Annotated in this window: 411 protein-coding genes, 6 tRNA genes, 3 rRNA genes, 1 other RNA gene, 6 pseudogenes and 1 riboswitch (1 of these 428 only partly in view); of the genes and pseudogenes, 253 read left to right on the forward strand and 174 right to left on the reverse strand. The window is 69.7% G+C overall.

The genetic code is table 11. The annotated features are described in order from the left end of the window. A pseudogene (locus tag MRBLWH7_RS00005) lies at positions 1-1654 on the forward strand (AAA family ATPase); the annotation flags it as partial. Between the two features lie 243 nt (positions 1655-1897). Here MRBLWH7_RS00005 and mscL read toward each other — a convergent pair. From mscL to MRBLWH7_RS00020, 3 genes are read right to left on the reverse strand one after another with little or no spacing between them, the layout of a single operon-like run. Further along, a complete protein-coding gene (mscL, locus tag MRBLWH7_RS00010) occupies positions 1898-2320 on the reverse strand; it encodes a large conductance mechanosensitive channel protein MscL (protein WP_341997935.1) in 423 nt (140 codons plus the stop codon). A 43-nt stretch (positions 2321-2363) separates the two neighbouring features. Next, positions 2364-2645, reverse strand: a complete 282-nt coding sequence (locus MRBLWH7_RS00015) for an FmdB family zinc ribbon protein (protein WP_341997937.1) — start codon at positions 2643-2645, stop codon at positions 2364-2366. A gap of 21 nt (positions 2646-2666) precedes the next feature. Next, positions 2667-3263, reverse strand: a complete 597-nt coding sequence (locus tag MRBLWH7_RS00020) for a 5-formyltetrahydrofolate cyclo-ligase (RefSeq protein ID WP_341997940.1) — start codon at positions 3261-3263, stop codon at positions 2667-2669. A gap of 80 nt (positions 3264-3343) precedes the next feature. Between MRBLWH7_RS00020 and galU the strand changes: the two genes are divergently transcribed. The 4 genes from galU to MRBLWH7_RS00040 all read left to right on the forward strand — a co-directional run bounded on the left by galU (position 3344) and on the right by MRBLWH7_RS00040 (position 6186). Beyond that, a complete protein-coding gene (gene galU / locus MRBLWH7_RS00025; RefSeq protein ID WP_341997942.1) occupies positions 3344-4231 on the forward strand; it encodes a UTP--glucose-1-phosphate uridylyltransferase GalU in 888 nt (295 codons plus the stop codon). 23 nt (positions 4232-4254) lie between these two features. Continuing rightward, a complete protein-coding gene (locus MRBLWH7_RS00030) occupies positions 4255-4884 on the forward strand; it encodes a GNAT family protein (RefSeq protein ID WP_341997944.1) in 630 nt (209 codons plus the stop codon). Positions 4885-5021: 137 nt separating this feature from the next. Continuing rightward, entirely contained in the window at positions 5022-6047 is a 1026-nt protein-coding gene (locus MRBLWH7_RS00035; RefSeq protein WP_341997946.1) for a large exoprotein, read from the forward strand. Between the two features lie 66 nt (positions 6048-6113). Then, positions 6114-6186: transfer RNA gene (locus MRBLWH7_RS00040), tRNA-Ala, on the forward strand. A 69-nt stretch (positions 6187-6255) separates the two neighbouring features. Here the strand turns inward: MRBLWH7_RS00040 and hemL are convergent. The 6 genes from hemL to hemE all read right to left on the reverse strand — a co-directional run bounded on the left by hemL (position 6256) and on the right by hemE (position 12617). Continuing rightward, a complete protein-coding gene (gene hemL / locus MRBLWH7_RS00045; RefSeq protein ID WP_341997948.1) occupies positions 6256-7569 on the reverse strand; it encodes a glutamate-1-semialdehyde 2,1-aminomutase in 1314 nt (437 codons plus the stop codon). Beyond that, a complete protein-coding gene (gene hemB, locus MRBLWH7_RS00050; protein ID WP_341997950.1) occupies positions 7566-8543 on the reverse strand; it encodes a porphobilinogen synthase in 978 nt (325 codons plus the stop codon). The genes hemL and hemB overlap by 4 nt, the downstream gene beginning before the upstream one ends. After that, complete coding sequence (hemC, locus tag MRBLWH7_RS00055; protein ID WP_341997952.1) at positions 8540-9457, reverse strand: hydroxymethylbilane synthase; 918 nt, start codon at positions 9455-9457, stop codon at positions 8540-8542. Before hemC ends, hemB begins: the two co-directional genes overlap by 4 nt. Further along, the gene (gene hemQ / locus MRBLWH7_RS00060) at positions 9454-10137 is read right to left on the reverse strand and encodes a hydrogen peroxide-dependent heme synthase (protein ID WP_341997955.1); all 684 of its coding nucleotides are present in this window, start codon (positions 10135-10137) and stop codon (positions 9454-9456) included. The genes hemC and hemQ overlap by 4 nt, the downstream gene beginning before the upstream one ends. A gap of 226 nt (positions 10138-10363) precedes the next feature. Then, entirely contained in the window at positions 10364-11566 is a 1203-nt protein-coding gene (locus MRBLWH7_RS00065) for an FAD-dependent oxidoreductase (protein ID WP_341997957.1), read from the reverse strand. Next, positions 11559-12617, reverse strand: coding sequence for a uroporphyrinogen decarboxylase (gene hemE, locus MRBLWH7_RS00070; protein WP_341997960.1), 1059 nt, complete (start codon positions 12615-12617; stop codon positions 11559-11561). Before hemE ends, MRBLWH7_RS00065 begins: the two co-directional genes overlap by 8 nt. Before the next feature lie 17 nt (positions 12618-12634). Between hemE and MRBLWH7_RS00075 the strand changes: the two genes are divergently transcribed. After that, a complete protein-coding gene (locus MRBLWH7_RS00075) occupies positions 12635-13879 on the forward strand; it encodes a glutamyl-tRNA reductase (RefSeq protein WP_341997965.1) in 1245 nt (414 codons plus the stop codon). A gap of 186 nt (positions 13880-14065) precedes the next feature. Here the strand turns inward: MRBLWH7_RS00075 and MRBLWH7_RS00080 are convergent, their stop codons facing one another. The 3 genes from MRBLWH7_RS00080 to MRBLWH7_RS00090 all read right to left on the reverse strand — a co-directional run bounded on the left by MRBLWH7_RS00080 (position 14066) and on the right by MRBLWH7_RS00090 (position 17804). Then, positions 14066-14878, reverse strand: a complete 813-nt coding sequence (locus MRBLWH7_RS00080) for a ZIP family metal transporter (protein ID WP_341997967.1) — start codon at positions 14876-14878, stop codon at positions 14066-14068. 78 nt (positions 14879-14956) lie between these two features. Continuing rightward, positions 14957-16549 (reverse strand): AMP-binding protein, encoded by a 1593-nt coding sequence (locus MRBLWH7_RS00085; RefSeq protein WP_341997969.1) that lies wholly within the window; start codon positions 16547-16549, stop codon positions 14957-14959. Between the two features lie 178 nt (positions 16550-16727). Continuing rightward, positions 16728-17804, reverse strand: a complete 1077-nt coding sequence (locus MRBLWH7_RS00090; RefSeq protein WP_341997971.1) for a Glu/Leu/Phe/Val dehydrogenase dimerization domain-containing protein — start codon at positions 17802-17804, stop codon at positions 16728-16730. A 192-nt stretch (positions 17805-17996) separates the two neighbouring features. On the opposite strand from MRBLWH7_RS00090, the pseudogene MRBLWH7_RS00095 reads away from it, so the two are divergent. From MRBLWH7_RS00095 to MRBLWH7_RS00105, 3 genes and pseudogenes are all read left to right on the forward strand, one after another. After that, positions 17997-18779 (forward strand): annotated as a pseudogene (locus MRBLWH7_RS00095) (methyltransferase domain-containing protein); the annotation flags it as partial. Continuing rightward, positions 18753-19286, forward strand: a complete 534-nt coding sequence (locus tag MRBLWH7_RS00100) for a YbaK/EbsC family protein (protein WP_342002168.1) — start codon at positions 18753-18755, stop codon at positions 19284-19286. The pseudogene MRBLWH7_RS00095 and the gene MRBLWH7_RS00100, both read left to right, overlap by 27 nt. 185 nt (positions 19287-19471) lie before the next feature. Further along, positions 19472-22624 carry a M14 family zinc carboxypeptidase gene (locus tag MRBLWH7_RS00105; RefSeq protein WP_341997973.1) on the forward strand — a complete coding sequence of 1051 codons (3153 nt, stop codon included), beginning with the start codon at positions 19472-19474 and terminating at the stop codon, positions 22622-22624. A gap of 30 nt (positions 22625-22654) precedes the next feature. On the opposite strand, the gene MRBLWH7_RS00110 is transcribed toward MRBLWH7_RS00105, so the two are convergent. From MRBLWH7_RS00110 to MRBLWH7_RS00125, 4 genes are read right to left on the reverse strand one after another with little or no spacing between them, the layout of a single operon-like run. Continuing rightward, positions 22655-24544, reverse strand: coding sequence for a glycogen debranching N-terminal domain-containing protein (locus MRBLWH7_RS00110; protein ID WP_341997975.1), 1890 nt, complete (start codon positions 24542-24544; stop codon positions 22655-22657). Continuing rightward, on the reverse strand, positions 24541-25449 hold the full coding sequence (locus MRBLWH7_RS00115) for a carbohydrate ABC transporter permease (RefSeq protein ID WP_341997977.1): 909 nt from the start codon (positions 25447-25449) through the stop codon (positions 24541-24543). Before MRBLWH7_RS00115 ends, MRBLWH7_RS00110 begins: the two co-directional genes overlap by 4 nt. Then, positions 25446-26651 carry a sugar ABC transporter permease gene (locus MRBLWH7_RS00120; RefSeq protein WP_341997980.1) on the reverse strand — a complete coding sequence of 402 codons (1206 nt, stop codon included), beginning with the start codon at positions 26649-26651 and terminating at the stop codon, positions 25446-25448. The genes MRBLWH7_RS00115 and MRBLWH7_RS00120 overlap by 4 nt, the downstream gene beginning before the upstream one ends. 11 nt (positions 26652-26662) lie before the next feature. Next, positions 26663-27919, reverse strand: coding sequence for an extracellular solute-binding protein (locus tag MRBLWH7_RS00125; RefSeq protein WP_341997982.1), 1257 nt, complete (start codon positions 27917-27919; stop codon positions 26663-26665). Between the two features lie 184 nt (positions 27920-28103). Between MRBLWH7_RS00125 and MRBLWH7_RS00130 the strand changes: the two genes are divergently transcribed. Beyond that, positions 28104-29123 (forward strand): LacI family DNA-binding transcriptional regulator, encoded by a 1020-nt coding sequence (locus MRBLWH7_RS00130; RefSeq protein WP_341997984.1) that lies wholly within the window; start codon positions 28104-28106, stop codon positions 29121-29123. Positions 29124-29171: 48 nt separating this feature from the next. Here the strand turns inward: MRBLWH7_RS00130 and MRBLWH7_RS00135 are convergent, their stop codons facing one another. The 3 genes from MRBLWH7_RS00135 to MRBLWH7_RS00145 all read right to left on the reverse strand — a co-directional run bounded on the left by MRBLWH7_RS00135 (position 29172) and on the right by MRBLWH7_RS00145 (position 31833). Continuing rightward, positions 29172-30425 (reverse strand): MFS transporter, encoded by a 1254-nt coding sequence (locus tag MRBLWH7_RS00135; protein ID WP_341997986.1) that lies wholly within the window; start codon positions 30423-30425, stop codon positions 29172-29174. Further along, complete coding sequence (locus MRBLWH7_RS00140) at positions 30422-31006, reverse strand: helix-turn-helix domain-containing protein (protein WP_341997988.1); 585 nt, start codon at positions 31004-31006, stop codon at positions 30422-30424. Before MRBLWH7_RS00140 ends, MRBLWH7_RS00135 begins: the two co-directional genes overlap by 4 nt. A 62-nt stretch (positions 31007-31068) precedes the next feature. Next, positions 31069-31833 carry an IclR family transcriptional regulator gene (locus MRBLWH7_RS00145; RefSeq protein ID WP_341997990.1) on the reverse strand — a complete coding sequence of 255 codons (765 nt, stop codon included), beginning with the start codon at positions 31831-31833 and terminating at the stop codon, positions 31069-31071. 88 nt (positions 31834-31921) lie between these two features. Between MRBLWH7_RS00145 and hutH the strand changes: the two genes are divergently transcribed. Genes hutH through hutI form a run of 3 tightly spaced genes read left to right on the forward strand, consistent with a single transcriptional unit; the run spans position 31922 to position 36483 of the window. Next, on the forward strand, positions 31922-33493 hold the full coding sequence (gene hutH / locus MRBLWH7_RS00150; RefSeq protein ID WP_341997992.1) for a histidine ammonia-lyase: 1572 nt from the start codon (positions 31922-31924) through the stop codon (positions 33491-33493). 2 nt (positions 33494-33495) lie between these two features. Then, positions 33496-35229, forward strand: coding sequence for a urocanate hydratase (gene hutU / locus MRBLWH7_RS00155; protein ID WP_341997994.1), 1734 nt, complete (start codon positions 33496-33498; stop codon positions 35227-35229). Positions 35230-35241: 12 nt separating this feature from the next. Beyond that, positions 35242-36483 carry an imidazolonepropionase gene (hutI, locus tag MRBLWH7_RS00160; RefSeq protein ID WP_341997996.1) on the forward strand — a complete coding sequence of 414 codons (1242 nt, stop codon included), beginning with the start codon at positions 35242-35244 and terminating at the stop codon, positions 36481-36483. Between the two features lie 15 nt (positions 36484-36498). On the opposite strand, the gene MRBLWH7_RS00165 is transcribed toward hutI, so the two are convergent. The 5 genes from MRBLWH7_RS00165 to MRBLWH7_RS00185 all read right to left on the reverse strand — a co-directional run bounded on the left by MRBLWH7_RS00165 (position 36499) and on the right by MRBLWH7_RS00185 (position 40799). Then, complete coding sequence (locus tag MRBLWH7_RS00165) at positions 36499-36969, reverse strand: histidine phosphatase family protein (protein WP_341997998.1); 471 nt, start codon at positions 36967-36969, stop codon at positions 36499-36501. Beyond that, complete coding sequence (locus MRBLWH7_RS00170; protein WP_341998000.1) at positions 36966-37862, reverse strand: agmatinase family protein; 897 nt, start codon at positions 37860-37862, stop codon at positions 36966-36968. The genes MRBLWH7_RS00165 and MRBLWH7_RS00170 overlap by 4 nt, the downstream gene beginning before the upstream one ends. 36 nt (positions 37863-37898) lie before the next feature. After that, the gene (locus MRBLWH7_RS00175; protein ID WP_341998002.1) at positions 37899-38249 is read right to left on the reverse strand and encodes a gamma-glutamylcyclotransferase family protein; all 351 of its coding nucleotides are present in this window, start codon (positions 38247-38249) and stop codon (positions 37899-37901) included. A 71-nt stretch (positions 38250-38320) separates the two neighbouring features. After that, on the reverse strand, positions 38321-39592 hold the full coding sequence (locus MRBLWH7_RS00180; RefSeq protein ID WP_341998004.1) for a DUF445 domain-containing protein: 1272 nt from the start codon (positions 39590-39592) through the stop codon (positions 38321-38323). A gap of 4 nt (positions 39593-39596) precedes the next feature. Beyond that, complete coding sequence (locus tag MRBLWH7_RS00185) at positions 39597-40799, reverse strand: acyl-CoA dehydrogenase family protein (protein ID WP_341998006.1); 1203 nt, start codon at positions 40797-40799, stop codon at positions 39597-39599. On the opposite strand from MRBLWH7_RS00185, the gene MRBLWH7_RS00190 reads away from it, so the two are divergent. Then, positions 40798-41802: a TIGR00341 family protein gene (locus tag MRBLWH7_RS00190; RefSeq protein WP_341998008.1), complete on the forward strand. Its 1005-nt coding sequence runs from the start codon at positions 40798-40800 to the stop codon at positions 41800-41802. The two genes, MRBLWH7_RS00185 and MRBLWH7_RS00190, sit on opposite strands and share 2 nt — an antisense overlap. Before the next feature lie 22 nt (positions 41803-41824). Here MRBLWH7_RS00190 and MRBLWH7_RS00195 read toward each other — a convergent pair whose 3' ends face one another. Continuing rightward, positions 41825-42580, reverse strand: a complete 756-nt coding sequence (locus tag MRBLWH7_RS00195) for an alpha/beta hydrolase (protein ID WP_341998010.1) — start codon at positions 42578-42580, stop codon at positions 41825-41827. A 225-nt stretch (positions 42581-42805) separates the two neighbouring features. On the opposite strand from MRBLWH7_RS00195, the gene MRBLWH7_RS00200 reads away from it, so the two are divergent. Continuing rightward, positions 42806-43210: a pilus assembly protein CpaE gene (locus MRBLWH7_RS00200; RefSeq protein ID WP_341998012.1), complete on the forward strand. Its 405-nt coding sequence runs from the start codon at positions 42806-42808 to the stop codon at positions 43208-43210. A 95-nt stretch (positions 43211-43305) separates the two neighbouring features. Here the strand turns inward: MRBLWH7_RS00200 and MRBLWH7_RS00205 are convergent, their stop codons facing one another. Then, positions 43306-44514 carry an MFS transporter gene (locus tag MRBLWH7_RS00205; RefSeq protein ID WP_341998014.1) on the reverse strand — a complete coding sequence of 403 codons (1209 nt, stop codon included), beginning with the start codon at positions 44512-44514 and terminating at the stop codon, positions 43306-43308. A gap of 403 nt (positions 44515-44917) precedes the next feature. Here MRBLWH7_RS00205 and nrdH point away from each other — a divergent pair, with 403 nt between their 5' ends. The 5 genes from nrdH (at position 44918) to MRBLWH7_RS00230 (ending at position 49399) form a co-directional block, all read left to right on the forward strand. Continuing rightward, the gene (gene nrdH / locus MRBLWH7_RS00210; RefSeq protein ID WP_116196298.1) at positions 44918-45151 is read left to right on the forward strand and encodes a glutaredoxin-like protein NrdH; all 234 of its coding nucleotides are present in this window, start codon (positions 44918-44920) and stop codon (positions 45149-45151) included. A gap of 2 nt (positions 45152-45153) precedes the next feature. Beyond that, complete coding sequence (gene nrdI / locus MRBLWH7_RS00215; protein ID WP_341998017.1) at positions 45154-45600, forward strand: class Ib ribonucleoside-diphosphate reductase assembly flavoprotein NrdI; 447 nt, start codon at positions 45154-45156, stop codon at positions 45598-45600. Continuing rightward, entirely contained in the window at positions 45585-47738 is a 2154-nt protein-coding gene (gene nrdE, locus MRBLWH7_RS00220) for a class 1b ribonucleoside-diphosphate reductase subunit alpha (protein ID WP_341998019.1), read from the forward strand. The genes nrdI and nrdE overlap by 16 nt, the downstream gene beginning before the upstream one ends. Positions 47739-47789: 51 nt before the next feature. Next, positions 47790-48764, forward strand: a complete 975-nt coding sequence (gene nrdF, locus MRBLWH7_RS00225) for a class 1b ribonucleoside-diphosphate reductase subunit beta (RefSeq protein WP_045299980.1) — start codon at positions 47790-47792, stop codon at positions 48762-48764. 128 nt (positions 48765-48892) lie between these two features. Beyond that, entirely contained in the window at positions 48893-49399 is a 507-nt protein-coding gene (locus MRBLWH7_RS00230) for a hypothetical protein (protein WP_341998024.1), read from the forward strand. Positions 49400-49402: 3 nt separating this feature from the next. Here the strand turns inward: MRBLWH7_RS00230 and MRBLWH7_RS00235 are convergent, their stop codons facing one another. Together MRBLWH7_RS00235 and MRBLWH7_RS00240 are read right to left on the reverse strand one after the other, a co-directional pair. Then, the gene (locus MRBLWH7_RS00235) at positions 49403-49618 is read right to left on the reverse strand and encodes a hypothetical protein (protein ID WP_341998026.1); all 216 of its coding nucleotides are present in this window, start codon (positions 49616-49618) and stop codon (positions 49403-49405) included. A 167-nt stretch (positions 49619-49785) separates the two neighbouring features. Next, positions 49786-49989, reverse strand: a complete 204-nt coding sequence (locus tag MRBLWH7_RS00240; RefSeq protein ID WP_341998028.1) for a heme-binding protein — start codon at positions 49987-49989, stop codon at positions 49786-49788. A 248-nt stretch (positions 49990-50237) separates the two neighbouring features. Between MRBLWH7_RS00240 and MRBLWH7_RS00245 the strand changes: the two genes are divergently transcribed. The 5 genes from MRBLWH7_RS00245 (at position 50238) to MRBLWH7_RS00265 (ending at position 55897) form a co-directional block, all read left to right on the forward strand. Further along, positions 50238-51500, forward strand: coding sequence for an extracellular solute-binding protein (locus tag MRBLWH7_RS00245; RefSeq protein ID WP_341998031.1), 1263 nt, complete (start codon positions 50238-50240; stop codon positions 51498-51500). A gap of 179 nt (positions 51501-51679) precedes the next feature. Beyond that, the gene (locus MRBLWH7_RS00250) at positions 51680-52531 is read left to right on the forward strand and encodes a sugar ABC transporter permease (protein WP_342002171.1); all 852 of its coding nucleotides are present in this window, start codon (positions 51680-51682) and stop codon (positions 52529-52531) included. Continuing rightward, the gene (locus MRBLWH7_RS00255) at positions 52528-53364 is read left to right on the forward strand and encodes a carbohydrate ABC transporter permease (protein ID WP_341998033.1); all 837 of its coding nucleotides are present in this window, start codon (positions 52528-52530) and stop codon (positions 53362-53364) included. The genes MRBLWH7_RS00250 and MRBLWH7_RS00255 overlap by 4 nt, the downstream gene beginning before the upstream one ends. A gap of 25 nt (positions 53365-53389) precedes the next feature. Beyond that, entirely contained in the window at positions 53390-54802 is a 1413-nt protein-coding gene (locus MRBLWH7_RS00260; RefSeq protein ID WP_341998035.1) for a right-handed parallel beta-helix repeat-containing protein, read from the forward strand. Positions 54803-54835: 33 nt separating this feature from the next. Further along, complete coding sequence (locus MRBLWH7_RS00265) at positions 54836-55897, forward strand: LacI family DNA-binding transcriptional regulator (protein WP_341998037.1); 1062 nt, start codon at positions 54836-54838, stop codon at positions 55895-55897. Between the two features lie 267 nt (positions 55898-56164). Here MRBLWH7_RS00265 and MRBLWH7_RS00270 read toward each other — a convergent pair whose 3' ends face one another. Both MRBLWH7_RS00270 and MRBLWH7_RS00275 read right to left on the reverse strand, forming a co-directional pair. Further along, entirely contained in the window at positions 56165-59599 is a 3435-nt protein-coding gene (locus MRBLWH7_RS00270) for a GH32 C-terminal domain-containing protein (RefSeq protein WP_342002173.1), read from the reverse strand. 242 nt (positions 59600-59841) lie between these two features. Then, positions 59842-61038, reverse strand: a complete 1197-nt coding sequence (locus tag MRBLWH7_RS00275; protein ID WP_341998039.1) for a LacI family DNA-binding transcriptional regulator — start codon at positions 61036-61038, stop codon at positions 59842-59844. On the opposite strand from MRBLWH7_RS00275, the gene MRBLWH7_RS00280 reads away from it, so the two are divergent. The 13 genes from MRBLWH7_RS00280 (at position 61037) to MRBLWH7_RS00340 (ending at position 74847) form a co-directional block, all read left to right on the forward strand. Further along, positions 61037-62137, forward strand: coding sequence for a substrate-binding domain-containing protein (locus MRBLWH7_RS00280; RefSeq protein ID WP_342002174.1), 1101 nt, complete (start codon positions 61037-61039; stop codon positions 62135-62137). The two genes, MRBLWH7_RS00275 and MRBLWH7_RS00280, sit on opposite strands and share 2 nt — an antisense overlap. Positions 62138-62214: 77 nt before the next feature. Continuing rightward, complete coding sequence (locus MRBLWH7_RS00285; protein WP_341998041.1) at positions 62215-63249, forward strand: ABC transporter permease; 1035 nt, start codon at positions 62215-62217, stop codon at positions 63247-63249. Beyond that, positions 63246-64046, forward strand: coding sequence for an ATP-binding cassette domain-containing protein (locus tag MRBLWH7_RS00290; protein ID WP_341998043.1), 801 nt, complete (start codon positions 63246-63248; stop codon positions 64044-64046). Before MRBLWH7_RS00285 ends, MRBLWH7_RS00290 begins: the two co-directional genes overlap by 4 nt. A 64-nt stretch (positions 64047-64110) precedes the next feature. Continuing rightward, on the forward strand, positions 64111-64416 hold the full coding sequence (locus MRBLWH7_RS00295; protein WP_341998045.1) for a putative quinol monooxygenase: 306 nt from the start codon (positions 64111-64113) through the stop codon (positions 64414-64416). Further along, entirely contained in the window at positions 64413-65318 is a 906-nt protein-coding gene (locus MRBLWH7_RS00300) for a carbohydrate kinase (protein WP_341998047.1), read from the forward strand. Before MRBLWH7_RS00295 ends, MRBLWH7_RS00300 begins: the two co-directional genes overlap by 4 nt. A gap of 175 nt (positions 65319-65493) precedes the next feature. Then, positions 65494-66966 carry a glycoside hydrolase family 32 protein gene (locus tag MRBLWH7_RS00305; protein ID WP_341998049.1) on the forward strand — a complete coding sequence of 491 codons (1473 nt, stop codon included), beginning with the start codon at positions 65494-65496 and terminating at the stop codon, positions 66964-66966. A gap of 54 nt (positions 66967-67020) precedes the next feature. After that, positions 67021-68358: an extracellular solute-binding protein gene (locus MRBLWH7_RS00310; protein WP_341998051.1), complete on the forward strand. Its 1338-nt coding sequence runs from the start codon at positions 67021-67023 to the stop codon at positions 68356-68358. Positions 68359-68431: 73 nt separating this feature from the next. Then, positions 68432-69313 carry a sugar ABC transporter permease gene (locus tag MRBLWH7_RS00315; RefSeq protein ID WP_341998053.1) on the forward strand — a complete coding sequence of 294 codons (882 nt, stop codon included), beginning with the start codon at positions 68432-68434 and terminating at the stop codon, positions 69311-69313. Next, a complete protein-coding gene (locus tag MRBLWH7_RS00320; protein ID WP_341998055.1) occupies positions 69310-70227 on the forward strand; it encodes a carbohydrate ABC transporter permease in 918 nt (305 codons plus the stop codon). Before MRBLWH7_RS00315 ends, MRBLWH7_RS00320 begins: the two co-directional genes overlap by 4 nt. 2 nt (positions 70228-70229) lie before the next feature. Beyond that, complete coding sequence (locus MRBLWH7_RS00325; protein ID WP_341998057.1) at positions 70230-71243, forward strand: LacI family DNA-binding transcriptional regulator; 1014 nt, start codon at positions 70230-70232, stop codon at positions 71241-71243. A gap of 162 nt (positions 71244-71405) precedes the next feature. Beyond that, entirely contained in the window at positions 71406-72116 is a 711-nt protein-coding gene (locus MRBLWH7_RS00330) for a FadR/GntR family transcriptional regulator (protein WP_341998059.1), read from the forward strand. 58 nt (positions 72117-72174) lie between these two features. Then, a complete protein-coding gene (locus MRBLWH7_RS00335; RefSeq protein WP_341998061.1) occupies positions 72175-73746 on the forward strand; it encodes an amino acid permease in 1572 nt (523 codons plus the stop codon). 420 nt (positions 73747-74166) lie between these two features. Then, positions 74167-74847, forward strand: coding sequence for a hypothetical protein (locus MRBLWH7_RS00340; protein WP_341998063.1), 681 nt, complete (start codon positions 74167-74169; stop codon positions 74845-74847). Positions 74848-74859: 12 nt separating this feature from the next. On the opposite strand, the gene MRBLWH7_RS00345 is transcribed toward MRBLWH7_RS00340, so the two are convergent. After that, positions 74860-75963, reverse strand: coding sequence for a methyltransferase (locus tag MRBLWH7_RS00345; RefSeq protein ID WP_341998065.1), 1104 nt, complete (start codon positions 75961-75963; stop codon positions 74860-74862). A 90-nt stretch (positions 75964-76053) separates the two neighbouring features. Between MRBLWH7_RS00345 and MRBLWH7_RS00350 the strand changes: the two genes are divergently transcribed. Both MRBLWH7_RS00350 and MRBLWH7_RS00355 read left to right on the forward strand, forming a co-directional pair. Continuing rightward, positions 76054-76473: a helix-turn-helix domain-containing protein gene (locus tag MRBLWH7_RS00350; RefSeq protein ID WP_341998067.1), complete on the forward strand. Its 420-nt coding sequence runs from the start codon at positions 76054-76056 to the stop codon at positions 76471-76473. 63 nt (positions 76474-76536) lie between these two features. Then, positions 76537-77001 carry a DUF3817 domain-containing protein gene (locus MRBLWH7_RS00355; RefSeq protein WP_341998069.1) on the forward strand — a complete coding sequence of 155 codons (465 nt, stop codon included), beginning with the start codon at positions 76537-76539 and terminating at the stop codon, positions 76999-77001. 79 nt (positions 77002-77080) lie between these two features. On the opposite strand, the gene MRBLWH7_RS00360 is transcribed toward MRBLWH7_RS00355, so the two are convergent. Next, positions 77081-77452 carry a GNAT family N-acetyltransferase gene (locus tag MRBLWH7_RS00360; RefSeq protein WP_341998071.1) on the reverse strand — a complete coding sequence of 124 codons (372 nt, stop codon included), beginning with the start codon at positions 77450-77452 and terminating at the stop codon, positions 77081-77083. 177 nt (positions 77453-77629) lie between these two features. Here MRBLWH7_RS00360 and MRBLWH7_RS00365 point away from each other — a divergent pair, with 177 nt between their 5' ends. Next, a complete protein-coding gene (locus MRBLWH7_RS00365; protein WP_341998073.1) occupies positions 77630-80188 on the forward strand; it encodes an ATP-dependent Clp protease ATP-binding subunit in 2559 nt (852 codons plus the stop codon). A 52-nt stretch (positions 80189-80240) separates the two neighbouring features. Here MRBLWH7_RS00365 and MRBLWH7_RS00370 read toward each other — a convergent pair whose 3' ends face one another. After that, entirely contained in the window at positions 80241-80960 is a 720-nt protein-coding gene (locus MRBLWH7_RS00370) for a DUF72 domain-containing protein (protein WP_341998076.1), read from the reverse strand. A gap of 111 nt (positions 80961-81071) precedes the next feature. Here MRBLWH7_RS00370 and MRBLWH7_RS00375 point away from each other — a divergent pair, with 111 nt between their 5' ends. The 5 genes from MRBLWH7_RS00375 to MRBLWH7_RS00395 all read left to right on the forward strand — a co-directional run bounded on the left by MRBLWH7_RS00375 (position 81072) and on the right by MRBLWH7_RS00395 (position 87017). Continuing rightward, positions 81072-81947 (forward strand): LLM class flavin-dependent oxidoreductase, encoded by an 876-nt coding sequence (locus MRBLWH7_RS00375; protein ID WP_341998078.1) that lies wholly within the window; start codon positions 81072-81074, stop codon positions 81945-81947. Then, the gene (locus tag MRBLWH7_RS00380) at positions 81944-82708 is read left to right on the forward strand and encodes an LLM class flavin-dependent oxidoreductase (protein WP_341998080.1); all 765 of its coding nucleotides are present in this window, start codon (positions 81944-81946) and stop codon (positions 82706-82708) included. Before MRBLWH7_RS00375 ends, MRBLWH7_RS00380 begins: the two co-directional genes overlap by 4 nt. Further along, positions 82705-83682, forward strand: coding sequence for a DUF1731 domain-containing protein (locus MRBLWH7_RS00385; RefSeq protein ID WP_341998082.1), 978 nt, complete (start codon positions 82705-82707; stop codon positions 83680-83682). The genes MRBLWH7_RS00380 and MRBLWH7_RS00385 overlap by 4 nt, the downstream gene beginning before the upstream one ends. Before the next feature lie 84 nt (positions 83683-83766). Then, positions 83767-85299 (forward strand): ATP-dependent DNA ligase, encoded by a 1533-nt coding sequence (locus MRBLWH7_RS00390; protein WP_341998084.1) that lies wholly within the window; start codon positions 83767-83769, stop codon positions 85297-85299. Positions 85300-85409: 110 nt separating this feature from the next. Next, a complete protein-coding gene (locus MRBLWH7_RS00395; protein WP_341998086.1) occupies positions 85410-87017 on the forward strand; it encodes a PxKF domain-containing protein in 1608 nt (535 codons plus the stop codon). A 53-nt stretch (positions 87018-87070) separates the two neighbouring features. Here the strand turns inward: MRBLWH7_RS00395 and MRBLWH7_RS00400 are convergent. Then, positions 87071-87238: pseudogene (locus MRBLWH7_RS00400) on the reverse strand (helix-turn-helix domain-containing protein); the annotation flags it as partial. Positions 87239-87334: 96 nt separating this feature from the next. Here MRBLWH7_RS00400 and MRBLWH7_RS00405 point away from each other — a divergent pair. Beyond that, on the forward strand, positions 87335-87952 hold the full coding sequence (locus MRBLWH7_RS00405) for a hypothetical protein (RefSeq protein WP_341998087.1): 618 nt from the start codon (positions 87335-87337) through the stop codon (positions 87950-87952). Continuing rightward, a complete protein-coding gene (locus MRBLWH7_RS00410; protein WP_341998089.1) occupies positions 87949-88653 on the forward strand; it encodes an NAD-dependent deacylase in 705 nt (234 codons plus the stop codon). The genes MRBLWH7_RS00405 and MRBLWH7_RS00410 overlap by 4 nt, the downstream gene beginning before the upstream one ends. 60 nt (positions 88654-88713) lie before the next feature. Here MRBLWH7_RS00410 and MRBLWH7_RS00415 read toward each other — a convergent pair whose 3' ends face one another. From MRBLWH7_RS00415 to MRBLWH7_RS00455, 9 genes are all read right to left on the reverse strand, one after another. Continuing rightward, positions 88714-89985, reverse strand: a complete 1272-nt coding sequence (locus MRBLWH7_RS00415; protein ID WP_341998092.1) for an ABC transporter permease — start codon at positions 89983-89985, stop codon at positions 88714-88716. After that, on the reverse strand, positions 89982-90812 hold the full coding sequence (locus tag MRBLWH7_RS00420) for an ATP-binding cassette domain-containing protein (RefSeq protein ID WP_341998094.1): 831 nt from the start codon (positions 90810-90812) through the stop codon (positions 89982-89984). The genes MRBLWH7_RS00415 and MRBLWH7_RS00420 overlap by 4 nt, the downstream gene beginning before the upstream one ends. A gap of 93 nt (positions 90813-90905) precedes the next feature. Beyond that, the gene (locus MRBLWH7_RS00425; protein WP_341998096.1) at positions 90906-91991 is read right to left on the reverse strand and encodes a substrate-binding domain-containing protein; all 1086 of its coding nucleotides are present in this window, start codon (positions 91989-91991) and stop codon (positions 90906-90908) included. A gap of 297 nt (positions 91992-92288) precedes the next feature. Continuing rightward, on the reverse strand, positions 92289-93536 hold the full coding sequence (locus MRBLWH7_RS00430) for a sugar ABC transporter permease (protein WP_341998098.1): 1248 nt from the start codon (positions 93534-93536) through the stop codon (positions 92289-92291). Next, complete coding sequence (locus MRBLWH7_RS00435) at positions 93533-94465, reverse strand: ATP-binding cassette domain-containing protein (protein WP_341998100.1); 933 nt, start codon at positions 94463-94465, stop codon at positions 93533-93535. Before MRBLWH7_RS00435 ends, MRBLWH7_RS00430 begins: the two co-directional genes overlap by 4 nt. A 49-nt stretch (positions 94466-94514) precedes the next feature. Then, positions 94515-95615 carry a substrate-binding domain-containing protein gene (locus tag MRBLWH7_RS00440; protein WP_341998102.1) on the reverse strand — a complete coding sequence of 367 codons (1101 nt, stop codon included), beginning with the start codon at positions 95613-95615 and terminating at the stop codon, positions 94515-94517. Between the two features lie 9 nt (positions 95616-95624). Continuing rightward, positions 95625-96827, reverse strand: coding sequence for an ROK family transcriptional regulator (locus MRBLWH7_RS00445; protein ID WP_341998104.1), 1203 nt, complete (start codon positions 96825-96827; stop codon positions 95625-95627). Between the two features lie 55 nt (positions 96828-96882). Continuing rightward, positions 96883-97758 (reverse strand): NYN domain-containing protein, encoded by an 876-nt coding sequence (locus MRBLWH7_RS00450; RefSeq protein WP_341998106.1) that lies wholly within the window; start codon positions 97756-97758, stop codon positions 96883-96885. 1 nt (position 97759) lies between these two features. Continuing rightward, complete coding sequence (locus MRBLWH7_RS00455) at positions 97760-98752, reverse strand: Gfo/Idh/MocA family oxidoreductase (protein WP_341998108.1); 993 nt, start codon at positions 98750-98752, stop codon at positions 97760-97762. A gap of 122 nt (positions 98753-98874) precedes the next feature. Between MRBLWH7_RS00455 and MRBLWH7_RS00460 the strand changes: the two genes are divergently transcribed. Together MRBLWH7_RS00460 and MRBLWH7_RS00465 are read left to right on the forward strand one after the other, a co-directional pair. Next, positions 98875-99252 (forward strand): MerR family transcriptional regulator, encoded by a 378-nt coding sequence (locus MRBLWH7_RS00460; RefSeq protein ID WP_341998110.1) that lies wholly within the window; start codon positions 98875-98877, stop codon positions 99250-99252. Continuing rightward, positions 99245-99649: a carboxymuconolactone decarboxylase family protein gene (locus tag MRBLWH7_RS00465; protein WP_341998112.1), complete on the forward strand. Its 405-nt coding sequence runs from the start codon at positions 99245-99247 to the stop codon at positions 99647-99649. Before MRBLWH7_RS00460 ends, MRBLWH7_RS00465 begins: the two co-directional genes overlap by 8 nt. Positions 99650-99739: 90 nt before the next feature. Here the strand turns inward: MRBLWH7_RS00465 and MRBLWH7_RS00470 are convergent, their stop codons facing one another. The 3 genes from MRBLWH7_RS00470 to hrpA form a co-directional block, all read right to left on the reverse strand. Beyond that, complete coding sequence (locus MRBLWH7_RS00470) at positions 99740-101110, reverse strand: aminotransferase class V-fold PLP-dependent enzyme (RefSeq protein WP_341998115.1); 1371 nt, start codon at positions 101108-101110, stop codon at positions 99740-99742. Between the two features lie 155 nt (positions 101111-101265). Continuing rightward, the gene (locus MRBLWH7_RS00475) at positions 101266-102207 is read right to left on the reverse strand and encodes an NADP-dependent oxidoreductase (protein ID WP_341998117.1); all 942 of its coding nucleotides are present in this window, start codon (positions 102205-102207) and stop codon (positions 101266-101268) included. A gap of 29 nt (positions 102208-102236) precedes the next feature. Next, the gene (gene hrpA / locus MRBLWH7_RS00480; RefSeq protein WP_341998119.1) at positions 102237-106202 is read right to left on the reverse strand and encodes an ATP-dependent RNA helicase HrpA; all 3966 of its coding nucleotides are present in this window, start codon (positions 106200-106202) and stop codon (positions 102237-102239) included. A gap of 78 nt (positions 106203-106280) precedes the next feature. Between hrpA and MRBLWH7_RS00485 the strand changes: the two genes are divergently transcribed. Then, a complete protein-coding gene (locus MRBLWH7_RS00485; RefSeq protein ID WP_341998120.1) occupies positions 106281-107117 on the forward strand; it encodes an aldo/keto reductase in 837 nt (278 codons plus the stop codon). Positions 107118-107145: 28 nt separating this feature from the next. After that, a complete protein-coding gene (locus MRBLWH7_RS00490) occupies positions 107146-108996 on the forward strand; it encodes a DUF255 domain-containing protein (RefSeq protein WP_341998121.1) in 1851 nt (616 codons plus the stop codon). 7 nt (positions 108997-109003) lie between these two features. Here MRBLWH7_RS00490 and MRBLWH7_RS00495 read toward each other — a convergent pair whose 3' ends face one another. After that, on the reverse strand, positions 109004-110587 hold the full coding sequence (locus tag MRBLWH7_RS00495) for a glycosyltransferase family 39 protein (protein ID WP_341998123.1): 1584 nt from the start codon (positions 110585-110587) through the stop codon (positions 109004-109006). Between the two features lie 23 nt (positions 110588-110610). Here MRBLWH7_RS00495 and rsmI point away from each other — a divergent pair, with 23 nt between their 5' ends. The 4 genes from rsmI (at position 110611) to MRBLWH7_RS00515 (ending at position 114689) form a co-directional block, all read left to right on the forward strand. Next, the gene (rsmI, locus tag MRBLWH7_RS00500) at positions 110611-111429 is read left to right on the forward strand and encodes a 16S rRNA (cytidine(1402)-2'-O)-methyltransferase (protein ID WP_341998125.1); all 819 of its coding nucleotides are present in this window, start codon (positions 110611-110613) and stop codon (positions 111427-111429) included. A gap of 138 nt (positions 111430-111567) precedes the next feature. Beyond that, positions 111568-113148 carry a methionine--tRNA ligase gene (gene metG, locus MRBLWH7_RS00505; protein ID WP_341998127.1) on the forward strand — a complete coding sequence of 527 codons (1581 nt, stop codon included), beginning with the start codon at positions 111568-111570 and terminating at the stop codon, positions 113146-113148. 86 nt (positions 113149-113234) lie between these two features. Then, on the forward strand, positions 113235-114146 hold the full coding sequence (locus MRBLWH7_RS00510) for a TatD family hydrolase (RefSeq protein ID WP_341998128.1): 912 nt from the start codon (positions 113235-113237) through the stop codon (positions 114144-114146). Between the two features lie 18 nt (positions 114147-114164). Then, positions 114165-114689, forward strand: a complete 525-nt coding sequence (locus MRBLWH7_RS00515) for an NUDIX hydrolase (protein WP_341998130.1) — start codon at positions 114165-114167, stop codon at positions 114687-114689. 13 nt (positions 114690-114702) lie between these two features. Here MRBLWH7_RS00515 and MRBLWH7_RS00520 read toward each other — a convergent pair whose 3' ends face one another. Beyond that, positions 114703-116007, reverse strand: a complete 1305-nt coding sequence (locus MRBLWH7_RS00520; protein ID WP_341998132.1) for an MFS transporter — start codon at positions 116005-116007, stop codon at positions 114703-114705. An 89-nt stretch (positions 116008-116096) separates the two neighbouring features. Beyond that, positions 116097-117560, reverse strand: coding sequence for a sugar porter family MFS transporter (locus MRBLWH7_RS00525; RefSeq protein WP_341998135.1), 1464 nt, complete (start codon positions 117558-117560; stop codon positions 116097-116099). A gap of 92 nt (positions 117561-117652) precedes the next feature. Between MRBLWH7_RS00525 and rsmA the strand changes: the two genes are divergently transcribed. Both rsmA and MRBLWH7_RS00535 read left to right on the forward strand, forming a co-directional pair. Next, complete coding sequence (gene rsmA, locus MRBLWH7_RS00530) at positions 117653-118513, forward strand: 16S rRNA (adenine(1518)-N(6)/adenine(1519)-N(6))-dimethyltransferase RsmA (RefSeq protein ID WP_341998136.1); 861 nt, start codon at positions 117653-117655, stop codon at positions 118511-118513. Between the two features lie 118 nt (positions 118514-118631). Next, positions 118632-119552 (forward strand): phosphodiesterase, encoded by a 921-nt coding sequence (locus MRBLWH7_RS00535; RefSeq protein WP_341998138.1) that lies wholly within the window; start codon positions 118632-118634, stop codon positions 119550-119552. Here the strand turns inward: MRBLWH7_RS00535 and MRBLWH7_RS00540 are convergent. Beyond that, positions 119500-121086 (reverse strand): stealth conserved region 3 domain-containing protein, encoded by a 1587-nt coding sequence (locus tag MRBLWH7_RS00540; protein WP_341998140.1) that lies wholly within the window; start codon positions 121084-121086, stop codon positions 119500-119502. The genes MRBLWH7_RS00535 and MRBLWH7_RS00540 overlap by 53 nt on opposite strands. Positions 121087-121259: 173 nt before the next feature. On the opposite strand from MRBLWH7_RS00540, the gene MRBLWH7_RS00545 reads away from it, so the two are divergent. The 6 genes from MRBLWH7_RS00545 (at position 121260) to MRBLWH7_RS00570 (ending at position 128495) form a co-directional block, all read left to right on the forward strand. Beyond that, on the forward strand, positions 121260-122327 hold the full coding sequence (locus MRBLWH7_RS00545) for an aldo/keto reductase (RefSeq protein WP_341998143.1): 1068 nt from the start codon (positions 121260-121262) through the stop codon (positions 122325-122327). Next, a complete protein-coding gene (locus MRBLWH7_RS00550; RefSeq protein WP_341998145.1) occupies positions 122324-123250 on the forward strand; it encodes a 4-(cytidine 5'-diphospho)-2-C-methyl-D-erythritol kinase in 927 nt (308 codons plus the stop codon). Before MRBLWH7_RS00545 ends, MRBLWH7_RS00550 begins: the two co-directional genes overlap by 4 nt. Before the next feature lie 59 nt (positions 123251-123309). Continuing rightward, complete coding sequence (locus tag MRBLWH7_RS00555; RefSeq protein ID WP_341998147.1) at positions 123310-124683, forward strand: GNAT family N-acetyltransferase; 1374 nt, start codon at positions 123310-123312, stop codon at positions 124681-124683. Positions 124684-124774: 91 nt separating this feature from the next. Beyond that, complete coding sequence (locus MRBLWH7_RS00560; RefSeq protein WP_341998149.1) at positions 124775-125824, forward strand: iron ABC transporter substrate-binding protein; 1050 nt, start codon at positions 124775-124777, stop codon at positions 125822-125824. 134 nt (positions 125825-125958) lie between these two features. After that, positions 125959-127377 (forward strand): iron ABC transporter permease, encoded by a 1419-nt coding sequence (locus MRBLWH7_RS00565; RefSeq protein ID WP_341998151.1) that lies wholly within the window; start codon positions 125959-125961, stop codon positions 127375-127377. Beyond that, the gene (locus MRBLWH7_RS00570) at positions 127374-128495 is read left to right on the forward strand and encodes an ABC transporter ATP-binding protein (protein ID WP_341998153.1); all 1122 of its coding nucleotides are present in this window, start codon (positions 127374-127376) and stop codon (positions 128493-128495) included. Before MRBLWH7_RS00565 ends, MRBLWH7_RS00570 begins: the two co-directional genes overlap by 4 nt. On the opposite strand, the gene MRBLWH7_RS00575 is transcribed toward MRBLWH7_RS00570, so the two are convergent. Next, on the reverse strand, positions 128470-131121 hold the full coding sequence (locus MRBLWH7_RS00575) for an AMP-binding protein (protein WP_341998155.1): 2652 nt from the start codon (positions 131119-131121) through the stop codon (positions 128470-128472). The two genes, MRBLWH7_RS00570 and MRBLWH7_RS00575, sit on opposite strands and share 26 nt — an antisense overlap. A 282-nt stretch (positions 131122-131403) precedes the next feature. Between MRBLWH7_RS00575 and MRBLWH7_RS00580 the strand changes: the two genes are divergently transcribed. Together MRBLWH7_RS00580 and MRBLWH7_RS00585 are read left to right on the forward strand one after the other, a co-directional pair. Further along, on the forward strand, positions 131404-132471 hold the full coding sequence (locus MRBLWH7_RS00580) for a tyrosine-type recombinase/integrase (protein WP_341998157.1): 1068 nt from the start codon (positions 131404-131406) through the stop codon (positions 132469-132471). A gap of 53 nt (positions 132472-132524) precedes the next feature. Beyond that, positions 132525-133076, forward strand: coding sequence for a hypothetical protein (locus MRBLWH7_RS00585; RefSeq protein ID WP_341998159.1), 552 nt, complete (start codon positions 132525-132527; stop codon positions 133074-133076). A 53-nt stretch (positions 133077-133129) separates the two neighbouring features. On the opposite strand, the gene MRBLWH7_RS00590 is transcribed toward MRBLWH7_RS00585, so the two are convergent. Further along, on the reverse strand, positions 133130-133810 hold the full coding sequence (locus tag MRBLWH7_RS00590; protein ID WP_341998161.1) for a hypothetical protein: 681 nt from the start codon (positions 133808-133810) through the stop codon (positions 133130-133132). A gap of 332 nt (positions 133811-134142) precedes the next feature. Between MRBLWH7_RS00590 and MRBLWH7_RS00595 the strand changes: the two genes are divergently transcribed. The 7 genes from MRBLWH7_RS00595 (at position 134143) to MRBLWH7_RS00625 (ending at position 139852) form a co-directional block, all read left to right on the forward strand. Then, positions 134143-134658, forward strand: coding sequence for a hypothetical protein (locus MRBLWH7_RS00595; protein ID WP_341998163.1), 516 nt, complete (start codon positions 134143-134145; stop codon positions 134656-134658). Then, positions 134655-135092 carry a hypothetical protein gene (locus MRBLWH7_RS00600; protein WP_341998166.1) on the forward strand — a complete coding sequence of 146 codons (438 nt, stop codon included), beginning with the start codon at positions 134655-134657 and terminating at the stop codon, positions 135090-135092. Before MRBLWH7_RS00595 ends, MRBLWH7_RS00600 begins: the two co-directional genes overlap by 4 nt. A 145-nt stretch (positions 135093-135237) precedes the next feature. Continuing rightward, complete coding sequence (locus tag MRBLWH7_RS00605) at positions 135238-135456, forward strand: hypothetical protein (protein ID WP_341998168.1); 219 nt, start codon at positions 135238-135240, stop codon at positions 135454-135456. A gap of 161 nt (positions 135457-135617) precedes the next feature. Beyond that, positions 135618-135764, forward strand: a complete 147-nt coding sequence (locus MRBLWH7_RS00610) for a hypothetical protein (protein WP_341998170.1) — start codon at positions 135618-135620, stop codon at positions 135762-135764. A gap of 39 nt (positions 135765-135803) precedes the next feature. Beyond that, a complete protein-coding gene (locus MRBLWH7_RS00615) occupies positions 135804-136472 on the forward strand; it encodes a recombinase family protein (protein ID WP_341998172.1) in 669 nt (222 codons plus the stop codon). Between the two features lie 673 nt (positions 136473-137145). Further along, positions 137146-137922 carry a hypothetical protein gene (locus MRBLWH7_RS00620; protein ID WP_341998174.1) on the forward strand — a complete coding sequence of 259 codons (777 nt, stop codon included), beginning with the start codon at positions 137146-137148 and terminating at the stop codon, positions 137920-137922. 115 nt (positions 137923-138037) lie between these two features. Beyond that, positions 138038-139852 carry an ABC-F family ATP-binding cassette domain-containing protein gene (locus tag MRBLWH7_RS00625; protein WP_341998175.1) on the forward strand — a complete coding sequence of 605 codons (1815 nt, stop codon included), beginning with the start codon at positions 138038-138040 and terminating at the stop codon, positions 139850-139852. 9 nt (positions 139853-139861) lie between these two features. Here MRBLWH7_RS00625 and MRBLWH7_RS00630 read toward each other — a convergent pair whose 3' ends face one another. Then, positions 139862-140365 (reverse strand): MarR family transcriptional regulator, encoded by a 504-nt coding sequence (locus tag MRBLWH7_RS00630; protein WP_341998177.1) that lies wholly within the window; start codon positions 140363-140365, stop codon positions 139862-139864. A gap of 226 nt (positions 140366-140591) precedes the next feature. Here MRBLWH7_RS00630 and MRBLWH7_RS00635 point away from each other — a divergent pair. The 8 genes from MRBLWH7_RS00635 to MRBLWH7_RS00670 all read left to right on the forward strand — a co-directional run bounded on the left by MRBLWH7_RS00635 (position 140592) and on the right by MRBLWH7_RS00670 (position 149539). Further along, positions 140592-140663 (forward strand) — tRNA-Gln (locus tag MRBLWH7_RS00635). A gap of 1 nt (position 140664) precedes the next feature. Next, entirely contained in the window at positions 140665-142137 is a 1473-nt protein-coding gene (gene glmU, locus MRBLWH7_RS00640) for a bifunctional UDP-N-acetylglucosamine diphosphorylase/glucosamine-1-phosphate N-acetyltransferase GlmU (RefSeq protein WP_341998179.1), read from the forward strand. After that, positions 142112-143146 carry a ribose-phosphate diphosphokinase gene (locus MRBLWH7_RS00645; RefSeq protein WP_341998181.1) on the forward strand — a complete coding sequence of 345 codons (1035 nt, stop codon included), beginning with the start codon at positions 142112-142114 and terminating at the stop codon, positions 143144-143146. The genes glmU and MRBLWH7_RS00645 overlap by 26 nt, the downstream gene beginning before the upstream one ends. Before the next feature lie 54 nt (positions 143147-143200). Further along, positions 143201-145960, forward strand: a complete 2760-nt coding sequence (locus tag MRBLWH7_RS00650) for an HAD-IC family P-type ATPase (RefSeq protein WP_341998183.1) — start codon at positions 143201-143203, stop codon at positions 145958-145960. 76 nt (positions 145961-146036) lie between these two features. After that, positions 146037-146519: an FMN-binding protein gene (locus tag MRBLWH7_RS00655; RefSeq protein WP_341998185.1), complete on the forward strand. Its 483-nt coding sequence runs from the start codon at positions 146037-146039 to the stop codon at positions 146517-146519. A gap of 2 nt (positions 146520-146521) precedes the next feature. Further along, a complete protein-coding gene (locus MRBLWH7_RS00660) occupies positions 146522-147421 on the forward strand; it encodes an FAD:protein FMN transferase (protein ID WP_341998186.1) in 900 nt (299 codons plus the stop codon). Then, the gene (locus MRBLWH7_RS00665; protein WP_341998188.1) at positions 147418-147972 is read left to right on the forward strand and encodes an MOSC domain-containing protein; all 555 of its coding nucleotides are present in this window, start codon (positions 147418-147420) and stop codon (positions 147970-147972) included. Before MRBLWH7_RS00660 ends, MRBLWH7_RS00665 begins: the two co-directional genes overlap by 4 nt. 4 nt (positions 147973-147976) lie before the next feature. Continuing rightward, positions 147977-149539 (forward strand): flavodoxin reductase, encoded by a 1563-nt coding sequence (locus MRBLWH7_RS00670; protein ID WP_341998190.1) that lies wholly within the window; start codon positions 147977-147979, stop codon positions 149537-149539. 124 nt (positions 149540-149663) lie between these two features. Here the strand turns inward: MRBLWH7_RS00670 and MRBLWH7_RS00675 are convergent, their stop codons facing one another. After that, positions 149664-151244: an ATP-binding protein gene (locus MRBLWH7_RS00675; RefSeq protein ID WP_341998192.1), complete on the reverse strand. Its 1581-nt coding sequence runs from the start codon at positions 151242-151244 to the stop codon at positions 149664-149666. Then, positions 151241-151969, reverse strand: a complete 729-nt coding sequence (locus tag MRBLWH7_RS00680) for a response regulator transcription factor (RefSeq protein ID WP_341998194.1) — start codon at positions 151967-151969, stop codon at positions 151241-151243. Before MRBLWH7_RS00680 ends, MRBLWH7_RS00675 begins: the two co-directional genes overlap by 4 nt. A gap of 239 nt (positions 151970-152208) precedes the next feature. Between MRBLWH7_RS00680 and MRBLWH7_RS00685 the strand changes: the two genes are divergently transcribed. Beyond that, positions 152209-153678 carry an ABC transporter permease gene (locus MRBLWH7_RS00685; RefSeq protein ID WP_341998196.1) on the forward strand — a complete coding sequence of 490 codons (1470 nt, stop codon included), beginning with the start codon at positions 152209-152211 and terminating at the stop codon, positions 153676-153678. A 65-nt stretch (positions 153679-153743) separates the two neighbouring features. After that, positions 153744-154469: an ABC transporter ATP-binding protein gene (locus MRBLWH7_RS00690; protein WP_342002176.1), complete on the forward strand. Its 726-nt coding sequence runs from the start codon at positions 153744-153746 to the stop codon at positions 154467-154469. A 14-nt stretch (positions 154470-154483) separates the two neighbouring features. Here MRBLWH7_RS00690 and MRBLWH7_RS00695 read toward each other — a convergent pair whose 3' ends face one another. Beyond that, on the reverse strand, positions 154484-155473 hold the full coding sequence (locus MRBLWH7_RS00695; protein WP_341998199.1) for an SDR family oxidoreductase: 990 nt from the start codon (positions 155471-155473) through the stop codon (positions 154484-154486). A gap of 104 nt (positions 155474-155577) precedes the next feature. Here MRBLWH7_RS00695 and MRBLWH7_RS00700 point away from each other — a divergent pair, with 104 nt between their 5' ends. Then, the gene (locus tag MRBLWH7_RS00700) at positions 155578-156921 is read left to right on the forward strand and encodes an FAD-binding oxidoreductase (RefSeq protein ID WP_341998201.1); all 1344 of its coding nucleotides are present in this window, start codon (positions 155578-155580) and stop codon (positions 156919-156921) included. An 85-nt stretch (positions 156922-157006) separates the two neighbouring features. On the opposite strand, the gene gndA is transcribed toward MRBLWH7_RS00700, so the two are convergent. From gndA to MRBLWH7_RS00715, 3 genes are all read right to left on the reverse strand, one after another. Then, positions 157007-158608 carry an NADP-dependent phosphogluconate dehydrogenase gene (gndA, locus tag MRBLWH7_RS00705; protein ID WP_341998203.1) on the reverse strand — a complete coding sequence of 534 codons (1602 nt, stop codon included), beginning with the start codon at positions 158606-158608 and terminating at the stop codon, positions 157007-157009. 174 nt (positions 158609-158782) lie between these two features. Further along, positions 158783-159295 (reverse strand): gluconokinase, encoded by a 513-nt coding sequence (locus MRBLWH7_RS00710; RefSeq protein ID WP_341998205.1) that lies wholly within the window; start codon positions 159293-159295, stop codon positions 158783-158785. Between the two features lie 20 nt (positions 159296-159315). Continuing rightward, complete coding sequence (locus tag MRBLWH7_RS00715; RefSeq protein WP_341998207.1) at positions 159316-160716, reverse strand: gluconate:H+ symporter; 1401 nt, start codon at positions 160714-160716, stop codon at positions 159316-159318. Positions 160717-160866: 150 nt separating this feature from the next. On the opposite strand from MRBLWH7_RS00715, the gene MRBLWH7_RS00720 reads away from it, so the two are divergent. Further along, on the forward strand, positions 160867-161604 hold the full coding sequence (locus MRBLWH7_RS00720) for an FCD domain-containing protein (RefSeq protein WP_341998209.1): 738 nt from the start codon (positions 160867-160869) through the stop codon (positions 161602-161604). A 23-nt stretch (positions 161605-161627) separates the two neighbouring features. On the opposite strand, the gene MRBLWH7_RS00725 is transcribed toward MRBLWH7_RS00720, so the two are convergent. Further along, entirely contained in the window at positions 161628-161750 is a 123-nt protein-coding gene (locus MRBLWH7_RS00725; protein ID WP_262927523.1) for a hypothetical protein, read from the reverse strand. Between the two features lie 281 nt (positions 161751-162031). Here MRBLWH7_RS00725 and MRBLWH7_RS00730 point away from each other — a divergent pair, with 281 nt between their 5' ends. Together MRBLWH7_RS00730 and pth are read left to right on the forward strand one after the other, a co-directional pair. Then, positions 162032-162667: a 50S ribosomal protein L25/general stress protein Ctc gene (locus MRBLWH7_RS00730; protein ID WP_341998213.1), complete on the forward strand. Its 636-nt coding sequence runs from the start codon at positions 162032-162034 to the stop codon at positions 162665-162667. A 120-nt stretch (positions 162668-162787) separates the two neighbouring features. Then, positions 162788-163372, forward strand: coding sequence for an aminoacyl-tRNA hydrolase (gene pth, locus MRBLWH7_RS00735; protein ID WP_341998215.1), 585 nt, complete (start codon positions 162788-162790; stop codon positions 163370-163372). A 158-nt stretch (positions 163373-163530) separates the two neighbouring features. Here the strand turns inward: pth and MRBLWH7_RS00740 are convergent, their stop codons facing one another. Beyond that, positions 163531-164163, reverse strand: a complete 633-nt coding sequence (locus tag MRBLWH7_RS00740) for a hypothetical protein (RefSeq protein WP_341998217.1) — start codon at positions 164161-164163, stop codon at positions 163531-163533. 71 nt (positions 164164-164234) lie between these two features. On the opposite strand from MRBLWH7_RS00740, the gene mfd reads away from it, so the two are divergent. From mfd to MRBLWH7_RS00765, 5 genes are all read left to right on the forward strand, one after another. After that, a complete protein-coding gene (gene mfd, locus MRBLWH7_RS00745; RefSeq protein ID WP_341998219.1) occupies positions 164235-167864 on the forward strand; it encodes a transcription-repair coupling factor in 3630 nt (1209 codons plus the stop codon). A gap of 65 nt (positions 167865-167929) precedes the next feature. Then, positions 167930-168709, forward strand: coding sequence for a class I SAM-dependent methyltransferase (locus MRBLWH7_RS00750; RefSeq protein ID WP_341998221.1), 780 nt, complete (start codon positions 167930-167932; stop codon positions 168707-168709). A gap of 81 nt (positions 168710-168790) precedes the next feature. Continuing rightward, the gene (locus MRBLWH7_RS00755; protein ID WP_341998223.1) at positions 168791-169390 is read left to right on the forward strand and encodes a gamma carbonic anhydrase family protein; all 600 of its coding nucleotides are present in this window, start codon (positions 168791-168793) and stop codon (positions 169388-169390) included. A 51-nt stretch (positions 169391-169441) separates the two neighbouring features. Further along, the gene (locus MRBLWH7_RS00760) at positions 169442-171139 is read left to right on the forward strand and encodes an MFS transporter (RefSeq protein WP_341998225.1); all 1698 of its coding nucleotides are present in this window, start codon (positions 169442-169444) and stop codon (positions 171137-171139) included. 28 nt (positions 171140-171167) lie between these two features. After that, positions 171168-171875, forward strand: coding sequence for a DUF2652 domain-containing protein (locus tag MRBLWH7_RS00765; protein ID WP_341998227.1), 708 nt, complete (start codon positions 171168-171170; stop codon positions 171873-171875). Between the two features lie 56 nt (positions 171876-171931). Here the strand turns inward: MRBLWH7_RS00765 and MRBLWH7_RS00770 are convergent, their stop codons facing one another. Continuing rightward, complete coding sequence (locus tag MRBLWH7_RS00770; protein ID WP_341998230.1) at positions 171932-172102, reverse strand: hypothetical protein; 171 nt, start codon at positions 172100-172102, stop codon at positions 171932-171934. A 60-nt stretch (positions 172103-172162) separates the two neighbouring features. Then, positions 172163-174835, reverse strand: coding sequence for a phosphoenolpyruvate carboxylase (locus MRBLWH7_RS00775; protein ID WP_341998232.1), 2673 nt, complete (start codon positions 174833-174835; stop codon positions 172163-172165). Positions 174836-174998: 163 nt separating this feature from the next. Here MRBLWH7_RS00775 and nhaA point away from each other — a divergent pair, with 163 nt between their 5' ends. From nhaA to hisS, 3 genes are read left to right on the forward strand one after another with little or no spacing between them, the layout of a single operon-like run. Then, positions 174999-176159: a Na+/H+ antiporter NhaA gene (gene nhaA / locus MRBLWH7_RS00780; protein ID WP_341998237.1), complete on the forward strand. Its 1161-nt coding sequence runs from the start codon at positions 174999-175001 to the stop codon at positions 176157-176159. Next, positions 176114-176896 carry a MazG family protein gene (locus tag MRBLWH7_RS00785; RefSeq protein WP_341998239.1) on the forward strand — a complete coding sequence of 261 codons (783 nt, stop codon included), beginning with the start codon at positions 176114-176116 and terminating at the stop codon, positions 176894-176896. Before nhaA ends, MRBLWH7_RS00785 begins: the two co-directional genes overlap by 46 nt. Before the next feature lie 31 nt (positions 176897-176927). Beyond that, entirely contained in the window at positions 176928-178193 is a 1266-nt protein-coding gene (gene hisS, locus MRBLWH7_RS00790; RefSeq protein WP_342002177.1) for a histidine--tRNA ligase, read from the forward strand. Here the strand turns inward: hisS and MRBLWH7_RS00795 are convergent. Then, a complete protein-coding gene (locus MRBLWH7_RS00795; RefSeq protein WP_341998241.1) occupies positions 178177-179433 on the reverse strand; it encodes an APC family permease in 1257 nt (418 codons plus the stop codon). The two genes, hisS and MRBLWH7_RS00795, sit on opposite strands and share 17 nt — an antisense overlap. A gap of 77 nt (positions 179434-179510) precedes the next feature. Between MRBLWH7_RS00795 and MRBLWH7_RS00800 the strand changes: the two genes are divergently transcribed. Continuing rightward, positions 179511-179951, forward strand: coding sequence for a YdeI/OmpD-associated family protein (locus MRBLWH7_RS00800; protein WP_341998243.1), 441 nt, complete (start codon positions 179511-179513; stop codon positions 179949-179951). Between the two features lie 383 nt (positions 179952-180334). Then, complete coding sequence (locus MRBLWH7_RS00805; protein ID WP_342002179.1) at positions 180335-181090, forward strand: SGNH/GDSL hydrolase family protein; 756 nt, start codon at positions 180335-180337, stop codon at positions 181088-181090. Here MRBLWH7_RS00805 and MRBLWH7_RS00810 read toward each other — a convergent pair. Then, positions 181077-181583 carry a VOC family protein gene (locus MRBLWH7_RS00810; RefSeq protein ID WP_341998246.1) on the reverse strand — a complete coding sequence of 169 codons (507 nt, stop codon included), beginning with the start codon at positions 181581-181583 and terminating at the stop codon, positions 181077-181079. The two genes, MRBLWH7_RS00805 and MRBLWH7_RS00810, sit on opposite strands and share 14 nt — an antisense overlap. Positions 181584-181676: 93 nt before the next feature. Between MRBLWH7_RS00810 and MRBLWH7_RS00815 the strand changes: the two genes are divergently transcribed. Then, positions 181677-182438 carry a helix-turn-helix domain-containing protein gene (locus MRBLWH7_RS00815; RefSeq protein WP_341998247.1) on the forward strand — a complete coding sequence of 254 codons (762 nt, stop codon included), beginning with the start codon at positions 181677-181679 and terminating at the stop codon, positions 182436-182438. A gap of 8 nt (positions 182439-182446) precedes the next feature. Here the strand turns inward: MRBLWH7_RS00815 and MRBLWH7_RS00820 are convergent, their stop codons facing one another. Beyond that, entirely contained in the window at positions 182447-182926 is a 480-nt protein-coding gene (locus tag MRBLWH7_RS00820) for a DUF4442 domain-containing protein (RefSeq protein WP_341998249.1), read from the reverse strand. A gap of 181 nt (positions 182927-183107) precedes the next feature. Between MRBLWH7_RS00820 and MRBLWH7_RS00825 the strand changes: the two genes are divergently transcribed. The 12 genes from MRBLWH7_RS00825 to MRBLWH7_RS00880 all read left to right on the forward strand — a co-directional run bounded on the left by MRBLWH7_RS00825 (position 183108) and on the right by MRBLWH7_RS00880 (position 193934). Then, positions 183108-183776, forward strand: coding sequence for an O-methyltransferase (locus tag MRBLWH7_RS00825; RefSeq protein WP_341998252.1), 669 nt, complete (start codon positions 183108-183110; stop codon positions 183774-183776). A gap of 96 nt (positions 183777-183872) precedes the next feature. Further along, on the forward strand, positions 183873-185153 hold the full coding sequence (gene eno, locus MRBLWH7_RS00830) for a phosphopyruvate hydratase (protein ID WP_341998254.1): 1281 nt from the start codon (positions 183873-183875) through the stop codon (positions 185151-185153). 114 nt (positions 185154-185267) lie between these two features. Then, entirely contained in the window at positions 185268-185756 is a 489-nt protein-coding gene (locus tag MRBLWH7_RS00835) for a septum formation initiator family protein (protein WP_341998255.1), read from the forward strand. 101 nt (positions 185757-185857) lie between these two features. Further along, positions 185858-186376, forward strand: coding sequence for a DUF501 domain-containing protein (locus MRBLWH7_RS00840; protein ID WP_341998258.1), 519 nt, complete (start codon positions 185858-185860; stop codon positions 186374-186376). After that, a complete protein-coding gene (locus MRBLWH7_RS00845) occupies positions 186373-187650 on the forward strand; it encodes a S8 family serine peptidase (protein ID WP_341998259.1) in 1278 nt (425 codons plus the stop codon). Before MRBLWH7_RS00840 ends, MRBLWH7_RS00845 begins: the two co-directional genes overlap by 4 nt. Before the next feature lie 34 nt (positions 187651-187684). After that, complete coding sequence (locus MRBLWH7_RS00850; RefSeq protein ID WP_342002181.1) at positions 187685-189127, forward strand: FAD-dependent oxidoreductase; 1443 nt, start codon at positions 187685-187687, stop codon at positions 189125-189127. Positions 189128-189198: 71 nt separating this feature from the next. After that, positions 189199-189271, forward strand: a tRNA-Leu gene (locus tag MRBLWH7_RS00855). Positions 189272-189341: 70 nt separating this feature from the next. Next, positions 189342-189506 (forward strand): hypothetical protein, encoded by a 165-nt coding sequence (locus MRBLWH7_RS00860; protein ID WP_341998261.1) that lies wholly within the window; start codon positions 189342-189344, stop codon positions 189504-189506. Between the two features lie 113 nt (positions 189507-189619). Further along, positions 189620-190849, forward strand: coding sequence for an alanine racemase (locus MRBLWH7_RS00865; protein ID WP_341998263.1), 1230 nt, complete (start codon positions 189620-189622; stop codon positions 190847-190849). Then, positions 190846-192159: a D-arabinono-1,4-lactone oxidase gene (locus MRBLWH7_RS00870; protein WP_341998265.1), complete on the forward strand. Its 1314-nt coding sequence runs from the start codon at positions 190846-190848 to the stop codon at positions 192157-192159. The genes MRBLWH7_RS00865 and MRBLWH7_RS00870 overlap by 4 nt, the downstream gene beginning before the upstream one ends. A gap of 82 nt (positions 192160-192241) precedes the next feature. After that, positions 192242-192808 carry a LemA family protein gene (locus tag MRBLWH7_RS00875; RefSeq protein ID WP_045296731.1) on the forward strand — a complete coding sequence of 189 codons (567 nt, stop codon included), beginning with the start codon at positions 192242-192244 and terminating at the stop codon, positions 192806-192808. 31 nt (positions 192809-192839) lie between these two features. After that, entirely contained in the window at positions 192840-193934 is a 1095-nt protein-coding gene (locus MRBLWH7_RS00880) for a crosslink repair DNA glycosylase YcaQ family protein (protein ID WP_341998271.1), read from the forward strand. Between the two features lie 24 nt (positions 193935-193958). On the opposite strand, the gene MRBLWH7_RS00885 is transcribed toward MRBLWH7_RS00880, so the two are convergent. Next, a complete protein-coding gene (locus tag MRBLWH7_RS00885) occupies positions 193959-195272 on the reverse strand; it encodes a crosslink repair DNA glycosylase YcaQ family protein (RefSeq protein WP_341998273.1) in 1314 nt (437 codons plus the stop codon). Between the two features lie 86 nt (positions 195273-195358). Here MRBLWH7_RS00885 and MRBLWH7_RS00890 point away from each other — a divergent pair, with 86 nt between their 5' ends. Together MRBLWH7_RS00890 and ilvA are read left to right on the forward strand one after the other, a co-directional pair. Then, on the forward strand, positions 195359-196549 hold the full coding sequence (locus MRBLWH7_RS00890) for an AI-2E family transporter (RefSeq protein ID WP_341998274.1): 1191 nt from the start codon (positions 195359-195361) through the stop codon (positions 196547-196549). 8 nt (positions 196550-196557) lie between these two features. Next, complete coding sequence (ilvA, locus tag MRBLWH7_RS00895; protein ID WP_342002183.1) at positions 196558-197838, forward strand: threonine ammonia-lyase; 1281 nt, start codon at positions 196558-196560, stop codon at positions 197836-197838. Positions 197839-197886: 48 nt separating this feature from the next. On the opposite strand, the gene greA is transcribed toward ilvA, so the two are convergent. Next, the gene (gene greA, locus MRBLWH7_RS00900) at positions 197887-198378 is read right to left on the reverse strand and encodes a transcription elongation factor GreA (protein ID WP_341998276.1); all 492 of its coding nucleotides are present in this window, start codon (positions 198376-198378) and stop codon (positions 197887-197889) included. A gap of 131 nt (positions 198379-198509) precedes the next feature. Further along, on the reverse strand, positions 198510-198908 hold the full coding sequence (locus tag MRBLWH7_RS00905) for a DUF4307 domain-containing protein (RefSeq protein ID WP_341998279.1): 399 nt from the start codon (positions 198906-198908) through the stop codon (positions 198510-198512). A 114-nt stretch (positions 198909-199022) separates the two neighbouring features. On the opposite strand from MRBLWH7_RS00905, the gene MRBLWH7_RS00910 reads away from it, so the two are divergent. Continuing rightward, entirely contained in the window at positions 199023-199334 is a 312-nt protein-coding gene (locus MRBLWH7_RS00910; RefSeq protein WP_341998281.1) for a hypothetical protein, read from the forward strand. A 58-nt stretch (positions 199335-199392) separates the two neighbouring features. Here MRBLWH7_RS00910 and MRBLWH7_RS00915 read toward each other — a convergent pair whose 3' ends face one another. Continuing rightward, the gene (locus MRBLWH7_RS00915) at positions 199393-200136 is read right to left on the reverse strand and encodes a hemolysin III family protein (RefSeq protein WP_341998283.1); all 744 of its coding nucleotides are present in this window, start codon (positions 200134-200136) and stop codon (positions 199393-199395) included. Between the two features lie 112 nt (positions 200137-200248). On the opposite strand from MRBLWH7_RS00915, the gene MRBLWH7_RS00920 reads away from it, so the two are divergent. The 4 genes from MRBLWH7_RS00920 (at position 200249) to MRBLWH7_RS00935 (ending at position 204679) form a co-directional block, all read left to right on the forward strand. Then, on the forward strand, positions 200249-201034 hold the full coding sequence (locus MRBLWH7_RS00920; protein ID WP_341998285.1) for an isoprenyl transferase: 786 nt from the start codon (positions 200249-200251) through the stop codon (positions 201032-201034). Between the two features lie 36 nt (positions 201035-201070). Next, entirely contained in the window at positions 201071-202201 is a 1131-nt protein-coding gene (locus MRBLWH7_RS00925) for an aminotransferase class V-fold PLP-dependent enzyme (protein ID WP_341998287.1), read from the forward strand. A gap of 197 nt (positions 202202-202398) precedes the next feature. Next, positions 202399-203754: a PhoH family protein gene (locus MRBLWH7_RS00930; RefSeq protein WP_341998289.1), complete on the forward strand. Its 1356-nt coding sequence runs from the start codon at positions 202399-202401 to the stop codon at positions 203752-203754. Between the two features lie 169 nt (positions 203755-203923). Further along, the gene (locus MRBLWH7_RS00935; protein WP_341998291.1) at positions 203924-204679 is read left to right on the forward strand and encodes a hypothetical protein; all 756 of its coding nucleotides are present in this window, start codon (positions 203924-203926) and stop codon (positions 204677-204679) included. Between the two features lie 105 nt (positions 204680-204784). Here the strand turns inward: MRBLWH7_RS00935 and MRBLWH7_RS00940 are convergent, their stop codons facing one another. From MRBLWH7_RS00940 to xseA, 7 genes are read right to left on the reverse strand one after another with little or no spacing between them, the layout of a single operon-like run. Next, positions 204785-205441, reverse strand: coding sequence for a response regulator transcription factor (locus MRBLWH7_RS00940; RefSeq protein WP_341998293.1), 657 nt, complete (start codon positions 205439-205441; stop codon positions 204785-204787). Continuing rightward, a complete protein-coding gene (locus tag MRBLWH7_RS00945; protein WP_341998295.1) occupies positions 205438-206940 on the reverse strand; it encodes a HAMP domain-containing sensor histidine kinase in 1503 nt (500 codons plus the stop codon). The genes MRBLWH7_RS00940 and MRBLWH7_RS00945 overlap by 4 nt, the downstream gene beginning before the upstream one ends. 48 nt (positions 206941-206988) lie before the next feature. Then, the gene (locus MRBLWH7_RS00950; RefSeq protein WP_341998297.1) at positions 206989-208383 is read right to left on the reverse strand and encodes a class II fumarate hydratase; all 1395 of its coding nucleotides are present in this window, start codon (positions 208381-208383) and stop codon (positions 206989-206991) included. Positions 208384-208436: 53 nt separating this feature from the next. Beyond that, positions 208437-209048, reverse strand: a complete 612-nt coding sequence (locus MRBLWH7_RS00955) for a carbonic anhydrase (protein WP_342002185.1) — start codon at positions 209046-209048, stop codon at positions 208437-208439. A 35-nt stretch (positions 209049-209083) separates the two neighbouring features. Further along, positions 209084-209731: a DUF4245 family protein gene (locus MRBLWH7_RS00960; RefSeq protein WP_341998299.1), complete on the reverse strand. Its 648-nt coding sequence runs from the start codon at positions 209729-209731 to the stop codon at positions 209084-209086. Continuing rightward, positions 209731-209973, reverse strand: a complete 243-nt coding sequence (locus tag MRBLWH7_RS00965; protein ID WP_341998301.1) for an exodeoxyribonuclease VII small subunit — start codon at positions 209971-209973, stop codon at positions 209731-209733. Before MRBLWH7_RS00965 ends, MRBLWH7_RS00960 begins: the two co-directional genes overlap by 1 nt. Positions 209974-209982: 9 nt before the next feature. After that, complete coding sequence (gene xseA / locus MRBLWH7_RS00970) at positions 209983-211335, reverse strand: exodeoxyribonuclease VII large subunit (RefSeq protein ID WP_341998303.1); 1353 nt, start codon at positions 211333-211335, stop codon at positions 209983-209985. A gap of 124 nt (positions 211336-211459) precedes the next feature. Between xseA and MRBLWH7_RS00975 the strand changes: the two genes are divergently transcribed. The 5 genes from MRBLWH7_RS00975 to MRBLWH7_RS00995 all read left to right on the forward strand — a co-directional run bounded on the left by MRBLWH7_RS00975 (position 211460) and on the right by MRBLWH7_RS00995 (position 215034). Beyond that, on the forward strand, positions 211460-212500 hold the full coding sequence (locus MRBLWH7_RS00975; protein WP_342002187.1) for a 4-hydroxy-3-methylbut-2-enyl diphosphate reductase: 1041 nt from the start codon (positions 211460-211462) through the stop codon (positions 212498-212500). Continuing rightward, complete coding sequence (locus MRBLWH7_RS00980) at positions 212497-213060, forward strand: DUF6264 family protein (RefSeq protein ID WP_341998304.1); 564 nt, start codon at positions 212497-212499, stop codon at positions 213058-213060. The genes MRBLWH7_RS00975 and MRBLWH7_RS00980 overlap by 4 nt, the downstream gene beginning before the upstream one ends. A gap of 137 nt (positions 213061-213197) precedes the next feature. After that, positions 213198-213737 carry a sigma-70 family RNA polymerase sigma factor gene (locus MRBLWH7_RS00985; RefSeq protein ID WP_341998306.1) on the forward strand — a complete coding sequence of 180 codons (540 nt, stop codon included), beginning with the start codon at positions 213198-213200 and terminating at the stop codon, positions 213735-213737. Then, entirely contained in the window at positions 213734-214447 is a 714-nt protein-coding gene (locus MRBLWH7_RS00990; protein ID WP_341998308.1) for a zf-HC2 domain-containing protein, read from the forward strand. Before MRBLWH7_RS00985 ends, MRBLWH7_RS00990 begins: the two co-directional genes overlap by 4 nt. 35 nt (positions 214448-214482) lie before the next feature. Then, positions 214483-215034 (forward strand): MOSC domain-containing protein, encoded by a 552-nt coding sequence (locus MRBLWH7_RS00995; protein WP_341998310.1) that lies wholly within the window; start codon positions 214483-214485, stop codon positions 215032-215034. Between the two features lie 107 nt (positions 215035-215141). Here MRBLWH7_RS00995 and fbaA read toward each other — a convergent pair whose 3' ends face one another. Next, a complete protein-coding gene (fbaA, locus tag MRBLWH7_RS01000; RefSeq protein WP_341998312.1) occupies positions 215142-216173 on the reverse strand; it encodes a class II fructose-bisphosphate aldolase in 1032 nt (343 codons plus the stop codon). Positions 216174-216364: 191 nt separating this feature from the next. Here fbaA and glpX point away from each other — a divergent pair, with 191 nt between their 5' ends. Next, complete coding sequence (gene glpX / locus MRBLWH7_RS01005; RefSeq protein ID WP_341998314.1) at positions 216365-217354, forward strand: class II fructose-bisphosphatase; 990 nt, start codon at positions 216365-216367, stop codon at positions 217352-217354. 145 nt (positions 217355-217499) lie between these two features. Continuing rightward, positions 217500-217712, forward strand: a complete 213-nt coding sequence (locus MRBLWH7_RS01010; protein WP_341998316.1) for a UDP-N-acetylmuramyl pentapeptide phosphotransferase — start codon at positions 217500-217502, stop codon at positions 217710-217712. A 3-nt stretch (positions 217713-217715) separates the two neighbouring features. Here the strand turns inward: MRBLWH7_RS01010 and MRBLWH7_RS01015 are convergent, their stop codons facing one another. Together MRBLWH7_RS01015 and MRBLWH7_RS01020 are read right to left on the reverse strand one after the other, a co-directional pair. After that, on the reverse strand, positions 217716-219056 hold the full coding sequence (locus MRBLWH7_RS01015; protein WP_341998318.1) for a DNA recombination protein RmuC: 1341 nt from the start codon (positions 219054-219056) through the stop codon (positions 217716-217718). A gap of 64 nt (positions 219057-219120) precedes the next feature. Then, on the reverse strand, positions 219121-219723 hold the full coding sequence (locus MRBLWH7_RS01020) for a 3'-5' exonuclease (protein ID WP_342002189.1): 603 nt from the start codon (positions 219721-219723) through the stop codon (positions 219121-219123). Positions 219724-219797: 74 nt separating this feature from the next. Here MRBLWH7_RS01020 and MRBLWH7_RS01025 point away from each other — a divergent pair, with 74 nt between their 5' ends. Then, entirely contained in the window at positions 219798-220343 is a 546-nt protein-coding gene (locus MRBLWH7_RS01025; protein WP_341998320.1) for a class I SAM-dependent methyltransferase, read from the forward strand. A 188-nt stretch (positions 220344-220531) separates the two neighbouring features. Here MRBLWH7_RS01025 and MRBLWH7_RS01030 read toward each other — a convergent pair whose 3' ends face one another. Continuing rightward, positions 220532-221536: a LacI family DNA-binding transcriptional regulator gene (locus MRBLWH7_RS01030; RefSeq protein ID WP_341998321.1), complete on the reverse strand. Its 1005-nt coding sequence runs from the start codon at positions 221534-221536 to the stop codon at positions 220532-220534. Between the two features lie 150 nt (positions 221537-221686). Here MRBLWH7_RS01030 and MRBLWH7_RS01035 point away from each other — a divergent pair, with 150 nt between their 5' ends. The 4 genes from MRBLWH7_RS01035 (at position 221687) to MRBLWH7_RS01050 (ending at position 227095) form a co-directional block, all read left to right on the forward strand. Further along, a complete protein-coding gene (locus MRBLWH7_RS01035) occupies positions 221687-221935 on the forward strand; it encodes a hypothetical protein (protein ID WP_341998323.1) in 249 nt (82 codons plus the stop codon). A 43-nt stretch (positions 221936-221978) separates the two neighbouring features. Further along, a complete protein-coding gene (locus MRBLWH7_RS01040) occupies positions 221979-222881 on the forward strand; it encodes a carbohydrate ABC transporter permease (protein ID WP_341998325.1) in 903 nt (300 codons plus the stop codon). Next, positions 222878-224398, forward strand: coding sequence for an alpha-L-fucosidase (locus tag MRBLWH7_RS01045; protein ID WP_341998327.1), 1521 nt, complete (start codon positions 222878-222880; stop codon positions 224396-224398). The genes MRBLWH7_RS01040 and MRBLWH7_RS01045 overlap by 4 nt, the downstream gene beginning before the upstream one ends. A gap of 90 nt (positions 224399-224488) precedes the next feature. Beyond that, a complete protein-coding gene (locus tag MRBLWH7_RS01050; protein WP_341998329.1) occupies positions 224489-227095 on the forward strand; it encodes a hypothetical protein in 2607 nt (868 codons plus the stop codon). Positions 227096-227190: 95 nt separating this feature from the next. On the opposite strand, the gene MRBLWH7_RS01055 is transcribed toward MRBLWH7_RS01050, so the two are convergent. Continuing rightward, the gene (locus tag MRBLWH7_RS01055) at positions 227191-227430 is read right to left on the reverse strand and encodes a PfkB family carbohydrate kinase (RefSeq protein ID WP_341998331.1); all 240 of its coding nucleotides are present in this window, start codon (positions 227428-227430) and stop codon (positions 227191-227193) included. A 233-nt stretch (positions 227431-227663) separates the two neighbouring features. Between MRBLWH7_RS01055 and MRBLWH7_RS01060 the strand changes: the two genes are divergently transcribed. Continuing rightward, positions 227664-227840 carry a hypothetical protein gene (locus tag MRBLWH7_RS01060; protein ID WP_341998332.1) on the forward strand — a complete coding sequence of 59 codons (177 nt, stop codon included), beginning with the start codon at positions 227664-227666 and terminating at the stop codon, positions 227838-227840. A gap of 13 nt (positions 227841-227853) precedes the next feature. Here MRBLWH7_RS01060 and MRBLWH7_RS01065 read toward each other — a convergent pair whose 3' ends face one another. Next, entirely contained in the window at positions 227854-228510 is a 657-nt protein-coding gene (locus MRBLWH7_RS01065; RefSeq protein ID WP_341998334.1) for a methyltransferase domain-containing protein, read from the reverse strand. Between the two features lie 59 nt (positions 228511-228569). Here MRBLWH7_RS01065 and ychF point away from each other — a divergent pair, with 59 nt between their 5' ends. Then, positions 228570-229643, forward strand: coding sequence for a redox-regulated ATPase YchF (ychF, locus tag MRBLWH7_RS01070; protein ID WP_341998336.1), 1074 nt, complete (start codon positions 228570-228572; stop codon positions 229641-229643). A gap of 25 nt (positions 229644-229668) precedes the next feature. Next, complete coding sequence (locus tag MRBLWH7_RS01075; protein ID WP_341998338.1) at positions 229669-230235, forward strand: alpha/beta hydrolase; 567 nt, start codon at positions 229669-229671, stop codon at positions 230233-230235. A gap of 30 nt (positions 230236-230265) precedes the next feature. On the opposite strand, the gene MRBLWH7_RS01080 is transcribed toward MRBLWH7_RS01075, so the two are convergent. Then, positions 230266-231642, reverse strand: coding sequence for a pyridine nucleotide-disulfide oxidoreductase (locus MRBLWH7_RS01080; RefSeq protein WP_341998340.1), 1377 nt, complete (start codon positions 231640-231642; stop codon positions 230266-230268). 21 nt (positions 231643-231663) lie between these two features. Here MRBLWH7_RS01080 and MRBLWH7_RS01085 point away from each other — a divergent pair, with 21 nt between their 5' ends. Continuing rightward, a complete protein-coding gene (locus MRBLWH7_RS01085) occupies positions 231664-232467 on the forward strand; it encodes a phosphatase PAP2 family protein (RefSeq protein ID WP_341998342.1) in 804 nt (267 codons plus the stop codon). A gap of 64 nt (positions 232468-232531) precedes the next feature. Continuing rightward, complete coding sequence (locus tag MRBLWH7_RS01090; protein WP_341998344.1) at positions 232532-233332, forward strand: DUF1206 domain-containing protein; 801 nt, start codon at positions 232532-232534, stop codon at positions 233330-233332. 28 nt (positions 233333-233360) lie between these two features. Here MRBLWH7_RS01090 and MRBLWH7_RS01095 read toward each other — a convergent pair whose 3' ends face one another. Next, complete coding sequence (locus MRBLWH7_RS01095) at positions 233361-234137, reverse strand: patatin-like phospholipase family protein (protein ID WP_341998346.1); 777 nt, start codon at positions 234135-234137, stop codon at positions 233361-233363. 154 nt (positions 234138-234291) lie between these two features. Between MRBLWH7_RS01095 and MRBLWH7_RS01100 the strand changes: the two genes are divergently transcribed. After that, positions 234292-235476, forward strand: coding sequence for an aminotransferase class I/II-fold pyridoxal phosphate-dependent enzyme (locus MRBLWH7_RS01100; RefSeq protein ID WP_341998348.1), 1185 nt, complete (start codon positions 234292-234294; stop codon positions 235474-235476). A gap of 27 nt (positions 235477-235503) precedes the next feature. Here MRBLWH7_RS01100 and MRBLWH7_RS01105 read toward each other — a convergent pair whose 3' ends face one another. Next, entirely contained in the window at positions 235504-236256 is a 753-nt protein-coding gene (locus tag MRBLWH7_RS01105; RefSeq protein ID WP_341998350.1) for an EI24 domain-containing protein, read from the reverse strand. Between the two features lie 103 nt (positions 236257-236359). On the opposite strand from MRBLWH7_RS01105, the gene MRBLWH7_RS01110 reads away from it, so the two are divergent. After that, positions 236360-236653, forward strand: a complete 294-nt coding sequence (locus MRBLWH7_RS01110; RefSeq protein WP_341998351.1) for a hypothetical protein — start codon at positions 236360-236362, stop codon at positions 236651-236653. A 5-nt stretch (positions 236654-236658) separates the two neighbouring features. Here MRBLWH7_RS01110 and MRBLWH7_RS01115 read toward each other — a convergent pair whose 3' ends face one another. Beyond that, positions 236659-237135 carry a MarR family transcriptional regulator gene (locus MRBLWH7_RS01115; RefSeq protein WP_341998352.1) on the reverse strand — a complete coding sequence of 159 codons (477 nt, stop codon included), beginning with the start codon at positions 237133-237135 and terminating at the stop codon, positions 236659-236661. Positions 237136-237323: 188 nt separating this feature from the next. Between MRBLWH7_RS01115 and MRBLWH7_RS01120 the strand changes: the two genes are divergently transcribed. The 6 genes from MRBLWH7_RS01120 (at position 237324) to MRBLWH7_RS01145 (ending at position 240788) form a co-directional block, all read left to right on the forward strand. Then, a complete protein-coding gene (locus MRBLWH7_RS01120) occupies positions 237324-237671 on the forward strand; it encodes a hypothetical protein (protein WP_341998354.1) in 348 nt (115 codons plus the stop codon). A 132-nt stretch (positions 237672-237803) separates the two neighbouring features. After that, complete coding sequence (locus MRBLWH7_RS01125; RefSeq protein WP_341998356.1) at positions 237804-238769, forward strand: TIGR03885 family FMN-dependent LLM class oxidoreductase; 966 nt, start codon at positions 237804-237806, stop codon at positions 238767-238769. 139 nt (positions 238770-238908) lie between these two features. After that, complete coding sequence (locus tag MRBLWH7_RS01130) at positions 238909-239199, forward strand: hypothetical protein (RefSeq protein WP_341998358.1); 291 nt, start codon at positions 238909-238911, stop codon at positions 239197-239199. A gap of 39 nt (positions 239200-239238) precedes the next feature. Then, positions 239239-240066 (forward strand): DNA-formamidopyrimidine glycosylase family protein, encoded by an 828-nt coding sequence (locus tag MRBLWH7_RS01135; RefSeq protein WP_341998360.1) that lies wholly within the window; start codon positions 239239-239241, stop codon positions 240064-240066. A gap of 62 nt (positions 240067-240128) precedes the next feature. Further along, positions 240129-240251: a hypothetical protein gene (locus MRBLWH7_RS01140; RefSeq protein ID WP_341998362.1), complete on the forward strand. Its 123-nt coding sequence runs from the start codon at positions 240129-240131 to the stop codon at positions 240249-240251. 33 nt (positions 240252-240284) lie between these two features. Then, positions 240285-240788 carry a hypothetical protein gene (locus MRBLWH7_RS01145; protein WP_341998364.1) on the forward strand — a complete coding sequence of 168 codons (504 nt, stop codon included), beginning with the start codon at positions 240285-240287 and terminating at the stop codon, positions 240786-240788. On the opposite strand, the gene MRBLWH7_RS01150 is transcribed toward MRBLWH7_RS01145, so the two are convergent. From MRBLWH7_RS01150 to MRBLWH7_RS01160, 3 genes are all read right to left on the reverse strand, one after another. Further along, complete coding sequence (locus MRBLWH7_RS01150; RefSeq protein WP_341998366.1) at positions 240775-241377, reverse strand: carboxymuconolactone decarboxylase family protein; 603 nt, start codon at positions 241375-241377, stop codon at positions 240775-240777. The genes MRBLWH7_RS01145 and MRBLWH7_RS01150 overlap by 14 nt on opposite strands. Positions 241378-241468: 91 nt before the next feature. Beyond that, positions 241469-242986 (reverse strand): DHA2 family efflux MFS transporter permease subunit, encoded by a 1518-nt coding sequence (locus tag MRBLWH7_RS01155; protein ID WP_341998368.1) that lies wholly within the window; start codon positions 242984-242986, stop codon positions 241469-241471. A gap of 133 nt (positions 242987-243119) precedes the next feature. Continuing rightward, positions 243120-243329, reverse strand: a complete 210-nt coding sequence (locus MRBLWH7_RS01160; RefSeq protein ID WP_341998370.1) for a hypothetical protein — start codon at positions 243327-243329, stop codon at positions 243120-243122. A 47-nt stretch (positions 243330-243376) separates the two neighbouring features. Here MRBLWH7_RS01160 and MRBLWH7_RS01165 point away from each other — a divergent pair, with 47 nt between their 5' ends. After that, positions 243377-245401 carry an ABC transporter ATP-binding protein gene (locus MRBLWH7_RS01165; RefSeq protein ID WP_342002191.1) on the forward strand — a complete coding sequence of 675 codons (2025 nt, stop codon included), beginning with the start codon at positions 243377-243379 and terminating at the stop codon, positions 245399-245401. Positions 245402-245428: 27 nt separating this feature from the next. Here the strand turns inward: MRBLWH7_RS01165 and MRBLWH7_RS01170 are convergent, their stop codons facing one another. The 6 genes from MRBLWH7_RS01170 to MRBLWH7_RS01195 all read right to left on the reverse strand — a co-directional run bounded on the left by MRBLWH7_RS01170 (position 245429) and on the right by MRBLWH7_RS01195 (position 252284). Continuing rightward, positions 245429-246382 (reverse strand): glycosyltransferase family 2 protein, encoded by a 954-nt coding sequence (locus tag MRBLWH7_RS01170; RefSeq protein WP_341998371.1) that lies wholly within the window; start codon positions 246380-246382, stop codon positions 245429-245431. A 73-nt stretch (positions 246383-246455) separates the two neighbouring features. After that, complete coding sequence (locus tag MRBLWH7_RS01175; RefSeq protein WP_342002193.1) at positions 246456-247610, reverse strand: cysteine desulfurase family protein; 1155 nt, start codon at positions 247608-247610, stop codon at positions 246456-246458. 24 nt (positions 247611-247634) lie between these two features. After that, entirely contained in the window at positions 247635-248492 is an 858-nt protein-coding gene (gene nadC / locus MRBLWH7_RS01180; protein WP_341998373.1) for a carboxylating nicotinate-nucleotide diphosphorylase, read from the reverse strand. Further along, positions 248486-250174, reverse strand: a complete 1689-nt coding sequence (nadB, locus tag MRBLWH7_RS01185) for an L-aspartate oxidase (protein ID WP_341998375.1) — start codon at positions 250172-250174, stop codon at positions 248486-248488. Before nadB ends, nadC begins: the two co-directional genes overlap by 7 nt. Next, positions 250171-251523, reverse strand: coding sequence for a quinolinate synthase NadA (gene nadA / locus MRBLWH7_RS01190; protein WP_341998377.1), 1353 nt, complete (start codon positions 251521-251523; stop codon positions 250171-250173). The genes nadB and nadA overlap by 4 nt, the downstream gene beginning before the upstream one ends. 23 nt (positions 251524-251546) lie before the next feature. Beyond that, entirely contained in the window at positions 251547-252284 is a 738-nt protein-coding gene (locus tag MRBLWH7_RS01195; RefSeq protein WP_341998379.1) for an NUDIX domain-containing protein, read from the reverse strand. A 262-nt stretch (positions 252285-252546) separates the two neighbouring features. Here MRBLWH7_RS01195 and MRBLWH7_RS01200 point away from each other — a divergent pair, with 262 nt between their 5' ends. The 9 genes from MRBLWH7_RS01200 (at position 252547) to gcvP (ending at position 264129) form a co-directional block, all read left to right on the forward strand. Next, positions 252547-254220 (forward strand): ABC transporter substrate-binding protein, encoded by a 1674-nt coding sequence (locus MRBLWH7_RS01200; RefSeq protein ID WP_341998382.1) that lies wholly within the window; start codon positions 252547-252549, stop codon positions 254218-254220. Between the two features lie 43 nt (positions 254221-254263). Beyond that, positions 254264-255259, forward strand: a complete 996-nt coding sequence (locus MRBLWH7_RS01205) for an ABC transporter permease (protein ID WP_341998384.1) — start codon at positions 254264-254266, stop codon at positions 255257-255259. A gap of 100 nt (positions 255260-255359) precedes the next feature. After that, on the forward strand, positions 255360-256340 hold the full coding sequence (locus MRBLWH7_RS01210; RefSeq protein WP_342002194.1) for an ABC transporter permease: 981 nt from the start codon (positions 255360-255362) through the stop codon (positions 256338-256340). Further along, positions 256337-257230, forward strand: a complete 894-nt coding sequence (locus MRBLWH7_RS01215) for an ABC transporter ATP-binding protein (protein WP_341998385.1) — start codon at positions 256337-256339, stop codon at positions 257228-257230. The genes MRBLWH7_RS01210 and MRBLWH7_RS01215 overlap by 4 nt, the downstream gene beginning before the upstream one ends. Further along, positions 257227-258093 carry an ATP-binding cassette domain-containing protein gene (locus tag MRBLWH7_RS01220; protein ID WP_341998388.1) on the forward strand — a complete coding sequence of 289 codons (867 nt, stop codon included), beginning with the start codon at positions 257227-257229 and terminating at the stop codon, positions 258091-258093. The genes MRBLWH7_RS01215 and MRBLWH7_RS01220 overlap by 4 nt, the downstream gene beginning before the upstream one ends. A gap of 98 nt (positions 258094-258191) precedes the next feature. Further along, on the forward strand, positions 258192-259367 hold the full coding sequence (locus MRBLWH7_RS01225) for a MarP family serine protease (protein WP_341998390.1): 1176 nt from the start codon (positions 258192-258194) through the stop codon (positions 259365-259367). 42 nt (positions 259368-259409) lie between these two features. Beyond that, positions 259410-259506: riboswitch (glycine riboswitch) on the forward strand. 236 nt (positions 259507-259742) lie between these two features. Further along, positions 259743-260861 carry a glycine cleavage system aminomethyltransferase GcvT gene (gene gcvT, locus MRBLWH7_RS01230; protein ID WP_341998392.1) on the forward strand — a complete coding sequence of 373 codons (1119 nt, stop codon included), beginning with the start codon at positions 259743-259745 and terminating at the stop codon, positions 260859-260861. Then, positions 260858-261241: a glycine cleavage system protein GcvH gene (gene gcvH, locus MRBLWH7_RS01235; RefSeq protein WP_341998394.1), complete on the forward strand. Its 384-nt coding sequence runs from the start codon at positions 260858-260860 to the stop codon at positions 261239-261241. Before gcvT ends, gcvH begins: the two co-directional genes overlap by 4 nt. Continuing rightward, positions 261238-264129 (forward strand): aminomethyl-transferring glycine dehydrogenase, encoded by a 2892-nt coding sequence (gcvP, locus tag MRBLWH7_RS01240; protein WP_341998396.1) that lies wholly within the window; start codon positions 261238-261240, stop codon positions 264127-264129. The genes gcvH and gcvP overlap by 4 nt, the downstream gene beginning before the upstream one ends. Positions 264130-264347: 218 nt before the next feature. On the opposite strand, the gene MRBLWH7_RS01245 is transcribed toward gcvP, so the two are convergent. Both MRBLWH7_RS01245 and MRBLWH7_RS01250 read right to left on the reverse strand, forming a co-directional pair. Beyond that, positions 264348-265226: a hypothetical protein gene (locus MRBLWH7_RS01245; protein ID WP_341998398.1), complete on the reverse strand. Its 879-nt coding sequence runs from the start codon at positions 265224-265226 to the stop codon at positions 264348-264350. Positions 265227-265636: 410 nt separating this feature from the next. Beyond that, positions 265637-266506: a CPBP family intramembrane glutamic endopeptidase gene (locus MRBLWH7_RS01250; protein ID WP_341998400.1), complete on the reverse strand. Its 870-nt coding sequence runs from the start codon at positions 266504-266506 to the stop codon at positions 265637-265639. Positions 266507-266664: 158 nt separating this feature from the next. Here MRBLWH7_RS01250 and MRBLWH7_RS01255 point away from each other — a divergent pair, with 158 nt between their 5' ends. From MRBLWH7_RS01255 to MRBLWH7_RS01265, 3 genes are all read left to right on the forward strand, one after another. Further along, the gene (locus MRBLWH7_RS01255) at positions 266665-268518 is read left to right on the forward strand and encodes an ABC transporter family substrate-binding protein (protein ID WP_341998402.1); all 1854 of its coding nucleotides are present in this window, start codon (positions 266665-266667) and stop codon (positions 268516-268518) included. 177 nt (positions 268519-268695) lie between these two features. Further along, the gene (locus MRBLWH7_RS01260; RefSeq protein ID WP_341998404.1) at positions 268696-270213 is read left to right on the forward strand and encodes an ABC transporter permease; all 1518 of its coding nucleotides are present in this window, start codon (positions 268696-268698) and stop codon (positions 270211-270213) included. 1 nt (position 270214) lies between these two features. Continuing rightward, complete coding sequence (locus MRBLWH7_RS01265) at positions 270215-271402, forward strand: ABC transporter permease (RefSeq protein WP_342001853.1); 1188 nt, start codon at positions 270215-270217, stop codon at positions 271400-271402. A gap of 10 nt (positions 271403-271412) precedes the next feature. On the opposite strand, the gene MRBLWH7_RS01270 is transcribed toward MRBLWH7_RS01265, so the two are convergent. Then, positions 271413-272021, reverse strand: a complete 609-nt coding sequence (locus MRBLWH7_RS01270) for a PH domain-containing protein (protein WP_341998406.1) — start codon at positions 272019-272021, stop codon at positions 271413-271415. 31 nt (positions 272022-272052) lie between these two features. Between MRBLWH7_RS01270 and MRBLWH7_RS01275 the strand changes: the two genes are divergently transcribed. From MRBLWH7_RS01275 to MRBLWH7_RS01310, 8 genes are all read left to right on the forward strand, one after another. Then, a complete protein-coding gene (locus MRBLWH7_RS01275) occupies positions 272053-273861 on the forward strand; it encodes an ABC transporter ATP-binding protein (RefSeq protein WP_341998408.1) in 1809 nt (602 codons plus the stop codon). Positions 273862-274079: 218 nt separating this feature from the next. Further along, on the forward strand, positions 274080-275993 hold the full coding sequence (gene typA / locus MRBLWH7_RS01280; RefSeq protein WP_341998410.1) for a translational GTPase TypA: 1914 nt from the start codon (positions 274080-274082) through the stop codon (positions 275991-275993). Positions 275994-276123: 130 nt separating this feature from the next. After that, positions 276124-276885, forward strand: coding sequence for an AzlC family ABC transporter permease (locus tag MRBLWH7_RS01285; RefSeq protein WP_341998412.1), 762 nt, complete (start codon positions 276124-276126; stop codon positions 276883-276885). Continuing rightward, positions 276882-277196 carry an AzlD domain-containing protein gene (locus tag MRBLWH7_RS01290; RefSeq protein ID WP_341998414.1) on the forward strand — a complete coding sequence of 105 codons (315 nt, stop codon included), beginning with the start codon at positions 276882-276884 and terminating at the stop codon, positions 277194-277196. The genes MRBLWH7_RS01285 and MRBLWH7_RS01290 overlap by 4 nt, the downstream gene beginning before the upstream one ends. Positions 277197-277253: 57 nt before the next feature. Continuing rightward, positions 277254-277619: a DUF6113 family protein gene (locus MRBLWH7_RS01295; RefSeq protein ID WP_341998416.1), complete on the forward strand. Its 366-nt coding sequence runs from the start codon at positions 277254-277256 to the stop codon at positions 277617-277619. 51 nt (positions 277620-277670) lie between these two features. Further along, positions 277671-277991 (forward strand): ferredoxin, encoded by a 321-nt coding sequence (fdxA, locus tag MRBLWH7_RS01300; protein WP_018170155.1) that lies wholly within the window; start codon positions 277671-277673, stop codon positions 277989-277991. A gap of 1 nt (position 277992) precedes the next feature. Then, positions 277993-279114: a succinyldiaminopimelate transaminase gene (gene dapC / locus MRBLWH7_RS01305; RefSeq protein WP_341998420.1), complete on the forward strand. Its 1122-nt coding sequence runs from the start codon at positions 277993-277995 to the stop codon at positions 279112-279114. 187 nt (positions 279115-279301) lie between these two features. After that, complete coding sequence (locus MRBLWH7_RS01310; RefSeq protein ID WP_341998422.1) at positions 279302-280600, forward strand: citrate synthase; 1299 nt, start codon at positions 279302-279304, stop codon at positions 280598-280600. Between the two features lie 81 nt (positions 280601-280681). Here the strand turns inward: MRBLWH7_RS01310 and MRBLWH7_RS01315 are convergent, their stop codons facing one another. Continuing rightward, positions 280682-282121, reverse strand: a complete 1440-nt coding sequence (locus MRBLWH7_RS01315) for an MFS transporter (RefSeq protein ID WP_341998424.1) — start codon at positions 282119-282121, stop codon at positions 280682-280684. A gap of 170 nt (positions 282122-282291) precedes the next feature. Here MRBLWH7_RS01315 and MRBLWH7_RS01320 point away from each other — a divergent pair, with 170 nt between their 5' ends. After that, positions 282292-282861, forward strand: coding sequence for a helix-turn-helix domain-containing protein (locus MRBLWH7_RS01320; protein ID WP_341998425.1), 570 nt, complete (start codon positions 282292-282294; stop codon positions 282859-282861). Positions 282862-282952: 91 nt separating this feature from the next. On the opposite strand, the gene dapD is transcribed toward MRBLWH7_RS01320, so the two are convergent. Continuing rightward, positions 282953-283909, reverse strand: coding sequence for a 2,3,4,5-tetrahydropyridine-2,6-dicarboxylate N-succinyltransferase (gene dapD, locus MRBLWH7_RS01325; protein ID WP_341998426.1), 957 nt, complete (start codon positions 283907-283909; stop codon positions 282953-282955). A 563-nt stretch (positions 283910-284472) separates the two neighbouring features. On the opposite strand from dapD, the gene MRBLWH7_RS01330 reads away from it, so the two are divergent. The 6 genes from MRBLWH7_RS01330 to MRBLWH7_RS01355 all read left to right on the forward strand — a co-directional run bounded on the left by MRBLWH7_RS01330 (position 284473) and on the right by MRBLWH7_RS01355 (position 292386). Next, positions 284473-285994: ribosomal RNA gene (locus tag MRBLWH7_RS01330) — 16S ribosomal RNA — on the forward strand. A gap of 438 nt (positions 285995-286432) precedes the next feature. Further along, positions 286433-289537 (forward strand): 23S ribosomal RNA (locus tag MRBLWH7_RS01335). A 107-nt stretch (positions 289538-289644) separates the two neighbouring features. Further along, a 5S ribosomal RNA gene (gene rrf, locus MRBLWH7_RS01340) occupies positions 289645-289761 on the forward strand. The 16S, 23S and 5S rRNA genes sit together here, the layout of an rRNA operon. A gap of 81 nt (positions 289762-289842) precedes the next feature. Beyond that, a complete protein-coding gene (dapE, locus tag MRBLWH7_RS01345) occupies positions 289843-290919 on the forward strand; it encodes a succinyl-diaminopimelate desuccinylase (RefSeq protein ID WP_341998428.1) in 1077 nt (358 codons plus the stop codon). Next, complete coding sequence (locus MRBLWH7_RS01350) at positions 290901-292121, forward strand: hypothetical protein (RefSeq protein WP_341998430.1); 1221 nt, start codon at positions 290901-290903, stop codon at positions 292119-292121. Before dapE ends, MRBLWH7_RS01350 begins: the two co-directional genes overlap by 19 nt. A gap of 91 nt (positions 292122-292212) precedes the next feature. Then, complete coding sequence (locus MRBLWH7_RS01355) at positions 292213-292386, forward strand: DUF3117 domain-containing protein (RefSeq protein ID WP_019179788.1); 174 nt, start codon at positions 292213-292215, stop codon at positions 292384-292386. Between the two features lie 62 nt (positions 292387-292448). Here the strand turns inward: MRBLWH7_RS01355 and MRBLWH7_RS01360 are convergent, their stop codons facing one another. After that, positions 292449-293084, reverse strand: coding sequence for a class I SAM-dependent methyltransferase (locus MRBLWH7_RS01360; protein WP_341998440.1), 636 nt, complete (start codon positions 293082-293084; stop codon positions 292449-292451). A gap of 72 nt (positions 293085-293156) precedes the next feature. On the opposite strand from MRBLWH7_RS01360, the gene MRBLWH7_RS01365 reads away from it, so the two are divergent. Further along, a complete protein-coding gene (locus MRBLWH7_RS01365) occupies positions 293157-293537 on the forward strand; it encodes a Sec-independent protein translocase TatB (RefSeq protein WP_341998442.1) in 381 nt (126 codons plus the stop codon). Between the two features lie 12 nt (positions 293538-293549). On the opposite strand, the gene MRBLWH7_RS01370 is transcribed toward MRBLWH7_RS01365, so the two are convergent. From MRBLWH7_RS01370 to MRBLWH7_RS01380, 3 genes are read right to left on the reverse strand one after another with little or no spacing between them, the layout of a single operon-like run. Next, on the reverse strand, positions 293550-294701 hold the full coding sequence (locus MRBLWH7_RS01370) for a P-loop NTPase (protein WP_341998444.1): 1152 nt from the start codon (positions 294699-294701) through the stop codon (positions 293550-293552). Next, positions 294698-295225, reverse strand: coding sequence for a DUF1003 domain-containing protein (locus MRBLWH7_RS01375; RefSeq protein ID WP_341998446.1), 528 nt, complete (start codon positions 295223-295225; stop codon positions 294698-294700). Before MRBLWH7_RS01375 ends, MRBLWH7_RS01370 begins: the two co-directional genes overlap by 4 nt. After that, complete coding sequence (locus tag MRBLWH7_RS01380) at positions 295225-296547, reverse strand: CBS domain-containing protein (RefSeq protein WP_341998448.1); 1323 nt, start codon at positions 296545-296547, stop codon at positions 295225-295227. Before MRBLWH7_RS01380 ends, MRBLWH7_RS01375 begins: the two co-directional genes overlap by 1 nt. A 40-nt stretch (positions 296548-296587) precedes the next feature. Here MRBLWH7_RS01380 and MRBLWH7_RS01385 point away from each other — a divergent pair, with 40 nt between their 5' ends. Both MRBLWH7_RS01385 and MRBLWH7_RS01390 read left to right on the forward strand, forming a co-directional pair. Then, positions 296588-297313 carry a general stress protein gene (locus MRBLWH7_RS01385; protein WP_341998450.1) on the forward strand — a complete coding sequence of 242 codons (726 nt, stop codon included), beginning with the start codon at positions 296588-296590 and terminating at the stop codon, positions 297311-297313. Beyond that, positions 297310-298008, forward strand: a complete 699-nt coding sequence (locus MRBLWH7_RS01390) for an alpha/beta family hydrolase (RefSeq protein WP_341998452.1) — start codon at positions 297310-297312, stop codon at positions 298006-298008. Before MRBLWH7_RS01385 ends, MRBLWH7_RS01390 begins: the two co-directional genes overlap by 4 nt. Here the strand turns inward: MRBLWH7_RS01390 and MRBLWH7_RS01395 are convergent. Then, positions 297984-299183 (reverse strand): citrate synthase, encoded by a 1200-nt coding sequence (locus MRBLWH7_RS01395; protein ID WP_341998454.1) that lies wholly within the window; start codon positions 299181-299183, stop codon positions 297984-297986. The genes MRBLWH7_RS01390 and MRBLWH7_RS01395 overlap by 25 nt on opposite strands. 110 nt (positions 299184-299293) lie before the next feature. Here MRBLWH7_RS01395 and MRBLWH7_RS01400 point away from each other — a divergent pair, with 110 nt between their 5' ends. Continuing rightward, a complete protein-coding gene (locus MRBLWH7_RS01400) occupies positions 299294-300445 on the forward strand; it encodes a citrate/2-methylcitrate synthase (RefSeq protein WP_341998456.1) in 1152 nt (383 codons plus the stop codon). Positions 300446-300451: 6 nt separating this feature from the next. Here MRBLWH7_RS01400 and MRBLWH7_RS01405 read toward each other — a convergent pair whose 3' ends face one another. From MRBLWH7_RS01405 to MRBLWH7_RS01415, 3 genes are all read right to left on the reverse strand, one after another. Then, positions 300452-302212, reverse strand: a complete 1761-nt coding sequence (locus MRBLWH7_RS01405) for a gamma-glutamyltransferase (protein WP_342001855.1) — start codon at positions 302210-302212, stop codon at positions 300452-300454. Positions 302213-302296: 84 nt separating this feature from the next. Then, the gene (locus tag MRBLWH7_RS01410) at positions 302297-303730 is read right to left on the reverse strand and encodes an aminopeptidase P family protein (RefSeq protein ID WP_341998458.1); all 1434 of its coding nucleotides are present in this window, start codon (positions 303728-303730) and stop codon (positions 302297-302299) included. A gap of 38 nt (positions 303731-303768) precedes the next feature. Next, entirely contained in the window at positions 303769-304791 is a 1023-nt protein-coding gene (locus tag MRBLWH7_RS01415) for an endonuclease/exonuclease/phosphatase family protein (RefSeq protein ID WP_341998460.1), read from the reverse strand. A gap of 83 nt (positions 304792-304874) precedes the next feature. On the opposite strand from MRBLWH7_RS01415, the gene MRBLWH7_RS01420 reads away from it, so the two are divergent. Further along, on the forward strand, positions 304875-305738 hold the full coding sequence (locus MRBLWH7_RS01420) for a PHP domain-containing protein (RefSeq protein WP_341998461.1): 864 nt from the start codon (positions 304875-304877) through the stop codon (positions 305736-305738). Between the two features lie 70 nt (positions 305739-305808). On the opposite strand, the gene MRBLWH7_RS01425 is transcribed toward MRBLWH7_RS01420, so the two are convergent. Further along, positions 305809-306240, reverse strand: a complete 432-nt coding sequence (locus MRBLWH7_RS01425) for an SHOCT domain-containing protein (protein ID WP_341998462.1) — start codon at positions 306238-306240, stop codon at positions 305809-305811. A 108-nt stretch (positions 306241-306348) separates the two neighbouring features. Continuing rightward, entirely contained in the window at positions 306349-307881 is a 1533-nt protein-coding gene (locus tag MRBLWH7_RS01430) for a DEAD/DEAH box helicase (RefSeq protein ID WP_341998464.1), read from the reverse strand. Positions 307882-308091: 210 nt separating this feature from the next. Between MRBLWH7_RS01430 and MRBLWH7_RS01435 the strand changes: the two genes are divergently transcribed. Then, positions 308092-308805 (forward strand): ferritin-like fold-containing protein, encoded by a 714-nt coding sequence (locus MRBLWH7_RS01435; RefSeq protein WP_341998466.1) that lies wholly within the window; start codon positions 308092-308094, stop codon positions 308803-308805. Between the two features lie 66 nt (positions 308806-308871). On the opposite strand, the gene MRBLWH7_RS01440 is transcribed toward MRBLWH7_RS01435, so the two are convergent. Both MRBLWH7_RS01440 and MRBLWH7_RS01445 read right to left on the reverse strand, forming a co-directional pair. Continuing rightward, positions 308872-309162, reverse strand: coding sequence for a hypothetical protein (locus tag MRBLWH7_RS01440; protein ID WP_341998468.1), 291 nt, complete (start codon positions 309160-309162; stop codon positions 308872-308874). Between the two features lie 16 nt (positions 309163-309178). Next, the gene (locus MRBLWH7_RS01445) at positions 309179-309403 is read right to left on the reverse strand and encodes a DUF3107 domain-containing protein (protein WP_018171265.1); all 225 of its coding nucleotides are present in this window, start codon (positions 309401-309403) and stop codon (positions 309179-309181) included. A gap of 180 nt (positions 309404-309583) precedes the next feature. Between MRBLWH7_RS01445 and MRBLWH7_RS01450 the strand changes: the two genes are divergently transcribed. Continuing rightward, positions 309584-312808 carry an ATP-dependent DNA helicase gene (locus tag MRBLWH7_RS01450; RefSeq protein WP_341998473.1) on the forward strand — a complete coding sequence of 1075 codons (3225 nt, stop codon included), beginning with the start codon at positions 309584-309586 and terminating at the stop codon, positions 312806-312808. A gap of 2 nt (positions 312809-312810) precedes the next feature. Beyond that, positions 312811-316152, forward strand: a complete 3342-nt coding sequence (locus tag MRBLWH7_RS01455; RefSeq protein WP_342001856.1) for an ATP-dependent DNA helicase — start codon at positions 312811-312813, stop codon at positions 316150-316152. Positions 316153-316197: 45 nt separating this feature from the next. Here the strand turns inward: MRBLWH7_RS01455 and MRBLWH7_RS01460 are convergent, their stop codons facing one another. After that, positions 316198-317556 carry a phosphotransferase gene (locus tag MRBLWH7_RS01460; protein WP_341998475.1) on the reverse strand — a complete coding sequence of 453 codons (1359 nt, stop codon included), beginning with the start codon at positions 317554-317556 and terminating at the stop codon, positions 316198-316200. A 77-nt stretch (positions 317557-317633) separates the two neighbouring features. Here MRBLWH7_RS01460 and nudC point away from each other — a divergent pair, with 77 nt between their 5' ends. Beyond that, entirely contained in the window at positions 317634-318548 is a 915-nt protein-coding gene (nudC, locus tag MRBLWH7_RS01465; protein WP_341998478.1) for an NAD(+) diphosphatase, read from the forward strand. Beyond that, a complete protein-coding gene (locus tag MRBLWH7_RS01470; protein ID WP_341998481.1) occupies positions 318545-320323 on the forward strand; it encodes an ATP-dependent helicase in 1779 nt (592 codons plus the stop codon). The genes nudC and MRBLWH7_RS01470 overlap by 4 nt, the downstream gene beginning before the upstream one ends. Positions 320324-321107: 784 nt before the next feature. Here MRBLWH7_RS01470 and MRBLWH7_RS01475 read toward each other — a convergent pair. After that, the gene (locus MRBLWH7_RS01475) at positions 321108-322553 is read right to left on the reverse strand and encodes a zinc-dependent metalloprotease (protein WP_341998483.1); all 1446 of its coding nucleotides are present in this window, start codon (positions 322551-322553) and stop codon (positions 321108-321110) included. 146 nt (positions 322554-322699) lie between these two features. Between MRBLWH7_RS01475 and MRBLWH7_RS01480 the strand changes: the two genes are divergently transcribed. Next, positions 322700-323827 (forward strand): S16 family serine protease, encoded by a 1128-nt coding sequence (locus MRBLWH7_RS01480; RefSeq protein ID WP_341998485.1) that lies wholly within the window; start codon positions 322700-322702, stop codon positions 323825-323827. Positions 323828-323918: 91 nt separating this feature from the next. Next, positions 323919-326831: a UPF0182 family protein gene (locus MRBLWH7_RS01485; RefSeq protein ID WP_341998487.1), complete on the forward strand. Its 2913-nt coding sequence runs from the start codon at positions 323919-323921 to the stop codon at positions 326829-326831. 55 nt (positions 326832-326886) lie between these two features. Here MRBLWH7_RS01485 and MRBLWH7_RS01490 read toward each other — a convergent pair whose 3' ends face one another. From MRBLWH7_RS01490 to idi, 7 genes are read right to left on the reverse strand one after another with little or no spacing between them, the layout of a single operon-like run. Beyond that, on the reverse strand, positions 326887-327780 hold the full coding sequence (locus MRBLWH7_RS01490; protein ID WP_341998489.1) for a prenyltransferase: 894 nt from the start codon (positions 327778-327780) through the stop codon (positions 326887-326889). Then, on the reverse strand, positions 327777-328100 hold the full coding sequence (locus MRBLWH7_RS01495) for a lycopene cyclase domain-containing protein (protein WP_341998490.1): 324 nt from the start codon (positions 328098-328100) through the stop codon (positions 327777-327779). Before MRBLWH7_RS01495 ends, MRBLWH7_RS01490 begins: the two co-directional genes overlap by 4 nt. Further along, positions 328097-328450: a lycopene cyclase domain-containing protein gene (locus MRBLWH7_RS01500; RefSeq protein WP_341998491.1), complete on the reverse strand. Its 354-nt coding sequence runs from the start codon at positions 328448-328450 to the stop codon at positions 328097-328099. The genes MRBLWH7_RS01495 and MRBLWH7_RS01500 overlap by 4 nt, the downstream gene beginning before the upstream one ends. 2 nt (positions 328451-328452) lie before the next feature. Continuing rightward, positions 328453-330018, reverse strand: coding sequence for a phytoene desaturase family protein (gene crtI, locus MRBLWH7_RS01505; RefSeq protein ID WP_341998494.1), 1566 nt, complete (start codon positions 330016-330018; stop codon positions 328453-328455). Next, positions 330015-330896: a squalene/phytoene synthase family protein gene (locus MRBLWH7_RS01510; RefSeq protein WP_341998497.1), complete on the reverse strand. Its 882-nt coding sequence runs from the start codon at positions 330894-330896 to the stop codon at positions 330015-330017. Before MRBLWH7_RS01510 ends, crtI begins: the two co-directional genes overlap by 4 nt. Next, a complete protein-coding gene (locus tag MRBLWH7_RS01515) occupies positions 330893-331948 on the reverse strand; it encodes a polyprenyl synthetase family protein (RefSeq protein WP_341998499.1) in 1056 nt (351 codons plus the stop codon). The genes MRBLWH7_RS01510 and MRBLWH7_RS01515 overlap by 4 nt, the downstream gene beginning before the upstream one ends. After that, entirely contained in the window at positions 331945-332496 is a 552-nt protein-coding gene (idi, locus tag MRBLWH7_RS01520; RefSeq protein ID WP_341998501.1) for an isopentenyl-diphosphate Delta-isomerase, read from the reverse strand. Before idi ends, MRBLWH7_RS01515 begins: the two co-directional genes overlap by 4 nt. Positions 332497-332622: 126 nt before the next feature. Here idi and MRBLWH7_RS01525 point away from each other — a divergent pair, with 126 nt between their 5' ends. Next, entirely contained in the window at positions 332623-333051 is a 429-nt protein-coding gene (locus tag MRBLWH7_RS01525; RefSeq protein WP_342001858.1) for a MarR family transcriptional regulator, read from the forward strand. 68 nt (positions 333052-333119) lie between these two features. On the opposite strand, the gene MRBLWH7_RS01530 is transcribed toward MRBLWH7_RS01525, so the two are convergent. Beyond that, a tRNA-Met gene (locus MRBLWH7_RS01530) sits at positions 333120-333193 on the reverse strand. 92 nt (positions 333194-333285) lie between these two features. On the opposite strand from MRBLWH7_RS01530, the gene MRBLWH7_RS01535 reads away from it, so the two are divergent. Continuing rightward, complete coding sequence (locus tag MRBLWH7_RS01535; RefSeq protein WP_341998503.1) at positions 333286-333804, forward strand: DUF6328 family protein; 519 nt, start codon at positions 333286-333288, stop codon at positions 333802-333804. Beyond that, positions 333801-334604 (forward strand): carbon-nitrogen hydrolase family protein, encoded by an 804-nt coding sequence (locus MRBLWH7_RS01540; protein ID WP_341998504.1) that lies wholly within the window; start codon positions 333801-333803, stop codon positions 334602-334604. The genes MRBLWH7_RS01535 and MRBLWH7_RS01540 overlap by 4 nt, the downstream gene beginning before the upstream one ends. Positions 334605-334613: 9 nt before the next feature. On the opposite strand, the gene MRBLWH7_RS01545 is transcribed toward MRBLWH7_RS01540, so the two are convergent. Further along, complete coding sequence (locus MRBLWH7_RS01545) at positions 334614-335813, reverse strand: aminotransferase class I/II-fold pyridoxal phosphate-dependent enzyme (RefSeq protein WP_341998506.1); 1200 nt, start codon at positions 335811-335813, stop codon at positions 334614-334616. A gap of 118 nt (positions 335814-335931) precedes the next feature. On the opposite strand from MRBLWH7_RS01545, the gene MRBLWH7_RS01550 reads away from it, so the two are divergent. From MRBLWH7_RS01550 to MRBLWH7_RS01560, 3 genes are read left to right on the forward strand one after another with little or no spacing between them, the layout of a single operon-like run. Next, positions 335932-337584 carry a trypsin-like peptidase domain-containing protein gene (locus MRBLWH7_RS01550; RefSeq protein WP_341998508.1) on the forward strand — a complete coding sequence of 551 codons (1653 nt, stop codon included), beginning with the start codon at positions 335932-335934 and terminating at the stop codon, positions 337582-337584. 46 nt (positions 337585-337630) lie between these two features. Beyond that, positions 337631-338905: a CDP-glycerol glycerophosphotransferase family protein gene (locus MRBLWH7_RS01555; protein WP_341998509.1), complete on the forward strand. Its 1275-nt coding sequence runs from the start codon at positions 337631-337633 to the stop codon at positions 338903-338905. Beyond that, a complete protein-coding gene (locus MRBLWH7_RS01560) occupies positions 338902-340353 on the forward strand; it encodes a CDP-glycerol glycerophosphotransferase family protein (protein WP_341998512.1) in 1452 nt (483 codons plus the stop codon). Before MRBLWH7_RS01555 ends, MRBLWH7_RS01560 begins: the two co-directional genes overlap by 4 nt. A gap of 21 nt (positions 340354-340374) precedes the next feature. On the opposite strand, the gene MRBLWH7_RS01565 is transcribed toward MRBLWH7_RS01560, so the two are convergent. Then, positions 340375-341412 carry a glycosyltransferase family 2 protein gene (locus tag MRBLWH7_RS01565; protein WP_341998514.1) on the reverse strand — a complete coding sequence of 346 codons (1038 nt, stop codon included), beginning with the start codon at positions 341410-341412 and terminating at the stop codon, positions 340375-340377. A 97-nt stretch (positions 341413-341509) separates the two neighbouring features. On the opposite strand from MRBLWH7_RS01565, the gene MRBLWH7_RS01570 reads away from it, so the two are divergent. After that, the gene (locus tag MRBLWH7_RS01570; RefSeq protein ID WP_341998516.1) at positions 341510-342790 is read left to right on the forward strand and encodes a CDP-glycerol glycerophosphotransferase family protein; all 1281 of its coding nucleotides are present in this window, start codon (positions 341510-341512) and stop codon (positions 342788-342790) included. A gap of 30 nt (positions 342791-342820) precedes the next feature. On the opposite strand, the gene MRBLWH7_RS01575 is transcribed toward MRBLWH7_RS01570, so the two are convergent. The 4 genes from MRBLWH7_RS01575 to MRBLWH7_RS01590 all read right to left on the reverse strand — a co-directional run bounded on the left by MRBLWH7_RS01575 (position 342821) and on the right by MRBLWH7_RS01590 (position 346268). Continuing rightward, entirely contained in the window at positions 342821-344209 is a 1389-nt protein-coding gene (locus MRBLWH7_RS01575; RefSeq protein ID WP_341998518.1) for a phosphotransferase, read from the reverse strand. 81 nt (positions 344210-344290) lie between these two features. Continuing rightward, positions 344291-344527 carry a hypothetical protein gene (locus tag MRBLWH7_RS01580; protein WP_341998520.1) on the reverse strand — a complete coding sequence of 79 codons (237 nt, stop codon included), beginning with the start codon at positions 344525-344527 and terminating at the stop codon, positions 344291-344293. A 39-nt stretch (positions 344528-344566) separates the two neighbouring features. After that, on the reverse strand, positions 344567-345499 hold the full coding sequence (locus tag MRBLWH7_RS01585; RefSeq protein ID WP_341998522.1) for a hypothetical protein: 933 nt from the start codon (positions 345497-345499) through the stop codon (positions 344567-344569). Positions 345500-345575: 76 nt separating this feature from the next. After that, positions 345576-346268: a phosphocholine cytidylyltransferase family protein gene (locus MRBLWH7_RS01590; protein WP_341998524.1), complete on the reverse strand. Its 693-nt coding sequence runs from the start codon at positions 346266-346268 to the stop codon at positions 345576-345578. A 195-nt stretch (positions 346269-346463) separates the two neighbouring features. Between MRBLWH7_RS01590 and MRBLWH7_RS01595 the strand changes: the two genes are divergently transcribed. Genes MRBLWH7_RS01595 through MRBLWH7_RS01605 form a run of 3 tightly spaced genes read left to right on the forward strand, consistent with a single transcriptional unit; the run spans position 346464 to position 349985 of the window. Continuing rightward, a complete protein-coding gene (locus MRBLWH7_RS01595) occupies positions 346464-348128 on the forward strand; it encodes an ATP-binding cassette domain-containing protein (RefSeq protein ID WP_341998525.1) in 1665 nt (554 codons plus the stop codon). Then, a complete protein-coding gene (locus tag MRBLWH7_RS01600; RefSeq protein WP_341998527.1) occupies positions 348104-349669 on the forward strand; it encodes a hypothetical protein in 1566 nt (521 codons plus the stop codon). The genes MRBLWH7_RS01595 and MRBLWH7_RS01600 overlap by 25 nt, the downstream gene beginning before the upstream one ends. 49 nt (positions 349670-349718) lie before the next feature. Then, positions 349719-349985 carry a DUF3039 domain-containing protein gene (locus tag MRBLWH7_RS01605; RefSeq protein WP_045296870.1) on the forward strand — a complete coding sequence of 89 codons (267 nt, stop codon included), beginning with the start codon at positions 349719-349721 and terminating at the stop codon, positions 349983-349985. Here MRBLWH7_RS01605 and MRBLWH7_RS01610 read toward each other — a convergent pair whose 3' ends face one another. After that, complete coding sequence (locus MRBLWH7_RS01610) at positions 349986-351311, reverse strand: nicotinate phosphoribosyltransferase (RefSeq protein WP_341998531.1); 1326 nt, start codon at positions 351309-351311, stop codon at positions 349986-349988. A gap of 41 nt (positions 351312-351352) precedes the next feature. Here MRBLWH7_RS01610 and murI point away from each other — a divergent pair, with 41 nt between their 5' ends. From murI to rdgB, 3 genes are all read left to right on the forward strand, one after another. Further along, entirely contained in the window at positions 351353-352198 is an 846-nt protein-coding gene (gene murI / locus MRBLWH7_RS01615) for a glutamate racemase (RefSeq protein WP_341998533.1), read from the forward strand. A 102-nt stretch (positions 352199-352300) separates the two neighbouring features. Beyond that, on the forward strand, positions 352301-353044 hold the full coding sequence (rph, locus tag MRBLWH7_RS01620; RefSeq protein ID WP_341998535.1) for a ribonuclease PH: 744 nt from the start codon (positions 352301-352303) through the stop codon (positions 353042-353044). Between the two features lie 3 nt (positions 353045-353047). Further along, positions 353048-353656 carry an RdgB/HAM1 family non-canonical purine NTP pyrophosphatase gene (gene rdgB, locus MRBLWH7_RS01625; protein WP_341998536.1) on the forward strand — a complete coding sequence of 203 codons (609 nt, stop codon included), beginning with the start codon at positions 353048-353050 and terminating at the stop codon, positions 353654-353656. Between the two features lie 7 nt (positions 353657-353663). On the opposite strand, the gene MRBLWH7_RS01630 is transcribed toward rdgB, so the two are convergent. After that, positions 353664-355277, reverse strand: coding sequence for a CocE/NonD family hydrolase (locus tag MRBLWH7_RS01630; RefSeq protein ID WP_341998539.1), 1614 nt, complete (start codon positions 355275-355277; stop codon positions 353664-353666). Between the two features lie 182 nt (positions 355278-355459). Between MRBLWH7_RS01630 and MRBLWH7_RS01635 the strand changes: the two genes are divergently transcribed. Next, positions 355460-356371, forward strand: coding sequence for a cation diffusion facilitator family transporter (locus MRBLWH7_RS01635; RefSeq protein ID WP_341998540.1), 912 nt, complete (start codon positions 355460-355462; stop codon positions 356369-356371). A 7-nt stretch (positions 356372-356378) separates the two neighbouring features. Here the strand turns inward: MRBLWH7_RS01635 and MRBLWH7_RS01640 are convergent, their stop codons facing one another. Further along, complete coding sequence (locus tag MRBLWH7_RS01640) at positions 356379-358889, reverse strand: ATP-dependent DNA ligase (RefSeq protein WP_341998543.1); 2511 nt, start codon at positions 358887-358889, stop codon at positions 356379-356381. A gap of 71 nt (positions 358890-358960) precedes the next feature. Here MRBLWH7_RS01640 and MRBLWH7_RS01645 point away from each other — a divergent pair, with 71 nt between their 5' ends. After that, positions 358961-359863: a Ku protein gene (locus MRBLWH7_RS01645; protein WP_341998544.1), complete on the forward strand. Its 903-nt coding sequence runs from the start codon at positions 358961-358963 to the stop codon at positions 359861-359863. A 20-nt stretch (positions 359864-359883) separates the two neighbouring features. Here the strand turns inward: MRBLWH7_RS01645 and MRBLWH7_RS01650 are convergent, their stop codons facing one another. The 3 genes from MRBLWH7_RS01650 to MRBLWH7_RS01660 form a co-directional block, all read right to left on the reverse strand. Further along, positions 359884-360648: a VTT domain-containing protein gene (locus MRBLWH7_RS01650; RefSeq protein ID WP_341998548.1), complete on the reverse strand. Its 765-nt coding sequence runs from the start codon at positions 360646-360648 to the stop codon at positions 359884-359886. A 45-nt stretch (positions 360649-360693) separates the two neighbouring features. Next, positions 360694-360775, reverse strand: a tRNA-Leu gene (locus tag MRBLWH7_RS01655). A gap of 69 nt (positions 360776-360844) precedes the next feature. Then, positions 360845-361051 (reverse strand): PLDc N-terminal domain-containing protein, encoded by a 207-nt coding sequence (locus MRBLWH7_RS01660; RefSeq protein ID WP_341998549.1) that lies wholly within the window; start codon positions 361049-361051, stop codon positions 360845-360847. 102 nt (positions 361052-361153) lie between these two features. On the opposite strand from MRBLWH7_RS01660, the gene MRBLWH7_RS01665 reads away from it, so the two are divergent. The 5 genes from MRBLWH7_RS01665 to MRBLWH7_RS01685 all read left to right on the forward strand — a co-directional run bounded on the left by MRBLWH7_RS01665 (position 361154) and on the right by MRBLWH7_RS01685 (position 365433). Beyond that, entirely contained in the window at positions 361154-362302 is a 1149-nt protein-coding gene (locus MRBLWH7_RS01665; RefSeq protein WP_341998551.1) for an ATPase, T2SS/T4P/T4SS family, read from the forward strand. Beyond that, entirely contained in the window at positions 362299-363156 is an 858-nt protein-coding gene (locus tag MRBLWH7_RS01670) for a type II secretion system F family protein (RefSeq protein ID WP_341998553.1), read from the forward strand. The genes MRBLWH7_RS01665 and MRBLWH7_RS01670 overlap by 4 nt, the downstream gene beginning before the upstream one ends. Before the next feature lie 11 nt (positions 363157-363167). Beyond that, positions 363168-364025, forward strand: coding sequence for a type II secretion system F family protein (locus tag MRBLWH7_RS01675; RefSeq protein ID WP_341998555.1), 858 nt, complete (start codon positions 363168-363170; stop codon positions 364023-364025). A 143-nt stretch (positions 364026-364168) separates the two neighbouring features. Then, positions 364169-364876, forward strand: a complete 708-nt coding sequence (locus MRBLWH7_RS01680; protein ID WP_341998557.1) for a hypothetical protein — start codon at positions 364169-364171, stop codon at positions 364874-364876. Positions 364877-364878: 2 nt separating this feature from the next. Continuing rightward, positions 364879-365433: a hypothetical protein gene (locus MRBLWH7_RS01685; RefSeq protein WP_341998559.1), complete on the forward strand. Its 555-nt coding sequence runs from the start codon at positions 364879-364881 to the stop codon at positions 365431-365433. A gap of 488 nt (positions 365434-365921) precedes the next feature. Here MRBLWH7_RS01685 and MRBLWH7_RS01690 read toward each other — a convergent pair whose 3' ends face one another. From MRBLWH7_RS01690 to MRBLWH7_RS01710, 5 genes are all read right to left on the reverse strand, one after another. Continuing rightward, positions 365922-366302, reverse strand: a complete 381-nt coding sequence (locus tag MRBLWH7_RS01690; protein ID WP_341998561.1) for a hypothetical protein — start codon at positions 366300-366302, stop codon at positions 365922-365924. Continuing rightward, positions 366299-366646 carry a hypothetical protein gene (locus tag MRBLWH7_RS01695; RefSeq protein WP_341998563.1) on the reverse strand — a complete coding sequence of 116 codons (348 nt, stop codon included), beginning with the start codon at positions 366644-366646 and terminating at the stop codon, positions 366299-366301. The genes MRBLWH7_RS01690 and MRBLWH7_RS01695 overlap by 4 nt, the downstream gene beginning before the upstream one ends. 53 nt (positions 366647-366699) lie before the next feature. Beyond that, on the reverse strand, positions 366700-367050 hold the full coding sequence (locus MRBLWH7_RS01700; RefSeq protein WP_341998565.1) for a hypothetical protein: 351 nt from the start codon (positions 367048-367050) through the stop codon (positions 366700-366702). Positions 367051-367132: 82 nt separating this feature from the next. Further along, positions 367133-368002 carry a DNA-processing protein DprA gene (locus tag MRBLWH7_RS01705; protein ID WP_341998567.1) on the reverse strand — a complete coding sequence of 290 codons (870 nt, stop codon included), beginning with the start codon at positions 368000-368002 and terminating at the stop codon, positions 367133-367135. Then, positions 367996-368805 carry a hypothetical protein gene (locus tag MRBLWH7_RS01710; protein WP_341998569.1) on the reverse strand — a complete coding sequence of 270 codons (810 nt, stop codon included), beginning with the start codon at positions 368803-368805 and terminating at the stop codon, positions 367996-367998. The genes MRBLWH7_RS01705 and MRBLWH7_RS01710 overlap by 7 nt, the downstream gene beginning before the upstream one ends. A gap of 45 nt (positions 368806-368850) precedes the next feature. On the opposite strand from MRBLWH7_RS01710, the gene MRBLWH7_RS01715 reads away from it, so the two are divergent. The 15 genes from MRBLWH7_RS01715 to MRBLWH7_RS01785 all read left to right on the forward strand — a co-directional run bounded on the left by MRBLWH7_RS01715 (position 368851) and on the right by MRBLWH7_RS01785 (position 381312). Continuing rightward, positions 368851-369642 carry a hypothetical protein gene (locus MRBLWH7_RS01715; RefSeq protein ID WP_341998571.1) on the forward strand — a complete coding sequence of 264 codons (792 nt, stop codon included), beginning with the start codon at positions 368851-368853 and terminating at the stop codon, positions 369640-369642. A 699-nt stretch (positions 369643-370341) separates the two neighbouring features. Beyond that, complete coding sequence (locus MRBLWH7_RS01720) at positions 370342-370482, forward strand: hypothetical protein (protein ID WP_341998572.1); 141 nt, start codon at positions 370342-370344, stop codon at positions 370480-370482. Beyond that, entirely contained in the window at positions 370476-372533 is a 2058-nt protein-coding gene (locus tag MRBLWH7_RS01725) for an AAA family ATPase (protein ID WP_341998574.1), read from the forward strand. Before MRBLWH7_RS01720 ends, MRBLWH7_RS01725 begins: the two co-directional genes overlap by 7 nt. Before the next feature lie 684 nt (positions 372534-373217). Then, a complete protein-coding gene (locus MRBLWH7_RS01730) occupies positions 373218-373595 on the forward strand; it encodes a hypothetical protein (RefSeq protein ID WP_341998576.1) in 378 nt (125 codons plus the stop codon). A gap of 60 nt (positions 373596-373655) precedes the next feature. After that, positions 373656-374195, forward strand: a complete 540-nt coding sequence (locus MRBLWH7_RS01735; protein ID WP_341998578.1) for a hypothetical protein — start codon at positions 373656-373658, stop codon at positions 374193-374195. Next, entirely contained in the window at positions 374192-374497 is a 306-nt protein-coding gene (locus tag MRBLWH7_RS01740) for a hypothetical protein (RefSeq protein WP_341998580.1), read from the forward strand. The genes MRBLWH7_RS01735 and MRBLWH7_RS01740 overlap by 4 nt, the downstream gene beginning before the upstream one ends. A 203-nt stretch (positions 374498-374700) precedes the next feature. Beyond that, a complete protein-coding gene (locus MRBLWH7_RS01745) occupies positions 374701-374913 on the forward strand; it encodes a hypothetical protein (protein WP_341998581.1) in 213 nt (70 codons plus the stop codon). 2 nt (positions 374914-374915) lie between these two features. Next, entirely contained in the window at positions 374916-376715 is a 1800-nt protein-coding gene (locus MRBLWH7_RS01750; protein ID WP_341998583.1) for a tape measure protein, read from the forward strand. A 163-nt stretch (positions 376716-376878) separates the two neighbouring features. Continuing rightward, entirely contained in the window at positions 376879-377481 is a 603-nt protein-coding gene (locus MRBLWH7_RS01755; RefSeq protein WP_341998584.1) for a hypothetical protein, read from the forward strand. Between the two features lie 122 nt (positions 377482-377603). Further along, the gene (locus MRBLWH7_RS01760; RefSeq protein WP_341998586.1) at positions 377604-377906 is read left to right on the forward strand and encodes a hypothetical protein; all 303 of its coding nucleotides are present in this window, start codon (positions 377604-377606) and stop codon (positions 377904-377906) included. 157 nt (positions 377907-378063) lie between these two features. Next, positions 378064-379689 (forward strand): recombinase family protein, encoded by a 1626-nt coding sequence (locus MRBLWH7_RS01765; RefSeq protein WP_341998587.1) that lies wholly within the window; start codon positions 378064-378066, stop codon positions 379687-379689. A gap of 98 nt (positions 379690-379787) precedes the next feature. Next, on the forward strand, positions 379788-379976 hold the full coding sequence (locus MRBLWH7_RS01770) for a hypothetical protein (RefSeq protein ID WP_341998588.1): 189 nt from the start codon (positions 379788-379790) through the stop codon (positions 379974-379976). A 37-nt stretch (positions 379977-380013) separates the two neighbouring features. After that, positions 380014-380415, forward strand: a complete 402-nt coding sequence (locus tag MRBLWH7_RS01775; RefSeq protein WP_341998590.1) for a TadE/TadG family type IV pilus assembly protein — start codon at positions 380014-380016, stop codon at positions 380413-380415. After that, positions 380390-380863 (forward strand): TadE family protein, encoded by a 474-nt coding sequence (locus MRBLWH7_RS01780; RefSeq protein WP_341998593.1) that lies wholly within the window; start codon positions 380390-380392, stop codon positions 380861-380863. The genes MRBLWH7_RS01775 and MRBLWH7_RS01780 overlap by 26 nt, the downstream gene beginning before the upstream one ends. Beyond that, complete coding sequence (locus MRBLWH7_RS01785) at positions 380860-381312, forward strand: pilus assembly protein TadG-related protein (RefSeq protein WP_341998595.1); 453 nt, start codon at positions 380860-380862, stop codon at positions 381310-381312. The genes MRBLWH7_RS01780 and MRBLWH7_RS01785 overlap by 4 nt, the downstream gene beginning before the upstream one ends. A 20-nt stretch (positions 381313-381332) precedes the next feature. Here MRBLWH7_RS01785 and MRBLWH7_RS01790 read toward each other — a convergent pair whose 3' ends face one another. After that, the gene (locus MRBLWH7_RS01790) at positions 381333-381938 is read right to left on the reverse strand and encodes a response regulator transcription factor (protein ID WP_341998597.1); all 606 of its coding nucleotides are present in this window, start codon (positions 381936-381938) and stop codon (positions 381333-381335) included. Between the two features lie 427 nt (positions 381939-382365). Between MRBLWH7_RS01790 and MRBLWH7_RS01795 the strand changes: the two genes are divergently transcribed. Beyond that, positions 382366-383190 carry an RIO1 family regulatory kinase/ATPase gene (locus tag MRBLWH7_RS01795; protein WP_341998599.1) on the forward strand — a complete coding sequence of 275 codons (825 nt, stop codon included), beginning with the start codon at positions 382366-382368 and terminating at the stop codon, positions 383188-383190. A gap of 65 nt (positions 383191-383255) precedes the next feature. On the opposite strand, the gene MRBLWH7_RS01800 is transcribed toward MRBLWH7_RS01795, so the two are convergent. After that, the gene (locus MRBLWH7_RS01800) at positions 383256-387107 is read right to left on the reverse strand and encodes a S8 family serine peptidase (protein ID WP_341998601.1); all 3852 of its coding nucleotides are present in this window, start codon (positions 387105-387107) and stop codon (positions 383256-383258) included. Between the two features lie 122 nt (positions 387108-387229). On the opposite strand from MRBLWH7_RS01800, the gene MRBLWH7_RS01805 reads away from it, so the two are divergent. Continuing rightward, entirely contained in the window at positions 387230-388204 is a 975-nt protein-coding gene (locus MRBLWH7_RS01805; protein WP_341998603.1) for a helix-turn-helix domain-containing protein, read from the forward strand. A gap of 8 nt (positions 388205-388212) precedes the next feature. On the opposite strand, the gene MRBLWH7_RS01810 is transcribed toward MRBLWH7_RS01805, so the two are convergent. Beyond that, a complete protein-coding gene (locus MRBLWH7_RS01810; protein ID WP_341998605.1) occupies positions 388213-388446 on the reverse strand; it encodes a hypothetical protein in 234 nt (77 codons plus the stop codon). 92 nt (positions 388447-388538) lie between these two features. Beyond that, positions 388539-389861, reverse strand: a complete 1323-nt coding sequence (locus MRBLWH7_RS01815) for an MFS transporter (RefSeq protein WP_341998607.1) — start codon at positions 389859-389861, stop codon at positions 388539-388541. Positions 389862-389886: 25 nt separating this feature from the next. Here MRBLWH7_RS01815 and prfB point away from each other — a divergent pair, with 25 nt between their 5' ends. The 4 genes from prfB to smpB all read left to right on the forward strand — a co-directional run bounded on the left by prfB (position 389887) and on the right by smpB (position 393698). Further along, complete coding sequence (gene prfB / locus MRBLWH7_RS01820; RefSeq protein WP_116193014.1) at positions 389887-390999, forward strand: peptide chain release factor 2; 1113 nt, start codon at positions 389887-389889, stop codon at positions 390997-390999. Between the two features lie 97 nt (positions 391000-391096). Next, positions 391097-392239 (forward strand): cell division ATP-binding protein FtsE, encoded by a 1143-nt coding sequence (gene ftsE / locus MRBLWH7_RS01825; RefSeq protein WP_341998611.1) that lies wholly within the window; start codon positions 391097-391099, stop codon positions 392237-392239. Beyond that, entirely contained in the window at positions 392236-393150 is a 915-nt protein-coding gene (gene ftsX, locus MRBLWH7_RS01830) for a permease-like cell division protein FtsX (protein ID WP_341998612.1), read from the forward strand. The genes ftsE and ftsX overlap by 4 nt, the downstream gene beginning before the upstream one ends. A 71-nt stretch (positions 393151-393221) precedes the next feature. Continuing rightward, complete coding sequence (smpB, locus tag MRBLWH7_RS01835; RefSeq protein ID WP_045296901.1) at positions 393222-393698, forward strand: SsrA-binding protein SmpB; 477 nt, start codon at positions 393222-393224, stop codon at positions 393696-393698. 60 nt (positions 393699-393758) lie between these two features. On the opposite strand, the gene MRBLWH7_RS01840 is transcribed toward smpB, so the two are convergent. Together MRBLWH7_RS01840 and MRBLWH7_RS01845 are read right to left on the reverse strand one after the other, a co-directional pair. Next, positions 393759-394436: an SIMPL domain-containing protein gene (locus MRBLWH7_RS01840; protein WP_341998614.1), complete on the reverse strand. Its 678-nt coding sequence runs from the start codon at positions 394434-394436 to the stop codon at positions 393759-393761. A 28-nt stretch (positions 394437-394464) separates the two neighbouring features. Continuing rightward, on the reverse strand, positions 394465-395277 hold the full coding sequence (locus tag MRBLWH7_RS01845; protein WP_341998616.1) for a siderophore-interacting protein: 813 nt from the start codon (positions 395275-395277) through the stop codon (positions 394465-394467). Between the two features lie 137 nt (positions 395278-395414). Here MRBLWH7_RS01845 and MRBLWH7_RS01850 point away from each other — a divergent pair. The 3 genes and pseudogenes from MRBLWH7_RS01850 to MRBLWH7_RS01860 all read left to right on the forward strand — a co-directional run. Continuing rightward, positions 395415-395852: pseudogene (locus MRBLWH7_RS01850) on the forward strand (SRPBCC family protein); the annotation flags it as partial. A gap of 482 nt (positions 395853-396334) precedes the next feature. Continuing rightward, positions 396335-397843, forward strand: a complete 1509-nt coding sequence (locus tag MRBLWH7_RS01855; protein ID WP_341998618.1) for an NAD(P)/FAD-dependent oxidoreductase — start codon at positions 396335-396337, stop codon at positions 397841-397843. After that, positions 397840-398787: an SDR family NAD(P)-dependent oxidoreductase gene (locus MRBLWH7_RS01860; protein WP_341998621.1), complete on the forward strand. Its 948-nt coding sequence runs from the start codon at positions 397840-397842 to the stop codon at positions 398785-398787. The genes MRBLWH7_RS01855 and MRBLWH7_RS01860 overlap by 4 nt, the downstream gene beginning before the upstream one ends. Before the next feature lie 18 nt (positions 398788-398805). On the opposite strand, the gene MRBLWH7_RS01865 is transcribed toward MRBLWH7_RS01860, so the two are convergent. Continuing rightward, on the reverse strand, positions 398806-399315 hold the full coding sequence (locus tag MRBLWH7_RS01865; protein ID WP_341998623.1) for a DUF2231 domain-containing protein: 510 nt from the start codon (positions 399313-399315) through the stop codon (positions 398806-398808). Positions 399316-399532: 217 nt separating this feature from the next. Here MRBLWH7_RS01865 and ssrA point away from each other — a divergent pair. Further along, positions 399533-399903: a transfer-messenger RNA gene (ssrA, locus tag MRBLWH7_RS01870) on the forward strand. 357 nt (positions 399904-400260) lie between these two features. On the opposite strand, the gene MRBLWH7_RS01875 is transcribed toward ssrA, so the two are convergent. Further along, positions 400261-401205: a DUF1254 domain-containing protein gene (locus MRBLWH7_RS01875; RefSeq protein WP_341998625.1), complete on the reverse strand. Its 945-nt coding sequence runs from the start codon at positions 401203-401205 to the stop codon at positions 400261-400263. A 284-nt stretch (positions 401206-401489) separates the two neighbouring features. Here MRBLWH7_RS01875 and MRBLWH7_RS01880 point away from each other — a divergent pair, with 284 nt between their 5' ends. The 3 genes from MRBLWH7_RS01880 (at position 401490) to MRBLWH7_RS01890 (ending at position 403322) form a co-directional block, all read left to right on the forward strand. After that, positions 401490-402371 (forward strand): alpha/beta hydrolase, encoded by an 882-nt coding sequence (locus MRBLWH7_RS01880; protein WP_341998628.1) that lies wholly within the window; start codon positions 401490-401492, stop codon positions 402369-402371. 226 nt (positions 402372-402597) lie between these two features. Next, entirely contained in the window at positions 402598-402813 is a 216-nt protein-coding gene (locus tag MRBLWH7_RS01885) for a hypothetical protein (protein WP_341998630.1), read from the forward strand. 68 nt (positions 402814-402881) lie between these two features. Continuing rightward, positions 402882-403322 (forward strand): hypothetical protein, encoded by a 441-nt coding sequence (locus MRBLWH7_RS01890; protein WP_341998632.1) that lies wholly within the window; start codon positions 402882-402884, stop codon positions 403320-403322. 184 nt (positions 403323-403506) lie between these two features. On the opposite strand, the gene MRBLWH7_RS01895 is transcribed toward MRBLWH7_RS01890, so the two are convergent. From MRBLWH7_RS01895 to MRBLWH7_RS01935, 9 genes and pseudogenes are all read right to left on the reverse strand, one after another. Continuing rightward, positions 403507-403866 carry a hypothetical protein gene (locus MRBLWH7_RS01895; protein WP_341998634.1) on the reverse strand — a complete coding sequence of 120 codons (360 nt, stop codon included), beginning with the start codon at positions 403864-403866 and terminating at the stop codon, positions 403507-403509. Positions 403867-404111: 245 nt separating this feature from the next. Continuing rightward, positions 404112-404246, reverse strand: a pseudogene (locus tag MRBLWH7_RS01900) (glyoxalase); the annotation flags it as partial. A gap of 30 nt (positions 404247-404276) precedes the next feature. Beyond that, a pseudogene (locus MRBLWH7_RS01905) lies at positions 404277-405512 on the reverse strand (IS3 family transposase). Positions 405513-405770: 258 nt separating this feature from the next. Continuing rightward, positions 405771-408287, reverse strand: a complete 2517-nt coding sequence (locus tag MRBLWH7_RS01910; protein ID WP_341998636.1) for a signal peptidase I — start codon at positions 408285-408287, stop codon at positions 405771-405773. A gap of 37 nt (positions 408288-408324) precedes the next feature. Next, a complete protein-coding gene (locus MRBLWH7_RS01915; RefSeq protein WP_341998638.1) occupies positions 408325-408936 on the reverse strand; it encodes a hypothetical protein in 612 nt (203 codons plus the stop codon). A gap of 314 nt (positions 408937-409250) precedes the next feature. Beyond that, positions 409251-410942, reverse strand: a complete 1692-nt coding sequence (locus MRBLWH7_RS01920; RefSeq protein WP_341998640.1) for a glycoside hydrolase family 13 protein — start codon at positions 410940-410942, stop codon at positions 409251-409253. 57 nt (positions 410943-410999) lie between these two features. Then, positions 411000-411821 (reverse strand): carbohydrate ABC transporter permease, encoded by an 822-nt coding sequence (locus tag MRBLWH7_RS01925; protein WP_342001860.1) that lies wholly within the window; start codon positions 411819-411821, stop codon positions 411000-411002. Between the two features lie 98 nt (positions 411822-411919). Further along, on the reverse strand, positions 411920-412789 hold the full coding sequence (locus MRBLWH7_RS01930) for a sugar ABC transporter permease (RefSeq protein WP_342001862.1): 870 nt from the start codon (positions 412787-412789) through the stop codon (positions 411920-411922). 86 nt (positions 412790-412875) lie between these two features. Beyond that, complete coding sequence (locus tag MRBLWH7_RS01935; protein ID WP_341998642.1) at positions 412876-414144, reverse strand: extracellular solute-binding protein; 1269 nt, start codon at positions 414142-414144, stop codon at positions 412876-412878. A gap of 121 nt (positions 414145-414265) precedes the next feature. Between MRBLWH7_RS01935 and MRBLWH7_RS01940 the strand changes: the two genes are divergently transcribed. After that, positions 414266-415480: an ROK family protein gene (locus MRBLWH7_RS01940; protein WP_341998644.1), complete on the forward strand. Its 1215-nt coding sequence runs from the start codon at positions 414266-414268 to the stop codon at positions 415478-415480. 7 nt (positions 415481-415487) lie between these two features. On the opposite strand, the gene MRBLWH7_RS01945 is transcribed toward MRBLWH7_RS01940, so the two are convergent. Continuing rightward, positions 415488-416834, reverse strand: coding sequence for a vanadium-dependent haloperoxidase (locus MRBLWH7_RS01945; RefSeq protein WP_341998645.1), 1347 nt, complete (start codon positions 416832-416834; stop codon positions 415488-415490). 261 nt (positions 416835-417095) lie between these two features. Here MRBLWH7_RS01945 and MRBLWH7_RS01950 point away from each other — a divergent pair, with 261 nt between their 5' ends. Together MRBLWH7_RS01950 and MRBLWH7_RS01955 are read left to right on the forward strand one after the other, a co-directional pair. Beyond that, positions 417096-417464, forward strand: coding sequence for a VOC family protein (locus MRBLWH7_RS01950; RefSeq protein ID WP_341998647.1), 369 nt, complete (start codon positions 417096-417098; stop codon positions 417462-417464). Positions 417465-417533: 69 nt separating this feature from the next. Continuing rightward, on the forward strand, positions 417534-419198 hold the full coding sequence (locus tag MRBLWH7_RS01955) for an ABC-F family ATP-binding cassette domain-containing protein (protein ID WP_341998649.1): 1665 nt from the start codon (positions 417534-417536) through the stop codon (positions 419196-419198). A gap of 21 nt (positions 419199-419219) precedes the next feature. Here MRBLWH7_RS01955 and MRBLWH7_RS01960 read toward each other — a convergent pair whose 3' ends face one another. The 3 genes from MRBLWH7_RS01960 to MRBLWH7_RS01970 form a co-directional block, all read right to left on the reverse strand. Next, entirely contained in the window at positions 419220-419570 is a 351-nt protein-coding gene (locus MRBLWH7_RS01960; RefSeq protein WP_341998651.1) for a LysR family transcriptional regulator, read from the reverse strand. Between the two features lie 60 nt (positions 419571-419630). Beyond that, on the reverse strand, positions 419631-420605 hold the full coding sequence (locus MRBLWH7_RS01965; RefSeq protein ID WP_341998653.1) for an alpha/beta hydrolase: 975 nt from the start codon (positions 420603-420605) through the stop codon (positions 419631-419633). A gap of 66 nt (positions 420606-420671) precedes the next feature. Then, positions 420672-421412 (reverse strand): alpha/beta hydrolase, encoded by a 741-nt coding sequence (locus MRBLWH7_RS01970; RefSeq protein WP_341998655.1) that lies wholly within the window; start codon positions 421410-421412, stop codon positions 420672-420674. Positions 421413-421537: 125 nt separating this feature from the next. On the opposite strand from MRBLWH7_RS01970, the gene MRBLWH7_RS01975 reads away from it, so the two are divergent. The 6 genes from MRBLWH7_RS01975 to MRBLWH7_RS02000 all read left to right on the forward strand — a co-directional run bounded on the left by MRBLWH7_RS01975 (position 421538) and on the right by MRBLWH7_RS02000 (position 426158). Further along, positions 421538-421936 carry a VOC family protein gene (locus MRBLWH7_RS01975; RefSeq protein WP_341998657.1) on the forward strand — a complete coding sequence of 133 codons (399 nt, stop codon included), beginning with the start codon at positions 421538-421540 and terminating at the stop codon, positions 421934-421936. Positions 421937-422048: 112 nt separating this feature from the next. Next, entirely contained in the window at positions 422049-422843 is a 795-nt protein-coding gene (locus tag MRBLWH7_RS01980; RefSeq protein ID WP_341998659.1) for an NmrA family transcriptional regulator, read from the forward strand. Between the two features lie 26 nt (positions 422844-422869). Then, on the forward strand, positions 422870-423781 hold the full coding sequence (locus MRBLWH7_RS01985; protein ID WP_341998661.1) for an RNA polymerase sigma-70 factor: 912 nt from the start codon (positions 422870-422872) through the stop codon (positions 423779-423781). 128 nt (positions 423782-423909) lie between these two features. Beyond that, the gene (locus MRBLWH7_RS01990) at positions 423910-424191 is read left to right on the forward strand and encodes a hypothetical protein (protein WP_341998663.1); all 282 of its coding nucleotides are present in this window, start codon (positions 423910-423912) and stop codon (positions 424189-424191) included. Positions 424192-424272: 81 nt separating this feature from the next. Further along, entirely contained in the window at positions 424273-425031 is a 759-nt protein-coding gene (locus MRBLWH7_RS01995) for an SDR family oxidoreductase (protein ID WP_341998664.1), read from the forward strand. 149 nt (positions 425032-425180) lie between these two features. Then, positions 425181-426158 carry a zinc-binding dehydrogenase gene (locus MRBLWH7_RS02000; RefSeq protein ID WP_341998666.1) on the forward strand — a complete coding sequence of 326 codons (978 nt, stop codon included), beginning with the start codon at positions 425181-425183 and terminating at the stop codon, positions 426156-426158. A 40-nt stretch (positions 426159-426198) separates the two neighbouring features. On the opposite strand, the gene MRBLWH7_RS02005 is transcribed toward MRBLWH7_RS02000, so the two are convergent. Genes MRBLWH7_RS02005 through MRBLWH7_RS02015 form a run of 3 tightly spaced genes read right to left on the reverse strand, consistent with a single transcriptional unit; the run spans position 426199 to position 428308 of the window. Beyond that, the gene (locus MRBLWH7_RS02005; RefSeq protein WP_341998668.1) at positions 426199-426555 is read right to left on the reverse strand and encodes a nuclear transport factor 2 family protein; all 357 of its coding nucleotides are present in this window, start codon (positions 426553-426555) and stop codon (positions 426199-426201) included. Positions 426556-426602: 47 nt separating this feature from the next. Further along, on the reverse strand, positions 426603-426833 hold the full coding sequence (locus MRBLWH7_RS02010; protein ID WP_341998670.1) for a hypothetical protein: 231 nt from the start codon (positions 426831-426833) through the stop codon (positions 426603-426605). After that, on the reverse strand, positions 426827-428308 hold the full coding sequence (locus MRBLWH7_RS02015) for an SDR family NAD(P)-dependent oxidoreductase (RefSeq protein ID WP_341998672.1): 1482 nt from the start codon (positions 428306-428308) through the stop codon (positions 426827-426829). Before MRBLWH7_RS02015 ends, MRBLWH7_RS02010 begins: the two co-directional genes overlap by 7 nt. A gap of 49 nt (positions 428309-428357) precedes the next feature. Between MRBLWH7_RS02015 and MRBLWH7_RS02020 the strand changes: the two genes are divergently transcribed. Next, positions 428358-428774 carry an NUDIX domain-containing protein gene (locus MRBLWH7_RS02020; RefSeq protein WP_341998674.1) on the forward strand — a complete coding sequence of 139 codons (417 nt, stop codon included), beginning with the start codon at positions 428358-428360 and terminating at the stop codon, positions 428772-428774. 6 nt (positions 428775-428780) lie between these two features. On the opposite strand, the gene MRBLWH7_RS02025 is transcribed toward MRBLWH7_RS02020, so the two are convergent. Beyond that, positions 428781-429320 (reverse strand): YaeQ family protein, encoded by a 540-nt coding sequence (locus MRBLWH7_RS02025; RefSeq protein ID WP_341998676.1) that lies wholly within the window; start codon positions 429318-429320, stop codon positions 428781-428783. A gap of 49 nt (positions 429321-429369) precedes the next feature. Between MRBLWH7_RS02025 and MRBLWH7_RS02030 the strand changes: the two genes are divergently transcribed. Further along, on the forward strand, positions 429370-429783 hold the full coding sequence (locus tag MRBLWH7_RS02030; RefSeq protein ID WP_341998678.1) for a DUF1232 domain-containing protein: 414 nt from the start codon (positions 429370-429372) through the stop codon (positions 429781-429783). 7 nt (positions 429784-429790) lie between these two features. On the opposite strand, the gene MRBLWH7_RS02035 is transcribed toward MRBLWH7_RS02030, so the two are convergent. Both MRBLWH7_RS02035 and MRBLWH7_RS02040 read right to left on the reverse strand, forming a co-directional pair. Further along, complete coding sequence (locus MRBLWH7_RS02035) at positions 429791-430369, reverse strand: hypothetical protein (protein ID WP_341998679.1); 579 nt, start codon at positions 430367-430369, stop codon at positions 429791-429793. Positions 430370-430421: 52 nt separating this feature from the next. Beyond that, positions 430422-431249, reverse strand: coding sequence for an inositol monophosphatase family protein (locus MRBLWH7_RS02040; RefSeq protein ID WP_341998681.1), 828 nt, complete (start codon positions 431247-431249; stop codon positions 430422-430424). Between the two features lie 93 nt (positions 431250-431342). Between MRBLWH7_RS02040 and MRBLWH7_RS02045 the strand changes: the two genes are divergently transcribed. The 10 genes from MRBLWH7_RS02045 (at position 431343) to MRBLWH7_RS02090 (ending at position 441071) form a co-directional block, all read left to right on the forward strand. Continuing rightward, a tRNA-Lys gene (locus MRBLWH7_RS02045) sits at positions 431343-431415 on the forward strand. Between the two features lie 325 nt (positions 431416-431740). After that, positions 431741-432613, forward strand: a complete 873-nt coding sequence (locus MRBLWH7_RS02050) for a LysR family transcriptional regulator (RefSeq protein WP_341998683.1) — start codon at positions 431741-431743, stop codon at positions 432611-432613. A 174-nt stretch (positions 432614-432787) separates the two neighbouring features. Then, positions 432788-434272 carry an NAD-dependent succinate-semialdehyde dehydrogenase gene (locus MRBLWH7_RS02055; RefSeq protein WP_341998685.1) on the forward strand — a complete coding sequence of 495 codons (1485 nt, stop codon included), beginning with the start codon at positions 432788-432790 and terminating at the stop codon, positions 434270-434272. Between the two features lie 259 nt (positions 434273-434531). Next, a complete protein-coding gene (locus MRBLWH7_RS02060; protein ID WP_341998687.1) occupies positions 434532-435584 on the forward strand; it encodes an ABC transporter substrate-binding protein in 1053 nt (350 codons plus the stop codon). A gap of 44 nt (positions 435585-435628) precedes the next feature. Continuing rightward, complete coding sequence (locus MRBLWH7_RS02065) at positions 435629-436657, forward strand: iron chelate uptake ABC transporter family permease subunit (RefSeq protein WP_342001864.1); 1029 nt, start codon at positions 435629-435631, stop codon at positions 436655-436657. Beyond that, positions 436654-437451, forward strand: a complete 798-nt coding sequence (locus MRBLWH7_RS02070; RefSeq protein ID WP_341998689.1) for an ABC transporter ATP-binding protein — start codon at positions 436654-436656, stop codon at positions 437449-437451. The genes MRBLWH7_RS02065 and MRBLWH7_RS02070 overlap by 4 nt, the downstream gene beginning before the upstream one ends. Positions 437452-437594: 143 nt before the next feature. After that, positions 437595-438662, forward strand: a complete 1068-nt coding sequence (locus MRBLWH7_RS02075; RefSeq protein WP_341998691.1) for a tartrate dehydrogenase — start codon at positions 437595-437597, stop codon at positions 438660-438662. 69 nt (positions 438663-438731) lie between these two features. Continuing rightward, positions 438732-439406, forward strand: a complete 675-nt coding sequence (locus tag MRBLWH7_RS02080; RefSeq protein ID WP_341998693.1) for a haloacid dehalogenase type II — start codon at positions 438732-438734, stop codon at positions 439404-439406. Then, positions 439406-440719 carry an FAD-binding oxidoreductase gene (locus MRBLWH7_RS02085; protein ID WP_341998695.1) on the forward strand — a complete coding sequence of 438 codons (1314 nt, stop codon included), beginning with the start codon at positions 439406-439408 and terminating at the stop codon, positions 440717-440719. The genes MRBLWH7_RS02080 and MRBLWH7_RS02085 overlap by 1 nt, the downstream gene beginning before the upstream one ends. A 49-nt stretch (positions 440720-440768) precedes the next feature. After that, complete coding sequence (locus MRBLWH7_RS02090; protein ID WP_341998697.1) at positions 440769-441071, forward strand: hypothetical protein; 303 nt, start codon at positions 440769-440771, stop codon at positions 441069-441071. A gap of 48 nt (positions 441072-441119) precedes the next feature. Here the strand turns inward: MRBLWH7_RS02090 and MRBLWH7_RS02095 are convergent, their stop codons facing one another. From MRBLWH7_RS02095 to MRBLWH7_RS02105, 3 genes are read right to left on the reverse strand one after another with little or no spacing between them, the layout of a single operon-like run. Continuing rightward, positions 441120-441833 (reverse strand): GntR family transcriptional regulator, encoded by a 714-nt coding sequence (locus MRBLWH7_RS02095; protein ID WP_341998699.1) that lies wholly within the window; start codon positions 441831-441833, stop codon positions 441120-441122. 58 nt (positions 441834-441891) lie between these two features. After that, complete coding sequence (locus MRBLWH7_RS02100) at positions 441892-443346, reverse strand: NAD-dependent succinate-semialdehyde dehydrogenase (protein WP_342001867.1); 1455 nt, start codon at positions 443344-443346, stop codon at positions 441892-441894. A gap of 23 nt (positions 443347-443369) precedes the next feature. Beyond that, complete coding sequence (locus MRBLWH7_RS02105; RefSeq protein ID WP_341998701.1) at positions 443370-444623, reverse strand: aminotransferase class III-fold pyridoxal phosphate-dependent enzyme; 1254 nt, start codon at positions 444621-444623, stop codon at positions 443370-443372. A gap of 131 nt (positions 444624-444754) precedes the next feature. Here MRBLWH7_RS02105 and MRBLWH7_RS02110 point away from each other — a divergent pair, with 131 nt between their 5' ends. Beyond that, a complete protein-coding gene (locus MRBLWH7_RS02110) occupies positions 444755-445108 on the forward strand; it encodes a cupin domain-containing protein (RefSeq protein WP_341998703.1) in 354 nt (117 codons plus the stop codon). On the opposite strand, the gene MRBLWH7_RS02115 is transcribed toward MRBLWH7_RS02110, so the two are convergent. From MRBLWH7_RS02115 to MRBLWH7_RS02130, 4 genes are all read right to left on the reverse strand, one after another. Further along, complete coding sequence (locus tag MRBLWH7_RS02115; protein WP_341998705.1) at positions 445105-446295, reverse strand: ROK family transcriptional regulator; 1191 nt, start codon at positions 446293-446295, stop codon at positions 445105-445107. The two genes, MRBLWH7_RS02110 and MRBLWH7_RS02115, sit on opposite strands and share 4 nt — an antisense overlap. Then, entirely contained in the window at positions 446292-447272 is a 981-nt protein-coding gene (locus MRBLWH7_RS02120) for a phosphotransferase (RefSeq protein ID WP_341998707.1), read from the reverse strand. Before MRBLWH7_RS02120 ends, MRBLWH7_RS02115 begins: the two co-directional genes overlap by 4 nt. 112 nt (positions 447273-447384) lie before the next feature. Then, complete coding sequence (locus tag MRBLWH7_RS02125; RefSeq protein WP_341998709.1) at positions 447385-448674, reverse strand: aspartate aminotransferase family protein; 1290 nt, start codon at positions 448672-448674, stop codon at positions 447385-447387. A gap of 135 nt (positions 448675-448809) precedes the next feature. Next, complete coding sequence (locus MRBLWH7_RS02130; protein WP_341998711.1) at positions 448810-449484, reverse strand: haloacid dehalogenase type II; 675 nt, start codon at positions 449482-449484, stop codon at positions 448810-448812. 392 nt (positions 449485-449876) lie between these two features. On the opposite strand from MRBLWH7_RS02130, the gene MRBLWH7_RS02135 reads away from it, so the two are divergent. Then, a protein-coding gene (locus tag MRBLWH7_RS02135) for an ABC transporter substrate-binding protein (protein ID WP_341998713.1) crosses the window boundary here: on the forward strand, positions 449877-450069 show its start. Its footprint extends 749 nt past the window's final position; only the first 193 of its 942 coding nucleotides appear in the window; the start codon lies at positions 449877-449879; its stop codon lies off the right edge, out of view.

The following is a 450069-nucleotide window of genomic DNA, read 5'->3' on the forward strand; positions in this document are numbered from 1 at the left end:
CGAAGACCAGGTGGCCGCCGAGCTCGAGTACGCCTGGTGGCAGTCCGCCCTCGAGCTGCTGCTGCGCACCGACCGCGCCGTGCTCGGTGCGAACACCGCCGTCGTCGACCGGCTGGAGCGCGACTTCCGGCTCGTCGACGAAGCCCATGCCGCAGCATCCGGTCCTCTCCTCGCCGCCCATCTGGCGACGCAGTGGCGGATCGGCATCGTCGACCACCGCTCCGAGGCCGACGGGCTCAAGCAGGCGCTGAAGCGCGGCGCCATCACGCCGGCCGAACTCGCGATGGTGGCGCCCACCCTCTCGCGCACGGTGGCGCCGGTATGGCTCGCCTCGCCCTACGAGGTGCCGCGCATCCCCGAGGCGGTCGCGTTCGACGTCGTGGTGATGGCGGATGCTGCGGCCCTGTGCCTCGCCGAAGCATCACCGGCTCTCCGCCGGGCGGGCCAGCTCGTGGCGTTCGGCGACCCGGTGACGCAGAAGCCGACCCCGTTCCACGTCTCTGCGGGGTCTGCGATGTCGGCCGCCGTGCCGCCGGCCCCGGTCGGCGGGAGCGGCGCACCGGCCGACAGCGACGACGCGGACGAGGTTCCGTTCGACGGGACGAGCGTGTTCGAGCGTCTCGCCGAACTGCTGCCGGTCGAGACCCTCACCCGCAGCTACCGGGCCGGTGGCGAGGACCTCGCCGCACTCGTCAACGAGGCGTTCTACGGCGGCGAGCTCGTGTCACTCCCGTGGGCGGGGTCGTACCTCGGGCGCGGCAGTCTCGCGGTCGACTACGTCGAGGGCGGCCACGGCACGCCCGATCCCATCACGGGGGCTGTCGAAAGCCCCGACTCCGAGGTCGCCCGCGTCGTGACGCTCGTGGTCGAGCACGCCGTCAACCGCGGCACCGAGTCGCTCATGGTCGTCACCGCGAGCGTGCGGCACGCCGAACGCATCCGCGCGGCCGTCGAGGCCGCGTTCGCCGGGCGCTCCGACGTCGCCGACTTCGTCTCGCGCGACACGGCCGAGCCGTTCGCGGTGCTCACCCTGGAGGAGTCGGTCGCCGAGAGCCGCGACCGCGTCATCTTCTCGCTGGGCTTCGGCCTCACCAAGCACGGCCGCGTTCTCAGCGATTTCGGCGACCTGTCGTCGCCCGACGGCGAGCGGCTGCTCACCGTCGGCATGACCCGCGCGCGGCGGTCGATGGTCATCGTGTCGTCGATCCGCCCGTCGGCGTTCGACGACGGGCGCCTCGAGTACGGCGCCGCGACGCTCATGTCGATCCTGGGCGGAATCGCCGCCCGCTCGCGCGAGGCGCGCCTCGAGGACCTCGCCGACCCGCTCACGCGCGCCCTGGCCCGCGAGCTGCGCCGCGCGGGGCTCTCCGTGGACGTCCACTATCGCGGACTCCTGCCCCTCGTCGCGCAGTACGACGGCAAGGCCGTGGTGGTCGAGAGCGACCCCGAGACGATCGGCGAGTCGCTGCGTGAGTCGCTGCGGCTCCGCCCGCAGATCCTGCGGCGCCTCGGGTGGCACTACGTGCGCGTGCACTCGTTCGACCTCTACCGCGACCCGGCCGACGTCGCGCAGCGCATCGCCGCGATGCTGGGCGTGCCGCCCGACGCTCCCCGGGTCGACAACGAGACCCAGCCCATCGATGTCGTCGAGTGACCGCCAGCGGATCGAGCGCGTCAGGGGCTCCCGTCGCGCGAAGCTGACCCCCGCGCCGGGAACCACGACGGAGCCGATTCCAGCCGATGAGGACGCGGATGCCGAGCCTCCGCGCGACGCGGCACCGGGACGGTCAGCAGGACCGAACGACGAGCGGCTGCGGCGGGACGTCCCCCCGCACTATTGACGCGAGACGGGTCGCATTGACGCGGCTCGGGTCGAGATCCGGCCACGGGCCGGCTCTCAGCGTCGCTGGGTGGGCCCCTGGCTCTGCAGCAGGTCGCGGATCTGCGCGAGCAGCTCCTGCTCGGTCGGCAGCGGCTCGGCATCGGCCTGGCCGGCGCCGGCCTTCGCGGCCTGGCGGTCCTTCCAGTGGTTCATCGGCATGACGAACACGAAGTAGACGATCAGGGCGACCGCCAGGAAATTGATGATCGCGCCGATGATGATGCCGATGGCGAAGGTCGAGGTTCCGCCGGAGAGCGTCGGCACCTCCCACACCCAGCTGCTCAGGTCGCCCACCTGGAAGAGGACGCCGATCAGCGGATTGATGAATCCTTCGACGAGCGCGTTGACGATCGCGGTGAACGCGGCGCCGATGACGACCGCGACAGCCAGGTCGATGACGTTGCCGCGGAGAATGAACTCCTTGAAGCCCTTGATCACGGTGAACCCCCGGGGTGTCGGTCCCGCGACATCCTCGGGACCGTCAGGATCCGGATGACGCGGGCGAGGCCTTCGCCTCAGACTTCGATGATGTCGGAGCCGGCGCGGTCCCGCCACCGGACGCGTCGGACCCGCCCGTCTTCGCGCCCGCGCGGGAATCGGTGCGGTAGAAGCCCGAGCCGTTGAAGGTCACACCGATCGACCCGTACTCCTTGCGCAGGGCTCCGCCGCACTCGGGGCACTCGGTCAGTGTGGGGTCGGCGAAGGACTGCACCGCGTCGAAGCGGTGCCCGCACTGCTTGCAGGCGTAGGCATACGTAGGCATGGTTCTCTCGGTCTCCGGCTGTCAGCGCCGCGTGGGCGCAAGGGTGATGGTGCGCGTGGGCGTGACGACGCCGGTGACGCGCTCGTCGAGCTCGTCGCTCGGCAGCTCGTCCACGAACTCCGAGTCGAACACGACCGCGTAGACGGGAGGGCACCGCTCCATCGACCCGAGGGTCTTGTCGTAGAACCCGCGTCCCCAGCCGAGACGCATCCCGGTGCGGTCGACGGAGGCGGCGGGGATGATGAGGAGGTCGACGTCGTTGACCGCGATCGGTCCGAGCAGCTCGCCGACGGGTTCGGGCAGCCCGAACATGCCTTCGGCGATCTCGTCCTCGGCGCCTGCGACCGCCCAGTCGAGCAGGCCGTCGGTCCGCGTGACCGGAAGGAGGACACGGATGCCGCGGGCCACGGCATCCGCCACGAAGGAACGTGTGCCCGGCTCGGCCGTGGTCGACAGGAAGCACGAGATCGAGCGCGCGCCGTGCTCGGCGACGAGGGCATCCAGCTGTGCGTGGATGCCCGCCTCGGCGGCTTCGCGCGCCTGCGGCGAGAGGCACTGCCGCCGCTCGCGGAGTTCGGCGCGCAGGGCGCGCTTCGCATCGGCGATGGCGTCGGACATGGTGTCGATTGTACGGCGCGGAGTATCGCACACCGTCCGTTCGGACGAGAAGGCCTGATCGCCGCGCCTAGACTTTCAGCATGGCGCATACCTCCATCAAGGCAGTCATCCCCGCTGCGGGCCTCGGCACCCGCTTCCTCCCCGCGACGAAGGCGATGCCGAAGGAGATGCTCCCCGTCGTCGACAAGCCGGCGATCCAGTACGTGGTCGAAGAGGCTGCCCAGGCCGGCATCGACGACATCCTCGTCATCATCGGGCGCAACAAGAACGCGATCTCGAACCACTTCGACTCGGTCCCCGAGCTGGAGGAGAAGCTGAAGGACAAGGGCGACACCGACCGGCTGCACCGTGTGCTGGAGTCGAGCGACCTCGCCGACATCCACTTCGTGCGCCAGGGCGAGCCCAAGGGCCTCGGCCACGCCGTGCTTCGCGCCAAGGCCCACGTCGGCGACTCGTCGTTCGCCGTCATGCTCGGTGACGACCTCATCGACGAGCGCGACGAGCTGCTCACCACCATGATCGCGGAGCACGAGCGCACCGGCGCGGCGATCATCGCCCTCATGGAGGTCGACCCCGACCACATCCACCTCTACGGCGTCGCGTCGGTGGAGTCCACCGACGGCAACGGCATCGTGAAGGTCAACGGCCTCGTCGAGAAGCCCACGTCCGAGGATGCGCCGTCCAACCTGGCCGTGATCGGCCGCTACGTGCTGTCGCCGAACGTGTTCGAGATCCTCGAGCGCACGGAGCCCGGCAAGGGCGGCGAGATCCAGCTCACCGACGCCCTGCAGGAGCTCGCGGCGGACCCCGACGGCCCCGGCGTCTACGGCGTCGTTTTCCGTGGCCGTCGCTATGACACCGGCGATAGGGTGGACTACATCAAGGCCATCGTGCAGCTGGCGGCCGATCGCGAAGATCTCGGTCCCGCACTGCGTCCCTGGTTCAAGGATTTCGCGGCGAACCTCTGACGCCGCCCGTTCGAGGGGGTCTCGTGGATCTGTCGGCTCCCCGCAGGCACGGCTCGGTGGCGATCCGGCTCGTTCGCCAGCGCGACGCCCGCGTGCTGCAGAACGAGCTGCTTTCCAACCGCGGCTGGCTGCGCCCGTGGGAGGCGACGAGCCCGGACGGTCCCGTGTCGTTCGACATGCGCGTCGGCATCCGCCGGCTGCTGCAGCAATACCGCGACGGCGTCGGCGTGCCCTTCGTCATGGAGTCCGACGGTGAGGTCGCCGGCCAGCTGAACGTGTGGGGGATCGCCCGCGGCTCGCTGGCATCCGCCACGATCGGGTACTGGGTGAGTGAGCGCTTCGCGGGCCGTGGCATCACGCCGACGGCGGTGGCGCTCGCGACCGACATCTGCTTCTCCGAGCTGCGACTGCATCGCATGGAGATCTGCATCCGCCCCGAGAACCGTGCGAGCCTGCGGGTGGTCGAGAAACTCGGCTTCCGCTACGAAGGGCTGCGTCGCCGCTTCATCCACATCGACGGGGATTGGCGCGACCACTACGCGTTCGCCCTCGTCCGCGAGGACGTCCCCGAGGGCGTGCTCCAGCGCTGGGTATCGGGCCGCGTGCCCCAGGACGCGGCAACGGTTCCGCCCGCGGACCGGCTTCACGCATAAGTCGTCCGGTTGTCTGTTCTCCTCCCCGCCGGCGGGCAGTCGCGCATCGCCGTGCCTGACCACGCCAGAAATCCGTGTTGCGTGACACGCGGACGGATGCGAGGGACACCGCCGTCCGGTCGCCTACCGTGGTGACCATGGGCGGGCAGGTGTGGGGTGGGGGAGTCATCGTTCTCGTCGCCGTGGCCTTGTGGCTGCTGTACCTGCTGCCCTCGTGGCACAGTCGTCGCCAGTTCGATGCGGCCGAACGCAACGCCGTCCGCCTGAATCAGGCCCTTCGCGTGCTCGCAGAGACGAGCGAGACGCCCGAAGAGGTGCGGCTCGAGCTCAACGCCCGCACCGCTGCCGCGCAGCAGAAGCTCGCGAAGCGCGCCCTGGCCGAGCGCGAGCACGCGGCGCTCGAGGGCGCGCGCATCGAGCTCGAGATCGCCAGGAGTGAGCGCGAGGCGGCGGTGGCCGCCGCACGCATCGGGGTGGAGCGTGCCCGCACCGACCGCGTCGCCGCCGAGGCGGCCGCGCGCGTGGATCTGGAGCGCGCCCGAGCCGAGCGGGCCGAGGCTGCGGCGGCCGCCCGCTCCGATCTCGCCGCGGTCCGGTCCCTTCCGACGTCACGCCGTGCGCGCGCCCGGCGCCGGTTCCGGCTCGTCGCGACCTTCGCGGGCGTCGTCGGGCTCGGCGTCGCGGCGTGGGGCGTGTTCGAGACCATCACGGTCGGTGCGCAGACTCTGATGTGGGCGGGTGTCGGCCTGGTGGCAGCATCCGTTCTCGTCCTTCGCCAGCTGTCCCGCGTCGCCGCACGTGCCGTGTCGCGGGCGACGGACGCTGCACCCCGCCGCATCGCGGAGGTGCAGGATGTCGCCCTCGAGCGCGAGCAGCGCGAGTGGGCGCCCCGCGACCTCCCCCGCCCGCTCACGGCGTCGGCGGGCTCCCGTGCTGCCGCTGTCCTGGATGGCGAAGCCGCTCGTGCGGCGCTGCGGCAGGCCGCCCTCGAACAGGCCATGGCGGCCCGCGCCGCGGCGCAGCAGCCCCCCTCGATCGACGTCGCGCGGACTGCGCGCGCGGCTTCCGCGGAGTCGGAATACGCCCGCATGGGGTACGTCGACGACGCCGAGATCGAGGCGCACGTGCGGCAGCTGCTGACCCGCCGCGCAGCCGGCGAATAGGCCTCTCGCAGGGCCTCCGCGGATTCGGAGGGACTGTGGAACCGTGATAGTGTTTTCGAGGTTCAAGGGCCTGTAGCGCAGTTGGTAGCGCGCCTCGTTCGCATCGAGGAGGTCAGGGGTTCGATTCCCCTCAGGTCCACCGAAAGAAGACCACCGCAGTGCGGGGGTCTTCTGCGTTTCGGGTCCTGGCGGGCCGGGTGTGGCTCCGTCAGTCCGGTACGGCCTCCGCAGCGGCACGGGCCGCGCCAGGAAGAGCGTCGACGATGCGCGCGACGGCGGCGTCGTCGTGCGCGGCCGAGACGAACCACGCCTCGAACACCGACGGCGGCAGCGAGACGCCCTGGGCGAGCATCGCGCGGAAGAACGGCGGATAGCGGTATGCCTCCTGCGCCTTCACCGTGTCGTAGTCCGTCGGAGCCTCGGCCGCGAACTGGATCGAGAACAGGTTGCCCGAGCGCTGCACGACGTGCGTGACGCCGGCTTCGGAGAGAGCGGATGCTGCGGCGTCCGCGATCGTCGCCGCGGCGGCGTCGAGGCGCCCATAGGCGGCGTCGTCGAGGTGGTCGAGGGTCGCGCGCCCGGCGGCGACAGCGAGCGGGTTCCCGCTCAGCGTGCCGGCCTGGTAGACCGGGCCGAGGGGCGCCAGCAGCTCCATGAGCGCCGCGGAGCCGCCGATCGCGGCGAGGGGGAGCCCGCCGCCCACGACCTTGCCGAACGTGATGAGGTCGGGCGAGAAGGGCACCGGGTCGATGCCGTACCAGCCGGCGGGACCGACGCGGAAGCCGGTCAGCACCTCGTCGAGGATGAGCAGCGCGCCGTGCTCGTGCGCGATGTCGGCGAGTGCGGCGTTGAAGCCCTGCGCGGGCGCAACGATGCCCATGTTGGCGGGCGCCGCCTCGACGATGACCGCAGCGATGTCGTCGCCGTGTGCCGCGAACACCTCGCGGAGCGCGTCGAGGTCGTTGTAGGCGATCACGAGCGTCTGCGCGGCGATCGCTGCGGGAACGCCCGCCGAACCCGGCATCGCGAGCGTGGCCACGCCCGAGCCCGCCTCGGCCAGCAGGCCGTCGGAGTGCCCGTGGTAGTGGCCGGCGAACTTCACGATGAGGTCGCGTCCGGTCGCGCCGCGCGCGAGGCGGATCGCCGTCATCGTGGCCTCGGTGCCCGTGGAGACCAGGCGGACGCGCTCGACGGGGTGCGAGCCGTCGCGCGAGACGCGCGCGGCGATCAGCTCGGCCAGCTGCGTCTCGCCGGGTGTGCTCGCGCCGAAGCCGAGACCGTGGGCCGCAGCATCCTGAACCGCCTTCACGACGGCGGGGTGGGCGTGCCCGAGGATCGCGGGACCCCACGAGCCGACCAGGTCGACGTACTCGCGGCCCTCGACGTCGGTGACGTAGGGGCCCGACGCCGACACGAAGAACCGCGGCGTCTCGTGCACGGAGCCGAAGGCGCGCACCGGCGAGTTCACCCCGCCCGGCATGGCGCCGCGTGCCCGGGCGAATTCCTCTGCGTTCGTCGTCATCGGATCCACTCCGCAAGCTCCAGGGCCCAATAGGTCAGCACGGCATCGGCGCCGGCGCGGCGGATGCCGATCACCGACTCCTCGATCGCGCGGCGCCGGTCGATCCAGCCGTGGGCGGCCGCGGCCTCGATCATCGAATACTCGCCTGACACCTGATACGCCCAGACTGGGACGGGGCTCGTCGCCGCGGCATCCGCCAGCACGTCGAGGTAGCTCATCGCGGGCTTGACCATCACGATGTCGGCGCCCTCCGCGATGTCGAGGTCGAGCTCGCGTGCGCCCTCGCGGCGATTGGCGGGGTCCTGCTGGTACGTGCGGCGGTCGCCTTCGAGCGACGACTGCACGGCCTCGCGGAACGGGCCGTAGAACGCCGAGGCGTACTTCGCCGCGTAGGCCAGGATCGGGGTGTTGCCGTATCCGGAGTCGTCCAGCGCGTCGCGCACCGCCGCGACCTGGCCGTCCATCATGCCCGACAGGCCGAGCAGCTGCGAGCCCGCCTCGGCCTGCGCCACGCCCATGTCGCGGTACCGCTCGAGGGTGGCGTCGTTGTCGACGTATCCGTTCGCGTCGAGGACGCCGCAGTGGCCGTGGTCGGTGAACTCATCGAGGCACAGGTCCGTCTGAACGACGAGCGCGTCGCCCGCCTCGGCGACCGCGATCCGGGTCGCGACGTTGAGGATGCCGTCGGGGTCGGTCGCGCCGGAACCCACCGCGTCCTTGTGCTCGGGCACGCCGAACAGCATGATGCCTCCGATGCCGGCGGCCGCAGCATCCGTCACGGCTTTCTTCACGCTCTCGGTCGAGTGCTGCACGACCCCCGGCATCGACGAGATCGGCACGGGCTCGCCCGCCCCTTCGCGCACGAACAGCGGCAGGACCAGCTCGGCCGGGTGCAGGCGCGTCTCGGCGACGAGGCGCCGCATCGCGGGGGTGGCGCGCAGGCGGCGGGGACGGTCTGTCGGTTGGTGACTCACGGGCGTTCTCCCGTCAGGCCGGCGGCGCCGGCATCGAGCAGTTCACGGGCGACGGATGCCGCGACCTCGCGCGACGGATCGCCCTCGTCCTCGGGCCACACGGTGGCGTGCGACGATGTGAGGATCGTGGTCCCATCGAGGCTGTAGACGCTTGCCGAGAGCAGCAGGAGCCCCGCGTCGACGACGGCGCGCGCGCCGACGGGGGCGGAGCACCCCGCCTCGAGGAGGGCGAGCACCTCGCGCTCCGCTTCGACGGCGGCGCGGGTCTCGGCGTGGTCGAGCCGGTCGACGAGGCTCTCTTCGCCACGGCGCACCTCGACCGCGAGCGCGCCCTGCCCGGGCGCCGTCGGCCACCGGTCGGGGTCGAGGAACTCGGTCACGACGTCGGTACGGCCGATGCGGGTGAGTCCGGCGGCGGCGAGGATGACGGCATCCAGCTCCCCGCTCGTCACCTTGCCGAGGCGCGTGTCGACGTTGCCGCGGATGTCGACGATCTCGAGATCGGGGCGCCGCGCGCGCAGCTGCGCCATGCGGCGGGGGGATCCGGTGCCGACGCGGGCACCGGCGGGGAGCTCGTCGAGCGTGAGGCCGTCGCGGGCGATGAGGGCGTCGCGCGGATCCTCGCGCGCGGGCATCGCCGCGACGACCAGCTGGTCGTGCGGTGCCGTGGGGAGGTCCTTCAGCGAGTGGACGATGACATCGCACTCGCCGGCGAGGAGCGCGTCGCGCAGCGCCCCGGTGAAGAGCCCGGTGCCGCCGGCGCGCGACAGCGGCTCGTTCGAGCGGTCGCCCTCGGTCGTGATCGTGACGAGCTCGGTCGTGACGCCGTACGCATCGGCGAGGTCGTCTGCGACCATGCCGGTCTGCGTCAGCGCGAGGGTGCTCCCGCGCGTCCCGATGCGCAGGGTGGTCACGCCAGCACCTCGGCGATCTCATCGAGGCCGATGCGGCGGCCGGTGTAGAACGGCACCTCTTCGCGCACGTGGCGGCGGGCCTCGGTCTGGCGGAGGTCGCGCATCAGGTCGACGAGCTCGACGAGCTCGGGCGCTTCGAGGGCCAGGATCCACTCGTAGTCGCCGAGCGCGAACGACGCGACCGTGTTGCTCAGCACCGAGCGGTGCGCGGCTCCCTTGCGGCCGTGGTCGGCGAGCATCTGGCGGCGCTCGTCGTCGGGAAGGATGTACCAGTCGTACGAGCGCACGAACGGGTAGACCGTGAGCCACGCCTCCGGATCCTTGTCGCGCATGAACGCGGGGAGGTGGCTGGCGGTGAACTCGGCGTCGCGGTGAACGCCCATCGCGTTCCAGACCGGCTCGAGCGAGGCGAGCGGCTCGGCGCGGCGGAGGATCCGCAGCGCCGACTGCAGCACGTCGGGGGCGATGCCGACCCCGGTGAGCCAGATCATGAGGTCGGCGTCGGCCCGCAGGCCCGACACGTCGTAGAACCCGCGGACGACCACTCCGGATGCCTCGACCTCGGCGACCGCGGCGCTCAGATCGCCGGCGGGGGCGGGCGCCGAGGAGTCGCGGCGGAAGACCGCCCACAGGGTGTAGCCGAGGGTTTCAGTGGGGGAGTTCGCCGCGACGTCGGTCATGCTCCCATCTTTCCACCCTGCGGGACGCCTCCTGCCCGGAGGGGCCTTCGTCCCCGACACTCAGCGCGTTTCGACTGCGCGCGCCAGAGCGCGCTCCGCTCAACGAGCGGGAGGTTGGGACCGGCCTTCCCCTCCGGTCGTTGACCGAGCCCCTATTCCGCTCGTTGAGCGAGCTTGCGAGTCGAAACGCGCAGTCGAGACTCCCGAGCGCGGTCGCAAGGTCGGTTCAGCGGGCGAGGAGCTCGGCGGCGGTGCGCTCGGCGTGGGCGACGATCCCGGCGAGTCCGGAGCCGGCGACGGTCTCGCCGACCACGATCAAGTCGGACGGGACGGATGCTGCGGCCGGCCGCATCCAGAACACATGGGCCGCGTCGACCACGACCGGCAGCCGCACGGCGAGCAGCGCCTCGGCGTCGGCGACGGCCGCGGCGACCGGGTCGGCCGGGGTCGCATCGTAGGAGAGCCGGACCACGTGGCGCCCGCCGGCAGCTTCGCGGAGCCACTCCCACTTCGCGGTCGCATGCGTGAGCGCACGGGCGTTCACCGGTGCCCCGGCGGCCACGAGCAGTCCGGTGCCGCGCGGCGCAGCATCCAGCTCCTCCTGCTCCACGACCAGGGTCACGAGGTCGATGCGACGGCCGGGAGCGGCGGGCGACCCCGCACCGGGAGCCGCGACGATCACGGTGCCCTCGGGCGCGCCGAGGTCGTCGACCCGCGCGCCCAGCCGGATGTCGCCGCCGCGGCGCTCGAGGTCGTCGGCGAGGGCCGGTACGAGGCGGTTGACACCGCCGCGGATCCCCGCGACCGCGGCGCCCGGGGGAGCGGCCGCGCGCAGGCGCGTGACGGCTCCGCTGAGCGAGCCCACGCTCACGACGGCGTCGGCGAGCCCGGGGTGGGCGCGCGCGACCGGGAGCTCGTCGGGGTGCTGCGAGTGCACGCCGTGCACGACGGGGGCGACGAGCCGGTCGAGCATCTGCGCGCCGTGGCGCTCGCGCACGAGGGCGCCGAGGGTCGCCGGCACCTCGCCGACCGGCAGGGCGTCGAGATCAGCCGCACGCTCGGCCGCGGAGAGTCCGACGACGCGCACGACGTCGGCGGCGAGGGGATCCGCCGGGATGCCGAGCAGCGCGGTCGCCGGCAGCGGCACGGCGTCGCCGGTCGAGGGCTGCAGCCACGCCGGTCCGGGGGTGGGGGCGACGACGTCGCCGGCCAGGCCGAGCTCGGCGAGCAGCGCCTCGACCACGCCGCCGCGCACGGCGAAGCTCTCGGCGCCGGCATCCAGAGCGAGTCCGCCGACCTCGTGCCGCGCGACCGTGCCGCCGAGGTGATCCGAGGCCTCGAACACCGCCACGGAGGCGCCTGACGCGGCCAGCCGCCGGGCGACGACGAGCCCGGCCACCCCGCCGCCCACGACGGAGAAGTCAGCCATGCGCGTGCACGAACTCCACGATGCGCGTGAGCACCGTCGGGTCGGTGTCGGGCGGGACGCCGTGCCCGAGGTTGACGACGTGCGCGCGTGCGGCGCGGCCGCGCTCGAGGACGTCGATGATGTGCGCCTCGAGCACCGGCCACGGCGCGCGCAGCAGCGCCGGGTCGATGTTGCCCTGCACCGAGACGTCGGGGCCGAGCCGGCGCACGGCCTCGTCGAGGGGGAGGCGCCAGTCGACGCCCACCGTGTCGACGCCCACGTCGCGCATCGCGGCGAGCAGCTCGCCGGTGCCGACGCCGAAGTGCACGAGAGGCACGTCGAGGTGGCGCACGGCGTCCAGGGCGAGGGCCGAGAACGGGGCGACGTGCTGCGTGTAATCGGTGAGGCTGAGCGAGCCCGCCCACGAGTCGAACAGCTGCCCGGCCGACGCGCCCGCCTCGATCTGGGCGGCGAGGAACGCGCCGGTGATCCCGGCGCACCACGTCAGCAGAGAGGACCACGTCTCGGGATCGGAGTGCATGAGCGCCCGCGTCTTCAGCTGCTCCTTCGACGGGCCGCCCTCGACCAGGTAGGACGCCAGCGTGTACGGGGCGCCGGCGAAGCCGATGAGCGGCGTCGTGCCCAGTTCGGCGACGGTGAGCGCCACGGCATCGCGGATGGGAGCGAGCGCCTCGGGGTCGAGCGGGGGCAGGGACGCGACATCCGCCGCCGTCCGCACCGGGTTCTCGAGCACCGGGCCGCGTCCCGCCACGATGCGCACGTCGACGCCCGACAGGCGCACCGGGATCACGATGTCGCTGAAGAAGATGCCGGCGTCGACGCCGTGCCGGCGCACCGGCTGCAGCGTGATCTCGCTGGCGAGCTCGGGGTTCAGGCAGGCGTCGAGCATGTCGGTGCCGACCCGCAGCTCGCGGTACTCCGGCAATGATCGGCCCGCCTGGCGCATGAACCAGACCGGCGTGCGAGCCGGCCGTTCGCCGCGATACGCGCGTATCAGCGCGGGGGGATCGTTTCTCTGAAGGACGGAAGGGTGAGAGTCATGCAACGACACACGTTAAGATTAGGTCTGTGCTCCTCTGTCTGACCGCGAACCATCGGAACGCGAGCCTCGACATCCTGGAGCGTCTCTCTGTGGGGGCGCCCACGGCGACGCGCGCCCTCGTGGACGACGAGATCTTCGTCTCCGGCGCCGTCGTGCTCGCCACGTGCAACCGGTTCGAGGCCTATCTCGACATCGACGAGCCGCTCACCGGCGGCGAGGCGGTCGCGGCCGAGTCCGTGATCGAGGCGATGGCCGAGGCATCCGGCGTCGCGGTCGATCTGCTGCGCGCGTCGGTCGCCGTCCATCAGGGGGCCGATGCCGCGGCCCATCTGTTCGCCGTCACCAGCGGCCTCGAGTCGATGTCGGTCGGCGAAGACGAGATCTCGGGTCAGGTGCGTCGGGCTCTGGACGCCGCCCGAGCCGACGGCATGACCTCGAGCGAGCTGGAGCGCCTGTTCCAGAAGGCGACCCACACCAGCCGCGGCGTGCGCAACCGCACCCAGCTGCGCGGAGCACATCGCTCGCTCGTGCGCCTCGCTCTCGAGCTGGCCTCGAGCCGCGTCGCCGAGTGGGCCGCCGCGAGGATCGTCGTCGTGGGCACCGGCAAGTACGCCGTCCGCACCGTCGAGGCGCTGCGCGCCCGCGGCGCCGGCGACATCCACGTCTTCTCCCCATCCGGTCGGGCCGAGGCGTTCGCCGCGCAGCACGGGCTGATCCCGGTGTCGGACTTCCCGGCCGAGGTCGCCGCGGCCGACGTCGTCATCACGTGCACCGCTGCCGCCGTCGTCCACGCCGACGCGTTCACGCCCGGGCACCGCGTGCTCGTGATCGACCTGGGGCTCCCGCGCAACGTAGACCCCGCTGTCGGCGCGGTCGAGGCGGTCGAGCTGCTCGACCTCGAGACCATCCGGCTGCACGCCCCGCTCGCCGAGTTCAGCGCCCACGCCGACGCGCGCGCGATCGTCGGCGATGCGGCCACCGAGTTCCACGCTGACCGCGAGGCCGGTCCCGCGATCACGGCTCTGCGCGCAGACGTGCTGAGGATCGTCGACGAAGAGATCGCCCGTGCCCGCTCGCGCGGGGCCGGAGACGACGTCGAGACCGCCCTGCGCCACCTCGCCGGTGTGCTGCTGCACCGGCCGTCGGTGCGCATCCGCGAGCTGGCCGTCGAGGGCCGCATCGACGAGGCCCGCGCCGCGCTCGAGCTGCTCCACGGCCTGTCGGTCGAGGCTCCCGGCGCCGCGGACGACGACCTCTGGGCCACCGCATAGCGCGTCCTCTCCCACTCTGCCGGGCCGACCTCCGCGTCCGGACGACCGGGCCCCGCAGCATCCGCTTCTCTGCCGATCCGGAATTCGGAGAATCGCATCGTTTCCGGGGCCGCCCCGCGCGCACGCTCCGGAAAGCGTGCGGAAGTCCGAATTCCGGATCCGCGGAAGGGGCGGATCCGGTCGGGGCTAGGCGAGTTCGTGCAGGACGAACGCGGCGAGGAAGCCGATCGTCGCCCACAAGCCGGTGAGCGCGTGCTGCTCGTCGAACGCCTCGGGGATCATCGTGTTGCACACCATCGCGAGCAGACCGCCGGCGGCGATCGTGGTGATGAGGGCGATCAGGCTGGGCGACGCCGACTGGAAGGCGACATAGCCCAGCACCGAGGAGACCACGGTGATCAGCGCAATCCCGCTCCACAGCAGGGCCACGTAACGCCCGCTCGAGCCGCCTCGCTTGAGGGCGGCGGTCGAGCCGAGTCCCTCGGGGAAGTTGCTGATCGCGATCGCCGCCACGATGGGGATGCTGATCCCGCCCTGCAGCACTGACAAGCCCATGACGATGGACTCCGGGATGCCGTCGATCAGCGCGCCGACGGCGATCACGAGGCCTGCTCCGCTCACTGCCTGCGCTCCGGCGCGGCGGGCCACGATGCTGGCGGAGACCTCGTCGCCGTCCGAGTACTCGGTGACGGAGGACGCGTCGATCCGGGGCGAGCCGGAGGCGGGCCGCTTGCTGCGTCGCGAGATGAGCTGGTCGGCGACGATGTAGATGATCGCGCCGCCGAGAAAGCCCACGGTGGTGGGGATGAGCCCGCCGTCCTCAGCTGCCTCCTCGACCAGTTCGAAGGCCAGGGTCGAGATGAGGACACCGGCGCCGACCGCCATGATCCCGGCGACGATGCGCTGCGGGATCTCGACGAACCACGCGATTGCCGCCCCGACGAGCAGCGTGCCGCCGCCGATGAGGCCGCTCAGCGCCGCGAGCCAGAGTCCTTGCATGGCGCCAACCTAGTGGCGGGGATGACGGATGCCGCGGCGAAACGCGTTCGCCGCGGCATCCGTCCCTCTTCCGTAGAGTCAGGCCGTCGCGGCCTCGCGGGCGCGCAGGTCCTTGCGGAGGATCTTGCCGGAGCTGGACTTCGGGATCGCGTCGATGAACTCGACGCGGCGCACCTTCTTGTGCGGTGCGACGTGCTCGGCGACGAACGCCATCACCTCGTCCGCGGTGAGCCCGGAGTCCGGGGCGGCGACGATGAAGGCCTTGGGGATCTCCTGCTTGTCCTCGTCGAGCACACCGATGACCGCAGCATCCATCACCTTCGGGTGACCGAGGAGGAGCGCCTCGAGCTCTGCGGGGGCGATCTGGTAGCCCTTGTACTTGATGAGCTCCTTGACCCGGTCCACGATCGAGAAATAGCCGCCCTCGTGGTACACCGCGATGTCGCCGGTGTGGAGGAATCCGTCGGCGTCGAGCGTCTCGGCGGTCGCCTGCGGCTGGTTGAGGTAGCCGAGCATGACGTTCGGCCCCTTCACCCACAGCTCGCCGGCCTTCGTGACGCCGTCGGGGCCGAGCTCGGTGATCTCCTCGCCGGTCTCGGTGTCGATGAGCTTGTTGAGCGTGTTGGGCAGCATGACGCCGACGGAGCTCACCGGGATGTCGTAGCGGTCCACGGGCATCGCGTGCGAGACCGGGCTCAGCTCGCTCATCCCGTACCCCTGCATCATACGGGCGTTGATGCGGCGCCCTGCGGTCTCGGCGGTCTCGCCGTCGAGGGGAGCCGCCCCCGAGAACACCGTGTGCACGCTGGAGATGTCGAACTGGTCGACGATGGGATGCTTCGCCAGCGCGACCGCGATCGGCGGCGCGATGTACAGGTAGGTGCACTGGAACTTCTGGATGTTGGTGAGGAACTCCACCAGGTCGAACTTCGGCATCGTCACGAGGCTCGCGCGCTGGCGCAGAGCGAGATTGAGCAGCACCGTCATGCCGTAGATGTGGAAGAACGGCAGCACCGCCAGCACGCGATCGGTCGCGGCGAGATCAAGGGCGACGCGGCACTGCGCGACGTTCGCCACCAGATTGCGATGCGTCAGCATGACGCCCTTGGGAACGCCGGTCGTGCCCGACGAGTAGGGGAGCACCGCGATGTGCGTCGCAGGGTCGAACGAGACCTCGGGTGCCGGTGCGCCCTCGGCGAGCAGCGCCCGGAGGTTCGGATGGCCCGGGGCGCCGTCGAGCACGACGACACGGTCGTGGGGGATGCCGACCGCCTCGGCGGCGGTTGAGGCCTGGGGGAGGAGGGGGTGGACGGTGACGAGCCACGTGGCCCCGGCATCCCGCAGCTGCTTCTCGATCTCGCCGGCGGTGTACAGCGAGTTGACGGTGGTGACCGTGGCGCCCGCGCGCAGGATGCCGTGGAAGACGGTCGCGAACGCCGGCACATTGGGGCACAGGAGGCCCACGACCGTCTCGACGCCGACGCCACGCGCCGCCAGCGCGCCGGCGAACAGGTCGACCTGCGTGCGCAGCGCGCCGTACGTCGTCTCGGCGCCGGTCGCGGGATCGATGAGCGCGACGCGCCCCAGGTCCTCGTCGGTCAGGCTCGCGAACAGGTAGTCGTACACGTCGAGTGGGGGAATCTCGACATCGGCTTCGGGACTGGTGAACACCGGATCTCCTTCGATCGGGCGGCACGACGGTCGTGGTCGGCAAGCTATCGGCCGTGCCGTGCGACCATCATGCCATCCGCATCGAAGATCGTGGGACGCGATTCCGTGAACGCTGGAACGCAGTGTCACCGGATGCAGCGCGCCCGGCCACCCCCTCGGTGGCCGGGCGCGCCCGGTCTCAGTGCGCGAGTGCGGGCTGGCGGCCACCGGCGGCGAGGCGCTCGGCGGCGAGTCCCTCAGCGGCCTCGAGCGGCGTGACGCCTCGGGCCTCCGCCTCGTCGAAGATGCGGCGCACCGTGTCGCCGATCTGGCCGACGCGGTCCATGATCTCGGCACGCGTGCCGAGGTGCTTCGCCTCGAGGTCCAGGTAGATCACCCCGCCCGCGTTGACGACGAAGTCGGGGGCGTACAGGATGCCGCGACCGGCCAGGCGTGCCGCCCCGCTGTGGTCCGCGAGCGGATTGTTCGCCGGGCCGCACACGGCCTTCGCGTCGAGAGAATCGATCACCTCGTCAGTGAGGAGCCCGCCGATGCCGGCGGGGACGAAGACGTCGGCAGGGACGAGGTGCTCCTCGCCCGGGGCGATCCACTCGGCGCCGAGCTCGGCGGCGAGGTCGCGCTTGGCGGGGTTGACGTCGGTGACCGTGAGGCGCGCCCCCTCGGCCGAGAGGCGCACCGCGAGGCGGCTGCCGACCTGGCCGAGGCCCGAGATCGTGATGCGCCGGCCCTCGACGTCGGCGGTTCCCGCGACGCGCTCGAGCGTCGCGCGGAGCGACTCGTAGACGCCGAGGCTCGTGGGGCCGGCGGGCTCGCCCGAGCCGCCGACGGCGTCGGGCAGGCCAACGACGTGCTCGGTGCGCTCGCTGACGACGAGCATGTCCTCGGTCGTCGAGCCGACGTCCTCGGCGGTGCGGTACAGGCCGTGCAGGGACTCGACCGCGTCACCGAGGTCGAGGAACGCGGCACGGCGGCGGTCGGTGTCGAGCGTGGTGCCGGGAGGCAGGGCGATGACGGATTTGCCGCCGCCCGCGTCGAGCCCGGCTGCGGCGTTCTTGAGCGTCATGGCGGCCGACAGTCGCAGTGCGTCGCCGAGGGCGTCGCTCCAGTGCGGGTATGTCCACAGGCGCGCGCCGCCGAGGGCGGAGCCGAGCACGGAGGAGTGCAGCGCGACGGCGATGAACAGACCGCTCCGGCGGCCGGTGATCACCTCCACCCGCTCGTGTGCGAAATCGGGCAGGGGCAGGGTGTGCGTCATCGCGGTTCTTCCTTCGGCGGGCCTCGTGGGCAGTGCGCTGCGGACGCCGCGGCGTTGCGGCATCCGTTCTCATTCCACACCGATTCTGCGAATTGTTCAACCGTGTCGGCGGCACCTGGGCAGATTGCCTGCTCCTCGGCGCGGACCTTGCGCACGCCTCAGCAGTGTGTGCGCCGTCGATAGCATCGACGGATGCCAGACGCCTACACCCACGGTCATCACGAGAGCGTTCTGCGGTCGCACCGCTGGCGCACCGCCGAGAACTCCGCGGCCTACCTGCTGCCGCACCTTTCGGCGGGCATGTCGATTCTCGACGTGGGCAGCGGACCCGGCACGATCACGGCCGACTTCGCCGCGCGCGTCGCCCCCGGCCGCGTCGTCGGGACGGATGCCTCAGCCGACGTCGTCGCGCAGGCCACGGCCGACCACGCAGCCGAGAATCTCTCGTTCGAGGTGGGCGACGCCTATGCGCTGCCCTACGACGACGGCGCGTTCGACGTCGTGCACGCCCACCAAGTGCTGCAGCACGTGGATCGTCCGGTCGACATGCTGCGCGAACTGGGCCGTGTCGTGGGCGCGGACGGGCTCGTCGCGGCGCGTGACGTCGACTACGAGGGCGTCATCTGGTACCCGCTGATTCCGGCGCTGGACGAATGGCTCGCGCTGTACCTCGCCACCCACCGCAGCGTCGCGGGCGAGCCGGCGGCCGGCCGTCGGCTCAAGGCATGGGCGCAGCAGGCCGGGCTCGCCGACATCCGCGCGACCGCCTCGCTGTGGCTCTTCGAGGACGAGGCGGACCGTGAGTGGTGGGGCGGAATGTGGGCCGACCGCGTGCTGCAGTCGGCATTCGCCGACTCGGCGCGTGGGGCCGGCGCCGACGATGCGCTGCTGCAGCGCATCTCGGACGGCTGGCGCGAGTGGGCGGCCGCCGACGACGGCTGGCTCCTCATGCCCCACGGCGAGATCCTTGCGCGCGGCCCGCGTCGTCAGGCTGAGCCGGTGACCACCCCCGCCTCGCTTCCCGCCCGCAGTCGCCTCGTCCACGACGCCATCCGCGCCGCCGGGATCCCCGGAGACATCGTGGTGCTGCCGGATGCCGCATCCACCGCGGCGCTGGCCGCCGAGGCCCTCGGGGTCGAGGTCGGGGCGATCGCCAACAGCCTCGTGTTCTCCAGCGACGGCGCTCCGCTGCTCGTGATGACGAGCGGCGCGCACCGGGTCGACACCGCGGCGCTCGCGGAACGCCTCGGTCACGGCAAGATCCAGCGAGCGACGCCGGAACAGGTGCGGGAGGCGACCGGCCAGGCCATCGGCGGAGTCGCTCCCACGGGGCATCCGGCGCCGCTGCGCACGATCGTCGACGAGGACCTCGCCGGCTACCCCGAGATCTGGGCCGCCGGCGGCACGCCGCACACCGTGTTCCCGATGACCTACGACGAGCTGGTGCGCCTCACCGGCGGCACCGTGATGAAGGTCGACTGACCCGGCAGCGGCTCCTCGGCGGGGGCGGGGCCGCAGCATCCGCTCCGATCACGTTCTGCGTGTCGTTCTGCGGGACGATCTTGACGACCCCCGACGGGCGCGGTAGACAGTGACCGTCCGTATCGGCGTAGATGGGGGATCGCCGTGCCTGAACGGACTTCGAGCACGCGTGACAGGGGAAACGCATGATCCGTCAGCTCGCCATCGCCACCACTGCAGCCCTGATCGTGACCGGTCTCGCTGTGACGCCCGCCGTCGCGAGTCCGGAGCCGCCACCGGCCGACGACCTGCTCGCCGTCTACGAGGGCACGGTCGATGCCGAAGGACTGGGGGCCATCGTGGATCTCGGCGTCGACCGCCAGGAGATCGTGACCTCCGCGGGCGACGAACCGGGCGAGGTCGAGGTGCAGGTCATCCTGAGCGGCGATCAGGCGGCGCAACTCGCTGCCGGGGGCGCGGAGCTGACGCCGAAGCAGCCCGCGGCTCAGCGTCGGACGATGGCCGCGAGCGACGGCGTGTTCCGGATGTACAGCGGGGAGGGAGGCATCCTCGAGGAGCTCATGGCGGTCGCCGCGGCTCACCCCGACTTCGCCCAGTTCCGCGTCATCGGGAAGACCACCCAGGGCAAGGACATCGGGGCTGTCCGCCTCACCGGCGGCGTCGCGGATCAGCAGGACGGCAGCCGACCGGCGACCGTCTACCTGGGCGCTCAGCACGCGCGCGAGTGGATCACCCCCGAGATGGTCAGGCGACTGCTCGACCACGTCGCGACCTCGTACGACACCGACAGGCGCATCACGAAGCTCGTCGACACGACGGAGCTCTGGTTCGTGCCGGTCGCCAATCCCGACGGCTACGACTTCACTTTCCAGGACGGCCGCCGCCTCTGGCGCAAGAACCTGCGCGACAACAACGGGGATGGCGCGATCACCACCGCGGACGGGGTCGACCTCAACCGCAACTTCCCGACGCGCTGGGGTTACGACAACGAGGGATCCTCGCCCGCCCCGTCGAGCGATACGTATCGCGGACCGGCACCGGCCTCCGAGCCCGAGACCCAGGCGCTGGACGGACTGTTCGCGGCTCTCACCCCCGAGTTCCTCGTGAACTACCACTCGGCTGCGGAGCTGCTGCTGCACGGCATCGGCTGGCAGGTGGCGACACCTTCGCCCGACGACGTCATCTATGAGGCGATGGTGGGCGACGATGCCGATCCGGCGATCCCGGGCTATGACCCCGACCTCTCGGCGGAGCTGTACACCACCAACGGCGACACCGACTCCCACGCGCAGGAGGCCTACGGCACGCTCGGGTTCACCCCCGAGATGGGCACGTGCGAATCCGCGTCGAACTCGGTGCCCGGCGACCAGTGGGAGGCGAGCGACTGCGAGAGCGGCTTCAACTTCCCCGCCGACGAGGGCCTGATCCAGGCGGAGTTCGAGAAGAACATCCCATTCGCCCTCGCCGTCGCCGAGTCGGCGAAGGACCCGAACGACCCGGTGTCGGTCGTCGGCCGGGATGCCGAGGACTTCCGCGTCGATTCGTTCTCCGTCTCGTACGGTGACCCGCAGACCGTCGCGGTCTGGGCGAAGCACGACCTGCAGAAGAAGCAGATGAACTACCGCATCAACGGCGGGCGCGCGAACGTCGTTCCGGTGCGCGAGTGGCAGGGTGGCGAGCGCTACGGCGACGAGAACACCGACTATTACGGCGAGTACCGCGGGACGGTGACCGGTGCCCGGGCGGGTGACAGCGTCGAGGTCTGGTTCACGGGCAAGCGGGACGCCCGGAACAACACGGGTCCCGGCGCCGGAAAGCCCGTCGAGAGCGAGCGCTTCACATACGAGGTGGTTCAGGACACCGGGAACACGGCGCTCGTGATCGCGAATGAGGACTACAGCGGTGCCGTGAACGACGGCGAGCCACCCCACGCTGACGAACCCGAGTACCTCGACGAGCACGTCGCGGCGCTCGAAGCCAACGGCGTGACGCCGGATGTCTGGGACGTCGACGCGGACGGCGTGCCGCACGATCTCGGAGTGCTCAGTCACTACGACGCAGTGCTGTGGTACCTCGGCGAGAACCGGCTGACGCAGGACGAGGAGGACCTGCTCACCGACACGTACCTGTTCGGCGAGGTCACTGATCTCTCGGTCGCAGAACGCCAGCAGTACCTCACGATCGCGGTGCGCGACTTCCTCAACGAGGGCGGCAAGCTGGCCATGGCCGGAGAGACGGTCGGATACTACGGCCAGCTCGGTGCGGCGCTCGGAGGGATCTACTACGGCCTCGACGGCGCGCCCGACCAGGACTGCGTCGTGACGTCGGACTTCTTCGCGGACTGCCTGCTGCTCGCCGACGACTTCACGCAGTACTGGCTGGGCCTCGACAGCCGGACCCCGGTCGCCGCCGCCGGAGTGGCGGGAGTCGACTCGCCGTTGGAGGGTGTGGAGGCCCCGTTCGGCGGTCCCGCGACGGAAGACAACCCCGTCGACGAGGCCGGTCAGCTCACGGCGACGAGTGACGTGCTCCCCGTCGCCGAGTTCCCGCAGTTCGAGAGCTGGGCCGCGGCCGAGTATCTGGACCCGTCGGGGCCGTTCATCCCCGTCGGGGGAGAGTGGGCGATGTTCGCACCGCACATCGACGACGGCTACCAGCGGATCGCGCGCACCTACAGTGTTCCGGTGCTCGGGCAGGACGGGACGGCCACGTTCGCTGCGCAGTTCTCGTACTCGACCGAGCTCGGCTACGACCATGTCATCGTCGAAGCACGCGTGGTCGGCACGGAGGATTGGACGACGCTCGTCGATGCCAACGGCGCAACGACGAGCGCACCCCCGGCCGAGTGCGAGGCCGGGTTCCTGCTGGCGGAGCATCCGCGGCTCGCGAACTACCTGACGCTCGGAAACCCCTGCGCGTCGAGCGGTGACACCGGCGCGTGGAACTCGTTCACCGGCAACTCGGGCGGATGGGTGCCGGTCTCGTTCGATCTGTCGCCGTACGCGGGAGAGGACGTCGAGATCGTCGTGAGCTACGTGACCGACCCGTTCACGGGAGAAGTCGGGCTCATGGTGGACGACACCGCGCTTGTGCTCGACGGCGTGGCGACCGAGATCGAGGGCTTCGAGACCAGTACCGGTGCGTGGGAGGTGCTCCCGGCGCCCGACACGAGTCCGGGCAACGCGAGCGACTTCTTCCGCTACGACGCGGAGGGTCCGTTCTACAGCGCCACCGCAACGCCCGACACGCTCCTGTTCGGCTTCGGACTCGAGCAGCTCGAGTCCGACGAAGCCCGCGAGGAGGTGGTGGCGAGGATCCTCGGGCACTTCGCGGGATAGGGCGCGAGCCTTCACCAGGCGCCGGGTCCGTCAGCCGCTCAGGATCTCTCGGCAGGTGACGGCGGCGGCGGCCGACCACGCCTGCGGCCGGCACGCGGCAGGGTATGGAGCGGGGACCGGCGTCGTCGAGCGATCATCCCCCGAGTAGAGCTCGGGCATGCGGAAGCCGAATGCCTCGGCCGCCGCGAGCAGGCCGTCGACCACGACGAGCGCCTCGTGATGCAGCCCTTCGCGCGCCATGCCGCGGGCTGCGATCGCCGAGTCATGCGCCCACACGCTGCCGCCGTGGTAACTGAGTGGCCAGTACCCGGCGGCCTCCGACGACATCGTCCGCACACCGAACCCTGATGTCATCGAGGCGCCGGTCAGAAGCCGCGCGACCTCGCGTGCCTGATCCGGGTCGAGGATGCCGGTGCCGAGAAGGTGGCCGATGTTCGAGGTGAGCGTGTCGACCGGCCGACCATCGCGATCGAGTGCGATCGCCGGGTACCGGCCCTCGGGCGTCGTCACCCAGAAGCGCTCGGCGAACCGGCGGCGCAGGTCTGCCGCCCATTCGCGCAGCGGTCCGGCGCCGTCCTCGTCGAGCGACTCGAGTAGTGCGGCGCCCTGGACGGCGGCCTCGTAGGCGTAGCCCTGCACTTCGCACAGCGCGATGGGTCCGCGCGCCAGCGTTCCATCGCGCCACTGAATCGAGTCGCCCGAGTCCTTCCATCCCTGGTTCGAGAGCCCTCGCCCTGTCTCGTCTACGTAGTCGAGGAACCCGTCGTCGCCGGCGGACGTGACGATCCAGCCGAGTGCGGCGCGCAGCGCGGGCACGAGTGCCCGCACCTCCGGCTCCGGCATCCCGGCGGCCGCTGTCTCGGCGAGCAGGCATACCCACAGCGGGGTGGCGTCGACCGTGCCGTAGTACACCGGGGGAAGGAGGATGCCCTCACCCGGCATCGCCAGTTCGCCCGCACGCAGTTCGTGCAGGATCTTGCCGGGCTCTTCGGCCGTTTGCGGGTCTGCCTTCGTCCCCTGCAGCCGAGCGAGTACACGGAGAGTGGATGCCGCGATCCCGGGGTCGACGGGAAGCATCAGCCGCGCGGACCAGAGCGAGTCGCGTCCGAACAGGGTGAAGAACCACGGCGCGCCCGCCGCGAGGAACTCGTCGGCCGGCGTGCCGGGAAGCGCGAGGCGCAGTGCGTCGAGGTCGGAGAGCGCGCGATCCACCCACCGTCGCAGCCGGGAGTCGCTCCTGGCGGGGACGTCCAGCGCTCGCCAGCGCGACCCCGAGGCGGCGGGTGCGACGGCGAGGCCGGGGTCGTGGAGCTGCAGGATCCACTCGGTCGACCACTCACTGTGGGGAGGGCAGTCGACCGACCACTCGACGATGATGGACTGATCCTCCGATCGCACGCGCGCGTCCGGAGCCGAGAGCACCAGCACCTTCTCGTCGCTGAAGAGGCGAATCCGGTGCGAGTCGGCGTCCATCGCCCACGAGTGGGATGTCGACGAGCCCGCCTTCACCTCCTGGAGGGGTGCGAAGTCCGGCATGATTCGCAGACGCAGGCTGGTCGACATGGGTGTCGCGAGGTGCGAGCGCACCGTGAGCTTCTCGCGCACGACCCCGGGCTCGACCGCCCGGACGCGCTCGAGCCGCACCTTCGGGTCGGGCTGGTCGTCGTCGATCCCGCGGAGGAGCGCCGTGAACGAGACCGTGGACGCCGAGACTTCGCCCACCGAGATGGCCTCGGGGATCGATGCCTCGGCCCCGGCGCCGTAGGTCAGCTCCGCCTCGCGGACGAAGCGCGTGTCACCGTGGTACACGCCGTCGATCGCCTGTGCGCCCAGGTCGCCGGCGCGCCCCGACCAGACCTGCGTGGGCGCCCGCAGCGCCACGACGGCGTCGGACAGGAACGGCTGCAGACCGGCGCTCACTCCTTCACCGCTCCCTGGCTCGCGTTCATGATCCTCCGCTGGAAGATGAAGAAGAGCACGGCGACCGGGATCGTCATGATCAGCGCCGCGGCCAGCTTGAGCGGATACTGCGTTCCCTGACTGAGCTGACCGGAAGCGAGGCTCGCGACCCCCTTGGTGAGGGTCGTCAGCTCGGGAGACTGCGTGGAGACGATGAAGTGCGACAGCTCGTTCCACGATCCCTGGAACGACAGGATGATGATCGTGATCAGCGCCGGCCGCGCCATCGGAAGGACGACGGACCAGAAGATGCGGAAGGTGCCCGCACCGTCGATCCGCGCCTGCTCCTCGACCGACACCGGGATCGACTCGAAGAAGTTCTTCATGATGAATACGCCTGCGGCGTCGACGAGCAGCGGCAGGATCATCCCGGCATACGAGTCGTAGATGCCGAGCTGGTTGATGACGAGGAACCGTGGGATGAGGAGCACGACGCTCGGCACCGCCATGACGGCGATCACCGCCGCGAAGACGACGCCGCGTCCCCGGAAGTTCAGCCGCGCGAGGGCGTAGCCGGCGAGCGACACGAAGAACACGCGCAGGAGGGTGACGCTGACCGTCACGATGGCCGAGTTGCGGAACCACACGGGGAAGTCGCTGCGCAGGAACAGACGCTCGTAGGCCGCAGTCGACCAGACCTGGGGGAGCAGCGCCACAGGGTTCACGGCTGCTTCGGCATCCGTCTTGAACGACGTTCCCAACTGTACGAGGAAGGGATAGATGTAGATGAGCGAGATGCCGATGAGCACGGCGTAGAGAGCGATCTGCCATCCGAGCCCCGAGGTCCGGCGACGTGTCGGGATGCCGGCTCGTGGCGTCGGCTGCGGCGCGGGCGTCTGCGCCGTGCCGACGATGGTGTCGGTCATCGCTGGCCTCCGTTCTGCGGGTCACTGTCTCTGGCGCCGGGCGCCTGTGCGGGGTCGGGAGGACTGGGCACCTGGTTGGACGCGACGGTCGCGGGGGTCGCGGTGGCCGGCCGGGTGGGCAGCTGATACTGGCGCGCGCGACGCCGGGACACGGGCCGCTCCCGCAGCACCCAGCGCTGGAACATCGTGAACAGGACGATGATCGCGAAGAGGATGAACGCGATCGCCGCGCCCTGACCCCAGTCCTGGTCGAGGAAGCTCGCGTCGTAGGACAGATAGGCGGGAGTCAGCGTCGTCTTCGCCGGTGAGCCTCGTGTGCCGGTGTAGATCTGATCGAACACCTGCCAGCAGCCGATCAGGCCCAGGGTCAGCACTGTGAAGAGCGCGGGCCGCAGCTGCGGAAGCGTCACACGCCAGAACCGCTGCCAGGCGTTGGCCCCGTCGACCATCGCGGCTTCCTGGATCTCCGGGCCGATGTTCTGCAGCGCGGCGAGGAACAGCAGCATGAACGTGCCGCTCGTCGTGAAGATCGCCATGACGATGAAGGCTGACATCGCCACCGACGGGCCGGCCATCCAGTTCCACCACGAGACGGCGATGAAGCCGTTCCCCGTCAGCGCCTCGGGTCCCTCCCGGACGCCGAGTCCGGAGAGGAGCACATGGAAGATGCCCCGCGGGTCGGCGAACCAGTTGGGTCCGTCGATGCCCACCACCGCGAGGACCGCGTTGACGACGCCCCTCGGGTTGAACAGGAACAGCCACAGCACCGTGATCGCCACGGTCGCCGTCACCGACGGGAAGTAGAAGGCGGTGCGGAAGATCCCGCGACCGCGGAGGACTGCGCCGTTGACGAGCAGAGCGAGGAACAGCGACAGTGCCGTCTGCAGCGGCACGACGAGGAGCACGTACCAGGCGTTGTTGCGCATCGCGATCCCGAAGTCGCGTGCCGCCAGGCCGTCGCCGGTGGCGACGGTCGAGTAGTTCTGCAGGCCGACGAAGCTCACGCTGCTCGAGAACGGGCTTCCCCGGCCGCTCCAGTCCGAGACGCTCACCCAGAGCGCCATGAGCACCGGGACGAGCAGGAAGACCCCGAGGATGAGGATGACGGGCAGGGTGAACACCCAACCCGACAGCGTCTCGCCGCGACGGATCCCCGATCGGGGGTTCCGTGCACGGCGAGGCGCTGAAACGGTGGCAGTCATCGCGACGCGCCTCAGCCGACGATCGCCTCGAAGTTGGACTGCACCGTGTCGAGGATCTGCTGCGGGTCGCCGTCCTTCAGCCCCTGGAGCTCGGAGTTGAAGTCCGTGATCACGTCGGAGCTCCCGTCGTACGTCGGGAAGCCCTGCGCGTAGTCGGCACCGGCGAGGAAGGCCGCGAGGGCCGGGTTGTCGCTGGTCCACTGGTCCGCAGCCGATTTCGCCGACGGCATCGGCCCGAACGCCTCCGAGAAGGCGAGCTGCTGGTCGGCGCTCGTCATGAACTCGACCAGGTCGAGAGCTGCCTCCTGGTTGGGGCTGTCGGCGGCCATGCCCCAGCAGTTCGTGAACTGCAGGGTGCCCTTGCCGCCGGGTCCTTCCGGCAGCTCCGCGACGACGTACTCCACGTCGGGGAAGTCGTTCGTCATCGCGCCCGTGATCCAGTTGCCTTCGATCGTCATCGCGCTCAGCTGCTTGCCGAAGGCCTCACCGCCCCAGCCCGCGCCGAGATCCTGCGCGTACGCGAACGAGCCCGCCGCCATCTGGTCCTTGACGTAGGTGAGTGCGTCGACGTTCTCCTGACTGTTCGCGATCACCTCGCCGTCCTCGATGAGGCCGCCGCCGGCTTGCGCCATGAACGTTCCGATGCGCTGCCACTCCCAGCCGAAACTGAGCCCGACGACACCGTCCTTCGTGAGGGTCTGCGCGACCGCCGACAGTTCGTCCCACGTGGTCGGCACGTCGTCGTCGGTCAGGCCCGCCGCATCCCACAGCCCTTTGTTGATGATGAGGGCGAGCGTCGAGAAGTCTTTCGGCGCACAGTAGAACTGGTCGTCGTAGGTGAAGTTCTCGATCAGTGCGGGATAGAAGTCGTCCTTGTTCTCCAGCTCGTCGCCGTACGCCTTGAGCGAGCCGTTGTCGGCGTAGCCGGCCAGCAGCTCAGGTGCCAGGTAGAAGAGGTCGGGCGGGTCGCCCGCTGCGAATCCCTGCGACAGCTCCTGTGCCTGGTCGGTGGCCACTTTCACCTCGACGTCGACGCCCGACTCTTCCGACCACGCCGCGGCCGCTTCCGTCACGGCGTCCGTCTCGGCGTCGCCGCTGGACCCGAACAGGATCGTGAGGCCGTCGTCGGAGCTGGTGAGCTCTCCGTCAGCGGACCCTCCTCCGTCACCCGAGTCGTCGAAGCCGGAGCCGCAGCCCACGAGGGTCAGTGCCCCGGTGACCAGGAGTGCCCCTGCCGCGAGGGTCGCGCGTGGGATGTGCCGTGTCATGTCTCTCTCCTTTGATGAGTCGGGCGTGACGGCCGGTGAGGGGCGACCCAGGTGCGACCGATCAATTTGAACGATCAAAGTCCGCCGTCAAGGGTCAAGGTAGAACGAGCCCTTTCGAGCTGTCAACCCGTTTGACGGGCCCGTATGATAACGATTTGAACGCTCAACTTCGGCGGGAGGTCCCATGGTGAAGTCGCCGACGGTCGAAGACGTCGCCCGTGCCGCCGGGGTGTCGAGACAGACCGTGTCGAACGTGATCAACAGCCCGGGGATCGTCAGAGAGGTCACCCGGGAACGCGTCCGCGCCGCGATCGCCGAGCTCGGCTATGCGCCCTCGATGGCCGCGCGGCGGCTTCGCACGCAGCGCAGCGCGACGATCGGCATCCACCTCGACCCGTACGCCGGCGGCATCTCCGGCATCGTGCTCGACCGGTTCATCCATGCCCTCACCGAGCGGGCGACGCCGCGCGGCCTCCGGATCCTCGTGTACGCCGCGAACGACGCAGAGGAGGAGCTGCGCCGCGTCCGGCAGTTGCGCGAAGGCGGAGAGATCGACCGGATCGTGCTGACCGGCACCTATGCCGGCGACCCTCGAGCCGACTGGCTCGCGGAGCACGGCATCCCGTTCGTGGCCTTCGGCCGGCCGTGGGGTGAGCTGGGCGAGGGGGCGTCGATGGGCAATCCCGATCGACCCTGGGTCGACGTCGACGGCGCCGCCGGCACCCGCGCCGCCACCGCCCATGCGCTCGCCCACGGTCCGCGTGTCGCCTTCCTCGGGTGGCCGGAAGGCTCGGGAACGGGCGACGACCGCGAGCGGGGCTGGCGCGAGGCGATGGGCGTCGGGGCCGACGAGGCCCCACAGCTGCGCTGGACGGCTGTGGACACCGTCTCGTCCGCGCGTGCCGTGGCGGCGCAGGGGCTTGCCACCGGTGATGTCGATGCCATCGTGTGCGCGAGCGACACTCTGGCGGTCGGCGCCCACCTCGCCGCCTCGCACGATGGTCACCCCGACATGCTCGTCGTGGGATTCGACAACACCCCGGTCGCCGAGGCGCTCGAGCTGTCGAGCGTGGAGCAGCGGCCGGAGCGGGTCGCGGAGGCGGTGCTCGACCTGCTCGTCGCGGAGACCGGGACGTATGACGGGGCGTGGCACCGGCTGATCGAACCCGAGTTGATCGTCCGCACGCGGGAGCAGCCTTCGTAGCGCCGCGGCCTCGTGCTGCTCGACGCTCGGCGCGGCGGCCGACGACTCTCACAGGGAGCGGGTGGCGCTCTCCGCCGGACGCCCGGTCTTCGGTCTGCGATGCTCGCGGGGGAGGCCCAGCAGGGCGATGACACCGCTGAGGAGGTAGAGGCATCCCTGCAGCTCGAGAAGCGGGAGCAGGCCGATCGGTCCGTCGGACAGGGCGCCGAGGAGGATGCCGATCGCCTGTCCGAGTGCGGCGACCAGTCCGACGGCGGCGAACACGGCGCCGCGCTGCCGCGGCTCGGAGTGCTCCTGCAGCACGCTCATGAGCCCGGCGATCATGATCACGCCCGGCGCGCCGACGGCGGCGAACAGTGCGACGTACGGCCAGACGTCGGTGGTGAGCGCGGGAAGGTTCCACGTCACCAGCGACAGCGCGCCGAACGCGAACAGGCTCAGCGCGGTGAGCGCTCGCGGCGAGGAACCGCGCACGAGGAACCCGAGGACGACGCCGGCGGCGACTGCGCCGATCGCCTGGATGCCGCGCAGGAGGCCGACGTCGGCATCCGATCCGCGCAGCGGGCCGAGCGCGAAAAGAACGAAGAGGACGAGGAACATCCCCTGCGCCACGCTCGACACGAAGATCACGGCGAACGCGCCGCGCAGCCGCGGGATGCGGAGCGCGGCGAGGATCCCCGCCGGGCGCGCTCCGAGGTCAGAGTCCGGGGACGGACCGGCCTCGGCCGGCGCGACTGCCGGCAGCGTCGCGATGAGGATCGCCGAGGCGGCGTAGGTCAGAGCGTCGACGACGACGATCAGGCCCAGGTCGCCGACCGCGAGCAGCACTCCGCCCAGCGGGCCGCCGACGAGCCGCCCGAGGTTTTGGTTGAGGCCGATCAGGGCGTTCGCCGAGACGAGGCGGCCGGTGTCGACCAGCTCGGGCAGGAGCGTGTTCTTCGCGGGTTCGAACAGCGTGCTGAGCGACGCGTGGACGAAGATGACGGCATACGCGAGCGGGAGGTCGGCCACCTCGTCGACCCACAGCAGCGGCAACAGCGCGAGCGCCTGGCCCACGTTGACCGCCACCATGATCCAGCGGCGGTCGAACCGCCCGATGAGCCGGGCGGCGACGGGCGCGAGCGCCACGGCGGGGATGAGCTCGAGGAGGAAGGCGATCGAGGTGCCGAGCGCCGAGCCCGTCAGCTGGAAGACGACCAGCGGCAGCGCGATGAACAGGAGCCAGTCGCCCGTATCGGAGATGAGCCCGGCGGCCCAGAGCCGGCGGAACGAGGGGATCGCGAAGGCGGTGCGGGAAGTCATCGCTCGGCCTCGCCGAAGCTGGGTCGCGGGAACGCGAGCAGGGAGAGGCTGGCGATCGCCGCGTCGTCGGGGGCGTCGGCCCTCGTCGCCGCGATGAACGGCCGGACGATCGCGTCGATGCGCCCGACGATCGACTGCAGCTCGTCGGGCGTGACGCGCAGCCCGTACTGCGCGTGGGCGTCGACGTCGCGCCACGCGCCCTCGATGCGGTCGCGTCGGCGCACGTGCTCGCGCGCCAGCTGGTAGTCGAGCTGCAGGGACGCTTCGAGCATCGCGGTCGCGCTGGCGACGACCGACGGGTCGTCTGAGTCGAGGTCCAGGCTCAGGCCGGTGATCGTCGCCTGCCACGGTCGTTCCCGGCCGTCGTCGGAGGCCGCCCGTTCGACGAGGCCGTGCCTGGCGAGCACCCGCAGGTGGTAGCTGCAGTTCGAAGGGTTGTCGTCGACGGCCCTCGCGCACTCGGACGCGCTGGCGGCGCCGTGCGACATGAGAAAGCTCAGCAGATCGAGGCGCACCGGGTGGGCGAGTGCCTCGAGCGCGGCGGGGTCGGTGATCGTCCGTCTGATCTCGGGTGCAGGCATGGTCGTCCAATCTGAAAGGCGCTTTCAGATTAGCTTCCGAAGGGAAAACCTGCAAGGCTCTTTCAGAGTTTGGGTGCCCTAGGCCGGGCACCCCCGATGCGCCGGCCGAGTTCGGCCGCGACGGGGGTGATCAGCTCGGCGAGCGTGCCCGGCTCCCGGGCGCCCTCCGCGGGAAAGGTGACGGCGATCGCGGCGATCGGCCAGCCGACATGATCAAGCACGGCGACTCCGACGGAGCCGAGCCCGAGCGTGACCTCTCCGTCCTCGAACGCCCACCCGCGTTCCCGCACCCGACGGAGGACTTCGCGCAGCTCGCCGGGTCGCTGCGGGCCCCGGCCGGTGCGGTCGGCGAAGGACGCGGCATCCGGGAACAGCGCCCTCACCTGCTCCCGAGGAAGCGCCGCGAGCATGGCCCGTCCCGTGGCCGTCAGGTGGGCGGGCAGGCGCACGCCCACATCGGTGACGAGAGCGGGCCGGCGCGGCGCCCGTTCCTCGACGATGTAGAGCACATCGCGACCGTGCATCACTGCCAGATGCGCGCTCTCGCCGGTGCGGTCGACGAGGTCGGCGAGAACCGGCCTGCCCAGCCGAGCGAGCGGCTCCTGGCGGGAGTACCCGCCCGCGAGCTCGAATGCCGCGATACCGAGACCCCAGCGGCGATCCTCGGGGAGGTGCACGACGAACTGGTGCTCCTGCAGGGCGGCGAGCAGGTGGTACACCGTGGAGCGCGGGATGCCGAGGGCGGTCGCGATGGAGCGTGCAGGCGCCGGTCCGCGCTGGTGCGCGAGGTGCGAGAGGATCCGCAGCGTCTGGTCGGCGGCGGGCACCTGCGGTCTCGTCCCGTTGTCTGGAATCACAGACAGAGGATCCCATGACCCGCTGTCGCGCGCCACGGTCGCGGTGTGGAATCGGAGCATGACCATCGTCACGCCCTCCTCAGCCCGCGACGTCGCCGTCGTCACCGTCGGTGCGGCGCCGCTGCGTCCCGACGAGGTCGTCGCCGTCGCTCGCCACGGCGCCCTCGTCGAACTCGCCCCCGAGGCCCTGGCACGCGTCGCCGCGACCCGCGCGCTCGTCGAAGGCCTCGCCGACGACCCCGAACCGCACTACGGCATCTCGACCGGCTTCGGCGCGCTCGCCACGACATTCATCGCCGCCGAGCGCCGCATGCAGCTGCAGGCGAGCCTCATCCGCTCACACGCGGCAGGCACCGGCGCGGAGGTCGAGCGCGAGGTCGTGCGCGCGCTCATGCTCCTGCGCCTGCAGACCCTGGCGACCGGCCACACGGGCGTGCGCCCCGTCGTCGTCGAGACCTACGCGGCGATGCTGAACGCCGGCATCACCCCGATCGTCCGTGAATACGGCTCGCTCGGCTGCTCCGGCGACCTCGCGCCACTGTCGCACGTCGCGCTCGCGGCGATGGGTGAGGGACGGGTGCGCACCGCGACCGGCGACGAGGTTGACGCGGCCGACGCACTGGCGGCAGCATCCGTGTCCCCGCTCGTGCTGCGCGAGAAGGAGGGACTCGCGCTCATCAACGGCACCGACGGCATGCTCGGGATGCTGCTGCTGGCGCTCCATGACCTCTCGGTGCTGCTCGACACGGCGGACGTCGCCGCGGGCATGTCGGTCGAGTCGCAGCTGGGCACCGATGCGGTGTTCGCCGCCGACCTGCAGGCGCTGCGGCCGCAGGTGGGTCAGGCCGTGTCTGCCGCGAACCTGCGGGCCGTGCTCGAGGGCTCGGGGATCATGGCGTCGCACCGCGACCCCGCGGTCTGCACCCGCGTGCAGGACGCGTACTCGCTGCGCTGCTCGCCGCAGGTGCACGGCGCCGCGCGCGACACCGCCGACCACGCGCTGCTCATCGCCTCCCGCGAGCTCGCCGCCGCCGTCGACAACCCCGTGATCACGGACGATGGGCGCGTAGAGTCCAACGGCAACTTCCACGGCGCGCCGGTGGCGTACGTGCTCGACTTCCTCGCGATCGCGGTCGCCGACGTCGCGTCGATCTCGGAGCGGCGCACCGACCGCGCCCTCGACCGCGCGCGCAGCAACGGGCTGCCGCCGTTCCTCGCCGACGAGGTCGGCGTCGACTCGGGCTTCATGATCGCGCAGTACGCCGCGGCGGGCATCGTCTCGGAGCTCAAGCGACTGGCGGTGCCGGCATCCGTCGACTCGATCCCCTCGTCCGCCATGCAGGAGGACCATGTCTCGATGGGGTGGGCGGCCGCGCGCAAGCTCCGCCGCGCGATCGACGGGCTCTCGCGCGTGCTCGCGATCGAGGTGCTCACCGCTTCCCGCGCGCTCGACCTGCGGGCGCCGCTGCAGCCGGCAGCTGCCACGGGCGCCGTGCGCGCCCTCGTGCGCACCGTCGCCGGCGGCCCCGGTCCCGACCGCTACCTCTCGCCCGAGATGGAGGCCGTGACCACGCTCGTGCAGGCGGGCGCCGTCGCTGCAGTCGCCTACCAGACCACCACGAAGGAGTGACGATGTCCGTTTCGACAAGCTCGACGACCACGTCCGCCACGCGCGGACTCGGCGAGGGCGCCGTGCGCGCGCCGCGCGGCCCCGAGCGCACCGCGAAGAGCTGGGGTGCCGAGGCCGCCAAGCGCATGCTCATGAACAACCTCGACCCCGAGGTCGCCGAGCACCCCGAAGACCTCGTGGTCTACGGCGGCACCGGTCGCGCCGCCCGCAGCTGGGAGGCGTTCGACGCCATCGTCCGCACGCTCGACGAGCTCGAGCCCGACGAGACGCTCCTGGTTCAGTCCGGCAAGCCGGTCGGCGTCTTCCGCACGCACGAGTGGGCGCCCCGCGTGCTCATCGCCAACTCGAACCTCGTGGGGGACTGGGCGACGTGGCCCGAGTTCCGTCGCCTCGAAGAGCTCGGCCTCACCATGTACGGGCAGATGACCGCCGGCTCATGGATCTACATCGGCACGCAGGGCATCCTGCAGGGCACGTACGAGACATTCGCCGCGGTGGCGCGCTCCCTGGCCGAGAAGAACGGGACGGATGCCGCCACCGCGAGCCTCGCCGGAACCCTCACGCTCACCGGCGGCGCGGGCGGCATGGGCGGCGCGCAGCCCCTCGCCGTGACCCTCAACGGGGGAGCGGTGCTCATCGTCGACGTGGACGAGTCGCGCCTGGCGCGCCGCGTCGAGCACGGGTACCTCGACGAGTACACGACCGATCTCGACGCGGCCCTCGCGCGGGTCGTCGCGGCGAAGGACGCGGGGGAGGCGCTCTCGGTCGGGGTGGTGGGCAACGCCGCCGAGGTCTTCGGGGACGTGTTGCTGCGCCACCGCGCGGGTGACCTGACGGTCGACATCGTCACCGACCAGACCAGCGCCCACGACCCACTGGCGTACCTGCCGGTGGGCATCGCGTTCGACGACTGGAAGGCCGAGGCAGCCCGCGACCCGGAGGGCTTCACCGCCCGCGCGCGCGGCAGCATGGCCAAGCACGTCGCGGCGATGGTGGGGTTCCAGGACGCCGGCGCCGAGGTCTTCGACTACGGCAACTCGATCCGTGCCGAGGCGCAGCTGGGCGGGTTCGAGCGGGCCTTCGCTTTCCCGGGCTTCGTGCCCGCGTACATCCGTCCGCAGTTCGCCGAGGGCCGCGGCCCGTTCCGCTGGGTCGCGCTCTCGGGGGACCCGGAGGACATCCGCAAGACCGACGAGGCCGTGAAGGCACTGTTCCCCGACAACGCCGGGCTGGTGCGCTGGCTCGACAAGGCCGGTGACGCCGTGCACTTCGAGGGTCTGCCGGCGCGCATCTGCTGGCTCGGCTACAAGGAGCGCCACCTCGCCGGCCTCAAGTTCAACGAGATGGTCGCCTCGGGCGAGCTGTCGGGGCCGATCGTGATCGGTCGCGACCACCTCGACGCCGGATCTGTCGCCTCGCCGTACCGCGAGACCGAGGCGATGGCCGATGGCTCCGACGCGATCGCCGACTGGCCGCTGCTCAATGCCCTCCTCAACACGGCATCGGGAGCGGCGTGGGTGTCGATCCACCACGGCGGCGGCGTCGGCATCGGCCGCAGCATCCATGCCGGTCAGGTGACCGTGGCCGACGGCACGCCGCTGGCCGCAGAGAAGCTGGAGCGCGTGCTCACGAACGACCCCGGCACCGGCGTCATGCGCCACGTCGACGCCGGGTACGACCGGGCGAAGGAGGTCGCGCGCGAGCGCGGCCTGAACGTGCCGATGCTCGGCGAGTGACGGACGGATGCTGTGACCGCGACGCTCATCACCAACATCGGCGAACTCACGACCAACGTCGCCGCCGACGGCGATCCCCTGGGCACGCTGCACGACGCCGCCGTGCTGATCGTCGGAGGCCGCATCGCCTGGGTCGGCCCCGCCTCCGCCGCCCACGACCGCGAGAGTACTTCTGGTGGACGAGAGGTGGGTAGCCACCCCGCATCTCGTTCACCGGATGTTCTCTCGCGGCAAGAGGGGCTCGAGGTCGTCGACGCCGGGGGGCGCGCGGTCATCCCGGGCTTCGTCGACAGCCACACCCACCTCGTGTTCGGCGGCGACCGCGCCGACGAGTTCGAGGCGCGCATGACCGGTGCGCCGTATGCCGCAGGGGGCATACGGCGTACCGTAGCGGCGACCCGCGCCGCGAGCGACGACGAACTGCGGGCGCGCCTGGCGGCCTTCGTGGCCGAGCTCCACGCTCAAGGGACGACGACGTTCGAGATCAAGACGGGGTACGGGCTCACCGTCGCCGACGAGGAACGGCTCGCACGTCTCGCCGCCGAGGTGACTCCCGAGGTCACGTTCCTCGGCGCCCACGTCGTGCCGGAAGAGTACAGCGAGCGACGCGCGGGCTATGTCGACCTCGTGTGCGGCGCCATGCTCCACGCCTGCGCCCCGCATAGCCGGTGGATCGACGTGTTCTGCGAACGCGGGGCGTTCACACCGGACGAGGCGCGGCGCATCCTCGCCGCCGGTGTCGCGCACGGCCTGCAGCCGCGCGTGCACGGCAATCAGCTCGGGCCAGGCGACGGCGTGCGTCTCGCGGTCGAGCGGGGCGCAGCATCCGTCGACCACTGCACCTATCTCTCCGACGACGATGTGGCCGCGCTCGCGGAGTCGGACACGGTCGCCACGCTGCTGCCGGGCGTGGAGTTCTCGACCCGCCAGCCATACCCCGACGCGCGACGGCTGATCGACGCGGGCGTCACCGTGGCGCTCGCGAGCGACTGCAACCCGGGGTCGAGCTTCACGAGCTCGATGCCGCTCATGATCGCGCTGGCGGTGCGCGAGATGGGGATGACGCCGGCCGAGGCGGTGTGGGCGGCGACCGCCGGCGGCGCGAAGGCGCTGCGCCGTGACGACGTCGGTGTGCTCGCTGTGGGCGGGCGCGCCGACCTCGTGATGCTCGGCGCGCAGACCCGGGTGCACCTCGCGTATCGGCCAGGTGTGCCGCTCGTGAACACCGTCTGGATCGGCGGCGCCGAGGCCTGATCCGTCCAGCGCCGGTCAGCGGGGCGCGTCGAACGTCCAGTTGTCGGGATCGACGGCGCTGGCGACGTCCCAGTCGTCCTGCGCCCAGATGAACGTCGCGACCGAGCACGTCGGCATGTGGTCGATGTCGTCGTCCGAAAGGCTCGCCGCCAGCGAGCTCATCCCGGGGTCGTGCGCGACGACCATGACCGTCGCCGCCCGCGTGGCTGCCGCCGCCGCGAGCAGCTTCTTCGCGGGCGCGCCGTAGAGCTCCGGGTCCAGGGAGACGGCCACGCCGAGCTCGGCCGCGAAGGCCTCGGCGGTCGTCCGCGCCCGCACGGCTGTGCTCGACAGGATCACGTCGGGGCGCAATCCCGTGGCCGCGACCCGCGCCGCCATGCGCGGTGCGTCGCGCATGCCGCGATCGTTCAGCGGGCGGTCGTGGTCGTCGAGGCTGGGGTCGCCCCAGTCGGACTTGGCGTGCCGCACCAGTGCGAGACGGATCATGAGATCACCTTTCCAGAGGCCTTGGCGGCGAGGAGTTCGAGCACGCACAGCGCTGCGAGGCGCACGGTGCGCCCGTCGGGCGCATCCGCGGTGGCATCCACCTCGGCGATGTCGGCGCTGCCCACGCGGGCGTCGGCGGCGAGGGCGCGCACGAGGGCCCTCAGCTCCCAGGCAGCCAGTCCACCCGGGACGGATGCCGGGCACCCGGGCGCGACGGAACGGTCGCACACGTCGACATCGACGTCGAGATGCACCGGGCCGCCGCCGGCACCGGCGATCTCGAGCGCCTCGGCCGCCACATCGGCGGCACCGCGGCGGCGCACGTCGTCCATGGTCACGACCGTGATGCCGTACTCGGCCGCGCGCCGCGCGTACGCGACCGAGTTGGCGAAGTCGGCGATGCCGAGCTGAACGATCCGCCGCCCGGCGAGGCCCTCCTCGACCAGCCGTCGCACCGGCGACCCGTTCGAGACGCCGTCGCGCAGGTCGAAGTGGGCGTCGACGGTGATGAGGCCGTTCGCGCCGGCGCCCTGCGCCACGGAGTACGTGAGCGAGTTGTCGCCGCCGAGCGCGACGACGAGATCGGCGCGGTCGCACAGGTCCGCCACTGCGGAGCGGACGGATGCCTCGCCCACCGGGCCGTCGGGCTCGGCGACGTCGCCGGCATCCGCGATGCGCAGCACCTCGTCGAGATCGACCGGCGGGGGTCCGAGGAGGGTCGGGCTGTAGCGGCGCAGGGCCTCGCGGATCGCCGCCGGCGTCGCGTGTGCACCCGTGGGGGACAGGGACGTGCGGAATGCGGGAACGCCGAGGATCGCGGCATCCCATCTCCCGTCTTCGGGCGAAGGCCACGCACCTGCGCGTGGCCACGAGGGATCGTGGGGAAGCGTCACGGCCCCGAGGTTACCGGAGCACCCGCTCCCGGGTGCTCACGCCGCGACGTAGACCCACGCGGAGCGACCGCTCGCGAGCACCACCGCGCAGCGTCGATACAGCGCCACCTCGTACTCGTCGGCTGCCTCGAGCTCGTCCTCGGTCACCAGCAGCGCCCTGCCCACGACCTTGTCGAGGGGGTTCCCGGTCTCGCGCACGATCGGGTGCACCGTGAGGCCTGACAGGTCGACGACCCGCGTGTCCTCGATCTCGGCGTAGTCGACGGTGTAGCCGGGCAGTGCGTCTGGTGCACTCTCGACCAGCCTCCCGAAAGTGTCGAGCTGCACGTCGGCGTTCTGCAGGGTGCCGTAGCTGAAGAGGTAGTGGGTGGGCTCATCCGCGGACACGGCATCAGGCTAACCCCCGGCGGTCTGCGCCGACCGTGACTTCACGCACTCGTAACACGGCCCGCCACGCATCACCCGAGCAGCGCGTGCGCGATGGAGAAGATCGCGAGTCCCGCGAGCGCCCCCACGATCGTGCCGTTGAGCCGGATGTACTGCAGGTCGCGGCCGACCATGAGCTCGATCTTCTCGGTCGTCTCGGCGGGGTCCCATCGTTCGACCGTGTCGCTGATGATCGAGGCGATGTCGCGGCGGTAGCGGTCGACGAGGAACACGGCGGCATCGGTCACCCAGGTGTCGACGCGGTGCTGGAGCGCAGCATCCGTCGTCAATCGCTCGCCGATCTCGACGAGGGCCTCGACACCCCGTCGCCGCAGGCCGCTCCCGGGGTCGGCGAGGGAGCGCAGGAGTCCGGTTTTCGCCGTCGTCCAGGCCTCACCGGCGAGCTCGCGCACGCGGGGGCTGTCGAACACGGCGAGCTTCGCGTCCTCGAAGCGTCCGATCGTCGCGGGGTCGTGCTGCAGATTGCCGGCGAGCCGCCCGAGGTAGCCGTCGATCGCGACGCGGGCCGGGTGCCGCGGGTCGGCCTTCACCGCCGCGACGAACTTGACGGCCTCGTTGTAGACGGTGTCGTCGACGAAGCGATGCGCGACCGACGGCACCCACGCGGGCAGCCGGCGCGAGACCACCCCGGTGAACGAGGCCTTGTTGGCGGCGAGCCAGGCGGCGATCGTGTCGGCGGCCAGGTCGACCGCGCCGTGGTGCGCGCCGGCTTCGATGATGCGCTCCAGCCATTCGCCGAGCGGGGGACCCCACTCCGGTGCGATGAGGTGCTCGCGGGCGAGCTCCTCGATCACGTCGCGGACGTCGTCGTCGCTGAGAGCCCGCAGCACGCTTCCCGCCATGACGGACGCCTCGGCCGCGACCCGCTCGGCATGCGCCGGCGCGCTCAGCCATTCGCCGAGGCGGGCGGCGATCGCGGTCTGGTTCAGCTTGGCGCGCACGACGTCGGCCCGCAGGAACTCCGTCTCGACGAACTCGCCGAGGGTACGGCCGATCTCGTCCTTGCGACTCGGGATGATCGCGGTGTGCGGGATCGGTATGCCGAGCGGATGCCGGAACAGCGCCGTGACCGCGAACCAGTCGGCGAGCGCGCCGACCATGCCGCCCTCGGCGGCGGCGCGCACGTAGGCGAGGGCCGGCACGTCCTGCTGGAACGCGAACGAGAAGGCGAACAGCACGGCCATGAAGACGAGCGCCCCGAGCGCCACGCCCTTCATCGTGCGCAGGGCCTGGCGGCGCTCCTGGTCGGCGGGGCTCAGGAGGCGGGTCGGCGTCGGCGACATCGCGTCAGTCCTCGAGCGGCCCGAGCCACGCCGTCGCGACGGTGGAGTGGGCGGACTCCGGGTCGGACGGATGGAAGAGGCCCGCGAGTACGTCGCGGTAGAGACGGCTCAGCTCGTTCGCCGAGAAGTAGGAGGACCCGCCTGCCACGAGCACTGCCTCGTCGACGATCTGCTTCGCGGCCGTCACCGCCCGGTGCTTGAGACCCGCGAGCAGCGAGAACCACCCCGCCCCGTGATCGGCGAGCGCGTCGACGTCGCGGGCGAGCGCGTCGATCTGCGGGGGGAGGGCGTCGTACGCGAGCGCCATGTCGGCGATGCGCCAGCGGATGTCGGGATCCTGGCTGTACGCCTTGCCGGTGCGCTTCGAGGTGCGCCTGCCTGCGGCGGCGACGGCGAGGTCGAGCGCGCGGTGCGCGATCCCGGTGTACACCGACGCCAGGAGGATCTCGAAGACGCTGAAGATGCCGAACACGAGCGGGTCGGGGTTCGGTCCCGGGGCGAGTCGCCGCACGATCCGGTCCGCCGGCGCCACGGCGTCGCGCAGCTCGGTGGTGCGCGACTGCGTGCCCCGCATGCCGAGCGTGTCCCAGTCGTCGCGCACGACGACGCGGCCCGCCTGCACCTCGGAACGCGGCACGAACGCGTAGACCATGCGCGGCGCATCCTCCGATGAGGTGTCCAGCCCGTGCAGCCCCAGCTGCGTCCACACCGGGGCGAGCGACGTGAAGATCTTGGTGCCGGTGAACGAGTATCCGCCGTCGGGGAGGGGCGCAGCATCCGTCCCACTCCCGAACAGCACCAGATCGTTGCCCGCCTCGCTGATCCCGAACGCGAACACCTCCCCGGCGGCTGCACCCTCCTGCACGAACCGCAGCGCGTCGATGCCCCGGTCGGCGAGCACCTTCGCGACGCCGGTCCACACCAGGTGCATGTTGATCGCGAGGGCCGTCGCCGGGGCCGCTCCCGCGAGACGCTGCTGGAGGACGGATGCCTCGGCCAGCCCCAGCCCGGATCCGCCGAGCTCCGCCGGCACGAGGATCGCGAGATAGCCGGCATCCTTCAGGTCCGCGAGGTCGTCGCCGGGGAACGTGTTCTCGCGATCGTGCACGGCAGCCCGGGCGCGGAAGCGCTCCAGCAGCTCGTCGGTCAGGATCTCACTCGATTCGAAGGACGCCACCACGCCATTCTTACGCGATGATGTGCGCATGGCGACGCTCTCGGAGATGCTCCAGGCGCTCATCCCGCCGACGCAGCGTCAGACCGCGGCGGAGGTGACCGAGGCGCTCGACCTCGGCTCGGGCGACCGCGCCGGCAAACGCAGCGGCTTCCTCATCATGCTGACGCTGGCGGGAATCATCGCGATCGCCGGCGTGCTGACCGACTCCACGGCGACGGTCATCGGCGCGATGATCATCGCGCCGCTCGGGACCCCGATCCTGGCGATCGGCCTCGGCATCGTCACCGGGCACCTCCGCCTGGTGGTGCGCTCCATCCTGTGGGTGCTGCTGGGCCTTGCCATCGTGATCGTGCTGGGCCTCGTCTTCTCGATCTTCGTCGCGACGCCCGAGAGCCTCGAGACCAACTCGCAGGTGCTCGGTCGCACCTCGCCGAGCTTCATGGACCTGGTCGCCGCGCTCGCCACCGGCTTCGCGGGCGGCTTCGCGATGTGCCGACGGGATCTCAGCGCCGTCCTCCCCGGCGTTGCGATCGCGATCTCGCTCGTCCCACCGCTCGGCGTCGTCGGCGTGTGCGCCGGGCAGGGGTTGTGGGCCGACGCCCTCGGCGCCCTGTGGCTGTTCCTCTCCAACGTCGTCGCCCTCGTGATCGCCGGCAGCATCGTCTTCACGCTGGCCGGCTACGCGCGTGACCCCGGCTCGTCGCCGGTCGCCGACCGGCGCCGCGCCTACGTCATCGTCACCGTGCTGGCGGTGGTGATCACGGTGCCGCTGGCGGTGAACTCGGCGGTGTCGGTGGCGCTGGCCCGGTGGTCGGTGGCGATCCAGAACGCGACGACGCAATGGCTCGACGACGAGGGCGCCCGGGTGTACGGGGTGAACTGGTCGGGGGCGACGGCCACCGTCGCGATCACGACCGACGACGGCACGACACCGCCGATCGACGAGCTCCGCGAGTCGCTCGCGAGCGTGCTGCCGTCTCTCGTCGGGGTCGTCATCGACGTCGGTCAGGGCGTCGAGATCACGGTCCAGTAGGCGCGGTCCGCGGGTCGCGCGGTCAGACGAGCACGGCGAACAGCGCCTCGATGGTGGCCTCCGGCCGGTCGCGGTGAGGCGAGTGCCCTGCATCGGCGATGACCGAGACCGAGAAGTGCGGGTTCGGCGCGACGGCGGCCTCGGCGGGCTTGCCGCGGAAGATCGAGTACACCGCCGGGTCGGACGCGATGATGTGGGTCGGAACGGCGATGCGGAGCGCAGCATCCGTCACGTCCCACTCCGGATTCTGCGCGCTCGTCTGCTCCACGGCCCAACGGCTGGCCTGCTGCGCCGACAGGGCCTTCAGCTCGATGTCCTGCGGGTGCCAGTGGGGGTGCTCGGCCCGCACGGCCGCCTGCGACGGATCGTCGAACGAGCGGGTCTGACTGTCGCGCACGATGTCGCGATCGTGATCCGTGAGCGAGAGCGCGGGGTCGATCAGGACGAGACGACGCGTCCATGACGGGTCGGCCGCTGCGGCGAGGACGGATGCTGCGCCCCCCAGCGAGTGGCCGATCACCAGGTCCCACACACCGGCGTCGGGGCGGATCGCCGCGACGTCCGCGGCGTAGGCGTCGAGCGTGTAGTCCAGCGTGCGCGGAGCCGTGCCGTGTCCGCGCAGGTCTACGGCATCCGCCCGCCATCCGGCATCGGCGAGAGCCGAGCCGTAGCGCCACATGAGCGCTCCGTTCGAGCCGAGGCCGTGGATGAGCAGTGCGCGGCGCTCAGCCGAGGCCGAACCCCACGCCAGGCGGGGAAGGGTGACGGGGGCGGGCATGCAGTCAGCCTACGGGCGCCGCGGGAGCCCCCACGCCGCACGGCAGGATGCCGGCGGAGGTTGGCCGGATCGCGGCGGGGTGCAGCGGAGCGGAACGCCGCGGTGCCCCCTCAGCTCACGGTGTCGAGCGCATCGGCGATCTTCGTGAGCATCGAGGGGCACCGGGCGAGCCGCCGCCGGTCGAGGCATCGCCGCCTGAGCTGTGGCTCGCGTCAGAATGGTGGAGTGATCTCGACGGAACTGGCGCTGGCTCTGCGCGAAGCTGGCCTGGTGTGGCACCCTCGCTCGGGCGACCGCTTCCAGCTCGACGAGCCGGAGTTCGAGGCGGACATCTTCACCGTGAGCGAGATGACCATCGAGCCGCGCGAGTACCCGACCGGCCGCATCCTCGCCTTCAACGGCACGACCGAGTGGGCGCTGGATTCCGTCGCCCTCGAGGACGCGCTGTGGCTGCCCTATGAGCACCAGCTGCGCGAGCTCCTGCGGGGTGCGTTCCGGTCGCTCCGTCGTCTGCCCGACAACCACGAGGTCGAGATCGTGCTCGGGGGGCAGCGACGCGTGTTCGAGCATCCCGAACCGGCGGACGCGTACGCCCTCGCCCTCCTGGAGCTGCTGCGCCACCTCGCCTGACGGCGGCTCCACGTCGATCGCGAGGGGGGCTGCACCTCGTTCGCGAGGGCAGCGGCATGGCCCCTCGACGCCGCGACGTCCCTGGGGCGCATCGCTCAGCCGATCGTCGTCACCGGCTCGGTGTCGGGGATGGGGCTCGCGCCGCGCACCCGCAGGTCGGGAAGGCCGCGCGCGAACACGATGGCGACGACGAGACCCAGCGCGCAGAACGCCGCGGCGGACGTGTACGCCGCCGTGACGCCGCCCGGGCCGTCGATGAGGATGCCGGCGACGGCCGATCCGGCCGCAGCGCCGATGAGCTGGCCCGTGCCGACCCACCCGAACGCCTCGGCGGTGTCGCTGAACTTGACGCTCGCGGTCGTGACTGCTGAGAGCACGGCGAGGGCCGGCGCGATGCCGATGCCGGCGAGGAAGAGCGTGGCGCCGATCCACCACACGTTGACCCACAGCGCGGTGAGGGCGAGCCCGATGGCCACGACCGTCAGACGCCGCGCCATCGCCCAGCGTCCCATCGGCAGGTGCCCGAAGGTGAGGCCCCCGGCGAGGCTGCCGATCGAGAAGACGGCGAGGACGAGTCCCGCCTCGAGTCCGCCGTGGTCGAAGGTCGCCACCACGCTCGCCTCGACGGCGGCGAACGAGCCGATGAGAAGGAAGCCGATCACCGTCGCCAGCAGGATCGGCGGCCGGGTCAGCACCTTGCCGAACGAGCGCTTGCTGCGCGGGATGCGCACGCGCCCGACCTCGGGGGAGAGGATGAACCAGGCGCCGCCTGCCACCAGGATCACCACGACCAGCATGAGGCCGACGACCGTGCCGGCCTGCGTCGCGACGAAGGTGATGAGCACCGGGGCGAGGATCCAGATGAACTCCTGCAGCGAGGCGTCCAGCGAGTAGAGCGCGGTCAGCTGCGTGGAGTTGACCATCTTGGCGTAGATGGTGCGCACCGCCGCGACGATCGGCGGCGTCGCGGCGCCCGCGATGAAGCCGAGGACGATGTAGACCGGAACGGGGACGACGAGGAACGCGATCGCGGTCAGGGATGCGGCGGCCACGACGGTGGTGAGGGTCAGCACCCTGCGCATGCCCCAGCGGCCCATCCAGCGGCTCGTGACCGGGCCGGCGAGTGCCTGGCCGATCGACACCGCAGCGAGGACCACGCCTGCCGCGCCGTACGAGCCGGTGATCCCCTCGATGTGCAGGAGGATCACGAGGCTGATCATCCCGTTGGGGAAGCGCGCCGTCAGCTGAGCCGCGATGATACGGGCCACCCCGGGGATGCGTAGAACTTCCCGGTAGCCGGCCACCCGACAACGTTACGGTACGCCCGGGCACGTTCTGGTATGGCCGCATCCGGATGCCCGCGCACCGGCCATGCGCGACACTCCCGCGACACGCCGGATCGGTTATCCACAGCCGAATCCGATGTCGGAGGCGGTGGCTAGCTTCGCGGCTGTGGACGGATGCGGCCGTGGCGTTCGAAAGCCCCGTGATCCTGGCCTTTTCCAGGCCCTTGCGGCTGTGGATGAATCCGTGGACAACCTGTGTTGTACATGGGGAGAACGGTGGAAAATCACACCGATGTAACTACTAGCCCTTGTGGTGCTATCGAATGTCGGTACCCATATGTAGTATTGGACTCCCGGTGGGGGGACTACCGGGAAGAGCACCGGATGCCACCGGGGGAAGCACTGAGGAGACGGAATCGACATGGCGATCACGGTTTACACGAAGCCCGCGTGCGTGCAGTGCACGGCGACGTATCGAGCACTCGACTCCAAGGGGATCGAGTACGAAATCCACGACCTCTCCGAGGACCCCGCGGCCCTCGAGCAGGTCAAGGCGCTGGGCTACCTCCAGGCGCCGGTCGTCATCACCGATGAGGACCACTGGTCGGGCTTCCGTCCCGACAAGATCGACGAGCTCGCCTCGCGTCTGGCCTGACCATGTCGGCGGTCGTGGCGCAGCGCGTCGCGACAGACGCGCCGCTGCTGGTCTACTTCTCGAGCGTGTCGGGCAACACCGCACGTTTCATCGAGAAGCTCGGCGCGCGAGCGGTCCGGATCCCGCTTCACTCGACGGATCCGGCGCTGGTGGTCGACGAGCCGTACGTCCTCGTGACACCCACCTATGGCGGAGGCCAGGGCAAGGGCGTCGAGAGGGGCGCCGTTCCGAAGCAGGTCATCCGGTTCCTCAACGACGAGCGCAACCGGGGCCTCATCCGCGGGGTCATCTCCGCGGGGAACACCAACTTCGGCGAGCACTTCTGCATCGCCGGCGACATCATCAGCCGTAAGTGTCACGTGCCGCACTTGTACCGGCTAGAGGTATTCGGCACGCCCGAAGATGTGGAACGCGTGAACGCGGGATTGGAACGATGGTGGGAACTCTGACGCAGACCGACTTCAAGACACAGGCACGCTTCGAGGGCATGGACTACCACGCCCTCAACGCGATGCTCAACCTGTACGACGCCGACGGCAAGATCCAGTTCGACGCCGACAAGCGCGCGGCGCGGGAGTACTTCCTGCAGCACGTGAACCAGAACACGGTGTTCTTCCACTCGCTCAAGGAGCGGCTCGACTACCTGGTCGAGAAGGAGTACTACGAGGGCGCCGTGCTCGACAAGTACTCGTTCGAGTACATCCAGAAGCTCAACGACCTCGCCTACTCGAAGAAGTTCCGCTTCGAGACCTTCCTGGGCGCGTTCAAGTACTACACGAGCTACACGCTCAAGACCTTCGACGGCAAGCGCTACCTCGAGCGCTTCGAGGACCGCGTCGTCATGACCGCGCTCGCGCTGGCCGACGGCGACGAGAAGCTGGCCACCGCGCTCGTGGAGGAGATCATCTCGGGCCGGTTCCAGCCCGCGACCCCCACGTTCCTCAATGCCGGCAAGGCGCAGCGCGGCGAGCTCGTCTCGTGCTTCCTGCTGCGCATCGAAGACAACATGGAGTCGATCGCCCGCGGCATCAACTCCGCCCTGCAGCTGTCCAAGCGCGGCGGCGGCGTGGCCCTGCTGCTGTCGAACATCCGCGAGTCGGGTGCGCCGATCAAGCAGATCGAGAACCAGTCGAGCGGCATCATCCCGGTGATGAAGCTCCTCGAAGACTCCTTCTCGTACGCCAACCAGCTCGGCGCGCGTCAGGGTGCCGGTGCCGTGTACCTCAACGCGCACCACCCGGACATCATGCGGTTCCTCGACACGAAGCGCGAGAACGCCGACGAGAAGATCCGCATCAAGACGCTGTCGCTGGGCGTCGTCGTCCCCGACATCACGTTCGAGCTCGCCAAGAACGGCGAGGACATGTACCTGTTCTCCCCGTACGACGTGGAGCGCGTCTACGGCGTGCCGTTCGGCGACATCTCGGTCACCGAGAAGTACCGCGAGATGGTCGACGACCCGCGCATCAAGAAGACGAAGATCAACGCGCGCGAGTTCTTCCAGACCCTCGCCGAGATCCAGTTCGAGTCGGGCTACCCGTACATCATGTTCGAGGACACGGTGAACAAGGCCAACCCGATCAAGGGCCGGATCAACATGTCGAACCTGTGCTCCGAGATCCTGCAGGTCAACACGCCGACCACGTTCAACGAGGACCTGTCGTACGACCAGATCGGCAAGGACATCTCGTGCAACCTGGGCTCGCTCAACATCGCCCTGGCGATGGACGGCGGCGACCTCGCGAAGACGGTGGACACCAGCATCCGTGCCCTCACCGCGGTGAGCGACCAGAGCCACATCCGCTCGGTCCGCTCCATCGAGGACGGCAACGACCGCTCGCACGCGATCGGCCTGGGCCAGATGAACCTGCACGGCTACCTCGCCCGTGAGCACGTCTACTACGGGTCGGAAGAGGGAGTCGACTTCACGAACATCTACTTCTACTCCGTGCTGTTCCACGCGCTGACCGCGTCGAACAAGATCGCGATCGAGCGAGGGGAGACCTTCGACGGGTTCGCCGACTCGACGTACGCCTCGGGCGAGTTCTTCGACAAGTACATCGAGCAGGAGTGGGTGCCGGCGACGGCCAAGGTCGCCGAGATGTTCGAGGGCCACCACATCCCCACGCAGGACGACTGGCGCGCGCTGAAGGCATCGATCCAGCAGCACGGCATCTACAACCAGAACCTGCAGGCGGTGCCGCCGACCGGCTCGATCTCGTACATCAACAACTCGACGTCGTCGATCCACCCGATCGCGGCGAAGATCGAGATCCGCAAGGAAGGCAAGCTCGGCCGCGTCTACTACCCGGCGGCGTTCATGACGAACGACAACCTGGAGTATTACCAGGACGCGTACGAGATCGGCTACGAGAAGGTCATCGACACGTACGCCGCCGCCACCCAGCACGTCGACCAAGGGCTGTCGCTCACGCTTTTCTTCAAGGACACCGCGACCACGCGAGACATCAACAAGGCCCAGATCTACGCGTGGCGCAAGGGCATCAAGACGATCTACTACATCCGCCTCCGCCAGATGGCCCTCGAGGGCACGGACATGAGCGAGTGCGTTTCGTGCACGCTCTGATGACCGGCCGCTGAGCGAGCGCAGCGAGACGAAACGCGAAGAGAGAGAAAGATGAGCGAGAAGCTCCAGCTCCTGGACCACGTCCAGGCCATCAACTGGAACCGCATCCAGGACGACAAGGACCTCGAGGTGTGGAACCGCCTCGTGAACAACTTCTGGCTGCCCGAGAAGGTGCCGCTGTCGAACGACATCCAGTCGTGGAACACGCTCACCCCCGAGGAGCAGACCCTCACGATGCGCGTGTTCACGGGGCTCACGCTCCTGGACACCATCCAGGGCACGGTGGGCGCGGTGTCGCTCATCCCGGACGCGATCACCCCGCACGAGGAGGCCGTCTACACGAACATCGCGTTCATGGAGTCGGTGCACGCGAAGTCCTACTCGTCGATCTTCTCGACGCTGTGCTCGACGAAGGAGATCGACGAGGCGTTCCGCTGGTCGGTCGAGAACGAGAACCTTCAGAAGAAGGCTCAGATCGTCATGGAGTACTACCGCGGCGACGAGCCCCTCAAGCGCAAGGTCGCCTCGACCCTGCTCGAGTCGTTCCTCTTCTACTCGGGCTTCTACCTGCCGATGCACTGGTCGAGCCGGGCGAAGCTGACCAACACGGCCGACCTCATCCGCCTCATCATCCGCGACGAGGCCGTGCACGGCTATTACATCGGCTACAAGTTCCAGCGGGGGCTCGAGACGGTCGATCAGGCCAAGCGCGACGAGATCAAGGACTACACGTTCTCGCTGCTCTACGAGCTCTACGACAACGAGGTGCAGTACACGCAGGACCTCTACGACGGCGTCGGCCTCACCGAGGACGTCAAGAAGTTCCTGCACTACAACGCCAACAAGGCCCTCATGAACCTGGGCTACGAGGCGATGTTCCCCTCGACCGTCACGAACGTGAACCCGGCGATCCTGTCGGCCCTCTCACCGAACGCCGATGAGAACCACGACTTCTTCAGCGGGTCCGGCTCGTCGTACGTCATCGGCAAGGCCGAGGCCACCGAGGACGAGGACTGGGACTTCTAGAACCGCGTGATTCCGCGGATTCCGCTCGGTCCTGACCAGCCATAAGGCCCCCGGCTACCTGCTCCGTGAGCGGCGAGCCGGGGGCCTTTGCCCACACTTTGCCCACATCCGCGGAGGACCGCACGACGATGGACAACAGCACTGCCACCGTGCTCGCAGCGATCATCACCGGCGCCGTCGTTGCCGTGACCTTCCTCGCAGCAGAGATCATCCGCTTCGTCCGCGACCGATCTGATCGGCGTACAGCAGCGGTTGCTCGCGCGCTCAGCGCACTCGATCAGGTGCCGGATATGGTGCTGCGGGACTTTGCCCGCTGGATCCCCTTCTCATCGCTCAGGCATAAGCCGACGATGGGACCGTTGACAGAGATTGTCGCGTCGACTCTGTCGCTCTACGCCGTCATGAAGGGACGTGATCGCGCGGTTGCGCACTGGGCGGCGTGGATGGTTGAGGCAGTGTCTACAGCTCAGGGGGAGCATCGAGTCGTTCTTGCCTCTGAACTGCAGGGGGTGCTGCTCGCCTACCTCATGGACAGACGGAAGGCCCGCGCGTTCGTGGCACGGGCCAAGCCGGAGGTTGACGCCTGGCGAGAACGAGTCATGGATAGGGGAGGCCCGCTCCCACTCGGGGACTGACCTCTACTCGGTCGCTCCTTCCTGTTGCTGTCGGATGCGGTTCTGGTGGACGGGATCGTTCTCCATGCGTTCCCGCCACCAGGCGAGAAGGGTGGTCTCGTCGACGACGCGGCGCCGGCCCTGCCAGGTCATGGGGAGGCCACGTCTACGCCACCGTTTGATCGTGATGATGGAGCGATTCACTCTCCGGGCTGCCTGCCGGTACGTGAGCAGCGTCATCGGTCACCTCCTCGAGATCGGGCGCCGGCCTCCACTCCGCGAGCATCAGTACCGCGGCGCGAGTGGGCAGTTGGTTCGGGTCGTACCGTTCCCCGCACACGGTGCACTGCTCGGACTGCGCGATCGCTCCATTCCGGTCGAGCGTCCACTCGGCGTACACCGCCGCCTCACCGCACAACCGGCAGGTCTGCGTCTGCGTGCGCAGTCGGCGCGGTGCGATGCGGTACCGGTTGAGCAGCGGTGTAGGCCTTGCGAGTGCTGGTCTCCCCGGAGATCAGCACCGCGTTGTCGTCGCGACGGAAGGCGAGGAGGTGGCCTCCGGCGTCGAGAACGGTGACGCTGACGGTTGCGTCGGCCCGGTCGGCACCCATCCTGCAAGCCCGGATTCTCGGGCGGTCGTCGGACCGGCTCATTCCGTGGGGATCGACGACGAGCTGATTCTTGACTCCCTCCGCCACTGCCGCTATGGTCGTGCCAAGACGGTTTGGCAAATCGTATTGGCACGGCGTCCCGACCGGAGTCTGCACCCTCCTGTACATCAATGAATGGAGTCGAAGTGATGAAGCTTCGCATGCCGGCGGACGCACGTTTCCGCCGGGGACTGGTTGCGGCGGCAGCCGTGACGACCGCAGCCATCGCACTGAGCGGTTGCGGCGCCGGAGGCGGTGGTGGTGAACCCGCCGCTGACGACGGTGCGCTGACCGTCGTGGTCGAGGGTGGCGGAAAGGCTGAACTGCAGCCGATCGCCGATCTGTACAAGGATGAGACGGGTACGGAGGTCACCCTCGTGGAACTTCCGTACGCGGGGCTCTACGACCGCATCTCGTCCGAGCTGCAGGCAGGAAACCCCTCTTTCGACATCGCCGCGCTCGACGCGATCTGGCTTCCCGCCTTCGCGCCCGGGCTGGCGCCGCTGGACGACCTGTACACCGACGACGTCGAGTCCGACCTGTTCGGCGGCCTGGTGAGCGAGTCGCAGGTGGATGGCACGTTCGTCGGCATGCCGGTCTGGACGAACTCCGAGATCCTCTTCTACCGCACCGACCTCTTCGAGGACCCGAAGAATATGGCCGATTTCGAGGCGAAGTACGGCTATCCCTTGAGCGCGCCGACCACGTGGGAGCAGTACCGCGATATCGCGGAGTTCTTCACCCGCGACACCGACGGCGACGGTGCGATCGATCTGTACGGCACCGATGTGAAGGGTGCCGTCGAGACGGAGTGGCTGGCCACGGTGTCGCAGGCCGGTGAAGAGAACATGGTGATCGACACCGACAGCGGCGAGGTGACGATCGACGACGCCGCGCACAAGGAAGCGCTCGACTACTACGTCAGCCTGCTCCCGTACGCTCCGTCCGGCGCCGCGCAGCTCGACTGGGCGGGAGCACAGAATCTCTTCTACCAGGGCAAGCTCGCGATGATGCGATTCTGGGGCCATGCCTATCGGCAGACGCCGGAGGATTCGGCCGTGAAGGACGCCATCGGCGTCGCCCCGATGATCGGGGGCCCCGGTGGCGTGGCGGGAGTGCCCGGCGCGTGGTACCTGTCGGTCCCCGCGTCGGGAGCCAAGCAGGACGAGGCGAAGGACTTCATCGCGTTCGCGTACGAGCGCAATGACCTCGCTGCCGATACCTCGTTGGGCCTGGTCGCCCGCAAGAGCGCGTTCGAGAGCAAGCAAGGGGAAGCCGGATTCGAGAACTATCCCGCTCTGGTCACCACGCTGGAGGCGCCGCAGTCGCTGCCCCGGCCGGCGACTGCGCAGTGGCAGGAGATCGTCGACTCCGTGCTCGTGCCGATGATCCAGAAGGCCGTCGAGCCGGGAGCTGACACCGCGCAGCTCCTGTCGGACGCCAAGTCCCAGATCGAGTCGATCGCCCAGTAGACGATCCATCCAGAAGGTTTTCCGTGGAGACTCTCGCTCCTGCAACCCGCGGTGGGGCGGCCCCGGCCGTCCCGCCGCGGGCCCCGCACCCGGGCTCACGCCCGCCCCAGGCCTCACGCCCGCACTCGCGCAAGCACCGCAGCAAGGACAGCGGCGACCGCCGATTCGCGCTGCTGCTCATGGCGCCGGCGGCCCTGTTCCTCGCCGGCTTCGTGCTGTGGCCCCTCGTCCGGTTCATCTACGACAGCTTCTTCGAGATCTCGCCGTTCGCCGGTGCGCCGCGGACGTTCGTCGGCTTCGCCAACTACGCGACCGCCTTCGCCTCGGATGCCTTCCAGTCGGCATCCGTCCGCACGATCGTGTACACAGTCTTCGTCGTGACCGCCGAGTTCGTCCTCGGTCTCGCCGTGGCGCTGCTGTTCACCGCCCTCGGCCGACGGTCGGCCGTCTTCCGCACCGTGTTCATGTACCCGCTGATGATCGCACCGGTGGTCGCGGGCCTGCTGTGGCGATTCCTCCTCATCGACAACTTCGGCATCGTCAACCAGTTGCTCTACGAGGCGCACATCCTGTCCAGCCCCGATCAGATCCAGTGGCTGAGCGACCCGAACATCGCGCTGTTCTCGGTTGCGCTGCCCGACATCTGGCTGACGACCTCGTTCATCACACTCGTCCTGTTCGCCGGTCTGCAGAACGTCCCCGGCGATGTGATCGAAGCCGCCCGCATCGACGGCGCCCGGTACCCGCGGATCCTGTTCAGCATCATCATCCCGCTGCTGCGACCCGTGATCGCGGTGGCACTCATCGTGCGCGGAATCGACGCGGCCCGGGCGTTCGACATCATCCTCATCCAGACGGATGGCGGCCCTCAGGGCAGCACGACGACGCTGAGCCTTCTCATCTACCGCACCATGACCCGGTTCGGGGATCCGGGATTGGCCAGCGCCATGGGAACGGTCTATCTCATCGTCATGCTGGCCGTGGCCATCGCCGCCATCCTGCTGATCTGGCGTCCAGGGAGCACACGATGAATCCTCTCGAGACCCGGGGCAAGAGCCGCATCCTCCTGTGGGTCCTGCTCGCCGCCGCCATCATCATGTACGGGTTCCCGTTCCTCTACCTGCTGCTGACGTCGTTCAAGCCCCCGCTCGACGCGATCGCCGTGCCGCCATCGGTGTGGCCCGAGACGTGGACCCTCGACAACTACGTGTCCGCGCTCACCCGCGAGGGGGTTCCGGCAGCACTCATCAACAGCGTCGTCACCGCGGTCACCTCGACCGTGCTGTCGCTGGTGCTCGCAGTGCCCGCCGCCTACGCGATCACCCGGTTCCGCACCCCCAGCGGACGCGTGTTCATCGTGGCGGCGCTCGTCACCCGAATGGTGCCGACCATCGCCGTGGGGGCGCCCCTCATCGAGGTGATGCGCAACATCGGATTGACCGACTCCTCTTTCGGGCTCGCTCTCGCGCACACCACGATCTCGCTTCCCCTCTCCATCTGGCTGATGGCGAGCTTCTTCGAGGCCGTCCCGGACGAGTTGAGCGAAGCGGCCGAGGTCGACGGCTGCAACCGGCTCCAGGCGATGTGGCGGGTCGTGCTGCCCGTCGTGTCGGGCGGCCTCGCAGTGACCGCGATCTTCGCGTTCCTCGCCTCGTGGAACGAGTTCCTCTTCGCGCTCCTGCTCACCTCTGTCAGGGCGCAGACCACCCCGGTCGTGATCGCCAACTTCCAGAGCCAGTTCGGCCTGGACTGGGGAGGGATGACGGCGCTGGCCGCGGTCTACTCGATCCCCGTCATCCTGCTCACGCTCTTCCTCCAGCGGCAGATCGTCGCCGGCCTCACCCTCGGCGCAGTCAAGGGCTGAGAAGCCGGGACACGATTGGACATCAATGTCGAGTGACAACACTTACGACGTGACGGCGTGGCCTCACGGCGATCCCTACCAGGACATCGGCGAGGTCATCAACAGCATCATCGCGGACGTCAAGGCCCGCCAAGCAGTGCCCGGCATGGGGGACGGGGGAAAGCCGGGCGCCGTGATCCACATCCCGCCGGGGGACTACCGACTTCGCACCCAGGTGCTGATCGACGTCAGCTTCCTGCGGATCGAAGGCGCGGGACACGGCTTCACCTCGTCCAGCATCCGGTTCAACGTTCCCGAAGACGAATGGCACGCGCTGCATGAGCTGTGGCCCGGAGGCAGCCGCATCCTCGTCGACATCGCTGCCGGAGACGCCCAGGAGGAATCCGCCGGCGCCGCATTCCTGGTGGCGCGCAGCGGAAGTCCCAGAATCAGCTCTGTCGAATTCTCAGGCTTCTGCATCGACGGGCTGCACTTCGTCGGCGACCGACCGGGGGAGAACCCGGAGAACTCGTACGCCAATGGAAAGACGGGCATTCATGTCAGGGATGCCAACGACTCATTCCGGATCACAGGCATGGGGTTCGTCTACCTCGAGCACGCGTTGACGATCCACAAAGCGGACGCGCTCTCGATCCACGACAACTTCATCGCGGAATGCGGTTCGTGCATCGAACTGCGCAGCTGGGGCCAGGCGTCGAAGATCACCGACAACCTCATCGGAGCCGGCCCCCACGGTCACTCGATCTACGCCGAGAACCATGGTGGGCTTCTGATCACCGCGAACAACGTCTTTCCGCGCGGCGCGAGCAGCGTGCATCTTCACGGTGTCACCCGGTCGAGCGTGACCAACAACCGGCTCCACTCGTTCTACCCGGGGATGATGGTTCTCGCCGCGAACAGTTCGGAGAATCTGGTGGGCTCGAATCACTTCCTCCGCGATCACGAGCCCTGGACGCCGTTCCTCGCGGTGGACAACGGGCTGGACGACCTCTTCGGCCTTCTGGCGATCACCGGCAGCAACAACTCGATCGTCGGCAACCACTTCTCCGAGGTCGTCGACTCCGAGAGCGTCCGGCCGGCAGGCGCGACCCCTGTGATCATCCGGCTGGTGGCCGGCAGCGACAACTACCTCGCGAGCAACCACGTGGTGGGGTTGGACGTCGCCACCTCATCGGGCGACTCATGTTTCGAAGCACAGGTCGACGCCTTGCTCACGACCCACGCTTCGCGACGTCTCGCCGTCACCGCGGTCCTGGTCGATCCCACGGCCAGCGGGAACACCATCCTCGATTCGGGTCGCGATGACGAGGTCGTCGTGGATCTCGCGGCGAACGCATTCCGGCCGACCCCATCGATCGGATCCGGCGTGCACGCCGCGTCCACCCCGCTGCCCGCCGGCGTGGTGGCGCTGGGGGACCGCCGCGTGGACCGTCGTTGACCGAAAAGGTGGTACGAACGTGAGAGGGCAACGATGACGGAGAGCCGAGTGACAGAGAAGACCGCTGGCATCCGGGACGTCGCGGCACACGCGGGCGTCTCACAGACCACCGTTTCTCACGTGCTCAACGCCACACCGCATACGCGGGTCAGCGAAGACACCGCAGCGCGCGTCCGCGCTGCCGCTGAGGAACTGGGCTATCGGCCGAACCGCCTCGCTCGCGGGTTGCGAACGCAGGCGTCCGACATGATCGGCCTGGTCACCGAGGAGATCGCGACCACGCCGCACGCCGGTCGTATCATCCTCGGCGCCCAGGAAGAGGCCAGTCGGCGAAACCTCACCCTCGCCATCATCAACTCCGTGCTGAATCCGGAGCCGGAGGTGGACGCGGCCCAGATCCAGGCCTTCCTCGACCGGCAAGTCGACGGCATCATTTACGCCACGGTCTACCACGACGTGATCGTCGCCCCGGAGAATCTGCGGTCCCGGCCCGCAGCGCTGATCGGCGCACGAGATTTCGCGGGGACCATCCCCGCGGTGCTGCCCGACGAGCGTGCGGGCGCCGCCGCGGTCGTGGAGATGCTCGCGCGCGCGGGGCACCGGCGGATCGCATTCGCCGCGAGCGCCGAGGACGTCCCCGCCACGCGAGGACGCCTCCTCGGTTACCTGGACGGGATGCACGCAGCAGGTCTGCCGACCGAAGACCTCGTGGTGGCGGGCACCGCAGACGCGCGCGGCGGGTACCGCGCCAGCCTGGAACTGCTCGACCGTGCTCCCACCGCGGTGTTCTGCTACAACGACCGAATGGCTGTCGGCGCGTACCGGGCGGCAGGCGAGCGCGGACTCGTCATCCCCTCCGACCTCTCCATCGTCGGCTTCGACGATCAGGCGCCGATACCCGACAGCCTGTTCCCGACACTCACCACCGTCTCGCTCCCGCACTATGAAATGGGGGCCTGGGCCGTATCCACCCTCGCCGATCTCATTCACGGCAAACACGAGGAGGCGCTGCTCACCGAGCATCCGACCGTGTTGGCCTGTCCCGTGGTGGAGCGCGAGTCGGTCGCCGCGCCGCGCCTGGAGCGCCCCGAGTAGTCCGCCAGTCCGCTCACGGCTCTGCCGCTCGCCGTCGAGTGGCGACATCGACCGACGACATCGTCGCACCACGTGGAGGGGTTCGAATCGCGCCCCGCAGACTCCGCTTTCGAGCCCCTCCACCTCCGACGTCCGCCGTTGTGAGCAGGTCTGAAACATCGGCTCCTGAGCGCTCGGGCCCGGGCCACCAGGCTTGCGTTCCTGCGCGCATTCTGATCAGCGCAGGCGGCACGCCGCACGAGAGCGCCGTGCCGCCCGGCCGGGGTGCTACCTCTTCACGTTGACCGTGATCGGGGCGCTGGACGTCGTCCCTGCGGCATTGATGAACTCCACACGGTACGTGTGCTTTCCCAGTGCCGCCCCACTGACCGCGGTCGTCGCCGACTGCGGGCCTGGCGTCGCCGCGACGAGGCTGCCCTCGGCGATCACCGTCTCTCCCTCGTAGAACCGGTACGACGTCGCGTTCGTGCCCCACCACATGTTCGCGGTGAGCGTGAAGCGGCCGTCGCCGTCGGTGTTGTCGTGGGAGAGCACCGGCTTGCCGGGGGTCGCCTGGGTGACCTTGACCGTCACCGAGGTCGTCGAGGTGACGCCCTTCGTGTTCACCAGCTCACCGGTGTAGACGTAGACGCCGTTCGGCTTCCCGGTGATCGGCACCTTCGCCTGCTGCGCGGCGGTGCCGCCGTAGGCGAGCGGCAGCGTCGCGACCAGGTCTCCGTTCTCGAACAGCCGGAAGGACGAGGCGTTCTGTCCGCGGTGCAGATTCATCGTGACGTTGTAGTCGCCGTCCGCAAGTCCGGTGTCCCAGCCGTTGTCACGCGACAGGGCGCCCCGGGCGGGTGCGGCGGTGGCCCCGTCGGGGATCGTCACCGGCACCGACCAGTCCGATCGCTCGCTTTCGCCGGCGGTGTTCACTGAGGTCGCGGTGAATCGCACGGTCGATCCCGGCGCAAGGCCCGCGACGGTGTGGGCAGTCGTCGCCGACGTGGCGATCGGCGCCTCCACGCCGTCCTGGTACAGGCGATACTCCGTGACGGGCGCGCCGCCGTCGTCGGTCGGGGCCGTCCACGAGACCTCGACTGCGCCGCCGACGGTGGTGGCGATGACGGATGTCGGCGCCCCTGGGGCCACAGCAGGCTCAGGCTCCTGCCACATGGCGGGCATCATCGGCGTGACGGTGATCCGCTCGATGGTCGCTTCGCCTCCCTCGGACCACCCCGTGATGGCGTCGGCACCCGCGTCGGGGAACACCTGGTCGGTGATCGTCAGCAGCCCGCCGGCGGCGAACAGCTCCACCGAGGCGCGGTCGAGGTAGACCTCGAAGGCGACGGTGCCGTCGGCGGCGGGCGCCAGCGGCGCGTCCTCGATCGAGGCGAACGCCGGATGGAACGCGGTGTTCCCCGAGTCGCGTCGGTCGACGAAGACGCGTCCGGCCTCGGCGTCGTACCCGATGCGCGTCCCGGAGTCCCCGTCGCCGAAGACGCGGACCCCGGCCTGCTCCGCGTCGCCGGGACGGAGCACGACCTCCAGCTTGACGACGTCGCCCGACAGGTCCAGATCGGTGGAACCATCCACGGCGATCGCGGTGCGCGTCTGGGCCTGAGCGGTGTCGAGCTGGTCGCCGATCTGCGGCACCACGCGCTGCGACAGGCGCGGGCCGGCCGGTGTCGAGACGAGCGTGACCTCACGCGGCAGGGCCATGGAGCTGCGCCACGTCGAGGTCGGGATGTCGTTGGCGTAGTCCCAGTTGTTCATCCAGCCCTGCATGATCCGCGATCCGGACGGCGTTCCGAAGTACGACACGGCCGCGTAGTAGTCGCGGCCCCAGTCGAGCCAGTCGTAGCTCTCCAGGCGCGTCGGGGCCGCGGCATCCGCGAACATCACCTGATCGACCAGGACGTGCCCCCAGCCGAAGCGGTTGTTGTCGATGACACGGATCGAGGCTTCCCGCCCTTCGAACTCGCGCACATTCCAGCTCGCCCAGTCGAGGGTCTCGCTGTCGGCGCCGGTCGCGGTGCGCACGATCTCGCCGTCGACGACGAGATTGACGGATGTCTCGTCCGAACGCGGCTTCGCGGGCGTATCGCCGACCACCACATGGTCGAACGTCAGGTGGCCCCAGCCGCCGGTGGCTTCGTCTCGGATGCGCAGCTGAGCGTTCTGCCCGCGGTACTCCGCGACATCCCACGAACGCCAGTTCAGCTGCCCCGCCTCCGGGCCGGTCTGCGTGCGCACCACGGCACCGTCGACCACGAGCTCGGCCTGGAGCGAGCCGTCGGCGCGCTTGCCGCCGCCGATGAGGAACGAGACGTGGTCGCCGTCGAGCGCGAAGGCCGGCGAGGTGTACGTGCCGACGTTGTCGTCGCCGCGCGGACCGCCCTCCCACGTGTTCAGGCGCTTCGCGCCGAGGTAGTAGTCACCGCCGGCGGTCGACGGGTTGCGCCACGGTTCGGTCGCGAAGTCCCCGGTGATCTCCCAGCCGGCGTCCGAAAGGACCTGTCCGTCGGGCAGCTCGAAGTCGAACACAGTGGTGCCGGCGGGCGGATCGTTGGTCAGCTGCGCGCCGGAGACATGCGGATGCCGCCCCCCGCCGACGAGGAAATTGATGTAGTCGCTCCCCACGGTGAACGTGGGCGACTCCAACGCGCCCACAGGCCAGTCGCCGTCGTTGAACCCGTTGACGAGTCCTGCGCCGATATATCCGGCCACCGGGTTCTGGCCCGGCAGCGTACCGGTCGCCGGCGCGGGCCCCCACGGCCCTTCCTTCCAGTTGCCGGGCTCGTTGGCGACCGTCCAGCCGCTGTACGTGCCGCCGTCGAAGCCGGCGAACACCTCGCCTGCAGGCAGGGCCTGCGGGCCCTCCGTGGTCTCACTGGTAAAGGTGACGCCGTCGAAGTCGCCGACGAAGTACTGGCCCCCGCTGCCGCCGGCGACCGCGCCGGGGTTGAGGTTGACCACCATCACCCACCGGGTGTCGTCAGGATCGCCGTCGACGGGCAGCTCGAACAGGTCGGGGCACTCCCAGATGCCGCCGGTCGAGTTCGCGGGGCCGAAGTCGGAGAGGTGCTCCCAGGTCTTCAGATCCTGGCTCTTGTACAGCACCACCTTGCGGTCGAGCGCTTCGACGGCGGTCATCACCCAGTAGCTGCCGGCCGGGCCGTCGTACCAGAAGACCTTCGGGTCGCGGAAGTTCGCCGAGCCACGGTCGACGACGGGGTTGCCGGCGTACTTCGTCCAGGTGTATCCGCCGTCCGTGCTGTAGGCCAGCGACTGTGCCTGCCCGCCCGCGCGAGTCGGGTGAGCCGGCTCGTACGCGCTGGTGTAGATGGCCACGAGGGGAGCTCGCGTCCCGTCGCCGAAGCCGGAGGTGTTGTCTTCGTCGACGACCACGGAGCCGGAGAAGATGCTCTCGATGGGGCGGCCGCCGTCGTCGAACGTCTGGGGAATGGCGAGGGGCTGCTCCTCCCAGTGGAGCAGATCGTCCGAGGTGGCGTGGCCCCAGCTCATGTTGCCCCATCGGGTGCCCTGCGGGTTGTGCTGGAAATACAGGTGGTAGGTGCCGTCGACGTACACCATGCCGTTTGGATCGTTCATCCAGTTCTGCTCGGGCGTGAAGTGGACAGCGGGCCGGTAGGGCTCATCCCCGAGCGCGATCTCCTCCGCGCCGGCGGGGGGCAGCGCCCCCAGCCCCGCCGCGATCATCCCCGCTGCCAGTCCCGCCGCCGCGACGGCGCGCGGCCGCGGAGCCCTCGGGGTCCGCGTCGCGCCAGGCAATGACATCCATCGTGCTCGCACCATCAGTAGTTCGCCCTCCTTGGCGATCATCGGGGTCTTCCGACCCGTCTGACATCGATGTCAGACCGTCAGGGCGAGATGTTATGGCTTGTCCGCTGGACAAAGCAACGACGTGATCCGTCACGTCGCCGGCGTCGGGACCGCGCTGCCTACGCGCTCGCCGTGGCGGGCAACTGCGACGGCGGCGGGATCTCTCCGCTTCCACGGGGAACGAAGCTTGTCGGCACCACGTGGTGGAGTGCTGGAGAGGTGTCTCCTTCCAGCCGCTCGAAGATGCGCGCCACGGCGATACGCCCGATCTCCTGCGGGTCCTGCGCGATCACGGTGATGCCGGGGTCGAGGAGGTCGGCCAGCGGGACATCGTCGAAGCCGACCAGCGCAACCGAGTGCTCGGCTCCCGCTTCGCGCAGCGCATGTATCGCGCCGATGGTGATGAGGTTCTGGGCGCTGAACACGGCGGTCGGCGGCTGGTCCGACTCGAGGAGCGCCTTGAGTGCTCGGTGCGCGGCGTCCGCATCCCGCAGTCCGGCGATGACCGGGGTCTGCGCGGTGGGGATCCCGGCCTCCCTCGTGGCGTCCAGAAATCCCCCCTCACGCTCGGCCGCCGTGGGAATCTCGCGGCGATCGGCGAGCAGGGCGATTCGGCGGTGGCCGTGGGAGATGAGCCATTCGGTCCCCGCTCGGGCCGCGGCTCGATTGTCGCTGGTGACGGAGTCCGCCTCCGTGCCTCTGGGCTCGCGGTCGACATAGACGACAGGGATGCCGCGATCCTGCAGATGCGCGACATAGTTCTGACGGCGCCCCGCCGTGGTCAGGATCAGGCCGTCCACCCGGCGCTGCAGGAACGCGGTCACCGCACGCTCCTCCCGGTCGGCGTCGTCGTCGAGGCTGGAAGCGAAGACGGCCACCCCACGCTCTGTCGCGGCATCCTCTACGGCGCGGTGGATCGCGCCGGCGAACGGGTTGTCGACGCTGCTGATGAGCAGACCGAGGGTCCGCGTGCGCCCGTCCGTGCGTCGGAGGCTGCCTGCCTGGAGGTCGACGTGGTAGTCCAGTGCGCGGACCGCGTCCCACACGCGCTGCGCCGTCCCGGGCGCGACATTCGGTTCGTCGTTCACCACCCTCGAGACCGTCTTGGTGCCGACGCCTGCCAGCGCGGCGACCTGCTTCATCGTGGCGCGCGGCTTCTGCCCACGGGCCGGGTTGGCGATTGACATCGGTGTCACAGTCCCATCACAAAATTGGAGTTTCGAGTTGACCCTAGCCGAATGCTGCGATACAAACGCTTCTGACATCGTTGTCAGTCTGGCAACGTCGGCCGAGAGGAACTCAATGAAGAACCACATGCACAAGGGACGCACCGCTCTGTTCGCAGCGTTCGCGATGTCAGCCGCCGCTGCGCTGACGCTCACCGGCTGTGCCGGCACGAGCGGCGCAACTCCGACCGAGGGCGGCTCCGAGGAGATCGGTGTCTCTCTCATCGTCAAGACGAACTCGAACCCGTTCTTCATCGCGATGCAGGACGGCGCGAAGGCCGCAGCGGAGGAGAACGGCGTCAACCTCACCCTTGCCGCGGGCAAGGAGGACGGTGACGAAGACACCCAGATCCAGGCGATCGAGGCCGCCATCTCGAAGGGTGACGCCGGCATCCTGATCACCCCCAACGGTCCCGCCGTCCTGGATGCGGTCGAGAAGGCGCGCGACGCCGGCCTCTTCGTGATCGCGCTGGACACGGTGCCAGACCCCGCGGACGCCGTGGACATCACGTTCGCGACCGACAACTTCCTGGCGGGCCAGTACATCGGTCAGTGGACGGCAGCCACGCTCGCCGGCGGGGAAGCGGTGATCGGCCTCATCGACCTGTTCGACGACAAGGCCGTGACTGTCGACTACAACCGCGACCAGGGCTTCCTCGACGGCATGGGCATCGAGCTGAATGACGACAAGGTGAACGGCGACGAGGAGCCGACCGGCACGTACACCGGCGGCGACGGCGGCGACTACACGATCGTCGGCAACGAGGCGTCGCAGGGCGCCGAGGACGGCGGTCGCACGGCGATGGAGAACCTCCTCGCCAAGAACCCCGACATCAACGTCGTCTACACGATCAACGAGCCCGCCGCCTACGGCGCTTACCAGGCGCTCGAGGCAGCCGGCAAGAGCAAGGACGACGTGCTCATCGTCTCGGTCGACGGCGGATGCGCCGGCGTCGGCCAGGTCGCCGACGGCATCATCGACGCGACGAGCCAGCAGTACCCGGTGAAGATGGCCGAGCTCGGCGTCGAGGCGATCGTCAAGCTCGTCGAGACCGGCGAAGCCCCGGAGACCAGCGACGGTCTCGACTTCTTCAACACCGGCGTGGCGCTCGTCACCGACCAGCCCGCCGAGGGCGTCGAGTCGATCGACACCACCGAGGCCGCAGAGATCTGCTGGGGCACCAAGTAATCCGATCCATGACGGATGCTGCGACCGTCACGCCTGCGGCGGTCGCAGCATCCTTTCCACCCCACGGAAGTGACACTGTGACTCAGCCAGCTCCACCCACCTCCACCCTCGACCTCGCTGCCGAATTCCTCGACCGGCGTACCCCGCTCGACCGGGTCCGCGGCGTGCTGCACAAGTACCCGGCCATCAGCCCGGCGATCGTGCTCGTGCTCGCCATCATCGTCTTCGGCAGCCTCAACCCGCGGTTCTTCGCGCCGGCGAACCTCTCGCTCGTCCTCGACCAGGTCTCCGTCGTCGGCACGGTGGCCATCGCGCAGACGCTCATCATCCTCACCGCGGGAATCGACCTCTCGGTCGGCGCCGCCATGATCCTCGCCTCGATGGTGATGGCGCAGACCGCGTTCCACAACGGATTCCCCGCGCCCCTCGCCTTGCTCGCCGGGCTGGTGGCGGCTCTCGCCACCGGTGCGCTGAACGGTTTCCTCGTCACGCGGGTGAAGCTCCCACCCTTCATCGCGACGCTCGGCACCTTGAACGTGTTCATCGCCCTGACCCTCCTCTACAGCGGCGGGCAGACCGTGCGCAAAGCCGAGATGCCCGCACTGCTCACGTGGACGGCGACTCCCATCCCGATCGGCGATGTACGGCTGACCGTCGGCGTGCTCATCATGCTCGCGCTCTACGTCCTCGTCGCGTACGTGCTGGGACGCACGGCGTGGGGCCGTCACGTCTACGCCGTCGGTGACGATGCTGAGTCCGCGCGCCTCGCCGGCATCTCGACGAGCCGCGTGCTGATGGGCGTCTACATCGCCGCGGGCGCCGTCCTCGCCGTCGCGGCGTGGATCCAGATCGGCCGCTCGGGCGCTGCGAGCCCCAATGCGGGCGCGGACCTCAACCTCGACTCGATCACCGCCGTCGTGATCGGCGGGACGTCCCTGTTCGGCGGCCGCGGCGTCATCTGGGGCACCCTGCTCGGCGCGATCATCGTCGGCGTCTTCCGCAACGGCCTCTTCCTCGCCGGTGTCGACGGCCTCTATCAGACCCTCGCGATCGGCATCCTCGTCATCGTGGCCGTCGCGGTCGATCAGTGGATCAGAAAGGTACGCAAGTGAGCCTCATCGAAGATGCCGTGGAGCCCACCCCGACGCCCCAGGGCGTCCCGGTGCTCGAGGCGAAGCGCCTCGTCAAGACCTTCGGCCGAGTCGTCGGCCTCGACGGCGTGAGCCTGCAGCTGTTCCCCGGTGAGGTCCTCGCCGTCATCGGCGACAACGGCGCCGGAAAGTCGACGCTCATCAAGTGCCTCACCGGCGCCTATGTGCCCGACGAGGGCGAGCTGCGGCTCGACGGCGAGCTGGTGCACTTCAAGCGCCCGCAGGACGCCCGTGCCGCGGGCATCGAGACCGTCTATCAGAACCTCGCTGTTTCACCGGCTCTCGACGTGGCTGCCAATCTGTTCCTCGGGCGGGAGCGGCGCAAGCCAGGACTGGCCGGAACGGTCTTCCGTGCGCTCGACAAGTCCGGCATGCGCAAGGAAGCACGCGAGCAGGTGCAGAAGCTCGGGATCTCGACCCTTCAGGACGTGACCGTCGCGGTCGAGAACCTGTCGGGAGGACAGCGCCAAGCCGTGGCGGTCGCACGCGCCGCGGCGTTCGGCTCGAAGGTCGTCATCCTCGACGAGCCGACCGCGGCGCTCGGCGTACGCGAGTCCAACCAGGTCCTGGAGCTGATCGAGCGACTGCGCGAACACAACGTGCCGGTCATTCTGATCTCGCACAACATGCCGCACGTCTTCCAGGTCGCCGACCGGATCCACGTGCAGCGACTCGGCAAGCGCGCTGCGACGATCACTCCGCAGTCGCATTCGATGACGGATGCCGTCGCCATCATGACCGGAGCCGCACAGGCCTGAGACCTCGCTCGGCCGGGGAGCATCCCGGCCCCCGGCCGAGCAGAGCAGAAGGGAAAGACGAGACATGGAGCAGATCGTGCTCTACGCCGAGTTCACGGCACGACCGGGCGCCCGCGCCGAGGTCGAGGGACTGATTCGCGGATATGCGGAGGCTGTCCGCCAGGAGCCCGGGAACGTCGTGTTCGACGTCTACAGACGCGCTGAGGGGGAAGACCGGTTCGTCGTCTTCGAGGTGTACCGCGATCAGACGGCGTTCGATGCCCACATCGGCGCCGACAAAGGGGCGGCCTTCAACGACGTGCTCGCCCCTCTCATCGTCGGGGGCGCGAGCGAGCTCAGCTTCCTTCACCCGCTCGAGGCGCGGCTTTGATCGACGCGACGACCACCGACATCGATGTGCTGGTGATCGGCGAGGCCCTGGTCGACATCACGACCACCGGAACAGAGGTGGTCGAGATGCCGGGCGGCGGTCCCGCGAACGTGGCGCTCGGCCTCGGCCGTCAGGGCATCGCGGTGGCCCTGCTCACCCGGCTGGGCCCCGATGCGCGGGGGAGCGCGATCACCCGGCACCTCGAGCGGTCCGGCGTGTGGGTGCTGGCCGAGTCGTTCGGCGCAGGCCCGACGTCCACGGCCCACGCCCACATCCTCGACGACGGCTCGGCGCGCTACGAGTTCAGCCTCGACTGGACCGCGTCGCGAGAGCGCCTCCCGGTGAGACCGCGCACCATTCACGCGGGATCCGTCGCCGCCTTCCTCCCGCCCGGCGACGAGGTCGTCCTGGAGCAGATCGACCGGCTCGCCCCCGAGATCGTGACGTTCGATCCGAATATCCGCCCGGCTCTGGTCGGCGATCTCGATCGAGCGCGAGTGAGGTTCGAGGAGTTCGCACGACGATCCACCGTGCTGAAGCTCTCGGACGAAGACGCCGGCTTCCTGTACCCGGGACTCGACGAAGCCGGCGTACTGTCGACGATCGGAGGCCTCGGCCCGCGGCTGGTCGCCATCACGCGCGGGGCGCGAGGCGCTGTCCTCGCCGCAGAGGGACGGGTCGTGGAGGTACCTGGTCGCCGCGTCGTCGTCGCTGACACGATCGGTGCCGGCGATACCTTCATGGCATCCCTCGTCGCTGACTACCCGGCGCTGCACGACGATGACCTCACGGAGCAGGCGCTGCGGGAGCTGGCGGTGCGAGCCGTGGACGCCGCCGCGATCACCGTCAGTCGGCCGGGCGCCGACCTCCCTTGGGCCGCAGAGCTCTCTGTGGCTTCCTGATCCCCGCGGCGGGCCTCGAGAGAGCGCCCGGATATCGGATGAGCGCCCCCGCGACGTCGAGCGGGGGCGCTCATCGCGTTCGGGCACAGCGTGGTCACATCACTGATTAACCGCTTGACCATCGGTCATAACGCCGGATATGCTTTGCGTAACCGATTAACCAAAGTAGGTGACGATGAGCCAGCGAGGGTTCTACCAGCCGCAAGGCGCGTGGGTCGGGGATGTCATCCCCTGGGAGGAAGAGGGGGTGTTCCACCTCTTCTACCTGTACGAGTCGCGGCGCACACCGAAAGAGGGCATGCCGTGGCATCGGGTGGTGACCGACGACCTGACCGAGTTCCGGGATGACCAGGTGGCTCTGCCCTCGGGTGGGCACGGGGCATCCGACTTCAACGTCTACACCGGAAGCATCGTGCTCGGCGAAGACGGGACGCACCACGTCTTCTACACGGGACAGAACCCCGACGTGCGGGGTGATGACGGGCGGCCCCTGCAACTGGTGATGCACGCGACCAGCACAGACGGGATGTGCTCCTGGCAGAGGCATCCGGGCGACACGTTCGGCGCGAGCGCCGGCTACGAGACGGGGGACTGGCGGGACCCGTTCGTGTTTTGGGACGAGAACGCGAGGGTCTGGCGCATGCTGATCACCGCGCGTCACGCCACCGGACCCTCGCGCCGTCGCGGTGTCATCGCGCAATGCACATCCCACGACCTCTCGACCTGGGAACCGGCCGAGCCGTTCTGGAACCCGAGAAGGTACCTCGCTCACGAATGCCCCGAGGTGTTCCAGTGGGGCGACTGGTGGTACCTCGTGTACTCGGAGTTCAGCGACGCCTTCACCACCCGCTACCGGATGGCGCGCAGCCTGGACGGGCCCTGGCTGGTACCCGAGCACGACACGATCGACGGCCGCGCGTACTACGCGGCGAAATCCGCGGCCCGCGGCGACCGGCGCTTCTTCTTCGGGTGGATCGCCTCCCGCGAAGGCGGCGCCGACGACGGTGAATGGCAATGGGCGGGGACGATGTCCGTGCTCGAGGCCGAGCAGCGTCGGGACGGCACCCTCGTGTTCCATCCTCCCACCGAGTTGAGGGAGACCTTCTCGGAGCCGGGGCAAGGCATCCCGACAGGCACCGTGCTGGCCGCCCCCGACGGCTACGTCGACGCGCTGACGGCCGTCGATGCCCCGTCCGCGTTCCGCCTGCGCGCCCGCTTCGACATCGACGACGCCACGACCGAGTGCGGAGTGCTGCTGCGCGCCGGCGTCGACGGCGACGAGGGGTACGCGCTCCGCCTCGAGCCTTCGCGCGGGCGCCTCGTCTTCGATCGTTGGCCCCGGCGAGCGACCGGAACGGAGCAGTGGCAGATCTCAGGCGACGTCCCGTTCGCGATCGAACTGGAACGCCCGTGCCACCTCCCGGCAGGTGAGCACGTCCTGGACGTCATCGTCGACGGCGACCTCTGCGTGGCGACGCTGGACGATGCGACGGTGCTGAGCACCCGCCTCTACGACCGTCGGACCGGTCGACTGGGCGCGTTCGTCGGCGAAGGCACTGCCACCCTCCTCGAATTCTCCGTGTTCTCGCGCGCCGAGACAGACACGGATGAACACCTCCACGCGGACGCGCTCGCCGTCACGCGCTGACACCCCGACGTCCGCACCATCCCTTGCAGTACCCGATCAAAGGAGATTCCCACGATGGCAACCATCACGCGCGGGGCGGCGATGATCGCCGCGGCCGCGGCAACCGCCCTCATCCTCACCAGCTGCGCCGGAACCTCCGGCGCTTCCGACCCCACCGACGTCGACCCGGACGGCGAGGTCGTGCCCCGGGAGATCTCGTGGCTGCTGTCTCGGCCGGCCGACGGCGGCGTCATCACGGCGATGGAGCAGATCGCCGACGAATACGCCGAAGACCACCCGGGTTTCGGGCTCAACCTCATCACGACGCCCGATCGGCCCTCGTATGTCCAGAAGTACGAGACTCTCGCGGCTGCCAACAAACTGCCGGAACTGTTCGACACCGACGCCACGCCGTTCGCACACAAGCTCGCCGAGCAGGGGCGGATGGTGGACGTGGACGCCCTCCTGGAGGATCTCGGCCTGGCCGACGACTACCGTGAGGCGGCGCTGAACTACCAGCGCTTCGACGACGGCTCGCTGTACATGGTGCCGTTCGAGTTCCAGCTCGAGTACTTCTGGTACAACGCCGAGCTGCTGGATCAGGCCGGGGTCTCGGTGCCCGCCACGCTCGACGACTTCCCGGCGATGTGCGAAGCGCTCCGCGCGAAGGGCGTCACCCCGATCGCTCTGGACGGGCAGGACCAGTGGCCGCTCGAGCGGTACATGGCCTACTACCCGTTCCGCCTCGCCGGACCCGAGTACGTCCAGCAGCTCAAGACGGGGGACGCCTCGTTCGCCGACCCGGCCGGTCGCGCCGCCGCCGAGTGGCTCTACTCGCTCGGCCAGGCCGGCTGCTTCCAGGAGGGCTTCTCGTCGACGGGGTACGCCGACGCGCAGGCGCTGTTCACGTCCGGGAAGGCGGCGGTGTACAACATCGGCACGTGGGAGCTGAGCAACCTGGCGACGGACTCGCTGGACGCGGGCGTACGCGACACGGTCGACTACTTCACCCTTCCGACCATCGAGGGCGCCGTGACCGACGACAACGAGTATGTGACGCCCTCGGGCATCGGCATGGCGGTGAACACGAAGACGTACGACCCGCTGGTACGCGACTTCCTCGCCTTCGCCCTCGAGCGGTACCCCGAGGTGTACGCGGCCACCGGTGCCCTGTCTCCGACCACGACCGCAGCGACGACCGTCCCCGACGATGCGACGCCGTTGTACACCCGTGCGATCGAGCAGGCCGACAGCGTCGGCCCGCGCATCGCGATGCCGTGGGACACCCAGCTGGACCCGGCGACGAACACCCGCCTGCAGCAGGAGCTGACGCTGCTTGTGCAGGGGGACATCACGCCGGACGAGTTCATCGAGACGATGGACGCGACTCTGGCGGAGAACGCCGATGGCTGAATCCATCGCGCTAGGGACGGCCGCGTCGCAGTCGCGGCCGTCCCGGAGGCGGTCGCGCCCGCTCTCGGTTTCCATGCTGCCGAGGCGATCGACGCTGTCCGTGCTCGTGTTCCTCGTTCCACCGCTGCTGCTCTACGGCGTCGCGGTGCTGCTTCCGATCATCCAGTCGCTGTTCCTCAGTGTGTTCCGCTGGGACGGCATCACCGACATGGTCTTCGTGGGCGTCGACAACTACGTCAAGATGTTCAGTCGCGACGACGTCTTCTGGACGGCGTTCGGCAACGCCCTCGGCTACCTCGCGATCTGCCTCATCCTCCAGCTGGGCGGCGCGCTCATCGTCGCAAGCCTCCTCACGGCGCTGCCGCGCGCTCGTGAACTGGTGAAGACGATGTATCTCCTGCCGGCGATCATCTCGACCGTCGCGATCGCCTTCCTCTTCCAGCGGATCTACTCGCTCGAACCCGTGGGCCTGCTCAATCAGGTGCTGGCCTGGGTCGGACTGGAGAGCCTCCAGACCGCATGGCTGTCGAACGTGCAGACCGTGCTGGCTGCGGTGTCCATTCCCGAGGGATGGCGGTTCACCGGCCTCTACATGCTGATCATCTACGCGGCGCTGATCGCCGTCCCGCGCGAGCTGGAGGAGGCGGCGCGACTGGACGGCGCCTCCTGGTGGCAGGTGTTCTGGCGGATCCGCTTCCCGTACATCCGCCCGGTGTGGATCACCACGACGATCATGGCCACCACCTTCGCGCTGCGCGGCTTCGACATCCCCTACCTGCTGACCAACGGAGGACCCGGTCAGGCATCCGAGCTGCTCACGACCTACATGTACAAGACCGCGTTCGTGCACACCGACTACGGATACGCCAGCGCGATCTCGGTGTTCATCGTGGTCGAATGCCTGGTCGCCGTCGGCATCATCTTCCTGCTCCTTCGCCGAAGGGACGACTCATGACCGCTTCCACGCTCCACGCGCCCGCCCCGCCGGCGCCGCCCAGGCCGACCCCGGCGCCGATTCGGCGTCGACCCTCGCGGTCGCCGCGACTGCGACTGCAGCGGACGCTGCTCACCGTGACCATCGTGCTCATCGTCATCGTGCAGGTCTATCCGCTCCTCTGGCTGTTCGTGACCAGCTTCCGGACGGCGGCCGACTTCGCCGCGGGGAACCCGTTCGCCCTCCCGCAGTCGTTCACCCTCGACAACTACGCCCGTGCGTTCGGCACGGGCAACCTGTGGATGAACATCCTCAACAGCCTGATCGTCACGCTGGGCGCCAGCGCCCTCATCGTCATCGCAGGAATGATGGCGGCATATGCGCTGGAGGTGCTGGGCTTCCGCTTGAGCAACTCGGTGAGGGCGCTGCTGCTGCTGGGGATCATCGTGCCGGTGCAGATCGCCCTGGTGCCGCTGTTCATCGACTACTCGCAGGTCGGCCTGCTCGACACCCACATGTCGATGATCATCCCGCTCGCCGCGTTCTCGCTCCCGATGGCGGTGTACCTGTTCTCATCGTTCTACAAGTACATTCCGCGAGAGACGTATGAGGCGGCATCCCTCGACGGCGCCGGTCCCTACCGGATCTTCGCCCGCATCACCTTGCCGCTGTCGGTGAACACCATCGTCACCGTGGTGCTCGTGAACAGCATCTTCATCTGGAACGATTTCATCTTCGCGAACACCTTCGTGCTCTCGGATGGATTGAAGACGATCCCACTGGGTCTGCAAAACTACATCGGAGCGATGGGGAACACCGACTGGACTGCGACGTTCGCTGCGGTCTGCGTCACCGTGACTCCGTTGCTGCTCGTGTTCCTGGTCTTGAACAAGGCGATGATCTACGGACTCGAGAGCGGAGCGACGAAGGGGTGAGGATGCCCGACCACGGCAGGACTGGGTCCGCGGTGACGATGCGCGATGTCGCCAAGGTGGCCGGCGTCTCGGTGGCCACCGTGTCCCACGTCGTCAACGACAAACCCGGGGCGCGGATCGGCGACGACGCCCGTCGGCGTGTCCAAGAGGCCGTGGCCGCGCTCGGCTACCGGCCGAACGCGTTGGCGAAAACGCTCTCTCAGGGCACCTCCCGCTTCATCGGACTCGTGTCGGACGCGATCGCGACCACACCGTTCGCCGGTCAGATCATCCACGGTGCCCAGAACGAGGCGTGGCGGCATGGTTACGTGCTCCTCGTCGCGGACACGGACGGGAACCGTGCCGCCGAGGACGAAGCGATCGCCATGATGCTCGAGCACCAGGTCCACGGCGTGCTCTACTCCAGCTGGTACCACCACGAGATCACCGTGCCCCCGGCGCTGCAGCAGACCGACACCGTGCTCGTCGACTGCTTCGCGACGGGCAGCGACCTTCCCGCGGTGGTTCCCGACGAGGAACAGGGCGGACGCGTCGCCACCGAGGAACTGATCGCAGCCGGTCACCGCCGCATCGCATTCATCAACACCACGACCCCTTCACCCGCCCAGACCGGCCGGCTTGCCGGGTACCGTGCGGCGTTGGAGGCAGCTGGGCTGCCGTATGACCCCGAGTTGACGCTCTTCGCCGCTCCTGAACAGGAGGGCGGGTACGCGGCGACCGGGTCGGTCGTCGCCGCACAGGTCACGGCGGTGTTCTGCCACAACGACCGGGTCGCCATGGGTCTGTACGACGGCCTCCGGGAGCGCGGGCTCCGGATCCCGGATGACATCGCCATCATGGGATTCGACAACCAGGACGTGATCGCCGCACACCTCCGCCCCCCGCTGTCGACGGTGGCGCTGCCGCACTACGAGCTCGGTGCAACAGCAGTGCGCGTCCTCCTCGGACTCGAGAAGGCGGACGGGGCGGGACCCTACCTCGTGACCTGCCCGCCGGTGCTGCGCCAGTCCGTCTGAAGCTCGGCGGCACGCGCCGAGCGATGCGGGCGCACGCACACGGGGGATCGAGCGGCACCGGTCGCCGTAGCCGTGGAGTCCGACCGTCAGCAGGACGATGACGTCACGTGAATTGTTCCTGGTGGAAACGGCTCCGAAACAGGGGATGGCCACCATGGAGACATGGAACCCCTGTCAGACAGCTGGACAGCGCCGCCCGCCGGAGGCCGCGTCGGTGCGGTGGACTACGTGCTGCGCGACCTCAGTGAGGCCATCGCCGCGGGCATCGCGCGCGTGGGGGATCGGCTGCCGTCCGAACAGGCGCTCGCTGCGCGGTACGGGGTCTCGCGGGCGGTCGTCCGTGAGGTGCTTCGCATCCTGGAGACGCGCGGGCTGACGGTGACGAGAACCGGGCGTGGCACCTTCGTCACCGCCACGGAACCGGCCGGCGATATGCGATTCGGCAGCTACTCGGCCGGGCACCTCATGGAGGCGCGGCCTCACATCGAGGTCGCTGCTGCGGCGCTTGCTGCGGTGCGGCGCAGCGAGGACCAGGTCACGGCGTTGCAGGAGCTGCAGGAGCAGATGGAGGCGGAAAAGGACCCCCAGAGGTGGGTCGATCTCGACGCTCGGCTTCATGCGGCGATCGCATCAGCGTCAGGGAACCCGGTGTTCGCCGACGTCCTGGAGAGCATCCGGTTGGCCCTCACGCAGCAGTCCAGTGTCATCAACCTCACGCCCGGTCGACGTCGCCACAGCGACGCCGAGCACCGGGCGATCATCGCCGCGATCGCGCGCGGATCGGTGGAAGAGGCAGAGGACAGCATGGGCTACCACCTCGACCAGGTGAAGGAGGTCCTGCTCAGCATCACGATGCTCGACGAGCGGCGCTGAAGGAGTCGCCCTTTGCCGAGTGGTCCCCTCGTGCACCACCCTCCGAAAGGCAAGTGTCATGACCGACAATCACCCCGTCGCCAAGATGGATCCCGAGGACGCCCTCGAAAACGATCGCGAACTCACCGGTGACCGCGCTGAAGCCGTCCAGGACTTCTCCAGTGAGGACGCCGGCTACCACAAGGCCCTGCGGCCCCGCCAGATCCAGATGATCGCGATCGGCGGCGCCATCGGCACCGGCCTGTTCATGGGCGCCGGCGGTCGCCTCGCGTCCAGCGGCCCGGCCCTGATCCTGGTCTACGCCGTCTGCGGCTTCTTCGCCTTCCTCATCCTCCGCGCCCTCGGCGAGCTGGTTCTGCATCGCCCGTCGTCCGGGTCGTTCGTCTCATACGCGCGGGAGTTCTACGGGGAGAAGCTCGCGTTCGGTGCGGGCTGGATGTACTTCCTGAACTGGGCGATGACCTCGATCGTCGACGTCACCGCCGCGGCTCTGTACGTGAACTTCTGGGCCCAGTACTGGGAACCGCTGCAGCAGATCCCGCAATGGGTGATCGCGCTGGTCGCGCTGGTCGTGGTGCTGTCCCTGAACCTCGTGAGCGTCAAGCTGTTCGGCGAGATGGAGTTCTGGTTCGCGCTCATCAAGGTCGCCGCGCTCGTGATCTTCCTCATCGTGGGCACGTGCTTCATCGTCTTCAACGGGGCGACCGATGTCGGCCCGACCGGCTTCACCGTGATCGCCGAGAACGGCGGCATGTTCCCGATGGGATTCATCGCACCCCTCCTTGCGATCTCGGGGGTGGTGTTCGCCTATGCGGGCATCGAGCTGGTCGGGACCGCGGCCGGAGAGACGGCGAATCCCGCGAAGGTGATGCCGAAGGCGATCAACACCGTCGTGCTGCGGATCGCGATCTTCTACGTCGGATCGATCCTGCTGCTGTCGCTGCTGCTGCCGTTCGACGTGTACCAGGCGGGCCAGTCCCCGTTCGTGACGTTCTTCTCCCACATCGGGTCTCCCGAAGCCGGAGCCATCGCGGGATCGGTGATGAACTTCGTCGTCCTCACCGCCGCGCTGTCGAGCCTGAACGCGGGCCTGTACTCCACCGGCCGCATCCTGCGGTCCATGTCGGTCAACGGCTCCGCGCCGGCGTTCACCGCCGCCATGAGTAAGAACGGCGTCCCTTACGGAGGCATCCTGCTCACCGCGGTGATCACGCTCGCCGGCGTCGGCATCAACGCGCTGTGGCCGTCGCAGGCGTTCGAGATCGTCCTGGAGATCTCCGCGCTCGGGATCATCGGCGGCTGGGCGACAATCATCCTCTGCCAGCTGAAGCTGCAGCGGTGGGCGAAGCAGAGGAAGGTCGTCCGTCCCGCGTTCCGGCTCTTCGGGGCGCCGTTCACCTCCTACCTGACGCTTGCGTTCCTCGCGTTCGTGCTCGTCACCATGGCGTTCTCGGAAACGGGGCGCTGGGTGCTCGCGTCCCTGGTCGTGCTGATCCCCGCCCTTATCGTCGGGTGGTTCGCCGCACGCGGCAAGATCCAGGCCGCCGCCCGCGCGCGCGAGGGCTACACCGGCACCCACCCCGTCATCGCCACGCGACCCGCCGAGGATGCGCTGCGACGCCGCCATTGAGCAGCCGAAGGAGGACGGATGCTGCGGCCCGCGGCATCCGTCCCCCATCGCTTTCTGCAACCCGCCCCCATCAGCCGTTCGCTCGACCGGTGTCTGCGGGCTGGTGAACCCGATCCAGATACCCGCGCGAACTCGCGTAATAGATCCCCTGGCGCGGTGTCTCTTCAGTGGGGGAGCGCCGGAGCCCCGGTCCGGCACCCCGGCCGTGGGTCCCGAGCTCGCGGCTACCGGGGGTGCCGGCATTCTCGCGTCGGCCCCCCCGGTCAATCCCGGAGGCGACCCCATCGGCGTGCACCGGCATGCCGGGCGATTTCCCGCCGAACAGGTGACACGGGGCGCCCGCGTTCCTACAGTTGAGTCACGATGCCGAGGCTGGGGGAGTCCGGCGTCCACGACGCATGCGGTGGAAGAGGAGTTGCCGTGGTCCAGGACGTGCCATCGACCGAGGATCCCGAGCCGGCGCCTGCGAGCGCACACGCTGCACCGCCGGTGACCCGCGGCACCCTCGTGTGGTTCGGTCTCGGCTTCGTGCTCCTGTCGTTCTTCGCCGCCTTCCTCGGATCGTGGCTCGCGCGGTCGGTCGACACCGCCACGCCTGCTCCCGCGCCCGAGCCCTCGGCGTCGGCCACGGCGTCGCCGGAGTATGAGGACGTGCTCGCCGAGATCCTGCCAGCCGGGTCGGCGGTGCGCGCCGGGTCCGGAGCGCCCGAGGAGGGCAAGGGCTACGAGGGGGACGTCTACATCGACATCCTCAACGCCGATGTGTACCTCCTCCAGGACGGCGCGTGGACGGTGGTGGGCAACATCCGCGAGGCGGCGGCGGAGAACCTCACGGGGGAGCAGGGTCCGGCGGGCGCACAGGGTTCCCAGGGCGAGCAGGGAGCGCAGGGTGAGCCCGGCGCGCAGGGCCCGAGCGGCGCGCCGGGTGCGCCGGGGACGCAGGTGGTGCTCGGCACGTCCGCGCCCGACGACGACACCTGCACCGCTGACGGTGACGTGTTCATCGACACGGCGGCCGTCGAGTTCTACGAGTGCAGCGACGGCGCGTGGGTGCTGTTCGGCCCGGCAGAGCCCGAGCCGACCCCGGTCGTCGGCGGGTAGGCGCCGGGTGCGTCAGCGGCGCGTCGACGCCGTCACGGTGAACTTGGCGTTGCGTGCGATCTGCCGCGTGGGGCCGACCGTGCGCTCGAGCGCCGGACGATAGCGCAGTCCGGAGTTCCACACCGCCCGCAGTTCGCCGCCGGGGCGCAGCACGCGGGCAGCCTCCGCGAACATCCGCGGAGCGATGGCGTCGTGCACCGCGGACCCCGAGTGGAACGGCGGGTTCAGCGCGATGAAGGTCGCGCTCGCGTCCGGCTGCGCGCCGAGCATGTCGTCGCGGACGACCTGGATGCGGTCGGCGACGCCGTTCGCCTCAGCGGTCGCCTGCGCGGACGCGACCGCGGCCGCGGACTGGTCGCACGCGAGCACGCGGAGAGACGGATGCCGCAGCGCCAGCGCCGCCGCGACCACCCCGGTCCCGCACGCGAAGTCGATGGCCGCGTCGTCGGCGAGCGAGGGCAGGTGCTCCAGCAGGAACCTCGTCCCGATGTCGATCGACGCCCCGGCGAACGCCCCGCCGTAAGCGCAGACGACGATCCCGTCGTGTGTCGCCCGGCTCGGGACCGGGTCACGGCCGTCGTGGGGCTCGCGGGCGATGAGCACGCGGGACTTCTGGCGGGCGTGGGTGACGTCGAGGCGGGCGAACTGCTCGCGCAGCACGTCGTTCATGGCGAGCGTCATGTGCTTCACACGGCCACCGGCGAACACGACGACATCGGGCGCGGCGTACGCGGCGATCAGCCCCGCGATGTCGCGCAGCGCGTCGAGCGACCTCGGCAGCCGCAGCAGCACGACGCGTGCGCCGCGCAGCAGCTCGGGCGCCAGCGGCAGCGACGCGAACGCGTCGCCGAGCCCGAAGCGCTCCGAGTTCGCCGCGAGAGCGCGTTCGCCGGTGAGCGGGTCCTGATGGACACGGATGCCGCGACCGCCGTCCGCGGCCGCGCTCAGCGTCAGCGCGCCGTAGCCGTCGCCGATCACCACCAGCCCGCCGTCGGTCGCCGTCGACCGAGCGGTCGCGGATTCGTCGAGGAGCAGCCGGTCCGCAGCATCCGCCGCCACGAGGTCGGAAGCCTCCACATCGGGCCACCGGCGGAGGCCGTCGAACGAGAAGGTCACCGTCCCACGGTAGCCGGGCGGGTGGCGTCCGCTTCCCGGAACAGCGGGCGAATGCGTGCCGTCCTGCGGCAGCGGGACTAGCATTCAACGGTGCCAGACCGTGCGTTCAGTCCCGTCATCTCGCTGCTGACCGTGGCTGCCGTCTGGGACGCGCACCTCGGCGCGCAGCTGCGCGACCTCGGACTCACGACCCGGAAGTACGGACTCCTCGCCCACATCGACGCGACGCCCGGCATCTCGTTCAGCGAGCTCGCGCGCCGCTCGCAGATCACCGTACAGTCTGCGCACACCGCGGTGCAGACCCTCGTCGCCGACGGGCTCGTCGCGGACGCCACGAGGCACGCGGGCGCGGCCTCCGATCTGCGGGTCACCGAGCGGGGGAGCGAGGTGCTGCAGGCGGCCGAGCAGCGGCTGGCGGCGCTCGACGCGGGACTGGCCGCGGGGGCGCCGGAACTAGCCAGCGCGCTGGAGGGTCTGCATGAGCAGCCGTTCGGGCTGGCCCCCGAGTAGACCGTGAGCGCGGGGCCGGCGAACCTTCAGAAAGCCTGAAGCAGTTTCAGTTACGCTGAAGGTGTGTTCCGCAACCCCCACACCCTGTTCCGCGCGCTCGCGATCCTCGAGGCGATCTCGTGGACCCTACTCATCGCCGGCCTCATCCTCCGCGCCGCCACCGACTGGGCGCTCGGCGTCACGATCGGCGGCGGCATCCACGGCTTCATCTTCCTGTCATACGGCGCGACCGTGGTCCTCGTCGCCCTCAACAACCGCTGGCGTGTCGGGCCGACGGTGCTCGCGCTCGTGAGCGCCGTCATCCCGTACGCCACGATCCCCGCAGAGGTGTGGCTCCAGCGCAGCGGTCGGCTCGCCGGCGCGTGGCGGCTCGAAGCCACCGAGGACCCGCGCGACGGCACGTGGTACGACCGGCTCATGCGCTGGTTCCTGCGGCGGCCCTGGGTGCTCGGCGCGCTGATCGCCCTCGCCGTCGTGCTCCTTTTCGTCGTGCTGCTCATCCTCGGTCCGCCCGGCGGGCGGGACTGACCGCCCGCGCCCTCGGCCGCCCCCCTCTCGAGGGGGGGCGGCCGGGTCGCATCAGGGTCGTCGACGGCGGATGCGAGGGTCAGCGCCAGGCGGGCAGCTGTTGCAGCGTCCAGGTGTTGCCGTCGGGGTCGTCGAACTGCACGAACCGGCCCCAGTCCTGCTCGTCGACGCCGCGCCCCTCGACGCCGTTGGCGCGCAGGTGTGACAGGGCCTCGTCGGCGTCGGGCACCACGACCTGGATGGTGTTCTGCTGTCCGGGTGCGAGGGTGTTGCCGAGCCCGGTCCCGAAGGCGATGGAGCAGGCTGAACCGGGCGGAGTCATCTGCACGAAGCGGAGCCCCTCGACAGGCGTCTGGTCGTGGTCGGCATGGAAGCCGATCCGCTCGTAGAACTCCTTCGCCCGGTCGACGTCGGACACCGGCACGTGGATGAGCTCGATCTTCCAGTCCATGGTTCTCCCTCTTCTTCGATGTGGATCCCCCACGCTCACGCTACGCCCCGGGTCGGACACCCGCCGACGCGGATCCGGCACAGCGGGGAATACCTCTGCCGCGAAGCGGTTGAACTTGACAATGCCTGTATCAAGTTTAAAACTTGATGCCGGTTCACTCAAGTTTCAGGAGACGGAATGCCCGAAGACTTCACCCCTCAGGCCGGCGACGACGCGAGCTCGTTCGACGAGTTCCTGGCGCGCTACCTCGCGGGCGAGCGCGCGCGTGCCGAGCGCTCGATCGACCTGAGCCGCTACCTCGGGGCACGCACGCAGGAGCTGCTCCAGCGCGCCGGCAAGTACGCGCTCGAGCGCGGTCAGCAGGAGCTCGACGCCCTGCACGTGCTGCGCATCCTCGTCGCCGAGGCGCCGGCGCGTGACGCCGTCCGGCGCATCGGCGCGGACGCCGACGCGATCGCGCGCGCCACCGAGGAGCGCCTTCCCGCCGCGACGGCGGCCGCCGACGTCGACGGGGCCGTGGTGACCTCGTCGGTGCAGCGGGCGCTGTTCCACGCCTTCCAGGTCGCCCGCTCGTCCGGATCGACGTATGTCGACCCCGAGCACCTCTTCTTCGCCCTCGTGCTCGCGCAGGACACCCCCGCCGGCCAGGTGCTGGCGCGCGCCGGTGTGACCGCCGAGGCACTCATGCAGGGTGCCCGCGAGACCGTCACGCCGGGTGAGACCACCTCGTCCGACATGCGGCCTGAGGGCGCAGCATCCGACACCCCCATGCTCGACACGTACGGCACCGACCTGACGGCGCGCGCCGTGGCCGGCGAGCTCGACCCCGTGATCGGACGGGCCGACGAGATCGAGCAGACGATCGAGATCCTCAGCCGCCGCACCAAGAACAACCCGGTGCTCGTCGGCGAGGCCGGTGTCGGCAAGACCGCGATCGTCGAGGGCCTCGCCCAGGCGATCGTCGACGGCGCCGTGCCCGAGCAGCTGCTCGGCAAGCGGGTGGTCGCGCTCGACCTGCCCGCGATGCTCGCAGGAACCCGCTACCGCGGCGACTTCGAGGAGCGCCTCACCAAGACCATGGACGAGATCGCCGCCCACAAGGGCGAGCTGATCGTCTTCATCGACGAGGTCCACACTGTGGTCGGAGCCGGCGGCGCCGGTGACGGCGGCATGGACGCGGGGAACATCCTCAAGCCGCGCCTCGCGCGCGGCGAGCTGCACCTCGTGGGCGCGACGACGCTCAAGGAGTACCGCGTGATCGAGAAGGACCCCGCGCTCGAGCGCCGCTTCCAGCCGGTACGCGTGGGCGAGCCCTCGATCGAGGACGCCGTGCTGATCCTCCGCGGCCTCAAGCCCGCCTACGAGGAGCACCACGGCATCGTCTACACGGACGAGGCGCTGCGCGCGGCCGTCGAGCTCAGCGACCGGTATCTCACCGAGCGGGTGCTGCCCGACAAGGCCATCGACCTCATCGATCAGGCCGGTGCCCGGCTGCGGCTGCGCCTCGGGTCGAAGGTCGACGTGAGCGGGCTGATCGAGCGGCTCGCGACCCTCGAGGCCGACAAGAACGCGGCGGTGTCTGCGGAGCACTACGAGGAGGCGTCGCAGATCCGCGACCAGATCGCCGAGGTGCAGGACCGCCTCGAGCGGGCCACCGCCGCAGGCGCCGCGGTACGCACCGAAGCGATCGTGGACGAGCCTGAGATCGCCGCCGTGATCAGCCGAGCCACCGGCATCCCGGTGAACCGCCTGACCGAGACCGAGCGCGAGCGCCTCGCGTCCCTCGAGGACGAGCTGCACGATCGCGTGATCGGGCAGGAGGACGCCGTGACCGCGGTCGCCAAGGCCGTGCGGCGCAACCGCACCGGCATGGGCGACGCGCGTCGGCCCGTGGGGTCGTTCCTCTTCCTCGGCCCGACCGGCGTCGGCAAGACCGAGCTCGCGAAGGCGCTGGCGGGGTCGCTCTTCGACGACGACACGGCCGTGATCCGCTTCGACATGAGCGAGTTCGGCGAGCGGCACACCGTGTCGCGCCTGGTCGGAGCCCCTCCCGGATACGTCGGCTATGACGAGGCCGGACAACTCACCGAGCGCGTGCGGCGCAATCCGTACTCGATCGTGCTGTTCGACGAGATCGAGAAGGCGCACCCCGACGTGTTCAACCTGCTGCTGCAGGTGCTCGACGACGGCCGCCTGACCGACGGCCAGGGCCGCACGGTCGACTTCCGCAACACGGTGGTGGTGATGACCTCGAACCTCGGCTCGGAGTTCCTCGCGTCGCGCGGCGGAGCGATCGGCTTCCTCGCCGACGGCGGAGGGGCCACCGGATTCGGCTCCGAGAAGGACCTGCGCGACCGCGTCTTCGGCAAGCTGCGCGAGGCGATGCGTCCGGAGTTCCTCAACCGCATCGACGAGATCGTGCTGTTCCGCAAGCTCGAGAAGCCGCAGCTGCAGAGCATCGTGCGCCTGCTGCTGGGTGCGTCCGACGCGCGGCTCGCGAAGCGCGAGGTCTCGCTGGTCGTGACCGACTCGGCGGTGGCGTGGCTCGCCGACAACGGGTACGAGCCCGAGTACGGCGCCCGGCCGCTGCGCCGCCTCATCCAGCGCGAGGTGGACGACCGCATCGCCGACCTGTTCGTCACGGGTGCGCTCGCCGACGGCGGGACGGTGACGGTGGATGCTGCGGCCGGCGCGCTGACGGTGGTGGCGGGTTCGCCCTTCGCCGTGGCTGCGTAGCCGATCCCCTCAAGAGGCGCCGTGCCGTCTGGGCACGGCGCCTCTCGATGTGTCAGGGCTGCAGCATCCGTTTCAGCGCGCGCGCGTTGCGTACCGCGTTGCCGCCGCCGTCGTTGTTGAAGTAGGCGTGCACCTCGTGGCCGTCGCGCTCCCAATCGCGGATGCGCTCAGACCACCAGCCGAGGTCGTCGTCGGAGTACGAGCCGCCGTAAAGGTGCTCGGGATCGGGGCCGTGCAGGCGCACGTAGACGAGCGGCGCAGTGGCGCGCAGGATGCACGGCAGATGGGCGCCGCTCATGATGCAGTACGCCGCGCCGTGGCGCTCGAGGATCGAGAAGACGGCCTCGTCGGTCCAGGACGGATGCCGGAACTCGATGGCCGGCCGCGTCCATTCCGGCAGCGCGGACAGGAAGTAGTCCAGCCGTGCGTCGTCGCGCTCCAGGCCCGGATGCAGCTGGACGATGAGAGGTCCACGGCGGCCGCGGAGCTCGTGGAGCCCGCGTGTCACGCGCTCGATCCACACCTCCGGCTCGAGCAGCCGCCGGGCGTGGGTCAGACCGCGCGGGGCTTTCACCGCCATCTCGAAGCCCTCCGGCAGGCGCTCGCGCCAGGCGGCGAAGCGCGCGTCGGCCGGCCAGCGGTAGAAGCTGCCGTTGAGCTCGACGACGTCGAACTCGACGAGGTACTCATCCAGCCAGCGGCTCTGCGGGCCGTGGTACAGCACGCCTCGCCAGTGCGGGTAGACCCAGCCGGATGTTCCGATGCGCGCCATGGCTCCAGCGTGGTCGACGAGACGGCCGGGGCGAAGGGGTTGCGTGGGGGCGAGGTGCGCGTTAGCCCACGGCGGCGTGCGCGTGTCGGCGGGCGCTGACAGAGTGGGTGCATGACCCGCATCGGCGCGATCTTCAACCCGTACACGCACAGCCCCGACGAATTCCGCGACGCGGTGCTCGCCGCCGAATCGGAGGGACTGCCCGAACTGTGGATCTGGGAGGACTGCTTCCGGCAGTCCGCCTTCGCGACGGTGGGAGCGGCGCTCGCGTGGACCGAGGCGCTGCGGATCGGCATCGGAATCGCGCCCATGCCGCTGCGCAATGCGGCGGCGACCGCGATGGAGATCGCCTCCGTCGAGCGCCTGTTCCCCGGGCGACTGCTTCCGGGCGTCGGTCACGGCGTGCTCGACTGGATGGGGCAGGTCGGCGCGCGCGTCGCGTCGCCGCTGACCCTCATGCGCGAGTACGTGCCCGCGTTGCGCGGCCTCCTCGGCGGCGACGAGCTGAATGTCGACGGCCGGTACGTCACGCTCCGTGACGTGCGCCTGAACTACCCGCCGACGACGCCACCCTTCGTGTACGCGGCAGCCGAGGGTCCGAAGACGCTGCGGCTGAGCGGTGAGGTCGCCGACGGCACGATTCTCGACAGCGGGCACACCGCGGGCGAGTACGCCATCGCGACCGCCGCCATCCGTGAGGCCCGTGCCGCAGCCGGCCGGGGCGACGGCCACGACATCGTCGCGTATGTCGTGACCGCGTTCGGCGCGGAGGCGGAGGCCCGCGCGATCGCGGATGTCGGCGACAGGCCCGAACCTGAGGAGCGCGCGCTGTGGGGCGACCCGGCGGAGGTCGCCGCCCGCGCGCAGCGCTTCTTCGATGCGGGCGTCGACGACGTCGTGCTGCTGCCCTCGTCGCGCGGCGACATCGCCGAGTTCTACCGGGCGGCCGCCGAGGTGTCCCGCCTTGTCCGTGGGAGCGCCGCATGACGGCGGCGCTCTCGATCGGGGTGGCGGCCGCAGCGGGCCCGGAGGTCGCCGCGCGCGTCGCCGCGGCCGCCGAGGCCGCGGGGCTGCACGCCCTCTGGGCGAACGACACCCCTGGGCACGACGCGCTGGCGGCGCTGGGCGCCGCCGCGGGCGAGACGCAGCGGCTGGTTCTCGCCACCGGAGTGCTGCCCATCGACCGGCGCGCGCCCGACGACATCGTCGCCGGTGCCTCAGGTCTTCCGGCCGACCGGCTCGTGCTCGGCATCGGCTCCGGACAGCTGCGCCACGGGGCGGTCGAGGGCGTGACGGATGCTGCGGCCGCCCTTCGTGCGCGCACGCAGGCGCGTGTCGTGGTCGGCGCGCTGGGCCCGCGGATGCGGCGGGCCGGCGCCACCGCGTCGGATGGACTGCTGCTGAGCTGGCTCACCCCCGAGGTCGCAGCCGAGCAGGCGCGGCACGCCCATGAGCTCGCCGGCACGGCACACGTCGCGCTGTACGTGCGGACGGCGGCCGACCCCGCGGCGACCTCGGTGCTCGACGAGGAGGCGCGGCGCTACGCCGGGTACCCCGCCTATGCGGCGAACTTCGCGCGCCTGGGTGTCGAGGCGACGGACACGGTCATCCGACCCGCGGCGCTTCGCGACAGGATCGCCGCGTATCGCGCTGTCGCCGACGAGGTGGTCCTCCGTGCCATCACGGCTTCGGGCAGCGTCGACGAGCACCTCCGCTTCGTCGAGGCCGTCGCCGAGGCCGTCGCGTGACGGGTGCACACCAGGTCGCGGTCGTCGCCGGTGCGTCCGGCTTCGTCGGTGGCGCGGTGGTGCGCGCCTTCTCCCAGGACGGGTACGACGTGCGCACCATCGGCCGCTCGGGCGCCGACGCGACGTGGGACGACGGGCGCACCATCCGTTCCCTGGTCGACGGCGCCGCCGTTCTCGTGAACCTCGCCGGCAAGTCGGTGAACTGCCGGTACACCGATGCGAACCGCGACGAGATCCTCCGATCGCGGGTCGAGACGACGAAGACCCTGCGCGAGGCGGTGACGGATGCTGCGACCCCGCCTCGCGTGTGGCTCAACGCGAGCACCGCAACCATCTACCGCTACGCGATGGACCGTGCCCAGACTGAGATCGGCGGCGAACTCGGCGAAGGCTTCTCCGTCGATGTGGCGCGGAACTGGGAGGACGAGTTCTTCGCGGGCGACCTGCCGGAGACGCGCCGGGTCGCACTGCGGATGGCGATCGTCGTCGGCGACGGCCCCGCGACGCGCACGCTGCTGCGCCTCGCACGACTGGGTCTCGGCGGCACGCAGTACGACGGGTGGTGGTGGGCGCACCGCCGGTACCGGGGGATCGGTGCGCACCCCACCGGGATCGGGCGGCCGTCTTGGCACCGGTCGGGCGGGCGGCAGCGATTCAGCTGGATCCACCTCGACGACGTCGTTGGCGCGGTGCGTTTCGTCCGCGACCGGCCTGAGATCGCGGGGCCGGTGAACCTCGCCGCTCCGGAGGCGAGCGACAACCGCACGCTGATGGCGACGCTGCGACGCGTCGTCGGGCAGCCGATCGGTCTTCCGGCCTACCGCTTCATGCTCGAGCCGGCGATGGCGGTGCTGCGGACCGAGCCGGAGCTCGTGCTCAAGAGCCGGTGGGTGGCGCCGGGCATGTTGTTGTCGGCCGGCTACGAGTTCGCGCACCGCGACCTGGGATCCGCGCTGCGCACCGTCGCACGCTGACATCGTCGGCGCCCCGCGTCGTCGAGGCGCGGACCGGTCGTCAAGCCCGCGACACGTGTCCGGGGCGGGTGCCAGAATGCGGGTGTGCTGCTGAACGAGCTGGTGACCGCGACGGGCGAGGTCGCGGCGACGTCGTCCCGACTGGCCAAGGTGTCCGTGCTCGCGTCTCTGCTGCGCGAGCTCGACGCCGACGAGATCGGTCCCGCCATCGGGTTCCTCACGGCCACCCCGCGGCAGGGGCGACTCGGGGTCGGCTGGCGGAGTCTCATGGGCCTCGAGGTTGCGCACGCCGGCGAACCGACGCTGACCGTGCTCGACGTCGACGCATCGCTCAGCCGTCTGGCCGCGGCCGACGGCGCGGGCTCGGTGCTCGCCCGACGCTCCGAGCTCGACGCGCTCGCGGGCGCCGCCACCGCCGATGAGTGGGATTTCCTCGCGCGGGTCATGATCGGCGAACTGCGCACGGGCGCGCTCGAGGGCGTGCTCCTCGACGCCATCGCGAAGGGCTCGGAGCGCGAGGCTCCGGTCGTGCGGCGGGCCGCGATGCTCTCGGGCGACCTGGGTGCGACGGCGCGCATCGCGCTCACCGGCACCTCCGAGGAGCTCTCCGCGGTCGGGCTCGAAGTCGGGCGTGGCGTGCTGCCGATGCTGGCCGCGACGGCGGGTTCGACGAGGGAGGCGCTCGAGACGCTCGGCGCCGCAGCATCCGTCGAGTACAAGCTCGATGGTGCGCGCATCCAGGTGCATCGCGACGGCGACGACGTGCGTGTCTTCACGCGCAGCCTCGCCGACATCACGCACCGCGTGCCGGAGCTGGTCGAGGCGGTACGGGCGCTTCCGGCCGAACGGGTGATCCTCGACGGCGAGACGCTGTCGCTCGATGAGGACGGCGGCCCGCGGCCGTTCCAGGACACCATGTCGCGGTTCGGGTCGATGGGCGACGACGCCGCGGCCACGGTGCTGCGGCCGTGGTTCTTCGACATCCTGCATCTGGACGGCCGCGACCTGATCGACGAGCCGCTTTCCACCCGCCTCGAGCTGCTCGACCGGGCCGTGGGCGATGCTCGTATGCCCGGCGTCGTCACCGACGACCCCGGGGAGGCCGAGGAGTTCTCGCGCCAGGCGCTCGCGGCGGGCCACGAGGGAGTGATGGTGAAAGCGCTCGACGCGCCCTACGCCGCCGGTCGACGCGGCAAGAGCTGGCTCAAGGTCAAGCCCGTTCTCACCTACGATCTCGTCGTGCTCGCCGTGGAGTGGGGATCGGGCCGTCGCACCGGGCAGCTCTCGAACCTTCACCTGGGTGCCCGAGACCCCGAGGGCGCCTTCGGCGCGCCGGGCGGCTTCGTGATGGTGGGCAAGACGTTCAAGGGCCTCACCGACGCGACGCTGCGGTGGCAGACCGAGCACTTCCCGACCATCGAGACGCACCGCTCTGCGTACGCCGTGCACGTGCGCCCCGAGACGGTCGTCGAGATCGCGATCGACGGCGTGCAGCGCTCGTCGCGTTACCCGGGCGGCGTCGCCCTGCGCTTCGCACGGGTGAAGGGCTACCGCCCCGATAAGCGCCCCGACGAAGCAGACACGATCGCGTCGCTGCGCGCCCTGCTCAGGAGTTGATCAGTCCTGCCTGAGTACTAGGCGGGTGGAGCGCTCTCCACTTACGATGACGCCTGGGACCGTGTCCGGCAACGAGGCTGTGACCGGTGGGGAGAAATGGGGATCGATCCATGTTGCGATCGAGTGCTTTTCGCGCGCTCGCCGCGGCCGGGGTCGCCCTCCTGCTCGTTGCAGGTGGGGCGTCAGCGGCCGTGGCGGACCAGATCATCGTCGACGGAGACGGCGTCGTGCCGATCGCGGGGCCAGACGGCCAAGCCGCGAACATCGGCGCCGCCTGTACCGACACCAGCAGGACGTTCACAGTCCTGCTGGCCGCCCGTGGCAACGGCGGCGACCAGAACCGGTTCGCAGACGGTGCCGTGGTCACGGTGTCGTTCACGTCGGCGGAGCAGGGAATGACGGCGTCGATGCCTGACACCACCCTGACCGTCGACGGCGACTGGCATGTGGATACTCAGAACAGAATCGGGACGGACACGATCGCGGTGCCGGTGACGCTGCCTGCCAAGACAGCCGCCGGGCAGGGCAAGGTCAACTTCGCCTACTCCGGCGCCAAGACCGGCAGCACGACGCAGAAGGTCGAGGGCAACGCTTCCGTGACGGTGAATTGGACGGCCGGCGTCACCTGCGTCAGCGTGACGGACACGATCGCGCCGGTTCTGACCCTTCCGGCAGATCTCACCGCCGAGGCCACCAGCGCAGCGGGGGCTGTCGTGACGTTCGAGGCGACGGCGACCGACGAGACCGCGCCCGCGGAACCGCTCGTGACCTGTCAGCCGCGGTCCGGCACGACGTTCCCGCTCGGCACGACCACCGTGTCGTGCACGGCGAAGGATGCTGCAGGGAATGAGGGCACCGGAACGTTCGACGTCGTCGTGGAGGATACGACGGCTCCGGTGGTCGAGGATCTGCCGGATGTCGTCCGCGAGGCGACCGGACCCACGACGGTTGTCGCGTGGGCGAGCCCGACGGTGACCGAGGCGGTCACCTCCGGGCTCGTCGCTGCCTGCAGCCCCGAGTCCGGCACCGGCTTCGAGGTCGGCGTGACGACCGTCACGTGCTCCGCGACCGATGCGGCGGGCAACACCGGTTCGTCGACGTTCACCGTCGAGATCACCGACACGACACCGCCCGTGATCACGTGGACCGCCGGACCGGTCAACGGCGGGCACTACGTGTTCGGCGAAGCGATCCCGCAGCCCAGCTGCACGGCGGTGGACCTGGTGGACGGCGACGTCGACTGCCTGGTCGACGGGTTCAGCACGGTGGTCGGCACCCACGAGCTGACGGCGACGGCGGCGGACAGTCGGGGCAACGTCTCCACCACCGAACCCGGCGCGTACACCTACACGGTCGACCCGTGGACGACGCGAGGGTTCTTCCAGCCGGTCGACATGGGCGGTGTGCTCAACACGGTGAAGGCGGGGTCGACGGTGCCGCTCAAGTTCGAGGTGTTCGCCGGGGCGACCGAGCTCACGAACGTCACTGCAGTCAAGAGCTTCACCGTGAAGGCCATCGCGTGCTCGAGCGCGTCGACGCTGACAGATGACATCGAGCTGGTGAGCACCGGCAGCACGGTGCTGCGGTACGACACCACAGCCGGTCAGTTCATCCAGAACTGGCAGACGCCGAAATCCGGTGCGGGCAACTGCTACCGGGTCACCATGCTGGCCGCTGACAACGTCACGACCATCACCGCGGACTTCAAGCTGAAGTAGACCGCCTTCCAGCAGGCAGGGGCCCGGATCTCGACGATCCGGGCCCCTCGCCTTCATCGAGTGGCGGCGTAGCGGTGCTCGGGGCGTCCGGTCGACCCATAGCGCAGTCGCACTTCGACCTGCCCCCGTGACGCCAGCGCGGCGAGATGGCGCTGCGCCGTCGCGCGCGAGATCCCGACGCGCTCGGCGACCTCCGCGGCAGATGCCTCGCCATCGCCGAGCCCCTCGAGGAGTCCGGGGTATCACCTCCGGTCTCGGCGGCCGGCCGCCGTCTCACCCCGCACCCCGCGCGCACCGACGGCTCGTAGGATTTCGCCATGACCAAGGGACCCGCACCAGATGCCTCGTACGAGAACCGCAGCTTCGGGGCGCCCGGTGCAGAGCGGACGGTCGTCCTGCTGCGCTCGGGCATCTCGACCCTGTCTGATCCGCGGCCCGATGTCACCGCGCACCGCGACGCCAGGATCGTCGCCGTGGGGCTCACCGTCGACGACATCGACGACCCTGTGGCGTACCGCGGCGCCACCCCGGCAGAGGCGACCGCGAGCGTCATCGCGCGGTTCATCGCGGACGAGGCGCACGAGCGTCCGGTCGGCCTCGTGGGAGTCGGCGAGGCCGGAGAGCTCGCGATAATGATCGCGGCGCACCTCGGCGAGGGCGTCGACCGACTGGCGCTCGTCGCCGTTCCCCGACCGGAGTCCGAGCTGGGCGCGAGCGAGGTCGCCGAGCTCCTCGGCCGCATCTCCGCGAAGACGCTCCTGATGAACGGCCAGGCCGACCCGACGGCCGCATCCGCTGCGGCGCGCTGGTTCAAGGATCATCTGGCATCTGCCCGGGTCGAGATGGTGCCGAAGTCGGGCCACGAGGCGCGGCTCATCCTCGCGGACGTCTGGGAGCGCGTGCTGTCGCACGTCGCGCCCGGCACCGTGCGATGAATCGCATCGTTGTGCTGACGGGGGCCGGCATCTCGGCAGAGAGCGGCGTGCCCACCTTCCGCGGCCCCGACGGTCTCTGGGAGGGGCACGACATCGAGGATGTCGCGACGCCGGAGGGCTTCGAGCGTGACCCCGACCTCGTCCAGGCGTTCTATGACGCGCGACGCCGGGCGGTGGCATCCGTGGTTCCGAATGCCGCGCATCGCGCGCTCGCCCGTCTCGAGGGCGCGATGGGAGACGACCTGCTCGTCGTCACGCAGAACGTCGACGACCTGCACGAGCGAGCCGGGAGCCGCAACCTCGTGCACATGCACGGCGAGCTGCGGCGCGCGCTCTGCCTCGCGTGCGGTTCCCGGCCCGACTGGGACGCCGACCTCGTCGACCGCCCCGCGTGCCCGGAGTGCGGAGAACGGATGCTGCGCCCCGACGTGGTCTGGTTCGGCGAGATGCCGTACGAGCTCGACCGCATCGAGCAGGCGGTCGTCGCGTGCGACGTGTTCGTCTCGATCGGCACGTCGGGGGAGGTGTACCCGGCGGCCGGGTACGTCGCGCTCGCGTCGGCCTTCGGGGCGCGCACGGTGGAGCTCAACCTCGAGCCCAGCGACCCGGCCGTGCCCTTCGACGAGGCGCGGGCCGGCCTCGCGAGCGAGCTCGTGCCGGCGTGGGTGGATGAGATCGTCGCCGCGCGGCGTGCGGAGTAGTCCACGGAAGAGCGCCGGGTGGAAGCATCCGCCCGGCGCTCTACGCATGTGTGCGACGCGCTACATGCGCACCCCGCCCGACCGCACGCGCGAGAGTGCGTCCACGGTCGCGGCGAGGATCAGCACGCCGCCGGTCACCAGCAGGTTGACGCCGGCGGGCAGGTTGAGCAGGCCCAGACCGTTCGTGATCGTCGCGATCACCAGCGCACCGATCGCGGCGTGCATCAGCCGACCCTTGCCGCCGAACAGGCTGACCCCGCCGACGACGGCTGCCGCGACGCCCGACAGCACGATGTCGCGGCCGACGGTGGCGTCGACGGAGCCGACGCGCGCGACGCTCAGCAGCGCCGAGAACACCGCGAGGCTCGAGCAGATCACGAACGCCCACCACTTGATCCACCGCACCTTGACGCCGGAACGGCGTGCGGCTTCGGCGTTGCCGCCGATGGCGTAGATGTAGCGGCCGAACTTGGTGCGGTCGAGCAGGAACGTGCCGAGCCAGAGGATCGTCAGTACGACCGGCACGACGATGGGAACCCCGGCCACCTCGACCACGGACTGGCCGCGGTTCTGGTTGAGGACGAAGACCACCGCGCCGCCGATCACGGCGATCGCCGCGAGCTTGATCCACACCATCGACAGCGCACGGTTCGGAACACCGGCACGCGTGCGGCGTGCCCGGTCCCAGAACGACGTTCCCCCCGAGATCGCGAGCATGATCACGAGCATCGCCCATCCGCCCCACACGGGCAGGTTTCCGTTCTGGAGTGCGATGAGCTCGGGCACCTCGAGGCGGAACAGGCCGCCGGGGCCGATGATGACGAGCGCGAGACCCTGGAACCCGAGGAACAACCCCAATGTGACGACGAACGACGGGATGCCCACCCTCGCCACGAAGAAGCCGATGAGCGCCCCGGTGAGGAAGCCGAAGCCGAAGCCGATCAGGAGTGCGAGCGGCCAGGGGATGCCGAACTGGGCATTCAGCACGACGAACAGCGCCATGCCGACACCGCCGGTGACACCGGCGGACAGGTCGATTTCGCCGAGGAGCAGCACGAACACGAGCGCCATGCCGAGCACGACGAGCGTCGCTGCCTGGTTCAGCAGGTTGGCGAAGTTGCGCTCGGTGAGGAAGAACGGGCTCATGATCGAGAACAGCGCGCCGAGCACGATGAGGCCGCCGAGCGCGGGAAGCGCGCCCATGTCACCACCTCGCACCCGCTGCCACCACGCCCGGAGCTGGTCGCCGACGCCGCCCTCCATGCCGCTGCCGATCAGGTCGCTCGCGATCGGATCGGGAGCGGCCTCGGTCCGGGTGGCATTGCTGCTCATTCCGCGCCTCCTTCGGTGCGAACGGTCGACGTATCGAGGATCGTGACACCGGCGGGTGCCTTGGTTCCGGTGATGTAGCCCACGACGTCGTCGCGGGTCGTCGAGGACGCCGGGATCTGGGCGACCATCTGACCGAGGTACAGGACGGCGATGTCGTCGGCGACCTCGAAGACGTCCACCAGGTTGTGGCTGATGAGGATAACGGCGACGCCCTGCTCCGACAGGCGCTTCACCAGGTTCAGCACCTGCTCGGTCTGAGCGACGCCGAGGGCGGCCGTGGGCTCGTCGAGGATCACCACCCGGGCCTTCTTCAGGACGGCGCGAGCGATGGCCACGGTCTGCCGCTGGCCGCCGGACAGGCTCGACACCTTTTGGCGGACGGACTTCACGGTGCGCACCGAGAGGGAGCGCAGCGTGTCGGACGCCTCCTTCTCCATGCGCCCCTCGTCGAAGGTGCCGGACGAGAGCTCTTCACGGCCGAGGAACATGTTCTGGACGATGTCGAGGTTGTCGCACAGGGCGAGGTCCTGGTACACGACCTCGATGCCCAGGTGCCCTGCGTCGCGGGGTGTGTGGAGGTCGCGGTGGACGCCGTCGATGAGGACTTCGCCCTCGTCGTAGGGCTGCACGCCGGCCAGACCCTTGATGAGCGTGGACTTGCCGGCGCCGTTGTCGCCCACGAGGGCGGTGACCTTGCCGGGGTGGACTTTGAGATCCACGCCCTTCAGGACGCTCACGGGGCCGAAGGACTTCTTGACCCCGACCAGCTGGATGATCGGCTCGGCGCCGGCCGCAGTGGCCGGTGGGGTGGTGATTGTGTCTGACATGCTCGCTTCCTTGGGAATGTCATGGTCCGGCGCGAAGGGGCGTCACGCCGTTCGGCGCGACGCCCCCTCGCGGATTCAGCCGTAGCCGATCCACTACTCGGCGGTGACTCCATACTGCTCGCAGGCGGCCATCACGTCAGGGGTGCAGACGTCGTCGTAGGCGGCGTCGCCGGCGGCGACGACGTCCTTGACCTGCTCGGGGCCGACCAGCGTCGGCGTGACCTGGATGTACGGCGTGCCGTCTTCGAGCTCGGCGTCGGCCTCGGGGGTCTCGCCGTTCAAGAGGGCGACGGCCGTCTCGATGGCAGCCTCGGCCTCGAGGTTGACCTGCTTCCAGACGGTCGCTGTCTGCCAGCCGAGCAGCACGTTCTGCAGGCCCGCGACGTTCGCGTCCTGACCCGACACAGCGACCCCCGTCAGGTTGTTGTCCTGCAGGACCTTGATGACGCCCGCGGCGTTGGTGTCGTTCGCGACCCACACGCCGTCGACCTTGCCGCCCAGGCCCGTCAGGGCCTGCTCGAAGTTGGTCTGCGACTTGGCCTGGTCCCAGATCCCCGGGGGCTCGGCCGCAGGCGTGATGCCCGCGGCCTCCATCACCTCGACGGCGCCGTCGTGGAACATCGCCGCGTTGCCGTCGGTCGGATCGCCGCCCATGTAGACGACGATGGCGTCCGCCGGAGCGACGCCCTTGGTCTCCAGTCCGTCGAGGACCGTCTGGCCCTGAAGGCGTCCGACCTCCATGTTGTCGAAGGAGACATAGTAGTCGGCGCCCTCGAAGGGACGGTCGTAGGCGATCACGGGGATGCCTTCGGCCTTCGCCTTGGTCGCGACGGCCTCCGCAGCGCCTTGGTAGTCGACGAGCAGCATGACACCGCAGCCCTGTGTGAGCTGCTGGTCGGCGATCGTCGAGTACTTGTTGACGTCGGCTTGCGCGTTCTGGATGTCGGCCTCGAAACCCGCGGCCTCCAGACCCTCCTGGAGGTACTTGCGGTCGAAGTTCTCCCAGCGCGGCGACGACGCCGCATCCGGCAGGATCACGCAGGCGCGGCTGGTGGCGTCGCCGCCGCCCTCGGTCGAACCTCCGTTGCCGTTGCCGTTGCCGCCGCCGGCACAGCCGGCCAGCACCACCGCGGCCGCGCCCGAGAGCGCCGCCACGGCGAGGAGTGAAGACTTCTTCATCATTCGCCTTTCGTCATTGAAGCGAGCGAGTCGCCAGGATCGTCCCTGGCGCGTATCGCGCTGAACACGATCATGACGACGTTCGATTCTTATCGTCAAGTCTTGAACGTAACGCTTTGGCAACGCCCGGCCGGCTTGTCTCCAGCCGTCCCGACGAGGGCTATGGCGCAAGCGCTTTCCGTGCATTTTGCCATCCGGAGGCATGGATGGAACACAACATGCGCAGAGGGTGAAGCGAGGGGCAAGACGCGCCGTGACGCCGCGTTCGTCAAGTAAAGACAGTGCGGCTCGTGCGAGTCAGGCGCGACCGGTCGCCGCGCGGGTACGGCGCGAGAGGGAGTCGACGATCACCGCGAGCACGAGCACGACGCCGGTCACCATGAACTGGACCGAGGAGTCGAGGTTCAGAAGCGTCAGGCCCGACGAGATCGACTGGATCACGACGATGCCGATGAGTGCCGAGAACGCGGATCCGCGTCCGCCGAACAGGCTGGTGCCGCCGATGACGGCGGCCGCGATCGCGTTGAGGTTCACGTCGCCGGTGCCCGAGCTCTGATTGGCTGAGGCGAGCCGCGCGGCGGCGAGGATGCCGCCCACGGCGGCGAGGGTGGAGCACATCGCGAAGACGGACAGGTAGATCCGGTCGACGCGGATCCCCGCGCGTCTCGCGGCCTCGACCGATCCGCCGACCGCGTAGACCGCGCGCCCCCACCGGGTGCGGGTGAGGACGAAGTTCATCGCGACCACGAGCGCGAGGAAGAACAGGAACATCACGCCGACGCCGCGGTACAGGTTGAGGTACCACGCCGCGACGAGCAGGAACACGAGCAGTACGGCGCTGCGCACCGCGATCTCGCCGTAGCTCTGACTCACGAGGTTGGCAGCCGCGCGCCGTCGTGAACGCCGTATGAGCGACCAGGCGAAGGCGGCGACGGCGAGGACGGCCACGACATACGACGCCCACGCCGGAAGGAACATCTGCTGCGCGAACTGCACGAGCCACGAATCGAACGGGATCGCGATCGATCCCGTCTCGCCGAGCACCCACAGCTGCAGGCCCAGGAAGCCGAGCAGACCGGCGAGCGTGATGACGAAGCTCGGAAGACCGAACCGCGTGAACAGATAGCCGTAGAGCAGCCCCACGAGGCACCCGATCGCGATGGCCGCGATCAGCGCGAGCACGAGGTTCCACTGCAGCTGCACGAAGGTCACAGCAAGCACCGCTGCGGCGAGGCCCGACACCGAGCCGACCGAGAGGTCGATCTCGCCGACGAGCAGCACGAGCACCACGCCGAGGGCGATCGTGCCGATCGCCGCGCACTGCATCGTGAGGTTGACGAGGTTCTCGCTCGACAGGAACACCGGGTTCAGCAGCTGGAAGACCGTCCAGATCACCACGATCCCGAGCACGACGGGGAGCGCCCCGAGATCGCCGCCGCGCACGCGCGCCACGAACGCCTCGAGGGCGTGACGGATGCCGCTGCCGCTCAGGAGCCGCTCCTCCGGGGCGGTCTCCGCGAGGCGCTCTTCGCCGTGGAGGCTCATCGGGTCCCGTCCCCGTGGGGACGGGAGGTGCGGCGGGACCCGGCGCGGGGCATGCGGATGACCGTGCCCCCGGCGGTGTGCTTGTCGAGCTCGGGTTCGTCCGGCGGGCCGGCCGGTGACGGCGGGGGTGCAGCATCCGTCCGCTCGGACGCCCGTCGCAGAGTGGACTGGTCGACCGCTCCGGTGATGGCCGCGATGAGCGTCTCGCTCGTGACGTCGGCGACGTTGTAGACACCGTTGTTGCGGCCGAGGCGCAGGACGACCACGCGGTCGGCGACCGCCATGACGTCGGCCATGTTGTGGCTGATGAGGATCACGCCGTGCCCGCGTTCGCGCAGCCGCTCGATGAGATTCAGCACCTCCGCGGTCTGTGCCACGCCCAGCGCGGCGGTCGGCTCGTCGAGGATCACGACGCGGGGCTCGCCGATGAGCGATCGCGCGATCGCGACGGTCTGGCGCTGGCCGCCCGAGAGCGACGCGACCGGGACGCGCACCGACGGGATCTTCGCCGACAGCTCGCGCAGCAGGGTCCAGGTGCGCTGCTCCATGTCGACCTCGTCGAGCGTCGCGCCGTCGCGCAGTTCGCGGCCGAGCCACAGGTTCGCCACGACGTCGAGGTTGTCGCACAGTGCGAGGTCCTGGAAGATCGTCTCGATCCCGAGGTCCTGGGCGTCGGCGGGGGAGTCGATGCCCACCGGCTCGCCGTCGAACTCGATGGAGCCGCTGTCGGGCGGATGGACCCCGGCGAGCACCTTGACGAGCGTCGACTTGCCGGCGCCGTTGTCGCCGACGAGGGCGACGACCTCGCCCTCGTTGACCCAGAAGTCGACGTCGGTCAGCGCCTTGACGGCGCCGAAGCGCTTGCCGATGCCGCGCATCGTCAGCACGCGTTCGCGCGGGCGTCCCGCCCGCGGGTGCGTCATCGACATCCTCGCCTCGTCCTCATCGATCCCCCGCGCCCCTGTCAGAGTCAGGACCCTACCCGATGCCCGCCGCTTCGCATGCATCCGCGTACGCCGGGGTGCAGATGTCGTCGACCGACCAGAACCCGTCGGCGACCACGGTGTCCATGATGTCGTCGATCGTCACGGCGACCGGGTCGAGGAGAGTCGCGGGCGTGCCCTGGATCTCGAGCGGGGCCGTGACCTTCTCGCCGTGCAGCAGCTTGACCGCCACCTCGGCCGCGAGTTCGGCCTGCGGCTTGATCGCCTTGTAGACGGTCATGTACTGGTCGCCCGTCAGGATGCGCTGGATCGCCGAGAGCTCGGCATCCTGGCCCGTCACGATCGGCAGGGGATCGACGTTCGCGACCCGCAGCGCCGCGACGGCGCCGCCCGCCGTCGCGTCGTTCGCGGCGTACACCCCCGCGATGGCGTCGCCGTGCTGCGCGATCTGACCCGACACCCACTCCTGCGCCTTCTCGGGGTTCCATCCGGGGGTGTCGTACTCGGCGAGCACGCGCAGGCCGCTGTCGTCGATGATGCTGTGCGCGCCCTGCTTGAACAGTGCCGCGTTGCTGTCGGTGGGGGAGCCGTTGACCATCAGGATGCCGCTCCCCTCGTCCTCTGCCTGCACACCCTCCACGAACGCGGTGGCCTGCAGCACGCCGACCTTCTCGTTGTCGAACGAGATGTAGTACGCCAGGTCGCCGCCGGCGACGAGCCGGTCGTACGAGATGACGGGCACGCCCTTCGCGTTCGCCGAGCTCACGATGCTGACGGCGGCGTTCGCGTCCACCGGGTCGAGCACCAGCACGCCGGCGCCGGCGGCCAGCGCGGACTCCGCCTGCTGCTGCTGCTTCGCGGCGTCCTGGTCGGCGTTGGCGTAGAGCACCTCGTACTCGCCGAGGTCGGCGACACGCGCCTCGAACATCGGCCGGTCGAACGTCTCGTAGCGCGCGGTCTTCGCATCGGGCAGCAGCAGCGCGATCGTGTCGTCGCCGGGGGTGCGTCCCGGGCCGGGCGTGCCGGAGCACGCCGACAGCATCATCGCTGCGGCGAGGAGGACACCGGACGCCGCCGCCAGCGCGCGGTGCCCGCTCGGGCGCCGCCGCGGCCGATCGGGGCGCGTACGGGGCATCGGACGAGCCTATGCGGTGATGGGCAGCGACGGTGCGGCCGGCAGCTGGGCGTCGACCGTGACATGGTCGAGGGCGATCGCGATGGCACCGCGGGTCTCGGCCCACTCGCCGAAGGAGGCGCCCACGATCTCGGGCAGGCCGTCCGCGGACGGGAGCGCGGTGCGCTCGAGCGAGTGGCGCATCGGAGCCATGAGGATCTCGCCGGCTTGGCCGAGCTCGCCGCCGACCACGATGAGCTCGGGGTCGAAGAGATTGCAGAGGCTCGCGGCGGCGATGCCGATGTGCCGGCCCGCGTCGGCGATCACGCGGCGCGCCGCGCCGTCGCCCGCCTCGGCGGCGTGCAGCAGGTCGCCGAGGCGGTGCATGCCCTCGCTCGGCGGGAAGAGCGACAGCAGTGCGGGCCCGCCGGCGTAGGTCTCGAGGCAGCCGCGATTGCTGCAGCGGCAGATGGGGCCGTTCTCGTCGAGGGTGACGTGCCCGATCTGGCCCGCCTTGCCGTTGACGCCGCGGAACAGGTCGCCGCCCACGACGAGCCCGGCGCTGATGGTGTGCCCCACGCGGATGAACACCGACGACGCGGCCGAGCGTCCATTGCCTTCGCGCGCCTCGGCGAGCCCGCCGAGGTTCGCCTCACTGTCGACGTGCACGGGGCGTCCGATGCGGATGGCGAGGCTCTCGGCGACGTCGACGTTCTCCCAGCCGCGCAGCAGCCCGGGCGTCGACACCATGCCGGTCCGCGGATCGATGGGCGCGGGAAGCGCGAGACCGACGCCGAGGAGATCGGCGATGGATCCGCCGAGGGACTCCATCATGTCGCCGAGCAGCAGGGCGAGCCGATCGAGCTCGGAGTCGTGGCGGTGGTCGAGGGGGAGCGGCAGCGACGACTGCGTCACGATGGTGCGCGCGGTGTCGGCGATGGCGATGTGCAGGTGGCGCGAGCTGTAGTGGACCCCGGCGACGAGGCCGAGGCGGCGGGCGAGCGACACCAGGGTCGCGCGGCGCCCGCTGCTCGTCGTGAACGACGTGTGCAGGAGGCCCGACGCCGTCAGCTCCTTGACGATGTTCGAGACCGTGGCGGGCGAGAGGCCCGTGCTGCCGGCGAGCTCGATCTGGGTGAGACGGCCGTGGCGCTTCAACGACTCGATGACACGCGCGCGATTGGCCTCGCGCAGCGAGGTCTGCGAGCCCGGCGGGGCTTGACGGCGTGCCACAGGTCACACTGTATCCCACGGCCGATTTCCCCGGCCGGCTGTGGTTCACGCAAGGTCAGCGCCGGTCGGCGGCGAGGCGGATGAGCACGATGTTGCCCGACTCGTCGACCTCGGCGACGCCCGGATGCGCCTTCACGAACTCCGAGAAGCTCTTGTGCCCGAGGGCCTTCTCGCTGAAGGCCGGGTCGAGCCGCTTGATGAGGCTCTTCACCGCCGAGGCGTGCTGCCACTCCACGCCTTCCTTGTCGCTCTCCAGACGGAGTGCGCGCTCGAGAAGGGATTCGGTCGGATCGACGGCGGTCTTCCTCGCACGCCGGCTGCCGGACGCACGCTGCGGCGCAGCATCCTTCTTCCCCGACGCCGGAGCCGCGACCCCGGGCAGGGCGTCGTACGAATCGAACTGGTCGCACGCCGCGGCGAGCGACTTGGCGGTCGAGCCCGCGACACCCACGCCCACGACGAAGCGGCCCAGGCGGCGGCAGCGCTGGGCGAGCGGCACGTAGTCGGAGTCCCCGGCGACGATCACGACGTGCGTCAGGTCGGGCAGGCGGAACATGTCCTCGACGGCATCCACCGCGAGGCGGATGTCGGCCCCGTTCTTGGCGTACGCCGCGGCGGGGAAGAGCTGCACGAGGTCGACGGCACGCGCCACGAGCTGCGAGCGGTACTCGGCGTTGACGGGCGCCGACCAGTCCGCGTAGGCGCGGGTGAGCACCAGGGTGCCGAACGACGTCGCGTAGTCGATGATCGCACCGACGTCGATCGTCGCGGCGGCCAGGCGCTCCGCGATCTCGGGGTTCGCAGCATCCGTCGCGATCTTCTGACGGTCGCGGGAGTAGGAGTTCTTGCCGTGCACGCGGTCGTACCACGACATCACGATGTTGTCGAAGTCCAGGTACACGGCCACGCGCGGGCTCAGCAGGTCGGGCATGTCACTCCTCACCGGGATAGCGCACGCCGACGAGGTCGCGGATCTCGTCGAGGGTGGCCATGATCGCGACGGTCTCGTCGATGGGCAGCACGTCGGAGTCGGTGCGGCCCTCGGCGAGGTACCGCTCGGCGGCGAGAGCCTGGTACTGCATGCCGCGCCCCTCGATGTCGGAACGGAACTCCTCGCGCACCGCGCCGTCGGGGCCGACCAGGCGGAACGAGGTGGCCGAGTACCAGACGCTGTCGATGTCGATGCGGGCCTCGGTGCCGATGACCGCCGCGGTGTTGGGGCCCGCGCCGCGCGATGCCGAAAGGGAGGTCGACAGCGCGCCCGACGCGTGGGTCATGATCGTCGCGACCTCTGTGTCGGATCCGGCGTCGCCGATGCGCGCGGCCGCAGCGATCGAGAGCGGCTCGCCCAGGATGTCCCACGCGAACGACACCGGGTAGATCCCGAGGTCGAGCAGGGCGCCGCCGCCGAGTTCCAGCGCGTTGATGCGGTGTCCGGGGTCGGAAGGCAGGCGCTGCGTGTGGTCGGCGGTGACGGCGCGGACCTCGCCGAGCGCGCCGGAGTCCACCAGTTCGCGGATGCGGACCATGTGCGGCAGGTAGCGCGTCCACATCGCCTCCATCACGAGGAGTCCGCGTTCCGCTGCCGAGTCGCGCACCGCCACGGCCTCCGCCGCGTTGAGGGTGAACGCCTTCTCGACGAGCACGTGCTTTCCCGCGTCGAGGGCGAGCAGTGCGTTCGCTGCGTGCACCGGATGCGGCGTCGCGATGTACACGATGTCGACGGCGGGATCGGCGACGAGGTCCTCGTAGGAGCCGTGGGCGTGCGCGATGCCGAAGTCGGCGGCGAAGGCCTCGGCGGTCTCGCGGCGCCGGGAACCCACGGCGGCGACGTCGAGTCCCGCGGTGCGCAGGTCGCTGGTGAACGCACGGGCGATGCCGCCCGGTCCGAGGATCCCCCAGCGGAGGGAGGAGGGCGAGGTCATGAACACGAGGCTAGCTGTACCGGGCGATGAGGTTGTCGACGCGCAGGGTTTGACTTAGAGCGCGCTCCAACTTCTAGCCTGCTGGTATGGCAGAGGACGGAACACGTCTCACGGTCGCGCAGATGAGCGAGGCGACCGGAGTGGCGGCGCACACGCTGCGCTATTACGAGCGCGCCGAGTTGATCCGGCCGGTGGCCCGGAACTCTGGGAATCAGCGTCGATACTCGGCGGTGGACGTGGAGTGGGTGAAGTTCCTGCTGCGTCTTCGCGAGACGGGCATGCCGATTGCGCGGATGCGCGAGTATGCAGCCTTCCGCGAGCAGGGACCGCTGACAACGGAGCCCCGCTTGCGACTGCTCGAAGCGCATCAGAAAGGTCTGCGCGAGCAGATCGCCCGACTGCGCGCCCACGAGAACGCGCTGGCCGAGAAGATCACGATCTACCGGGACGACCTCGCTGCGCTCGAAGCAAATAGACAGAACGGAACGGCTGATGACTGAGACGACGGAACGACAGCAGCGCTTCGAGAACGGCAAGAAGGTGCTCGACGCGATCGACGGGGCTGCCGGCACGAACGTCATCGACGCGCTCGGCGACATTTCCCCGGAACTCGGCCACCAAGTGGTCGCGTGGGGCTTCGGCGAGATCTACTCGCGACCCGGTCTGGAACCCCGCGATCGACAGCTTGTGACCCTCGGTATGCTCACCGCGCTGGGCGGCTGCGAGCCCCAGCTCGACGTCCACATCAACGCCGCGCTCAACGTCGGGCTCACCCCGCAGCAGATCATCGAGGCGCTCCTGCATGCCGCCGTCTACTGCGGCTTCCCCCGCGCCCTGAATGCGACATTCACTGCCAAGAAGGTCTTCGCCGAGCGGGAACTGCTGCCGGTCGCATAGGCCGGGGGCCATGGTCCGCGGCACGCATCGCCTTCGAGCTTGAGCGGGAGGGCATCGCCCTCAGCCTGTTCACAACGTGTCGAGGAACAACTATCGGGCGACGCTCTCCGCGAGCTCGGCGTGGTCCTCCGCCAGCGTGATCTGCTCGAGCGCGCGGGCCAGGTCGTCGACGATGTCGCGGGCGTCCTCGAGGCCGATCGACAGGCGCACGGTGGTCGGGCCGATGTGAGCCTCGGCGAGCTGCGTCGGCGACATGTGGCTGTGCGTCATCGACGCAGGGTGCGCCACGAGGCTGCGCGCATCGCCGATGTTGGCGACCAGGCGGATCACCTGGAGGCGCGAGATGAACGCCTCGACGAGCCGGAAGTCCGCCTCGGCGTCGCCCGTCGTCGGCAGGTCGAACGCGAACACCGAGCTCACTCCATCGGTCAGGTAGGTCTCGGCCTGCGCGCGCCACGGGCTCGACTCCAGCCCGGGGTGGTGCACACGCGAGACGGCGGGGTGCGTCTCGAGGAACTTGGCGACCGTGAGGGCGCTCGCGGCGTGGCGCTCCATGCGCAGGTCGAGCGTCTCGAGTCCCTGCAGCAGCTGGAAGGCGTTGAAGGCCGAGAGCGATGGGCCGAGGTCGTGAACGTACTTGGTCTTTACCAGCGCGATGTACGGCGACGCGGTCTCGCCGAAGCGCTCGACGAGGCTGCCGTCCGGCACGCGCGGGTACGTCTGGGTCAGCTGCGGCCAGCGCGCAGGCTGCGCGGTGAAGTCGAACGTGCCGAGGTCGACCACGACACCGCCGAGCGAGGTGCCGTGGCCGCCGAGGAACTTCGTGGCGGAGTGCACCACGATGTCGGCGCCGAAGTCCTTCGCGCGCTGCAGGTAGGGCGTCGCGACGGTGTTGTCGATCACGAGCGGAACGCCGGCGTCCTTGGCGACGGCGGCGACGGCGCCGAGGTCGAGCACCTGCGCGATCGGGTTCGAGATCGACTCGGCGAAGAGCGCGCGCGTGGTCGGACGAACGGCGGCGCGCCATGCGTCGAGGTCGTCCTGGTCGACGAACGTCACCTCGATGCCCCAGTCGGCGAAGGTGTCCTGCAGCAGGTCGACGGTGCCGCCGTATAGCTGCCGGGCGGCCACGATGTGCTCGCCCTGCTTCGCCAGAGCCAGCAGGGCGACCGCGACGGCCGCCTGGCCCGACGCCACGCCGGCCGCGGCGATGCCGCCCTCGAGCTCGGCGACGCGGCGCTCGAGAACGAGCACCGTGGGGTTCGCCGCGCGGCTGTAGATGTTCCCGTCCTTGCGCAGCGCGAAGAGGTCGCGTGCCTCGGCGAGCGAGCGGAACTCGAACCCGTTGGACTGGTGGATGGAGGGGATGGCGGTGTTCTCCGCGATGCCGGAGTCGAACCCGGCCTGCACCTGCGCCGTCGCGAACGAGCGAGGGGCGGCAGGACGAGTCTGTTCAGGCATGCCCACCATTGTCGAGCCGAGGCGCCCACCGTGCTGCTTCGTGTGTCGAACTGTTGCGCCGGCGGCCCCGCCGGATCGCCGCGGCGGTAACGCGTGCGCGGGCCACGGCCGAGGTCACCGGCACGGTGTGACGGGCGATCACCGGCGTGCCCGGGTCACGGTACGAGCGTGACCTTGCCGGCCACGCCCGACTCGATCGCGCGATGCGCCTCGGCGGCGTCGGCGAGGGCGAACGACGGGCCGAGTTCGACCGAGAAGCGTCCCGCCGCGATCAGGGCGAGCGCGACGGGAACCGCCTCGGTGCGCCACGCCTGCTGCTGCGCGGTGAGCGGTTCGGGGGAGCCGCCGGAGAATGCACGGATGCCGCGGCCCGCAGCATCCCGCCCCCGCACCAGCGTCGCGATCCGCTGACGGTCTGCGACCAGCTCGAGCGAGGTGTCGAGGGCCTCGTCGGTGCCGGCCGCGTCGATGGCGACCGTCACGCCCTGGGGAGCGGCCGCGCGCACGCGGTCGGCGAGCCCCTCACCGTACGCGACGGGGATCGCGCCGAGCTGGCGGACGCGGTCGAAGCGGCCCTCGGACGACGTCGCGATGACGGTCGCGCCCCACAGCACGGCGAACTGGATGAGGGCCTGGCCGACGGCACCTGACCCGGCGTGCACGAGCACGGTGTCATCGCGGCCGACCGCGAGGGAGCGGAGCGTCTGGTAGGCCGTTCCGATCGGGATGCCGAGGGCGGCCCCCTCGGCCGCACTCACCTGCGGGGGCCGCGGGAAGACGTGCGCGGCGGCCACCGCGACCTCGGTCGCATAAGCACCCGACGCCCCGGCGAACACGACCGGGTCGCCGACGCGGAACCCGTCGACGCCTTCGCCGACGCCCGCCACCACACCGGCGCCGTCGCCTCCCAGACGCCGCGGCCCGGTGATCTCGCCCGACGGCCGGCGACCCGAGCGCAGCTTGCCGTCGATCGGGTTGACGCCGGCGGCCGTCACGCGGATCGCGAGCTGCCCGGCTGCGGGGATGGGCTCGGGAACAGAGATCTTGTGAAGGACCTCAGGGCCCCCGAACTCGTTGTACGCGATCGCAGTGGTCATGAGTGGCGCAACTCCTGGCGTCGAGACGGCTATTCCCTCAGGGATTTCTGAATCCGCTGCAGCGATACGGGCTCGGCTGTGCCGAGGGACTGCGCGAACAGGCTCACACGGTACTCCTCGAGCAGCCAGCGGGCGTGCACGAGCGGACCCGGGGAGTCATCCGCCGGGGGGATCACACCGCCGGCCTCGGCGAAGACGGTGGCCGCCCGCTCGAACTCGGTCATGCGCTGGCGATCGCGGCCGGGGTTGTCGGCGAGCGTCCGCACGCGCTCGAGCGCCCCGCGCAGGTAGCGCGGCAGGTGCGCCAGCCGCGCGGTGCCGGTGCGGGACACGAAACCCGGGAACACCAGGCCCGCAAGCTGTCCCCTGACGTCGTTCAGGGCGCCCAGCAGCGTCAGCGAGTTCGCGTCGCGCATCGCGCGCTCCACCTCACGGGCGGCGGTGAGGACGCGGGCCGTCAGCGACACCGTCTGGAACAGCTCGTCGACCACCCCGCCCGACAATGCGTCGCGCACCGCTTCGAAGCCGGCGCGGGTGCGCACCACCGCGTCGGGAGCGATGCGTGCGATGACGGCATCCGCCACCGCGACACGGGCGTCCTCGATGAGCGCTTTCGCGGACGGATACGGGGATGCTGCGAGCGCGAGCTTCTCGGCAGACGTCAGGTGCTCGAGCACATAAGCGGAGGGCGAGGCGACCGAGAGCAGCACCAGGCGACGTGCCCCGGCTTTCGTCGCGCGGGCTGCCGTCTCGGGCGTCGTCTCGATCCGGAGCGCCACCGAGGCGCCCTCGTCGACGATCGCGGGGTAGCCGCGGACCACGCCGCCGGCGACCTTCGTGTCGACGACGTCGGGCAGATCGCCGAACGCCCAGTCGGTGAGGCCGGTGCGCTCGGCGAACGTCGCCGCATCCCGGTCGTCCAGCGAGCGAGGAATGAGAGAGTCGAAACGGCGTGCGCGGCCGGACGCATCGATGGGTCCCGTCTCTCCGTTTCGACTCGCACGCCCGCTCGGCGAACGGGGAACGCCGTCCTTCGTGGTCAGCGACCGGGACACGGATGCTCGCGCCCGATCGGCGAGGCGCGCCTGAAGTGCGGCCAGATCGCGATCGGATCCTACGGCCCGGCCGCGCTCGTCGACCGCCCGGAACGACACCTGCAGATGCCCCGGTACGCGCTCCATCTCGAAGTCCGCCGCGCGCACGGGCTGGCCGGCGACGCGCTGGATGCGTGAGGCGAGAGCGTCGCGCAGCGCGACGGGCGGCAGGCCGCCGTGTGCCTCTGGGCCTTGCCCCGCGAGGTCGGCGGAGAAGGTGGCCGCCCAGTCGGCCGCGGGAACGACATGGCGCCGGATCGCCTTGGGGAGCGAGCGCAGCAGCGCCGTGATGAGCTCGTCGCGCATTCCCGGCACCTGCCAGTCGAACCCGTCGGCGCGCAACTGCGCGAGAAGAGCGAGTGGCACGACGGCCGTCACCCCGTCGTCGGCCGCACCCGGTTCGAAGCGGTACGCGAGCGAGAGCACCTGGTCACGCTGCGTCCACCGTGCGGGGAAGTCGCGCTCGTCGCCGCGGGACGCCTCGTCGACGAGGTCGGCCTCCGTCATGTCCAGGAGGCGCGGCGTGCGCGCCGAGGCGTCCTTCCACCAGGCCTCGAACGAGCGCGCGTCGAACACGTCGCGAGGGATCCGGGCGTCGTAGAACCGGAACACGGCCTCGTCGCCCACCAGGATGTCGCGCCGGCGCTCGCGCTCCTCGATCTTCTCGAGCCGTCGCCGCAGCTCGAGGTTGCGGCGCTCGAACGCCGTGAGCTTCTTGTCGAGGTGCGACGAATCCCACTCGCCCTCCACCAGCGCGTGGCGCACGAAAAACTCGCGCGCGAAGGGCCGGTCGAACCGCGCGAGCTGCACCCGGCGCTTCGGCACGATCTCGAGGCCGAACAGCGTGACCTTCTCGTAGGCGGATGCGGCGCCCGCCGCCTTCGACCAGTGCGGCTCGCTGAGCGAACGCTTGGCCAGGTCGCCCGCGAGCGGCTCGGCCCATGCCGGGTCGATCGCGGCGACGGTGCGCGCGAACAGCCGGCTCGTCTCCACCACCTCGGCGGCCATGACGGCGGTCGGCCGCTTCTTCCTGAGCCCGGAGCCTGGGAAGATCGCGAAGCGCGTGCCGCGAGAGCCGAGGTACTCCGCGCTGCGCCGCTGGTCGGCGCGGTCCGAGCCGGTGCGGCCTCGCGCGGCGGTGGAACCGGTGCGCTCGTCGAGGACGCCCAGGTGCGACAGCAGGCCCGAGAGGATCGCCTTGTGCAGATCGTCGGGGTCGGCGGTGCCCGGTGCCGCCTTGCGGGGAGCGTTGACGAGTGCGCTGAGCTGACGGTGCACGTCCGCCCACTCCCGCACCCGCACGTAGTTGAGGTGCTCGGCGCGGCAGAGACGCCGGAAGGCGCTCGATCCGAGCTCGGCCTGCTTCTCCTGCAGGTGGTTCCACAGGTTCAGGAGGCTGAGGAAGTCGCTGGACGGGTCCGTGAACCGCGCGTGGAGGCGGTCGGCGTCTTCTCGACGGTCCTCGGGGCGCTCGCGGACGTCCTGGATCGACATCCCCGCGACGATCGCGAGCACGTCCCGCAGCACTCCGGTGCGGCGCGCCTCCACGAGCATGCGGGCGAAGCGGGGATCGATCGGCAGCCGCGAGATCTCGCGGCCGAGGTCGGTGAGCGTGGGGTGGTCACGACCGATGCGGACGGCGCCGAGCTCGACGAGGAGGTCGAGCGCGGCCTTGACGCCGCGCGAGTCCGGGGGAGTGAGGAACGGGAACGACGAGATGTCGCCGAAGCCGAGTGACAGCATCTGCAGGATGACCGAGGCCAGGCTCGTGCGCAGGATCTCGGGTTCGGTGAACTCTGGCCGGGTGTCGAAGTCCTCTTCGGAGTACAGCCGGATCGCGATGCCGTCGCTGGTGCGGCCCGCGCGCCCCGACCGCTGCTGCGCCGACGCCTGCGACACCGCCTCGATCGGCAGGCGCTGCACCTTGCTGCGGTTGCTGTAGCGCGAGATGCGAGCGGTGCCGGTGTCGACGACGTACCGGATGCCCGGCACCGTCAGGCTCGTCTCGGCGACGTTCGTCGCGAGGATGACACGACGGCGGATGCCGGGCACCTGCGACCGCTCGAACACCCGGTGCTGCTCTGCCGCGGACAGGCGACCGTACAGGGGGAGCACCTCGGTGGGTGCGGCATCCTTCGCGTACATGCCCCGCACGGCGTCCGCGGCATCGCGGATCTCAGCCTCGCCGGGAAGGAACACCAGGACGTCGCCGGCGGATTCGCGGTCCAGTTCGCGCAGGGCCGCGGTGATCCCGTCGACGTCGTCGGACTCGTCCTCGCCCTTCGCCGGACGCGCCGGCGGGCGGTACCGGATCTCGACCGGATATGTGCGTCCCGATACCTCGATGATGGGCGCCGGGGTGCCGTCGGGCTTCGCGAAGTGCTTCGCGAAGCTCTCGGGATCGATCGTCGCGCTCGTGATGACGACCTTGAGGTCGGGGCGCTTCGGCAGGATCCGTCGCAGATACCCGAGCAGGAAGTCGACGTTGAGCGAGCGCTCGTGGGCCTCGTCGACGATGACCATGTCGTACCGGCGCAGGAGCCGATCGCGGTGGATCTCGTTGAGGAGGATGCCGTCCGTCATCAGCGCGATCCGCGTGTCTTCGGACACCTTGTCGGTGAAGCGGACCTTGTACCCGACGGTCGATCCGAGCGGCACCTTGAGCTCCTCGGCGATGCGCTCGGCGATGGTGCGGGCCGCGATGCGGCGCGGCTGGGTGTGCGCGATGCGTGTGCGCCCGAGCTCCAGGGCGATCTTCGGCAGCTGCGTCGTCTTGCCCGACCCGGTCGCGCCCGCCACGATCACCACCTGGTGGTCGCGGATGGCGCGCGCGATCTCGTCGCGCGCGGCGCTGACGGGGAGCTCCGGCGGATAGGAGATGACGGGTTCGGGCGCGGACATAGCCTTCGATCGTATCCCGTCCGGTCGCGCACCGGATCGACCCGTCCGACGCCCCGCCCGCGGATCTAGGCTGGACGCATGACAGTCCCCAGCGTGACCCTCAACGACGGCAACTCGATCCCCCAGCTCGGCTACGGGGTCTTCAAGGTGCCGCCGGCGGACACCGAGCGGGCCGTCGCGGAGGCGCTCGAGGTCGGCTACCGCCACATCGACACCGCCGCCGTCTACGGCAACGAGGAGGGCGTCGGCGCGGCGATCGCGGCGAGCGGCATCGCGCGCGACGAGGTGTTCATCACCACCAAGCTCTGGAACGACCGCCACGACGGCGACGAGCCCAACGCCGCCATCGCGGAGAGCCTCGCGAAGCTCGGGCTCGAGCAGGTCGACCTGTATCTGGTGCACTGGCCGACGCCGGCGCAGGACAACTACCTGCATGCGTGGGAGAAGCTCATCGAGCTGCGCGGCGCGGGCCTGACGCGCAGCATCGGCGTCTCGAACCACCTGGTTCCTCACCTCGAGAAGATCGTCTCGGCCACGGGCGTCGTGCCGGCCGTGAACCAGATCGAGCTGCACCCCGCCCATCAGCAGCGCGACATCACCGACTGGGCCGCCGCCCACGAAGTGAAGATCGAGTCCTGGGGTCCCCTCGGACAGGGCAAGTACGACCTGTTCGGTGCGGCGGCGATCGCGGCGGCCGCCCAGGCGCACGGCAAGACTCCGGCTCAGGCTGTGCTCCGCTGGCACCTGCAGAAGGGCTTCATCGTCTTCCCGAAGTCGGTGCGCCGCGAGCGCCTCGAGGAGAACCTCGACGTCTTCGACTTCGAGCTCACCGCCGACGAGATCGCCGCCATCGACGCGATGGAGCCCGGCGACGGCACGGGCCGCGTCAGCGCGCACCCCGACGAGGTCAACTGACCGCCCACGAGCGGCGGGAGCGGATGCCGTGAACCCTCGCCTCGCGGAAGCGACGAGCCCGTACCTGAGAGCCCACGCAGGCAATCCGGTCACGTGGTTCCCGTGGGGCGAGGAGGCGTTCGCCGAGGCGCGGCGCCGTGACGTGCCCGTCATGGTGTCGATCGGCTATTCGACGTGCCACTGGTGCCACGTGATGGCGCGGGAGTCGTTCGAGGACGCGACGACAGCGGCCGAACTCGACGCCGGATTCGTGTCGATCAAGGTCGACCGCGAGGAGCACCCCGAGGTCGACGCCGCCTACATGGCCGCGGCCTCGGCGTTCTCGCCGAGCCTCGGCTGGCCGCTGACGGTGTTCGCGACGCCCGGGGGACGGCCGTTCTACGCCGGTACGTACTTCCCGCCGCAGCCGCGTGCGGGCATCCCCGCGTTCCGGCAGGTGCTCGCCGCCGTCCACGAGGCGTGGACAGAGCGGCGAGACCAGATCGACGAGACGGCGGATGCCGTCGCCGGCGCACTCGCTGAGGTCCGCGAGTCCGCCCCCGCCACGCAGGCGGCCACGCCGTCCGCCGATGATCTGGCCGGCGCTGCACATGCGCTCGCGGCCCGGGAGGATCCCCGGCACGGAGGGTTCGGCGACCCCGCCGCCGGCGCCCCGAAGTTCCCGGTCGCCACCGCATTGCGCTTCCTGCAGGCGCGGGTCGTCCGCGAGCGGGCGGCCGAGGCATCCGCCGTCGCCGATCGCGCCCTCGCCGCGATGGCCGCCTCGCCGCTGCGCGACCCCGTGGAGGGCGGGTTCTTCCGCTACGCGACCCGGCCCGACTGGACCGTGCCGCACTATGAGCGGATGCTGACCGACAACGCGCAGCTGCTGGACGTCGCGATGGACGCGGAGCCCTCCCGCGACGACGTGGCTCGCGGCATCGCCGGGTTCCTGCGCGACGTGCTCCAGCAGCCGGGCGGCGGCTTCGGCGCCGCCCAGGACTCGGAATCCTGGATCGACGGTGCCCGCAGCGAGGGCGGCTATTACGCCCGGGATGCTGCAGGCCGCGCCGGCCTCGAACCGCCGGCCGTCGACGGCAAGGTGGTCAGCGGCTGGAACGGCCTCGCGATCGGCGCCCTCGCGCGTGCCGGCGCGTGGTGGGACGAGGCCTCCTGGATCGAGGCGGCGCGCTGGGCGGCCGACGCCGTGCTCGAGGTGAACGTCACCGCGGGCGGGCGACTGCTGCGGGCGTCCCTCGACGAGATGCCGTCACGGGCTCATGCGACGCTCGCCGACCATGGCCAGCTCGCCGCGGGCCTCCTCGCCCTCGCGGTCGCGACGGGCGAGGTCGCGTACGCCGCGCGGGCGCGCGAGCTCGTCGACGCCTGCGTCGGCGCCGACGGCCGGGTCGCGGTTCCCGGTGGGGGAGACCCGGTGCTGTCCCGGCAGGGGATCGGAGCACCGGATGCCGCGTCCGACGCCGACGAGCCGTCCGGCGCCGCCTCGGTCGCGGAAGCCGCCGCCGCGCTCTGGGTGCTGGGCGCCGGGGACCGCTATCGGTCGATCGCCGAGCGGCTCGTCGCGGCCCACACCCCTTCCGCTCTCGCGCAGCCGCTCGCGTACGGCGCGCTGCTGGGGGTCGCGTCAGGCCTCGCCGAGCCGCCGCGGCAGATCGTCGTCGTCACGGACGATCCCCGAGCCGCGCTCGCGACGGCGGCGCGCAGCATCCGTGCCGATGTCGTGAGCATCGTGTCGCCGGAGCAGGCCCGCTCGTGGACCGAAGCGGGATTCCAGCTGTTCGCAGAGAAGACGTCGCGTGAGGGGCGTCCGACCGCCTACGACTGCCGCGACTTCGCGTGCCGGCTGCCCGTCACCGACGTCGCCGCCCTCGGGGCGTGACGCGGGATCACACCCAGCTGTTCAGCCACATGTGCAGGTGCCAGAAGTCGTAGGGCACGGTTATCGCCGAGATGATCGGATACCAGAACGCCGACAGTGCGAGCGCGACCGTCAGGAACACCAGCACGAGGCGCTGACCCGTGAGCCGGCGGTAGGAGTCCGCCGAGGGGCTGCCGGCGATGTCCTTCAGGGCGAACGTCAGCGCGAGCAGCATGAACGGCAGGATCAGCACCGTGTAGAACTGGAAGATCGTGCGCTCGGACAGGAACAGCCAGGGCACGTAGGCGACCGCGATCCCGGTGAGCACGAGCGCGTAGCGCCAGTCGCGGACGACGACGAAACGGTACGCGAGATAGAGCACGGCGGCGACGCCGGCGTACCAGATGAGCGGGTTCGGCATCGTCGAGATCACGTCGACGCACCCGCTCGGCGCGGTGCAGCCGTTCACGCCCAGCGCGTCGTGGTGGTAGTAGACCCCGGTGGGGCGCCACAGCAGCGGCCATTGCCACGCCGGGCTCGCGTAGGAGTGACCGGAGATGATCCCCGCCGTCGACTTGTACATCGCGACGTGATAAAGCCACAGACTCTCGAGCGCATTGCCGCCGGCATGGCGGTCGTACCCGCCGTCGGTGATGAGCCAGCCGGTCCACGACGCGAAATACACCGCGATCGCGACCGGGACGAAGAGGACGAATGTCGCCAGGCCCTGGCGCACGGCATCCGTCGGCCACAACAGCACGCCCGCGCGGCGCCGGGCGAGCGCGTCGGTCACCACGAGGTAGACGCCGAGACCGGCGAGGACCCACGCGCCCGACCACTTCACCGCGCTCGCGGCGCCCAGCGCGGCCCCCGCGGCGATGATCCACGGGCGGTTCCACAGGACGGGTCCCCAGGAGGGCGGCACGTCGCCGTCGTAGCGGGCGGCGACGGTCTCGGCGATGCGGGTCATCGTGCGCTCGCGATCGCGCAGCACGAACAGGAAGGCGAGCAGCACGAAGAACGTCAGCGACGTGTCGAGCAGCGCGATGCGGCTCATCGAGATGGCGAGACCGTCGACGGCCATGAGCAGCCCCGCGACGACGGCGAAAGTGGTCGAGCGCGTGAGACGCTTCGCGATGAGCATCAGCAGCAAGACGGAAGCGATGCCCAGAAGAGCGGTCGTGATGCGCCAGCCCCAGCCGGAATCCGGTCCGAGCACAGCCATGCCGAGCGCGATGATCCACTTGCCGAAGGGAGGGTGCACGACGAACGACGGCTTCGTCGTGAACACGTTCACGTCGCCGGACAGGAAGCTCTCGTTGGCGCCGGCCGGCCACGATGCCTCGTACCCGAGATTGAGCAGCGTCCAGGCGTCCTTGACGTAGTACGTCTCGTCGAACTGGTTCATCAGGTCGTGCGCCGCGGCGAGGTTCCACAGGCGCAGGATCGCGGCGATGACCAGGACGATCGTCGGACCGAGCCATCGGTACAGGCGCCGAGCGCGCGCGTCCTCGGTCAGCCGGCGGGCGAAGCGGTCGTACAGACTCGGTCGTGCCGGGGGGAGGAGCGGCGCGGCGGGCTGATCGGCCTCGAGCCGCGCGGCATCCGTCACCCGGTCAAGTTTAGGCTGAGGGCGTGATCATCCTCGCGGCGACCCCCATCGGCAACCTCGGGGACGCGTCCCGCCGGCTCGTCGAGGCCCTCGAGGGGGCGACGATCGTCGCCGCCGAAGACACCCGCACGACGCAGCGGCTGCTGGCCGCCCTCGGCATCGCGAACCGTCCGCGACTGATCGCGTTGCACGACCACAACGAGAAGGAGCGGGCGCCCGAGCTCGTGGAGCTCGCCCGCGCGCAGGACGTGCTCGTGCTGAGCGATGCCGGCATGCCCACCGTGAGCGACCCAGGCTACGGCCTCGTCGCGGCGGCCGCGGCAGCCGGCGTCGAGGTGACGGCGATCCCCGGACCGAGCGCGGTCGTGACGGCGCTCGCGGTGTCGGGGCTGCCGACCGACCGCTTCACGTTCGAGGGCTTCGTGCCGCGCAAGGCGGGGGAGCGGGCCGCGGCCCTCCGCGGGCTGGGCACGGAGCCGCGCACCATGGTCTTCTTCGAGGCGCCGTCGCGCGTCGCGGCGACGCTCGCCGACATGGCGGCCGCGTTCGGCGCCGACCGCCGCGGCGCGGTGTGCCGTGAGCTGACGAAGCTCCACGAGGAGGTGGCGCGAGGCACGCTCGCCGAGCTCGCCGCGTGGGCCGAGGCCGGCGTCCGTGGCGAGCTCGTCATCGTCGTGGAGGGCGCGCCGGCCCGCGGCGTCGCGTTCCCGGACGCGGTGACACAGGTCCTCGAGCTGGTGCGCGGCGGCACGCGGCTGAAGGAGGCCGCGGCCGAAGTGTCCGGCCTCACCGGGCACTCCAGCCGCGAGCTGTATCAGGCGGCGCTCTCCGTCCGCGGGTAACGGCGCCGGCGACCGTCACACCTGGGCTCGCTCCGGGAACACGGGCCCGAGTGTTACATTCGCGCACCTCGGCGGGTCCGGACGGCCGCGTCCGGTCACGGCGGCGGCCAGGGCACCCGCGCTGACTAGACTCGTCGGGTGACTTCCGGCCCCTCGTCCTTCTACATCACGACGCCGATCTACTATCCGAGCGACGTGCCCCACATCGGCCACGGCTACACCACCGTGGCGGTCGACAGCCTCGCGCGCTGGCACCGCCAGGCGGGCGACGACACCTGGATGCTGACCGGCACCGACGAGCACGGCCAGAAGATGATGCGCGCGGCGTCGGCGAACGGCGTCACCCCGCAGGAGTGGGTCGACAAGCTCGTCACCGAGGCGTGGTTCCCGCTTCTGGAGACGCTCGACGTCGCCAACGACGACTTCATCCGCACGACGCAGCAGCGCCACGAGGAGCGGGTGCAGCAGTTCGTCCAGGCGATCTACGACCGCGGCTACATCTACGCCGGCGAGTACGAGGCTCTCTACTGCGTGGGCTGCGAGGAGTTCAAACCCGAATCCGAGATCGTCGACGGCACCGGCGCGTTCGAGGGCCTGAAGGTCTGCGCGATCCACTCGAAGCCGCTCGAGCTGCTGCAGGAGAAGAACTACTTCTTCAAGCTCAGCGAGTTCCAGGACAAGCTCCTCGAGCTCTACTCGAGCGTCCCCGACTTCGTGCGCCCGGAGTCGGCCCGCAACGAGGTCGTGTCGTTCGTCAAGAACGGCCTCAAGGACCTGTCGATCTCGCGTTCGGCGTTCGACTGGGGCATCCCGCTCCCGTGGGACGAGTCGCACGTCATCTACGTGTGGGTCGACGCTCTCCTCAACTACGCGACCGCGATCGGCTACGGCGAAGACCCCGCCGAGTTCGCCCGCCGCTGGCCGGCGTACCATATCGTCGGCAAGGACATCCTCCGCTTCCACGCCGTCATCTGGCCCGCGATGCTGATGGCCGCGGGTCTCGAGGTGCCGCGCGGCGTCTTCGCGCACGGCTGGCTCCTCGTCGGCGGCGAGAAGATGTCGAAGTCGAAGCTCACCGGCATCGCGCCCACCGAGATCACCGACGTGTTCGGCTCGGATGCCTACCGCTTCTACTTCCTGTCGGCGATCGCGTTCGGTCAGGACGGCTCGTTCTCCTGGGAAGACCTGTCGGCCCGCTATCAGGCCGAGCTCGCGAACGGCTTCGGCAACCTCGCGTCCCGCACGACCGCGATGATCGAGCGGTACTTCGAGGGGATCGTGCCCGCGGCAGGCTCCTACACCGACGCCGACCTGCACATCCAGAAGACGGTGGCGGATGCTGCGGCCCACGCCGACGCCGCGATCGAGCGGTTCCGCATCGACGAGGCGATCCACGCCATCTGGACGATCGTCGACGCGCTCAACCTGTACATCACCGAGAACGAGCCGTGGGCGCTCGCCAAGGACGACGCGCAGCGTGGGCGCCTGGGAACGGTGCTCTACACCGCCGCCGAGGGCTTGCGCGCCCTGGCGGTGCTCCTGTCGCCGGTGATGCCTGTCTCGACCGAGAAGCTCTGGATCGCGCTCGGCGCGGCGGAGTCGATCGGGCGCCTGCAGGATCAGCCGATCCGCGAGGCGGGCGCCTGGGGCGTGCTTCGCCCGGGGACCTCGGTGAACGGCCTCGCACCGCTGTTCCCGCGCGTCGAGCAGTCGGTCTGACCCCGTGACCGTGTCCCGCTCTTCCGCTCTCATGTCCCACTTCTCGCCGCACAGCGGGTCCTCTGCCGACGAAAAGTGGGACATGCATGGGTGAGAAGGCCGTGCCTTATGCCGCGGCGGGCTCCGACCCGTCGCAGTACGTCCGCACCCGCGAGAAGGGCTCGCGCGACGTCACGTACCCGGCGGCGCCGGAGCCGCTCGCCGTGCCCTTGTACGACAACCACGCTCATCTCGAGATCGAGGACGGCGTCGGTCTGTCGCTCGACGAGCAGCTGGAGCGCGCCGGAGAGGTCGGTGTGGTCGGGGTGGTGCAGGCCGGCGGCGACATCGACTCGAGCCGCTGGTCGGCGTGGGCGGCGGCATCCCATCCCCGCGTCCTCGCGGCGGTGGCCATCCACCCCAACGAAGCGCCCGCGTACCAGGCGGCCGGGCGGCTCGACGAGGCCATCGCGGTGATCGACGAGCTCGCCGCGCAGCCGCGCGTGCGCGCGATCGGCGAGACCGGCCTGGACTTCTTCCGCACCGACGAGGACGGCCGGCCCGCCCAGTTCGAGAGCTTCGAGGCGCACATCGCCCTCGCGAAGAAGCACGGCATCGCGATGCAGATCCACGACCGCGACGCGCACGAGGCGGTGCTCGATACGCTCGAGCGCGTCGGCGCGCCCGATCGCACGGTCTTCCACTGCTTCTCGGGCGACGCCGACATGGCGCGCATCGCGGGCGCGCGGGGGTACTACCTCTCGTTCGCCGGCAACGTGACGTTCAACAACGCGCAGAACCTCCGCGACGCGCTCGCGGTGATCCCGCGCGAGCGGATCCTCGTCGAGACGGATGCCCCGTTCCTCACGCCGACCCCGCACCGTGGCCGCCCGAACGCCCCGTACCTGATCCCGGTGACGGTGCGATACATGGCCACGGAGCTCGGCGTCGGCGTCGACGAGCTGTGTGCGCAGATCGCGGCGAACACGCTCGAGGTCTACGGCGCGTTCGAGGACTGAGCTGACGCGGGGACTTCGGTGGACGACGAGCTGTGGGACCTGTTGGATGGCGCCGGCGTTCCCGTCGGCCGGACCCACCGCCGGGGCGACCCCAGCTTCCCCGACGGCCTGTTCCACATCGTGGCGTCGGTGTGCGTCGTGCGCGGCGACGGGCTCGTGCTGGTGACTCGGCGGGCCGCAGCCAAGGACTGGGGTCTCACCTGGGAGTTCCCGGCGGGAAGCGCGCTGACGGGTGAATCGAGCGAGCAGGCGGCGGTGCGAGAGCTGCACGAGGAGACCGGCGTGCACGTCCGGACCTCGGACCTGCGACTCGTCGGCCGCCTCACCGAGCGGACCGCACTGTTCGACGTCTACGTCGCGCAGGTGGCCGGCGACCCGATCCTCGCCCTCGACCCCGATGAGGTGTGCGAGAGCGCGTGGGTGCCCCTCGCCGAGGCGATGCGTCGCGGCGCAGCCGGCGAGATGGCGGGCCCCTGGACTCCCCGGCTGGAGCAGCTCGGAGCCCGCCTGCACGAGCTGGTGACCACTACGCCGCGCGGCTGACGGTTCCGCAGGTTCAGTCGATCAGCGGGAGCCCACCCGCGCCGGGCTCCTCCTCGTCGGCGACCTGCTCCGCTTGTCCCGCGTCGAGCACCGGCTTCGCGGCCGCGATGTGCGAGATCGAGCGCCACACCAGCAGCAGCGTGATGAGTGAGCCGCCGAAGGCGAACCACCAGGGGGCGGTGAGTCCCCACACCTGGGCGAGGATCCCGCCGATGAACTGCCCGATCACGAGGCCCCCGAAGACGCCGACCATGTTCACCGAGGCGATGCGGCCCTGCAGTTCCATCGGCACGAGGCGCTGGCGGACGGTCGTCGAGATCGTGCCCCATACGAACGCGTAGAGGCCGAAGCCGAACATGATCACGAACGCGACCGCGGGAGCGGTGGTGAGTGCGAACGAGAGGTGCATGAGCACTTCGAGCGAGAGGCACACCCGCATGAGCGTCGAGAACGACACGTGCTTCTCGAGCCAGCCGAAGCTGAAGATCGCGATGATGCCGCCGAGTGCGGCGGACGTCGTGAGGGCGCCATAGCCGACGGGGCCCATGCCCAGGTGCTCCGTGGCGTAGAGCACGAGCACGCCCCAGGGGGCCGCCCACGTGACGTTGAACACCAGGATGATGATGACGAGCGTGCGCACCGGTGCGTTGTGGCGCAGCCACTGCAGCCCCTCGCGGATGGCGTGCGCCTTCGTGCCGCGGTCCGAGTCCGGGTGTTCGGGCACCGGCGTGCGTGCGATCCGGGAGATGAGCAGCACCGCCAGCGCCACGCACAGCACCTGCAGCACGAACGGCCAGAACGAGCCCACTGCGAAGAGGAAGGCGCCCAGCGGCGGCCCGGCGAGCTGGTTGGCGACGAGGTAGCCCGCCTGCATGCGGGCGTTGCCGATGCCGAGATCGGCGGGCCTCACCAGCATCGGCAGCAGCGTGCTGCCGGCCGAATCGGCGAAGACCTCGGCCGTCCCATAGAGGAACGCCACGGCCAGCACCAGCCACACCGTGGCCTGCCCGGAGACGAGGAACGCCACGAGCACGGCGACGATCACCGCCCGCAGGCCGTTGGCGAGCATCACCAGGCGCCGCCGGTCGTGGTGGTCGGCGACGGCGCCGGCGAGGAGGCCGAACAGAAGCCACGGCAGGAACTGCATCATGGCGCCGGCCGCCACGAGTACCGGCGACGACGTGAGCGAGGCGATCAGCAGCGGTGCGGCGGCGAGCGCGATGCCGTCGCCGAGATTGCTCGTCCACGACGACGCGAGCAGCCAGCGAAAATCGGTCCCGAGGCGACGTGGTGCGATCAGTTCCCCGAGCGAAGGCATCCCGCCATCGTACGAGCGGCGGAGGCGATACGACACTCGAGCAGCGCGACCCCGGAGTTCACCAGGCGTCTCGTCCGTGCACCGTCGTCTCACCGCGTGGCCGGCGCGTCCTTCGCGTGGACGAACAGCGTCTCGGTCTGCTCGATGTCCATGCCCTTGGTCTCGGGCACGCGCCACGCGACGTAGATGAACGACAGCGCCGCGAACACGGCGTACATGCCGTAGGTGACCGGGAGCGACCACGACGACATCGCGGGGAACGAGATCGTGATCAGGAAGTTCGCGATCCACTGCGCGCCGGCGGCGACGCCGAGCGCCTTGCCGCGGATGCGGCTGGGGAAGATCTCTCCGAGCAGCACCCATACCAGCGGTCCCCACGACGCACCGAAGCCCACGACGAACACGTTCGCCGCGATGAGTGCGATGGGTCCCCACGGTGCGGGCAGCACGACCGCCCCCTCGGCGTCCGTCGTGGAGAACATGAACGAGATGGCCATGAGCCCGAGCGACAGGGTCATCATGACGGAGCCGGTGAGCAGGATCGGCTTCCGTCCGACACGGTCCACCAGGAAGATCGCGATCAGGGTGACGAGCACGTTCGTGATCGAGGTCACGACGCTGATCGTGAACGAATCGCTCTCGTCGAAGCCGACCGACTGCCAGAGGCTCGTCGAGTAGTAGAAGATCACGTTGATGCCGACGAACTGCTGGAACACCGACAGGATGATGCCCACCCACACGATGCGCTGAAGCCCCAGCACCGGGCCGCGGATCGAGACGCCGGCGTTCTTGCGATCGGTCTCGATCGCGGTCTGCAGCTCGCGGATCGTCTGGTCGAGGTCGGCGGGCGGGATCAGCCGCGCGAAGATCGCGCGGGCCTCGTCGACGCGGCCCTTCGACAGCAGGTAGCGCGGCGACTCGGGCACGGTGAACGACAGGATGCCGTACACCGCCGAGGGGATCACGCCCACGAGGAACATCCATCGCCACGCCTCGAGCCCGAACCAGAGCACGCTGTCGGCGCTGCCCGCGGCGTTCGCCAGCAGTGCGTCCGAGAGCAGCGCAGCGAAGATGCCGATCGTGATCGCGAGCTGCTGCAGCGAGGCGAGCCCGCCGCGGATCTGGCGCGGCGCGATCTCGGCGATGTACGCCGGCGCGACCACCGACGCGATGCCGATGCCGAGGCCGCCGACGACGCGCCACAGGGCGAGGTCCCATGCCGAGAATGCGAGGCCGGCGCCGATCGAACTGACGAAGAACATGATGGCGCCGAGGAACATCACCCGGAGGCGGCCCCAACGGTCCGACAGGTTGCCGGCGATGATCGCACCCACCGCGCAGCCCAGCAGCGCGATCGCGACGACGAATCCGGTGATGACGTCGCCCAGCGCGAAGTCCTTCGAGATCGAGTCGACGGCGCCGTTGATCACGGATGAGTCGAAGCCGAAGAGGAAACCCCCGACCGCCGCCGCAACCGAGAGGCCGATCGCTCGTCGCCCGTACGGACTGCGGAGGGAGAACGCGTCTGCGGGGATCGATCCGGTCGAGTTCATGCTGGTCACGCTAGCGTTCTGCCCTCGCCACGGCGAGGGCATCCACGGCCCGTCGCCGATGCGCCATCCTGGCGCTCGGTACAGTGGGGCGCATGCCCGTGACACTCCTCGGTGCGGCCGAGATCCGCGCGCTGGCCGCCGAACTCGACGTGACGCCGACCAAGAAACTCGGGCAGAACTTCGTCGTCGACGCCAACACCGTCCGAAAGATCGTGCATGTCGCCGAGGTCGAGCCGGGCGATCGGGTGGTCGAGGTGGGGCCGGGTCTCGGGTCGCTCACCCTCGCGATCCTCGAGGCCGGCGCATCCGTCACCGCCGTCGAGATCGACCACCGCCTGGCCGAGCGGCTGCCCGCCACCGCGGCGAGGCACGGCGTCGCCGACGGCGCGCTCACGGTCGTGGACGCCGATGCGCTGCGGGTGACGGAGTTGCCCGGTGACCCCACGGTTCTCGTCGCCAACCTTCCCTACAACGTGAGCGTGCCGGTGCTGCTGCACTTCCTCGAGCACTTCCCGGCGCTCGACCGCGGCGTCGTCATGGTGCAGGCCGAGGTGGGGGAGCGGCTCGCCGCCCCTCCCGGGTCGAAGGTCTACGGGGCGCCCAGCGTCAAGGCCGCGTGGTACGGGCCGTGGCGGCTCGCGGGCACGGTGTCGCGCCAGGTCTTCTGGCCCGTCCCGAACGTCGACAGCGTCCTCGTCGGCTTCCATCGCGCGACCGAGCCGCGGGGTGACGAGGAGTTGCGCAGACGGACCTTCGCGATCGTGGATGCCGCGTTCCAGCAGCGGCGCAAGATGCTCCGGCAGGCGACGGCCGGCGTGCTCGGCGGATCGGCGGCCGCAGCATCCGTGTTGCTGGAGAGCGCGGGTGTCGCGCCGACCGCACGCGGCGAGGACCTCTCGATCGACGACTACGTGCGCATCGCGCGTGCCGCCGGGAGCACAGCGGACAGCTGAAATTCAGCGGATCTTCACCGTGCCGTCGGGGAATGCACGAAACATGCCGGTAACATTCCATCGTCCGTCGTCCGGATCCACAGGCACCTCGCCTTCCGGCGGACCGGAGTGACCCGACATGCGCACCGCCGAATACCCGGCCCCCGAACGCATCCTGCTGCATCTCAGCGACACGCACCTGCGTGCGCCCTCGACCCCGCGCCTCTTCGACGTCGTCGACGGCGCCAACCGGCTCGCCGAGACCGTCGGCGTGATCGAGTCCAGCGGCCTCCGTCCTGACGCGATCGTCGTCACCGGAGACCTCGCGGACCTCGGCGAACCCGGCGCGTACGCGGCGCTGCGGGCGCTGGTCGAGCCGTTCGCGGAGCGCATCGGCGCGCGCGTGCTGTGGGTGATGGGCAATCACGACGAGCGCGGGGCCTTCCGCGTGGGCCTCTATGGCGAGGCATCCGACGATCGACCCGTGGATCGGGTCGACGAGCTCGACGGCCTCCGCGTGATCACGCTCGACACCAGCGTGCCCGGCCACCACCACGGCGAGCTGAGCGACGAGCAGCTCATGTGGCTCGCCGGCGTGCTGGCCACGCCGGCACCCCTCGGCACGATCCTCGCGATGCACCACCCGCCCGTGCCCAGCGTGCTGCCGCTCGCGGCGAGCGTCGAGCTGCACGACCAGCGCCGGCTCGCGGGGGTGCTGCGCGGCACCGACGTGCGGGCCATCATCGCCGGCCACCTCCACTATTCGACCTTCGCGACGTTCGCGGGCATTCCGGTGTCGGTGGCGTCATCGACCTGCTACGCCCAGGACCTCACGGTTCCCGTCGGCGGCACGCGTCCTCAGGACGGCGCGCAGGCGTTCAACATCGTGCACGTGTACGACGACACGGTCGTGCACTCTGTCGTCCCGGTCGACGCGCCTCGCGCACTCGAGCACATCGACGCCGAGGAGGCGCAGCGACGGCTCGGCGCGGCCGGCGTCGCGCCGTTCACCGCCGGGCGGAAGGATGCGCCGACCGCGCCGATTCCCGTGCTGCACTGAGCTCGTCGCGCTCCCACGGAGCCCTCACCGGGAACATGCGCTCGAGCGCGCTGCGGATCGCCCGCACGCGGACCTCTTCGGGGACCTCGATCTCGCCGCCGTCGTTGAGGCAGAACATGTCGACGTCGCAGCGCTCCTCGAGCCGTTCCATCCGCCGCAGTCCCGCGGCCACCGTCGTCTGGACGTAGCGCACCCGCGGGGCGCGGGTGGCGACAGCCCGCCCGGTGAGCAGCGCGTAGTAGTGATACAGGCTGTTGGTCACCGAGATGTCGGTCGCCGAGCGGAACCGGGATGCCGCGGTCCTCGCGAAATCGTCGGGGAACGTCTGCTCGAGCTCGGCCATGACGCTGCGCCGCAGCGGGGCCGCGCAGTGCTCGAGGTCGCGCACGATCGTGCGTCCGAACCGATCCCTCAGCAGCGCGCGGTTCACGCGGAGGCCGTTGTCGTGGCCGCTCCGGTGCAGGGCGGGGTCGCCGCCGCCGATGCGCACCTCGCACTCGACGAACTTCGTGACCCCGGCCGGGGTGAAGAACATCTCGGGCTCGACGGCGCGCCCGAAGAACATGTCGTCGTTCGAGTAGAGGAAGTGCTCCGCAAGCCCCGGGATGCGATGCAGCTGCGCCTCGACGGCGTGCGAGTTGTGGGTGGGCAGTACGGACGGATCAGCGAAGAACTCCTCGCTGCGCACGATCGTCACCTTCGGGTGGTCGAGCAGCCACGCCGGAGCGGGAGAGTCGGTGGCGATGAAGATGCGCCGGATCCACGGCGCGTACATGTGGACGCTGCGCAGTGCGTAGCGGAGTTCGTCGACGTGACGGTACCGCGCCGGGCCGTCGTCGCCTTCGCCCACGACGTACTCGGAGAGCTGCGCCGCGCGCTGGCGCCGGAACTCGCTGGACGACCCGTCCACCCACGAGAAGACGATGTCGACGTCCTCCGTGACCTCGAGGGGCTGCGGGTCGAACATCCCCCTGATCGTGTGCCACGTGCGCCCGTGGCGCTCGACCACGTCGTAGCCGACGTCCTCTGTCGCCGTGCGACGCCGCAGGACGGCGTTGTCGCGAGGAGCCTCGATCACGTCGTCGCCGAAGCGCCAGAACTCCAGGTGCACGCCCAGCGACGGGCCGTAGCGGAGCGAGCCCGAGCGGCTGAGACGCGGGCGGTACACCCGCACCGCCGTGGGAGCGTCGGGAACGTCCGCGGCGTCGCTCGCCAGCATCGGCGCGAGGCCCTTGGCCTTGACGTACAGCGGCTCGCGCGTGCACACGGCTGCCAGCGCCGCCTGCACCGCTTCACGGTGGCGCACGTCGACGACGAGCGCAGGCACCGTGTGATCGTGCCGGACGAGAAGGAACTCGACGGCCGCGTCTTCGAGTGCGTCGGCGACCAGGAGCAGGTCGGTCTCGCGCGCGTCGTGGGGCGAGACGTCGTCGTGGAGCAGGTGGAGAATGCCCCGCTCGAGCACCACGTCGGCGCGCGCGACGAGCACGCTCCACGGGTCGGTGGCCGGGGGCAGCACAGACAGCAGGGTCATGCCGTCCTCCTTCTCGCTCGATGGGTGCGGGGCGCGCTCGCACTGCGCGGTGTCGCCACCCTAGGGAGCGTCCGTTACGACGACGTTTCGGACCTAGACCCTTGACACGGGGGTCGCCGGTGTGCCCTGTCGCGCCTCCTGCGCGCATGGGCCGACCTCGCTAGCCTGGACCGGTGACCGAAGACGCGCGCTACCTGTCCCGTGGAGGAGACCTCCACCGCCCCTACACCGCAGCCGCCGACCGCTACAACGGCACGGACTACCGCCGGGTCGGCGCCTCCGGGCTCACGCTGCCGCCCGTCTCGCTCGGGCTCTGGTGGAACTTCGGCGACAACATCCCGTTCGACAACCAGCGGGCGCTGCTGCGCCACGCGTTCGACCGCGGGATCACCCACTTCGACCTGGCGAACAACTACGGCCCGCCGTACGGCACCGCCGAGACGAACTTCGGCCGCATGATGCGGGAGGACTTCGCGCCCTACCGCGACGAGCTCATCATCTCGTCCAAAGCCGGCTACGACATGTGGCACGGGCCCTACGGCAACGGCGGCCCGCGCAAGTATCTGATCTCGAGCGCCGAGCAGTCGCTGAGGCGCATGAGCGTCGACTACGTCGACATCTTCTATTCGCACCGCGTCGACCCCGACGTCCCGATCGAAGAGACCGTGGGTGCTCTCGACACGCTGGTGCGGCAGGGCAAGGCCCTCTACGTCGGCATCTCGTCCTACAGCGCCGAGCGCACGGCGGTGGCGGCATCCGTCGCCCGCTCGCTCGGCACCCCGCTCGTGATCCACCAGCCGGCCTACTCGATCCTGAACCGCTGGGTGGAGGACGGCCTCACGCGAGTGCTCACGCAGGAGGGCATGGGGGCCATCGCATTCACCCCGCTGGCGCAGGGGCTGCTCACCGACAAGTACCTCGGCGACGGCTCGGCCGAGCGCGCGCAGCAGCGTGGATCGCTGCCGAACGGCTCGCTGAGCGAGAAGGGGCTGTCGACCTTGCGGTCGCTCGACGTCATCGCGAAGGAGCGCGGGCAGAGCCTCGCGCAGATGTCCATCCAGTGGGTGCTGCGCGACCCGGTGGTTGCGTCCGCGCTCATCGGCGCGTCGCGTCCGGCGCAGCTCGACGAGAACCTCAAGGCGCTCGACGGGCCGGCCTTCACGATGGAGGAGGAGGAGCGCATCGACGCGCTGTCGGACGGCATCGACGTGGACCTCTGGGCGGAATCGGCGAACCGGTGAGCCAGGCTCTGGCCGCCGACGGCGTCCGCGTGCGGGCGCCCGGCAAGCTCAACCTCTTCTTCGAGGTCGGCGGCGTGCAGGACGACGGCTACCACGAGGTCGCGTCGGCGTACCAGGCCGTGTCGCTGTACGAGGACGTCTGGGCGTCGCCCTCCGACGAGTTCACGGTGTCCATCTCGGGCACCGTCGACGTGACGGGCGTTCCCGCTGACGACCGCAACCTCGCCGTACGCGCCGCGCGGCTCGTCGCGCAGCGCATCGGCTACGCGGGCGGCGTGCACCTCGACATCGTGAAGCACGTGCCCGTCGCGGGTGGCATGGGCGGAGGATCAGCGGATGCTGCGGCCGCCCTCGTCGCCTGCGACGCGCTGTGGGGGGCCGAGCTGGGAACCGCCGAGCTGCACAAGCTCGCCGCGCGCCTGGGCGCCGACGTGCCCTTCGCACTGATGGGCGGGACAGCCGTCGGCACCGGACGCGGAGATCAGCTGAGCCCGGCGCTCGCGAAGGGCCGCTTCGACTGGGTCGTCGTGCCGTCGGACGCGGGCCTGTCGACCCCGGAGGTCTACACCCACCTCGACGAGCTGCGCGCACGGCCCGACATCGTCTCGGGTGCGCGCGTGCCGGCGGTCGCGCCCGGCGTGCTGCATGCGCTGCGGGCAGCAGACCCGATCGCGCTTGCCGAGCACACGCGCAACGACCTGCAGGTCGCGGCGCTCTCGCTGCGTCCCGAGCTGCGCGAGGTGCTCGAGCTCGGTGAGGAGTCCGGCGCCCTGGCGGGGATGGTGTCGGGGTCGGGCCCTACACTGGCGTTCCTCACCGTCGACCCTGAGTCGGCGCTCGAGCTGCAGATCACGCTGTCGGCCGCGGGCTACGAAGCGCTCCACGTGCACGGACCCGTTGCCGGCGCGCGCGTGGTGACCTGAAGCGGCCAGCGTCGGCCGCATACGAACCTGAGCCCTCACGGGCGTGGACAGGAGGATCCATGAGCACGCGCGAAACGACCTACGGTCGCCTCGGCGAGACCGAGCGCGCCGCTTTCCGCGCCGGACCCGTCGACGAGGAGTCGGCGGGCCGGCTCGCGGCGAACGGACTGGACTACCGGCGCATCGCCGTCGACAGCGACGAGTACGTCGGCTGGCTGCAATCCGTCTCGCGGGGCTTCCAGGACGGTGAGCGCACAGCCGAGCAGATCGCGGCGTCGCGCGAGCGCAGCGGCTACCGGCGGCTCACCGGCGTCTTCGATCCGGCGTCGCCGATGGATGCGCCCGTGGCGACGATCGCATCGTGGCTCGGCGAGCTCGCGGTGCCCGGTGAGGCGATGATCCCCTCGTGCGCGATCTCCGCGGTCACGGTCGCCCCGACCCACCGGCGCAAGGGCGTCGCGCGCGCGATGCTCGAGGGGGAGCTGCGAGCGGCCCAGGCGGCCGGCATCCCGATGGCGATGCTCACGGTGAGCGAGTCGCCTCTGTACGGGCGCTACGGGTTCGCGCCTGCCGCGGCCGGCACCTCGTGGCGGATCGAGACGAAGCGGGCCGGCTGGATCGGCCCGCAGCCCACCGGGCGGATCGACTTCATCAGCCGCGAGCGGGTGCGCGAGCTGATGCCGGCTCTGCACGAGCGGGTGCGGCACCGTCGCCCGGGCGAGATCGAAGTGCCGGGCAGCCACTGGGACGGGTTCGCCGGCACCAACCCGGCGGCCGAGAAGACCGCGGAGAAGCGCGCGGTGCAGTACTCCGACGCTGCCGGCGACGTGCGCGGGGTCGCGGTGTACGCGGTCCGCGAGAACCACGACGACTTCACCAAGGCGACCGTCTCGGTCCACTACCTGCTGGCCGAGACCGACGACGCGTACGCCGCGCTGTGGCGGTTCCTGCTCGAGCTCGACCTCGTGGCCGAGGTGCACGCGGGCGAGCTGTCGGTCGACGAGCCGCTGCTGTGGATGATCGCCGACCAGCGCGCGGCCAAGGTCAGCGTGCGCGACCACCAGTACGTGCGGATCATCGACGTCGTCGCCGCGCTCGAGACCCGCCGTTACGGCAGCCCGGGCACGCTGGTGCTCGACGTCTCCGACCCGCTCGGCATCGCCGCCGGCCGCTACCTGCTCCAGGCCGACGGGCGCGGCGCCGCGCGCGTGCGGAGTATCGGCGAGGGCGAATCGGTCGACGCGGCGACGGTGATGCTCGGCGTCGCCGAATTGTCGGCCACGTACCTCGGCGGCGTGTCGCTCGCGACGCTTGCCGCAGCAGGACGCGTGACGGTGACGGATGCCTCGGCCGAGGCATCCGTCGACGCGCTCGCCATGGCGACCCGCGTTCTCGGCTGGCACACGGCGCCGCGCCTGAGCATCTGGTATTGAGCGCGTCGGCGCTCGAGGGGCGGAACCGGGCGAAACACGGCGATCGAGTGCTTTAGGCTAGCCTTACCTGTCTGTTCTCGAGGGGTTTCCCATGCCTTCACGCCTCCCGTCTTCCGCGCGCCTGCGCCACTTCCTCGTCGTGCCGGTGATGCTCGCGGGCCTCGCCCTGGCCGGCTGTGCCGGCGGAGCCGGGGGCGATGACGCTGCCGATCCGGACGCCCTCGTCGTGTACAACGCGCAGCACGAGCAGCTCACCGAGGAGTGGGCCGACGCGTTCACCGCCGAGACCGGCATCGATGTCGTGCTCCGCAACGGCGACGACAGCGAGCTGGCCAATCAGCTCGTCCAGGAGGGGAAGGCCTCCAAGGCCGACGTGTTCCTCACCGAGAACTCGCCGGCGATGTCGCTGGTCGAAGAAGCGGACCTCTTCGCTGCGGTGGACCCGTCCACCCTGGCGCTCGTTCCCGAGCAGTTCCGTCCGGCCTCCGGCCTCTGGACGGGGATCGCGGCCCGCTCGACCGTGCTGGTGTACAACCCGGAGCTGATCTCGGAGAGCGAGCTCCCGGCATCGCTTCTCGACCTCGCCGACGCGCAGTGGAAGGGCAAGTGGGGTGCCGCGCCGGCGAAGGCCGACTTCCAGGCGATCGTGTCGGCCGTGCTCGCGACCCAGGGTGAGGACGGCGCGCGCGACTGGCTGCACGGCATGGCCGAGAACGCTGTCGAGTACCGCAACAACATCGTCACCATGAAGGCGGTCAACGCCGGCGAGGTGCCGATGGGCATCATCTACCACTACTACTGGTTCCGCGATCAGGACGCCGCAGCCGAAGACAGCGCCGGCACGAAGCTGCACTACTTCGGCAACCAGGATCCGGGTGCCTTCGTCAGCATCTCGGGCGGCGGTGTGCTGAAGAACGCGCCCCACGCCGATGAGGCGCAGCAGTTCCTCGCGTTCATCGCGGGGGAGCACGGGCAGAAGATCCTCGGCGAGGGGTACAGCTTCGAGTATCCCGTCGCCTCCGACGTCGCGGCCAAGCCCGAACTGCCCCCGCTCGCCGAGCTCGACGCACCCGTGATCGACCCGTCCACGCTCAACGGGCCCGCGGTCATCGAGCTCATGACGGAAGCCGGACTCCTCTGACCCAGCCCCAGACGCGAACACCCGCGCGCGACACGACCGAGAGGCGTCCGCCCGCCGGGCTCGTCGTCGTCGTCGCGCTGCTGGCTCTCGGCGCACTGATCCCGATCGGCTACGTCGTCCAGGCGGCGTTCGCGATGGGCTGGGAACAGCTGTCGGCCCTCGTCTTCCGGCCGAAGGTGGCCGAGTTGCTCGTCAACACAGTGCTGCTGGTGGCGATCGGCGTGCCCGCGACCGTCGTCCTCGGAGTCGGCGGCGCCTGGCTGGTCGAGCGCACGACGCTCCCGGGCCGCGGGGTCTTCAAGGTCGCCCTCGCCGCCCCGCTGGCGATCCCCGCGTTCGTCGCCAGCTATGGCTGGGCCAGTGCGATCCCGGCCATGAGCGGCCTGTGGGCAGCGGTGCTGGTCGCGACGCTGGCGTACTTCCCGCTGGTGTACCTGCCCGCCCTCGCGGCGATCAGGGGTCTGGATCCTGCGCTCGAGGAATCGGCGCGCTCCCTCGGCATGGGGTCATGGGCGGTGTTCTTCCGCGTCGTCGCGCCGCAGCTGCGGCTGGCGGTGCTCGGCGGGGCCCTCGTGGTCGCTCTTCACCTGTTGGCCGAGTACGGCGCGTTCGCCTTCCTGCGCTTCGACACGTTCACCACGGCCATCGTCGTCGCTTACGAGAGCATGTTCGCCGGCCCCAACGCGGCCGCGCTCGGGCTGGTGCTCGCGCTCCTGTGCCTGATCCTCCTCGGCGCCGAGTCGGCCGCCCGCGGCCGCGCCCGCTACGCCCGTGTGGGCGGCGGTACTCCGCACCCGGCGGAGACCCTGGGGCTCGGCCGGCTGACCGTGCCGGCGCTCGCCGCGATGGTCGCGGTGCTGGCGGGTGCTCTCGTGGTGCCGCTGGCGAGCGTGGTCCGGTGGCTCATGAGAGCGGATGCCGCGGCCTTCGGCGACGTCGGTATCGCGGCGCTCCAGACCCTCGGCCTCGCACTGGCGGGTGCGGTTTGCACGATCGCCGTCGCACTGCCGTTCGCGTGGCTGGCGGTGCGCTACCCGGGACGGCTGTCATGGCTGCTCGAGGGCGCCGCCTATCTGGCCAGCAGCCTCCCGGCGATCATCGTGGCGCTCTCGTTCGTGGCGGTGACCCTCGCATTCGCGCCGTCGCTCTACCAGACGGCGTTCACCGTGGTCGCGGCCTACGTCGTGATCTTCCTGCCGCGGGCGCTCGTGCCGCTGCGCGCCGGACTCTCGCAGGTGCCGGAATCCCTCGAGGAGGCCGCGCGCGCTCTCGCGGTGCCTCCTGCCGCCGCCCGGCTGCGGGTCACCGTGCCGCTGCTGCTCCCGGCGATCGGCGCGGGTGCCGCCCTCGTGGCGCTCGGCGCGGCCAACGAGCTCACCGCGACGCTGCTGCTCGCCCCGACCGGCACGAGCACGGTGGCCACGAGCTTCTGGTCGGCGGCGTCCGCCCTCGACTACCCGACGGCCGCACCTTACGCGGTGCTTCTCGTGCTCCTGTCGGTGCCTGCGGTCGCCCTCATGTTCACCCATGCGACAGGGAGGACCCTCAGATGACGCTTCGGCTGGAGGGAGTGTCGAAGGCGTACGGCGGCACGGAGGTGCTGCGCGACGTGTCGCTGGATGTTCCCCGAGGCACGCGCCTGGCACTCGTCGGCGCCTCGGGAAGCGGCAAGACCACGCTGCTGCGCCTGGTCGCGGGATTCGTCGACCCCGACGCCGGCGTGATCAGCCTGGACGGCCGCGAGCTGTCAGGGCATGGCAGAACGGTGCCCACCCACCGGCGCGGCATCGGCTATGTCGCGCAGGACGGCGCACTGTTCCCGCACCTGTCGGTGGCCCGCAACATCGCCTTCGGGCTCCCGCGCGGACCCGGTCGGGCCGAGCGCGTGCGCGAACTGCTCGAGCTGGCGTCGCTGCACCCGGACCTCGCCGCGCGCATGCCGCACGAGCTGTCCGGCGGTCAGCAGCAGCGGGTGGCCCTGGCGCGCGCGCTCGCCCAGAATCCCGCGGTGATCCTGCTCGACGAGCCGTTCAGCGCGCTCGACACGGGTCTGCGGTCGGCGACACGCGATGCCGTGGTCGACGTCCTGGAGCGCAGCGGCGTCACCGCCGTGCTGGTGACCCACGATCAGCCCGAGGCGCTGTCGTTCGGGCACCAGGTCGGTGTGCTCGTCGGCGGTCGCCTGGTGCAGTCCGGCGATCCGATGGCGGTGTACGACGCGCCCGTCGACGCGAGCGTGGCGCTCTTCCTGGGCGATGCGCTCGTGGTTCCCGCGCGCTCCGATCCGGACGGTGTCGAGTGCGGGTTCGGCCGGCTGACCGTGCGGCACGACCTGTCGGGCGGAGCCGCGCGCGTGCGGGCGATGGTGCGCCCGGAACAGCTGCGCGTGGCCGCGGCGGCGCATGGGGCGGCCGCCACGCTGGCCCCGGTGGCCAACGGCACCGTCGTCGCGGTGCGTCCCGCCGGGTCGACCGCCGACCTGCGTCTTCGCGTCGGCACGGGGGAGTTCGAGGCGGAGCTCATGTACCGCGTGCCGCAGCACCGGGCGGCCGCGTTCGCGCCCGGCACGGCCGTGCGTGTGATCGTCGAGGGCGGTGTCGTGCTCTATGCCGCGGCGGGTGAGACCGCGACGACGGGAAGCGTCGTCACGCGCGGCGCAGCCGCAGGCTGAGCGGCGCCGTCGCGCGGCGCAGCCGCGCCCACCCGGCCGCAGCACCGGCGCCGGCGCTGAGATAGAGCCGGTAGGCGATCACGCCGACGACGAACGACAGCAGCGTGCCGAGCCACGGTGCGCTCTCTTCGAACGGCGGATACACCTGCCAGTGCGTGAGGTAGACGAACAGGGATGCGCCGGCCACCGTCACCACGAGGGGCACCGCGATGCGGGGGAGCGGGATGGCCCTGATCCATACCAGGGCGAGGATCCCTTCTGCCACGATCGCCTCGCGCCACGGATCGCCGAAGAATCCGAAGGTCGCCGCGACCGTGACCGCGGACACGAGGATCCGACGGGCGGTCGTGTCCGCGCGCGCCACGAGCCACCCGAGAGCGACGAGCCACAACACGACAGGGGCGGAGTACCGCTCCACGTACTCGGCGGTGGGCCCGGCGATCGCGAAGCGGGCAGCGAGCGCGACCGCGAGCGTCACCAGAGCGAACCCGAACGGCGCCCGGCGCTCGAGCCGTTCGACGCGGCGCACGGCGAAGAGCGCCGCCGCGCCCGCGAACGACCAGAGCATCGCCTCGAGGAACCAGAACTGCCACTGCTCGTTCCACCGACCGTCGCTGGGGACGAAGTTGTTCACGAGCGCGACGGTCGTCGGCGAGTACTGGCCCGTGACGAGCGCCACCGCGCCGATCCACAGCACCGCCGGCACCGCGAGCTGGGCGGCGCTGCGCCCGAGGCGACGCAGGCGCGCGGTGCCCGCAACGGGCGCCAGCTGGAATCTCGCGAGGTTGTAGCCGGCGACGGCGAGGAGGAGGTGCGCACCGCCCTTCAGGGCAAGGAGATCGGCGTGGGTCGCGACGATGAGGAAGATCGCCACCGCCCGCAGCACGACCGGCGTCTCGAGGCGCGTCCACGAGAGCCGGCGACGACTGGTCCCCGTGACCGATGCCGCCGCAGCACCTGCTGGCGCGGCATCCGGTTCCGCGTTCACGACCGACGGCTGCGGGGGCGAAGCGGATTCGGCGAGCTCGCGCGGAGTGCGCGTCGGCCAGTCCCGGGGGAGCGTGCCGACCATCTCCTCGAGTCGCAGGGACACCTCGACGTAACTCAGGGAATCGCCGCCGAGCCCCGCGAACGTGTCGTCGATGCCCGCGTCGGGCTCACCGAGAAGCATCGCGTACAGGTCGCGCACGGTCTCTGCCGTGACGGCGGCCGGAGCCGTCGGTCGTGGGGCAGCCGTGCTGTGGTCGTGGGCGGCAGCGAAGCGCACCAGCGCGGCATAGTCGCGCTTGCCGCTGGAGGTCCGCGGGAACTCGGACACCGCGTACGCGCCGATCACCCGTGCCGGCACGCCTGTGAGGGCCGCGGCGCGCTCGCGCGCACGGGCGGCCGCGCGCTCGGAGGTCGCGAACAGCAGCAGCCGCTCGTCGGCGCTCGCCGCGCGCACCTCGATCCCCTCCTCGGCGAGGAGGTTCTCGACGCGATCGAGGTCGAGGCGCAGGCCGAACACCTTCACGAAGCGGTTCATGCGGCCGACGATCTCGTACAGCCCATCGGTGCGCAGCCGCGCGACGTCGCCGGTGCGCAGCTCGGTCACGGTGCGCCCCAGGGCGAAGTCCTCGGGTCCGTGCGCGTACCCCATCATGACGTTCGGGCCCTCGTACACGAGCTCGCCGGACTCGGCGCCGTCGACGGTGTCGATGCGGAAGGCGCCGCCGGGGATGGGACGTCCGATGGCGCCGGCGTGCGTCAGCGCCAGGTCGGGCGGGAGGTATGCCATGCGCGCCGTGGCCTCGGTCTGCCCGTACATCACGAAGAGCTCGAAGCCGCGCTCCCGCCCGAGGTGCGCGAACCGTCGCACGGCGTCGGGGGTCATCCGGCCGCCCGCCTGCGTGAGGTAGCGCAGCGACGGCAGGTCGGCACCGTCGAAGCCCCTCGCCTCCAGCAGCTCGAACGTGTACGGGACGCCGGCGAACGAAGTGACGGCGTGGGCGCGGGCCCGCGTCCAGAACTCCTCGTCGGCGACGGAGCGCTCGGTGAGCAGCAGGCTCGCCCCGGTCAGCAGGTGGCTGTTGATCACCGACAGTCCGTAGCAGTACTGCGGCGGCAGTGTGGTCGCGGCTCGATCGCTCGGCGTCAGCCGGAGGTACTCGGCGATCGCCGCCGCGTTGCTGCGGACGTTCTCGACCGACAGACGCACGAGCTTCGGCGAGCCGGTGGAGCCCGATGTGCTCGAGAGGACGGCGAGGTCGGGGTGGAACTCGTGCCGGCTCCCGGGGCGGCGCTCGTCCAGCGTCCAGCCCGAGGGCCCGCCGTGCGCGACGACGTCCGGATCGAATCGTGCGATCAGCGACGTGCGGTGGGCGCGTGAGGCGTCGTCCTCTTCGCCCGACACGAGGAGCACCGGGTGCCCGCCCTCGAGGGCTGCCAGGTAGGTGACGATCGGCTCGACGGTGTTGCCGGCCGCGACCATCACCAGCCGGCGGACGGCGCCGAGCTCGTCGCGGCGTCGTGTCACCCGCTCGGCAAGTTCCGCGTAGTCGATCCGCGTGCCGTCGGCGATCAGCGCCGCGTGGTCGGGGTCCCCTCCGAGGAGGGAGAGGCCGAGGGCGGGCGCAGTGGCGGTCATAGCGGGGTGGCTTTCTCCTGACGCGCCGGTGCGGGGAGAGTCGCCGGCGCAGGTGCAAGGTATGGCTAGCCTAACCTGTGCTGTTCCTCGCGCCCGCAGTGTGACGCCGGTTGCCACCCTCGGTCGCCTAGCCTTGAGGGGACATGGCACTTCAGCCACTTCCGCGAAATCACGCGGGAGGCGGGGACCGTGCCAAGTCCATGCCAGGCGACGACTGAGATTCGGCCACCCGAAATCTTGGTTTCGGCCTTCCACATGCGTATGAGTACGCAGGAGGAAGCCATGCCAACACGCAGACTGCCCAGCGGGAAGATTCAGGCCCGTCGCTGGGACAAGGACAGAGCCACGTACGTCAGCCTGGGTACGTTCGATGATGACGACGCCGCCGAGAAGGCCATCACGAAGGCCGACCTCATCGAAGAGATGGGATTGGTGCCGGAGTCCAGCGGCACGAAGAAGACGCCGAGGTCCAAGGGCCGCGAGCCCTTCGCCAAGTACGCAGAGCGCAAGCTCAACCTGAAGAAGCACAAGCTGAAGCGGACGACGTTCCACACGTACTCGTTCAACCTCCAGGCCCACTTGATTCCCACGTTCGGGAAGACCGCCCTGGCCGACATCACGCCGGAGATGGTGGAGACGTGGTGGACGACGATGGAACAGAATCCGCACGGACGCCGGAAGGCCTACGCGCTTCTGAATCAGACGATGCGCCGCGCGGTCAGGGAACGCATCATCAGCGACAACCCGTGTCAGGTAGAAGGGGCGACCAAAGACCCATCGAAGAAGCGGCCCACGTTCACGATGGGTGACTTCCGGATGTTGCACGATTTGGCCGGGGACGACCAGATGCGCGCAATGCTGTGGGTTCTTGTCGGCACGGGTGCGAGAGCAGGCGAAGCCCTCGCGCTCCGATGGGAGGACATCGACCTTGACGCAGGGAAGTTGGATATCCACCGCCACCTGACCAACTACGGAGAGTTCGACGGGACCAAGTCCCACGACGATGGCAGACGGGTTCTGGTCATGCCCTCACAAGCCGCTGACGCTCTCCTGAAGCTGTTTCAAGCCCGCCACCCGGCACCCGCCGACAGAGTCTTTCTGACGGCCTACGGCAAGCCGATGTCGTACAACTGTTTCTCGTACAACTTCGTCAAGGTCAAGCGCGCTTGCGGTCTCGATGACATCCATGCTCATGACCTTCGCCACGTGCACCTGACCGCCTTCGGCAAGAGCGCCACCCTGGCAGAAGTCATGAGCCGGGCCGGGCACACGGACTATCGTTCCTCGCTTCGTTATCAGCACGTGGACGAGGAACGACAGAAGGAGCTTGTCTCCAAGATGAGCTTCTAGTTGGCGCACGTAGGCAAGAACAGGCGCGCGCGGTTTGGTCGATATGTAAGGGGGTGACTCTCTCAGACGCCCTCGCCGCTCTCCGTGCTCTTGACCTTCCCGTGCCACGCATCAAGTACTTGGCCGCGCGGGTGGTTGCCGACCCCGCCGAGGCTCACATCATCGTGAGGTCAGCCCGGGCAGAGGCTGAACGGGTCCGTGCCGAGCGTGACGCTGCGGCAGGCATCGACATGGCTCAGCGTGCCGCCTATGCCGTCAGGCAGTCACAGACGGCCGCTGAGAAGCCCTCAGAGGCGTCTAGGACGTGGCAACCGCGCGAGGACGAAGAGCCCGAGCCAAGGCCGGTCAGAATCACCTACACCGCACCCCGGAAGCCTGAAATCGTCCGGGAACCGAACCGACCCGAGCAGAGCGAGGGCTTCGAACGCACCCGCGCCCAGCGTAAGAAGCCGAAGAGTGAAAAGCGGACGCCACGGGGGAGTGCTACGAAGCACGGCACGACAAGTGCGTACTCAGATGGGTGTCGATGCCAGCCGTGCCGCGATGCAGTTGCCGTATACAAGCGCGAGTACAGGATGAGAAAGGCTCAAGCCACCAATTCTTGAAAATGGCGACGGGGCCATATTGCGGCGAAGCCGCGACAGATGGCAACCATTCACTAGATGTTCAGGCCGGCCATCAACTGCCGCAAATCTTCTTCATCCCACCAGGAATCTGCTTCCCCTTCTTTGCCGACCGCGCCGACGCCAGCCGAAGGCTGAGGCGTCGAAGGCGCGGCTGGGAATTCTGAATCTCTTGTTGTAATGCTATAAGCCTTATTGTTGTCAACTGGTTCAATCAACGTGTCAACTGGTTCAATCAAGGTGTCAACTGGTTCAATCAAGTTGTCAACTGGTTCAATCAAGGTGTCAACTGAGACAGCTTGTGCACGTGTCCTAATATTCTTGGTCGACACCTTTGCGCCACGGTCCTTCACCTTCAGCACCTGCTTCACGGTCGATGACTTCCTCAAGCGGTAGTTCTCGGATGGAGAACCTTGGTGGCGTTGGTGGTCTACAAGCTCAAGCACCCCGGCTTCCTTCAGGAAGGCAACAACCTTCCTGACGGTGTTGTGGCTACATCCGCTTTCGTCCACCAGGCCAGCCTGGGTGATACGGATGTCCTCACCAGTCTTGAAGGTTCCGTGCCTGGACAGCGAATATGCAACAGAGTTGAAGCTAGCTCGGTTGATGCCACGACTCTTCAGTGGGGCGTGTGGCACGTGCTGGATGAATTCTTGAAACTCCGCGTGGGTAAGACGGTAGTGGTCAACTACTTCTTGGGTTGGCTTGTTTGCCATGTCATATCTCCATCGTTTCTGCCTTCTCTCGTTCGGAATCGAGAAAGCTGAGGCCAGCCGGTGCGGAAACGATGGAAAGACGCGACCGGCTGGCCTCACCTATGGTGGTGCGGGATTCCGATTCCGCTGAGACATATGTACGCCTCAATATGACTATCGTCCAAAAATGGAGAGCGCTCGGAAATCCGTTCCGCTATGTGCCGAATGTCTCGGCTCGTTTGGCCGATAGTAAGAAGTGACAGAGGGAGAACCGCGCGGGGCAAATCCTTACGGCCTCGAAAGGGGACTTCCGGCTCCCTCTGTCACCTAGACCTAAGAACCGCAGGAATCCAATGGCCAGAACCTCCACCATCAAGTCTCACGCGAGACGCGAGGACATTGAACGTGACATCGCGCTAGGTGTACCTATTCGCGACATCGCACAGCGGTACAGCCTCTCTGCAAGCGCGGTCGCACGCCACAAGTTGAACCGGCACACGGCACTCGTCGCGGCCATTTCTGAAGATGGACCCGCCCCCGATGACGTGATGGGCCGACTCCGCGACCTGGCCGACAGCACCCGTCAGGCTCGATTGCTTGCCGACGCCACAGCATCGCCCGCCGTCCGTGCTCGGGTGGCCTCCAGTGAGCTAGCCGTGCTCGACAGGCTTGTGGACCGTCTCGGATTGACAGACCTGTCGGCCGTCGAGATGGCGCAGGCAGTCGGGGAGCTTGTGCGCGCCGTCGATGCCTACGTGCAAGCGCACCCCGACCATGGCCCCGACCTGTTCGACCACATGGGCGAATCCGACACCCTCATCGAGCTACGCGACGCAATGCGTAGCCGGATTGGAAAGAAGACATCATGACCCCAAGCGGCATCTACCACGCCACAGTCTCCGGATTGACGCTTCCCGGCGTACCTGCCGCACCGGGTGCTGTGCTGTCCGCGACTGGGCGCGTGCTTCTTCAGGGCGAAGAATTCGAAGTCACGCCTGAGTTGTACGCCGAGACGCTTGACCGGGCCGGTAACAGTTGGCTCGACCTTGACGAGTCGGCGCAGTTGGCTCGGTGGGGAGAAGTTCGGTTCGCTCCCGGCCCAAAGCCTGATGCGCTTACGTTCGGTGGCGACGATTCGTCCTACCGAATCCGCGCGTGGCAGCGTGACTTGGCATACGCACAAGCAGTGAGCGACCCGAATGAACGCCGTGCGGCTCTGGCCAAGGTTCGGGCGGAGTTCCCCGAGTTCGGCGCGAGCCATTCCCACACTCTCAGCACGACCAGAGACAGAACGGGGTACTGAGAATGTCAGCCGCAGACGACGCCCTCGCCGCTTTGGTTGGAGTCCTCGGGGACATCGAAACCGGAGCACTTCCTGCCTCCGACAATGACCGGGAGGTAGTCGTTAACGCCCTCGACGTGCTCGCAACACTGGGGGATGAAGAACGATGACCACCGACAACGCCAGAGAGCGCGCACTCATCGCTGAGATGCGAGCTATCGAGCGCCAGAAGGCCGCGACCGCATACAAGCCGCCCGTCTTCACTCCCGAGCAAGAGCGCGCCATCGTTGAAGGGAACGTCGAAATTGACCGCATCGCACGCGGGGACGCCGATGTCCCCGCCGATGTCGCCGCCGAGATTGCCAGAATCGTGGCTCTCGACTAACCAAGCTCTCGCCAGTTGCATGGGGCTCCTGGCGAGTGAGTGCCGCCCCCTCGTTGGTGTGCCGGGGGGCGGCGACCTCTACAGCCCCCGCCAGTTCTCTTCCATATGACTGGCGGGGGCTGTCTCTTCTCAGAACGATGGCCAGGAATCAGAATCGAGCTATGGACCGCGACAGCATCGAGAAGGCGGCAGACGTTCTAGACGACACGCTCTCTGAGATTGAGAACGGCGAGCTTGAGGCAACAGCCGAGCAACGCGCCTACCTGAGGGGAGCACGGGACACTCTGCGACAGCTTGCAGAAGACTAGCGCGGTACATAAGAGGAACCCTTTATGTATGCTTGCACTATGGGCAAGCACGCGCCCCGCCCTCTGGCCCTCGCATACGTGCGTGTTTCGTCCGCTGTGCAGGTAGAAGAGGGCGCGTCGCTCGACGCTCAGGAATCCACCCTCCGCGAGGAAGCCGCACGCCGTGGCTGGGCTATCGAGATTGTTCGCGAAGAGGGGAAGAGCGCCAAGAGCATTCATGGACGCCCCGCCTTGACTGACGCTCTGCGCCGACTGGACAGGGGAGAGGCGCAGTACCTTCTCTCAGTCCGTCTGGACCGTGTGTCGCGCTCTGTGGCCGATTTCGCGGCTCTCATCGACCGTGCGCGCCGCCAGCACTGGGGCATCGTGCTTCTCTCTCCGAACCTTGACCTCTCGGACCCCTCGGGGGAGTTCGTGGCCAACGTGCTGGCATCTGCCGCCCAGTACGAGCGGCGCCTGATTTCGGTACGCACTCGCGAGGGAATGGCGCAGCGTAAGAGTGAGGGTGCAGTGTTCGGGCGTGAGGTTGCCGCCGACTTCCTGCCGACCTACCGCCGTGTGCTTGCCCTGAGCGCGCAGGGGATGAGCCTCAACGCCATCGCCCGCACTCTCAACGATGAGGGTGTGCCGACTGCCAAGGGTGGCAAGTGGTACGCGTCTACCGTCCGGGCCATCGTCATGAGCGAGACAGCCAAGTCGCTCATCTAACGCATGTTGGCTAGGCCAGCGACGTTCTCACGAAGCAACTTGAAGTAGTAGGCGTCGTGGGGCGCGATGTCGGGGCCGCGTTGATGCGGTCGGCGCGCTTCTCCTTGACGAGGAAGACTTGGCAGGGAGGGCCAGCGGGTATATGGTTCACCCCCGCAACCCCGAGCATTTAGCTGACTAATGGAGTACCGTAGGAAGAAGAAACCGCCCCCAGTTGGTAGCTGAGAGCGGTTCTCCTGGCCCTGGAGCAGTGCGTGCACTGCGACAGAGGTCGCCTCCACGATTGGCCCCCTGTCCCTGAGAAGATGTGGGGGCCTTTCGCTTGGGTACGAGTCTACCGGCGAAGGACTACATTGCCGGGGATAGGGGCAAAGATGCCCCATCCGTCGAAGGTGAGTAACAGGACTCAGTCCCGTTACTCACTCTCTGGTCCGAGGTACCCCAATGGGTACACCTGGGGTACAGCGGACATGCTCAGGCGTGGTCCAGTCTCGGCTGTGCGGGGATAGACCTTTGGTACGCGTACCAACGCTCGCCTACTCCTTGCCTACATCTTTTCGCGTGTAACGATTTGGTAACGGGGCATGCTGTGCACATTCGGTGGAAATGGAAAGGCTCGGTCAGGGCGGGAGTGAGGCTCAAGGCTGACCACTACAACGGCTAGATTTCCCTCGTGCCTGAGAGTATCCAGCCCGAAGAGTCCGATGAAGACTTCGCCGCTCGTGCGGAAGCACTGCGAGCGAGCATTCAGAATCACCCTGGGCGCATCGCCCACAACCGCTGGGACTCGGTGCGACTGGTACATGCGGCGCTCAAGTGGAACGAGCACTTCCTGTTGAGGCACATCGACTTCACCGGCCCAGAAGGAGAGGCGAGGGCGTTTAGCTACATGGGCATGGAGCGAGAGCAACGGGAAGCCATGCAGACGTTCTGGATGTTCTTGTTCTTGTTCCTGGCCAACTACACCGCCATGAACACCACCCTCGTGGACAACGTGCGGGGCCTGATGGCGAACTATCGAAGCACGCCCTTCGCGCAGGAGGAGGAGAAGCGTCGCCAGTCGCTGGGTTACGCCCCGGTGACCCAGTTCCTGAAAGACCTTCGCAACTACATCACCCATGTCACGACGCCCCCGCTGTCGTTCGAGATGTCGTTCCAGAACAACGAGACGAAGTTCGTGGCCAAGGTGAAGTCGGAACCGTTGCTTGCGTCCGGAAGGTTCACCGCGACCGCAAAGCAGTACATCGGGGACCAACAAGACATCGTGATTGCTGACGCGGTCACGGAGTACGCCGAACTTCGGGAGGCGTATTACACATGGATGTTCGAGCAGTTCGACGCTCTGCACGGAGATGACATCAGGGCGCATGACGAGCTTGTCAACCAGCAGAACGCGATGTACGGCCTACCGGCGCAGAGTCCTGCACCAGACGATTCCAGCCCGGTCTGACGAGGGCCTGACATCCCCGTCGTGCCAACTCCGTGCCAACTGGGTACGCTGGACTTGCCTGTGGGAGCCTCTCAATTTCGAGAAAATAGGACAGTCGAAGGCAGTTTGAGGGGACATGGCACATCTTCTGGGGGCCGAGGCCCTGCACCTGGAATTCCCGACCAAGGTCGTCTTCGACCGGGTGTCACTCGGCATCGACGAGGGCGACCGCATCGGAGTCGTCGGCCGCAACGGCGACGGCAAGTCGAGCCTGCTGGCGATGCTCGCCGGACGGCTCGAGCCCGACGGCGGCCGCGTCACGGTGCGCGGCGGCGTCCGCGTCGGCGTGCTCGACCAGTCCGACACCCTCGACGACGCCCTCACGATCCGGGAAGCCGTCGTCGGTGATCGTCCGGATCACGAATGGGCGGGCGACGCGCGCACGCGCGACGTGATCGCGGGCCTCCTCGGCGACCTCGCGTGGGACGGTCCGGTCGCGGGGCTGTCGGGCGGTCAGCGTCGGCGCGTGTCGCTCGCGGCCCTGCTCGTGGGCGACGACGACGTCATCTTCCTCGACGAGCCCACGAACCACCTCGACGTCGAGGCGATCGCGTGGCTCGCCGAGCACATCAAGCGCCGGTGGCCGGCGAACCAGGGCGGCCTCCTGGTCGTGACCCACGACCGCTGGTTCCTCGACGAGGTGTGCAACACCACGTGGGAGGTGCACGACCGCATCGTCGAGCCGTTCGAGGGCGGCTATGCGGCGTATATCCTGCAGCGCGTCGAGCGCGACCGCCAGGCGGCCGTCATCGAGCAGCGCCGCCAGAACCTCGCCCGCAAGGAGCTCGCATGGCTGCGCCGCGGCGCGCCCGCTCGCACGTCCAAGCCGAAGTTCCGCATCGACGCCGCCAACGTGCTCATCGCGGACGAGCCGGAGATCCGCAACGCGACCGAGCTGCGCTCGCTCGCTGTCTCGCGCCTGGGCAAGGACGTTGTCGACCTCCTCGACGCGGCAGTCTCGTACGACGGCCGCGAGGTGCTGCACCCGGTGGAGTGGCGCATCGCCCCGGGCGAGCGCACCGGCATCCTCGGCGTCAACGGCGCCGGCAAGTCGACGCTGCTCGGCCTTGTCGCGGGTGACGTCGAGCCCACCGCCGGCCGCGTGAAGCGCGGCAAGACCGTGAAGGTCGCGACCCTCACGCAGCGCCTCGACGAGCTCGAAGAGCACCTCGACGACCCCGTGCGTGTCGTCATCTCGCGGCTGCGCACCACCTACACGTTCGGGAGCGGCTCGAAGGCGCAGGAGCTCACGCCCGGCCAGCTGCTCGAGAGCATGGGCTTCCAGAGCGCGCAGCTCTCGACCCCCGTCAAGGACCTCTCGGGCGGCCAGAAGCGCCGCCTGCAGTTGCTGCTCATCCTCCTCGAGCAGCCCAACGTGCTCATCCTCGACGAGCCGACGAACGACCTCGACACCGACATGCTCGCCGCCGTCGAGGACCTCCTCGACTCGTGGCCGGGCACCCTCCTCGTCGTGTCGCACGACCGGTACTTCATCGAGCGCGTCACCGACCAGCAGTACGCGATCCTCGGCGGACACCTCCGCCATCTCCCCGGCGGCGTCGACGAGTATCTGCGCCTGCGCGAGCGCGAGCGCTCCGCGGGGCCGGGGACCTCGAAGGGCACGGATGCTGCGGCCGCGGCATCCGTCCCGTCCACCGCGCCGTCGCTGTCGGGGCAGGAGCTGCGCGCCGCGCAGAAGGAGGTCGCGTCGCTGGAGCGCCGCCTCGAGAAGCTCGAGACCCAGATCGGCGCCGCGCGCACGGCCCTGGCCGACCACGACCAGTCGGACTACGTCGGCCTGGGCGCGGAGATGACACGCATCGGCGTGCTCGAGAAGGAGCGCGACGGCGTCGAGGAGCGCTGGTTCGAGCTCACCGAGCAGATCGGCTGACCCGGCGGGTCAGCCGACGGCGTCGAAGCCGAGACTGAGCTTGCGCAACAGGGCGGCGAGGCGATCGCGGTCACCGCGCGACAGTCCCTCGAGCAGGAGCGCCTCGGCGTCGACGAGACGCGTGATCGCGGCATCCACCCGGATCTTCCCCTCGTCGGTGAGCGTGACCAGGATGCTGCGGCCGTCGTCGGGATCGGACTCCCGGCGCACCAGGCGGCGCCCCACGAGCCGGTCGATGCGGTTCGTCATCGTGCCGCTCGAGACGAGGGTCTGCTGCAGCAGTTGCTTCGGACTCAGCTGGAACGGCTCGCCCGCGCGCCGCAGCGCGGAGAGCACATCCCACTCCCAGGGCTCGAGCTCGCTGCGCCTGAACGCGTCGCGGCGCGCGCGATCGAGGTGCCGCGACAGCCGGTCGACGCGCGACAGCACGCCGAGAGGCGAGAAGTCGAGGTCGGGGCGCTGCGTGGTCCACGCCTCGACGATGCGGTCGACCTCGTCGCTCTGCCCCGTCATGCCCCCATTATCCCGACACGGATGCCGCGCCCTGCGTCGCGTCGACATCGTGTGCTCTCGCCGAGGCGACACGTTGCGCGCGTGCGCTGCATGTCGTCTCGGCGAGAGCACACGATCCGTGCATGTCAGAGTCCGGCGGGGCGGCGGCGCCGCCGGAGGCGGACGGGCGCGCACGGGGCATCTGGCAGACTTGACGGGCGGCCCCCGGCACCCGGGAGCGCCGCGGTCCGCCGTGGTGTAATGGCAGCACGACAGCCTTTGGAGCTGTGAGGTCTAGGTTCGAGTCCTGGCGGCGGAGCATGACCGACACGACCCGCGACAACGCACTGGCCGTCATCGTCCTGGCCGCAGGGCAAGGCACCCGTATGAAGTCCTCGGTTCCCAAGGTGCTGCACCGCATCGGCGGGCGCCCGCTCGTCGGGCACGTGCTGCACACGGCCGCCGACCTCGGCCCCGTCGAGACCCTGGTGGTCGTTCGCCATGAGCGCGACCTCGTCGCGAAGGCGATCGCCGACCTCGACCCCAACGCGCACGTCGTCGACCAGGACGAGATCCCCGGCACCGGACGCGCCGTCGAGGTCGCCCTCGAGCAGCTCGGCGGCTTCGCGGGCGACGTGCTGGTGCTCTCGGGCGACTGCCCACTGGTGGATGCCGGCACGCTCGCGGCCTTCGTCGCCTCGCATCGCGCCGCCGACGCAGCGGTCACGCTCATGACCGCGGTGCTGGAAGACCCGACCGGGTACGGCCGCGTCATCCGCGACGCCGATGGCGATGTCGCGCGCATCGTGGAGCAGAAGGACGCGGACGACGCCGAGCGCGCGGTCCGCGAGATCAACGCGGGGATGTACGTGTTCCGCGCCGAGGCGCTGCGCACGTACCTGCCGGCCATCGGCACCGACAACGCGCAGGCCGAGAAGTACCTCACCGATGTGGCGGCGCTCGTCCGCGGCGCAGGCGGCCGCGTGGCGGCATCCGTCGTCGACGACGTCACCCTCACGTACGGCGTCAACGACCGTGCCCAGCTCTCGGAGGTCGGCCGGCTGCTGAACGCGCGCACGGTGCGGCGCTGGCAGCTCGAGGGTGTCACGGTCCTCGATCCGGCGACGACGTGGATCGACGTCGACGCGAAGCTGGCGCCCGACGTCACGGTGCTGCCGAACACGCACATCCTGCGCACCACGACGATCGCGTCGGGTGCGATCGTCGGGCCGGACACGAGCCTCGTCGACTGCGAGGTGGGGGAGGACGCCACCGTCACCCGCACGGACGCGACCCTCGCCGTCATCGGCGCCAATGCCACCGTGGGCCCGTTCGCATACCTGCGTCCGGGCACGTACCTCGGCGACAAGGGCAAGATCGGCACGTTCGTCGAGACGAAGAACTCGACGATCGGCGAGGCCAGCAAGGTGCCGCACCTGTCGTACATCGGCGACACCACCATCGGCAAGCACGTCAACCTCGGCGCCGGCGCGATCACCGCGAACTACGACGACCTGAACAAGCACCGCACGGAGATCGGCGACGAGGTGCATTCGGGCTCCCACAACGTCTTCGTGGCGCCCGTTAGGATCGGAGACGGCGCGAAGACCGGGGCCGGGGCGGTCATCCGCAAGGATGTGCCCGCCGGTGCCCTCGCTCTCAGCGTCGCCCCTCAGCGCAACGTCGAGGGTTGGGTCGAGAAGAACAGACCGGGTACCGGGGCGGCGGATGTCGCAGCCAAGGCCCGCAGCGCACAGAAGGCGGACGATGGCGCGCAAGAAGAAGACCGTTGAGCTCGACCGGGCGAACGACATCGCCCCGGGACTCGTCGCGAAGACGAAGAAGCGCCTCGTGGTCGCACGAGGAAGCTCTCACCCCGAGCTCGCGGCCGAGGTCGCTGCGCAGCTGAGCACGGAGCTGGTGCCGACCGAGTACCGCACGTTCGCGTCGGGCGAGATCCTGACCCGTTTCGAGGTCTCGATCCGCGGTTGCGACCTGTTCCTCATCCAGAGCTTCGGGCCGCCGGTCAACGAGTGGATGATGGAGACCCTCATCATGCTCGACGCCGCGAAGCGTGCGTCGGCCAAGCGGATCACGGTAGTCGCGCCGTACTTCCCGTACTCCCGGCAGGACAAGAAGGGCCGCGGCCGTGAGCCGATCAGCGCCCGCCTCGTCGCGGACCTCTTCAAGACGGCGGGCGCGGACCGCGTCATGAGCGTCGACCTGCACGCGGCGCAGATCCAGGGATTCTTCGACGGCCCCGTGGACCACCTGTTCGCCAAGCCGGTGCTGCTCGAGTACTTCGAGAACACCCTCAGCGACGTGGACCGTGAACGCCTGACCGTGGTGTCGCCCGACACCGGACGCGTACGCGTCGCCGACCAGTGGTCCGACAGCCTGGGCGCTCCTCTCGCGATCATCCACAAGCGCCGCGACCCGAACGTCGCGAACCAGGTCACCGTCAACGAGATCGTCGGCGCCGTCGACGGGCGCGTCTGCCTCCTCGTCGACGACATGATCGACACGGGCGGCACGATCGTGAAGGCCGCCGAGGCGCTCAAGGCGAACGGGGCGGTCAAGGTCATCGTCGCGGCGACCCACGCGATCTTCAGCGATCCCGCGGCGCAGCGCCTGCAGAGCCCGGCGGTCGACGAGGTCGTCGTGACCGACACGGTGCCGATCCCCGCCGAGAAGCGCTTCTCGACGCTTACGATTCTGCCTATCGCACCGCTGCTCGCACGTGCGATCCACGAAGTGTTCGAGGACGGCTCCGTCACCAGCATGTTCGACGGAGCCGCCTGACGCCGGCAGCGGGTCGAGACGCGGGCCCGGCGGCGACGGAAGGACGAAGCAAGGATGTCTCAGCCGCTGACGGAAGCCCGCCTCACCGTCGCACGTCCGTGGGCGACCGCCGCCGACGACGTGCTGACGCACCTCGAGGCGGACGCCGGAGGCCTCAGCGCCTCTGACGCCGCGGAACGGCTCGAGATCGCCGGGCCCAACCGGCTGCCCGAACCGGCGCGCAAGCCGGGCTGGCTGCGTTTCCTCGCGCACTTCAACGACACCCTGATCTACATCCTGCTGGGCGCCGCCGTCATCAAGGCGCTCATGGGCGACTGGCTCGATTTCTGGGTCATCATGGTCGTCGCGATCATCAACGCCGTCATCGGCTACATCCAGGAGGGGCGCGCCGAGAAGGCGCTCGCGGGGATCCGCGGGATGCTGTCGGCCGACGCCAGCGCGCGGCGCGACGGCGGCTGGGCCACGGTCGCAGCCGAAGATCTCGTGCCCGGCGACGTGGTGAGGCTGATGCCCGGCGACAAGGTGCCGGCGGACCTGCGGCTGCTGCAGGCTCACCAGCTGCGCATCGACGAAGCCGCGCTCACCGGCGAGTCGGTGCCCTCGTCCAAGACCACCGACGCGGTCTCCGCCGAGGCGGGCGTCGGCGACCGGAGCTCGATGGCCTTCTCGGGCACGATCGTGAGCGCCGGTCAGGGCCGCGGTGTGGTCACCGCGACCGGGCCGACGACCGAGCTCGGCCGCATCCAGAGCCTCGCCGACGAAGCCGATGCGCTGGCCACCCCTCTCACCCGTCAGCTCGACGGGTTCGGCCGGGTGCTCACCGTCGTGATCCTCGGCATGGCGGCGGTCATGCTCATGATCGGCCGGTTCCTGCACGGGATGCCGTTCGACGAGCTGATCTCTGCCGCGATCGGCTTCGCCGTCGCGGCGATCCCCGAGGGCCTTCCCGCGCTCGTGACCATCACCCTCGCGATCGGCGTGCAGCAGATGGCCCGCCACAACGCCATCACACGCAAGCTCCCCGCGGTCGAGGCGCTGGGCTCGGTCACCACGGTCTGCTCCGACAAGACGGGAACGCTCACCCGCAACGAGATGACGGTGCGCCACATCGTCACACCGCTCGCGGAGTACGACGTCACCGGCATCGGCTATGCACCCGAGGGCGAGATCGTGCCGGCAGGCGCCGAGGGAACGGATGCTGCGAGCCGGGGCGATCTGGCCGCCATCCTCGCCATCGCGACCCTGTGCAACGACGCGCACATCGTGCGGGCCGGCGACGGCATGTGGAGCCTCGTCGGCGAGCCCACCGAGGGTGCGCTCAAGACGGTCGCGATCAAGGGCGGCGTCGGGAGTGCGGGCGGACGCCGGGTCGCGGTCATCCCGTTCGACTCCGCCAACAAGCTCATGGCGACCCTCAACGAAGGCGCCCGCTCCGGCGGCGAGGCCGGCGAGGTATCACGGGCGATCCTGGTCAAGGGCGCGCCGGACCGCCTGCTCGAGCGGTCGCTGACGCAGCGCGGCGCCGACGGATCGGAGCCGCTCGACCTCGCGCGATGGGACGATGCCGTCGCCGCGCTGAGCGGCCAGGGCCTGCGTGTTCTGGCGGCAGCGCGCAAGCCGGTGCGGCCGACGACGGAGGAGTTCGGGCTCGACGACCTGGTCGACCTCGAGTTCATCGGCCTGTGGGGGATCGCCGATCCGCCCCGGCCCGAGGCCGTCGAGGCGATCGCCGACTGCCACGCCGCCGGCATCCGCGTGAAGATGATCACCGGCGACCACGCCGGCACCGCCCTTGCGATCGCCCACGAGATGGGCCTCGCGGGTGCCGACGCCGAGGTGCTCACCGGCGCAGAGCTCGAGGCGCTCACCCAGGAGCAGCTGCGCGAGGTGGTGCAGGGCGTCGACGTCTACGCGCGCACCAGCCCCGAGCACAAGATCCGCATCGTGCGTGCCCTGCAGTCGCACGGCGAGGTCGTCGCGATGACCGGGGACGGCGTCAACGACGCCCCCGCCCTCACCCGCGCCGACGTCGGCATCGCGATGGGCATCAAAGGCACCGAGGCGACGAAGGAAGCAGCGGAGTTCGTGCTCGCCGACGACAACTTCGCCACGATCCGCAGCGCCATCGCCGAAGGGCGCCGCATCTACGACAACCTGCGCAAGTCGATCGTCTTCCTGCTGCCCACGAACGGCGCGCAGTCGCTCGTGATCCTGGTCGCGGTCGTGTTCGGCCTCGCGCTGCCGCTCACGAGCGTGCAGGTGCTGTGGGTGAACATGGTCACCGCGGTCACGCTCTCGCTCGCCCTCGCGTACGAGCCCGCCGAGCGCGGCATCATGCGTCGTCCGCCGCGGGCGACCGGTGGGCCGATCATCAACCGCGGCGAGCTCGGCTTCATCCTCGTCGTGTCGCTGCTGATCGGCGGCGCGGCGATGGGGGTCTTCTACGGCGTCGTGGCGACCGGAGTCGACATCGAGGTGGCGCGCACCGAGGCGGTGCTCATGCTCGCGTTCGGGCAGCTCGCGTTCCTCTTCAACTGCCGGTTCCTGACCCGCTCGAGCCTGACGATCGACGTGCTGCGGGGCAACCGCGTGGTGTGGTGGTCGGCGATCGCGCTCGTCGTGCTGCAGCTGATCTACACCTACGTCCCGTTCATGAACGTGCTGTTCGAGTCGCGACCGCTCCCCGCGGCATCGTGGATCCTCCCGATCGTCGTGTCGATCGGCATCTTCCTCGCCGTGGAGGTGCTGAAGGCGGTGCTGCGCGCGCGACGCTCCTCAGCACATCCCGCCGCTTCCCTCAAAGGCGGCTCATAGGAGGGCTTGAGAGGATCCGATCCGACGCAGACATCGCGTCGACGTCGCGAGCCCGACACGAGCCAGGAGGACCGTCATGATCCGCACCGCACTCGCTTCCCGCCCCGTCCGCGCCGGAGCGGCCCTGACCGCCGTCGCCGGCATCGCCTTCCTCTCGGGCTGCGCCGCGAGCGTATCCGAGGCCGAGGAGCCCACGACGACCGACACCGGGTCGTCGTCGACCGACAGCGGCTCGACCGACGCGGGCTCGACCGGCTCCGGCTCGTACGCCGACGGCACCTACACGGCGGACGGCTCGTACGCGACGCCCGAGTCGGTCGAGACGATCAGCGTCACGGTGACGCTCGAGAACGACGTCATCACCGACGTCACGGTGACCGGCGACCCGCAGAAGCGGGAGTCCGAGCAGTACCAGGGCCAGTTCATCGGCGGCATCGCCGACGTGGTGGTCGGGGAGGACATCGACGACATCCAGGTCAGCCGCGTCGCCGGATCGTCCCTCACCAGCGGCGGCTTCAACAAGGCCATCCAGACGATCAAGTCCGACGCGGCGAGCTAGCCGTGGGCACCGTGCCGGCGTCCTGGCGGTTCGACGCCATCGGCACGACGTGGGAGATCGTCACCGAACGCCCGCTTTCCGCAGCGGTGCGCGAGGAGGTGACCGCGCTGGTCGACGCGTTCGACCACACCTGGTCGCGGTTCCGGCCGGACTCCGACGTGAGCGCACTGGCCCGCGCGGGCGGGTCGATTCCGGCGCCCTCGGACGCCCCTCCGATGCTCGACGCCCTCGCCGCGGTGTCGGATGCGACCGACGGCGCGGTCAACCCCTTCGTCGGAGCCTCCCTCGACGCCCTCGGCTACGGCGCGGACTACTCGTTCCACGACGCCGGACCGGTCGCCGCTCCCGTCGACTGGCGAGAGCGGCTCGTCTGGCGAGGCGGCCGCCTCGCGCTCACCGAACCCGCCACGATCGACGTCGGCGCGCTCGGCAAGGGCCGCCTGGTCGACCTCGTGCTCGAGATCCTGTCGCGCCGAGAGTCCGGGGACCTCATCGTCGACGCCGGCGGCGACCTCGCCGTACGGGGTCGTCCGCAGCGGATCGGGCTGGAGCATCCGTTCGATCCGCGCCGCGCGATCGGGGTCTGGGAGGTGACGGATGCCGCGCTCTGCGCGTCGGCGATCAACCGGCGCGCGTGGCCGTCGGCGACGGGCACCACACTGCATCACGTGCTGGACGCACGCACCGGGGAGCCGGTGCGCACGATCGCGGCGACGTGGGCTGTGGCGTCCGACGCGATGACGGCCGACGCGATCGCGACGGCGCTGTTCTTCGACGGCGGGCCGAGCCTCGCCCACGAGTGGGCTGTGGAGTGGGTGCGCATGACCACCGACGGCCGCGTCGAGTGGTCGCCCCGCTGCCGCGCCGACCTCTTCGTTCGAACGGATAGCGTAGGACGGTGACCGAGCCCCTCCCCGGACACGTCGTCGCTGTGTCCCGCGACGACGTGCATCGCTTCAGCAAGCCGGCGCGCGAGAGCATCACCCTGATCGCCGGGATCGGCGTCGAGGGCGACGCCCACGCCGGCGCCACCGTGCAGCACCTTTCGCGCATCAAGCGAGACCCGACCACGCCGAACCTCCGGCAGGTGCACCTCATCCACTCCGAGCTGTTCGACGACATGGCCGAGCGCGGGCACGAGGTGACGCCCGGTGCTCTCGGCGAGAACATCACGACCGCCGGCATCGACCTGCTCGGTCTCCCGCGGGGCACACGGCTGGAACTCGGTGAGGACGCGGTCATCGAGATCACCGGACTGCGGAACCCGTGCGCACAGATCAACGGACTCTCGGAAGGGCTCATGAAAGAACTGGTCCACGTCGACGACACGGGCGCGACGGTGCGCCTGGCGGGGGTCATGTCGGTCGTGCTCGCGGGCGGCGTCGTGCGCCCGGGCGACAGCATCCGTGTCCGCCCGCCTGCCGGGCGTCACGAGCCCCTCCAGCCGGTGTGACCTCATGACCACCCTCACTGCTCTCTGGAACCGCGCCTTCGCGGTGCTCGGCCGTATGTCGATGTACCGCCTCGTCTACCTCGCTCTCGCGGCGCTCGCCGTCGTGGCGCTGCTGCTGTCGTTCTTCGACCTCGTCGGGCCCGGCCCCCTGCAGCTGATCGCGACGCTCGTCGTGCTCTCGGCCGTGTGCGTGGCGGTGGATGCCGCCGCCCAACGGGTGCTGAACCTTCCGTGGCGCCTCGAATCGTCGCTGATCACCGCGCACATCCTGCTGTTCGTGCTGCGCCCTACGTACGAGCTGGTGGGACTCCTCGGCATCGCGATCGCGGCGGCCGTCGCCTCCTTGTCGAAGTACGTGCTCGCGTGGCGCGGACGCCACATCTTCAACCCCGCGGCGGTCGGTGCGACCGTCCTCACTCTGCTGAGCCTCGCCTGGCCCGACCTCGGGGCGTCGGCGTGGTGGGTGGGCACGCCCGCGCTCGCCGCGCCGGTGATCCTGCTGGGCCTCGCGGTGCTCGTGCGCACCGAGAAGGTGAGGGTGATCGCGGTCTTCCTGGTCGTCGCCGTGGCGGTCGCCGTCATCCGCACCTCGGTGCAGTACCAGGAGGCAGGCCTCGAGATCGAGGCGCTCGACATCCTGTGGCCGGTGCTGTGGTCGTCGCCGTTCCTCTTCCTCGGCGCGTTCATGCTCTCCGAGCCGCTGACCCTCCCGCCCCGCCGCTGGCAGCAGTTCGTGGTCGCCGGCGTCGTGGGCGTGCTCGCGGGATGGCCGATCGCGATCGGCGACATCACCCTCGGTCAGGAGCGCGCGCTCCTCGTCGGCAACCTCGTCGCCTTCGCCTTCGCGCTCCGCACCGCCGTGAGGCTCACGCTCGTCGCTCGGTCCGAGCCGACCCCGACCGTGCAGGAGCTCACGTTCCGCGTCCACGACCGGCTCACGTTCCTGCCCGGCCAGTACCTGGAGCTCGAGGTGCCGCACCGCCATCCCGACGCGCGCGGCACGCGCCGCGAGTTCAGCATCGCGTCGGCGCCGGCCGAGCTGCCGTTGGTGAAGGTGGCCTTCAAGGAGGGCAAGACCCCCCAGGCGCTGAGCTCGTACAAGAAGGCGCTCGCGCTGGTCGAACCCGGCGACGAGCTCGCGATCACCGGCGTGTGGGGAGACTTCCTGCTCCCCAAGCGCGACGCCGCGCCGATCCTGATGGTCGCCGCCGGCATCGGCGTGACGCCGTTCGTGTCGCAGCTCGGCCAGGCGAGGGCGAACGGCCTCGACCGTGACGTGGTCCTGGTCTACGTCGCGTCGGACTCCTCGGAGCTCGCGTACCGCGACGAGATCGAGGCATCCGGAGCCCGCGTCGTGGTGTTCACGCGCGACCGGCCCGCCGGCCTCCCCGCCCACTGGACGTGGGCGCAGGGCGTGCGCCTCGACGCCGAAGGCCTTGTGCGGGTGGTCCCCGATATCGCCGCCCGCCACGCGTACATCTCCGGCCCGGCCGGTCTGATCGCCGAGCTCGCCCCCGCGCTCGAGAAGGCCCGCTCGATCACCACCGACGCCTTCAGCGGCTACTGACCCGCCGCGCGCTCATCCTTCGTCCGCCCGACGGCGACGAGAGCACGGCGGGTGGACGAGAGGGTGGTCGGTTCGCTGCCCCTCGTCCACCGGGTGTGCTCTCGCGAAGGTCGCAGGAGCCGGGTCAGGGGGCGACGGGGTCGAGCGGCCGAGCGGGGAGGCGGACCTCGAAGGTCGTGTCGCCGGGCCCGCTTTTGACACGGATGCTGCCGCCATGCGCGTCGACGATGGCCCGGGCGATCGAGAGGCCGAGGCCGGTGCCGCCGGTCTGACGGGCACGCGAGCGGTCGGCGCGGGAGAAGCGCTCGAAGAGCTCGTCCTTGATGGACGGGTCGATTCCCGGGCCGTCGTCGTGCACGCGGAGGATCGCGTCGTCGCCGTGGCGTGAGACGCTCACGGTGACGGTGGTGCCGGCCGGCGTGTGCGTTCGCGCGTTGGCGAGCAGGTTCGCGGCGACCTGGTGGAGGCGTCCGGTGTCGCCGGCGATGAGCACCGGCTCGTCGCCCACTTCGAGCACCCACTCGTGGTCGGGGCCCGTCGGCGTGACGTCGCCGACCGCGTCGATCACGAGGCGGGTGAGGTCGACGGTGCCGTAGACGAGCTCCTGGCCCTCGTCGAGCCGCGCGAGCAGCAGCAGGTCCTCGACGAGCGAGGTCATGCGCAGCGACTGCGCCTGGATGCGCTCCAGCGACGCCTCGGTCGTCTCGAGAGCCGTTGCCTGACCGCGGCCGAGCGCCGTGAGCGACAACTCGGAGTAGCCGCGGATCGACGCCAGCGGAGTGCGCAGCTCGTGGCTGGCGTCGGCGACGAAGCTGCGCATGCGCTCCTCGTTGCGCTGGCGGGCGGTGAGCGATTCGTCGACGTGGTCGAGCAGCGTGTTGAGCGCCGCGCCCACCCTGCCGACCTCGGTGCGCGGATCGGCCTCGCGCGCGGGGACGCGCTCGGAGATCGTGACCTCGCCCTGGTCGAGCTGCTGCGACGACACCCGCGCGGCGGTGTCGGCGACGGCGCGCAGCGGCGCGAGGCCGCGGCGGATCGTCCATGCGGTCGCGACGGCGAGAAGGAGCAGCCCGCCCGCCGTGAGGAGGCCGATCGTGATCAGCATCCGGGAGAGGGTCTCGGTGATCCCGGCGCGGGACAGGCCGACGATGATGGTCGTCCCGCCGAACGACACGCCCTCGATGCGGTAGGTCCCGAGGTCGTCGATCGTCACCACGAACTGTCCGCGCTGCCCCTGGAGGCTGTTGCTGATCTCGGCGATCTGTTCTTCGCTCAGTGCGACGACGTCGCCGTTCGCGTCGACGACGGCTGCGGTCGGTGCGCTGGGCAGCGACTCCACCGCGAGGAAGTACCCCGGCTGACGCGGCTGCTGCTCCAGGATCTCCTCCGCGGTCAGGCCGCCGGCGACAAGGCCCCGCATGTAGTCGACGCTCTGGCGTTCGGCGTTCACCTCGGTGTCGAGCTGCTGCTCCAGCACTTGTCCGAGGATGGCGCTGGTCGCGACCGCGACGAGCACCAGGATGAACGACGTGATGCCGACCACCGTGACGATCAGCCGGCGCTGGAGCGTCCACGGTGCGCGCCGGGGGAGCGCGCCGGGGGAGTCCTCGACGGATGTACGGGATGCCTCGGTCTGCGCGGGTGCGCCGGTCGCGGCATCCGTCGTCCCCGCCGCGGAGACGACCGGGGCCTTCTGGTCCGTCACTGCGGCGCCTTGATCATGTAGCCGACGCCGCGCACGGTGTGGATGAGGGGATCGTGGCCCGCGTCGATCTTCTTGCGGAGGTACGAGATGTAGAGCTCGACGACGCTGGAGCGGCCGCCGAAGTCGTAGTTCCAGACGCGGTCGAGGATCTGCGCCTTCGACACGACGCGGCGCTGGTTGCGCATGAGGTAGCGGAGCAGCTCGAACTCGGTCGCGGTGAGCTCGATCTCGGTGCCCGCGCGCTCGACCTCGTGACTGTCCTCGTTGAGGGTGAGATCGCCGACGCGGAGGATCGGCTCGGCGCCCGCGGCGTGCGCGGTGCCGGCGCGGCGCATGAGTCCGCGCAGACGCGCCACGACCTCTTCGAGGCTGAAGGGCTTCGTGACGTAGTCGTCGCCGCCGGCGGTGAGCCCCGCGACCCGGTCGGTGACGGCGTCCTTCGCGGTCAGGAACAGGACAGGCACGTCGTCGCCGGCCTGACGCAGCCGCTGCAGCACGGCCATGCCGTCGAGGTCGGGCATCATCACGTCGAGCACCATGGCGTCGGGCTCGAACTCGCGCGCCGACTGCAGCGCCTCGAACCCGGAGCCTGCGGTGCGGACCTCCCAGCCCTCCATGCGCAGCGCCATCGACAGCAGGTCGGTGAGCATCTGCTCGTCGTCGACCACCAGGACACGGAGGTTCGAGCCGTCGGGACGCAGAAGGGCCGGTGCGGGGGTGCTCATGCGTCCATTGTGGAGGCCTTCCTATGCGATTCCTATGGAGCCCGCTATGCGCCGGCTGTGAAATCCGCGCTCCCCGAGACGACGGCTGTGAGACGAGAACCCGGCGCCACCCGGCTCTCGCGTCGCGACTGCGGTGTCGCCTTCATAAGTCGCACATAGCTCCCGCTGGCGGGGCGCATCACACCGATCCGTAGCGTCGCGACGACGGCCGGCATTCCGCCCGCCCCAAGAGGAGACCCATGTACCTGACCTATCTGCGGCGGGAGCTGGCCGGCCGCAAGAAGCAGACGATCATCGTGGCCGCCGGCCTCGCGATCGCGATCGCGCTCGTGATGATCGTGAACTCGCTCGCCGCGGGGGTGAGTGCCGCGCAGGCCGAAGCGCTCGAGTCCGTGTACGGCGTCGGCACCGACCTCACGGTCACCGGAGCCCAGGCGGAGCCCGGCGAGGGCGGCGGCGCGCGCTTCGACTTCGGCGAGGACGCCGGCTCGACGACCGACGACGGCACGACCGAGCTGAGTCAGTCCCGGCTCATGACCGACTTCCTGCGCGGCACGCTCGACGCCGCGACCGTCGACACGGTCGCGGAGGTGGAGGGCGTCGCCGCGGCGTCCGGGGCACTGAGCCTCACGAACTCCACCTTCTCGGGAGAGCTGCCGCAGCGCCCGGCCGACGGTGCCGAGGGCGACGTGACGCAGGCGCAGCCGCCGCAGCAGGGGGAGGGCGGCAGCTTTGGCGGCGGCTCGTTCGACGTCGACTCGTTCACGGTTCTGGGCATCGACCCCTCGGCGGACGCCGTCGGCCCGCTGTCAGCCGTCGAGGTGTCCGACGGGCGCGGCCTCGAGGCGGCCGACGATGGCGCCTACGTCGCCGTGCTCGACGCGACCTACGCGTCGACGGCCGAACTCGCGGTGGGCGACACCATCGACGTCGGCGGCCAGGACTTCGAGGTCGTCGGCATCGTCGCCTCGACGTCGGACGAAGCGGACACCGCGTCGAACGTGTACATCCCCCTCGGCGTGGCGCAGGAGCTGTCCGGCGCGGGCGATGTCGTGTCCACCGTGTACGTGCAGGCCGAGTCGTCCGACGCCATCGCCTCGGTGCAGGCCGCGCTCCAGGAGGAGCTGCCCGACGCCACCGTGAGCTCGCAGGCGGATCTCGCCTCGACCGTGTCGGGGTCGCTCTCGAGCGCCTCGTCCCTGATCACCAACCTCGGCACGTGGCTCTCGATCATCGTCCTCGCGGTGGCGCTCGTCCTTGCGGTGCTGTTCACGATCTCCGGCGTCTCACGCCGCACCCGCGAGTTCGGCACGCTCAAGGCCATCGGCTGGTCGAACGGCCGCGTGGTCGGCCAGGTCGCGGGGGAGTCGGTCGTGCAGGGCGCGATCGGCGGCGTCGTGGGACTCGTCATCGGTTTCGCCGGCATTCTCGCGATCAACCTCATCTCGCCGACGATCTCGACCGCGCCGACGGCGCAGACGTTCGGCCCCGGTGGCGAGGGCGGCGGCCCGATGGGCGGCGGACCCGGTGCGTTCGGCAACGCCATGCAGTCCGCGGGCGCTGACATCGTGCTCTCGGCACCGATCACCCTGTGGGTCGTCGTCGCCGCGGTCGGCATCGCGGTCCTGGGCGGTCTCGTCGCGGGCGCGTTCGGCGGCTGGCGCGCGGCCCGGCTGAGCCCCGCCGAAGCGCTCCGATCGGTCGGTTGAGGCATCCCATGGCCGACGACATCCCCACCGCACCCGAACTCACCTCACCGACGGGAGAGCACGTCATGACCATCATCGACACCGAGCCGCAATCAGTTCCGGATGCTGCGCCCCAGGTGCGGTACCGCCTCGAAGGCGTGACCCGCACCTACTCGCAGAAGGGCCGCATCGTGAAGGCGCTCGCCGGCGTCGACCTCACCATCGAGGCGGGCGACTTCGTCACGATCCAGGGCCCGACCGGCGGGGGCAAGTCGACGCTCCTGCAGCTGCTGGGCGCGCTCGACCGGCCCACCGCCGGCTCGGTGCACCTCGACGAGATCGACATCGCGACCGCGACCAACCGCGAGCTCGGCCGCATCCGCGCGCACGAGGTCGGCTTCGTGTTCCAGGGCTTCAACCTCATCCCGACGCTCACCGCGCAGGAGAACGTCGACATGGCGCTCGAGCCGCTCGGGCTGTCGAAGGACGAGCGCCGCACCCGGGTCGCCGAGGCCCTCGCTCACGTCGGCCTCGCCGATCGCGCCGACCACCGCCCGGGCGAGCTGTCGGGCGGTCAGCAGCAGCGCGTCGCGATCGCCCGGGCGATCGTCAAGCGTCCGCGCGTGCTGCTCGCCGACGAGCCCACGGGCAACCTCGACGAGAGCATGCGCGACGAGATCCTCGCCGTGCTCGAGTCGCTCAACGGCGAAGGGCTCACGCTCATCGTCGTCACGCACGACTCGGCAGTCGCGCGACGCGCCCGGCGCCGTCTGCGCCTCGACGGGGGGACGGTGCGCGACATCACGCGCTGAACCGGCTCGTCCGATCAGCCCGCCGAGCGGGCATGGGCCGCGATGCGATCGAAGACCGCATCGCGGCCCTCGTCGATCTCCTGGGCCTCGGGGTGGGCGTCGTAATACGCGAGGATGCGGCGCGCGCCCTCGTCGAACGTCACCGTGGTGCGGAACTCCGGCACGAGCTGCGTCACCTTCGACACGTCGAACACCATGGAGTGAGCCTTGTCGCCGATGAGGCCGGGGCCGAGTTCGGGATCGAACGCGGCGATGGTGTCGGATGCGACGTGCACCAGGTCGGGGGAGGCCACCCCCGCGGCATCCGCCAGCCAGCCGTAGATCTGGTTCCACGTCGGCGCGTGCGTGCCCGTGATCGTGAAGGCCTCACCGATTGCGGCGGGGTTGTCGAGGAGCCCCGTGAACGCGACGGCGAAGTCGTCGGCGTGCGTGATCGTCCACAGGCTCGTGCCGTCGCCGTGGACGATCACCGGGCGGCCCGCGCGCATGCGGGCGATGTCGTTCCAGTGGCCCAGGGTGGGCAGCAGCCGTTCGTCGTAGGTGTGCGACGGCCGGATGATCGTGACCGGCAGGCCGCGCTCGCGGTGCGCGCCGACCAGCACGTCCTCGCAGGCGATCTTGTCGCGCGAGTACCGCCAGAACGGGTTGCGCAGCGGCGTGGACTCGGTCACCGGCAGCCGGCGCGGCGGCTTCTCGTACGCGGACGCCGAGCTGATGAACACGTACTGCCCGGTGCGGCCCTCGAACAGGTCGAGGTCGGTGGCGATGTGCTCGGGCGTGAACGCCAGGAACTCGGCGACCACGTCGAACCGACGGTCGCCGATCGCGGCCCGGACGGCCGCGGGATCGCGGATGTCGGCCTCGACGAGCTCGACCTCCGGCGGGAGCGGGCGCCGCGCACTGCCGCGGTTCAGGACCGCGACGTCGTGCCCCATCGCGAGCGAGCGGCGCACGCACGCCGCGCTGATGGTTCCGGTGCCGCCGATGTAGAGGATGCTCGTCACCCTCGCGAGCCTACGCCCGTCCGGCGACCCTCCACGGCGGGCGGCGGCCTCGCTGACGGCGAACACCCTGGTCGATGTCGGCGATGCCCCCTAGCGTGGCCGTCATGAGCAACGACGACCTCAGCGCCGGCTCCGTCGGCACCGTCATCCGTCCGGGCGATTCCGAATGGGAATCCGCCCGCCGCTTCCACTCCGGCATCGGCTCGCCCGCCGCCGTCATCCGCGCCGCCACCGTCGACGACGTGCGCGGCGCCCTCCGCTACGCCTCGGCCGAGAAGCTCGACGTCATGATCCGCTGCGGCGGTCACAGCGCCTGGGGCGGCGTGCCCGGCGGCCTCACCCTCGACATCTCCGCCCTCGACGACATCGAGGTGGTGGGCACGCGGGTGCGCGTGGGCGGGGGAGCGCAGTGGGGCGCGGTGGCCCACGCGCTCGCCGAGCGCGGGCTGGGCATCAGCTCGGGCGACACCGCGTCGGTCGGCGTCGGGGGCCTCACCCTCGGCGGCGGCATCGGGTGGATGGTGCGCGCGTGGGGCCTTGCCTCCGACCAGCTCGTGGGCGCGCAGCTCGTCACCGCGCGCGGCGACGTGGTCGAGGCGACGGACGCCTCGCACCCCGAGCTGCTGTGGGCGCTCCGCGGCGGCGGGGGCAACTTCGGCGTCGTCACCCGGTTCGACTTCGAAGCGCACCCGCTCGACGGCGTCGTGCACGCGGTGTACGGGATCGACGGCGACGCCCGCCCGATCATCCGCGCGCTGCGCGACCTGATGGCCGACGCTCCTCGCGAGCTCACGATCACCTACATGGACGTGCCTGCGATGGACCCGAACGCGCCGGCGGGGGCTTCGATCACGGCGGTGTGGATCGGTACCGATGAAGAGGCCGCGCGACGCGCGCTGGCGCCGATCGCGGACGCGCCCGGGGTCACCGAACGCGAGTTCGGCGTGCACGACTACCCCGACGTGCTCCTCGAAGCCCCCGAGTTCGATCCCGAGCAGCCGATGCCCGGCTTCGTCGGCGGCAACACGCTGCTGCCGGTGCTCGACGACGACGCGATCGAGCGGATGGTGTCGTTCCGCGAGCGGCATCCCGCCTCTGTCGCCTTCCTGCGGTCGCTGGGCGGCGCGTACGGCGACGTCGCCCAGGAGGACTCGGCGTTCCCGGCGCGCGACGCCACGTGGTTCGCCATGGCCGGCGCGTTCGACGTGCCGGGCATGCTCGGCGACGAGACCCGGGCGCAGGTGGTAGCCGAATGGGACGCGATCGAGGCGAAGGGGTCGGGCGTCTACGGCAATTTCACCGTGTCGACCGATGCGTCGTTCGCCGACCGGATGTACCCGCCCGCGACCATGGCCCGTCTCGCGACCGTCAAGCGCGAGTGGGACCCGGGGAACGTGTTCTGCCGCAACCACAACGTGAAGCCGGGTCCGAACGGTCAGGCAGGCTGAGACTGCGTCCGCGACCGACGCGGGCTGAGACGCCGAGGGCGGATCCCCACGTGGGGATCCGCCCTCGGTACGTGCACGCGATGCCTCAGTGAGTGTCTTCGGCCTCGATCTCGGTGCGGTCGCCCGACCACAGCGTGTGGAAGGTGCCTTCCTTGTCGATGCGCTTGTAGGTGTGGGCGCCGAAGAAGTCGCGCTGGCCCTGGATGAGCGCGGCGGGCAGGCGCTCGGCGCGCAGGCCGTCGTAGTACGACAGCGACGACGAGAACGCGGGGGCCGGGATGCCGGCGCCCGCGGCGGCCGACACGATCCGGCGCCACGCGCCCTGCGCGCGGCCGAGGGCCTCGACGAAGTACGGCGCGGTGAGCAGCACGGGCAGCTCGGGCTCGGCGGAGTACGCGTCGGCGATGCGGTTGAGGAACTGGGCGCGGATGATGCAGCCGGCGCGCCAGATCTTCGACACGGCGCCGAGATCGATGGTCCAGTCGTACTCGGCCGCGCCGGCGCGGATCTCGTCGAACCCCTGCGAGTACGCGACGATCTTCGACGCGTACAGCGCGAGGCGCACGTCCTCGATGAACGCGTCGGCGTCGTCGACCTTCAGGCCCTCCTCGGGGCCGGGCAGGTCGCGCGAGACCTCGCGCTGCTCGGGGTGCGACGACAGCGAGCGGGCGAACGTCGCCTCGGCGATGCCCGAGACCGGCACACCGAGCGACAGCGCGGTCTGCACGGTCCACGCGCCGGTGCCCTTGGCGCCTGCCTGGTCGAGGATGACGTCCACGAGCGGCCGGCCGGTGGCGGCGTCGACCTGGCGGAGCACCTCCGCGGTGATCTCGATGAGGTACGACTCGAGCTCGCCGCGATTCCACTCGGCGAACACCTCGGCGATCTCGGCCGGGGTCTTGCCCGTGCCGCGGCGGATCAGGTCGTAGGCCTCGGCGATGAGCTGCATATCGGCGTACTCGATGCCGTTGTGCACCATCTTCACGAAGTGGCCGGCGCCGTCGTGGCCGACGTGGGTGACGCACGGCTCGCCCTCGGCGACCGCGGCGATGGACTTCAGGATCGGGCCGAGGGTCACCCACGACTCGTCCGAGCCGCCGGGCATGATCGATGGACCGTTGAGCGCGCCCTCCTCGCCGCCGGAGATGCCGGCGCCGACGAAGTTGATGCCGGTCTCACGCACGGCCTTCTCGCGGCGGATCGTGTCGGTGAACAGCGCGTTGCCACCGTCGACGATGATGTCGCCCGGCTCGAACACCTCGACCAGCGAGTCGATGACCGCGTCGGTGGGGCGGCCGGCCTTGACCATGATGATCGCGGCGCGCGGCTTCTGCAGCGACGCGGCGAACTCCTCGTAGGAGAACGCGGGGACGAACTCCGCCTCGGGGTGCGTCTCGGTCAGCTCGTCGGTCTTGGAGCGGCTGCGGTTGTACACCGCGACCGTGTTTCCCTCGCGGCTGGCCAGGTTACGGGCGAGGTTGGACCCCATCACCGCGAGACCCACGACGCCGATGTTCGCCGTCGCGGCGGCAGCAGACGCCGGACCGCCGGGCTGGGGAGTGGGACGCTCGACGTCCTCGGGTGCCGGCGCGGCTTCGTGCGCCTGCGTCGCCTCGTCAGGCGCCTGGTCCTGATCCGTCGAGATGTTGGTCTGGCTCGGGTTGCCGGAAGGGTCGTTGGAAGACACACGCGCTCCTGGGGTTAAGTCGTCTTTTCAGCCTAAAGTCTGGCGCGTCCGTGTTACACGGCATGGCCGAGTGCTCACGCGGCCGGGGGGCCGGTTGTGAGCAGGTCCGGGTGTCGCGGCTCGCGGCTGACGTGACGAGCCTAGCCCTGGAGCGTCGTCGCCTCCGCCGGCGCGTCACGAGCCTTCGAGGCGGAGCGCCGATGCGACGAGCGCCGCCTGGTCCTCGGGCGCCAGCGCGACGTCGACGTCGATCGCCTGCTCGTCCGGCCCGGGCGGCTCCAGCGTCGCGAACTGGGAGTCGAGTAGCGCCGGGGGCATGAAGTGCCCCTGTCGCCGCATCATGCGGTCGCGCACGACCGCGGCGTCTCCCGTGAAGTTCACGAAGGTGACGTTGTCACGGCGGAGGATGTCGCGGTAGCTGCGCTTGAGCGCCGAGCAGGTGACGATGCCGGGTTCGCCCGCCGCGCGTCGCTCGTCGATCCACGCGGCCACGGTCTCGAGCCACGGGATCCGGTCCTCGTCCGTCAGCGCGTGGCCGCGTCGCATCTTGTCGACGTTGGCGGCCGGATGGAGGTCGTCGCCCTCCTGGAACGGCCATCCGAGCCTGCCGGAGAGCATGGCCCCCACGGTGGACTTGCCGGTGCCCGACGGACCCATCAGCACCAGGATCGGCGGAGTGGACAGCATCCGTGTCCCCCTTTCCTCACTCATACGAATACACCGATGATGAGCACGCCGATCAAGCCGACGACTGAGATGAGGCACTCGAGAACCGTCCAGCTCTTGAGGGTCTGCGGGATGCTGAGACCGAAGTACTCCTTGATGAGCCAGAAGCCCGCGTCGTTGACGTGCGAGAGGAACACCGATCCCGAGCCGATGGCGAGCACGAGGAGTGCCGACATGGCCGGGTCGAGGCCTTCGGTGAGCGGCTGCAGGATGCCGGCCGCGGTGATGGTGGCGACCGTTGCGGACCCGGTGGCGACACGGATGACCGCGGCCACGAGCCACGCGAGGAAGAGGATCGACAGCCCCGACTCGGCGATGAGGCCCGCGATCACGTCGCCGATGCCGGTGTCGACGAGCACCTGCTTGAATCCGCCGCCGGCGCCGACGATGAGCAGGATGCCGGCGATCGGGCCGAGTGAGGAGCCCACCGACTTCGCGATCTCGGCGCGGCCGAAGCCTGCCCCGCCGCCGAGCACGAAGAAGCCGACGATCACCGCGATGAGGAGGGCGATCGCGGGCGTGCCGAGGAAGTCGATGACGGCCTTGCCGGGGGAGGTCGAGCCCGGGGCGACGATGTCGGCGATCGCGCGGGCGAGCATGAGCACGACCGGCAGGAGGATGCTCGCGAGCGTCGCGGCGAACGACGGGCGCCGGGTCTGCTGCTCTCCCTCGTCCTCGGCGGTGACGAACAGATCGGGCACGGGAACGCGCACCCACCGCGCGGCGAGGCCCGAGAACAGGGGGCCTGCGACGATCACCGCGGGGATCGCCACCAGCACGCCGAGTGCGAGGGTGAGGCCGAGATTGGCACCGAGGATGTCGATCGCCGCAAGCGGGCCGGGATGCGGCGGCACCAGCCCGTGCATGGCGGACAGGCCGGCCAGCGTCGGTATCGCGATCTTCATCAGCGGCAGGCCGGAGCGGCGTGCGACCAGGATGATGACCGGCACGAGCAGGACGAGGCCGACCTCGAAGAACATCGGCAGGCCGATGATCGCGCCGATGAAGCCCATGATCCAGGGAAGGCTCCGCGCACTGGCGCGGGCGACGAGCGTGTCGACGATGCGGTCGGCGCCGCCGGAGTCGGCCAGCAGCTTGCCGTAGATGGCGCCGAGGGCGATGAGGATGCCGACGCCGCCCATCGTCGCGCCGAAGCCGGTCGTGAAGCTCACGATCGTCTTGCCGGGCTCGAACCCGGCGATGATCCCCGTGGCGATGGCGCCCATCATCAGGGCGAGGAAGGGGTGCACCTTCAGCCACGTGATCAGCACCACGATGATCGCGATGCCGATGACCGCGGCGGTGAGCAGCTGCCACGGCGGGCCGATGGGTGTCACTTCGACGGCGGCGGCCGGCAGGGAGAGAAGTCCGGAGAGATCCATGAGCGTCCTTGATCGAAACGTGGTCGGTCTTTGACCCGAAGATGCTGTTTAGTCTGACGTGAACCGTGGAAAGTGTCAATATGTACGACATAAAAGCTAGCTAGTGCTCGAATGTCGGATGATACGACCGCCGTGGGGCACAATCGGACCATGGCCGACACTCCTCACGGCAGCCCCGTTCACGACGCTCTCGTCGAGCGGCTCGGCGCCGCGATCGTGCACGGCGAACATCCCGCCGGCTCGCGGCTGCTGACCACCGAGCTGGCCGAGTCCTCGGGTGCCTCCCGCTCCGCGGCGCGAGAGGCCGTCAGAGTGCTCGAATCCCTCGGGCTCGTGCAGGTGCGCCGCAAGGCGGGCATCGAGGTGCTCCCGGTGGAGCAGTGGAACGTCTACGCCCCCGAGATCATCGCCTGGCGGCTCGACGGGCCTGGGCGCGCGCGGCAGCTTCACGAGCTGAGCGAGCTGCGCGGCGCGGTCGAGCCGCTCGCGGCACGCCTCGCGGCTGCCAACGCGACCGACGTCCAGCGTCAGGAGCTCGTGGCTGCAGCCCTGGGGATGGCGCGTCACGACCAGCACGCGTCAGAGGCCGAATACCTCGACGCCGACGTGCGGTTCCACCGCACGCTGCTCAGCGCGTCGGGAAATCCGATGCTCGGGATGCTGGGGGGTGTCGTGCAGGCGGTGCTCGAGGGCCGCACGCGCCACGCGCTGATGCCGCACAAGGCCAACCCCGATGCGGTGCGCTGGCATCGCGACGTCGCGTTCGCGGTCGCGAGCGGGGAGGCGGATGCTGCGTTCGAGGCGATGTCGCGGATCGTCAGCGAATCCGACGCCGCGATGGACGAAGCGGTGGGAGAAGACCTCGCCGAGGTGCCCGGGGAGCGATAGCGCTCAGGACCCGGGCGGCGAGCTCAGTCCTTGCGGTAGCCCTGACGGCCGAGGCTCCAGAACGCGAGGACCGTGCCCAGGGCGCCGACAGCGGCCATGGCGCCGATGAGCCAGAGAAGAGCGTGGCTTGCGAAGCCGTAGTCCATGGGGGTCCTCCGTGTGAGCGGGAAGCAGGTGCGTTCCTCATCGTAGCGGGGGCGCTGGTAGACTCTTGTCCGAACTTCGGCGAGGGATGCCTCGCGCCCGTCGATCACGGCGGGCTGCGGCATCCGTGATCGACGCGGTGATGCCGGCCCCACGGGCTTTCCTCACGCGTGCGCGTTCGAGTCGAAGTCATCCCCAATACCCGGGCCCGCCACCGCGCAGGCCGATTCGGAACGGCCCCGCGCCGCCCCAGAAAAGGGCACAACGCCCGCAAGGAGAACCCATGTCGACCGAGCCCGACACCAAGGTCCAGGCCGAGCTTCGCGAGAGCTTCGGCAAGGGCTTCGCCCGCCGCCTCCGCGCCGCCGGCAAGATCCCCGCCGTCATCTACGGCCACGGCACCGACCCGGTGCACGTCGCCCTCCCGGGCCACCAGGTCTCGCTGCTCATCCGCCGTGCCAACGCGGTGCTCGAGCTCGACCTCGACGGCACGTCGCAGCTGACGCTCGTCAAGGACGTCCAGAAGGACCCGGTGCACCAGATCATCGAGCACATCGACCTGCTCGTCGTGAAGAAGGGCGAGAAGATCCAGGTCGACGTCCCCGTCGTCGTCCTGGGCGAGCCCGTTGCCGGCACCATCGTCAACCTCGACGCGCAGACCGTGTCGCTCGAAGTCGAGGCGACCCACATCCCCGAGCACATCGAGGTCGACGTCGAGGGGCTCGAAGAGGGCACCCACATCACCGCCGGTGACCTGAAGCTCCCGACGGGCGCGGTGCTGGCCGCCGAGCCCGAGCTGCTCGTCGTCGCCATCGCCGTCCCCGCTGCGGCGATCGCCGCCGAGGAGGAGATCGCCGAAGCCGACGCCGAGGTCGCGGCCGAGCAGTCGGAGGCTTCGGAGGAGGCCTCCGCCGAGTAATCGGTCGCCGAGCGAGCGGATCGCTTTCCGGTGAGGGGGTGCGGATGCCGCGCCCCCTCACCGCGTTTTCGCGATGGGCTTCGCCGCCGACGCGGCGCGGGCTGGGGCAGGATGGATGACATGGCAGACACGTGGCTGATCGTGGGGCTCGGCAATCCCGGCCCGCGCTACGAGCTCACGCGGCACAACGTCGGGCAGCTCGTCGTCGATGAGCTCGCCGGCCGCCGCGGCGAGTCGTTCAAGGCGCACAAGGCGAACGCCCGCGTCGTCGAGACGTGGCTGCGCCCCGGCGGGCCGAAGCTCATCCTCGCCAAGCCCAACACCTTCATGAACGTCTCGGGAGGGGCGGTCACCGGGCTCGCCAAGTTCTACGGCATCGACCCCGACCACGTCGTGGTCGTGCACGATGAGCTCGACATCCCGTTCGACACGATCAAGCTCAAGATCGGCGGCGGCCACAGCGGCCACAACGGCGTGCGCGACGTCGCGAAGGCCCTCGGCACGCCCGAGTTCCCGCGCGTGCGCGTCGGCATCGGGCGCCCTCCCGGATGCCAGGACGCCGCCGACTGGGTGCTCGACCCGTTCGGCGCCACCGAGCGCAAGAACCTCCCGATCCTCGTCGGCGACGCCGCCGACGCGGTCGAGCAGCTCGTCGCCGAGGGCCTGCTCGCCACCCAGCAGAAGCACCACGCGCCCCGCGTCTGAGCTCCCTGCCCGCTCGGTCACTCAGGCCCTCCCGCATCCCCATCTGAGGTCGAGAGCCGAGATGCGGAACGATGTCGCGGTTTTGCTCCGCACCCCGGCTCACGTCCTGGAATGAGGAGCGAGAGGGGCGGATGCTGCCGCGCCGGCGCCGCGTCGGGTCAGCCGCCGATGCCGGTCCCGGCGGCGAGGCCCGCGGTGAGAAAGCCCTGCACGACGGCGCCGAAGGCGATGGGGCCGAGGGCGGCGATGACGACGGCCGCGATGCCGGCGCCGCGTCCGCGTCCCTTGACGATCGCGATGATGCCCTGCACGAGAGCCCACACGCCGATCGCGGTGCCGACCCAGAACGAGACCTCGCCCATCAGCACCCAGTCGCGCACGGGCGTCAGGACAGACCAGTCGAACTCGCCGGTGAAGGGCTGGGACGAGATCTGGCGGCCGGCGCCGAGCCCGATGTTGAAGCTCGCGATCGCGGCCGACAGGCTCGCGCCGAAGGTGGCGACGAGTGCGAGCGCGAGCGCGACGATCCCGAGTGCGCTGCTGCGCTTCGCGGGAGCGGGCGCACCGAACGCCGCTGTCGGGGCCGCCCCGTAGCCTGCGGGCGCCGCGTATCCCGCCGGCGGTGCGTACGCGCCGGCCGGGGGAGCGGCCCAGCCCTGTGACGCATCAGGGAGACCGGGCGCCGCGCCCGCGCCCACCGGCGTCCCGAACGGCGCCGCCCCGGGCGGTGCCCACGCCGCGGGCTGAGCGGGCGGGTTCTGGGGAGCGTGGGACGCGTCGGGCTGGCTCACAGCCTCATCCTAGGAGCCGGGGCCGGAACCCGGCGGACCTCGGTGTCTGCCCTGCGTCGTAGACTCGTGCGGTGACAGTTCCCGGGATCGTGCGCGCCCTCGAACAGGCTGAGCCTTTCCGGGACGCGCTGGCCGCGGCATCCGTCGATGCCGACTTCTCCCTCGTCGAAGGGCTCGACGCTCCGCTCCTGGCGGCTCTGCTCGAGCGGCGCCGCGCCGCCGGCAAGCCGCCGCTCGTGCTCCTCGTCGCACCGACGGGTCGCCGGGCGGAGTCGCTGGGGCCCGCCCTGGGCGCGCTGCTGCCGGGCGCCGAGGTGCTGCACTTCCCGGCGTGGGAGACGCTCCCGCACGAACGGCTGAGCCCGAGCGCCGAGACGGTCGGCGCGCGACTCGACATCCTCACGCGCATTGCGCGCTGGGATGCCGCGACCCCCCTCGTCATCACGGCGTCGGTGCGCGGCGCGATCCAGCCCCTGGCGGCGGGTCTCACCGAGGTCGACCCGATCGAGCTCGTCGTGGGCGGACGCGGCCATGACCTCGGCGACGTCTCGACGCGCCTCGTCGAGCTCGCTTACCACCGCGTCGACATGGTCTCGCGGCGTGGCGAGTTCGCCGTGCGCGGCGGCATCCTCGACGTCTTCCCGCCCACCGCGCCGCACCCGTACCGCGTCGAGTTCTTCGGCGACGAGGTCGACGAGATGAGGGCCTTCTCGGTCGCCGACCAGCGGTCCCTGCCGGGAGAGGTGCGCGAGGTCACCCTTCTCCCGAGCCGCGAGCTGCTGCTGACGGATGCCGTGCGCGGCCGTGCCCGCCAGCTCAAAGACGAGTTCCCCGGTCTCGCGGGCATGCTCGAGAAGATGTCCGAGGGCATCCCGGTCGAGGGCATGGAGTCGCTGCTGCCCGCCGTGGTCGACCGCCTCGTGACGCTCGTCGACTACCTGCCCGAGGATGCCGCGGTCGCGCTGGTCGACCCCGAGCGCGCCGTGACGCGTGCGATCACCCTCGGCGAGACCAACCGCGAGTTCCTCGAAGCCGCGTGGAGCGCAGCGACCGCCGGGGCAAGCACGCCGATCGATCTGGGTGCGGGCGACTTCCTGACACTGCCCGAGCTGCGCGAGGCTGCCCGCGACCGCAGCGGCGTCTGGTGGACGCTCAGCGCCTTCGATTCGGGACACGCGGATGCTGCGGCCGAGGGTCTCATCCACGACGACATCGACGTCGCGCTCGAGGCCGCGGCCGCGATCCGCGTGCCGGGTTCTGCGGTGCCGTCGTTCCAGGGCAATGTCGAGGGTGCGACCGACCATGTGGGGGCGCTGCTCGCAGACGGCTGGCGCGTCGTGGTCGCAGCATCCGGAACCGGACTCGTGGAGCGCGCCCGCGACGTGCTCGCCGAGCGCGGCATCGCGGCGCGCAAGGTCGAGGAGGTGCTGCACGCACCCGAGCCGGGCGTCGCGCACGTGGTCGTGAGCGTGCTCGAACGCGGCTTCGAAGCCCCTGACGCCAAGCTGGCCGTGCTCACCGAGTCCGAGTTCTACGGCCGCACGATCGGCGGCGACACCCGTGTCGTCAAGAAGCTCGCGTCGCGGCGCAAGGCCGTCGTCGACCCGCTCAAGCTCACCGCGGGCGACTACGTCGTGCATGCGACGCACGGCATCGGCAAGTTCGTCGAGCTCACGCAGCGCGAGGTGTCCAGCGGTGGCCGCAACGCGGTCAAGAGCATGCGCGAGTACCTCGTGCTCGAGTACGCGCCCTCCAAGCGCGGGTACCCCGGCGACAAGCTCTTCGTCCCGACCGACCAGCTCGACCTCCTGTCGCGGTACGTCGGCGGCGAGGCGCCTGGCCTGTCGAAGATGGGCGGCAGCGACTGGGCGCAGGCCAAGAGCAAGGCCCGCCGCGCGGTGCGCGACATCGCGGTCGAGCTCGTGAAGCTCTACTCCGCGCGCATGGCCGCGAAGGGTCACGCATTCGGCCCCGACACACCGTGGCAGCGCGAGCTGGAGGAGGCGTTCCCGTTCGCCGAGACCCCCGACCAGCTGCAGACGATCGACGAGATCAAGGCCGACATGGAGAAGCCGATCCCGATGGACAGGCTGCTGTCGGGTGACGTCGGCTTCGGCAAGACCGAGGTCGCGGTGCGCGCCGCGTTCAAGGCGATCCAGGACGGCAAGCAGGTCGCGATGCTCGTGCCGACGACCCTGCTCGTCAAGCAGCATTTCGAGACCTTCACCGAGCGCTTCGCCGGCTTCCCGGTGAAGGTGCGGGCGCTGTCGCGCTTCCAGACCGACAAGCAGGCGCGCGACACGATCGCCGGTCTCGCCGACGGCACCGTCGACATGGTCATCGGCACGCACCGCATCCTCACCGAGAAGGTGCTGTTCAAGGACCTCGGCCTCATGATCATCGACGAGGAGCAGCGCTTCGGCGTCGAGCACAAGGACCAGCTGAAGAAGCTGAAGACCAACGTCGACATCCTGGCGATGAGCGCGACGCCCATCCCGCGCACGCTCGAGATGGCGGTCACCGGCATCCGCGAGATGTCGACGCTGCAGACGCCGCCGGAGGACCGGCATCCGATCCTGTCGTACGTCGGTCCGCGCAACGACAAGCAGATCGCCGCGGCGATCCGCCGGGAGCTGCTGCGGGAGGGCCAGGTCTTCTTCGTGCATAACCGGGTCTCGTCGATTCAGCGGGTCGCAGCCCAGCTCGCCGAGCTGGTGCCCGAGGCCCGCATAGCGGTCGCTCACGGACAGATGGGCGAGCACGCCCTCGAAGAGGTTGTGGACGCGTTCTGGGAGCGTCGCAGCGACGTGCTCGTGTGCACGACGATCGTCGAGACGGGCCTGGACATCTCCAACGCCAACACGATCATCATCGACCGGGCCGACAAGTACGGGCTCAGCCAGCTGCACCAGCTGCGCGGCCGCGTCGGGCGCGCGCGTGAGCGCGCCTACGCCTACTTCCTCTACGACGAGCAGAAGCCGCTGAGCGAGACGGCCGCGGACCGCCTCGAGACGATCGCCGTCAACAACGACCTCGGCTCGGGCATGCAAGTCGCGCTGAAGGACCTCGAGATCCGCGGCGCCGGCAACCTCCTGGGCGCCGAGCAGGCCGGCCACATCGCCGGGGTCGGCTTCGACCTGTACCTCCGCATGATCGGCGAGGCGGTCGCCACGTTCCGCGGCGAGGAGACCGAGGGGCCGACGGAGCTCCGCCTCGAGCTGCCGGTACAGGCCCGCATCCCCGAGTCGTACATCGACAGCGAGCGGCTGCGTCTGGAGGCGTACCAGAAGCTCTCGGCCGCGGCATCCGTCACCGCAGCCCCCGCGGCGATCGATCTCGTCATCGATGAGCTCACCGACCGCTACGGCGAGCCGCCTTCGGAGGTCGAGGGCCTGCTCGCGGTCGCCCGCCTGCGTCGCCGGGCCGGTCAGGCGGGCCTCGCCGACGTCGTCGCGATGGGACCGAACCTGCGCATCGCCCCGGCCAACCTGCCCGACTCGATGCGCGTGCGCCTGCAGCGCCTGCACCCCAAGGCGAAGCTCGTCGCCGGGGGAGAGGCGATGGTCGTGCCCCTGCCCTCCGCGGGCGGCGAGCCGCTCGGCGACGACGAGCTCATCGCGTGGGTGGCCCAGCTCATCGAGCAGCTCTGGCCCGAGAGGAAGGCCGAGGCACCGGCCGCGGCGGAGGGCGCGACAGCCTGATCCTCGCCCCCTCACTCCCGCGACGGGTGTTTGACGAGGCGCCGGCTCCCCGAGAGCATGAGGGGATGATCGATCAGCAGCAGCTGTGGGACGACGAGGTCGCCCAGGCTTACGACACGCCGGGCGAGGGCATGTTCGCCGACGATGTGCTTCGCCCCACGGTGACGACCCTGACCAGACTGTCCGACGGCGGCGCCGCCGTGGAGTTCGCGATCGGGACCGGCCGCGTCGCGATCCCGCTCCACGAGGCGGGCGTGCCCGTGGCGGGCATCGAGCTGTCGCACGCGATGATCGCGCGTCTGCGGGAGAAGGCCGGCGCGGACGAGATCCCCGTCGTGCAGGGTGACATGACGACCGCGTCCGCCGGTACCGGGTTCGCGCTCGCGTACCTGGTCTTCAACACGATCTCGAACCTGCTGTCGCAGGACGAGCAGGTCGAGTGCTTCCGCAACGCCGCGCGTCATCTCGCCCCCGGAGGATGCTTCGTCATCGAGCTGTGGGTGCCGCAGCTGCGCGCACTCGCCCCCGGCCACGCGGGCACGGTCGAGCTCAGCCGGCCCGGCTACCTGCTGGTCGACACGGTCGACACCCTCACGCAGCGGCTGACGTCCCACCATGTGCGATTCGGGCCCGACATCGCCGACGGCCGCGCGGCGCGTATCGGCCGCTCGCCGCACCGCTACATCTGGCCCAGCGAGCTCGACCTGATGGCCCGTCTCGCGGGATTCACGCTCGAGAGCCGCTGGGCGGGGTGGCAGCAGGAGGAGTTCACCGGTGAGTCGACCAGTCACGTGTCGGTCTACCGCCTGCCGCGCGGAGGCTCGACCGCGCGCGCGGCGTCGTGACCCGCTCCTTGGAGCCGCGCCGCACTACGCTGTGAACCGAACCGCGCCGGCACCGACGACGGGCCGGATCGAGGAGGCATGATGCGATTCGAGCACCTCGGGGCACAGCCCCGGATCCACCCCGACGCGGTCGTGGCGGCGACGGCGGTGATCAGCGGCGACGTCGAGATCGGCGCGGACTGCCAAGTCCTGCACGGCGCCGTGATCACCGCCGAGGGCGGCGCCATCACCCTCGGGGCGAACGTGATCGTCATGGAGAACGCGCTCATCCGCGCCACCGCGACGAACCCCGTGCACATCGCCGACCACGTGCTCGTCGGGCCGATGGCGAGCGTCTCGGGCGCGGTGATCGAGGAGGAGGTGTTCCTCGCCACCGGCACACGCGTCTTCAACGGCGCGCGCATCGGCGCGCGCAGCGAGGTGCGCATCAACGCGGTCGTGCACCTGCGCACGACGCTCCCCGCCGAGTCCACCGTGCCCATCGGCTGGGTCGCGGTGGGTGATCCGGTGCAGATCCTCCCGCCTGACCGCCACGAGGAGATCTGGGCCGCGCAGCGCGAACTCGACTTCCCGGGTTACGTGTTCGGCCTCGACCGGGAGACGCCCGACCTCATGGTGCAGCTCACCGAACGGTACGGCCGCAGCCTTGCGCGGCACGCCGGTGACCGTCCGCTGGGCTGAACCGGGCGCCGGATACTGGCCATCGCAGTATCTCGGGCCTAGAGTCTCCGCATGGGCCGTCTGGGGACCCGTTCGAGACTCGACCAGGCCGTGGGTGCCTTCTCGAGCAATTGGCGCAACGCCAATCTGCGGCGCGCCCAGCTGAGCTTCCTCGGTGCGTGGACGGCGGAATGGGCGTTCACGGTCGCCCTCGGCATCGTGGCGTACCACGACGGCGGGGCGCTCGCCCTGGGGCTGGTCGGTCTGCTGCGGATGCTGCCGTCCGCGGTCCTCGCGCCGGTGCTGTCGCCGTTCGCCGACCGGGGCCGCCGCGAGCGCGTGCTCGTGGTGGTGTCGCTGCTGAGGGGCGTGGCGACCGCCCTCGCCGCCGTGGTCGTGGCTGTCTCGGGTCCGATCGCCGTGATCTACGCCCTCGCGGTGCTGTCCACGATCGCCGCGACACTGTTCCGCCCGGCGCACTCCGCGCTGCTGCCCACGCTGTGCCGTACCGGGCATGAACTGGCGAGCGCGAACGTCGTGCGCGGGCTGCTCGATTCGGTCGCGACGCTCGTGGGTCCGCTCCTGGCGGCCATCGTCCTCGCGTTCGCCGACGTGTCGGTCGTGTTCGCGGTGGCCGCGGCCGCCTCGCTCTGGGCGGCGCTGCTGCTGTTCCGCGTGCGCTACCACGCGCCGCCGCGGCCGCCGGCACCGCGCCCGGACCTCCTGAAGGAGGCGGCCGAAGGGCTGCGCGCCGTCGGTCGCAGCCGGGATCTGCAGCTCATCCTCGGGCTGGCGGCTGCCCAGTCGCTCACGCGCGGTGCGCTGACGGTCTTCTCGGTCGTCGTCGCGATCGAGCTGCTGCACACGGGGGAATCCGGCGCCGGCGTGCTGATGGCCGCCGTGGGCGTGGGGGCGGTCGTCGGTTCGCTGGCCGCCTCCCTGCTGGTGGGCACCGGGCGCCTGGGCGCGTGGTTCGGGGTCGGCGTCGGTCTGTGGGGTCTGCCCATCGCCCTCGTCGGCTTCTTCCCGCAGCAGGCGGCCGCCCTCTTCCTGCTCTCCTTCGTCGGCGTCGGCAACGCACTGATCGATCTCGCCGGATTCACCCTGATCGGACGACTCGCCCCCGACGCGGTGATGGCCCGCGGGTTCGGGGTGCTGGAGAGCCTGGTCGCGGTCTCCATCGGCATCGGCTCCATCCTGGCGTCGGGGGTCATCGCGTGGGTCGGCGTCGAGCGTGCGCTGATCGTGATCGGCCTGGTGTGTCCTGTGCTGGCGCTGGCGTCGTGGTGGCGGCTGCGACGCCTGGACCGATCGGTCGACGCGCTCGACGTCGAGGTGTCCCTCTTGCAGCAGGTGCCGATGTTCCAGCCGCTGCCGCTGCCCTCGATCGAGCAGCTCGCCCGGGGGCTCGAGCCGGTGGAAGTGGCGGCGGGGGCACCCGTCTTCACCCAGGGCGACGTGGGCGATCGCTACTACGTGATCGAGAGCGGCACGGCAGACGTCATCGGAGACGGCAGGGTCGTCGCGACCCTCGGCGAGGGGGAGGGGTTCGGCGAGATCGCTTTGCTGCGCAGGACGCGCCGAACCGCGACCGTGTCGGCACATACCGCTCTCCGCCTCAAAGCGCTCGCATCCGAGAGATTCACGGCGGTCGTGCTCGGCTACGCGCCCAGCGCGCAGGCGGCCGCGACGAGCGTCGATCAGCGGCTCGACCGGTTCGCGCCGGATGAGCCGCTGGGCGACTCCCGCCGTCGTGAGGAGGGCGGATGACCCGGACCGATCGAGGGGGATGTGCGGCATGACGACATCGAGAACGGCCCTGCTGATCGCCGACATCGGCGGCTACACCGAGTACATGGGATCGCACCGCCTGACGCTCGCACACGCCGAGGTGAACACCGCCAGGATGCTCGAGAGCATCGTGCACGCCGCCCGCGGCTTCGACCTCGTCGAGATCGAGGGCGATGGCGCCTTCCTCTCACGCAGGACGGGGTCACGCGATCCCGACACGACGCTGGCCGACATCCTGCAGGTCGCCGTCGCGATGCACCGCGCGTTCCATCTCGAGCGCGAGTACATCGTCCAGAACCTCTGCCCGTGCGGAGGATGCCGCCAGGCCCGCGACCTGAAGCTGAAGTTCGTGGCGCACGTGGGCGATGTCGCGACGCAGAGCATCAGCGGCAGATCCAAGCTCGTGGGGATCGACGTGATCCTGGTGCACCGGCTGCTCAAGAACTCCGTCGAGGTCCCCGAGTACGTCCTGCTCACCGAGGACCTGTACCGGCCCGACACGCCGTCCCTTCCCGACACCGTCGGCGAGATCACCCCGGACCTCGAGGGGATCGGCAGCGTCCGGGCGTACTTCGTCGACGTGGCCGACCTCGACCGCGTCGGTATCGAGGCGCCCAAGCCCTCTCTGCGCACCCGCCTCGGGAGCACGTTCTCGGCGGTCGGCCGGGGGCTGCCGTACATGGTCGGCGTGAAGAAGCCTCGCCGCGCCCGGTAGCGAGGACGACGAGGACGACGGATGCTGCGGGCCGCAGCATCCGTGAATCTCCGACGTCAGTCCCAGACGAGGCCGCAGTCGCGGCAGCCGAACTCGAGGTGGTCGACCCAGCCGTCGTCGAGGTGGCCTCGACGCTCCCACTCGATCCGGAACCACCGCGGTTCGGCCGCCCGCACATCGAGCGACCCGCACCAGGGGCAGACTTCGGCGACGACGTTCCGTGCCATGGCCGCCACGGTACGCCGGGGTCGCGGCGATCCAGGGTGCGACGCGCGGCGCCGTCCGGGTCAGCCCGTGTTCTGCAGACCCGCGGCCACGCCCGACACCGACAGCAGGAGCAGGCGCTGCAGTTCGGGGTCGACCGGCGCGCCCTCCGGGGCCTCGCGCAGCGCCCGGAGCGCGCGCAGCTGGAGCAGCGAGAGCGCGTCGACGTAGGGGCTGCGCATCTTGACGGCACGCTGCAGGACCGGCTTGTTGCCGAGCAGCTCGGTGCCCCCGGTGATGCGGATCACCCAGTCGCGCGTGAGGCGCATCTCGTCGCGCACGAGGCCCGCGAGGTCGTCGCGGTCGCCGAGCTCGAGGTAGTGCAGCGCGATGCGGTCGTCGGTCTTGGCGAGGCTCATGGCGACGTTGTCGATGAGCGTGCGGAAGAGCGGCCAGTCCTGGTAGGCCTGCTGCAGCAGCGGCTCGTCGCCGACGGCGTCGAGCGCTGTGCCCAGACCGAACCAGCCGGCAAGGTTGATGCGCGCCTGCGTCCACGCGAACACCCACGGGATGGCGCGGAGGTCTTCGAGGGACTCGACCGACAGCCCGCGGCGCGCCGGGCGGGAGCCGAGGGCGAGCAGGCCGATCTCCTCCATCGGCGTCACGCGCGCGAACCAGGGCGCGAAGCCAGGAGCCTTGACGAGCGAGAAGAAGCGCTCGCGGGACGCCGCGTCCATCGTCGCCGCGATGCCCGCGTACCTCTCCGCCGCGGCACGGTTGCGCTCCTCGTTCGAGGGCGACGAGGCCAGCAGGATCGCCGCGGCGACCTGGTCGATGTGCCGCATCGCGATGGCGGGGTCGCCGTAGCGGGCGAAGATGACCTCGCCCTGCTCGGTCAGCTTGAACCGGCCGTCGACCGAGTGCGGAGGCTGCGCCATGATCGCGGAGTTCGCCGGCCCGCCGCCGCGGCCGAGGGCGCCGCCGCGGCCGTGGAACAGGGTGAGCTCGATGCCGTTCTCGTCGGCCCAGGCCGCGATCTTCGCCTGTGCCTCGTACAGCGCGAGGTTGGCGGCGACGGGGCCGACGTCCTTCGACGAGTCCGAGTAGCCGAGCATGACCTCGAGGCGCCGGCCGGTGGCCTCCAGGCGTGCGGCGAACGCGGGGTGCTCGACGATCTCGGCGAGGATGCGGGGCGCGGCCTGCAGGTCGGCGAACGTCTCGAACAGAGGGATCACGTCGAGCACCGGCGGCGTGCCGTCGGGCCCGACGGCGAACGCTGCGAGCTTGTGCACGTTCGCGAGGTCCTCGGCGGACTGCGTGAACGACACGATGTACCGGCCGGCGGCGCGGGGGCCGTAGCGCTCCTGCAGGAACCCGACGGTGCGCACGACGTCGAGCACCTCTTCGGCGAGCTCGCTGCGCGGCGCGCCCGACTCGAGCTCGGCGAGCACCTTGGCGTGCACGGCCGAGTGCTGGCGCACCTCCAGCTCGGTGAGGTGGAACCCGTACGTCTCGACCTGCCACAGCAGCTGCTGCAGGTGCCCATAGGCCTGACGCGGCGCCCCCGCCTGGACGAGCGAGTCCTGCACGACGCGGAGGTCGGCGAGCAGGTGCTCGGGGTCGCGGTAGGCGAGGTCGGCGTTGCGGGCGCGGGTCGCCTCGATCTTGCGGGCGATCAGCAGCAGGATGCGCCGGTGAGGCTCGTCGGGGGAGCGCTTGGCGATGTCCCTCGCGGCGTCCTCATCGGCGGCCTTGAGGCGACGCCACAGGGCGAGCAGCGCGTCGCTCGGCGGCGTGGTCGAGGCGTCCAGCGTCATGGTGCGGCCGATGCGGCTGGTGGTGCGCTCCAGGCCGATGAGCACATGCTCGCTCGCGATCGCGGAGGCCTTGCGGGTGACGGATGCCGTCACGAACGGGTTTCCGTCACGGTCGCCGCCGACCCACGAGCCGACGCGCACGAACGGGCGCACGACAGGAGCGCGGCCGCCGGCGGCCGGACCCTGCAGGGCGTCGTCGACGCGGCGGTACACGTGGGGGACGGCGGTGTAGAGCGTGTCGTCGAACACGGCCATCACCGCGCGCACCTCGTCGGTGGGCGCGGGCTTCTCGGGCCGCAGCGGCGCGGTGCGCCAGAGGGTGTCGATCTCCTCGAGCATGCGGCGCTCGGCGCGGCGCTCGTCGGCGCCGCCGCGGAGCGAGGCGTCGTGCTCCGCCAGCAGCGTGGCCAGCCGACGGATGCTGGTCGACACCGCGCGGCGTCGGGCCTCGGTCGGGTGGGCGGTGAACACGGGGTGGAACCGCATGCTCTGCAGGCGCTCGAGCGCCGTGTCGTCGCCGACCTCGGCGGCCAGGCGCACGAAGGCGGCGGCGACAGAGTCGGTCGCCTGCTCGCGGTCGGGGCGCCCGTCGCGCTCGCGGAGCACGCGCACGCGCTGGTGCTCCTCGGCCAGGTTCACGAGGTGGAAGTACGCGGTGAACGCCCGGGCGACCTCGTCGGCGCGGGCGATGGTGAACGAGTCGGCGATCGCGGTGGCGCGCGCGAAGGCCTCCGGCGTCTCATCGGTGTACGCCTGGATCGTGGCGGTGCGCAGCCGCTCGACATCCTCGTAGAGTCCGGGCGATCCGCTCTCCCTGAGCACCTGACCGAGGAGCGTTCCCAGCATGCGGACGTCGCCGCGCATCTGCTCGGGGATCGCCTGCTCCGCCTCGTACCGCCCGACGAGGTCGATCGCTTCGGTGTGGGTGAGTTCACGCATCTCTCCAGGCTAACGGCGCGGCGTTTCCCCGAAGTGACGGTGGACGCTGTGTGACGATCGACCCCCGGGAGTGTCGGGGCGCCGCTCGCTACACTGACCGTGGAGCGCCGGGAAGTCTGGTCGGCACGTCCTCGTCGACCCGCGATTCGCTCCCGGAGGCCAGATGTCGCTTCTCCGCTCCGCCCGCTTCCCCGCGATCATCCTGCTCCTCGCGGCGGCACTCGGACTCTTCGTCGCCAACTCGGCGTGGGGTCCCGCGGTGGACGACGCCATGCACGCGTATCTCGGCATCCCGGGCGTGTTCGAGCTCAGCCTGTCGCACTGGGTGAAGGACGGCCTGCTGGCGGTCTTCTTCTTCGTCGTCGCCGTCGAACTGCAGTACGAGCTCACGAGCGGCCAGCTCAACTCGGCGCGCAAGGCTCTGCAGCCCGCGATCGCCGCGGCCGGCGGCGTTCTGATCCCGATCGCCGTCTACGTCGCGGTGGCGTGGGGATCGGACGCGACCGCGGGGTGGCCGATCCCGACCGCGACCGACATCGCCTTCGCGCTCGGCGTGCTCGCGGTCTTCGGTCGCGGGCTCCCGTCCGCCCTCCGGGTGTTCCTGCTCGCGCTCGCGATCCTCGACGACATCGTCGGCATCGTGTTCATCGCGGTGCTCTTCACGAGCGGCGTGAACTTCGCGGCGCTGGCCGGGGCGGCGCTCGCCGTCGTCGCCTTCGGCATTCTGAGCCGGCAGCTCGACACGCGGGCCCGCGTGCCGGTCGCGGTCGTGCTCGTCGTGCTCGCGATCACGACGTGGGTGCTCGTGTACCTGTCGGGCGTCCACGCGACGATCGCGGGCGTCGTGCTCGGGCTCGCGATGGCGCAGCGGCCCGCACTGCGCGTGAGGCACGAACTGGAACCGTGGGTCAACGTCGTCGTGCTCCCGGTCTTCGCCTTCTCGGCCGCGCTGGTGCAGATCCCGTCCGTGCCGCTGTCGGACCTGTCACCGGCGTTCTGGGGTGTGCTCGTGGCGCTCCCGGTGGGCAAGGTCGTGGGCATCTCGCTGTTCGGGTGGATCTCGCTGCGCGTCGGGCGCCGGGTAAGCGCGCCGCCGCTCGCGTTCGCCGACCTGCTGGCAGCCGGCGCCCTGGGCGGCATCGGGTTCACGGTGTCGCTGCTGCTGTCGGAACTCGCGTTCTCCGACGCCGCGGCGCTGCGCGACCAGGCGACGCTCGGCGTGCTCGCGGGTTCGGTGATTTCGCTCCTCCTGGCCGGAGGGCTCGTATCGTGGCGGGCATGGCACTATCGACGCCGGGCGGCGACCGCATCCGTGACGACGTGACCGAGCCCCGCTCGCCGGGCGCGCCCGACCCGCTGCGTGAAGCGGCCGACGTCATGCGCGCGGTGCGCGACCGCTGCGTCTGGACGCAGCAGATCGACCACCGCGCCCTCGTCCCGTACCTCGTGGAGGAGAGCGCCGAGCTCATCGATGCCGTCGAGGACGGCTCGCGCGACGAGCTGCGCGAAGAGCTCGGCGACCTGCTGTGGCAGGTGCTCTTCCATTCCGAGATCGCCTCTCGCGACGAGGACGCCCCCTTCGACATCGACGACGTCGCCCGTGGGCTCACCGACAAGATGGTGCGGCGGCATCCCCACGTCTTCGGCGACGCCGTGGCGACGACTCCGGAGGAGGTGCTCGTCCACTGGAACGCCGCGAAGGCCGCCGAGAAGCACCAGCGCCGCTCCGTCCTCGACGGCGTGAGCGAACGGATGCCGAGCCTCGCGCTCGCTCAGAAGCTCCTGTCGAAGTCGTCCCAGGTATGGCCTGAACCCGCGAGAGCACAGCCGGTGGACGAGAGTGGGGGTGGTTCCCTACCTCTCGGCGACCAGCTGCACTCTCGCGGAACCGCGACCGGGGAGCCGGCGACGGAGGCCGAGCTCGGCGACGCGATCCTCGGGCTCGTCGCGACCGCCCGGGCCCACGGGTGGGATGCGGAGCGCGCGCTGCGCGAGCGCCTGCGCGGGCTCGAGCGCGAGATCCGCGCGGCCGAGGGCACCCCGGAGGACCTGGAAGGATAGGTGCGTGGCATCCGTCAACCCGCCGCGCGGCATGCGCGACTTCCTCCCCGCTGAAAAGGCCCGTCGCGAATCCGTGCTCGCCGTGATCCGCGAGCGCTACCGCGCCCACGGGTTCGACGAGATCGAGACGCCGGTCATGGAGGAGTACTCGCGGCTGCACGCGGGCATCGGCGGCGACAACGAGAAGCTCGCCTACAACGTGCTCAAACGCGGCCTCGACGCCGACGCGATCCGGGGTGCCGCCGACGACCCGGCCGGTCTCACCGATCTCGGCCTGCGCTACGACCTGACCGTGCCGCTCGCGCGGTTCTATGCCACCAACCGCGGACAGCTGCCCTCGGTGTTCCGCTCGATCCAGATCGCCCCTGTCTGGCGCGCCGAGCGCCCGCAGAAGGGCCGGTACCGCCAGTTCGTGCAGTGCGACATCGACATCATCGGCGACGCGTCCGCGCGCGCCGAGGCCGAGCTCGCGGTCGCCACGCTCGACACGCTCGACGCGCTCGGGCTCGAGGGCGGCAGCATCCGCATCAACGACCGGCGCGTCCTCGACTGGATGCTCGACAGCTTCGGCTTCACCGCCGACGAGCGCCCGGGCGTCCTGATCACGATCGACAAGCTCGACAAGCTCGGCCCCGACGGGGTCGTCGCCGAGCTGCGCGAGCGGGGCGCGACGACGGCGGCCGTGGACGCGTTCGAGGCCTTCCTGCGCCGTCCCACGACGCTCGAGTACAACCCGTACGGCGAGCGGCAGATCCGCAAGGCGCTGCCCGAGGGGGCGCCGGACGAGATCATCGCACACCTGGCGGGCGTCGGCTCGGCCGTGGCGGCGGCCCGCGCGACGGGGATCGAAGGCGACATCCCGCTGGTGTTCGACCCGTTCCTGGTGCGTGGCATGGGCTACTACACCGGCACGATCTTCGAGCTCGCCCACCCCTCCGTCGACTACTCGCTGGGCGGCGGCGGCCGCTACGACGGCATGATCGGCCGCTTCCTCGGCCAGGACGTGCCCGCCGTCGGGTTCTCGATCGGCTTCGAGCGCATCGTCGACCTGGTAGCGGAGCGGACGGATGCTGCGGCCCCGGCCGTCGTCCTCGTCCACGACCGCGACGTGTCAGAGGGTGAGCTCCTCGCTCTGAAGGCCGCGCTGGTGCGTCAGGGTTCGCGCGTGCGTCTGGAGCAGCGGACCAAGAACCTCAAAGCGCTTCTCGAGCGCGCGGCATCCGACGGCTACACGGCCTTCGCGACGGTCGCCGCCGGTGCGACCGCCGACGCCCTCGAGGTCAAGCCCCTCGGCTGAGCCGGCGCAGCCGGAGCGCCCGATACGCGACTCCGACGGCGACCACCGCCACGCCGGCCATGACGGACTGCCACGGCAGTGTCACCGCGAGGACGAGGCATCCGATGCCGCCGATCACCTGGAGCGCGATCGGATACCGGCGCGCGTCGCCGCGCTGGCGGAATGCCGCGACATTGGCGACGAAGTAGTACAGCAGCACGCCGAACGACGAGAAGCCGATCGCGCCGCGGAGGTCGACGAGCGCCACGAGCAGAACGACGACCACGGCTGCGGCGAGCTCCGCGCGGTGCGGCACGTGCCAGCGCGGGTGCACGGCGTCGAAGAAGCGGGGCAGGTCGCCCTCTCGCGACATCGCGAAGGTGGTGCGGCTCACCCCGGCGATCAGCGCGAGCAGCGCGCCGAGCGAGGCCGCAGCGGCGCCGATGCGCACCACGATCTCGATCCACGCCCAGCCGGACTGCGCGGCCGCATCGGCGACGGGCTCGGTCGATGACGCGACGGCGTCGGGGCCGAGGGCGCTCAACACCGCGACCGCGACGAGGGCGTAGACCGCCAGCGCGATGGCGAACGCGATCACGATCGCGTGGGGGATCACGCGGCCTGGGTCGCGCACCTCCTCGCCCATCGTCGCGATGCGCGCGTACCCGGCGAATGCGAAGAACAGCAGCCCGGCGGACTGCAGGATCCCGTAGCCGCCGCCCGCCCAGAGCGCCTCGGCCGTGAACCAGTCCGGCGCCTGACCGGCCGAGAAGGCGGCCGTGATGGCCGCGGCGAGCGCGCCGAGCGAGATCACCACGATCACCCGCGCGGCACCGGCGGTCCGGGTGACTCCGAACCAGTTGACAGCGGTCAGCGTCACGACGGCCGCGATCGCGACCGGACGTTCCCAGCCCGCGGGGGCCGCATATGCGGCGAACGTGAGTGCCATCGCCGCGCAGCTCGCGATCTTGCCGATGATGAATCCCCAGCCCGCGACGAACCCCCACCACGGGCCGAGCTCCGCGCGTCCGTATGCGTACGTTCCGCCCGACGTCGGGTGCGCGGCGGCCAGCTGCGCCGACGAGGTCGCGTTGCCGAACGCCACGACGGCGGCGATCGCGAGGCCGATGAGAAGACCGGTGCCCGCGGCATCCGCCGCCGGCGCCCACACGGCGAAGACGCCCGCGCCGACCATCGACCCGAGTCCGATGAACACGGCGTCGCCGAGTCCGAGACGACGCTGGAGCGCGGGGGAGGTCACGGGCGAACTCTAACCTGCGGGGGAGGACGGGCGGTTCGGGCTTCCCGCGCGGCGCCCGCGCCCGCGAAGATGGGCGCATGACGCTGCAGATCCACACCGTGCTCGCGCCGATGGGCCCGGCCACCGCGCTCGAACTCACCGACGAGCAGGTCGCCCAGCTCGGCGGAGGCAAGCGTGCCGCCGTCGTCGTCGGGATCGGAGGGCGCAGCGCGCGAGTGCGCCTCGGCGTGATGGGCGGCCGCAACCTCATCGGTCTGTCGAAGGCGGTGCGTGCTGAGCTCGGCGTCGAGATCGGCGACGAGGTCGACGCGACGATCGACCTCGACACCGCGGAACGCGACGTGGAGGTGCCCGCCGACCTGGCCGCAGCGCTGGATGCCGCAGGCGCGCGCGCCGCGTTCGACGCGCTGACCTTCACGCGCCGCAAGGAGCTCGCGCGCGGGGTCACGGAGGCCAAGCGCCCCGATACCCGCGAGCGCCGCGTCGCCGCCGCGGTGGACGAGGTCTCCGTCCCGTGATCTCACGAGCCCCGCACCGGCGCCCTCTCGGTGGTGGCGTGCCACCCTTTGGCGAGTCGCCAGGAAACGCGATTCCCGCGGGCGATCGTGGCGACTCGCTGCGATCCACCCGCATGAACGACCGGCTCTGGTGAGTCCCTGGGTCGACGCGTCTGCGGGGGCACCCTTTGGCGAGTCGCCAGGAAACGCGATTCCCGCGGGCGATCGTGGCGACTCGCCAATAAGCGCCCGGGGGGCCACGCGGGTCCCCCGCACCCGGCTGGTCACCCCGACGACCGGGCGCGTTCATCCCGATGGGGTGGCATGGACGCATGACGTCGGCGCGGGAGGTGTTCACGCGGTCTGCGGTCGTCGCCACGGCGGGGATCGCGCTGGGCGCGGGAATGGTCCTCGTGGGCGGACGCGCCGTGCTGAAACGTCAGGCCGCGGTGGCCCGGCGGCGCATCGGCAAGCCGCTCGGCGAGGAGGCGCTCGACGCCGACCGGGTGTGGGCCCGACGCTTCGACGGACCGCCGATCGAGTTCGTCGTGCTCGGCGACTCGATCGCGGCCGGGCTCGGGGCGCAGCGCCGCAAGGACACGCTCGGCGGCCGCCTGGCGAAGGGACTCGCGCGCGCCGAGCGCCGGCCGGTGCGCCTGCGGACGGCCGCGATCGTGGGCTCGGAGTCGTCGGTGCTCGCGGCGCAGGTCGACGCACTGCCCGCCGACTACCGCCCCGACGTCGCCGTGATCGTCGTCGGCGGCAACGACATCACCCACCGCGTGCCGGTGTCGACGTCGATCGCACACCTCGAGGAGGCGATCGTGCGCCTGCGTGCGCGCGGCGCCGTGGTCGTCGTGGGCACCTGCCCCGATCTCGGCGCGCTGCGCCCGGTTCCGCAGCCGCTGCGCGCCCTCGGCTCACGCCTGTCGCGGCAGCTCGCCGACGCGCAGGCTGCCGCCGCCGCCCGCACCGGTGCTCGCTCCGTGTCGCTCGGCCGGGCGGTCGGGCCGTTCTTCGTCACCGAGCCCGACGAGATGTTCAGCCTCGACCGGTTCCACCCCAGCGCGCTGGGATACCGCCGCACCGCCGAGGCACTGCTGCCCCCGCTCCTCGCCGAGCTCGCCGCCGCCAGGGAGGACGCGGTCAGCCCGCGCTGACCGAGGCGGCCCATTCCGCCACGCGCGCGGCGCTCTCCTCGTCCGACAGGTCCTCGACCCGCGTCATGATCGACCACCGCACCCCGAACGGATCGCGCACGCTCGCGTAGCGGTCGCCCGACACGAAGGTCGAGGGCTCCTCCCGCACAGTCGCTCCCGCGGCCACCGCCCGGGCAGTCACCGCGTCGGCGTCGGGCACGTAGAGGCCGATCGAATAGCAGTCGTCGTCGCCCTCCGGCGCGGGGACGAGCCCGTACGCGGGGGAGGGCTCGCCGATCTGGAGGATGCCGAGGCCGAAGTCGAGCCCCGCGTGCACGACGAGCCCGTCGAACTCGGTGACATCGGTCACGCGCGCGCCGAACACGTCGCGGTAGAAGTCGAGCGCCTCCTTCGCCCCGCGGATCGCGAGGAACGGGGTGAGGCTGGTCGCGCTGTGCGGGCGGCCCAAGGTGGTGTGCGCACCGGTCACGCCGGTCGGGTTCTGTGTGCTCATGCCCCCATGCTCACGCGGGACGGATGCCGCGGTCTTGGAGATTCGCGACAGCTCGGGTCCCGGGGTGTCGGAGCGGCGCACTACCGTGACGACGTGACCGATCCGACGCGCGGCGTGCTGTACCCGCGGCGCCTGCCCCGCTTCACGCGGATCGCACCCGCGGGCGCAGCATCCGCTCTGGTGGAGTGGTTCTGGATCCCGCAGTGGGACCTTCCGGGCGGCGTCGTCTCGCGCCAGCCCGTCCTCGGCTACCCAGCCGCGAACCTCGCGGTCGAGCCGGACGGCGTCACGCTGTGGGGCGCGACGACGCGGGCGTCGGAGCGCGAGCTGCGAGGTAGCGGCTGGGCCGTGGGTGCACTGCTCAAGCCGGCCGCGTACACCCGCCTGCACGACGCGCCGAGCGACATCGTCGACACGCACATCGCCCTCGACGAGCCCGGACTGCAGCAGTCGGTCTCGGCGGCGATGCCCGACCTGGAGCTGGCGGTCGCCACTGTCTCGGGGTGGCTCGTGGAGCGCGTCGGCCCGCCCACGTCGGACGCGCGACTCGCGAACGCGATGTCGGATCTGCTGATGAGCGACCCGGCGATCCTCCGGCTCGATGACGCAGCCGAGCGGCTGCGGGTATCGGTGCGGACGCTGCAACGTCTCGCGCACCGCACGGTCGGTATCCCTCCGGCCGCCATCATCCGACGCCGTCGCCTGCAGGAGGCCGCGCAGCGCGTGCGGGAGGATCCGGAGGCCCCGCTCGCCGACATCGCGGTGGAGCTCGGCTATGCGGATCAGGCGCACCTCGCGAACGACTTCCGCGCGGTGCTCGGGCTCACTGCGACCCACTACCGCGCCGACCTGTGACCGGGCGGCTACGCGCTGTTCGCCGCAGCCGCGGTCACCCGCTTCTTCTCACGCACATACACCTCGCGGCGCACGCGGGCGACGACCTCGCCCGACGCATCCGTGATGTCGGTCTCGAACCACTCGAGCACCTTCGCGCCGCCGCGCGCCCGTTCGCGCAGCTCCGCCGCCTGCTCGCGCGACACCGCGAAGTGCGCCGTGAGCACGCCGCGCCCCGGTTTCAGGAACTCGATCTCGCCGCGGGTGTCCCAGACGACGTAGTCACGGCCGAGCTGGTGCATCACGAGCATGAAGAAGTACGGGTCCGTCATCGCCGACATCGAGCCGCCGAACGCCGTCTTCACGTAGTTGCGGGTGAAGACGTTGACGTGCAGCTCGACGGTGGCGCTGGTCCAGTCGTCGGCGAACCTGCGCACGCGGATCCCGCTGAAGAGGTTCGGCATCCACAGGCTCATGCCGACGGCGAGGCGTCGAGGGGTCACGCGCATGCGCCTCAGCATGGCCGATGCCCGGGATGCCGGCGTATTCGGTTGGCGGATTTCGACAACAACGAGCGCTTCGTGGTGACCGTCGACGACGCACGCACCGGCGCAGCGCTCCTCGAGGCGCTCGTCGAGCGGGCCTCCGCGAGGGCTTGACGCCCGGCGGGCGGCCGGATTTGCTGAGGGCATGGCGGATCCCACCCCCGAGACCTGGCGTCGCGTCGACGCGTACCTCACCCAGCTGCTGGTCGGACACGATCCAGGCCTCGACCAGGCGGTCGCCGATCAGAACGACGCGGGGCTCCCCGCCATCGAGGTGGCGCCGGTCAACGGCAAGCTGCTGCACCTGATCGCCCGCATGTCGGGGGCGAGGCGGGTCCTCGAGATCGGCACCCTCGGCGCGTACTCGACGATCTGGCTGGCGCGCGGCATCCCCGCCGGCGGTCAGGTGGTGACGATCGAGGCCGAGCCGCTCAATGCCGAGATCGCCCGAGCCAACCTCGATCGCGCGGGCGTCGGCGACAAGGTCGAGATCCGGCTCGGTCGTGCCGCCGACGTGCTGCCGACGCTCGAAGGCGACGCCCCGTTCGATCTGGTCTTCATCGACGCCGACAAAGAGTCGAACACGATCTACCTCGACTGGGCTGCGCGGCTCGGCCGGCCCGGCACGGTGGTCATGGTCGACAACACGGTCCGTGGCGGAGAGGTCGCGAACCCCGCGACCGAGAATCCCCAGATCATCGGTGTGCAGCGCGGCCTCGAGATGCTCGGACGCGACCCGCGCTTCGACGCGACGGCGATCCAGACGCTCGACGCGAAGGGTTACGACGGGATCGCGATCGCGCTCGTCGTATGACGCGAGCCTGTGGTCCCGGCATCCGTCATCACTAGACTCGTGGGCGGACCGACGACGCTCCGACGATTCACGCTCCACAAGCAAGGAGAAACCCCTGTGGCACAGATCGAGGCTGTAGGCGCGCGCGAGATTCTCGACTCGCGCGGAAACCCGACCGTCGAGGTGGAGGTGCTGCTCGACGACGGGATCGTCCAGCGCGCGGCCGTCCCCTCCGGCGCGTCGACCGGCGCCTTCGAGGCGTACGAGCTGCGCGACGGCGACAAGAGCCGCTACGGCGGCAAGGGCGTGCTCAAGGCGGTCGCGGCCGTCATCGACGAGCTCGGCCCCGCGATCGAGGGCGTCGAGGCGAGCGAGCAGCGCCTCGTCGACGAGATCCTCATCGCCACCGACGGCACCGAGAACAAGTCGCGCACCGGCGCGAACGCCATCCTCGGCGTCTCGCTCGCGGTCGCCAAGGCCGCCGCCGACTCGGCGGACCTGCCGCTGTTCCGCTACCTGGGCGGCCCGAACGCGCACGTCCTTCCCGTGCCGCTGTTCAACGTCATCAACGGCGGTGAGCACGCCGACAACGGCATCGACTTCCAGGAGTTCTTCCTCGCTCCGATCGGCGCCGACACGTACGCCGAATCGCTGCGCTGGGGCACCGAGGTCTACCACGTCCTCAAGGGCGAGCTCAAGACCGCCGGGTTCGCGACCGGTCTCGGCGACGAGGGCGGCTTCGCGCCCGACCTGCCCAGCAACCGCGAAGGCCTCGACTTCCTGATCCAGGCGATCGAGAAGGCGGGCTTCACCCCCGGCACGGACATCGCCGTCGGCCTCGACGTCGCCGCGACCGAGTTCTTCAAGGACGGCGTGTACACGGTCGAGGGCAAGCCGTGGTCGGCCGAGCAGCTGACCGACTACTTCGCAGATCTCGTCGAGAACTACCCGATCGTCACGATCGAGGACGCCCTCGCCGAGGACGACTGGGACGCCTGGAAGGCCCTGACCGACAAGATCGGCAAGAAGGTGCAGCTGGTGGGCGACGACCTGTTCGTCACGAACCCGGAGCGCCTGCAGCGGGGCATCGACCTCGGGGTCGGCAACGCGCTCCTGGTCAAGGTGAACCAGATCGGCACGCTGTCCGAGACGCTCGACGCGATCGCGCTGGCCACCCAGAACGGCTACCGCTCGATGCTGTCGCACCGTTCGGGCGAGACCGAGGACACCACGATCGCCGACCTCGCGGTCGCGGTCAACGCGGGTCAGATCAAGACCGGCGCGCCCGCCCGCAGCGAGCGCGTCGCGAAATACAATCAGCTTCTGCGCATCGAAGAGGAGCTCGGCGAGGCCGCGGTGTTCGCGGGTCGCGGAGCGTTCCCCCGATTCAAGGGCTGATGCGCTGACAGCGTTCTGAAACGAGGGGAGGGAGCCGTGGTCAAGACGACGGCTCCCTCTTCTCGTACCCCGGGCAACGCCCGCACTTCTGCGGCCGCACCGCGTCGCCGGCCCGTGAGCGCACGGCGCCCGGTCGACGTGCGGGCGTGGCTGGGCGGCATCCGTCTCTCCGGCTTCATGGTCATCATGATGGGTCTGGTCGTGCTCGCGGCCTTCGTGCTCGTGCCGACGATCGGCACCTATGTCGACCAGCGCCAGCAGGTCGCCGCGCTCGAGGCGGCGGTTCAGCTCAGCCGCGACGAGGTCGCCGAGCTCGAGTCGCAGCGCGACCGCTGGCAGGACCCCGCCTACATCACGACGCAGGCGCGCGAGCGGCTGTATTACGTGAAGCCCGGCGAGGTTGTGTACCTCGTCGACGACGATCTTCCGCCCGAGCTCGCGCCGCAGGAGCAGGACCCGGTGAGCGACGAGCTCCAGGCCGCCGACGCCGATTGGATGTCGAAGCTCGTCCGCTCGGTCACCGAGGCCGGGCTCGCGCAGACCGTGGCGCCCGTGACCGTGGGTGTGCCCGACCCGGAACCCCCGACCAGCCCGACGCCGTGAGCGCCCCGGTCGCCGGGAGGACGCCGCGCGTGCGCCGGTCGCGCGGTCCAGGACCATCCCAGGTGGCGCGGGTAATCTGGCCCCGATCAAGGAGCACCTCTGTGACGACCCCGCCGTACCCCCCTGTCAGCGACGCCGACCTGGCCGTGCTCCGCGAGCAGCTCGGTCGTCCCGCGCGCGGCGTCGTCGGCATCGCCGCACGGTGCGTCTGCGGCAATCCCACGGTCGTCGCGACATCGCCGAGGCTCCCCGACGGCACGCCCTTCCCGACGTTCTACTACCTCACCCACCCTGCCGCGACCGCCGCGATGTCGGTGCTCGAAGCCGACCACGTGATGCGGGAGCTCTCTGACGAGCTCGCCGCCGACGACGAGGTCGCCGCCGCCTACCAGCGCGCGCACGAGGCCTACCTCCGCGACCGCGCGGAGTTCGGCGAGGTCGACGAGATCGCGGGCATCTCCGCGGGCGGCATGCCGACGCGCGTGAAGTGCCTGCACGCTCTCGCGGGTCACGCGCTCGCCGCGGGTCCGGGCGTCAACCCGATCGGGGATCGAGCCCTGGCCATGTCGACGTGGTCGCCCGAGCGCTGCGTGTGCGCGCAGCCGGGATCGGGCGGATGATCCGGCGCCTCCTGGCCGGGCTCGCCGTGGCCGCCGTCGCGATGACCCTCGTCGCAGCCGCCCCTGCGGCCGCTCAGGCAGCGCCCGCCGACGAAGACCCGGTGCGTGCCGCCGAGTACTGGCTGACCGACTACGGCGTCGAGAAGGCGTGGCAGACCACGCGCGGCGCCGGGGTGAAGATCGCCGTCATCGACACCGGGATCGGCCGCGGACCCGTCGCCCTCGATGGTGCGGTGGCGGGCGGCACGGATGTCTCGGGCGCCGGCTCGTCCGACGGACGCACGCCCGTCGGCGCCGTGGACAAGGACCACGGCAGCTGGGTCGCCTCTCTCGCCGCGGGACGGGGCACGGGTCCGGACACCGGCATGATCGGCGTGGCGCCCGAGGCGCAGCTGCTGTCGGTGTCGGTCGCGTTCGGTTCATCGGCCCAGCGTCCGTTCTCGGACCAGATCGCCGACGCGATCCGCTGGTCGGTGGACAACGGCGCCGACGTGATCAACATGTCGCTGACGACGAACGTGCCGGACTGGCCCGAGAGCTGGGACGACGCCTTCCTCTACGCCTTCGAGCACGACGTCGTGATCGTCGTGGCGGCGGGCAACCGGGGGAGTGGCACGACGCGCGTCGGCGCTCCCGCCACCATCCCGGGGGTGCTGACGGTGGGCGGCGTCGACCGGTCCGGAAGGGCCAGCGTGGATGCGTCGACGCAGGGCATCACCATCGGCGTCTCGGCACCGAGCGAGGAGCTGATCGGCGTCTCGGCCGATTCCACGCTGGTCTCGTGGGACGGCACGAGCGGCGCCGCCCCCATCGTCGCCGGCATCGCGGCCCTCGTGCGGGCGGCGCACCCCGAGCTCGACGCGAACAACGTCATCAACCGCATCATCAAGACCGCTCACCCTGCGGCGGGCGCGACAGAGGTGCCGGACGTGCTCTACGGCTACGGGCTGGTGGATGCCGCCGCCGCCGTCTCGGCGAGCATCCCGAACGTCACCGCGAATCCGATGGGCAGCCTCGAGGACTGGGTGCGCCTGTACCGCCGAGCGCCGGTCTCTCCGATGCCGGAGGAGTCGGCCGCGCCCGTGGAGGTGCCGCCGCTGCCGGACGCCGACCCGATGACCCGCGCCGCATCTCCGCTCCTTCCCGATCGGGATACCGTCATCTACGGCACCCTCCCGCTCCTGCTGGTCACGGCGACGGCTATACTGGTGGCGCTCGGCGTCACCGCTGCTGTCCGACGCATCCGATTGGCGTCCCGCGCGCCGAGCCGCTGACACAGGAGGAGTACTCCAAACCGTGACCAACACCGTGCCCAAGATCCTCATCGTCGGTGGCGGATACGCAGGCTTCTACACGGCCTGGAAGCTCGAGAAGCATCTCCGCAAGGGTGAGGCGGACGTGACGATCGTCGACCCGCTGCCCTATATGACCTACCAGCCATTCCTCCCCGAGGTCGCCGCCGGCTCGATCGAGGCCCGCCACTCGGTGGTCGCGCTGCGTCGCCACCTCAAGAAGACGAACGTCGTGGCCGCCAAGGTCACCGGCATCAACCACGCGAACAAGGTCGCCACGATCACGCCGATCGCGGGCGAGCCCTACGAGCTCGCCTACGACCAGATCGTCGTCACCGCGGGTGCCGTCTCGCGCACGTTCCCGATCCCCGGCATCGCTGACAACGCGATCGGCCTGAAGACGATCGAAGAGGCCGTCGCGATCCGCGACAAGCTGATGTCGAACTTCGACAAGGCGTCGACGCTGCCCGCCGGTCCGGAGCGCGACCGCCTGCTCACCGTCGTCGTCGTCGGCGGGGGCTTCGCCGGCATCGAGGTGTTCGCCGAGCTGCGCTCGCTCGCCTCCTCGCTGGTCAAGAGCTACCCGCAGCTCACCTTCGACGACACGCACTTCCACCTCATCGAGGCGATGGGCCGCATCATGCCCGAGGTCTCGCTGAAGACGAGCGAGTGGGTGCTGAAGAACCTCGCGAAGCGCGGCGCCTCGGTGCATCTCGACACGCAGGTCACGGGCGCCGTCGGCGGCAACATCGAGCTGTCGACCGGCGAGACCATCCCGAGCGACCTCATGATCTGGACCGCCGGCGTCATGGCGAACCCCACGGTGGTGCGCGGCGGCGATCTGCCCGTCGAGGAGCGCGGCCGCATCCGCACCCGTGCGGACCTGCGGGTCGGCAGCGAGGACGAGGTCGTCGAGGGCGCCTGGGCCGCCGGCGACGTGTCGGCCGTGCCCGACCTCACCGGTGGCGGCGTGGGCGGGTACTGCGTGCCGAACGCGCAGCACGCCGTGCGTCAGGCGAAGCTGCTCGCGAAGAACCTGGTGGCGGTGCTCCGCGGCGAGGTGCCCCGCGAGTACATCCACAAGAACCTCGGTGCCGTCGCGGGCCTGGGCCTCTGGGTCGGCGTGTTCCAGTCGGGCAACATCGCGCTCAAGGGCTGGATCGCGTGGCTCGCCCACCGCGGCTACCACGGCCTGGCGATGCCCTCGTGGGAGCGCAAGTGGCGCGTGCTGTGGGGCTGGTGGAACAACTTCTGGCTCGGTCGCGACATGGTGAACCTGTCGACCGTGCAGAACCCGCGCTACGTGTTCGAAGAGTTCGCCGCACGCCCGCGTCCGCCGCAGCCGGTCGAGGCGCCCGCCGAGAAGGCTGCTCCGGCAGCGGCGCCGGCCAAGAAGGCTCCCGCGCGCAAGGCTCCGGCGAAGGCAGCCGTCGACGCCGAGAAGGTCGCTGCGAACTGATGACGAAGGATGCCGCAGGCTCGTCTGAGAAGATGAGCCTGCGGCATTCGCGTTCCCCGAGGACGCGACCCGCCCCCGTAGCCCAACGGCAGAGGCAGGCGACTTAAACTCGCTCAAGTGTGGGTTCGAATCCCACCGGGGGTACTCCCGCCGGGAGCTCGCCTTCGCCGAGAATGCCCGCTAATCTGGTCAAAACCGGCGAAAGGGTCCCGGAATGGGCGAGAACAGCACGGGCCCGCAGGGCGAGCGCGATCAGCGCGCCCCGAAGAGCGGCTGGTGGTGGAAGTTCACGGCACTGCTCCTAGGCGCCCCGCCGATCGCCGTCTACGGCGCCGAGGACGAAGTCGAGCAGGAGCGCGCCGCGAGGGCGAAGGACTGACCTCCCGGATCAGCACGCCGCCGGCGTGTGCGCACGGCCATCCACAGCCGGTCATCGGGACCGCTCCCCGCGCTCTAGGCTGGGGCGATGCGCACGCACCCCCAGCGAGCCGTATGAGTCTCGATCTGCTGTCCACTCCCACGGCGACGAAGCCGTGGGAGCACCCTGGGTCCTACTGGGACGCGATGAGCCATGCCCTGACGGAGGTCAGCGGCCCGGTCGCCGCCATCAACTCCGAGGCGCTGCGGTACAACGCACTCGACCTCGTGGTGCGCGCCGGCGGCGTGCCGATCCGCGTCGCCAGCAAGTCGGTGCGCGTGCGGGAGGTTCTGAACGCCGTCCTGGCGCTGCCCGGCTACCAGGGCATCCTCGCCTTCACGCTTCCCGAGGCCCTGTGGCTCGCCGAGACGATGGACGACATCGTGCTGGGCTACCCGACGGCCGACCGGTCCGCGATCGCCGCGCTGGCGGCCGATGAGACCGCATCGTCGCGGATCACGCTGATGGTCGACGACCTGGCGCAGCTCGACCTCGTCGACGCCGTCGCCGCTCCCGATGCGCGGCCCGAGATCCGCGTGGCCATCGACGCCGACGCCTCGTGGCGGGCACCCGCACTCGGTCACATCGGCGTGCTCCGCTCCCCGGTGCACGACGCGGCCGAAGTTGCCGCCCTTGCGCGCTCGATCGCTGCCCGCCCCGGCTTCCGCCTCGTCGGCCTCATGATGTACGAGGCCCAGATCGCGGGGCAGGGTGACGCCACCGGGTCCGGCGACGCCGTGATCCGCTGGATGCAGCGACGCTCCGCCGCCGAGCTCCTCGAACGCCGCGGCGCCATCGTCGCCGCGCTCCGCGACATCGCCCCGCTCGAGTTCGTCAACGGCGGCGGGACCGGATCCCTCGAGCTGACGGCATCCGATCTGGCCGTCACCGAGGTCACCGCCGGCAGCGGTCTGCTCGCCGGGCACCTGTTCGACGGCTATCGCGCCTTCGATCCCGCGCCGGCCGCCGCGTTCGCGTTGGAGGTCGTGCGCAAGCCGGCTCCCGACGTCGCGACGGTGCTCGGCGGCGGATGGATCGCCTCCGGGCCCGCGCTCGAGTCGCGTCAGCCCCGTGCCGTGTGGCCCGCCGGACTGCGCATGGCGCCCCGCGAGGGAGCCGGCGAGGTGCAGACGCCGCTCCGCGGCGATGCGGCCCGCGAGCTGCGGGTGGGCGACCGCGTGTGGTTCCGCCATTCCAAGAGCGGTGAGCTCGCCGAGCGCGTCGATCGCTACCACGTGGTGGAGCGCGACACCTACGTGGGGGAGGTGGCGACCTACCGCGGCGAAGGCAAGGCGTTCCTGTGACCCGTCCGGGAGCGGTGTGGCGCAACTGGAGCCGCACGGAGTCGGTGCGCCCGCAGCGCATGGAGTTCCCCCGCACCGTCGCGGCGGTGCAGCGCGCCGTCGTGGCCGCGGCGGCGCAGCATATGCCGATCAAGGCGGTCGGTGCCGGTCACAGCTTCACCGGCATCGCGGTCGCGCCCGGCGCACTGCTGGAGCTCCGCGACCTCAGCGGGCTCGTCTCGGTCGACGTCGACCGTGCCCGGGTGACGCTTCTCGCGGGCACGCGCCTGCACGAGATCCCGTCGCTCCTCGCCCCGTTCGGCCTCGCGATGGAGAACCTCGGCGACATCGACCGTCAGTCCATCGCCGGGGCGATCTCCACCGGTACGCATGGCACGGGGGAGCGGTTCACCGGCATCGCGGGCCAGGTCGTCGGCGCGACCCTGGTCACCGCATCCGGCGACCTCTTCAGCGTGAGCGAGGAGGAGAATCCCGAGCTGGTACCGGCGGTCGCTCTCGGGCTCGGCGCCCTCGGCATCCTCGTCGAGGTCACACTTCAGTGCGTGCCGGCGTTCGTCCTGCACGCCGTCGATCAGTCCGAGGATCTCGCGGAGGTCCTCGGTGCCCTCGGCGAACGCGCGGCGGCGGCCGATCACTTCGAGTTCTACTGGTTCCCGCACACCGACCGAGCGATGACCAAGACCAACATGCGCCTCCCCGAGACCGCGCCGCGGCATCCCCTTCCCGCCGTCGGCAAGTGGATCGACGACACGCTCGTCGGCACCGGCGCCCACCAGGTCGCCTGCGCGGCCGGCGCGACGATCCCGGCCCTGGTGCCGCCGATCAACAGGCTGTCGGCGAAGATCTGGGGCAATCGGGAGTTCACGGATGCCTCGGCCCGCGTCTTCGCGACCAACCGGTCGGTGCGGTTCCGCGAGATGGAGTACGCGGTGCCGGTCGAGAACCTGCGGCCCGCGTTCGACGCGATGCGCGCCTTGATCGACCAGCGCGGCTGGCGGATCGGCTTCCCGATCGAAGTGCGGGTCGCGGCCGCCGACGATCGGTGGCTGTCGACGGCCTACGGCCGCGCTTCGGGGTACATCGCGGTGCACCGGTACTGGCGGGAAGACCCGACGGAGTACTTCGAGGCGGTCGAGGAGATCATGCTCGGCTTCGACGGGCGGCCTCACTGGGGGAAGCTGCACACGCTCGGTGCCGACCAGCTGCGGGCGCGCTACCCGCGCTTCGAGGACTTCGTCGCACTGCGCGACCGGCTCGACCCGGAGCGGCTGTTCCGCAACCCGTATCTCGATCGCGTCCTCGGTGGGTAACGGCTGAGAGTCGGGGAATACCCCACATGCGACGGGGTTTCGCGTCGGTAGGATGAGGTCACTATCGAACGGAGCCTCGGCAATGGAATGGCTGATCCCAGTCCTGATCGTGTTGGCGCTCGTCGTCATCGTCGGCATCTATCTCTGGGCGACCTACAATTCGCTCGTCCAGCTGAACGTGCGCGTGGATGAGGCGTGGAGCGACATCACGGTGCAGCTCAAGCGTCGGGCCGATCTGCTCCCGAACCTCATCGAGGCTGTGAAGGGCTACGCCGCCCACGAGAAGGCCGTCTTCGAGAACGTCACGAGAGCGCGCGCCGAGACGCTGTCGGCGTCGGGGCCGGCCGAGGCCGGCGTCGCCGAGGGGCACCTGCAGCAGGCGCTGAAGTCGCTGTTCGCGGTCGCCGAGGCCTATCCGCAGCTGCAGGCCAGTCAGAACTTCCTGCAGCTGCAGCAGTCGATCGTCGATACCGAAGACAAGATCCAGGCGTCGCGCCGGTTCTACAACGGCGGCGTGCGCGAGCTCAACACGAAGATCAAGGTCTTCCCGAACAACCTGTTCGCGCGCAACCTCGGCTTCCATGAGCGCGAGTTCTTCGAGGTGATCGACGGGGCCGCGATCTCGGAGCCGCCGCGCGTGCAGTTCTGACGGGGTCGGAGGCCGGCGGTAGCGTCGGGGAATGGTCCATCGGCTCAGCCGTGAACACGCCCGCCGCATCGCGCTGCGCGGGCAGCTGCTGACCGCTGAGAGGCCCGCGGGCATCGTCGAGACGATCGACGCGCTGACGGTCGTCAACATCGAGCCGACCGCGGCGATCGCTCCGAGCGCGGACCTCATCCTGTGGAGCCGGCTCGGGTGGCCGTACCAGCCGGCCGACCTCGTGCGCCTGTTCGAGGAGGACCGCGCGGTCTTCGAGTGGGGCGGTTTCTATCGCGTCATGACCGATCTCGCCCTGCTCATTCCCGAGATGAGGCGCCGCCCAGAGTCGGCGCAGGCGCGGGAGTGGCTCGCCGCGAACGACGTGTTCCGTCGGGAAGTGCTCGCGCGGCTGCGTGCCGACGGCCCGCTGCGGGCCGCCGAGATCCCCGACACCGCGCAGGTGTCGTGGCGCTCGTCGGGCTGGACGAACAACCGCAACTCGATGCAGCTGCTGGAGATGCTCGTGCTGTCCGGCGATGTGGCGGTCTCGTCACGCGATGCTGGGGGCCGCCTGTTCGACGTCGCCGAGCGCGTGTACCCGTCCGACGTGCCGCAACTGACGGCAGAGGACGCCGCCCGCGAGCGTGCGGAGCGCCGACTGGCATCGCTGGGGATCGCCCGGGTCAAGGGTCTCGCCCAGCCCTTCGAGCCGATCGACGTCGGCGAGATCGGCGAGGAGGCGGTGGTCGAGGGCGTCGACGGCTCGTGGCGGGTAGATCTCGGCGCCTTGGCCGACGCTGACGGGTTCGCCGGTCGCACGGCGCTGCTGTCGCCCTTCGACCGCGCCGTGTTCGATCGGCGCCGGCTCGAGGAGCTTTTCGGCTACGAGTACGTCCTCGAGATGTACAAACCTGCGCGCGACCGCCGGTGGGGCTATTTCGCGCTGCCGATCCTCCACGGGGACCGATTCGTCGGCAAGCTCGACGCCAAGGCCGATCGCAAGGCGGGTGTGCTCCGCGTGCACGCCGTCCACGAGGACGAGCCGTTCACCGAGCAGGTCAGGGCTTCGGTGGAGGGCGAGACGCAGGATCTCGCGCGCTGGCTGGGGCTCGAGGTGACCGGCCCGGGCGACTGAGCCCCACGCGGCCGCCCGGCCGGATCAGCCGGCCAGCTCCGCGACATCCAGGTCGTGCGCGTCCGTCACGGGTTCTTCCGAGGCGAGAGGCACCGGCTCCGCCGGACCCGCGTCGTGACGCGCCGACGCGGGCATCACGCGTGCGAGGTCATCGGTCGCATCACCCCAGCGCGAGATCGAGATCGACTCGAGCCCCTGCCAGGCGGCGGCGAGCCGAAGCTCGTCGGCGAGGCGCGGCGCGGCATCGGCGGGCCTGCCGTACTCCCACCACGCCGACTGGACGAGCAGCGTCGAGTCGGCGCGGTCGGCCTTGAGGTCGACGCGGCCGACGATGTCGTCGCCGATGAGGACGGGCAGCGAGTAGTAGCCGAACCGGCGCCGCGGCGCCGGCGTGTAGATCTCGATGCGGTACTCGAAGTCGAAGAGCCGCTCGGCGCGGTCCCGGAACCACACCACCGGATCGAACGGCGTCAGGATCGCCGAGGCGTCCACCTTGCGCGGAACGACGGCCTCGGCGTGCAGCCACGCCTTCGCCGGCCGGCCGGCCGTGGTCCACCCTTCGACCGACACCGCGTGCAGCTCGCCGGCGTCGACGAGGTCGCCGAGGGCCGTCGTCACGGCTTTGCGGTCGGCGATGCGCCAGTAGTCGGCGATGTCGGCGGCGGTGGCGACACCGCAGGCGCGCGCTGCGCGCCGCACGAGCTCCCGCACAGCCTCGTCACGGGGGATCGGCGCCTCGAGCACATGGCGCGGGATCACCTGCTCGGCGAGGCCGTACCGCCGCTCGAATCCGCGGCGCCCCGCGATCGCCACCTCGCCGAACATCCACAGGTACTCGAGCGCCTGCTTGACGACATCCCAGTCCCACCAGGGACCCCGCGCGCTCTCCTTCGCGTCGTGCTCGATCTGCGCCGGGCGCAGCGGGCCGCGGTCGGCGAGCTCGGCGCGCACCCAGTCGACGATGTCGCGATTCGCGTCGAACCAGCCACCGGGCTTGCTGCCGTACTTCGCGCGCAGCGCCTGCATGCGGAAGTCGAACAGCCCCCAGTCTTCGGCGGGGATGAACGCGGCCACATGCGCCCAGTACTCCACGTACGGGGAGCGGCGGGCGAACAGCAGACGGTCGAGCGCGGCGGTGTCGTAGGCGCCGACGCGCGAGAACAGCGGCATGTAGTGGGAACGGGCGAAGACGTTGACCGAGTCGATCTGCAGCGTCGCCATGCGCGCCAGCGCGCCGTTGAGCTGCCGGGTGCCGGCCGCGGACGGGCGGGGCCGCCCGAATCCCTGGGCGGCCAGTGCCACGCGACGCGCCTCAGCGGCGCTGAGTGAGGACTTCACGGGCGTCAGCGTAGCCGCAGCCTCCGACATCGCAACGCCCCGCCGTTCATGACCGGCGCGGAATGCGACGCGCCTAGACTGGCCCAATGAGCGGCTCCGAAGACAAGCCCCGCGGCTCCCTCTTCGACGCCGTCCGCGACCGCGGCCGGGTCGTCTCCACCGAGACGTCCGCTTCGGTGCCGCGTGGGCTCAGAGTCGCCACCGCCTACTCGTGGCGTCTGATCGTCGTCGCCGCGGCGATCGGCGTCGGCGTGTGGCTCGTGATCCAGCTGAAGCTGCTCGTGATCCCGCTCCTGATCGCGATCCTCATCACCGCCCTGCTGTGGCCGGCGTTCGCCTGGATGCTCCGCCGACGGATGCCGCGCTGGCTGGCCATCGTCATCTGCGTCGTGGGCACCATCGCGATCGTCACGGGACTGCTGTGGCTCGTCGTGTGGCAGATCATGCGGCAGTGGGACTCGGTGCAGGCGAGCACGGTGGCCGCGATCGAGCAGTTCCGGCAGTACCTCATCGACGGCCCGCTGCACCTCAGCGAGGATCAGATCGATGATCTGCTCGCGCAGGGCTGGGCCTTCGTGCAGCAGCAGGCCGAGCTGCTGTGGTCCGGGGCTCTCGCCATCGGGTCCACGATCGGCCACGTCGTCACCGGCACGGTGCTCGCGTTCTTCATCCTGCTGTGCCTGCTCGCCGACGGTGCGGGCATCTGGCGCTGGACCCTGCGGCTGTTCCCCAAGAAGGCGCGCCCCGCCGCCGACGGCGCCGGCCGAGCCGGCTGGATCACCGTGGTCAACTACGCGCGCACGCAGCTGCTGGTCGCGACCATCGACGCCATCGGCATCGGTCTCGGTGCCGCCCTGCTCGGGGTGCCCCTTGCGATCCCCGTTGCCGTGCTCGTCTTCCTCGGCGCGTTCGTCCCGATCGTCGGTGCCGTCGTCACGGGAACGGTCGCGGTCTTCCTCGCGCTCGTCTACAACGGTCCGTGGATCGCGCTCTGGATGCTCGTGGTCGTCCTCGGGGTGCAGCAGTTGGAGGGGCACGTTCTCCAGCCGCTCCTCATGGGCTCGGCCGTCAAGGTCCACCCGCTCGCCGTCGTGCTCGTGGTGGCCGGCGGTGCCATGATCGCCGGCATCCCGGGCGCCCTCTTCGCCGTGCCGCTCGCCGCGTTCGTGAACGTCGTCGCGGTATACCTTGCCGAACGCGCATGGGAGACCGGCGCCAGACCCACCGGGGACCTCATCTGGAGCACCGTTCCCCGCCAGAGGAGAGTCCGTTCGTGACCACCGCCATGTCATCCGCCGACCAGGTGTCCGAGACCGCCGCCGTTCCGGCGCCGCATGCGTCGGCCGTGCCGACACTCGCCGATTTCGAGGATGCCGCAGCCACCCTCGAAGGGGTCATATCGCACACGCCGCTCGACGCCTCGCAGCACCTGACGGACGTCCTCGGCGTGCCGGTGCACCTCAAGCTCGAGAACCTGCAGCGCACCGGGTCGTTCAAGATCCGCGGCGCGACCTACCGCCTGTCACGCCTGACCGCGGAGGAACGCGCGCGGGGCGTCGTCGCGGCCTCCGCCGGCAACCACGCCCAGGGCGTGGCACTCGCGGCCAAGGCTCTCGGCATCCACGCGACGATCTTCATGCCCCTCGGCGTACCGGTGCCGAAGCTCCTCGCCACGCGGGGGTACGGCGCCGACGTCGTCCTGGAGGGCGCCACGGTCGAGACGCCGCTGCGACTCGCGGCGGAGTTCGCCGAGCGCACGGGCGCCGTCTTCATCCACCCGTTCGACCACCAGGACGTCATCGCCGGTCAAGGGACGCTGGGCCTCGAGCTCATGGACGAGCTGCCCGACCTCGACACGATAGTCCTCGGCATCGGCGGGGGCGGGCTGGTCGCCGGCGTCGCCGCGGCCGTCAAGGCCCGCGCGGCGGCAGAGGGCCGAACGGTGCGGGTGATCGGCGTGCAGGCGGAGAGTTCCGCCGCGTATCCGGCGTCGCTGGAGGCGGGGCATCCGCTCGAAGTCCCGACGTCGCCGACGATCGCAGACGGCATCGCGGTCGCCCGCCCGGGAGACCTGCCCTTCGAGATCATCCGCGACCTCGTCGACGAGGTCGTGACGGTGAGCGAGGACGACATCGCCCGCGCCCTGCTCGTGCTCCTCGAGCGCGCCAAGCAGGTGGTGGAGCCGGCAGGCGCCGTGGGCGTGGCGGCGATCCTGGCGGGCAAGGTCGTCGCGACGGGCCCGACGGTGACGGTTCTCTCGGGCGGCAACATCGACCCGCTGCTGCTGCAGCGCGTCGTCGCGCATGGGCTCGCGGCATCCGGTCGGTATATGACGCTGCGCATCCCGCTGCCGGATCGTCCCGGCCAGCTCGCGCGGGTGTCAGAACTGCTGGCGATCGCCGGTGCGAACGTCATCGAGGTGCTGCACACACGCCACGGCCAGGGCATCCAGATCAGCGAGGTGATCCTGCAGCTCAGCGTCGAGACGCGCGGCGAAGAGCACCGCGCGCACGTCATCTCCGTGCTCGAGGATGCCGGCTACGCGCCCACGGTCGTTCCGGACTAGCGAGGGCCGCTCGGCGGCCTCCGGGGAGCCCCTGAAGCCCTGGGCGGATCACTGACCGTTGTAGGTCTCGACCTTGACGATCTCGACGGCGATCTCGCGACCGTTGGGGGCCGTGTACGAGGTCTTCTCGCCTTCCTTACGGCCGAGGATCGCGACGCCCAGGGGCGAGGCCTCGCTGTAAACGTCGAGCTCGGAGCCGACGGCGATCTCGCGGTTGCCGAGCAGGAAGACCTCTTCGCCGCCGGCCACGATCGCGGTGATGACGGTGCCGGGTTCGACGACACCGCTGCTCTGCGGCGCCTCGCTGACCGTTGCGGTCTTGAGCAGGTGCTGCAGAGTGCGGATGCGCGCCTCCTGCTTGCCCTGCTCGTCCTTGGCGGCGTGGTAGCCGCCGTTCTCCTTGAGGTCGCCTTCTTCGCGCGCGGCCTCGATGCGCTTGGCGATCTCCTCGCGGCCGGTCGTCGAGAGGTGCTCGAGCTCGGCGGCCAGGCGATCGTAGGCGTCCTGGGTGAGGAAGGTCACGGGGGCGTCGGTGGACACGGCTGACTCCTTCGTAGGGCCCGCTGCCGACGAGAGCGGTGCGGGCATAAACCGAACGCCCCGGCTCACGGCCAGGGCGCGATTCTGCTGATGTCCCGCCAGACTACGTCACGGCGTCTGTTCGGACAAACTCATCCGGGCAGCACCCAGCACGAGTTGACGAAGCCGGTGGTGGCGAGCGCGGTCGTCGGGACAGCCTCGCGGAACGCGCGCGCGTGGAGCTCGGATGCCGGCAGCTCGACGACCCGCCAGCCCACCACGCCGTGCTCCTGGTCCTGCGCCTCGATCGCGCAGGCGACCGCGGCACCGGGCGGAGCGCTGACCTGGAATCCGAGCGTCACGGAGTGCTCGTCGACGACCTCGAACGAGGTCGTGTCGGCGTCGACGGAGTCGAGCGACCCGCGCACGGTGAACCAGCCGAAGAGCCCGACGAGGCCGACCGCGACGACGATGCCGGCCCCGATGAGCCACCCACGCGCGGGCGATCGGCGACGGCCGTAGCGCTCGTCGAGCATGTCCTGCGTGGTCACGCCGCTCCTTCGGGATCGTCGGGTCGCATCGGAAGATTAGGCTGGAACTCCAGGCTATGCGCTCGCGCGCACCCCCGACGACACCGCCCGCTCCGCGGGCAGAGCGAGGAACCCATGCAGCACGCGATCGCCGGGATCCTTCCCACCGCGACGACTCCGACGCCGACTCCCGCGCCCGCGGTCGACCCGAACCTCGTGAGCCCCGGGGTCGTCGGATTCCTCGTCACCGCGCTGATCGCGATCGCCGTCATCTTCCTGATCTGGGACATGATGCGCCGCATCCGCCGCGGCCGGGTGCGCGCCGACATCCAGGAGCAGCTGGAAGCCGAGGAGCAGGCCGCGCGCGCCACGGAGGCGAGCGAGGTCGACGACCAGAGCATCGATCCGGCGGACGACGGTGGCCGCGGCGAGACCCCCAAGGCCTGAAGACCCGAAAGCGTCCACGGGAGACGGATGCTGCGGCCCGCAGCATCCGTCATCGTCCTCAGCCCGGGAGCCCCAGCGACGGGGAGTACGGGTGCAGCGCGATGATGAGGCACGCCGTCCAGTGGCAGAGGAACGCCAGCACGGTGCAGACGTGGAAGATCTCGTGGAAGCCGAAGTGGCCAGGCCATGGATTAGGGCGCTTCAGCGCGTAGATGACCGCACCGACCGTATAGAGGATGCCGCCCACGGCGACGAGCACCATCATGGCTGCGCTGGCCTTGAACAGCGGCACGATGTACATGACGGCCGCCCATCCGAGGAGGAGATACAGGGCGACGTAGAGCCAGCGCGGGGCGTTGATCCAGAAGACGCGGAAGAGGATCCCGAGGAGCGCACCGCTCCAGACCAGGACCAGCAGCAGCGCTCCCTGCTGCGGCGGGAGCGCGAGCACCGCGATCGGGGTGTAGGTGCCGGCGATCAGCAGCAGGATGTTCGCATGGTCGATGCGCTTCAGGATCGCCTTGGTCTTCGGCTTCCAGTCGAACCGGTGGTAGAGCGCTGAGTTGCCGAACAGCAGGAGCGATGTCGTCATGAACACCACCGACGCCCATTTCGCCGGAGCACCCTGAGCGAGCACGATGAGCACGATGCCGGCCGCGATCGCGATGGGAAAGGTCGCGGCGTGGATCCAGCCGCGCCAGCTGGGCTTGAGATCTGGCGTCGCGGCGTCGACGGCCGCGGCGTCCATCAGCGGCAGAACGGGGACCTCGGGGGCCTGGGGGAGGCTGCGACGTCGGCTCATGTCCTAAGCGTAGACGGGGGCGCATACCTGGAGGGAAACATACTGAGTCCCACTGGGCATGGGACTGGGTCCCACGCTAGGGTCGGGGTCGCGCGCGGGGTAGCGTAGGCGTGTGGCGCGCGGCGAGACGAACGAGGGCAGGGGGCCCCTCTACCGGCTCTACATCAACCGCCTGCGCCGTCGCCTGGATCCGGCATCCGTCCCGCGACACCTCGCGATGATGATCGACGGCAACCGCCGGTGGGCCAGGCAGCTCGGCTACGACTCAGCCGCGCACGGCCACCGGGCGGGCGCGGCGAAGATGAAGGAGTTCCTCCGCTGGTGCGACGACGTGGGAATCCGCGTCGTGTCGCTGTACCTGCTGTCGAACGACAACCTGCGAAAGCGCGATTCGCGGGAGCTGTCGGACCTCATCGAGATCATCGCCGAGCTCGCCGACGAGCTTTCGCATGAGCGCGACTGGCGCGTGAAGCACGTGGGCCGGGCCGACGCGCTGCCCGAGGACCTCAGACGGGTGCTCGCCGAGGTCGAAGCCCGCACGAAGCACAACGCGGGGATGCACGTGAACCTCGCCGTCGGCTACGGCGGCCGGGGCGAGATCGTGGACGCCGTGCGCAGCATCATCGCCCAGCACGACGAGCGCGGCGGCTCCCTCGAGGAGCTGGCCGCGAGCCTCACCCCCGAGCAGATCGGGGAACACCTGTACACCGGCGGGCAGCCCGACCCGGACCTCGTCATCCGCACGTCGGGGGAGCAGCGGCTGAGCGACTTCCTGCTGTGGCAGTCGGCCCACTCGGAGTTCTACTTCGTCGAGGCACTCGGCCCGGATCTCCGCGAGGTGGACTTCCTCCGCGCGATCCGCGACTTCGCCTCGCGGGACCGCCGATACGGCGGTTGAGCGGCCTTTCACACCGCTGTTCACACCTCTGCCAGAATGATCCGCGTGACGGATCTGGATTCATATCTGGCGTCGTTCGATGGGGAACCGGGGTACCTGGACTGGGCGGCATTCGGGCCGCTCTCGCCCGCGGTCCGCAGCGAGGCGCAGGGCGACACCGAGCTGCTGGGCTCCGGCCGGCGCACGAGCATCGCGCTCGTCGCCGACCACGTGCGCGAGGCCCGCGAGCTGGTCGCGGAGCTGATCGGCACGGATGCCGCGCATGTGACGCTGCAGCCGTCCACAACGTACGGACTGATGCACGCGATCTATGGGCTCGCCGGCGGGCTCATGCTGGGTCGCGGCGAGTTCCCCAGCCTCACCGTCGCGGCCACACGCGCGTCGGAGGCGTTCGGATCGGTGCAGCTGCAGTGGGTCGAGCCGGCCGACGGGTTCATGACGCCCGACGCGATCCGCTCGGCCCTCTCCGACGACACCCGCGCCGTCGCGGTCAGCCTCGTCGACTTCCGCACCGGGTACCGCACCGACCTGACGGCGATCCGCGAGGTGATCGGCGACCGCCTGCTCATCGTGGATGCCATCCAGGGCTTCGGCATGGTCGATGCCGACTACCTCGCCGCCGATGTCGTGTGCGGGCACGGGTACAAGTGGCTGCGCGCCGGCCGGGGCACCGGCTTCGCCTGGTTCGGCGAGCGGGCGCTCGAGCGGATCGCCCCCGTGCTCTCCGGCTTCGCGGGCGTCGACGGCGACCTGCCCGTCGACGCCGTGCCCGCCCCGGCGACGTCGGCTCAGGCGTTCTCCGTCTCGGGGATCGACACCCTCGCCGCCGCGCGCCTCGCAGCGGCGCTGCGGGAAGTGGTGGAGGTGGGTGTCACCGACATCGAGTCGGTGCTGGCCGAGCGGGCCGCCGACGTCATGTTCTTCGCGGATCGCTACGAGGTGCCGGTCATCACGCCCCGCAAGCCCGAGCACCGCGCCGGCATCGTGACGCTCGAGCCCGCCCCGCAGGACGCCGCCCCCCTCGCCGCTTCCCTTGCGAACCATGGCCTCACCGTCACCGCGCGGGCCGGCCGCATCCGGGTCGCACCCCACGTCGGCACCGGCGCCGACACGCTGCGTCTGTTCGGCGACGCGCTCGCCGCCTTCTCGTCGGCACGGGTCTGGTGATGACGGATGCTGCGCGTGCAGCATCCGTTTACCAACATGTCACGCGTTCTTGCGTGTCGGGCGCGTCCGATGTCGGCAGGCAGTCGTAGCGTGAGCGCATCGGGCAAGGAGCCCGGTCGAGTCGGCCTCAGGATCGCGACTCGTGACTCCGGTCGACTCGTGACTGCCGGGTGAACCACCCGGGGCGGGAGTGGGTTGTGACCACACGAGCACCACACGAGCAGCGCCGTCAGGACCTCGAGCAGGTCGCAGCATCCGATCAGGATCTGCGGACCTATGTGCTCGACACGTCGGTGCTGCTCAGCGATCCGCGGGCCTTCTTCCGCTTCGCCGAGCACAGCGTCGTGATCCCCGTCGTGGTGATCACGGAACTCGAAGGCAAGCGGCACGATCCCGAGATCGGCTACTTCGCCCGGCAGGCGCTGCGCCACCTCGACGAACTGCGCGTCGAGCACGGACGCCTCGACTTCCCCGTTCCGGTCGGCGAGGGCGGTACGCTCCGCGTCGAGCTGAACAACACCGACGCGACGGTGCTGCCCTCGGGAATGCGGCTCGGCGACAACGACAGTCGCATCCTCGCCATCGCGATGAACCTCGCCCAGGACGGGCAGGATGTCACCGTCGTCTCGAAGGACCTGCCGATGCGGGTGAAGGCGGCATCGCTCGGCATCACGGCGGAGGAGTACCTCGCCGAGCAGGCGGTCGACTCCGGCTGGACCGGCATCTCCGAGATCGACGTCTCCGGGGACGACATCAGCGACCTGTACGAGAGCGAGGTCGCCTCGAGCGGCGATGTGCAAGGACTGCCGGTGAACACCGGGCTGATCGTCCACTCCGAGCGAGGCTCTGCGCTGGGGCGCGTCGTGGGCGACGGCGAGTACCGCCTGGTCCGCGGCGACCGTGAGGTGTTCGGCCTCCACGGACGTTCGGCAGAGCAGCGCATCGCGATCGACCTGCTTCTCGACCCCGAGGTCGGCATCGTGTCGCTCGGCGGCCGTGCCGGCACCGGAAAGTCGGCGCTCGCGCTGTGCGCCGCGCTCGAAGCGGTGCTCGAGCGGCAGCAGCAGCGCAAGATCATCGTGTTCCGGCCACTGTTCGCCGTCGGTGGCCAGGAGCTCGGGTATCTGCCGGGGGACCAGCAGGAGAAGATGAACCCCTGGGGCCAGGCGGTGTTCGACACCCTCGGCTCGGTGGTCTCGACCAACGTGCTCGACGAGGTGGTCGAACGGGGCCTCCTCGAGGTGCTGCCCCTCACCCACATCCGCGGTCGGTCGCTGCACGACGCGTTCGTGATCGTCGACGAGGCGCAGTCGCTCGAGCGCAACGTGCTGCTCACCGTGCTGAGCCGTATCGGGCAGAATTCGCGGGTCGTGCTGACCCACGACGTCGGCCAGCGCGACAACCTGCGGGTCGGCCGTCACGACGGCGTCGCGTCGGTCATCGAGACTCTCAAGGGGCACTCGCTGTTCGGCCACGTGACACTCGTGCGGTCGGAGCGGTCGGCCATCGCCGCACTCGTCACCGACCTCCTGGAAGCCGGAGAACTCGCCTGAGGGGCCTCGCGACCAACTGAGGATGCAGCGGGTCGGGATCCCGGATCCCGGCCCGCTGCGGCGCGTGACCATGAGGAAAGTCTCATCGCCCGCGGCGCATCCCGCGCGATCGGTCTGTCACCATGGATGACGGGAAACGATTCCGCGCACACGGAGGGAAAGGGGAGACGTGGAGGCACGCACGGGGCTCGTGATCGGCGGCATGGCCGCTGTCGCGGCGAGCGTCGCCGTCGTGACCGCCGTCGCCCTCGCGAACACCGCGGTCCTGGCGAACTCGGAAGGCACGAGCGTCGCCTCGAAGCCCGTCGTCGTCCCCGCCCCCGCATCTGCGTCGGCGACGCCTCGGCCCACGCCGGCGGCGACTTCTGACGCACTCAACCCGTCCACCGAGCCGCAAGTGGTCGAGGCGCCCACACCCGTCGACGTCGCGCCTTCCGCCTCGACGGGCGCGCGCGCACCCGCGACGCCCGATGCGGCCGCGCCCGGTCCGGCCGCGCCCGCCGACATGGACGCAGCCATCGCCGCGGCGGAGGCGGCGGGAACGTGGGACGCACTCCGTGGCTGGGCGGTCGCGAACGGCTGGTCGAACGGCCGGCTCGAAGCTCTGATCGCCCGTCTCGAGCGCGAGAACGCCGAACCGAGCGAGAAGCAGGACCAGGAGAGCTCGAGCGAACCGAGCGGTTCCACCGCCCAGCGGCAGAGCCAGGTTCAGGTCCAGGTCGAGGTCAAGGCCCAGGCCCCCACCCCTGAGCCGGAGCCGGAGCCGGAGCCTGAGCTCCCCGCTGCGGAACAGAAGCATTCCGGTCAGCAGTCGACCGGTTCACAACGTCCCGCTCACGCGGGATCGAACGTCGGAAACGGCAACGGCGCCGGCAACGACGGGAAGAAAGACCAGTCGCGCAATTCCCCAGACAAGCGCGACTGACAACGGTCGGATCCCCCAGTCCGGCCTTTCACAGCCCCCGGTGTCCCCCAGCACCGGGGGCTTCTTCCTGCCTCGGGAACCGCTGAGCGGGGTGCCCGGACCGCTTCACTCCCAGCGGTAGCCCGCCCCGCGGACGGTGACGATGTGGTCGGCGCCCAGCTTGCCGCGGAGGTACCTCACATACACATCGACCACGTTCGAGCCCGGGTCGAAGTCGAGCCCCCACACACGGCTCAGGAGCTGCTCGCGGCTGAGCACGCGGCCCGGGTTGCGCAGGAACTGCTCGGCGAGCGAGAACTCGCGCGCCGACAGGTCGATCTCACGACCGCCGACGGTCGCGCGGCGCGCCAGGATGTCGAGCACGACGTCGCCGTGCGAGATCGACACGCCCGGCTGCGGAACGCTCTCGCGCAGGCGCGAACGCACGCGGGCCAGAAGCTCTTCGAATGTGAACGGCTTCGGCACGTAGTCGTTGGCTCCGGCATCCAGTCCGGTGACGGTGTCGCGCGTGCTGGATCGCGCGGTCAGCATGATCACGGGTAATGCGGAACCGCGTGCCCGAAGCTCGCGCAGAACCTCGAAGCCGTCCATCGTGGTAAGGCCGACGTCGAGCAGAACGAGGTCGGCGTCGCCGCGCAGCGCGGCCTCGAGCCCTTCAGGCCCGTCCTCGCACACGAGTGTCTCGTAGCCCGCCGCCTCGAGGCCGCGACTCACGAACGCCGCGATCCGCGGTTCGTCCTCGACGATGAGGATCCTGGTCATCCGGCAGCCTCCCGTTGCAGCACATCTCCGGCGCGAACCGGTGCCGGCAGTTCAGCCTCCGTCGGAGGCAGGTGGATCGTGAATGTGGCGCCGCCGCCCGGCGTGTCGGTGACGACGCAGTGTCCGCCGTGGCCCTTCGCGATCGCGTCGACGATCGCGAGGCCGAGTCCAGAGCCGCCGACCGAGCGCTTCACGTGGGCCCGGTCGAACCGGCGGAAGATCCGAGCGCGCGCACCGGGCGGGATGCCGGGACCGTGGTCGCGCACCCAGAGCCGCGGGCCGTCGTCCGGGTGGGCGCTTCCGATCTCGATGGGGCTGCCCCCGGGCGTGTACTTGGCGGCGTTGTCGGCGAGTTGGAGCCATGCTTGCAGCAGGCGATCCTGGTCGCCGATCGTGCTGCCGTCGGCACATGCCTCGATGGTCCAGGTGTGGCCGGGGATCACGGCGACGAGTTCGGCGACGCGCTCTGTGAGCGCGGCGAGATCTACGGTGTCGAGGCTGTACGAGTCCGCCTCTGCGGTGGCGAGCACGTCGATGTCTTCGACGAGCCGGGTGAGCCGGTCGAGCTCCGCGATTCCGATGTCGCGCGCCGATGCCACGTCCGCGGCATCCTGCGGGTTCATCAGCTCGAGGTGACCCCGCACGATCGTGATGGGCGTCTTCAGCTCGTGGCGCACGTCGTCGAGGAGCTGTCGCTGCCCGTCGACGGAGTCCTCCAGGCGGTCCAGCATCGAGTTGACCGTGCGCGACAGGTCGGCGATGTCGTCGTTGCCCTGAGGCTCGAGCCGGTGCGAGAGGTCGGTGATGGAGATGGCGTCGGCCGTCTCACGGAGGCGGCGGATCGGCGACAGCAGCCGGCCGGTGACGAACCAGCCCACGACGCCGATGGCGATCAGGACCGCGACGGCGGCGATGACATACGTCGTCATGGCGAAGGTCACCGGCTGCAGCTCCTCGCCGAGGTTGACCGCACGTACATAGAGCCCTTGGCGGGGGTCCCCATCCATCTGAACAGGAATGGCGATGTACCGGAGTGACCCTTGATCGGTCACCGCGGTGCCCTTCTTGGTCTCACCCCCGGCGGTCTCCCTGACGACGCGGTCGATGAGCTGTTTGTTCGTCGAGATGTCGTCGCCCGAGAGAGTGGTCGGCACCCAACGTGGCACGCCGTCGATCAGAGCCAGTGAGCCTTCGTTCCGGGCCGGCACCAGGCGCGCGACCACGGCTTTCAGGTAGTCGTCGACGTTCTGGAACTCGTCGGCGTCGAGCTCCTCGACCGCCGCCGACGCGCTGCCCGACGCGCCGACCGCGGTTCGGTCCGCGACGGACTCCAACACCTCGACCTGGTTCTCGAGCCGGTCGTTGACGCTCGCGAGGGCCTGCTCGCGCTGCACCAGGAACGTCACGCTCCCCACGATCGCCAGCCCGACGCACGCGACAGCGAGGATCGCGGCGAGGATCCTGACGCGCGCGGGAACCGGGCGGGGCGTGCGTGCCATGACCCGATTATCCCGCCGACGCACGGCTTGCGGCATGGGGCGGGCGAATCAGCCCGGGTGCGTCATCGAGAGAAGGTCGAGCTTCTCGTCGAGCTGCTCGAGCGTGAGCTCGCCGCGCTCCACGTAGCCGAGGTCGATCACGGCCTCGCGCACCGTGATGCCCTTCGCGACGGAGTGCTTGGCGATCTTGGCGGCGGCCTCGTAGCCGATGAGCTTGTTGAGCGGCGTGACGATCGACGGCGACATGCCGGCGTATGCGGCAGCGCGCTCGACGTTCGCCTCGAGTCCGTCGATGGTCTTGTCGGCCAGCACGCGCGACGTGTTCGCGAGCAGCTCGATCGACTCGAGCACAGCGCTGCCCATGATCGGGATGGCGACGTTGAGTTCGAAGGCGCCGGAGGCGCCCGCCCACGCGACGGTCGCGTCGTTGCCGATGACGCGGGCGCACACCATGAGCGTCGCCTCGGGGATCACCGGGTTCACCTTGCCGGGCATGATCGACGATCCGGGCTGCAGGTCGGGGATGTGCAGCTCGCCGAGGCCGGTGTTCGGGCCCGAGCCCATCCAGCGCAGGTCGTTGTTGATCTTGGTGAGCGACACCGCGATGGTGCGGAGCGCACCGGATGCCTCGACCAGGCCGTCGCGGTTCGCCTGAGCCTCGAAGTGATCCTTGGCCTCGGTGATCGGCAGCTCGGTGTCGGACACGATGAGCTCGATGACACGCTGCGGGAACCCGAGCGGCGTGTTGATGCCGGTGCCGACGGCCGTACCGCCGAGCGGGACCTCCGCGACGCGGGGGAGGACGGCCTGCACGCGCTCGATGCCGAGGCGGATCTGGCGGGCGTAGCCGCCGAACTCCTGGCCGAGGGTGACGGGCGTTGCGTCCATGAGGTGGGTGCGACCCGACTTCACGACGCTCTTCCAGAGGTCGGCCTTGGCCTCGAGGGCGACGGCCAGGTGGTCGAGCGCGGGGATCAGATCGTCGATCAGCTCCTGGGTCACCGCGATGTGCACGGAGGTCGGGAACACGTCGTTCGACGACTGCGACGCGTTGACGTGGTCGTTCGGGTGCACGGTCGCGCCGAGCGCCTGCGTGGCGAGGGTCGCGAGCACCTCGTTCATGTTCATGTTCGACGACGTGCCGCTGCCGGTCTGGTACACGTCGATCGGGAACTGGTCGGCGAACTCCCCGGCGATGATGCGGTCGGCCGCGCCGGCGATGGCGTCGGCGATGGCTCCGTCGAGCGTACCGAGCTCTTTGTTAGCGAGGGCCGCGGCCTTCTTGATGCGCGCGAGCGCGACGACCTGGGCGGGCTCCAGCCGGTCCCCCGAGATGGGGAAGTTCTCCACCGCGCGCTGCGTCTGCGCGGCGTACAGCGCGTTCTTGGGCACGCGCACCTCGCCCATGGTGTCGTGCTCGATGCGGTACTCGATGTCGGTCACGTCGTTGTTCCTCACGTGTCGGTACAGGGGTGTCGGGAAAAGTGGGGTGGTGGTCAGGCGGCGTCGGTGATCCCGACCACGACGTCGGGCACGGCCATGCCTTCGCCGAGACGGTAGTTGGCGCCGACGACCGCGAGGCGCCCTTCCGCGACGGCGGAGCTGATGAGCTCCGACGAGTGCAGCAGCTCGCCGACGGTGTCGCGAAGGTGTTCGCGGCCGACCTCTTCCGCGTCGATCTCGTCCGGGTAGACGCCGTCCACGGCCGAGGCCCGCTGGACGCGGCGCACTGCGGGCACGATGGGCGAGATCAGGCGCCAGATATGCGGGGGCAGCGGATCGGCGTCGGGGCTGGTGCTGTCGATCGCCGCACGGACGGCGCCGCAGGCGTCGTGGCCCAGCACGACGATGAGGGGCACTTCGAGCACCGCGACGGCGTACTCGAGGCTGCCGACGACCGACTCGGAGACGACCTGCCCGGCGTTGCGCACGACGAAGAGGTCGCCGAGGCCCTTGTCGAAGATGATCTCCGCCGCCAGGCGTGAGTCCGCGCAGCCGAAGAGGGCTGCACGGGGTCGCTGCCCGCCCGCGAGCTCATGCCGGGTGTCGACGTCCTGCCGGGGGTGGCGGGGTTCGCCGGCGACGAAGCGCGCGTTGCCGCGCTGCATCTCCTGCCAGGCCTTTGCGGGCGTGGGGTGGTCGGTCACTCGGCCTCCTCGCGTAGTGCGGTGATCTGGTCCGTGACGGAGCGGGCCGTGTCCTCGAGGGCGTCCTTGCCGGCGGCCCCGTAGATGAGCACCGTGTCGGCGCCGGCCTCGGTGGCGAGCGCGACCGAGATGTTCCCGGTGCGGTCGGGGTCGAGCTCGTAGCGCTCCCACGTGATGCCGTCGATCGTGACCGTGTCCTGGGGGGCGGAGCCCGACAGGACACGGGCCTCCCACGCCTCGTCCGCGTCGAACCCCTGCGCGACGCGGAGGAATCCGCGCGCGTTCTCGTCGGCGGGCGCGTAGACGACGGTGAACGCGCGCACCCCTCCGTTGCCCTCGACGCCCGCGCGGTTGATGATCCACGCGTCGGACATCTCCGGGGTGATGACCGTGCGTCCCTCCGAGGCAGCGACGCCCTCGGCGACGGAAGCGAGGTCGATCGCCTCGCGCGGCGGTGGCGTGCCGCGAGGCACGGCGGCGATGATAACGACGACGACCGCGAGCGTCGCGAGCAGCGCCGCGATGAGATTGCGGACGTTCTGGCTCGAGCGATAGATCCGCGACGACTCCGCCTTGCGGTCGGCGGTCTCCTCCGGAGTCTCAGGACGACCGAGCTCGGCGACGATGCGGGGTTCACGTGCCATCAGAGCGCCTCGCCCTGTGTGCGATCGACGGAGGCGCGAGCGGCCTCGAGCCGGCGCTTGGCACCCAGCAGCCACTCCTCGCAGCGGGCGGCGAGGGCTTCGCCGCGCTCCCACAGCGCAAGGGAGTGCTCGAGTGTCGGGGCGCCCTGCTCGAGTTCGGCGACGACGCGGACGAGTTCGTCGCGCGCCTGCTCGAACGAGAGGGTCGCGACGTCCGCGAGGGCGCCGCTCGTCTCAGTCATGCCACCAGTCTATTCGGGTGCGGGGCTCGCCCCGCGCCCCGCCCGGTTCGGCTCGGCGACGTCGCCCGCCGCGGTGGCGCCCCGGTCAGGACCCTCGGTGATCTCCCCGTCGGAGCGAGCGGCGAACGATCCGCGCCCCACGGTGACGACGACGGGGGTGGATGCCGGAGCCTGGGCCGCGTCGCGCACGATCACGCCGTCTGCGAGATGCGCGATGGCATAGCCGCGGGCGAGCGTCGAGGCAGGCGAGAGCGCGCGGAGCGTCGCGCGGAGCTCCGCGGTGCGCTGGTCCTGGACGCGAAGCGACCGGTCGATCCGGTCGCGCCCGCGGGCGACGAGCAGCTCGACCTCGTGCGAGCGCGTGGTGAGCAGCGTCTCGGGGGCGCGCAGCACCGGGCGCGAGCGCAGCTGCTCGAGCTGGGCGATGTCGTGCGAGATGCGCTGCGTGAGCCGCATGTTCATGCGGGCGCGCAGCTGCCCGACCAGTGCGCGCTGTTCCGCGACATCCGGCACGACGCGCTTCGCCGCATCGGTCGGGGTCGATGCCCGCAGATCGGCGACGTCGTCGAGGAGCGGATGGTCGTTCTCGTGGCCGATGGCGCTCACGACGGGGGTGGATGCCGCGGCCACGGCGCGGATCAGGCGCTCATCGCTGAAGCCCAGCAGAGTCTGAGGGTCGCCGCCGCCGCGAGCGATGATGATGACGTCTACGTCGGGTGCGGCATCCAGCGCCTTCAAGGCCGCGATCGTCTCGGGGACGCACCTGTCGCCCTGCACGGCGGCGTACTTCGTCTGGAAGCGCACCTGCGGCCAGCGCAGCTCGGCGTTGCGGTGGACGTCCTTCTCGGCGTCCGAGTTCTCACCGGTGATGAGGCCGATGAGGTGCGGCAGGAAGGGGAGCGGCGTCTTGCGGGACGGATCGAAGAGCCCCTCGGACCGCAGCTGCACGCGCAGGCGCTCGAGCTTCTCCAGCTGGTCTCCGAGTCCCACGTGGCGCATCGCCGACACCCCGAAGCTGAAGTCGCCGTTCTTCACGAAGTAGTCGGCCTTCACACACGCGATGACGTGATCGCCCACCTTGAGGTCGCCGGGCAGCCGATCACGCGTCGACGACCAGATGCGGAAGGAGATCGTGGCATCGGTCACCAGATCTTTCAGACGACCGAACACGTTGCCGCCCCGCTGGTTCCACCCGGTGATCTCGCCTTCGACCCACACCGATCCCCACGTCTGCACGAACCCGCGGATCGTGTCGTTCAGACGGGCCACGGACGTCGGCGCCTGTGCCGTCGAGTCGCGGGGCGGCACCGAGTCGGGAGGCGGTGGCTCGCCGGGGACGGCGGCAGGCTGGAAACTCGTCATGCGATCCTTTCGTGCCCTCGCGCGGGCTCCCTGTCGGAGGCCCCGCTCAGGAGCCCGCCCGTAGAATCGGGGGGTGAGCATCAGCACCCCGGGACAGACCCGACCGAGTCAGGCCCCTGTGAGCATGCCCGTCCCGCGGATCCCGCGGCGGCGCGAACCGCTCAAGGATATCGCCGGGGCCGGACAGAAGCGGGTGCTCCTGGCATCGCCGCGTGGCTACTGCGCGGGCGTGGACCGTGCCGTCATCGCCGTCGAGAAGGCGCTCGAGCGCTTCGGTGCGCCCGTGTATGTGCGCAAGCAGATCGTGCACAACATCCACGTCGTGACCGAGCTCGAGAAGCAGGGGGCCATCTTCGTCGAGGAGGTCGACGAGGTCCCCGCCGGTGCCCACGTCGTGTTCAGTGCGCACGGCGTGTCGCCCGCGGTCGTGGACGCGGCATCCGACCGGGGTCTGCGCGCCATCGACGCGACGTGCCCCCTCGTGACGAAGGTGCACCGCGAGGCGGTGCGCTTCGCGCGGGACGACTTCGAGATCCTGCTGATCGGCCACGAGGGGCACGAAGAGGTCGAGGGCACGGCGGGCGAGGCGCCCGACCACGTCACGATCGTCAACTCGCCCGAAGAGGCCGACACGATCCAGGTGCGCGACCCGTCCAAGGTCGTGTGGCTGTCGCAGACGACGCTGTCCGTCGACGAGACCATGGAGACCGTGCGGCGGCTGCGGGTGCGATTCCCGGAGCTGCAGGATCCGCCGTCGGATGACATCTGCTACGCCACCCAGAACCGCCAGGTCGCCATCAAGAAGGTCGCGAAGGACGCCGACCTGGTGATCGTCGTCGGCTCGGCGAACTCGTCGAACAGCGTGCGGCTCGTCGAGGTGGCGCTCGAGCACGGCGCCAAGGCCGCCTACCGCGTCGACTACGCGGACGAGGTCGAGCAGGCGTGGCTCGAGGGCGTCGAGACCGTCGGCGTCACCAGCGGCGCGTCGGTGCCGGAGGTGCTCGTCCAGCAGGTGCTCGACGACCTCGCCACGGCCGGCTACCACGATGTGGAGGAGGTGCGTACGGCCGAGGAGGATCTGATGTTCTCGCTTCCGAAGGAGCTGCGACAGGATGCCGCCGGCAAGCGCGACGACCGCGCCTTGGGCGGCCGGAGCCGTTCATGAGCGACGCGAACGCCGAGCCCGACCCGCACTCACGTCCGCGTCCCCAGTACGGCGAGTACGCGACGCCCGAGGAGCAGCGCGCGCGCATCCAGGAGCCGGCCCCCTGGCAGGAGCCGGTCGCGCCGATCATGACGGATGCGCCGGCCGGCAGCATCCCGTCCGCTCCCGTCGTCGCGGAGACGCGCCAGCACCCGGTCGACCGCATCATCACGTTCGCGCTGCTCGCGTACGGCCTGGTCAACGTGATCACGTCGGTGCCGGCCTTCCTCGACTACGGCACGTACGCCGAGACGATGCTCGGTCTGATGGGCGTCGACGCGCAGCTCTCGGATCCCGCAGCCGGAAAGCCGTGGGCGATCGCCGCCGCCCTCGTCCTGGCGATCGGCTGGTGCCTCACGACGACACTGTCGGTCTGGAACATGCGCCGCTCCCGGGTCTCGTGGTGGATCCCGCTGGCGGGAGGCATCGTCTTCTCACTGAAAGCGGGCGCCCTCATGGTCGCGCCGCTGACGAACGACCCCGCCGTCTGGCAGGCGCTCCTCGACAGCACGCGACTCTGAGCTTCCGCGGCGCGCGGCGTCCGTCCCGTGCGGTCACGGCGGGACGGGGCCATACTCACAGGTGACGGCGCGGACGCACAGCGGATTCACGTGAACCCGTTGACGGTGTGTCTCGTGTCTCCTGCGGGAGGTGATGGATGCCGCACGACAGCGTGGAGCGTCGACACGGCGCCGCCGCACGCGATGCCGCACGCCTGGCCGCCATGTACGACGCGCATGCGGCGCCGGTGTGGCGCTATGTCGTGCATCTCACCGGCGATCGCGCCGGTGCCGACGACATCGTGCAGGAGACGCTGCTGCGGGCGTGGCGAACGCCCAAGATCCTCGAGCAGGATCCGTCGACCACGCGCTCGTGGATGTTCACCGTGGCGCGACACCTCGTGATCGACGAGGCGCGCAGCGCTCGGCGGCGCCGCGAGATCGACGTCGCCGAGGTCCCCGAGCGCACTGCGCCGGATGCCACCGACGCGCTGTTCGAGGCGATCCTCGTCGAAGAGGCGCTGGCGACGCTCACGACCGACCACCGCGCCGTCGTCGTGCGCGCCTACTACCGCGGCCTCTCCGTCGCCGAGATGGCCGACGAGTTGGACATCCCGGAGGGGACCGTCAAGTCGCGCCTCCACTACGGGCTGCGCGCCCTCCGGCTCACCCTGCAGGAGAAGGGGGTGACGCGGTGACCACGGACCACGCCCGTTTCGCCGACTGGGATGCCGCGTACGTCGTGCGCGCGCTGAGCGGGGACGACCGCCGCCGGTACGAGGCCCACCTGGACAGCTGTCCCTTGTGCCGCGAGGCGATCGCCGACCTGGCGCCGTCGATGGGCCTGCTCGCCCGGGTCGCGCCCGAGCGAGCCGAGGCGCTGCTCGAGCCGTCGGGCCAGGACGGCCCCGATCCTGCGGCCCGGGAGCGCATGGTGGTCCGCGGCGCGCGGGATTCGCGGCGGCGTCGCATGATCGCGTGGGGCAGCGGACTCGTCGCCGCGGCGGTCGTCGCCGTCGTCGTCGCATTCGCGGTGACGACGGCGGTCGCGCCGGCCAGGGGGCCCGAAGAGGTCGTGGCGCTGCAGGCCGTGACGGATGTGCCGCTGACCGCGCAGGTCGAGTTGACGGACGTGGCGTGGGGCACCCGCCTCGCGATGACCTGCCACTACCCGCCCAGCCGCGATCCGTACACGGCGGACCGGGAGTGGCCGTACGTCCTCGTCGTCACGTCGGCCGACGGCACGACCAGCGAGCTCTCGTCGTGGCGCGCCGGCCCGGGGACGACGGCGCACCTCGACGCCGGCACCGCGCTCGACCGGGACGACATCGCATCGATCGAGGTACGTGCCGTCTCGGACGGCCGTGTACTGCTGCGCGGAGAGCCCGCGCCGTCGAACGAGGAATGACCGCGGCCGGCAGAGCCGCTGGTTAGGATGAGCGGATGCCTCGCCTCGTCGCCGTCTGCGCCGTTCGACAACTCCGTCCCGATGCCGGGCCGTTCGGCGTCACCGCGATCGACAAGGGCCCGGTCGAAGGTCCGGTGCGCGTCGGCCCGTACGGCGTGTACGCCGACGTGCAGGCCGACCGCAAGCACCACGGCGGCCTCGACAAGGCGCTCTATGCCTACGCCGAGGAGGACGCCGGGTTCTGGGAGTCCGAGCTCGGCCGCGAGCTTCCGCCCGGCTGGTTCGGCGAGAACCTGCGCGTCGAGGGGATCGACGTCAACGCGGCGCTCATCGGCGAGCGGTGGCGGATCGGCGATCGCGTGGAGATCGAGGTGACCATGCCCCGCACGCCCTGCCAGACGTTCGCGCGCTGGGTCGGCGGGGACGACGCGCGCGGATGGGTCAAGCGATTCTCGAACGAGCGCCGCCTCGGCCCGTACCTGCGAGTGGTGCAGCCAGGACGCGTGCAGGCCGGCGACGAGATCGTCGTGGTCCACCGCCCCGAGGGCGCACCCGGACTGCTCGACCGCTACATCGACCCTGAGTAACCCCCCCGCATGGGTGCTGCTGCGGGCGTGGCGCAGGCGAAAGCAGGTCCGACCGCCCCGGCGCCGGCCGAGGAGGCCGGTGCCGAGGCATCCGTCTGATCTGCTGCCTACGCGGCGAGGCTCTTGCCCGCCGAGCCGAGCTGCTGCGTGGCCTCGACCACGCGGGCGGCCATCGCGGACTCGGCGATCTTGCCCCACGCGCGCGGGTCGTAGGCCTTCTTGTTGCCCACCTCGCCGTCGACCTTCAGCACGCCGTCATAGTTCTGGAACATGAAGCCGGCGACCGAGCGCGTGAACGCGTACTGGGTGTCGGTGTCGATGTTCATCTTCACGACGCCGTTGGCGACCGCCTCGGCGATCTCGGCGTCGGTCGAGCCGCTGCCGCCGTGGAAGACGAGGTCGAGCGGCTTGGGGCCCGTGCCGAACTTCGACGCGATGCCCTCCTGGATCTCGCCGAGGAGCTCGGGGCGGAGCTTGACGTTGCCGGGCTTGTAGACGCCGTGGACGTTGCCGAAGGTGAGGGCCGAGATGTAGCGGCCGTTCTCGCCGAGGCCGAGCGCCTCGACGGCCTTGGTCACGTCGGCGACGGTCGTGTAGAGCGCCTCATTGGAGCCCTCGTGCTGCACGCCGTCCTCTTCGCCGCCGACGACTCCGATCTCGACCTCGAGGATCGCGTTGATGTTCTTGAGCCGGGGGACGAGGTCCTTCGCGATCTCGATGTTCTCGTCGAGGGGCACGGCCGAGCCGTCCCACATGTGGGACTGGAAGATCGGGTTGCGGCCGGCCTTGACCTCTTCCTCCGACGCCTCGATGAGCGGCAGCACGAAGTCGGCGAGCGCGGGCTTGGGGCAGTGGTCGGTGTGGAGGGCGACCGTGATCGGGTAGCTCTTGGCGACCTCGGTGGCGAACTTCGCGAAGGCGAGAGCACCGGCCGCACGGGCCTTGACGGTGTGGCCGGCGAAGTAGTCGGCGCCACCCGTCGTCACCTGGATGATGCCGTCGGAACCGGCCTCGGTGAGGCCCTGCAGCACGGCGTTGATCGACTGCGAGCTGGCGACGTTGATGGCGGGATACGCGAAGCCACCGGCCTTCGCGCGGTCCAGCATGTCGGCGTACTGCTCCGGGGTGGCGACGGGCATGAGTGCTCCCTTTGATCGAATGGGGTTCACCGCAAACTCTACCCAAGCGCCGCGTGAGGGAACGGATGCTGCCGCCCGGCCTCGCGCGGGAAACCCGCGTCCCTGCACCATTGGAAAGAATGGACATTCCTTCGCTTTGCGGCGCGTGAAATTCCCGTGATTCGGGCGCAATGCTGGCATAGGCTGACCGCATGGTGAGCCTGACCGCGGATATGAGTCCCCTGCACCCCGACCGCAACCTCGCACTCGAACTCGTGCGGGCTACCGAAGCGGCGGCGATCCGCGCGGTGCCGTTCATCGGCCGGGGGGCCAAGGAAGCGGCCGACGGGGCCGCCGTCGACGCGATGCGCGCGTTCTTCACGACCGTCAACTTCGACGGGACCATCGTCATCGGCGAGGGCGAGAAGGACGAAGCTCCGATGCTCTACAACGGCGAGCGCGTCGGCAACGGCCGCGGCCCGCAGGCCGACGTCGCGGTCGACCCGATCGACGGCACCTCGCTGACCGCGGCCGGGCGCAACAACGCCCTCTCGGTGATCGCCGTCTCCGACCACGGCACGATGCTCGACGCCTCCAGCGTCTTCTACATGGACAAGCTCGTCACCGGCCCCGCCGGCGTGGGCGTCGTCGACATCCGCCTTCCGATCGGCGAGAACATCCGCCGGCTCGCCAAGGCGCTCGACAAGCCTGTCGACGAGCTCGTCGTCTCGGTGCTGCACCGTCCTCGCCACGAGCGTCTCATCGAGGAGATCCGCGAGGCCGGCGCCGGCACGCGTCTGATGAGCGACGGCGACGTCGCCGGCGGCATCAACGCCGCGCGCCACAACGCCCGCACCGACATGTGCGTCGGCGTCGGCGGCAGCCCCGAGGGCATCGTCACCGCGTGTGCGATCAAGGCGCTCGGCGGCCACATCCAGGGCCGCCTGTGGCCTCGCGACGACGACGAGAAGCAGCGCGGCATCGATGCGGGGCTCAAGCTCGACGGCCACGTCTACGAGGCGGACGAACTCGTGACCGGAAGCAACACGATCTTCGTCGCCACCGGCGTCACTGACGGCGCGCTCGTCGCAGGCGTCCGCCGCGAGGGCGGGTACGTGTACACCGAGAGCGTCGTGCTGCGCGGCGCGTCGGGGACGCTGCGGCGGATCTCCTCGGAGCACCTCGTCTCGAAGTGGCTCTGATCGGCAGAGGTGTGTCGCACCCGCCACGGGTGCGACACGTGACGCTGCCGTGACCGTTTCGTGACCGGCCGCCGGAGGAACTCTGGCAGAATCTTGTGTGGTGTCGATGGAGACACGTCCGTGTTTCCTACTCGAGGAGTTGACGATGTCTGCGCACTCAGCCGATCCGTCGTCGCCCCAGACGGGCGCGCATGCCGTGGTCGCCAACGCGATCGATCCGGCCCGTCGGCCTGACGTGCTGCTGCGCGTCCGCCGTGATGAAGGTCACGAGATCAGCGCGTGGTGGATGATCGGCGCGTTCGTCGGCGTCTCGGCCGCGGTCATCGTGCTCTTGAGCTTCGTCCCCGGCGGCGCCTGAGCCTCACTCCTTCGGCGATGCGATACGGGTGCGCACTTCGCCGAGCTCCGCAGCAGCGGTGAACGGCGTCGCGTCGGCATCGCCGCTGGCACGTGGATCGGCGGCTTCTTCGAGCCCCGGGAGCGTTTCGAGAAGCTCCGGCGCCGTGAGGCGGCGCGGGCTCTTTTCGATGGCGACCGGCTCGTTCACCGCGTCGAGCTTGGTCGCGTCGATCCCGGGGAACTTGCGTGCGCTCACCAGCACGCGCGTCTCGAGCGAGCCGGCGAACCGGTTGTAGCTGTCGACCGTGCGCTCGATCGCCCGGCGCAGGTCGTCGGCGTGCGACGCCAGCGACCCGAGCCGCTCGTAGAGCTGGTTGCCGAGGTCGAACAGAGCGCGGGCCTCTTGCGAGACGTCCTGCTGGGTCCACGTGTACGCCACGGTCTTGAGCACCGCCCAGAGGTTCACCGGCGACGCCAGCGCGACGCGCTTGCCGAAGGCGTAGTCGAGCAGCGAGGGGTCCTCCTCGAGCGCTGCCGCGAGCAGCGACTCGCTCGGCACGAAGCAGACCACGAACTCGGGGCTCGACGACAGCCCGGCCCAGTAGGTCTTGCGGGCGAGCGCGTCGACGTGCGCCCGCACGGCCTTGACGTGCTTGTCGAGCAGTCCCCGCCTGCGCGCCGCCTCGGCCCCCTGCGCGGTCAGCGGGATCGCGCTCGCCTCGAGGAACGCGTCGAGCGGCACCTTGGCGTCGACCGCGATCGCCTTGTCACCGGGAAGCCGGATGACCATGTCAGGGCGGCCGGCGCCGGCGTCGGACGTGATGGTCGCCTGCAGATCGAAGTCGACGTGACGCGTGAGTCCGGCGGCCTCGACCACCCGCCGCAGCTGCGTCTCGCCCCACACACCACGGGTGCTGCCCGAGCGCAGGGCGCTCGCCAGTGACTCGGTGGTCGCGCGGAGCGCCTCGTCGGACTCGTGGGCGCGCCGGAGCTGCTCGGCGAGCGTGCCGAACTGGAGGTGCCGATCGCGCTCGAGGTCGTCGACTTTCGTGTGCATCGCCGCCAGCGTCTCCTGCACGGGGGCGAGCGCCCTCAGCACCGACTGCTCGCGACGCTCGCGCTCCTCGCGCGCCGCCTGGTCGTGGCGCGCTTGGCTCGCGAGGTCGCGATAGAGCAGCTGCTGGTGTTCGAGCTGTGCCTGCACGCCCTGCCGTGCCGCCTCCGAACCGGCCAGCCGTGCGGTGAGGTCGGCGTGGTCGCGCGCCGCGCGCGCGGCACTGCGCGCGAGCCCCGCAGCCCACCCCGCCATGGCGCCCACGAGGAGACAGACGATTACCACCACACTGATCACGACTGCGTCCATGGCTCCAGGGTGCCGGATGCCTCGGACATCACCGCGGCGGCGGGCCGCAGCATCCGTTTCCGCGCTACGCGACGGCGAAGCTGACGGCCGGCGCCTCGGCGACCGCGATCTGAGACACCCGCACGCCGACCGCCGCGGTCAGAGCCCCGATGTCGTCGGCGCCGACGCGTCGCGCCGCGTCGATCATGACGTGGGCGCACGCCACCGCGTCGGCCGTGGCGTTGTGGTGCGGGAAGTCGGGGAACCCGGCCTCCGCTGCGACGTACGGCAGCCGGTACGACTCGAGCTTGTAGACCCTGCGCGCGACCTGAAGGCTGCAGGCGTAGCGGTACGGCGGACACTCGTCGCCGGTCGCATCGCACGCGCGCTTGAGCACTGCCATGTCGAAGCCGGCGTTGTGTGCGACGAGGACGTCGGAGCCCGCGAACGCGACGATGTCGGCGAGCTGGCGAGTCCACGGCGCCGCGTCGACGACGTCCTCGGGCCGAATGCCGTGGATGCGCACATTGAGCTCGAAGAACACGTCGTGACCGGCCGGCGGGCGGATCAGCCAGCCCGCCCTGTCGACGATCTCGCCGTCGCGCACCCGAACGAGTCCGACCGCACAGGCCGAGGCGTTGCTGGAGTTCGCCGTTTCGAAATCGATCGCGGTGAAGTCCAGTGGCACATCCCCAGACTCACCCTGGCGCGCCTGCGCAGCCGGAAGGCGCGCCGAGCGCCCGGTCGTCATAGGGTCGGAGCATGGCCAGTCGCGAGGAGATGTCGCTGTCGTTCGGGGCCGCCGCGGGCGCGTACGAGTCGGGCAGGCCCGGGTATCCGCGCGAAGCCGTGGACTGGATGCTCCCTCCGGTGCGTGAGCCCGGACGCGCCCTGCGCGTGGCCGATGTCGGCGCGGGCACGGGCAAGCTCACCCGCACGATCGTCGAGGCCGGGGCCGAGGTCGTCGCGATCGACCCCGATGCCGACATGCTGGCCGCACTCCGCGAGCACGTCCACGGCGTTCCCACCTTCGTGGGGACGGCGGAACGGATGCCGCTTCCCGACGCCTCCGTCGACGCGGTGCTCCTCGGGCAGGCGTGGCACTGGGTCGACCCGGTCGCCGCCTCCGCGGAGGTCGGGCGAGTGCTCCGCCAGCGTGGTGTGCTCGGGCTCGTGTGGAACACCCGCGACGGATCCGATCCGTGGGTTCACGACGGCCGGCAGATCCACGTCGGGCTCGACGCCTGGGGTCGTCTCGTCGAGGAGAGGGAGATCGGGCAGCTCATCGCAGCAGCCGAGAAGGAGTAGTGCGAGCGAGCCACCTTCATACCTGCGCGTGGTGGCCCGCACTCATGGTGGGCAAGGCTCAGCCACACCCGACTCTCCCGGGCCCCTCAGAAGCTTACGGATCGAGGCTCAGCGGTTGCCCTCGCCGCCGGAGTTTGCGGCATCTCACTCCAGATGTGACCGTCGAGTTCACGACCGCCAGACTTAGCTTAGTCATGTCCCGGTGCTGCTCCGGCGGAGAGGTGGTGCGTGAACTGCACCTCGAACACGCGGTCACGTGCCGGGCCGTCGTAGCCGTAGAGGACGCGGTCGAAGAGCAATCGGGTTGCGGTCTCGGCCATGCGGGCGATGGGCTGGACAGCACCGGTGAAGAACGGTTCGACGCCGCTGTCGTCTTGTGCGCTGTCGAAGGTGACGATGGAGACATCCTCGGGGATCCGCAGGCCCACCCGTCGGGCGGCGCGAGCAGCACCGAGCGCGATGTAGTTTCCTGCGGTCAGCAGGGCGGTGGGTCGTTCGGGTCCGGACAGGACGGCTGTCGCCATCGCGTCGCCGCTGCCTACTTCGTACTTGCCCCAGAGAACGTGGGGCGGCAACCCGGCGCGCGCCATCTCGGCGTTGTAGCCCTCTGCGCGATCGGAGGCGGTGACGACGTCCTGGGGGCCGGAGAGCATCGTGATGCGCTGATGTCCGAGCTCGATCAGGGAGCGGGTGAGCTCGGATGCCGCGGACCCGGTGTCGCACCGGACGGTGTCGACGTCGTTGTGGGACATGCGGTAGTCCAAGACGACGATCGGGGTCCGCGTCGCCTGCACGAAGTCCACGGCGTCGGGTGTGCTCCGGACCGGAGCAAGGATGATCCCGTCCACGCGCCGTTCGATCAGTGCGCGCAGTTCACGTAGTTCCTGGTCGGGATTGCGGTCGGAGTGCGCGAAGACCACGGTGAAGCCCTCCTCGCGGGCGGCGGCGGTCACGCCCCTAACCTGTTGTATGGCGAAGGGGTTGGTGATGTCGTTGACGACGAGTGCGAGCATCATCGTGCGCCGTCGCAAGAGCCCCTGCCCGAGCCGGTTGGGCACGTAGTGCAGCTCGTCGATCGCGGCGCGCACGCGTGATCTCGTCGGTTCGGCGACGGCATCCGGTTGGTTAAGGACCCGAGACACCGTCGTCGGCGCGACGCCGGCGCGCGCTGCGACGTCTTTCATCGTCACCATGGCGCCTCCCTGTGCCGATTGTAGGTGCAGGTCATCGAGGAGCGGGGAGGAGGTCCGATAAAAACCTTGTGATTGCAGGGATGGTTCGCATACCATCGCCCACAAGCCGCTCGCCCGCCGCGGCCCTTGGACTCTCGAAGAGGAGATGTAATGAGGATTTTCACCGGCGTCGCGATCGGCGCAGTCGCCGCCGCGCTCGCGATGCCGATGCTGACCGCCTGTGGCAGCAATGGAGGCGTCGGCGGCAACGAGTCGGCCGCGCAGCAGACGGACGGCCCGGTCACTCTGAACTACTGGACCTGGTACCCCCGGGCACGTACATCTACCAGGCGACCCTCGGCGCCGACCGTGTCGGGTATGCGGCGGCCGCCTCAATCATCGTCCTCGTCATCGCGCTGATCGTCTCCCTCGTACAGATCGTGATCACCCGAAAGAGCTTGGGATGAACGAGACCGCACTCGTCACTGTCCCGACATCCGCCACGCGCAGCAGGAAGCGGACCTCCCACGTCATCGACGAGCTGAACCCGCTTGCGATGCTGCGCTCACGCCCGCGCGACCGCGTCATCATCCGGGTGATCCTCGTCGTCCTGACGTTGTGGTGGATCTTCCCGCTGGCTGTTGCCGTTAGCTCCTCGCTTGGATTCGGCGGTCTGCAGAATTACCTCTCCGTGCTGACCCAGCCCCTCAACGGCGTGTATCTCGGCGTCACCTTCCTCAACAGTGCGGTGATCGCGATCATCCACGCCGTGGCGGTCTGCGTGGTCTCGGCGCTTGCCGGGCTCGCGTTCTCGCGTCTCGAGTTTCCCTGGCGCGAGCAGATCTACTACGCCGTGCTCATCTTCCTCGCGGTGCCCGGCGCGGCGATCATCGTGCCGGTCTACTACATCTCCGGCACCCTGGGCCTGTTCAACTCATACTTCGGCGTCGCCCTGCCGGAGGCGGCGCTCACCCTGCCGTTCGGGGTGCTGCTGATGAAGAATTTCGCCGACGGCCTGCAGGCGAGCACCTTCGAAGCAGCCGCAGTCGACGGGGCGAACACCTGGCAGACCTTCCAGCGCATCTACATGCCGCAAGTGCGCTCCCCGCTGATCAACCTGGCGATCCTGTCGATCATGTGGTCCTTCCAGGACTTCATCTTCCCCTCCCTTCTCCTGCGGACACCGGAGCTGACGACCGCGAGCCAGGCGGTGCAGACCATTCGAGGCGCGTTCGGCGCCACACCGCAGCAGAACGCCGGGTTCTTCGCCGCGCTCGTGCTGCTGTCTCTCCCGGCCGTACTGCTGGTCACCTTAGGTCTGCGATGGGTCAGTCGCGGCCTCACCTCTGGAGGTTCCAAGGAATGAACGAATCGAGCGCAGAAATCGTGGACGATGCCCAGATCTCCGAACGCCGGCGCCAGCTGGTCGAGACGGTCGCAGACGGTGCCAAGCAGGGCCCGTTCGCGCCCAAGTGGACGTCGCTGACGACCGCGGGGACACCCGAGTGGATTCAGGATGCCAAGCTCGGCGTCTTCATCCACTGGCTCGTGAGCGGGGTCCCCGCCTTCGGCAGCGAGTGGTACGCGCGCAATATGTACGTCGCGGGCACCCCTGAGTACGCCCACCACCTGGAGACGTACGGGCCCCACGCCAAGTTCGGTTTCAAGGACTTCATCCCGAGGTTCTCGGGGGAACGGTTCGACGCCGACGAGTGGATGAACCTGATCGCCTGGTCCGGCGCGCGGTATGTCGTCCCCGTCGCCGAGCACCACGACGGGTTCGCGCTCTACGACAGCGACCTCACGCGGTGGAAGGCCACGGACATGGGACCTCAGCGCGACGTCATCCGAGAGCTCGCCGCTGCCGCCCGAGCTCGCGGTCTCGCGTTCGGGGTGTCCAACCACCGTGCCGAGCACTGGTGGTTCTTCAACGGCGGCAAGAAGCTCGACAGTGACGTGCAGGACCCCACATACGCGGACCTCTACGGTCCCGCCCAGCCGCTCGATACCCAGCCCGACACCGAATTCCTGGACGACTGGACCGCCCGTCTCGCGGAGGTCGTTGAACGCTACGACCCCGAGATCGTCTACTTCGACTGGTGGATCGAACAGCCGGCCTTCCGTCCACGCCTCGCCGAGTTCGCGGCCTACTACTACAACCGGGCCGCGCGCGCCGGTCACCGTCCGCCCGTCATCAATTACAAGTGGCAGGCCTTCGACAAGGGCTCGGCCGTCTACGACATCGAACGCGGAACCGCGCAAGGCATCGAGAGCGAGTTCTTCCAGAACGACACCTCCGCGTCGCGGATCGGGTGGGCCCACCTGCACTGCAACGTCTTCAAGACGGCGCAGGACGTGATCGGTGAGCTGATCGACGTGGTGTCGAAGAACGGCGCCCTTCTGTTGAACATCGGGCCCCGCCCCGACGGATCGATTGTGCCCGAGGAGCGCGCTGTGCTCGAGGGACTGGGGGCCTGGATGCGCGTCAACGGCGAGGCGATCTACGAGTCGCGTCCGTGGCGTGTGTTCGGGGAAGGCCCGACCGTTCCGCGCGTCGGCTCCTTCGCCGACACCGAGCCCACAGTCTGGACGCGCGGAGACCTCCGGTTCACCGCCAAGGGCGATGTGGTCTACGCCGCCCCGTTCATCGACCCGGGCCCCCGGGTCACCGTGCGCTCGCTCGGCCGCAGGCTGCGCATCGTCGGCGAACAAGTGTTGGAGGTGACCGTGCTCGGCCACGGCCCCGTGCTCTGGCGGCAGGACGATGAAGGACTGCACGTCGATCTCACGGGACTGCGAGCCGGTCTCCCGACCCCGGTCCTGCGCATCGAGCTCAAGGATGCGCACCCCGTTCAGCGCTTCGAGCCAGGATTCCCCGATTGACGGACACAACCACCCGCTTGCTCACCACGCCGCCGCGGAGGAGGCCGACGGCGAGACCCACCGACAACGTATAAACCCAAAGGAGAGTTCATGAATCGGCTTCGACGTATCGCTCTACTCGCCGCCCTCGCCCTCGTGGCGCCGTTACTGACCGTGACGGTCGGTCCACCCGCCCCGGCCACTGCGGCCGACCAGCTCACCCAGTTGAAGGACTTCTACAACGCCAACGACGCGTCGAAAGGGTACGTCGATCTGTCCCAGACCGACGTGTCGTACCTCCGTGCGTCACAGGCGACCTTCGGCGGGTCCGGGCTGACGCAAAACAGTGACGACAAGGCTTACGCGCACGGCGACCCCGTCACCGGCTGGAACAGCACGAGCCAGTCCTTCTCGTGGGTCGTGCACAACACGACCGCGGGCGCATTTGTCGTGAATGTGCTCATCCAGAACGGTTCGGGAACCATCAAGGTCGTCGACGGATCGAACTCGGTCACCAAGTCCTACACAGGTGTGGACAACGGCTATTCGTGGGGCAACTGGAACAAGACGAACTACGGGCAGCTGACCATCCCCGCCGGAACGTCGACGATCACGATCGCCGCGACGACGACTCCATCGGTGTCGATGGGGCTGCTGTCGCTCGAGCTGACGCCTGCATCTCAGCAGTCGACGATCGCCGCCGCGGTAGCGGCAGGCAAGTCGAAGGCGACATGGATGAAGAACTCGCCGCTCGGCGCGATGTACCAGTGGGGACAGTGGGGTGCCTACCCGGACGGCTCGCAACCCGCATGGCCGACCGTCTACGCCAATGCCGATTTCAACGCCCTCGCTGCACGCGACAAGGCAATGGGTGCGAGCTACGTCGTCTGGTCCATCACCTGGACCCAGTACTACATCGCTGCCCCGATCACCTCGGTCGACGCCGTGCTCCCCGGACGCACAACCAGCCACGACTACCTGCAGGACATGCTCACCGCGTACCACAACCAGGGTCTGCGGGTGATCTTCTACTACCACGCGGGCCACGACGACAACCCGAACCTCGACTGGTGGAACGCCTTCTGGGGCGTCTCGCCCAACGGTCACTATGCGCAGAAGGCCGATGCCATCAACCGGTGGATGAACATCGTGTCGGAGATCGGTAACCGTTACGGCACGCAGCTGGACGGCTGGATGTTCGACGACGGCCCCACCTACTACCCCTCGCCGACGGCGTTGGTGAACTCGGCGGTCCGTGCAGGCAATCCCGACCGGATGGTGTCGTTCAACACAAACTGGAACTCGCCGCGGCTCACCGACTACGAGGACTTCACGTTCGGCGAGTCCAACGACGGCACCCGATACCCGGTGGATGCCAACGGCGTTATCACGGCAGGAGGCTTCGTCGGCGAGCAGGCCTTCGGCACCAACAACATGGACTGCGGTGACTGGGGTGTGCGCACCGGCGACACCGGTTCCATCTCCACGTGCCGCAGCGGTGTCGACATGACCTCGTTCGCTCAGAAGGCGGCAGCCGCGCACGTCAGCCAGGCGATGAATCAGCGGATGTGGAGCGACCTCACGCAGTCGCCCGACAGCATCGCGAATTTCACGGCCGGCGGACAGACCGTCGCGGCGCTCTACCCGACGGCGACCATCGACGACGGCAACGCCGCGGTCAGCTACACAGGAACGTGGGAGAACAGGAACCCGGGTGGCTGCTACAACAACACATGCCACAACATCCGGTCGAGCGGGGCCTCGGCTCAGCTGACCTTCACCGGCAGTGGCATCACCTGGAACTCCATCCTCGGACCGGACCAAGGCAAGGCCGACGTCTACGTCGACAACACCCTCGTGCAGACGGTGAACCTGTACAACCCGGCGCGCTCAGTGAACGTGCCGGTGTTCACCCGAGGGCTGCCATACGGGTCGCACACGATCAAGGTCGTCACCGCGAACAACAGCTGGGTCACGGTGGACGGCTTTGGTGTGCAAACGGCGCAGGTGCTCGACGACGGCGACTCCGCCGTCACCTACGCGGGTGCGTGGCAGAGCAGCGACCCGGGCGGCTGCTTCAACAACACGTGCCACAACGTGCACTCCAGCGGCGCTTCCGCCACGGTCACCTTCTCAGGCACCGGCATCACTTGGAACTCCATCACCGGTTCGGGCCAGGGCCAGGCAACCGTGTCCATCGACGGCGGGACGCCTCAAGCGGTGAACCTGGTCCAGTCGAAACGTTCCGTCAGCGTGCCGATCTTTACCGCGAGGGGGCTGAGCAACGGAAACCACACCCTGAAGGTCACGTCGGCAAGCAGCGACTGGGTCACCGTCGACAGCTTCATCGTGTCGCACGCGTCCACCGTCGACGACAGCTCGTCGGCGGTGACCTTCACGGGGAGCTGGCAGAACAGCAACCCCGGGGGCTGCTACAACAACACCTGCCACAACATCCAGTCCGCGGGAGCGTCCGCGCAGGTCGCGTTCAGTGGCACCGGGATCACGTTCAACTCCATTACGGGGTCTGATCAAGGTGCGGTCAGGGTGTACGTCGACGGGGTCCTCGATCGCACAGTGAACCTCTACAACTCGCAGCGGACGGTAGGTGTGCCCGTCTACAGCCGCTACGGGCTGCCTCCCGGCTCGCACACGCTGAAGTTGGTCGCGGACAACTCCTCGTGGGTGTCGGTCGACAGCTTCAGCGTCACCGGCTGAGTGAGCGTGAAGCGGTGTCATCTGACACCGCTTCACGCCCTTGCTCGACTCCTCAGGAGAGCGAAAGTCATGGAATCTCCTGAGGCGGAGGGGTCTCAGCGGGAGACGGGGTCGGCGGATCCGGCGCTCGCGAGCTCGGATCGACGGATGCCGCCCTGCCAGCCGCCGGGGTGCAGGCAGGCGTACGCGCCGGCGACGGCCGCGGTGCGGAGCCTGGTCGTCGCGTCGCTTCCGGCGCAGCGTTCAGAGAGGTATCCGGCGGCGCCGGCGTCGCCCGCGCCGACCGTGTCGACGGGGGCGATGGGCACGGGGGACACCCGGATACTCGCCGACATGCCGGTAGCCGGGGGGTCAGGGACGGGGACGTTTCGCTTGTACACCTTGTCGGTCCGCTTGAACCGGATGACCAAACCGCCATCTTTTCGGCCTTCGATGAGGTGTGGGACGTTCGCCTCCGGACGCCCGTTGTAGGTCTCCGGGTGGATTCGCGGGTGGTAGCCGCGACGCCACGACTCTGCCCGCTCGTACAGCTCCCGGAACGTAGACCCGCTCCCTCACACGGGCGGCGTTGCTCGACATGGTCGCCTCGCGCAGCTATGTCATCACCGCCTCCGAGGTCGACAGGGTGGCGATCCTCGCGGCCGTGAGCGCACTGTTCGACGAGCGCCGCCTCACCGAGGCCACCGGCGTCGAGGTCGTCGACCTCCCGTACGTGACGCACGCATATCGCGCCATCCGCAGCTGAACGCTCCGGCGGGCTACGCGCGGACGGCACCCACGATGTGCCACGGCCCGCTGACTTCGCGGTAGCGCGGCTCCAACCCGCGCCCGGTCAGCACGGCGATCATCGCGTCGGGCACGTGGGCGTACGCACGATACGGGTTGCCGGTCAGGGTGTACCACGCGTTGATCGCGCGTGCCGAGAACCGGGCGAACAGCGTGCGCGGCGGGTGGCTGAACACGACGGCCTGCTTGGCGCGGCCGGCGGCGGCGCCCAGCAGTCGCTCGTAGTCGCGATAGCAGCACACCACCCGATGCAGCACCACGATGTCGGCGCGTTCGACGGCCTCGGGCGTGCTCGCGAGGTCGACCCCCAGCATCCGTGTCACCCGGTCGCGCAAGCCGGCCTCGTCGAGCAGCCGCGCGGCCTCGGGTTCGTAGGCGGTGGACAGCTCGACGTTCGTGGTGCGGGAAGCGCCCCGCTTGAGCGCTTCGAGCTGGATGTCGCCGATCCCGCCGCCGATCTCGAGCAGCGAGGCACCCGCCAGGCCGATCGAGTCCGCGAAGTCGAGCACGAGCGCCGCGCTCGGCGTGAGACCGTCCCGTCGATACCGGTGCGCGAGCCGCCGGGCGAACCGGGCATTGAACTCTCGGTCGTAGCCTTCCGGCACGTGCGGTGCACAGCACTCGTCCACGCGCTCAGTATCGCCCCCGGCGTCGGGGTGGGCAACGCCGCCATCTAGACTGGATGCCCGTGGCTCTCACCATCGGAATCGTCGGTCTCCCGAACGTCGGCAAGTCGACCCTCTTCAACGCCCTGACCAAGAACCAGGTGCTCGCGGCGAACTACCCGTTCGCGACGATCGAGCCCAACATCGGCGTGGTCAACCTTCCCGACCCGCGACTCGAGAAGCTCGCCGAGATCTTCCACTCCGAGCGGATCCTGCCGGCCGCGGTGTCGTTCGTCGACATCGCCGGCATCGTCCGCGGCGCGAGCGAGGGCGAGGGCCTGGGCAACAAGTTCCTCGCGAACATCCGCGAGGCCGACGCCATCGCCCAGGTCGTGCGCGGCTTCGACGACGACGACGTCGTGCACGTCGACGGCGCGGTCAACCCGCAGAGCGACATGGAGACCATCAACGCCGAGCTGCAGCTCGCCGACCTCGAGACGCTGGAGAAGGCGATCACGCGGTACGAGAAGGAGGTCAAGGGCAAGAAGCTCGATCCCTCGGTGCTCGCGGCCGCCGTCGAGGCGAAGGACGCCCTCGAGCGCGGCGTGCTGCTGTCGGCCTCGGGCATCGACCTCGCGCCGATCAAGGAACTCGGCCTTCTCACCGCGAAGCCGTTCATCTTCGTCTTCAACGTCGACGAGGCGGTTCTGACGGATGCCGCGAAGAAGGCGTCGCTCGAGGCGCTGGTCGCTCCGGCCAAGGCGGTGTTCCTCGACGCTAAGATCGAGTCCGAGCTCATCGACCTCGACCCCGAGGACGCGGCGGAGCTGCTGGCGTCGACGGGTCAGGACGAATCGGGTCTCGACCAGCTGGCGCGCATCGGCTTCGACACGCTGGGGCTCCAGACGTACCTGACGGCCGGCCCGAAGGAGGCACGCGCCTGGACTATCGGCAAGGGCTGGAAGGCCCCGCAGGCGGCCGGCGTGATCCACACCGACTTCGAGAAGGGCTTCATCAAGGCCGAGGTCATCTCGTTCGACGACCTCGTCGAGACCGGCTCCGTGGTGGAGGCCCGCTCGAAGGGCAAGGCCCGCCTCGAAGGCAAGGACTACGTCATGCAGGACGGCGACGTCGTCGAGTTCCGCTTCAACGTCTGACGACCGCTTCCCGGAAAGGCCTCCCATGACCGACACCACGCAGATCTTCGAGCCCGACGGACGCGCGATCCCCTACATCGTCGAGGGCGAGGGGCCCATCGGCCTCGTGCTGATCGCCGAACCCGGGCAGGACGCCTTGGGCGTCGTAGGGCACTACCTCGCCGAAGAGGCGGGGTTCCACATCATCCGCGTCGGCTACCGCACGAACGGCGAGCCCGCCGCGACGGGTGATCAGGCCGACGACGTCGTGTCGGTCATCGACGCGCTGGGCCTCGAGCGCACGTGGGTCGGCGGTCACGGGCGCGGTGGCACCGTCGCACGTGCGCTGGTCGCCGCGCACCCGGAGCGCGTCAACGGACTGCTGCTGCTGGGCGTCGAAGACGAGGACATCGCGCTGGCCCCGGTGATCCCGGTGCTGATCGTGCAGGGCGCCGACGACGACGTGACTCCCGCCGCGAACGGCGAGCGGCTGCGGGCCACGGCGCCCGAACGGGCGAGCGTGAAGACCCTCGACGGAGCAGGTCACCTCTTCCCGCTCACGCACCCGGTCGAGACGGCGGTCATCGTCGAGGAGTACCTCGACTGGGACTGAGATCCGGCCGCGTCATCCGATGCGCGCCGGCTACGCGATCCCGGCGAACTCCGCCAGCCGCGCGCGCCCCGCGCCGATGTTCTCCTTGAAACGGGCCGCGGCGGCGAGCACGGCGGGGTCGTCCGTCCGGTCCGCCGGAACGCGCGCCGGGTTCAGCGAGGTGGTGTTCGACCATGCTCGCAGGTCGGTCTCCCTCGACATCGCCAGCGAAGCGTCACCGCCGATCGTCTGCATCGCCGCCCAGTCCGAGGGCGTGTCGGAGTACGGCGACGGGCGGCACACGCGGTTCTTCTCGGCGTCGTCGTCGCGCGTCGCCTCGACGTAGCCGGTGAGCGCCGCGCCGTAGCAGGGGAAGCCGACCCGCACCGGCTGAGGCGTGATGGCCCCCGGGGTCCAGATCGGCTTGAGACCCGGGTACTTCAGTCCTTCGGCCGCGCAGTGCACGACGAGCGAATCGGCGGGCACGTGCACGTCGCCGTCGGCGAAGGTCAGGCGTCCCTTCCCGACGGACTGGAGCCGGCCGCGCCGGATCACGTCGTCGATCGAGCGGACGAGGTCGAGCTCCCACGTGGCGAGCGTCGGTGTCTTGGCCATCGTCGGGGTGACCGCGGGATCGAAGCGCAGCATGATCCCGGCCTCCTCCATGCGCAAGAAGGCGTCGTTGGCGTCGGATGCAGCCGCAGCAGCGGCCATCGTGTCAGCGGCCATTCCGAGGAAGATCGCCGGGTCGGGCTGCACGACGGCGCGGTTGAGCAGCCAGGGGTCACGGGGTCGCACCCAGGTGATGGCGTTCGGTGCGACGCCGTTCTGCAGCAGCCACACGCACGTGTCGGTCGCGGTCTTGCCCGCGCCCACGATGACGTAGTGACCAGGGGCCTCGGCGATGCGGACGAGTTCGTTCACCGCTACGACGTGGGCGCCGTCCTCGATCGCGAACGGCGGGGGAGTGAGCAGCGGGATGTCGGGCGACAGGTATCGCGCGTCCACCACGCGGGCACCCGGCGCGTGGAACCGGGCGCCGCTCAGCAGCGACACGAACCGGCGGTCGCCCACGTACTCGCTGCGGCCGTGAAACGCCACGCGGCCCGACCGGACGAACCGGGCGAGCACGCGGGCGTAGTACTCCGACACCTCGGCGGCGCTCGCGCGCTCGTGCAGGCCGCGCTCCGGGCCGTCCGCCTGCAGGCGGCCGGCGCCGAGCAGCGTCGAGGCGACGCCGTAGAAGGCCGACGCCTGGTGCAGCCGCACGAATCCGTACGCGTCGAGCCAGTGCCCCCCGGCGCCGTGGCGGCGTTCGACGATCGCGACCGACACGTCGTCGGCGGCGGCGGTGAGGGCGTCCACGAACGCCATCCCCATCGCCCCCGCCCCGACGACCACGTAGTCGACGTCGACGATCGCCTCCATGCGCTCATCAGAGCAGTGCGCGTGCCGCCCGTCAATAACCCCTACGACACCGAGACCCTTGACGGCAAGAGGGCGCGCGCGGGGCTCGTCCGCGTCCACAATGGTCGCGTGGGCGAGAACCAAGAACCCCAGGGCGGTGGCGCGTCGCTCGCTGCGCCGCCCGACGAACCGCTTCCGCACCCCGATCCGCACCGCGCGACCGTCCTCGTGATCGGTGTGGCGGCCACGGTGTTGTTCGTGGTGCTGCGCTTCGCGGTGGCGCTGGGGGGACACGATCCCCTTCCCGCGGACCTCTGGTGGGACGATCTGATGCACGCCGGTCTGAACGACGTGGGTCTGGTGATCGCCTGGGTCCCCTCCATCGTCGGCGGCGTCGTGGGGGCGCCTGTGGTCGGGATCCTCATCATCGCGATCTTCCTCTGGCGACGACGACGTTGGGATGCTGCGACCCTCGCGGTCGCCATCGTCACCGTGACGGCGATCGGCGCACCGATGGCCGCGGTCATCGCGAGGGTGCGGCCGTCCGACTCGCTCGCCGAGAGCGTGGCCACCTCGTTCCCGTCCGGTCACACCGCCGTCGCCACGACCATCGCCGTCACGCTGGGACTGCTGCTGCGCCGCTGGTACGTCTGGACACTCGGAGTGGTCTGGGTCGCCTGGATGATGTGGAGCCGCACCTACCTCCACGCCCACTGGGCGAGCGATGTGCTCGCGGGGCTCCTGGAGGGGATCGCGGTGGCCTGCCTGGTGTGGAGCGCGATGCAGGCCTACCGCATCCGGAGGGAGATGTCCTCGCGGGCGTCGTCCCCGGGAGCAGGCGACTGAGCACAGTTCTCGCGAGGATTTCAACCCCCCATCCTGCGATGATTCCGGGGGATACGCTTCGCGAATGACCACTGCGAAGAACGCGGCACGGGCAGCGACGGAGTCGCCCGCATTCCGCACCATCGCCCGCATCGGCTACGTCGTGCTGGGGATCGTGCACATCGTCATCGGCTTCATCGCCATCTCGGTCGCCACCGGCGGCGGAGGAGAAGCCGACCAGGGCGGCGCCATGGAGGCGATCCGCAGCACTCCTCTCGGGGTGATCCTGCTGTGGGCGATCGCCATCGGGCTCGCGGCGCTCGCCGTGTGGCAGGTGGCCGAGGCGTTCCTGGAGCGCAACCCCGACACCAAGAAGAAGTGGGGCTATCGCGTGAAGTACATCGGCACCGCCGTCGTCTATCTCGCGATCGCGTTCACGGCGCTCGTCTACGCGCTCGGTGGCAACTCCGACTCTTCGCAGTCGTCGCAGACCTTCAGCGCGCAGCTCATGAGCACTCCCGGCGGCGTCTTCCTCCTGGTGCTGGTCGGTCTGATCATCTTCGCCATCGGCGTGGCCTTCGTCGTGCGCGGCTTCACGCGTGCCTTCGAGAAGCACCTCGACCTGCCGACGGGGGGCGCGCGGAAGGGGATCGTGACGTTCGGCGTGGTCGGCTACGTCGCGAAGGGCATCGCGGTGGCGGTTGCGGGCGCGCTGTTCGTCGTCGCGGCCGTCACGCAGGATCCGCAGACAGCCGGCGGGTTGGATGCTGCGCTCCATACACTCGCCGGTCTGCCCTTCGGACCTGCGATCCTCTGGGTGGTTGCCGTTGGCCTGATCATCTACGGCGTCTTCTGCTTCGCCCGGGCGCGGTACGCGCGGATGTGAGGATGAGGCACCGGAGTCTCGCGGCTGGCTACTCGGCCACGAGCTCGGCAGGGGAGCGGAATGCAGGGTCGCGCAGGGGCGCAGCATCCAATGCCGCCGTCGCCGCGCGGCGCCCCTCCTCGATGAGACGCGGCACGTCGGTCATGCGCCACTGGGCCATGCCCTCCATCTCGGGCTGAATGAGCACGACCGACGGGTCGGCGACGAGATCCGCTGTCCGCGTGACGGTGCGCATCATGCGGACGTTCTCCCACTTCGCGTGCAGTCGCACCACGATCAGCCGTGTGGCGCCGAGGGCGCGCGCGGCGGCGACCGGGACGTTGTCGATCATGCCGCCGTCTGCGAGCAGCGCATCGCCGCGGCGGATCGGGGGGAGGAGCCCCGGCACTGCGACCGTCGCGCGGAGTGCCGCGCTGAGCGGTCCCTCGTGGAGGATGATCCCGCGGCGGGTGCGCAGATCGGTGGCATAGGCGGCGAAGCGGCGGGGGAGATGCTCGATGTGCGGATCCTCGCCGAGGGCGCGCGGGACGGCATCGACGATGGCGGTGGTGTCGAGCAGGCCCCACCGCGGGGTCAGCGACCAGCGCGCGATGGCGCTCCAGCGGAATGCGCGGGCGGCGCGCTCGATGGCGTGCGGCTCCAGACCCGCGGCGTAAGCCGCCGCGACGAGGGCCCCTGAGCTCGTCCCGGTCGCGACGCCCGGACGGATGCCTCGCTCCGCCAGCACCTGCAGCACGCCGACGTGGGCGGCGCCGAACGCGCCACCGCCTCCGAGTACGAGCCCCAGCTCCGGGTCGTCCATCATCGTCCTCCGCCTGTCCCGCCCGGCCGACCGTAGCATCACGCGGTTGGGGATCAACTGTGGACGGGGGTGACGAGAGGGGTGATTGACGCACCACCTCCCAGTTGGGATCCTGGGCGGGATCACGGATCGACACTGGGGGCGAGAGGTGACTGCGATGGCGATGTCGACACGGGCGACGGCGGCGAAGGCGGCGGTGGATGTCGTCGCCTCGTACTTCTCGCGCATGCAGGTCGTGGCCTCAGACCCCGAGGCACCGGTCTTCGCGTTCGGCAACCCGCACGAGATGGCGCTGCCCGGGTTGCCTGCTGCCATCCGTGCGCACGCGGAGCCGCGATCCGTCGACTGGTTCGCGTACAAGAGCAGCGAGCGATCCGCGCAAGAGGTCGTGGCCGCGGCGCTGTCCGGCGAGCTGGGATTGGACTTCGCGCCCGACGACATCGCGATGACGCAGGGCGCGTTCGGTGCGATGTCGCTCGCGTTCGCGCTGCTGGCCGACGCGGGTGACGAGGTTGCCATCCCCGTCCCCGGCTGGTTCTGCTACGCACCGATGCTGCGCGCCGCGGACCTCGTCCCGATCGGCGTGGAACTCGCTCCCGTGACGTTCGACCTCGATGTCGACGCGATCGCGCGCGCCATCACGCCGCGCACGAGGATCGTCGTCGTGAACTCACCGGCGAATCCGACGGGCCGCGTCTATCCGCCGTCGACATGGGAGGCGCTCGCCGCAGTGCTCGAAGAGGCGTCGCGTGCCCACGGACGCAGGATCTGGCTGCTGTCGGACGAGCCGTACCGCCGGATCCGATTCGACGGCATCGCGTTCACGAGCCCCGCCGGGTTCTATCCGTGGACCGTCATCGACTACAGCTACGGGAAGGTGCTGCTCGCTCCCGGCGCGCGGCTGGGATACCTCGCGCTCTCGCCGCTCATCCCGACGGCTGAGCGGGAGGAGCTGCGCGCCGCGCTGTTCCCCCTGGGGCTCGCCATCGGCTGGGGGTTCCCCGACGCGGTCATGCAGTACTCGGTGCCCGAGCTCGAGACCCTGTCGATCGACATGGCCGAGCTGACGCGCAAGCGCGACCGCATGTACGGCGCTCTCGCCGACGCCGGCTACGAGCTCACCCGGCCGGAGGGCACGTTCTACCTGTGGGGCAAGGCGCCGGGCGGTGATGCCCAGGTGTTCTGCGACGCCCTCGAGGAGCGGGGCGTGTACGTCATGCCCGGGTCGCTGTTCGACCAGCCGCACCAGTTCCGGATCTCGCTGACCGCGACCATGACGATGATCGACCGGGCGATCCCGCATCTCATCGAGGTCGCTGCGGATCGCACCAGGACCGGCTGAGACGAATGCTGCCCGCCCACCGTCAGGTTACGCCTGAGCCTGTATGGTCGGCGGTGCGGGATCGAGCAGCGACCGCGCGAGCAGCGTAGCTCCGGCCACAGCCGCCGGCATGGTCGCGACCGCGCCGAGCGGCACCAGGAAGCAGAGCTGCGTCGCGACGCCGAACCCTAGTACGCGGGCGCGCCTGCGGCGCAGCAGCTGTTTGCGCGCCCTGCGGTCGAGTCCGCGAGCGGTCAGCGCGCGGGAGCTGAGCTCGTCGGCGATCAGCCAGCCGGTGAAGAGCACCGCGAAGAGCGTGCTCCCCACGCCGCCGACGACCGGGATCAACCCGAGCAGCGCGGCGACCAGGGCGACGCCGAGCCCGCGTGCGATCAGCGAGAGGCCATCCGCGACGGAGCGCCAGAAGCCGTAGTCGCCGGCGAACTGAGGGGAACCGGCATCCGTCTCGACCGCCCGCCAGATCCGCTCGTAGAACGGGTCGCCCACCAGCAGGGTGAGGGCCGTGAACGAGACGGCCACCAGGACGAGGGCCGCACCGAGCAGGGCCGTGCCTACCGCGACGCGGAAGATCGTGGCCCAGACGCCCGGCCAGCCGTCGGCGAACGGCGTCATCGCCTCGGTGAGGGCGGGAAGCGAGGCGCTCAGTGCGACGAGCCCGCCGAGGAACAGCAGGCCGACGATCGCGGCGGGGACCAGGCCCAGCGCCATGAGAGCCGGCCGGCGTCGCCAGTGGGCGAAGCCGCGGCCGAGCAGACCGATCCCTCCGATGAACTCCCGCATCCGAGTCAGCCTAAGTCGCCCGCGGCCGCCGACGCCCCACTCAGATCGCGCGCCCGCCGTCAAGCCCCTCCGCACGGCGCCCCTCGGGCGAGGATGTTGGACGATGACGCACGACGAGGCGCGAACAGCCATCCAGGAGGTCGCCATGCTCGAGACATCGATTCCCGCGGTCGAGACCCGTCGCCCCGAGCTGCTGTGGGTGGGATCAGGAGCGTGGGTGGCCTGCGACCCCCTCGTCGACGCCGCGGATCCGCACCGGGTGGTCGCCTACGTGGAGTGCAAGGACGACCGCGTCTATGTGCTGTGGGTCACCGGCGGCGCCGGCGTGTACGAGTTCGGGTCGATTCGCGACGCACTGGACGAGATCGCACAGCGACTCGAACCCGCGCCGCTCTGACCGCGTCAGCTCGCAGGCAGCGCGGTCTTCGACACCACTGCGAGAACGTCCTCGAGAAAGTCGGCGACCACACGGGCGTCTTTCGGGGGCAGCGCTGACGCGAGGCTGCGCAGCTCCATCGTGAGCGGGTCGAGGTGATCGGGGTCCAGGCTCCCGTCGGAGGGCCGGATGATCTTCTTGCGCCGGTCGTGCCGGTGACCCTCGGCCACGACGAGCCCGCGCGCAACAAGTCGGTCGATGAGGGCGGTGCCGGAAGCGGGGGAGAGGTGGAGCGCTCTGGCGATCATGGAAGGCGTGACCTCCTCCGTGTCGACTCGCTCGAGCAGGTAGCGCATCGCTGCACGGTCCGTCTCGTTCATGCCGGTCTGCTGCTCGCGCCGACGAGCCAGCTTCGCCTCCGCGAGCCGCAGTCGCTCGAGCAAGCTCGCCACGTCGGGCCGATGCCCGTAGGTCGCCGGCGTCGGCGTCGTGCTCTCGGTCACGATGACACTCCTTCGTCGGTCCCCCGAGCTCTGGCGAAGGGATTCGTTTCATTCGACCACAGAACTCTCGGAAGCGAAACCTTCACTGCCTCACACTTTAGCACCGCAATATCCCATGCTGAAATTCTCACTATCGAAAAGTTCAATATCGAACTATCATGGAGCCAGCATCCGGAAGGAGCATTCCCATGGCTCAACTCGTCTATGGCATCGAGGGCACACCGATCTACATACCGGAGCACCTCCTCGCCCACGTCAAGGTGATCATCACGACTAAGCTGCGGCGTCATGAGAGCTTCATGATGTCGTGGCGTCACGCCGATGGCTCGGGGCGCTCGTCCGTGTGGCTGGAGCCGTCGATCCCGCTCCGCTTCACCTTCGAGAGCGTCGACGAACCGCGGATGGACCACGCTCTGCTGTCCCGCCTCGCCGCCGAGGCGAACTCCAACGCCGGCCTCGTCCTCGAATTCGACGACATCCACCTCCTTGCTCCGGCCGCATCGACGCTGCCCGCGCTCGAGGAGTCTCTGGCGTAAGGGCTCGACCCGCTGCGCGAGCACGGCGGCCCGCGCGACGGCGCTGCGCGGGTGAGCAGCATCCGTTAGCACGTCCGTCCTGCGCCCGCAACGACGTGGGCGGTTGGTGGACAGCCGCGCAGGCTGGAGTACATGGTCTTCCTCGGCTACCACGCCTCACACGAACAGCTCCCGCCCTCGCGCCTGCTGGCCGCCGTCCAGGAAGCCGAGCGTTCCGGCTTCGACGGTGCGATGTGTTCCGACCACTTCGCACCATGGGGGCTGGCGCAAGGCGAATCGGCGCACGCCTGGAGCTGGCTCGGCGCGGCGATGGCCACCACCGGCTTTCCGATGGGTGTGGTCACGGCTCCCGGCCAGCGGTACCACCCGGCGATCTCGACGCAGGCCATGGCGACTCTCGCGGAGATGTTCCCGGGGCGGTTCTGGTGCGCACTCGGCAGTGGCGAAGCGCTCAACGAGCACGTGACGGGCGACGCCTGGCCGCCGAAGCCGCAGCGCGAGGAGCGCCTCTTGGAGGTCGTCGACATCATCCGCCGTCTGCACGCGGGAGAGCGCGTCGACCACGACGGGCTCGTGAGAGTGCACGACACCCGGCTCTGGTCGCGTCCCGCCGACCCGCCGCGGCTGCGGGCCGCCGCGGCGTCCGAGCCCACGGCCGCCTGGGCCGCCTCGTGGGCCGACGGCCTCATCACGGTGGGGCACGACCCCGACGAGATCCGCGCGATCATCGCCGCGTACCGGGATGCCGACGGCCATGGCCCGTGCGCGGCGCAGGTGCACGTGAGTCTGGCCGATTCGCACGGCGAGGCCCGGCGCGCTGCGGCCGACCAGTGGCGTCAGGCGACCGTGCCCGCGGAGCTCATGTGGGATCTCATGCAGCCCGAGGACTTCGACCGGCTCGCCGATCCCGCAGACGTCGACGCGCTCGAGCACGGCGTGCTCATCTCCGCCGACGAGGAGGAGGCGGCCGAGCGTCTCGCCGCCGTCGTGGCGGCCGGTGCGGATGAGCTGTATCTGCACGGGGTCGGGAAGGACCAGGACGACTTTCTCGCCCGCGCGCGCGGAGGCCTGCTCGACGGGGTGAGGCGGCGTGTGTGACGCGGCCGGACGGGTGACATGTGGCGGGAAGACTGCGCGGCGATGCCGACGCCATCGCGCGAGCCTGCTTGCAACCCGGCGGTGGGTCGCGATGTCAACCCCCTTCGCGGGTGCGGCGGGGGCGAGCAGGCTCGCTGCCATGGAACACGATGACATCCACCAGCTGGTGCTGACGCCGCTTGCCGACCGCGCGTGGCGTCTGTGCGACCGGGCCGTCGCCCGCAGCGAGGTGGCGAGCGTCATCGCGTACGTCGAACTGCTCGACTCGGGCGCCTACCAGGCGGTGTGGGTCTCGGTCGGGCTCGGGTCCGCGCGGTTCTCGTCGCTGGAGGCCCTCTTCCGCGCCGCGGTCGAGATGCTCGAGCAGTCGCGCAGCCTGGGCGCGCTCAAGCCGGCGCCGATCCCGCACCGCCCTCCCGCGCGCGCCTGAACTCGACCGCGTGTCGGGGCCGGGTGGCAGGATGGGGCCATGCCTGAGTCGCCGGAGGTCGAGGCTCTCGCGCGGTTCCTCGCTGACGAGGCATCCGGTCGCGAGATCCGTGGAGTGGACGTGCTCGAATTCCGCACCGTCAAGACGCGTGGAGCACCTCCGGCGAGCATCATCGGGCGCACCGTCACCGACGTTCGTCGCCATGGCAAGCACGTGGAACTCGTGCTCGACGAGGCGAGCCTCGTCGTATCGCTCGGCCGTCACGGATGGATGCGATGGCGGGACGCCGAGCCCCTCGCGCTTGCCGCCGACGCGCCGCCGGCCCTCGCGACGTTCGAGCTGTCGGGCGCGAGCGGCCTGGAGGTGACGGATGCCGGCAACTGGGTGTCCCTCGGGCTGTTCGTGGTCGGCGACGCGGACGAAGTGCCCGCGATCGCGAAGCTCGGGCCGGATCCGGCGGATCCTGCCTTCACGCGCGACCAGTTCGATGCCGCACTGGGCGGACGACGGAAACAGATCAAGGCGATCCTGCAGGAGCAGGAATCCCTCGCCGGCATCGGCAACGCCTATTCCGACGAGATCCTGCACGTCGCCAAGGTGTCGCCGGTGACCCATGCCGCCGCGCTCGACGAGGACGCCGCCGACCGGCTGTTCGATGCGACGCTGTCGACGGTGCGCGGGGCGATCGATGCCCGGCTCGGCGTGCCGATCGACCAGCTCAAGGCGCAGAAGGTCGCGGCGATGCGCGTGCACGGACGCACGGGCGAGGCGTGTCCGGTGTGCGGTGACACGATCCACGACCTGACGTTCTCGGGAACGTCCGCTCAGTACTGCCCGACCTGTCAGAACGGGGGAGTGCCGCTCTGAGCGACGGCACCGCCGCGGCTTCGACGGCCGAGGTCGCCGTTGCCGTGGGTAGCATGGTCCACATGACGACTTCCCAGCAGCCCGCCCCGATGACCCTCGCTCCGGTGCCGGACGAGAAGAACCTTCTCGCAGTGGTCGAGTCCGCCGGTTCGTGCTGCGGCGGCGGCAGCTGCAGCATCGACTGACCGCCTCTCCGCTCGCACCACGACGCGCCGGCGATGACCGACGAACAGCTGCACATCACCCCGCGGGTCGGCCGCATCCTCATGTCGGAGGAGGCGATCTACGGTCTGATCCTCGTATCGGGCATGATCGTCGTCTCTGCGAGGGGCACGTCATGGGAGGCCCTTGTCACCGTCGCCGTCACGGTGATCGTGTTCTACGCCGCTCACGTGTTCGCCGGCACGCTGGGTCGGCTGGCCGCCACCGACGGTCGCGCCGGGCTACGCGCGAGCCTCGCAGCGTCTGCCCGCCAGTCGAGCGGCATGCTCCTGGCGTCAGTGCCGCCGCTGCTGATCCTCCTCCTCGGCACCACCCGCTTCATCGAAGACAGCACGGCGCTGTGGGTGGCGCTCATCGCGAACACCGTGATGCTCGGCGCACTGGGCTGGATCGCGGTCGCACGTTGGAGCACGCACTGGTTCCCGCGCATTCTGAGTGCGCTCGTCACGGCGGCGTTCGGCGGGGTTCTCATCCTTCTGAAGGCCGTCATCCATCACTGACGTCGCCGCGCGCGGCCCGACCCGGCGCGAGCAGAGCCGCGACCAGATCGGGGCTGAGGCCCGGCACGTGGTCGGCCGGCACTGCCAGGGCCAGCAGCGCGCGGCTGAAGTAGTTTCGCACCGCGGCGGCGAGCGTGATGTCGACGATCTGCCGATCGCCGAAGCCGAGGTCGCGCAGACGCTGAGTGTCGGCATCGGTCATGGTGGCAGCATCCGTCGAGAGCTTCTCGGCGTACGCGACCACTGCCATGTCCGTCTCATCGAGGTCGGCGTCGGCGCCCTCACGCGCGAGCCGGGCGAGCTCGTCCTCATCGAGCAGGCCAGCCCGAAGAGTCTTGCGGCCATGCGCGAGGAGGCAGTGATCCGACCCGATCGCGCGCGCGGCACCGAGTGTCGCCAGCTCGTAGTTGCGGAGGCCGATCGACGGCACGATGGCCCGGATCAGCGTCTCGAAGGCCTCGTGGGCCTCGGGGTTGATCGCCATCACGCGCGTGTGTCCGAAGACGAAGCCGTCTCCGCGAATGTCGCCGTCGTACATCTCGGCGACGTGGCCGGTGGCCCCGTCGAGGTCCGGAGTGCTCACGATCATGATGCTGCCTTCCCGTCTGGTCTCGGGCGCAACCAGAATCGCGGATGCCCCACCCCTTGTCGAGGGGTGGGGCATCCGCGTGATACCTCGGTCAGTGACCGGCGGGCGCACCCATCGGGGCATCAGCCGGCTTGCGGATGAGGAAGGCGCCGACCAGCAGGGGCAGGGACAGGAACGCGGCGGTGAGGAATGCGGCGTGGGTGCCTGCGGCGCCGGCCGCGACCGCGTCGGCGCCCGACGACGCCGCGCTGGAGGAGGCCGCCGCCATCACGCCGAACATCAGCGCGATGCCTGCGGCTCCGGCGACCTGCTGCACCGTGCCCACGACCGCCGATCCATAGGAGTAGAACCGCGGCTCGAGGGAGCCGAGCGACGCCGTGAAGAGCGGCGTGAACGACAGGGCGAGGCCGATCGACAGGACGGTCTGCGCCACCGCGATGAGCCACACCGGCGTCTCGGTGCCGAACGTCGTGTAGAACCACAGCACCGCGCTCGTGATGACGGCGCCCGGAACGAGCAGCACCGTCGTACCCCAGCGGTCGTAGATGCGCCCGATGAAGGGTCCGGCGAGCCCCATCGCGAGGGCGCCCGGCAGCACGACCAGACCGGTCGTGAGCGGATCGACGCCGACGACGTCCTGCAGGTAGAGCGGGACCACGGTGATCGCGCCGAAGAACGCCATCGACATGATCGCCATCTGCGCGATCGACAGCGAGAAGTTGGCGCTGCGGAACACGCGGAGGTCGAGCAGCGCGTCGTCCTTGCGCTGCAGCACGACCTGGCGCCAGCCGAACAGTCCCAGTGCCACGACGCCGACGGCCAGCGACACGATGAGCGTCGTGGTCGACGCGGCGGCCGCGGCGGCCGCCTCCGCCCCGCCGCCGTGCCCGCCGGCGCCCAGCTGGCTCAGGCCGAACACCAGCCCACCGAAGCCGAGGGCCGACAGGATGACCGAGAGCACGTCGATCGGTGCGCGGGTCGTCTCGCCGAGGTTGTGGATCCAGCGCGCGCCGACGACGAGCGCCACGATCGCGATCGGCAGGACGATGCCGAAGATCCAGCGCCACTCGAAGTTGTTGAGGATGGCGCCAGCGAGGGTCGGGCCGATCGCGGGGGCGAGCGAGATCACGATGCTGACGCGGCCCATCATGCGGCCGCGAATGGCGGCGGGCACGACGGTCATGAGGGTCGTCATGAGCAGCGGCATCATGATCGCGGTGCCGGAGGCCTGCACGACGCGTGCGACGAGCAGCATCGGGAATCCCGGCGACAGGAACGCGATGAGGGTTCCTGCAGAGAAGAGGCTCATCGCGGCGACGAACATCGTGCGCGTCGTGAAGCGGCGCAGCAGGAAGCCCGTGATCGGGATGATCACGGCCATCGTCAGCATGAACGCGGTCGTCAGCCACTGCGCGGCGAGCGCGGTGATGCCGAGGTCGGTGATGAGGTGCGGGATCGCGACGCCCATCGTCGTCTCGTTGAGGATGGCGACGAACGCGGCGGCGAGCAGCAGCCAGATGACGCGGCTCTCTTCAGGGCGGAGCCTGGGCGTGGTGCCTGCAGCGGCGGGGATGCTGCCGGTTCCGGGGGTCGTTTCGATGGCGGCCACAGGTCGTCTCCTCGAGGCTCGGAAGGACAGCGAAAAGCCATCCGAGGATGGCAAGCCCTCAGAATAACCACAGGTTCCGACATCCCATTCCCGATTCCGGCAACGGATGTCGGCGACGACGCGACCCGATCGGTCAGCTGCCGGAGCGCTCGGGCTCCCCGTCGTCCCACTTCTCGGAGCCGACCGCGTCGGTCGGCTCGGCCTCGGGCTCGCGCTCCTCGAGGTTCTTCGGGAGCGGGTTCACGATCTCCTCGTGCGGGATGGCCTGGAGGGCGTCGATCTCTTTGCGGAGCTCAGCGAGATCGCTGCCGTCGTGTGCGGGGAGGTCGGGCGTCGAGGTCATGGCACGAGCCTAGCGTCGGCAGGGCTCATTAGGCTGGCCACGTGAGCATGCGCGGCGGTGGTGGCGGGGGAGGGCACCCCGGCTTCCGTCCGGTCGACACCGAGGCGCAGCGGCGCGCCAACGCAGAGGCGCCCGAGATCCCGAATCTGGGGCGACGCGTGGTCGCTCTCTTCCGGCCCTACAAGTGGTCGATCCTCATCACGGGCGTGCTGGTCGTCGCCGGTGCGGGCATCGCCGTCATCCCGCCGCTGCTGGTGCAGCGCGTCTTCGACGACGCGCTGTTCCCCGTCGACGGCTCGCCGCCCGATCTCTCGCTGCTGTGGAAGCTCGTGCTCGCGATGATCGCGCTCTTCCTGTTGTCCGCGGCCGTCGGCGTCGTGCAGACGTGGCTCACGTCGACCGTCGGCAACCGGGTCACGGGCGATCTGCGGGTGAAGCTGTTCGACCACCTCCAGTCGATGGAGCTCGGCTTCTTCACGCGCACCAAGACCGGCGTCATCCAATCGCGTCTGCAGAACGACGTGGGCGGCGTGTCGGGCGTGCTCACGAATACGGTGACGAGCATCCTCGGCAACACGGTCACCGTCGTCGCCTCGCTCGTCGCGATGATCCTCATCGACTGGCGGCTCACGATCATCGCCGTCGTGCTCATGCCCTTCCTGATCCTGGTGCAGCGCCGGGTCGGCCAGGTGCGCGCGCGCATCGCGGGCGAGACCCAGGAATCGCTGTCGGAGCTCACCGCCATCACGCAGGAGACCCTGAGCGTCTCCGGCATCCTGCTGTCGAAGTCGTTCAACCGCCAGCGCACCGAGTCGACCCGCTACGCCGACGAGAACGTGAACCAGGTGCGGCTGCAGGTGCGGCGCGCCATGAGCGGCCAGGGCTTCTTCGCCGTGGTGCAGGTGATCATGGCGAGCGTCCCGGCGATCATCTATCTCGTGTCGGGGTACCTCATCGGCGGAGGCACGGATGCCATCACGGCGGGCACGATCGTCGCCTTCACGACGGTGCAGGCGCGCCTGCTCATGCCGCTCATGGGGCTCATGCGCGTCTCGCTCGACCTGCAGACCTCGTCGGCGCTGTTCGCCCGCATCTTCGAGTACCTCGACCTCGTCCCGGCCATCCGCGACGCGCCCGACGCCATCGACGTCGCCGACGCCCCCGGCCCGCTCGGCCGCATCGAGTTCCGCGACGTGGAGTTCCGCTACCCGGATGCCGCCCCCGACGCCCGCGCAACGCTCCAGGGCGTCTCGTTCGTGGCTGAGCCGGGCCAGCACGTGGCGTTCGTCGGACCCTCCGGCGCCGGCAAGACGACGGTGCTGTATCTGACGCCGCGCCTGTACGAGACATCCGGAGGGTCCGTCCTGTTCGCCGGCGAGGACGTGCGCCGGCTGACCCAGGAGTCGATCATCGACAACGTCGGGATCGTCTCGCAGGAGACGTACCTCTTCCACGCCACGATCCGCGAGAACCTGCGCTACGCGAAGCCGGATGCGACGGACGCCGAGGTCGAGGCCGCCTGCCGCGCCGCGAACATCCACCACGTCATCGAGCGGTTCGAGAAGGGCTACGACACGGTCGTGGGCGAGCGCGGGTACCGGCTGTCGGGCGGGGAGAAGCAGCGCATCGCGATCGCGCGAGTGCTCCTCAAGGACCCTCCTGTGCTGCTCCTGGACGAGGCGACGTCGGCCCTCGACACGGTGTCGGAGCGCGTCGTGCAGGAGGCGCTGGATGCCGCGGCCCGCGGTCGTACGACGCTGTCGATCGCGCACCGCCTGTCGACGGTGATCGCGGCCGACGTGATCCACGTGGTCGAGGCCGGGCACATCGTCGAATCAGGGACCCACGCGTCGCTGCTGTCGGAGGGCGGGCTCTACGCCGAGCTCGCGGCGCAGCAGCTCGCGACCACCAGGATCCTCGAGGCCGAGGCCGAGGCCGAGGACGCCGAGCCGCCCGCCGACCACCCCGATCGCCGGGCCGACACCGCGCCGGATGCGCCCGTCCTCACCTCGGAAGAGGTGCTCGCCGCGGGCCGCGGCAGTGCGGGCGATCCGGAGTGGCGCGACCGCTGAGCGGCCGCACGGCGCGCCGCGCCGTCGTCACCAGAGGCGCGCGGCGGCCAGGGCCGTGGCGGCAGGGTCCGACAGCACGACCCCGTCACTGCGCGACCACAGCACGCGCGCGAACTCCCCGAGCGCGCTCCGGTAGGCGTCGTCGACGTGGTCGCGGGCGAGGTCGACGAGCGGCGGCAGGTCCATCGCGAGGATGAGACGGACACGGGATGCCGCGGCCCGCGGCTGGCCCGCGGCATCCAGCACGGCGATCCCGCCGCTGAGCGCCTCGAGGTAGTCGCGGAGCACCGCGAGCTCGCCCTTGTGCTGGGTGATCGAGGAGCCGTCCGCGCGTTCGCGCCACTGGACGACGACGTCGGGGATGACGTCGAACGCGCGGGCGCGGGTGTACATCTGCTGGGCGACGATCTGGTCCTCGTACGCCTTGCCGACGGGGAACCGCAGGCCGGTGCGCCGCCACAGATCGGTGCGGCTCACCTTCGACCACGCGACGATGTTCCCCGACGCCTCGGGGTGCTCCTCGAGCGTGGTGCCGACGCGCGCCGGGTCGGTGGCCGCAGAGACCCAGGGCTGGACGCTGCCGGCCTCGTAGCCGCCCGCGCTGTCAGGGCGCAGCCGCACGTACGCGCCGAGCGCGAAGTCGCTGCCGCTGTCGGCCACCGTGCCCACGAGCCGCTCGAGCGCGGTCGGGGTGAGGCGGTCGTCGGCGTCGAGGAACCCGACGAACGGCGTGCGGACGAGGTCGAGCGCCGTGTTGCGTGCCGCGCCGAGCCCGCTCTGCGCGCGGTGATGCACGACCTGGAACCGTTCGTCGGCCGCCGCCGCAGCATCGAACAGCTCACCGGTCTCGTCGGTCGACGCGTCGTCCACGAGGATCGCGATCCAGTCGTCCCGCGTCTGCGCGCGCAGGGATTCGATCGCCTCCGCGGCGTACAGGGCCACGTCGTAGCCAGGGACGATGACGGTCACGGCGGGGGGCACGTCCCGATCCTACGGTCGCCCGGGAGGGCACGGCTCCGGCGAGGGCGGGTATGACGCCCGTTCTCGTTCGAAGTCAGCGACCCGGGTCGGACACCGCGGCGACAGACGCCTCGACCGCATCGGCGACGGCATCCAGCGGTGTCTTCAGCCAGCGCGGGAAGGTGAAGCGGACTGCGGTCTGCGCGACCTCCGGCGCGATCCCCATCGCCAGCAGCACGTGCGAAGGCTCGTCGCTGCCCGCGGCGCACGCCGAACCGCTCGACGACACGACACCGCGGCGCTCGAGCTCGAGGAGCACGGCCTCGCCGCTCGTGCCGGCGAACGTGAAGGAGGCGGTGCCCGCGAGGCGGTGGAGCGGGTCTCCCGTCAGACGAGCGGACGGCACCCGCTCGAGCACGCGGGCGATGAAGCGGTCGCGGAGGACCGACACGCGAGCGGATGCCTCGACCCGCTCGGCCTCGGCGAGCTCCAGGGCGGTGGCGAACCCGACGGCGCCCGCGACGTCTTCGGTGCCGCTGCGGCGGCCGCGCTCCTGACCGCCGCCGTGCAGCAGCGGTTCGAGGGGGATCCGGCCGCGCAGGCCTAGCACACCGGTGCCCTTGGGCGCGCCCAGCTTGTGCCCGGCGAGCGAGATCGCGTCGTAACCGAGTTCGGCCGCCGACAGCGACAGCCAGCCCGCGGCCTGCACGCCGTCCAGGTGGAGCGGGATGCGCCGCTCTCGGACGACGGCGGCGAGGGCCGCGGCATCCTGCACCGTCCCGACCTCGTTGTTCGCGTACCCGACACTCACGATCACGGTGTCGTCGCGAAGGGTCTGGGCGACGGCATCGGTCGACACGCGCCCGCGCCCGTCGACGGGCACGCGTGTCGCTGCGTACCCGTGCACGCGCTCGAGGTAGTCGACCGACTCCAGCACCGACTCGTGCTCGATCGGGGTGGTGACCACGTGCGCGCGACGGTCGTCGCGGCGCTGCGCCGCGGCGATCGCGATGCCCTTGATCGCGAGGTTGTTCGCCTCCGTGCCGCCCGACGTGAAGACGACGTCGCCGGCGCGCAGGCCGAGCACGCGGGCAACGCGCGCGCGGGCGTCGGCGAGGGCGTCGGCCGCCGCCTCGCCCACGGTGTGGTGGCTCGACGCGTTGCCGTACCACCGGGTGAGGTACGGCATCATCGCCTCGAGCACCTCGGGCCGCACCGGTGTGGTCGCGGCGTTGTCGAGGTAGAGCATGCTCATCGGGTTCTCCCTGGCGGGTCAGGCGGCGTCGATCCGCACGTCCAGCCCGAGATCGAGCGCGTGTGCCGAGTGCGTGAGTGCGCCCACCGAGATCACGTCGACGCCGGTCTCGGCGATCGCGCGCACCGTCTCGAGCGATATGCCGCCGGAAGCCTCGACCGTCGCGCGGCTCCCGACCTGGGCGACGCCCGCGCGGAGGTCGTCGAGCGAGAAGTTGTCGAGCATGATGGTGCCGATGCCGGCCGCAAGCACCGGCTCGATCTGGTCGATCCGGTCGACCTCGACCTCGATGTGCGTGGTGTGGGGCAGGAGGTCCTTGGCGGCCAGGAGCGCCGCCGTCGGCGAGACGCCCTTCTGCGCGAGGACGGCGAGGTGGTTGTCCTTCGCCATGACGGCGTCCGACAGCGAGTGGCGGTGGTTGCGCCCGCCGCCGTCGCGCACGGCCTTGCGCTCGAAGGCCCGGAGTCCGGGAGTCGTCTTGCGGGTGTCGGCGATGCGGGCGCCGGTGTGTGCGACCTCGGCCACATAGGTTCCGGTGAGCGTCGCGATCCCCGACATCCGCTGCACGAAGTTGAGGCCGATCCGCTCGGCCGTGAGCACGCCGCGCGCGGGGCCGGTCACGACGGCGAGCACGGTGCCGGGCTCGAACCATTCGCCGTCCTCGACGACGAGCTCGACGTCGATCGTGGGGTCTGTGAGCCGGAACGCCGCCTCGAACACCTCGCCGCCCGAGAACACGCCCCGCTCGCGCGCGACGAGGTCCGCGCGGGCGACGGCGTTCTCGGGGATCAGCGCCTCGCTCGTGAGGTCTCCCCACGGTGCGTCCTCCTCGAGGGCGGCGGCGACGGCGCGGTCGATGACGGCACGGGTCAGCATGCGACGGGCTCCTTCGAGAGGTCGATGGCGGAAGTCCACGCACCCGAAGCCGACGCCGGGCCGGGCCCGCCGGGAACCGCGATCGCTTCGCGATTCCGTGCCGTCTCGCCGGCAGCCGGGTCGTCGGTACGGAAGTGCGCGCCCACCGACTCCCGCCGGGCGAGAGCGGCCGCGACGAGACGCTCGGCGACGAGGAGCAGGTTCTCGTCCTCGAAGTCGTGCTCCGAGACAGCGGTGCGCTGCGCGGCACGCCAGGTGGCGATGACGGATGCCGCGTGCCCGAGGCCCGCTCCATCCCGCACGAGTCCGGCGTCTGCCCAGAGCAGCTTCTGAAGCGCCGCGCGGGAGAACGGCGGCGCTTCGCCGGGCGGGCCGCTCCTCAGCTTCCTCGTATCCTGATCGCGCGCGGCGGAGGCGGGCGGCGCGAAGGCGGGCCAGGAACCGGATGCCGCGTCCTCGGCGATGACGTCGCCCGCACGCGCACCGAACACGGCGCCCTCGAGCAGCGAGTTCGAGGCCAGGCGGTTGGCGCCGTGCACGCCGGTGCGGGCGACCTCGCCGACCGCGTACAGACCGGGCAGGGTGGTGCGGCCGAAGAGGTCGGTGCGGACGCCCCCCATCAGGTAGTGCGCGGCCGGCGTCACCGGGATCGGCTCCCGCGCCCAGTCGAGGCCGCGTTCGCGCACCGCGCGGTCGATCGTGGGGAAGCGGCGTGCCAGGAAGGCCGCGCGCTCGTCGGCATCCGCCGAGTGGATGTGCGTCGCATCGAGGAAGACCGGACGGCCCTCCTGCACCTCCATCTGCCGTGCGATCGCGCGGGCGACCACATCGCGCGGCGCGAGCTCGCCATCGGGGTGCGCGTCGAACGCGAACCGCCTGCCCTGCTCGTCGACCAGGGCGGCTCCCTCGCCACGCACCGCCTCCGACACGAGGAACGAGTCGCCGGCCGCCAGACCGACCGCGTCGGCCGTGCCCTCCAGCACCGTGGGGTGGAACTGGAAGAACTCCAGGTCCGCGACGTCGGCTCCCGCGCGGATCGCCGCGGCGATCCCGTCGCCGGTGGCCACCTCGGGGTTGGTCGAGTGCGCGTAGAGCTCGCCCGCGCCTCCCGTCGCGAGCACGACCGTGTCGGCCTCGAGGATCTCGCGGCGGCCGGCGGCAGCATCCGTCTCTCCCACGATCAGCTCGACCCCCGTGACCCGGCCCTCTGCGGTGACGAGGTCGACGAGGAACGCGTGTTCGACCACCGCGACGTCGCTCGCGCGAAGACGGGCCACAAGCGCCTTCTCGATCGCGGTGCCGGTGGCGTCGCCGCCCGCGTGGAGGATGCGCGGGTACGAGTGCGCCGCCTCGAGGCCCTTGACGAAGCCGCCGGCGTCGTCGCGGTCGAACGCGACGCCGAGGGCGATGAGCTCGCGGATGCGCGCAGGTCCCTCGTCGACCAGGACGCGCACCGCGTCCGCGTCGCTGAGGCCGGCGCCCGCGACCAGCGTGTCGCTCACGTGGTCCTCGGCGCGGTCGTCGTCGAACATCACGCCGGCGATGCCGCCCTGCGCGAAACGGGTGTTGGCGTGCTCGAGCACGTCCTTCGTGACGAGTGTGACACGGCAGCCGTGCTCGACGGCGTGCAGTGCCGTGAGGAGCCCCGCGATGCCCGAGCCGACGACGATGGCAGTGGTCATGAGGCGTTCTCCCATGCAGCCGCGGGCGCCGCCGGAGGCTTGGCTGCCAGCATCCGCTCCAGAGCCACCCGGGCCGGGGCCGCCACCGAGCTCGGCACGGTGATGCGGTTACGCACCTCGCCCGCGACGAGACCCTCGAGCACCCACGCGAGGTAGCCCGGGTGGATGCGGTACATCGTCGAGCACGGGCAGACCACGGGGTCCAGGCAGAAGATCGTGTGCTGCGGATGGTCGGCCGCGAGTCGCTGCACGAGGTTCACCTCGGTGCCGATCGCGAACGTCGTGGGCTCTGAGGCGGCCTCGATCGCCTTGCGGATGTAGTCGGTCGAGCCCGCTTCGTCGGCGGCGTCGACGACCTCCATCGGGCATTCGGGGTGCACGATCACCCGCACGCCCGGGTGCTCGGCACGGGCCTTGTCGATCTGGTCGACCGAGAAGCGGCGGTGCACCGAGCAGAAGCCGTGCCAGAGGATGACGCGGGCATCGGCGAGTTGGTCGACGGATGCTCCGCCCAGCGGCTTGCGCGGATTCCACATCGGCATCTGCTCGAGCGGCACTCCCATCGCCTTCGCCGTATTGCGGCCGAGGTGCTGGTCGGGGAAGAACAGCACGCGGCGTCCGCGCTGGAACGCCCACTCGAGCACCGTCCGCGCGTTGGACGACGTGCACACGATGCCGCCGTGGCGTCCGACGAAGCCCTTGATCGCGGCCGAGGAGTTCATGTACGTGACGGGGATGACGGGCACGAGGCCGTCAGCATCCGCCTCATCCATATCGCCGTAGACGTCGGCGAGCTGCTCCCAGCACTCCTCGACCTGGTCGATGTCGGCCATGTCGGCCATCGAGCAGCCGGCCGCGAGGTTCGGGAGGATCACGGCCTGCTCGGGACGCGACAGCAGGTCGGCGGTCTCGGCCATGAAGTGCACGCCGCAGAACACGATGGCTTCGGAGTCGGGGTGCTCGAGCGCCGCGTTCGCGAGCTGGAACGAGTCGCCCACGTAGTCGGCATGGACCACGACCTCTTCCCGCTGGTAGAAGTGGCCCAGGACGACGACCCGGTCGCCCAGGGTCGCCTTCGCGGCGCGGATGCGCTCGTCGAGCTCGGCCTCGGACGCCTCGCGGTACTCGCGCGGCAGCTCGCCCTGGCGGGGCGACCCGGTCGGGATGACATCGCCCATCGACGAGCCGGGGCCGTATCCGGGCCGCGTGTCGAAGTCCCACGGACCGGCGGCGAGGTCGGTGTTGCACGTCTCGCCGGCCGTCGCGCCGGCGACGATCGCCTGGATGGCGTGATCGACCGAGGCATCCCGTTCGCGGCGGGGCTGGAGGGTGATGTTCACGGCAGACATGTCGGGTGCTCCGTTCGGGTGGGTCAGTGGCCGGCGTCGAGCGGGCCGCGGTCGGCGAGCTCGACATCCTGGTTGTAGCGGTAGAGCCGCGCCGGGCGGTGGCTTCCGGTGCGGAAGCGGTCGGTGGGGATGAGGGTTCCGGAGTTCTCGACCTGGCGGCGGAAGTTCGCCGGGTCGAGGCGCCGGCCGAGGATCGCCTCGTACACCTCGCGGAGGTCGGCGAGGGTGAACTCGTCGGCGAGCAGCCCGTGGGCGATGCGGCTGTAGCCGACCTTGTTCCGCAGGCGCCACAGCGCATAGTCGACGATCTCGTTGTGGTCGAACGCGAGCTCGGGAAGGGCGGCCGCATCGAACCACTGGACGTTCTCTATGGCGTGGTCCTTCTCGGCCTCGTCGGAGCTGATCTCGTCGGCGCGCAGAAGCGCCCAGTACACGATCGAGACGACACGGGTCGGGGAGCGGTCGACGGCTCCGAACGCGTACAGCTGCTCGAGATAGCTCGGTGCCAGCCCGGTTGTCTCGGCGAGGGTGCGGGATGCCGCGGCATCCAGTCCCTCCGTCACGTCGAGCCATCCGCCGGGAAGCGCCCACTCGCCCTCGTGCGGATCGCGCGTGCGGCGCACGAGCGGGAGCACGACCTCGACGGCGTCGCTGCCGGGAAGCCGCCGGAGCGTGAAGATCACCGTCGACACCGCCACGCGGATCGTGTCGGTGTCGCCGGGAGCGCCGGGGGAGCGAGGGTCAGGGGTTGTTCTGGTCATAGTGACTCTAACTGTCGGTTCGATCATAGTGTCACTTTGACCAGAAGCCAAACGCCGGCCGTAACACCTGTCGTCGCCGCGGTGTCTTGCGCGAACCGTTGCCAAGACGTGACGCACCCAGCGCATTCTCGGGGTGCGCGGAGAGGGGAATGTTTGTTAGGTTTACGTTCAAACATTTGTTAAGACGCAGTACTTAATGGATGCACCGGGTGCCCGCGCACTCACTCCTCCCTGCAATGCCGCACGAGAGAAAGAACCAACGATGATTCGAAACGCGAAGCGCCGAGCGGCGCTCATCGCCATCGCCGGGGCCGCGATCCTCGGTCTCGGCCTGTCGGGCTGCGCCTCTGGGGGCGACGACAGCGGCGATTCCGAGGGCCGCACGCTGCGGGTCTGGGCAGGCAGCCAGACTCCCATCGAGGCGAACTTCAACCCCTTCTCGCCGAGCGTTCTTCACGCCGCACTCGGCCCGATCTACGAGCCGCTGTTCTTCTACAACAAGACGGCCGACGACGCGCCCGCCCCGATGCTCGGCGAGAGCTTCGAGTACAACGCGGACGGCACCGTCATCACGGTGACGCTCAAGGACGGCGTGAAGTGGAGCGACGGGGAGGACTTCACAGCCGCCGACGCCGCGTTCACGTTCAACTACGAGCCGAACCACCGCGACGGCCTCATCTCGGCAGAAGCGCCCGACGACACCACGCTCGTCCTGACGTACGAGGCGCCGCAGTTCACGAACGAGTTCCAGATCCTCGGCACCACCTGGATGCTGCCCGAGCACATCTGGTCGGAGGTCGACGACTACACCACCTACACCGACGAGGAGCCGGTCGGCACGGGTCCGTACGTCGTCGACAAGGTGACGGATGCGTCCTACACGGTCGTTGCGAACGAGAACTTCCGCGACGAGGGCGTGCCCGCCATCAAGAAGGTGCAGTACATCGGCATCGACGCGAACCAGTCCGCACAGGATCTGCTCACCGCGGGCGAGCTCGACTGGACCGGCATGTTCGTGCCCAACCCGGACTCGGTGACCTCGAACGGGGTCATCAGCATGCTGAACACGCCGCAGGACCCGACCGTGCTGTACACCTGCGCGAACGCCGAGCTGGGCTGCACGGGCCCGCAGACCGACGTGGCGGTGCGCCAGGCTCTCAACGTCGCGATCGACCGCGGCACCATCAAGGAGAAGGCGTTCGTCGGCCTCACCGGTGACATCTCGCCGACCTTCGCGCTGCTTCCGCGCGATCAGAAGTGGGTCGCCGACCCGGCGAACGAGGTCAGCCCGCAGTCGCCCGATGCCGCGGCCGCCGCTCGGATCCTCGAGGCCGCCGGGTACACCAAGGGCGGCGACGGCTTCTACGCCAAGGACGGCACCCCGATCGAGCTGAGCCTCATCTCGGTCGACGGCTGGACGGACTACAACGACGCCGCCAAGCTCATCAGCGAGCAGGCGGCCGAGGCCGGCATCAAGGTCAACGCCTCGACCGTGCAGTGGCAGGAGTTCTCGGACGCGCGCCAGACCGGTCAGTACCAGCTGATCATGGGCGGGGTCATCGGCACCTCGGTCGCCGACCCGTTCCAGATCTACAAGGACTGGTTCGCGGGCGAGTCGACCTCGCAGGTCGGCGAGGAGGTCCCGTCGGGCCGCTGGAACTTCAGCCGCTACGACAACCCGATCGTCAATGAGGCCGTCGCCGCGGCCGCCGCGACGAATGACGAAGCCGTCAAGCAGAAGGCGTACGCCGCTCTGCAGACCGAGATCGTGCGCGACCTGCCCTACATCCCGCTGGTGATCAACGCCACCCAGACGTTCTTCAACACGAAGGACTTCACCGGCTGGCCGACCGAGGACGACCTGTACGCCTTCCCGCCGGCGTGGGGCTCCGTGGCGGCGGGCTACGTCCTCCAGCACCTGGAGCCGGTGAAGTAATGCAGAACCGGGCAGAAGCCGCGGCACGGAGGAGCAGGCTGCGATGAGGTTCTATGCGCGGCGGATCGCGTTCTATGTGGTGACACTCTGGGCGACGATCTCCCTCAACTTCCTCCTGCCGAGGCTTCTGCCCGGCGACCCCGCCGACATCCTCCTGGCGAAGATGCAGCGTGCCGGCGGGGAGATCAACGAGACCACGGTCCGCAACATCAAGACCCTGCTCGGCGGTGACTCGTCGTCGATGTGGGACCAGTACGTCGCGTACTGGGGTCGGATGCTGCAGGGCGATCTGGGCATCTCCATCACGAAGTACCCCGCCCCGGTGACCGACCTCATCGCCGCGGCTCTGCCGTGGACGGTGATCCTGGTGGGCCTGGCGACCGTCATCTCCTTCGTCCTGGGCGTCGGCATCGGCGCGTGGGTGGGATGGCGACGGGGAACATGGGTCGACCACCTCGTGCCGTTCACGACGGTGCTGCAGTCCATTCCCTACTTCTGGCTGGCGCTGGTGCTCGTCGCGATCTTCTCGGTCGCGCTGGGCTGGTTCCCGATCTTCGGCGGCTACGACGTGTGGGAGTTCCCCGAGGGCCCGGAGTGGAGCTGGGCGTTCATCGGCAGCGCCGTGTACCACGGGTTCCTTCCCGCGCTCACGATCGTGCTGAGCTCGGTCGGCGGGTGGCTCCTCGGCATGCGCAACATGATGGTGTCGACCGTCTCCGAGGACTACATCGTCACCGCCGAGGCCAAGGGCTTGAAGCCCGCGCGCATCCTCCGCACCTACGCGACCCGGAATGCGGCGATCCCCTCGATCGCCGGGTTCGGCATCTCGCTGGGCTTCGTCGTGGCCGGCTCGATCGTCATGGAGCAGGTGTTCACCTATCCCGGCATCGGCAAGCTCATGATCCAGTCCGTGCAGAACAGCGACTACGCGCTGATGCAGGGCGTCTTCCTGGTGATCACGATCGCGGTCCTCGCGGCGAACTTCATCATGGACATCGTCTACGGATTCATCGACCCGAGGGCCCGCCACAATGTCTGAGAGGCTCGAAGTGACCGACACGTCGACCGAGTACGAGAGCGTCCCCGAGACACTCTCCGATCGCACGATCGACCCCGCCCTCATCGCGCCGGGTGCGATGATGTCGCCGCCCGTCGACGCCGATGTCGAGGCAGCCCGAGACGAAGCGGCCGCCGCGCGTCGCGGATTGCGGCAGCTGCTGCCGAGGATGTCGCTGAAACTCGCGCTCGGGCTCACCATCGTCATCGGCATCACGCTGTTCGGCATCCTCGCACCGCTCTTCTGCCAGGACCCGACCGACTCCGACAACCCGGCGCTCTCACCGCCGAGCGCCGAGCACTGGCTCGGCACGACGAAGCTCGGCTACGACGTGCTCGCCCAGCTCGCCTGGGGAACGCGCGGCTCCCTCATGGTCGGCATCGTCGCCGGGCTCATCGCCCTGATCCTGTCGATCGTGTTCGGCATCCTCGCCGGCTACAAGGGGGGCTGGTGGGACGAGGTCCTGTCGCTCTTCACGAACATCATGCTCGTCATCCCCGGCCTGCCCCTGGTGATGGTGATCGCCACCTACATCCCCGGACGCAGTTGGATGCTGGTGGCCCTCGTGCTCGGCATCACCGGGTGGGCCGGCTCCGCGGTGGTGCTGCGCGCGCAGGCGCGCTCGCTGCGGTCGCGCGACTACGTCGCGGCCAGCCGGGTCGCGGGGGAGAAGACGGCGCGCATCATCCGCGTCGAGATCCTCCCGAACCTCCTCCCGCTGCTCGCAGCCCAGTTCCTCTTCGCGATCATCTTCGCGATCCTCGGCGAGGCCGGCCTGTCCTACCTGGGTCTCGGCCCGACCGGGTCGATCACCTGGGGCACGATGCTCAACGACGCGCAGACCGGCCAGGCCCTCGGCACCGGCGCGTGGTGGTGGTTCGTACCGCCCGGCCTCATGATCGCGCTGCTCGGCGCCGGACTGTCGCTCATCAACTTCTCGATCGACGAGATCATCAACCCGAAGCTGCGGCTCGCACCCGAGAACGCGCGGCGCGTGCGCCGGGCAAAGCGCGCCGGCCGGGGCGTCGAGTCGCTCCACGTCACGAACGGAGCCGAGGCATGACCGGCGACGCCGTCCTCACCGTGAGGAACGTCTCGATCGAGTACGAGGTCGAGCCACCCGTGAGAGCCGTGCGCGACGTCTCGCTCACCCTCCATCGCGGCGAGATCCTCGGACTCGCCGGTGAGTCGGGCTGCGGCAAGTCGACCCTCGCATACGGCATCAACCGCCTGCTGAAGCCGCCGGCGCTCATGACGGCGGGCGAGATCGTGTTCCACGACCGCTCGCGCGAGGTCATCGACGTCGTCGGCCTCGCCGACGAGGAGCTGCGCCGCTTCCGGTGGGACAAGGTGTCGATGGTGTTCCAGGGTGCGATGAACTCGCTGAACCCGGTCATCAACGTCCGCGCGCAGCTGTTCGACGTGTTCACCACGCACCGCCCTGAGATGTCCACACGCGAGAAGCAGCGTCGGAGCGAGGAGCTCCTCGAGCTGGTCGGCGTCGATCCGAAGCGCCTCTCGAGCTTCCCGCACGAGCTCTCGGGCGGCATGCGCCAGCGCGTGATGATCGCGATGGCGCTCGCGCTCGATCCGCAGGTCATGATCATGGACGAGCCGACGACGGCGCTCGACGTCGTGGTGCAGCGCGGCATCATCCGCGAGATCATGCGCCTGCGCGAGAAGCTCGGATTCGCCGTCATCTTCATCACGCACGACCTGCCCATGCTGATCGAGATCTCGGACCGCATCGCGGTGATGCTGCAGGGCGAGATCGTCGAGCTCGGCACGGCGACCGACATCTACCGCCGGCCGCAGCACGAGTACACGAAGAAGCTGCTGTCGAGCTTCCCGAGCCTGCGCGGCGACCGCGGCGACTTCGTGCGCACCGGCCGGCAGCCGATCTCGGCGACGCTGGGCTCGGCATCCGTCTTCGTCGAAGGAGGGGCCGCATGAGCGCCCAGCATCCGGGCTCGGGCGCGCCGCGCACGCTCGAAGCGCGAAACCTGGTCAAGGACTTCCGGCTGCGCAACGGTCTCAAGTTCTCGACGCTGCACGCCGTGAAGGACGTGTCGTTCACACTCGAGACCGGCCGCACCATCGCACTGGTGGGTGAGTCCGGCTCGGGCAAATCGACCATCGCGAGGATGCTCGCCCGGCTCGAGACGCCGACGAGCGGGCAGATCCTGCTCGACGGCAGGCCCGCCGGAGGTCGCAGCCGCGAGGTCGCTGCATACCGCGGCGACGTGCAGATGGTGTTCCAGGACCCCTTCGCCTCGCTGAACCCGTTCCACTCGATCGAGCACCACCTCGAGCGTCCGCTGCGCATCCACAATCCGGGGATCGGAAAGGCCGAGGTGCGGCGGCGCGTGCTCGAGCTGCTCGACCGGGTGCGGCTCACCCCGACCGACAGGATGGCGGAGCGTCGCCCCCACGAGCTCTCGGGAGGGCAGCGGCAGCGCGTCGCGATCGCGCGAGCGCTCGCTCCCGGCGCGCAGTTCATCGTCGCCGACGAGCCGGTGTCGATGCTCGACGTGTCGATCCGCCTCGGCGTGCTGAACCTTCTGGCGCAGCTGCAGCGCGAGGATCATCTCGGGGTGCTGTACATCACCCACGACCTCGCCACGGCCCGGCACTTCTCCGACGAGATCCTGGTGATGTACCGCGGCGACATCGTCGAACGCGGGCCCGCCGACGGTGTGATCCTCGACCCGCAGCATGAGTACACGCGCACCCTGCTGGGCGCTGCACCGGATCCCGAGAACCAGGGGATGCTGCGGGACGAGGTCCGCAGGGAGCTCGCCGCCGAGCGCCGCTGACCTGCGGCTGCGCGCCGCGGCCGCGTGTCATCGGGGCGTGCTCACAGCCGCGGTGCGTAATCTGGCCGGACGAATGGCTCCGACTGGAGGGCACGGGAATGATCGTCTTCGACGTCATCGTCGTCCTCGTCCTCGTCCTGGCGCTCATCACGGGAATCCGTCGCGGCTTCTTCGCGAGTATCGGAACGCTGGCCGGCCTCGCGGCCGGCGCGTTCGCGGCATCGTGGCTGGCGCCGCTGGTGAGCAACCTGGTGCCGTCGCCGGCGTGGCGGACGGTGGCGGTGATCGCCACGGTGCTCGGGCTGCTCTTCGGCGGCGGTGCGCTCGGGGCCTGGCTCGGTTCCCTGCTGCGGTCCGGCGCCGACCGGCTGAAGCTCCGATGGGCCGAGCGGTTCCTCGGGGGCGTCGCGTCGGTGATCGCGGCCGCACTCGCGCTCGCGCTCGTCGCGCCCACGCTGGTGGCCCCGGGCATTCCGGGCGTGTCCGCCGCGGTGGGCTCGTCCTACGTGGTCAACGCGATCAAGACGGTCGTCCCGCCACCCGTCGAGGCGGCGCTGGCCGAGCTGAGATCGTCGTTCCTCGCAGACGGCATCCCGCGCCTCGGTGAGCTTCTCGGACCCGCGAGGGCGACGCCGACCGCGCCGCCCGTCGCCCTGGACGATCCCGAGCTGGCAACGGCCGCGGCATCCGTCGCGCGCGTCTCAGGCACCGCCTATGCATGCGGGCGAGGGGCGACCGGGTCGGGCTTCGTCATCGCGCCCGACCGGATCGTGACCAACGCGCATGTCGTGGCGGGCGTGGATCTGCCTCTGGTCGAACTGCCGGGCCTGCCGGCGCGCGAGGGGCGGATCGTCTACTTCAACGAGGTCGTCGACCTCGCCGTGATCGCGGTCGACGATCTGGGCGCCACGCCGCTCCCGCGCGCCGAGACCCTTGCGGCGGGCAGCTCGGCTGCTGTGCAGGGCTATCCCTTCGGCGGCCCGTTCACGATGACGAGCGCGTCCGTGCGCGACACCGGCACGGCCATGATCCCCGACATCTACGACCGGACGACGAATCCGCGCGAGATCTACTCACTCGACTCCGTGGTGCGGCCCGGCAACTCCGGAGGCCCCGTGCTCACAGCCGACGGCGAAGTCGCCGGTGTCGTGTTCGCGCGCGCCGAGAACGACGAGAACCTCGGCTACGCGATGACGATGAAGGAGCTCGAGCCCGTCGCCGAGCTCGCCGGGGCCGCGACCGATCGTGTGTCGTCGGGCGACTGCGTCGGCTGACGGCACCGAACGGTATGCTTGCTGCGCAAGTCAATACGGCCCATCACCCGGGCGGGAGAGCCTCGGCAGCGCGATCGCCGAGCACCGAAGGAGCAAGCCTCCCCGCCAATCTCTCAGGTACGCGTACCGTTCGGGCAGGCCGACTCTGAAAAGCGATTTCGAGCGAAGCAAGAAATCGGGTTGAGTACGGCGCCCCGGCGCCGCATCGAAACCCCCACGTGAGACAACCGCTCCGCGTCTCCACGTGATCGCCCGCGAATCCGCCGACGGTGAAAACCCGCTCCTCGACAGGACGGGCGAAACTCTCAGGCCTATGACAGAGGGGGAGTTCACAGGCGCCTTCCGGCGTCTGCCCGTCCGCGACCGGGAGAACTCATGACAGAACTCCGTACGACTGCCCTGCACGACCGCCACGAGGCGCTCGGCGCCTCCTTCACCGACTTCGGCGGCTGGCTCATGCCGGTCCGCTACAGCTCCGACCTCGCCGAGCACCACGCCGTGCGCAGCGGCGCGGGTCTCTTCGACATCTCGCACATGGCCGAGTTCCTCGTCACGGGCTCCGGTGCGGCCGCGTTCCTCGACTACGCGCTTGCCGGAGCGATCACGCCGATGCGCGTCGGCAAGGCGAAGTACTCGCTCGTGCTCGCCGAGTCCGGCGGCATCGTCGACGATGTGATCGTCTACCGCCTCGCCGGCGACCGCTTCCTCGTGATCGCCAATGCCGGGAACCGGGATGCCGTCGCCACGGCGTTCGCCCAGCGCATCGGCGGCTTCGAGACCGAACTCGAGGACCGGACCGACGACACCTCACTCATCGCCGTCCAGGGTCCTGCGGCGCGCGAGATCGTCGAGGCGACCTCGGGCATCGCCGACGTCGCCCCGACGTTCGCCGACCTCGGTTACTACGCGTGCTCCACCGGCACGTTCGACGGCGAGCCCCTGTTCATCGCGCGCACCGGGTACACCGGCGAGGACGGCTTCGAGCTGCTCGTGTCGAACGGCGCCGCGGCCGCGCTGTGGGACGCCCTGCTCGCGGCGGGGGAGCCGCTCGGGCTCGTGCCCGCAGGGCTCGCCGCGCGCGACACGCTTCGCCTCGAGGCCGGCATGCCGCTCTACGGCCACGAACTGTCGCTCGACATCGTCCCGGCCCAGGCGGGCCTCGGCCGCGTCGTCGCGGCCGACAAGGACGACTTCGTCGGCAAGGCGGGGCTCGGCGCCGTGGTCGCGTCCGATGCCCCCCTGCTCGTGGGCCTTTCCGGTGAGGGCCGCCGCGCCGGCCGCGCCGGCTACGCCGTGTTCGACGGCGCCGACTCCGAGGCCCCGGTGGGAGAGATCACGAGCGGTGCGCTCAGTCCGACTCTGGGGCATCCCATCGCCATGGCGTTCGTCTCGCCCGCTGTGAGCGCGCCCGGAACCGAGCTCTTCATCGACGTGCGGGGTACCCGCATCCCTGCGACCGTGACCGAACTGCCCTTCTACCGGAGGAACAAATGACCGATCTCACCGCCCTCAAGTACACCGCCGAGCACGAGTGGGTCGCCCTCGACGGCGACGTCGCGACCGTCGGCATCACCTCGTACGCCGCCGACAAGCTCGGTGACGTCGTGTTCGTCGAGCTCCCCGCCGTGGGGAGCTCCGTGACCGCGGCGACCGTCGTGGGCGAGATCGAGTCCACGAAGTCCGTCGGGGAGCTCTACGCGCCGCTCACCGGCGAGGTCGTCGAGGTCAACGACGCCGTGGTCGACGACCCTTCGCTCGTGAACGCCGATCCGTTCGGCGCCGGCTGGCTCGTGAAGATCACGGTCGACCCCGCTGCCGTCGCGGATCTCCTCGACCGCGATGCGTACGTCTCGCTCACGGGCGGCGCCGAATGACGGGTCTGTTCGCCGACCGTCACATCGGGACGGATGCTGCGGCCCAGCGCACGATGCTCGACGCGCTGGGATACGACAGCGTCGACGCGCTCGTCGAGGCCGCGGTCCCGGCATCCATCCATGCCAAGCCTCGCGCGACGAGCGACATCCCGTCCGCGGCCACCGAGGCCGAGGCGCTCGCCGAGCTCCGGGTGCTGGCGTCGCAGAACCGCACGGCGCGCCCGATGATCGGGCTGGGATACTACGACACGCTCACGCCGTCGGTGATCGCGCGCAACGTGCTGGAGAACCCCTCCTGGTACACCGCTTACACGCCGTACCAGCCCGAGATCTCGCAGGGGCGCCTCGAGGCGCTCATCAACTTCCAGACCATGGTGACCGACCTCACCGGGCTCGCGACGGCGAACGCCTCGATGCTCGATGAGTCGACCGCGGTCGTCGAGGGCATGCTGGTGGCCCGGCGCGCGTCGAAGGCGGCATCGAACGTGTTCGTGGTCGACGCCGACGCGCTGCCTCAGACCAAGGCGCTGCTCGCGCACCGCGCGGCCGCCGTCGGCATCGAGCTCGTCGAGCTCGACCTCGCCCGGGGCGCGATCCTTCCCGATGAGCTGTTCGGCGTGCTCGTGCAGTATCCGGGCGCGTCGGGCAACGTGTGGGATCCGGCCGGAGTGGTCGACGCCGCGCACGTGGCCGGGGGCCTCGTCGTGGTCGCCGCCGACCTCCTCTCGCTCACGCTGCTGCGCTCGCCCGGCTCGCTCGGCGCCGACGTCGCCGTGGGCACGACGCAGCGCTTCGGCGTGCCGCTCGGCTTCGGCGGCCCGCACGCCGGCTACATGGCGGTGCGCCAAGGACTGGAGCGTCAGCTGCCCGGGCGCCTCGTCGGCGTCTCGCAGGACGCCGCCGGCCACCCCGCCTACCGCCTCGCCCTGCAGACGCGCGAGCAGCACATCCGCCGTGAGAAGGCCACGTCGAACATCTGCACGTCGCAGGTGCTGCTGGCCGTCATGGCCTCGATGTACGCGGTGTACCACGGACCCGACGGGCTGCGCGCGATCGCGACCGACGTCGCCAAGAAGGCAGAGGCGCTCGCTGACCGCCTGCGCTCGTACGGACTCTCGCTGCGCTCGGACTCGTTCTTCGACACCATCCGCGTCGCGACGCCCGGCGCTTCGCGCCGCGTGATCGAGCGCGCCCGCGAGCGCGGCTACCAGCTGTTCTGGGCAGACGACGCGACGGTCGGCGTCTCGGTCGACGAGACCACGACCGCCGACGACCTCGCCGCCGTCGCGTGGGCCTTCGGACTTCCCGAGAACGAGTTCCTCGGTGCGGGCGAGCAGGGCGAACGCGTGCTCGCCTTCACGGATGCCGCACCCCTGGCGGGTGTGCCGGCCGGGCTGCACCGCGTCGACGAGTTCCTCACACACCCGGTGTTCAACTCGCACCGTTCCGAGACGGCCATGATGCGCTACCTCAAGCAGCTCTCCGACCGCGACTACGCGCTGGACCGCGGCATGATCCCGCTGGGCTCCTGCACGATGAAGCTCAACGCGGCGACGGAGATGGCCGCCGTGTCGTGGCCCGAGTTCTCGCGCGTGCACCCGTTCGCTCCCGAGGACGATGTGCACGGCTACCTCGCGATGATCGAGCAGCTCGAGGTGTGGCTCGCCGAGGTCACCGGGTACGACGCGGTGTCGCTGCAGCCCAACGCCGGGTCGCAGGGCGAGCTCGCGGGGCTCATGGCGATCCGCGGCTACCACCGCGCGAACGGCGATCACGGCCGCACGGTGTGCCTCATCCCGTCGTCCGCGCACGGCACGAATGCGGCGTCCGCCGTGCTCGCGGGCATGCGCGTCGTCGTGGTCGCGTGCGACGAGGCCGGCAACGTCGACCTCGGCGATCTGCGTGCGAAGATCGCGGCGCACGCCGACGAGCTCGCGGCGCTCATGATCACGTACCCGTCGACGCACGGCGTCTACGAGCACGACGTGCTCGACATCACGCAGGCCGTGCACGACGCCGGCGGTCAGGTGTACGTCGACGGCGCGAACCTCAACGCGCTCCTCGGCTACGCGCGCTTCGGCGACCTGGGCGGCGACGTGTCGCACCTGAACCTGCACAAGACGTTCGCCATCCCGCACGGCGGCGGCGGGCCGGGTGTCGGCCCGGTCGCGGCGAAGGCGCACCTCGCGCCCTACCTGCCCTCGCACCCGCTGTCGCAGCGCAAGGACCACGCGGGCGGCGTCTTCGACGGCGGCCCGATCTCGGCCGCACCGCATGGATCGGCCGGCATCCTTCCGATCTCGTGGGCGTACGTCCGCATGATGGGCGCCGAAGGGCTGCGCAGCGCGACGGCGGCCGCGGTGCTCGCCGCCAACTACATCGCGGTGCGCCTGCGCGACCACTACCCGGTGCTGTACACCGGCGAGGACGGTCTCGTGGCCCACGAGTGCATCCTCGACCTCCGCCCGCTGAAGGAGGCGACCGGAGTCTCGGTCGACGACGTCGCCAAGCGCCTCATCGACTACGGCTTCCACGCCCCCACGATGTCGTTCCCGGTGGCGGGCACGCTCATGGTCGAGCCGACGGAGTCCGAGGACCTCGCCGAGATCGAGCGGTTCATCGAGGCGATGATCGCGATCAAGGCCGAGGCGGATCGCGTTGCAGCGGGGGAGTGGCCCGCCGCCGACAACCCGCTCGTGAACGCACCGCACACCGCCGAGTCCGCGGTCTCGGGCTCCTGGGAGCACCCCTACTCGCGGGAGACCGCCGTGTACCCGGTGCACACGCTGGTCCGCACGAAGTACTGGCCCCCCGTCCGACGCATCGACCAGGCCTACGGCGACCGCAACCTCGTGTGCGCCTGCCCGCCCATCGAGGCCTTCGCCTGACGCACCCGTGAGCCGACGGGATGCCGCGCCCCGCGGCATCCCGTCGCTCTCACGTGCCGGGCTCCCGCCCGCCGGCCCGGCGCCCGCCCCGCCCGCCGGGCCCCGCCCCGCCCCCCGCCGCCCCGCCCCGCCGGCCCGGCGCCCGCCGCCCCGCCCCGCCGGCCCGGCGCCCGCCGCCCCGTCGGTGAGACTTCAGCTGATTGCCGAGAGTTCGGGTGTCACCCGCGGTCTCGGCGGTCGGCTGATGTCTCACCGATTGACGCACGGTGTGGTGGACGCGGTGACACCGAACGGCGGAGGGAGAACAGGTGCACCGTTTGCTCCGGGGCCACGGGTATCAGCCCCTGTCCGACGAGCAGGGAGCGCAGCGGATCCACCGTCGTCGCATCGATCCAGCCCCAGTGCGCGATCGACCGCACGTGGTGGGCGCGAAGGCGGGCATCCCGCTCGCGCTGATGGCGCAGCAGTTCCCTCGGATCGCCGAATCGCCCGTCGTACTTGAGATCACCGTCCGATTCACCCGCCAGTGAGAATCCGGGCCACACGAAGTCGCAGCGATCAGTCGGTCCGCCGGACGTCCGGAAGGTCACCTGGAGTGCGGGTGGAGGGAACCCGAGCCATTCGATGACCGCACGACTGATCGACTCCAGCGCCGTCTCCGAGAGGGCGGTGGCCGAGTTCAGCGGCCAGCGGGCGAGAGCGCGACCACGCTTGCTCCGCCGTGATTCGTTCACGTGAACCAGCTTCTCGACCGACAGTGCCTCGTCAGCCCGAAGCGCGGCGTCCGCCGATGCGAGACCGACTGCCGCATGCCGGGATCGAGCGAGGTCTACCGCCGTGTCTGCCGGAGACGTCATCAGCATTCCGCCGAGCTCGACGACCTCTCGCTCGTCGCTGGAGGTGTGGACGCGGACGCCGGCGACGACTCGCGCTGTGCCGTGTGCCGGAGCGAGAACATGAACGATCACCGGGTCTCCGAACACCGGCATTCCGAGCAACGCCGCCGCGGAGTCGTGACTGAAGACCGCGTCCGGGTAGATCATCGCGGCGGCGAGACCCTCGCCAGGTATCGCTCCCAGGGCGCGAGCGCCTTCCATTCCGCGGCAGCCGTGTATACGCCGGGCCGCACCTTGATGAGGTCTCCGCGAAGCATCCCACGCTCCGGATGTCGCAGTTCAGCGAACCTGAGCAAAGCGAGCGGCGATCGGGCGACGCGGAGAAGCGGCATCCGCCACCATCGCCCTGCCCCGGAGGCGCATACTCGCCGGACTCGGCGATCGGTGGACGACGATCGCCGAGCGTTACCTGTGGAGGAGCGGCCGTTGCTTCTCGCGACCGCTCGTGGGAATCCAGCTGAATGCCGAAACAACGGTTGCGAACCGCTGCCTCGGCGGTCAGCTGAAGTCTCACGGGTGGCGGCGGTGGGCCGCACGGTGGAGGCCGGCCGGTGAGGAGGCGGCGGCCGCGAGCGGGGACGGATGCTGCGGCCACGGGCATCCGCGACCGGTCAGGCGGCGGGGTGCGGTGTCGGGGTCGGCGTGGGACTGGGGGTCGGCGTGGGGATGGGGGCGAAGACGCCGGGCCACAGCGCGGCCGCAAGGGGATAGCCGACGAACGCGACGACGTCGAGGAGCGTGTGGGCGATGACGAGGGGCATGACGCGACCCCAGCGGCGGTAGCACCAGCCGAACACCACGCCCATGACGATGTTGCCGACGATCGCGCCGATACCCTGGTACGCGTGGTAAGCGCCGCGCAGGCCGGCGGAGGTCAGGATGATGGCCCAGTCGTTCCAGCCGAACCGGCGCAGCCGGTCGAACAGGTAGCCGATGAGGATGACCTCCTCGGTCAATCCCGCCCGCACCGCCGACAGCACCAGCAGCGGCACGGTCCACCACGCCGCGTCGAGGGGAGAGGCGACTACCGCGACGGTGACCCCGAGAGCGCGGCCGGCGGCATAGAGCGCCAGGCCGGGCACTCCGATGACGGCGGCGAGAAGGATGCCGCGACCGAGGTCTGCGCCGAACCTCGAGAAGTCGAGCCCGATGCGGCGCAGGGCGTTGCTGCCCGGCTCCCAGAGAAGGTAGACGACGAGCGCCACGAGGGCCAGCGCGAAGAAGACGGCGAGCAGCTGGTACACGACATCCCATATCGCCTGCGCGTCCCGCGGAGGGTTCACCTCGGTCTGCTGCTGGCCGATCGGCACGGGCGCGAGGAGCTTTCGGACGAGCGCCAGCACCGAGTAGACAGCGGACTGTCCGACGGTGATCGCGAGGACGATCCACACCTCCCACGTGAGGCGTCGGCGATCGTACGCCGTGAGGGGCGAAAGACTAGTGGAATCCCTCTGCCCTGTGGGCCGGTTGGGGGGCGTCATCTTGTCAGATTGTCACACTCGGCGTCGATTGAGTTAAGGCTCTGTAACGTTTTCCCCGATTGTTTTGACCATCCTTGAAGTGGTGCATATCGTTTTCCCATCCGCGCCACGCCGCGCCATCGCGCGGCGCGTGCGCACAACCCTGCACAGGAGGAACAGTGAGAATTAAGCGCATCTCGGCTGCGGTGGCACTCACCGCAGTCGGCGCACTGGTGATCTCGGGGTGCGCCGCCGACGGCGGCGGCGACACCGGCGATGACTCGGGTCTTGTTGAGGGCTCGTCGATCACCGCAGCGTGGAACCAGGCGTTCTATTCCGCCAACGGCAACACCTCGTTCGGCAACGCGACGGCCAACAACAACATCAACTACCTGACGTACGGCAACTTCAGCTACTACGACAACACCCCGCAGCTGATCCAGGACACGTCGTTCGGCAGCTACGAGAAGATCTCGGACGACCCGCTGACGGTCAAGTACACGATCGCGGACGGCGTCAAGTGGTCGGACGGCACCGACGTCGATGCGGCCGACCTCATGCTCGGATGGGCGGCACTGTCGCGGGCCCTCGACACGCCGGACTTCGACCCGTCGGAGTTCACCGACCCCGACACCGGTGAGTTCACTGACGCGTTCCCGACCGATGTCGTGTTCTTCGACTCCGGCGTCACCCCCGACTCGCGGTTCGGCCTCGTGCACGACACCCCCGAGATCGGCGACGACGGCAAGTCCATCACGCTGACGTACTCGCAGCCCTACGTCGACTGGGAGCTCACTCTCGGCACGACCGGCACCATCCTCCCGGCGCACATCGTCGCCGAGAAGGCGCTCGGCATCGACGACCCCCAGGAGGCGAAGGACGCCCTCCTCAAGGCGATCGAGGACAAGGACGACGCGGCCCTCGCGCCGATCTCGTCGTTCTGGAACTCGGGCTTCAACTTCACCGAGATGCCCGACGACCCCGACCTTCTGGTCGCGAGCGGCCCGTACATGATCAGCGACTTCGTCGCCGACCAGTACCTGACCCTCACGGCCAACCCGGAGTACACGGGTGATCTCGCTCCGAACATCGAGGAGATCACGGTCCGCTTCATCCCCGACCCGCTCGCGGCGGCTCAGGCGCTGGAGAACGGCGAGGTCGACATCATCTCGCCCCAGGCCACGGCCGACCTCAAGACCGCGGTCGACGCGATCGACGGCGCCACCGTCCTGACCGGCGTCGAGGGCACCTACGAGCACCTCGACCTGCAGTTCGATCAGGGCAAGAACCCGGAGAACATCTTCAAGGACCCGAAGGTCCGCGAGGCGTTCCTCAAGACGGTTCCCCGCCAGGAGATCCTCGACAAGCTCATCAAGCCGATCGTCGGCGACGACGCGCTCCTGCGCAGCTCGCAGATCTTCGTGCCGGGCGCCGAGGGCTACGACGAGAGCGTTGCGAACAACGGTTCCGACGCGTTCGCCGAGCCGGACATCGAGGGCGCCAAGGCGCTTCTCGCCGAGTCGGGCATCACCAACAAGGACGTCTGCATCCTGTACGCGTCGAACAACCCGCGCCGTGTCAACGAGTTCGCCCTGATCCAGGCCTCGGCCGCTCAGGCCGGCTTCAACGTCACGGACTGCGGCTCGGACGAGTGGGGCGGCCTGCTCGGCACCCCCGGTGCGTACGACGCGGTGTTCTTCGGATGGCAGTCGACCAGCCTGTCGGTCACCGACTGGACGGCGATCTTCCAGGAGGGCGGCATCAACAACCTGAACTTCTACAACAACGCGGAGGTCAACGACCTGTCCGTTGAGATCTCCTCGGAGTTCGACGAAGCTCGCCAGCTGGAGATCAAGACGGAAGCCGACAAGCTCCTCTGGAACGACTTCTACGGAGTCACCATCTTCCAGTTCCCGGCAGTCACCGCCTTCAGCGACCGTGTCACGAACATCGACCCGTCGATCCTCGCTCCCACGATCTTCTGGAACGCGTGGGACTGGGAGGTCACTGACGCGGGCACTGAGAGCGAGTAAACCGCAAGCGGTCTGAGATCTGAGCCCGGCTCAGAACCCGACCGACGTGGGGTGCAGGTCCCCTCGGGGACCTGCACCCCACGGCGTTAGACTCCTCTCAGTGGCTGAGCATCGTTGCGCCGCACACCCGCCGCGGCGATGCTCGCGCTGATTCACCGATAGGCAGGCGGCCACACCATGGCTTCATTCATCATCCGGCGATTGATCGCATCGATCTTCGTGCTTCTCGCCGCGACGTTCCTGATGTACATCCTGGTCTCGTTCGCGGGTGATCCCCTCGAAGACCTCAAACAGAGCAGCGCCCCCAACAAGGCCGAGCTCATCGAATCCCGCACCAAGCTCCTCAACCTCGACGTTGCACCGCCGCTGCGCTACTTCCTGTGGCTCGGCGCGCTCTTCCGCGGTGACTTCGGAGTCAGCATCCAGAACCAGCCCGTCAACGCGCTGCTGGCGAACGCGATCACGTCAACGCTGACGCTGGTCACCACCGCCACAGTCGTGGCCATCCTGCTGGGTCTCACGGTCGGCATCGTGTCGGCGCTGCGTCAGTACAGCGGTTTCGACTACGGCGTGACCCTGATCGCGTTCCTCTTCTTCTCACTGCCGATCTTCTGGGTCGCTGTGCTGCTCAAGCAGTACGGTGCCATTCAGCTCAACAACTGGCTGGGTGATCCTGTGATCGCCCCACCGGTGATCATCGGGGCGTCGATCGTCTCCGGGCTCGTCTGGCTGTCGCTGCTCGGCGGCAGGTGGAAGAAGCGTCTGATCGTGTTCGGCGTCTCGGCTGTGGCGACTGCAGCCGTCCTCACGTACCTCTCGCTGACCCAGTGGTTCGCCGACCCGGGGATCGGCATCTTCGTCTACATCCCGCTCGTGATCGGTATCGCCTTCGCGGTCACCGCTGTCTCGGTGAGTCTTCGACATCGCAAGGCCCTCTACGCGTCGCTCATCGTGGCCGTGATCGGTATCGCTCTCTATCAGCCGATGACCAACTACATCCTCAACAACATGACGCTGGGGCTCTTCCTGATCCTCGCCGTTCTCGCGATCGTGGTGAGCGGCGTGATCGGCTGGTTCATGGGCTCACCGGATCGCTGGCCCGTCGTTCGCACCACGGCGATCGTCGGGTTCTTCACGGCGGGGCTGATCGCGCTCAACAAGTACATGTCCTACTGGGAGGCCTACTCCAACTCGAGCCGCGTGCGTGGCCGTCCGATCGCGACGGTGGGATCCTCCACGCCTGGACTCGGCGGCAACTTCTGGGTGCAGGGGATCGACCTGTTCACTCACTTGCTGCTTCCCACGATCGCGATCATTCTCATCTCCTTCGCGAGCTACACCCGTTACTCGCGCGCGAGCCTCCTCGAGGTGATGAATCAGGACTACATCCGCACGGCCCGCGCCAAGGGCCTGACCCAGCGGACGGTCGTCGTGCGGCACGCCTTCCGCAACGCCCTCATACCGATCACGACGATCATCGCTTTTGACGTCGGTGCGATCATCGGCGGCGCCGTCGTGACCGAGACGGTCTTCGGTTGGGTCGGAATGGGCCGCCTGTTCGTGACCGGTCTGAGCGCCTCCGACCCCAATCCGGTGATGGCATTCTTCGTCGTCACAGGAACGCTCGCGGTGCTGTTCAACCTCATCGCGGACCTCGTCTATGCGGGTCTCGACCCGAGAATCAAGGTGGGTTGAGATGAACACCACGACAGTGACACCGTCGGAGTCGACCGAGGCCGAAGCCAAGGCTGAGATCTCGATCGAGCAGAAAGAGACGGAGGGCCTCAGCCAGGGCCAGATCGTCCGGCGCCGGTTCTTCCGGCACCGCGGCGCGCTTGTCGCGATGATCGTGCTCACGCTCATCGTGATCCTCGCCTTCACCTCGGTGGGCGTGAACCTCTGGGGCCTGCGCATCCAGGGCTGGTGGCCATACTCCTGGGATCAGATCGCGCCCAAGATCAACAACGGCGTCCCGACGCTGAGCCTGTGGCCGCTTCAGTTCGGCGAGCACCCGTTCGGACAGGACGAGGTCGGTCGCGACATTTTCGCGGTCGTGATGCGCGGGGCGCAGCAGTCGCTCATGGTGATGGTCATCGCGGGCGTGGTTGCCACGGTGATCGGCGTCGTGATGGGCGCGATTGCCGGCTACTACGGCAAGTTGACGGACTCCGTGCTGATGCGGTTCACCGACATCGTCATCACGATCCCGCTCATCGTGATCGGATCGGTGCTCGGGAACGCCTTCGGCAGCCTGGGTGCTGCGGTGCTGGGTGTCGTGATCGGCCTGTTCGCGTGGACGACTATGGCCCGCTTGGTGCGCGGTGAGTTTCTGACGCTCCGCGAGCGCGAGTTCGTCGACGCTGCGCGCGTATCGGGTGCTCGTGATCGCCGAATCATTTTCAAGCACATCCTCCCCAATGCGGTAGGCGTGATCGTGGTGAACGCCACGTTGCTCATGGCGGGCGCGATCCTGCTCGAGTCGGCGCTGAGTTACCTCGGCTTCGGCGTGCAGTCGCCCGACACGTCGCTCGGCAAGATCGTCTCCGACAACCAGGCGGCGTTCTCGACGCGCCCGTGGCTGTTCTGGTGGCCAGGCATCTTCATCATCGTGATCGCTCTCTGCGTCAATTTCATCGGCGACGGACTGCGCGACGCGTTCGACCCACGTCAGAAGAAGATGCCGAGCGAGCGCGCCATGGCCCGCGCGGGCCGCGCCTCGGGCCCCGTGCCGGTCGCGGTCGACACCACGCCGTCGACGGATGCCCCGTCGGTGACGGTCGCCGGGGCGGCCGTGTACGCGAGTGAAGACATCGTGAACTATCACGACACGCGCCCGGAGCGGCCCGGAGACCCGACCCAAGAGCCGCTCAACCCGGAGCGGTGACGTGAGGTCGTCAGGCCAGCAGGCCGATCGCGGTGGCCACGGCGAGCGCCGTGATCACCGCGATGGTGGCCCAGTGCCATTGCACCGTCGAGGCTTCGGGGTCGACACCGGCCGCGAAGGCATCCGAGTCGCGCAGGGTTTCCCAGCGTCCGCGTATCAGTTGCGCCAGGTTGCCGCTCGGGGTCGTGATCGCGTCAGCCGGGCGCAGCTCGCCCACTCCGCCGCGCGCCGACTGCCCGACCCCCTCGAAGTCGCCGGCGGCGAGTCCGAGGGTGCGGTGCCGCCCCGGCGCCGGGGCGGCCCACACCGCCACACGTCCCGCCGCCGTGTGAAGTGTGAGCGAGTAGCGGGTGTCGATGGCGACGATCGACGGCCAGGGCACGAAGTAGGTCCGCAGGACGTTCTGAACGGTGATGCCATGCTCGGCCACGGTGAGGCTCGGACGCCAAAACAGCGCCCAAGCCAGCACGGCGACGAGGACGATGGGCCACGCGTACACCAGTGCGGCACCGGGGTCCGACCAGAACAGTGCGGCGACGCCGAGTGCACATACGACGATGGTCACGACAGCGAGGGCACGGCCGAGTACCGGCCGGTACCGGACCTCCTGAAACGACATGATTTCAAGCTTCGCAGATGGGACACCAAGAATGACTGACACGACGCGCATCGGCGCCGAGAGCGCGGCGTCGCGCGGCGCGCTCCCCGAGACGATCCTCGAGGTCTCGAACCTCGGGGTCGAGTTCTGGGTCGAAGGCGAGTTCTACCCCGCCGCGATCGACATGAACTACCAGGTCCGCCGCGGCGAGGTCCTGGCGATCGTGGGCGAGTCCGGCTCTGGGAAGAGCACGAGCTCGATGTCGCTCCTCGGCCTCCTGCCGGAGAACTCACGCGTCACCGGTTCGATCAAGCTCCTCGGGCGCGAGTTGCGCGGGGTGGACGACGCGACTCTGCGCTCGCTGCGCGGCAACGAGATCGCGGTGATCTTCCAGGAGCCCATGACGGCGCTCAACCCGGTCTACACGATCGGCTTCCAGATCATGGAGTCCCTACGTTCGCATGATCGCGGTCTTGCGCCCAGCGAGGCGAAGGATAAGGCGATCGAGCTGCTGCGCATGGTCGAGATGCCCAACCCCGAGCAGTCCTTCCACAAGTACCCGCACCAGCTCTCGGGCGGCCAGCGCCAGCGCGCCATGATCGCACAGTCCATCTCGTGCGACCCGCTGCTCCTCATCGCCGACGAGCCGACCACAGCGCTCGACGTCACGGTGCAGGCCGAGGTCCTCGATCTGCTCCGCAACCTCCACAAGCGTCTGGATTCGGCGATCATCCTCATCACGCACGACATGGGAGTCGTGGCTGACCTGGCCGACCGCATCATGGTGATGAAGAACGGCGTCGTGGTGGAGTCCGGCACGGTGGCCAAGATCTTCCACGCGCCGGAGCATCCCTACACGCAGCAGCTGCTCGCGGCGGTTCCGCACCTCGGTCTCGGGGTCGTGGAGGATGCCGAGACCGTCGCTCCGGCGGCTGAGGTCGAGACCGAGACCTCGACGCTGGCCTCCGTCTCCTCCATCCGGGAGCGCGCGACCGAGGCCGCTGAGGAGACCGTCGAGACCCGCAAGGCCGTCCTGCAGTTCGAGGACGTCGCGATCGATTACCCCAAGCGTGGGCGCATCCCGGCGTTCCGCGCTGCGGAGCACATCGACCTCGCCATCTATCCCGGTGAGATCGTGGGCCTCGTGGGTGAGTCCGGGTCGGGCAAGACCACTGTCGGGCGCGCGGCGATCGGTCTCCTCCCGATCGCCGAGGGCAAGCTGACCGCCGTCGGCACCGACATCTCGAAGGCGACGCAGAAGGACCTCTTCGCGATCCGTCGCCGCACCGGCATCGTGTTCCAGGACCCCGCGTCCTCGCTGAATCCGCGCATGCCGATCGGCCAGTCGATCGGCGAGCCGATCCTGCTCTCCGGGGAGGCCAAGGGCAAGGCGCTCGACAAGCGCGTGGAGGACTTGCTGGCCCAGGTGGAGCTGCCCAAGTCGTACCGCAACCGCTTCCCGCACGAACTCTCGGGCGGCCAGCGGCAGCGCGTCGGCATCGCGCGCGCTCTGGCGCTCGCTCCCGAGCTGTTGGTCGCGGACGAGCCGACTTCCGCACTGGACGTCTCTGTGCAGGCCCGGTTCCTCGACCTGCTGCAGGAACTTCAGCAGCAGCTGCAGTTCGCTTGCCTCTTCATCAGCCACGACCTCGCAGTCGTCGACATCCTGTCGCACCGCATCGCGGTGATGCACCACGGCAAACTGGTGGAGACGGGGACGCGCGACGAGATCCTGCGCGGCGCCACCGACGCGTACACACAGCGTCTCATCGCCGCGGTTCCGGTTCCGAACCCCGAAGAGCAGAAGCTGCGCCGCGAGGCCCGCGCTGTCTTGCTGAAGCGGACCGGCACCGAGGACTGACACGAGAGGAGCGGCGACGAGCCGCATCTCGCGTGCCTCATCGCGGCCATCCCGGTGCCCGACCCCGAGGAGCAGCGCGTGCGCCGCGAAGCGCGTGCGGCCCTGCTCGAAGCGGGCCTGGAGGGCTGATCCGGCGCCGAAAGGCGATACACAGCAGCGCCCAATAGAATGGGGATGCCGGCATTCCGGCATCCCCATTCTCTTTCAAGGATTCCCTCATGGCGCGCGCCCTCCGTCCGGACCTCCGCAACGTGGCTATCGTCGCTCACGTCGACCACGGCAAGACCACCCTCGTCGACGCGATGCTCCGCCAGACCGGCTCGTTCGGCGAGCACGCTCACGTCGAGGAGCGCGCGATGGACTCGAACGACCTCGAGCGCGAAAAGGGCATCACGATCCTCGCGAAGAACACCGCGATCACGTACAACGGCGTCCACACCGACGTCCCCGTCACGATCAACGTGATCGACACCCCCGGCCACGCCGACTTCGGTGGCGAGGTCGAGCGCGGCCTGTCGATGGTCGACGGCGTCGTGCTGCTCGTCGACGCGAGCGAGGGCCCACTCCCGCAGACCCGCTTCGTCCTCCGCAAGGCGCTGGAGGCGAAGCTCCCCGTCATCCTCCTGGTCAACAAGACCGATCGCCCCGACGCGCGCATCGCCGAGGTCGAGGAGGAGGCGCACGACCTGCTGCTCGGCCTCGCGTCAGACCTCCACGAGGACGTGCCCGACCTCGACATCGACGCCCTGCTGGACGTCCCCGTCGTGTACGCGAGCGGACGCGCGGGCGCGGCATCCCGTACTCGTCCCGCCAACGGAGAGCTCCCCGACAACGCAGACCTCGAGCCGCTCTTCGAGGCGATCCTCGAGCACGTGCCCGCCCCGGCGTACGACGACGAGGCGCCGCTGCAGGCGTGGGTCACGAACCTCGACTCGAGCCCGTTCCTCGGCCGTCTCGCGCTGCTGCGCGTCTTCAACGGCACGCTGAAGAAGGGCCAGACGGTCGCCTGGGTGCGTCACGACGGGACGCACTCGAACGCCCGAATCACCGAGCTGCTGAAGACGCGCGCCCTCGAGCGCTACCCGGCGGAAGAGGCCGGTCCCGGCGACATCGTCGCCATCGCCGGAATCGAGGAGATCACGATCGGCGAGACGATCGCCGACCCCGAGGATGTCCGGCCGCTCCCCGCGATCACGGTCGACGACCCCGCCATCTCGATGACGATCGGCACGAACACCTCGCCGCTGGTCGGCAAGGTCAAGGGTCACAAGGTCACCGCCCGAATGGTGAAGGACCGCCTGGACCGCGAGCTCATCGGCAACGTCTCGCTCAAGGTCGTCGACATCGGACGCCCCGACGCGTGGGAGGTGCAGGGCCGCGGCGAGCTCGCACTGGCGATCCTCGTCGAGAACATGCGCCGCGAGGGCTTCGAGCTCACCGTGGGCAAGCCCCAGGTCGTCACGCGCAAGGGCGAGGACGGCAAGGTCAAGGAGCCCTACGAGCACCTCACGATCGACGCCCCCGAGGAGTACCTCGGCGCAATCACCCAGCTGATGGCCTCGCGCAAGGGCCGCATGGAGACGATGGTCAACCACGGCACCGGCTGGGTGCGGATGGAGTTCATCGTGCCGTCGCGCGGCCTCATCGGGTTCCGCACCGAGTTCCTCTCGATGACGCGCGGCACCGGCATCGCCAACGCGATCTCGCACGGCTACGACGACTGGGCGGGTCACATCGTCGCCCGACAGAACGGCTCGATCGTGGCCGACCGTGCCGGCGTCGTCACCCCGTTCGCCATGATCGCGCTGCAGGAGCGCATGAGCTTCTTCGTGCAGCCCACCGAAGAGGTCTACGAGGGCATGGTCGTCGGCGAGAACTCGCGCGCCGACGACATGGACGTGAACATCACCAAGGAGAAGAAGCTCACGAACATGCGGTCCTCGACCGCCGACGCGTTCGAGTCGATGACTCCGCCCCGCCTCCTCTCGCTCGAGGAGAGCCTCGAGTTCGCCCGCGACGACGAATGCGTCGAGGTGACGCCCGAGAAGGTGCGTATCCGCAAGGTGATCCTCGACGCCACAGAGCGCGGCCGCGCCGCCTCGCGCCTCAAGCGCCAGGACGCCAACGCGTAAACCGGGAACGGATGCCGCGACCCCCGCGCCCTGCGAAGGCGCAGAGTCGCGGCATCCGTCGTATCCGAAGAACCTCCTGCGGGGCGCGTGGCCCGGCGCTCGATGTCGGGCCCGTCGATAGCATGACGAGGTGACCCTCGACCCGCATTTCGACGATGCGCACAGCGCCGGCGAGGGCCGCAGGGCAGCGCGCGAGGGGCTCGGCGTCGCGCTGGCGACCAGTGCGTACGGCATCTCGTTCGGCGCTCTCGCGGTCGCCGCCGGGCTCGACGTCTGGCAGACGTGCGTACTGAGCCTCGTGATGTTCACCGGTGGGTCGCAGTTCGCGTTCGTCGGCATCGTGGGCGCCGGGGGACTGGCTGCGGTGCCGGCCGCGATCGCGTCGGCGGCGCTGCTCGGAGTGCGCAATGTGGCCTACGGCATCCGCATGTCTCCGGTGGTCGGCGCGGGGTTCTGGCGCCGCGCGGCTGCGGCGCACTTCACGATCGACGAGTCGACGGCGGTGGCGCTCGCCCAGCGCTCACCGCACGCGCGGGCGCTGGGGTTCTGGGTGACCGGCATCGGGATCTATGTCGGCTGGAACCTGTCGACGCTCGCGGGCGCCCTGCTCGGCGACGTTCTCGGCGACGTCCGCGCGTACGGGCTCGACGCCGCGGCGGCCGCGGCGTTCCTCGCGCTGCTGTGGCCGCGTCTGCGCGCGCGGCAGCCGATCGTGGTCGGCGTGGCCGCGGCCGTCGTCGCGACCGTCCTCACGCCGGTCCTCATGCCTGGCCTCCCGGTCATCATCGCGGCACTCGTCGCGATCGTGGTCGGCGGGACGAACTGGCTCGGCAAGGACGACCGGGTGGACGCCGAACCCGACGACGTGGCCGAGCGGGAGGGACTGCCGTGACGATGTGGACCGCGATCCTCGTGGCCTCGATCATCTGCGTCGCGCTCAAGACGGTGGGGTATCTCATTCCATCGAAGTGGGTGGAAGCGCCCACACCGATGCGCATCGCGGACCTCCTCACCGTTGCGCTGCTCGCCGCCCTCGTCGCCGTGCAGACCCTCGGCGCCGGGCAGGCGGTGGTGGTCGATGCGCGGGTTCCCGCGGTGCTCGTCGCGGCGGGACTGCTGATGCTGCGCGCGCCGTTCCTCGTCGTGGTGATCGCCGCGGCCCTCGTGGCAGCGCTGCTGCGGCTGTGGGGCTGGGCGGCGTAACCCGCCGGCGAAGTCGGCGGCGAGCGGGCCCCCAGACGGGCTCGGTACCATCGACGCATGCGTCCTTCCGTTCCCGCCCGCATCGGCAGCTGGATCATCGCCCTGCTGGTGGGACTGGTCTACGGGGTCGCCGGTACGGTGGCGCACGCGTACGCGCTCGGCTGGTTCCCGCTGGGCCTGATCCTCGCGGTGATCGGCTCCGGGGCGCTCCTCCTCGCCGTGCGACTGCTCACCTCCGACCGATGGGCGACCTTGGCGACGGGTCTCGGAATGATGGTGTCGACCCTCGTGTTCTCGGGCAGCGGCCCCGGCGGCTCGGTCGTCGTGCCCGAGTCGGAGCTCGGAGTCGTGTGGACCATCGCGGTGCCGATCCTGGTGGCGCTGGCGGTGGCCTGGCCGGATCGCATCCCCCGGATGGAGTGACCGCGCGTCGCACGGCGGATGGCTGCCGGAGGTCGCGGCTAGACTGGCCGGGTGACGTACGTGATCGCCCTTCCCTGCGTGGACGTCAAGGACCGCGCCTGCATCGACGAGTGTCCCGTGGACTGCATCTACGAGGGTGACCGATCGCTGTACATCCACCCCGACGAATGCGTCGACTGCGGCGCCTGCGAGCCGGTCTGCCCCGTCGAGGCGATCTACTACGAAGACGACCTGCCCGACGAGTGGCAGGATTACTACAAGGCTAACGTCGAGTTCTTCGACGACATCGGCTCCCCGGGCGGTGCCGCCAAGGTCGGCGTCATCCACAAGGACCACCCGATCATCGAGGCGCTCCCGCCGCAGGAACACTGACGTGGGGGTCGCCGACCTCGCCGACTACCCCTGGGATGCGGTCGCGCCCTACGCCGCGCGCGCACGCTCCCACCCCGACGGGCTCGTGGACCTGTCGATCGGCTCGCCCGTGGACGCCACGCCCGCCATCGTCGCCGAGGCGCTCACGGCTGCGACCGACGCCCACGCATACCCCCAGACCGTCGGCACGCCGAGGCTGCGTGCGGCCATCGCGAGCTGGTACGACCGTCGCCGCGGCGTTCCCGGGCTGACCCCCGACGACGTGCTCCCGACCGTGGGGTCGAAGGAGCTCGTCGCACTCCTCCCGCTGCTGCTGGGCCTCGGGCCCGGCGATGTCGTCGTCCACCCCCGTGCCGCCTACCCCACCTACGAGGTCGGGGCGCGGCTGGTGGGCGCCACGCCCGTGGCCGCCGACGACCCCGCGGAATGGCCCGAGGGCACGCGCCTCATCTGGGTGAACTCCCCGGGCAACCCCGACGGACGAGTGCTCGACGTCGGCGCGCTGGGCGCCGCGGTGGGTCGCGCCCGTGAGCTCGGCGCCGTGCTGGCGTCCGACGAGTGCTACGCGGAGCTGGGATGGGATGCCCCGTGGGACGCCGAGCCGGTGCCCTCGGCGCTCGACCCTCGCGTGACCGGAGGCGACCTGCGTGGCGTCCTCTCGGTCTACTCGCTGAGCAAGCAGTCAAATCTGGCCGGGTATCGCGCCGCGTTCCTGGCCGGAGATCCCGCCGTGATCGGGCGCCTGCTGACCGCGCGGAAGCACCTCGGACTCATGCTGCCGCTTCCGGTCCAGGCCGCCATGACCGCAGCACTCGAGGACGACGCGCACGTCGCCGCCCAGAAGGAGCTCTACCGCCGCCGGCGCGAGGTGCTGCGTCCCGCCGTCGAGGCCGCGGGGTTCCGCATCGACGCCAGCGAGGGTGGCCTGTACCTGTGGGCGACCGAGGGGCGGGACGCATGGGAGAGCCTCGCCCGTCTCGCAGACCTCGGCATCCTCGCCGGCCCCGGCCACTTCTACGGCGCGCACTTCCCGCAGCACGTCCGACTGTCGCTCACGGCGACGGACGAGCGCATCGCGGCAGCGGCCGAACGCCTGCGCGCGGCATCAGAGATCTCGATCTGAGGATTCCTCTATCGGATGCCGCGACCCTTTGGCCGTGTCAGCAGTAGGCGCGGCGGCCCACTAGGCTGTAAGAACGCGGCGACGCGGCATCCCCGTCCCGCCCCTCCGTTCTGCTGCAGCCCTCTCCTTGGCGCCGCACAGGACTGGACGACACCCCCGGTACGACCAGAAATCGCGAGGAGGCGCCGTGAGCGACGCGGGTACCCAGAACGAGAAGGCCACCCTCACGATCGGTGGCAGCACCGCCGAGTTCCCGCTCCTGCGGGGAACCGACGGCACACCGAGCGTGGACCTCTCCACCCTCACCCGCCAGACCGGCTACACGGCTCTCGACTACGGCTTCGTGAACACCGCGGCGACCAAGTCCGCGATCACGTACATCGACGGCGACCAGGGCGTGCTGCGCTACCGCGGCTACCCGATCGAGCAGCTCGCGAAGAACAGCACGTACCTCGAGGTCGCGTGGCTGCTCATCTACGGCGAGCTGCCGAGCGCCGACCAGCTGGCCGAGTTCGACGAGAAGATCCGTCGGCACACGCTGCTGCACGAGGACCTCAAGCGCTTCTTCTCCGCCCTGCCGCACACCGCGCACCCGATGTCGGTGCTGTCGTCGGCCGTGTCGGCGCTCTCGACCTACTACGAGCACCAGTCCGACCCCAACAACCCCGAGCACGTCGAGCTGAACACGATCCGCATGCTCGCGAAGCTCCCGGTGATCGCGGCGTACGCCCACAAGAAGAGCATCGGCCAGGCGTTCCTGTATCCCGACAACTCGCTCGGGTTCGTCGACAACTTCCTGAAGCTCAACTTCGGCGTCCTGTCGGAGGTCTACCAGGTCGATCCCGTCATGTCGCGTGCGCTCGAGCGCCTGCTCATCCTCCACGAGGACCACGAGCAGAACGCGTCCACCTCGACCGTCCGCCTCGTGGGATCGACCGGCGCGAACCAGTTCTCGTCCATCTCGGCAGGCATCAATGCGCTCTACGGCCCGTTGCACGGCGGCGCGAACGAGGCCGTGCTCGACATGCTGGCGCGCATCCGCGACTCCGGCGAGAGCGTGCAGCGCTTCGTCGAGCGGGTCAAGAACAAGGAGGACGGCGTGAAGCTCATGGGCTTCGGGCACCGCGTCTACAAGAACTACGACCCGCGTGCGAAGCTGGTCAAGGAGTCCGCTGACGAGGTGCTGTCGGCCCTCGGCGTGAGCGATCCGCTGCTCGACCTGGCCAAGGAGCTCGAAGAGATCGCGCTCAACGACGCGTACTTCCAGGACCGCCGCCTGTACCCCAACGTGGACTTCTACACGGGCGTGATCTACAAGGCGATGGGCTTCCCGACCCGCATGTTCACCGTGCTGTTCGCCATCGGGCGTCTGCCCGGCTGGCTCGCGCAGTGGCGTGAGGCAGCGAGCGACCCCCAGACCAAGATCGGCCGCCCGCAGCAGCTGTACGTCGGTGCTGAGGAGCGCAACTATCCCGGTCTGTCCTGACCAGACCCCGCAGGAATGACGGATGCCGCGCCCCCGAGTGGGAGCGCGGCATCGTCGTCGAGCGGGCGTACCGTCGCGGGGTCAGCCGACCTCTGCCAGCGTCGCTTCGTCGGCGTTCTGGAGAACGGCCGGGGGCGCAGCATCCGTCCGCCCGCGCGGCCGGACGGTGAGCACCAGTATCGCGGCGACGACCGCTCCGGCGGCGAGCGTCAGCCAGGCGACGGCGTAGCCGTCGAGCGCGGGCACGCCGCCGGGCTCGACCGCGCCGAAGACGACGGCCGTCGTGAAGGCGGAGCCGACCGCTGATCCGATCGTGCGCAGATTGGCGTTGACGCCGGTCGCGATGCCGGTGCGGTCGGCGGGCACGCTCTCGACGATGATGCTTGCCGTCGACGCATACGCGAGGCCGATGCCGAGTCCGAACACACCGCCCGCGATGGCGAGGGTGACGAGCGTCTCGTGGTCGAGGACGGCGAACACGACGCCGCCCGCCATGAGCAGCGCGCCGAGTGCCATCATGAGCCGCAGCGGGATGACACGGGCGATGGCGCCGGTTGCGAAGCCGACGCTCGACATTCCGATGAGGAGGGGGAACAGCGCCAGCCCGGCGGCCTGCACGCCGAGCCCGAGGCCCCAGCCGGAACTCGCCGGAGTCTCCAGGAACTGGGGGAGGTAGCCCCAGAACCCGAAGGCGGCGGCTCCGATGAGGAGCGCGGCGGCATTCACGGGCCAGATGGCCCGGGACCCCATCAGGCGGAGGTCGACGAGCGGCTCCGCCGAACGGAGCTCGGAGACCACCCACCCGAGCATGAGCACCACAGCCGCTGCGAACAGCGCGAGGGTGAGCGGAGAGGTCCAGCCCCAGCGCGCACCGGAGCTGAGCGGAACGAGGAGCGCGATGAGCCAGCCCGACAGGAGCACAGCTGAGAGCGCGTTCACGCGGCCGACGGCGCGGAGGCCGGCCGGCGGCACGAGCATCAACGTGAGCACGATGCCCGCGACGGCGGCAACGAACGGGACGGCGAAGATTCCGTGCCAGCCGAGGAGCTCGGCGAGGGGACCTGCCAGTACGCTGCCCGCGGCGCCGCCGATGCCGATGATGGCGCTCGTGGCGCCGATCGCCCCGGTGAGCTGGTGGCGCGGCATGACATCTCGCAGCAGGCCGAAGGCCAGCGGGAAGAGCGCACCGCCGACGCCCTGGAGCACGCGGGCGACGATGAGCACCTCGAGGTTCGGCGCGAACGATGCGACCACGTCGCCGATCGCGACGACGGCGAGCACGGCGAGGAACGTGTTGCGGCGGCCGCGGAGGTCGCCGATGCGGCCGAGGAGGGGAGTGGCGACGGCCGCGGCGATGAGCCACGACGTGTTGGTCCAGGATGCTGCGTCCGCCGTCACGCCGAAATCCGCGGCGATGAGGGGGATGACGGGTATGACGAGGTTCTGGAGCAGTGCGAGCGAGGCGACGCTGAGCGCGATGGCCGCGAACGCAGCCCGGGGTGTGAAGGGGACGGTGGGCATCGACGGGCCTTCCGATGGGTGCGGATCCGGTGAATGCGGGATAAAGTGGAGGGAGGTCTCCGAACGGAGGACGCCTCCGCTTTGAGATTAGCGGAGGGCCCCTCCGTTTCGCAACCACAGGTTTCGCCGATGCCGGAGGGCTCGGCCAGGTCACATCGGGAGGGGCGGTCATGGCGGTCGTCGAGCGGGTATCCGCACTGGAGGAGCGTCGTCCGCAAAGGGCTGATGCCGCGCGGAATTTCGACGCGCTGGTCGCCGCCGGCCGCGCAGCGTTCGCCGAGGAGGGATCGAGCGCGTCCCTCGAGGACATCGCCCGCCGCGCGGGTGTGGGGATCGGGACGCTCTACCGCAACTTCCCGACGCGTGACGACCTCATCGAGACGCTCTATCTGGGGGAGGTCGACGCCCTCGCGCGCGCCGCCGACGAGGTTGCCGACCTCGAGCCGTGGGAGGCGCTGCACGCCTGGCTCGACCGGTTCGTCGCGTACGTGGGCACCAAGCACGCGCTGCTGGACGGGCTGAACCGGAGGTCACCGGTGCTGGCGGAATGCCGCACGATCATGCTCTCCGCGGGAGAGCCGCTGCTCGAGCGGGCGCAGGCCGCAGGCGACGTCGACCCCGACATCTCGATCGGCGACGTGGTGAAGCTGGTGTCGGGAGTCGCGGCCGTGGCCTCGTTCGACGACGAAGCGCAGCGCCGGCGTGTGCTCAATCTCGCGATCAACGCCATCCGCCGCTGACCCGGGCGTGCCGCCGAACGCGACTCGAGCGCGCCGGTGAAACGACGAGACCGCCCCGGCGTGGGTGACGGAGCGGTCTCGGTGAGCAGGGTCAGGCGTGAAGCGCCTCGTTGAGGGTGACACCCACACCCGCCCGGCGTACGGCTTCGACCGCACCGGTGAGCGAGTTCCGGCGGAAGAGCAGGCCGGCGCTGCCGGACAGGTCCGCGCCCTTGGCGGTCGGAAAAGTCCCGTCGGCGCGACGAGGCTCGTCCGCGAGGACGACTTTGGTGCCGGCGGTGACGTACAGCCCGGCCTCGACGATGCAGTCGTCGCCCAGCGAGATGCCGATGCCCGCGTTCGCCCCGAGCAGGGTGCGCGCGCCCACCGACACCTTGTGGCTGCCGCCGCCGGAGAGTGTGCCCATGATCGAGGCGCCACCGCCGATGTCGCTGCCGTCGCCGACGACCACGCCCTGCGAGATGCGACCCTCGACCATGCTCTGGCCCAGAGTGCCGGCGTTGAAATTCACGAAGCCCTCGTGCATCACGGTGGTACCAGGCGAGAGGTACGCGCCGAGCCGCACCCGCGACGCGTCGGCGATGCGGACGCCCGCCGGGGTGACGTAGTCGAGCAGGCGCGGGAATTTGTCGAGACCCTGCACCTGGATGCCCTCACGAGCGAGGAACGGGCGCAGACGCGCGAGCGCGTCCGGGTGGATGGGGCCTGCGTTGGTCCAGGCGACGTTCGGCAGGTGCGCGAAGATCCCGTCGAGGTTCACCTCGTTGGGGCGCACGAGCAGATGCGACAGCGCGTGCAGACGCAGGTAGGCGTCCGAGGTCGAGGACGGCGCGGCATCGAGGTCAGCCTCGATCGCGACGACATCGACCATCACGGCCCGGCGCGCATCGGCGACCGCGAGGCGGTCGAGCTCGTCAGGCGGCATCTGCGGGTCGTACCCCAGCGGGATGCGTCCGGCAGCGGGGGAGGGGAACCACGTGTCGAGCACGGTCCCGTCTTCGGCGGTCGTGGCGAGGCCGACGCCCCACACCCATCGTTCTTCGGTCATGCCTTCCACGCTAGCGCGCGGGCTCTGCGGAAGTTCCGCGTGTTTCCGCGGTTCCGGGCCCGCGACACGCCCGGGGTGTGGGGTGGATTAGACGGTGAGGTGGGATCCGCGTAATGTTCTGGTTGTTCGCCCCAAAGGGTAGAGCGGAAGGCCGGAAGGCCTGGCTCCCCTCAAGCAGCGAACCACCCCATCCGATCTGCTCCTGGCGAGCGGGCCGGGTTCCGGTTTAGGATGGGCTTCTTCCACTTCTGTGACTGCTGGCTCTCCGGCTGTGCGGGGTCTTGCGCCTCGCCGAGTCGGTTTGACAAGCGGATCGGAATGTGTAAGATAGAGAAGTTGCCCCGCGGAGATGGCTGAGAAGCCGGAAAGCTGGTGCGTCCGATCTTTGAGAACTCAACAGCGTGCACTTGTCAAATGCCAATTTTTTTCTCTGTCGACCAGGTTTTCTGGTTGGTGGGGGTCTTTTTTGGATCAATTCATGGATGTCAGTTTGATATTCGTTTTTGGTCATGGTTGAACTCGCTGCTTTGGACCGTTTTTCCCGGTTCGGGTGGTATTCATTTTTTATGGAGAGTTTGATCCTGGCTCAGGATGAACGCTGGCGGCGTGCTTAACACATGCAAGTCGAACGGTGAAGCCCCGCTTGCGGGGTGGATCAGTGGCGAACGGGTGAGTAACACGTGAGCAACCTGCCCTGGACTCTGGGATAAGCGCTGGAAACGGCGTCTAATACTGGATATGAGCCTCTATCGCATGGTGGGGGTTGGAAAGATTTTTTGGTCTGGGATGGGCTCGCGGCCTATCAGCTTGTTGGTGAGGTAATGGCTCACCAAGGCGTCGACGGGTAGCCGGCCTGAGAGGGTGACCGGCCACACTGGGACTGAGACACGGCCCAGACTCCTACGGGAGGCAGCAGTGGGGAATATTGCACAATGGGCGGAAGCCTGATGCAGCAACGCCGCGTGAGGGATGACGGCCTTCGGGTTGTAAACCTCTTTTAGCAAGGAAGAAGCGAAAGTGACGGTACTTGCAGAAAAAGCGCCGGCTAACTACGTGCCAGCAGCCGCGGTAATACGTAGGGCGCAAGCGTTATCCGGAATTATTGGGCGTAAAGAGCTCGTAGGCGGTTTGTCGCGTCTGCTGTGAAATCCCGAGGCTCAACCTCGGGCCTGCAGTGGGTACGGGCAGACTAGAGTGCGGTAGGGGAGATTGGAATTCCTGGTGTAGCGGTGGAATGCGCAGATATCAGGAGGAACACCGATGGCGAAGGCAGATCTCTGGGCCGTAACTGACGCTGAGGAGCGAAAGGGTGGGGAGCAAACAGGCTTAGATACCCTGGTAGTCCACCCCGTAAACGTTGGGAACTAGTTGTGGGGTCCTTTCCACGGATTCCGTGACGCAGCTAACGCATTAAGTTCCCCGCCTGGGGAGTACGGCCGCAAGGCTAAAACTCAAAGGAATTGACGGGGACCCGCACAAGCGGCGGAGCATGCGGATTAATTCGATGCAACGCGAAGAACCTTACCAAGGCTTGACATACACGAGAACACCCTAGAAATAGGGGACTCTTTGGACACTCGTGAACAGGTGGTGCATGGTTGTCGTCAGCTCGTGTCGTGAGATGTTGGGTTAAGTCCCGCAACGAGCGCAACCCTCGTTCTATGTTGCCAGCACGTAATGGTGGGAACTCATGGGATACTGCCGGGGTCAACTCGGAGGAAGGTGGGGATGACGTCAAATCATCATGCCCCTTATGTCTTGGGCTTCACGCATGCTACAATGGCCGGTACAAAGGGCTGCAATACCGTGAGGTGGAGCGAATCCCAAAAAGCCGGTCCCAGTTCGGATTGAGGTCTGCAACTCGACCTCATGAAGTCGGAGTCGCTAGTAATCGCAGATCAGCAACGCTGCGGTGAATACGTTCCCGGGTCTTGTACACACCGCCCGTCAAGTCATGAAAGTCGGTAACACCTGAAGCCGGTGGCCCAACCCTTGTGGAGGGAGCCGTCGAAGGTGGGATCGGTAATTAGGACTAAGTCGTAACAAGGTAGCCGTACCGGAAGGTGCGGCTGGATCACCTCCTTTCTAAGGAGCACCTGAGTCTCTTCGGAGGTTCTAGGACCCAGATCAGGGCGAATGTTCCTGGTTGGGGCTCATGGGTGGAACATTTGACATGGCATCAGCGCGTCTGGTGCCCACTAGTACGCCAGGATTCTTCGGGGTCCGGGTTGGAGGGTGGGTTCTGGTGAGCGGGGTGCCTGCACGCTGTTGGGTCCTGAGGGACCGGACGCTGCCATGTCTCCTTCGGGGGGTGGGTGGTGTGTGACTCTCTGGGCCTCCTGGCTGCCGGCTGTTGTCGGTGGGTTGGGGGGTGCCGCCCGTACTTTGAGAACTACACAGTGGACGCGAGCATCTTTGCAAGATGACCCTTCGGGGTTGTTTTGTGTTGATGATCTTAAAGATCATTAGTCAATTTCTGGTCGCACTCTTTTGGGAGTGTGTCCGAGTTTTTGATTCTCATGTTTTCAAGTCTTTAAGAGCAAACGGTGGATGCCTTGGCATCTGGAGCCGAAGAAGGACGTAGCAATCTGCGATAAGCCTCGGGGAACTGATAAGCAAGTTTTGATCCGAGGGTGTCCGAATGGGGAAACCCCGCTGGGCGGCGTGCCGACCTAGTGACTCCCGCCTGAATATATAGGGCGGGTAGAGGGAACGTGGGGAAGTGAAACATCTCAGTACCCACAGGAAGAGAAAACAACCGTGATTCCGTGAGTAGTGGCGAGCGAAATCGGATCAGGCTAAACCTCATGTGTGTGAGAGCCGGCAGGCGTTGCATGTGGGGGGTTGCGGGACGTTCCTGATCATTCTGCCGAGTGGTCGACGTGACAGAAGCGTATAGACGAACCGTCTTGAAAGGCGGGCCAGAGTGGGTGCCAGCCCCGTAGTCGAAATGCGTGTTCTGGCGTGGAGCGTATCCCAAGTAGCACGGGGCCCGAGAAATCCCGTGTGAATCTGTCAGGACCACCTGATAAGCCTAAATACTCCCAGATGACCGATAGCGGACAAGTACCGTGAGGGAAAGGTGAAAAGTACCCCGGGAGGGGAGTGAAATAGTACCTGAAACCGTTTGCTTACAAACCGTTGGAGCACCCCTGGTAGGTGTGACAGCGTGCCTTTTGAAGAATGAGCCTGCGAGTTAGCGATATGTGGCGAGGTTAACCCGGGTGGGGTAGCCGTAGCGAAAGCGAGTCTGAATAGGGCGATTCAGTCGCATGTCCTAGACCCGAAGCGAAGTGATCTATCCATGGCCAGGCTGAAGCGACGGTAAGACGTCGTGGAGGGCCGAACCCACTTAGGTTGAAAACTGAGGGGATGAGCTGTGGATAGGGGTGAAAGGCCAATCAAACTTCGTGATAGCTGGTTCTCTCCGAAATGCATTTAGGTGCAGCGTTGCGTGTTTCTTGCCGGAGGTAGAGCTACTGGATGGCCGATGGGCCCTACAAGGTTACTGACGTCAGCCAAACTCCGAATGCCGGTAAGTGAGAGCGCAGCAGTGAGACTGTGGGGGATAAGCTTCATAGTCGAGAGGGAAACAACCCAGACCACCATCTAAGGTCCCTAAGCGCGTGCTAAGTGGGAAAGGATGTGGAGTTGCTTAGACAACCAGGAGGTTGGCTTAGAAGCAGCCACCCTTGAAAGAGTGCGTAATAGCTCACTGGTCAAGTGATTCCGCGCCGACAATGTAACGGGGCTCAAGCACGCCACCGAAGTTGTGGCATTGACATTATTGGTAGGCCTTCGTGGTCCAGCCGTGTTGATGGGTAGGAGAGCGTCGTGTGGCGAGTGAAGCGGCGGGGTGACCCAGCCGTGGACGCTACACGAGTGAGAATGCAGGCATGAGTAGCGAAAGACGTGTGAGAAACACGTCCTCCGAAAGACCAAGGGTTCCAGGGTCAAGCTAATCTTCCCTGGGTAAGTCGGGACCTAAGGCGAGGCCGACAGGCGTAGTCGATGGACAACGGGTTGATATTCCCGTACCGGCGAAGAACCGCCCAAACTAACCCAGTAGTGCTAAGTATCTGAATCCCCATGACCGGAGCCTTCGGGCGATGGCTTGGGGCCTAGCGTACGACCCCATTCTGGTGCGGTTAGCGTATTAACAGGTGTGACGCAGGAAGGTAGCCCATCCCGGGCGATGGTTGTCCCGGGGCAAGTGCGTAGGCCGAGTCATAGGCAAATCCGTGACTCATACAGGCTGAGACACGATGCGGATGAAAAGTGGGTGATCCTATGCTGCCGAGAAAAGCATCGACGCGAGGTTCTAGCCGCCCGTACCCCAAACCGACTCAGGTGGTCAGGTAGAGAATACCAAGGAGATCGAGAGAATCGTGGTTAAGGAACTCGGCAAAATGCCCCCGTAACTTCGGGAGAAGGGGGGCCATCCGCTTATACCAGCTTGCCTGGAAAAGGGCGTGGTGGCCGCAGAGACTAGTGGGTAGCGACTGTTTACTAAAAACACAGGTCCGTGCCAAGTCGCAAGACGATGTATACGGACTGACGCCTGCCCGGTGCTGGAAGGTTAAGAGGACGGGTTAGCCGCAAGGCGAAGCTCAGAATTTAAGCCCCAGTAAACGGCGGTGGTAACTATAACCATCCTAAGGTAGCGAAATTCCTTGTCGGGTAAGTTCCGACCTGCACGAATGGCGTAACGACTTCCCAACTGTCTCAACCGCGAACTCGGCGAAATTGCAATACGAGTAAAGATGCTCGTTACGCGCAGCAGGACGGAAAGACCCCGTGACCTTTACTACAGCTTGGTATTGGTGTTCGGTGTGGCTTGTGTAGGATAGGTGGGAGACTGTGAAGCGGATACGCCAGTATTCGTGGAGTCATTGTTGAAATACCACTCTGGTCACTCTGGATATCTAACTTCGAACCGTAATCCGGTTCAGGGACAGTGCCTGGTGGGTAGTTTAACTGGGGCGGTTGCCTCCCAAAAAGTAACGGAGGCGCCCAAAGGTTCCCTCAACCTGGTTGGCAATCAGGTGGCGAGTGTAAGTGCACAAGGGAGCTTGACTGTGAGACTGACAGGTCGAGCAGGGACGAAAGTCGGGACTAGTGATCCGGCAGTGGCTTGTGGAAGCGCTGTCGCTCAACGGATAAAAGGTACCTCGGGGATAACAGGCTGATCTTGCCCAAGAGTCCATATCGACGGCATGGTTTGGCACCTCGATGTCGGCTCGTCGCATCCTGGGGCTGGAGTAGGTCCCAAGGGTTGGGCTGTTCGCCCATTAAAGCGGTACGCGAGCTGGGTTTAGAACGTCGTGAGACAGTTCGGTCCCTATCCGCTGCGCGCGTAGGAAGTTTGAGAGGATCTGACCCTAGTACGAGAGGACCGGGTTGGACGAACCTCTGGTGTGCCAGTTGTACTGCCAAGTGCACCGCTGGTTAGCTACGTTCGGGATGGATAACCGCTGAAAGCATCTAAGCGGGAAGCCGGCCTCAAGATGAGACTTCCATACCTTCGGGTGAGAGGCTCCCAGCCAGACTACTGGGTTGATAGGCCAGATGTGGAAGCACGGCAACGTGTGCAGCTGACTGGTACTAATAAGCCGATGACTTGATAACACCAACTTCTGGTGCTCGCGTCCACTGAGTGGTTCCCGATGTACGGTCGGGAACACAACAAAACACAGAACTTTTCACGTTGTGAAGACCTGAAACATCGAAAGAGTTTCGGCGGCCATAGCGAGAGGGAAACGCCCGGTCCCATTCCGAACCCGGAAGCTAAGCCTCTCAGCGCCGATGGTACTGCAGGGGGGACCCTGTGGGAGAGTAGGACACCGCCGGACACCCATTCACGAAATGGCCACCCCACACGGGGTGGCCATTCCGCGTTAACGGCCGCATTTGGCGCTCGGTAGACTCGAGGGATGCCGGCGCTCGATCTGACTCTTCCCTCAGCCGAACTCACTCGCATCATCTGCGACATTCCGAGCGTCTCCGGGGACGAGAAGACTCTCGCCGACGCGATCTTCGACCAGATCTCTGCCCTCGACCACCTTGACGTCTATCGCGACGGTGACACGATCGTCGCCCGCACCCACCTGGACCGGGCGCAGCGCGTCGTCATCGCCGGTCACATCGACACGGTCCCCATCAACGGCAACGTGCCCACCAAAGACATCGAAGTCGATGGGGCGCCCTTCATCCGGGGGCGCGGCACCGTCGACATGAAGGCGGGCGTCGCCGTGCAGCTGAAGCTCGCCGCCGAGCTCGCCGACCCCCGCGTCGACATCACCTGGATGTGGTACGACCACGAGGAGGTCGACGCGGACCTCAACGGCCTGACCCGGCTCGCCCGCACCCGCCCCGATCTGTTCGCCGGCGACTTCGCCATCCTCGGCGAGCCGTCGAACGGTGAGGTCGAGGGCGGCTGCAACGGCAATCTGCGCGCCATCGTCCGCACGCATGGGGTGCGCGCGCACAGCGCCCGGGCATGGATCGGCGAGAACGCGATCCACAAGGCCGCTCCGATCCTCGAGCGCCTCGCCGCCTACATCCCGCGCGACGTCGCGGTGGAAGGCCTCGTCTACCGCGAGGGCCTCAATGCGGTACGCATCACCGGCGGTGTGGCGGGCAACGTGATCCCGGACCTGTGCGAGGTGGAGGTCAACTACCGCTTCGCCCCCAGCCGCGACGTCGCCGAGGCGGCGAGCCACGTCCGCGACGTGTTCGCCGGCTTCGAGGTGGACGTCATCGATGCGGCAGCCGGCGCGCGGCCCGGATTGGACGCATCCCTCGCCGAGGAGTTCCTCGCCGCCGTCGGGGCTGAGCCCCGGCCGAAGTACGGCTGGACGGATGTCGCGCGCTTCAGCGCGCTGGGTGTGCCGGCGGTCAACTACGGGCCCGGCGACCCCCACCTGGCCCACCACGACGAAGAGCGCGTGCCGGTCTCCCAGATCGAGGCGGTCGAGCAAGGCTTGCGCGCGTGGCTGGCGAGCAGCTGACGTCAGCGCCCGTGGCGCACCCGTCCGCCGCGCGGACCGCCGTGCGAGTGGCAGCGATCTACGTCGCCGCGAGGATCGTCACCTCCCTGTTGCTGTTCGCCGCTACCGAGCTCTCCGGCTTCACATCGCGGATGGGCGCGGACGCCCGCCTCGGCGACACCGTCGTCGCGTGGGACGGCACGTGGTACTGGGTCGTCGCCGTTTCCGGATACCCGAGCCGTCTGCCGCTCACCGACTCCGGGCAGGTCGCCGAGAACGCGTGGGCGTTCCTCCCGATCTATCCATGGCTCGCACAGGCGGTGACGCCGTTCGGCCTCTGGCAGATCGGTGCCCTCATCGTCTCGCTCGTCGCCGGGTACGGGGCATCCGTCGCGCTCTACTACCTGCTGCGGATGCGGCTGGATGAGTCGGCGACGCTCTGGGCTGTGGCGTTCTTCGCCAGCGGCCCCCTCGCGGCGCTCTTCCACGTGGGCTACGCCGAGGCGCTCAACTTGTTCTGGCTGTTCTGCGCTCTGCTGGCCGTCGCCCGCCGACGATATGCGTGGCTGTACGCGCTCATCCCGCTCATGGCGTTCACGCGCCCCGGTGTGCTGGCGTTCGCGCTGTTCCTTGCGCTCTTCGGGATCTGGCGCTGGTTCACGCGGGCGCGCGAGCCGCTGCGCGGCCCGGAGATCGCCCACATCATCGCCGCAGGCCTCCTCGCCGCGATCTCGGGATTCGCGTGGCAGTTCATCGCGGGATGGGTCACGGGCGATCCGGACGCGTACCTTGCGACCGAGCTGGCGTGGCGGCGCAACTGGGCCCCCGGGGATGCGACGTTCACGCCGCTCGAGCCGTTCCTCGCGGGAGTGTCGTACTGGTTCGAGACGATGTGGCATCTGCCGCTCGCACTCGGCTATGCGCTCGTGGGCGGAGGGTTGCTGCTCATCGCGGTCGCCCTGATCGCCCTGCCGCAGGTGCGCCGGCTCGGCATCGAGATCCGCCTGTGGAGCGCGAGCTACCTCGTCTACCTCCTGCTCGTGTTCTTCCCGCAGTCGAGCATCTTCCGTCTGCTGGTGCCGCTCTCGCCGCTGTGGGGCGCGTTCGCGGTTCCGCGCTCGCGCGTATGGCGGATGGGCGTGCTCGCCGCGTGCCTCGTCGGCCAGTGGTGGTGGATCTACAACATGTATGCGCTGGGCAGCACCAACTGGCAAGTCCCGTGACCGGATCGGATGCCGCTTTCCCCAGGCGTGCCCGGGGCGTCGGCCCTCACGATAAACTTGACGTGCAGACCATCGATGAAAAGGAGCCGCAATGGCAGCCATGAAGCCGAGAACCGGAGACGGGCCGATGGAGGCCGTGAAGGAGGGTCGACTCATCATCGTGCGCGTGCCGCTCGAGGGAGGCGGTCGCCTCGTCGTCTCGGTGAACGACGCTGAGGCCAAGGAGCTCTACGACGTCCTGGGGGGCGTCGTCAACGCCGCGTAATCGCCCGTTGCGCGAACGGCCGGTCCGATCGGACCGGCCGTTCGCGTTTCCTCGTCCGAGCCTCAGGACGTGGCGACGGTGGTGAGCTGCAGCAGACCCTCGCCGGTGATCGACAGTGCGCCGATGACCGCGGGGGAGGCCTGCGTCTCCTGGATGAGCGAGCGGTACGAGGTCGTGACCGGGTCGCGGCGCACCGGATCGGCGACCGCGCCACCGGAGAGCACGCGGGGGACCAGCACCGTCCCGCCGGCGCGGACCAGGCGCAGACCGTGCTCGACGTACTCGATGACCCCCTCGGGATCCGCGTCGACGAGCACGATGTCGTAGGACGCCTCGTTCATGCGCGGCAGCACCTCCGAGGCGCGGCCGGTGATGAATCGGGCGCGTGCTGGAGGGATCCGGGCCTCGGCGAAGGCCTGACGGGCGGCGCCGAGATGCTCGGGCTCCTTGTCGATGGTGGTGAGGGTCGCGCGGGGGGAGCCGTGCAGCAGCCACAGACCCGAGACCCCCGCACCGGTGCCGATCTCGACGATGTTGAGCGCCTGAGACACCGCGGCGATGACCGCGCACTGAGCGCCGATCGCGGGGCTGACCGGTGCGGCGCCGAGCTCGAGCGCATGCGCACGGGCACGCGCGATGTGCTCCGGCTCGCTCGTCGCCTCGTCGACGAACCGCTGGTTCGCGTTCTGCTCTCCCATCGGAATCCTCCGCTCGTCAGCCTACGCGGCCGCACGGCGCTGGCCGCACAGGCACGGCGGTAATCTGAAGGCATGATCTTCGGCCTCACGATCGAGAAGCTCCTGCTGATCGGACTCGTCGCGGCACTCATCCTCGGTCCCGAGCGGCTTCCCAGGTATGCGGAGGCCCTCGCGGGGCTGACCAAGCGTGCACGGGCGTGGGTGACGACCGCACGGACGCGCGTGCGCGATGAGATGGGCGAGGATTTCGACGACGTCGACTGGCGCACACTCGACCCCCGCCAGTACGATCCCCGGCGCATCATCCGCGAGGCGCTGCTCGACGATGCTCCCGTCGCGAGCATCGCGGCGACCCAGGCGCAGGCTGCCCCGGTGCCGCCGACGACGCCGGTGCGGACGCCGTACCGCGTCCCGATCGACGGCCCGACTCCCTTCGACAGCGAGGCGACCTGACCCGCGCCGCGGTCAGCGCGGGCGGAACGGCAGAGCGCGCCCGGACAGCCCGCGGGGCGTCCGGGCCAGAGTCTCGGCGAGGCCCGAGATGGCGCGCGCCGCGGGATCGTCGGGGTGCATGATGACCGCCGGGGTGCCGGCATCCGCGTCCGTGCGCAGCGTCGGGCTGAGCGGGACCGAAGCCAGCAGGGGCACCTCGGCGTCGGGCTGGGACAGCGAATCGGCGACCGCAGCGCCGCCCCCGGCGCCGAACACGTCGATCTTCGTGCCGTCGGGAAGCGTCATGGCGGCCATGTTCTCGATGACACCGATGACGCGCTGGCCCGTCTGACGCGCGACGACGCCGCTGCGTACGGCGACGTCGGCGGCGGCGGCCTGGGGCGTCGTCACGACGAGCACCTCGGCGTTGGGCAGCAGCTGTCCGACCGAGATCGCGACATCGCCCGTGCCGGGCGGCATGTCGAGCAGGAGCACGTCGAGATCACCGAAGTACACGTCAGTGAGGAACTGCTGCACCGTGCGGTGCAGCATCGGCCCCCGCCATGCGACGGCGCCGACCGGCGCGTCGCCCTGGGCACGGCGCAGGAACATGCCGATCGAGATCACCTTCACCCCATGGGCGACCGGCGGCAGCATGAGGTCGTCGACGCGCGTCGGCTGCGGCACGGTGCCGTCGGCCGCGACGAGCCCCAGCTGGCCGGGGATCGAGAACCCGTGCACGTCGGCATCGATGAGTCCGACGGCGAGCCCGCGCGCGGCCAGCGCGGCGGCGAGGTTCGCGGTGACCGTCGACTTGCCGACGCCGCCCTTGCCGCTCGTGACGGCGATGACGCGCGTGAGCGTGCCGGGGCCGAACGGCATCTCGCGGCCGCGGCCGCCGCGCAGCCGCTCGGTGAGGGCGTGCCGCTCAGCCGGCGTCATGACTCCGACCTCGAGCGCGACATCCGTGATTCCCGACACGGATGCTGCGGCCGCACGCACGTCGGCCGCGATCCGGTCCGCGGCGGGACAGCCCACGATGGTCAGCGCGATCGCGACGTGTGCGACACCGCCGTCCACGGAGATCTCGCGGACCATGTCGAGCTCGCCGATCGGGCGGCGCAGCTCAGGGTCGGGGACGGCGCCGACGGCGGCGCGGACGGCGTCCGCGGAGGCCGGGCTCATCGTGCGGCGCCGTCGTCGGCCCCGGGCGTGCTCTCGAGCTTCTCGAGGAGGGTGCGCAACTCGGTGCGGAGCACATCGCGCGTGACGACCTGGTCCGCGAAGTCGTTGACGGCCATCCGCAGCGCGACGACCTCGCGGGCGAGGTACTCGGTGTCGGCGAGGTTGCGCTCGGCCCGCTGCCGGTCCTGCTCGATCTGCACACGGTCGCGGTCGTCCTGACGGTTCTGCGCCAAGAGGATGAGGGGCGCAGCATAGGACGCCTGCAGCGACAGGATCAGCGTCAGCAGCGTGAAGTTGGTCGCCGCAGGGTCGAACTGGAGCTGCGGCGGCATGAAGATGTTCCACGTCAGCCAGACGGCGACGAAGATCGTCATCCCGATCAGGAAGCCCGACGTGCCCATCGCGCGCGCGAACGCCTCGGAGAATCGACCGAATCGGTCGCTGGACGGCTGTGGGGAGCGCTGGAGCATGCCCGAGCGGCCGCGGGGCGCGTCGAGCGACGGCTGGCGGGTGTTGCGTGCCATCAGCGCCTCCTGCCTGCGCCGGACGGCTTGCCGAGAATGGTCGTGCTCGCGGTCGTGGTGGGGACGGATGCCGGGCGTTCATCCTCCTCGGCATCGTGCGATCTCCAGTCCTCGGGAAGGAGGTAGTCGAGCACGTCGTCGACGCTGACCGCTCCGACCAGCCGATGGGCCGGATCGACGACGGGGAGCGAGACGAGGTTGTACGAGGCGAGCAGCCGTGCGACCTCGGCGGCGGAAGCCGTCGCCGGCACGGGGTCGAGCGTGTCGTCGATGATCGCGCCGAGGCGCTCGTGGGGCGGGTAGCGCAGCATCCGCTGGAAGTGCACGGTTCCGAGAAGGCGTCCCGTGGGCGTCTCGTACGGCGGGAGCGTCACGAAGACGGCGGCCGCCAGCGCGGGGTGCAGCTCGTGACGGCGGATGAGCGCGAGTGCCTCGGCGATGGTCGCGTCGGCGGAGAGCACGATGGGCTCGCTCGTCATGAGCCCGCCGGCGGTGTCGGGACCGTACTTGAGGAGGGCGCGGACGTCTTCCGCCTCCTCGGGCTCCATGAGCTCGAGGAGCTCCTCCCGCTGATCCTCGGGCAGCTGCCCGAGGACGTCGGCCGCGTCGTCGGGCTCCATGGCGTCGAGGATGTCGGCGGCGCGCTCGTCGTCGAGGGCCTCGAGGATGTGGACCTGCTCCTCCTCGGGCATCTCCTCGAGCGCGTCGGCGAGACGGTCGTCGGGAAGCTCCTCCACGACCTCGAGCAGTCGCTCCTCCGGGAGGTCGAGCAGCGTGTTCGCGAGGTCGGCGGGGCGCAGCTCGGAGTATGTCGCGACCAGCTGCTCGGCGGACTGCGCCTCGCCAGGCACCTGGCGCTCGCGTACGGCGTCCCAGCTGGCGAACGTCGTCGGCCCCTTGGCGAAGGGCGAGGCGCTCGTCTTCGGCTTGCGCAGGAAGAGCTGGCCGACATCCCATTCTCCGAGGCGGTTGCGCTCGATGGCCACGTCTTCGATCACCGCGGTGCCCGACCCGTCGGCGAAGAACACCTTGCGGCCGAGGAGCTCCGCCATGACCCGCACCTCGCCGCCGCGCTGCTGGAAGCGGCGGACGTTGATGAGTCCGGTCGTGATGACCTGACCCGTCGCGATGGAGGTGACGCGACCGATCGACACGAACACGTTGCGTCGGCCGGGGATCTCGACGATGAGCCCGATCACGCGGGGTGGATCGTCTTTGCGATAGATGACGACGACGTCGCGGACCTTGCCGAGACGGTCGCCGGCGGGGTCGAAGACCGAGCACCCGGAAAGGCGCGCGACGAAAACCCTCTGCGTGCTCACACGTCCCAGCGTAGTCCGCGCGCCATGGGAGGATGGGGAGATGACCATGATGGGAGGGCGCTCTCCGCAGAGTTCCGACGCGGTCGGTCCGACCGTGGCGAGCTTCCCGACGTATGAGGCGGCGCAGAAGGCGGTGTCGTCTCTCATCGCGGCCGACATCCCGGCGCGCGACATCGCGATCGTGGGGCAGGGACTCCGCTCGATCGAGCGCATCACCGGCCGCCTGGGTTATGCGTCGGCCGCCCGCTCCGGCGCTGTGAACGGGCTCCTTCTCGGCCTGCTCTTCTCGGCGATCCTCGTGATCGGCTCGCCGTCCGTGCCGATCCAGGCATTCGTCGGCGTGCTCTTCGTCGGCATCGCCATCGGCATGCTGCTGAGCATCGTGGCGTACTCATTCGTGCGGCGCCGCCGCGACTACGCGTCGGTGATGCAGGTCGTGGCGGACCACTACGAGGTCACCGTCACCGATAACAGCGTCGGCCGCGCACGCCAGGTGCTCGGCCCGCAGGCGGCGGTCACACCGGTCGTTCCGACAGCCCCCGCGGCGCCTGCTGCCCCCAGCCCCGGCGCTCAGCCCGCCGAGCCGCCCAAGTACGGCGAGCGTGTCGCACCCCAGTCCGACGCCGAGATCGAGCCCGACAGCGAGGCCCCTGCGGGCTCCGTCAGCCCGACGACGCCGGACGAGCCCGCGGGTGCCGAGCCGGCGCCGCCCGCCGAGCAAGATGCGGCCGACGCCTCGCGCGCCGACGACAGCAAGCGCGCATGACCGCAGACGGTGGTTCCTCGCGGATCGCCGTCCCGCTCCCGAACGGGGGTGTCGAGGTCTCGGCGGACCTCGCCATGCCGTCGTCGGCATGGGCATTCGCGGCCGTGGCGCACGGCGCGGGCGCGGGGTATCGGCATCCGTTCCTCACCGGCTTCGCCGACGCGCTCGCGCAGGAGGGCGTCGCCACGCTGCGATTCAACTTCCCGTACGTGGAAGCAGGAAGACGGATGCCGGGACCCGCGGCGCACGCGATCGCGACGTGGGCAGCGGTGCATGCCGAGCTGGCCGAACGCGCCGCAGGCGCTCCCGTCTTCGCGATGGGCAAGTCGTACGGCGGGCGCATGGCGTCGATGGCGGCGGCCGAGGGCGACATCGACCCGGCCGGCCTCGTCTATCTCGGCTATCCGCTGCACCCGCCGGGCAGGCCCGACAAGGCCCGCACCGCTCATCTGCCTGACGTGCCGCAGCCCCAGCTCTTCGTGGAGGGGACCAACGACCCGTTCATCGACCCGCACGAGCAGCTCGAAGAGGCGGTCGCGTCCTGCCGGATCGCCGACATCGCCTGGATCGACGGCGGCGGGCACTCGTTCGAGGTGAAGGGCCGCAAGCGCCCGGCGGCCGAGATCGCGGCCGGCCTCGCACCGGGGGTCGCCGGATGGCTGCGCCGGACTCACTCGGGAGCAGGACCCACGTAGCGCCCCCGCGGTCGCAGGCGCATCGGGCGTTCGTCGTACTCGTCCACCGCGTGCGAGATCCAGCCGACGATTCGCCCGATCGCGAAGATCACCGACCCGGCGTCGTCGGGCATCTCCGCCCAGAGGGTGAGAGCGGCCAACGCGAGATCGAGGTTCGGCCGCATGCCGGCGCGGCGCGCCACCTCGTCCGCGACGGCGTCCACCGCGGCGAGCACGCCGGCGCTCTCCGGCGCGTCGCGCAGCAGCTCGAGGAGCACCGTCGCCCGCATGTCGCCGCCGGCATAGAGTGGCTGGCCGAAGCCCGGGATGCCGCGGCCGCCGTCGCGTACCGCACGCGCGATGGCCGTCGCGGGGTCGTCGCCATCCCGGACGGCGCGGAGCAGGTGCGCCGCCGCCCGGCTTGCGGTGCCATGCAGCGGCGCATCGAACGCGCCGAGTGCGGCGGTGACGACCGCGTAGCCGGAGGCGCGCGCCGAGGCGGCGACGCGCGCGGCGAGGGTCGAGACGGCGAGGTCGTGGTCGATGACGAGCACCAGCGCCGCGTCGAGAAGTCGGGATCCGCCCGGCAGATCGCGCGAAGCGAGTGCGCGCCACAGCGTCCGCGCGACGCCGGCACGCTCGTCGGCGCCGGCGAGTGCGGCGGGCAGTCCCGTCACGAGCCGTGCGCCCGCGCGCAGAAGCTGTGACGGATCCGGATCATCGCGCAGGGGGTCGGTGGCTGCGAGGGCCGACACCGCGACGAGCAGCCGGTCGAGCGGCCGGGCCGCCGGGCCCAGCGCCGCGATCGTGCGCCGGGCGACGGCGACGTCGGCGGGCGAGGGGGCGCGGAGCGTGGAGACGTCCCACACCCATGTCACGACGTCCTCGAACGACGTGTCGCGGGCCAGCTGCGCCGCCGACCGCTCGCGATAGTGCAGCTCGTCGTCGTCGATGTGAGCGAGCCGGGTGTCGAGCACCATGAGCGGGGTGCCGGGGGTCGGCGATCCGGGAACAGCTCCGGGGGAGCGCCGGCGCCGTCGCGCGAACGCCTCGACCTCCAGCGGATCGAACGACGAACCCGCGGCGTCGCGCTCGCGCGACAGAAGGCCTCGCGACACGTAGGCGTACAGCGACTCGGGTTTGACGCCGAGGCGGGCGGCCGCCTCGGCGGCGGTGAGTCGGGGAAGATCGCTCATGATGTTGATCCGATCAAGATTGACGAAAGCATGATCAAGTTCCGACACTGACTGTACGGGAAGGTCCGGCCAACGCGGCCGCGTCCTGGATCCCCGAGCAAGGAGCCGACATGACCAGCACGACACGCCGGACCCCGATCGATGCGCCGCGCGGCCTCGCCGGCGTGATCGTCGCCGACACCACGGTGAGCGACGTCCGCGGGGACGAGGGCTTCTTCCAGTACCGGGATCGATCGGCGATCGAACTGGCCGAGACGGCGAGCTTCGAGGACGCCTGGCAGCTCCTCGTCACCGGAGAGGCGGCGACGGATGCCTCGCGCCCGGCGTTCGCCGCCCGCATCGCCGATGCCACCACCGCGCGGAGCGCCGACCTCGGCGTGGTCGTCGACGCGGTGTCGTCGGCGACGCCGGATGTGCTCGCCGGGCTCGCGGCCGCCTGGCCGCTGCTCGGCGCGAGGCGCAGCATCCGTCCGCTCTATGATCTCGACGAGGATGAGCGTCTCGCCGACGCGATCGCGCTGGCCGCGGCGACGCCGCTGCTCGTGGGCGCGCTGTGGCGGCGCGGTCGCGGCGAGGGCGCGCTGCCCGTGCTGGATGATCGCGGAGTCGTCGCGAACTACCTGCACCAGGTCACCGGCGTCGTGCCCGCCGCGGCGACCGAGAGCGCTCTGACCGCCTACCTCGTCGCGGTCATGGACCATGGTTTCAACGCGTCCACGTTCACCGCCCGTGTCATCGCCTCGACGGGAGCAGATGCCGCCGCCTGCCTCGTCGGCGCCCTCGGGGCGCTGACCGGACCCCTGCACGGCGGGGCGCCGTCGCGGGCTCTCGACGGGCTCGATGCGGTGGGCGCAGCGGTCGGTATCGAGCCGTGGATCCGCGGCGAGCTCGCGGCCGGGCGCCGGCTCATGGGGTTCGGTCACGCGGTGTACCGCACGGCCGACCCGCGTGCCGAGCTGATGAAGCGCGTCGCGCGGCGGACCGGCGGGCCCCGCGTCGAGCTCGCGCTGCGGTTCGAGGAGAGCGCGGAGCGGCTGCTGGCCGAAGCGAAGCCGGGGCGCGAGCTGCACGCGAACGTCGAGTTCTGGGCGGCGCTGGTGATGGAGCAGTGCGGGATCCCGCGCTCGATGTTCACGCCGACGTTCGCGGTCGCCCGCACGATCGGGTGGACGGCGCACATCCTCGAGCAGGCGCGCGATCCGAAGATCGTCCGCCCGTCGGCCCGGTACGTGGGGCCCGCGGTCCGGGTGGCGGCAGCGTGAGCGCCGCTACCGCCCGGCGGCGTACCCCTGCATCCCGCGCGGGTTCGCCGCGCCCCACAGGACGCCGGTGGCGGCATCCCGCCCGACGGCGGAGACCCGGCCGAGTGCCCAATCGCCCGCTCGCGTGACGCGGTGACCGCGGCGCTGGAGCCCCTCGATCACCCCGTCGCCGAGCCGGTTCTCGACGACGACGCCGGCGGGGGTCCAGGTGCGCGGCCAGAACGACTCGGGCATCGAGGTCGTATGCAGCGCGGGCGCGTCGATCGCCTGCTGCGGCGCGTAGCCGCCGACGATGATGCGCAGCAGCGCGAGCAGCTGCCACTGATCCTGCTGGTCGCCGCCGGGGGAGCCGATCGCGAACTCTGGCGCGCCGCCCTGGAGCACCAGCGTGGGCGTGAGCGTCGTGCGCGGGCGCCTGCCCGCGACGAGGGAGGACGGATGCCCCGGCTCGAGCCACGTCATCTGCAGGCGCGTTCCGAGGCAGAACCCGAGGGCGGGAATCGTCGGGGAGGACTGCAGCCAGCCGCCCGACGGGGTCGCCGAGACGATGTTGCCCCATCGGTCGATGACGTCGAGATGACAGGTGTCGCCCTTCGTCTCGCCGGTCGGCGCCACGCGAGCTTCGCCGTGGGCGACCGTCGGCTCGCCGGTGCCCGCGGCGGGTGCGTCGTAGGTCGTGCGCAGCGGGGGACGGAAGGGTGTGCGGCCGGGGACCGCGCCGGGCCGGAACTCGGCCGAGGCGTGCGCGGAGATGAGCGACCGCCGCTCATCGAGGTAGTCGGCGGACAGCAGCGCGTCCAGGTCGACATCGTGGTCGCCGAACCACGCGTCACGGTCGGCGTATGCCAGCTTCTGCGCCTCGAGGATCGTGTGCGCGCCGGCCTCCTGCGAGGGATCCAGGAGGTCGTCGGCGAGCGGCTCGAGCATGCCCAGCGTCTGCAGCAGAGCCGGCCCCTGCGTCCACGCGCCAGCCTTCGCGATCGTGCGGCCCCGGAACTCCCGGGTGACGGCGGACTCGTAACCCGCGTCGAAGCCGGCGAAGTCGTCCGCCGTGATCACCGCCGCGTGCAGACCGCCGCCGGAGTGCCGGTGCGGCTGCGACAGGAATGCGGATGCCTCGTGCGCGACGATCCCCGTTTTCCACTCGCGCCGTGCGGCGTCGATGCGGGCGGCTCGGCCGACGGGTCCGTCGTCACGCACGGTGCACGACGCGTGCACGAGCGAGTCGAGCACCGCCGCGTATGCCGGGTTGCGCACGATCCGTCCGGCGACCGGGATCTCGCCATCGGGAAGCCACAGGTCGGCCGATGTCGTCCAGTCGTCCCGGAACAGGTCGGCGACGCGCGCGATCGTGGCGGCCGCGCCGGCCACGAGTGGGTGCCCGTCACGCGCATAGCCGATGGCGTAGGCGAGCACGTCGGCGAGTTCCCACGTGCCGTGGTCGCGCAGCAGCAGGAGCCATGCGTCGACCGCACCGGGCACCGCCGCCGCCAGGCCGCCGGCGCCCGGGGTGAGGTCGAGGCCCTCGCCCCGGTAGTGCTCGATCGTCGCGCCGGCGGGAGCCGGACCCTGGCCCATGAGGACCGTCGGGGACGCAGCATCCGTCTCCTGGAAGATCGCGACGAGATCGCCGCCCGGGCCGTTGAGGTGGGGCTCGACGACGTGCAGCACGAAAGCCGCGGCGACCGAGGCGTCGAAGGCGTTGCCCCCGCGCTCGAGCACGGCCTGCGCGGTCGCGGTCGCGATCCAGTGGGTCGACGCGGCCATGCCGAACGTGCCCGTCAGCGTCGGGCGCGTCGTGAAGGACGACGGAGCGGTGTATGTCGACAAGCTCAGTGGCCGATGCGAGGTTCAGCGGCCGCCGCGGGCGATCCAGGCCTCGACCTCGTCGGCCGTGCGGGGGATCGCAGCGGAGAGGTTGACCGGACCGTCGGCGGTCATGAGGATGTCGTCCTCGATGCGCACGCCGATGCCGCGGTACTCCTCGGGGACGGTGAGGTCGTCGATCTGGAAGTACAGCCCGGGTTCGATCGTGAAGACCATTCCCGCCGCGAGGATGCCGTCGTAGTACATGTCGCGGCGGGCCTGCGCACAGTCGTGGACGTCGATCCCCAGGTGGTGGCTCGTACCGTGCACCATATAGCGGCGGTGGTGCCCGCCCTTGTCGGCATCGAGCGCCTCCTCGGCGGTGACCGGCAGCAGCCCCCACTCGGCGACGCGCGTCGCGATGACCTGCATCGCCGCCTCATGGATCGAGCGGAACCTCACACCGGGCTTCGCCACGGCGAAGGCGGCGTCGGCAGCCTCGCGCACGGTCTCGTACACCTTGCGCTGGACGTCGGTGAAGCGGCCGCTCACCGGGAGGGTGCGCGTGATGTCGGCGGTGTAGAGGCTGTCGACCTCCACGCCGGCATCGATGAGGATCAGGTCGCCCGGCACGACGGCGCCGTCGTTGCGGGTCCAGTGCAGGTAGCACGCGTGGGGACCGGATGCCGCGATCGTGTCGTAGCCGACCGCGTTGCCGTCGCTGCGCGCACGCTGGTGGAAGACGCCCTCCACCACGCGCTCCCCGCGGGGGTGTTCCACGATCGCGGGAAGGTTCGCGACGATGTCGTCGAAGCCGGAGGCCGTCACCTGGACGGCGAGCTCCATCTGCCCGATCTCGTACGCGTCCTTCACGAGACGCAGTTCCGACACGAACCGTGTGAGGTCGTCGTCCTCGTCGAGCACGACATCCCCGTCGCCGGCCTCGAAGTCGTCGATGTGCGCCGTCGCGAGGCCGAGGTCGGACGCGACGCCGGCCAGCGCAGGCCGCGGCCCGATCCAGAACTCGCCGATCGAGGCATCCGAGTAGAACTCGCTCGTCGTGCGGTCGGCGCGCTCGCGGAAGTAGAGCGTGATGTCGTGGCCACCGGGCGAGCGGGGCTCGAACACCAGCACGGCGCCGGGCTCGGCGTCGGACGCCCAGCCGGTCAGGTGCGAGAAGGCGGAGTGCGCGCGGAACGGGTAGTCGGTGTCGTTGCTGCGCTGCTTGAGCTCGCCCGCCGGGATCACCAGGCGCTTGCCCGGGAACGCCGCCGACACGGCGTCGCGGCGAGCGGCCGTGAATATCGCCTGCGGGCGCGCCGGCGGAGTGGACTCGGGGCGCTCGGCCCAGCCGGTCGAGATCGTGTCGAGGAAGCCCTGACCGTACGGCTGACGGCGGTTCGTGCTGGTCGAGGTCGGCGTCGAGGTCTCGGTGGTGCTCGTGGCACCGGGGGACTGCTCGCTGGCTGCGCTGCTCATGCCTCCCAGTCTCGCACGGGCGTGGGAGCGCGGACAGTTCAGCCGGCGGGGTCGTACTGGACGATGAGCGGGCGGTGATCGGAGCCGGAGTCGTCGAGCGAGCGAAGCACGAGAGAGCCCGTCGCCCGCCACTGCCGCGTCGCCATCACGTGGTCGATCGGGGCGCCGAGGATGGCCGGCATGTCGGCCGCCCAGGTGCCCAGGGCGCCGTTGCCGGTCTCGGCTGCGGCATCGGTGCAGTGGCCGAGCGTGGCGCCGTCGAGCCCGAGACCCGCCATGTGGTCCACCGTCGCGTTGAAGTCGCCGGCCATGATCACGTTGCCGTTGCCGCACTGATCGGCCAGCCACTGGAGGTCGTCGCGCCAGTTCCGCATGTAGCTCGGGCGGGGCGCGACCGCGTGGACGGCGACGACGGTGGGCCCCTCGCCGGAGACCGGCATCGCGACGGCGCTCGGCACGGTGGAGGTGTTGCTGCTGCCGTCGAGCGAGGACTCGATGACGGCGTAGTCGCCGAGCTCGGGCGAGATCAGGAGAGTCGTCGAGCCGGCATCCCATTCCGTCGACGGATCCGACGCGTGGTGCGCCCACATGCGATGGCCGAGGTCGCGCATCGCGATGGCGACGCTCTCGCCGGTCTCGATGGTCGTCTCGGGGAGCGCCACGATGTCGGCGTCCATCGCGACCGCGATCTTCGCGATCGTCTCGGGCGGCGTCGCCGGGCCGGCGGTGTTCCATGTCATCACGCGGATGGACGCGTCGGTCTTGGCGGGAAGCGGGTCGCTGCCCAGGCCGCCACGGGTCGACAGCACCGCCACATTCGCGACGGTCGCAAGTCCCGCCACGATCGCGAGCGAGAGCGCGAACGCGCGGATCGGCCGGGCGACCGCGAAGAGGAGCGCCAGCAGTGCCGCGGCGGCGAACACGAGCGCGAGGATGCCCCGGAACGACACGATCTGGGCGATGGGATAGATGCGCTCGACTCGGAAGAAACCCGGGAACGTCAGCACCGTCGCTGCGATCGCGCACAGCACGGTGACGAGGATCCCGAGCAGGCGAAGCACGACGGCGACTCTATGCGAGCAGGCTGTGAGATCCGTCAGCGCACGCGGGCGTGGCAGGTTTCGCCCCGCGCTACGCTCGGAGGATGCCCGGACCCCAGCGTTTCGAAGGGCCGAGCGACCTGCACCTGCACTCGGCGAACTCCGACGGCACGCAGCCTCCCGCCGAGGTGATGGCGTCCGCCCACCGGCACGGGGTTCGCACGGCCGCCCTCACCGACCACGACACCACGTCGGGCTGGGCCGAGGCGGCCGAGGCCGCGACATCCCTCGGCATGACGTTCATCCCGGGCATGGAGCTGTCGGCACGCCACGAGTGGCGCAGCGTCCACGTGCTGGCGTACCTGCCCGATCCCGATGAGCCGGCGCTGCGTGCCGAGACCGCGCGCATCCGCTCCTCGAGACTGGATCGCGCGCGTCTGATGGCCGACCGGATCGGGCGCGACTACGACCTGGTGTGGGACGACATCCTCGAACAGACCACCGACGGCGCGACCGTGGGCCGGCCGCACATCGCCGACGCGCTGGTCGCGCGAGGCCTCGTCCGCGATCGGGCCGAGGCGTTCGCCGGCATCCTGAGCCCCCGCGGAGACTATTACGTCGCGCTGTACGCGCCGGATCCGGTCACCGCGGTGGGCCTCGTCGCGGGCGCCGGCGGAGTGCCCGTGATCGCGCACCCCGCCGGGCGCGCCGGCCTGCTCCCGATGCGTCTGATGGAACGGATGCTGGACGCCGGCCTCGCCGGCTTCGAACTGGGTCATCGCGAGAACCGCGATCCGGCGCTCACGACCCTGCGCGAGCTGTGTCGCGAACGCGACCTCGTCGTGACCGGCTCCAGCGACTATCACGGCCTGGGCAAGCCCAATCAGCCCGGCGAGAACACCACGACCGACGAGATGGTGTCGCGCGTCATCGCCATGGCGAACGGAAGCGCCCCCGTCTACCCGTGAGGGCCGACGAGGGCGCTTGCGCAACCCGCGGCTGCCGCGGGTCGGATCGTGACGATCGGCGCGGTGCCGATCAGCTCAAAGCCTTGGCCTTCAGCGCGTCGTACTCGGCCTGCGTGATCGTTCCGGCGTCGAGGAGCCCCTTCGCCTTCGCGATCTCCTCGGCGGGGCTCGCACCGGCACCCGCGACGGACTTGATGTAGGCGTCCTGCGCGCTCTGCAGCTCCGAGGCCTCCTTCGCGCTGCGCTTGGCCATGCCGTTTCCGCGCGCGATGAGGTACACGAGCAGCGTCAGGAACGGCACGAAGATCAGGAAGATGATCCAGACCGCCTTCAACCAGCCGTTGAGCTTGTGGTCGCGGAACAGGTCGGCGATCACGGCGAACAGCGCGAACAGGTACGCCATGAAGAAGAAGATCCAGAGGAACCACCAGATGATGTCCCAGAAGGAGCCCCAGAAGCCCTGGTACTCATAGCCGGTGGTGACGGCCTCGATGATGCGCATCGTGTGCCTTTCGTGAGTGCGAGGTACCGGCGCCCAGTGCGCCGTATGCGCTCACGATAGCGCTGTCGCGGCGCCGTACGACGGCGCCGCGACAGGACGATTGCGGATTCAGGCGCCGACGGTGGCGCCGCCCGCGGGGGCCGACCCACCGCTGCCGCCGCGGCGGCGTCGGCGGCGCCGCGGAGCGGGCTTGCCGTCGTGGTGCTCCTTGCCCCCGCCGTCGTGCGTGCCGCCGCCCTCGGTGGAGCGGTCGCCGTCGGTGCTCGCAGGGCCGCCGTGCTCCTGCGAGCCGCCGGCAACCGCCTCGGCGGTCTGGAACGTGGAGCCGACCCGTTCGGTCGAGCCCGACCGGCGACGGCGACGCCGGCGGCTCGGAGCCTCGCCGTTCGTCTCGACCTCGGCGGCAGCATCCGCCGCCCGCTCAGGCTGGACGCGGACGGCCTGGGTCTTCGGAGCCGTCACGATGCGGCCCTTCGTGCCCGCGGGGATGTCGAGGTCGGAGAACAGGTGCGGGCTCGACGAGTAGGTCTCGACGGGCTCGGGCTGGCCGAACTCGAGGGCGCGGTTGATGAGGGCCCACTTGTGCAGGTCCTCCCAGTCGACGAACGTGACCGCGATGCCGGTCTTGCCGGCGCGGCCGGTGCGGCCTGCACGGTGCAGGTACGTCTTCTCGTCGTCGGGGATGGTGTGGTTGATGACGTGCGTGACGTCGTCCACGTCGATGCCGCGTGCGGCGACGTCGGTCGCGATGAGGACGTCCTTCTTGCCCGCCTTGAAGCCGGCCATCGAGCGCTCGCGCGACTCCTGGCTCATGTCGCCGTGCACGGCGCCGGCGTTGAAGCCGCGGTCGGTCAGTTCGTCGACGAGCTTCTGCGCGGCACGCTTGGTGCGCGTGAAGATGACGGACTTCCCACGGCCCTCCGCCTGCAGGATGCGGGCGATGACCTCATCCTTGTCGAGCGAGTGCGCGCGGTAGACGAGGTGCTTGATGTTCGCCTGGGTGAGACCTTCGTCCGGATCCGTCGCGCGGATGTGGATCGGATTCGTCATGAACCGCCGGGCCAGCGCCACGATCGGACCGGGCATGGTGGCCGAGAACAGCTGCGTGTGGCGGATCGCCGGCACCTTCTGGAAGATCTTCTCGATGTCGGGCAGGAAGCCGAGGTCGAGCATCTTGTCGGCCTCATCCAGCACGACCTCCGTCGCGTGCGAGAGGTCGAGCAGGCGCTGGTTGTTGAGGTCGATCAGCCGGCCCGGCGTGCCGACGACGATCTGCGCGCCCGCCTTGAGCTGGTCGATCTGGCCCTCGTACGCTTTACCGCCGTAGATCGCGACGACGCTCGTCGAGCGGCCCGAGGTCAGCATGTCCATGTCTTCGTAGACCTGCACGCACAGCTCGCGCGTGGGAACGACGATGAGCGCCTTGACGCCGGGGGCCGGGTCGGCGCCGAGACGCTGGACGACGGGGATGCCGAAGCCGAAGGTCTTGCCGGTACCGGTCTTGGCCTGGCCGATGATGTCCTGGCCCGGGAGGCCGAGGGGGATGGTCTGCTCCTGGATGGGGAACGCGTCGACGATGCCCCTGGCGGAGAGCGTCTCGACGATGTCCTGATCGACGCCGAGTTCGGCGAAGGTCGTCACGATGTGTGCCTGTCCGGCAGTGGGATGCTGCCTGGGTTCATGCCCGGGCGCGTGTCCGGCCTCTGCAAGGCCGCCGCGCGGGCGGAAAAGCGATCCACGCCCTTCTTTCCCACAGGCGCGGGCGCCCCGATCCGACGCCGGGGCCGGCATCCACGATACCGGAGGTCTCCCGCGCGAGCACGGCGGCGGCGTCCCCGTAGTCTTTCCTGCATGGTCAAGTGGTTCTGGCAGCGTCGCGACCCGGGGCGGAAGCTGCAGCTGCGCTCGCGTGACGAGCTCGGTGGCGGCAATCGCGTCGACTTCGAGGAGCTCGCTCCCGACATCGACACGTTCCTCGGTCAGGCCGCCTACCTGCAGCTGGGCTTCTTCGAGACGCTCACCGAGCTGATCCAGACGATCCCCGAGCTCGGCGAGAAGGAAGCCGTGTCACGGGCCGCCGGCGCGGCGCTCACGAAGCACGAGGCGCTCGTCGCGCTGATCCGCGAGCGCGGCGACGACCCCACCGGGATCATGCGCCCGTTCCGCGAGCCGCTGGACGCCTTCCGCGCCGCGACGCATGGCGTGCGCCCGCAGGAGACGATGCTGTCGGTGCACATCACGGCGGGCATGCTCGACGACTTCTATCTCGCTCTGTCGGCCAGCTACGGCGAGACGGGCGACCGCGTCGCGCGGATCCTGCAGGCCGACGACGATCGCCAGGCGATCGTCGAGCTGATATCCCAGGCGATCGCGAGCGACCCCGAGTGGAAGTCGCTGCTCGCCCTGTGGGGGCGCCGCCTGGTCGGCGACACCCTGCTCATCGCGCGTGCCGCGCTGCGGCCGACCGATCTGGGCTCGGCGGCAGAAGAGAAGGTGGAGCCCGTCTTCACCGAGCTCATGGCTGCGCACTCGCGGCGTATGGACGCCATGGGACTGGCGGCCTGACACGCGGGACGGATGCTGCGGCCCCGCGCCGGCCGCCGGCAGCGGGGTGCGTGCGTCCGAGCCTGATCAGCCGATGCCGAGGCGCGCCTTCTCGCGCGCGTCGCGAGCGACCCGCGCACGTGAGAGGAGGATGACCGACGGGTAGGTGACCGCCATGGGGACGATGAGGGCCGCGAGCCACGGCCACGGCGTGTCGATGCCCACGCCCAGCCACGTCAGGATCGACCACGCCGCACCCGCCGATACGGCGCCGATCATCGGCGCCAGGACGACACCGCGCGTCAGACGCTGGTGCAGCTGGAAGTGGACGCCGGTGCCGACGACCGCGCCGACGATGAACGCGATGAGGATCTGCATGGGTGCGCGCGCCCGCTCAGGCGACGAAGCCGACCCGGCGCGACTCTTCGGAGCCGAGCTCGACGTAGGCCAGTCCGGCGGTCGGGACGATGTACGAGTTGCCCTTGGCATCGGCGAACGTCACGTGCGTGGCGCCGGCGTCGAGGGCGGCGGCGATGGACTTCTTGACGTCGGCAGCGGGCTCGTTCGTCTCGAAGTTGAGCTCGCGGCCGGTGTTCGCGATGCCGATGCGGATCTCCACGTGACTGACCTCCTGCGCGGGGCGATTGTCTTGCCGGATGCTGAGGGCTCCTGCTGGGCAGAAGGGCTCAGGGCTCCCCGGACGCATGGCAACTCTACGACACCGCGCAGGGGCAGCCGCCCGTCGCAGGAACGCTCTGGGCGAACGGCCGATGTCGCCCCTTCGCGCTAGCGTCGAGGGGTGACTTCGGCAAGGCCAGACCACGAGGCGTACCGCCCCGACGCGCCGCAGCAGGCCGTGCTGGCACTGCCGTGGGACGCATCGGGTGTGGTGGTGGGCGCACCGGGTGCCGGAAAGACCGAGACCCTGGTCGCGCGTGTCGCCGCCCTGATCGAAGGCGGCGTCGCACCCGATTCCGTCCTCGTGCTGACACCGTCACGGCAGACCGCGACCGCCCTTCGCGACCGGCTCGGCCTCGCGGTGCGCGTGGCGACGACGGGGCCGCTCGCCCGGTCGGTCGCCTCGTACGCCTTCCAGATCGTGCGGGCGCACGCCGTCGCCGCGGACGCCGATCCACCGCAGCTCCTCACGGGCGGTGACGAGGACCAGATCATCCGCGACCTCCTCGAAGGCGACGACGAGGACGAGGCGGCCGGCGCCGTCCGCTGGCCGGACTGGCTCGGTCCGGCCATCCGCGGCACGTCCGGATTCCGCACCGAGGTCCGCACGTTCCTCGCCGAGTGCACGACGCTCGGCATCGACCCGCGCCGTCTGCGCGAGCTGGGCGAGCGCCACGAGCTGCCTGCCTGGGTGGCGCTGTCGTCCTTCTTCGGCGAGTACCTCCAGGTGCGCGGCGCCATGCGCGGCGCCCACCGGGATGCCGCGGGGCTGGTCCGCGAAGCCGTCGGGCTGCTGCGCACCGCTCCGGCGGGAACCCCGGCCGTCGACCGCGTGCGCGTCGTCCTGGTCGACGACGCGCAGGAACTCACCCTCGGCGGGGTAGAGCTGCTCGAGGCCGTGCGGTCCCGGGGCGCGGCGGTGCTCGCCTTCGGCGACCCCGACGTCGGGTCGGGCTCCTTCCGCGGCGCGACTCCGGAGAACTTCGCCCGGCTGGCTGCGTCCCTGGGCGCGGTGCACGTGCTCGCCGAAGGGCATCGCGGCACAGCCTGGCAGCGAGAGCTCGTCGGCCGCGTCACGCAGCGCATCGGCGCGGTCGGCGTGGTGGCCCATCGCGTCGCAGCGTCGGACGCCGAGGCCGACGACTCCGTCCGGGTGCTCACATTGCGCTCGACCGCGGAGGAGTACGACGCTGTCGCGCGCGTGCTGCGCGAGCGACACGTGCATGAGGGTGTGCCGTGGCGTGCGTGCGCCGTCATCGCGCACGACACGCGCCAGGTCGCCGCGCTCGAGGCCGAGCTGTCGGCGCGGGAGGTGCCGGCGCGTTCGAGCGGGCCGGGACGCGCGCTCGGCGCCGTGCGGCCGGTCGCCGATCTGCTGCGGCTCATCGAGCTGGCCTCGCGAGACGAGTGGACGTTCGACGAGGTCTCCGCGGCGCTCGTCGGCACCTACGGACGGCTCGACGTGATCGAGCTCCGTCGGCTGCGCTCGGCGCTGCGGCACGCGGAACTGCGACGTGTCTTCGAGAGCGATGCCGAGGGAGGAGGCCGCGCGGAGAGCGCCGAGCGCTCCGGTCGCGACCTCGTGCTCTCGGCGATGCGTCAGCCGCTCGAGTTCGACCTGCTCGACACGCGCGAGGCCCGGCGTGCCGCATCGCTGGCGCGCACGCTCGCTGTGCTGCGCGAGGACCTCGATCGCGGGGCGACCGCGCACGAGCTGCTCTGGACCGCCTGGGACCGCAGCGGACTCGAGCGCGCGTGGGGTGAGCTCGCGCGCGGCAACGGTCCGCTCGCCGAGCAGGCGAACCGGGATCTCGACGCGCTCGTGGCGCTCTTCCAGGCAGCCAAGCGTTTCGTCGAGCGGTCGCTCGACGCCGATCCGCGCGTGTTCGTGCGGTCCATCCTCGACAGCGGCGTCGCCGAAGACCGGCTCGAAGCGCCGACGCGCGACTGCGTGCGCATCATGACGCCTGCAGGTGCCCTCGGGCTCGAGTTCGACACCGTCGTCGTGGCCGGCGTGCAGGACGGTGTCTGGCCCAACACCCGGCTGCGGGGCAGCCTGCTCGACACGTGGCGTCTCACGGATGCCGCCACCCGCGCCGACGGCGAGACACTCGGTGCGTTCGACCGCCGCCGCGGGGCGATGCATGACGAGCTGCGACTGCTCGCCCGCGCGCTGTCGCGCGCGACGGCGCAGGTCATCGTCACCGCCGTGGACGACGACGACACGGGCCCGAGCGTGTTCTTCGAGCTGCTGCCCGACCCCGAGCCCTTCGAGCTCGATCACCCGGTGTCCCTCCGTGGACTCGTCGCGCGGCATCGGCGCACCCTCACCACGGCGGTCCCGCGCTCGACTCCCGTCTCAGCGCCCCTCGCCGCGCCGGCGGCGCGCGCCGCGGAGCAGCTCGCGCTGCTCGCGGATGCCGGGGTGCCCGGCGCCTCGCCCCACGAGTGGTACGGCGTCGCTGGGCCGACATCGACCGGGCCCCTGCGCGATCTCTCGCGAGAGGACGTCCGCGTCTCGCCCTCGCGCCTGCACGCCCTGGAAGAGTGCGAGCTCAACTGGGTCATCGCCGACCTGGGCGGCGACCCCGGCGGCACCACCGCCGGCCTCGGCACGATCATCCACGCGGCCCTCGAGCACGCGTCCGGCCACGACGAGGCGACCCTATGGGCGGAGGTCGCGTCGCGCTGGGGCGAGCTGACGTTCGAGGCGGAGTGGCGCGATCGGGCCGAGCAGACCCGCGCACGCGATCTGGTGCGACGCCTCCACCTGTACCTGCGGCGGTTCGACGACGCCGGTGGGACGCTGATCGGGGCGGAACCGCACTTCGAGGTCGTGATCCCGCTGGACGACGGCGCAGCGGCGGGCGGGGTGCGCGCGGCCGACGCCGAGCTCGACCTCGATGCGGGGGCGGGGGAGCACCACGTCATCCTGTCGGGGTACATCGATCGCGTCGAGCTGACTCCGGAGGGAACCGTCGTCATCATGGATCTCAAGACCGGCAAGCGCGAGCCGCAGACCGACGCCAAGGTGCTCGACAACCCGCAGCTCGCCGCATACCAGCTCGCCTTCGAATCGGGCGCGATCCCCGAGGCGAAGGGCCTCGTACCCGGAGGCGCGAAGCTCCTGGTGCTCCGGCCGACCGCCACGAAGTCCGACTACGTCACACCCTGGCAGCCGCCGTTCGACGCCGAGCGCCGCGACGCGTTCGTCGGCCGCATCCGCACCGCGGTCGCGGTCATGCGCGGGGTGAGCTTCACCGCGCCGTACGAGGAGCACTGCCGCGACGAGCATTCCTACGGGCTCTGCCGGATCCACACCGTGGGCGCGGTGAGCGCCTCGTGACCATCGCGCAGCCCGTGGAAACGCAGGCCGTGTCCCCGGCGCCGATCCTGTCGGCGCGCGTGATCGCCTGCGCACTCGGGCAGTTCCCGCCGACGGACGAGCAGGTCGCCGTCATCGAGGCGCCCTTGGCGCCCGCCCTTGTCGTCGCCGGCGCCGGCAGCGGCAAGACCGAGACGATGGCGGCCCGAGTCGTATGGCTGGTCGCGAACGGCATCGTCCGTCGCGACGAGGTGCTCGGCCTCACCTTCACGCGCAAGGCCGCCGGCGAGCTTGCGGAGCGCATCCAGAAGCGCCTCGCGCGCCTCGCCGAGTTCGAGCGCCGCGGCCTGCTGCCGTCGCTGCCCGCGCTCGCGGAGGAGGGACGGCTCGACGTGTTCGGCGAGCTCGAAAGATCCGGCGCCGACGGGGCGCGCGCGGCGGCCGAGCGCCACCGCCTGCTCGACGCGCTGGCGCACGGGGTCGACGCCCTCGCTGCGGATTCCGTCGACGACGCGCTCCTTCACCGGCCGAGCGTCGCGACCTACAACAGCTTCGCCGACCAGATCGTGCGCGAGCACGCCCTCCGGATCGGACGGGATGCGGAGGCCGCCGTCCTCTCGGAATCCGCGGCGTGGCTCCTCATGCGCCGCGTCGTGTTCGCCTCCGACGATCCCCGACTCGAACGACGGGGCGAGGCGGTGCGCACGATCGTCGACGCGGCGCTGCGGATCGCCCGCGACGGCGTCGACAACCTCGTCGACTTCGACGCGCTCGCCGCCTTCCCCGAGCGCTTCGGCGTCGTGCGCGAACTGCCGTCGACCAATCGGCGCACCACGGTATACGCCGACGTCGCCGATGCGGCCGACCGGGTCGACACGCTCGCGCTGCTGGCCGACCTCGCGCGCGAGTACGCCGCCGAGAAGGTCCGGCTCGGGGTCATCGACTTCTCCGACCAGGTCGCCGGCGCTCTTGAGGTGGTCGCCAGCCACCAGGCGGTCGCCGACGAACTGCGCGACCGCTACCGCGTCGTGCTGCTCGACGAATACCAGGACACCTCCGTCGTCCAGACCGACCTGCTGGCCGCCCTCTTCGCCGGCACCGGGGTGATGGCGGTCGGCGATCCGCACCAGGCGATCTACGGCTGGCGCGGTGCCAGCGCGGGCAACCTCGGCGGGTTCGCGGCGGCCTTCGCGCCCCGCGCGGCGTGCGCGCAGTACTCCCTCCTGACGAGCTGGCGCAACAGCGCCTCGGTGCTGACGGCTGCGAATGCCGTGCTCGCGCCGCTCGCCGCATCGGCTTCCGTCGCGGTCGGCGAGCTGCAGCCGCGTCCGGGGGCGCCCACCGGAGTGGTCGAGATCGCTTTCGACCCCGACCTCGACGCCGAGGCCGACCGTGTCGCAGAGTGGTTCGCGCGAGTGCGCGCCGAGCGCGCCGGCGCCGGTCGCACGACCACCGGGGCGATCCTCTTCCGCAGCAAGAAGCACATGGTGCGCTTCGGAGACGCTCTCGGGCGCCACGGCATCCCGCATCGCATCCTCGGGCTCGGCGGCCTGCTCTCGACGCCCGAGGTCGTGGACGTGGTGTGCGCGCTGCGGGTCATCAGCGACCCATCGGCGGGCTCCGCGCTCATCCGGCTGCTGTCGGGGCCGCGATGGGCGATCGGTCTGCCAGACCTGCGCGAGCTCGCGGCGCTGTCCCGCCGCCTCGCGCGTCATGACGCCGCCCTGCAGCCCCTCGCGCCCGAGGTCGTCGAGCGCATCCGGGGAAGCGCCGGCGACGACGACGGCTCGCTCGTCGACGCACTGGACTTCGTGTTGCGGCAGAAGCCCGACCACGGCTGGCTGGAGGGCTTCACGCCCGAGGCGCGCGGTCGGCTGCGGGACGCGGCATCCGTCTTCGCGGGACTCCGTCAGGCGAGCGGCATGCCGATCCCGGAGCTCGTGCGCCTGATCGAGCTGGAGCTGAGACTCGACATCGAGCTCGCCGCGAACGAGTCTCGGGGCCCAGCGCGCATCGCATCGGCGCAGCTGCGGGCCTTCGTCGACGAAGTGCACGCCTTCCTCGCCGCCGACGAGACGGGGTCGCTGTCGAGTCTGCTCGCGTGGCTCGAGCATGCCGAGCAGCTCGATGAGTTCGCGCCCCGCACCGAGCCGCCCGAGGACGACGTCGTGCAGCTCTTGACGATCCACGGGTCGAAGGGGCTCGAGTGGGACGCCGTCGCCGTCGTGCGCCTCGTCAAGGACGAGCTGCCGAGCGCGCCGCGCGACACGAAGGCCTGGCTCGGATTCGGCGTTCTGCCCTACGCGTTCCGCGGCGACTCCGCGTGGCTGCCCGCGCTCGGCTGGCAGTCCGCGACGACCCAGCAGGAGCTCAAGGAGGCGATCGAGACGTTCGTCGAGGCGAACCGCGCCCGGCAGCTCGAAGAGGACCGCCGCCTGGCGTACGTCGCGGTCACTCGTGCCCGCGACCACCTGCTGCTCACGGGCGCGACGTGGTCCGGCACCAAGCGCCCCCGTACGCGCAGCCCGTTCTTCGTCGAGATCGCCGAGGCGCTCGACGTGTCCCTGCCGGACGACGAGCCCGGCGACGATCCGTACCAGGGGGAGCGGCGCGTGCTGCAGTGGCCGATCGATCCGCTGGGCGCGCGTCGGGCGGCCGTCGCGGGCGCGGCGGCGACCGTCGAGGCGGCGCTCGGCGCGCCGCGGGCAGGGGTCGATCCTCAGGCGGCCCTGCTGCTGGCCGAGCGCGACGCGCGTCGTGCGCGTCCGGTGCACACCGCGCCGACCCGCATCGCCGCGTCCCGCTACAAGGAGTACGTCGCCGACCTCGAGGGCACCCTCGCGGGCATCGCTCGGCCGATGCCCGAGCGCCCCTTCCGGCAGACGCGCCTGGGCACGCTCTTCCACGCCTGGGTCGAGCAGCGCTCCGGCCGCGCGGGGCTCGGCGGCTCGCTCGACGACGCGCTCTGGGAGATCGACGAAGACGTTCCGGGCACCGAGGCATCGGTCGAAGATGCCGCGGCCCTCGCGGCGCTGCGCGAACGCTTCCTCGCGTCGGAGTGGGCGCCGCTGCAGCCGATCGAGGTCGAGACCGAGATCGACTTCACCACCATCGGGCCGGACGGCCTACCGCACATCGTGATCTGCAAGCTCGACGCCGTGTACCGGCGCGAGGACCGCGGCGGTCGCATCGAGATCGTCGACTGGAAGACCGGCGTCGCGCCGCGCACCGCTGCCGAGAAGGATGAACGGATGCTGCAGCTCGAGCTGTACCGACAGGCCTACCACTCGAAGCACGGTGTGCCGCTCGACGAGATCGATGTCGCCCTCTATTACGTGGCGGAGGACGTCATCCTGCGCGGCTGAGCCGCTCCCGTGCGGTCACGGAGGTCTTGTCGTCGCAGTTCCGTCTCAGTCGGCGAGCCAGCGGCGCAGTGCCGCCTCGGACGCGCGCTCCGCCTCGGCCGCGGCATCCTGCCCGCCCTCGTCATCGCGCTCGCTCGTGGCACCCGGCGCGACCGCGGCGGGAAGCGCGATGGGCGCGGTCGAAAGGTCGTCGTCCGGGTGCCGGCGGGGCAGCTGCACCGCCGAAGCGTCGAGGTCGACGGGTCGGAACGCGGCGAGATCCTCGGCCGAGATCTCCTGGGTGTCGAAGGACTCCGGCGCCGCGGCCACCGGTCCGGTGTCCTGCCGGGCGGCGTCATCCTCGGCGGCGACCCACTGCGCCAGCTCCTCCGGGTCGTACGCATCGGTCTGCATCGACGTGTCGATCGTCGGCGCGCCGGCGCCAGGCGTGCGCTCGAGGAGCGCGATGGCGTCATCGACGTCGAGTGCCGCGGCCGACACGATGTCGTCACCGGCCACGCCCCCCGCCAAGGATTCCAGCAGCTCGACGGCGTCACCGACGATGTCGTCGCGGTCGGTGTCGTGCCCGTGCACGAGCCACTTCGCGAACTCGAGTTCGGCATACAGCCTCGCGCGCTCGCGCGCCCGGGCGTCGGGGGCGCGTCCGCTGTCGGCGACGTAGGCGGCGTAGACGTCTTCGGCGGCATCGGGCGCGGACGCGAGCCATTGCAGGTCGGTCGCGGGGTCGCCGATCGACAGGCCGTGCCACTCGAGCAGTCCGGTCACGGTCGGGATGCCGTCGAGGTCCTCGAACAGGAAAGATGCGGCTCCGGCGCCGCCCAGCACGACGGCTGATTCGAACCGCCACAGCTCGTCGGCGTCGACCGCGCGGTGCCAGCGCTCCGCCAGGCTCACCGGCAGCCGGCGGGTCGCGACGGCGCGCTCGATCAGGCGCGTGACATCGGCACGCACCTGCTGCGGGGTGCGCGCGGGCAGCCCCTCGCCTTTGACGATCGAGTGCGGCAGCGAGTGAAGCGCGGCGAGAGCCGCGCCGAGCGAAGTGGCCGCGCCGCGCCCGGGCGGCAGGTGTGCGGCGTCGACGCGGTAGCCGGGGAGGAAGTCGACGACGACCACCCGTGTGTCGCCGAGACCGGCCTCGCCGAGCAGCTCTGGGGCCCGGAAGGGGAGGAGCCCTCGCACACCCGGGGTGAGTGCACGCAGCGCACGCACCTCCGCCGCGAGCTCCGGGGCGGACGACGGGTCGGCAGGGACCCGCACGACCACACGCCGCCCGTCGTCGAGATCGGCGACCGCCGCATCGTATCGACCGGCAGCGCCCTCGGTGAGGGCGCCGACTCCGACGACGCCGACCCGCGGGAGAGCCGACGTGACCGACGCGGCTAGAGTGAGGGGTGAGCGTGCCATGTGCCCAGGGTAGGTCGGTCGCGCTCGTCCGTCCCCGCGCCACGCCCGGCCCTGAACGACGAAGCGGAGCATGTTCGATGACGGCGCCCGACAGCACGAGCCTGAATCCGCTGGCGCATCCCGGACTCGATCGCGCGGCCGCTGAGAGGCCGATTCCCGATCTCCTCGACACGGCCAGGACGGATGCCGCGTCCCGCGTCCTGCTCGTCGTCGGGGACTCCGCGCCGCTGGCCGCATCCGATGCGCTGCTCTGGCTCGCGCCGTCGGACGTTCCCGGTGGAGCGGAATGGGCGTTCCTCGGACGTGACGACGACGGGTCTGCGCTGCTCGCCGCTGTGTTCGCGTCCCAGGACGAGGATCTGTTCGTCGCCCCGGCAGGCTGGGCGGGCCTGCGCACGGTGGGAGCCCTGCTCTCGGCCCGCGACGCCGGCGCATTCGTGGAGGCGCTGAGCCTCGGGCGCTGGCTGATCGACGCCCCGTTCTGCCCCGCGTGCGGCACGCTGACCGTCCTGGGGGATGCCGGCTGGTCGCGCCGCTGCCCGAACTGCGGGCGGCAGCATTTCCCTCGAACCGATCCGGCCGTGATCGTCGCCATCACGAGCGGCGAGGACCCCGACCTCCTGCTCCTCGGCTCGAACGCCCTGTGGGGCGCCGACCGCTTCTCCTGCTTCGCCGGGTTCGTCGAGGCCGGCGAGTCGCTCGAGGCGGCCGTGCGCCGTGAGGTCGCGGAGGAGTCCGGTGTCGATGTCGGCACGGTGACCTTCCGGGGGTCTCAGGCATGGCCTTATCCGCGCTCGCTGATGGTCGGCTTCCTCGCCGAGTCGCTCGACGACACGGCGGCGCGCCCGGACGGCGAGGAGATCGCTGCGATCCGCTGGTTCACGCGTGACGAGATCGGTCGAGCGCTGGCCGGGGACGGCGATGTCGTGCTCCCCGGACGAGCGTCCATCGCGCACCGGCTCATCGCCGACTGGCATGCGGAGAGCGCGTGAACGTCGGCGCGCTGGCAGGGCTGGACGAGCATCAGCTCGAGGCCGCGACCGCGCTGCGGGGCCCTGTGGCGGTACTGGCCGGCGCCGGTACGGGCAAGACCCGCGTCATCACGCATCGCATCGCGCACGGCGTCGACACCGGGGCGTACTCGCCCGGGCGGGTGATGGCGGTCACCTTCACGACCAAGGCCGCCGGCGAGATGCGGGGACGGCTGCGAGCGATGGGCGTGGCCGGAGTGTCCGCCCGGACCTTCCACGCGGCCGCCCTCGCACAGCTCAACTTCTTCTGGCCGACCCTCGCCGGCGACACGGCGCCGGGCATCATCGACAACAAGGTGCGCATGCTCGCCCACGCGGCCGACGGCATCGGGCTCGCACCCGACGTGGCGACCCTGCGCGACGTCGCATCCGAGATCGAGTGGCGGAAGGTCTCCATGCTGGGCGTCGACGCATATGCGGCCGCCCGCCCGAACGGCGTCGGCCGCCTGGGGGTCGACCGCGTCGTGGCGCTCCAGCATGCGTACGAGAAGCTCAAGGACGAGCGCCGGCAACTCGACTTCGAAGACGTGCTGCTCGCCTGCGCCGGCATGCTCGAGGCCGAGCCGCAGGTGGCCAAGGCCGTGCGCGAGCAGTACCGCCATTTCACCGTCGACGAGTTCCAGGACGTCTCGCCCCTTCAGAACCGGCTGCTCGAACTGTGGCTCGGGGATCGCCGCGACCTCTGCGTCGTGGGCGACGCGAGCCAGACCATCTATTCGTTCGCCGGTGCCGACGCCGCGTTCCTCCTCGACTTCCCGTCGCGGTACGAGGGCGCCCGCGTCGTGCGCCTCGAGACGAATTATCGCTCGGATGCCCCGATCCTGGCGGTCGCGAACGAACTGATGCGCGGGCGCCCCGGGGCGCTGCACCTGTCGGCCGCCGCCGCCCGGGATGCGGAGACCGGCGCGGCGCCGGTTCCGACGGTGACCGCGTTCGAGGACGACCGGGACGAGGCCCGCGCGGTCGCCGCGCGGATCGCCGCGCAGATCGCCGACGGCGCGGATCCGCGCCACATCGCGGTGCTCTACCGCGCGCACGCGCAGTCGGCCGAGCTCGTGGCAGCGCTCTCCGACGCGGGCATCGCGACGACGGTGCTCGGCGGCCGCCGGTTCTTCGACATGCCGGAGGTGCGGCAGGCGGTGATGGAGCTGCGGGCGGCGTCGGTCGCCCCCATCGAGAGCGGCTTCGTGGACACCGTGCGCGACATCCTGCGCTCGCGGGGTCTCACCGACGAGCCGCCCGAGGCCGGCGGTGCGCTCCGCGACGCCTGGGAAGCCCGTGCCGCGCTGCTGCGCCTCGCGCAGGAAGCGCCCGCCGGCACGACCCTCCGTGCCTTCGCGGACGAGCTCACCGCGCGGGCCAAAGCCCACGACGAGCCGGCGATGCGCACCGTGACGCTCGCGACGCTGCACGCGGCCAAGGGCCTGGAGTGGGAGCACGTGCACCTCGTCGGCGTCGCGGAGGGCCTGCTTCCCATCTCGTACGCCACGACGTTCGAACAGGTCGACGAGGAGCGGCGACTCGCGTACGTCGGCATCACGCGGGCCGGGCGAACGCTGTCGCTGTCATGGGCGCGAGGCGTACGGGAGAGGCAGCCGTCGCGGTTCCTGCGAGAGATCGGCAACGGCACTCTGCGTGCGGGCGGTGCGACCGCACGTGCCGGTGCAGCGAGCCGGCGCGCAGGGTCACCGAGCGGCTCCGGGCGGCCGAAGGGTGCCGCGCGCGCTCCGCGATGAGCCGACCCGCGACGATCCCCGACTCCCACAGCACCGAGGGCTCGCTCTCGACGGCGCGACCCAGCAGCTGCGCTGCGACCGCCGGCCACGACGGATCGCCGTCGCGGCGGTGAGCCGCGACGCACGCGAGGCATGCGCTCCGGCCGGGTACGACGAACGGGCCGACTTCCGCGCCCGAGCCGGTGAGCGCGACCGGCACATGATCGACGTCCGCGCTCATGAGCGCGGCGGCCGCGCCGGGCGCCACCACGCGATGAACGACGAAGACGACGGCCGCGGCATCCGTTCCGACGCTCCCGACAGCATCGAAGCGGTGGGCGGTGTCGACGTCGTAGCCCTCGGCGGAGAGACCCGCGGCCACCGCATCGCGATGCTGGTCGGGCACGTCGTCGGCGCACTGGACCACGATGCGGCGGGGGGTCGCGGCATCCGTCATCAGCGCGCGGCGGATGCGTGACAGGAACCGCGCCGCCGTCGCGGCGTCGGGAGCGCCCAGCGCCTGCGCGAACGGGATCGCCGCGCCGTCGGGGAGGCCGCGCTCGAGCTCGCGCAGCAGCCGCTGCTGCCACGGCGGGGGATCGTCGACCACGGCGACCGGCTCGGCGCCGAACTGGATCGTCGAATCGGTCCGCCACACGGGGGGATACGAGGGGTCGAGTCGCAGCATGCGCCCGATCCTGTCGCACCGGACGGGCCGGGCGACCGGTATCCACAGGCCACGACCCCGATTCGCCGCATCCGGTCGGACTGGGGAGGAACCGCTGACCCGTTACCGGCCCGCCGCTTACACGGGCCGGTGGTCGTCCGGCGTGCCGCTCTCGCCCTCGTCGCCGGAAGCGTCGGATTCGGAAGGAGAATCGGATGCTTCGCCCGCGGCCGATCCGCCGGGCTCGTCTCCGGCGAGCAGGCGCGCCAGGGCGTCGTCCATCTCGTCGCGCAGCGGCTCGTCGCCGCGGGCGCGTGCCTCGAGGCGGGCGACGAGCCCCGCGGGATCGTCGATGTCGGACGCGCTCGGCATGAGGTCGGGGTAGTCCCACAGCGCGTCGCGCGCCGCGGGGCCCACCGCAGCCGTCACGGCCCGCCACATGGCGGCGGCCTCGCGCATACGGCGCGGGCGGATCTCGAGGCCGACGAGCGAGCCGAGTGCGCGCTCGGCCGGACCGCCGACGGCGCGCCGTCGACGCACGGCCTCCGAGATGCGCTGCGCCGAGGGGAGCCGCGACGTGGCGTCCTCCGTGACGACCTCGACCCAGCCTTCGACGGTGGCGAGGAGATTCTCCAGCCGTGAGAGGGCGGCGTCCTGCGCCTCGGAGCGCGCGGGCAGCAGCGCACCGCTCTCGATCGCGCGGCGGAGCTCCTCGGGCTCGGACGGGTCGAAGCGGGTGGCGAGATCCTCGAGGGCGTCGGTGTCGACGTGCACGCCGCGCGCGAAGTCGGTGACCTGCGAGATGACATGCAGGCGCAGCCAGCGTGCGTGCCGGAACAGGCGGGCGTGCGCGAGCTCCCGGGTGGCGACGTAGAGGGCGAGCTGGTCTTCGGGCACTTCGAGATCGCGGCCGAAGTCCGCGAAGTTCTGAGGGAGGATCGCCGCCTGACCGTCGGGCATCAGCGGGATGCCGACGTCGCCGCCGCTCACGACCTCCTTCGACAGGTTGCCGACGACCTGGCCGAGCTGCGAGGCGAAGAGAGAGCCGCCGACCGTGCGCATGAGGCGTCCGGCGCCCCGCACCAGGCCCTGCATGTCTTCGGGCGCCTGCTCGCTCAGCGCGGTGGTGAGGGCGTCGGCGATGCTCGTCGCGACCGGAGCCGCCAGCTCCTGCCACACCGGCAGCGTCGCCTCGACCCACGCGCCGCGCGTGAGCGTCGCCGGGGGAGCCGGCAGCTCCGCGATGGTGGTCGCCTCGCTCAGCCACAGCGTCGCCAGGGCGAACGCCTGGTCGAGATCCGTGCGCTGACCCGCGGTCACGCCGAGGCCTTCCTGGTTGGCGATGTGCAGCGCCTGGCGCTTGGCCATGTCCCACGAGATGCCGGTCTCGTCGGCCCCTTCGAACGCGCCCTGCAGCTGGCGCATGACCGCCTGCATCATCGCGGGGTCGATGTTCATTCCCGACAGCCGCGACAGCTGCTCGGGGTCGAAATCTCCTGCCGCACCGCCGAACAACTGGCGGATCAGCTCCTGGAAGTCGTCCTCGGGGCTCGGGTCGCTCCCGCCAGTGAAGTCGTCTGCCACTTCAGCCGCCTTTCAGCCGGTCGATGAGGTTGCGTTCTACGCTAGTCGCAGCATCCGTCGCACTCCCCGGCAGGGACCCCTTACGCCTTACGCCGGTCGCGAACGACCAGGCGCATCAACCCCAAGGCACGGAAATGAGGTCCCGCGTGGCCCTGTTCGACGAGAACACGACGATCGAGCCCGCCCCGCGGCCGCGGATGTCCCGCCGCACGCTGGTGGGCGTGTGGGCGCTCGCCGTCGCCATGGTGGTGCTCCTCGCCATCACGTTCCTGCCGACGTCGTACGTCATCCAGCGCCCCGGACCCGTGTACAACACGCTCGGCACGGCCCAGAACGCCGATGGCGAGGAGGTGCCGCTGATCTCGGTCGAGGGCGCCGACACGTACCCGACCGAGGGATCGCTCGACCTCCTCACGGTGCAGGTGCAGGGGAACCGCGAGCACACCCCGTCGTGGTTCGAGCTCGCGACGGCGTGGTTCGACCCGAGCCGCGCCGTCATGCCGATCGACGCGATCTTCCCCCAGGACCAGACCACCAAGGAGCGCAACGAGGAGAGCGCCCAGATGATGGTGAACTCGCAGCACGAGGCGACGGCGGCCGCGCTGACCGAGCTCGGCTACGACGTCGGCGCGACCCTGTCCGTCTACTCCGTCATCGACGGCGCCGCCGCCGAGGGGATCCTCGAGCAGGGCGATCTGATCCTCACTGCGAACGGCGAGGACCTCACGGATGTCTCGACCCTGCGCTCCGTCATCAACGAGGGCGAAGACGCCCCGGTCGAGCTGCTCATCGAGCGCGACGGCGAGCAGCAGACGGTCGAGGTGACTCCCAAGGAGACGACCGACGACGACGGGGAGACGAGCTGGATCCTCGGCGTCAACCTCACGACGGACTACGACTTCCCGATCGACGTCACCATTCAGCTCAACAACGTCGGCGGTCCGAGCGCGGGCATGATGTTCGCGCTCGGGATCATCGACACACTGACTCCGGGTGAGCTCAACGGCGGCGAGCAGATCGCCGGCACGGGCACGATCACCGCGGACGGCGAGGTCGGGCCGATCGGCGGCATCCGGCAGAAGATGTGGGGCGCGGTGGATGCCGGCGCCCAGTGGTTCCTCGCACCCGAGGCGAACTGCGACGAGGTCGTGGGTCACATCCCCGGCGATCTGCGCGTGTTCTCGGTGGAGGACCTCGACGACGCGCTGGCCGTGCTCGACGCGGTGAGCGAGGGCGGCGATCTCGACGCGCTCCCGACCTGCACCGCGAAGTGATGGGGATCGTGCCCGAAACGTTGCGAGTTTCTTAGAGTTCGCCCAGGGAGGACAAGGCGGGCGCCGAGAATCGCGCGCCTAGGATGGGAACGTGACCACGACCTCCGCGCCGACTCCGGCCACACCCTCTCGCACCCGACGCGTCATCGCCATCACCCTCGCGGTCATCGCCGCGCTGGTCGTGGCGTTCTTCATCTTCGCCAGCCTCTACGCGGACTGGCTCTGGTACGACCAGCTCGGTTTCTCCGAGGTGCTGCTGACGCAGTGGGTCGCGCGCGTCGTGATGTTCGTGATCGGCTTCCTGGGCATGGCCGTGCCGGTATGGCTGTCCATCCAGCTCGCCTATCGGCTGCGCCCCGTGTACGCCCGGCTGAGCTCCCAGCTCGACCGGTACCAGGAGGTCGTCGAGCCGCTGCGGCGACTGGCGATGTGGGGCATCCCGATCTTCTTCGGCTTCTTCGCCGGCTTCGCCACCTCTGCGCAGTGGGAGACCACGTGGCTGTGGTTCAACGGCGTCGCCACGGACACGACCGATCCCGAGTTCGGCCTCGACACCGGCTTCTACATGTTCGCGATGCCGTTCTGGAGCTCGCTCGTCGGCTTCGCGTCGGCGGTACTGCTGATCTGCCTTCTCGTCACGGCGCTGGTGTCGTACCTGTACGGGTCGGTGCGCATCGGCCAGCGCGAGCTGCGCATCTCGAAGTCGGCGCGCATCCAGCTCGCGGTGATCGCGGGTCTCTACCTGCTCGTGCAGGGCGCGAGCCTGTGGCTCGACCGCTTCAAGACGCTCGTCGAATCGGGCGCCGACGGTCGTATCACCGGACCCGGATACACCGGGGTGAACGCGATCATCCCGGGGCAGACGATCCTCGCGTTCGCAGCGGTCATCGTCGCGATCCTGTTCTTCGTCACCGCGATCATCGGCCGGTGGCGCTACCCGCTCATCGCGACCGCGCTGCTCGTGGTCTCGGCGATCGTGGTCGGTGTCGGCTACCCGTGGGTGGTCAACACGTTCCAGGTGCAGCCCAACCGCTTCACGCTGGAAGAGGACTACTACCAGCGCAACGTCGACATGACGCACGAGGCCTACGGTGTGGACGGCCTCGAGCAGGAGGACTTCACGGCAGTGACGGATGCCGCCGCCGGCCAGCTGCGCGATGACGCCGCCACGACCGCGCAGGTGCGCATCATGGACCCGGCGATCATCTCGCCGAACGTGCGGCAGCTCGAGCAGTATCGCGGCTACTACCAGTTCGCCGACCCGCTCGACGTCGACCGCTACGACATCGACGGCGTCTCGCAGGACGCCATCGTCTCGGTGCGCGAGCTCGACCTCACGGAGCTCGGCACAGCGGCGGACTGGCAGAACTCCGCGGTCGTCTATACCCACGGCTACGGCCTCGTCGCAGCCAAGGGCAACGACCGCACCACCGAGGGCGACCCGGTGTTCCTGGAGCGCGGCATCCCTGCGCAGGGATTCCTCTCCGACCAGGAAGACTTCCAGCCGCGGGTCTATTTCGGCGAGTACTCGCCCCCCTACTCGATCGTCGGCGCTCCGGATGGCGCTGACCCGGTCGAGCTCGACTACCCCTCGGGCGAGGACGGCGCCGGCGAGACGAAGACGACCTTCGACGGCGAGGGCGGGCCGAGCCTCGGCAGCGTGTTCAACCGCCTCATCTACGCCCTGAAGTTCCAGGCCGAGCAGATCCTCTTCTCGGACTACGTCAACGAGGACTCGCAGATCCTGTACGACCGCAACCCCCGCGAGCGCGTCCAGAAGGCGGCCCCCTACCTCACGCTCGACAACGACGCGTACCCCAGCGTCGTCGACGGGCGGATCGTGTGGATCATCGACGGCTACACCCTCAGCGCCAACTACCCGTACTCCTCGACCGTGAGCCTCACCTCGGCCATCTCGGACTCGTCGAACCCCGCACCCCGCTTCGCACTCGACGACATCAACTACATCCGGAACTCGGTCAAGGCGACGGTCGACGCGTACGACGGGAAGGTGACGCTGTACGCATGGGACGAGGAGGACCCGGTTCTGCAGTCGTGGCAGAAGGTCTACCCATCGACGATCAAGCCGATCAGCGACATGTCGGCGGAGCTCATGAGCCACGTGCGCTACCCGACCGACCTGTTCAAGGTTCAGCGCACGATCCTCGGTGTCTACCACGTCGACGACGCCCGCTCGTTCTACCAGAGCGACAACCGCTGGCAGACCCCGAACGACCCGCAGGAGGACACGCAGCTGCAGCCGCCGTACTACCTGACGATGCAGATGCCCGGGCAGGACAACCCGACGTACTCGATGTTCACGTCGTTCATCCCGTCGTCGACGACAGGCAACGCCCGCAACGTCCTGATGGGCTACCTCGCGGTGGACTCGAACGCCGGAGGCGAGGACGGCCGGAAGAGCGAGGACTACGGCAAGCTCCGGATGCTGGTGATCGACGCCGATACGACGGTGCCCGGCCCCGGGCAGGTGCAGAACACCTTCGACTCGGATCCACAGATCTCTGCGCAGATCAACCTGCTGAAGCAGGGGCAGTCCGAGGTGCAGAACGGAAACCTGCTGACGCTTCCCGTCGGTGGCGGTCTGCTGTATGTCCAGCCGGTCTTCGTTCAGTCCTCCGGTGCGACGAAGCTGCCGAAGCTGCAGAAGGTCCTGGTCTCGTTCGGCGACGACATCGCGTTCGAAGACACGCTGAACGAGGCGCTGGACACCCTCTTCGGCGGCGACTCTGGTGCCGACGCGGGTGACACGGACGTCGAGGTCACGCCGGGCGCCACGCCGGCACCCACTCCGGAGCCGACCCCGACCGAGCCGACCACCCCGGCCGAGCCGACCGACGAGTACCAGGCCGCCCTGCAGGAGGCGCAGCAGGCGATGCTCGACCGGCAGGCTGCGCTCGAGGCGGGCGACTGGGCGGCATACGGCGCGGCCGACGAGCGTCTCACCGCGGCGGTCGAGAAGCTCATCGAGCTCGGCGGCCAGTAAACAGGCATGCACGAAGGCCGGTCCCTTTCGGGGCCGGCCTTCGGTGTTTCCCGGCTCAGCCCGTGAGGATGGCGTACCAGATGAGCAGCAGCGTCACCCCGAAGCCCGAGAACTGGTTGAGCCACAGGAAGCGGCGCCAGCCGGTCGTCGCGGCGGCAGCATCGGTGTCGGCGATCGAGCGATATGGCCACACGGTCACGAGGTACGGCACGACGAGCACCGCGGCGAGCGGGCCAGGCCACGCGGTTGCGAGCATCGCGATGCCGGCCGCTGCGTAGCAGGCGAGTGAGAACCGTACGGTCCACCGTGCGCCGCGCGCCGTCGCGATCGACGCGATACCCGCCTCGCGGTCGGCCACGACGTCCTGCACCGCCCCGAACGCGTGCGAGGCCACGCCCCACAGCGCGAACGCGCCGATGACCGCCACGAGCGGCGGCGTCCACGTCGCGCCGGCGAGCACGAGTCCGAACACGGCGGGGGAGAAGAAGTGGATGCTGCTGGTCACGGAGTCCAGGAACGGCCGCTCTTTCAGCCGCAGCGGCGGGGCGCTGTAGAAGACGACGAAGAACAGGCTCGCGGCGAGCACGAGCCACGAGGCGGGAGACCCGACCACAGCGAGGTAGGCGACGAACGGCAGGCACAGCAGCGCGGAGGCCCATAGGGTCACCCGGTGCATCCGCCGATCGAGAACCGCCCCGTGCGCGCCGCCCTTGCGCGGGTTGCGCAGATCGGACTCGTAGTCGAAGACATCGTTGATGCCGTACATGGCGAGGTTGTAGGGCACGAGGAAGAACACCGTTCCCATCACGAGGGTCAGGTCCACCTGGCGCGTGGTCAGGATGTACGCTGCCGCGAACGGGTACGCGGTGTTGATCCAGCTCACGGGCCGCGAGGCGATCAGCAGCTGGCGAGCGACGGCGCCGGCGCGCAGGGGTGGGGCGGATGTCACGAGCGCGCCTTCCCGGGAAGGGGCCGCGTGGGCTCCAGCAGCGTGAACACGGACGGCACCAGGAATGCCGCGCACACGGGGTAGGCGAAGTCCTCGATGGGCGCGAGCCCGATCCGCATCCCCGAGATCAGCGTGTCGGGATACGTGAACAGCCCCGCAGCGATCATCACGTTGTCGAACACGGCCGTCAGGGCGACCAGGATGCCTCCGGCGATGACGGATGCCGTCATCCTGCGCCCGAAGCCGGGCCGTCGCACCGTCAGCAGCACGACGACCACCGTGATCACGACGAACGGCCCGACGATGAGGGCGTACGTCATCGGGCCGCCTCCGACGGCGAGGGCGCGGCATCCGTCTTCCGCCGTTCCCTCAGGCGCAGAGCCCCGCACCACGCGACGAGCGCGAGGTAGCTCAGGAACGCCAGGAACATGGGCTCCTCGAGGGGGAGGTGCGGGGCGAGGTCCACGCCGAGCAGCAGGGCGCTGTCGCCTTTGACGAAGACGCCCGCGGCGATGCCGACGGCGTCCCACGCGAGGAAGAATGCGGTGCCGATGCCGACCGCGAGGGCCGTGCGTCGGGGCGCGCGCCACGCGGCGAGACGCCAGCGCCGGTCGAGCAGCAGAACGCCCGCGGCGGAGACGAGGATCGCGGCGAGGTAGATCCCCGGCATTGTCACACCCTCGCCGGTTCGGTGAGGGGACCGGGGGAGCGATCTCCTCGCAGACGTTTGACGACGAGCTCGGCCGAGATGAGGCACATCGGCAGGCCGATACCGGGCAGAGTGGAGGCGCCGACGTACGACAGCCCCTCGACCCTGCGCGACGTGTTGCGCGGACGGAAGACCGCGCTCTGCCCGAGCGTGTGCGCGAGGCCGAGCGCGTTGCCGCGCCACGCGCCGAGATCGTCGGCGAAGTCGCCGGGGCCGACCGTGCGCCGCACCACGACGCGCTCCGCCAGATCCGGGATGCCGCACCACTGCTCGATCTGGGCGATCACCCGGTCTGCTGCGATCTCGATCGCCGGGTCGCCGTCGCCGTCGATGCCCCCGTGCCCCAGCTGGGGATCTGCGGGCACGGGGACGAGTACGAAGAGATTCTCGTGCTCCGGCGGCGCCACGCCGGGGTCGGTGGCGCTGGGACGGCAGATGTAGAGCGACGCGGGGTCGGGGATGCGCGAACGGGGGCCGAAGATGTCGGAGAAGTTCGCACGCCACTCCCGGGCGAACAGCAGCGTGTGGTGGGCCAGCTGCGGCAGCCTGCCCTCGACGCCGAGCATCACCAGCAGCGCGCCGGGGCTGGGCGTGCGCGAGCGCCACCACTCCTCGGGGTACGTCTGCTCGGCGCGCGGAAGCAGCCGGGTCTCGGTGTGGTGCAGGTCGGCGCCCGACACCACGAGGTCGGCGGGAACGCGGTGGCCGCCTGCGAGCTCGACGCCGGTCGCGGCACCGGAGGCGGTCGTGATCGCAGTGACCCGCGCGCCCGTCTCGATGGCGACTCCGGATGCCTCGGCCAGGCGCGTGATCGCCGCAACGAGCTCGCGGAACCCACCGCGCGGGTACAGCACCCGATCGCCCAGATCGAGGTGGCTCATGAGGTGGTACAGGCTCGGCACGCCGTACGGCGATCCCCCCAGGAACACCGCGGGGTACTCGAGGATCTGCCGGAGCCTCGGGTCGGTGAACCGCCGCTCGACGTGTCGGGCGAGGCTGCGCGTCAGCAGGGGCGCGAGGCGCGGCATCCGTTTCAGGAGGGCAGGATCCCTGAGGCCTGCCGTCGTCTCGTACGTGTCGTAGAGGAACCGCGAGACCGCGAGGTCGTAGGCGTCGGCGGCCGAATCGAGGTAGGCGTCGAGACGTGCGCCCGCCCCCGGCTCGACGCTCTCGAACAGCGCGGCGGCCTCGGCGCGTCCCGAGCGCACGTCGAGGGGCGCGAGGCCGGTCGAGGGATCGGAGTACACGCGGTAAGCCGGGTCGAGCGGCACGAGGTCGAGCTCGCGCTCGGCGGTCGTTCCGAGCAGCCGGAAGAAGTGCTCGAACACCTCGGGCATGAGGTACCAGCTGGGACCCGTGTCGAAGCGGAAGCCGTCGCGCTCCCACGACCCGGCACGCCCGCCGAGTTCGTGGCGCGCCTCGAACAGGGTCGTGTCCCAGCCCTCGGTCGCCAGCAGCGCCGCCGCGGCGAGCCCGCCGACACCGCCGCCGATGACGACCGCGCGCCCTGCTCCGTCGACGAGGGTCATGCGCGCACCTCCCGAGGGGCGAAGCCGAGCAGCGCGCGCGCCGCCAGACGCGCCTTCACCGCGTCGGGCACACGCACCCGCTCCTGGCGCCCGTCGCAGGCGCGCAGACGCACAGCCAGCTCTGCGAAGAGGTCGTGCGCGGCGGTCACCGCGCGCCGGCAGTCGGCGGGAAGCGCTGGGATGGCGCTCGCCGCGATGGCGAGATCGCTGTCGATGCGATCGAGCACCGCAGCGCGCTCGCCGTCTGCCGTCGACAGGCCGAGGTAGTCGCGTCCGAGCACGGCTTCATCGTGGCGGAGGTCGCGCAGGAAGTTCACGTCCTGGAACGCGGCGCCGAGGCGCCGAGCGCCCTCGACGAGCTGAGGCGAGGGGGTGACCGGATGCGGCGCCCCCGCGTTCACGAACACCTCCAGGCACATCAGGCCGACCACCTCGGCGGACCCGTAGACGTACGCGTCGTGCGAGGCGGCGTCATGGCGGAGCGTGTCGAGGTCGGTGCGCATCGACGCGAAGAACGGGCGCACGAGATCCTCTCCGATGCCGCACTCACGCGCCGTTCCCGCGAACGCGTGCACCACGAGGTTGGAGCTGAATCCGCGGTCGATCGCCGACAGGGTCTCGCTCTCGAGCGCGTCGAGGATCTCGCCCGCGACCTCCGCCGACAGTCCGGCTTCCTCGGCGGGACCGTCGACGATCTCGTCCGCGATGCGCACGAGGGCGTACACGTGGCGCACGTGCGGCCGCGGGCGCGGACCGAGCAGCCGGCACGCAAGCCCGAACGAGGTCGAGTAGCGCGCGATCACGGTGGCGGCGGCATCCGCCGCAGCCTGGTCGTAGAGGGCGAGGCCTGTGGGGGACGCAGCGCGCACGATGCTCATGGGATCCGTCCTTCGATGCGGTCGGCGAGGGTGCGCAGAAGGGCTCCGGCACGGTCGGGGAGCGCGGGGTCGTGCGAGCCATCCCGTACCGCCGCCAGCGTCTCTTCGACCAGGCGCACCAGGCGCTCCCTGGCGCCGGTCTGCTCCAGGACGAGCTGCGCCTCGCGCACCGCGACCGGACCGGTGCGCGCGAGTGCGAGCGCCTCGTCGACCCGCGGCGTGGCGTCTGACTCGCGGGCGAGTGCGACCAGCGGCGTGCGCTTGTTCTCGCGGAGATCGGGACCGGTGTCCCGGCCGGTCTGCGCCGAGGTCCCGAATGCCCCGATGAGGTCGTCGACGAGCTGGAAGGCGAGTCCGAGGCGGCCACCGGCCTCGCCGAGCACGCGCAGGGCGTCGCCGTCGGCGCCCCCGAGCAGCGCGCCCGCCTGCAGCGGCGCGCGGAACGTGTATACGGCGGTCTTGTTGAACGCCGTGTCGAGCGTGGAGATGCGGGACGGATGCCGCGCCGCGACGCTGTTCTCCACGTCGGCGAGTTCGCCGGCCGCGGAGATGAGGACGGCGTCGTCGAGGAGGGTCAGGAGGCGATCCCGGGTGGCGTCATCGGTGTGCGCCATGGCGACCAGCCGGAAGGCCTCGTGGAGCAGGATGTCGCCGGCCAGGATCGCCGCGGCGTCTCCCACCAGCGCGGCACCGTCGGTGTTGGCGCCGTCGTCCTGCGCGCGCCGGCGGAACTCGCCGCCGACGTTGGGCACCCCGCGCCGCATCGTGTCGTGGTCGATGACGTCGTCGTGCACGACGAACGCCGTGTGCAGCAGCTCGAAGGCGGCCGCCACCGAGAGGACGGCCGACGCGTTGGCGTCGTCGGTGCGGAACGCCTCGAAGGACGCGGTGACCAGCGCCGGACGCAGGCGCTTGCCGCCCTGCGCCGCGCGGGTGATCGCGTCCCCCAGCGCACCGAAGCCGGATCCCAGCTCGGAGGTGCGCTCGCGGATGCGCGCGAGCGCACCGTCGATCGCGATCCGGAGGTCGGGATCGGCGGCCGCCGGGATCATGACGCGCGTCTCTCGCGCGAGCGCGTCTCGAACAGGTGCAGCTGCTGCGCCTGGAGCACGAGCCAGGGGCTGAACGCCCACGGTGTCGCCTCCAGCGAGACGGCGAGCGCCTCGGGTTCGACCCACCGCGCGTCGATGGCCTCGAGAGGGTTGAGCACGGGCTCGTCGTCGGCATACGCGGTGTAGACGGGGCACACCTCGTGCTCGACGATGCCGTTGGCGTCGGTGGCGCGGTACCGGAACAGCGGGAGGGCGACGCGGAGGTCGCTCAGCGTGAGCCCGAGTTCGAAGTCCGCGTGGCGACGGACGGCCGAGAGCACCGGCTCCGCGGGGCGGGGGTGCCCGCAGAACGAGTTGGTCCACACGCCAGGCCATGTGCGCTTCGAGAGGGCACGGCGGGTGATGAGCACCTGACCCTCGGCGTTGAGCACATGGCACGAGAAGGCGAGGTGCAGGGCGGTGTCGGGGCCGTGCACGCTGGATTTGGGCGCGGTGCCGATGGCGCGGCCGTCATCGTCGAGCAGGACCACGTGGTCGGTGTCGGGCATCCGATCATTCCTCTCAGATTGCTAGCTAAACTAGCAATGCCTCTTGTGCGATGCTACAACGGGTCGGAGGGAACGTCCACGATGTCCGAACGTTGGCTGCCACAGACGGATCATGAACACGCGGTGATGCGCGTGCTCACATCCATCCGTGCCCTCAGCGACGCCATGGAGCGCATGCACAGCGGCATGAAGGGCGACATGGACATGAACGCCTCGGATCTCGCGGCGCTCCGAATGCTCATCATCCGGGAGCGGCAGGGACGCTCAGTCAGCCCGCGCGACATCGCCCACCACCTGCGCATCTCGACCGCGTCGACGACGAAGCTGCTCGACCGGCTCGTCGAGACGGGGCATGTCGAACGCCGACCGCATCCGAGCGATGGGCGGGGTCGCGTGGTGGTGCTCACCGAGGACGCGAGGCACGCGTTCTTCCGCGCGTTCGGCGAGAAGCTGCGCGCGATGCGCGCGGTGGCGATGGAGTACGACGAGTCGGAGCTATCGGTGATCGCGCGCTTCCTCGACGACCTCAGCGGTGCGATGGACCCGGAGGGCTGAAGGCTCGAGCGCCGGCGGAAACACAGAAGAGGGCGACCCTTTCGGGACGCCCTCTTCTGTGTTTTCTGTTGCGGGGACAGGATTTGAACCTGCGACCTCTGGGTTATGAGCCCAGCGAGCTACCGAGCTGCTCCACCCCGCGGCACAAGGAATAGCCTAGCACGGGGTTCGGGGTGGTCGTGACACAGGGGCGGTCGGCTTGCCCCGATCGCGGGCGTCGGGCAAGGATGAACCATGTCCACCGAGCGTGACACCGATCCGCGAGACGACCGAGTCGACGGTCGTGACGAATCCCCGGAAGAACGCGCCGACCGCAACTGGAGCGAGGTGCTGCAGGAGGTCCGGGTCCTGCAGACCGGCACGCAGATCCTCACCGGCTTCCTGCTCGCCCTCGCCTTCCAGCCCGCCTTCGCCGACCTGACCGGCTCCCAGCAGGCCTTCTATCTCGGGCTCGTGGTCCTTTCGGCGCTCAGCTCGATCGTGGCCCTTGCGCCGGTGGCACTGCACCGCGCCCTGTTCCAGCAGCGGGCGAAGGCCGAAGTCGTGCGCTTCGGGCACTTCGCCCTCGTCGCCGCGCTCGGGACCGTCGCGGTCCTCGTCGTGGGCGTCGTGGCGTTCGTGTTCGATGTCGTGCTCGGCGGGTCGGCGTTCTGGTGGGCCCTCATCCCGCTCGGCCTGTTTCTCTTCGCGCTGTGGCTGGTCGTACCCGCGATCCTCCGCGCGCGCCGCCGGACGAACGGAGGACGGCGATGACCGACACCGTGCCCATCGGGGTGGCGCAGTTCGCGCCGACGGCCGACACCGCGGTGAACCTCGAGACCATCGCACAGCTCGTCGCCACGGCATCGGACCGCGGAGCGCGCGTGGTGGTGTTCCCCGAGTACTCGAGCTACTTCGTCGACCCGTTCGACGAGTCGCTCGCCGAGAACGCGCAGGAGCTGGACGGGCCGTTCATCCAGGCGCTGACGCGGCTCGCGGCGCAACGGGACGTCACCATCGTCGCCGGGCTGCTGGAGCGCGCGAGCGACGGCGAGCGCGTGCGCAACACCGCGGTGGCGGTCGATGGCACCGGCCTGATCGCGCACTACCGCAAGCTGCACCTGTACGACGCCTTCGGGCAACGGGAGTCGGACTGGGTCGAGCCGGGCGATGCGGCTGAGCCGCAGACGTTCGAGCTCGGTGGGCTGAGGTTCGGTCTGATGACCTGCTACGACCTGCGGTTCCCGGAGGTCGGGCGCCTGCTCGTCGACGCCGGCGCCGATGTCTTCGTCGTGCCGGCGGAATGGGTGCGCGGCCCGCTCAAAGAGCACCACTGGCGCACGCTGCTGCATGCCCGTGCGATCGAGAACACCGTGTTCGTGGTCGCGGCCGACCACCCTCCGCCCCTCGGTGTGGGCAACTCGCTCGTCGTCGACCCGCAGGGCGTCGAGCTCGCCGCCGTCGGAACGTCGACGGACGTCGCGGTCGCCCACCTCGACGTCGGGGCGATCGAGCGTGTGCGCCGCGTCAATCCGGCGCTGAGGCTCAGGCGCTTCGGCGTGGGCCCGCGCTGACCCGCGCACTCATCCGAGGCGGGCGAGGCGGGATGCCGCGTCCTCGAGCACCTCGACGCGTTTGCAGGCCGCGAACCGCACGAGTGTGCCGTACTCGCCGCGCCGGTCCGGCGTCGCGAAGGCCGTGAGGGGGATGGCGACGACACCGGCGCGCTCGGGGAGGGCACGACAGAACGCCGCAGCATCCGTCGCTCCCAGCGGCGCCGCGTCGACGACGGTGAAGTACGAGCCGGCGGGCGTCGACACGTCGAAGCCGGCCGCGCGCAGGCCCGTGCCGAGCAGATCCCGCTTCGCGCGGAGCGCGCCCGCTATGCCGCGGAAGAAATCGTCGCCCAGGCGCAGACCGGTCGCCATCGCGGGCTGGAACGGGCTGCCGTTGACGTAGGTGAGGAACTGCTTGACCGCGAGCACCGCGTCGATCAGCGACGCGGGGCCCGAGATCCAGCCGATCTTCCAGCCGGTCGTCGAGAAGGTCTTGCCGCCCGACGAGATCGTGAGCGTGCGGTCCCAGGCGCCGGGACGCGTGGCGATCGGCACGTGCGGCTCGTCGAACACGAGGTGCTCGTACACCTCGTCGGTCACGATCACCGCGTCGTGGCGCTCGGCGAGCCGCACGATCTCGTCCCGCACCTCGGCGCCGAAGACGGCACCTGTCGGGTTGTGCGGGTCGTTCACGAGGATGACGCGAGTGCGGTCGCTCACTGCGGCGCGAAGCTCTTCCAGGTCGGGCTGGAAATGCGGCCACCGCAGCGGCACCGTCACGAGCCGCGCGCCGGCGAGAGCGACGACCGCCGCATACGAGTCGTAGTGCGGCTCGAAGACGACCACCTCGTCGCCGGGCTCGTCGAGGAGCGCGAGGAGCGCCGCGGCGAGGGCTTCGGTCGCACCGGCGGTCACCAGCACCTCGCGCGAGGGATCCAGGTGAAGGCCGTAGAACCGTTCCTGGTGCGCGGCGACGGCGGCGAGCAGATCCGGGATGCCACGACCCGGCGGGTACTGGTTGACGCCGTTCGCGATCGCCGCGCGGGCCGCCTCCAGCACCTCGGCGGGGCCGTCCTCGTCGGGGAAGCCCTGTCCGAGATTGATCGCGCCCGTTCTCGCCGCGAGGGCCGACATCTCAGCGAAGATGGTGGGGTGGATCGACCCGTCGGAACCGACGAGTCCGGCGCCCGCGGCCGTGCGGTGCCATGCTCCGGGGATCTGTCGCATCGCTTCACCGTAGTACCGGGCGGGCTCATCCCCGTTGCATAGGCGAGTCCCATTCGCGACATAAGAAACGCACAGCATGGGTGGGCACAGTGGTGAGTGCTTGGCAGAAGGAGCAACCATGAGCGACATCCAGGGCGACCGCCCGGAAGACCAGACCCCCGCCGTCCCCTCGCAGTCGGCCGCGGAGGCCGCCGCGCAGACGCCCGCCCAGCCCGAGACCCCGGCCCCCGCCGCGGCCGCGCCGGAGGCCGTCCAGCCCGCCGCCATCCCCGCCCCGCCCGCTCAGCCCGCTGCCGCAGCGCCGCCGGTCCCTCCGGCTGCGCAGCCCGCGCCTCACGTGCAGACGACGGCGCCGACTCAGCCCCTGCCGCCCGCCGGCTACCCGGCAGCGGCGCACGCGTACGCCCGCCCGCAGGGATACGCCGGTCAGCCCGCGCCCAATCCCCACTCCTACGCGGGCCAGCCCGGACCCGGCGCCGCATTCGGCGTGAACCCGGCGGACGCCCAGCCGACGCTGCCGATCTCCGGTTCGACCGGCGCGGTTCCGACCGCCACGACCACCAAGGCGCCGAAGAAGTCCTCCGGCGCGGGCAAGGTCGTCGGCCTCGTCGTCGCCGCCGCCATCGTCGGCGGTGCGGCGGGGCTGGGTGGCGCCTACGCCGGCGTCACGTGGTTCGCCCCCGTCAGCACCTCGCCTGCCGCCGGGCCGTCGACGGTCACGGTCAACGACACCGACTCGGTCAACCAGACCACCGCGATCGCGGCCAAGGTCGTCCCGAGCGTCGTGACGATCGAGGCCACCGGCTCGTCGGGAGCCGGCACCGGTTCCGGCGTGGTGCTCACGAAGGACGGCTACGTCGTCACGAACACCCACGTCGTGACCCTCGACGGTGCGACCGGTGACGCGGCGATCCGCGTGACCACCTCGGACGGCCGCGTCTACGACGCCGAGGTCGTGGGCACCGATCCGACCTACGACCTCGCCGTGATCAAGCTGAAGGATGCCGAGGACCTCACACCGATCGAGATCGCCGACTCGAGCAAGCTCAACGTCGGCGACACGACGGTCGCGGTAGGCGCGCCGCTGGGCCTGGCGAACTCCGTCACCGAGGGCATCGTGAGCGCGCTCAACCGCTCGATCTCGATCGCGTCGTCGGCGGCGCCCGACTCGGGCGACAGCCAGGACGAGCAGGACGAGAACAGCCAGGAGGGTCCGTTCCGCTTCGACTTCGGTCAGGGCGAGCAGCAGTCGACCGCCACCGAGACCATCTCGATCTCGGTGATCCAGACCGACGCGGCCATCAACCCCGGCAACTCGGGCGGTGCGCTGGTCGACTCCGATGGCAAGCTGATCGGCATCAACGTCGCGATCGCGACGGCGGGCGGCTCGTCACCCGACGGCTCGGGCTCGATCGGCGTCGGCTTCTCGATCCCGTCCGACATCGTCGAGCGCATCACCGGCGAGATCATCGAGAACGGCGAGGCGACCCACGGTCTGCTCGGGGCGAACGTGAAGGCCGCGGCATCCGTCGAGGGCTCCACCATGACCGGCGCCTACATCGACGCGGTCACCGATGACGGTGCAGCCGCCGCCGCCGGTCTGCAGAAGGGCGACGTCGTCACCGCTTTCAACGGCGTGCCGGTCACGGACGCGACCGACCTCACGGCGCAGGTGCGCGCCGCGGCGGCCGGCAGCGAGGCAGAGGTGACGTACGTCCGCGACGGCAAGACCCAGACGGTGGAGGTCACGCTGGGTTCTCTCCAGCAGTAGTCCACACCTCACAGGACGCCATTCCGCCAGCAGGTAGGCTCGCGGGATGGCGTCCTTCTCGTTCGGCGCGGGAAATGCCCGAAAGCTCGCGACGATCCCGCTGTACGCCGCCGGACGAATCCTCACCCTCCTGGTGCCCCGCTCCCGGGACGAGTGGGTGATCGGCTGCGCGGTCGGCATCGGCGACGGGGCACTCGCGCTCTGGGAGGTGGCTGCGGCCGACGGACGCACGCCGGTCTGGCTGGTGGCGTCGAAGCGGGAGGCTGCGGATGCTGCGACCCGCGGCATCCGTTCCGTTCCGAAGCGTTCCCTGCGTGGGCTGTGGCGCACCGCCCGCGCTCGCGTGGTCGTCGTCACGCACGGGTTCGGCGACGTCAACCGTTACGCCGTGTCGGGTGCCTTCGTGGTGCAGCTGTGGCACGGCATCCCGCTCAAGCGGATCGGGATCGACTCGCCCGAGACGCTGCGGGTGCCCGGCGTCATCGCCGCCACTCCCGCGGCCGGCGCCGTCAGGATGCTGCTGCGCACGATGTACCGCGGCGCCGCGCGCCGCATTCGGGTGCTGCCGGCGGCCTCGCACCTCGTGCGCGGCCGGCTCGAGTCCGCCTTCGCCCTCCCCGACGCGAGTGTGCCGGTGACCGGCGAGCCTCGCGTGGACGTGCTCTCTCGCGGCACCGCCGAGGATCGGCGGGTGCGGGCGCGCGCCGCGATCGGACGCGCAGTGCCGCGCGTGGAGCCGTCGAGCCGCTTCGTGCTCTACGCGCCGACATGGCGTGACGGCGCGATCGATCCCGCGGTGCCGACGGCCGAGGAGTGGTCTCGGATCGTCGAGGTGCTGCGGCGCCACGACGCCACGCTGCTCATCCGTTCGCACCCGCTGGGCGCCGGTCACTACGCCCCGCCGCTCCCGACCGACCGCGTGCACTCGCTGGGCAGCGACCTCGTCGCGGACGTGACGCCTCTTCTGCCCGGCCTCGACGCCCTGGTCACCGACTACTCTTCGCTGGCGTTCGACGCCTCGCTCGTACCGCTGCCCACGCTGTTCCTCGCGCCCGACGTCCAGGAGTACGCGCAGCGTCGCGGCTTCTACGGCACCTATGCCGACGTCGCCGGCCATGACTGGGCCCTCGACTGGACCCAGGCGATGGCCCAGCTGGACGCGGTGCTCGGTTCCGCGGACGAGCGCGCGCGCCGCGTCGAACGGGCGATCGCCCTCGACGCGCGGGTGCACGCGTTCCGGGACGGGCGCAACGCCGAGAGGGTGTACCGTGCGATTCTGGCCGGAACGGTGCACGACGGCCCGAGGGAAGGAACCGGATGACCGACGCGCGCTTCACGACGCAGGGGAGCCCGGCTCTCGTGCTCTCGGGCGAGGGGGAGCGGCCCGATTCCGTCGAGATCGTCGGCGCTCGCGCCCGTGTCGCCGCCCGCCTGACCGGCCGCGGCAAGACGTGGAACGCGACGCTGCCGCTGCGCGCCGCGCGCTGGGGCGGCCCCGAGCTGCCGCTACCCGCGGGTTCGTATGAGGTGCGGATCACGGATGCCTCGGGCCGAGGCATCCGTCCCCCCGAAGCTCTTCCGCTCACGCAGCTCGGCACGCTGCGCGCAAGCCTGGAGGGGTGGACGCTGCGCGTCGGGCCTCCGATCGACCCCGCCTACGACTCGGGCGAAGGACAGGACGCCCTCGAACGCCGCTACGCGACCCGACCCGCGACCGGGTTCGAGAACGCGGTGTTCTTCGAGAGCTTCTACGGCCGCAACGCCAGCTGCAATCCGCTCGCGATCGATCGGGAGCTCGCGCGCCGCGCGCCGGGCATCACCCGCTACTGGAGTGTCGTCGACCTGTCGGTCGCCGTGCCCGAGGGCGCAATCCCTGTCGTCGAGGGAAGCCCGGAGTGGTGGCGCGCCCGCGGCGCGGCTCGGCTGCTCGTGGTCAACGACTGGCTGCGCCGCCGGTTCTCGCGCCGCAAGGGCCAGGTCGTGCTGCAGACGTGGCACGGCACGCCCCTCAAGCGCCTCGCGCTGCACCGGCCCGGTTTCGACCCGCGCCGCACGGCGGCGGTCGTGCGCGAGTCGCGGCGGTGGAACATCCTGCTGGCACAGAACCCTTACGCCGCGCGCATCCTCGGCAAGGCCTACGCGTTCCTCACGCGCCCGATCTGGGTCGAGGGTTATCCGCGCAACGACGTGCTGACCACGGGCGACGATGCGGCGACGCGAGAGGCCCTCGGCATCCGTCCCGGCGAGCGGGTGCTGCTGTACGCGCCGACGTGGCGCGACGACCGCGACCAGATCGTCGACTTCATCGACCCGGTCTCGCTCGCCGCGGCCACCGATGCGGTGGTGCTGGTGCGCGGGCACTCGCGCACGCTGCTGCCCGGACGCGACGCCGAGGGGCCGCGCGTGATCGACGTCACCGGCTTCCCCGACACGTCCCTGCTGCTGCTGGTCGCCGACGCGCTCATCACCGACTACTCGTCCGTGATGTTCGACTACTCGGTGACCGGCAAGCCGATGTACTTCCTCGTGCCCGACATGGAGCACTACCGCGGTGAGCTGCGCGGGTTCTACTTCGATCTCGCCGCGCACGCGCCGGGACCGATGGTGCGCACGCAAGAGGAGCTGGTGGCCGCCCTCGGCGCGGACGACACCGCGAAGTACGCGCGCCGCTACGCGCAGTGGCGCGACAAGTTCAACGCCCGCGATGACGGCCATGCCGCCGAGCGGGTCGTGGCGCGGATCCTGGATCAGGGCTTCATCGAGGCCTGAGCGCGGGGCGGTCGCCCGCGGTCAGGGCAGAGGAGTGTTGCGACTCCCGAGTCGCGACGTGTCGACGGTGTCGTGGGCGCCGCCGATCACCCCGAGGAGGAACCCCCATCCCCACGCCAGGTGCATGGACGGAAGAACGGCTGCGGTCCACAGCTTGTCGCGCCAGCCGTGCCCGCCGCCCGGGCCGATCGCGACGCCGACGATGAGGAGCGCGTACGCGATCACGGGGAGATAGACGACGGATGCCGCCACCGACCACCATCCCTGCAGCACGCCGGAGACCTGCAGCACGCCGACGACGATGCCGAGCAGGATCATCAGCACGAGCGCCGGCGGGGCGAAGAAGCGGAGCGAATTCCCGCGCCCGAACCGGCGGACGAGCTCTCCGCGCCACCGCCCTGTCGCCGAGAACTGGCGCACGAGGCGCGTCCAGCTCTCGCGCGGCCAGTACGTGACGGCGAGCGTCGGGTCGAACCAGACGCGGTAACCGGCGCGGCGGATGCGCAGGTTCAACTCCCAGTCCTCGCCGCGGCGGATGCTCTCATCGAACAGCCCCACCTCTTCGAGCACGTCGCGGCGCATGACGCCGAGATAGGCGGACTCGGCTTCGCCCTCTTGCGTGCCGCCGTGGTACGCGCCGCCGCCGAGGCCGATGGGGGAGTTGTAGGCGCGGGCGACCGCACGCTGGAAGGGTGTCCGGCCGTCGGCGCGCATGACGCCGCCCACGTTCGCCGCGCGCACGCGATCGAGGGTCGCCAGCGCGCGTCGCGCATACGTCGGGTCGAGCTCGGAGTGCGCGTCCACGCGCACGACGGTCGCGTGGCGCGCGGCGCGGATCGCGAGGTTCAGGCCGATGGGGATGTCGGCGTCGGGGTTGTCGACCAGCACGATGCGGTCGTCACCGGCGGCGAGCTCGGCGGCCAGTTCGTTCGTGCCGTCCGTTGACGGACCGAGGGCGAGGACCAGCTCGGCCGGGCCGGGGATGTCCTGCCCGAGCACCGTCTCGACCGCACGGCGCAGGTAGCCGCGCTCGTTGAGCACCGGCATCACGAAACTCACGCCGGCGCCAGGGGGAGGGACCGGAGCGTCCCTGCGCCCGTGTTGCTCGACATGCACGCGTCGATCATGTCACGGGTGCGCTGGGTAGTCTGGATGCGTGGGTCTGGTCTCGGATGGAAAGAAGGCGGTCGCGCTCGTCCGGAAGGCGGTGCGCAATCGCTCCGCCGTGATCGACGTGCGGCGCACGCTGGCGGCCCGGCCGCCGCACCCGCCGTTCCAGTACCGGGTCGCCGTCTACTTCGCCGACGGCGCGGTCAACATGTACCAGATGCGGCAGTGGTACAAGCCGCTCGCCGACCTCGCCAAGACGTGGCCTGTCGTGGTGCTGAGCCGCGCGGCCACCGGCGCCGAGGCGCTTCTGGCGGACGGCGCCCTTCCGGTGGCGTTCGTGCCGACGGTGCGGGATCTCGAGCGCTTCATCGCCAAGCAGGACATCCGCCTCGTGCTGTACGTGAATCAGAACACGCGGAACTTCCAGATGTTCCGCTACGGCCGGCGCTGGCACGTGTTCATCAACCACGGCGAGTCCGACAAGATGTACATGACGACGAACCAGTACAAGGCGTACGACTACGCGATGATCGCGGGCGACGCCGCGCGCGAACGGCTCTCGCGGGTGCTGTGGGACTACGACATCGAGCGCCGCACGATCGAGATCGGGCGCCCGCAGGCCGACCACTACTCGGGGACCCTGCCGTACACCCCCGATGATCGCACGGTGGTGCTGTACGCGCCCACGTGGGAGGGCGACCGCCCGTCGGCGCACTACGGATCGATCGCCACACATGGTGAGGCGCTCGTCACGGCGCTGCTCGCGACCGGTCGGCATCGGGTGATCTACCGTCCTCACCCGCGCTCGGGCGTCGTGAACCACGAGTACGGCGCCGCGAACAAGCGCATCATCTCGGCACTGACCGCCGCGAACGCGTCGGATCCCTCGGCCCAGCACGTCTTCGACGACGGGCCGGAGCTCGGCTGGCAGCTCGCCGCCGCCGACGTCGCCGTCGTCGACATCTCCGCGATGGTCTACGACCGGCTCGCGGCCGACAAGCCGCTCATGATCACGCGCCCGGCCGACCCCGCCGCCGCGATCGACACGCACGGCTACCTCTCGGCGTGCGAGTGGCTGGCCGCGGCGGATGCCGCCGACATCGTCGCCCACACCGAGCGTGTGCTCGGAGACCCCGAGTCGGTCGCGCGGCTCGAGGAGTGGGTCACGCACTACTTCGGTGACACGGCCCCGGGCGCCGCGACGGCGCGGTTCCGGGGAGCCGTCCAGCGCCTCATGGACGACTGGGACGCCTGGTACGCCCGGTCGGTCGCCGACACCGAGGACGACGAGCCCGAAGACGAAGCGGAACTCGACGACGAGGGCTGAGCCCGGCCGCTCCGAGAGCAGGGGCCCGGGTCAGGCCACGGGGGCAGGACGCTCGACGAGTCGAGCGATCGCACGCAGCGGGATCGCCACCCACGTCGGCCGGTTGCGGGCCTCGTAGATCGCCTCGTACACAGCCTTGTCCAGCTCGAGGGCGGCAAGGAGCGGATGCCGTGGGTCGAGCCCGCCGGCGGATGCCGCGTATCCGTCCACGAACGCTCCGCGGGCGTCGCGCGCCCAGGAGAGCACGGCATCGGCGGAGCGGTCGGGATCGTCGAGGCGAAGCGAACCCGCGACGTAGTCGAACGAGCGGAGCATGCCGGCGACATCCCGCAGCGCGAGATCGGGCTGCGTACGCTCCGCCATCGGGCGGAGGGGCTCGCCCTCGAAATCGACCATGATCCAGCCACGGTCGGGGGAGTGCAGCACCTGCCCGAGGTGGAAGTCGCCGTGGACCCGCTGCAGTGGCGGCCACGGCACCTCGAGTGCGCGGCGATACACCTCGGCCGCGGCATCCCGCTGACCGGCGATGTCGGGAACCTCCGCCAGCGCGATCGCGAACCGCCGCTCCCACGTCGCGGCCGTCGCCTCACGATCGGCCACTGTCGCCGTGCGGGTCGGGAAGCACTCGGCGAGGGCGAGATGAACCTCCGCCGTCGCGGCGCCGAGAGCCCGGGCCTCATCGCGGAAGTCGTCGCCTCTGGCCGCGGCCTGGAGTGCAACGCGCCACGCGTCCTCGACGCCCGGGAGGAACTCCTGCGCGGAGGCGAGCGACCCGTGCACGGTGCCGTGAGCGGTGGCGAGGTCGGGCCACGTCCCTTCGATCGAGCCGATCGGGCGCGGCACGTGCGGTGATCCGGCTCCGGCCAGCGCCTCCTGCAGTTCGATGTCGGGATTGAGGCCTGCGTGCAGCTGGCGATACACCTTGCAGATCACCGGGGCGCCGTCGCCCTCGTAGATGAGGGACGTGTTCGACTGCTCGCCGCTGATGACACGCGACGTGGCGCGCGCGGGAGCCGAGCTGGACGATGCCGCTCGCCCGATCGCGGTCGTCTGCGGACCATGTGCGGTGCCGCCGAGCGAGATGAGGCGCAGCAGCGCCTGCGCGTAGGCGGGATCGAACGGGCCGTCGATGAAGGTCGTCCCCGGAACCGGACTGCCGATGACGTGGTCGGGGTCGGCGTCGACGGTCTCCGTGGCGCGCTCGACGACCGGGATCTGGTACAGCACGGCAGGCAGCGCACCCTCGTCCGCGACGAGGAACGTGCGGATGCGCACCCTCGCGTCCGCATCCTCGGGGCCGCCGGCCTCGGCGTCCAGATCCCACCACGAGAGCAGGCGCAGGCTGGGCGGGCGCCCTTTTGCGGCGTACCACCGCTGCCGCGGCATCCACGCCGCAAGGCACGCCAACGTGCTGTCCATACCTGTGAGCGTATGCCCGCGGTCGTGTGCGTGTCGAGGACACGCAGCAAGCGCTTTCATCCCTCCCCGAGAGAAGGCGCCCTACTCGTTATCGCCCGACTCCTGCGACGGCACGATCTCGACGACCGGGGCGACGGGGATGACGATCGATTCGACCGCCCCTCCGCCGCTCACGGCGAGGTCGCCGAGGCCGAGCCCGCCGGGATCGACGGTCGCAGCGTGCGTCAAGCGCTCCGCCTGCGTCTCGGCGCGTGCCGGCTCGGAGGGGAGCCCCGCCCACTCGGTCGGCTCCTCGGGAGATGTGCTGAACAGACCCATACCGCCATTGTCACCCCGCGGCGGGTCGGCGGGACCGCATCAGGACGGCTCGTCCTCCTCGGTCGGAGCTTCGATGGCGTCGGGAGTGCGCCGGATCACGCGTGCGGTGATTCGCCGCGCGCCCGACGCGCCGCGCGTGACGCCGCCGACCACGGCCTCTCCGGCGCGACGGATGCCGCGTCCTGCGAGTCGTTCGATCCGGTCGGCGCCGGGGCGCGGCTCGAGCTCGGGCGGCAGGGTCAGCGGCGGGCTGCCGAACGCGCGTCGGGAGCCCGTGAGCACGCGGCGGCCGAGGATGTTGTTGCCGGCGCCGCCGATCGCGGCGCCGATGCCGAACGGCAGCGCCTTGCCGATCCACGATGCGCCGCCGCGCGCGGCGAACTGCCGGATGAACGTCGTCTTGAGCCGGTCCACGAGCGGTCCGACGGCCGCGCAGGGGAGCGACTTCGTGATCAGCTCGCCCCAGTATCCCGAGCGTGTCGGACCGCGTCCGGCTGCCTGCCCGGCGAGCTGCGCGACGAGGTCGACGCCTTCCTTGCCCAGCATGAGCGTCAGCACGAGCGCGCGTGCGCGGTCCGGATCCGATACCGGGATGCCGTGCACCTCGGTGACGGACTGCGCGAAGAGGGTCGTGGCCTCGAGGAAGGCCACGGTCTCGACGCCGCTGAGTGCGAGCGTCACGCCGGTGCCGATCCCGGGGACGACGGCGGTGGCGCCGACCGCGGCCCCGCCGGTGGTCACTGCCGCGAGGTAGCGCCGTTCGAGGATGCGGACGATGTCGGCCGGGGAGGCGTCCGGATGGCGCAGCCGGATGCTGCGCAGGTGCGCAAGCACGACCGGTCGCTGGATCGCGAGCACGCGATCGAGCGCGCGGATGGTGAACGGATGCTCGTCGGACCCTATGGGCGGCAGTCCGCCCTGCCATGGCGCGTCGCCGGGCAGGGAGTGGATCTGGTGCACCTTGTCGGTCATCGCAGTGATCCTATGCCGCAGATGCCGAACGTCGGCCGGGGTTGACACCCCGGCCGACGTTCAGACAGAGAGGAGATCAGACGAAGAGGTTCGCGCGCTCGAGGTCCTCGGCGAAGTCCACCTCGACGGCGTAGAGATCCGAGATGTCGAGCGGCTCGAGCAGGACGCCGTCCTCGGCGATCGCGAGCTCGAGGCCGCGCTCGAAGTAGTCCTGGTCGTCGACGCGGGTCAGGTGGCGCATGAACGCCTTCTTGTCGCCGCTCGAGATGTAGTTGATGCCCACGGCCTCGCCGATGCCGCCCTTGACGATCTTCGAGAGCTCCTTGATGTAGCCCTCGGGCGTGACGGTGTACTTGACCTCTTCGTCGCTCACCTTGGAGGTGTTGACGGTGACGAACGACTGATCGCGCTCGATGAGCTCGATCGCGCGGCCGAGCACGCGCGGATCGAAGACGACGTCGCCGTTCATCCAGAGGACGCCGCCCTTCCCCGTCTTCGACAGAGCGCGCAGGAGGCTCTTGGAGGTGTTCGTCTGGTCGTAACGGTCGTTGTAGACGTAGTCGACGTCGGGGAACGCCTCGACGATGGTCTCGGCGCGGTAGCCGACGACCGTGGTGATCTTGGCTTCGCGGCCGAACGCGGCACGGATGTTGTCGTGCTGCTGCTGCATGATGCTGCGGCCGTCGCCGAGCTCCGTGAGGGGCTTGGGCAGGCTGCGGCCGAGGCGCGAGCCCATTCCGGCTGCGAGGATGACGGTCTGAAGGGTCAAAATCTGCTCCTGAAGTGCGTGATTCACTGCCGGTTCACCGGCGCGACACCCCTTCGTGCCTCGACCATGGTAGCGATGGGGCCTGGGAAGGCGCATAATGATCGCCTCCCGTTGCAGAGTTGTGACATAACGTGAATGCCGCGACGCGGCGAGACGAACCGCGTCGCCGTCGGGCCCGCTTGATACGTTGGTGTAGTGACAGCCTCCCTCCCGGTGCCGAACGACATCGATCCGGAAGAGCCGGACCGTCACTCCAGCGCGCGCGTCGTACGCCTCGCAGACTCGGTCTCACCGGCTCCCGAGAAGCCCCGCCGCCCGCCGCGCAAGCCGCGCACCGACGACGGTTCGAAGGCCGGCGCCGCACCGCGCAAGAAGCGCACGCCGGCTGCCTCGAAGCCGGAGCCGGCGCCGACTCCGGATCCGGGGCCTCCACCGCCTCTTCCGAGCGATCTCGCGCTCGCGGCGAGCGCCGCTGCCGGCATCGTCGTGCCCCCGCGCCCGCCGCTTCCGGGAGCTCACGATGGTGCGCTGACGGATGCTGCGGAGGCTCCCTCCCCCGAAGACTCGGCGCCCGTCCACGATGACGCGGCGAACGCGCACGCCGCCGGCGCGCCCGAGGCTGAGGTCGAGCGCGAGGCTGCGGTCGAGCGCGAGGCTGCGGTCGAGCGCGAGGCTGCGGTCGAGCGGGAAGTCGTGGTCGAGCCCGAGGCTGCGCTCGAGCCCGAAGCCGAGGTCGCCCCCGAAGCCGAGATCGCGGCCGAACCTGAGATCGCGCCCGAACGGGCGACTGCGCTCGAGGCTGAGATCGCACCCGAACTCGCGGTCGACCGCGAACGACCCACCGATCCTGAGGCGCACGCCGCGTACGCGACTCTTGCCGAAACCGTGGCGGTGGTCGATGCTGAGCCCGTGGTCGAGTCCGCGCCCGTGGCCGAGCCCGCGGGGGCGGTCGAGCCCGCGCCGGCGATCGAGCCCTCCTCCGCGCCCGCGCACCTGACGCCCGCACCCGTCGCCGAGCCCGAGCCGACGACGACCCTCGATCCCGGGGCGCTGGCCGCCGCCGTCTCCCCGGACGGCGCCGCATCAGCGGTCGCAGCATCCGGGAACGCCCTCGTGCTGCGGGGTGTCAGCAAGCGCTTCGGCAGCACCCACGCCGTCGACGGCATCGACCTCACGATCCCGGCTGGTACGTTCTACGGCCTCGTCGGCCCCAACGGCGCCGGCAAGACGACGACGCTCTCGATGATCGCGGGCCTGCTCGAGCCTGATCGCGGCACCATCCATGTCGGCGGAGTGGATGCCGCGGCCAAGCCGCTCGCGGCCAAGAAGCTGATGGGTGTCCTGCCCGATCGGCTGCGCACCTTCGACCGCCTCACCGGCCGTCAGCTCCTCTATTACTACGGCGTACTGCGCAGGCTTCCGCCCGCGATCGTCGAGAGCCGCACGGCCGACCTCGCGCGCGCGTTCGATCTCGAGGACGCGCTGGGCCGCAGCGTCTCGGACTACTCCGCGGGCATGCTCAAGAAGGTCATGCTCGCGGGAGCGCTCATCCACTCGCCGCGGCTGCTCGTGCTCGACGAGCCGTTCGAGGCGGTCGATCCGGTCTCGAGCGCGATCATCCTCGACATCCTCTCCACCTACGTCGCGCACGGCGGCACGGTGATCCTCTCGAGCCACGGCATGGACCTCGTCGAGCGCGTCTGCACGCGCGTCGCGGTCATCGTGGCCGGCCAGGTGCTCGCGGAGGGCACCGTCGACGAGGTGCGCGGCGAGCTGACGCTCGAGCAGCGCTTCGTGGAACTGGCCGGAGGGCTCAGCGACGTGGAGGGCCTCGAGTGGCTGCACACATTCTCCGACTGAGGCTCGCTCTGCTGTTCGGCACGTTCCGTGGCCACGCGGGGCATGTCGCGCGCGTCGTCACCGGGCTCGTGATCCTCGCCGCCGCGACCGTGGCGGCATGCTGGGCGCTGCTGACGCTGCAGGACGCCTCCACCGAGGAGGCGCTCGCCGTCACGGTGCTGGGCGGCTCCGCCGTGACCCTCGGGTTCGCGCTCGCGCCGCTGTTCGGCTCCGTCGAAGACCCGCTGGACCCGCGCCGCTTCGCCCTGTTCGGCCTCCCGCGGGGCAGCCTCGCGGTCGTGCTCGCGGTCGCCGGCTTCCTGAGCGTCCCGATCCTCGTGCTGCTCGCCGTCGCTGTCTGCTCGGCGATCGTGTGGTCCGCGCACGGCGTGCCGGTGATCGTCGGGGTCGCGAGCGTGCTGCTCGGGGTCGTGACATGCGTCCTCCTGGCGCGTGTGTGCATGGCACTGGCCTCGCTGTTCCTGCGTGACCGGCGCTCGCGCGAGCTCTCGGGCGTGTTCGTGCTCGTCGTGCTCGTCGTCGTGGTGCCGGTCGGCGTCTTCCTCGCCTCGCTGGAGTGGCGGGGGAGCGTGCCGCCTCAGCTGCTCGAAGCCGTGGACTGGCTCGCCCTCACCCCGTTCGGCGCCGCGTGGGCGTTGCCCGGGATGCTGGTCACGGGGGGCGACGCATGGCTGTCGGCGCTGATCGCGGTCCTCACGGTCGTGCTGCTGGGAGCGCTCTGGGCGTGGGCGGTCAAGCGACTGCTCACCACGACCGAGCGCCCGGGCATCGGGCGTGAGCGCGGCGGGCTCGGGTGGTTCGGCGTCGCGCCGGGGACGCCCGGGGGTGCGATCGCGGCGCGCAGTCTCGTCTACTGGTTCGGTGATCGTCGCTACGTGGTGAACGGCCTCGTGATCCCGTTCGCGGCCGTGATCACGGTGGTGCCCCTCCTCATCGCGGGGGTCCCGCCCGAGCTCGTCGCCCTCGTGCCCGTGCCGTTCGCGGCCCTCTTCCTCGGCTGGCTGCCGCACGACGACCTCGCCTACGACTCCACCGCCGTCTGGATGCACATCGCCAGCGGCGTGCGCGGTGTCTCCGACCGGCTCGGCAGGCTCGTGCCCGTCCTGCTGGTCGGCGTCCCGCTGCTCGCCCTCGCGATCCCCGTGGCGACTCTGCTGCACGGGCGCTGGGCGGTGCTCCCGGCCCTCACAGGCGTGTGCGCCGCACTGTTCCTCTCGGGTCTGGGGTTTTCGAGCATCTCGTCGGTGGTCGCGCCCTACGCCGTCTCGCGGCCGGGCGAGAGCCCGTTCCAGCAGCCGCAGCGCACCAGCGCAAGCGGTGCCATCGCGCAGGGAAGCGTCATGGCCGGCGCGCTGGTGGTGTCGGCGCCGGTGCTGTGGTGCGGCTGGCTCGCCCTGCGAGGAGACACGGATGCTGCGAACACGGCGCTGTGGGGAGGCCTGGCCATCGGGCTCGGCGTGCTCGTCGTGGGCATCGGCATCGGGGCCATGGCGTTCGAACGTCGCGGCGGACGGCTGATGGAGTTCGCCGAGTCCACCTGATCCTTCGGGCCGACCCTATCCCTGCCTGCCCCGACTACACTGGCAGACCATGAGCACCCCGCTGGACAGCCCCGACCAGGGCGGCATCGCGACCCTCGATCGCGAGCTCGAAGAGCTCCTCAAAGAAGAGAACATCGAGCCGGGTGACCACGAGCGCTTCTCGCATTATGTGAAGAAGGACAAGATCCTCGAGTCCGCGATCACCGGCAAGCCGGTGCGCGCGCTGTGCGGCAAGAAGTGGACGCCCGGCCGCGACCCGGAGAAGTTCCCCGTGTGCCCGACCTGCAAAGAGATCTACGAGTCGCTCCAGGGCTGATCACTCGGCATCGGCATAGACGGTCGGGATCGCCGGGTCGGAGCGGCTGAGCGCGAGGGCGCGCACCGGAAGCTCTTCGCGTACGCGCGAGTGATGGTTCCGCGCAGCTTGGACGCCCTCCGGGCCTTCGTACGCGGCATCCGGTTCACCGTCGACGACCAGCGGCACCTGCAGTGCTCGCGAGTCGGGATGCGCCGAGGCGGTTTCCAGCGCCTCGAAGCCGTCCGACACGACGATGAGTTCGCTCGTCGCGGTTCCCGCATCCAGCGTGCGGAAGGCTGCCTTGCGGCCGCCCTTCGACGCCTTGTCGGTCGACGCCTTCGCCACGCCGACCCAGCCGCCGTCCGAATCCTGGCGGGCCACGAGCTTGTAGACCATCCCGGCCGTCGGAGTGCCGGATCCCGTGACCACCGACGTGCCCACGCCGTACGAGTCGACGGGGGATGCCGCGAGCGCGGCGATCGCGTACTCGTCGAGGTCGCTCGTCACGGTGATGCGCGTGCCGGTGGCGCCCAGGTCGTCGAGGTGGGCACGCACCTCCGCCGCCACCGTCGGCAGGTCGCCGGAGTCGATGCGGACCCCGCCGAGCCCGGTTCCGGCCACGCGGATCGCCGTCTCGACGCCCTGACGGATGTCGTAGGTGTCGACGAGCAGGGTCGTCCCGACGCCGAGGGCATCGATCTGCGCGCGGAACGCGTCCTCCTCGGTGTCGTGCAGCAGCGTCCATGCGTGCGCCGCGGTGCCCATCGTCGGGATTCCCCAGCAGCGGCCGGCCTCCAGGTTCGAGGTGGCACCGAACCCCGCGATGTAGGCCGCACGTGCCGCCGCGACCGCCGAGGACTCGCCGGCCCGCCGCGACCCCATCTCCGCCAGCGGACGATCGCCGGCGGCGATGCTCATGCGCGCGGCCGCGGTCGCGATGGCGGAGTCATGATTGAGCACGCTCAGCGCGAGGGTCTCGAGCACGACGGCCTCGGCGAACGTTCCCTCGATGGTCAGGATCGGAGAGCCGGGGAAGTAGAGCTCGCCTTCGCGGTAGCCCGCCACGGAGCCGGTGAACCGGTAGCCCTCCAGGAAGTCGAGGGTCGCGGCATCCACCACCTTCTCGTCACGGAGGAAGCGCAGCTCTTCATCGCCGAACCGGAAGTCGCGGATGAGCGAGAGCAGCCGGCCGGTTCCCGCGACGACGCCGAACCGCCTGGCGCCGGGGAGGCGTCGACCGAACAGCTCGAACACGCATCGGCGGTGGGCGGTGCCGTCCCGGAGCGCCGCGTCGACCATCGTGAGCTCGTAGCGATCCGTCAGCAGCGCGGTCGATCCACCCATGCGGGCCAGCCTAGTGAGCGGCTGGCGTAGGCTGGGGCATCGTGAATGACGCGCCGATCGGAATCTTCGACTCCGGGGTCGGCGGGCTCACCGTCGCACGCGCCGTCTCGGCCCAGTTGCCACGCGAGTCGATCCTCTACATCGGCGACACCGCTCGCTCGCCGTACGGGCCGAAGCCGATCGCCGACGTCCGCCGCTACGCGCTCGAGGTGCTCGACGATCTCGTCGCGCAGGGCGTGAAGATGCTCGTGATCGCGTGCAACACGGCGTCCTCCGCGATGCTGCGCGACGCACGCGAGCGCTACGACGTGCCGGTGGTCGAAGTCATCAACCCCGCGGTGCGCACCGCGATGTCGACGACCCGCAACGGGCGCGTCGGCGTGATCGGCACCGCCGGCACGATCAGCTCGGGCGCGTACCAGGACATGCTCGGCGTCAACGAGCGCCTCACCGTCTTCGCCGAGCCGTGCCCGCGGTTCGTCGAGTTCGTCGAGGCCGGCGTGACGGACTCGCCCGAGGTCCTGGCGGTCGCCGAGGAGTACCTCGCACCGCTGCGCCACGCGGGCGTCGACACGCTTGTGCTCGGCTGCACGCACTACCCGTTCCTCGAGGGCGCGATCAGCTACGTCATGGGACCCGACGTGAGCCTCGTATCGAGCGACACCGAGACGGCGAAGGACGTCTATCGTCAGCTGGTCTCGCGCGACCTGCTCGCGGGTCCGGATGCCGCCCCCCGCCATGTCTACGAGGCGACGGGCGCGTCCGCCGAGGAGTTTTTGAACCTCGCCCACCGGCTGATGGGTCGCGAGGTCAGCTCGGTGCGCCTCGTGCAGACCGGCGCCATCGACCTGCCTCACGCTTCGAACCCCGCCCGGCGCCTCGGCTGAGGCATCCGTGTCCCGATCCTTTTCCTTCATGTCCCGATATCCGTCGATTCCCGACCCCGGGAGCGAGGGATATCGGGACATGCCCACCGTCAGAGGAGAGAAATGACCGACATCACCCGTGCCGACGGCCGCTCCGTCGACCAGCTGCGTCCCATCACGATCGAGCGGGGCTGGTCGAGTCAGGCCGAGGGGTCCGCCCTCATCTCGTTCGGGAACACCAAGGTGCTGTGCACGGCGTCGTTCACGAACGGCGTGCCGCGCTGGCTGACCGGCAAAGGCAAGGGCTGGATCACCGCCGAGTACGCGATGCTGCCGCGCGCCACCAACGAGCGCAACGACCGTGAGAGCGTCAAGGGCAAGATCGGCGGGCGCACGCACGAGATCTCGCGCCTCATCGGACGGGCTCTCCGCGCCGTCGTCGACACCAAGGCCCTCGGAGAGAACACGATCGTCATCGACTGCGACGTGCTCCAGGCCGACGGCGGCACGCGCACTGCGGCGATCACCGGTGCCTACGTCGCGCTCGCCGACGCGATCGAGTGGGGCCGGGGCAGGAAGTTCATCGGCCAGAAGGCGCAGGTGCTTTTCGACTCGGTCGCGGCGGTGTCGGTCGGCATCATCGACGGCGAGCCGATGCTCGACCTCGCGTACGTCGAAGACGTGCGGGCCGAGACCGACATGAACGTCGTGGTCACGGGACGGGGCCTGTTCGTCGAGGTGCAGGGCACCGCCGAAGGCGCGCCGTTCGACAAGCGCGAGCTCGACGCGCTGCTCGAACTCGGCGTCAACGGCTGCGCCGACCTGCGCAGCCACCAGCTCGCGGCCCTGCAGCCCGCGGGGGAGTGACGGATGCCCCAGATCGTCCTCGCGACCCACAACCCGCACAAGGTCGAGGAGTTCCAGGCGATCGTCGCGGCCACGCGCCCCGACTTCGAGGTCGTCGGGTACGAGGGGCCCGAGCCGATCGAGGACGGCGTCACGTTCGCCGAGAACGCGCTCATCAAGGCGCGCGCCGCCGCTGAGCACTCGGGTCTGCCGGCCCTCGCCGACGATTCGGGTGTGTGCGTCGATGTGCTCGGCGGATCGCCCGGCGTCTTCTCGGCGTACTGGGCGGGACACGCGAAGGATGCCGCGGCCAACCTGAACCTGCTGCTCGACCAGCTCTCCGACATCGGCGACCCGCACCGCACCGCGCAGTTCGTCTCGACGATCGCGCTCGTCGTGCCCGGGGCCGACGGGACAGTGAGGGAGCACGTGGTCGAGGGGGTCTGGCCGGGGCGTCTCGCGACGGCCCCGTCGGGTGCCGGCGGGTTCGGCTACGACCCGATCTTCGTGCCCGACGGGCAGGAGCCCGGCGCCGAGCGGACGGTCGGCGAGTGGACGGCGGACGAGAAGAACGCGGCATCCCACCGCTCCCGCGCCTTCGGCGCGCTCGCCACGCTTCTCGCCGCCCTCTGACGCGGGATCAGCGCCGTTCCACGACGGGCAGTTCCAGCACCTGCGGACGAGTGGGATCGGAGTGCAGCGCGAAGGCGGTCCGCCCGCTGGACCGGTAGAGGGCGGGGAACGCGCCCGTCAGCGGATTTCGGGGAGAGAGCTGCCGGCCCGCGACATGGATGCGCAGTTCGTCGCCGGCGCGGAAGAACGTCGCTGACGGAGCGAAGTCGATCTCGACCTCCGTGGGAGTGGTGCGCGCGTCGAGCCGGCGAAGCCCGGTCGTGACGAGGTCCCGACCGAATCCGTACGAGCCTTCGAACGGAACGAATCGCCCACCGCTCCATTTCGAGAGCCCGACGAAGATCGAGACCGGGCCGGCGACCGCGGCGCTCACCCACAGCCGCACGCTCGCCTCGCCGGTGACCTCGGCGTCGTCCTGGAACACCCACGAGAACCGCGCGGCGCGTCGTCGGCCCGCGTCCGAGACGAACCCGCCGGCCGCCGGCGACGTCGAGAGGCGACCTCCGTCAGCGAGGTGGAGCAGCAGCGGCCGGGTCGCGGGCGGCCAGTGCTCCTCATCGCGGACCGCATGGATCAGATCGCCGCGTTCGCGCACCTCCAACCGCACGCGCGGCAGCGCGGACGCCGCACCCCTCAGGTGCGTGTCGAGGAACGCGAGCTGCGTCGCCTTGGCTTCATCCCCGTAGAACGCGGCCCATTTGCCGGTGCGGTGGGTGAACAGGTGACGGTCGGCCGACCCACCGAAGACGAAGGCGCGGAAGCTGCCGCGAGAGTGCAGGTTGTGGTCCGAGAAGCTGCCGCAGACGAGCATCGGCGTGTCGATCCGGCCCAGATCCGGCGCCAGCGAACGCCACCACGCGTCGTCGTCAGGACGCCCCGCCGCCTCTCGACCCAGATCCGGCGACATGCGCGCGGATCGGCGGACGAGGGTCGTCCACAGCCGTGAGAATCCGATCTCTCGGACTCCGCCGGGGTAGAAGAAGTCGCGGTACGCGTCGGTGAAGCCCTCCCACGGCACGATCGCACGCAGATGCGGCGGACGCAGGGCAGCAGCCTTGTACTGCGAGATCGCGAGGTACGACACGCCGAGCATCGCCACCCCGCCGTCGCACCAGCCCTGCGCCGCGATCCATTCGATCGCGTCGTAGACGTCTTCCGCCTCGGCGTCGCTCATCAACGAGCCCACGCCGTCCGAACGGCCGGCGCCGCGCACATCGAGATTGACCACGGCGTAGCCCCGCGGCACCCACCACGCCGGATCGGGGGCCTCCCAGCTGGTCTCGTCCGAGATGTGCACGGCCGCGGTCTGGCGCAGGATGCGGAACTGCGGATTGATCCGGTAGCGCCGGCCCGCGCGTCGCGGGAGCGCGTCCTTGCCGTAGGGGTGCGCGCAGAGGATCGCCGGCACGGGGCCCGCGGTCATCGGCAGGTAGACGTTCGCCCGCAGGAGAGTCCCGTCGCGCATGGGCACCTCGACATCGCGCCGGATCCGCACATCGGTGCCGATCGGCGCGACCACGACCGGAGGACGCACCGCCCGCGCGATGCGATGACGGGCATAGGCGAACGCACCCGAGCGCCGCCAGGGGCGATCGGTCACTGGCTCGACACCGGCCTTCACGGCGCGACGGTATCAGCCGGCGGGAGCGGAGGTTGGGATTTCGAGCCTTCGGGGTCTTCGCGGGCATCGCACCGTTCGTCGCCGCGGCTGGCTGGCATCCGCAGTCGACAGTGAGAATCACACTCATTCCCGACTAGGCGGATCAGCCCTGTCGCGCGTCAGGCGGGGCTTAGCCTGAGGTCATGCACGACCACGCGCCGACCGGGATCCGAGGGGCGGGCAACCGCCGCCTGCTCGCGATCTCGCTTGCGCTCACCGCCACGGTCATGGTGGTGCAGATCGTCGGCGCGGTGCTGTCGGGATCCCTTGCGCTCCTCGCCGACGCGGCGCACATGTTCACGGATGCCGCGGCCCTCGTGATCGCCCTCATTGCGAGCACCGTCGCGGCCAGGCCCGCGAACGACCGCCGCACCTTCGGGTATCAGCGTGCCGAGGTGTTCGGTGCGTTGATCAACGGCGTCATCCTGATCGTGCTGTCGGGATGGGTCGCGGTCGAAGGCATCTCGCGCCTGCTCAGCCCGGGGGAGACCGAGGTCGCCGGAGGCCTCATGCTCGTCGTCGCGATCGTCGGACTGGTGGCGAACGGCGTGGCCATGTGGCTGCTCAGCTCCGCGCAGCGGCGCAGCATCAACGTGCGCGGCGCCTATCTGGAGGTGCTCGGCGACCTCATCGGCTCGGCGGCGGTGATCGTCGCTGCGGTCGTCATCGTCACGACGGGGTGGTACCAGGCAGACGCCATCGCCTCGCTGTTCATCGCCGCGATGATCATTCCGCGGGCGATCGGCCTGCTGCGCGAGGTCGGCTCGGTGCTGGCCGAGTCGGCGCCCAAGGGCACGCACGTCAGGGAGATCCGCGAGCACATCCTCGCCACACCCGGGGTGGTCGACGTGCACGACGTGCATGTGTGGCAGCTCACGCGCGGGGCGCCGGTGTTCACCGCGCACGTCGTGGTGGACGACGCCGCGCTCGCCGACGGCCGCGCGGGCGGCATCCTCAGCACCCTGCAGACGTGTCTGTCGGAGCACTTCGACGTGGAACATTCGACGTTCCAGCTCGAGCCCGCCGGACACGTGGAGCACGAGGCCCACGCCTAGCGAGGAATCAATCCTCGCGCCGGACCTCGGCAGGAGACTTGTCGGGGCGCAGTCCGCGCCAGCGCGGGTGGCGCAGGATGCCGCCGGGCGTGAACTCGCCGTACTCGACCTCGCCCACGAGCTCGGGCCGCACCCAGAGCGCGTCACGCGCGTCGAGCGCCGGCACGCCGACCAGGGGGTTCTCATCGGTGCGCAGCGGCGTCAGCTTCTTCAGCAGCACGGCGAGCGTGGAGTCACTGAAGCCGCTGCCCACGCGGCCCGCGTACTGCAGCCCCTCGCTTCCGGGAATGCCGAGCAAGAGCGACCCGAACGTGCTGCTGCGCCCGCCCTTCCCGGGGCGGATACCTGCGATCACGACCTCCTGGGTACGCGTGTTCTTCACCTTGAGCCAGGACTCCGACCGTGCCCCGCGCAGGTAACGCGAGGCTGGATCCTTCACCACGATCCCTTCCAGGCGCAGCTGCACACTCGTGTCGAGCGCCGCATCGACATCGTCGAAGACGGGCTGGACGGTGATCGATTCGACGGATGCTGCGGCCACCGATTCCAGCACGTCCCGTCGCTCCTGCAACGGCAGGTCGGTGAGGTCGTCGCCGTCGTGGGTGAGCACATCGAAGAGGTAGTAGCGGACCGGCGTCCGTCGCGCCACGCGGGCGATGTCTCCCGCGTGCTCGAGGTTCATCCGCGTCTGCAGGAGCGGGAAGCTCGGCCGCCCGTCGGGCTCGAGGGCGACGAGCTCGCCGTCGAGGACGCAGGGCTCGGCACCCAGCCCCGCGTCGACAGCCGTCAGCTCCGGGTAGCGGTGCGTGATCTCGTTGCCGCTGCGGGCGTACAGGCGCAGGCGCTGCCCGTCCCAGGCTCCGACCGCGCGGATGCCGTCCCACTTCATCTCCACCCACGCGGGCTCACCCCAGCCCCGCGCGTCCTGGCGCGCGCGCACCGGGTCGGCCGCGGTCGCGAGCATCGGGCGCGGCACGCCGGGGTTCGGCGACGACTCCGAGCTGCGGCCGGGCTTCTCCGTCGCGTCGTGGCCGGCGCGTCGAAGGCGGGCGCCGGCCTGCCGCGGAGCGTCGGCCTGCGGGCTGGGCTCGACGACGGTGCCGTCCGGCTGCGGGCGGCCCGCAGCATCCGTCTTCATCCGATGCAGGAGCCAGCTGGACTTCTCGCCCTCGCCGGCGGTGCGGATCAGAGCCAGCCGCACGCGCCCGAGCGGCCCGCCCGGACGGCCTTCGAGGGTCGCGATGACCTCGTCGTCGCGCCATTTCTCGAGCTCGTAGCGGCCGTCGTCCCAGATGGTCACGGTGCCGCCGCCGTATTCGCCCGCCGGGATCGTGCCCTCGAACGTGGCGTACTCCATCGGGTGGTCCTCGGTCATGATCGCGAGGTTGTTGCGCTTGTACGAGTGGGGCACCCCCCGCGGCACGGCCCAGCTCACCAGCACGCCGTCGTGCTCGAGGCGGAAGTCCCAGTGCAGGGCGGTCGCGTGGTGCTCCTGGATGACGAAGCGCGGAAGCTCCCCGTGGGGCGTGGCCCCGAGGGGATTCGCCGGCACCGGCTCCGGGGTGCGGTCGGCACTGCGCTTGGAGATGTACGCCGACAGCGGGCCGGACTCCGCGTCTCGACCGCCGGCGTGGAAGCCGAGTGCGGTCATCGGGTCGCCGGTGGTCTCGACGCGATCGAGCACTTCGGTGAACTCGAGGTGGCGCAGCCCCGGATCATCGAGCTCCTCCCACGTGCGCGGCGCGGCGACGGTCGGATGCGGGCGACCGCGCAACGAGTAGGGCGCGATCGTCGTCTTCGATCCGTTGTTCTGGCTCCAGTCGATGAGCACTCTGCCGTGTCGCTCCGTCTTCTTCATGCTGCTGACGACCAGGTCCTTGTGATCGGCCTCGATCGCCCGGGCGAGCTCGTTCGCAAGCGCCGATGCCTGCTCGGTGGACTGACCGGGCGGCAGCGCCGTGTAGAGGTGGATGCCCTTGCTGCCGCTGGTGACCGGATACGGCTCCAGTCCCATGTCGAGGAGGATCTCACGTGCCCAGCCGGCCACTACCGCGCACTCGGCGAGGCCGGCACCCGGACCGGGGTCGAGGTCGAGCACGAGCCGGTCGGCGGGGCCCCGGCCGCCTCCCGCATCGAATCGCCACTGCGGCACATGGAGCTCGAGGCTCGCGACCTGCGCGAGGTAGACGAGCGTCGGCACGTCGCCGACGAGCGGGTACTCCTTGGTGCCGGTGGAGTGGGGGATCGGCATCCGTCGCACCCATGAGGGCGCGCCCCGCTCGAGGTCCTTCGCGAAGAAGACCATGCCGGGATCGTCCTGCGTGCCGACGCCGTCGGGCCACCGCTTGCGAGTGACGGGGCGTCCGACCACGTGGGGGATCAGTGCCTCGGCGATGCGCGAGTAGTAGTCGATCACCTCGCCCTTGGTGGTGCCGGTCTCGGGGTAGAGCACTTTCTCGAGATTCGTGATGCGCAGGCGGCGCCCGCCGATGCGCACCAGCTGCTCGTCGCCCGCCATGGGCTCAGAGTATCGGCGCCGCGGCGCGCAAGGGGTGGCCGCGTGTCGGCGCCCTGGTGTTCACTGGTGGGGTGAGAGCGATCTGGAAGGGTGCACTGACGTTCGGGCTCGTCAACGTGCCGGTGAAGGTGTATTCGGCGACCGAAGACCACGACGTCTCCTTGCATCAGGTGCACAACAAGGACGGCGGGCGCATCCGCTACCAGCGGATCTGCGAGATCGACGGTGAGGTCGTGCCGTACTCCGACATCGACAAGGCCTACGACGACGGCGAGAAGACCGTGGTGCTGACCAAGGAGGACCTCGAGTCGCTCCCGGCCGAGCGCAGTCGCGAGATCGATGTCGTCGAGTTCGTGCCGAGCGAGCAGATCGATCTGCTGACGCTCGACCGTGCGTACTACCTCGAGCCCGACTCGGCCTCGCCCAAGGCGTACGTGCTCCTGCGCAAGACGCTCGAGCAGACCGACCGCACGGCGATCGTGCGCTTCTCGCTGCGGCAGAAGACCCGGCTCGCGGCACTCAGGGTGCGTGATGACGTACTGGTGCTGCAGACGCTGCTGTGGTCCGACGAGGTGCGAGAGGCCGCGTTCCCCTCGCTGGACGAGTCTGTGCGCATCTCGGCGAAGGAGCTCGAGCTGTCGGCGTCCCTCGTCGAGAGCTTCTCGAGCGACTTCGATCCCGAGGAGTTCAAGGACGAGTACCAGGAGGAGCTGCGCACCCTCATCGAGGCCAAGCTCGAGAAGGGCGACGCGGTCGACACGTCCGAGACGTTCGGCGAGCAGGAGGAAGAGGAGGCGGGCGGCGAGGTCATCGACCTCATGGCCGCCCTCCGCGCGAGCGTCGAGAAGTCGCGTGCGGCCCGAGAGGGAGGCGCGAAGACGACTTCAGGAAAGACGGATGCTGCCGCCCCGACGAAGAGCGAGACCAAGGCGCCCGCCAAGAAGCCCGCTGCGAAGAAGAAGAAGGCGTCCTGACGGACTGAACGCCCCTGGGCTCAGGCCTTCGGGGCGTCGCCATGCTCGGGTCCGCGCTCGAACACCTCGGGGTCGAGCACGAGCGCCTCGGCCTCGGCGTGGTCGGTGACGACGTCCTCACCGGCCGCGGCGGCCTTCTTCGCCTTGCTGCGCTCGCGGAGGTAGTGCCACAGCGTGACGAGCGCGGTGCCGCCGACGGCGACCAGCAGGATCAGGTCGATGTAGTTCTCGACGAACTCGGCGACCGGCGGGATGAAGCCCAGCAGGTAGCCGAACATCGTCAGACCGAAACCCCACATCACCGCGCCGATGAAGTTGTAGAGGGTGTACTTCCACTTGTTCATGTGGCCGATGCCCGCGGCGACAGGGGCGAACGTGCGGACGATCGGCACGAAGCGCGCGAGGATGATCGTGAGCCCGCCGAAGCGCTCGAAGAAGGCGTTCGTGCGCTCGACGTTCTTCACGCTGAACAGGCCCGATTCCTTCCTCTCGAAGACCGCGGGCCCGCCCTTGTGGCCGATGTAGTACCCGACCTCACCGCCGACGAACGCCGCGAGTCCGATCAGCAGCGACACCACCCAGATGTTGACGCCGAAGATGTTGCTCGTGTGCGTCAGCAGTCCCGAGATGACGAGCAGGGTGTCGCCGGGCAGCAGGAAGCCGACGAGGAGGCCGGTCTCGGCGAAGACGATGAAGCACACCACGACGAGCGCCCAGGGGCCCGCCCATTCGATGATGGCGGCCGGATCCAGCCAGGGGATCAGGGCTGTGGGAATTGCGTGCACGATGGTGGTCCCGTCGTCAGTCGGCGGAGGATGCGAGAACTCGCGTGCGGAAGGTGGGACTTGAACCCACACGCCCGGAGGCACAGGAACCTAAATCCTGCGTGTCTGCCAATTTCACCACTCCCGCGAGGCTCTCAGTCTACTGAGGCGACGGGGGGTCGGCTGTGGGGCTGGCCCCCGTCGTGACCGCGGGGAATCAGCGGCGGATGCCGAACAGGAAGTAGCTCGCGGGGCCGATCCAGTTCACGAGGATCGCGGGGATCCACGCGGCCTTGGGCCCGCGGATTTCGTCGGCGTCGCGGTGCGCCAGATCCCAGAACGCGAGGAACGCGAACACGACCTGCACGATGCCGACCACGCCGAGTCCCGCCTTCGCCGCCGGGGTCATCTCCGTCTTCGTCATGATCGTCCCTTCGTCGGTTCCTCCATCCTGCCTCGCGAGCGCGTCCCGCGCATCTGTGGATAACTTTCGGCTGGCTCCGCGGCGAATTGGCAGGATGCTGACGTGACTTCCCCCGCCGCTCCCGTCGCGACCGTCGTGGCGGAGCGCGTGCGGGAGCGCCTCCGGGCGGAGCGCTCGGATCCGACGCGGGATCCCGAGTTCGCCGCGCAGATCGCCCGCGCGGAGGTGCGCCGGCACAACGATTTCGCCCTGGCCCGCGGACTCGCGCCCGTCGACGACGAGACGGCGTGCGTGCGCGAGGTGCTCGCCGCGGTCTCCGGCTTCGGCCCGTTGCAGGCGTACCTCGATGATCCGACGGTCGAGGAGGTGTGGATCAACGCCCCTGACCGCATCTTCATCGCCCGGGGCGGCGTGCCCGAGCGCACGCCGCTCATGCTCACCGACACCGCGGTGCGCGATCTGGTGGAACGGATGCTGCAGTCCAGCGGCCGTCGTGTCGACCTGAGTCAGCCGTTCGTCGACGCGTCGCTGCCGGACGGCAGCCGGCTTCACGTCGTCATTCCGGATATCACTCGGCGGCACTGGGCCGTGAACATCCGCAAGTTCCTTCCTGCATACCGCGATCTCGGGCGGCTGGTCGCCGCCGGCTCGATCGCACCGGAGGCTGCGACGCTGCTGCGCGACGCGATGGTCGCGGGGCAGTCGGTGCTGGTGTCGGGCGCGACGCACGCGGGCAAGACGACGCTGCTCGGCGCGCTCATCGCGGCCTGCCCGCCCGAGCACCGGATCGTGACCGTGGAGGAGACGTTCGAGCTCGCTGTCGCCGCGCCCGATCTCGTCGCCCTGCAGGGCAGGCAGCCGAGTCTCGAAGGCACCGGGGAGGTGACGCTCCGGCGCCTGGTGAAGGAGGCGCTGCGCATGCGTCCCGACCGCCTGGTCGTGGGCGAGGTGCGCGACGCCGAGGCGCTCGACCTGCTGCTCGCGCTCAACACCGGGGTCCCCGGGGCAGCGACGATCCACGCCAATTCGGCCCGAGAGGCGCTGGGCAAGCTCGCCGCGCTGCCGCTGCTGGCCGGGCGCAACATCGACGCGAGCTTCGTGCAGCCGGCGGTGGCGGCATCCGTGGATCTGGTCGCGCATTGCCAGCGCGACGCGAGCGGAGCGCGGCGAGTGGTCGAGATCGTCGCACCGGTGGGTGTGGACGACGGGGTCATCAGCGCGCACACCCTGTACCGGGCGGTCTCCGCGTGACCTTCGTGTGGGGCGCGGTGCTCGCGGCCGGGTTGTTGTTGATGCTGTCACCGTGGCTCTGGCCCGCGGGATACCGCCGCCCGGACGTCGCACGGCGCGGACGGCTCGCGCGCCTGCTCGAAGACGCGGGCATGTCACGGGTCTCGGTGCCGTCGATCGTCGTTGTGGCGGGCGTGTGCGGCGCGGTGGCGGCTGCGGCGGCGTGGCTCATCGCTCCGGTCGCCGCCCTCGCCCTGGTCGCCGCCGTCGCCGGTGCGCTGGCGCCGTTCACGTGGCTGCGGGCGCGCCGCTCGAAGCTGCTGCGCACGCGGCGGGGACTCTGGCCAGACGTGTGTGATCTGCTCATCGCCTCGGTGCGGGCGGGGATGTCGCTGCCCGACGCGGTCGCGAGCCTCGCAGATTCCGCGCCCGCCGAGCTCAGACCCGCGTTCGCGGCCTTCGCCCGTGACATGGCGGCCTCGGGGCACTTCGATTCCAGCATCCAGAGGCTCAAGACCAACCTGGCCGACCCGGTCGCGGACCGCATCGTCGAGACTCTGCGCATGGCGCGCCAGGTCGGCGGCACGGAGCTCACGACGGTGTTGCGGGCGCTCGCGTCGTCGGTGCGGGCGGACGCGGCGCTGCGAGCCGAGGTCGAATCACGACAGTCGTGGATCCGCGGCGCCGCAGTGCTCGGCGTGATCGCGCCGTGGGTGATCCTCGCGATGCTCGCGATGCGTCCAGAGGGCGCTCGCGCGTACGGCAGCCCGGGCGGCATCGCGCTCATCCTCGTCGGTGCGGCGGTGTCGCTCCTCGCCTACCGGCTCATGATCCGGCTCGGCCGTCTTCCAGAGCCGCGGCGGTGGTTCGGATGATCGGGTTCGCGATGGGTGATGTCGCCTACGCCGTCGTCCTCGGCACGGCGCTGGGCGTCGGGGTCTGCCTGCTGATCTCCCTCGCGCCGCGATGGGGCGCGCCCAGCCTGGCGCGGCGGATCGCGCCGTACATCCGCGATGTCACCGATCCGCGGGGACTCGAGGTCGCGGCCCCCGCCGGAGGGCCTTCGCCGTTCGCGTGGTCGGCATTCGCGCAGCGACGCCTCGCCCGGCTCGCCGGTGGCGATGCGGTGCTCACGCGACGTCTGCACCGGGCGGCCTGGACGATCGACGCGGTGCGCTTCCGCGGCCGACAGCTCGCCTGGGCGATCGCGGGCCTGGCGATCGGCGGCGGAGTCGTCGTCGTGCTCGTGCTGGTCGGGCGCGGGTCACCCGTTCTCGGGCTGCTCCCACCGGTCGCCGCCGTGGCAGCAGTGCTCGCCTACGACGCCTGGCTCACGCGTGCGGCACGGGCGCGAGCGGCGCGCATCCAGGAGGAGCTGCCGACCGTGCTCGAGTTCCTCGCGCTCTGCCTGTCGGCGGGTGAGGGGATCCTCGACTCGCTGCGTCGCGTCAGCGATGTCGGCGCGGGGGAGCTCACCGCCGAGCTGCGCGGCGCCGTCGTGGCGGTGGGCACCGGCTCACCGCTGTCAGAATCGCTCACGCGCCTGGCCGCAGGCCTCGAGATCCCCGCGCTCACCCGCTCGATCGACCAGCTGGTGGCAGCTATCGAGCGCGGCGCCCCGCTCGCGCACGTTCTGCAGGCGCAGGCGATCGACAGCCGCGAGGACGCCAAGCGCACGCTCATCGAGCGCGCGGGCCGGAAAGAGATCTACATGCTCGTCCCTACTCGGTGGGCTTCCGTTTAGCGCGTCACCCATCCCTCTCCGATTCCCGTTCGAGGTCAACCTCGGGGAAGCCGCTTAAGGCCCACAAGCCCCCGGCGGCAACCGTCGTCGGGTCATCCCAACCAGGGCCGAGAGGCCCACCCAGGGAACAAGGAGAGATACGAATGGCAATTCCGACCAACCACTACCAGGCGGCATTCGCGAAGTACCGTCAGGGGCTCGCGGCGGCGGTCAACTTCACGGACGGCGACCTGACGCACACAGCGCAGACCCGCCGTCGTCACCAGGGCGTGATGGAGGCCCGGCGGGACCTGTACAAGGTGATTCCCGCCGCGCCGACCCTGCCCACCACGACCCGTGCGACGGTCATCGGGGGCCTCGCACCCCGCACCGCTGACGCGGTGGCGGTCCAGGCCCGGGAGTTCGGCATCGTCGAGCGCCTGCTCGCCAAGGGCCAGCCCATCGAGGCGATCATCCGGGACGCCTCGCCGGAGCGCCTCGCGGCCATCGCCAGCAACGCTGAGGTGCTCCCGCGCGTGCTGGAATCGGGTGAGGGCGCGAAGGTCATCGAGGGTGTGCACGATCAGGTGTTCGACCGTCTGCTCGCGCTGGGCGACCCGGCGGCGGAGAACGTCAGCGCGATGGAGGCGATCTACGGGACCCAGGCCGCGTGGCACCAGTTCCTCACGGAGTCGCTCGAGGGCACGGCGGGCATCGACGCGCGCATGGCGCTGTACAACGCTGACCCCGAGGGCTACCAGGCGGTGGTCGGCTCGGAGGCGGCAGGCGGTGTGGCTCCTTCGGACATCGACACCAAGGTGTCCAGCCTCGACCGCACGATGGGCGTCGGCTCTGCGAAGGCAGGGGTCTGACGATGACGGGCGAGCGCAACCCGAACCGAACCCCGGTCGAGGTCGAGGAACGCGTGGTCGCGCTCGCCCGCCAGGGCAAGTCGGCCCCGGAAATCAGCGAGGTCACAAGGGTCAAGGTCGGCACGGTGCGGGCCATCGTTCGGCGTACCCCCGGAGTCGAGTGGGGGCGGGCTTTCTCGCCGCCAGCAGGCACCCCCGGGGCGGCGGCGGTGGCGCGTGGCTACCGGTCGGCGTACCAGCGCACAAAGCGCGAGGAAACAGCGACCCGACTGCTCGACCAGATGGTGCGGACGGCAATTCTGCTGGAGGGCAACATGCCGCCTCGGGAGCGGCAGGCTCTGTCGCAGTCGCTGGATGCCCTCACTCGGGCTTACGCGAACATCACCAAGAACGATGTCGAGGCGAGTGAGCAGGAGCAGATGCAGAAGACTCTCTCGATGTTCGGCATCATGATGGAGCGCCTTAGGGAACAACCGAACGACGACCTTCCGGTGGCAGTTCGGCCTGACGGGACCACCGTTACCCACCTCGCTCTTGGTGGGTCGATCGAGCGCTAACCGCCAGGGCAACCCCCGTCCGGCACAGCACTGAGCCCCCGATACTGCCTCGACGGCAGTCAGGGGGCTCGGTTGTACCAAAGTCACGGGAGCCTCTCCCGCAACCTGGGAAACCCCGAACCCAGTCTCAGGGCTCCGGGGCTTCTCCGTGTCCAGGAAGACCCCACGGAGAGCCGCGCGTGGGTGTCGGGTGCCTAGTGCGGTCGCTGCTTACACACGGCGCACACGCCAGGCGTCACCAGCCCTGCTTGGTATGCGTGGGGGAATGATGGCGCGTGGCCCCACGCGGACTGTATGTCCACGAGGCCTTCAGGACAACGACCACAGCAGCGATGCCCGACGTCGCGGCTGAGCGCGTTGTTCCTCGTCTTCAAGCAGCCGTTGTGGTCGCAAGTCCACTCGCCTACAAGGGTCATGCCCTGATGCTAGTAGGACTTCGACCAAGGCTTCTCAGCGTTCAGATAGACCCCACGGGAGGCCGGGACGATCTACCGGGAGACGTCTGAGTCCGGGCGCTCGATGCGGATGAACTCATCGACGTCGATCAGTTCGGAAGGCACGATTTCCTCACCGGAGTCTTTGACAGGCACGGTGGTTGTGGTCCGTTTGCGTGGCCACTTCCGCCCCGTCTTGATTTCCCAGGCCCCAATGCGACCGCGCCGGTTCACGATCGCGTACTCTTTGCCGCTTGGCGTGCGGTACACCTCGCTACCACCTTGGACGGCAGCTCGCTCACGAGCCTTGAGCTCTGCGTCAGTCCTCGGGATGCGGGCGCGGACCTTCGCGGCCTCGTCAGTCTCGCCAAGGTCGTCCAGGAACTCGGCTTCGAGTTCCAACGCCTCGCGGATCAGGTCTTCTCTGCTCGTCATGCCGCACCTCCCGGCTTGGACTTAGGCCGATTGTAAGCCCGCAGGGTGGCAACGGCATGTTTGCGGTCGTCGTCGTCGAGCCACTTCGACTTGCGCATCGACTTGAGCACAGAAAGCCCGAACTCGACCCTGTGGTGCTTGTCGGAGTCGAGACTGTCGAGTGCCACATTGAATCGGGTGATCGCGTTGTCTCGGGCGCTGGCGCGCTTGGTGACGCCGACGGATATCCCCGCAAGAACAGCAGCGATGATCGCTGCGCCCAATGTCGCCCACGCGTCCCAGCTCGGCAAAGTCGCGACCGCCCCTTCCAACAACGACGCCGATGGTGAGGGCGTCGGGTTCACAGGGCCGAGAGTAGCGCGTTCACCGCGCGACGTGGACGACCGGCGCTCGCGGCCTACGTGGGTCGGTACTTCTGGTCGTCGGAGGGCGGGCGTACCTCCGGGTCAAGATCCACGGCGTCAGACCACACCCACGTCGTGTACTCCTTGCCGCCAGCGGTGAACTTCACGCCGACCGCCCTAGAAGTCCAACGGCAGGCCCAAGCCCGCACCCTCACCGCCTCACCGAAGAAGCGCACCCATGCCAGGACCGGCTTGGGCTCCGGATCGATGGTGAGGGGGAGCCGGTCGAGGGCAAGTTCCCGAGCACTGAGTGACTGCAGACCGCCAGTCTCCGCGAGTCGGGCGAGGTGGCCTTCCTCGCCGAGGCGGTCGAAGTGGGCCGCGTACCGTTTGCTCGTCCCCACATACCTAGTATCGAACTGATGTTCGACAGCCTGCAAGCGAAGGAGGTGGTTCGCAAGCGGAACGAACCTTCCGGATCAGTAGTCAGAACAGCGAAGGCGGGTCGACCGGTGAGACGGCGGCGTGGACGTGATCGAGGGCATCACTAAGTTCAGCGGTCGTGCGAATGGCTACCGCGCCTTTGTTGATCAGGATGCGATTGCCCATGGGCGTGTCCTGACCAAAGTCGACTGCGAACACGGGCCGTCCGAGCTGAAGTGCGCCTTCCCCAGCCGCGAGAGTGCCGCCACGCTCGCCGGCTTCGATCACGAGCAACGCCTTCGACAAGCCGAAGATGATGCCATTACGAGCCATCGCGGCATGGGCTTGCCAGGTTTGCCCTGGAGGGAATTGAGAAACGACGAGCGTTCGTTCCCAGTCGAAGTCATCGGCGAAGTTCTTCTTCACACGAAAGTGATTGAAGCCCTCGGCCAGGACGACGACGGTGCTACCTCCGTTGCGAAGCGCGGCCAGGTGCGTTGCCGTATCGACTCCCGCAGCGTACCCAGACACAACGGACATGCCCTTGTGAGTGACCAGTTCGCCACAGCGCCCGGCTGCTTCTAGCCCCTTGGCGCTTACATGGCGGGAACCGCACATGCCGACCCCATCGGCGTAGAGCAGATCCTTCTTGCCCTGGTAGAACAGTATCGGCGCGACCGGCCGGTCGTCCTTCACGAGAATTCCGGGGAAGCCGTCGCCGCGGAAGATGACGGCCCCGATGCCATCCCGATCCATCTGGTCGGCCTTCATCTCGACTTCGCTACGCGCCGTGGGAGACAGCCTTTGGAGTGCGTTCTCGAGCGCGGTGAGTCCATCCGCCCGCAGCGCTCGGGTTATCTGCCCAGGCGTCCGCAGTTCTGCGAACCCGGCGAGGGCGAGTTCGAGGGCGTGTACTGCTTGCACTGTCACCATCTAATCGTCCTCGCGACCGCGATCGAAAACACACGATTAGCGCCAGCGCGTTTCGCCGCCGCGGCGGCTCCACTCGCGCTTCCGCCTGTCCGGTATACGTCGTCCAACACGATCACATCCCCCGAAAGCGCGTCCTGCACGGTGAAGACGCCGGTGAGGTCCTGCACTGGGCCCTCCTTCTGTTGCTGGCGCGGTCCGGGCGCGGTCGTTTCGACAAACGGAATACCGACCTTCGCGGCGACGTCGCGAGCGAGCACTTCGCCGAAACTCTGGCCGTCTGCGAGGTGACCCGGTGCGGCGATGATGGCGGTCGCGTTCGCATAAAGAGGGTGAGCTTGAATCGTCTTCACGAGTGCGTCGATCATGAGTCGACGTGAGTTCCGGGAGTTGCCCCATTCAGGATGGGTCGCATGTTTCGTGGTGTTGATCCAATAGCCAGCGGCGGTGTGTTTTAGCTCCCCATCCCCATCGGGCTGGGTGTACCAGTCGAGCGTAATTGCGACATCTACGTGCGGCGGCGCGGGAATGCTCAGGACTGACGAGAGCAGCTCCACGGTGGACTGCAGGTCGTCGGGACTGCCGTCCGGGAAGAGGAACCCATGGTTGAAGTCCTTGGCGACGATTTCGCCAGGTTCCCGGCGCTCGCACGCAGGACCGTAGATCAGATCGATTTGGTCGCGAATCCAGTCCGGGCAGTCCAGCAGCAATGCAGTTTCGCCTCGCGCAGTTGCGATGCGATGCGCGGCGATTCGGTCGCCTCGCTTCTCCCAGCGGAAGTCGCCCCAGTTGATGTTCAGCCCCACAATTCCCCCACGGTGTCAGTGTCAAGCCGAACGATACAGCCGTGCATGGACATCAGGGTGCAGGCTCGTCTCGACTTGGCGCGGGCACTCCGACTCGAAGTGCAATCCAGCGCCCGCACCGCAGCCACCAATACGGTGGGGCGCATGATCTTTGTGGAGGGGGCGCCAGCAACCGGCGGTGGCTGGGACTGGGGACTGACCTGGACGATCGTTGGAGCGGTTGCCGGTTCGCTCGCGCTCATCGGCGTGTTCGTGACGTTTGTCGGGTATCGCCGTCAGTTCCCGAAGCGTCGAATGGCATTCGGCTTCGAGTCACGGAGCCTGCTGCGTCCACATGACCTTCCGCGTGGCGATCTTGAGGTCCGCGTCCGGGGGACGGTCTTGGACGAGCCCCATTTCGTCGAGCTGCAGATCTGGTCGGAGAGCCGTGCGGACATACCCTCGGCGAGCTTCGACGCTGGACACCCGATCACTTTGGATGTGCTCGCTGACAACGTGATTCCGGTCCTCTCATGGGGGGAGATCGGGGTCGACGTGGCCACGCGCCCTGACGGAAGGGGCGTAACTGTCACGATCGCACCGCAGCTCATCCGCAAGCGGGCGCATGTGTCCATGACGCTCATGTCGGACGGCGCGCCGCGAGTGGAACCGAGTTCATCACTGATCGACATCCCCTTGGTCAAGAAATACGACTCAGCAGACCGCCTTGAGCGCCCGGGGATTATCAACTTTTACATTCGCCTCTTCCGGACGCGCTGGTTCGTTTGGTCCGCCTTCGTCTACCTCGCGTTGGTGGTCAGCGGCCTGATCTACCTTGTGCTCCAGTTGGCAGGCTAAACCCATGTTGAGGCCGACTCTTCCCCGGATCCATCGCCTGGTCCAGACGTCACCTGTCGCGGTCTGCACGAAGCCCAGGTAGAACCGGTAAAATTGGTCTCGGTCAGCGCTGGGGGCGAGCCCAGCCGCAGACTTCGCGAGACCCCCGGTGCCGCTTCGGCGGGAAAGACCACTCCGGGGGTCTCGCCGTGTCGCTGGGTGCGCGGTTTGTGGGGCCTGCACAATCGCCCCAACGGGCGCGGAGGCCACCTCGTTTGTAGAGGCTCACAGAGCTTGCGTGTCGGATTGTGCCGAGTACTCGGGGACTGGTTGTATGGTCCCCGTTCGGCCCCAGCCGCCGAGCTAAAACTCAAGACGACATCGGTTTCCCTCGCAATGGAACCGAGCAAATCCGGTTCCCTGGTCTGGGGCTGGTCGGTTGCAAACCCTACTGACGCACACCGTATCCCACGAGGGTGGAAGGCCCGCCGAAGATCGGCGGGAGGACGGACGAGAGTCCGGGCATCCCCTCACCGTCACTCACTGAGTGGCGGATCGGATACGGGGTGCGTTTCGTCGTCTTGGCACCCTTCACCCGAGAGGGGACACGGTGGCAACTTCAACCACCACGCACTGGGAGGCTCGCCCGCTTCCCGCCGAGGACGTGCGGGCCTTCCTGGCCCTGCTGTTCGCACCTGCCGATGACGCGGGGGTGGCGTCGTGAGCAGCACAACGCACCGCCGACGCTGGCGCGTCACGCACGATGACCTGTTCATCGGCACCTGCTTCGTGACGGTCCTGGCCGTCTATGCCGGGGTCGCCGCACTCGTCGCCCACCTCACGGGGGTGAGCCCGTGGTGAGGCTCGCCGCCGAGTTCGTGTCGCGCATCGACGCGGCACCCCCGATCGTCCCGCCCACTGACGCCCTCGGTGATGCCCTCGCCTGGGCGGAGCAGGGGTGGCCGGTGTTCCCACTCAAGGCGAACGACAAGATGCCGGCCATCCCGAGCGCGCACCCGAAGGGCGACTCGCAGCGCGGGAAGTGCAAGGGCGAGTGCGGTCGGCTCGGACACGGGGTACTCGATGCCAGCCGCGATCCGAAACGCATCCGTGAGATGTTCGCCAGTCGCCCGGACGCCAACATCGGCGGGGCAACGACGGGTCGCCTGGTGGTCGACCTCGACCTGAACCACGGCGGCACGGAGGCCCAAGTGCTCCCGGAGACCCGGGTTCACGAGACCGGGCGCGGCAACGGCAACACGCACCGCATCTACCGGACCGGCGCATCGCCGCTCGCGATGCAGGCGAAGTCGGACGGGCTCGCGAAGGGCGTCGACCTTCGGGTGGGCTCCGGCTCGTACGTGGTACTGCCGCCGAGCACTCACCCCGAGACCGGCAACGCGTACCGGGTACTGGACGACCGGCCCGAGCACGCCCTGACCGACGACGAGGTACGTGCGATCTGGTCCGAGTACGGGAAGCCGGTGCCGGGGGAGCGGAAGACTCACGACGCGGGGTCTCCGTCGCCCTCCCGTGACACGACGAGCAGCGGAGGTCTCTTTGCCCAGTCCGAGGCGGTTCGGTTTCTCCTGGAGCCGCCGACGCGCGGCGGTGGTGAGACCAACACCGCACTGGCGAAGGTCGCCGGTTACTACGCCCGACTTTTCCGTGACAACCGCGACATGTACCAGCACCACGTCAGACAGTGGCTCGCCGACGTCGATCCCGACTACGAGGACCGAGACAAGACCGTCAACTCGGTGTGGGAGACCGAGCACGGCAAGGAGGGGGAGCGCGCGTGGGCCGTCGCGCAGAGTGTCGAGCGCAAGCTCATCGAGCATGAGGCCAAGCTCCAGTTCGGCAAAGCGATGGCCGAGCTCGACCCCGCCGCGCCGTTCGACTTCGGCACACTCGACGAGATTCTCGCTCGTCCCGAGCAGGTGCAGTTTCGGGTGGATGGGCTCGTGCTCGCTGACGGGTTCACGTCCGTGGTCGCGCAGCGCAAGACCGGCAAGACCACGTTCAACCTGAACCTCGCTGACTCGTTCCTCACTGGGCGCGACTTTCTCGGCAGGTTCCCGGTGGTGCCGGTCAGTGGCAACGTCGCGATCCTCAACTACGAGGTGAGTGGCTACCAGCTCGGGATGTGGGCCGAGAGTGTCGGTCTCGACCGGAATCGGCTGCTCCTGGTCAACCTGCGGGGGCGGCGCAACCCGCTCGTGCACGAACAGGACCGGGCCGCGCTCGCCGAACTCCTGCGGTCGCGTGATGTCGAGTCGCTGTTCATCGACCCGTTCAGTCGTGCGTTCTACGGCGAGAGCCAGCAGGACAACACGCAGGTGCAGGCGTTCCTCAACGACCTCGACGTGTTCGCCCGCTCCGAGGTCGGAGCCCGCGACGTGATCCTCAACGTCCATGCCGGATGGAACGGGGGCCGCTCGCGCGGTGCCTCGGCGCTGGAGGACCACCCGGACTCGATCATCCTGCTTCGCAAGGACGGCGACGAGGACGACGAGAGCGGCCTGCGGTTCATGAAAGCGCTCGGGCGCGACGTGGATGTGAAGGAAGACCAGCTGCACTTCGATCCGGACAGTCACCGGCTCAGCCTCACCGGCCTCGGGTCGATGGCCAAGCGCAAACAGGACCAGAAGTCGGCGGACCTCGAACCCAAGATCGCGCGCATCGTCACGGCGGAGCCTGGTATCAACACCCAGGGCGTGACCGACGCCCTGCGCCGGGCGGAGGCGAGATTCCAGAAGGGCGACGAGACCAAGACCCTCAAGGCCATGTTCGAGGGCGGGCGAATCGGCTTCGCGAAGGGCAGGAACAACGCCTCGCGCTGGTTTCCAGCAGGGCACTCCGACGCCGAGACCAAGACCCCCCTCGCGGGCATCGACGGGGAGACCTACTGATGCAGTCTCCCCGGAATCTCCCCGAGGCGGTCTCCCCAGAACCTCCCCACGGCGAGAGCCCCGTCGTGACGGGGTCTCCCCGAATCTCCCCGAGTCTCCCCGCCGGCCTCCCCCACCAGTCTCCCCGCCCCCCTTTATGGGGCGGGGAGGCGGGGAGATTCCGGGGGCACCCGGGAGAGGGGCCCGCCGAAGACCTCAAACCCAACACCTTCTCCGAATCTCTCGCGCGCGAGTGGAGCGAACAGCAGGAGTACGACATGACAAGTGACAGCCCGATTCCCGAAGACCTGCCGGAGTGGCTGCTTCCGCATGCGATGGAGGTGGCCGACTGGCACCCGGTGGCAACTGCTCGGGTGTGCTGGGTCGGCGAGTGTGACCGCGACGCACACCTCCACGGGCTCTGCAAGGCCCACCACGCGCGTGCTCGCCGTCAGTGGAACCCGGCTCCGTCCGACCGTCGGCGACGGTGGCAACCCATGCCGGAATCACCGTCCGCACTCGAAACCGTCCACGGAACGTCGGAGGGCGTCATCCCCCCTCGGACCAGTGAACGGGTCTCCGAGTTCGGGGGAGAGGCGTCCGTGACCGGGGAGACGGCACCATGAGCCCGCATCGCCCTCGGGAGCGCTCGCCGCCTGCCGATCCCGCTCCCGCCTCAATCAACCCGACCAAAGGAACATCAACATGACCACCACCAACGACGTCATCCTCGCCCAGTTCGCGGACCCGGCGGAGCGCGCCGAAGCGGAAGCAGCGATCCGTGAGAACGAGGCTCGCCTGGCCGCCGACGAAGGAGCCCAGGACGAGCACGAGAGCGCGGAGCGTGCCCACCGGCTTACCTGGAAGGCGTACAAGGAGGCTCGGGGACTAGTGATGTCAGCCCTCGTCAACCAACCGGGCTCGGTCTCAAATGAATACGGCCGCCTGGGCGGTCTCACCGACCGTGAATACCAGGTCGTGCGGGACCGCCGGATCGAGCAGGCCCAGGTCCGATGGGCCGATTTTCAGTCCGCCGAACGCTGGCTCGCGGCACACCAGGACCTCGGGTTCCGCCAGCCCTGACGCTCAACCCCGCCGGGGGCGTGACGAGCGCCCCCGGCACCAAACCCGAAGGGAGACACCATGAGCACTCCGAACTACCCGCCGCCAGAGCATGACTGCGCACATGGGCGCGACGCCTGGACGCTCTGCGAAGACTGCCTCGCCCTCATCCTCAATCGCAACGCGGTGCTCGGGCGATTCGACCTGATCGGCCTGGCCGCTGGGCTCGCTCTGGACATCGATGAGGACGAGCAAGTCACCGTGTACATGCTCAACGCCGAAACCGCCGTGTACGGCGACGGGGGCATGTCGGACGCCTGGGTGACCCACGGTGACCAGTACACCGGGAAGCCTGACGTGGTGCTCGCTGAGCCGACCGCACCGGTCAACATCGCGACGCAGGAAGTAGCCGAGTTCTGCGCTGTGGTCTCGGACCTCGCGACCGCACTGCTGCCGGTAGTGAAACGGGCGGTTGATTCCGAGGTGGACCTCGCCGAGTGGTTCGAAGGATTCTCAGCGTGGATCTCGGCGCGTGCACTCAAGACGAGCACCGAGCTGCTCGTGATGCAGGTAGGGCGAGTGCTTCTACGGGCGCTCGCGGTCAAGGAGGCGCAGTCGTGAAGCGGAAGAAGCACACCGTTCCCGAGCCTCCACCGGGCAAGGAGTGGGTCACCCCGAAGCGGATGCCCGACACGCGCGTCGCGGTCTTCGTGATCCCGGACGGCGCGCCGGACGACGTGCGGGAGGGCATCGCCCGTCAGCGGATCGCCGCCGTAGACGGTGCCTGCCCCTGCGGCGGGGCGGTTTACGTGCTCGACGCGGAGGGGTTCTGGTGCGAGCACGAGGACGACTGCCCCGGGCTCGACAGGAACCTGCTGGTGGCGATGCGGGAGTGGCGCGCCTCCGGCTGGGCGGGCCGCTGATCGCGGGCGGGGTCGCCCTACCGGCCCCGCCTGCCCGGTCGCCCGCAGGCACGACCCAGCAGGCGTGCCGCCGAGTAAATCTCGCGCCCGTCGACGTGTCGGCATTCCTTGACAGGCATTTCGCGTGTTGCGATGGAATCGCACCCCGACGAATAAAAGCCGGGTCATAGCCGGAATCGCACCCAGAGAACGGAGGCCAGGAGATGGCCATTCAGAACTTCCACAAGGTTCAGCGTCACGACAGCATTCGCAGTGCAACTCTCATCGACGAGGAAGGCTTCGTCGTCGGCACGGTCGCCGAGGTGCACCATCACGCGCCCGCAAGCGATCTGTCGTTTCGCACAGTGGCGGACTACGAGGCGTGGTCAGCCGCCGTCCTTCGCCACTTTCCCAACCCGCTGGACGGGGGCAACTAGCCGTGGCACTCGACATCGGCACGCTGGTCGCCAAGGTCACAGTCGATGACTCCGACTTCGACAAGAAGACCTCGGGCTGGTCGGCCAAGGGCGCAGGCATCGCCTCCGCGTTCGGCAACGTCGCCGCCGACGCCATCAGCACGGCAACCTCCGCACTGGTCAACTACGTGGGTGACGCCGCCGCCGCATCCGACGCCACCGACAAGTTCGCCAAGACCCTCGAATTCGCGGGCGTGGATGGCAAGAACATCGACGCCCTCAAGAAGAAGACCCAGGATTACGCAGACTCGACCACCTACAGCCTGGGCGACATCCAGTCGATTACCGCTCAGCTCGCGGCCAACGGCGTGGAGGGTTACGACTCCCTCGCGATGAGCCTGGGCAACCTGAACGCGGTGGCGGGTGGCTCTCCGGAGACCTTCGGACGAGTGGGGTCGGTCCTCACCCAGACAGCAGGTGCCGGGAAGCTCACCACGGAGAACTGGAACCAACTCGCCGAAGCGATCCCGGGGGCCTCGGGGGTGCTCCAGCAGGCCCTCGCCGACGCCGGTGCCTACACGGGGAACTTCCGCGATGCGATGGCGGAAGGGCAGATCACGGCGGAAGAGTTCAACGCAGCGATTCAGCAGGTCGGCACCGACCCGATCGCAGTGGAAGCAGCGGAGAGCACGAAGACGTTCGAAGGTGCGGCAGGCAACCTCGCGGCGACGATCCAGGGTCAACTGGTCAAGGCGCTGGAAGTCATCAAGCCTGCATTCACCGCGTTCCAGGGTGCACTGGCGTGGTTCATCGGCAACTCCGGACTGCTCGTCCCGCTTATCTCGGGTATCGGCGTGGCGCTGCTCGTGGTCCTCGCCCCGGCGCTGTGGGCGGCAGTCACGGCCACCGCCGCCTGGACGGTCGCACTGCTGGCCAACCCGATGACGTGGATCGTGCTCGGGATCGTCGCCCTCGTGGCGGCAATCGTCTGGCTCATCCAGAACTGGGACACCGCGACCAAGTTCCTGACGGATGTGTGGGCCGGGTTCGTGTCCTGGTTCACCGCCATCGTGGACGGCCTCGTGTCCTGGTGGACCGGAGTGTGGGAGGGCTTCATCTCCTGGACCACAGGCGTCATCGACGGATTCGTCGGATGGTGGAACGGCGTGTGGTCCGCCATCGGGTCGTTCTTCACGTCGATGTGGGACGGGGTGGTCGCGTTCGCCAAGGGGCTGTTCCAGTTCTACATCGGCTGGCTGGTCAACCTGATCGTGTTCTTCGTCGCGAACTGGGACGCGATCTGGTCGCGAGTCGGCTCGATCATCGCCGACGTGTGGTCCGGCATCGTGGACTGGTTCACCTCGATCCCGGGCGCGATCAACGACCTCCTGACCGGGGCCGGCCGCTGGCTTTACAACATCGGTCGCGACATCATCAACGGCCTGTGGGAGGGACTCAAGTCGGTGTGGCAGTCGGTGTCGTCGTGGTTCGAGAACACCTTCGGCGGGATCGTCGACACCATCGCTGGCATCTTCGGGATTCACAGCCCGAGCCGGGTGATGCGCGAGTACATCATGGGCAACGTCGCGAAGGGCGCGATTCTCGGCCTCAACGACCACAAGTCGGACATCGAGCAGGCGTTCCGGGACACGATGGCGATGCCGACTGACACGGGGCTGAACTCGGCACGCCGGGGTGGGGGCGGCACGGGGCCCGTGACCACGACGGTCAAGAACATCACTTACAACGCCGTCGAGAACCAGAGCCTCAGCGCCGAAGAGGCGCTGTACGCGGCGCTCGGTTCACCCCGGGTGAAGGACTGACGGTGGCGGAGTTCGAGTTCGCGTCGGTGGCCCGCCGACCGGCTGACCCCTGCCGGTCGGGCATGCACGACATGAGCGACCCGGCGAACGTGAAGCTCCGTCCCAACGGCGATCGGGAATGCCGAGCCTGTATCCGCGCTCGCCAGGAGAGGAAGAACAACCGATGACGACTACCGCGCTGCTTCCAGTAGGGATGTCCGTCCCGCTTATGGCTCTCTCGCCGGACGCCTTTCCGGAGCCCTCGGGGACGCTCACCCCCCTCGCACCGGTCCGCGCCTCCCGGAAGTCACGGAAGGCCCTGCGAGAGGCCGGGGAGACCCCCGAGCAGGCATACGACGACCTGTGCCACGCGCTCCTGCTGGCGAAGGAGCGGGGCCAGGTGGTGCCGTGTCTCGGAGAGGGTGCCGACGACTGGGTGTCTGACGATCCCGGCGAGCAACAGACCGCTGCTGATGCGTGCCTCGACTGCCCGATGTCGGTGTTCGCGCTGTGCAAGCGTTACGCCGACATCGCCAAACCCGAAGGTGGAACGTGGGCAGGCGCGACCAGTGACCCGGCGCGGAAGCGTGACCCGAGGGCCGGTCGGTGCTCGTGCGACTGTGGCGGGTGGACCCGTGGCGGTCGGTACCTGCCGGGGCACGATACCCGGCACGTTGAGCGGCTCGTGCGGCTTGTGAATGGCGGCGCGATGCCCCGGCTCACAGCGCTAGCCAAGCTCGGCACGCCGGGACTACGCGGCAAGCTCTCCAAACGACTTGGGAGTTAGTAATCCCAGGTCAGACATAGTTGCAGCATTGTGCACGTGGCATACGCCATGCTTGGATTTTAGGTAGAGAGTCGAAGATAGCTTCGAATCTAGGATACCCCAATCAAGCGAAGGAACACCCGATGAACACCAAGGCGATCGCCACCCAGATTCCCGTCAACGCCTGCGCCTGCGGGTGCGGCCAGGAGGTTGGCAAGCGCGCGATGTACCGCCCCGGCCACGACGCCCGGCATGTGTCGGTGCTCGTCGCCGAACTCTTCAACACGATCCAGGACGGCGGCAAGGTGACCAAGCAGATGATCGCCTCGTCCGCGAAGTCCCTGCCGTCCGCCGCGCTCCAGGCAAAGTTCACCCGAGCCGCCGAACGCCTCGTCGCGAAGGCCGAGGCCCCGAAGCCCGAGGCGAAGGCCGAGGCGGCCAAGTGACCATGATCGCCGAAGCCACCAAGACCTGCACGAAGTGCGGACAGGCTAAGCCCCTGTCCGCGTTCGGGCGTGTCCGCGAGGACCGCGAGTGGCGCAAACCGAAGTGCCGTGAGTGCGCCGCCGAAATCGAACGTCAGCGCCGGAAGGGTGGCCAGCGATGAACGCCAAGATCCGCGCCGCCTACTACGCCCGGGTAAGCACCGACCTCCAGATCGACAACACCTCCCTGCCAGAACAGCGCGAAATCTGCGAAGCCACCATCAAGGCACGCGGCTGGGAACTGGTCGACTCCTATGTCGATGAGGGGCTGTCGGGCACCGACTCGAACCGCCCGCAGTGGCGGCGGATGCTCCAGGACGCCCGCGACGGCAAGATCGACGCCGTCGTTGTGTCGAAGCTCGACCGCTTCGCGCGCAAAGCCGGTGACGCTATCCGCGAGACAGACCGACTGTCCGAGATGGGCGTCGACCTCGTGCTCGTCAAGGAGCAGATCGACATGAGCACGCCGCACGGCAAGCTGATGCGGACGCTCATGGCCGGGTTCGCCGAGATGGAACGCGACACCATCGTCGGACGTACCGCCGCCGGTCAGCGTGGGTCGGCGCGCATGGGCCGGTGGCCGGGTTCGAAGCCCCCGTTCGGCTGGCGGCTCGAAGGGCTCAAGAAGGACGCACGCCCGGTGCCCGATGAGCGCGAGCGTGAGGTGCTCCGCACGATGCACCGTCTGTTCGTCAAGGACCGGCTGTCCACCGCAGAGGTAGCCGAACGCCTCAACCTCCTGGGCCTGCACCCTCGCCAGGCTGGGACGTGGCAGTACCAGACCGTCCGTCAGACCGTCACCAACCCGACTCTGTGGACGGGGGAGACCCAGTGGGGCAAGACAGGCGCGCGATACCGTGCGGCGAACTCGCACGCCACGAAGGTGAACCGCGACGGCACCCCGAAGTATGGCGACACCGTGACGGTGAACCTCGGTGACCCGGTGTTCACCCGGCAGGAGTGGCAGTCCCTTCAGCGGGCGGTGAACCGCAAGGCGTCGTGGACGCCCTCGGCTCCCGCTCGCCAACTGCTCACCGGTCGGTTGTTCGGTCCGTGCGACCTCGGCAAGCACTACGACGGGGTCACCACGAAATCGAAGCCCAACCCCTACTACCTGTGTGCAGGCAAGCGGTACCGGTCGAAGGAACAGCCCCGGTGCTCCTGCACCCAGATCAAGGGCCCCGCCATCGATGGGCCGGTGTGGGCGGAACTGGCCGCGATGCTGGCAGACCCGGAGCGGCTGGAGCGCCTCGCGCGGCAGTGGCTCGAACTGGACGACGACGCCGACCTCAACGATGACGCCCCGATGCTGGCGGCACTCCGCAAGCAGGAGGCCACCCTGGAGCGAGCACTCACCCGCGCGAAGGACCTGTACCTGATGGCCGACGACCCGGCGGAGCACCTGGCGACGGTGGAGCGGCTCCGGGCCGAACTGGTGGACGTGCGGGAGCGGCTGGACGGCTTCGCCGCGATGCAGTCGCGCCGGGGTGACCAGGCCCAGCGGATCACGGACGTGGCGGCGCTCGCCGAGCGGGCGCGGGGGCGGCTGGAGAATGCCAGCGCTGAGGTCCGCCGCCGGGTGGTCGAACTGCTCGACGTGCGGGTGATCGTGTCGGACATCGTGGCCGGGCGACCGCAGTCGATCACGATTCACGGGGTGCTCGACCCGTCGATGTTTATGGAGGGGGAGGGGACGGAGCGCAAGCCAGCCGAGCAGGAACGCTCTTCCCGCTGGTTTTCCTGATCCTGCCGCTCAGCGTGCTGTTCGCGGTCTTCCCGGGGATCTTCATGCTTCGACTCGGACTCGGCTGACGGCCGGAGGGAGAAATGATGAAAGCACGGATGCTGCGCCTCACCGCTCGACTTCACGCGGGGGCGCGCGACCTCGCCGACGACGAGCGGGGCGACGTGCCGGGCTGGGTCCTCATCACTCTGATGACCGCAGGGCTCGTCGTCGTGATCTGGGCGATGGCCGGTCCTGCGCTTGCCGATCTGTTCGAGCAGGCGATCAGCCGCGTCTCCGGGCTCTGACGCCGTGCGCGTCGTCCTGGCCCGCGCGAGGTCGGGCATGCGGGCCCGACTCGTCGCGGACCTCCGAGACGACGCCGGGGCCAGTCCTGTCGAGTTCATCCTCGTCGGCGCGCTGCTCACCGTCCTCACGCTGGGCGTGCTGCAGTTCGGCCTCGCGGTGTACGTCCGCAACGTCGTTCACGACGCCGCGGTCGAGGGCGCCTACCACGCCGCCCTCGCCGACACGACGCTCGCCGACGGCGCTCAGCGCACGCGTGACATCGTGGGTCGCACCATCGGCGCCGAGTACGCCACCGACGTCACCGCGCACGAGACGGCGTCGCTCGGTCAGCAGACCGTCGAGGTGCGCGTCCGGGCGACGCTGCCACTGGTCGGCCTGCTCGGGGCGGCGCGTGGGCTGGAGGTGACGGCGCATGCACCCGTCGAATCCTTCGACTGATGTTCCTCCCACGGACCCGCTCGGCGACGACCGCGGCTCCGCGGCGCTCGAGTTCATCCTCGTAGGGCTTCTCCTGCTCGTGCCGCTCGTCTACCTGGTCGTCGCGCTCGGGCTCATTCAGGGGCAGAGCCTGGGAGCGGAGGCCACGGCACGTCACGTCGCGCGTGCCGTCTCGACGGCAAGCGACGCCGATGACGCCCGTGCCCGGGCGGACGCCGTGCTGGCGGCGGTGTCGCGGGAATACGGACTCGATGACGTCGACCTCTCCTTCGACTGCACGCCCTCCGGCGCCGCGTGCCCGAGGGCCGGCGCGACTCTGCACGTGAGCGTCCGCGCGACGGTCACCCTGCCGCTCGTGCCGCCGGTGCTCGATCTCGACCGCATCGCCGCGATCCCGATCGAGGCTTCGGCCGCGCACAAGGTCTCGCGCTTCTGGAGCGAACGGTGATCGCGCGCGTGCGCCGCGCCCGTGCCGCCTGCGCGGAGGCCCACGATGCCGACGACGAGGGCAGCGTGCTCATTCTCACCCTCGGCTACGCCGTGCTCGCGATCGCGGTGATCCTGGTGTGCACGGCCGCGACGAGCCTGTATCTCGCGCAGAAGCAGCTCGATGCCGTCGCGGATGCTGCGGCCCTGGCCGCTGCGGACGGCTTCGACCTGTCGGTGGTCGCCGGCGAGCCCGTGGCCACGCTCACCGACGCGGGCGTGCGCCGAGAGGCGGAGGCCATGATGGGCTCCGTCCGTCCCGACGCGCGTCTCGTCTCGGCGTCGACCCCCGACGGCGTGTCCGCACGGGTGACGGTCGCAGGGCAGTGGCATCCGCCCATCGTCACGATGTTCGTGCCCGACGGCGTCGCGCTCGAAGCCACCGCGACGAGCCGTACCGCGCTGCGCTGACGCGCGGTGCGCACCGCGTGCTAGAGGTCGGCGCCGGCCGCGGCGCGCGCGGCGAGCGCCACCGCCTCCACGCGCGAGTGCACGCCGAGCTTGCCGAGCAGGTTCTGCATGTGGGCGCCGACCGTTTTGATGCTGATGCCCATCTCGGTCGCGACCTGCTTCTGCGTCATCCCCTCGGTCGTGAGCGCAAGCACCTGCCGCTCGCGCGGCGTGAGGGACGAGAGGCGCCGGAGGTCCGCGGTCGCGCCGCGGGACGGACGCGTGCGCTCGATGAGTCGTCGCACGCGTGCCAGGAACTCCTCGCTGTCCATGGACTCCGCAGCGTAGTCATCGGCGCCGACGAGCAGGCCCGCGACGATGTCCGCGGGTGTCGTCCGCTCTGCTGACACCAGCACCGCGGGCATGTCGGGTCCGTACCGATCCCGGAGCTCCCTGAGGAAGCTGCACCCACCATCCTCCACCTCGAGGATGGCGACGTCCGGCGCGACGCCGTTCAGAGTGGCGGCAGCATCCGTCGTCCTTGCGAACGCCATCGACCGCAACCCCAGACGCCCCAGCAGCGTCACGTAATCGGCCCTGACGTGGTCACCGGCGACCACCAGGGCGAATGACTCTTCTGTGCTCACGATTCCTCCCCGAATCGCGCGCCTCCCGCCAAGACGGACGACCTAGGTATTTCCCCGGGAATCCCTTGCGCATTCCCCCGATTGTCGCGTCCCCACGCCGTTCCTAGCGTACGGCCGGCAGTGGCGCGGGGAAAGGGAGAAGCACGTCTCAGGACCGGCTCCGCCGACTCGAGGGGGACCGATCGGCAGCTGACGAAGCGGCGACGGGACCGTGCCCGTCGTCGCTTCGCCGCGCCTGGAGATGCAGGGGGTGGATGCGGCCGCCCGGCGTCCGTTACAGTGATGCCGGACCGGTGCCACCGCACCCCGACCGGAAGGAGGAAGAACGATGGCTGTCTTCGTCATGCCTCGCATCCCTGTTCCCTTCCGCGAGGTCGCCCGCACACGTTGACCCGGCGGCGACCTCCAGCCCTGGAGTGTCTCACCGATGTCATCCGAACGCCTCGACGCGTCCGCATCCGTTCTCTCGCCGGATCTCGAACCCGGCCCCGATCAGCGCTGGTCCACGTGGCCCGCGTCCCCACCCACCCAGCGCGGCCCGCTGCCGCACCCCGCGTGGGTCGTCACCGCGTCCGGTGCATTCGACACCGAGCTCGGAATCGTGAAGACCGGCAAGGAAGCCGACGTGCACCTGATCGAGCGCGCGGTGCCTGGCGCCGGCGGCGTGCTCCTGGCCGCCAAGCGCTACCGCGGCTCGCACCACAGCGACTTCCATCGCTCAGGCAGTTACGAGGAGGGGCGCACGATGCGCAACACCCGCGACGCCCGGGCGGTGGGCCGCAAGACGGCGTACGGGCGTTCCGTGGCGGCGGGACATTGGGCGGTGAGTGAGTTCGACGCGCTCTGCCGTGCCTGGCGCGCCGGCGTCCCGGTGCCGTACCCCGTACAGGTGAGTGACACCGAGGTGCTCATGGAGTTCATCGGCGACGGACGCGTCGCCGCGCCACGGCTGGCGCAGAGTCGCCTGCGCGGCTCGGAGCTGCGGGGCGCCTTCGAGCAGGTCGTCGGCATCCTGGAGGCGTTCGCCCACGCCGGGTTCGCGCACGGCGACCTCTCGCCGTACAACCTGCTCGATCATCACGGCCGCGTCGTCGTCATCGATCTGCCGCAGGTCGTCGACGTCGCCGCGAATCCGCAAGGGCTCGACTTCCTCTATCGCGACGTCGTCAACGTCTCGACCTGGTTCACCAGGCGGGGCCTCGACAACGATCCCGAGGACGTGTTCGCCCACCTCGTCGCGATGCTCTGGTGATGCTCGTCCGGCTCGAACGCCGAAGACCCCGGCGCGCGTGCGCCGGGGTCTTCGGACTCAGGGGGTCAGCGGACGCCCTTGGCCGGAGTGGCTTCGAACGCCTTCTCGATCTCCTGAGTGAAGGTGTTTCCCTCCCCGTCCTCCGCCGTGACGCGGAGGTCGACCCAGCCGCCCTCGTCGGACACCGGGATCTGCGCCGTGAAGCCGCTGACCCATGCGCGGCTCTTGACGAAGATGTCGCCGTCGCCTTCGACGGCGCCGGTCGGGGCATCCGTCTTCGCGGAGGTCAGCTTCACCGGCTTCCACTCGCCGTTCTGTGCCCGAGCTTCGAGCGTCGCCTCGGTGATCGCGCCGGCGGGCACCGTGCCCGCGACGTGGCCGAGCTCGAGGCCCAGCTGGATGGCCGAACCCTTCTTGCGGCCCTCGCCCACGAGGTTGTCGACGTTCACGTCGACGTGGTAGTACGCCTGGATCAGGGGCAGCAGACGGTTGTTCCAGTCGCCGAGCTTGCCTTCGGACGTGAAGCTCCAGTCGCTCACCGTCTTGGTGGAGCCTCCGAGGTGCGAGCCGTCGTGGGTCGCTGTGCTGACCACGCGCCACCTCTGCTCGCCGTCGGGCAGGTCGAAGATGTTCGCCCCCTGGTGCTCGGTCTGCTTGACCAGCTGTCCATCGAGATACAGATCCGTCGACTGGTGCACGGTGGACGGCTCGATCCAGGTGTCGAACGTGCCCGTGTGCTGCGCGTCACCGCCGTCGGCCCAGCTCGGGATGTTCACCTGCGCGTAGTCCGACACTCGGTAGGGAACCCAGAAGCCCGTGGCGACGTACGGCCGCACGATGCCGCCGAAGTACTCCTCGCTGGTGCGTTCGCCGCGCTCGTAGGTGGTCTGCATGTCCCGGATCTCCCACATGACCGACGTGACAGCCACCCACTGGTTCCATCGCAGCTGATCGGTGTTCACCCACTCCGTACGGTCCATGCCGCGCTGGGCGCGGAACGGGAACCCGTTGCCGTACTGGGCGCCCGGAACGAAGTCGTACCGGAACTCCGCGAGCTCCTCCTTCTGGCCGTGGAAGCGCGTGTCGATGCGCGCGAGGTCCTTCGAGGAGTGCTTGTAGGCCATGTCCGAGGGAATCTCGCCGTCGGCGTACTCCGCGATGTCGTAGACGACGTCCGTCGTCGGGACGCCCACCACCGACAGCGTGGCCTTCTTCTCGGCGCCGAGCTGCGCGAGCAGCTCACGTCCCTCGACCCCGCTCACACCGGCGATCGGGATGGCGACGTCCGAGTAGTCCACCTCCGAACCCACCCACGTGCTGAACTCGCCGTCCTCGTCGTTCACGAGGATGAGGAGCTTGGCGCCCGCGGCGGCGGCGTTCGCCGCCTGCTGGGATGCCGAAAGCTCCTCGGACCGCGTCGCCACGGCGATCCTGCCGTCTACGTGTGCCGCAGCGAGCTCCTCTGGCCTGCCGGCGCCGGCGTCGACCGCCGTCGCCTTGAACGACCCTTCGAGGAGAGTGGATCCGGGCTGGACGATGAGGTCAAGCTGCTTCTTGCCTGCCGTGACCGTGAGGAGCGGCGTCTGCTGACGCCACCGGGTGGTGAAGTCGAAGTCGGCGTCGTCGATCTTCATCGGCTGCGCCCACATCTCGTCGGTCCAGACCGGCATCGCGGCGCTCGCCATGAAGTCGTCGACCTTCACATCCATGCGTCGGAAGACCGACTCGAGGCCGTCCGTGCCCACGTCGAGGGTGACCTGCTTGGCCACGCGCGCGTTGAAGGCGACCGACTTGTCGCCGTCGAGCTCCAGGGTGGGCTCACCGACGAGCACGCTCGCGATGGTGTCGGGCGTCCGGTTGAGCTCCATGAACGAGACGATCGAGTAGTCGCCCTTCATGAGGCGCAGCGTCGTCGCGCCGTCGACGAGGATCGGCTCGGCGAACTGGGTGGCCGGGTTCCAGAGGAACGCGTAGGTCGTCGTCGGGTTGCCGTCGAAGTCGGTCGCGGTGAGCGTGAGGTCGTAACGCTCGGCCTCGGCGATCGTTCCCAGGGCGGTGCGCGTGACGGCCTCGCCGCCGACGAGTCCGACCAGCGCACCCGACAGCTGCGTGCCCGCGGGAACCTTCGACGGGTCGACCGTCATCGTCACCGAGCGGGTCTCACCGGCGGGGATCGTGAGGGAGCCGGCGTCGACGTTCAACGCGTCGAAGGCGATGGCCGCCGACAGCGGCCCGGGCTCGTTGCCGTCACCGGGTGTGGTGTCGCTCAGCGTCGGCTCGAGCGCGACCGTCAGCTCGGCATCCGTCCGGTTCGTGTAGTCGATGGTGCGCGTGACCGGAGCGGGCTCCTGGCCCCAGGCGAGCATCCCGAAGTCGCCGGAACCCGACGCGACGACGGGGGCGTCGAGCGCGGCGGCGACGTTGATGACCCCGGTGCCGCCCTGGTACGGCGTGTAGCCGAGGTCGAGGGCGCTGCTGGCGAGCGCGGCCCTCAGCTGGTCGGCGGTGTAGTCCGGGTGTGCGCCGAGGAGGATCGCGGCAGCGCCGGCCACGTGCGGCGTCGCCATCGAGGTGCCGCTCATCGTCGCGTAAGGGCCGTCGCCCCGGCTGTCGGCGGACCGCGCGGCCGTGACGTTGCTGCCGGGGCCTGTCACGTCGGGCTTCATCGCGCCGGAACGCGCCAGAGGACCCTGGCTCGTGAAGTACGAGAGGGAGCCGGAGGGGTCGTCGACGGAGCCCACCGTCAGCGCCTCCTTGGCGGAGCCGGGAGCGCCGATCGTCTCGGCCGCGCCGGCGTTCCCGGCGGCGACCACGAACAGCGCACCGGTTTCTTCGGAGATCTGGTTGAGCGACTCGGCCATCAGGTCCTTGCCGTCGGATGCCTCCGACGAGCCGAGGCTCATCGAGACGATCGGCGCGCGCTGGGCGGCCCACTCCATCGCCTCGATGATCCACGAGTCCTGGCCGGACCCGTCCGCGCCGAGCACCTTTCCGACCAGCAACTCCGCGCCATCGGCCACGCCGCGGTGCGTGCCGCCGCTGGCAGCTCCCGTGCCGGCGATGGTGGACGCGACGTGCGTGCCGTGACCGTTGGGGTCGGCGTCGACCTCTTCGCCGGGCACGAAGCTCTTCGAGTCGGCCAGCACGTGGCCCTGCAGGTCGGGGTGGGTGTCGTCGTAGCCGGTGTCGAGCACGGCGACCGTAACACCTTCGCCGGTGTAGCCCTGCGCCCAGGCCCCGGGAGCGTCGATGTAGGGGACGCTGGAGTCGAGGGTGGCGCGCACCTTGCCGTCGAGGTGGATGGCCTCGATGCCACCCGAGAGCGACGGCGTCGCAGAGAACGAGCGTGCCGACGATGCGGTGAGCGACTGCCAGGCCGCGGCGGCGTCGCCGTGCCCGAGCGTGGCGGCCGCGCCGCCGATGCTCTCCAGCGGCGCCTGGACCTCGATGCCCGGCACCGGGGCGGCGAACGTCTGCGCCGTCGCGCCGTCCTGCTCGATGATGATGGGTGTCGCGTCGACCGACGCGTCGTCGTAGCCATAGTCGATCAGCAGCGACACGTTGAACAGATCCTCGTCGAGCGCGCCGGTGGCCAGGTACGGCATGGCGGCCGAAGGAATGACGTGCAGGTCGTCTCCGACCTCGTAGGTCTGGACGCCGGCGCCGTCGATGGCGGTGTCGACCGATACCGTGTGCGTCCCGTCCGACATGTCGGTGACGGTGACCCGGTCGCCGGTGATGAGCGTGACGGTGTGGGAGTCGCCGGCGGTGGCGCCCGTCGCGGGGGGAGCGGCGGGTGCCGGGCTGGCGGCTGCCGGCAGAGTCGCAAGGCCGATGCCTGCGATTCCGATCGCCAGACCGCTCGTGGCGGCGACGATCGGACGCAGGCGGCGGCCGATGGGCTGGGGTCGTGACATGCGCGAGCCTCTCGGGTTGTGGGGGATCCGTAACCCCACCTTCGCCGCCCGCCCACCTAAAGTGGGTGGCGGAGAAATGCCATGGCCACCATCCGCCGCGGTTGGCGGGCGACGATGAGGTCGTGGGGGAGAACACCGTGCTCGATGCACTCGGCCTCGACGAGGCCCACACGGCCGTCTATCGGTGCGTGCTGCAGCAGCCTTCGGCATCGATGTCCGAGATCGCCTCGGCGCTCAGCATGTCACTGCCCCGCGTACGGCCCATGGTGGCCGAGCTCGAGCGCCTCGGCCTGCTCGCGCGCCAGGCGGCCCGCAGCGACCGGTATGTGGCATCCCCGCCGTCGATCTCCCTGCGCCCGCTGCTGCTCGAGCGCGAGCGAGGGCTCACCCGCGCGCACGAGGCGCTGGTCGAGTTGAGCGATCTCTACCGGCGATCCGCCGAACAGCGCAGCGTGGCGGACGTGGTCGACGTCGTCATCGGCGACGACGCCGTGCGCCAGCGCGTCGCGCAGCTGCAGGCCGCCTCTGTCGAACAGGTGCGGGTGCTCGTGCTGCACGAGGTCGCCCTGCTCAGCGGGGAGGAGAACATCGAGGAGGATCGCGCGCTCGCCCGGGGCGTGCGCTATCGCGTGATCGTCGAGAACGCGGTGCTCGAACGCCCGGGCTTCCTCGCGGCGGCGCGCGAAATGGCCCAGATCGGCGAGGAGATCCGGGTGCTCCCGACGCTCCCGACCCGCATGTTCATCGCCGACGATCAGATGGCGCTCGTCCCCATGCGCTCGCAGGGAGAGGACGGGGGGTTCGGGGCGCTGCTCATCCACCCGAGCGGTCTGCTCGACCTGGTCACGTCGATCTTCGAGGAGTACTGGCGCGCTGCCACTGAGTTCCTGCCGGTCGCCGCCGTGCCCGTGGTCGATGACGTCGACAGTGATCTGCTCCGCCTGCTCCTGCTGGGCGTGACGGATGCTGCCGCCGCCGCGCAGCTCGGCATCTCACTGCGGACCGTCCAGCGCCGGGTCGCCGAGCTGATGGAGACCGCCGGGGTCACGACCCGCATGCAGCTGGGTGCGGAGGCCGTGCGGCGGAATTGGGTGTGAGACGGCCGCTACCAGCCGTAGGCGTTGAACCAATCGCGGCGACGCAGGGACTCGGCATCCGTCTCCGCCGCGTCTGACGTGTCGTGCGCCGGCAGCCGGCCGTCGTCCAGAGGGAGGAAACGGAGGCATACGGGGCACAGCGCGCGGCCATCGGGGAAGCCGTCGGCCAGCGTCGCTGCGGGGGAGCCCGGCTCGCCCGACCCCCGGCAGTGTGCGGGATCGGCGCCGGCGTCCGTCCACATGATCGTGCGGTGGCGGTGCAGGCCCGGGTGTCCGAACGGTCGGGTGCATCGCCGCCCGTCGTTGCGACTGCGGCAGAAGTGCACGACCTCGCTCACGGGTGGCCCCGCGGCACGTGGCGCGGGACCCACCGCACGAAGGCGAGCGCGCCGACGAGGCCGATCGCGCCCATGACCCCGGTCGCGACGGAGAGGGAGGCGACGGCGGCGATGCCCGACACGAGCAGTGGCGCGACCGCGCCACCGGCGTCCGTGAGCGTGCGCCACGACCCGAGGAAGGGCGCCGGGTCGGCCTTGGGAGCGACGTCGGCGCCGAGTGTGAGCAGGATGCCGCTCGACAGTCCGTTGCCGACGCCGAGGACCGCCGCGAACATCGCGAACCACATCGCCGCCTGCGGGAGGTCGTGGGTGAACGCGAGCGCGACGAACCCCGCGCCCATCAGGATCATCGCCGGAAGCGCGGCCCACAGCCGGCCGAAGCGGTCCATCACCTGGCCGCTGGCGTAGAAGAGGGCGAAGTCGATCGCACCCGAGACGCCCACGACGAGGGCGATCGTCTGCGCGTCGAGGCCGATCGACACACCCCACAGCGGCAGCACGACCTGGCGGGCGGAACGGACGGCGGAGAGGGATGCTGCCGCCAGGCCGAGGGTCGAGAGCACGCCGCGGTGCCGCCACATCGTGCGGATGACGCCGGTGCCCGGACCGGAGTCGCCGCCCGCGCGCTGGACCTGCCGAAGCGGGATCGAGCCGGTGACCGGCTCGCCGGTGTCCTCGGTGTCGACCGCGTCTTCGCGCAGCGTCGAGGGCCTGGGCGGCGCGAAGAACTGCCGCTCGGGGTCGGGACCGAGGAGCACGAGAAGGACCGTGGCGACGAGGCATCCGCCGAAGAACCAGATCGTGGCGTTCTCGTCTCCGGTGAGCGCGAGGAGGCCCGCGGCGACGAACGGACCGACGAACATCCCGAGGCGGAAGGTGCCGCCCAGAAGAGACAGGGCGCGGGCGCGGAACGTCAACGGCACTCGCGTCGTCATGAACGAGTGGCGGGCCAGGCCGAAGGCCGCCGCACAGAAGCCGATGAGGAACACGGAGATCGCGAAGATGGCGAGCGACGGCGCGAGCGCCATGCCGACAACGCCCGCCAGGGAGAGGAGGCCCGCGATCGCCATCGTCAGACGCTCGCCGATGCGGGCGACCGCCCAGCCGGAGGGGATGTTGCCGCACAGCTGCCCCACGACGAGCGCGGAGGCGACGAGCGCCGCGGTCGCGACATCCGCACCGAGCTGCGCCGCGATGACGGGGATCAGCGGGATGACGGCTCCCTCGCCCAGCGCGAACAGCACGGTGGGGCCGTAGACCATCGGGCCGAACCGCCACAGCACGGCACGAGCGGTGGGGGAGTCGGCGTGATCGGTCATCGCTTCCACGTTAGTCTGGAGTGTCATGCTCGACTTCGATCCCTCCGCCGATATCCAGGCCCTGCGCTCCACGTTCGCCGACATCAAGGCCGTGGTCGACGTCGAGGCACTCAACGCCGACATCGCACGCCTGAGCGAGGAGGCCGGCGCTCCCAATCTCTGGGACGACGTCGAGAAGGCGCAGAAGGTGACCAGCGCCCTCAGCCACCGTCAGGCCGAGCTCAAACGCATCACGGACGTAGAGCAGCGCCTCGACGACCTCGATGTGCTCGTCGAGCTCGCCAACGAGATGGACGACGAGGACTCCGCCGAAGAGGCCCGCCACGAGATCGCCGAGCTCGAGGACATCGTCAGCCAGCTCGAGGTGCAGACGCTCCTCGACGGCGAGTACGACGAGCGCTCCGCGGTCGTGACGATCCGATCGGGTGCGGGGGGCGACGACGCCACCGACTTCGCTGAGATGCTCCTGCGCATGTACCTGCGCTGGGCCGAGCGCCACAAGTACCCGGTCAAGGTCATGGACACCTCTTACGCGGAGGGTGCCGGCATCAAGTCGGCGACGTTCGAGATCGACGCGCCCTACGCGTACGGCACGCTTTCGGTCGAGGCGGGCACGCACCGCCTCGCGCGCATCAGCCCCTTCGGCTCGGCCGACAAGCGCCAGACGTCCTTCGCCGCGGTCGAGGTGATCCCGGTGATGGAGGAGGCCGTCGAGGTCGACATCCCCGAGAACGACCTGCGTGTCGACGTGTTCCGCTCGTCGGGCCCGGGCGGCCAGTCGGTCAACACGACGGACTCGGCCGTGCGCCTCACGCACATCCCGACCGGCATCGTCGTGTCGATGCAGAACGAGAAGTCGCAGATCCAGAACCGCGCGGCGGCCATGCGCGTCCTCCAGACCCGCCTGCTGCTGCTCAAGCGCGAGGAGGAGGCCGCGAAGAAGAAGGAGCTCGCCGGCACGATCACCGCGAGCTGGGGCGATCAGATGCGCTCGTACTTCCTCTACGGCCAGCAGCTCGTCAAGGACCTCCGCACCGGTCACGAGGTCGGCAACCCCGCGATCGTCTTCGACGGCGATCTCGACGGCTTCATCTCGGCAGGCATCCGCTGGCGCAAGCGCAAGGACGACGACGACTGATCGCGCCTCGACCCGAGGCGTGCGCCGGCGAACCGATGCGCAAACGATGAGTGTCGCTGGGCCACCACCAGGGCGGTCCGCATAGGCTCGTTAGGCCATGATCCGGTTCGAGAACGTCACGAAGCGCTTTCGCGGCACTTCCAAACCCGCCCTGAGCGATGTCGATTTCGAGGTGCTGCGCGGGGAGTTCGTCTTCCTCGTCGGCGCGTCGGGGTCCGGCAAGTCCTCCTGCCTGCGCCTGATCCTCCGCGAGGAGACGCCGTCCGAAGGGCGCGTGGTGGTCCTCGGCCGCGATCTGCGCACGCTGTCGAACCGCAAGGTGCCGTACTTCCGACGGCACGTGGGCGCCGTGTTCCAGGACTTCCGGCTACTGCCCACGAAGACCGTGTTCCAGAACGTCGCGTTCACTCTGCAGGTCATCGGGTCGTCGCGCGGGTTCATCCAGCAGGCGGTCCCCGAAGTGCTCGCCCTCGTGGGCCTCGCCGGCAAGGAGAAGAGATTCCCGCACGAGCTGTCGGGCGGTGAGCAGCAGCGCGTGGCGATCGCCCGCGCGCTCGTCAACCGGCCTCAGATCCTGCTCGCCGACGAGCCGACGGGAAACCTCGACCCCGCGACATCCATCGACATCATGCAGCTGCTCGCGCGCATCAACGCCGGCGGCACCACCGTCGTGATGGCCACGCATGAGGCCGGCTTCGTCGACCAGATGCAGCGACGCGTCATCGAGCTGCGCCATGGCGAGATCATCCGCGACGAGCGTCACGGCGGCTACGGCGACCGGTCGAGCCTGCCGAGCCTGGCTCCCGAGCCGGAGCGCGGCGCCGCCGCGGTCGCGGCTCTCACCGCCGTGCTCGAGGTGCAGCGTGAGGCAGCCATCGCCGCCGCCGCGGGCCTCGACCCGACCGCCGTGCAGGACGACGACGAACTCGTCGGCGCGGAGACGGATGCTGCGTCCCCGGCCGCGTCCCCATCCGCCGGTGTCGCGGCGGCCGCGGCAGCCGCCGCCGCTGCTGTCGCCGTCACCGCGGCGGAGGCGCAGCAGGCGGAGGGGCTCGCGCAGGCCCTCGATGAGCCCGTGGGGGAGGACGCGCCGAAAGACGCGGCATCCGTTCCCGCGAAGCCCACGCACACGCAGCCGATCCCGCTCGTCGACGCCGTCGAGCTGCAGGTCGAGGAACTCGGACTTGCCGACCGCCTCGGGCTGGACGCCCGCGACGACGAAGTGGGGCCCACGTCATGAGGTTCGGACTCATCATGTCGGAGGCGTTCACCGGCCTCCGGCGCAACCTCTCGATGGTCGTGTCGGTGGTGCTCGTCACGTTCGTGTCGCTGACGTTCGTCGGCGCGGCGATCCTCATGCAGATGCAGATCGGCACGATGCGCGACTTCTGGGTCGAGCGCGCGCAGGTCGCCGTGTACATGTGCACGAGCATCTCGACCCCGGCGACGTGCTCGGCCGGCGAGGCCAGCCCCGAGCAGGTCGAAGAGGTGCGCACGAAGCTCGAGGGCAGCGCGCTGGCGCCGCTCATCCGCGACCTCACCTTCCTCGATCACCAGCAGGCGTACGACGAGCTTCTTCAGATCGCCGGCGAAGAGAACGCGAGCGTCATCACGCCCGAGCAGGTGAACGAGACGTTCCGCATCACGCTGGTCGACCCGGAGCAGTCCGACGTGATCATCGAGGCCTTCAGCGGGATGCAGGGGGTCGAGCTCGTCAAGGACCAGATGCAATACCTCGACCCGCTGTTCTCGGCGCTCACGATCGCCACGTACATCGCGGTGGGAATCGCGGTGCTGATGCTCATCGCCGCGGTGCTGCTGATCGCGACGACGATCCGTCTGTCCGCCTTCGCGCGAAGACGGGAACTGGGCATCATGCGCCTGGTGGGGGCATCAAACCGCTTCATCCAGACGCCGTTCATCCTCGAGGGTGTGATCGCGGCGCTCCTCGGATCGATCCTCGCGAGCGCGGCCGTGATCGCGGGCGTGCACTTCGGCGTCAACAACTACCTGCGCAACCGGGTCGACTTCGTCACGACGTGGGTCGGCATGGCCGACGCGTGGATCGTGGTGCCCGTCCTGATCCTCGTCGGGGTGGTCCTCGCGGCGCTGTCGGCGAGCTTCGCGATCCGCAGATGGCTCCGCGCGTGATCCTCCGCCCCGCCGCAGGGGTAGACTGACAGGCTGCCGTCCGGGGTGGGCGGCATCAGCGAGGAGACATCATGCCCAGGGAACGCGGGGAGAAGGTCGTGGCGACCAATCGTCGCGCGCGCCACGAGTACGCGATCGAGAAGACGTACGAGGCGGGTCTCGTGCTCACCGGCACCGAGGTGAAGTCGCTGCGGGAGGGCCGCGCGAACCTCTCCGACGGCTACGCGTACATCGACAACGGTGAGGCGTACCTCGACGCGGTGCACATCCCGGAGTACTCGCAGGGCCACTGGACGAACCACTCGTCGAAGCGCACGCGCAAGCTCCTCCTCCACAAGGAGGAGATCGTCAAGCTCTCGCACGCGATCTCGGCGGGCGGCTACACGCTGATCCCGCTGAAGCTGTACTTCTCGGACGGCCGCGCCAAGGTCGAGATCGCCGTCGCGAAGGGCAAGCGCGAGTTCGAGAAGCGCCAGACGATCCGCGAGCGCGAAGACAAGCGCGAGGCGGAGCGCGCGATGCGCTCCCGCAACCGGCTCGGCGAGTGACGCCGAGCGCTGCGGAACCAGTGGTACGGCAGCGTCTGCCGCGCAGTGCGCGGCAAGAGGTCATCGGGCCGTGAACCGCCCCTCGACGGCCGCCGAGATCACGATGTCCTCCGGCTGGAGCTGCACCGCGGGTCCACCGCCTGCCGCGTCCGAGGCGAACGACGCCTTCGCCATCAGCATGCGCGGCGCCGGCGCCATCTCCGGAGTGCTCGGATGCGCGAGCAGTCCCACGTCGGCGAGCTCGACGGCGGTGACGTCCGAGAGGCCCAGGGCCGCGGCGTAGGCGGTCGCGCGGGTGACGGCCACGCCTACGGCCTCGGTAGCGACTTCCCGCTCCACGGAAGCCTTCGTCTCGGGCGTGAGCTTCCATTCGATCCAGCCGAGCTGCACACCCTCGCGCTCGGCGACCTCGCCCGCCCACCACGACAGCACGGCGAAGTCGGTGAACGTGACAGAGAAGTCGACGGTGGCATAGTGCACGGGTGCGAGGCGCCTGCCCTCGTTGTTCCACGGGCGCTCCGACCACACCGACACGCGCTGGCTCGTCCACTCGGTGACGGTGCCCGCGGACTTCCGCGAAGCGAGGTCGTCGCGCACGGGTTCGGTGAGTGCCGCCATCCGCTCGACGACGGCGCCGCGCTCGGGTCCCTCGGCGCGGATGGTCAGGTGCGCGATCGCGCGCTCCGGGGCGATGCGGGTCTCGTGCTCCCCGCGGACGGTGATGACGACGTCGCTCATGCTCAGACCCTAACCCGTCACCCGTGGGTCACTCGGGGAAGATCTGCCCCACGGGCAGCCGCTTCTCCGCCTGGAACACGTCCTCGGTGCGTCCATAGGCCCAGTACGCCGACAGCGACAGGTCCGCGCGCGCGACCCCGCGCGCGAGCAGCAGCGGCCGCAGCGCCTTCATCGCGCCGCGCTCACCGTGCGCGAACACCTGCACGCGGCCGACCGGCCAGGCTGCAGCATCCACCGCCACGACGAGCCGCGCTCCGGGAGCATCGTGGTCTTCGTCGACCCACTGCACAACGGCGCCCGAGGGCACCTCCACCCGATGCGCCGGCGAGCGCGTCTCGATGATCGTCGTGACCGCGGTCCCCTCCGGCAGCGCCTCGAGTGCGGACCAGATCGCCGGGATCGCCGACTCGTCTCCGATCAGCACGTGGTGGTCCGCGGCGAGGTCGGGGGAGTAGCCGCCGCCCGGCGACAACAGGGTGAGGCGGTCGCCAGGCTTCGCGTTCGCGGCCCACGGCCCCGCGACTCCCGTGTCACCGTGCACCACGAAGTCGATGTCGATCGTGCGGGCGGCGGCATCCACGCGCCGGATCGTGTAGGTGCGGATCGTCGGCAACTCGTCGAACGGCAGCGACTCACGCAGCGCCGAGAGGTCGTACGGGGGCTCGAGCGTGCTGCCGGCCGGCGGGAAGTAGAGCTTGGCGTACTTGTCGGTCTCGGGCCGGTCGGCGAAGCCGGCGAACTCGTCGCCCGCGAGGGTCACCCGCACGAGGTCGGGCGAGAGCCAGGTGCTCCCGGTCACGAAGAGGGTGGTCTGCGGGCGGGCGGCACGAGGTGAGGTCACCCTTACATGCTAGGCAACGGATGCTGCACCCCGAGCCGGTCTGCCACACGCGGGCTCGCTGCGCAACCCGGTCGAGCGCCTGCCGTCGCGCTCCTATGGTCGTGCGAGTAGGGAACCGACCAGCGAGGAGCGAAGCGATGTCGCGCAACGTGAGGGTGCTGCAGTGCACCCCCGAAGACGTCTTCGAGGTGCTGGCGGACGGCTGGCTGTACCCGTCATGGGTGGTCGGCGCGTCACGCATGCGGGAGGTGGACGAGACGTGGCCGATGGCCGACGCCGAACTGCACCACTCGTTCGGGGTGTGGCCCCTGCTCATCAACGACAAGACGCTCGTCGAAGAATTCGTTCCCTCGCGCAGGATGGTGATGAAGGCGCGCGGATGGCCGATCGGTGAGGCGCGCGTGACCATCGACGTGAAGCCCCGCGGAGACCGATGCGTCGTCCGGATCCAGGAAGAGGCCGTTGCCGGGCCTGGACGCTTCGTCCCGGCCCCGCTGATGGACATCGCGCTCCACTGGCGCAACGACGAGACGCTGCATCGCCTCGCCTATCTCGCGGAAGGAACGGCCGCTCGCCGCGCCGCCGCGACGACGGCGGAGAGGGAGATGGCCGCGTCGGGTGAGACGCAGCAGGTGGATGCTGCGCCCTCAGGCGATGCCGTCGCGGTCGAGGCGAGTCCCGGCGGAGCTGAGGAAACGGATGCTGCGATGTCGGATGCTGGAGCGGGCCCCGAGCCCGTGGTCCCGACCGGGGAGAGCGAGTGGGTGGACGCGGCGACGTCGATCGACGCCGTGGAAGCGGGTCCCGCGGACGAACCGGGCGAGAGCGAGTCGCTGCCGCCGATGACCTCGGGCGATGACGGCGGCTCCGAGCGCCCCGCCGCCGAGGAACCCGACCAGGGGTCGGCGGCGTCCCAGCCGTCGGACGTCGATGAGCGGGTCGCGCGAGCCGACGAAGCCGGGGCATCGGCGGGAACCCCGGAGGACTCGTGGAATCCCATGTCCGGCGCGGGCGAGTCCGAGCCGGTGGCACCGGACGAGGACGGAGCGCCGCAGACGTGAACGGGAGGTCCCGGCGGGGCGGCACCGAGTTCGATGCCGTAGTCGTAGGGTCCGGTCCCAATGGCCTCGCCGCGGCTGTCACACTCGCCCGCGCGGGCTTTCGCGTGCGGGTCTACGAACGCGCCGACCGGCCTGGCGGTGGTGCGGCGACCCGAGAGCTGACGTTGCCCGGCTTCCAGCACGACGTGTGCTCAGCCGTGCATCCGATGGCGTTCGAGTCGCGCTTCTTCCGTGAGTTCGGCCTCCGGGAGCGCGTCGAGTTCGTCACCCCCGAGGTCTCATTCGCGCATCCCCTCCACGAACGTCATGCCGGCGTCGCCTACCGCGATCTCGCCCGGACCGCCGAGGCCCTCGGCCCCGATGCGCTCGCCTACTCACGGCTGCTGCGTCCGCTCGTCGAACGCTCGACGCAGGTGTCCGATTTCACCGGGTCTCCGCTCGTGCGCGTGCCCGACGACCTCTCCACCGCCATCACGTTCGGGCTGCGCTCCCTCGAGCAGGGGACACCCGCGTGGAACACGCGATTCCGGGAGGACACGGCGCCCGCGATGCTCACCGGGGTGGCTGCGCATACGATCCTCTCGCAGCCGAGCATCCCCGCCGCCGGCGCCGGCCTGGCCCTGACCGCGTACGCCCATGCGCGCGGCTGGCCGATTCCGCTCGGCGGCAGCCAGGCCATCATCGACGCGATGGTCGATGATCTCCGCGACCACGGCGGCGAGGTCGTCGTCGACCACGAGGTGACCTCGCTCGCGCAGTTGCCGACCGCCACGGTCGCTCTGCTGGATGTCACGCCGAAGGCGCTCATCCGCCTCGCCGGCGATGCCCTGCCCGACCGTTACCGGCGCAGACTGCAGGGCTTCCGCTACGGCGACGGCGTCGCGAAGGTGGACTTCGCGCTGAGCGAGCCGGTGCCGTGGAGTCACCCCGAGCTCCGCCGCGCAGGCACGGTGCACGTCGGAGGCACGCGGGCGGAAGTGGCTGAGGCTGAGAACCAGGTCCATCGGGGCCGCATGCCCGAGCGTCCCTATGTGCTGGTGTCGCAGCCGTCGCTGTTCGACCACTCCCGAGCGCCGGAGGGCAAGCACACGCTGTGGGCGTACACCCACGTGCCCGCAGGCAGCCCCGTCGATCGTCGCGAGGCGGTGATCCGCCAGATCGAGCGCTTCGCCCCGGGTTTTCGCGACACGATCCTCGCCACCAGCTCCCGCAGCGCCCGCGAGGTGGAGCGCCACAACCCGAACTACCCCGGCGGCGACATCGCCGCGGGTGCACCCGACCTCTGGCAGCTGTTCAGGCGGCCGGTGCTGAGCCCGGACCCCTGGCGCACACCCATCCCGGGCGTCTACCTCGCCGGCGCGTCGGCCGCCCCCGGACCGGGCGTCACGGGGCTTCCCGGATGGTTCGCCGCCTTGAGCGCGCTCCGGCACGACTTCGGCACCCGCGCCGTGCCCGACCTGTCGCCGCGCCGGCCCCCGGCCCGATCAGGCGGGTCGGTGCGGTGAGCAGCGCGCAGCGACCGGAAGTGGTCGTGATCACGGGCGCCTCCAGCGGCATAGGTCGTGCGACCGCCCGCGCATACGCCCGCCGGGGCGCACGACTGGTCCTGGCCTCGCGAAGTCGTGCGGCGCTCGAGACGGTCGCAGCGGAGTGCCGAGCGCTCGGTGCGCGGGCCCTGGTCGTGCCGACGGATGTCTCCCTCGAGGCGCAGGTCCAAGCGCTGGCCGCCGCGGCGGTGGCCCAGTACGGGCGTATCGATGTCTGGGTGGGCAACGCCGGCGTCTTCGCCTACGGGAGCTTCGACGAGTTGCCGCCGGGCGTGTTCCGGCAGGTGGTCGAGACGAACCTCATGGGCCAGGTGCACGGGGCCCGTGCTGCGCTCCCGTACTTCCGCCGTCAGGGCCGGGGCACGCTCATCCTGGTCGCTTCGCTCTATTCCCGTGTCGCCTCCCCGGGCATATTGCCGTATGTCACCAGCAAGTACGGCCTGCTGGGCTTCGCGGAGGGGCTCCGTCAAGAGCTGCGGGGGAGCGGCATCCGCGTCCGTGTCATCCTGCCGGGTTCGGTCGACACGCCGATCTACCAGCACGCCGCCAATCTCACGGGAAAGAAGGCGCGGCCGCTTCCCCCGGTGACGTCGCCCGCCCGCGTGGCAAGAGCGATCGTGCGTTCCGCCGACCGCCGACGGTTCGCAGCCTACGTGGGCAGGCTGCAGAGGTTGGTCGTGCCGGTCCACGATCTCGCGCCCCCGGTCTACGACGCGATCGCATCGGCGCTGATGGACCGCTTCGAGCTCCACGGAACGTCGTCGGTGAGCCTCGGCACGGTGCTGGAACCGCCGGGGCAGGCGGATCCGACGACGGGCGGGTGGCGGTCGATCGGTCTTCGATTCGCGCTCGGCGCGGCCGCTGCGTCGGCGCTGACGGCGTTCCTGGTTCGCCGCCGATGAGCCCTGGGGGCGAAGAGATCAGCGGAAGCCTTCCATCTGCGTGCGCTCGTCGGCGACGCGCACGCCGTAGCGGTAGGCGAGCTTGCCGCCGAGCCATCCCGAGACGCCCAGCACGGCCAGGCCGACGATCGTGAGAACGAGACCCCAGATGCTGACCTCGTCGTCGTCGTCGGCGGACAGCCGCACGAGCAGGTTGATCACGAACAGCACCACCACGCCGAGATTGAGTGCCATGTGAATGGTCGCGGTTCGACGCGCCATCGTGCTGCGACCGAGCTGGAGGTAGTCGAGGAAGCCCCAGATCGCGGCGAGCACCGCGCCGACGAGGCCGATGACGATGAGGATCCACGCGCCGCGGATGTAGGGCGCGGGATCATCCGATGCGAGCCCGATGACGTCGAAGACGAGGCTCGCCACCCAGGTGCCGATCGGGATCGTCACCAAGATCGGGTGGAACGGGTGTCCATACGGGCCGGCGAGCGCAGTGCGCGGTCGCTTGGCGCGCTGCTGCGGGGTGTTCTCTGACATGTGTCGCTCCTCGTGTCGGTGCGGCCAGCCGACCACCGAGCGCGCCGCTTCGCACGGGCCTTGACACGTCGGAGATGGAGTGTCCTGGGTGAGCGGAATGGCGGAGGCGCTGCATCCGTTGTATTCTGATGTGCTCGGATGCTTCGGCGTCCGGGTCTTGGCAACTCCACAGTGTGACAGCGGCCCTTCGCGAGAAGGACACCTCGAATGAGGCCACGGGGATGATCGGTTTCGACATCGCCTGTGAATCTGCGAGAAGCGGGCCGAGGATGCAGGGTTATCTCGTGAACGCTCCCTGCAAACCAATAACTGCCGAAAAGAAGCAGTCCGACTTCGCCCTCGCTGCCTGAGCAGCGAGCCCGAGTCCGTCAATCCGTGACTGATCCCGTCACGGGTATTGGCGTCATCTAGGGATCTTGCTGCGTGACGTCGCCTGAGCGTCACGCGGGACTCTTTTCAGGATGGGCTTGTCGACTTAGGTGTCTGTGACAAAGGTCGGAGCCGAGTAGAACGCTCGCACAGACTGCGCCCGGAGAATCCGCAGTATCCCAGCGATGGACGGGGGTTCGATTCCCCCCATCTCCACAACCGCTGTCACAGAAGAGGGTCAGAGAACCGCGGAATTACGCGGATCCCTGGCCCTTTTCGTTGAGGCGAGTTCGGCGACGTCTTGCGATTTGCCCACAATTTGCCCACACATTCGGACTTGCCCATATTCATACCTGAATGATCCGGCAACATGCGTCGCCCATGCATCGAACTGGTGGTGGCATTTCCACGACAGCTTGGCGGCGAAACGGTCGACGTGTTCGGACCGCTACCGCTGACGTATCTCATCGAAGTCGGCCAGCCGATGCAGGACCAACGTCGCCCCCTTCCCAACTGACGCGATCCTGCCGAGACTGCCCGCACAGGATGCAATCCGTCATCGAGTACGCACTTTAGTCAGCTGTGCTGCACGAGCTGGGGGAAGGTCCAGGAGTCGTCGCGAAGCTCGGGGCGGGGGCGATACAGGCGGATGAGATAGTTCCAGCCCTCGGTGATGGGCAGCGCGTTGGGGGTGCCTTCGGGGTAGGTTCCGAAGCGGACGGTGATGGTGTCGTCCGGGTTGCGGACGCCGGTGATGTTGTTGATCGTGTACGCGCCGTGTTCGTTCGGTTCGAAGTACCCGGCGGCGTTGTACACCGAGATCGACCAGAACCCGTCGACGGGAACGTCGCCGACGGTCAGTTCGTACTGGCCGACAGGGAGCCTCGGGTTCACGCCGATGTAGCTCGCCTCGCTCGAAGGCAGCCCGCCCCAGCCGGCCGCGGTGCCGATCAGATGGCGCACCGGATCGACCTCGTCGGGCGCGCCGAAGGTCCGGTCGAACCCGGTGATATTGCTAGCAAGCGCGAGGAGCGCGTTGCGCGTTTCATCAAGAGTCGCGCCGTCGTACACCGGCATCTCGAACGGCTGCGAAGACCGTGCTCCGAGTTGGATGCGATCCTGGATCTCTGCGACGGCTGCCACGTCCTCAGGGTCGCTCGGATCGACGAGGACGCGGATCGCGATCACCACGTGCGGTGTGCCGAACTGTTCGATCGACAACTCGTACGTGCCGGCGTCGTGGAAAACGGCGTCGACGTAGTGATGCTCGTTGACGACCATGGCCGATAGATACCGCTCGCCGTGCTCGGGGAGAGTGAGTGCCGCCCCGGCGGTGATGTCGACCACCGCAAAGCTGTACAGGGTGTCACGATTCATGCGAATCACGGTCTGGTTATCGATCGCCGCGGGTTCGCGATTGTGGAGCAACCGGTTCACGCCTCCGGCGTTCTCCTGGAGGTCGTGCATCATCCGGTGCGTCTCAGCGAGCGCGAAGTTATCCACATTGACGAGGGTGGTCATGAAGTCGATCATCGCAGGATCGAGCCGTAGGGGTGACGGCGTCCTCGACCGCCCCTAGGCAAACCCCGCGATGGTGCCGGCTATCGCCAGTGTTCTCGAGAAGGAACCGCGCTCCACGGGTGTCTTGCGGGGGCGTCCGCGTCGACGGTCTCGTCGATCGGTGCGCCCTTGCTGATCGGTTGAGCGAATGGCGGTCGGCTTGCGAGGCGATCGTCGACCCGCTCAAGCGGGTGCATTACGATCCGACTACCGCGCCCGTAGACGCTTGCGCCGAGAGGTAGATGATGGATCGTTCGACGTCGCAAGTTATCGACACCGTGCATGGTGCCATCGAGTGCATCGACGCTGGGGATGGTCAGCCGGTGTTGTTCGTCCACGGCTCTCCGGGTGGCGCGGATCAAGGTGCGCTGATGGGCGCATTTCTGTTGGAAGCGGGCTTTCGAGTCATTGCTCCCGCGCGGCCCGGGTACGGGCGGACGCCGCTGACAAAGGAGAATCGCACGCCCGCCGCGCAAGCGGTGCTGCATGTCGACCTCATGGACGCGCTCGGTCTCGAGCGGGCGTCGGTGGTGTGCTGGTCCGGCGGTGGACCATCGACGTACGCACTGGCGACGACGCACTCCGCTCGGGTGGACCGTGTGGTCGCGATCGCCGCGGTGAGCGGAGAGTTCCGCTTCACCGGCATCACGGAGTCACGGCTCATGGCCGGCTCCGGAGGACGATGGGTCATGGATCAGCTCGTCCACCTCGCCCCGAAGTCGGTTGTTCGCTCACTCGCGAAGGAAGAGGGCCACCTCGACCCGTCGCACCTAGCCGCCCTCGTCGATCACATCTGGAACGACCCGGCAAAACGCTCGTTCGCTCTCGAGCTCGCGAAGTCGGTGACCGGCTCCGAGCGAAGGGCAGGGCTCAAGAACGACCAGGCGACCTTCCCGGAGATCGTGGACCTCCGTCTTGCCGAGGTGACCGCACCGACACTGTTGGTGCACGGCACTGCTGATGCCGACGTACCGCCCGATCAGAGCGAGCGGGCGCGCAGGTCGATCCCCGGCGCCGTTCTCCTGCCTATCACCGATGGCACCCATATCGCAGCATGGACCGACCCCACCAGCGAGAACGTGCAGGCGCAGATCATCGCGCACTTACGCGGAGCCAGCACCAACTGAGGCGACGTCCGCACGATCTCGCGCGAACACAGAGCGAGCAGTGCCGCCCCCAGTGGTCACAGGATCGCCGCCCCAAGAGCCCGGTTGTTGTGCGCGCAACTTCGGCTGCGTAGCGGAACTTGACGCCTCGAACAGTCGACCGATGGCGGATCGATGAGCGGGCATGCATTAGTGGCCTTGACGCACCTATCGTCGGGCCTGAGTTCTCTGATCCGATCGGGGTTGCATGATCGCCAGGTTTGCCGAGTTCTACGTTCGAGAATGCTTCGCACTCGGGATCATGATCGGCCTCGTACCCGCAGCCTTCCTGCCGTACGAGCGGCACCTCAAGAACGTCGGATTCGTCCCCGCGGTCGTCGTGTCGCTCGCTGCCTGCGCAGTCCAGTTCAAGCACGCAAGGAAGCCTGGCGACGGCGCTGACCCTTTGACCGCCTGGCGATGAGGATCTGTCGACCCGCGCGCAGCGCGCTCAGCGCGACGGTGCCTCTGTCCGCGCCCTACGCTGGAGCGATGACGGAGCCCACCCTGCCCGAGCGTCTTCGGATCCGGTGGGGTTGGTTTTTCGTCTGCATAGGGCTCGGTCTCACAGGAACCCTCATCGGACTGCAGATTGCTCCGCCCGCGGACAAGGTCGCGTATGTCGCCGGTGTTCTCGGCGCCGTCGGCACTACGCTGCTGCTCGTCGGCGTCGTGGTGCTGCTGCTGGAGCGGCGCATCGTCGCAGCCGCCGCGAAGGTCTTGCGCGGCGCGGCCGAAGAGGCGCGCACCGGCATGAATGAGGAGCTGCGTGCCCAGGTCAGCGACCTCGAAGACCGGCTGGCCCGAGTCTGGGAGACCGGAGCCACGGACCCCCAAGGCATGGCCCGGAAGCACGACGAGACACGCCAAATGACAGACGAGTTCACGCAACGGATCGTCGATGAGACGACGCGCGCGTCCGACGACCGGTAGGCGATTCGAGCCCACGGGCACTCCACCGTGCGTGCGACGTCCGCCAAGCGGGGCAGCCAGGAGATGTGTGATGCGGGCGGTTGATCGTCCTCGAGCGTGCGGGTGCATGTAGTTAGGAAGCGGAGCCGTCAGCTCCCGCAGCTGACGTCAAGCCCACCACTCCGGGCCAGTTCATTTCGGTTCCTCAGCCCGGACCGTTGGGATGGGTCAGATCGTATGCGCGGGAAACCTTGTTCGGTACGACCATGCGCCAAGCGTCAACGACGAGCTCACGGGCCTCAGCCGGGTCCAGCGACGCAAGATCTGCGTGGACCCAGTTGAAGCGCAAGTCTGACGCCGATGGCATCTGGAACTTGCGTGGGTCACCGCCGACCAACGCCGCCCGTTCCTCCTTCGGAAAGGCGAAACCCATCACGCTCTCGTCGAGGGAGAACGCCACGTAGACCATCTGACCGACGCGGAACTTCAATCTCCCGCGCACATACACCTGGTACGAGCGCTCCAACGCGCCGCCTAGTGCACGGACATCCTCGATCACCGCCATCTAAATACCCGCCTGATATGCGCGTGACAATGTCCCCGTTCGCACGCTGTCAACGACCACATCTTCCTGTCGATGCTGATCATGCGCAACGTGGGAACGTCGACGCGCGGGATCGACCGCCGCGTTCGTGGCATCCGCGACCGATGGCGTGTCGGTGAGCGCGCCGACTCTCGGCTGAGCAGCAGGACGGAGCGCTTGACGGAGTCGAACGAAAGCGCGTGGCCCAGCGAGCGGCCAGAATCTCCCTAAGTGCTCTGGGGAGCGACGAGTTCGACCTTGAATCGTTCGCCGTTCTCGAGGAACGCCGCGTAGTGGTCAGGTCCGCCTGCCCACGGGTGGCGGTCGGCGTAGAGCTGCGACCAGCCATGATCGGGCGCGGACATCCACATGAATCGGCCTGACTTTCGTTCCTATCGGGAGCCTTGTCCGGCAGGTGCCGGGTGGGCTGATTCCAGGTCAGCGTAGTACGCGTCCTCGACCTCGATCGGGGTGCGCATGTCGAGTTCGCCGTGGAGGCGCTGGTTGTTCCACCACCACACCCACTCGAGGGTCGCGAGCTCGACCTGCTCGACGGTCCGCCACGGTCCGCGCTGACGGATCAGCTCGGTCTTGTAGAGGTTGTTCACCGCCTCGGCCATCGCGTTATCGAACGAGTCGCCCACGGTTCCCGTTGAGGGGACGGCGCCGAGTTCGACGATCCGCTCCGTGTAGACCATCGCGGTGTAGTTCGACCCGTGGTCCGCGTGATGGATAAGCCCGGTGAGGCGCCCACCGGCACCCCAGGCGGCCATGTCGCGCCTGCATCGGCAGGATCTCCGACCGCAACGTGGCGGCGACGTTCCAGCCGACGATGCGGCGCGAGTAGACGTCGGTGACGAAGGCGACATAGGCGAACCCGGACCACGTCGCGACGTAGGTCACATCACAGACCCATAGCCTCCTCGGCGCGGGAGCGGTGAAACGACGGTTGACGAGATCGGCGGGCAGCACCGCCGCCTTGTCAGAACGCGTGGTGAACACCCGCTTTGACTTCCGAACCCCGCGCACTCCGGCGAGCCGCATGAGGCGCTCGGTCTGGTCCCGGCCGATGTCCCAGCCTTGCCTGCGCATCAGCGCATGCATCTTCCGGCGGCCGTAGACGCCGTAGTTCTCCGCGTGCAGCCTGGCGATCTCCGGGACGAGGAGGTCGTCACGCAGTTGACGTGCCGACGGGGCACGGCCGACGGCGGCGCGGTAACAGCGGGAGGTGAGGAAGCCCTGCACTGCCGGTCGGAGGACGCGGCAGATGAGCTCGACCCCGAAACGACCCCGGTACTGGTCGATGAACCGGATCATCTCGGTCAGGGGCGGTCGAGCTCCTTCGCGAAAAACACGCTCGCGGCCTTGAGGATCTCGTTCGCCTTCCGCAACTCGGAGACCTCCTTCTCGAGCTGCTTGATCCGCTGAGCGGCGTCGGTCGTGACGCCGGGCTTGGTGCCGGCATCAACTTCGTATCGGCGCTGCCACAGCCGCAGCGTCTCCGGGCTCATCCCGAGCAGCCCGGAGACATGTCGGACCGCGCTCATCATGTTCGGGTGCGACGGCCGGGCCTCGGCGAGCATCCGCAGCGCACGCTCGCGCATCTCCGGCGAGTACTTCCTGTTCATCGTGTTCCATCCTTGCTTGAAGAACGGAACGAAAGTCAGGCCGATTACCGTACCAGACCGAGCGCGCCGCGGCCACAGCCCAAATGCCGGTCCATGAGCGAGTCAGACGCCGGATGGTTCAATTCACTGATCGGTACACCGATCCCGCGAGGCGATCTTCCAGTTCTCCCAGGTCCGTGTCGCTGCAGGTCGCGGCTTCCAGCAAGGAAGGGTGCTCGCGGCCGCAGGTGGTGCATTCACTCCGCCGACCGGGGGGCGCTAGAACTCCCGGTCCAGGGCGCCGGGTTCGTTGACCGGGGCTCGTGAGGAGGGTGTCCCGGTGAGGTTTGTGACGGTTGCGGTCGGGGTCCACACCATGGTGGATGGCGTGGTGACGGTGCGTAGGCTGGTCGCGCCGGTGGCGACGCTGCCGAGGGTGACGGTGATGACGGTCCCCGGCACTCCGTTGATGGCGGTGGTGGTCGCCACCATGGTGGCGTTGTAGACGACCGTCTTGCGTGGCTTGGCGTAGTTCTGGTTGAGGTTGACGGTGCCGAGGTTCACGGTGCTGCTCTGGCGCTGGATGTCGATCGTGTCGCCGTTGTTGCCCAGCCCGATGAGGTTGCCGTCGCGCAGGCGGACGGTGACCGCCAGAGCGCTGCCGCTCCAGCCGGGGGAGACGGTCGCGGGGTTGACCTGCTGGCTGTAAGTGAAGGTCATTGCGTCGCCGCTGCCGAGCCGTCCCGCGATCGCGGAGCCGTTGGCGGTCTGAATGTCCGTGCCGCGCAATGGGCTGTTGTCGACGCGGCGGGCGGCCACGGTGGCCGAGATCGTCTCCCTCGCCGCGGTGTCGGTGAGGATGGCGCGGAAGTCGTAGAGCCCGTCCGCCAGCGTTCGGGTGTCCCAGGTGCACGTGTACGGGGTGGTGGTGACGGTGCAGGCTGTCGTCCAGCTCGTCGTTCCCGCGGGGGCGTACTGGATGCCCACGGACGCCACCCCCGCGGTCGAGTTCGCCGCGGCGGTCAGCGCCACGACCCCGGTGAGGTACTCCCCGGGGTCTTGAAGGGAGACAGAGGAGATCGTGTTGTTGACGGTGCGGTTGGCGACGGTCGCGGATGTGGTGCTGAGCCCGGCCGCGTCGGTTGCGACGGCGCGGAAGCTGTGGCTGCCATCGGGCAACGTGGTGGTGTCGAAGCGGCAGGAATACGGAACCGCGGTGACAGTGCATAGGTTTGTCCACGGGCCGGTGCCGGCCTGGGAGTACTGCAGTGCGACCTGGGCGATGCCGGAATGGGCGTCAGCGGCGGTGGCGGCGAAGGTCACCGTTCCGCTCAGTGGGGTGCCCGGGTCGGTCATGGTGACGGTGGGCGCCTGGTTGTCCACGAGGACATCGGTCACCGGCGCGGAGAACGTGCTGGTCGTGCCGGCGGCGGCGACCGCGCGCAGGTCGTAGTAGTCGTTGGCGAACAGCGTGGTGACCCACGAGCAGTTGTACGGCGCGAGGACGGCAGCGCACAGCGTCTTCCAGTTGTTCGCCCCGGCCACGGAGTACTCCACCCGCACCGAGTAGACGCTGGTACCCGGGCTGTAGAGCGTGGTCTGGAGGTTCACCGTGCCGCGCTGGATCTCACCGGGATTCGACAGCACCACCACTAGGGCGTTCGCGACCACGGTTTCCACGGTGGCCGAGGTTGCGGCGTGGGCGGCATTGTCGGTGGCGATCGCGCGGAGGCTGTAGGAGCCGTCCGTGACCGTCTTGGTGTTCCAGGTGCACGAGTACGGCGGGGTACTCCTGGTGCACACCGTGGTCCAGGACGAGCCGTCGGACCGGAGGTACTGGATCGCGACGTCGCGGATCCCGGATTGGGGGTCGCTGGCGGTCGCGGTGAGAGTGAGGGTGTCTTTCACCGGAGTCCCGGGGTCGGTCATGCTGACCTTGGGTGGCGCCCAGTCGGCGGCTGCCCGGAAACTGTTCCCGGCATTGGCGGTCGTCGACGTGAACGCCGCAGACGTGAAGCCGGATGCGCCGAGCACCACCAGGACGCACAGTGCCAGGACGAGAACGACGGTGACCACCGTTCGAAGCCGCCGCACCGCGACCCTGCGGTTCGCGGTGGGCAGAGCGGTCGCCGAAGGCGAGTCGGCCGCGGCAAGACTGCTGACCGCAGCGGGTTCGCCCCCGCGGCCGCCCGCCGGGTCGACGGGTATCGGGGGGCTGGCATCCGTCGTGCCCTGGGGGATCGCCGTGGGGCGGCTGGCGTAGACCGCGGCTGCGACGGCGAGCACCGTCACGGCGGCCCACAGCGCCAGGGCGGTCAGGTTGCCCGTGCTCAGCCAGAGGCCGGGCAACCCGATATAGGGGATCAACAGTCGGGCCTGGCCGGTGATCTGCTCGCGTTCGAGCGGTGTGCTGTCGACATCAGCGTTCGCGTCGCCGGCGGTGGTGAACGTCCCGTCGTCGTTGACGCCGACGATCCGGTGCAACCTGGTCTTCGCCCGCCCGTCCGGTTCCGCTTCGGCCGGGCTCGTGAACTGGACGACACCGCCCACCGGCACCGGGTCACTGCGATCGAAACCGGCTGCAACCACGACATCGCCGATGCTGATGTGCGGTTCCATCGAGCCGCTGCGCACCACACTTGCGTGCCAGCCCAAGAGCGCGGGCAGCACGGCGATCACGGCAAGACTGAGCAGCACGCCCAGGTACAGCCGGGACACGGTGGCCGCGATGCACGCCGCCCAGCCGTCCGCGGAGAACAGTCCGCCCGCAAGTCGTCCCGGTGGCTCGGAGGTCACAGGGGTGTCATTGCCACGTCGTCAGCCGAGTCGTGGCCTATTCGTCAGATTGCAACTCCCAGACCAGGTCGATGCCGACGCTCGCACCCTGCAGCGCGTCGATCTGCTCCTGCGTCATGCCGGTGGTGTCGAAACGCCAGGTCGCCCGGTAACTGCGGGTCTCCCCGTCCGTTCCGGCGGTCTGCCACGCCGCCCCGCCGGTCGCATAGTCCGCGTGGGTCGTCGCGAGGGTGGACAGTGGCTGATCCGCGATGGCGGCGCCAGCCGCCGTGAACCCGGTGCAGTCATTGAAGGAGCCGCCGGTGCCCTGTTCCACTTGGAGGAAGATCCGATCCTGCAGACCGTTGGCGGGCACGAGATTGTCGGAGTAGAGCCGCACCTCGCCGGGAACGGTCGCGTTAGAAGTAACCACAATGCATTTCTGGCCCGTCTCGCCGGGAACGAGGTTTTCGACGTTGAACGCGGCCGCGCCCAGGTCATCGTCGGTCAAGAAGACGCTGCCGGTGCTCCAGGAGTTTCCCGCATTGCGGGTGGTGGCTGTGAATGCGGCTTGTGAGCCCTGCCAGACCATTCCGCCGGCAATCAGCACGGCGACGGGCCCCGCGGCGAAAGCGGCAATGGTGCGAGTCCGGGTAGATGGTGTTTTCATGACGCGACCTTTCAGTTGAAGCAGCTGAATAGGAGATCGTGCACGGGACAGTGTCCACTCGGTGCGCAAACTCAACGAATAGTGGCAGAAGCAGTAGCACTCAGCCTTCGCGAATTTCGATGGCGCCACAAGTCGGCCATTTGGGGGACAACACCGACCACCCGAATCCGACAGCCGAACCGGGTCGGGACGCCTCGATGGACCCTTGCGGGGGTGAACTCGTTCCGAGGGTCGAAGCGGCGCGGGTGACGATCGTCTCGCGCGTCGCCCCGAACCTCGTCGGCGACACCAGATCGGGTTCAGTCACCCACGGATCATGCCCCCGAGATCCAGACGGTCGTCTCGCCCGGGAGCTCGCGGCCCTCGAAGTGCCGGCTCGAGAGGGACGTCGCTCCGCCCTCCGGCAGCTGGTACGGCTCCTCGCCGAAGTTGGTGAAGACCGTCCACCCGTTCGGGCGTCGGAAGCCCAGGACGTCGTCGCGCCCGGTCTTGATCCACTCCAGCGACTCACCGGTCTGCAGCAGCCGGCGCAGCGCCAGCCCCTGACGGTAGAGCGCGAGCGTCGACCGCGGGTCGCCGTCCTCGACCGACACCGCGCACTCCGCGAACCACGACGGCTGCGGCAGGTGCGCGCCGCCGTCACCGAAGCCGTACGAAGACCCGTCAGCCGACCACGGCAGGGGGACGCGGCATCCGTCTCGTCCCACGTCCTCACCGGGGCTGCGGAAGAACGTCGGGTCCTGGCGCGCCGAGTCCGGGATCGACGCGACCTCGTGAAGGCCGAGCTCCTCGCCCTGGTACACGTATGCCGACCCCGGAAGGGCGAGAACGAACAGGGTGGCGGCGCGCGCGCGACGCAGCCCGCGCTCGCGATCGAGCACCGGCGTCTTCCCGCCCGACAGCAGCCACTCGTTGCCGTGCTTGCGCGTCGGGCGCCCCTTCTCGTCGCGCTCGGCGTCGGGCAGGCCATAGCGCGTGGCATGGCGCACGACGTCGTGGTTCGACAGCACCCACGTCGTCGACGAGCCCGACTCGGCGGCGAGCGCGAGGTTGTCGCCGACGATCGAGCGGAACTGCGCCGCGTCGAAGTCGGCCTCGAGCAGGTCGAAGTTGAACGCCTGGCCGAGGCTCTCGGCGCGCGCGTACAGCGGGATGCGCGAAGGCTCGACCCACGCCTCCGCGACGGCGGTGCGTGGCGGGTCGTACGAGTCGAACACCTCGCGCCACTCCGCGTACACCTCATGCACGTCGTCACGGTCGATCATCGGGTGGTTGCCGTCACGGGGCATGGCGTCGAGCTCGGCCTGCGAGGGCAGTGGGTCGACGAAGTCCTTCGTGAGCATGTGCGCCACATCGATGCGGAAGCCATCGACGCCGCGGTCCGACCAGAAGCGCAGCGTCGTGACGAAGTCGGCGCGCACCTCGGGGTTCGACCAGTCGAGGTCGGGCTGCTCCACCGCGAAGTTGTGGAAGTACCACTGCCCGTCGGCGACGCGCTCCCACGCCGACCCGCCGAACACCGACACCCAGTCCGCGGGCGGCTGGGAGCCGTCGGGTCCCGTGCCGTCGCGGAAGATGTACCGGGCCCGGGCCGCCGAACCGCGCCCGGCCGCCAGCGCCTCCTGGAACCACGCGTGCTGATCGGAGGTGTGGTTCGGCACGATGTCGACGACGACCTTGATCCCCGCGCCGTGCAGTGTAGCGAGCATCTCGTCGAAGTCTTCGAGTGTGCCGAGGCGGGGGTCGACGTTGCGGTAGTCGGCGACGTCGTACCCGCCGTCCGCCAGGGCGGAGGGGTAGAACGGGCTCAGCCAGACCGCATCGACGCCGAGCTCCTTCAGATACGGCACGCGTGAGGTCACGCCTGGGATGTCGCCGATGCCATCGCCGTCGGCATCCGCGAAGCTCCGCGGATACACCTGGTAGACCACGGCCTGACGCCACCAGGCGGGCAGCTCGAGGTCGTTGAGCTTGTTGGTCAGGGGTGCCGAGTGCACAGTCGTCACGGGGACGCGATTCCTTTCGAGGTGATTTCTTTCGGTGGGGAACGGATGCCGAGGGCCTCAGCCCTTGACGGCACCCTGGGTGACGCCTTCCACGACCCATCGCTGGGTGAAGAGGTAGACGATGATCGCCGGTGCCATCGCCATGAGGTACGAGGCGAACGACACGTTGTAGTTGTTGCTGAACTGCGTCTGGAAGATGTTCTGCACCACCGGCAGGGTCTGCAGCGCGGGATCGGAGATGATCAGCGACGGCATCATGAAGTCGTTCCACGAGGCCAGGAAGGCGAAGATGCCGACCGTGGCGCTCATCGGCGCGAGCAGCGGGAAGATGAGCCGCCAGAACGTCTGGTTCGTGCTGGCGCCGTCGATCCGCGCGCTCTCTTCCAGCTCGGCCGGGATGGAGCGCAGGAACGCGGTGAACAGCAGGATGCTGAAGCTCAGCCCGAACATGATCTTCAGGATGATCACGCCGGCGGGGTTGTCGAGTCCCGTGAGTCCCGTCAGCTGGATCTGCGGCAGCGCCACCACCGGGAACGGCAGGAACAGGGCCGCGAGCAGGTAGTAGAACGAGTAGCGGAAGAGCTTGCGGTCCCAATTGCGGGAGATGGCGAAGGCCGCGAGCGCCGCCAGCACGATGGTGCCGGCCACGGTGAACACGGTGATCAGCAGCGAGACCGTGAAGGCCCGCGGGAAGTTCGTCAGCTCCCACGCCGCAGTGAATCCCTCAAGGCTCCACGGCGTCGGCCAGGTGAAGGCGTTGCCGTCGACGGCCTGGGACTGCGTCTTGAACGCCATCGTGACGGTGACGTAGAGCGGCACCAACACCGTGAGCGTGCAGAGGGCGAGCACGATGGTGCCAGGCCAGTTGACGCGCTCCATGGCGAAGCGGGAGCCTGCCCGCTTGCGGGGCGCGTCCCCGTCGAGCACCCGTTCGGCGTTGATGTCCTCGATTGCGAGGGCTGCTTGGGTGGAGGACATCAGAACACGTTCCTTCCGCGAGTGAGACGGAGTTGGAGCAGGGCGAGGGTGAGCGCGATGAGGAAGAAGATCGTCGCGTTCGCCATCTGGTAGGCGTAGTCGCCGCCCGAGAAGCCGGTGAAGATCGTCATGGCGATGGAGCGGGTGGCGGTGCCGGGCCCGCCGTTGGTGAGGCCGACGATGATGTCGTAGGCGTTGAGATAGTCCTTGAAGCCGATGATCACATTGATCACGACGTAGCCCGAGACGAGCGGCAGTGTGATGCGCGTCAGCTGCTGCAACTTGCCCGCGCCGTCGATGTCGGCCGCTTCGTACACGTCGCCGGGGATCGACAGGAGGCCCGCGATATAGATCAGGAGCGTTCCGGGGATCGCCTGCCACGCCGTGACGATCGCGATCGCGACCCACGCGAGGTCGGGGTTGGCGAGGATGCTCTCGCTCATCCAGCCGATGCCCCACAGCTGTCCTAGCGCCGGCACGGAGTTGGAGAACAAGAAGTTGAAGACGTAGGCGATGATGATGCCCGAGATCACCATGGGGATCACGAAGATCGTCCGCAGCCCCGTCTTCAGGCGCACGCGGGAGACCAGTCCGACAGCCAGCAGGAACGCGAGCACGTTGACCACGATCACCACGACGAAGGCGAGCCAGAAGGTGAAGAGGTAGCTCTGCAGGATCGCCGGATCGGTGAAGACGGCGATGTAGTTGATGATGCCGACGAACTCCCAGTCGCCGAACCCGATGGAGTTGGTGAAGCTGAAGAAGATGCCGATGACCGCGGGGACCGTGATCGCCAGTGTGAACAGGATCAGTGCGGGCACCAGGTAGAGGTAGTAGACCCCGTCTACCCGTCGGCGCGTCTGCGGCATCGTCGCCGCGCCGGTGCGCCGGCCCGTCTTCGGCGCCGTGACGGCGGCCGTGGTGGTTGCCATGAGTGCGTTCCTCTCGTATCGCGCTATTGGCGCAGCGCCAGTCGGGCCCAGTCGGCGTCGAGTCGCGCGAGCGTGCGCTCGGGGTCGTCGCCGGTGACGATGCCCTGCATGTAGTTGTCGGTCGGGATGGTCAGCGGGATCGCCTTCGAAGCGCCCTGGTAGAACTTCGCGGAGTCGTAATACTCCTTCATGCCGAGGATGCGCTCGTCGGTGACGGGCGCCGAGTCTGTCGTGGTGCCGTAGCCGAGGAAGGCGGCGTTGTACTCATCCATGACGTCCTTCTGGAAGAGGTAGCTCAAGAAGTCGCGCGCCCCCTCCTTCTGGTCGGAGGCCTCCGGGATCCACGCGGCGAGGTCGATGTTGACCCTCACCTTGTTGTCGTCGGGATCGTCGGTCATCGGCAGCGGGAACGTGCCGAGGTCGAGGTCGGGGTTCGTCTTGTCGATCTCGCCGAAAGCCCACGGCCCCTGCAGGTACATCGCCGCTTCTTCTTTGGCGAAGGCGAGGTTGCCGTCGCCGTAGCCTCGGCTGGCAGCATCCGGATTCGTGTAGTTCTCCGTGAGCTCGACCATCTGGTCGACCGGGTCGATCATCGTCTTCTCGAACGACACCGGCGAGTCGGGGCCCACCTCGGTGCCGAGCTCGTTCATCTGCTCGTAGAAGTCGGCCACATCGACCGCGCCGCCGACGGTGTAGTCGAACCATCCCTGTCCCACGGTCCACGGGTCTTTGAAGGTGGCGTAGAACGGCGTGATGCCCGCCTCCTTCAGCGCGTCGCAGACGGCGATGAGCTCGTCCCACGTGGTGGGCACTTCGAGGCCCTGCTCTTCGAAGATGCGCTTGTTGTAGATGACGGATGCCGCCATCACCGAGTACGGCAGCACGCTGGTGCGCCCGGGGTAGGTCGCGTACTGGTCGACGAGGTCCTGCACTTCGGGCAGGATGCGGTCGGCCTCGGGCATGTCGCTCAGGTCGCTGAGGGCGCCGCGCTCCATGAAGCGCGCCATCTCCATGTTGTAGTTGAGCAGCCCGAGGTCCGGCGGGTTTCCGCGCAGGAAGCCGGCCTGCAGGTTCGACGAGGTGTCGAACACGACCTCGACCTCGTCCTGGCTGGCGTTGTACTCCTTGATGAGATCGCGGAAGTAGGGGATCGCCTCGGGCTTGCTGAGGTGGAATCTCACCTCGGCGGGCCCGGACGACGCGCCGGCGCACGCGACCAGCGAACTCCCGGCGATCGCGAGGGCGGCGGCCGCTGCGCAGGCGCGGCGGACGGTGACGGATGCTGCAGGCACGACGTTGTCCTTTTCCGTGGAGCGTGGGGGTGACACGTTGCTTCGGCTATTAGATTTAACGACCGAATCAATTCGTTGTGGACCATAATGACGGAGGAACCCGCGAGAGGCAAGGGGCTTGATGTCACAATCGCTGTTGACCCCCACGGCGCTGCGCCGAGCGAGCCTCGACGCCGTGCTGGGGTTCGCCTGGGATGCCTCGGTCTTCACCGCGTCGGATGTGCTCGATGCGGTGGGTCTCACGAGGACGACGGCGATCGACGTCATCGACGAGCTCGTTGCGCGGGGGCTGCTGGCCGAACTGCCGAACGCTCGCGCGGCGGGGGACTACCGCAAAGGGCGGCCGGCACGCCGGTTCGCGTTCCGGCCGGACGCGGGGTTCGTGATCGGGGTCGACGCGGGGCAGTCGCGCCTTACCGCCACCGTCGCGGATCTGCGCGGCGAGAACCGCGCCGTGTGCCACCTCTTGCTCGACCCGAAGATGGACGCGCCGGACGTTCGTCGAGTGGCGGCGTCGCGAGTGGTCGACGAGGCCCTGGCCGAGGCCCAGCTCTCGCGCGCGGACGCCGTGGCCGTGGTCCTCGGCGTGCCCGCCCCGGTCGACCGGAACGGGATCTCGCCGCCGCACCGCGACGACTTCTGGCGCCGGATGAACCCGGACTTCGCTGAGCTCTTCGGCGCATGGGCGCCGATCGTGCGGGTGGAGAACGATGCGTCGCTCGCGGCGGTGGCCGAGCGTGCCGTGGGGGCGGCGGTCGGGTACGACGATTTCGTGACTCTGCTGGCGGGCGACCGGCTCGGTGCCGGCGTGTGGACCGATGGGCGGCTGCTGCGCGGTGCGCACGGCGGGGCGGCCGAGACGGTCGCCTTCGACCACGTGCGCGGGGTCGAGGGGGCGTGGGGCCTCGGTTATCGAGCGGCGGCGCTTGCTCGGCGAGCCCTGGCGGACGGTTCGCTGCCGGAGTCGAGTGGGCTTCGCGAGCTGGACGCTGCCGAGGTGGACGGAAAGACCGTGCTCTCGCTGGCGGCGGACGGCGACGAGGGCGCACAGGAGATCGCCGCTCAGGTAGGGGAGACGCTGGCGATCGTCGCCGGCGTCTTCGGCAGCCTCTTCGACTCGCGCCTCATCGTCGTCTCGGGTGCGGTGGCGGCGGGTGCTGGCCCGGTGATCTCGGCCGCGCTGGATGCGCTCCCCGAGGAGCTGGACCTCCCCGCGCCGGAGATCGTCGCTTCTACACTGGGCGCCGACATCGTGTCGGTCGGCGCCGTGCGTGCTGCGGTGGATGCGGCGCGCGCCGGCGTGCTCGATCTGCCGGCGTTCGCCGCCTCCCGATGATCCTCCGTCAGCGGCCCACCGCCTGGAAGTAGTGGGCCGCCCCATACCGGGCGACATTCACGCCGAGCCGCTGGCCCTCGACGTCCGCGTACCGGAAGTGCAGGCCGGCCCAGATGCGAGCATCGATCAGTTCGTTCAGTGGCTGCGAGAACGTGTCGAACGTCCGAACCCGCTGTGCGCCGGCAGGCAGCGCCGCGGACGTGCTCGTCATCTGGAAGCCACCCACGATGACGTCGCCGAAGAACATGCGGAGGATCGCGCCGTGCGCGCCGTCGTTGCAGTTGTGTCCGGACGGGTGATCCGGGTACGGAGCCGTGACGAGTGGCGTCCAGCCCAACTCGGCGGTCGTCGCACCATTGCCGTCTTCGTCTGCCCGCGGGATCGCGTTCCACGGCCGCCAGAAGTCGTAGTGGTACTTGTCGGCCCAGCAGGTGATGAGCGCGTCGGCGCCGCTCAGGTTCTGAAGCGCCAGGAGCCGCGCGGCCTCGGTGGCGCTGAGGTCGTTCGCGACGATCAGCTGTCTGGCGACCTCGTTCCACGCGAGAATCGGCGGCCATTGCCACCACTGCGCAACGTAGGTCTGTTCGGCGGTCCGCGTCGAGCCCGTCGCCCTGCCGATGTCCTTGACCTCGTTGACTTCCGCCGCGTACTCGGGGCTGTCGAGTGCGAGCGGCGGTGCCGAACGGAACTGTGTCGCGCTCTCCACGAGGAACGGTTCGACGCCGCCCACCCACGGGGTCGGGTCGAGTGCTTCCTGTCCCGTCGAAGTGAGCAGCGGCGACCAGTGCCCCGGGCGTGGGTCGCGCACCCACTGCGACGCGCCGAAGCGCCCGTCGTCTGCTCGTGCCTGGAGCATCGCGTCAGCGGCTGCGTGGCCGGCGGCGATGCCCTGCTTCGTGAACGGGTTGCCGGCGATCGGGTCGACGGACGCCGCATACTCCGCGTCCAGGGTGGCGAGGAGCGCGGCCCTGGCGGGGAAGGGCGCGATCTCCGGCGCGGTCGAGATCAGGTTGTGCAGCACGTCGTATGCGGCGGTCGCCACAGCCGCCTCGACCGAGGCCTTCGCACCGAAACGCTGCCTGAGCAGGTACGGCTCGTACTGCTTCGGTCCGATCGCATTGACCGCGTCGTAGACGGCGCCCTGCGTCATCCCCATGTTGATCTGGTACGCGGGGGGCGCGCCGCCGTCGGGCCCGGGAACGGCGACGAGCGTGTTCGCCGCGACCTCGTTCCAATGCACGACCGCCGTGGGATCTGTCGGTGTCGGCGGGGCGGCTGATGCGCCGGCGGCTCCGAGTGTGACCGATGCGATGAGAGCGGCCGCAACGATGGCGATGCAACGACGAGTGTTCATGACCAACCTCACAGTGGGGATCTGAGGTGAAGGCCTGGATAGCCTGCCTCACTGTCTCACCGCAGCGCGAGGCCGTCGATTGGGGATAGCCCTTAGGGAGAACCGGCTATCCGCTCCTCTGCCGGGCGCGGTGCCCGCGGATACCCGCCTCTCTACGACCGCCGGAACCGCACCCACGTGGGATCGCGGACAGGATGTGTCCTGGTCATGCGGGATGATCGCCCTGTTCGCAACGCCTGACGTCCGAAGGAGGACGAAGCAATGTCCAAAGTCGTATGGTTCGACATCCCCGTCGCTGACATGACACGAGCGATCGCGTTCTATCAGACGCTCACGGCCGAGCAGCTCGTGCGGCTCCCGGTCGGACCCGGCAAGGAGACGGCGATCTTCGCCTCTGACGACGGAGGCGCGGCGGGGTGCCTGTTCGCGGCTCCGGAAGATGAGCCGTCCCACTTCGGATCGCGCGTCTATTTCGACGCGAGTCCCTCGATCGACGAGTGGTTGGCACGGGTCGAGCCGGCCGGCGGACGCATCCTCGTGCCGAAGACCGAGATCACCGGCGGCCGCGGCGTCTACGCCTACATCGAGGACAGTGAGGGCAACCGGATCGGACTGAACGCGCCGGCGTGAGGGCGGTGGGGGCGGCGTCCACGGCGCCGCCGCGGCGGCGGTGCGGCCGCGCCCTGAGAGGATGGTCTGATGACCGCAACACTCGTGGCGCGCGGCGTTGCCGGCGGGTACGGCCACCGCACGTTGTTCGACGCGCTCGACCTGACCGTCGCTCCGGGCGACGTCGTCGGCGTCGTGGGCGCCAACGGCGCCGGCAAGTCCACGCTGCTGCGCCTGCTCGCCGGCATCGGTACGGCGCAAGCCGGCACGATCAGCCTTTCGCCCGCCGACGCGTTCGTCGGCTGGCTGCCTCAGGAACACGAACGCGTGGAGGGCGAGACGGTGGCCGGGTACATCGCACGTCGCACGGGATGCGCGCAGGCGACGAGGGACATGGATGCCGCGGCCGCCGCGCTCGGCGAACCCGGTGTCCCGGGGGACGGGGTCGATCCCGCCGACGCGTACTCGACCGCACTCGACCGTTGGCTCGCAAGCGGCGCCGCCGACCTCGAGGAGCGGATGCCCGCCGTGCTCGCGGACCTGGGACTCGACCTCGGCGGCACGCCGGCGGACGAGGCGAGGATGACGGCGCTGTCCGGCGGCCAGGCCGCCCGCGTCGGGCTCGCCGCGTTGCTCCTGTCGCGGTTCGACATCGTGCTGCTCGACGAGCCCACCAACGACCTCGATCTCGACGGGCTCGAGCGGCTCGAGGCCTTCGTGCGCGGCATCCGTGGAGGTGTCGTACTGGTCAGTCATGATCGTGAGTTCCTCGCGCGGAGCGTGACTCGGGTGCTGGAGCTGGACCTCGCGCAGCACTCGAATCGCGTCTACGGCGGAGGGTACGACGCCTATCTCGAGGAGCGCGCCACAGTTCGACGGCATGCTCGCGAGAGCTACGACGCGTATGCAGAGAAGAAGGCCGACCTGGTGGCGCGGGCGCGCACCCAGCGGGAGTGGTCCAGCCAGGGCGTGCGCAACGCGATGAAGAAGTCACCCGACAACGACAAGATCCGGCGCAAGGCCAACACCGAGTCCAGCGAGAAGCAGGCCCAGAAGGTGCGTCAGATGGAGAGCCGGATCGCGCGGCTGGAGGAGGTCGAGGAGCCGCGCAAGGAGTGGCAGCTCGAGTTCACCATCGGCACCGCGCCGCGATCCAGCACTGTCGTCTCGACGCTGAGCTGCGCGGTCTTCGCACAGGGCTCGTTCACTCTCGGACCGGTGTCGCTGCAGGTGAACGCGGGGGAGCGGATCGGCATCACGGGACACAACGGCGCCGGCAAGTCGACGCTTCTTCGCGCTCTCCTGGGCCGGCAGGCGCCCAGCGCGGGCACAGCGAGCGTCGGGGCGAACGTCGAGGTCGGCGAGATCGACCAGGCCCGTTCGCTGCTGGTCGGATCACAGCCGCTCGCCGCCGCATTCGGGGAACTCGTTCCGGCGATGGAGTCCGGCGAGGTGCGCACCCTGCTCGCGAAGTTCGGTCTCAAGGCGGACCACGTCGGACGAGCAGTCGACGACCTGTCGCCGGGTGAGCGCACGCGGGCCGCTCTCGCCCTGCTGCAGGCGCGCGGAGTGAACGTGCTGGTGCTCGACGAGCCGACCAACCACCTCGATCTGCCCGCGATCGAGCAGCTCGAGCAGGCGCTCGAGTCCTATCGCGGGACTCTTCTGCTGGTGACCCACGATCGGCGCATGCTCGACGCCGTAGAGCTCGACCGCCACTGGCGCGTGGACGCCGGACGCGTCACCGAGCTGTAGTCCTCGCGCACCCAGGCGCTCCTAGCGTCCCTGGCGCTTCTTGTACGGCTTCGGCTGTCCTTTGACGATCGGGGCGCGGCCCTTGCCCTTCGACGCCTTCGCCTTGCCGCCCGCAGGAGCCTTCGGTGTCCGGGCCGGAGCCGGAGCCTCGGCGATCCGCGTCCTGGCTTCTTCGAGCAGCAGCGCGCCGGCGGGAGTCAGCGACCAGTTCGGCTTGCTGCGCGTGAACAGAGGGTGGCCGACTTCGTCCTCGAGTCTGTCGATCGTCGAGTAGAGCGACGCCAGCGCGACGCCGAGCTCGTCGGCTGCGCGCGGAACATGCAGTCCCTGGTCGACGATGGCGACGAACCGCTGCAGCTCACTGATCTTCACGGGCAACCTTCCGCTCGCCGGGCGACACGTCCAGTCTGCCGCAGCAGACCCCCTGCTCGCTCAGCGGACCGATTTCACGGCAGTGGTGCGGGCCGTCCGGGAGTCAGGGGGTACCCGCGCCATCGCCCGGCGGCTCGGCGATGTCCAAGATCGCCTCGGCGAAGGCGTGCGGTGCTTCGGCGGGCAGGTGGTGACCGGCATCCGGAATCTGTCGATGGATGCGCGGACCGGTGAAGAACCGATCGTGCTGAGAGCCGTCGGTGGCGGGAAGTTGCCGTCGGCGGTGCCGTCGAGCGTGATGGTCGGCACCCCGATCGGCGGCAGCCCGGCGAGGCGCCGCTCGAGGTCGACATGCGCAGGCGCACCGGGTTCGAGGCCGAGCCGGTGACGATAGGAGTGGATGACCACATCGACGTAGTCGGGGTTGTCGAACGCTGCGGCTGCGCGGTCCAGTGCGGACTGCTCGTACGTCCACGCGGGGGAGTTGCGCCGCCAGATCACGTCCGCGATGCCGCGGGCGTCTCGGACGAGCCCCGCGCGGCCGCGTTCGGTCGCGAAGTACCAGAAGTACCAGAACCCCGCTTCGAGTTGCGGCGCGAGCGGTATGCCGGTTGCTGCGATGTCCTGGATCAGATACCCGTTCACGGACACCAGGCCGCCGACGCGTTCTGGCCACAACGCGGCGACGATGCACGCGGCGCGTGCGCCCCAGTCGTAGCCCGCGAGGATCGGCTGCTCGAGGTGGAGGGCATCGATGAAGGCGAGGAGGTCGGCGCCGAGCGCGGCCTGCTGACCGGAGCGCACAGTGCGGGCATCGCGGAATGACGTGGGTCCGTGCCCGCGGAGGTAGGGGACGAGCACGCGAAAGCCTGCATCCGTCAGGAGCGGCACGACCTCGATGTAGCTGTGGATGTCGTACGGGAAGCCGTGGAGGAGCACCACGGGCTCCCCGGCGGGATCGCCGGCGTCGACGTACGCGACATGGAGTTCACCCGCTTCGACGGTGCGGACCGGGGTGGGGAAGGTGGCGGGCATGGGGAGTCCTTCGAGAGGGCGGCGGCGCCCCGGGATCGGACCATCGTCCGGGGCGCCGCCGGTCTGTCACGCGGCGATCTGCTGAGCGGCCACGTAGGCCTTGCCGGCTTCGGCGATGGTCGCGGCCACGGCGGCGGGCTGCGAGACCGAGATGGCGTGCGACGCGCCCGCGATCTCGTGAGTGCCGCGCGAGCCGGCGCGCTCAGCGCCTGCTCGATGGACGGCGACGGGGATATTGAGGTCCTGATCCCCGAAGACGTGCCACGACGGGACGTCGCGCCATGCCGGCCGATCGGTCGGGAGGCCCTCCGACAACGCGGCCTGCGTGACCGGGCGCTGCGTGGCGGCCATCAGCGCGGCCACCTCGGGCGAGACATCGGCGGCGAACTGGTGGTGGAACAGCTCGGGGCGGATGGCGAGTTCGTCACCTCCGCTCGACACCGGGTATGCCGTGAGCGTGTCCCCGAGCGTGCTTCCGGGAGCGCTGGTCGACAGCTCCAGCGCGCTCTGCCCGGTCTCGGGAACGAACGCCGCGACGTAGACGAGTCCGACGACAGCCTCGTTGCCCGAGGCCGCCTCACTGATGACGAGCCCGCCGTACGAGTGACCGACGAGGACGACGGGGCCGTCGATCGACGCGAGCACGTCGCGGACGTACGCGGCGTCGCCGGCCAGCCTCCGCAGCGGGTTGGCGACCGCGATCGCGCGGACGTCGTGCTGCTGCAGCTGTGCGATGACTCCGTTCCACGACGACGACTCGGCGAAGGCGCCGTGAACGAGGACGATGGTGGGCTTCTGAGCGGTCATGTCGAGTTCCTTTCGAGCGTGCTGTCGTGCGGTCTCATGAGCTAGGACCGGGTGAGGGCTGGACTTGTGACACGGCCGGCGCGTCGATCGGAGCGGGCACATCGGGCATCGAGGAGACTGGCCCGATGCCTCTCCTCGATCACCTCGGCGTCACAGTCGACAACCTGCCCCGGGCAATCGCCCAGTTCGACCCCGTGCTGACAGCGCTCGGAATGGAGCGCACCGACGGTGACAACGGGGTCGCGTGGTACGCGGAGGACGAGACGGAGCTGATCCTCTTCCCCGCGCGGGAGGCGGGAACCGGGCCGCACAGGCACGGGACGGTCGGCTGGCAGCACCTGGCGTTCGCGGTGGACTCTCGCGATGTGGTCGACCGGCTCCACGCCATCGCGCTCGCCGCGGGATGGAGCGCGGTGCGCGGCCCCCAGCCGTACCCGCGCTTCAACGAGCGCTACTACGCGTCGTTCGTCGAGGACGACAACGGCATCCGCATCGAGTTCATGCACAACCCTCCGAAGCCGTAGGCGGGCTGAGCCCTCACAGACTTTCCGCCGATCGGTCACAGATCGCTGCCGCATCCGGTCTCAGCTGGAAACGCGCGCGTCTTCGGGCGTGCGGAAGCAGAGAGGGGTCGACATGAGGATCGCTGTCATCGGGGGAACGGGGCTGATCGGCTCGAGAGTCGTCACCGCGCTCGAGGTCACCGGGCACGAGGTCGTGGTGGTGGCCCGCGCGGTGGGCGTGAACTCCTTCACCGGCGAGGGGCTCGAGCGGGCGCTCGAGGGAGTCGAGACCCTGGTCGACGTGTCGAACTCGTCATACACCGACGAGGCGGGCGCCCGCGAGTTCTTCTACGGATCGACGCTGAACCTCCTCACCTATGGCGCGGCGGCCGGAGTGGGTCATCACGTCGTGCTGTCCGTCGTCGGCACCGATCGGCTCGCTCATTCCGAGGGCGGCTACTTCCAGGCCAAAGCAGAGCAGGAGCGGCTGCTGACGGCATCCGGTCGTCCTTACTCGATCGTGCACGCCACGCAGTTCTTCGAGTTCGTCCGCAGCATCACGGATGCCGCGACCCGCAGCGGCGTCGCACACGTGGCAGACGCCCTCATTCAGCCCATGGCCGCCGCCGACGCGGCCGCCGCCGTCGCCCGCGCCGCCCTCGCGCGACCTACCGGGGGGATCACCGAGCACGCGGGACCCGAGGTGTTCGAACTCGGCTACCTCGCCCAGCGCGAGCTGCGGTTCCGCCGCGACGAGCGGGAGGTCGTCTCCGACCCCCTCGCAACGTACTTCGGCGCGCAGCTCGGCCGGTTCGAGCTGCTGCCCGGTGCGGGTGCCAGCATCGCGGCGACGCGATTCCACGACTGGCAGATCGCGCCCCGCGCAGGTGACGACGCGCTGCTGCCGACCCGCGCGGGCGTACGCTGAGCGCGGCGACGGGAGCGGCGGAGGCAATGGGCGAGACCACGGAACGCAGGAACGATCACGATCACGACGACATCGCACTCGCGGTCACGGTCTTCGACGAGCACCGGCGGCGTATCTTCGGCATCGCGTACCGCATGCTCGGCACCGTGGCCGATGCCGAGGACATCGTGCAGGAGACCTGGATCCGCTGGCAGAACGCCGACCGCGCCGACATCCGGGAGCCGGGTGCGTTTCTCGCGACGGTCGCCACACGACTCTCGATCAACGCCACCCAGTCGGCGCACGCGCGCCGCGAGACGTACATCGGACCGTGGCTGCCCGAGCCCGTGAACACCGACGCCGACCCCGCGCTCGGCGCCGAGCGCGGGGAAGCCCTGCGGTACGCGGTCCTGCTCATGCTCGAGAAGCTCACGCCCACAGAGCGCGCCGCGTACATCCTCCGCGAAGCGCTCGACTACCCGTACGAGCGGATCGCCGACATCGTCGGCGCCACTGTGGCGAACGCCCGCCAGCTCGTCAGCCGCGCGCGCAAGCATCTGGAGTCGGCACGCAAGGCTGAGGTGGCCGCCGCCGAGCAGCGCCGCCTGCTCGAGGCGTTCCTCGTGGCGGCGCAGAAGGGCGACGTGGGCGACCTCGAGCGGCTCTTCGCCGAGGACGTCGTCAGCTACACCGACGGGAACGGCGTCAAGCTCGCCGCGCGCATCCCGGTCGCCGGCCGAAGTCGCGTCGCGAAGTTCGTCGCCGCGTTTTCGAGCCATTTCTGGACCGGCAAGCAGATCGACTGGGTCGAGGTCAACGGCCAGCCCGCGGCCACCCTCTCGGAGGACGGGCGCGTCACGACGCTTGTCACGGTCACGGCGGGGGATGACGGCATCCGTCGACTGCTGTGGGTCATGAGCCCGGACAAGCTCGGGCATGTCGCCCAGGTCGGGGTGTGATCAGGCGGCCCGGCGCGTGGCTGCACCGCTCGATGCGGAGCTCGACGGCGAGCGCCGCGCAGCACGCGCGTGTGGTTCGGGCGCTCGTCGCCGTTGCGGAAGCGCATGATCCAGGCGGATTGAGACGGATGCTGCACTCCGGCGTCGTCCTCACGGTCGATGGCGGCGGACTCGTGGCAGCACCCGCGGCGGCGGTCGAGGGTGCGTCGGAGGTCGGTGCGTACCTCGGCGAGGCCCTCCTCCCTGCCGCGGTGTCGGCGCGTATCGAATCGGTCAACGGCGTGGCGGGGGTCGTCGTGTGCCGGGAGGGGCGGGTGACCGGGGTTCTCAGCGTCCGTGTGCGCGGTCGACTGATCGTCGAAGCCTGGCTCGTCGTGAATCCCGACAAGCTGACCCACTGGAACTGCTGAGACCGGCCGTCACAGATTCCACGCCCGCCCGGTCATAACTGGTGAGCGCGCCCCCCGTGCTCCCTGAACGAAAGGCACAACATGGCAAAGATCGTGGTCATCGGAGGCTCCGGACTCATCGGCTCGAAGGTCGTCGCGAAGCTCGCCGAGCACGGGCACGAGGCTGTTCCCGCCTCGCCGAACTCGGGGGTCAACACCATCACCGGTGAGGGACTCGCCGAGGTGCTGGAGGGTGCGTACGTCGTGGTCGACGTGTCGAACTCGCCGTCGTTCGCCCCCGACGACGTCATGGAGTTCTTCACGACGTCGACGCGGAATCTCATCGCCGCAGCGCGAGGGGCAGGCGTCGGGCACTTCGTCGCGCTCACCGTGGTGGGCACGAATCGCCCGAACGTGATCTCGTACTTCGCGGCGAAGACCGCTCAGGAGGAGCTGATCCGTGAGTCCGGCATCCCGTACTCGATCCTGCACGCGACCCAGTTCTTCGAATTCATCAGCGGCATCGCGGGAGTGTCGGGGAACGGTGACGCGATCCACCTGCCGGGCAATCTCGTACAGCCGATCGCCGCTGAAGACGTTGCGACCGCTGTGGCGCGCACGGCAGCCGGAGCTCCGCTGAACGCCGATGTCGAGATCGCGGGGCCGGAGGTGATGGGCCTCGATGAGATGGTGCGGCGCGGTCTCACTTTCCGTGGAGATCCGCGGGAGGTCGTGACCGACTCCGAGGCGCCGTACTTCGGCGCGCGGATGGAGGAGCGCACGCTCATGCCCGTCGACGGGGTTCAGCTCTTCGCGACGACACTCGACGAGTGGCTGCCGGCGAACCCGCCCCGCAGCTGACCGAGATGGCGAAGGCCCGGCTCCGATCGAGCGGCCGGGCCTTCGCCATCCCATGGTGTCGGTGGAAGGGGAATGCGTGTCGTCCGGCGCGGGCTATACCTCCGAGTGGCTGCACACCCGCCGCCCGAGACATACCAAGGAGCACCACCGTGCGCGCACTCATCCACTCCGCTTTCGGCGACCCGACCGAGGTTCTCGAGGTGGCCGAGCGACCGAAGCCCGAGCCGGGACCCGGTCAGGTGCGAGTGCGCACGATCCTCTCGCCGATCCACAACCACGACCTCTGGACCATCCGCGGCACGTACGGGTACAAGCCCGCGCTGCCGGCGGCTTCCGGCACCGAGGCCGTCGGGGTCGTGGACGCGCTCGGCGAGGGCGTCGAGTCCCTGAAGGCCGGGCAGCGGGTCGCCACGGGCGGCACGTTCGGCGTGTGGAGCGAGTACTTCGTCGCGAATGCCGCCGGGCTCGTTCCCGTGCCGGACGCGGTGAGCGACGAGACGGCCGCACAGCTCATCTCGATGCCGTTCAGCGCGCTGAGCCTGCTCGACTTCCTCGATGTGCAGCCAGGCGACTGGATCGTGCAGAACACCGCGAACGGCGCCGTGGGCAGGCTCGTCGCCCAGTTCGCCGCAGCGCGTGGCGTGCACGTCCTCGGCCTGGTGCGCCGCGATGCCGGCGTCGATGAACTGGCGGGGCTCGGCATCCGTGATGTCGTGTCGACCGCGTCGGATGCGTGGCGGGAACGCGCCGCGGCGATCCTCGGCGGGAACGCACCGCGCGCGGCGGTGGACTCCGTCGGCGGCGAGGCCGCCGGCGACCTGCTGTCGCTGCTCGGCGATGGCGGCACCCTCGTGTCGTTCGGATCGATGGCGTCCAGCACGCTGCACCTCTCGGCGGGCGACCTCATCTTCAAGCAGGCCACGGTGAAGGGGTTCTGGGGCAGCAAGGTCAGTCAGACGATGGATGCTGCGACCCGCGGTGCGCTGTTCGCCGAGCTGGTCCAGCGCATCGGGTCTGGCGAGGTCTCCCTCCCGGTCGACGCGGTGTTCCCGTTCGAGCAGGCACGCCAGGCCGCCGCGGCCAGCGCGGTGCCGGGGCGCGACGGCAAGGTGCTGCTGCGCTTCTGACGGCTTCGTGGCAAGTCGCGCCGGTCGCGGCCCACCCGCCTCACCCTTCGGCGAGGAGCACGGTCAACGACGTGATCACGCCGTTCTCGACGGTGATGAGATCGATGCCGCGGACGACCGGTGCACCCGACGGCCCGAACGCCCAGGGCAGCACCCCGGTCGTCGCGGACGTGTAGGCGGGTCCGTCCTCGACGAGCACGGACTTCTCGGGCGCGTCCTTCAGCAATGCTGCGGCGCTGGCGAGCACCGCCTCGGGACCGACGACGGTGCCCTCGGGGTCGGTCAGGGTCACTCCGGGGGAGTACGCGCGAGCCGCGGCATCGCGTCGTGCCGCGGCATCCCGGTTCCCGAAGACGCCGTGGAGGTTCAGACGGAGGAGTTCAGCGACGGTGCTCATGCAACTACCGAACCGTGGGCGGCGCGCGGTTCTTCCCGATCAACCGCTCATTCGGTCGGCGGAACGCGGCGCCGAGGCCCACGAGTTGCGGGCGGAGGCGGCACCTCCTTCGCGGCGATGATCGCGCCGCGCGGGATGCGCTCGACTCCGCGTTTGCCGTGGACCACGACGGACTCGGCGTCCGCGCTCAGGAGCTCGCCGAGGGCGTCTGTGGCCTGGCCCGTGGGCAGGATGTAGCGCACGACCACGCGGCGACCAGGATCGGGGAGGTTCACCATTGGCCGGGTGCGTAGTCCTTGAGGAAGACGCCGAACAGGTCTTCGCCCGCCTCACCGCGCACGATCGGATCGTAGACGCGTGCGGCGCCGTCGACGAGGTCGAGCGGCGCGTGGAAGCCTTCTTCGGCGAGCCGCACCTTCGTCGGGTGGGGGCGCTCGTCGGTGATCCAGCCGGTGTCGACGCTCGTCATGAGGATGCGGTCGGTCTCGAACAGCTCCCGCGCGCTCGTGCGCGTCAGCATGTTGACCGCCGCCTTGGCCATGTTGGTATGCGGATGACCCGGTCCCTTGTACCCGCGATTGAAGACGCCCTCCATCGCGCTGACATTGACCACGTACGTCCTGCGGGCGGGGCTCGCGGCCAGCGATGCCCGCAGCTTCGACACGAGCAGGAACGGTGCGGTCGTGTTCGCCAGCTGCACCTCGAGCATCTCGAGCGGGTCGACCTCGTCGACGCTCTGCACCCACGAGTTGGTGTGATCGAGGTCGGGGATCAGCCCGCCGGCATCGATCGCGGTGCCGGCCGCGAGGCGCTCGAGCGAGCTGGAACCGGCGGCCATGGCCTGCTCGGTCAGTTCGTCGGCACGCGCGGCGGCCGCGGCGAGGATCGGATGAGCGGTGACCGAGCGCTCCAGCGCCTGCGGGTGGCGGTCGTTCGTGTGGCCGAATGTGACCAGCTCGGGCAGAGGGCCATCGGGGAGCGGGGCGAGCTCGGCGTCGACGAGCGGCTGATATGCACCGGGCGAGCGGCGCACCGTCTGGGTCGCGTTGTTGATCAGGATGTCGAGCGGACCTGCGGCTGCGACGTCCTCAGCCAGTCCGATCACCTGGGCGGGATCGCGCAGGTCGATGCCCACGACCTTGAGGCGATCGATCCACTCGGGGGCGTCGGGGAGGCTGCTGAAACGGCGCACGGCGTCGCGGGGGAAGCGCGTCGTGATCGTGGTGTGCGCACCGTCGCGCAGGAGGCGCAGCGCGATGTACATTCCGATCTTCGCGCGGCCGCCGGTGAGCAGCGCGCGCTTGCCGGTGAGATCGGTGCGCGCGTTGCGCTTCGCGTGACTCATCGCCGCGCACGTCGGGCAGAGCTGGTGGTAGAACGCGTCGACGATCGTGTACGACTGCTTGCAGATGTAGCAGGCGCGCGGCTTGAGGAGGGTGCCGGCGGTGGGCGCGGTAGTGGACGAGCTGATCGGGATGCCGCGGGTCTCGTCGTCGATGCGATCGGGCGCCCCGGTGGCCGTAGCGGCGACGACAGCGCGGTCGGCGGAGGCGATCGCCTCGCGGATCTCGCGGCGCCGCACCTTCTTGACCGCCTTGAACATCGCGGCGGTCGCGCGGCGGACGGCCACGTAGTCGGGGTGCGACTCGTCGACTCCCGGCATGATCGCGAGCACCCGCAGGGTGGTCGCCAGATCGTCCGGGTCGATGCCGCTCGGCGGCAGGTCGGTGGGCGCGGGGGAATCGGGAAGCACACGTGATTCTACGCCGGGCCGGTTCGGCTGTTCCTGTTAGCGTGCCTTCGTGAGCACCTCGAACCCGGCATCGACGTCGACGCGCAGCATCCGTGTGTCGGCCGCGGTCATCCTGAACGACCGCGATGAGCTCCTGCTGGTGCGCAAGGCCGGCACGACGGCGTTCATGCAGCCGGGAGGTAAACCCGAACCCGACGAGACGCCGGCCGAGACGCTGAGCCGCGAGCTGTTCGAGGAGCTGGGGCTTTCGGTCGAGCCCGATCAGCTGGATTCGCTCGGCCTGTTCACGGCGGCCGCGGCGAACGAGCCGGGTTTCCTCGTGGTGGCGGACGTCTTCGTCGCCGACATCGGCGATCAGGTGCCGGTGACCGACGCCGAGATCGAGGAGCTGCGATGGGTCTCCCGTACCGACGCGCAGCACCTGGAGATCGCGCCGCTGGCGCGGGAGAACTTCCTGCCGGCCTGATCCGGCTCAGCCGGCCGTGGCCTCGTGGATGTCGGACTCGAAGGACGAGCCGTTGAGGTCGAGGTAGAGGCGCCTCTCGGTGATCGAGACGATCATCGTGTTGCGGCGCTCGAGCGCTGAGGTGGCCGAATCGAAGAAGCCGGGGTCGAAGCCGAAGAGCTTCACCTCGTCGGCGCGATGGATCTTCTTGCCCGCCCACGGACCGGCCACCTTCACCGGATCGCGGTGCGTGTACACGGCGACGCGCGCGCCCGCGAGGCTGCCCGTGTGCAGGCGGCCAGCATCCGGGGCGCCCACCTCGATCCAGGCCACGAGCGCGCCTGTGAGATCGCGCACGAGCACGGCAGGTTCATCCGTCGCAGATATACCCTCGCTGAACCCGATGCCCTCCTCGTATTCGAGCGCGTATGCGAGCACCCGCGTCAGCATGAACGCGTCGGTCTCGGACGGATGCCGCGCCACACGCACCGAGAGATCCTCGTAGACGCTCCGATCGACGTCGGCCAGCTGGATATCGAAGGTGTACATCGTCACGCCGATCGCCATGGGAATCGAGCCTACGGTGCGCCGCCGGGCAGCGTGTTACAGTCGGCGGATGCCGCACTGGGCCGTCGCCGTCATCGCCGTGGTCGGCGGGCTCATCGCGGTCTGGCTGGTGCTGCTGCTGATCCTGTGGGCGCAGCAGCGCCGAGCCGGCCGCAACGTGGACTGGCGCCAGATCATGCGACTCGTCGTCGACGTCGTCCTGCTGCTGAGGCGCCTGGTCGTCGATCCCGAGGTGCCGAGGGCCACCCGGTGGTGGCTCGGCGGGCTGCTGGCGTATCTGCTCCTGCCGATCGACCTGGTGCCGGACTTCATCCCCGTTCTCGGATACGCGGACGATGCGATCATCGTCGCGATCGCGCTGCGGTACGCGATCAGGACAGCGGGGAGATCCGCCATCGAGCGCCACTGGCCGGGGACTCCGGAAGGACTCGGCAGCCTGCTCTCGCTGGTGGGCGCGCGCTGAGCGTGGATCAGCTCTTGGGCCACTCGATCAGCAGGAGGTTCTGCTTCGTGTCGGCCACCTTCACCTCGCCCGACGTGAAGAGGTACGTCATGCCGTAGCCTTCCTCGTCCGTCGCGATCGCGGTGTCGGCGCTCTCGGTGATGTACACCCCTGCGGCGTCCTCTTCGCGCACCCAGCCCTGGGCCTCGAGCTCTTCCTGCAGATCGGCGGCCTGGTCGTCTGCGAGAGGTGCCCAGCCGTACATCTGCCCATGGTCGCCGGCGGGACCCTCGAAGTCCGCCCACATGCACTGGAGGCCGTCCTCGATCTCCGTGCTGCCGATGTACAGCGGCGACGCCTGTGAGCTCCACCCCAGGCTCTCGAAGTTCGCCACGACCGACTCGCCGATGATCGTGGTGCAGGTCGGCTCCTCGGTCGAGGCGGGCGCGGGCTCGGGCGTCGCCGAAGGCTCGGGCGCGGCTGCGGTGGGCGTCTGCGCGTTGCCCGTCTCTTCCGGCGCCGGCTCGGGTGTGCCGGCGCAGGCCGTCAGAAGGAGCGCGGAGAGGGCGAGGGCGGCAGCGGCGCCGAGGATGCGAGTGGCAGGCATCAGAGAGTCTCCGTGGGGGATGGGAGGCGGTCGGGTGTCAGGCGGTGCGGGATCAGGCGGAGTGGAGCAGGTCGAGATAGGCGGAGTGGAGCACGCGGTTGGTCGCGAGCGAGGAACGCCCGGAGATCGAGTCGTCGCCGTCGAACGATGTGAACTTGCCGCCGGCCTCGGTCACGATCGGCACGAGCGCGGCGATGTCGTACTCCTTGACGTCGAACTCGGCGACGAATTCGAGACGCCCCTCGGCCAGCAGCATGTACGGCCAGGCGTCGCCGTAGCCGCGATCGCGCCACACCGACGAGGTCAGGCGCTCCAGCGCCTCGAGCTTGCCGGCATCGCGCCACTGCCCGATGCTCTGGAAGCTCACGCTCGAGTCGGCGATCGCATCCACCGCCGACACCGCGAGGCGCTTCGCCTCACCCGTCGGCGTGTTGGTCCAGGCGCCGAGTCCGGTCGCCGCCCACCAGCGCCGGCCGATGGCGGGCTGGCTGGCGACGCCCACGCGCGGCACGCCGTCGATCGCGAGGGCGATGAGGGTCGTCCACATGGGGATGCCCTTGAGGTAGTTCGCGGTGCCGTCGATCGGGTCGATGATCCATTGCCGCGCCGAATCGCCCGTGACGCCGTACTCCTCGCCGAACACGCCGTCACTCGGACGCTCGGACTCGAGCAGGTCGCGCAGGGCGCGCTCGGTGGCGAGATCCGCCTCGGTGACGTGGCTCGCGTCCGCCTTGAGGCGGACGTCGAGATCGGCCGCATCGAAGCGGGACATGGATGCCGCATCCGCCGCATCGGCCAGCCGCAGGGCGAGATCGAGATCGGCCCGGAGGTCTCCCTCGAACGGCGTGTCGAACGTCGAAACGGGGGAGGGGGAGGTCACGGGATCAAGGATAGCCGGGGCCCTCCCGCCTCGATTTCACGAGACGCGATCGTGATGCTAATGTTGATCCTCGTTCGCCTCGTCGTGAACAATGCACCTCTAGCTCAATCGGCAGAGCAACTGACTCTTAATCAGTGGGTTCTGGGTTCGAGTCCCAGGGGGTGCACCCAGGAGGAGCCGTCTCCCGCAGGATGCTGCGGGAGACGGCTCCTTTGATTTCACCGCGGACCGCGACTCCGGGCCGCCGACTCCCGATGCATCCCACGCTGCTGAGCACGCCGTCGCTACGATCGAATCGAGCGGCTCGAGAGGGGCACATGGTGGTGACCGTATCGGTGCAAGGCGATTGGCCTGATGCAGTCCTCGCGGCCGGCGATGCCACGAGCGCCGGAGGGGAGGACCCGCAGATGTGCGGTGGGCTGCCCGACCGCGGGTGCGTGCGGGCATACGGCGCACCAGCGAGGTAGGCCATGCTCGACCTCCATCGACTCGTGCTGCTGCGGGCGGTCGCAATCCACGGCAGCATCACGGCTGCCGCCCGTGCACTGGCCTACAGTCACTCGGCCATCTCGCAGCAACTCGCCCTGCTCGAACGCGAGACCGGGGCCGTGCTGCTCGAGAAGGTGGGTCGCACATCACGGCTGACTCCGGTCGGGCTCGAGCTCGTGCACAACACCGAGGCGGTTCTCGCGGCGATGGAGCGCGCGGAGTCGGAGTTGGCAGCCGCGCAGGAGCAGCCACGCGGCATCGTGACGGTGGCGGTCTTCACCTCTATCGGCCGAATCGTGTTGCCCGCCGCCCTGCAGACGCTGGCGCAGACGCATCCGGGTCTCGACGTGCGGCTGCGGCGGTCCGATCCTGAGCACGCGGTGCCGCAGCTTGTCGCGAGACAGGTCGATGCCGTCGTCACCGATACCTTCCCTGGAACGCGGCTCTTGCCGGCGGGTGGCATCCACGCCGCCGCCATCGGCAGGGACCCGATGCGCGGCTACCTGCCCGAAGGCATGGCGGACCGGCCGTTCGAGCGAGTTCCCTGGGTGATGGAGCCGCCGCAGGCGGCATCGACCCAGTGGGCGCTCCGCGTCTGCCGGGAGAGCGGCTTCGAACCGCGAATCGCGCACGAGTCCTCCGACATGCTTTTCCACCTGCGGATGGTGGAGGCGGGACTGGCGGCAGCGTTCCTTCCCGATCTGGTCGTGCGCGAGGCGGGCAGTGCGCTGGTGCCGAACCCCTTGCTGCCGAGCAACCTGCGCAGAGACATCCTGATGGTCACACGTCTGGGTGCCGAGACGCATCCGGCACTCAACGCCGTGCGCGATGCCATCGCATCCGCCCTCAAGGAACATGTAAGCGTCATCGACTGATACCGGTCACTAAACGTCGCTTCTTGTGACGCGTTCGAGGTTCTACCGTTGACAGTGGAGGAGGCCCGCTGCGCTGCAGCACTGCGGTTCAGCCGGCCACTCATCGTCGGTGTGACCAGGAGGTCGCCGACTTCGTCATCGCCATCGAACACGTCGTCGCCGAGGAGGACAGTGATGAGCATCACCACCGAGACCATTCCACTCATCGAGCCCGACGCATCCGCCGTCGGCCACGCCGATCGCGTGATCGCCGGCCTCGGCCTGCCCGTCGACGGAATCGCGGTCGACGACCCCGCGACCGGTGAGGTCATCGGCCACATCGCCGACATCGACGTGGAGGGCGCGCTCCTGGCAGTCGAGACAGCGGATGCGGCCGGCGAGGACTGGGCCCGGACGACCCCGCGACAGCGTGCCGACGTTCTGCACGCATGGTACGCGCTGCTGGTCGCGCACACCGAGGACCTCGCGCATCTCATTGCGCGGGAGATGGGCAAGCCGCTCGCCGAGGCGCGGGGTGAGGTGAAATACGGCGCGGACTTCGTTCGCTGGTACGCGGAAGAGGCGGTGCGCCCCGCCGGCGGCTTCCGGGAGGCGCCTGACGGCGGCGCGAGCATCCTCACGCGTCGAGCGCCGGTGGGGCTGGCCGTGCTCATCACGCCGTGGAACTTCCCGCTCGCGATGGCGACGCGAAAGATTGCGCCGGCGCTCGCAGCAGGCTGCGCATCCGTCATCAAGCCCGCCACTGCCACGCCGCTCACCACGATCTTCGCAGTCGAGCTCGCTCGACGAGCAGGCGTGCCCCAGGACCTCGTCCAGGTCGTCACGACCTCCAGCTCGTCGACGTTCAGCGATGCCGTCCTCCGGGACCGGCGCGTGCGTAAGGTGTCGTTCACCGGCTCGACCGAGGTGGGGCGCACGCTCATGCGGCTGGCCGCCGACAACGTACTGCGCTCCTCGATGGAGCTCGGTGGAAACGCGCCGTTCCTCGTCTTCGACGACGCCGACCTTGACCGTGCGATCGAGGGCGCGCTCGCGGCGAAGCTGCGCAACGGCGGCCAATCGTGCATCGCGGCGAACCGCTTCTACGTGCAGGAGGGAATCGCCGACGCGTTCGCCGAAGGGCTCGCCGCGCGCATGCGCGACATCGCCGTCGGCGCCGGCCTCGGCACCGGCACCGGGCTCGGCCCGCTCATCGACGGTCGGGCGGTGCGGCAGATGCGTGCGCTCACCGACGACGCCGTCGCGCAGGGCGCCACGCTGCTCACCGGCGGCACCGAGCTCGGATCGGCAGGGCATTTCTTCGCGCCCACGGTGCTCGACCATGTGCCGACCGACGCGGAGGTCGCGACCACCGAGATTTTCGGACCCATCGCCGCCATCCAGCGCTTCCGCACCGAGGACGAGGCGGTCGCTCGCGCCAACGCCACGGAGTTCGGCCTCGCCGGCTACGTCTTCAGCGAATCGCTCGACCGCGCTCTGAACGTCGCGGACCGGCTCAACACCGGCATCCTCGGCATCAACCAGGGCGTGCCGTCCAATGCGAGCGCGCCCTTCGGCGGCGTCAAGCAGTCGGGGCTGGGCCGCGAGGGCGGCGCCGAGGGGCTCGAGGAGTACCAGTCGGTGCGCTTCTACAACATCGCGCGTCGCGAGACGCGCTGAAATCGACCGCGACCACGTCCGCGCTCGGCGTCAAAACCCGCGCCGGACGCAGCGTGCACCGGCAGCCGCGGGTGCATTCGCCGACCTGCCCGCGACACGTGCGGACGAGCGCACCCCCGCCTCGCGCTGAAGGCGACGGACACCGCTGGGAGGCGTGCTACGCCTGAGTCGCGCCCAACGTCATCGACTTTGGTAAGCCTAACCTATGTGTCTATTGTGGTGTCGATCCTCGCCCGCTCACCGACCACAAGGACTCCACATGCACGTTCCCCCACCCCGCCCGATCACGATCGCGCTTGCGGCAGCTGCGGTACTCGTCCTCGGCGGCTGCGGGGCATCCGAACCAGTCGAGACGGTGCAGTCGGCGGATGGGGGAGAGGGGCGCACGGAGTACCCGCTCGCGGTCGAGAACTGCGGGCGTACCATCACGTTCGAGAGCGCGCCCGAACGCGTGGCGTCGCTCGACCAGAACTCGACGGAGATCCTGCTGTCACTCGGCCTTGCGGATCGCATCGTCGGGACGGCCTCGTGGACCGACCCGATCCTCGACTCGCTGGCCGACGCGAACGCGCACGTGCCGCGGCTCGCCGACAACGCGCCGACGTACGAGGTCCTGCTCGGTGCGGACCCTGACTTCGTGACGGCCTCATTCGGCCGGCACTACGTGCAGCAGGGCGGCGTGGTCACGCGTGACCGGCTGGCGGAAACGGGGATCGGGTCATACCTTTCCCCCACCGACTGCGACCACGGCGAGAGCATCAACGGCGGGGGAACCCGTAGCCGGGCCCTGACCGTGGATGTTCTCTACCAGGAGATCCGAGAACTCGCCGAGATCTTCGACGTCGCCGAGCGCGGCGACGAGCTCGTCGCCGAGCTCCAGGCGCGTGCGGCCGCCGCCACGGCGGATGTGGACTTCGGCGGAACGCGCGTCGTGTTCTGGTTCGCGGATACGACGACCCCGTATGTCGCCGGCGGACTCGGGTCAGCGTCGCTTCTGGCGACCACGACCGGCATGGAGAATGCGTTCGCCGGGGCGGCGGACGATTGGCCCGCGGTCGGTTGGGAGAGCGTGGTCGAGTCGGACCCGGATCTGCTCGTCCTCGGGGATCTGCAGCGCGACCGCTTCCCGGGTGATCGCCTGAACGACAAGATCGCGTTCCTCACGACCGATCCGCTCACTCGCACGCTGCGAGCCGTCGAGGAAGAGCACTTCATCGCGCTGCACGGAGCCGAGCTGAACCCCTCGATCCGCTTCGTCGACGGGCTGGAGAAGATCCACGACTGGTGGATCGCCAACCGGGGCGCCCTGTGACCCAGAGTGCCGTCCTGCCGCGCCCCGGTACGGCGGCCGGGGAGCTGCCTCGAACGTCGCACATCCTCCGAGCCGTCGCGCTCACCAGCGCGGGGCTACTCGCCTTCGCCCTCTCGATCGGGGTCGCCGCCACGCTCGGGCCGGCCGACGTCTCGCTGGTGAACGTGCGCGACATTCTCCTCAACCACGCTGGGCTGGCCGACATCCCCGTCAGAGTCGTCGAGGACGCCATCGTCTGGGAAGAACGCCTGCCCCGAGCCGTGGTCGCCGGGGCGTGCGGCGCGGGGCTCGCCCTGTGCGGGGTCGTGCTGCAGTCCCTCCTGCGCAATCAGCTCGCGGACCCCTTCGTCCTCGGTGTTTCATCCGGGGCGTCCACCGGGGCTGTCCTCATCGGAGTGCTCGGGCTCGGCGGCGGTGCCCTCGGTCTCTCCGGCGGCGCCTTCGTCGGCGCGCTCGTAGCCTTCGGATCGGTGCTGCTGCTCGCTCGGGTCGCGGGCCGCGGAACCTCGGGCATCATCCTCGCGGGCATCGCCGGCACGCAGCTGTTCTCGGCCGTGACCTCGCTCGTGGTGTTCGCGTTCGCGGACTCCGACGAGACCCGGGGAGTCATGTTCTGGCTCCTCGGCTCCCTGGAGGGGATGCGCTGGAACGATGTCGGCCTGAGCGTGGTCGTGGTGCTCTTCGGCGGCGCGGTGTGTGCACTCTCGACCAGGACCCTCGACGCCTTCGCGTTCGGCGAGGACGTCGCCGCGTCTCTCGGTGTGCACGTCGCGCGCACCCGCATCGTCCTGCTGGTGGCCACGGCGCTGCTCACGGCGACACTGGTCAGCATCGCCGGGGCGATCGGTTTCGTCGGGCTCGTGCTGCCGCACGCGGCGCGCCTGGTCGTCGGTCATCGGCACGCGAAGGTGATCCCCGCCGCGGCGATACTCGGTGCGATCTTCATGGTGTGGGTGGATGCCGGGTCCCGGACCGTCTTCGCGCCGACGCCGCTGCCGGTGGGTGTCGGCACCGCACTCATCGGCGTGCCTGTGTTCGTCATGCTCCTCGCCCGCAAGTGGAGGGCAGGATGACGCTCCACGCGGACCGGGTGACGTGGCGCCGAGGACACGTGCTCGTGGTCGACGGGGTGTCGTTGCGACCCGAACCGGGGTCGACGGTCGGTCTTCTGGGGCCGAACGGGTCGGGGAAGTCCTCGCTGCTGCGCCTGCTCCAAGGCACCGCGCGGCCGGATGCAGGGACGGTCACGCTCGACGGCACCGACCTCGCCAGCATTGCTCGGCGGACGATCGCGCGCGCGGTCGCGACCGTGACCCAGCACGCCGACACCGAGGCCGACCTGACCGTCAAGGACGTGGTCCGGCTCGGACGCACGCCTTACCGTCCGCTGCTGGGTGGCGCAGGTGCCGAGGATGAGCAGGCGATCGACGATGCGCTCGCACGCGTCGACCTCATCACGAAGTCCGACCATTCGTGGCACACGCTCTCAGGCGGTGAGAGGCAGCGCGCGCACATCGCCCGCGCCCTCGCGCAGCGGCCCCGCGAACTGCTGCTCGATGAGCCGACGAACCATCTCGACATCCGTCATCAACTCGAGCTGCTGGAGCTGATCACGACGCTGCCGCTCACCACGTTCATCGCGTTGCACGACCTCAACCTCGCCGCGACGTTCTGCGACAGCGTGTTCGTGCTGCGTGCAGGGAAGGTCGTCGCGGCAGGCGAGCCCCACAGCGTGCTCACTCCCGAACTGATCGCGGACGTATATGGCGTGACCGCGCGGGTCACGACCGATTCCGTCACCGGGCGCATCAACGTCGCGTTCGTGCCCTCGGGTGCGAGGGGCGGGTCGCCGGTGTCCACCGGGTGAGAACACCGTCGAGCCTGGTGGTCCCCACGGGATTGCCGGAGCGCGTATGACTCCCGCCGTCTCATAAGTGTCGACTGTTGACAATCATGGTCTAACATCGATACTGCGCATCGTCGCGCCCACGCACGAAGGAGAAGCGGATCATGCGAACCCACCCCATCGCGGTACTCGCCGGAGACGGAATCGGCATCGAGGTCACCCCGGCCGCACAGCGGGTGCTCGACCGGGCGATCGCTTCGCACAATGCGAGGCTCGAATGGCGCGAGTACCCCTGGGGGACCGACTACTACCGGGTGCACGGGCGGATGATGCCGGTCGACGCCATCGACACGCTGGCCGATGCCGATGCCGTCTTCCTCGGTGCGGTGGGCGACCCGGAGGTCTCCGACGTCGAGACCCTGTGGGGAATGCTCATCCCGATCCGGCGCGAGTTCGACCAGTACATCAACCTCCGGCCGGTCCGCTCCCTCCCGGGTGTGCGATCGCCCCTGGCCGATCGTCCCGACATCGACCTGGTGATCGTTCGCGAGAACGTCGAGGGCGAGTACTCGGCAGTCGGCGGACGCAGCTACGCCGGCACGCCGTACGAGAGCGCCTATCAGCAGGCACTGTTCTCCCGGCGCGGCATCTCCCGGGCCGCCGAGTTCGCCGCCCAGCTCGCCGCCCGCCGGTCGGGCCGGCTCGTCTCGGCCACGAAGTCGAACGGCATCATCCACACCATGACCCTGTGGGACGAAGTCGTGCGGGACGTCGTCGCCGGGCACCCCGGCATCGAACTCGAGTCGGTGCTCATCGACGCGCTGGCCGCCCGCGTGGTGCAGCACCCCGAGCGCCTCGACGTCGTCGTGGCCTCGAATCTCTTCGGCGACATCCTCTCCGATCTCGCCGCCGCGGCCGTCGGTTCGATCGGCATCGCGCCGAGCGCGAACCTCAACCCCGAGCGCCGGTTCCCGTCGATGTTCGAGCCGGTGCACGGTTCTGCGCCGGACATCGCAGGGCAGGGCATCGCCAACCCGGTCGGGCAGATCTGGGCCGGCGCGATGATGCTCGAGCACCTTGGCTACGAGGCAGCGGCCGGCGATGTCATGGGCGCCGTCGAACGCGTTCTGGCGGCGGGGATCTCCACCCGCGACCTGGGCGGGTCTGCCAGCACCGCGGAGGTCGGCGACGCCGTACTCGGTGAGCTGGCGAAAGCTCGAGTAGAAGCATGATCGTAGATTGTTGACAATCAACAATCGGATCGATATCGTGATCGCAACGCGACGAGAAAGGCGCACCCCATGACCGACATCAGGTTCCGACCGAAGTACGTCTCCTTCGACTGCTACGGAACGCTCATCTACTTCGCGATGCGCGAGGCCACGATCCCTCTCATCGAGGACCGGCTGGACGCCGCGGGGATCGAGCGATTCCTCGACCGCTTCCGGATCTATCGTTACGACGAGGTGCTCGAGTACGCCCCGTACGAGGAGATCCTCGCGTCCTCCTACACGCGCACCTGCCGCCGGTTCGGGCTCGAGGTCCGCCCCGGCGACATCGAGGCGATCACCTCCTCGGTCGGCACCTGGGGCCCGCACGCCGATGTGCCCGCGCCGCTCGCGAAGATGGCCGAGAACTTCCCGCTCGTCATCCTCTCCAACGCCGACGACAAGCACCTGGCGGTCAGCGTCCCCAAGCTCGGTGCGCCCTTCCACGCCGTGCTCACCGCCGAGCAGGCGCAGGCCTACAAGCCCCGATATGCGGCCTTCGAGTACATGTTCGACACGATCGGCGCGAACCCCGAGGACTTCCTCCACATCTCGTCTCACCAGCGGTACGACATCCTGCCGGCCGACGACCTGGGCATGACGAACAAGGTCTACCTCGACCGGGGCTACGATCCCGAGCTCCCCGCCTACGACTACCTGTCGGTCAAGTCGCTCGACGACGTCAACGCCGCGCTGGGGATCCGATGATGGCGACGCGACTCCCGGCTCAGACCGTCGGCCTGAAGACGAGCTCGTACTGGCTCGACACCGCGACGCCGAGTGGCGACTACCGCCACACGACACTGCCTCAGCGCGTCGACGTCGCCATCGTCGGTGCCGGCTTCACCGGCCTGTCGGCCGCCCTCCACGCCGCGAAACTCGGCAAGTCCGTCGCGGTGCTCGAGGCGAACACCGTGAACTGGGGCGCGTCCGGCCGCAACGGCGGCATGGCGACGACCGGCCTCGCCATCGGTTTCGGCAAGGCGATCAAGCGCTACGGCGAAGAACGCGCGATCTCCTATTTCCAGGAGTACAACCACGCGATCGACCTGATCGAGAGCCTCGTCACCGAGAACGACCTCAAGGTCGACTACACCCGGTCGGGCAAGATGACCCTCGCCTGGAAACCCGAGCACTACGAGGGCTTCAAGGGCAGCGCCGAGAAGCTGAAGCGCCTCGTGGGCCAGCCTGTCCAGCTCGTTCCGAAGAGCGAGATCCGCAGCGAGATCGGCTCCGATGTCTATCACGGTGCGATCGTCGATCCGCTCGGGGCTGGCCTGCACGTCGGCAAGTTCGGCCACGAGCTCGCGCGCCTCGCGGTCGAGGCCGGCGCGAGCATCCACGAGAAGGCGCGGGTCGTCGATGTCAAGCGCATCGGCCGGGGCTACGTCCACGACGTCGTCACCTCGCGCGGCACGATCCGCGCCGACCGGGTGATCGTGGGAACGAGCGGCTATACCGGCCGTCCCTTCGGCTGGATGCAGCGTCGCGTCGTGCCTGTCGGCAGCTACATCATCGTCACCGAGCAGCTGCCGCAGGCGGTCGTCGACGAGCTGCTGCCCAATCGCCGGATGGCCTCCGACAGCAAGAACTTCCTCTACTACTTCCGGATCACTCCCGACAACCGGCTGCTCTTCGGCGGGCGCGCACGTTTCGCCATGTCGAGCCCGGATTCCGACCTGAAGAGCGGCGAGATCCTGAAGAAAGCGATGGGCGAGGTCTTCCCGCGGCTCAAGGGCACCCGCATCGACTACACCTGGGGCGGTCTCGTCGACATCTCGATGGACCAGATGGTGCACGCGGGCGAGCACGACGGACTGTTCTACTCGATGAACTACTCCGGCCACGGTGTCCAGATGGCCACCTGGATGGGCAAGGTCATGGCAGACGTCGTCGGCGGGAACACCGCCGCGAACATCTGGAACGACCTGCCCAACCCCGCAGTTCCTGGCCACTTCGGACCGCCGTGGTTCCTTCCGCTCGCGGGTGCTTGGTACGGGCTGCTCGACAAGATCCGTTGATCGCCTGCGCAGGTAGACGGCCTCCGTGTCGCCAGAATCCTGCGAGCCGATGACCACGAAGGCCGGCGAGACCGGGCTGCCCACGCGATCGGGCAGCCCGGTCTCGCCGGCCGAGGTCGTCTGGGCCGCCCACGAGACGAGGCCGGCGCCGATCGGCGCCGGCCTCGTCGTGGTGAACATCGCCGCAGGGGCTCGGGGCAGCGACACGAGCGACTTCCGCATCGATGTGATGCGCTTGGTGGACTCCAAGCGAGACGGCACCGGTCACGAGGCCGCTTGCGCAGCGCCGTCGAAGCGACGACGTGCCGAGCGACATCGTCATCAAGCGCCCTCGAGCCGAGACGCCGCGTGAAAGAAGGGGGATGCGTCGATGACGCATCCCCCTTCATCGTCTGAGCCGCTACATCGCGTAGGGAGTCTGCTTGCCGTTCTGCGCGTCGACCGCCGTGGAGAGGTAGTCGTCGGCGGCCGACAGGTGCTGGTGAAGGGCCTCGCGGACGTCACGCATGTCGCCCTCGGCGAGGAGCACCGCGATGCGGCGGTGCTCTTCAGCGATGCTGGCCGGGTCGGAGTAGGGGTATGCCTCCTCCAGGTTGGACATGCAGATCAGCGTCTCGGTCGCCAGGGTGAGGTAGGCCCGGCGCAGTCGAGTGTTCCCGGATGCCTCGACGATCCGAGAGTGGAAGGCGAGATCCAGGCGAGAGACTTGCGGCCAGTCCTGCGCCGCGATCAAGGGAATCATGCCGTCGACGATGGCCTCGAGTTCAGCGGCGATGTTGGACCGCTCCTCGCTCGACCGCGCCACGATGACCTCCGCGGCCGCGCATTCGAGGACCTCGCGAGCGGCATAGATCTCGGCGACGTCGTCCGCCGTCAGCTCGCGCACGAACACCCCCCGGTTCCGCTTGCTGATGAGCAGGCCCGACTGGACGAGGCGTTGCAGCGCCTCGCGCACGGGACCACGCGAGACGTTCAGCTGAGTCGCGACTTGGGCCTCGTTGATCTGCTCGCCCGGGCGGAACGAGCCGTCGATGATCCGGTCCGTCAGCTGCTCGGCGATGACGACCGAGGTCGACCTGCTCTGTATCGCTGAGAGTCTGTCGATGCCGCTCACTGTGCCCCCTCTGTCGTTCGTACCAGTCCTTCCGCCGACTGTCGGCCCCGGCTGGGCGTCACCGCCGCGGGATCGCGAAGTACTTGTACTCAAGGTACTCGTCGATTCCCCAGCGACCGCCTTCGCGGCCGAGTCCGGAACTTTTCACGCCGCCGAACGGGCCGGCCGGGTTCGAGACGAGTCCTGTGTTCAGGCCAACCATACCGACCTCGAGTCCGCCGGCGAGGCGGAACGCGCGGTCGATGTCCTGGGTGAAGATGTACCCGACCAGACCCCACTCGGTGTCATTGGCGAGCCGGACAGCCTCCGCCTCGTCGGTGAAGGTGAAGATCGGCGCGACGGGCCCGAAGATCTCTGCGCTGGCCAGTTCGCAGTCGAGAGCGACGTCGACCAGCACTGTGGGTGGGTAGAGCAGTCCGTCGACGGGGGACTCGCCCCCTGTCGCGACACGCGCACCGCGGTCGACGGCGTCGCGGACGAGCGACTCAACTTTGCGAAGCGCGTCGTGGTCGATGAGCGGGCCGACCTGTACCCCGTCCTCCCACCCGGGGCCGAGCCGCAGCGCGGCCATCCGCTCCGCGAACCGCTTCGTGAACTCCTCGATCACGTCGGCGTGAACGTACAGCCGGTTCGCGGCTGTACAGGCCTCGCCCATGTTCCGCATCTTCGCAGTGATCGCTCCCTCGACTGCCGTGTCGATGTCTGCGTCGTGGCACACGATGAACGGTGCGTTGCCGCCGAGTTCCATCGATGTCCGCATGACATGCTTGGACGCCTGTGCGAGGAGGATCCGGCCGACCTCCGTCGACCCCGTGAAGCTCAGCTTGCGTGCCTGCCCGGAGTCGAGCCAGTAGCCCACCACCTCGGCGGCGGCCGTCGTCGTGACGACGTTGACGACACCGTCAGGCAGGCCGGCGAGTGAGAGGATGTGCGCGAGGTAGAGCGCGGTGAGGGGGGTCTGCTCGGCGGGCTTGAAGACGACCGTGCAGCCGGCGGCGAGGGCCGGACCGATCTTGCGGGTGCCCATCGCGAGCGGGAAGTTCCACGGCGTGACGACCACGCATGGGCCGACCGGTTCCCGCGTGACCACGATGCGGGTTCTTCCGTCGCCGCTGAGCGTGTGGTCGCCGCCGATGCGCACAGCCTCCTCGGCGAACCACCGGAAGAACTCGGCCCCGTAGGAGACCTCGCCGCGCGCGTCGGCGAGCGGCTTGCCCATCTCGAGCGTGATGAGCATCGCCAGCTCGTCGATGTGCTCGATGATCAGGTCGTAGGCACGGCGGAGGATCTCGCTCCGCTCGCGCGGCGGCGTTTCGGCCCAGGCCACCTGGCTCGCCACCGCGGCGTCAAGCGCCTGTCGCGCATCTTCCCGACGACCATCGGCGATGCGCGCGAGCACTTCGCCGGTTGCGGGATTGACGACGTCGAAGCGGTCGCCGTGCGCGGCGTCGGTCCACGCGCCGTCGATGAACAGGCGCTGAGGGAACTCGAACTTCACGCCGGTCTCGGACATGGTCGTGTGTGTCATCGTGTCGGTCATGCCGTCACCTCCTCGAGTGTGGCCGCGAGGGCATCGAGGCCGAATCGGATTTCCTGCGGTGAGACCACGAGGGGTGGGATCAGCCGCACGACGTTGCCGCGGGTGCCGCACGTCAGGGTGAGCAGCCGGTGCGAAACGGCCGTGCGCTGTACCGCCGCGGTGATGGCGGTGTCGGGCTCGCCGAGCTCGTCGACGAACTCCAGGGCGCGCATGAGCCCGAGTCCGCGCACGTCGCCGATGCTCGGGAAACGACGTTTCAGCTCGAGCAGCCCGTCGTGGAGGAGCTCGCCCATTGCCTGCGAGTTCGCGATGAGCTCCTCATCGCGGACCACGTCGAGCGTCGCCACCGCCGCCGCGGCGGCGACGGCGTTGCCGCCGTACGTCCCGCCCTGCGAGCCGGGCCAGCCCCGTGCCATCAGGTCGGCTGACGCCGCGATCGCGCTGATCGGGAACCCGCTCGCGATGCCCTTGGCTGTGATGAGGATGTCGGGCGTGATCGATGAGTACTGGTGGCCCCAGAATCGCCCGGTCCGACCGACGCCGGTCTGCACCTCGTCGACGATCAGCACGATGTCGTGGCGATCGGCCCGCTCGCGCAGGCCCTCGAGGAATCGGGGCGGTGTGGGCACGTAGCCGCCGTCGCCCAGCGCGGGCTCGATGATGAAGGCCGCGGTGTCGGCAGGGCTCGTCGTGGTCTGGAGGAGGAAGTCGAGCTCGCGAAGCGCGAAGTCGATGGCGGCGTCCTCAGGCCAGCCGTACCGGAACGCGGCAGGGAAGGGCGCGATGTGCACGCCGGCCATGAGGGGCGAGAAACCCGAGCGGAACTTGGTGCCCGCAGTGGTCAGCGATGCCGCGGCGACCGTGCGGCCGTGGAAGCCGCCCTGGAATGCGACGATGTTCGGCCGTCCGGTCGCCATGCGCGCGAGTCGCACCGCGGCCTCGACGGCTTCGGATCCGGAGTTCGCGTAGAAGACGCTGTCGAGCCCGGCCGGCAGCACTCCGCCGAGGCGCTCGGTCAGTTCGATGAGCGGCTGGTGCATGACCGTCGTGTACTGGGCGTGGATGATCCGGCCGGTCTGCTCGCGAGCGGCTTCCACCACGCGTGGATGGCAGTGCCCGGTGCTCGTGACGCCGATGCCGGTCGTGAAGTCGAGGTAATCGACGCCGTCGGTCGCTGAGATCCAGGATCCCGATGCGCGTTCGACGATGATCGGCGTCGCTTGCTTCAAGAGGGGACTGAGCGTTGCCATCTGTGGCCTTTCGCGTGGAGTTACCGGGGCGGTGGGCGATGTCCGTCCGACTCGTCAGACCGCGGTGTCATTCACGCTAAGATAGCAGTATTGTTGATTGTTGACAATAATTCATCCTCAGGAGGAAAACCATGACCGAAGCCGTCATCCTCAGCGATGCCTTCACCGCCCCGATCCAGCCTCACCGGGCCAAGCTCACGTCGACCACACCCGGGCAGACCGAGGCGTCAGCGGAAGTCTGGGGGGCGGACGGCCTCCGGACGGGGATCTGGGAGGTGACACCGGGCACCTTCACGAGCACGCGCGACGGCTTCCACGAGGTTTGCCAGATCCTGAGTGGGCGAGCGACCATCGAGGAGCCGAGCGGACGCACCTTCGAGATCGCGGCCGGCTCCCTGTTCGTCACGCCCGCCGGATGGCGGGGAACGTGGACGATCCACGAGACGCTCCGTAAGAGCTGGGCGGTCTTCACGCTTCCCGCCTAGAAGGCGGGCGCGGACTGCTCGGCAGGTTCGCCGCGACGACGTGCTTCGAGCACCGCGTCGCGTATGCGCTCCCGAGCCAACGCCAGGCCCGCGTAGACGGCGCCTCGAGCCGTCGACAGGCCGAGGACGTGGGTCACCGCCTTGATCTCTGGGGTTGTCGGATGCTTCTTGCCGAGCCTCTCTCGCAGCTCGGGTCGTACCTCGTCGACGAGCGGGCCCAATCGGCCGACGAAGTAGACCGACTCGGGATCCAACGTCACGGCAACGGCACTGACAGCGGTCACGATCGCGGTGGTGAACGCCTCCAGAACTTCGGCACGCGCCACCTCGTCGTGCGATTCCAGCCAGAGATCGTCGATGCTCTGCAGATCGAGGCCCCGCCCGCGAGCGAACCGAAGCAGCCCCCCCGTGCTCAGCAGCCCCTCCAGTGTCTGGTTTTCGACCCCGGAGTGGAGAACGCCGATGTCCCCGAAGGAGGAGGTCCGCCCCCGGACGATCTCGTGATCGGTACAGCTTGCGAAGTTCACGGTGCTGCTGACGTTGAAGAGCGCGGCGTTACCGACGGTGGCGTCATCGATCATGATGCCCAGCAAGGCGGAGTTGGCATCACTCTCGAGCAGCACCGGAGCGTCGACCAGGTCTTGGAGTCTCCGATGGAGCTCGGCGCCAGCGAGGATCTTCATGGACTCCGCGGGACCGAAGATCTCCCTGCCGTCGCGGACACGGCCGGGGACTGCGACGACGATCTGTCGCAGGGGCCCTTCCGCTGATTCGCGGGTCCGGGCGATCAGGTCGACCAGCCATGAGGCAGTGCTCTCGACGCCGTGGCGGTCGAGGGTAGGGACGACCAGGTGCTCGATCTCACGACCTCGGAGGTCCGTCACCATGGCGCCCGTGGTCTGCGCGCCCAAGCTGGCACCGACCACATGGCCGGCCGTGCGGGGCACGTCGAGATACGTGGATCGACGGCCGCGGCCGCCCACCGCGTCGACTCCGCCGTCGACCACGAAACCATCCGCTCGGACTTCCTCCACGGTCCTGTACACCGTGGCCCTGCTCAAGCCCGTCAGATCGATGAGCTCGCTGCTTGTCAGTGGGGCCCGGGATAGGACCACGTCAAGAATCGACGCCTTGTTGTGGTCGCGCGACGTGGGGTTGCCGCTCACCGCATGACCGTTGCGGCTCATGAGCGGTCCTCCTGGAGCTGCGAGACCACGTCATCCCGGGGCGCGGCCATGGCCCGAGCCACGTTGGTCCAGTCATCCTTGGCATGGGCCAGCAAGTACTCGCGGCGTGCCGGAACGCGCTCGGCGCGCCAGTTGGTGATCAGCGCGCGCAGCGTGAGCCGTGCCAGTGCCGCCACCGGCAGCAGCGGAAGCTCCGACTCCCTGATCGGCCGTACCCGCTCGTAGCCGGCGATGAAGGCGGACGCATCCCGCCAGGGGTCGTCGGACGCCCGCCCCACCAGGTTCGCCATCGTGACGGCGGGATCGAAGATCACGGCGCTGCGAACCGTGTCACCGAAGTCGATGACGCCGGTGACGAAGTCGTCGCTGTGCGGATCCACGACCACGTTGTGAGGGCTGTAGTCACCGTGGATCACCTGCATGTCGAGTTCACCCAGTCGCGGATGGAGTGCGTCCTGGAAGAGCCGGAACACGTCCCGCGCCAAACGACGGTGCTCGGCACTCGGCGTGTGGTCGATGAGGCCGGTCAACCGGTGGAAATGCCGGATGTCCCACACAAGGATCCGTTGGTCGGCAGGGTGCGCGAAGCGCGCCAGCGCCAGGTCTACGCGCCCGAGCATCTCGCCCACCTTGGCGAGCTGATCACGGTCCGGGTTCGTCCCGGCCAGGACGGGTCCGTCAACGAAGTCGAACACCCTCAGGATTCGAGTTCCGCCGTCGCGGAGGTCGACGACCACGTGATCGTCTCCTTCGACTGTCAGCTTCACCCGCTGGACCGGCAACTCCGGCGCGCTGCCTTCCAGAAAACGCATCGCCGCCGTCTGGAGCGCGACCACCATCGCCTCCTCGTCAGGTGGCGAGACCTTCACCAGGTAGCCCGAGGACTCGCCTCTGATGAGGAACGTGTCGTCCTTCTCTGTGGCCAGTGGCTCGAGATTCCCGCAGACGCCGTAACGGCGTTCCAGGAGCGTGCTCACCAGCATCGGGTCGATGGGCTGGTGGGATGACCCGAGGCCGCTCTCCTGGAGGAGCCGGGGGGTGGAGCTCAGAGGCGGTGGGGCGCTCACAGTCAGTCTCCTCGCTCGACCGCTACAGCCGAACCTTCGCCACTTCGGCGAAGGTCTCCAGGAATCGGGTCACGTCGCCGGAGGTGAAGGCCAGGGGAGGCCGGATCTTCAGAACGTTCGCCGATTTGCCCGTGCCGTTGATGAGGATCCGACGATCCCTGAGGTCGTTGATGACATCTTCGGTGCGGGCACGGTCGGGCTCGAGCGTCGCCCGATCCCTCACGATCTCCACACCGATGAACAGGCCGCTGCCTCGGACCTGGGCGACGAAGGCGGAGTCCTCGGTGATCTCCTCGAGTCCGGTCCGCAGTGCCGTACCGCACTCGAGCACGCGTTGCTGCACGTTCTCCTCCTCGAGGACGTCCAGCACTGCAGCGCCTGCGGCCACCGGGATCGAACTGCCGCCGAAGGTGTTGAAGTAGCGAACGTTGTGGCCGAACTCATGGGCGACCTCGGGACGGAAGGCTACGCCGGAGAGCGGAAGCCCGTTCCCCATCGGCTTGCCCATGGTCACGATGTCCGGGATAACACCGTGGCGGCTGAACCCCCACATGGATTCTCCGAGCCGGGCGAATCCCGCCTGCACCTCATCGGCGATGTAGACGCCGCCGGCTGCGTGTACCTCCTCCGCCATTCCCTGGAGGTAACCGACCGGGTCCGTGAACATCCCGTCGCTGGTGTGCGCGCAGTCGGTGATCAGCGCTGCGAGCCGGTAGCCGTGGCGCTCAAGGTCAGTGACGGCGTCGCGCACTTGATTGCGCATATGCTCGGCCAGGGTTGACCCGGGCGGGACGAGCCGCGGGTCGGGAGGATCGATGAGCCGCACGTTCGGGCCCAACGGTGACCCCGCGCCGAGATGCGGCGAGAAGCTCGCGACTTCGCGGGTGATGCCGTGATAGGCCCAGCGAGTCACAATGATTCCCTCACCGCCTGTGTGGTATCTCGCCACGCGAACCGCGAGATCGTTCGCCTCCGACCCGCTGCAGGCCAAGCTGAGTTTCGAAAGCTCCGTCGGGAAGGTCCCGAGCAGTCGCTCCGCGTAGTCGACCAGGGACTCCTGGACGTAGCGGGTGTTGGTGTTGACTGCCGCCATCTGCCGCGCGACGGCATCGACGACATGCGGGTGGGCGTGCCCGACGCATGGAACGTTGTTGTACGCGTCGAGGTAGTCGTTGCCGTCACGGTCCACCAGGTGGGCTCCGTGACCCGAGACGAACTCGACCGGCTCCTTGTAGATGAGCGTGTAGCCGGGACCCAGCACATTGTTCCGGCGCTGGATGATCTCCCGGAGGTGCTCGGGGAGCTCGCTCATCGCATCGGGGTCGAACCGGTTGGGGTAGTTGACGTTTGCTGGACCCAATGTCGATGTCATCAATAGGTCCCTTCACTCTTCCTCGGCAAGGCCGAACATCCCGGGGTAGGGATGCCTGGCTGTCCCGTCGACGGTTCAGATGCCGAGCAGCGTGTTGAGCTCGTCGAGGGACGTGACGACCGTCAGGTCGTAGCCCGGAGGTACCGGGTCGTAGCCGCGGTCCAGCAGCACAAGGTTGCGGAACCCCATGTCGTGCATCGGCATCGCGTCATACCGGGTGTGCGACGAGACGTGCACGAAGTCCTCCGGCTTGGCGTCCAGCTGATCGAGCATGTACTCGAACGCCCCGTAGCGGGGTTTGTAGTAGCCCGCCTGCTCGGCGGTGTAGACGGCGTGGAATTCCGCACCCAGCCGCGGCACGCTCGCCTCGAGGAATGAATCGTCGGCGTTGGACAGGATCACCAGCTTGTAGTGTTCGCTCATCTTCTTCAGAGGCTCGACCACGTCGGGGTGCGGCGCCCAGCTCCGCACTCCGTCGGCGAGCCGCTTTCCCGCGTTCGGGTTGGACGCAATCTGCCACTTGCGGCAGACCCGGTCGAAGGCGTCCTGCAGCACCTGCTCGTACGGGTAGTACACCCCGCACACCTGGTCGTAACGGTAGCCGCGGAACTCCGCCACGAACTGATCCCACTGTTCGGGGGGAATCTGATCGCCCACCAGCTCCTTGGTGATCGGGGTCATGGGCCAGCTGATGAGGGTGCCATAGCAGTCGAAGGAGACGTACTTCGGTCGGAACGACGGGGTGCTCATGGGATGCCTTTCTGATCGGAGCTCGAAGGCTGACGCCTCAAGCATTGATGCTCTCAATCTCAGAATGAGACTATATCCACGGTGCCGTCCTGCGCCCGTCGCGTCAAGCCCGAAATGGATGCTGCGGGATGCGGTCGCTCGCCCTGTGCGGTGCCGACGCCGCGGTGCGGTGCTGCTCGTCACTGGCGCTCGGCGGGATGGAGGGAAACACTTGTAGAGAACGGCTCCTACCCGAAACCACCGGTTGTTGATTGTCAACAATAGCCAGCGAAAGTGCGTCAAGAATCTTTTAGTCAACTGTCGACAATCTGCAGTTGACGTGGTTCCATAGCAGACAAGAACTCATCCGCAGCGGGCGAGGGCGCCAGCTGAAGCCAATGAAGGAGAGCATCATGAGGGCCAAGAGCAGAGCACAGATCGTCGCTGCCGGCGGACTCACCGTCCTGCTGGCGCTGACAGCCTGCAGCGCCGCCTCGGGCGAAGGGGCGAACGCCAGCTCGCAGAAGAACACGGCCATCACGGCCGACACCACCGACATCTCCGAGGGTGTGAAGCCCGACGAGGAGGCCATCGCGCTGCTGCCCG

Origin of the sequence: Microbacterium sp. LWH7-1.2 (assembly GCF_038397755.1) — a bacterium.
Lineage (GTDB): Bacteria > Actinomycetota > Actinomycetes > Actinomycetales > Microbacteriaceae > Microbacterium.

Bases quoted from the DNA above. Each gene is read 5' to 3' on its own strand.
- MRBLWH7_RS00015 (WP_341997937.1), bottom strand. From the start codon at position 2,645: ATGCCTACGTATGCCTACGCCTGCAAGCAGTGCGGGCACCGCTTCGAC.
- MRBLWH7_RS00020 (WP_341997940.1), bottom strand. From the start codon at position 3,263: ATGTCCGACGCCATCGCCGATGCGAAGCGCGCCCTGCGCGCCGAACTC.
- galU (WP_341997942.1), top strand. From the start codon at position 3,344: ATGGCGCATACCTCCATCAAGGCAGTCATCCCCGCTGCGGGCCTCGGC.
- MRBLWH7_RS00035 (WP_341997946.1), top strand. From the start codon at position 5,022: ATGGGCGGGCAGGTGTGGGGTGGGGGAGTCATCGTTCTCGTCGCCGTG.
- hemL (WP_341997948.1), bottom strand. From the start codon at position 7,569: ATGACGACGAACGCAGAGGAATTCGCCCGGGCACGCGGCGCCATGCCG.
- hemQ (WP_341997955.1), bottom strand. From the start codon at position 10,137: ATGACCGACGTCGCGGCGAACTCCCCCACTGAAACCCTCGGCTACACC.
- MRBLWH7_RS00065 (WP_341997957.1), bottom strand. From the start codon at position 11,566: ATGGCTGACTTCTCCGTCGTGGGCGGCGGGGTGGCCGGGCTCGTCGTC.
- MRBLWH7_RS00080 (WP_341997967.1), bottom strand. From the start codon at position 14,878: ATGCAAGGACTCTGGCTCGCGGCGCTGAGCGGCCTCATCGGCGGCGGC.
- MRBLWH7_RS00090 (WP_341997971.1), bottom strand. From the start codon at position 17,804: ATGACGCACACCCTGCCCCTGCCCGATTTCGCACACGAGCGGGTGGAG.
- MRBLWH7_RS00100 (WP_342002168.1), top strand. From the start codon at position 18,753: ATGCCCCACGGCGAGATCCTTGCGCGCGGCCCGCGTCGTCAGGCTGAG.
- MRBLWH7_RS00105 (WP_341997973.1), top strand. From the start codon at position 19,472: ATGATCCGTCAGCTCGCCATCGCCACCACTGCAGCCCTGATCGTGACC.
- MRBLWH7_RS00115 (WP_341997977.1), bottom strand. From the start codon at position 25,449: ATGACCGACACCATCGTCGGCACGGCGCAGACGCCCGCGCCGCAGCCG.
- MRBLWH7_RS00120 (WP_341997980.1), bottom strand. From the start codon at position 26,651: ATGACTGCCACCGTTTCAGCGCCTCGCCGTGCACGGAACCCCCGATCG.
- MRBLWH7_RS00125 (WP_341997982.1), bottom strand. From the start codon at position 27,919: ATGACACGGCACATCCCACGCGCGACCCTCGCGGCAGGGGCACTCCTG.
- MRBLWH7_RS00130 (WP_341997984.1), top strand. From the start codon at position 28,104: ATGGTGAAGTCGCCGACGGTCGAAGACGTCGCCCGTGCCGCCGGGGTG.
- MRBLWH7_RS00135 (WP_341997986.1), bottom strand. From the start codon at position 30,425: ATGACTTCCCGCACCGCCTTCGCGATCCCCTCGTTCCGCCGGCTCTGG.
- MRBLWH7_RS00140 (WP_341997988.1), bottom strand. From the start codon at position 31,006: ATGCCTGCACCCGAGATCAGACGGACGATCACCGACCCCGCCGCGCTC.
- hutH (WP_341997992.1), top strand. From the start codon at position 31,922: ATGACCATCGTCACGCCCTCCTCAGCCCGCGACGTCGCCGTCGTCACC.
- hutU (WP_341997994.1), top strand. From the start codon at position 33,496: ATGTCCGTTTCGACAAGCTCGACGACCACGTCCGCCACGCGCGGACTC.
- MRBLWH7_RS00165 (WP_341997998.1), bottom strand. From the start codon at position 36,969: ATGATCCGTCTCGCACTGGTGCGGCACGCCAAGTCCGACTGGGGCGAC.
- MRBLWH7_RS00180 (WP_341998004.1), bottom strand. From the start codon at position 39,592: ATGTCGCCGACGCCGACCCGCCTCCTGAGCCCCGCCGACCAGGAGCGC.
- MRBLWH7_RS00190 (WP_341998008.1), top strand. From the start codon at position 40,798: ATGGCGACGCTCTCGGAGATGCTCCAGGCGCTCATCCCGCCGACGCAG.
- MRBLWH7_RS00185 (WP_341998006.1), bottom strand. From the start codon at position 40,799: ATGCGCACATCATCGCGTAAGAATGGCGTGGTGGCGTCCTTCGAATCG.
- MRBLWH7_RS00195 (WP_341998010.1), bottom strand. From the start codon at position 42,580: ATGCCCGCCCCCGTCACCCTTCCCCGCCTGGCGTGGGGTTCGGCCTCG.
- nrdH (WP_116196298.1), top strand. From the start codon at position 44,918: ATGGCGATCACGGTTTACACGAAGCCCGCGTGCGTGCAGTGCACGGCG.
- nrdI (WP_341998017.1), top strand. From the start codon at position 45,154: ATGTCGGCGGTCGTGGCGCAGCGCGTCGCGACAGACGCGCCGCTGCTG.
- nrdE (WP_341998019.1), top strand. From the start codon at position 45,585: ATGGTGGGAACTCTGACGCAGACCGACTTCAAGACACAGGCACGCTTC.
- nrdF (WP_045299980.1), top strand. From the start codon at position 47,790: ATGAGCGAGAAGCTCCAGCTCCTGGACCACGTCCAGGCCATCAACTGG.
- MRBLWH7_RS00230 (WP_341998024.1), top strand. From the start codon at position 48,893: ATGGACAACAGCACTGCCACCGTGCTCGCAGCGATCATCACCGGCGCC.
- MRBLWH7_RS00235 (WP_341998026.1), bottom strand. From the start codon at position 49,618: ATGACGCTGCTCACGTACCGGCAGGCAGCCCGGAGAGTGAATCGCTCC.
- MRBLWH7_RS00240 (WP_341998028.1), bottom strand. From the start codon at position 49,989: ATGGGTGCCGACCGGGCCGACGCAACCGTCAGCGTCACCGTTCTCGAC.
- MRBLWH7_RS00250 (WP_342002171.1), top strand. From the start codon at position 51,680: ATGGCGCCGGCGGCCCTGTTCCTCGCCGGCTTCGTGCTGTGGCCCCTC.
- MRBLWH7_RS00255 (WP_341998033.1), top strand. From the start codon at position 52,528: ATGAATCCTCTCGAGACCCGGGGCAAGAGCCGCATCCTCCTGTGGGTC.
- MRBLWH7_RS00260 (WP_341998035.1), top strand. From the start codon at position 53,390: ATGTCGAGTGACAACACTTACGACGTGACGGCGTGGCCTCACGGCGAT.
- MRBLWH7_RS00265 (WP_341998037.1), top strand. From the start codon at position 54,836: ATGACGGAGAGCCGAGTGACAGAGAAGACCGCTGGCATCCGGGACGTC.
- MRBLWH7_RS00270 (WP_342002173.1), bottom strand. From the start codon at position 59,599: ATGATCGCGGCGGGGCTGGGGGCGCTGCCCCCCGCCGGCGCGGAGGAG.
- MRBLWH7_RS00280 (WP_342002174.1), top strand. From the start codon at position 61,037: ATGCACAAGGGACGCACCGCTCTGTTCGCAGCGTTCGCGATGTCAGCC.
- MRBLWH7_RS00275 (WP_341998039.1), bottom strand. From the start codon at position 61,038: ATGTGGTTCTTCATTGAGTTCCTCTCGGCCGACGTTGCCAGACTGACA.
- MRBLWH7_RS00295 (WP_341998045.1), top strand. From the start codon at position 64,111: ATGGAGCAGATCGTGCTCTACGCCGAGTTCACGGCACGACCGGGCGCC.
- MRBLWH7_RS00305 (WP_341998049.1), top strand. From the start codon at position 65,494: ATGAGCCAGCGAGGGTTCTACCAGCCGCAAGGCGCGTGGGTCGGGGAT.
- MRBLWH7_RS00310 (WP_341998051.1), top strand. From the start codon at position 67,021: ATGGCAACCATCACGCGCGGGGCGGCGATGATCGCCGCGGCCGCGGCA.
- MRBLWH7_RS00315 (WP_341998053.1), top strand. From the start codon at position 68,432: ATGCTGCCGAGGCGATCGACGCTGTCCGTGCTCGTGTTCCTCGTTCCA.
- MRBLWH7_RS00320 (WP_341998055.1), top strand. From the start codon at position 69,310: ATGACCGCTTCCACGCTCCACGCGCCCGCCCCGCCGGCGCCGCCCAGG.
- MRBLWH7_RS00325 (WP_341998057.1), top strand. From the start codon at position 70,230: ATGCCCGACCACGGCAGGACTGGGTCCGCGGTGACGATGCGCGATGTC.
- MRBLWH7_RS00330 (WP_341998059.1), top strand. From the start codon at position 71,406: ATGGAACCCCTGTCAGACAGCTGGACAGCGCCGCCCGCCGGAGGCCGC.
- MRBLWH7_RS00335 (WP_341998061.1), top strand. From the start codon at position 72,175: ATGACCGACAATCACCCCGTCGCCAAGATGGATCCCGAGGACGCCCTC.
- MRBLWH7_RS00360 (WP_341998071.1), bottom strand. From the start codon at position 77,452: ATGGACTGGAAGATCGAGCTCATCCACGTGCCGGTGTCCGACGTCGAC.
- MRBLWH7_RS00365 (WP_341998073.1), top strand. From the start codon at position 77,630: ATGCCCGAAGACTTCACCCCTCAGGCCGGCGACGACGCGAGCTCGTTC.
- MRBLWH7_RS00370 (WP_341998076.1), bottom strand. From the start codon at position 80,960: ATGGCGCGCATCGGAACATCCGGCTGGGTCTACCCGCACTGGCGAGGC.
- MRBLWH7_RS00375 (WP_341998078.1), top strand. From the start codon at position 81,072: ATGACCCGCATCGGCGCGATCTTCAACCCGTACACGCACAGCCCCGAC.
- MRBLWH7_RS00380 (WP_341998080.1), top strand. From the start codon at position 81,944: ATGACGGCGGCGCTCTCGATCGGGGTGGCGGCCGCAGCGGGCCCGGAG.
- MRBLWH7_RS00395 (WP_341998086.1), top strand. From the start codon at position 85,410: ATGTTGCGATCGAGTGCTTTTCGCGCGCTCGCCGCGGCCGGGGTCGCC.
- MRBLWH7_RS00405 (WP_341998087.1), top strand. From the start codon at position 87,335: ATGACCAAGGGACCCGCACCAGATGCCTCGTACGAGAACCGCAGCTTC.
- MRBLWH7_RS00410 (WP_341998089.1), top strand. From the start codon at position 87,949: ATGAATCGCATCGTTGTGCTGACGGGGGCCGGCATCTCGGCAGAGAGC.
- MRBLWH7_RS00415 (WP_341998092.1), bottom strand. From the start codon at position 89,985: ATGAGCAGCAATGCCACCCGGACCGAGGCCGCTCCCGATCCGATCGCG.
- MRBLWH7_RS00420 (WP_341998094.1), bottom strand. From the start codon at position 90,812: ATGTCAGACACAATCACCACCCCACCGGCCACTGCGGCCGGCGCCGAG.
- MRBLWH7_RS00425 (WP_341998096.1), bottom strand. From the start codon at position 91,991: ATGAAGAAGTCTTCACTCCTCGCCGTGGCGGCGCTCTCGGGCGCGGCC.
- MRBLWH7_RS00430 (WP_341998098.1), bottom strand. From the start codon at position 93,536: ATGAGCCTCCACGGCGAAGAGCGCCTCGCGGAGACCGCCCCGGAGGAG.
- MRBLWH7_RS00435 (WP_341998100.1), bottom strand. From the start codon at position 94,465: ATGTCGATGACGCACCCGCGGGCGGGACGCCCGCGCGAACGCGTGCTG.
- MRBLWH7_RS00440 (WP_341998102.1), bottom strand. From the start codon at position 95,615: ATGCCCCGTACGCGCCCCGATCGGCCGCGGCGGCGCCCGAGCGGGCAC.
- MRBLWH7_RS00450 (WP_341998106.1), bottom strand. From the start codon at position 97,758: ATGCCCGACCTGCTGAGCCCGCGCGTGGCCGTGTACCTGGACTTCGAC.
- MRBLWH7_RS00455 (WP_341998108.1), bottom strand. From the start codon at position 98,752: ATGACCTCGCCCTCCTCCCTCCGCTGGGGGATCCTCGGACCGGGCGGC.
- MRBLWH7_RS00460 (WP_341998110.1), top strand. From the start codon at position 98,875: ATGAGCGAGGCGACCGGAGTGGCGGCGCACACGCTGCGCTATTACGAG.
- MRBLWH7_RS00465 (WP_341998112.1), top strand. From the start codon at position 99,245: ATGACTGAGACGACGGAACGACAGCAGCGCTTCGAGAACGGCAAGAAG.
- MRBLWH7_RS00470 (WP_341998115.1), bottom strand. From the start codon at position 101,110: ATGCCTGAACAGACTCGTCCTGCCGCCCCTCGCTCGTTCGCGACGGCG.
- MRBLWH7_RS00475 (WP_341998117.1), bottom strand. From the start codon at position 102,207: ATGACCACTGCGATCGCGTACAACGAGTTCGGGGGCCCTGAGGTCCTT.
- hrpA (WP_341998119.1), bottom strand. From the start codon at position 106,202: ATGTCCGCGCCCGAACCCGTCATCTCCTATCCGCCGGAGCTCCCCGTC.
- MRBLWH7_RS00485 (WP_341998120.1), top strand. From the start codon at position 106,281: ATGACAGTCCCCAGCGTGACCCTCAACGACGGCAACTCGATCCCCCAG.
- MRBLWH7_RS00510 (WP_341998128.1), top strand. From the start codon at position 113,235: ATGGGTGAGAAGGCCGTGCCTTATGCCGCGGCGGGCTCCGACCCGTCG.
- MRBLWH7_RS00520 (WP_341998132.1), bottom strand. From the start codon at position 116,007: ATGCCTTCGCTCGGGGAACTGATCGCACCACGTCGCCTCGGGACCGAT.
- MRBLWH7_RS00525 (WP_341998135.1), bottom strand. From the start codon at position 117,560: ATGAACTCGACCGGATCGATCCCCGCAGACGCGTTCTCCCTCCGCAGT.
- rsmA (WP_341998136.1), top strand. From the start codon at position 117,653: ATGCCCGTGACACTCCTCGGTGCGGCCGAGATCCGCGCGCTGGCCGCC.
- MRBLWH7_RS00535 (WP_341998138.1), top strand. From the start codon at position 118,632: ATGCGCACCGCCGAATACCCGGCCCCCGAACGCATCCTGCTGCATCTC.
- MRBLWH7_RS00540 (WP_341998140.1), bottom strand. From the start codon at position 121,086: ATGACCCTGCTGTCTGTGCTGCCCCCGGCCACCGACCCGTGGAGCGTG.
- MRBLWH7_RS00555 (WP_341998147.1), top strand. From the start codon at position 123,310: ATGAGCACGCGCGAAACGACCTACGGTCGCCTCGGCGAGACCGAGCGC.
- MRBLWH7_RS00560 (WP_341998149.1), top strand. From the start codon at position 124,775: ATGCCTTCACGCCTCCCGTCTTCCGCGCGCCTGCGCCACTTCCTCGTC.
- MRBLWH7_RS00565 (WP_341998151.1), top strand. From the start codon at position 125,959: ATGGGCTGGGAACAGCTGTCGGCCCTCGTCTTCCGGCCGAAGGTGGCC.
- MRBLWH7_RS00570 (WP_341998153.1), top strand. From the start codon at position 127,374: ATGACGCTTCGGCTGGAGGGAGTGTCGAAGGCGTACGGCGGCACGGAG.
- MRBLWH7_RS00575 (WP_341998155.1), bottom strand. From the start codon at position 131,121: ATGACCGCCACTGCGCCCGCCCTCGGCCTCTCCCTCCTCGGAGGGGAC.
- MRBLWH7_RS00580 (WP_341998157.1), top strand. From the start codon at position 131,404: ATGCCAACACGCAGACTGCCCAGCGGGAAGATTCAGGCCCGTCGCTGG.
- MRBLWH7_RS00590 (WP_341998161.1), bottom strand. From the start codon at position 133,810: ATGGCAAACAAGCCAACCCAAGAAGTAGTTGACCACTACCGTCTTACC.
- MRBLWH7_RS00595 (WP_341998163.1), top strand. From the start codon at position 134,143: ATGGCCAGAACCTCCACCATCAAGTCTCACGCGAGACGCGAGGACATT.
- MRBLWH7_RS00600 (WP_341998166.1), top strand. From the start codon at position 134,655: ATGACCCCAAGCGGCATCTACCACGCCACAGTCTCCGGATTGACGCTT.
- MRBLWH7_RS00605 (WP_341998168.1), top strand. From the start codon at position 135,238: ATGACCACCGACAACGCCAGAGAGCGCGCACTCATCGCTGAGATGCGA.
- MRBLWH7_RS00610 (WP_341998170.1), top strand. From the start codon at position 135,618: ATGGACCGCGACAGCATCGAGAAGGCGGCAGACGTTCTAGACGACACG.
- MRBLWH7_RS00615 (WP_341998172.1), top strand. From the start codon at position 135,804: ATGGGCAAGCACGCGCCCCGCCCTCTGGCCCTCGCATACGTGCGTGTT.
- MRBLWH7_RS00625 (WP_341998175.1), top strand. From the start codon at position 138,038: ATGGCACATCTTCTGGGGGCCGAGGCCCTGCACCTGGAATTCCCGACC.
- MRBLWH7_RS00630 (WP_341998177.1), bottom strand. From the start codon at position 140,365: ATGACGGGGCAGAGCGACGAGGTCGACCGCATCGTCGAGGCGTGGACC.
- glmU (WP_341998179.1), top strand. From the start codon at position 140,665: ATGACCGACACGACCCGCGACAACGCACTGGCCGTCATCGTCCTGGCC.
- MRBLWH7_RS00645 (WP_341998181.1), top strand. From the start codon at position 142,112: ATGGCGCGCAAGAAGAAGACCGTTGAGCTCGACCGGGCGAACGACATC.
- MRBLWH7_RS00650 (WP_341998183.1), top strand. From the start codon at position 143,201: ATGTCTCAGCCGCTGACGGAAGCCCGCCTCACCGTCGCACGTCCGTGG.
- MRBLWH7_RS00655 (WP_341998185.1), top strand. From the start codon at position 146,037: ATGATCCGCACCGCACTCGCTTCCCGCCCCGTCCGCGCCGGAGCGGCC.
- MRBLWH7_RS00670 (WP_341998190.1), top strand. From the start codon at position 147,977: ATGACCACCCTCACTGCTCTCTGGAACCGCGCCTTCGCGGTGCTCGGC.
- MRBLWH7_RS00680 (WP_341998194.1), bottom strand. From the start codon at position 151,969: ATGAGCACCCCCGCACCGGCCCTTCTGCGTCCCGACGGCTCGAACCTC.
- MRBLWH7_RS00685 (WP_341998196.1), top strand. From the start codon at position 152,209: ATGTACCTGACCTATCTGCGGCGGGAGCTGGCCGGCCGCAAGAAGCAG.
- MRBLWH7_RS00690 (WP_342002176.1), top strand. From the start codon at position 153,744: ATGACCATCATCGACACCGAGCCGCAATCAGTTCCGGATGCTGCGCCC.
- MRBLWH7_RS00700 (WP_341998201.1), top strand. From the start codon at position 155,578: ATGAGCAACGACGACCTCAGCGCCGGCTCCGTCGGCACCGTCATCCGT.
- MRBLWH7_RS00710 (WP_341998205.1), bottom strand. From the start codon at position 159,295: ATGCTGTCCACTCCGCCGATCCTGGTGCTGATGGGTCCGTCGGGCACC.
- MRBLWH7_RS00715 (WP_341998207.1), bottom strand. From the start codon at position 160,716: ATGGATCTCTCCGGACTTCTCTCCCTGCCGGCCGCCGCCGTCGAAGTG.
- MRBLWH7_RS00720 (WP_341998209.1), top strand. From the start codon at position 160,867: ATGGCCGACACTCCTCACGGCAGCCCCGTTCACGACGCTCTCGTCGAG.
- MRBLWH7_RS00725 (WP_262927523.1), bottom strand. From the start codon at position 161,750: ATGGACTACGGCTTCGCAAGCCACGCTCTTCTCTGGCTCATCGGCGCC.
- MRBLWH7_RS00730 (WP_341998213.1), top strand. From the start codon at position 162,032: ATGTCGACCGAGCCCGACACCAAGGTCCAGGCCGAGCTTCGCGAGAGC.
- pth (WP_341998215.1), top strand. From the start codon at position 162,788: ATGGCAGACACGTGGCTGATCGTGGGGCTCGGCAATCCCGGCCCGCGC.
- MRBLWH7_RS00750 (WP_341998221.1), top strand. From the start codon at position 167,930: ATGATCGATCAGCAGCAGCTGTGGGACGACGAGGTCGCCCAGGCTTAC.
- MRBLWH7_RS00755 (WP_341998223.1), top strand. From the start codon at position 168,791: ATGCGATTCGAGCACCTCGGGGCACAGCCCCGGATCCACCCCGACGCG.
- MRBLWH7_RS00760 (WP_341998225.1), top strand. From the start codon at position 169,442: ATGGGCCGTCTGGGGACCCGTTCGAGACTCGACCAGGCCGTGGGTGCC.
- MRBLWH7_RS00765 (WP_341998227.1), top strand. From the start codon at position 171,168: ATGACGACATCGAGAACGGCCCTGCTGATCGCCGACATCGGCGGCTAC.
- MRBLWH7_RS00770 (WP_341998230.1), bottom strand. From the start codon at position 172,102: ATGGCACGGAACGTCGTCGCCGAAGTCTGCCCCTGGTGCGGGTCGCTC.
- MRBLWH7_RS00775 (WP_341998232.1), bottom strand. From the start codon at position 174,835: ATGCGTGAACTCACCCACACCGAAGCGATCGACCTCGTCGGGCGGTAC.
- nhaA (WP_341998237.1), top strand. From the start codon at position 174,999: ATGTCGCTTCTCCGCTCCGCCCGCTTCCCCGCGATCATCCTGCTCCTC.
- MRBLWH7_RS00785 (WP_341998239.1), top strand. From the start codon at position 176,114: ATGGCACTATCGACGCCGGGCGGCGACCGCATCCGTGACGACGTGACC.
- hisS (WP_342002177.1), top strand. From the start codon at position 176,928: ATGCGCGACTTCCTCCCCGCTGAAAAGGCCCGTCGCGAATCCGTGCTC.
- MRBLWH7_RS00800 (WP_341998243.1), top strand. From the start codon at position 179,511: ATGACGCTGCAGATCCACACCGTGCTCGCGCCGATGGGCCCGGCCACC.
- MRBLWH7_RS00805 (WP_342002179.1), top strand. From the start codon at position 180,335: ATGGTCCTCGTGGGCGGACGCGCCGTGCTGAAACGTCAGGCCGCGGTG.
- MRBLWH7_RS00810 (WP_341998246.1), bottom strand. From the start codon at position 181,583: ATGAGCACACAGAACCCGACCGGCGTGACCGGTGCGCACACCACCTTG.
- MRBLWH7_RS00820 (WP_341998249.1), bottom strand. From the start codon at position 182,926: ATGCGCGTGACCCCTCGACGCCTCGCCGTCGGCATGAGCCTGTGGATG.
- MRBLWH7_RS00825 (WP_341998252.1), top strand. From the start codon at position 183,108: ATGGCGGATCCCACCCCCGAGACCTGGCGTCGCGTCGACGCGTACCTC.
- MRBLWH7_RS00845 (WP_341998259.1), top strand. From the start codon at position 186,373: ATGATCCGGCGCCTCCTGGCCGGGCTCGCCGTGGCCGCCGTCGCGATG.
- MRBLWH7_RS00860 (WP_341998261.1), top strand. From the start codon at position 189,342: ATGGGCGAGAACAGCACGGGCCCGCAGGGCGAGCGCGATCAGCGCGCC.
- MRBLWH7_RS00865 (WP_341998263.1), top strand. From the start codon at position 189,620: ATGAGTCTCGATCTGCTGTCCACTCCCACGGCGACGAAGCCGTGGGAG.
- MRBLWH7_RS00875 (WP_045296731.1), top strand. From the start codon at position 192,242: ATGGAATGGCTGATCCCAGTCCTGATCGTGTTGGCGCTCGTCGTCATC.
- MRBLWH7_RS00880 (WP_341998271.1), top strand. From the start codon at position 192,840: ATGGTCCATCGGCTCAGCCGTGAACACGCCCGCCGCATCGCGCTGCGC.
- MRBLWH7_RS00890 (WP_341998274.1), top strand. From the start codon at position 195,359: ATGAGCGGCTCCGAAGACAAGCCCCGCGGCTCCCTCTTCGACGCCGTC.
- ilvA (WP_342002183.1), top strand. From the start codon at position 196,558: ATGTCATCCGCCGACCAGGTGTCCGAGACCGCCGCCGTTCCGGCGCCG.
- MRBLWH7_RS00910 (WP_341998281.1), top strand. From the start codon at position 199,023: ATGCAGCACGCGATCGCCGGGATCCTTCCCACCGCGACGACTCCGACG.
- MRBLWH7_RS00915 (WP_341998283.1), bottom strand. From the start codon at position 200,136: ATGAGCCGACGTCGCAGCCTCCCCCAGGCCCCCGAGGTCCCCGTTCTG.
- MRBLWH7_RS00925 (WP_341998287.1), top strand. From the start codon at position 201,071: ATGATCCGCGTGACGGATCTGGATTCATATCTGGCGTCGTTCGATGGG.
- MRBLWH7_RS00940 (WP_341998293.1), bottom strand. From the start codon at position 205,441: ATGACCAGGATCCTCATCGTCGAGGACGAACCGCGGATCGCGGCGTTC.
- MRBLWH7_RS00945 (WP_341998295.1), bottom strand. From the start codon at position 206,940: ATGGCACGCACGCCCCGCCCGGTTCCCGCGCGCGTCAGGATCCTCGCC.
- MRBLWH7_RS00955 (WP_342002185.1), bottom strand. From the start codon at position 209,048: ATGCAGCGCGGCAACGCGCGCTTCGTCGCCGGCGAACCCCGCCACCCC.
- MRBLWH7_RS00960 (WP_341998299.1), bottom strand. From the start codon at position 209,731: ATGGCACGTGAACCCCGCATCGTCGCCGAGCTCGGTCGTCCTGAGACT.
- MRBLWH7_RS00965 (WP_341998301.1), bottom strand. From the start codon at position 209,973: ATGACTGAGACGAGCGGCGCCCTCGCGGACGTCGCGACCCTCTCGTTC.
- xseA (WP_341998303.1), bottom strand. From the start codon at position 211,335: ATGACGAGTTTCCAGCCTGCCGCCGTCCCCGGCGAGCCACCGCCTCCC.
- MRBLWH7_RS00975 (WP_342002187.1), top strand. From the start codon at position 211,460: ATGCCCGTCCCGCGGATCCCGCGGCGGCGCGAACCGCTCAAGGATATC.
- MRBLWH7_RS00980 (WP_341998304.1), top strand. From the start codon at position 212,497: ATGAGCGACGCGAACGCCGAGCCCGACCCGCACTCACGTCCGCGTCCC.
- MRBLWH7_RS00985 (WP_341998306.1), top strand. From the start codon at position 213,198: ATGCCGCACGACAGCGTGGAGCGTCGACACGGCGCCGCCGCACGCGAT.
- MRBLWH7_RS00995 (WP_341998310.1), top strand. From the start codon at position 214,483: ATGCCTCGCCTCGTCGCCGTCTGCGCCGTTCGACAACTCCGTCCCGAT.
- fbaA (WP_341998312.1), bottom strand. From the start codon at position 216,173: ATGCCCGTCGCCACCCCGGAGCAGTACGCCGACATGCTGGACCGCGCG.
- glpX (WP_341998314.1), top strand. From the start codon at position 216,365: ATGGTGAGCCTGACCGCGGATATGAGTCCCCTGCACCCCGACCGCAAC.
- MRBLWH7_RS01010 (WP_341998316.1), top strand. From the start codon at position 217,500: ATGTCTGCGCACTCAGCCGATCCGTCGTCGCCCCAGACGGGCGCGCAT.
- MRBLWH7_RS01015 (WP_341998318.1), bottom strand. From the start codon at position 219,056: ATGGACGCAGTCGTGATCAGTGTGGTGGTAATCGTCTGTCTCCTCGTG.
- MRBLWH7_RS01025 (WP_341998320.1), top strand. From the start codon at position 219,798: ATGGCCAGTCGCGAGGAGATGTCGCTGTCGTTCGGGGCCGCCGCGGGC.
- MRBLWH7_RS01030 (WP_341998321.1), bottom strand. From the start codon at position 221,536: ATGGTGACGATGAAAGACGTCGCAGCGCGCGCCGGCGTCGCGCCGACG.
- MRBLWH7_RS01035 (WP_341998323.1), top strand. From the start codon at position 221,687: ATGAGGATTTTCACCGGCGTCGCGATCGGCGCAGTCGCCGCCGCGCTC.
- MRBLWH7_RS01040 (WP_341998325.1), top strand. From the start codon at position 221,979: ATGAACGAGACCGCACTCGTCACTGTCCCGACATCCGCCACGCGCAGC.
- MRBLWH7_RS01045 (WP_341998327.1), top strand. From the start codon at position 222,878: ATGAACGAATCGAGCGCAGAAATCGTGGACGATGCCCAGATCTCCGAA.
- MRBLWH7_RS01050 (WP_341998329.1), top strand. From the start codon at position 224,489: ATGAATCGGCTTCGACGTATCGCTCTACTCGCCGCCCTCGCCCTCGTG.
- MRBLWH7_RS01055 (WP_341998331.1), bottom strand. From the start codon at position 227,430: ATGTCGGCGAGTATCCGGGTGTCCCCCGTGCCCATCGCCCCCGTCGAC.
- MRBLWH7_RS01075 (WP_341998338.1), top strand. From the start codon at position 229,669: ATGACCGACACCACGCAGATCTTCGAGCCCGACGGACGCGCGATCCCC.
- MRBLWH7_RS01080 (WP_341998340.1), bottom strand. From the start codon at position 231,642: ATGGAGGCGATCGTCGACGTCGACTACGTGGTCGTCGGGGCGGGGGCG.
- MRBLWH7_RS01090 (WP_341998344.1), top strand. From the start codon at position 232,532: ATGACCACTGCGAAGAACGCGGCACGGGCAGCGACGGAGTCGCCCGCA.
- MRBLWH7_RS01095 (WP_341998346.1), bottom strand. From the start codon at position 234,137: ATGATGGACGACCCGGAGCTGGGGCTCGTACTCGGAGGCGGTGGCGCG.
- MRBLWH7_RS01100 (WP_341998348.1), top strand. From the start codon at position 234,292: ATGGCGATGTCGACACGGGCGACGGCGGCGAAGGCGGCGGTGGATGTC.
- MRBLWH7_RS01105 (WP_341998350.1), bottom strand. From the start codon at position 236,256: ATGCGGGAGTTCATCGGAGGGATCGGTCTGCTCGGCCGCGGCTTCGCC.
- MRBLWH7_RS01110 (WP_341998351.1), top strand. From the start codon at position 236,360: ATGACGCACGACGAGGCGCGAACAGCCATCCAGGAGGTCGCCATGCTC.
- MRBLWH7_RS01120 (WP_341998354.1), top strand. From the start codon at position 237,324: ATGGCTCAACTCGTCTATGGCATCGAGGGCACACCGATCTACATACCG.
- MRBLWH7_RS01125 (WP_341998356.1), top strand. From the start codon at position 237,804: ATGGTCTTCCTCGGCTACCACGCCTCACACGAACAGCTCCCGCCCTCG.
- MRBLWH7_RS01130 (WP_341998358.1), top strand. From the start codon at position 238,909: ATGGAACACGATGACATCCACCAGCTGGTGCTGACGCCGCTTGCCGAC.
- MRBLWH7_RS01135 (WP_341998360.1), top strand. From the start codon at position 239,239: ATGCCTGAGTCGCCGGAGGTCGAGGCTCTCGCGCGGTTCCTCGCTGAC.
- MRBLWH7_RS01140 (WP_341998362.1), top strand. From the start codon at position 240,129: ATGACGACTTCCCAGCAGCCCGCCCCGATGACCCTCGCTCCGGTGCCG.
- MRBLWH7_RS01145 (WP_341998364.1), top strand. From the start codon at position 240,285: ATGACCGACGAACAGCTGCACATCACCCCGCGGGTCGGCCGCATCCTC.
- MRBLWH7_RS01150 (WP_341998366.1), bottom strand. From the start codon at position 241,377: ATGATCGTGAGCACTCCGGACCTCGACGGGGCCACCGGCCACGTCGCC.
- MRBLWH7_RS01160 (WP_341998370.1), bottom strand. From the start codon at position 243,329: ATGACCTCGACGCCCGACCTCCCCGCACACGACGGCAGCGATCTCGCT.
- MRBLWH7_RS01165 (WP_342002191.1), top strand. From the start codon at position 243,377: ATGCGCGGCGGTGGTGGCGGGGGAGGGCACCCCGGCTTCCGTCCGGTC.
- MRBLWH7_RS01175 (WP_342002193.1), bottom strand. From the start codon at position 247,610: ATGCTCTACCTCGACAACGCCGCGACCACACCGGTGCGGCCCGAGGTG.
- nadC (WP_341998373.1), bottom strand. From the start codon at position 248,492: ATGCTGACCCGTGCCGTCATCGACCGCGCCGTCGCCGCCGCCCTCGAG.
- nadB (WP_341998375.1), bottom strand. From the start codon at position 250,174: ATGACCACTGCCATCGTCGTCGGCTCGGGCATCGCGGGGCTCCTCACG.
- nadA (WP_341998377.1), bottom strand. From the start codon at position 251,523: ATGTCTGCCGTGAACATCACCCTCCAGCCCCGCCGCGAACGGGATGCC.
- MRBLWH7_RS01195 (WP_341998379.1), bottom strand. From the start codon at position 252,284: ATGACCAGAACAACCCCTGACCCTCGCTCCCCCGGCGCTCCCGGCGAC.
- MRBLWH7_RS01200 (WP_341998382.1), top strand. From the start codon at position 252,547: ATGATTCGAAACGCGAAGCGCCGAGCGGCGCTCATCGCCATCGCCGGG.
- MRBLWH7_RS01205 (WP_341998384.1), top strand. From the start codon at position 254,264: ATGAGGTTCTATGCGCGGCGGATCGCGTTCTATGTGGTGACACTCTGG.
- MRBLWH7_RS01210 (WP_342002194.1), top strand. From the start codon at position 255,360: ATGTCGCCGCCCGTCGACGCCGATGTCGAGGCAGCCCGAGACGAAGCG.
- MRBLWH7_RS01215 (WP_341998385.1), top strand. From the start codon at position 256,337: ATGACCGGCGACGCCGTCCTCACCGTGAGGAACGTCTCGATCGAGTAC.
- MRBLWH7_RS01220 (WP_341998388.1), top strand. From the start codon at position 257,227: ATGAGCGCCCAGCATCCGGGCTCGGGCGCGCCGCGCACGCTCGAAGCG.
- MRBLWH7_RS01225 (WP_341998390.1), top strand. From the start codon at position 258,192: ATGATCGTCTTCGACGTCATCGTCGTCCTCGTCCTCGTCCTGGCGCTC.
- gcvT (WP_341998392.1), top strand. From the start codon at position 259,743: ATGACAGAACTCCGTACGACTGCCCTGCACGACCGCCACGAGGCGCTC.
- gcvH (WP_341998394.1), top strand. From the start codon at position 260,858: ATGACCGATCTCACCGCCCTCAAGTACACCGCCGAGCACGAGTGGGTC.
- gcvP (WP_341998396.1), top strand. From the start codon at position 261,238: ATGACGGGTCTGTTCGCCGACCGTCACATCGGGACGGATGCTGCGGCC.
- MRBLWH7_RS01245 (WP_341998398.1), bottom strand. From the start codon at position 265,226: ATGGAAGGCGCTCGCGCCCTGGGAGCGATACCTGGCGAGGGTCTCGCC.
- MRBLWH7_RS01250 (WP_341998400.1), bottom strand. From the start codon at position 266,506: ATGACGCCCCCCAACCGGCCCACAGGGCAGAGGGATTCCACTAGTCTT.
- MRBLWH7_RS01260 (WP_341998404.1), top strand. From the start codon at position 268,696: ATGGCTTCATTCATCATCCGGCGATTGATCGCATCGATCTTCGTGCTT.
- MRBLWH7_RS01265 (WP_342001853.1), top strand. From the start codon at position 270,215: ATGAACACCACGACAGTGACACCGTCGGAGTCGACCGAGGCCGAAGCC.
- MRBLWH7_RS01270 (WP_341998406.1), bottom strand. From the start codon at position 272,021: ATGTCGTTTCAGGAGGTCCGGTACCGGCCGGTACTCGGCCGTGCCCTC.
- MRBLWH7_RS01275 (WP_341998408.1), top strand. From the start codon at position 272,053: ATGACTGACACGACGCGCATCGGCGCCGAGAGCGCGGCGTCGCGCGGC.
- typA (WP_341998410.1), top strand. From the start codon at position 274,080: ATGGCGCGCGCCCTCCGTCCGGACCTCCGCAACGTGGCTATCGTCGCT.
- MRBLWH7_RS01295 (WP_341998416.1), top strand. From the start codon at position 277,254: ATGCGTCCTTCCGTTCCCGCCCGCATCGGCAGCTGGATCATCGCCCTG.
- MRBLWH7_RS01315 (WP_341998424.1), bottom strand. From the start codon at position 282,121: ATGCCCACCGTCCCCTTCACACCCCGGGCTGCGTTCGCGGCCATCGCG.
- MRBLWH7_RS01320 (WP_341998425.1), top strand. From the start codon at position 282,292: ATGGCGGTCGTCGAGCGGGTATCCGCACTGGAGGAGCGTCGTCCGCAA.
- dapD (WP_341998426.1), bottom strand. From the start codon at position 283,909: ATGACCGAAGAACGATGGGTGTGGGGCGTCGGCCTCGCCACGACCGCC.
- dapE (WP_341998428.1), top strand. From the start codon at position 289,843: ATGCCGGCGCTCGATCTGACTCTTCCCTCAGCCGAACTCACTCGCATC.
- MRBLWH7_RS01355 (WP_019179788.1), top strand. From the start codon at position 292,213: ATGGCAGCCATGAAGCCGAGAACCGGAGACGGGCCGATGGAGGCCGTG.
- MRBLWH7_RS01360 (WP_341998440.1), bottom strand. From the start codon at position 293,084: ATGGGAGAGCAGAACGCGAACCAGCGGTTCGTCGACGAGGCGACGAGC.
- MRBLWH7_RS01365 (WP_341998442.1), top strand. From the start codon at position 293,157: ATGATCTTCGGCCTCACGATCGAGAAGCTCCTGCTGATCGGACTCGTC.
- MRBLWH7_RS01370 (WP_341998444.1), bottom strand. From the start codon at position 294,701: ATGAGCCCGGCCTCCGCGGACGCCGTCCGCGCCGCCGTCGGCGCCGTC.
- MRBLWH7_RS01375 (WP_341998446.1), bottom strand. From the start codon at position 295,225: ATGGCACGCAACACCCGCCAGCCGTCGCTCGACGCGCCCCGCGGCCGC.
- MRBLWH7_RS01385 (WP_341998450.1), top strand. From the start codon at position 296,588: ATGACCATGATGGGAGGGCGCTCTCCGCAGAGTTCCGACGCGGTCGGT.
- MRBLWH7_RS01390 (WP_341998452.1), top strand. From the start codon at position 297,310: ATGACCGCAGACGGTGGTTCCTCGCGGATCGCCGTCCCGCTCCCGAAC.
- MRBLWH7_RS01395 (WP_341998454.1), bottom strand. From the start codon at position 299,183: ATGAGCGATCTTCCCCGACTCACCGCCGCCGAGGCGGCCGCCCGCCTC.
- MRBLWH7_RS01400 (WP_341998456.1), top strand. From the start codon at position 299,294: ATGACCAGCACGACACGCCGGACCCCGATCGATGCGCCGCGCGGCCTC.
- MRBLWH7_RS01405 (WP_342001855.1), bottom strand. From the start codon at position 302,212: ATGGCCGCGTCGACCCACTGGATCGCGACCGCGACCGCGCAGGCCGTG.
- MRBLWH7_RS01410 (WP_341998458.1), bottom strand. From the start codon at position 303,730: ATGAGCAGCGCAGCCAGCGAGCAGTCCCCCGGTGCCACGAGCACCACC.
- MRBLWH7_RS01420 (WP_341998461.1), top strand. From the start codon at position 304,875: ATGCCCGGACCCCAGCGTTTCGAAGGGCCGAGCGACCTGCACCTGCAC.
- MRBLWH7_RS01425 (WP_341998462.1), bottom strand. From the start codon at position 306,240: ATGCGCATCATCGAGGCCGTCACCACCGGCTATGAGTACCAGGGCTTC.
- MRBLWH7_RS01435 (WP_341998466.1), top strand. From the start codon at position 308,092: ATGGTCAAGTGGTTCTGGCAGCGTCGCGACCCGGGGCGGAAGCTGCAG.
- MRBLWH7_RS01440 (WP_341998468.1), bottom strand. From the start codon at position 309,162: ATGCAGATCCTCATCGCGTTCATCGTCGGCGCGGTCGTCGGCACCGGC.
- MRBLWH7_RS01460 (WP_341998475.1), bottom strand. From the start codon at position 317,556: ATGGCACGCTCACCCCTCACTCTAGCCGCGTCGGTCACGTCGGCTCTC.
- nudC (WP_341998478.1), top strand. From the start codon at position 317,634: ATGACGGCGCCCGACAGCACGAGCCTGAATCCGCTGGCGCATCCCGGA.
- MRBLWH7_RS01495 (WP_341998490.1), bottom strand. From the start codon at position 328,100: ATGACGTACGCCCTCATCGTCGGGCCGTTCGTCGTGATCACGGTGGTC.
- MRBLWH7_RS01500 (WP_341998491.1), bottom strand. From the start codon at position 328,450: ATGCCGGGGATCTACCTCGCCGCGATCCTCGTCTCCGCCGCGGGCGTT.
- crtI (WP_341998494.1), bottom strand. From the start codon at position 330,018: ATGACCCTCGTCGACGGAGCAGGGCGCGCGGTCGTCATCGGCGGCGGT.
- MRBLWH7_RS01510 (WP_341998497.1), bottom strand. From the start codon at position 330,896: ATGAGCATCGTGCGCGCTGCGTCCCCCACAGGCCTCGCCCTCTACGAC.
- MRBLWH7_RS01515 (WP_341998499.1), bottom strand. From the start codon at position 331,948: ATGATCCCGGCGGCCGCCGATCCCGACCTCCGGATCGCGATCGACGGT.
- idi (WP_341998501.1), bottom strand. From the start codon at position 332,496: ATGCCCGACACCGACCACGTGGTCCTGCTCGACGATGACGGCCGCGCC.
- MRBLWH7_RS01525 (WP_342001858.1), top strand. From the start codon at position 332,623: ATGCGCGTGCTCACATCCATCCGTGCCCTCAGCGACGCCATGGAGCGC.
- MRBLWH7_RS01535 (WP_341998503.1), top strand. From the start codon at position 333,286: ATGTCCACCGAGCGTGACACCGATCCGCGAGACGACCGAGTCGACGGT.
- MRBLWH7_RS01540 (WP_341998504.1), top strand. From the start codon at position 333,801: ATGACCGACACCGTGCCCATCGGGGTGGCGCAGTTCGCGCCGACGGCC.
- MRBLWH7_RS01545 (WP_341998506.1), bottom strand. From the start codon at position 335,813: ATGCGACAGATCCCCGGAGCATGGCACCGCACGGCCGCGGGCGCCGGA.
- MRBLWH7_RS01550 (WP_341998508.1), top strand. From the start codon at position 335,932: ATGAGCGACATCCAGGGCGACCGCCCGGAAGACCAGACCCCCGCCGTC.
- MRBLWH7_RS01555 (WP_341998509.1), top strand. From the start codon at position 337,631: ATGGCGTCCTTCTCGTTCGGCGCGGGAAATGCCCGAAAGCTCGCGACG.
- MRBLWH7_RS01560 (WP_341998512.1), top strand. From the start codon at position 338,902: ATGACCGACGCGCGCTTCACGACGCAGGGGAGCCCGGCTCTCGTGCTC.
- MRBLWH7_RS01575 (WP_341998518.1), bottom strand. From the start codon at position 344,209: ATGGACAGCACGTTGGCGTGCCTTGCGGCGTGGATGCCGCGGCAGCGG.
- MRBLWH7_RS01580 (WP_341998520.1), bottom strand. From the start codon at position 344,527: ATGGGTCTGTTCAGCACATCTCCCGAGGAGCCGACCGAGTGGGCGGGG.
- MRBLWH7_RS01585 (WP_341998522.1), bottom strand. From the start codon at position 345,499: ATGACCGACAAGGTGCACCAGATCCACTCCCTGCCCGGCGACGCGCCA.
- MRBLWH7_RS01605 (WP_045296870.1), top strand. From the start codon at position 349,719: ATGAGCACCCCGCTGGACAGCCCCGACCAGGGCGGCATCGCGACCCTC.
- MRBLWH7_RS01610 (WP_341998531.1), bottom strand. From the start codon at position 351,311: ATGGGTGGATCGACCGCGCTGCTGACGGATCGCTACGAGCTCACGATG.
- rph (WP_341998535.1), top strand. From the start codon at position 352,301: ATGACCGACATCACCCGTGCCGACGGCCGCTCCGTCGACCAGCTGCGT.
- rdgB (WP_341998536.1), top strand. From the start codon at position 353,048: ATGCCCCAGATCGTCCTCGCGACCCACAACCCGCACAAGGTCGAGGAG.
- MRBLWH7_RS01635 (WP_341998540.1), top strand. From the start codon at position 355,460: ATGCACGACCACGCGCCGACCGGGATCCGAGGGGCGGGCAACCGCCGC.
- MRBLWH7_RS01640 (WP_341998543.1), bottom strand. From the start codon at position 358,889: ATGGCGGGCGACGAGCAGCTGGTGCGCATCGGCGGGCGCCGCCTGCGC.
- MRBLWH7_RS01660 (WP_341998549.1), bottom strand. From the start codon at position 361,051: ATGACGAAGACGGAGATGACCCCGGCGGCGAAGGCGGGACTCGGCGTG.
- MRBLWH7_RS01675 (WP_341998555.1), top strand. From the start codon at position 363,168: ATGGGTGATGTCGCCTACGCCGTCGTCCTCGGCACGGCGCTGGGCGTC.
- MRBLWH7_RS01680 (WP_341998557.1), top strand. From the start codon at position 364,169: ATGGCAATTCCGACCAACCACTACCAGGCGGCATTCGCGAAGTACCGT.
- MRBLWH7_RS01685 (WP_341998559.1), top strand. From the start codon at position 364,879: ATGACGGGCGAGCGCAACCCGAACCGAACCCCGGTCGAGGTCGAGGAA.
- MRBLWH7_RS01690 (WP_341998561.1), bottom strand. From the start codon at position 366,302: ATGACGAGCAGAGAAGACCTGATCCGCGAGGCGTTGGAACTCGAAGCC.
- MRBLWH7_RS01705 (WP_341998567.1), bottom strand. From the start codon at position 368,002: ATGGTGACAGTGCAAGCAGTACACGCCCTCGAACTCGCCCTCGCCGGG.
- MRBLWH7_RS01715 (WP_341998571.1), top strand. From the start codon at position 368,851: ATGGACATCAGGGTGCAGGCTCGTCTCGACTTGGCGCGGGCACTCCGA.
- MRBLWH7_RS01730 (WP_341998576.1), top strand. From the start codon at position 373,218: ATGACCACCACCAACGACGTCATCCTCGCCCAGTTCGCGGACCCGGCG.
- MRBLWH7_RS01735 (WP_341998578.1), top strand. From the start codon at position 373,656: ATGAGCACTCCGAACTACCCGCCGCCAGAGCATGACTGCGCACATGGG.
- MRBLWH7_RS01745 (WP_341998581.1), top strand. From the start codon at position 374,701: ATGGCCATTCAGAACTTCCACAAGGTTCAGCGTCACGACAGCATTCGC.
- MRBLWH7_RS01755 (WP_341998584.1), top strand. From the start codon at position 376,879: ATGACGACTACCGCGCTGCTTCCAGTAGGGATGTCCGTCCCGCTTATG.
- MRBLWH7_RS01760 (WP_341998586.1), top strand. From the start codon at position 377,604: ATGAACACCAAGGCGATCGCCACCCAGATTCCCGTCAACGCCTGCGCC.
- MRBLWH7_RS01765 (WP_341998587.1), top strand. From the start codon at position 378,064: ATGAACGCCAAGATCCGCGCCGCCTACTACGCCCGGGTAAGCACCGAC.
- MRBLWH7_RS01770 (WP_341998588.1), top strand. From the start codon at position 379,788: ATGCTGCGCCTCACCGCTCGACTTCACGCGGGGGCGCGCGACCTCGCC.
- MRBLWH7_RS01775 (WP_341998590.1), top strand. From the start codon at position 380,014: ATGCGGGCCCGACTCGTCGCGGACCTCCGAGACGACGCCGGGGCCAGT.
- MRBLWH7_RS01780 (WP_341998593.1), top strand. From the start codon at position 380,390: ATGCACCCGTCGAATCCTTCGACTGATGTTCCTCCCACGGACCCGCTC.
- MRBLWH7_RS01795 (WP_341998599.1), top strand. From the start codon at position 382,366: ATGTCATCCGAACGCCTCGACGCGTCCGCATCCGTTCTCTCGCCGGAT.
- MRBLWH7_RS01800 (WP_341998601.1), bottom strand. From the start codon at position 387,107: ATGTCACGACCCCAGCCCATCGGCCGCCGCCTGCGTCCGATCGTCGCC.
- MRBLWH7_RS01810 (WP_341998605.1), bottom strand. From the start codon at position 388,446: ATGTGGACGGACGCCGGCGCCGATCCCGCACACTGCCGGGGGTCGGGC.
- MRBLWH7_RS01815 (WP_341998607.1), bottom strand. From the start codon at position 389,861: ATGACCGATCACGCCGACTCCCCCACCGCTCGTGCCGTGCTGTGGCGG.
- prfB (WP_116193014.1), top strand. From the start codon at position 389,887: ATGCTCGACTTCGATCCCTCCGCCGATATCCAGGCCCTGCGCTCCACG.
- ftsE (WP_341998611.1), top strand. From the start codon at position 391,097: ATGATCCGGTTCGAGAACGTCACGAAGCGCTTTCGCGGCACTTCCAAA.
- ftsX (WP_341998612.1), top strand. From the start codon at position 392,236: ATGAGGTTCGGACTCATCATGTCGGAGGCGTTCACCGGCCTCCGGCGC.
- smpB (WP_045296901.1), top strand. From the start codon at position 393,222: ATGCCCAGGGAACGCGGGGAGAAGGTCGTGGCGACCAATCGTCGCGCG.
- MRBLWH7_RS01840 (WP_341998614.1), bottom strand. From the start codon at position 394,436: ATGAGCGACGTCGTCATCACCGTCCGCGGGGAGCACGAGACCCGCATC.
- MRBLWH7_RS01865 (WP_341998623.1), bottom strand. From the start codon at position 399,315: ATGTCAGAGAACACCCCGCAGCAGCGCGCCAAGCGACCGCGCACTGCG.
- MRBLWH7_RS01875 (WP_341998625.1), bottom strand. From the start codon at position 401,205: ATGACCACCCTCGTCAATGTGGATAACTTCGCGCTCGCTGAGACGCAC.
- MRBLWH7_RS01880 (WP_341998628.1), top strand. From the start codon at position 401,490: ATGGATCGTTCGACGTCGCAAGTTATCGACACCGTGCATGGTGCCATC.
- MRBLWH7_RS01885 (WP_341998630.1), top strand. From the start codon at position 402,598: ATGATCGCCAGGTTTGCCGAGTTCTACGTTCGAGAATGCTTCGCACTC.
- MRBLWH7_RS01890 (WP_341998632.1), top strand. From the start codon at position 402,882: ATGACGGAGCCCACCCTGCCCGAGCGTCTTCGGATCCGGTGGGGTTGG.
- MRBLWH7_RS01895 (WP_341998634.1), bottom strand. From the start codon at position 403,866: ATGGCGGTGATCGAGGATGTCCGTGCACTAGGCGGCGCGTTGGAGCGC.
- MRBLWH7_RS01915 (WP_341998638.1), bottom strand. From the start codon at position 408,936: ATGAAAACACCATCTACCCGGACTCGCACCATTGCCGCTTTCGCCGCG.
- MRBLWH7_RS01925 (WP_342001860.1), bottom strand. From the start codon at position 411,821: ATGGAGCGCGTCAACTGGCCTGGCACCATCGTGCTCGCCCTCTGCACG.
- MRBLWH7_RS01930 (WP_342001862.1), bottom strand. From the start codon at position 412,789: ATGCCGCAGACGCGCCGACGGGTAGACGGGGTCTACTACCTCTACCTG.
- MRBLWH7_RS01940 (WP_341998644.1), top strand. From the start codon at position 414,266: ATGTCACAATCGCTGTTGACCCCCACGGCGCTGCGCCGAGCGAGCCTC.
- MRBLWH7_RS01945 (WP_341998645.1), bottom strand. From the start codon at position 416,834: ATGAACACTCGTCGTTGCATCGCCATCGTTGCGGCCGCTCTCATCGCA.
- MRBLWH7_RS01950 (WP_341998647.1), top strand. From the start codon at position 417,096: ATGTCCAAAGTCGTATGGTTCGACATCCCCGTCGCTGACATGACACGA.
- MRBLWH7_RS01955 (WP_341998649.1), top strand. From the start codon at position 417,534: ATGACCGCAACACTCGTGGCGCGCGGCGTTGCCGGCGGGTACGGCCAC.
- MRBLWH7_RS01965 (WP_341998653.1), bottom strand. From the start codon at position 420,605: ATGCCCGCCACCTTCCCCACCCCGGTCCGCACCGTCGAAGCGGGTGAA.
- MRBLWH7_RS01970 (WP_341998655.1), bottom strand. From the start codon at position 421,412: ATGACCGCTCAGAAGCCCACCATCGTCCTCGTTCACGGCGCCTTCGCC.
- MRBLWH7_RS01975 (WP_341998657.1), top strand. From the start codon at position 421,538: ATGCCTCTCCTCGATCACCTCGGCGTCACAGTCGACAACCTGCCCCGG.
- MRBLWH7_RS01980 (WP_341998659.1), top strand. From the start codon at position 422,049: ATGAGGATCGCTGTCATCGGGGGAACGGGGCTGATCGGCTCGAGAGTC.
- MRBLWH7_RS01985 (WP_341998661.1), top strand. From the start codon at position 422,870: ATGGGCGAGACCACGGAACGCAGGAACGATCACGATCACGACGACATC.
- MRBLWH7_RS01990 (WP_341998663.1), top strand. From the start codon at position 423,910: ATGCTGCACTCCGGCGTCGTCCTCACGGTCGATGGCGGCGGACTCGTG.
- MRBLWH7_RS01995 (WP_341998664.1), top strand. From the start codon at position 424,273: ATGGCAAAGATCGTGGTCATCGGAGGCTCCGGACTCATCGGCTCGAAG.
- MRBLWH7_RS02005 (WP_341998668.1), bottom strand. From the start codon at position 426,555: ATGAGCACCGTCGCTGAACTCCTCCGTCTGAACCTCCACGGCGTCTTC.
- MRBLWH7_RS02010 (WP_341998670.1), bottom strand. From the start codon at position 426,833: ATGGTGAACCTCCCCGATCCTGGTCGCCGCGTGGTCGTGCGCTACATC.
- MRBLWH7_RS02025 (WP_341998676.1), bottom strand. From the start codon at position 429,320: ATGGCGATCGGCGTGACGATGTACACCTTCGATATCCAGCTGGCCGAC.
- MRBLWH7_RS02030 (WP_341998678.1), top strand. From the start codon at position 429,370: ATGCCGCACTGGGCCGTCGCCGTCATCGCCGTGGTCGGCGGGCTCATC.
- MRBLWH7_RS02035 (WP_341998679.1), bottom strand. From the start codon at position 430,369: ATGCCTGCCACTCGCATCCTCGGCGCCGCTGCCGCCCTCGCCCTCTCC.
- MRBLWH7_RS02055 (WP_341998685.1), top strand. From the start codon at position 432,788: ATGAGCATCACCACCGAGACCATTCCACTCATCGAGCCCGACGCATCC.
- MRBLWH7_RS02060 (WP_341998687.1), top strand. From the start codon at position 434,532: ATGCACGTTCCCCCACCCCGCCCGATCACGATCGCGCTTGCGGCAGCT.
- MRBLWH7_RS02070 (WP_341998689.1), top strand. From the start codon at position 436,654: ATGACGCTCCACGCGGACCGGGTGACGTGGCGCCGAGGACACGTGCTC.
- MRBLWH7_RS02075 (WP_341998691.1), top strand. From the start codon at position 437,595: ATGCGAACCCACCCCATCGCGGTACTCGCCGGAGACGGAATCGGCATC.
- MRBLWH7_RS02080 (WP_341998693.1), top strand. From the start codon at position 438,732: ATGACCGACATCAGGTTCCGACCGAAGTACGTCTCCTTCGACTGCTAC.
- MRBLWH7_RS02085 (WP_341998695.1), top strand. From the start codon at position 439,406: ATGGCGACGCGACTCCCGGCTCAGACCGTCGGCCTGAAGACGAGCTCG.
- MRBLWH7_RS02090 (WP_341998697.1), top strand. From the start codon at position 440,769: ATGACCACGAAGGCCGGCGAGACCGGGCTGCCCACGCGATCGGGCAGC.
- MRBLWH7_RS02100 (WP_342001867.1), bottom strand. From the start codon at position 443,346: ATGTCCGAGACCGGCGTGAAGTTCGAGTTCCCTCAGCGCCTGTTCATC.
- MRBLWH7_RS02105 (WP_341998701.1), bottom strand. From the start codon at position 444,623: ATGGCAACGCTCAGTCCCCTCTTGAAGCAAGCGACGCCGATCATCGTC.
- MRBLWH7_RS02110 (WP_341998703.1), top strand. From the start codon at position 444,755: ATGACCGAAGCCGTCATCCTCAGCGATGCCTTCACCGCCCCGATCCAG.
- MRBLWH7_RS02115 (WP_341998705.1), bottom strand. From the start codon at position 446,295: ATGAGCCGCAACGGTCATGCGGTGAGCGGCAACCCCACGTCGCGCGAC.
- MRBLWH7_RS02125 (WP_341998709.1), bottom strand. From the start codon at position 448,674: ATGAGCGAGCTCCCCGAGCACCTCCGGGAGATCATCCAGCGCCGGAAC.
- MRBLWH7_RS02130 (WP_341998711.1), bottom strand. From the start codon at position 449,484: ATGAGCACCCCGTCGTTCCGACCGAAGTACGTCTCCTTCGACTGCTAT.